The 440089-nt window shown below is 70.6% G+C and carries 372 protein-coding genes, 1 tRNA gene, 10 pseudogenes and 2 riboswitches; of the genes and pseudogenes, 167 read left to right on the top strand and 216 right to left on the bottom strand.

Annotated elements, in window-relative coordinates; translation table 11 throughout:
- Positions 1 to 96: 96 nt before the first annotated feature.
- The 3 genes and pseudogenes from AB0L71_RS01915 to AB0L71_RS01905 form a co-directional block, all read right to left on the bottom strand.
- Positions 97 to 882: pseudogene (locus AB0L71_RS01915) on the bottom strand (enoyl-CoA hydratase/isomerase family protein); the annotation flags it as partial.
- Positions 883 to 1032: 150 nt separating this feature from the next.
- Positions 1033 to 1254 (bottom strand): helix-turn-helix domain-containing protein, encoded by a 222-nt coding sequence (locus tag AB0L71_RS01910; RefSeq protein ID WP_352163566.1) that lies wholly within the window; start codon positions 1252 to 1254, stop codon positions 1033 to 1035.
- Between the two features lie 341 nt (positions 1255 to 1595).
- Positions 1596 to 3194, bottom strand: coding sequence for an ABC-F family ATP-binding cassette domain-containing protein (locus AB0L71_RS01905; RefSeq protein WP_365236745.1), 1599 nt, complete (start codon positions 3192 to 3194; stop codon positions 1596 to 1598).
- 272 nt (positions 3195 to 3466) lie between these two features.
- Between AB0L71_RS01905 and AB0L71_RS01900 the strand changes: the two genes are divergently transcribed.
- Both AB0L71_RS01900 and AB0L71_RS01895 read left to right on the top strand, forming a co-directional pair.
- Positions 3467 to 4357 (top strand): neutral zinc metallopeptidase, encoded by an 891-nt coding sequence (locus tag AB0L71_RS01900; protein ID WP_365236743.1) that lies wholly within the window; start codon positions 3467 to 3469, stop codon positions 4355 to 4357.
- A gap of 129 nt (positions 4358 to 4486) precedes the next feature.
- Positions 4487 to 4900, top strand: a complete 414-nt coding sequence (locus tag AB0L71_RS01895; RefSeq protein WP_365236741.1) for a VOC family protein — start codon at positions 4487 to 4489, stop codon at positions 4898 to 4900.
- A gap of 78 nt (positions 4901 to 4978) precedes the next feature.
- On the opposite strand, the gene AB0L71_RS01890 is transcribed toward AB0L71_RS01895, so the two are convergent.
- The 3 genes from AB0L71_RS01890 to AB0L71_RS01880 all read right to left on the bottom strand — a co-directional run bounded on the left by AB0L71_RS01890 (position 4979) and on the right by AB0L71_RS01880 (position 8323).
- Entirely contained in the window at positions 4979 to 6289 is a 1311-nt protein-coding gene (locus AB0L71_RS01890; protein ID WP_365236800.1) for a hypothetical protein, read from the bottom strand.
- Between the two features lie 184 nt (positions 6290 to 6473).
- On the bottom strand, positions 6474 to 7604 hold the full coding sequence (locus AB0L71_RS01885) for a hypothetical protein (protein ID WP_365236798.1): 1131 nt from the start codon (positions 7602 to 7604) through the stop codon (positions 6474 to 6476).
- A 56-nt stretch (positions 7605 to 7660) separates the two neighbouring features.
- On the bottom strand, positions 7661 to 8323 hold the full coding sequence (locus AB0L71_RS01880; protein ID WP_365236739.1) for a class II aldolase/adducin family protein: 663 nt from the start codon (positions 8321 to 8323) through the stop codon (positions 7661 to 7663).
- A 227-nt stretch (positions 8324 to 8550) separates the two neighbouring features.
- On the opposite strand from AB0L71_RS01880, the gene AB0L71_RS01875 reads away from it, so the two are divergent.
- The 15 genes and pseudogenes from AB0L71_RS01875 to cobC all read left to right on the top strand — a co-directional run.
- Positions 8551 to 9801, top strand: coding sequence for an inorganic phosphate transporter (locus tag AB0L71_RS01875; RefSeq protein WP_365236737.1), 1251 nt, complete (start codon positions 8551 to 8553; stop codon positions 9799 to 9801).
- A 51-nt stretch (positions 9802 to 9852) separates the two neighbouring features.
- On the top strand, positions 9853 to 10083 hold the full coding sequence (locus AB0L71_RS01870) for a hypothetical protein (RefSeq protein ID WP_365236736.1): 231 nt from the start codon (positions 9853 to 9855) through the stop codon (positions 10081 to 10083).
- 252 nt (positions 10084 to 10335) lie between these two features.
- Positions 10336 to 10467, top strand: a riboswitch (cobalamin riboswitch).
- A gap of 144 nt (positions 10468 to 10611) precedes the next feature.
- The gene (locus AB0L71_RS01865) at positions 10612 to 11595 is read left to right on the top strand and encodes a cobalamin biosynthesis protein (protein WP_365236734.1); all 984 of its coding nucleotides are present in this window, start codon (positions 10612 to 10614) and stop codon (positions 11593 to 11595) included.
- Complete coding sequence (locus AB0L71_RS01860; protein WP_365236732.1) at positions 11592 to 13145, top strand: cobyric acid synthase; 1554 nt, start codon at positions 11592 to 11594, stop codon at positions 13143 to 13145. Before AB0L71_RS01865 ends, AB0L71_RS01860 begins: the two co-directional genes overlap by 4 nt.
- Positions 13142 to 16819, top strand: a complete 3678-nt coding sequence (gene cobN / locus AB0L71_RS01855) for a cobaltochelatase subunit CobN (RefSeq protein ID WP_365236730.1) — start codon at positions 13142 to 13144, stop codon at positions 16817 to 16819. Before AB0L71_RS01860 ends, cobN begins: the two co-directional genes overlap by 4 nt.
- Positions 16820 to 16991: 172 nt before the next feature.
- Positions 16992 to 19010: a putative cobaltochelatase gene (locus AB0L71_RS01850; RefSeq protein ID WP_365236728.1), complete on the top strand. Its 2019-nt coding sequence runs from the start codon at positions 16992 to 16994 to the stop codon at positions 19008 to 19010.
- Positions 19010 to 19609, top strand: a complete 600-nt coding sequence (gene cobO / locus AB0L71_RS01845) for a cob(I)yrinic acid a,c-diamide adenosyltransferase (RefSeq protein ID WP_365236726.1) — start codon at positions 19010 to 19012, stop codon at positions 19607 to 19609. The genes AB0L71_RS01850 and cobO overlap by 1 nt, the downstream gene beginning before the upstream one ends.
- A 10-nt stretch (positions 19610 to 19619) precedes the next feature.
- Positions 19620 to 20981, top strand: a complete 1362-nt coding sequence (locus AB0L71_RS01840) for a cobyrinate a,c-diamide synthase (RefSeq protein ID WP_365236724.1) — start codon at positions 19620 to 19622, stop codon at positions 20979 to 20981.
- Positions 20978 to 21724: a precorrin-2 C(20)-methyltransferase gene (gene cobI / locus AB0L71_RS01835; protein ID WP_365236722.1), complete on the top strand. Its 747-nt coding sequence runs from the start codon at positions 20978 to 20980 to the stop codon at positions 21722 to 21724. Before AB0L71_RS01840 ends, cobI begins: the two co-directional genes overlap by 4 nt.
- Before the next feature lie 316 nt (positions 21725 to 22040).
- The gene (cobM, locus tag AB0L71_RS01830) at positions 22041 to 22889 is read left to right on the top strand and encodes a precorrin-4 C(11)-methyltransferase (RefSeq protein WP_365236720.1); all 849 of its coding nucleotides are present in this window, start codon (positions 22041 to 22043) and stop codon (positions 22887 to 22889) included.
- A pseudogene (cbiE, locus tag AB0L71_RS01825) lies at positions 22886 to 24193 on the top strand (precorrin-6y C5,15-methyltransferase (decarboxylating) subunit CbiE); the annotation flags it as partial. The gene cobM and the pseudogene cbiE, both read left to right, overlap by 4 nt.
- A 9-nt stretch (positions 24194 to 24202) precedes the next feature.
- Positions 24203 to 25921: a precorrin-3B C(17)-methyltransferase gene (gene cobJ, locus AB0L71_RS01820; RefSeq protein WP_365236796.1), complete on the top strand. Its 1719-nt coding sequence runs from the start codon at positions 24203 to 24205 to the stop codon at positions 25919 to 25921.
- Positions 25918 to 26526 (top strand): precorrin-8X methylmutase, encoded by a 609-nt coding sequence (locus AB0L71_RS01815; RefSeq protein ID WP_365236718.1) that lies wholly within the window; start codon positions 25918 to 25920, stop codon positions 26524 to 26526. Before cobJ ends, AB0L71_RS01815 begins: the two co-directional genes overlap by 4 nt.
- Positions 26523 to 27434: a sirohydrochlorin chelatase gene (locus AB0L71_RS01810; protein WP_365236716.1), complete on the top strand. Its 912-nt coding sequence runs from the start codon at positions 26523 to 26525 to the stop codon at positions 27432 to 27434. Before AB0L71_RS01815 ends, AB0L71_RS01810 begins: the two co-directional genes overlap by 4 nt.
- Before the next feature lie 31 nt (positions 27435 to 27465).
- Positions 27466 to 28506, top strand: a pseudogene (gene cobC, locus AB0L71_RS01805) (Rv2231c family pyridoxal phosphate-dependent protein CobC); the annotation flags it as partial.
- Positions 28507 to 28641: 135 nt separating this feature from the next.
- Here cobC and AB0L71_RS01800 read toward each other — a convergent pair.
- Both AB0L71_RS01800 and AB0L71_RS01795 read right to left on the bottom strand, forming a co-directional pair.
- Positions 28642 to 29790: an SCO1860 family LAETG-anchored protein gene (locus AB0L71_RS01800; RefSeq protein WP_365236714.1), complete on the bottom strand. Its 1149-nt coding sequence runs from the start codon at positions 29788 to 29790 to the stop codon at positions 28642 to 28644.
- Between the two features lie 335 nt (positions 29791 to 30125).
- Positions 30126 to 31202, bottom strand: coding sequence for an amidohydrolase family protein (locus AB0L71_RS01795; protein WP_365236794.1), 1077 nt, complete (start codon positions 31200 to 31202; stop codon positions 30126 to 30128).
- Between the two features lie 132 nt (positions 31203 to 31334).
- Between AB0L71_RS01795 and AB0L71_RS01790 the strand changes: the two genes are divergently transcribed.
- The 6 genes from AB0L71_RS01790 to AB0L71_RS01765 all read left to right on the top strand — a co-directional run bounded on the left by AB0L71_RS01790 (position 31335) and on the right by AB0L71_RS01765 (position 37152).
- Positions 31335 to 32441, top strand: coding sequence for an aminotransferase class V-fold PLP-dependent enzyme (locus AB0L71_RS01790; RefSeq protein WP_365236712.1), 1107 nt, complete (start codon positions 31335 to 31337; stop codon positions 32439 to 32441).
- A 327-nt stretch (positions 32442 to 32768) separates the two neighbouring features.
- Positions 32769 to 33299, top strand: coding sequence for a diaminobutyrate acetyltransferase (gene ectA / locus AB0L71_RS01785; RefSeq protein WP_365236711.1), 531 nt, complete (start codon positions 32769 to 32771; stop codon positions 33297 to 33299).
- A 94-nt stretch (positions 33300 to 33393) separates the two neighbouring features.
- Positions 33394 to 34662, top strand: coding sequence for a diaminobutyrate--2-oxoglutarate transaminase (gene ectB, locus AB0L71_RS01780; protein ID WP_365236709.1), 1269 nt, complete (start codon positions 33394 to 33396; stop codon positions 34660 to 34662).
- 78 nt (positions 34663 to 34740) lie between these two features.
- Positions 34741 to 35139: an ectoine synthase gene (locus tag AB0L71_RS01775; RefSeq protein ID WP_365236707.1), complete on the top strand. Its 399-nt coding sequence runs from the start codon at positions 34741 to 34743 to the stop codon at positions 35137 to 35139.
- A 3-nt stretch (positions 35140 to 35142) separates the two neighbouring features.
- Positions 35143 to 36036 carry an ectoine hydroxylase gene (gene thpD / locus AB0L71_RS01770; RefSeq protein ID WP_365236705.1) on the top strand — a complete coding sequence of 298 codons (894 nt, stop codon included), beginning with the start codon at positions 35143 to 35145 and terminating at the stop codon, positions 36034 to 36036.
- 90 nt (positions 36037 to 36126) lie between these two features.
- The gene (locus AB0L71_RS01765; protein ID WP_365236703.1) at positions 36127 to 37152 is read left to right on the top strand and encodes a VOC family protein; all 1026 of its coding nucleotides are present in this window, start codon (positions 36127 to 36129) and stop codon (positions 37150 to 37152) included.
- A gap of 47 nt (positions 37153 to 37199) precedes the next feature.
- On the opposite strand, the gene AB0L71_RS01760 is transcribed toward AB0L71_RS01765, so the two are convergent.
- Positions 37200 to 38039 (bottom strand): SDR family oxidoreductase, encoded by an 840-nt coding sequence (locus tag AB0L71_RS01760; RefSeq protein WP_365236701.1) that lies wholly within the window; start codon positions 38037 to 38039, stop codon positions 37200 to 37202.
- 147 nt (positions 38040 to 38186) lie between these two features.
- Between AB0L71_RS01760 and AB0L71_RS01755 the strand changes: the two genes are divergently transcribed.
- Positions 38187 to 38792 (top strand): TetR/AcrR family transcriptional regulator, encoded by a 606-nt coding sequence (locus AB0L71_RS01755; protein ID WP_365236699.1) that lies wholly within the window; start codon positions 38187 to 38189, stop codon positions 38790 to 38792.
- Positions 38793 to 38932: 140 nt separating this feature from the next.
- On the opposite strand, the gene AB0L71_RS01750 is transcribed toward AB0L71_RS01755, so the two are convergent.
- Positions 38933 to 39652: a DsbA family oxidoreductase gene (locus AB0L71_RS01750; protein ID WP_365236697.1), complete on the bottom strand. Its 720-nt coding sequence runs from the start codon at positions 39650 to 39652 to the stop codon at positions 38933 to 38935.
- A 451-nt stretch (positions 39653 to 40103) separates the two neighbouring features.
- Here AB0L71_RS01750 and AB0L71_RS01745 point away from each other — a divergent pair, with 451 nt between their 5' ends.
- Positions 40104 to 40481 carry a peptidase inhibitor family I36 protein gene (locus tag AB0L71_RS01745; RefSeq protein WP_365236696.1) on the top strand — a complete coding sequence of 126 codons (378 nt, stop codon included), beginning with the start codon at positions 40104 to 40106 and terminating at the stop codon, positions 40479 to 40481.
- 102 nt (positions 40482 to 40583) lie between these two features.
- Here AB0L71_RS01745 and AB0L71_RS01740 read toward each other — a convergent pair whose 3' ends face one another.
- The 3 genes from AB0L71_RS01740 to AB0L71_RS01730 form a co-directional block, all read right to left on the bottom strand.
- Positions 40584 to 41096 carry a GNAT family N-acetyltransferase gene (locus tag AB0L71_RS01740; RefSeq protein ID WP_365236694.1) on the bottom strand — a complete coding sequence of 171 codons (513 nt, stop codon included), beginning with the start codon at positions 41094 to 41096 and terminating at the stop codon, positions 40584 to 40586.
- 74 nt (positions 41097 to 41170) lie between these two features.
- Positions 41171 to 42760: an ABC transporter substrate-binding protein gene (locus AB0L71_RS01735; protein ID WP_365236692.1), complete on the bottom strand. Its 1590-nt coding sequence runs from the start codon at positions 42758 to 42760 to the stop codon at positions 41171 to 41173.
- A gap of 366 nt (positions 42761 to 43126) precedes the next feature.
- Positions 43127 to 43282, bottom strand: coding sequence for a hypothetical protein (locus AB0L71_RS01730; RefSeq protein WP_365236690.1), 156 nt, complete (start codon positions 43280 to 43282; stop codon positions 43127 to 43129).
- A 204-nt stretch (positions 43283 to 43486) separates the two neighbouring features.
- Here AB0L71_RS01730 and AB0L71_RS01725 point away from each other — a divergent pair, with 204 nt between their 5' ends.
- Positions 43487 to 44938, top strand: a complete 1452-nt coding sequence (locus tag AB0L71_RS01725; protein WP_365236688.1) for a penicillin-binding protein 2 — start codon at positions 43487 to 43489, stop codon at positions 44936 to 44938.
- A gap of 141 nt (positions 44939 to 45079) precedes the next feature.
- Here the strand turns inward: AB0L71_RS01725 and AB0L71_RS01720 are convergent, their stop codons facing one another.
- Positions 45080 to 46504, bottom strand: a complete 1425-nt coding sequence (locus tag AB0L71_RS01720; protein WP_365236686.1) for an NCS2 family permease — start codon at positions 46502 to 46504, stop codon at positions 45080 to 45082.
- Between the two features lie 219 nt (positions 46505 to 46723).
- Between AB0L71_RS01720 and AB0L71_RS01715 the strand changes: the two genes are divergently transcribed.
- Together AB0L71_RS01715 and AB0L71_RS01710 are read left to right on the top strand one after the other, a co-directional pair.
- Complete coding sequence (locus tag AB0L71_RS01715) at positions 46724 to 46876, top strand: hypothetical protein (protein ID WP_365236684.1); 153 nt, start codon at positions 46724 to 46726, stop codon at positions 46874 to 46876.
- A gap of 238 nt (positions 46877 to 47114) precedes the next feature.
- Positions 47115 to 48317, top strand: a complete 1203-nt coding sequence (locus tag AB0L71_RS01710) for a TerD family protein (RefSeq protein WP_365236682.1) — start codon at positions 47115 to 47117, stop codon at positions 48315 to 48317.
- Between the two features lie 123 nt (positions 48318 to 48440).
- On the opposite strand, the gene AB0L71_RS01705 is transcribed toward AB0L71_RS01710, so the two are convergent.
- The 3 genes from AB0L71_RS01705 to AB0L71_RS01695 all read right to left on the bottom strand — a co-directional run bounded on the left by AB0L71_RS01705 (position 48441) and on the right by AB0L71_RS01695 (position 51945).
- Positions 48441 to 48671, bottom strand: coding sequence for a hypothetical protein (locus AB0L71_RS01705; protein ID WP_365236681.1), 231 nt, complete (start codon positions 48669 to 48671; stop codon positions 48441 to 48443).
- A gap of 172 nt (positions 48672 to 48843) precedes the next feature.
- On the bottom strand, positions 48844 to 50298 hold the full coding sequence (locus AB0L71_RS01700; protein WP_365236792.1) for an alkaline phosphatase PhoX: 1455 nt from the start codon (positions 50296 to 50298) through the stop codon (positions 48844 to 48846).
- Positions 50299 to 50490: 192 nt separating this feature from the next.
- A complete protein-coding gene (locus tag AB0L71_RS01695; protein WP_365236679.1) occupies positions 50491 to 51945 on the bottom strand; it encodes a hypothetical protein in 1455 nt (484 codons plus the stop codon).
- A 577-nt stretch (positions 51946 to 52522) separates the two neighbouring features.
- On the opposite strand from AB0L71_RS01695, the gene AB0L71_RS01690 reads away from it, so the two are divergent.
- Positions 52523 to 53656, top strand: coding sequence for a peptidoglycan bridge formation glycyltransferase FemA/FemB family protein (locus AB0L71_RS01690; protein ID WP_365236677.1), 1134 nt, complete (start codon positions 52523 to 52525; stop codon positions 53654 to 53656).
- A gap of 33 nt (positions 53657 to 53689) precedes the next feature.
- Here the strand turns inward: AB0L71_RS01690 and AB0L71_RS01685 are convergent, their stop codons facing one another.
- Complete coding sequence (locus AB0L71_RS01685; protein ID WP_365236790.1) at positions 53690 to 54373, bottom strand: DUF4232 domain-containing protein; 684 nt, start codon at positions 54371 to 54373, stop codon at positions 53690 to 53692.
- Positions 54374 to 54520: 147 nt separating this feature from the next.
- Here AB0L71_RS01685 and dapA point away from each other — a divergent pair, with 147 nt between their 5' ends.
- Positions 54521 to 55405 carry a 4-hydroxy-tetrahydrodipicolinate synthase gene (gene dapA, locus AB0L71_RS01680; protein ID WP_365236675.1) on the top strand — a complete coding sequence of 295 codons (885 nt, stop codon included), beginning with the start codon at positions 54521 to 54523 and terminating at the stop codon, positions 55403 to 55405.
- Here dapA and dapD read toward each other — a convergent pair.
- Positions 55402 to 56391: a 2,3,4,5-tetrahydropyridine-2,6-dicarboxylate N-succinyltransferase gene (gene dapD, locus AB0L71_RS01675; RefSeq protein WP_365236673.1), complete on the bottom strand. Its 990-nt coding sequence runs from the start codon at positions 56389 to 56391 to the stop codon at positions 55402 to 55404. The genes dapA and dapD overlap by 4 nt on opposite strands.
- A gap of 88 nt (positions 56392 to 56479) precedes the next feature.
- Complete coding sequence (locus AB0L71_RS01670) at positions 56480 to 57721, bottom strand: MFS transporter (protein WP_365236671.1); 1242 nt, start codon at positions 57719 to 57721, stop codon at positions 56480 to 56482.
- Between the two features lie 105 nt (positions 57722 to 57826).
- Here AB0L71_RS01670 and AB0L71_RS01665 point away from each other — a divergent pair, with 105 nt between their 5' ends.
- The 3 genes from AB0L71_RS01665 to AB0L71_RS01655 all read left to right on the top strand — a co-directional run bounded on the left by AB0L71_RS01665 (position 57827) and on the right by AB0L71_RS01655 (position 60642).
- Positions 57827 to 58732, top strand: coding sequence for a winged helix-turn-helix transcriptional regulator (locus AB0L71_RS01665; protein WP_365236669.1), 906 nt, complete (start codon positions 57827 to 57829; stop codon positions 58730 to 58732).
- A 115-nt stretch (positions 58733 to 58847) separates the two neighbouring features.
- Positions 58848 to 59954, top strand: a complete 1107-nt coding sequence (locus tag AB0L71_RS01660) for a hypothetical protein (RefSeq protein ID WP_365236667.1) — start codon at positions 58848 to 58850, stop codon at positions 59952 to 59954.
- A 172-nt stretch (positions 59955 to 60126) separates the two neighbouring features.
- Positions 60127 to 60642: a DUF1203 domain-containing protein gene (locus tag AB0L71_RS01655; protein ID WP_365236665.1), complete on the top strand. Its 516-nt coding sequence runs from the start codon at positions 60127 to 60129 to the stop codon at positions 60640 to 60642.
- 89 nt (positions 60643 to 60731) lie between these two features.
- On the opposite strand, the gene AB0L71_RS01650 is transcribed toward AB0L71_RS01655, so the two are convergent.
- Genes AB0L71_RS01650 through AB0L71_RS01615 form a run of 8 tightly spaced genes read right to left on the bottom strand, consistent with a single transcriptional unit; the run spans position 60732 to position 67327 of the window.
- Complete coding sequence (locus AB0L71_RS01650; RefSeq protein WP_365236663.1) at positions 60732 to 61085, bottom strand: metal-sulfur cluster assembly factor; 354 nt, start codon at positions 61083 to 61085, stop codon at positions 60732 to 60734.
- A complete protein-coding gene (sufU, locus tag AB0L71_RS01645; RefSeq protein ID WP_365236661.1) occupies positions 61082 to 61537 on the bottom strand; it encodes a Fe-S cluster assembly sulfur transfer protein SufU in 456 nt (151 codons plus the stop codon). Before sufU ends, AB0L71_RS01650 begins: the two co-directional genes overlap by 4 nt.
- Positions 61538 to 61563: 26 nt before the next feature.
- Positions 61564 to 62820 carry a cysteine desulfurase gene (locus tag AB0L71_RS01640; protein ID WP_365236659.1) on the bottom strand — a complete coding sequence of 419 codons (1257 nt, stop codon included), beginning with the start codon at positions 62818 to 62820 and terminating at the stop codon, positions 61564 to 61566.
- Positions 62817 to 63581, bottom strand: coding sequence for a Fe-S cluster assembly ATPase SufC (gene sufC, locus AB0L71_RS01635; protein WP_365236657.1), 765 nt, complete (start codon positions 63579 to 63581; stop codon positions 62817 to 62819). The genes AB0L71_RS01640 and sufC overlap by 4 nt, the downstream gene beginning before the upstream one ends.
- A 7-nt stretch (positions 63582 to 63588) precedes the next feature.
- A complete protein-coding gene (locus tag AB0L71_RS01630) occupies positions 63589 to 63906 on the bottom strand; it encodes a bifunctional 3-phenylpropionate/cinnamic acid dioxygenase ferredoxin subunit (protein ID WP_093539686.1) in 318 nt (105 codons plus the stop codon).
- Positions 63906 to 65087, bottom strand: a complete 1182-nt coding sequence (gene sufD / locus AB0L71_RS01625) for a Fe-S cluster assembly protein SufD (protein ID WP_365236654.1) — start codon at positions 65085 to 65087, stop codon at positions 63906 to 63908. Before sufD ends, AB0L71_RS01630 begins: the two co-directional genes overlap by 1 nt.
- A gap of 60 nt (positions 65088 to 65147) precedes the next feature.
- The gene (gene sufB / locus AB0L71_RS01620) at positions 65148 to 66569 is read right to left on the bottom strand and encodes a Fe-S cluster assembly protein SufB (RefSeq protein WP_365236652.1); all 1422 of its coding nucleotides are present in this window, start codon (positions 66567 to 66569) and stop codon (positions 65148 to 65150) included.
- The gene (locus AB0L71_RS01615; protein ID WP_365236650.1) at positions 66566 to 67327 is read right to left on the bottom strand and encodes a metalloregulator ArsR/SmtB family transcription factor; all 762 of its coding nucleotides are present in this window, start codon (positions 67325 to 67327) and stop codon (positions 66566 to 66568) included. The genes sufB and AB0L71_RS01615 overlap by 4 nt, the downstream gene beginning before the upstream one ends.
- Positions 67328 to 67462: 135 nt before the next feature.
- Here AB0L71_RS01615 and AB0L71_RS01610 point away from each other — a divergent pair, with 135 nt between their 5' ends.
- The 3 genes from AB0L71_RS01610 (at position 67463) to AB0L71_RS01600 (ending at position 70242) form a co-directional block, all read left to right on the top strand.
- Positions 67463 to 68389: an ABC transporter ATP-binding protein gene (locus tag AB0L71_RS01610; protein ID WP_365236648.1), complete on the top strand. Its 927-nt coding sequence runs from the start codon at positions 67463 to 67465 to the stop codon at positions 68387 to 68389.
- Complete coding sequence (locus AB0L71_RS01605; RefSeq protein WP_365236646.1) at positions 68386 to 69153, top strand: ABC transporter permease; 768 nt, start codon at positions 68386 to 68388, stop codon at positions 69151 to 69153. The genes AB0L71_RS01610 and AB0L71_RS01605 overlap by 4 nt, the downstream gene beginning before the upstream one ends.
- 75 nt (positions 69154 to 69228) lie before the next feature.
- Positions 69229 to 70242: a COX15/CtaA family protein gene (locus AB0L71_RS01600; RefSeq protein WP_365236644.1), complete on the top strand. Its 1014-nt coding sequence runs from the start codon at positions 69229 to 69231 to the stop codon at positions 70240 to 70242.
- Between the two features lie 107 nt (positions 70243 to 70349).
- Here the strand turns inward: AB0L71_RS01600 and AB0L71_RS01595 are convergent, their stop codons facing one another.
- Both AB0L71_RS01595 and AB0L71_RS01590 read right to left on the bottom strand, forming a co-directional pair.
- The gene (locus tag AB0L71_RS01595; protein ID WP_365236642.1) at positions 70350 to 70706 is read right to left on the bottom strand and encodes a hypothetical protein; all 357 of its coding nucleotides are present in this window, start codon (positions 70704 to 70706) and stop codon (positions 70350 to 70352) included.
- A 98-nt stretch (positions 70707 to 70804) separates the two neighbouring features.
- Positions 70805 to 71752 (bottom strand): heme o synthase, encoded by a 948-nt coding sequence (locus AB0L71_RS01590; RefSeq protein ID WP_365236640.1) that lies wholly within the window; start codon positions 71750 to 71752, stop codon positions 70805 to 70807.
- A gap of 457 nt (positions 71753 to 72209) precedes the next feature.
- Between AB0L71_RS01590 and tkt the strand changes: the two genes are divergently transcribed.
- Genes tkt through pgl form a run of 5 tightly spaced genes read left to right on the top strand, consistent with a single transcriptional unit; the run spans position 72210 to position 78822 of the window.
- Positions 72210 to 74309, top strand: a complete 2100-nt coding sequence (gene tkt / locus AB0L71_RS01585) for a transketolase (RefSeq protein ID WP_365236638.1) — start codon at positions 72210 to 72212, stop codon at positions 74307 to 74309.
- Between the two features lie 34 nt (positions 74310 to 74343).
- Positions 74344 to 75486, top strand: a complete 1143-nt coding sequence (gene tal, locus AB0L71_RS01580; RefSeq protein WP_365236636.1) for a transaldolase — start codon at positions 74344 to 74346, stop codon at positions 75484 to 75486.
- A 5-nt stretch (positions 75487 to 75491) separates the two neighbouring features.
- Positions 75492 to 77024, top strand: coding sequence for a glucose-6-phosphate dehydrogenase (gene zwf, locus AB0L71_RS01575; protein ID WP_365236634.1), 1533 nt, complete (start codon positions 75492 to 75494; stop codon positions 77022 to 77024).
- On the top strand, positions 77021 to 78043 hold the full coding sequence (gene opcA / locus AB0L71_RS01570; protein ID WP_365236632.1) for a glucose-6-phosphate dehydrogenase assembly protein OpcA: 1023 nt from the start codon (positions 77021 to 77023) through the stop codon (positions 78041 to 78043). Before zwf ends, opcA begins: the two co-directional genes overlap by 4 nt.
- Positions 78040 to 78822: a 6-phosphogluconolactonase gene (gene pgl, locus AB0L71_RS01565; protein WP_365236631.1), complete on the top strand. Its 783-nt coding sequence runs from the start codon at positions 78040 to 78042 to the stop codon at positions 78820 to 78822. Before opcA ends, pgl begins: the two co-directional genes overlap by 4 nt.
- Before the next feature lie 87 nt (positions 78823 to 78909).
- Here the strand turns inward: pgl and AB0L71_RS01560 are convergent, their stop codons facing one another.
- From AB0L71_RS01560 to uvrC, 12 genes are all read right to left on the bottom strand, one after another.
- Complete coding sequence (locus AB0L71_RS01560; RefSeq protein ID WP_365236629.1) at positions 78910 to 80502, bottom strand: PH domain-containing protein; 1593 nt, start codon at positions 80500 to 80502, stop codon at positions 78910 to 78912.
- Complete coding sequence (locus AB0L71_RS01555; RefSeq protein WP_365236627.1) at positions 80499 to 81002, bottom strand: PH domain-containing protein; 504 nt, start codon at positions 81000 to 81002, stop codon at positions 80499 to 80501. Before AB0L71_RS01555 ends, AB0L71_RS01560 begins: the two co-directional genes overlap by 4 nt.
- 4 nt (positions 81003 to 81006) lie before the next feature.
- Positions 81007 to 82671, bottom strand: a complete 1665-nt coding sequence (gene pgi, locus AB0L71_RS01550; protein WP_365236625.1) for a glucose-6-phosphate isomerase — start codon at positions 82669 to 82671, stop codon at positions 81007 to 81009.
- A gap of 151 nt (positions 82672 to 82822) precedes the next feature.
- Positions 82823 to 83158, bottom strand: a complete 336-nt coding sequence (locus AB0L71_RS01545) for an RNA polymerase-binding protein RbpA (protein ID WP_073788610.1) — start codon at positions 83156 to 83158, stop codon at positions 82823 to 82825.
- Positions 83159 to 83267: 109 nt separating this feature from the next.
- Positions 83268 to 83504, bottom strand: a complete 237-nt coding sequence (gene secG / locus AB0L71_RS01540) for a preprotein translocase subunit SecG (protein WP_365236623.1) — start codon at positions 83502 to 83504, stop codon at positions 83268 to 83270.
- A 114-nt stretch (positions 83505 to 83618) separates the two neighbouring features.
- Positions 83619 to 84395, bottom strand: coding sequence for a triose-phosphate isomerase (tpiA, locus tag AB0L71_RS01535; RefSeq protein WP_365236621.1), 777 nt, complete (start codon positions 84393 to 84395; stop codon positions 83619 to 83621).
- Between the two features lie 6 nt (positions 84396 to 84401).
- A complete protein-coding gene (locus AB0L71_RS01530) occupies positions 84402 to 85613 on the bottom strand; it encodes a phosphoglycerate kinase (RefSeq protein ID WP_365236619.1) in 1212 nt (403 codons plus the stop codon).
- Positions 85614 to 85722: 109 nt separating this feature from the next.
- The gene (gene gap / locus AB0L71_RS01525) at positions 85723 to 86730 is read right to left on the bottom strand and encodes a type I glyceraldehyde-3-phosphate dehydrogenase (protein ID WP_365236617.1); all 1008 of its coding nucleotides are present in this window, start codon (positions 86728 to 86730) and stop codon (positions 85723 to 85725) included.
- A 261-nt stretch (positions 86731 to 86991) separates the two neighbouring features.
- A complete protein-coding gene (gene whiA / locus AB0L71_RS01520) occupies positions 86992 to 87981 on the bottom strand; it encodes a DNA-binding protein WhiA (protein ID WP_365236615.1) in 990 nt (329 codons plus the stop codon).
- Positions 87972 to 89006: a uridine diphosphate-N-acetylglucosamine-binding protein YvcK gene (gene yvcK, locus AB0L71_RS01515; protein ID WP_365236613.1), complete on the bottom strand. Its 1035-nt coding sequence runs from the start codon at positions 89004 to 89006 to the stop codon at positions 87972 to 87974. Before yvcK ends, whiA begins: the two co-directional genes overlap by 10 nt.
- The gene (rapZ, locus tag AB0L71_RS01510) at positions 89003 to 89974 is read right to left on the bottom strand and encodes an RNase adapter RapZ (RefSeq protein WP_365236611.1); all 972 of its coding nucleotides are present in this window, start codon (positions 89972 to 89974) and stop codon (positions 89003 to 89005) included. The genes yvcK and rapZ overlap by 4 nt, the downstream gene beginning before the upstream one ends.
- Positions 89971 to 92118, bottom strand: coding sequence for an excinuclease ABC subunit UvrC (gene uvrC, locus AB0L71_RS01505; protein WP_365236609.1), 2148 nt, complete (start codon positions 92116 to 92118; stop codon positions 89971 to 89973). Before uvrC ends, rapZ begins: the two co-directional genes overlap by 4 nt.
- Positions 92119 to 92397: 279 nt before the next feature.
- Here uvrC and AB0L71_RS01500 point away from each other — a divergent pair.
- Positions 92398 to 92763: pseudogene (locus tag AB0L71_RS01500) on the top strand (NAD-dependent epimerase/dehydratase family protein); the annotation flags it as partial.
- 30 nt (positions 92764 to 92793) lie between these two features.
- Here AB0L71_RS01500 and AB0L71_RS01495 read toward each other — a convergent pair.
- Positions 92794 to 93222, bottom strand: a complete 429-nt coding sequence (locus AB0L71_RS01495) for a Rieske (2Fe-2S) protein (RefSeq protein WP_365236607.1) — start codon at positions 93220 to 93222, stop codon at positions 92794 to 92796.
- 344 nt (positions 93223 to 93566) lie between these two features.
- On the bottom strand, positions 93567 to 96623 hold the full coding sequence (gene uvrA / locus AB0L71_RS01490; RefSeq protein WP_365236605.1) for an excinuclease ABC subunit UvrA: 3057 nt from the start codon (positions 96621 to 96623) through the stop codon (positions 93567 to 93569).
- A 175-nt stretch (positions 96624 to 96798) separates the two neighbouring features.
- Between uvrA and AB0L71_RS01485 the strand changes: the two genes are divergently transcribed.
- Positions 96799 to 97488 (top strand): maleylpyruvate isomerase family mycothiol-dependent enzyme, encoded by a 690-nt coding sequence (locus AB0L71_RS01485; protein WP_365236603.1) that lies wholly within the window; start codon positions 96799 to 96801, stop codon positions 97486 to 97488.
- 10 nt (positions 97489 to 97498) lie between these two features.
- On the top strand, positions 97499 to 98155 hold the full coding sequence (locus AB0L71_RS01480; protein ID WP_365236601.1) for an MBL fold metallo-hydrolase: 657 nt from the start codon (positions 97499 to 97501) through the stop codon (positions 98153 to 98155).
- 67 nt (positions 98156 to 98222) lie between these two features.
- Here the strand turns inward: AB0L71_RS01480 and AB0L71_RS01475 are convergent, their stop codons facing one another.
- Positions 98223 to 100121, bottom strand: coding sequence for a protein kinase (locus AB0L71_RS01475; RefSeq protein ID WP_365236599.1), 1899 nt, complete (start codon positions 100119 to 100121; stop codon positions 98223 to 98225).
- Positions 100122 to 100341: 220 nt separating this feature from the next.
- On the opposite strand from AB0L71_RS01475, the gene AB0L71_RS01470 reads away from it, so the two are divergent.
- Entirely contained in the window at positions 100342 to 100932 is a 591-nt protein-coding gene (locus tag AB0L71_RS01470) for a TetR/AcrR family transcriptional regulator (protein ID WP_365236597.1), read from the top strand.
- Positions 100933 to 101128: 196 nt separating this feature from the next.
- Here the strand turns inward: AB0L71_RS01470 and AB0L71_RS01465 are convergent, their stop codons facing one another.
- From AB0L71_RS01465 to AB0L71_RS01445, 5 genes are all read right to left on the bottom strand, one after another.
- On the bottom strand, positions 101129 to 102133 hold the full coding sequence (locus AB0L71_RS01465) for a TerC family protein (RefSeq protein WP_365236595.1): 1005 nt from the start codon (positions 102131 to 102133) through the stop codon (positions 101129 to 101131).
- A 252-nt stretch (positions 102134 to 102385) separates the two neighbouring features.
- Positions 102386 to 104344, bottom strand: a complete 1959-nt coding sequence (locus AB0L71_RS01460) for a TerD family protein (protein WP_365236593.1) — start codon at positions 104342 to 104344, stop codon at positions 102386 to 102388.
- A 178-nt stretch (positions 104345 to 104522) separates the two neighbouring features.
- Positions 104523 to 105101 (bottom strand): TerD family protein, encoded by a 579-nt coding sequence (locus AB0L71_RS01455; RefSeq protein ID WP_362443411.1) that lies wholly within the window; start codon positions 105099 to 105101, stop codon positions 104523 to 104525.
- A gap of 130 nt (positions 105102 to 105231) precedes the next feature.
- Positions 105232 to 107349, bottom strand: coding sequence for an excinuclease ABC subunit UvrB (gene uvrB / locus AB0L71_RS01450; protein WP_365236591.1), 2118 nt, complete (start codon positions 107347 to 107349; stop codon positions 105232 to 105234).
- A 62-nt stretch (positions 107350 to 107411) separates the two neighbouring features.
- Positions 107412 to 108299 (bottom strand): MHYT domain-containing protein, encoded by an 888-nt coding sequence (locus AB0L71_RS01445; protein ID WP_365236589.1) that lies wholly within the window; start codon positions 108297 to 108299, stop codon positions 107412 to 107414.
- Between the two features lie 182 nt (positions 108300 to 108481).
- On the opposite strand from AB0L71_RS01445, the gene AB0L71_RS01440 reads away from it, so the two are divergent.
- Both AB0L71_RS01440 and AB0L71_RS01435 read left to right on the top strand, forming a co-directional pair.
- Entirely contained in the window at positions 108482 to 109435 is a 954-nt protein-coding gene (locus tag AB0L71_RS01440) for a glycerophosphodiester phosphodiesterase family protein (protein WP_365236587.1), read from the top strand.
- A 51-nt stretch (positions 109436 to 109486) separates the two neighbouring features.
- A complete protein-coding gene (locus tag AB0L71_RS01435) occupies positions 109487 to 110860 on the top strand; it encodes an MFS transporter (RefSeq protein WP_365236585.1) in 1374 nt (457 codons plus the stop codon).
- Here AB0L71_RS01435 and AB0L71_RS01430 read toward each other — a convergent pair.
- On the bottom strand, positions 110850 to 111212 hold the full coding sequence (locus tag AB0L71_RS01430; protein ID WP_365236583.1) for a cupin domain-containing protein: 363 nt from the start codon (positions 111210 to 111212) through the stop codon (positions 110850 to 110852). The two genes, AB0L71_RS01435 and AB0L71_RS01430, sit on opposite strands and share 11 nt — an antisense overlap.
- A 129-nt stretch (positions 111213 to 111341) precedes the next feature.
- On the opposite strand from AB0L71_RS01430, the gene AB0L71_RS01425 reads away from it, so the two are divergent.
- Together AB0L71_RS01425 and AB0L71_RS01420 are read left to right on the top strand one after the other, a co-directional pair.
- Entirely contained in the window at positions 111342 to 112289 is a 948-nt protein-coding gene (locus AB0L71_RS01425) for a pseudouridine-5'-phosphate glycosidase (protein ID WP_365236581.1), read from the top strand.
- A pseudogene (locus tag AB0L71_RS01420) lies at positions 112286 to 112489 on the top strand (hypothetical protein); the annotation flags it as partial. The gene AB0L71_RS01425 and the pseudogene AB0L71_RS01420, both read left to right, overlap by 4 nt.
- 139 nt (positions 112490 to 112628) lie before the next feature.
- Here the strand turns inward: AB0L71_RS01420 and AB0L71_RS01415 are convergent.
- From AB0L71_RS01415 to AB0L71_RS01405, 3 genes are all read right to left on the bottom strand, one after another.
- Positions 112629 to 113276: a uridine kinase gene (locus AB0L71_RS01415; RefSeq protein WP_365236579.1), complete on the bottom strand. Its 648-nt coding sequence runs from the start codon at positions 113274 to 113276 to the stop codon at positions 112629 to 112631.
- Positions 113277 to 113340: 64 nt separating this feature from the next.
- The gene (locus AB0L71_RS01410; RefSeq protein WP_365236577.1) at positions 113341 to 113844 is read right to left on the bottom strand and encodes a cupin domain-containing protein; all 504 of its coding nucleotides are present in this window, start codon (positions 113842 to 113844) and stop codon (positions 113341 to 113343) included.
- A gap of 127 nt (positions 113845 to 113971) precedes the next feature.
- Positions 113972 to 114679, bottom strand: a complete 708-nt coding sequence (locus tag AB0L71_RS01405) for a helix-turn-helix domain-containing protein (protein WP_365236575.1) — start codon at positions 114677 to 114679, stop codon at positions 113972 to 113974.
- A gap of 85 nt (positions 114680 to 114764) precedes the next feature.
- On the opposite strand from AB0L71_RS01405, the gene AB0L71_RS01400 reads away from it, so the two are divergent.
- Both AB0L71_RS01400 and AB0L71_RS01395 read left to right on the top strand, forming a co-directional pair.
- Positions 114765 to 115976, top strand: coding sequence for a pyridoxal phosphate-dependent aminotransferase (locus AB0L71_RS01400; RefSeq protein ID WP_365236573.1), 1212 nt, complete (start codon positions 114765 to 114767; stop codon positions 115974 to 115976).
- Between the two features lie 13 nt (positions 115977 to 115989).
- Complete coding sequence (locus tag AB0L71_RS01395; protein WP_365236788.1) at positions 115990 to 116607, top strand: peptidase; 618 nt, start codon at positions 115990 to 115992, stop codon at positions 116605 to 116607.
- Between the two features lie 296 nt (positions 116608 to 116903).
- Here AB0L71_RS01395 and AB0L71_RS01390 read toward each other — a convergent pair.
- Positions 116904 to 116989: pseudogene (locus AB0L71_RS01390) on the bottom strand.
- Positions 116990 to 117020: 31 nt separating this feature from the next.
- Positions 117021 to 117752 (bottom strand): hypothetical protein, encoded by a 732-nt coding sequence (locus AB0L71_RS01385; RefSeq protein WP_365236571.1) that lies wholly within the window; start codon positions 117750 to 117752, stop codon positions 117021 to 117023.
- A 115-nt stretch (positions 117753 to 117867) separates the two neighbouring features.
- Between AB0L71_RS01385 and AB0L71_RS01380 the strand changes: the two genes are divergently transcribed.
- Together AB0L71_RS01380 and AB0L71_RS01375 are read left to right on the top strand one after the other, a co-directional pair.
- Positions 117868 to 118359, top strand: coding sequence for a TetR-like C-terminal domain-containing protein (locus AB0L71_RS01380; RefSeq protein WP_365236786.1), 492 nt, complete (start codon positions 117868 to 117870; stop codon positions 118357 to 118359).
- Positions 118266 to 118526 carry a hypothetical protein gene (locus tag AB0L71_RS01375; RefSeq protein ID WP_365236569.1) on the top strand — a complete coding sequence of 87 codons (261 nt, stop codon included), beginning with the start codon at positions 118266 to 118268 and terminating at the stop codon, positions 118524 to 118526. The genes AB0L71_RS01380 and AB0L71_RS01375 overlap by 94 nt, the downstream gene beginning before the upstream one ends.
- A 52-nt stretch (positions 118527 to 118578) precedes the next feature.
- Here AB0L71_RS01375 and AB0L71_RS01370 read toward each other — a convergent pair whose 3' ends face one another.
- The 3 genes from AB0L71_RS01370 to AB0L71_RS01360 all read right to left on the bottom strand — a co-directional run bounded on the left by AB0L71_RS01370 (position 118579) and on the right by AB0L71_RS01360 (position 124002).
- Positions 118579 to 119871 (bottom strand): SWIM zinc finger family protein, encoded by a 1293-nt coding sequence (locus AB0L71_RS01370; RefSeq protein ID WP_365236567.1) that lies wholly within the window; start codon positions 119869 to 119871, stop codon positions 118579 to 118581.
- The gene (locus AB0L71_RS01365) at positions 119868 to 122831 is read right to left on the bottom strand and encodes a DEAD/DEAH box helicase (protein WP_365236565.1); all 2964 of its coding nucleotides are present in this window, start codon (positions 122829 to 122831) and stop codon (positions 119868 to 119870) included. The genes AB0L71_RS01370 and AB0L71_RS01365 overlap by 4 nt, the downstream gene beginning before the upstream one ends.
- 220 nt (positions 122832 to 123051) lie before the next feature.
- Positions 123052 to 124002 carry a slipin family protein gene (locus AB0L71_RS01360; RefSeq protein ID WP_365236563.1) on the bottom strand — a complete coding sequence of 317 codons (951 nt, stop codon included), beginning with the start codon at positions 124000 to 124002 and terminating at the stop codon, positions 123052 to 123054.
- A gap of 287 nt (positions 124003 to 124289) precedes the next feature.
- Here AB0L71_RS01360 and AB0L71_RS01355 point away from each other — a divergent pair, with 287 nt between their 5' ends.
- Positions 124290 to 124640, top strand: coding sequence for a hypothetical protein (locus AB0L71_RS01355; RefSeq protein ID WP_365236784.1), 351 nt, complete (start codon positions 124290 to 124292; stop codon positions 124638 to 124640).
- Between the two features lie 39 nt (positions 124641 to 124679).
- On the opposite strand, the gene AB0L71_RS01350 is transcribed toward AB0L71_RS01355, so the two are convergent.
- Entirely contained in the window at positions 124680 to 125891 is a 1212-nt protein-coding gene (locus AB0L71_RS01350; RefSeq protein ID WP_365236782.1) for a helix-turn-helix domain-containing protein, read from the bottom strand.
- Positions 125892 to 126077: 186 nt separating this feature from the next.
- Between AB0L71_RS01350 and AB0L71_RS01345 the strand changes: the two genes are divergently transcribed.
- From AB0L71_RS01345 to AB0L71_RS01335, 3 genes are read left to right on the top strand one after another with little or no spacing between them, the layout of a single operon-like run.
- A complete protein-coding gene (locus AB0L71_RS01345; RefSeq protein WP_365236561.1) occupies positions 126078 to 126980 on the top strand; it encodes an SGNH/GDSL hydrolase family protein in 903 nt (300 codons plus the stop codon).
- Between the two features lie 4 nt (positions 126981 to 126984).
- Positions 126985 to 128976, top strand: coding sequence for a hypothetical protein (locus AB0L71_RS01340; protein ID WP_365236559.1), 1992 nt, complete (start codon positions 126985 to 126987; stop codon positions 128974 to 128976).
- Between the two features lie 35 nt (positions 128977 to 129011).
- Positions 129012 to 130100 carry a tyrosine-protein phosphatase gene (locus AB0L71_RS01335; RefSeq protein WP_365236557.1) on the top strand — a complete coding sequence of 363 codons (1089 nt, stop codon included), beginning with the start codon at positions 129012 to 129014 and terminating at the stop codon, positions 130098 to 130100.
- A 117-nt stretch (positions 130101 to 130217) separates the two neighbouring features.
- On the opposite strand, the gene AB0L71_RS01330 is transcribed toward AB0L71_RS01335, so the two are convergent.
- Positions 130218 to 131330: an ADP-ribosylglycohydrolase family protein gene (locus AB0L71_RS01330; protein WP_365236555.1), complete on the bottom strand. Its 1113-nt coding sequence runs from the start codon at positions 131328 to 131330 to the stop codon at positions 130218 to 130220.
- 72 nt (positions 131331 to 131402) lie between these two features.
- Here AB0L71_RS01330 and AB0L71_RS01325 point away from each other — a divergent pair, with 72 nt between their 5' ends.
- Positions 131403 to 131687 carry a DUF6343 family protein gene (locus tag AB0L71_RS01325; RefSeq protein ID WP_365236553.1) on the top strand — a complete coding sequence of 95 codons (285 nt, stop codon included), beginning with the start codon at positions 131403 to 131405 and terminating at the stop codon, positions 131685 to 131687.
- 52 nt (positions 131688 to 131739) lie between these two features.
- Here the strand turns inward: AB0L71_RS01325 and coaE are convergent, their stop codons facing one another.
- Together coaE and AB0L71_RS01315 are read right to left on the bottom strand one after the other, a co-directional pair.
- Positions 131740 to 132342, bottom strand: coding sequence for a dephospho-CoA kinase (gene coaE / locus AB0L71_RS01320; RefSeq protein WP_365236551.1), 603 nt, complete (start codon positions 132340 to 132342; stop codon positions 131740 to 131742).
- An 86-nt stretch (positions 132343 to 132428) separates the two neighbouring features.
- Positions 132429 to 133367: a PAC2 family protein gene (locus AB0L71_RS01315; protein WP_365236549.1), complete on the bottom strand. Its 939-nt coding sequence runs from the start codon at positions 133365 to 133367 to the stop codon at positions 132429 to 132431.
- A 340-nt stretch (positions 133368 to 133707) separates the two neighbouring features.
- Here AB0L71_RS01315 and AB0L71_RS01310 point away from each other — a divergent pair, with 340 nt between their 5' ends.
- Positions 133708 to 134670 (top strand): right-handed parallel beta-helix repeat-containing protein, encoded by a 963-nt coding sequence (locus tag AB0L71_RS01310; protein WP_365236547.1) that lies wholly within the window; start codon positions 133708 to 133710, stop codon positions 134668 to 134670.
- 63 nt (positions 134671 to 134733) lie between these two features.
- Here AB0L71_RS01310 and AB0L71_RS01305 read toward each other — a convergent pair whose 3' ends face one another.
- Entirely contained in the window at positions 134734 to 135669 is a 936-nt protein-coding gene (locus AB0L71_RS01305) for a hypothetical protein (protein ID WP_365236545.1), read from the bottom strand.
- A 244-nt stretch (positions 135670 to 135913) separates the two neighbouring features.
- The gene (rpsA, locus tag AB0L71_RS01300) at positions 135914 to 137425 is read right to left on the bottom strand and encodes a 30S ribosomal protein S1 (protein WP_365236543.1); all 1512 of its coding nucleotides are present in this window, start codon (positions 137423 to 137425) and stop codon (positions 135914 to 135916) included.
- A gap of 396 nt (positions 137426 to 137821) precedes the next feature.
- Here rpsA and AB0L71_RS01295 point away from each other — a divergent pair, with 396 nt between their 5' ends.
- Positions 137822 to 138634: a class I SAM-dependent methyltransferase gene (locus AB0L71_RS01295; protein WP_365236541.1), complete on the top strand. Its 813-nt coding sequence runs from the start codon at positions 137822 to 137824 to the stop codon at positions 138632 to 138634.
- Between the two features lie 94 nt (positions 138635 to 138728).
- A complete protein-coding gene (gene hrpB / locus AB0L71_RS01290; protein WP_365236539.1) occupies positions 138729 to 141251 on the top strand; it encodes an ATP-dependent helicase HrpB in 2523 nt (840 codons plus the stop codon).
- Here the strand turns inward: hrpB and AB0L71_RS01285 are convergent.
- The 3 genes from AB0L71_RS01285 to AB0L71_RS01275 all read right to left on the bottom strand — a co-directional run bounded on the left by AB0L71_RS01285 (position 141238) and on the right by AB0L71_RS01275 (position 144251).
- Positions 141238 to 142248, bottom strand: coding sequence for a DUF3068 domain-containing protein (locus AB0L71_RS01285; protein ID WP_365236537.1), 1011 nt, complete (start codon positions 142246 to 142248; stop codon positions 141238 to 141240). The two genes, hrpB and AB0L71_RS01285, sit on opposite strands and share 14 nt — an antisense overlap.
- Positions 142249 to 142288: 40 nt before the next feature.
- On the bottom strand, positions 142289 to 142426 hold the full coding sequence (locus tag AB0L71_RS01280; protein ID WP_365236535.1) for an SPW_0924 family protein: 138 nt from the start codon (positions 142424 to 142426) through the stop codon (positions 142289 to 142291).
- Positions 142427 to 142568: 142 nt separating this feature from the next.
- Entirely contained in the window at positions 142569 to 144251 is a 1683-nt protein-coding gene (locus AB0L71_RS01275; RefSeq protein WP_365236533.1) for a lytic transglycosylase domain-containing protein, read from the bottom strand.
- Positions 144252 to 144432: 181 nt separating this feature from the next.
- On the opposite strand from AB0L71_RS01275, the gene AB0L71_RS01270 reads away from it, so the two are divergent.
- Entirely contained in the window at positions 144433 to 145257 is an 825-nt protein-coding gene (locus AB0L71_RS01270; RefSeq protein WP_365236531.1) for a DUF4184 family protein, read from the top strand.
- 61 nt (positions 145258 to 145318) lie between these two features.
- Here the strand turns inward: AB0L71_RS01270 and polA are convergent, their stop codons facing one another.
- Positions 145319 to 148030, bottom strand: coding sequence for a DNA polymerase I (polA, locus tag AB0L71_RS01265; RefSeq protein WP_365236529.1), 2712 nt, complete (start codon positions 148028 to 148030; stop codon positions 145319 to 145321).
- Positions 148031 to 148186: 156 nt separating this feature from the next.
- On the opposite strand from polA, the gene AB0L71_RS01260 reads away from it, so the two are divergent.
- The 7 genes from AB0L71_RS01260 to AB0L71_RS01230 all read left to right on the top strand — a co-directional run bounded on the left by AB0L71_RS01260 (position 148187) and on the right by AB0L71_RS01230 (position 157532).
- The gene (locus AB0L71_RS01260; RefSeq protein WP_365236527.1) at positions 148187 to 150508 is read left to right on the top strand and encodes an FdhF/YdeP family oxidoreductase; all 2322 of its coding nucleotides are present in this window, start codon (positions 148187 to 148189) and stop codon (positions 150506 to 150508) included.
- Between the two features lie 81 nt (positions 150509 to 150589).
- Entirely contained in the window at positions 150590 to 151060 is a 471-nt protein-coding gene (locus AB0L71_RS01255) for a hotdog fold thioesterase (protein WP_365236525.1), read from the top strand.
- A gap of 669 nt (positions 151061 to 151729) precedes the next feature.
- Positions 151730 to 152938 carry a branched-chain amino acid ABC transporter substrate-binding protein gene (locus AB0L71_RS01250; protein ID WP_365236779.1) on the top strand — a complete coding sequence of 403 codons (1209 nt, stop codon included), beginning with the start codon at positions 151730 to 151732 and terminating at the stop codon, positions 152936 to 152938.
- A 103-nt stretch (positions 152939 to 153041) separates the two neighbouring features.
- The gene (locus AB0L71_RS01245; protein WP_365236523.1) at positions 153042 to 153971 is read left to right on the top strand and encodes a branched-chain amino acid ABC transporter permease; all 930 of its coding nucleotides are present in this window, start codon (positions 153042 to 153044) and stop codon (positions 153969 to 153971) included.
- A gap of 5 nt (positions 153972 to 153976) precedes the next feature.
- Positions 153977 to 155839, top strand: a complete 1863-nt coding sequence (locus AB0L71_RS01240; protein ID WP_365236521.1) for a branched-chain amino acid ABC transporter permease — start codon at positions 153977 to 153979, stop codon at positions 155837 to 155839.
- Between the two features lie 5 nt (positions 155840 to 155844).
- Positions 155845 to 156819, top strand: coding sequence for an ABC transporter ATP-binding protein (locus AB0L71_RS01235; RefSeq protein WP_365236777.1), 975 nt, complete (start codon positions 155845 to 155847; stop codon positions 156817 to 156819).
- Positions 156816 to 157532, top strand: coding sequence for an ABC transporter ATP-binding protein (locus AB0L71_RS01230; RefSeq protein ID WP_365236519.1), 717 nt, complete (start codon positions 156816 to 156818; stop codon positions 157530 to 157532). The genes AB0L71_RS01235 and AB0L71_RS01230 overlap by 4 nt, the downstream gene beginning before the upstream one ends.
- Before the next feature lie 85 nt (positions 157533 to 157617).
- Here the strand turns inward: AB0L71_RS01230 and AB0L71_RS01225 are convergent, their stop codons facing one another.
- The gene (locus AB0L71_RS01225; RefSeq protein WP_365236517.1) at positions 157618 to 158277 is read right to left on the bottom strand and encodes a response regulator; all 660 of its coding nucleotides are present in this window, start codon (positions 158275 to 158277) and stop codon (positions 157618 to 157620) included.
- Positions 158278 to 158376: 99 nt separating this feature from the next.
- Between AB0L71_RS01225 and AB0L71_RS01220 the strand changes: the two genes are divergently transcribed.
- Together AB0L71_RS01220 and AB0L71_RS01215 are read left to right on the top strand one after the other, a co-directional pair.
- A tRNA-Leu gene (locus AB0L71_RS01220) sits at positions 158377 to 158459 on the top strand.
- 82 nt (positions 158460 to 158541) lie between these two features.
- Positions 158542 to 159330, top strand: a complete 789-nt coding sequence (locus tag AB0L71_RS01215; protein WP_365236515.1) for a helix-turn-helix domain-containing protein — start codon at positions 158542 to 158544, stop codon at positions 159328 to 159330.
- An 8-nt stretch (positions 159331 to 159338) separates the two neighbouring features.
- Here the strand turns inward: AB0L71_RS01215 and pyk are convergent, their stop codons facing one another.
- Together pyk and AB0L71_RS01205 are read right to left on the bottom strand one after the other, a co-directional pair.
- Entirely contained in the window at positions 159339 to 160772 is a 1434-nt protein-coding gene (gene pyk, locus AB0L71_RS01210) for a pyruvate kinase (RefSeq protein WP_365236513.1), read from the bottom strand.
- A gap of 125 nt (positions 160773 to 160897) precedes the next feature.
- Positions 160898 to 161596, bottom strand: a complete 699-nt coding sequence (locus AB0L71_RS01205) for an SIMPL domain-containing protein (protein WP_365236511.1) — start codon at positions 161594 to 161596, stop codon at positions 160898 to 160900.
- A 197-nt stretch (positions 161597 to 161793) separates the two neighbouring features.
- Between AB0L71_RS01205 and AB0L71_RS01200 the strand changes: the two genes are divergently transcribed.
- On the top strand, positions 161794 to 163593 hold the full coding sequence (locus AB0L71_RS01200; protein ID WP_365236775.1) for a 5'-nucleotidase C-terminal domain-containing protein: 1800 nt from the start codon (positions 161794 to 161796) through the stop codon (positions 163591 to 163593).
- On the opposite strand, the gene AB0L71_RS01195 is transcribed toward AB0L71_RS01200, so the two are convergent.
- The gene (locus tag AB0L71_RS01195; RefSeq protein WP_365236509.1) at positions 163499 to 164200 is read right to left on the bottom strand and encodes a hypothetical protein; all 702 of its coding nucleotides are present in this window, start codon (positions 164198 to 164200) and stop codon (positions 163499 to 163501) included. The two genes, AB0L71_RS01200 and AB0L71_RS01195, sit on opposite strands and share 95 nt — an antisense overlap.
- Complete coding sequence (locus tag AB0L71_RS01190; protein WP_365236507.1) at positions 164197 to 164652, bottom strand: hypothetical protein; 456 nt, start codon at positions 164650 to 164652, stop codon at positions 164197 to 164199. Before AB0L71_RS01190 ends, AB0L71_RS01195 begins: the two co-directional genes overlap by 4 nt.
- 266 nt (positions 164653 to 164918) lie before the next feature.
- Between AB0L71_RS01190 and AB0L71_RS01185 the strand changes: the two genes are divergently transcribed.
- Positions 164919 to 165347 carry a hypothetical protein gene (locus AB0L71_RS01185; protein WP_365236505.1) on the top strand — a complete coding sequence of 143 codons (429 nt, stop codon included), beginning with the start codon at positions 164919 to 164921 and terminating at the stop codon, positions 165345 to 165347.
- A gap of 97 nt (positions 165348 to 165444) precedes the next feature.
- Positions 165445 to 165750: pseudogene (locus AB0L71_RS01180) on the top strand (GNAT family protein); the annotation flags it as partial.
- Positions 165751 to 166030: 280 nt separating this feature from the next.
- Here AB0L71_RS01180 and AB0L71_RS01175 read toward each other — a convergent pair.
- The 5 genes from AB0L71_RS01175 to AB0L71_RS01155 form a co-directional block, all read right to left on the bottom strand.
- Entirely contained in the window at positions 166031 to 167449 is a 1419-nt protein-coding gene (locus tag AB0L71_RS01175; RefSeq protein WP_365236503.1) for a SidA/IucD/PvdA family monooxygenase, read from the bottom strand.
- Complete coding sequence (locus AB0L71_RS01170) at positions 167446 to 168849, bottom strand: aminotransferase class V-fold PLP-dependent enzyme (RefSeq protein WP_365236502.1); 1404 nt, start codon at positions 168847 to 168849, stop codon at positions 167446 to 167448. Before AB0L71_RS01170 ends, AB0L71_RS01175 begins: the two co-directional genes overlap by 4 nt.
- A gap of 242 nt (positions 168850 to 169091) precedes the next feature.
- Positions 169092 to 171596, bottom strand: a complete 2505-nt coding sequence (gene pepN / locus AB0L71_RS01165; RefSeq protein ID WP_365236500.1) for an aminopeptidase N — start codon at positions 171594 to 171596, stop codon at positions 169092 to 169094.
- 121 nt (positions 171597 to 171717) lie between these two features.
- A complete protein-coding gene (locus AB0L71_RS01160; protein ID WP_365236498.1) occupies positions 171718 to 172044 on the bottom strand; it encodes a chorismate mutase in 327 nt (108 codons plus the stop codon).
- A gap of 44 nt (positions 172045 to 172088) precedes the next feature.
- On the bottom strand, positions 172089 to 172976 hold the full coding sequence (locus AB0L71_RS01155) for an AraC family transcriptional regulator (protein WP_365236496.1): 888 nt from the start codon (positions 172974 to 172976) through the stop codon (positions 172089 to 172091).
- A gap of 239 nt (positions 172977 to 173215) precedes the next feature.
- Here AB0L71_RS01155 and AB0L71_RS01150 point away from each other — a divergent pair, with 239 nt between their 5' ends.
- Positions 173216 to 175030, top strand: coding sequence for a beta-galactosidase (locus AB0L71_RS01150; RefSeq protein WP_365236494.1), 1815 nt, complete (start codon positions 173216 to 173218; stop codon positions 175028 to 175030).
- Between the two features lie 61 nt (positions 175031 to 175091).
- Here AB0L71_RS01150 and AB0L71_RS01145 read toward each other — a convergent pair whose 3' ends face one another.
- Complete coding sequence (locus tag AB0L71_RS01145; protein ID WP_365236492.1) at positions 175092 to 175874, bottom strand: serine protease; 783 nt, start codon at positions 175872 to 175874, stop codon at positions 175092 to 175094.
- A gap of 219 nt (positions 175875 to 176093) precedes the next feature.
- Here AB0L71_RS01145 and AB0L71_RS01140 point away from each other — a divergent pair, with 219 nt between their 5' ends.
- Positions 176094 to 177032: a hypothetical protein gene (locus tag AB0L71_RS01140; RefSeq protein ID WP_365236490.1), complete on the top strand. Its 939-nt coding sequence runs from the start codon at positions 176094 to 176096 to the stop codon at positions 177030 to 177032.
- A gap of 55 nt (positions 177033 to 177087) precedes the next feature.
- Here the strand turns inward: AB0L71_RS01140 and AB0L71_RS01135 are convergent, their stop codons facing one another.
- The 5 genes from AB0L71_RS01135 to AB0L71_RS01115 form a co-directional block, all read right to left on the bottom strand.
- Positions 177088 to 178302 carry an NADH:flavin oxidoreductase gene (locus AB0L71_RS01135; RefSeq protein WP_365236488.1) on the bottom strand — a complete coding sequence of 405 codons (1215 nt, stop codon included), beginning with the start codon at positions 178300 to 178302 and terminating at the stop codon, positions 177088 to 177090.
- A 416-nt stretch (positions 178303 to 178718) separates the two neighbouring features.
- Entirely contained in the window at positions 178719 to 180398 is a 1680-nt protein-coding gene (locus AB0L71_RS01130; RefSeq protein ID WP_365236486.1) for a DEAD/DEAH box helicase, read from the bottom strand.
- 175 nt (positions 180399 to 180573) lie between these two features.
- Complete coding sequence (locus AB0L71_RS01125; protein ID WP_365236484.1) at positions 180574 to 180777, bottom strand: cold-shock protein; 204 nt, start codon at positions 180775 to 180777, stop codon at positions 180574 to 180576.
- Between the two features lie 406 nt (positions 180778 to 181183).
- Positions 181184 to 181795 carry a TetR/AcrR family transcriptional regulator gene (locus AB0L71_RS01120; RefSeq protein WP_365236482.1) on the bottom strand — a complete coding sequence of 204 codons (612 nt, stop codon included), beginning with the start codon at positions 181793 to 181795 and terminating at the stop codon, positions 181184 to 181186.
- Between the two features lie 116 nt (positions 181796 to 181911).
- Positions 181912 to 182412 (bottom strand): pyridoxamine 5'-phosphate oxidase family protein, encoded by a 501-nt coding sequence (locus tag AB0L71_RS01115; protein ID WP_365236480.1) that lies wholly within the window; start codon positions 182410 to 182412, stop codon positions 181912 to 181914.
- Between the two features lie 304 nt (positions 182413 to 182716).
- Between AB0L71_RS01115 and AB0L71_RS01110 the strand changes: the two genes are divergently transcribed.
- On the top strand, positions 182717 to 183646 hold the full coding sequence (locus AB0L71_RS01110; protein WP_365236478.1) for a rhomboid family intramembrane serine protease: 930 nt from the start codon (positions 182717 to 182719) through the stop codon (positions 183644 to 183646).
- A gap of 21 nt (positions 183647 to 183667) precedes the next feature.
- Here the strand turns inward: AB0L71_RS01110 and AB0L71_RS01105 are convergent, their stop codons facing one another.
- Positions 183668 to 189523: a TIR domain-containing protein gene (locus AB0L71_RS01105; protein ID WP_365236476.1), complete on the bottom strand. Its 5856-nt coding sequence runs from the start codon at positions 189521 to 189523 to the stop codon at positions 183668 to 183670.
- A gap of 6 nt (positions 189524 to 189529) precedes the next feature.
- Here AB0L71_RS01105 and AB0L71_RS01100 point away from each other — a divergent pair, with 6 nt between their 5' ends.
- On the top strand, positions 189530 to 190762 hold the full coding sequence (locus AB0L71_RS01100; RefSeq protein ID WP_365236474.1) for an SLC13 family permease: 1233 nt from the start codon (positions 189530 to 189532) through the stop codon (positions 190760 to 190762).
- On the opposite strand, the gene AB0L71_RS01095 is transcribed toward AB0L71_RS01100, so the two are convergent.
- The 6 genes from AB0L71_RS01095 to AB0L71_RS01070 all read right to left on the bottom strand — a co-directional run bounded on the left by AB0L71_RS01095 (position 190755) and on the right by AB0L71_RS01070 (position 200628).
- The gene (locus AB0L71_RS01095) at positions 190755 to 191648 is read right to left on the bottom strand and encodes an inositol monophosphatase (protein ID WP_365236472.1); all 894 of its coding nucleotides are present in this window, start codon (positions 191646 to 191648) and stop codon (positions 190755 to 190757) included. The two genes, AB0L71_RS01100 and AB0L71_RS01095, sit on opposite strands and share 8 nt — an antisense overlap.
- Entirely contained in the window at positions 191629 to 192291 is a 663-nt protein-coding gene (locus tag AB0L71_RS01090) for a hypothetical protein (protein WP_365236470.1), read from the bottom strand. Before AB0L71_RS01090 ends, AB0L71_RS01095 begins: the two co-directional genes overlap by 20 nt.
- A 19-nt stretch (positions 192292 to 192310) precedes the next feature.
- The gene (locus AB0L71_RS01085) at positions 192311 to 193261 is read right to left on the bottom strand and encodes a hypothetical protein (protein WP_365236468.1); all 951 of its coding nucleotides are present in this window, start codon (positions 193259 to 193261) and stop codon (positions 192311 to 192313) included.
- Between the two features lie 213 nt (positions 193262 to 193474).
- Entirely contained in the window at positions 193475 to 194935 is a 1461-nt protein-coding gene (locus AB0L71_RS01080) for a glutamate synthase subunit beta (RefSeq protein WP_365236466.1), read from the bottom strand.
- Positions 194928 to 199487, bottom strand: a complete 4560-nt coding sequence (gltB, locus tag AB0L71_RS01075) for a glutamate synthase large subunit (protein ID WP_365236464.1) — start codon at positions 199485 to 199487, stop codon at positions 194928 to 194930. The genes AB0L71_RS01080 and gltB overlap by 8 nt, the downstream gene beginning before the upstream one ends.
- Before the next feature lie 406 nt (positions 199488 to 199893).
- Positions 199894 to 200628 (bottom strand): VIT1/CCC1 transporter family protein, encoded by a 735-nt coding sequence (locus tag AB0L71_RS01070; RefSeq protein ID WP_365236462.1) that lies wholly within the window; start codon positions 200626 to 200628, stop codon positions 199894 to 199896.
- Between the two features lie 263 nt (positions 200629 to 200891).
- Between AB0L71_RS01070 and AB0L71_RS01065 the strand changes: the two are divergent.
- From AB0L71_RS01065 to AB0L71_RS01035, 7 genes and pseudogenes are all read left to right on the top strand, one after another.
- Positions 200892 to 201977 (top strand): annotated as a pseudogene (locus AB0L71_RS01065) (ADP-ribosylglycohydrolase family protein); the annotation flags it as partial.
- 93 nt (positions 201978 to 202070) lie between these two features.
- Positions 202071 to 203447 carry an ADP-ribosylglycohydrolase family protein gene (locus AB0L71_RS01060; RefSeq protein ID WP_365236773.1) on the top strand — a complete coding sequence of 459 codons (1377 nt, stop codon included), beginning with the start codon at positions 202071 to 202073 and terminating at the stop codon, positions 203445 to 203447.
- Complete coding sequence (locus tag AB0L71_RS01055) at positions 203398 to 204576, top strand: ADP-ribosylglycohydrolase family protein (protein WP_365236772.1); 1179 nt, start codon at positions 203398 to 203400, stop codon at positions 204574 to 204576. Before AB0L71_RS01060 ends, AB0L71_RS01055 begins: the two co-directional genes overlap by 50 nt.
- Positions 204573 to 205946 (top strand): ADP-ribosylglycohydrolase family protein, encoded by a 1374-nt coding sequence (locus AB0L71_RS01050; protein ID WP_365236460.1) that lies wholly within the window; start codon positions 204573 to 204575, stop codon positions 205944 to 205946. The genes AB0L71_RS01055 and AB0L71_RS01050 overlap by 4 nt, the downstream gene beginning before the upstream one ends.
- Positions 205943 to 206827, top strand: coding sequence for a ribokinase (gene rbsK, locus AB0L71_RS01045; RefSeq protein ID WP_365236458.1), 885 nt, complete (start codon positions 205943 to 205945; stop codon positions 206825 to 206827). The genes AB0L71_RS01050 and rbsK overlap by 4 nt, the downstream gene beginning before the upstream one ends.
- Entirely contained in the window at positions 206824 to 208023 is a 1200-nt protein-coding gene (locus AB0L71_RS01040; protein WP_365236456.1) for a CoA transferase, read from the top strand. Before rbsK ends, AB0L71_RS01040 begins: the two co-directional genes overlap by 4 nt.
- Positions 208020 to 208832 carry a CoA ester lyase gene (locus AB0L71_RS01035; RefSeq protein ID WP_365236454.1) on the top strand — a complete coding sequence of 271 codons (813 nt, stop codon included), beginning with the start codon at positions 208020 to 208022 and terminating at the stop codon, positions 208830 to 208832. Before AB0L71_RS01040 ends, AB0L71_RS01035 begins: the two co-directional genes overlap by 4 nt.
- A 114-nt stretch (positions 208833 to 208946) precedes the next feature.
- Here the strand turns inward: AB0L71_RS01035 and lgt are convergent, their stop codons facing one another.
- The 11 genes from lgt to hisI all read right to left on the bottom strand — a co-directional run bounded on the left by lgt (position 208947) and on the right by hisI (position 217956).
- Positions 208947 to 209972, bottom strand: coding sequence for a prolipoprotein diacylglyceryl transferase (gene lgt, locus AB0L71_RS01030; RefSeq protein WP_365236452.1), 1026 nt, complete (start codon positions 209970 to 209972; stop codon positions 208947 to 208949).
- Positions 209973 to 210071: 99 nt separating this feature from the next.
- A complete protein-coding gene (locus AB0L71_RS01025; protein WP_365236450.1) occupies positions 210072 to 210899 on the bottom strand; it encodes a thioredoxin domain-containing protein in 828 nt (275 codons plus the stop codon).
- Positions 210900 to 210974: 75 nt separating this feature from the next.
- Positions 210975 to 211787 carry a tryptophan synthase subunit alpha gene (gene trpA / locus AB0L71_RS01020; protein WP_365236448.1) on the bottom strand — a complete coding sequence of 271 codons (813 nt, stop codon included), beginning with the start codon at positions 211785 to 211787 and terminating at the stop codon, positions 210975 to 210977.
- Complete coding sequence (gene trpB / locus AB0L71_RS01015; RefSeq protein ID WP_365236446.1) at positions 211784 to 213064, bottom strand: tryptophan synthase subunit beta; 1281 nt, start codon at positions 213062 to 213064, stop codon at positions 211784 to 211786. Before trpB ends, trpA begins: the two co-directional genes overlap by 4 nt.
- A 136-nt stretch (positions 213065 to 213200) precedes the next feature.
- Positions 213201 to 213476, bottom strand: a complete 276-nt coding sequence (locus tag AB0L71_RS01010) for a tryptophan synthase subunit(beta) (protein WP_365236444.1) — start codon at positions 213474 to 213476, stop codon at positions 213201 to 213203.
- 8 nt (positions 213477 to 213484) lie between these two features.
- Positions 213485 to 214294 (bottom strand): indole-3-glycerol phosphate synthase TrpC, encoded by an 810-nt coding sequence (trpC, locus tag AB0L71_RS01005; protein ID WP_365236443.1) that lies wholly within the window; start codon positions 214292 to 214294, stop codon positions 213485 to 213487.
- Between the two features lie 115 nt (positions 214295 to 214409).
- On the bottom strand, positions 214410 to 214859 hold the full coding sequence (locus AB0L71_RS01000) for a DUF2752 domain-containing protein (protein WP_365236770.1): 450 nt from the start codon (positions 214857 to 214859) through the stop codon (positions 214410 to 214412).
- Between the two features lie 168 nt (positions 214860 to 215027).
- Positions 215028 to 215276: an HGxxPAAW family protein gene (locus AB0L71_RS00995; protein WP_365236441.1), complete on the bottom strand. Its 249-nt coding sequence runs from the start codon at positions 215274 to 215276 to the stop codon at positions 215028 to 215030.
- A 117-nt stretch (positions 215277 to 215393) separates the two neighbouring features.
- A complete protein-coding gene (locus tag AB0L71_RS00990; RefSeq protein ID WP_365236439.1) occupies positions 215394 to 216053 on the bottom strand; it encodes a TIGR02234 family membrane protein in 660 nt (219 codons plus the stop codon).
- A gap of 14 nt (positions 216054 to 216067) precedes the next feature.
- A complete protein-coding gene (locus tag AB0L71_RS00985; RefSeq protein ID WP_365236437.1) occupies positions 216068 to 217561 on the bottom strand; it encodes an anthranilate synthase component I in 1494 nt (497 codons plus the stop codon).
- A gap of 11 nt (positions 217562 to 217572) precedes the next feature.
- Complete coding sequence (gene hisI, locus AB0L71_RS00980; RefSeq protein WP_365236435.1) at positions 217573 to 217956, bottom strand: phosphoribosyl-AMP cyclohydrolase; 384 nt, start codon at positions 217954 to 217956, stop codon at positions 217573 to 217575.
- Positions 217957 to 218040: 84 nt separating this feature from the next.
- Here hisI and AB0L71_RS00975 point away from each other — a divergent pair, with 84 nt between their 5' ends.
- Entirely contained in the window at positions 218041 to 218673 is a 633-nt protein-coding gene (locus tag AB0L71_RS00975) for a TIGR03085 family metal-binding protein (RefSeq protein ID WP_365236433.1), read from the top strand.
- A 15-nt stretch (positions 218674 to 218688) separates the two neighbouring features.
- Here the strand turns inward: AB0L71_RS00975 and AB0L71_RS00970 are convergent, their stop codons facing one another.
- The 10 genes from AB0L71_RS00970 to hisD all read right to left on the bottom strand — a co-directional run bounded on the left by AB0L71_RS00970 (position 218689) and on the right by hisD (position 226481).
- Positions 218689 to 219927 carry an MFS transporter gene (locus tag AB0L71_RS00970; RefSeq protein ID WP_365236431.1) on the bottom strand — a complete coding sequence of 413 codons (1239 nt, stop codon included), beginning with the start codon at positions 219925 to 219927 and terminating at the stop codon, positions 218689 to 218691.
- 24 nt (positions 219928 to 219951) lie between these two features.
- The gene (locus tag AB0L71_RS00965; RefSeq protein ID WP_365236429.1) at positions 219952 to 220539 is read right to left on the bottom strand and encodes a helix-turn-helix domain-containing protein; all 588 of its coding nucleotides are present in this window, start codon (positions 220537 to 220539) and stop codon (positions 219952 to 219954) included.
- A 169-nt stretch (positions 220540 to 220708) separates the two neighbouring features.
- Positions 220709 to 221464 (bottom strand): imidazole glycerol phosphate synthase subunit HisF, encoded by a 756-nt coding sequence (hisF, locus tag AB0L71_RS00960; RefSeq protein WP_365236427.1) that lies wholly within the window; start codon positions 221462 to 221464, stop codon positions 220709 to 220711.
- Complete coding sequence (locus AB0L71_RS00955; protein WP_365236425.1) at positions 221461 to 221859, bottom strand: RidA family protein; 399 nt, start codon at positions 221857 to 221859, stop codon at positions 221461 to 221463. Before AB0L71_RS00955 ends, hisF begins: the two co-directional genes overlap by 4 nt.
- Complete coding sequence (gene priA / locus AB0L71_RS00950) at positions 221856 to 222581, bottom strand: bifunctional 1-(5-phosphoribosyl)-5-((5-phosphoribosylamino)methylideneamino)imidazole-4-carboxamide isomerase/phosphoribosylanthranilate isomerase PriA (RefSeq protein WP_365236423.1); 726 nt, start codon at positions 222579 to 222581, stop codon at positions 221856 to 221858. Before priA ends, AB0L71_RS00955 begins: the two co-directional genes overlap by 4 nt.
- Positions 222581 to 223258: an imidazole glycerol phosphate synthase subunit HisH gene (hisH, locus tag AB0L71_RS00945; RefSeq protein WP_365236421.1), complete on the bottom strand. Its 678-nt coding sequence runs from the start codon at positions 223256 to 223258 to the stop codon at positions 222581 to 222583. Before hisH ends, priA begins: the two co-directional genes overlap by 1 nt.
- 10 nt (positions 223259 to 223268) lie before the next feature.
- Positions 223269 to 223436: a hypothetical protein gene (locus AB0L71_RS00940; protein WP_365236419.1), complete on the bottom strand. Its 168-nt coding sequence runs from the start codon at positions 223434 to 223436 to the stop codon at positions 223269 to 223271.
- Positions 223433 to 224035: an imidazoleglycerol-phosphate dehydratase HisB gene (gene hisB, locus AB0L71_RS00935; protein WP_365236417.1), complete on the bottom strand. Its 603-nt coding sequence runs from the start codon at positions 224033 to 224035 to the stop codon at positions 223433 to 223435. The genes AB0L71_RS00940 and hisB overlap by 4 nt, the downstream gene beginning before the upstream one ends.
- On the bottom strand, positions 224032 to 225162 hold the full coding sequence (locus tag AB0L71_RS00930; protein WP_365236415.1) for a histidinol-phosphate transaminase: 1131 nt from the start codon (positions 225160 to 225162) through the stop codon (positions 224032 to 224034). Before AB0L71_RS00930 ends, hisB begins: the two co-directional genes overlap by 4 nt.
- On the bottom strand, positions 225159 to 226481 hold the full coding sequence (hisD, locus tag AB0L71_RS00925) for a histidinol dehydrogenase (protein ID WP_365236413.1): 1323 nt from the start codon (positions 226479 to 226481) through the stop codon (positions 225159 to 225161). Before hisD ends, AB0L71_RS00930 begins: the two co-directional genes overlap by 4 nt.
- Positions 226482 to 226619: 138 nt before the next feature.
- On the opposite strand from hisD, the gene AB0L71_RS00920 reads away from it, so the two are divergent.
- The 4 genes from AB0L71_RS00920 to ybaK all read left to right on the top strand — a co-directional run bounded on the left by AB0L71_RS00920 (position 226620) and on the right by ybaK (position 230781).
- Positions 226620 to 228221, top strand: coding sequence for an oxidoreductase (locus tag AB0L71_RS00920; RefSeq protein WP_365236411.1), 1602 nt, complete (start codon positions 226620 to 226622; stop codon positions 228219 to 228221).
- Positions 228222 to 228467: 246 nt separating this feature from the next.
- A complete protein-coding gene (locus AB0L71_RS00915) occupies positions 228468 to 229463 on the top strand; it encodes a hypothetical protein (protein ID WP_365236409.1) in 996 nt (331 codons plus the stop codon).
- A gap of 47 nt (positions 229464 to 229510) precedes the next feature.
- Positions 229511 to 230254, top strand: a complete 744-nt coding sequence (locus AB0L71_RS00910; RefSeq protein ID WP_365236407.1) for an LON peptidase substrate-binding domain-containing protein — start codon at positions 229511 to 229513, stop codon at positions 230252 to 230254.
- Positions 230255 to 230277: 23 nt separating this feature from the next.
- Positions 230278 to 230781 (top strand): Cys-tRNA(Pro) deacylase, encoded by a 504-nt coding sequence (ybaK, locus tag AB0L71_RS00905; RefSeq protein ID WP_365236405.1) that lies wholly within the window; start codon positions 230278 to 230280, stop codon positions 230779 to 230781.
- Between the two features lie 13 nt (positions 230782 to 230794).
- Here ybaK and AB0L71_RS00900 read toward each other — a convergent pair whose 3' ends face one another.
- From AB0L71_RS00900 to AB0L71_RS00885, 4 genes are all read right to left on the bottom strand, one after another.
- A complete protein-coding gene (locus AB0L71_RS00900) occupies positions 230795 to 231535 on the bottom strand; it encodes an ABC transporter permease (protein WP_365236403.1) in 741 nt (246 codons plus the stop codon).
- A 34-nt stretch (positions 231536 to 231569) separates the two neighbouring features.
- The gene (locus AB0L71_RS00895) at positions 231570 to 232379 is read right to left on the bottom strand and encodes an ABC transporter permease (protein ID WP_365236768.1); all 810 of its coding nucleotides are present in this window, start codon (positions 232377 to 232379) and stop codon (positions 231570 to 231572) included.
- 85 nt (positions 232380 to 232464) lie between these two features.
- Positions 232465 to 233439: an ABC transporter ATP-binding protein gene (locus AB0L71_RS00890; protein WP_365236766.1), complete on the bottom strand. Its 975-nt coding sequence runs from the start codon at positions 233437 to 233439 to the stop codon at positions 232465 to 232467.
- 154 nt (positions 233440 to 233593) lie between these two features.
- Positions 233594 to 234862: an NYN domain-containing protein gene (locus AB0L71_RS00885; protein WP_365236401.1), complete on the bottom strand. Its 1269-nt coding sequence runs from the start codon at positions 234860 to 234862 to the stop codon at positions 233594 to 233596.
- A gap of 224 nt (positions 234863 to 235086) precedes the next feature.
- On the opposite strand from AB0L71_RS00885, the gene AB0L71_RS00880 reads away from it, so the two are divergent.
- On the top strand, positions 235087 to 235266 hold the full coding sequence (locus AB0L71_RS00880) for a hypothetical protein (protein WP_365236399.1): 180 nt from the start codon (positions 235087 to 235089) through the stop codon (positions 235264 to 235266).
- Positions 235267 to 235375: 109 nt separating this feature from the next.
- Here the strand turns inward: AB0L71_RS00880 and dnaE are convergent, their stop codons facing one another.
- A complete protein-coding gene (gene dnaE, locus AB0L71_RS00875; protein ID WP_365236397.1) occupies positions 235376 to 238915 on the bottom strand; it encodes a DNA polymerase III subunit alpha in 3540 nt (1179 codons plus the stop codon).
- A gap of 201 nt (positions 238916 to 239116) precedes the next feature.
- Between dnaE and AB0L71_RS00870 the strand changes: the two genes are divergently transcribed.
- The 5 genes from AB0L71_RS00870 to AB0L71_RS00850 all read left to right on the top strand — a co-directional run bounded on the left by AB0L71_RS00870 (position 239117) and on the right by AB0L71_RS00850 (position 245180).
- The gene (locus tag AB0L71_RS00870) at positions 239117 to 240442 is read left to right on the top strand and encodes a DUF2252 domain-containing protein (protein WP_365236395.1); all 1326 of its coding nucleotides are present in this window, start codon (positions 239117 to 239119) and stop codon (positions 240440 to 240442) included.
- Between the two features lie 61 nt (positions 240443 to 240503).
- Positions 240504 to 241226 (top strand): hypothetical protein, encoded by a 723-nt coding sequence (locus tag AB0L71_RS00865; protein ID WP_365236393.1) that lies wholly within the window; start codon positions 240504 to 240506, stop codon positions 241224 to 241226.
- A 49-nt stretch (positions 241227 to 241275) separates the two neighbouring features.
- Positions 241276 to 242091: a DsbA family protein gene (locus tag AB0L71_RS00860; RefSeq protein ID WP_365236391.1), complete on the top strand. Its 816-nt coding sequence runs from the start codon at positions 241276 to 241278 to the stop codon at positions 242089 to 242091.
- 149 nt (positions 242092 to 242240) lie between these two features.
- Entirely contained in the window at positions 242241 to 243902 is a 1662-nt protein-coding gene (locus tag AB0L71_RS00855) for an alkaline phosphatase D family protein (RefSeq protein ID WP_365236389.1), read from the top strand.
- A 276-nt stretch (positions 243903 to 244178) separates the two neighbouring features.
- Positions 244179 to 245180: a zinc metalloprotease gene (locus AB0L71_RS00850; RefSeq protein ID WP_365236387.1), complete on the top strand. Its 1002-nt coding sequence runs from the start codon at positions 244179 to 244181 to the stop codon at positions 245178 to 245180.
- Between the two features lie 50 nt (positions 245181 to 245230).
- On the opposite strand, the gene AB0L71_RS00845 is transcribed toward AB0L71_RS00850, so the two are convergent.
- The 7 genes from AB0L71_RS00845 to AB0L71_RS00815 all read right to left on the bottom strand — a co-directional run bounded on the left by AB0L71_RS00845 (position 245231) and on the right by AB0L71_RS00815 (position 250649).
- On the bottom strand, positions 245231 to 245800 hold the full coding sequence (locus AB0L71_RS00845; RefSeq protein ID WP_365236385.1) for a dienelactone hydrolase family protein: 570 nt from the start codon (positions 245798 to 245800) through the stop codon (positions 245231 to 245233).
- The gene (locus tag AB0L71_RS00840; protein ID WP_365236383.1) at positions 245797 to 245961 is read right to left on the bottom strand and encodes a hypothetical protein; all 165 of its coding nucleotides are present in this window, start codon (positions 245959 to 245961) and stop codon (positions 245797 to 245799) included. Before AB0L71_RS00840 ends, AB0L71_RS00845 begins: the two co-directional genes overlap by 4 nt.
- Positions 245958 to 247544, bottom strand: a complete 1587-nt coding sequence (locus AB0L71_RS00835; protein WP_365236381.1) for a Na+/H+ antiporter — start codon at positions 247542 to 247544, stop codon at positions 245958 to 245960. The genes AB0L71_RS00840 and AB0L71_RS00835 overlap by 4 nt, the downstream gene beginning before the upstream one ends.
- 236 nt (positions 247545 to 247780) lie before the next feature.
- Positions 247781 to 248257, bottom strand: a complete 477-nt coding sequence (locus tag AB0L71_RS00830) for a GNAT family N-acetyltransferase (RefSeq protein WP_365236379.1) — start codon at positions 248255 to 248257, stop codon at positions 247781 to 247783.
- Positions 248254 to 249195: an RluA family pseudouridine synthase gene (locus AB0L71_RS00825; protein WP_365236377.1), complete on the bottom strand. Its 942-nt coding sequence runs from the start codon at positions 249193 to 249195 to the stop codon at positions 248254 to 248256. Before AB0L71_RS00825 ends, AB0L71_RS00830 begins: the two co-directional genes overlap by 4 nt.
- A 24-nt stretch (positions 249196 to 249219) precedes the next feature.
- Complete coding sequence (gene lspA, locus AB0L71_RS00820; protein ID WP_365236375.1) at positions 249220 to 249810, bottom strand: signal peptidase II; 591 nt, start codon at positions 249808 to 249810, stop codon at positions 249220 to 249222.
- 59 nt (positions 249811 to 249869) lie between these two features.
- The gene (locus AB0L71_RS00815; protein WP_365236373.1) at positions 249870 to 250649 is read right to left on the bottom strand and encodes a TraR/DksA family transcriptional regulator; all 780 of its coding nucleotides are present in this window, start codon (positions 250647 to 250649) and stop codon (positions 249870 to 249872) included.
- Between the two features lie 536 nt (positions 250650 to 251185).
- Here AB0L71_RS00815 and ileS point away from each other — a divergent pair.
- Complete coding sequence (gene ileS / locus AB0L71_RS00810) at positions 251186 to 254362, top strand: isoleucine--tRNA ligase (protein ID WP_365236371.1); 3177 nt, start codon at positions 251186 to 251188, stop codon at positions 254360 to 254362.
- A 250-nt stretch (positions 254363 to 254612) separates the two neighbouring features.
- Here ileS and AB0L71_RS00805 read toward each other — a convergent pair whose 3' ends face one another.
- The 16 genes from AB0L71_RS00805 to rsmH form a co-directional block, all read right to left on the bottom strand.
- Positions 254613 to 255743 carry a DivIVA domain-containing protein gene (locus AB0L71_RS00805; protein WP_365236369.1) on the bottom strand — a complete coding sequence of 377 codons (1131 nt, stop codon included), beginning with the start codon at positions 255741 to 255743 and terminating at the stop codon, positions 254613 to 254615.
- Positions 255744 to 255792: 49 nt separating this feature from the next.
- The gene (locus AB0L71_RS00800) at positions 255793 to 256077 is read right to left on the bottom strand and encodes a YggT family protein (protein ID WP_365236367.1); all 285 of its coding nucleotides are present in this window, start codon (positions 256075 to 256077) and stop codon (positions 255793 to 255795) included.
- A gap of 71 nt (positions 256078 to 256148) precedes the next feature.
- Entirely contained in the window at positions 256149 to 256772 is a 624-nt protein-coding gene (gene sepF, locus AB0L71_RS00795; protein WP_365236365.1) for a cell division protein SepF, read from the bottom strand.
- Between the two features lie 125 nt (positions 256773 to 256897).
- The gene (locus tag AB0L71_RS00790; RefSeq protein ID WP_365236363.1) at positions 256898 to 257617 is read right to left on the bottom strand and encodes a YggS family pyridoxal phosphate-dependent enzyme; all 720 of its coding nucleotides are present in this window, start codon (positions 257615 to 257617) and stop codon (positions 256898 to 256900) included.
- A gap of 6 nt (positions 257618 to 257623) precedes the next feature.
- A complete protein-coding gene (pgeF, locus tag AB0L71_RS00785) occupies positions 257624 to 258361 on the bottom strand; it encodes a peptidoglycan editing factor PgeF (protein WP_365236361.1) in 738 nt (245 codons plus the stop codon).
- A 17-nt stretch (positions 258362 to 258378) separates the two neighbouring features.
- The gene (gene ftsZ, locus AB0L71_RS00780) at positions 258379 to 259593 is read right to left on the bottom strand and encodes a cell division protein FtsZ (protein WP_365236359.1); all 1215 of its coding nucleotides are present in this window, start codon (positions 259591 to 259593) and stop codon (positions 258379 to 258381) included.
- Between the two features lie 277 nt (positions 259594 to 259870).
- On the bottom strand, positions 259871 to 260665 hold the full coding sequence (locus tag AB0L71_RS00775; RefSeq protein ID WP_365236357.1) for an FtsQ-type POTRA domain-containing protein: 795 nt from the start codon (positions 260663 to 260665) through the stop codon (positions 259871 to 259873).
- Positions 260666 to 260716: 51 nt separating this feature from the next.
- Positions 260717 to 261811, bottom strand: a complete 1095-nt coding sequence (murG, locus tag AB0L71_RS00770) for an undecaprenyldiphospho-muramoylpentapeptide beta-N-acetylglucosaminyltransferase (protein WP_365236355.1) — start codon at positions 261809 to 261811, stop codon at positions 260717 to 260719.
- A gap of 6 nt (positions 261812 to 261817) precedes the next feature.
- A complete protein-coding gene (gene ftsW, locus AB0L71_RS00765) occupies positions 261818 to 263260 on the bottom strand; it encodes a putative lipid II flippase FtsW (RefSeq protein ID WP_365236353.1) in 1443 nt (480 codons plus the stop codon).
- A gap of 110 nt (positions 263261 to 263370) precedes the next feature.
- Complete coding sequence (murD, locus tag AB0L71_RS00760) at positions 263371 to 264798, bottom strand: UDP-N-acetylmuramoyl-L-alanine--D-glutamate ligase (protein ID WP_365236351.1); 1428 nt, start codon at positions 264796 to 264798, stop codon at positions 263371 to 263373.
- Positions 264795 to 265865: a phospho-N-acetylmuramoyl-pentapeptide-transferase gene (mraY, locus tag AB0L71_RS00755; protein ID WP_365236349.1), complete on the bottom strand. Its 1071-nt coding sequence runs from the start codon at positions 265863 to 265865 to the stop codon at positions 264795 to 264797. Before mraY ends, murD begins: the two co-directional genes overlap by 4 nt.
- On the bottom strand, positions 265862 to 267268 hold the full coding sequence (gene murF, locus AB0L71_RS00750) for a UDP-N-acetylmuramoyl-tripeptide--D-alanyl-D-alanine ligase (RefSeq protein WP_365236348.1): 1407 nt from the start codon (positions 267266 to 267268) through the stop codon (positions 265862 to 265864). Before murF ends, mraY begins: the two co-directional genes overlap by 4 nt.
- A gap of 4 nt (positions 267269 to 267272) precedes the next feature.
- Entirely contained in the window at positions 267273 to 269000 is a 1728-nt protein-coding gene (locus tag AB0L71_RS00745) for a UDP-N-acetylmuramoyl-L-alanyl-D-glutamate--2,6-diaminopimelate ligase (RefSeq protein ID WP_365236346.1), read from the bottom strand.
- Between the two features lie 18 nt (positions 269001 to 269018).
- Positions 269019 to 270998, bottom strand: coding sequence for a penicillin-binding protein 2 (locus tag AB0L71_RS00740; protein WP_365236344.1), 1980 nt, complete (start codon positions 270996 to 270998; stop codon positions 269019 to 269021).
- 4 nt (positions 270999 to 271002) lie between these two features.
- Positions 271003 to 271581, bottom strand: coding sequence for a septum formation initiator (locus AB0L71_RS00735; protein ID WP_365236342.1), 579 nt, complete (start codon positions 271579 to 271581; stop codon positions 271003 to 271005).
- A gap of 49 nt (positions 271582 to 271630) precedes the next feature.
- Entirely contained in the window at positions 271631 to 272596 is a 966-nt protein-coding gene (rsmH, locus tag AB0L71_RS00730) for a 16S rRNA (cytosine(1402)-N(4))-methyltransferase RsmH (protein WP_365236340.1), read from the bottom strand.
- A 380-nt stretch (positions 272597 to 272976) separates the two neighbouring features.
- Between rsmH and AB0L71_RS00725 the strand changes: the two genes are divergently transcribed.
- The 4 genes from AB0L71_RS00725 (at position 272977) to AB0L71_RS00710 (ending at position 278613) form a co-directional block, all read left to right on the top strand.
- Positions 272977 to 273540: a carbonic anhydrase gene (locus tag AB0L71_RS00725; protein WP_365236339.1), complete on the top strand. Its 564-nt coding sequence runs from the start codon at positions 272977 to 272979 to the stop codon at positions 273538 to 273540.
- Between the two features lie 239 nt (positions 273541 to 273779).
- Complete coding sequence (locus AB0L71_RS00720; protein WP_365236337.1) at positions 273780 to 274826, top strand: MoxR family ATPase; 1047 nt, start codon at positions 273780 to 273782, stop codon at positions 274824 to 274826.
- Positions 274826 to 276211, top strand: coding sequence for a DUF58 domain-containing protein (locus tag AB0L71_RS00715; RefSeq protein WP_365236335.1), 1386 nt, complete (start codon positions 274826 to 274828; stop codon positions 276209 to 276211). Before AB0L71_RS00720 ends, AB0L71_RS00715 begins: the two co-directional genes overlap by 1 nt.
- Positions 276208 to 278613, top strand: coding sequence for a DUF3488 and transglutaminase-like domain-containing protein (locus tag AB0L71_RS00710; protein WP_365236333.1), 2406 nt, complete (start codon positions 276208 to 276210; stop codon positions 278611 to 278613). Before AB0L71_RS00715 ends, AB0L71_RS00710 begins: the two co-directional genes overlap by 4 nt.
- 245 nt (positions 278614 to 278858) lie before the next feature.
- On the opposite strand, the gene AB0L71_RS00705 is transcribed toward AB0L71_RS00710, so the two are convergent.
- From AB0L71_RS00705 to AB0L71_RS00695, 3 genes are all read right to left on the bottom strand, one after another.
- On the bottom strand, positions 278859 to 279248 hold the full coding sequence (locus AB0L71_RS00705) for a DUF3040 domain-containing protein (protein ID WP_365236331.1): 390 nt from the start codon (positions 279246 to 279248) through the stop codon (positions 278859 to 278861).
- 295 nt (positions 279249 to 279543) lie between these two features.
- Positions 279544 to 280302: a methyltransferase gene (locus AB0L71_RS00700; RefSeq protein ID WP_365236329.1), complete on the bottom strand. Its 759-nt coding sequence runs from the start codon at positions 280300 to 280302 to the stop codon at positions 279544 to 279546.
- Positions 280303 to 280404: 102 nt separating this feature from the next.
- Entirely contained in the window at positions 280405 to 280932 is a 528-nt protein-coding gene (locus tag AB0L71_RS00695) for an SAV_6107 family HEPN domain-containing protein (protein ID WP_365236327.1), read from the bottom strand.
- Between the two features lie 166 nt (positions 280933 to 281098).
- Here AB0L71_RS00695 and AB0L71_RS00690 point away from each other — a divergent pair, with 166 nt between their 5' ends.
- From AB0L71_RS00690 to AB0L71_RS00670, 5 genes are all read left to right on the top strand, one after another.
- Positions 281099 to 281905: an ATP-binding cassette domain-containing protein gene (locus tag AB0L71_RS00690; protein WP_365236325.1), complete on the top strand. Its 807-nt coding sequence runs from the start codon at positions 281099 to 281101 to the stop codon at positions 281903 to 281905.
- The gene (locus AB0L71_RS00685) at positions 281877 to 283964 is read left to right on the top strand and encodes a YhgE/Pip domain-containing protein (RefSeq protein ID WP_365236324.1); all 2088 of its coding nucleotides are present in this window, start codon (positions 281877 to 281879) and stop codon (positions 283962 to 283964) included. The genes AB0L71_RS00690 and AB0L71_RS00685 overlap by 29 nt, the downstream gene beginning before the upstream one ends.
- A 29-nt stretch (positions 283965 to 283993) precedes the next feature.
- Positions 283994 to 284605, top strand: a complete 612-nt coding sequence (locus AB0L71_RS00680; RefSeq protein WP_365236322.1) for a TetR/AcrR family transcriptional regulator — start codon at positions 283994 to 283996, stop codon at positions 284603 to 284605.
- Between the two features lie 370 nt (positions 284606 to 284975).
- Positions 284976 to 285593, top strand: coding sequence for a DUF4126 domain-containing protein (locus tag AB0L71_RS00675; protein ID WP_365236320.1), 618 nt, complete (start codon positions 284976 to 284978; stop codon positions 285591 to 285593).
- 31 nt (positions 285594 to 285624) lie between these two features.
- The gene (locus AB0L71_RS00670) at positions 285625 to 287142 is read left to right on the top strand and encodes an NAD(P)/FAD-dependent oxidoreductase (protein ID WP_365236318.1); all 1518 of its coding nucleotides are present in this window, start codon (positions 285625 to 285627) and stop codon (positions 287140 to 287142) included.
- 49 nt (positions 287143 to 287191) lie between these two features.
- Here the strand turns inward: AB0L71_RS00670 and AB0L71_RS00665 are convergent, their stop codons facing one another.
- The 4 genes from AB0L71_RS00665 to AB0L71_RS00650 all read right to left on the bottom strand — a co-directional run bounded on the left by AB0L71_RS00665 (position 287192) and on the right by AB0L71_RS00650 (position 290902).
- A complete protein-coding gene (locus AB0L71_RS00665) occupies positions 287192 to 288085 on the bottom strand; it encodes a hypothetical protein (RefSeq protein ID WP_365236316.1) in 894 nt (297 codons plus the stop codon).
- Between the two features lie 50 nt (positions 288086 to 288135).
- Positions 288136 to 289053 carry a methylenetetrahydrofolate reductase [NAD(P)H] gene (metF, locus tag AB0L71_RS00660; RefSeq protein WP_365236314.1) on the bottom strand — a complete coding sequence of 306 codons (918 nt, stop codon included), beginning with the start codon at positions 289051 to 289053 and terminating at the stop codon, positions 288136 to 288138.
- Positions 289054 to 289217: 164 nt separating this feature from the next.
- Positions 289218 to 289583, bottom strand: coding sequence for an Rv2175c family DNA-binding protein (locus AB0L71_RS00655; RefSeq protein ID WP_365236312.1), 366 nt, complete (start codon positions 289581 to 289583; stop codon positions 289218 to 289220).
- Positions 289584 to 289648: 65 nt separating this feature from the next.
- Positions 289649 to 290902, bottom strand: coding sequence for an FAD-dependent oxidoreductase (locus tag AB0L71_RS00650; RefSeq protein ID WP_365236310.1), 1254 nt, complete (start codon positions 290900 to 290902; stop codon positions 289649 to 289651).
- A 310-nt stretch (positions 290903 to 291212) separates the two neighbouring features.
- Between AB0L71_RS00650 and pknB the strand changes: the two genes are divergently transcribed.
- Positions 291213 to 293117, top strand: coding sequence for a Stk1 family PASTA domain-containing Ser/Thr kinase (gene pknB / locus AB0L71_RS00645; RefSeq protein ID WP_365236308.1), 1905 nt, complete (start codon positions 291213 to 291215; stop codon positions 293115 to 293117).
- A gap of 6 nt (positions 293118 to 293123) precedes the next feature.
- Positions 293124 to 293981, top strand: a complete 858-nt coding sequence (locus AB0L71_RS00640; RefSeq protein WP_365236307.1) for a deoxyribonuclease IV — start codon at positions 293124 to 293126, stop codon at positions 293979 to 293981.
- Positions 293982 to 293998: 17 nt separating this feature from the next.
- Here AB0L71_RS00640 and AB0L71_RS00635 read toward each other — a convergent pair whose 3' ends face one another.
- Positions 293999 to 294631 (bottom strand): sulfite oxidase-like oxidoreductase, encoded by a 633-nt coding sequence (locus AB0L71_RS00635; protein WP_365236305.1) that lies wholly within the window; start codon positions 294629 to 294631, stop codon positions 293999 to 294001.
- A gap of 174 nt (positions 294632 to 294805) precedes the next feature.
- Here AB0L71_RS00635 and bfr point away from each other — a divergent pair, with 174 nt between their 5' ends.
- Entirely contained in the window at positions 294806 to 295285 is a 480-nt protein-coding gene (gene bfr / locus AB0L71_RS00630) for a bacterioferritin (RefSeq protein ID WP_365236303.1), read from the top strand.
- A gap of 58 nt (positions 295286 to 295343) precedes the next feature.
- Here bfr and AB0L71_RS00625 read toward each other — a convergent pair whose 3' ends face one another.
- Positions 295344 to 295643, bottom strand: a complete 300-nt coding sequence (locus AB0L71_RS00625; RefSeq protein WP_365236301.1) for a (2Fe-2S)-binding protein — start codon at positions 295641 to 295643, stop codon at positions 295344 to 295346.
- Between the two features lie 166 nt (positions 295644 to 295809).
- Positions 295810 to 297156: a class II 3-deoxy-7-phosphoheptulonate synthase gene (locus AB0L71_RS00620; protein ID WP_365236765.1), complete on the bottom strand. Its 1347-nt coding sequence runs from the start codon at positions 297154 to 297156 to the stop codon at positions 295810 to 295812.
- 73 nt (positions 297157 to 297229) lie between these two features.
- Between AB0L71_RS00620 and AB0L71_RS00615 the strand changes: the two genes are divergently transcribed.
- Together AB0L71_RS00615 and AB0L71_RS00610 are read left to right on the top strand one after the other, a co-directional pair.
- Positions 297230 to 297316 (top strand): trp operon leader peptide, encoded by an 87-nt coding sequence (locus tag AB0L71_RS00615; RefSeq protein ID WP_365236763.1) that lies wholly within the window; start codon positions 297230 to 297232, stop codon positions 297314 to 297316.
- Positions 297317 to 297406: 90 nt separating this feature from the next.
- Positions 297407 to 299326, top strand: coding sequence for an anthranilate synthase family protein (locus tag AB0L71_RS00610; RefSeq protein WP_365236299.1), 1920 nt, complete (start codon positions 297407 to 297409; stop codon positions 299324 to 299326).
- Between the two features lie 91 nt (positions 299327 to 299417).
- Here AB0L71_RS00610 and AB0L71_RS00605 read toward each other — a convergent pair whose 3' ends face one another.
- The 5 genes from AB0L71_RS00605 to AB0L71_RS00585 all read right to left on the bottom strand — a co-directional run bounded on the left by AB0L71_RS00605 (position 299418) and on the right by AB0L71_RS00585 (position 304474).
- On the bottom strand, positions 299418 to 300419 hold the full coding sequence (locus tag AB0L71_RS00605) for a 2-hydroxyacid dehydrogenase (RefSeq protein ID WP_365236297.1): 1002 nt from the start codon (positions 300417 to 300419) through the stop codon (positions 299418 to 299420).
- Between the two features lie 183 nt (positions 300420 to 300602).
- Positions 300603 to 301631 carry a 6-phosphofructokinase gene (locus AB0L71_RS00600; RefSeq protein ID WP_365236295.1) on the bottom strand — a complete coding sequence of 343 codons (1029 nt, stop codon included), beginning with the start codon at positions 301629 to 301631 and terminating at the stop codon, positions 300603 to 300605.
- 135 nt (positions 301632 to 301766) lie between these two features.
- Positions 301767 to 302459: a response regulator transcription factor gene (locus tag AB0L71_RS00595; protein ID WP_365236293.1), complete on the bottom strand. Its 693-nt coding sequence runs from the start codon at positions 302457 to 302459 to the stop codon at positions 301767 to 301769.
- Positions 302456 to 303679, bottom strand: coding sequence for a DUF5931 domain-containing protein (locus tag AB0L71_RS00590; protein WP_365236291.1), 1224 nt, complete (start codon positions 303677 to 303679; stop codon positions 302456 to 302458). Before AB0L71_RS00590 ends, AB0L71_RS00595 begins: the two co-directional genes overlap by 4 nt.
- 51 nt (positions 303680 to 303730) lie before the next feature.
- Positions 303731 to 304474, bottom strand: coding sequence for a lysophospholipid acyltransferase family protein (locus AB0L71_RS00585; RefSeq protein WP_365236289.1), 744 nt, complete (start codon positions 304472 to 304474; stop codon positions 303731 to 303733).
- Positions 304475 to 304669: 195 nt separating this feature from the next.
- Between AB0L71_RS00585 and AB0L71_RS00580 the strand changes: the two genes are divergently transcribed.
- Both AB0L71_RS00580 and AB0L71_RS00575 read left to right on the top strand, forming a co-directional pair.
- Positions 304670 to 305449, top strand: a complete 780-nt coding sequence (locus tag AB0L71_RS00580; protein WP_365236287.1) for an alpha/beta fold hydrolase — start codon at positions 304670 to 304672, stop codon at positions 305447 to 305449.
- Complete coding sequence (locus AB0L71_RS00575) at positions 305442 to 306158, top strand: hypothetical protein (protein WP_365236285.1); 717 nt, start codon at positions 305442 to 305444, stop codon at positions 306156 to 306158. Before AB0L71_RS00580 ends, AB0L71_RS00575 begins: the two co-directional genes overlap by 8 nt.
- Before the next feature lie 60 nt (positions 306159 to 306218).
- On the opposite strand, the gene AB0L71_RS00570 is transcribed toward AB0L71_RS00575, so the two are convergent.
- The 6 genes from AB0L71_RS00570 to AB0L71_RS00545 all read right to left on the bottom strand — a co-directional run bounded on the left by AB0L71_RS00570 (position 306219) and on the right by AB0L71_RS00545 (position 311242).
- Positions 306219 to 306977 (bottom strand): endonuclease/exonuclease/phosphatase family protein, encoded by a 759-nt coding sequence (locus tag AB0L71_RS00570; RefSeq protein ID WP_365236283.1) that lies wholly within the window; start codon positions 306975 to 306977, stop codon positions 306219 to 306221.
- Positions 306978 to 307055: 78 nt separating this feature from the next.
- Positions 307056 to 307997, bottom strand: coding sequence for an ROK family glucokinase (locus tag AB0L71_RS00565; RefSeq protein WP_365236281.1), 942 nt, complete (start codon positions 307995 to 307997; stop codon positions 307056 to 307058).
- A 75-nt stretch (positions 307998 to 308072) separates the two neighbouring features.
- On the bottom strand, positions 308073 to 308531 hold the full coding sequence (locus tag AB0L71_RS00560; protein ID WP_365236279.1) for a DUF5304 domain-containing protein: 459 nt from the start codon (positions 308529 to 308531) through the stop codon (positions 308073 to 308075).
- A gap of 83 nt (positions 308532 to 308614) precedes the next feature.
- Entirely contained in the window at positions 308615 to 309931 is a 1317-nt protein-coding gene (locus tag AB0L71_RS00555) for an ArsA-related P-loop ATPase (protein ID WP_365236278.1), read from the bottom strand.
- 4 nt (positions 309932 to 309935) lie between these two features.
- On the bottom strand, positions 309936 to 310385 hold the full coding sequence (locus AB0L71_RS00550; protein WP_365236276.1) for an SRPBCC family protein: 450 nt from the start codon (positions 310383 to 310385) through the stop codon (positions 309936 to 309938).
- A 107-nt stretch (positions 310386 to 310492) separates the two neighbouring features.
- The gene (locus tag AB0L71_RS00545; protein ID WP_365236761.1) at positions 310493 to 311242 is read right to left on the bottom strand and encodes a metallophosphoesterase; all 750 of its coding nucleotides are present in this window, start codon (positions 311240 to 311242) and stop codon (positions 310493 to 310495) included.
- Positions 311243 to 311586: 344 nt separating this feature from the next.
- Here AB0L71_RS00545 and AB0L71_RS00540 point away from each other — a divergent pair, with 344 nt between their 5' ends.
- Positions 311587 to 313383 (top strand): AMP-dependent synthetase/ligase, encoded by a 1797-nt coding sequence (locus tag AB0L71_RS00540; protein WP_365236274.1) that lies wholly within the window; start codon positions 311587 to 311589, stop codon positions 313381 to 313383.
- Between the two features lie 69 nt (positions 313384 to 313452).
- Here the strand turns inward: AB0L71_RS00540 and AB0L71_RS00535 are convergent, their stop codons facing one another.
- On the bottom strand, positions 313453 to 314595 hold the full coding sequence (locus tag AB0L71_RS00535; protein ID WP_365236272.1) for a glycosyltransferase family 4 protein: 1143 nt from the start codon (positions 314593 to 314595) through the stop codon (positions 313453 to 313455).
- 119 nt (positions 314596 to 314714) lie between these two features.
- Here AB0L71_RS00535 and AB0L71_RS00530 point away from each other — a divergent pair, with 119 nt between their 5' ends.
- The gene (locus tag AB0L71_RS00530) at positions 314715 to 315965 is read left to right on the top strand and encodes a glycosyltransferase family 87 protein (RefSeq protein ID WP_365236270.1); all 1251 of its coding nucleotides are present in this window, start codon (positions 314715 to 314717) and stop codon (positions 315963 to 315965) included.
- A 13-nt stretch (positions 315966 to 315978) separates the two neighbouring features.
- Here AB0L71_RS00530 and AB0L71_RS00525 read toward each other — a convergent pair whose 3' ends face one another.
- From AB0L71_RS00525 to AB0L71_RS00505, 5 genes are all read right to left on the bottom strand, one after another.
- Positions 315979 to 317190 (bottom strand): hypothetical protein, encoded by a 1212-nt coding sequence (locus AB0L71_RS00525; RefSeq protein WP_365236268.1) that lies wholly within the window; start codon positions 317188 to 317190, stop codon positions 315979 to 315981.
- Positions 317191 to 317282: 92 nt separating this feature from the next.
- Positions 317283 to 318314, bottom strand: coding sequence for an NlpC/P60 family protein (locus tag AB0L71_RS00520; protein ID WP_365236266.1), 1032 nt, complete (start codon positions 318312 to 318314; stop codon positions 317283 to 317285).
- 237 nt (positions 318315 to 318551) lie between these two features.
- A complete protein-coding gene (locus tag AB0L71_RS00515) occupies positions 318552 to 319577 on the bottom strand; it encodes an NlpC/P60 family protein (RefSeq protein ID WP_365236265.1) in 1026 nt (341 codons plus the stop codon).
- 278 nt (positions 319578 to 319855) lie between these two features.
- A complete protein-coding gene (locus AB0L71_RS00510; protein ID WP_365236759.1) occupies positions 319856 to 321220 on the bottom strand; it encodes an NYN domain-containing protein in 1365 nt (454 codons plus the stop codon).
- Positions 321221 to 321259: 39 nt separating this feature from the next.
- Entirely contained in the window at positions 321260 to 321502 is a 243-nt protein-coding gene (locus tag AB0L71_RS00505) for a hypothetical protein (protein ID WP_365236263.1), read from the bottom strand.
- Between the two features lie 160 nt (positions 321503 to 321662).
- Here AB0L71_RS00505 and AB0L71_RS00500 point away from each other — a divergent pair, with 160 nt between their 5' ends.
- A complete protein-coding gene (locus AB0L71_RS00500) occupies positions 321663 to 322415 on the top strand; it encodes a rhomboid family intramembrane serine protease (protein WP_365236261.1) in 753 nt (250 codons plus the stop codon).
- Positions 322412 to 322693: an Lrp/AsnC ligand binding domain-containing protein gene (locus AB0L71_RS00495; RefSeq protein ID WP_093543818.1), complete on the top strand. Its 282-nt coding sequence runs from the start codon at positions 322412 to 322414 to the stop codon at positions 322691 to 322693. The genes AB0L71_RS00500 and AB0L71_RS00495 overlap by 4 nt, the downstream gene beginning before the upstream one ends.
- Before the next feature lie 81 nt (positions 322694 to 322774).
- On the opposite strand, the gene AB0L71_RS00490 is transcribed toward AB0L71_RS00495, so the two are convergent.
- The 6 genes from AB0L71_RS00490 to AB0L71_RS00465 all read right to left on the bottom strand — a co-directional run bounded on the left by AB0L71_RS00490 (position 322775) and on the right by AB0L71_RS00465 (position 329919).
- On the bottom strand, positions 322775 to 324151 hold the full coding sequence (locus AB0L71_RS00490; protein WP_365236258.1) for an aminotransferase class V-fold PLP-dependent enzyme: 1377 nt from the start codon (positions 324149 to 324151) through the stop codon (positions 322775 to 322777).
- Positions 324152 to 324324: 173 nt separating this feature from the next.
- A riboswitch (SAM riboswitch) is annotated at positions 324325 to 324442 on the bottom strand.
- Positions 324443 to 324525: 83 nt separating this feature from the next.
- The gene (gene trpD, locus AB0L71_RS00485) at positions 324526 to 325608 is read right to left on the bottom strand and encodes an anthranilate phosphoribosyltransferase (protein ID WP_365236257.1); all 1083 of its coding nucleotides are present in this window, start codon (positions 325606 to 325608) and stop codon (positions 324526 to 324528) included.
- A 123-nt stretch (positions 325609 to 325731) separates the two neighbouring features.
- Positions 325732 to 327381 (bottom strand): ubiquinol-cytochrome c reductase cytochrome b subunit, encoded by a 1650-nt coding sequence (locus tag AB0L71_RS00480; RefSeq protein WP_365236255.1) that lies wholly within the window; start codon positions 327379 to 327381, stop codon positions 325732 to 325734.
- Entirely contained in the window at positions 327378 to 328430 is a 1053-nt protein-coding gene (locus AB0L71_RS00475; RefSeq protein ID WP_365236253.1) for a Rieske 2Fe-2S domain-containing protein, read from the bottom strand. The genes AB0L71_RS00480 and AB0L71_RS00475 overlap by 4 nt, the downstream gene beginning before the upstream one ends.
- Positions 328427 to 329236 (bottom strand): c-type cytochrome, encoded by an 810-nt coding sequence (locus AB0L71_RS00470; protein ID WP_365236251.1) that lies wholly within the window; start codon positions 329234 to 329236, stop codon positions 328427 to 328429. Before AB0L71_RS00470 ends, AB0L71_RS00475 begins: the two co-directional genes overlap by 4 nt.
- 62 nt (positions 329237 to 329298) lie before the next feature.
- Positions 329299 to 329919, bottom strand: a complete 621-nt coding sequence (locus tag AB0L71_RS00465; protein ID WP_365236249.1) for a heme-copper oxidase subunit III — start codon at positions 329917 to 329919, stop codon at positions 329299 to 329301.
- 187 nt (positions 329920 to 330106) lie between these two features.
- On the opposite strand from AB0L71_RS00465, the gene AB0L71_RS00460 reads away from it, so the two are divergent.
- The gene (locus AB0L71_RS00460) at positions 330107 to 330508 is read left to right on the top strand and encodes a hypothetical protein (protein ID WP_365236247.1); all 402 of its coding nucleotides are present in this window, start codon (positions 330107 to 330109) and stop codon (positions 330506 to 330508) included.
- Between the two features lie 52 nt (positions 330509 to 330560).
- On the opposite strand, the gene AB0L71_RS00455 is transcribed toward AB0L71_RS00460, so the two are convergent.
- From AB0L71_RS00455 to coxB, 4 genes are all read right to left on the bottom strand, one after another.
- On the bottom strand, positions 330561 to 331820 hold the full coding sequence (locus AB0L71_RS00455; RefSeq protein WP_365236245.1) for an Ig-like domain-containing protein: 1260 nt from the start codon (positions 331818 to 331820) through the stop codon (positions 330561 to 330563).
- A 118-nt stretch (positions 331821 to 331938) separates the two neighbouring features.
- A complete protein-coding gene (locus AB0L71_RS00450) occupies positions 331939 to 332337 on the bottom strand; it encodes a cytochrome c oxidase subunit 4 (RefSeq protein ID WP_365236243.1) in 399 nt (132 codons plus the stop codon).
- Positions 332334 to 334070: a cytochrome c oxidase subunit I gene (ctaD, locus tag AB0L71_RS00445; RefSeq protein ID WP_365236241.1), complete on the bottom strand. Its 1737-nt coding sequence runs from the start codon at positions 334068 to 334070 to the stop codon at positions 332334 to 332336. The genes AB0L71_RS00450 and ctaD overlap by 4 nt, the downstream gene beginning before the upstream one ends.
- Positions 334067 to 335026: a cytochrome c oxidase subunit II gene (gene coxB / locus AB0L71_RS00440; protein WP_365236239.1), complete on the bottom strand. Its 960-nt coding sequence runs from the start codon at positions 335024 to 335026 to the stop codon at positions 334067 to 334069. The genes ctaD and coxB overlap by 4 nt, the downstream gene beginning before the upstream one ends.
- A gap of 270 nt (positions 335027 to 335296) precedes the next feature.
- Between coxB and AB0L71_RS00435 the strand changes: the two genes are divergently transcribed.
- Positions 335297 to 336679 carry an aminotransferase class V-fold PLP-dependent enzyme gene (locus AB0L71_RS00435; protein ID WP_365236237.1) on the top strand — a complete coding sequence of 461 codons (1383 nt, stop codon included), beginning with the start codon at positions 335297 to 335299 and terminating at the stop codon, positions 336677 to 336679.
- Positions 336680 to 336693: 14 nt separating this feature from the next.
- Here the strand turns inward: AB0L71_RS00435 and AB0L71_RS00430 are convergent, their stop codons facing one another.
- On the bottom strand, positions 336694 to 337668 hold the full coding sequence (locus tag AB0L71_RS00430) for a carbohydrate kinase family protein (protein WP_365236235.1): 975 nt from the start codon (positions 337666 to 337668) through the stop codon (positions 336694 to 336696).
- Between the two features lie 164 nt (positions 337669 to 337832).
- Here AB0L71_RS00430 and AB0L71_RS00425 point away from each other — a divergent pair, with 164 nt between their 5' ends.
- The gene (locus AB0L71_RS00425) at positions 337833 to 338030 is read left to right on the top strand and encodes a hypothetical protein (protein WP_365236233.1); all 198 of its coding nucleotides are present in this window, start codon (positions 337833 to 337835) and stop codon (positions 338028 to 338030) included.
- Between the two features lie 139 nt (positions 338031 to 338169).
- Entirely contained in the window at positions 338170 to 339612 is a 1443-nt protein-coding gene (locus AB0L71_RS00420; RefSeq protein ID WP_365236231.1) for a hypothetical protein, read from the top strand.
- Positions 339613 to 339692: 80 nt separating this feature from the next.
- Here AB0L71_RS00420 and AB0L71_RS00415 read toward each other — a convergent pair whose 3' ends face one another.
- The gene (locus AB0L71_RS00415) at positions 339693 to 340049 is read right to left on the bottom strand and encodes an iron-sulfur cluster assembly accessory protein (RefSeq protein ID WP_030933606.1); all 357 of its coding nucleotides are present in this window, start codon (positions 340047 to 340049) and stop codon (positions 339693 to 339695) included.
- A gap of 216 nt (positions 340050 to 340265) precedes the next feature.
- Here AB0L71_RS00415 and nadA point away from each other — a divergent pair, with 216 nt between their 5' ends.
- On the top strand, positions 340266 to 341462 hold the full coding sequence (gene nadA, locus AB0L71_RS00410; RefSeq protein ID WP_365236229.1) for a quinolinate synthase NadA: 1197 nt from the start codon (positions 340266 to 340268) through the stop codon (positions 341460 to 341462).
- A gap of 125 nt (positions 341463 to 341587) precedes the next feature.
- Here the strand turns inward: nadA and AB0L71_RS00405 are convergent, their stop codons facing one another.
- The 5 genes from AB0L71_RS00405 to AB0L71_RS00385 all read right to left on the bottom strand — a co-directional run bounded on the left by AB0L71_RS00405 (position 341588) and on the right by AB0L71_RS00385 (position 348114).
- Positions 341588 to 344743, bottom strand: coding sequence for an efflux RND transporter permease subunit (locus AB0L71_RS00405; protein ID WP_365236227.1), 3156 nt, complete (start codon positions 344741 to 344743; stop codon positions 341588 to 341590).
- A gap of 163 nt (positions 344744 to 344906) precedes the next feature.
- Positions 344907 to 345602: a response regulator transcription factor gene (locus AB0L71_RS00400; protein ID WP_365236225.1), complete on the bottom strand. Its 696-nt coding sequence runs from the start codon at positions 345600 to 345602 to the stop codon at positions 344907 to 344909.
- Positions 345599 to 346858 (bottom strand): histidine kinase, encoded by a 1260-nt coding sequence (locus AB0L71_RS00395; RefSeq protein ID WP_365236223.1) that lies wholly within the window; start codon positions 346856 to 346858, stop codon positions 345599 to 345601. The genes AB0L71_RS00400 and AB0L71_RS00395 overlap by 4 nt, the downstream gene beginning before the upstream one ends.
- Positions 346859 to 347043: 185 nt before the next feature.
- Positions 347044 to 347322 (bottom strand): hypothetical protein, encoded by a 279-nt coding sequence (locus AB0L71_RS00390; RefSeq protein WP_365236221.1) that lies wholly within the window; start codon positions 347320 to 347322, stop codon positions 347044 to 347046.
- Positions 347323 to 347331: 9 nt separating this feature from the next.
- Positions 347332 to 348114: a PspA/IM30 family protein gene (locus tag AB0L71_RS00385; RefSeq protein ID WP_365236219.1), complete on the bottom strand. Its 783-nt coding sequence runs from the start codon at positions 348112 to 348114 to the stop codon at positions 347332 to 347334.
- A gap of 296 nt (positions 348115 to 348410) precedes the next feature.
- Between AB0L71_RS00385 and AB0L71_RS00380 the strand changes: the two genes are divergently transcribed.
- The 3 genes from AB0L71_RS00380 to AB0L71_RS00370 all read left to right on the top strand — a co-directional run bounded on the left by AB0L71_RS00380 (position 348411) and on the right by AB0L71_RS00370 (position 351026).
- Positions 348411 to 349007, top strand: coding sequence for a DUF3043 domain-containing protein (locus AB0L71_RS00380; RefSeq protein ID WP_365236217.1), 597 nt, complete (start codon positions 348411 to 348413; stop codon positions 349005 to 349007).
- A gap of 128 nt (positions 349008 to 349135) precedes the next feature.
- Positions 349136 to 349843, top strand: coding sequence for a methyltransferase domain-containing protein (locus AB0L71_RS00375; protein WP_365236757.1), 708 nt, complete (start codon positions 349136 to 349138; stop codon positions 349841 to 349843).
- Positions 349844 to 349949: 106 nt separating this feature from the next.
- The gene (locus AB0L71_RS00370) at positions 349950 to 351026 is read left to right on the top strand and encodes a trypsin-like peptidase domain-containing protein (RefSeq protein WP_365236215.1); all 1077 of its coding nucleotides are present in this window, start codon (positions 349950 to 349952) and stop codon (positions 351024 to 351026) included.
- A gap of 159 nt (positions 351027 to 351185) precedes the next feature.
- On the opposite strand, the gene AB0L71_RS00365 is transcribed toward AB0L71_RS00370, so the two are convergent.
- Positions 351186 to 351395, bottom strand: a complete 210-nt coding sequence (locus AB0L71_RS00365; RefSeq protein WP_365236213.1) for a hypothetical protein — start codon at positions 351393 to 351395, stop codon at positions 351186 to 351188.
- 152 nt (positions 351396 to 351547) lie between these two features.
- Between AB0L71_RS00365 and AB0L71_RS00360 the strand changes: the two genes are divergently transcribed.
- The 5 genes from AB0L71_RS00360 to AB0L71_RS00340 all read left to right on the top strand — a co-directional run bounded on the left by AB0L71_RS00360 (position 351548) and on the right by AB0L71_RS00340 (position 357486).
- Entirely contained in the window at positions 351548 to 352750 is a 1203-nt protein-coding gene (locus AB0L71_RS00360; protein ID WP_365236211.1) for a bifunctional adenosylcobinamide kinase/adenosylcobinamide-phosphate guanylyltransferase, read from the top strand.
- A gap of 72 nt (positions 352751 to 352822) precedes the next feature.
- Positions 352823 to 353683 carry a class I SAM-dependent methyltransferase gene (locus tag AB0L71_RS00355; RefSeq protein ID WP_365236209.1) on the top strand — a complete coding sequence of 287 codons (861 nt, stop codon included), beginning with the start codon at positions 352823 to 352825 and terminating at the stop codon, positions 353681 to 353683.
- A 94-nt stretch (positions 353684 to 353777) separates the two neighbouring features.
- Complete coding sequence (gene cobT / locus AB0L71_RS00350; RefSeq protein ID WP_365236207.1) at positions 353778 to 354869, top strand: nicotinate-nucleotide--dimethylbenzimidazole phosphoribosyltransferase; 1092 nt, start codon at positions 353778 to 353780, stop codon at positions 354867 to 354869.
- A gap of 83 nt (positions 354870 to 354952) precedes the next feature.
- Positions 354953 to 356758, top strand: a complete 1806-nt coding sequence (locus AB0L71_RS00345; protein ID WP_365236205.1) for a phosphatidylglycerol lysyltransferase domain-containing protein — start codon at positions 354953 to 354955, stop codon at positions 356756 to 356758.
- The gene (locus tag AB0L71_RS00340) at positions 356755 to 357486 is read left to right on the top strand and encodes a hypothetical protein (RefSeq protein WP_365236203.1); all 732 of its coding nucleotides are present in this window, start codon (positions 356755 to 356757) and stop codon (positions 357484 to 357486) included. Before AB0L71_RS00345 ends, AB0L71_RS00340 begins: the two co-directional genes overlap by 4 nt.
- On the opposite strand, the gene AB0L71_RS00335 is transcribed toward AB0L71_RS00340, so the two are convergent.
- Positions 357429 to 358190, bottom strand: a complete 762-nt coding sequence (locus tag AB0L71_RS00335) for a hypothetical protein (protein ID WP_365236201.1) — start codon at positions 358188 to 358190, stop codon at positions 357429 to 357431. The genes AB0L71_RS00340 and AB0L71_RS00335 overlap by 58 nt on opposite strands.
- A gap of 88 nt (positions 358191 to 358278) precedes the next feature.
- Between AB0L71_RS00335 and AB0L71_RS00330 the strand changes: the two genes are divergently transcribed.
- Complete coding sequence (locus AB0L71_RS00330; RefSeq protein WP_365236199.1) at positions 358279 to 359058, top strand: adenosylcobinamide-GDP ribazoletransferase; 780 nt, start codon at positions 358279 to 358281, stop codon at positions 359056 to 359058.
- A 50-nt stretch (positions 359059 to 359108) separates the two neighbouring features.
- Here AB0L71_RS00330 and AB0L71_RS00325 read toward each other — a convergent pair whose 3' ends face one another.
- Complete coding sequence (locus tag AB0L71_RS00325; protein ID WP_365236197.1) at positions 359109 to 359951, bottom strand: endo alpha-1,4 polygalactosaminidase; 843 nt, start codon at positions 359949 to 359951, stop codon at positions 359109 to 359111.
- A 270-nt stretch (positions 359952 to 360221) separates the two neighbouring features.
- Here AB0L71_RS00325 and AB0L71_RS00320 point away from each other — a divergent pair, with 270 nt between their 5' ends.
- The 6 genes from AB0L71_RS00320 (at position 360222) to AB0L71_RS00295 (ending at position 369714) form a co-directional block, all read left to right on the top strand.
- The gene (locus AB0L71_RS00320) at positions 360222 to 361778 is read left to right on the top strand and encodes a leucyl aminopeptidase (protein ID WP_365236195.1); all 1557 of its coding nucleotides are present in this window, start codon (positions 360222 to 360224) and stop codon (positions 361776 to 361778) included.
- Between the two features lie 324 nt (positions 361779 to 362102).
- Positions 362103 to 363491 carry a dihydrolipoyl dehydrogenase gene (gene lpdA, locus AB0L71_RS00315; protein ID WP_365236193.1) on the top strand — a complete coding sequence of 463 codons (1389 nt, stop codon included), beginning with the start codon at positions 362103 to 362105 and terminating at the stop codon, positions 363489 to 363491.
- A 59-nt stretch (positions 363492 to 363550) separates the two neighbouring features.
- Positions 363551 to 365329, top strand: a complete 1779-nt coding sequence (gene sucB / locus AB0L71_RS00310; protein ID WP_365236191.1) for a 2-oxoglutarate dehydrogenase, E2 component, dihydrolipoamide succinyltransferase — start codon at positions 363551 to 363553, stop codon at positions 365327 to 365329.
- Between the two features lie 147 nt (positions 365330 to 365476).
- On the top strand, positions 365477 to 366100 hold the full coding sequence (locus AB0L71_RS00305; protein WP_365236189.1) for a GntR family transcriptional regulator: 624 nt from the start codon (positions 365477 to 365479) through the stop codon (positions 366098 to 366100).
- A gap of 257 nt (positions 366101 to 366357) precedes the next feature.
- Positions 366358 to 369027 carry a pyruvate dehydrogenase (acetyl-transferring), homodimeric type gene (gene aceE, locus AB0L71_RS00300; RefSeq protein WP_365236187.1) on the top strand — a complete coding sequence of 890 codons (2670 nt, stop codon included), beginning with the start codon at positions 366358 to 366360 and terminating at the stop codon, positions 369025 to 369027.
- Positions 369028 to 369192: 165 nt separating this feature from the next.
- Positions 369193 to 369714 (top strand): DUF4240 domain-containing protein, encoded by a 522-nt coding sequence (locus AB0L71_RS00295; RefSeq protein WP_365236755.1) that lies wholly within the window; start codon positions 369193 to 369195, stop codon positions 369712 to 369714.
- Between the two features lie 30 nt (positions 369715 to 369744).
- On the opposite strand, the gene AB0L71_RS00290 is transcribed toward AB0L71_RS00295, so the two are convergent.
- Positions 369745 to 370272 (bottom strand): GNAT family protein, encoded by a 528-nt coding sequence (locus tag AB0L71_RS00290; protein ID WP_365236185.1) that lies wholly within the window; start codon positions 370270 to 370272, stop codon positions 369745 to 369747.
- Between the two features lie 132 nt (positions 370273 to 370404).
- On the opposite strand from AB0L71_RS00290, the gene AB0L71_RS00285 reads away from it, so the two are divergent.
- Positions 370405 to 371304 (top strand): TIGR01777 family oxidoreductase, encoded by a 900-nt coding sequence (locus AB0L71_RS00285; RefSeq protein ID WP_365236183.1) that lies wholly within the window; start codon positions 370405 to 370407, stop codon positions 371302 to 371304.
- 235 nt (positions 371305 to 371539) lie between these two features.
- A complete protein-coding gene (locus AB0L71_RS00280; protein WP_365236181.1) occupies positions 371540 to 372847 on the top strand; it encodes an NAD(P)/FAD-dependent oxidoreductase in 1308 nt (435 codons plus the stop codon).
- A gap of 82 nt (positions 372848 to 372929) precedes the next feature.
- Here the strand turns inward: AB0L71_RS00280 and AB0L71_RS00275 are convergent, their stop codons facing one another.
- On the bottom strand, positions 372930 to 374642 hold the full coding sequence (locus tag AB0L71_RS00275) for a regulator (RefSeq protein ID WP_365236179.1): 1713 nt from the start codon (positions 374640 to 374642) through the stop codon (positions 372930 to 372932).
- Positions 374643 to 374905: 263 nt separating this feature from the next.
- On the opposite strand from AB0L71_RS00275, the gene lipB reads away from it, so the two are divergent.
- From lipB to AB0L71_RS00255, 4 genes are all read left to right on the top strand, one after another.
- The gene (gene lipB / locus AB0L71_RS00270; protein WP_365236177.1) at positions 374906 to 375712 is read left to right on the top strand and encodes a lipoyl(octanoyl) transferase LipB; all 807 of its coding nucleotides are present in this window, start codon (positions 374906 to 374908) and stop codon (positions 375710 to 375712) included.
- Positions 375713 to 375937: 225 nt separating this feature from the next.
- A complete protein-coding gene (gene lipA, locus AB0L71_RS00265) occupies positions 375938 to 376903 on the top strand; it encodes a lipoyl synthase (protein ID WP_365236175.1) in 966 nt (321 codons plus the stop codon).
- A 323-nt stretch (positions 376904 to 377226) separates the two neighbouring features.
- Positions 377227 to 377427 (top strand): hypothetical protein, encoded by a 201-nt coding sequence (locus AB0L71_RS00260; protein WP_365236173.1) that lies wholly within the window; start codon positions 377227 to 377229, stop codon positions 377425 to 377427.
- 19 nt (positions 377428 to 377446) lie between these two features.
- A complete protein-coding gene (locus tag AB0L71_RS00255; protein ID WP_365236171.1) occupies positions 377447 to 378154 on the top strand; it encodes a DUF4191 domain-containing protein in 708 nt (235 codons plus the stop codon).
- Between the two features lie 110 nt (positions 378155 to 378264).
- Here the strand turns inward: AB0L71_RS00255 and AB0L71_RS00250 are convergent, their stop codons facing one another.
- On the bottom strand, positions 378265 to 378732 hold the full coding sequence (locus AB0L71_RS00250) for an RDD family protein (protein WP_365236170.1): 468 nt from the start codon (positions 378730 to 378732) through the stop codon (positions 378265 to 378267).
- Positions 378733 to 378987: 255 nt separating this feature from the next.
- On the opposite strand from AB0L71_RS00250, the gene glnA (AB0L71_RS00245) reads away from it, so the two are divergent.
- The 3 genes from glnA (AB0L71_RS00245) to AB0L71_RS00235 all read left to right on the top strand — a co-directional run bounded on the left by glnA (AB0L71_RS00245) (position 378988) and on the right by AB0L71_RS00235 (position 382943).
- Positions 378988 to 380397 (top strand): type I glutamate--ammonia ligase, encoded by a 1410-nt coding sequence (gene glnA / locus AB0L71_RS00245; protein ID WP_365236169.1) that lies wholly within the window; start codon positions 378988 to 378990, stop codon positions 380395 to 380397.
- A gap of 272 nt (positions 380398 to 380669) precedes the next feature.
- Positions 380670 to 381413, top strand: coding sequence for a hypothetical protein (locus tag AB0L71_RS00240; protein WP_365236167.1), 744 nt, complete (start codon positions 380670 to 380672; stop codon positions 381411 to 381413).
- A gap of 627 nt (positions 381414 to 382040) precedes the next feature.
- Positions 382041 to 382943 carry a helix-turn-helix transcriptional regulator gene (locus AB0L71_RS00235; RefSeq protein ID WP_365236165.1) on the top strand — a complete coding sequence of 301 codons (903 nt, stop codon included), beginning with the start codon at positions 382041 to 382043 and terminating at the stop codon, positions 382941 to 382943.
- A 64-nt stretch (positions 382944 to 383007) separates the two neighbouring features.
- Here AB0L71_RS00235 and AB0L71_RS00230 read toward each other — a convergent pair whose 3' ends face one another.
- Positions 383008 to 383490, bottom strand: coding sequence for a hypothetical protein (locus tag AB0L71_RS00230; protein ID WP_365236163.1), 483 nt, complete (start codon positions 383488 to 383490; stop codon positions 383008 to 383010).
- A 200-nt stretch (positions 383491 to 383690) separates the two neighbouring features.
- Complete coding sequence (locus tag AB0L71_RS00225; RefSeq protein WP_365236161.1) at positions 383691 to 383960, bottom strand: hypothetical protein; 270 nt, start codon at positions 383958 to 383960, stop codon at positions 383691 to 383693.
- A 120-nt stretch (positions 383961 to 384080) separates the two neighbouring features.
- On the opposite strand from AB0L71_RS00225, the gene AB0L71_RS00220 reads away from it, so the two are divergent.
- Positions 384081 to 384440: an ArsC/Spx/MgsR family protein gene (locus tag AB0L71_RS00220; RefSeq protein WP_365236159.1), complete on the top strand. Its 360-nt coding sequence runs from the start codon at positions 384081 to 384083 to the stop codon at positions 384438 to 384440.
- Positions 384441 to 384558: 118 nt separating this feature from the next.
- Here the strand turns inward: AB0L71_RS00220 and AB0L71_RS00215 are convergent, their stop codons facing one another.
- Positions 384559 to 385470, bottom strand: coding sequence for a Gfo/Idh/MocA family oxidoreductase (locus tag AB0L71_RS00215; RefSeq protein ID WP_365236158.1), 912 nt, complete (start codon positions 385468 to 385470; stop codon positions 384559 to 384561).
- A 485-nt stretch (positions 385471 to 385955) separates the two neighbouring features.
- Here AB0L71_RS00215 and glnII point away from each other — a divergent pair, with 485 nt between their 5' ends.
- The 4 genes from glnII to AB0L71_RS00195 all read left to right on the top strand — a co-directional run bounded on the left by glnII (position 385956) and on the right by AB0L71_RS00195 (position 390138).
- Positions 385956 to 386990, top strand: coding sequence for a glutamine synthetase (gene glnII / locus AB0L71_RS00210; RefSeq protein ID WP_365236156.1), 1035 nt, complete (start codon positions 385956 to 385958; stop codon positions 386988 to 386990).
- A gap of 367 nt (positions 386991 to 387357) precedes the next feature.
- The gene (locus AB0L71_RS00205; protein ID WP_365236154.1) at positions 387358 to 387969 is read left to right on the top strand and encodes a winged helix-turn-helix domain-containing protein; all 612 of its coding nucleotides are present in this window, start codon (positions 387358 to 387360) and stop codon (positions 387967 to 387969) included.
- A gap of 268 nt (positions 387970 to 388237) precedes the next feature.
- Positions 388238 to 389506, top strand: a complete 1269-nt coding sequence (locus tag AB0L71_RS00200; protein ID WP_365236152.1) for a sensor domain-containing protein — start codon at positions 388238 to 388240, stop codon at positions 389504 to 389506.
- Complete coding sequence (locus AB0L71_RS00195; protein WP_365236150.1) at positions 389491 to 390138, top strand: response regulator transcription factor; 648 nt, start codon at positions 389491 to 389493, stop codon at positions 390136 to 390138. Before AB0L71_RS00200 ends, AB0L71_RS00195 begins: the two co-directional genes overlap by 16 nt.
- Positions 390139 to 390225: 87 nt before the next feature.
- Here AB0L71_RS00195 and AB0L71_RS00190 read toward each other — a convergent pair whose 3' ends face one another.
- From AB0L71_RS00190 to AB0L71_RS00155, 8 genes are all read right to left on the bottom strand, one after another.
- Positions 390226 to 392262 (bottom strand): NB-ARC domain-containing protein, encoded by a 2037-nt coding sequence (locus AB0L71_RS00190; RefSeq protein WP_365236148.1) that lies wholly within the window; start codon positions 392260 to 392262, stop codon positions 390226 to 390228.
- A 187-nt stretch (positions 392263 to 392449) separates the two neighbouring features.
- Entirely contained in the window at positions 392450 to 397762 is a 5313-nt protein-coding gene (gene pulA, locus AB0L71_RS00185; RefSeq protein WP_365236146.1) for a pullulanase-type alpha-1,6-glucosidase, read from the bottom strand.
- A gap of 246 nt (positions 397763 to 398008) precedes the next feature.
- Positions 398009 to 399721 carry a carbohydrate-binding module family 20 domain-containing protein gene (locus AB0L71_RS00180; RefSeq protein ID WP_365236144.1) on the bottom strand — a complete coding sequence of 571 codons (1713 nt, stop codon included), beginning with the start codon at positions 399719 to 399721 and terminating at the stop codon, positions 398009 to 398011.
- A gap of 405 nt (positions 399722 to 400126) precedes the next feature.
- Positions 400127 to 401173 carry a LacI family DNA-binding transcriptional regulator gene (locus AB0L71_RS00175; RefSeq protein WP_365236753.1) on the bottom strand — a complete coding sequence of 349 codons (1047 nt, stop codon included), beginning with the start codon at positions 401171 to 401173 and terminating at the stop codon, positions 400127 to 400129.
- 44 nt (positions 401174 to 401217) lie between these two features.
- On the bottom strand, positions 401218 to 402930 hold the full coding sequence (locus AB0L71_RS00170; RefSeq protein ID WP_365236142.1) for a glycoside hydrolase family 13 protein: 1713 nt from the start codon (positions 402928 to 402930) through the stop codon (positions 401218 to 401220).
- 176 nt (positions 402931 to 403106) lie between these two features.
- Complete coding sequence (locus tag AB0L71_RS00165; RefSeq protein ID WP_365236751.1) at positions 403107 to 403967, bottom strand: carbohydrate ABC transporter permease; 861 nt, start codon at positions 403965 to 403967, stop codon at positions 403107 to 403109.
- 32 nt (positions 403968 to 403999) lie between these two features.
- Positions 404000 to 405016 carry a sugar ABC transporter permease gene (locus AB0L71_RS00160; RefSeq protein ID WP_365236140.1) on the bottom strand — a complete coding sequence of 339 codons (1017 nt, stop codon included), beginning with the start codon at positions 405014 to 405016 and terminating at the stop codon, positions 404000 to 404002.
- A gap of 19 nt (positions 405017 to 405035) precedes the next feature.
- Positions 405036 to 406310 carry an extracellular solute-binding protein gene (locus AB0L71_RS00155; RefSeq protein ID WP_365236138.1) on the bottom strand — a complete coding sequence of 425 codons (1275 nt, stop codon included), beginning with the start codon at positions 406308 to 406310 and terminating at the stop codon, positions 405036 to 405038.
- A 356-nt stretch (positions 406311 to 406666) separates the two neighbouring features.
- Between AB0L71_RS00155 and AB0L71_RS00150 the strand changes: the two genes are divergently transcribed.
- Together AB0L71_RS00150 and AB0L71_RS00145 are read left to right on the top strand one after the other, a co-directional pair.
- Positions 406667 to 407734 carry a LacI family DNA-binding transcriptional regulator gene (locus AB0L71_RS00150; RefSeq protein ID WP_365236136.1) on the top strand — a complete coding sequence of 356 codons (1068 nt, stop codon included), beginning with the start codon at positions 406667 to 406669 and terminating at the stop codon, positions 407732 to 407734.
- A gap of 166 nt (positions 407735 to 407900) precedes the next feature.
- The gene (locus tag AB0L71_RS00145) at positions 407901 to 408857 is read left to right on the top strand and encodes a phosphatase PAP2 family protein (RefSeq protein WP_365236135.1); all 957 of its coding nucleotides are present in this window, start codon (positions 407901 to 407903) and stop codon (positions 408855 to 408857) included.
- Between the two features lie 60 nt (positions 408858 to 408917).
- Here AB0L71_RS00145 and AB0L71_RS00140 read toward each other — a convergent pair whose 3' ends face one another.
- The 6 genes from AB0L71_RS00140 to AB0L71_RS00115 form a co-directional block, all read right to left on the bottom strand.
- Positions 408918 to 411908 (bottom strand): bifunctional [glutamine synthetase] adenylyltransferase/[glutamine synthetase]-adenylyl-L-tyrosine phosphorylase, encoded by a 2991-nt coding sequence (locus AB0L71_RS00140; protein ID WP_365236133.1) that lies wholly within the window; start codon positions 411906 to 411908, stop codon positions 408918 to 408920.
- Between the two features lie 179 nt (positions 411909 to 412087).
- Positions 412088 to 412924, bottom strand: coding sequence for a putative protein N(5)-glutamine methyltransferase (locus AB0L71_RS00135; protein WP_365236131.1), 837 nt, complete (start codon positions 412922 to 412924; stop codon positions 412088 to 412090).
- A 576-nt stretch (positions 412925 to 413500) separates the two neighbouring features.
- Positions 413501 to 414079, bottom strand: coding sequence for a signal peptidase I (locus AB0L71_RS00130; protein WP_365236129.1), 579 nt, complete (start codon positions 414077 to 414079; stop codon positions 413501 to 413503).
- 41 nt (positions 414080 to 414120) lie between these two features.
- Positions 414121 to 414708, bottom strand: coding sequence for a hypothetical protein (locus AB0L71_RS00125; RefSeq protein ID WP_365236127.1), 588 nt, complete (start codon positions 414706 to 414708; stop codon positions 414121 to 414123).
- A 467-nt stretch (positions 414709 to 415175) separates the two neighbouring features.
- Positions 415176 to 415391, bottom strand: a complete 216-nt coding sequence (locus AB0L71_RS00120; RefSeq protein WP_365236125.1) for a hypothetical protein — start codon at positions 415389 to 415391, stop codon at positions 415176 to 415178.
- A 216-nt stretch (positions 415392 to 415607) separates the two neighbouring features.
- The gene (locus AB0L71_RS00115) at positions 415608 to 417107 is read right to left on the bottom strand and encodes an MDR family MFS transporter (protein ID WP_365236749.1); all 1500 of its coding nucleotides are present in this window, start codon (positions 417105 to 417107) and stop codon (positions 415608 to 415610) included.
- 152 nt (positions 417108 to 417259) lie between these two features.
- Between AB0L71_RS00115 and AB0L71_RS00110 the strand changes: the two genes are divergently transcribed.
- From AB0L71_RS00110 to AB0L71_RS00100, 3 genes are all read left to right on the top strand, one after another.
- Positions 417260 to 417850, top strand: coding sequence for a TetR family transcriptional regulator (locus AB0L71_RS00110; protein ID WP_365236124.1), 591 nt, complete (start codon positions 417260 to 417262; stop codon positions 417848 to 417850).
- A gap of 272 nt (positions 417851 to 418122) precedes the next feature.
- Positions 418123 to 418734, top strand: coding sequence for a histidine phosphatase family protein (locus AB0L71_RS00105; protein WP_365236122.1), 612 nt, complete (start codon positions 418123 to 418125; stop codon positions 418732 to 418734).
- 10 nt (positions 418735 to 418744) lie between these two features.
- Positions 418745 to 419209 (top strand): hypothetical protein, encoded by a 465-nt coding sequence (locus tag AB0L71_RS00100; RefSeq protein WP_365236120.1) that lies wholly within the window; start codon positions 418745 to 418747, stop codon positions 419207 to 419209.
- Positions 419210 to 419273: 64 nt separating this feature from the next.
- On the opposite strand, the gene AB0L71_RS00095 is transcribed toward AB0L71_RS00100, so the two are convergent.
- On the bottom strand, positions 419274 to 419906 hold the full coding sequence (locus tag AB0L71_RS00095) for a GNAT family N-acetyltransferase (protein ID WP_365236118.1): 633 nt from the start codon (positions 419904 to 419906) through the stop codon (positions 419274 to 419276).
- Positions 419907 to 419929: 23 nt separating this feature from the next.
- Positions 419930 to 420055 carry a hypothetical protein gene (locus AB0L71_RS00090; protein ID WP_365236116.1) on the bottom strand — a complete coding sequence of 42 codons (126 nt, stop codon included), beginning with the start codon at positions 420053 to 420055 and terminating at the stop codon, positions 419930 to 419932.
- A gap of 365 nt (positions 420056 to 420420) precedes the next feature.
- Between AB0L71_RS00090 and AB0L71_RS00085 the strand changes: the two genes are divergently transcribed.
- Together AB0L71_RS00085 and AB0L71_RS00080 are read left to right on the top strand one after the other, a co-directional pair.
- Entirely contained in the window at positions 420421 to 421587 is a 1167-nt protein-coding gene (locus AB0L71_RS00085; protein WP_365236114.1) for an AAA family ATPase, read from the top strand.
- A 5-nt stretch (positions 421588 to 421592) separates the two neighbouring features.
- Positions 421593 to 422948, top strand: coding sequence for a hypothetical protein (locus tag AB0L71_RS00080; protein WP_365236112.1), 1356 nt, complete (start codon positions 421593 to 421595; stop codon positions 422946 to 422948).
- A gap of 53 nt (positions 422949 to 423001) precedes the next feature.
- On the opposite strand, the pseudogene AB0L71_RS00075 reads toward AB0L71_RS00080, so the two are convergent.
- Positions 423002 to 423304 (bottom strand): annotated as a pseudogene (locus AB0L71_RS00075) (YdcF family protein); the annotation flags it as partial.
- Between the two features lie 6 nt (positions 423305 to 423310).
- Between AB0L71_RS00075 and AB0L71_RS00070 the strand changes: the two are divergent.
- Positions 423311 to 423829: pseudogene (locus tag AB0L71_RS00070) on the top strand (tyrosine-type recombinase/integrase); the annotation flags it as partial.
- A 75-nt stretch (positions 423830 to 423904) separates the two neighbouring features.
- On the opposite strand, the gene glnA (AB0L71_RS00065) reads toward AB0L71_RS00070, so the two are convergent.
- On the bottom strand, positions 423905 to 425266 hold the full coding sequence (glnA, locus tag AB0L71_RS00065) for a type I glutamate--ammonia ligase (RefSeq protein WP_365236110.1): 1362 nt from the start codon (positions 425264 to 425266) through the stop codon (positions 423905 to 423907).
- Between the two features lie 245 nt (positions 425267 to 425511).
- Here glnA (AB0L71_RS00065) and AB0L71_RS00060 point away from each other — a divergent pair, with 245 nt between their 5' ends.
- The 5 genes from AB0L71_RS00060 to AB0L71_RS00040 all read left to right on the top strand — a co-directional run bounded on the left by AB0L71_RS00060 (position 425512) and on the right by AB0L71_RS00040 (position 431407).
- On the top strand, positions 425512 to 426189 hold the full coding sequence (locus AB0L71_RS00060; RefSeq protein ID WP_365236108.1) for a DUF3105 domain-containing protein: 678 nt from the start codon (positions 425512 to 425514) through the stop codon (positions 426187 to 426189).
- Positions 426186 to 426944, top strand: coding sequence for a DUF305 domain-containing protein (locus tag AB0L71_RS00055; RefSeq protein WP_365236106.1), 759 nt, complete (start codon positions 426186 to 426188; stop codon positions 426942 to 426944). The genes AB0L71_RS00060 and AB0L71_RS00055 overlap by 4 nt, the downstream gene beginning before the upstream one ends.
- A gap of 126 nt (positions 426945 to 427070) precedes the next feature.
- On the top strand, positions 427071 to 427496 hold the full coding sequence (locus AB0L71_RS00050) for a CBS domain-containing protein (protein WP_365236104.1): 426 nt from the start codon (positions 427071 to 427073) through the stop codon (positions 427494 to 427496).
- A 384-nt stretch (positions 427497 to 427880) separates the two neighbouring features.
- Positions 427881 to 429575, top strand: a complete 1695-nt coding sequence (locus AB0L71_RS00045; protein ID WP_365236102.1) for a multicopper oxidase family protein — start codon at positions 427881 to 427883, stop codon at positions 429573 to 429575.
- A gap of 77 nt (positions 429576 to 429652) precedes the next feature.
- Positions 429653 to 431407, top strand: coding sequence for an NAD+ synthase (locus tag AB0L71_RS00040; RefSeq protein WP_365236100.1), 1755 nt, complete (start codon positions 429653 to 429655; stop codon positions 431405 to 431407).
- Positions 431408 to 431508: 101 nt separating this feature from the next.
- Here AB0L71_RS00040 and AB0L71_RS00035 read toward each other — a convergent pair whose 3' ends face one another.
- Entirely contained in the window at positions 431509 to 432768 is a 1260-nt protein-coding gene (locus tag AB0L71_RS00035) for an MFS transporter (protein ID WP_365236098.1), read from the bottom strand.
- A gap of 170 nt (positions 432769 to 432938) precedes the next feature.
- On the opposite strand from AB0L71_RS00035, the gene AB0L71_RS00030 reads away from it, so the two are divergent.
- The gene (locus AB0L71_RS00030) at positions 432939 to 433430 is read left to right on the top strand and encodes a LysR substrate-binding domain-containing protein (protein ID WP_365236747.1); all 492 of its coding nucleotides are present in this window, start codon (positions 432939 to 432941) and stop codon (positions 433428 to 433430) included.
- Between the two features lie 1064 nt (positions 433431 to 434494).
- Here the strand turns inward: AB0L71_RS00030 and AB0L71_RS00025 are convergent.
- Positions 434495 to 435751, bottom strand: coding sequence for a helix-turn-helix transcriptional regulator (locus tag AB0L71_RS00025; protein ID WP_365236096.1), 1257 nt, complete (start codon positions 435749 to 435751; stop codon positions 434495 to 434497).
- A gap of 126 nt (positions 435752 to 435877) precedes the next feature.
- A complete protein-coding gene (locus tag AB0L71_RS00020; protein WP_365236095.1) occupies positions 435878 to 436840 on the bottom strand; it encodes a zinc-binding dehydrogenase in 963 nt (320 codons plus the stop codon).
- 188 nt (positions 436841 to 437028) lie between these two features.
- Here AB0L71_RS00020 and AB0L71_RS00015 point away from each other — a divergent pair, with 188 nt between their 5' ends.
- Entirely contained in the window at positions 437029 to 437667 is a 639-nt protein-coding gene (locus AB0L71_RS00015) for a helix-turn-helix domain-containing protein (protein WP_365236093.1), read from the top strand.
- Positions 437668 to 437705: 38 nt separating this feature from the next.
- On the opposite strand, the gene AB0L71_RS00010 is transcribed toward AB0L71_RS00015, so the two are convergent.
- Positions 437706 to 438743, bottom strand: coding sequence for an endonuclease/exonuclease/phosphatase family protein (locus AB0L71_RS00010; protein ID WP_365236091.1), 1038 nt, complete (start codon positions 438741 to 438743; stop codon positions 437706 to 437708).
- Positions 438744 to 439111: 368 nt separating this feature from the next.
- Here AB0L71_RS00010 and panB point away from each other — a divergent pair, with 368 nt between their 5' ends.
- Positions 439112 to 439999, top strand: a complete 888-nt coding sequence (panB, locus tag AB0L71_RS00005; RefSeq protein ID WP_365236089.1) for a 3-methyl-2-oxobutanoate hydroxymethyltransferase — start codon at positions 439112 to 439114, stop codon at positions 439997 to 439999.
- Positions 440000 to 440089: the final 90 nt, after the last annotated feature.

The raw sequence follows: 440089 nt of genomic DNA, 5'->3' as shown, positions 1-440089 counted from the left end.
ACTGGCGACGGACGCGGGCCACCGGGCCCTGGACGTGGCACGTGCGGTGCGCGGCGCGGTGGCGGAGGCGGTGGAGGGGCACCCTTCGGTCGCGGCGGTGATGCCCGCCAGGTCGCGCAGGCGGCGGCCCTGCGCGGCCCGTTCGGCGGCGCGCTGCTCCTCGTAGCCGCGCGAGGTGGCACCGCTCAGCAGCGCCTTGGTCTCCACGACCGCGTCACGCGGGGCAGCCAGCAGGGCACCGGCCAGGCCGCGGGCCGCGGCATCCAGCTCTTCGGCGGGCACCACGAGGTTGGCCAGGCCGATGCGCCCGGCCTCCTCGGCGTGCACGAAGCGGCCCGTGGCACAGATTTCGAGCGCGCGGGCGTAGCCGATCAGATGGACCAGCGGGTGTGTACCGGTGAGGTCGGGCACCAGACCGAGGCTGGTCTCACGCATGGCGAACTGCACGTCCTCGGCGACGACCCGCAGGTCGCAGGCGAGGGCGAGCTGGAAACCGGCACCGATGGCATGCCCCTGGACGGCCGCGATCGACACGATGTCGTTGCGACGCCACCAGGTGAACGCCTCCTGGTACTCGGCGATGGTCGCGTCGAGCTCGGCCTGCGTGCCGCGCGCCATGTCGAGGAAGGACGGCTCACCGTCGAACCCGTCGGGCGTGAACGCCTGCCGGTCGAGGCCAGCGGAGAAGGACTTTCCCTCGCCGCGCAGCACGACGACCCGCACATTGCCGGGCAGAGCCCGTCCGGCCTCCGTCAACGCCCGCCAGAGAGCGGGGGACTGAGCGTTGCGCTTGGCCGGGTTGGTGAGGGTCACCGTGGCAACCGCGTCATCGACGGTGAGCCGTACGCCGTCCTTGTCGAGAACAGAGTCGATCGAGGTCATGGGGCGCCTCCGGGTTGGTTCAGTCAGCACATCGAGCTAAGTGACTGAACAGTAACCACCCGGTCGACATCAGGATCGACTGGGTGGCCACCGCCGGAACCGGTGAGCCCCGGGCCGGGCCCAGAGGCCCACCCCGACCGCCGACGGCCGTCAGGCCGTGGCGGCCTTCTTGCCTCGTGTCGCTCCGCCGCGTCCTCGCAGCGCGACTCCGGACTCACTGAGCATCCGGTGGACGAATCCGTAGGAGCGGCCGGTCTCTTCGGCCAACGCCCGGATGCTCGCACCGGAGTCGTACTTCTTCTTCAGGTCTGCCGCGAGCTTGTCGCGCGCGGCGCCGGTCACCCGGCTGCCCTTCTTCAGAGTCTCGGCCACCCGTGCCTCCTCATGGGAAGTGCGCTCTGGACTCTCATGATCACCCCTCCAGGGCTTCCTGGCCACCCATTCGGCAAGGTCCGTGCGAGCGGATTGCCGCCCGGGGAAGGGACGGACACGACCGGAATTCCGCATTCCATGGGCGTGAGAGGGCAGACGGGACCGTGTCCTGGACGAACCGCCAGGTCAGGACCACACGGGGTCGGCGACCCGCCAAATGGGTGCACGAGGCAGGTATCTGCGGGTGCCGCGCCGCGGTACGAGACGCACTCACGCAGATGAGGGATCACGCATAGGCGCGGTGATCCACGCGGAGTGGACCGGCAGTGCCGGAGCCCGGATCAGGCGAGCGCGACGAGGTCCTGGTAGTCCGCACCCCACAGGTCCTCGACACCGTCCGGCAGCAGGATGATGCGCTCCGGCTGAAGGGCTTCGACGGCCCCCTCGTCGTGCGTGACCAGGACGACGGCGCCCTTGTAGGTGCGCAGCGCGCCGAGGATCTCCTCCCGGCTGGCCGGGTCGAGGTTGTTCGTCGGCTCGTCCAGGAGCAGCACATTGGCGGAGGAGACCACCAGGGTGGCCAGGGCGAGGCGGGTCTTCTCCCCGCCGGACAGGACGCCTGCGGGCTTGTCGACGTCGTCCCCGGAGAAGAGGAACGAGCCCAGGGTCTTGCGGACGTCGACGAGATCGAGATCGGGCGCGGCCGAGCGCATGTTCTCCAGGACGGTGCGCTCCGGGTCGAGGGTCTCGTGTTCCTGGGCGTAATAGCCGAGCTTCAGTCCGTGGCCCTGGATGACCTCGCCGGTGTCGGGCTTCTCAGCACCGCCGAGAAGCCGCAGGAGCGTGGTCTTGCCGGCGCCGTTGAGGCCGAGGATGACGACCCGGGACCCCTTGTCGATGGCGAGGTCCACACCGGTGAAGATCTCGAGGGAGCCGTACGACTTGGACAGGCCCTCCGCCATCAGCGGGGTCCTGCCGCACGGCGCGGGTTCGGGGAAGCGCAGCTTGGCGACCTTGTCGGCGACCCGGACGGCGTCGAGGCCGGAGAGCAGCCGCTCGGCGCGCTTGGCCATGTTCTGTGCGGCGACGGTCTTGGTGGCCTTGGCGCGCATCTTGTCGGCCTGCGAGTTGAGGGCCGCGGCCTTCTTCTCGGCGTTCTGCCGCTCGCGCCTGCGGCGCTTCTCGTCCGCTTCGCGCTGCTGCTGGTAGAGCTTCCAGCCCATGTTGTAGATGTCGATCTGCGAGCGGTTGGCGTCGAGGTAGAAGACCTTGTTGACAACCGTGTCGACGAGGTCGACATCGTGGGAGATCACGATGAAGCCGCCGCGGTAGGTCTTGAGGTAGTCGCGCAGCCAGGCGATCGAGTCGGCGTCGAGGTGGTTCGTCGGCTCGTCGAGCAGCATGATGTCGGCGTCCGAGAACAGGATGCGGGCCAGTTCGACACGGCGGCGCTGACCGCCGGAGAGCGTGTGGAGCGGCTGTCCGAGCACCCGGTCGGGCAGGCTGAGCGCGGCGGCGATGGTGGCGGCCTCGGCCTCGGCGGCGTAACCGCCCTTGGTGAGGAACTCCGTCTCCAGGCGCTCGTACTTCTTCATCGCCTTCTCGCGGGTGGCGCCCTTGCCGTTCGCCATCCGCTCCTCGTTCTCGTGCATCTTGCGCAGGATCTCGTCGAGACCGCGGGCGGAGAGGATGCGGTCGCGGGCGAGCACGTCGAGGTCGCCGGTGCGCGGGTCCTGCGGGAGGTAGCCGACCTCGCCGGAGCGGGTGATGGTGCCGCCGGCCGGGTTGCCCTCGCCCGCGAGGCACTTGGTGAGCGTGGTCTTGCCCGCTCCGTTGCGGCCGACGAGGCCGATGCGGTCGCCCTTGGCGATACGGAAGGAGGCGGACTCGATGAGGATGCGGGCGCCGGCGCGCAGCTCGATGCCGGAAGCGGTGATCACGGACAAACTCCAGGGCGGTGTGGACGACGGACGGGACGAATTCGGAGTCTCGACGCGACGCCGCTACTCATGCACGGGGAGATTGGCCATGGCAGCCATTCTACTGGCGGTGTGCAACTGCTTTTCCGCGTGCCCTGCGGCACGACCGTGCACGCACCCGGGCGACGCCGCCCCGCTCCGCGGTTCGGCGAAAATGGGCACAGCCGTGTGAATTACCCAATACTCGGTGCAAGCGGTGAGACCGTCACATCCGGAACAAAGGGTGGTACCCCATGCAGTTCGACGACGACGCCGGTCTGGACACGTCCGAGGTCCAGGACGTGCGCGGCAGCCGTATCCCAGGCGGCAAGGCCACCGTGGGCGGCGGTATCGCCGGCATCCTCGCGCTGGTCCTGGGGCTCTTCTTCGGCGTCGGCCCCGATCAGCTCGGGCTGTCGTCCGGCGACTCCGGCACGACGGCGACCGCATCCTCGGTGGCGCAGGTGGAGGAGTCCTGCCGGACCGGGCAGGACGCGAACACCAAGGACGACTGCCGGACCGTCGCGGTGGTCAACAGCGTGCAGGACTACTGGAAGCAGGAGTTCCAGCAGCGCGACGGGACGTACACGAACGCGCCGACGGTCCTGTTCACCGACCGGGTGGGCACCGCATGCGGCTCCGCGACCTCGGCGGTCGGGCCGTTCTACTGCCCGGGGGACCGCAAGGTCTACCTCGATCTGGGTTTCTTCGACGAGCTGCACACGAAGTTCGGTGCGAGCGGTGGCCCGTTCGCCCAGGCGTACGTCGTCGCCCATGAGTACGGGCACCACGTCCAGGACCTGATGGGGACCCTGAGCCGCGCACAGGACCAGCAGACCGGCGCGGACAGCAACTCGGTCAAGGTGGAGCTCCAGGCGGACTGCTACGCCGGGGTCTGGGCCCATCACGCAACGACCACGCCCGACGAATCGACCGGCCGGCCGCTGATCACCTCGCTGACCCAGGCGGACATCCGGGAGGGTCTCGACGCGGCGGCGTCGGTCGGCGACGACCGGATCCAGGAGCAGTACCAGGGGCGGGTCACCCCGGACTCCTGGACGCACGGCTCGGCCGCACAGCGCCAGCAGTGGTTCACCACCGGCTTCAAGAGCGGCGACATGACCGACTGCAACACCTTCGGCTGAGCCGGGGCACCGCGGCCCGACCGCACACGGGACCGTCCGGGCCGGGACGGGCCGCTGCCCACGGCCGGTGGAAGACTGAGACGCAGATCACATACATGCGGCACGGGGGCACGAGAAGAGGTGAGCGCCATGGCAGGCGTACCGGCCGGCGTACCGACGATCTATCCGACGATTCTGTACGACGACGCGAGGGCCGCGATCAAGACGCTGACGGAGGGCCTCGGCTTCACTCAGGAAGCGGTGTACGAGGGCGCGAACGGCGCGGTGCTCCATGCGGAACTCTCTTGCGGCAACGGCAGGGTGATGCTCGGTTCCAAGGGCCGCCCGGGCGTCTTCGCCGAGGCGATGCGGGACGCGGGCCCGGCCGGCGTCTACGTCGTGGTGGAAGAGGTCGACGCACACCATGCCCGGGCGGTGGAGCACGGCGTGGAGATCCTGATGCCGCCCACGGACCAGGACTACGGCGCACGCGACTACGTGGCACGGGACGGCGAGGGCAACGTGTGGAGCTTCGGGACGTACGCACCGGGGTCGGCCGACTGACCACGGCCGGGTCCCCGCGTCGGGCGGACGCGGGGACCCGGGCCGTCCCGGTGCCACAACAGGCAACGCCTGCCGCGGCTAGAGGCCGCCCGTGTGCACCTGGAACGCGGCCCTGCGCACCGCCTTGGCGAGCGCGGGGTCCGGATGCGCGGCGGCCAGGGCCACCAGCACCTGCACGGTGCGCGGGTGACCGACGGCGCGCACCTCGTCCAGCAGCGCCGGCACCGTGCCCTGGACGGCCGAGTCGAGGTGCCGGATCAGCAGCGTGGTCTCGCCGTGGTCGGCGACGGCCGCCGCGGTGTCGATCCAGAGCCAGGTGGCCTCCTCCCGGCTGAGGACGTCCTGGGCGTCCTCAGGATCCGCACCCTCGTACTCGGCCAGCCAGAGCAGCGCGTAGGGGCGCAGCGAGGGGTCGCCCGCCACGGAACGCACCTCGGGTTCGGCGGGCGCGCCGACCACCCGGAGTGCCTCGAAGGCGAGCCCGCGCAGCAACGCGTCCTCGCCGCGGGCGACGGCGAGGAGTTCGGCGACGGCGCTGCCGACGGGGCGGGCGGCGAGCCAGGCGCGGTATTCCGCGCGGGCCGGGCCGGGGGTGAGCCGAGCGCAGCCGAGCAGCATGTCGGCGGCGGCCTGCTCGATGTTCCCGGCCGGGCTCTGGGCCGCGACGCAGATCTGTTCCAGCTTGACCCAGACCGCCCAGTTGCCGAGCGGGGTGAGGGTGGCGTGTCCGGCGTCGAGAGTGAGTGCTCCGACGGCGGCCAGCCCCTCCAGGGCCCAGTCCAGCAGGAGGGTGATCAGGGCGGCAGGGTGTGCGCCGGGGCCTGCCGCGGCCGGTGCGAGCGGCGTCCGGGGCCCGTACGGCACCTCGCAGCGCTCCTCGCGGAGTTCGGCGACGCGCTGGCTCAGCAGGTCCAGGAGGACCGGCACGGAAACCGGTCCCGCCGAGAGCTGGAGCAGGGAGAGCACCTGCGGCACGGCCTCGACGGCCTCGGCGACCGCGCCGGAATCGATGTCCTCGGGCGCCGGGTGGACCAGGGGCCAGGCGTCGAAGAGTGCCACCCAGCCACGGAGCACGGCGGAGTCGTCGCGGTCCCAGGCGCGCAGCCGCCAGCCCGGTCGTGCGGTGTCGCCGTGCAGTTCGACGAGACCGGCGAGCCGGGCCCGGTCCCAGCCGGAACGCACCTGGGCCGGGGACGATTCCAGGGCCGTCGCGGCCCGTTCGAGAGCCTGGGCGGCCAGGGGTGGAGCGCCGGGGACCGCGCCGTCGGCCGCCCAGCGGGCGATCCGTACGGCGTCGGCGAGGACCGTTCTGGCCTGGCGGGCCAGTTCCCCCCTGGGCGGGGTGCCCTCCGGGGGGCGGGGAGCGGGCCTGGTGCGCCGGTTGGTCACGGCCTTGCGAGCGGTGGCCAGGGGGCGCGGGCGGACAAGTCGGAGCCTGGAGTCGCGCGGAGTACGGGACGTCACGGGAGCAGTCTTGCCCCTGACGGCCCGAAAGCCCAAACGGAACCCGAAGTCGTGGCGGAAGGGGAGGCGGACGGGCTCCGGAACCAACCGGCCGATCCCTCGCATCAGGTCACATCAGGGGCGTGAGGAAGCGTCGCAGTGCCTCTTCGTAGTGGACCGGATCGGCATTCCACATCGCCGCATGCGGAGCCTGCGGTACGGGGTGCAGGGCGACCAGGTCCGGCCGGCGGGCGGCGAGGTCACGGGACGGCTGCCACGGGGCCAGGGTGTCGTCCGGGCCGTGGAAGATCAGGGTCGGGACGTGCAGCGCGGGTGCGAGGGAACCGTCCAGGAGCCGTGCGCCGTGCAGGCCGGTCTGCCCCTGGGCTGCGCGGACGGCGAGCGGCAGGAGCGCGGTCGGCACACCGTGTGCCGTGGCCAGGGCGCGCATCGTGGTGACCCAGTCCAGGACCGGGGAGTCGAGGACGATTCCGCAGATCCGGCCCCGGAGCGCGGAGTTGACGGCGGCGTGCAGCGCCATCGAGGCGCCGGTGGACCAGCCGTGCAGGACGACCTTCTCGGCGCCGTACCGGACGGCGAAGCGGATCGCCGCGTCCAGGTCGCGCCACTCGGATTCGCCGAGGTGGGCCAGGCCGTCCGGGGAGCGCGGCGCTCCGGCGTCGCCGCGGTAGGCCAGGTCGAGCACGGGCAGACGCAGATCGCGCAGGAACGTCATGACGTTCATGGGGTGTTCCCGCGTGGTGCCGAGGCCGTGCACCGTGATGACCCAGGTGTCGCGGGGGCCGGGCACGAACCAGGCAGGCAGGGCACCGAGCTCCCCGGGGATCTCGACCTCCTGGTGGTCGAGGCCGAGGGCCGACGAGGGGTCGCCGCTGTGCAGCTGCGGGGTGACGCGGACCGTGAGGCCGGGCTCCAGGCTGCCCCTGTTGACGCGTTCCAGCCTCCGGACGACGGTGTCGGGGGCGTGCGGAGCGTGTTCGATCACCGGACCGATGACGGCGTGGACGCCGTCGGCCACCAGTCCGTATCTACCGGGCCGCAGGGTCGCGAAGGACCGGGTCAGGGTGACCTGCCCGGCCGCCGTGGCGTGCACGGTGATTCCGCTGTCGGCGGGGAGCGGCCTTCCGGACGGCTCCTTGAGGGCGACGTGACTGGCGTACCGGCCGGCCGCGACAGCTGCCGCCGCACCGACGCCGAGGACCGTGGTGACGGCTGCTGCCGTGAGGGTTGCCGGGCGCACCGCTTCAGTCTCACGGGGCATGGCGCACCCTGCCAGCGGGCGGGGTCCGTCCGGCGTCAGCCCCCCGGTTGCCCGTAGCCCTTCAGCGCCTCCTGCACCTCGTGCAGCTGGGCAGGGGACAGCAGCCTCGGCGAGCGTCCGGGTACGGAGCTCGCGGCGAGCCAGAGCCGGCAGAGCCATTCCAGCTGGGCGGTCCGCTCGTACGCCTGGTCCAGGGTCGCTCCGTAGGTCACGGTCCCGTGGTTCTGGAGGAGGCAGCCCGTACGGTCCCGCAGGGCGGCGAGCATGTTCTCGGCCAGTTCCTGCGTCCCGTAGCGGGCATAGGCCGCGACCCGGACGGGGCCGCCGAGCAGGGCGGCGGCGTAGTGGATCGAGGGGACCTCGGGGACCAGGGTGGAGACGGCCGTTGCGTGCACCGCATGGGTATGGACGACGGCGGCCGCGTCGCTGTTCCGGTAGACCGCGAGGTGGAGCGGGAGTTCGCTGGTGGGGACCCGTTCGCCGAGGACGCGTCTGCCCTCCAGGTCGACACCGACGGCGTCCTCGGGGCCGAGCCGGTCGTACGGCACGCCGCTCGGAGTGACCAGGATCGTCCCGCCGACCCGGGCCGACACGTTCCCCGAGGTCCCGACGACGAGGCCGTCCGCCGCCGTCCTGCGGGCGGTGGCGACGACGCCGCTCCAGGCCTGTTCGATCGCGCCCCGCTGCTCATCACTCATACGGGGATCCTGTCAGCCAGGGAGACGAACGGTCCTGCGGTCGGCCGGAGCCGCATCCGGCGAAGTACGCAGAAGGGGGCATGGGGGGGCGAAGCGTGGCCCGCCGGGGAGCAGATCAGGGTTCGACCGCGGAGGGAGACACCGCAACGCCCTGCCCAGTTCATCTTCCGTTCACCCGGATTACCTACGGTCCACGTGCCAATGACGTCGAACGATTGCCTGGGTCAATGGAACACATCACGCTGCTCCTCGCGATAGTGATCGTGACAGCTCTAGTGTTCGATTTCACAAACGGTTTCCACGACACCGCCAACGCGATGGCGACCACCATCTCGACCGGCGCACTCACCCCGAAGACAGCGGTGGCCATGTCCGCCGTTCTCAATCTCGTCGGCGCGTTCCTGTCGGTCGAGGTCGCCAAGACGATCTCCGGCGGGATCATCAACGAGGACGGGCTGCGGACAGAAGTCATCTTCGCGGCACTCGTCGGCGCCATCCTGTGGAATCTGCTGACCTGGCTGGTCGGCCTTCCGTCCAGCTCCTCGCACGCCCTGTTCGGCGGCCTGATCGGCGCCGCGGTGATGTCGGCGGGCTGGTCGTCCGTCAATGGCGGCACCGTCGTCACCAAGGTGCTGCTCCCGGCCGTCGCCGCGCCGATCGTGGCCGGTCTGGCCGCGCTGCTGGCCACCAGACTGACGTACCGGATCGGCCGCAGGATCCACAGCGACGCCCAGGAGAAGGCCACCGCCAAGGGGTACCGCGCCGGGCAGATCGCCTCGGCGGGACTGGTCTCCCTCGCCCACGGCACCAACGACGCACAGAAGACCATGGGGATCATCACCCTGGCCCTGGTCACCGGGGGGGTCCTGCACCCGGGCGCCAACCCTCCGCTCTGGGTCATCGTCTCCGCCGGTACGGCCATCGCGCTCGGCACCTACCTGGGCGGCTGGCGCATCATCCGCACCATGGGCAGCGGCCTGACCGACCTCAAGCCGCCGCAGGGCTTCGCCGCCCAGACCAGCGCGGCCACGGTCATCCTGGCCTCCTCGCACCTCGGCTTCTCCCTCTCCACCACCCAGTCCTGCTCGGGTGCCGTGATGGGTGCCGGCCTCGGCCGCCAGGGCGGCGTGGTCCGCTGGTCCACCGCCACCCGGATGTTCGTCGCCTGGGGCCTGACCCTGCCGGCCGCAGGCCTGGTCGGTGCCGGCGCGGAGTTCCTCACGAAGCAGGGCACCTGGGGTGTCGTCGTCGTCGCGGCGCTGCTGGTCCTCGGTTCCGGGGCGATCTGGTGGGCGTCGCGCCGCAAGCCGGTCGGCCACGGCGACGTCGCTCCGAGCGGCGCGGCCGAGGCCGCGGACACCGGCACCCCGGCCGTCGCCGCCGTCCTCCCGCCGCTCGCCACGGCCCAGGACCTCAAGGCCACCATCGCGGCTCCGCCCGCATCCACCCAGGACCCGGCGCACCCCGCCACCGTCTAGTGCCGCCCGGTGCCGGTCACGGCACCGTGCCGGTCCCCCAAAGGATTCCGCATGAAAATCGACTGGGCAGCTCTCGGCTCCGTCTTCGGCGTCTCCCTCGTCGTCACCGTCGCGCTGGTGGGTCTCTTCACCCTGGGCATCGTCGGCCTCGCCAAGCAGGCCGAACCGGCCGCACAGCGCGGCTCCGGCGGCTCGCTGCTGCTGGCCCGCGCCGGGGCGTACGCCTGCTTCGCGCTGTGCGCGGCGGCGGTCGCGTACGGGATCTATCTGATCGTCGCCTGAGCCGCTTCTCCCCTCTCTCCCCCCTCTCCCCCTCTCCCCCTCTCCCCCGCTGCCCGGCCGGCCCGTCCACCTCGTGGAACGGTCGCCGGGCCGGCCGTGGTCGCTTCGCCCCGTCGTCGTGCGACGGGGCGAAGCGCTGCGGGGCGTCGTGGGCGATGTGGGGCTCAGCACACTGCGCCGCCGCAGGTCAACGGCAGGTTGACGGGCGTTCGCGGAGCGTGGTGAACTGCCGGAGCCAATTACGGCGACAGCAGAGGAAGCCGGTGCGAATCCGGCGCGGTCCCGCCACTGTCACCGGGGAGCAGTCCCCCACATCGGAAGTCACGGCGCGCGCGAGCGGGTTGGAAGGCCGGGGAACTGTGGATCCGGGGAGCCAGGAGACTCTCGTCGCCCGTCACGTCGAACCAGGGCGCGGACCCTGAGTGAGGACATATCGCCATGCCTGGCTGCCGTACGTCTGTTGCTTCGGCTCTCCCGACGAGAGCCGCCTGTACGAGGATCCTCCGAGGCGTGACGGCCGGTTGAGCCATGCGTGCCGACCGCATTTTCGCGTACGGCGCCACGGCCGGTCTGATCGGCGACCTGCTGCTCGGTGACCCCCGCAAGGGACATCCGGTCGCCGCCTTCGGGCGGGCCGCAGCGGCCGTCGAGCGCCGTCTCTGGCGTGACCACCGCGGGTGGGGCGCTCTGCACACACTCGTCTGCGCCGGTGGCGCTGCGGGTGGTGCCGCGCTGATCAGCCGTGCCGTACGCCGTCATCCCGCCGCCTCGGTCGCCCTGACCGCGGCCGCCACCTGGTCCGTCGTCGGGGGTACGTCGCTGGGGCGTGAGGCCCGGTCGATCGGCGACGCCCTGGCCGCCGGGGACATCGAGGCGGCCCGCACGCGGCTGCCGCATCTGTGCGGACGCGACCCGCAGTCCCTCGACGGACCGCAGATCGCCCGCGCCGTGGTGGAGTCCGTGGCCGAGAACACCTCGGACGCCGTGGTCGGCGCGCTGGTGTGGGGGGCGCTGGCCGGCGTTCCCGGGCTCGTCGGCTTCCGGGCCACCAACACCCTCGACGCCATGGTCGGCCACAAGTCGCCCCGGTACCGGCGCTACGGCTGGGCCTCGGCCCGCCTCGACGACCTCGCGGGCCACCCGGGTGCCCGGCTCACCGCCCTGCTCGCCGTCGCCGCCGGGGGACGGCCACGCGGAGCGGTACGGGCCTGGCGGGCCGACGCGGCCAAGCACCCGAGCCCCAACGCGGGCCCGGTGGAGGCCTCGTTCGCGGGTGCGCTGGGCGTACGGCTCGGCGGGACCCTCGCCTACGGGGGCCGGGTCGAGCACCGCCCCGTCCTCAACGGGGAGACGGGCCGGGCGGTGGAGACCGCGGACATCGATCGCGCGGTACGGCTGTCGCGCCGGGTGACCGGGCTCGCCCTCGGGGTGTGTGTGGCCGGACGGCTGGGCGCGGGCCTCGTCGCACGACGGATCGCCGCCGGCCGGGCCGCGGGTCGGGGGCGGTCATGAGCGGCGGCCTGCTGGTTGCCGGAACCACCTCGGACGCGGGCAAGAGCGTCGTCACGGCAGGGATCTGCCGCTGGCTCGTGCGCCGGGGCGTGAAGGTGGCGCCCTTCAAGGCCCAGAACATGTCGCTGAACTCGTTCGTCACCCGCGAGGGCGCCGAGATCGGGCGCGCCCAGGCGATGCAGGCCATGGCCGCCCGGGTGGAGCCGACCGCGCTGATGAACCCGGTCCTGCTCAAGCCCGGTGGAGACCGTTCCAGCCAGGTCGTCCTGATGGGCCGACCGGTGGGTGAGATGAGCGCACGCGGCTACCACGGCGGCAGGCAGGAGGCCCTCCTCGGCACGGTCGTGGACTGCCTCGAACAGCTCCGGGACACGTATGACGTGGTGATCTGCGAGGGGGCGGGCAGCCCCGCCGAGATCAATCTGCGGCGCACCGACATCGTGAACATGGGCATCGCCCGGGCGGCACGCTTCCCGGTGGTGGTGGTCGGCGACATCGACCGCGGGGGCGTCTTCGCCTCGTTCTTCGGTACGACCGCGCTGCTCGGTGCCGAGGACCAGTCGCTGATCGCCGGCTACCTCGTCAACAAGTTCCGCGGTGACGTCTCGCTGCTGGAACCCGGCCTGGAGATGCTGCACGGGATCACCGGGCGCCGGACGTACGGAGTGCTGCCCTTCGTCCACGGCCTCGGCATCGACGAGGAGGACGGGATGGCGGTCTCCCTGCGCGGGGCGGTGCGCGAATCGGTCGTCGCGCCTCCGCACGGCGAGGACGTGCTGCGCGTCGCGGTGTGCGCCGTGCCCCTGATGTCGAACTTCACCGACGTGGACGCGCTGGCCGCCGAACCGGGCGTCGTCGTCCGGTTCGTGGACCGCGCGGAGGAACTGGCCGACGCCGATCTCGTCGTCGTCCCGGGCACCCGCGGCACCGTGCGGGCGCTGGCCTGGCTGCGCGAGCGCGGCCTCGCCGACGCCCTGCTGTGGCGCGCCGCCGAGGGCCGGCCGGTCCTCGGCATCTGCGGAGGTTTCCAGATCCTCGGTGAACACATCGAGGACGAGGTCGAGTCGAGGGCCGGGCACGTCGACGGCCTCGGTCTGCTGCCCGTACACATCCGCTTCGACCGCGAGAAGACCCTCGCCCGCCCCACGGGCGAGGCGCTCGGCGCCCCCGTCGAGGGGTACGAGATCCACCACGGCGTCGCCGACGTGCGCGGCGGGGAGCCCTTCCTCGACGGCTGCCGGGTCGGCGCCGTGTGGGGCACCCACTGGCACGGCTCGTTGGAGAGCGACGCGTTCCGCCGCCGCTTCCTGACCGAGGTGGCCCGGGCCGCCGGCCGTCGTTTCGTGCCCGCCCCCGACACCGTTTTCGCCGCGTTGCGCGAGGAACAGCTCGACCGCCTGGGCGACCTCGTCGAAGAACACGCGGACACCGACGCGCTGTGGAGGCTCATCGAGTCCGGCGCACCGTCAGGCCTTCCCTTCCTCGCCCCCGGGGCACCCGCCGCACCCGCGGCCCCGGGAGCCCCCGGAACACTTGGAGCACACGCATGAACGCCCCCGCGAGCACCGTGCTGTTGCTGTCGACCTCCGACACCGACCTCCTCGCCGCCCGCGCCTGTGGCGCGCTCTACCGGATCGGCAACCCCACCCGCATCGACGTACGCGAGGAACTCCCCGCACTGATCGAGGGCGCCTCCGTCGCCGTCGTCCGCCTGCTGGGCGGCAAGCGCGCCTGGGAGGACGGGCTGGCCGTCCTCCGGGCGTCCGGCATCCCCACCGTGCTGCTGGGCGGCGAGGCCGTGCCGGACGCGGAGCTGATGGCGGAGTCGTCCGTGCCCGCCGGTGTCGTCGCCGAGGCACTGCGCTACCTGGTGGAGGGAGGTCCCGGAAACCTCGTCGAGCTGGCCCGCTTCCTCTCCGACACCGTCCTGCTGACCGGCCACGGCTTCGCCGAACCGCAGAAGATGCCCGAGTGGGGCCTGCGCGGCCGCCGTGCGTACGTCGAGGGCCGCCCCACGGTCGGTGTGCTCTTCTACCGGGCGCACGAGCTGTCCGGGAACACCTCGTTCGTGGACGTCCTGTGCGACGCGATCGAGGCGCGTGGCGCCAACGCCCTGCCGGTGTACTGCGGTTCGCTGCGCGGTGCGGACGCCGGCCTGTACGAGCTGCTGGACCGGGCCGACGCCCTGGTCGCCACCGTGCTCGCGGCGGGCGGCACCCGCGCGTCGGACGCCTCCGCCGGGGGCGACGACGAGGCCTGGGACATCGGCGCTCTGGCCGAGCTGGACATCCCGGTCCTCCAGGGTCTGTGCCTGACCTCCTCGCGTGCCGTGTGGGAGGCGTCCGACGCCGCGCTCTCCCCCATGGACGCGGCGATGCAGGTCGCCATCCCCGAGTTCGACGGCCGGCTGATCACCGTCCCGTTCTCCTTCAAGGAGCAGGGCCCCGACGACGTGCCGGTGTACCGCGCCGACCCCGAACGCGCCGCGCGCGTCGCCGGGATCGCGGTGCGCCACGCCGTCCTGAGGCACAAGCCGAACGCCGAGAAGAGGCTCGCCCTCGTCTTCACCGCGTACCCGACCAAGCACGCACGGGTCGGCAACGCCGTCGGCCTGGACACCCCCGCGTCGGCGGTGCGGGTCCTGGACGCGCTGCGCGACGCCGGTTACGCGGTCGACGGACACCCCGACAACGGTGACGAGCTCATCCACCGTCTGATCGACGCCGGTGGCCACGACGTGGAGTGGCTGACCGAGGAGCAGCTCGCCGCCGCCCCCGCGCGTGTGGCGCTCGCCGACTACCGGGCCTGGTTCGACACGCTGGAGCCGGAGCTGCGCGACTCGATGCTGGAGCACTGGGGCGAGCCGCCGGGCTCGCTGTACGTGGACGGGGACGAGATCGTCCTCGCCTCGCTGCAGTTCGGGAACGTGGTGGTGCTGATCCAGCCGCCGCGCGGCTTCGGCGAGAACCCGATCGCGATCTACCACGACCCGGACATGCCGCCGTCGCACCACTACATGGCGACGTACCGCTGGCTGGAGGCCGCACCGTCGGAGGGGGGCTTCGGCGCCGACGCGGTCGTCCACATGGGCAAGCACGGCACGATGGAGTGGCTGCCGGGCAAGGGCCTCGGCCTGTCCGCCGGCTGCGGCCCGGATGCCGTACTCGGTGAACTGCCGCTGGTCTACCCGTTCATCGTCAACGACCCGGGCGAGGGCACCCAGGCCAAGCGACGCGGACACGCCACCGTGGTGGACCATCTGGTGCCGCCGATGGCACGGGCCGACACCTATGGCGACCTGGCCAAGCTGGAGCAGCTGCTCGACGAGTACGCGCTGGTCAGCGATCTCGACCCGGCGAAGGCACCGGCCGTGCGGGCGCAGATCTGGACGCTGGTGAAGGCCGCCGAGCTGCACCACGACCTCCATGTCGACGAACAGCCCGGCGACGACGACTTCGACTCGTTCGTCATGCACATCGACGGCTATCTGTGCGAGATCAAGGACGTCCAGATCCGGGACGGACTGCATGTCCTGGGCGGCGGCCCGGTCGGTGAGGCCCGGGTCAACCTGGTGCTGGCCGTGCTGCGTGCCTCGCAGGTGTGGGGCGGGACGGCGCACGCGCTGCCGGGACTGCGGGCGTCGGTCGCCGAGCACTTCGGGCTCGACGAGAAGGAGCTGCTGGCCGAGCCCGGGGCCGCGGTGAAGGTTCCGGCCGGGCTGACCGCGCTGGTCGAAGGCCCGGCCCGCACCGGTGCCGACGCCATCGACCTGCTGGAGCAGGTGTGCCGCCGGCTCGCCGAGGGCATGGAGGAACGCGGCTGGGACCTCACGGCCGTCCGGGCCCTGGTACGGGACGTGCTGGGCTGCGAACCCCCGGACGCCGTGGCGGTGCTGGGCTTCGCGTGCGAGGAGGTCGTGCCGCGGCTGGCCCGGACGACGGACGAGATCGACCACATCCTGCGGGCCCTGGACGGCGGTTTCGTACCGGCCGGGCCCTCCGGCTCGCCCACGCGCGGGCTCGTCAATGTGCTGCCGACCGGGCGCAACTTCTACTCGGTGGACCCGAAGGCCATTCCGTCCCGGCTGTCGTGGGAGGTCGGGCAGTCGCTCGCCGACTCCCTGGTCGCCCGGTATCTCGCCGACACGGGCGCCTACCCGAAGTCGGTCGGCCTGACCGTGTGGGGCACCTCCGCCATGCGCACCCAGGGCGACGACATCGCGGAGATCCTGGCACTCCTCGGCTGCCGGCCGGTGTGGGACGACGCGTCGCGCCGGGTGACCGGCTTCGAGGTCGTGCCCCTCGGCGAGCTGGGGCGCCCGCGCATCGATGTGACCGTGCGGATCTCCGGCTTCTTCCGCGACGCGTTCCCGCACGTGGTGGGGCTGATCGACGACGCGGTACGGGCCGTGGCCGAGCTGGACGAGCCGGCCGACGCCAACTACGTACGGGCGCACGCCGACGAGGACACGGCGGTCCACGGCGACCGCCGCCGGGCCACGGCACGCGTCTTCGGCTCCAAGCCGGGGGCGTACGGGGCGGGGCTGCTGCCGCTGATCGACGCCCGGAACTGGCGCAGCGACGCCGACCTGGCCGAGGTGTACGCGGTCTGGGGCGGTTACGCGTACGGGCGCGGCCTCGACGGGCGCGCGGCGCGCGGGGACATGGAGACGGCGTTCCGGCGGATCGCGGTGGCGGCGAAGAACGTGGATACCAGGGAACACGATATCCACGATGCTGATGACTATTTCCAGTACCACGGCGGCATGGTGGCCATGGTCCGGCATCTGACCGGCGAGTCGCCCGAGGCGTATGTCGGTGACAGCGCCACGCCCGACCAGGTCAAGACGAGGACACTCGGCGAGGAGACGCACCGGGTCTTCCGCGCGCGGGTGGTGAACCCGCGCTGGATGGCGGCCATGCGACGCCACGGCTACAAGGGCGCGTTCGAGATGGCCGCGACCGTGGACTACCTCTTCGGGTACGACGCCACGGCGGGGGTCGTCGACGACTGGATGTACGAGAAGCTCAGCGCGGAGTACGTCTTCGACCCGGAGAACCGGGACTTCATGCGGAAGTCCAACCCCTGGGCGCTGCGCGGGATTTCGGAGCGGCTGCTGGAGGCGGCCGAGCGGGGGCTGTGGGCGGAGCCGGACCAGGAGACCCTGGACCGGCTCCGGGCGACCTACCTCGAACTTGAGGGAGATCTGGAGGGAGACGCGTGACTGCCTCCTCTGCAATCCCCGCGTCGGCGGGGAGCACGCGACCAGGTCGTGTTCCCGTGTGTCGACATTCGGACCACCCCCGCATCGGCGGGGAACCCGTCTTGACCCTTGCAGTTCGACAGCCGGAGCCCAGAGTGACCTGGCATGTATCACCCGGAGGAGTGATCAGCGCGTGAGTACTCCCTACCCCTTCACCGCCATCGTCGGACAGGACGACCTCCGGCTCGGGCTGCTCCTCAACGCCGTCTCGCCGACCGTCGGCGGGGTGCTGGTGCGCGGCGAGAAGGGCACGGCCAAGTCCACCGCCGTGCGGGCGCTGGCCGCGCTCATGCCGGAGGTCTCCGTGGTCTCCGGGTGCCGGTTCTCGTGCGACCCCGCGTCGCCCGATCCGGCGTGTCCGGACGGCCCCCACGAGCCCGGGTCCGGCGTGTCGCGGGCGGCGCGGACGGTGGAGCTGCCCGTAGGCGCGTCCGAGGACCGGCTCGTCGGGGCGCTCGACATCGAGCGGGCGCTCGCCGAGGGCGTGAAGGCCTTCGAGCCGGGGCTGCTCGCCGACGCGCATCGCGGGATCCTGTACGTCGACGAGGTCAACCTCCTCCACGACCACCTGGTGGATCTGCTGCTGGACGCGGCCGCCATGGGCGCCTCGTACGTGGAGCGCGAAGGTGTCTCCGTACGGCACGCCGCGCGCTTCCTGCTCGTCGGGACCATGAACCCCGAGGAGGGGGAGCTCAGGCCCCAGCTCCTCGACCGGTTCGGGCTGACCGTCGAGGTCGCCGCGTCCCGCGAGACCGACCAGCGGGTCGAGGTCGTGCGGCGGCGCCTCGCGTACGAGGACGACCCGGCGGGGTTCGCCGCCGCGTGGGCCGACGAGGAGGGCGCGTTGCGCGCCCGGATCGTCGCCGCGCGGGCCCTGCTCCCCCGCGTGCGCCTCGGGGACGGGGCGTTGCGGCAGATCGCCGCCACCTGTGCGGCCTTCGAGGTCGACGGGATGCGCGCGGACATCGTGATGGCCCGGACCGCCACGGCGCTGGCCGCCTGGGCGGGCCGTACGGAGGTACTGGCCGAGGACGTACGACAGGCGGCGCTGCTCGCCCTCCCCCACCGTCGGCGCCGGTCCCCGTTCGACGCGCCGGGGCTCGACGAGGACAAGCTCGACGACACGCTGGAGCGCAACAGCGGCGAGGACGACGATCCGGACCCGGACGGTCCTGGTGGCGGCGGCCGGCCGCCGCAGGGCGACGGGCCCGACACTCCGCCGCGGCCCGAGGGCGGGGCCGACGACACGCCCGCGCAGTCCGTGCCCGAACAGGGCACGGAGCAGGGACAGGGGCAGTCCTCGGGGGGCGGCGAGCAGCAGCCGGTACAGGCCGGCGAGCCGTTCCGTACGAAGATGCTGAGCGTGCCCGGTCTGGGCGAGGGCGCGGCGGGGCGGCGGTCACGGGCGCGTACCGAGCACGGCAGGACGACGGGTGCGCTGCGCCCGCAGGGTGCCCTGACCAAGCTGCATCTGGCGGCGACCGTGCAGGCCGCCGCCCCGCATCAGCGGGCGCGGGGCCGGTCGGGCCCTGGGCTGGTGGTCCGGCGGGACGATCTGCGGCAGGCGACCCGGGAGGGGCGCGAGGGAAACCTGGTGCTCTTCGTGGTGGACGCCTCCGGGTCGATGGCCGCCCGGCAGCGGATGAGTGCCGTGAAGGGCGCGGTCCTCTCGCTGCTGCTGGACGCGTATCAGCGTCGGGACAAGGTCGGGCTGATCACCTTCCGGGGCAAGGACGCCGATGTGGTACTGGAGCCGACGTCGTCGGTGGACGCCGCGGCGGCCCGTCTGGAGTCGCTGCCGACCGGTGGCCGCACCCCGGTCGCCGCAGGGCTGTTGAAGGCCCATCAGGTGCTGCGGGTGGAGCGGCTGCGTGATCCGTCGCGGCGGCCGTTGCTGGTCGTGGTGACCGACGGGCGGGCGACCGGGGGGCCGGAGCCGGTGGCGCTGGCGTCACGGGCAGCCCGGCTGCACGAGGCGGAGGGCATCGCCTCGATCGTCGTGGACTGCGAGTCGGGGCCGGTACGGCTCGGGCTCGCGGGCACGCTCGCGCGCGATCTCGGCGCCGCCGCCGTCACGCTCGACGAACTGCGGGCGGACTCGATCGCCGGGCTCGTCAAGGACATCCGGGGAACCCACAGGAGGGCCGCGTAATGCCGCAGGGACAGCCGGTCACCGTGCCGGACGACGGACTGACCACCCGTCAGCGCCGCAACCGTCCGCTGCTGGTGGTGCACACCGGCATCGGCAAGGGGAAGTCGACGGCGGCCTTCGGGCTCGCCCTGCGCGCCTGGAACCAGGGCTGGCCCATCGGGGTGTTCCAGTTCGTCAAGTCGGCGAAGTGGAAGGTCGGCGAGGAGAACGCGCTGAAGGTCCTCGGAGCGAGCGACGAGGGCGGGTCCGTCGCCTGGCACAAGATGGGCGAGGGCTGGTCGTGGGTGCAGCGCGACCGGCAGCTGAACAACGAGGAGGCGGCGCGCGAGGGCTGGGAACAGGTCAAGCGCGACCTGGCGGCCGAGACGTACCGGCTGTACGTCCTCGACGAGTTCGCGTACCCGATGCACTGGGGCTGGGTCGACACCGACGAGGTGATCGAGGTGCTGCGGGGCCGTCCGGGTACGCAGCATGTGGTGATCACGGGGCGCAACGCGCCCGAGAAGCTGGTGGAGGCCGCCGATCTGGTGACCGACATGTCGAAGGTCAAGCACCCGATGGACGCCGGTCAGAAGGGTCAGCGGGGCATCGAATGGTGAGGGGCCCGCGGTGAACGTTCCGCGTCTGGTGATCGCCGCGCCCTCGTCCGGGAGCGGCAAGACGACCGTGGCCACGGGGCTGATGGCGGCCTTCGCGGAGCGGGGACTTGCGGTGTCCCCGCACAAGGTCGGGCCCGACTACATCGATCCCGGCTACCACACGCTCGCCACAGGGCGTCCGGGGCGCAATCTCGACGCGTACCTGTGCGGCCCCGGACTCGTCGCCCCGCTCTTCGCGCACGGCGCGCGGGGCTGCGATCTCGCGGTGGTCGAAGGGGTGATGGGGCTGTACGACGGAGCGGCCGGGCTCGGGGAACTCGGCTCGACCGCCCAGGTCGCGAAGGAGCTGCGGGCGCCCGTGGTGCTGGTCGTCGACGCGTCGTCGCAGTCGCGGTCCGTGGCCGCGCTGGTGCACGGCTTCGCCTCGTGGGATCCGCAGGTTCGGATCGGCGGGGTGATTCTGAACAAGGTGGGCTCAGAACGGCACGAGGCCCTGCTGCGGGAGGCGCTGGACGAGTCGGGCGTGCCGGTGCTGGGGGTGCTGCGGCGGGCCGCGCAGGTTGCCGTGCCCTCTCGGCATCTGGGGCTGGTGCCGGTGGCCGAGCGTCGGGACGACGCGGTGGACGCGGTCGCGGCGATGCGCGAGCAGGTGGCGGCGGGGTGCGACCTGGACGCCGTCATGGCGCTGGCCCGGTCCGCGCCTGCGGTGCCGGGTGCGGCGTGGGACGCCGCGGAGGCGGTGGGCGGCGCCGGTGACGGGCCCGCCGCCCGGCGCCCGAGGATCGCCGTCGCGGCCGGGGCCGCGTTCACGTTCTCCTACGCCGAGCACACCGAGCTGCTCGCCGCGACCGGGGCCGAGGTCGTGCCGTTCGATCCGTTGCGGGACGAGGCGTTGCCCGAGGGCACGCGGGGCCTGGTCATCGGTGGGGGTTTCCCAGAGGTGTACGCCTCGGAGCTGTCCGCCAACGCGGCGCTGCGCGGGGCCGTGGCCGCCCTGGTGGCGTCCGGGGCCCCGGTGGCCGCCGAGTGCGCGGGGCTGCTGTATCTGGCACGTTCGCTCGACGGGCTGCCGATGTGCGGGGTCCTGGATGCCGAGGGGCGGATGTCCGAGCGGCTGACGCTCGGTTACCGGGAGGCCGTCGCGGTCTCGGACAGCGTGCTGGCGGCGCCCGGGACACGGGTGCGCGGGCACGAGTTCCACCGGACCGTGCTGGAGCCGGGTGCCGGACCGCAGCCGGCGTGGGGTCTGCATCGGCCGGAACGGCGGGTGGAGGGGTTCGTGCACCAGGGCGTGCACGCGAGTTATCTGCATACGCATGGAGCCTCGGCGCCCGGCATGGTCCGCCGATTCGTCGAAAGGTGCAAGGGATGAACCACGGTCGTGGTACGAGCAGGCTCGTCGGCGTCGGCGTCGGGCCCGGTGACCCGGAGCTGGTCACCGTCAAGGGTGTGAACGCGCTGCGCGATGCCGCGGTCGTCGTCGTGCCGGTGATGGACACCGGTGAACGGGGGCGGGCCGAGGCGACCGTGCTGCACTACGTGGCGGCCGACAAGATCGTGCGGGTGGTGTTCGCGCTCAACGAGCGGTCCGACCGGGCGCGCCGGGAGGCGGCGTGGGACGCGGCGGGCGAGCGGGTCGCGGAACTGCTCCGTACGCACGGGTCGGTGGCGTTCGCGACGATCGGCGACCCCAACGTGTACTCGACGTTCACGTACCTCGCGCAGACGATCGGGGAGCTGTTGCCGGGCACGGCCGTGGAGACCGTGCCCGGGATCACGGCCATGCAGGACCTGGCCGCGCGCAGCGGTGCGGTGCTGACGGAGGGGACGGAGCCGCTCACGCTGGTGCCGGTGACCGCCGGGGCGGAGGTGCTCAAGGAGGCCCTGGAAGGTCCCGGGACGGTCGTCGCGTACAAGTTCGGGCGGCTGGCCGCGGACGTGGCCGAGGTGCTGCGCGGGACGGGGCGTGCCGAGGGGGCGGTATGGGGGTCGGCGCTCGGGCTGCCCGAGGAGTCGATCCGGTCGGCGGCGGAGCCGGTCGAGGGGCCGTTGCCCTATCTGTCGACGCTGATCGCGCCCGCGCCGCGCGACGGCGGGCGGGGCGGAAAACTGTGAGGCGCCCGGATGCGGTGCGGTGGCCGGTCCGCGATGCCCGCCGCCGGCCGGATGAAGCACGGGACAGCGGCGGTCCCTGATACGGGGGCGGCCCACCTGCCGCCCAGGGGCATCGGGAACGCGACCGCGCGCCCCGCACACCGCCGTGCGCTCCTGCCGTCCGATCGAGCCCGGTGCGCGCGTCCCGGCACCTCCGCGACACGCCGTGTTGTCCGCCACCTCCCGTCCCCCGCCCCGCCACCACCCCAACACGGTACGTCACATCCCGTCACGCTCCGTCCTCCATTCTGTCCGTTTTCCGAAAGGACCCCGTTCCATGTCCGAAGCAGTCGACGCAGCCGGCGCGGTCACCGCGCCCACCCTCGGCAAGGTGACGTTCGTCGGGGCCGGCCCCGGCGCCGCCGATCTGCTGACCTTCCGCGCGGCGCGGGCCATCGCGGAGGCCGACATCGTCATCTGGGCGGCAAGCCTGGTGCAGGCGGAGGTCCTGGAGCATGCCCGGGAGGGCGCGGAGATCCTCGACTCGGCGCAGATGTCGCTGGAGCAGGTCGTCGCCGTGTACGAACGTGCGGCGGCCGAGGGACTGAAGGTGGCGCGTATCCACTCCGGTGACCCGGCACTGTGGGGCGGTACGCAGGAGCAGGTCGACCGGTGTGCCGGGCTGGGTGTCGCGGTCGAGATCGTGCCGGGGGTGTCGTCGTTCTCGGCGGTCGCGGCGATCGCGCAGCGGGAGCTGACGATCCCCGAGGTCGCGCAGTCCGTGATCCTGACCCGACTCGGTGGCGGCAAGACGCCGATGCCGCCGGGCGAGGAGGTGCGGGAGTTCGCGCGGCACGGCACGACGATGGCGCTGTTCCTGTCGGCGGCGCGGTCCGGGCAGCTCACGAAGGAGCTTCTGGAGGGCGGCTATCCGACCTCGACGCCGGTCGTGATCGCGTACCAGGCGACCTGGCCGGAGGAGCTGATCGTGCACTGCACGATCGAAACCCTGGAGGAGACGGTCAAGGAGCACAAGCTCTGGAAGCACACGCTGTTCCTCGTGGGTCCGGCACTGTCCGCTTCGGGGACGCGCTCGCACCTCTACCATCCGGGGCACTTCCACGGCTTCCGCAGGGCCGACAAGGCGGCCCGGGCCCAGCTGCGCGCCCAGCGGTCCGGCTCATGACGCGGGCTGCCGCCGGTCCGGGGAGCCGGTCGCCCGGCGTCCTCGGTCCGCAGGGCGCGCCGATCCGGGTCTTCGGTACGGGGACGGGTGCGCCGCTCGGGTCCGGGGCCCGTCGGGCCCTGGCCGAGGCCACGCTGGTGGTCGGCGCCCGGCGTCATCTGGCGGCCGCGGAGCTGCCCGGACAGGCCGAGCGCATCGTGCTCGGTCCGCTGGCACCCGCCCTCGACCGGATCGCGGAGCACCGGGGTGACACCGGGGCCCGGGTGGTCGTGCTCGCCTCCGGAGACCCCGGGTTCTTCGGGATCGTACGGGCGCTGACGGAGCGTTTCGGACCGGGCGCGCTCGATGTGCGGCCGGGTGCCCCGTCCGTCGCGGCGGCGTTCGCCCGGCTCGGACTCGCGTGGGACGACGCGGTCGTGGTCAGCGCGCACGGCCGTGATCCGCGGACCGCGGTGCACGCCTGTCTGGCCCATCCGAAGGTGGCCGTGCTGACCGGGCCCGGCGCCGGGCCCGCAGAGCTGGCGGCCGGGCTGGTGCACGGCGCCGGGGAACGCACCCTGGTCGTCGCGACGGCGCTCGGCGACGACGAACGGGAACGTGTCGAGCGGCTGACGCCCGCCGAGGCGGTGGCACGGGACTGGCCGGACCCGGTGAGCGTGGTGCTGTGTCTGGACGAGTCCCGGGTGCTCTCCCCCGTGCGGACCGTCGCGGGAGCGGCCGTGGGGCCCGGCCGGTGGGCGCTGGACGAGGCGGAGTTCGAGCACCGCGACTCGATGATCACCAAGTTCGAGGTGCGGGCGCTGGCACTGGCCCGGCTGGGTCCGCGCACCGGTGACCTGGTGTGGGACATCGGTGCGGGGTCGGGTTCGGTCGCGGTGGAGTGCGCGCGGTTCGGCGCGGCCGCCGTCGCCGTAGAGAAGACCTCCGACGGCATCGGGCGGATCAGGGCCAACGCCGCGGCGCACGCGGTGTACGTCCACGCGGTGCACGGCTCCGCACCCGCCGTGCTCGACGGTCTGGACGACCCGGACGCGGTGTTCATCGGGGGCGGCGGCCGTGAGCTGCCCGCCATCGTGACGGCGTGCGCCCGGCGCACGCGGCGCACCGTGGTCGTGGCGCTGGCCGCGCTGGACCGGGTGCCCGAGGTGCGTGGAGCGCTGGCGGGGGCCGGGCTCGTCCCGGAGGGCGTACTGCTGCAGTCCTCCCGGCTGACGCCGCTGCCCGGTGAGGTGACGCGGCTCGCCGCGACCAATCCGGTCTTTCTGCTGTGGGGCACCCGTCCCGCGGCTCGTACAAGTGAAGGAGCAAACCCGGTGATCGGCCTGATCTCCGCCACAGCGGCGGGCACCGTCGCCCGCGACCGGCTGGCCGCGGCCTGGCCCGACCGCACCGTGATCTACGAGGGACCGGTGCGGGAGGCCGTACGACGGGCCTTCGCCGAGTGCGAGCAACTGGTGTGCTTCCTCGCCACGGGCGCCGTGGTGCGGCTGCTCGCACCGCTGCTGTCGGACAAGTCCTCGGACCCGGGTGTGGTCTGTGTCGACGAGGCGGGCCGCCATGCGGTGGCCCTCCTGGGCGGGCACGGGGGCGGGGCGAACGCGCTGGCCGGTGAGGTCGGTGAGGTGCTGGGCGCGGCGCCGGTCGTGACGACGGCGACGGACGCGACGGGAGTGCCGGGGCTGGACATGCTGGGGCTGCCGGTGGAGGGCGACGTGGCGGGCGTGTCGCGCGCGATGCTCGACGGCGCGCCGGTGGAGCTGCGGGCGGACGCGGTGTGGCCGTTGCCGGCATTGCCGCCGCAGGTGGGCGCCGGGAAGGGCGGGGACGCGGTACTGCACCTCACCGACCGGGTCGTCGAACTCGGTCCGCGCACCGCCGTGTTGAGGCCCGCTTCGCTGGCCGTCGGGGTCGGCGCGTCGAAGGGGGCGCCGGTCGAGGAGGTCCTCGGACTGGTCCTGGACGCGCTGGGTGAGGCCGGGCTCTCGCCGCTGAGCGTCGCGGAGTTGGTGACGGTCGACGCGAAGGCGGACGAGCCCGGGATCGTGGCCGCCGCGGCGGAGCTCGGCGTACCGCTGCGCACGTACCGCGCCGACGCGTTGGCCGGTGTCGAGGTGCCCCATCCGTCCGACGCGCCGCTCGCCGCCGTCGGTACGCCGTCCGTGGCGGAGGCCGCCGCGCTCGCGGCCGGGGGCGAACTCCTGGTACCGAAGCGGAAGTCGGCGCCTGAGGGCCGGGCGGCGATGGCGACCTGCGCGGTGGTGCGCCGCCGCACACGCGGCCGGCTGGCCGTCGTGGGGCTCGGACCGGGCGCGCGCGATCTGTTGACCCCGCGCGCCCGTGCGGAGCTGCGGCGGGCCTCGGTGCTCGTCGGGCTCGACCAGTACGTCGACCAGATCAGGGATCTGCTGCGGCCGGGCACCACCGTGCTGGAGTCTGGGCTCGGCGCCGAGGAGGAGCGGGCCCGGACCGCGGTCGCCGAGGCCCGCAAGGGACATGCGGTGGCGCTGATCGGCAGCGGTGACGCAGGCGTGTACGCGATGGCGTCACCCGCGCTCGCCGAGGCCGGCGCCGACATCGACGTGGTGGGTGTGCCGGGGGTGACCGCGGCGCTGGCGGCCGCCGCGATCCTGGGTGCTCCCCTCGGCCACGACCATGTGTCGATCAGCCTCTCCGACCTGCACACCCCGTGGGAGGTGATCGAGCGCCGGGTGAGGGCGGCGGCGGAGGCCGACATCATCGTGACGTTCTACAACCCGCGCAGCCGGGGCCGGGACTGGCAGCTCCCGAAGGCGCTGTCGATCCTCTCCGAGCACCGGGAACCTGCGACTCCGGTCGGGGTCGTACGCAATGCCTCGCGCCCGGACGAGAGCAGCCGGGTGACCTCGCTCGGCGCGCTGGACCCGGCGACGGTGGACATGATGACGGTCGTGACGGTCGGCAACACGGCCACCCGGGAGATCGCGGGCCGCATGGTGACACCGCGCGGCTACCGCTGGCAGTCGGCCACCACGGCACAGGAGGGAGCACGGTGAACCGGCCCTGGGAGAGAACCGTCCACCCGATCGAGCAGGAGTCGTTCCGGCGGCTCCGTGCCCGCCTGGACACCTCGCACTTCGCACCGCTGACCCGGGCCGTCGTGGAGCGGGTCATCCACTCCGCGGCGGATCCGGAATACGCGACGGACCTGGTCTGCGACGAGGAATCGCTGGTCGCCGCGCATGCGGCGCTGCACGCCGGTGCGCCGGTCGTCACCGATGTGGAGATGGTCGCGGCGGGCATCACCCGGCGCGAGACCGTGTGCCGACTGAAGGAGGCCAGGGCCCATGCGGGCCTGACCCGTTCGGCACATGCGATCCGGCTGGCGTACGAGCAGGTCGGTCCGGGAGCGATCTGGGTGATCGGTAATGCGCCGACCGCGCTGGAGGAACTGCTCGTCCTGGATGCCGCGCCCGCGCTCGTCATCGGCCTGCCGGTGGGTTTTGTCGGCGCGACCGAGTCGAAGGCGGCGTTGCGCGAGAGCGGACTGCCCGCCGTGAGTAACGTCTCCGAGAAGGGCGGATCGGCCGTCGCCGCCGCCGCTCTCAACGCCCTCCTGTATCACCCCCTGCCCCCCACGCACATCGAGGAGAACCTGTGACCGCCCGGTCCGACCAGCCCGCACTGCTCATCGCCGGTCACGGCACCCGGGACGAGGGCGGGGCCGCCGCGTTCCGTGACTTCGTGACCGAGCTGGGCAGGCGGCACCCCGAACTGCCCGTGGCGGGCGGGTTCATCGAGCTGTCCCCGCCACCGCTCGGCGAGGCCGTCACCGAGCTGGTCGAGCGCGGGGTGAAGCGCTTCGCCGCCGTGCCGTTGATGCTGGTCTCGGCCGGGCACGCCAAGGGGGACATTCCGGCGGCGCTGGCCCGCGAGAAGGAGCGCCACCCCGGCATCGCGTACACCTACGGCCGTCCGCTCGGCCCGCATCCGGCGCTGCTGAACGTGCTGGAGCGCCGGGTGGACGAGGTGCTGGTAGACACCGACCGGTCCGAGGTGACGGTGCTGCTGGTCGGGCGCGGTTCGACCGACCCGGACGCCAACGCCGAGGTGTACAAGGCGGCGCGGCTGTTCTGGGAGGGCCGCGGCTACGCGGGCGTGGAGGCGGCGTTCGTCTCGCTCGCGGCGCCGGACGTACCGGCGGGTCTCGACCGTTGCGAGAAGCTGGGTGCGAGGCGCATAGTCGTTCTGCCGTATTTCCTCTTCACCGGCATCCTGCCGGACCGGGTGCGCCGTCAGACCGAGGACTGGGCCACGGCCCACCCGGAGCTCGATGTCCGCACGGCCGAGGTCATCGGTGGAGCGGAAGAACTGTACGAGCTGGTCATGGAACGCTACCGGGAGGCCGTCGAGGGCGATCTGCGGATGAACTGCGACTCCTGCGTGTACCGGATCTCGCTGCCCGGCTTCGAGGACAAGGTGGGGCTGCCCCAGCAGCCGCACTTCCACCCCGACGACGACACCCCCCACCACCATCACCCCCACGGCGGCCATGCACACTCCCACTGAAAGCCCCGGCGCGATAGCCCCGGGCACGCACGATCTGCGTCACCACGGCGACGCGGAAGTACGGGGCCGGGATCTGACCGATCTCGCCGTCAACGTCCGGGCCGATACGCCACCGGCCTGGCTGCGGGAGCGGATAGCCGCGTCGCTGGGCATGCTCGCCGCCTACCCGGACGGTCGTCCGGCACGGGCCGCGGTCGCGGCCCGACACGGTCTGCCGGTGGAGCGTGTCCTGCTGACGGCGGGCGCGGCGGAGGCCTTCGTGCTGATCGCACGGGCGCTGCCGGCCCGCCGTCCGGTCGTGGTCCATCCGCAGTTCACCGAGCCCGAGGCGGCGCTGCGGGCGGCGGGGCACGAGGTGCGCCGGGTGCTGCTGCGGGCCGAGGACGGTTTCCGGCTGGATCCGGCGGCCGTGCCCGAGGACGCTGACCTGGTGGTGATCGGGAACCCGACCAACCCCACGTCGGTCCTGCATCCGGCGGCCGTGGTGGAGAAACTGGCACGTCCCGGGCGGACGCTGGTGGTCGACGAGGCGTTCATGGACGCGGTGCCGGGCGAGCGTGAGGCACTGTGCGGACGGACGGACGTCCCGGGGCTGGTCGTGCTGCGCAGCCTCACCAAGACCTGGGGTCTGGCGGGGCTGCGGATCGGTTATGTGCTCGCCGCTCCGGAGACGGTCCGGGTGCTGGAGGAGGCGCAGCCGCTGTGGCCGGTGTCGTCCCCGGCGCTGGCGGCGGCCGAGGCGTGCGTGGAGCCGCGGGCCCTGGCCGAGGCGGCTGCCGCGGCGCAGCGGATCGCGGTGGACCGGGCCCATCTGGTCGCGGGACTCAGGGAGTTCACCGAGGTGCGGGTGGTGGAGCCGGCCGAGGGGCCGTTCGTCCTGGTACGACTGGAAGGGGCCGCCCAGGTGCGGGAGCGTTTGCGTTCCCTGGGGTTCGCGGCGCGGCGTGGAGACACATTTCCGGGACTCGGCCCGCAGTGGCTGCGGCTGGCGGTACGCGACCGTGCGACCACCAACCGCTTTCTGCAGGCACTGGACCAGGCACTCCAGACGCTGACCCCGGTCCCCCGCTGACGGGACGGCCGCTTCCGCCTCATGCCGGCGGATCGGCGTGGTTCACACGCGCGGGGAGCGGCGTCCCGTCGTCCGGACACCGCTCCCCGCTCCCCTCCTGCCGTGGCCTCGGCTGCCCCCTCGGGCCGTGAGCGGTCAGTCCTGGGCGCGCCGCCGGGCCACGACCGTCACCCCGGCGCCGAGCGCCAGCAGCACGGCCGCGCCGCCCGCGAGATACGGCGTCATGGAGCTGCTGCCGGTCTCCGCGAGATCGGATTCGACGGCCGGGGCCTGGTCGGTGCCGGTCTGGGTCTTCACATCGCCGCCGTCGCCGCCGTCCGTGCTGCCCCCGTCGCCGCCACTCGTCCCGGCACTTCCGGAACCACCGCTGTCACCGGACCCGCCGGTGTGGGATCCGCCGTTGCCCGAACCGCCGTTGTCCGAACCGCTGTTGCCCGAACCGCCATCGCCGGACCCGCCACTGTCCGCACCACTGCTGCCCGAACCGCCGTCGGTCGAACCACCGTGGCCCGAACCACCGTGGCCCGAACCGCCGTGGCCCGAACCGCCGTTGCCGCCGCCTCCGGTCGACTTCGGCGTCTCGCAGACCGCTTCGGCGAGCGTGACCTCGCCCCGCACATCGGCGACGTTCAGCTTGAGCGGGTTCACGGAGACCTTCAGCCGCAGCGCGGCGGCGGCCGCGGTGCTCGAGGTGGTGTGCGTCTTCGACAGGTCGAGCGTCACCTCTCCGACGCCGGGCACCTTCACCTGCGTGGTGCCGCCCGCGGTGAGGCCGATCCGCTTGCCGAGGATCGTCACGTGTCCCAGCACGTTCGACTCGGCGACCGGCCTCCTGCCCACCTCGCAGACCGCCCTGGAGGTGACCTTCTCGACCTCGATCAGCGAGAGCAGCGGCAGTCCGGGCACATGGACACGGGCCTTCGCCACATTGCTGTACCCCTCGGCCCTGTGCTTGCCGACGGTGGCCCTCGCGGTGGCCACATCGGCACTCAGCACGCTGAACGGCCGTCCTCCGTCCACCCCGTCGAGCCGCACGCTCAGTGCCGTCCGGTCGGCGCTGTCGGGTGCCTGCACCTCGTTGAGCGTGGCCCTGAGCGGCACGTCGACCGTCTTGTTCAGGAGCGAGACGTCGAGTGCGGCACGCAGCACGGCCGCGCCGGCCTTCCCGCCGCCGGCGGTCCCGGTGGTGGTGGCGGTGGCTGCCTGCGCCGGGACAGCGGCCAGCAGGGCGACGGGAGCGGCGACTAACGCCAGCGCGGCCAGGCGGAAGGTATTGCTGTTCAAAATGGTGGAACCCCCACAAGAGACATGGAGCCACCGGCGCCGTCCAATGGGGGACATCGCGGCACCGGCGGCCTCGACTCCGAAAGCTTTACGCACGAAGGGTGAACTGGCAGACAACTGAAGCGAGTTCACCCCAAAGGGGGGTTTCCGCTTCTCTATTCGATTGTGTCGGTACGTTCGTTCTCCGGAGTCACCCGATCCGCCGAGCGCGTCACCACCCTGCCCGTGACTGCGCCGGAGTGCGCATGCGTGCTTCGACGACGGACCGGGGCATGCGCCAGCTGTCGGTCACTCCCGCATGCCCCGGCCGGACGGGCGGTCCGGTGAGCCGTCCCTCAGCCGATCAGACGCCCGTTCAGCACCACCCTGCGCGGCGCCGCGAGCACCCGCACGTCCGCCCGCGGGTCCTCGTCGTACACCACCAGATCCGCCGGTGCGCCCTCCTCCAGCACCGGCCGCCCCAGCCACTGCCGTGCCCCCCACGTCGTCGCCGACAGTGCGTCCAGGGCCGGGATGCCCGCCTTCACCAGCTCGGCGACCTCCTCGGCCACCAGGCCGTGGGCGAGCACGCCGCCGGCGTCGGTGCCGACGAAGACCGGGATCCCGGCGTCGTACGCCGCGCGCACGGTGTCGTAGCGCCGCTCGTGGAGCCGCCGCATATGGGCGGACCAACGGGGGAACTTGGCGTCGCCGCCCGCCGCGAGGGAGGGGAAGGTGGCGATGTTGACCAGCGTGGGGACGATCGCCACACCGCGCTCGGCGAAGAGCGGAATGGTGTCCTCGGTCAGCCCGGTGGCGTGTTCGATGCAGTCGATACCGGCCTCGACGAGATCGCGCAGCGAGTCCTCGGCGAAACAGTGCGCGGTGACCCGGGCACCGAGCCGGTGCGCCTCGGCGATGGCCGCCGCGGCCGCCTCGCGGGGCCAGCAGGCGGTCAGGTCGCCCGCCTCGCGGTCGATCCAGTCGCCGACCAGCTTCACCCAGCCGTCGCCGCGGCGGGCCTCCTGCGCGACGTACGCGACCAGTTCGTCCGGCTCGATCTCGTGGGCGTAGTTCCGGGTGTACCGACGGGGCCTGGCGAGGTGGCGGCCGGCCCTGATGATCTTCGGCAGGTCCTCGCGGTCGTCGATCCACCGGGTGTCGGACGGCGAACCGGCATCCCGCAGGAGCAGCGCACCCGCCTCCCGCTCGGTGACGGCCTGCTTCTCGCTGGTGGCCGCGTCGACGGCGCCGTGATGGTCGAGTCCGACATGGCAGTGGGCGTCGACCAGTCCCGGCAGTGCCCAGCCGTCGAGGGTCACCGCCTCGTCGGCACCGGGCGGCCTCGTGTAGGAGATCCGCCCGTCGACGGCCCAGAGCTCATCCCGGACCTCCTCGGGCCCGACGAGCACCCGCCCCTTCACGTGCAGCACCCGCGGTGCCCTGTGATCGCTCATGGGCAGCACTGTACGAGGCGCCGCCCGACGCCCTGAGTACGCTTCGGAGGAAGCATTGTCCGTACGCACCACCACAGCGCACCGACCCGATCCGAAGAGAGCAGCACCGTGACGCACCCGTTCCTCGACCTCGCCCCGCTCACCGCCGCGCGTTTCGCGGCCATCGAGAAGCGGGTGGCCGGCCTTCTCGCCACCGAGCAGGACGTCGTCATCATGCAGGGCGAGGCGCTGCTCCCCCTCGAAGGCTGCATCCGCGGCGGCGCCCGCCCCGGGTCGACCGCGCTGAACGTCGTCACGGGACCGTACGGGCAGACCTTCGGGAACTGGCTGCGGGACTGCGGCGCCAATGTCGTCGATCTCGCGGTTCCATTCCACACGGCGGTCACCGCGGACCAGGTCGCGCGGGCGCTGGCCGAGCACCCGGAGATCGACTTCGTGTCCCTGGTCCACGCCGAGGCGGCCACCGGCAACACCAATCCGGTCGCCGAGATCGGCGAGGTGGTCCGTTCGCACGGGGCGCTGTTCATGCTGGACGCCGTCGCCTCGGTGGGTGCCGAGCCGCTGCTGCCGGACGTCTGGGGTATCGACCTCTGCGTGATCGGCGCACAGAAGGCGATGGGCGGCCCGGCCGGTGTGTCCGCCGTGTCGGTGAGCGAGCGGGCCTGGGAGCGGATCGCCGCCAACCCGCAGGCTCCGCGCCGCTCGTACCTCTCCCTCCTGGACTGGAAGGAGCGCTGGATCGACAGCGGTCGCAGGATGCTGCCGCACGCCCCCGCCCAGCTGGAGATGCTGGCCCTGGAGGCGTGCGTGGAGCGGATCGAATCGGAGGGCATCGCCCCGCTGATGGCCCGGCACGCCGCGGCTGCCGCGGCGACGCGGGCCGGCGCGGTGGCGCTCGGCGGCGGCCTGTCGCCGTACGTGCACGAGGCGAAGGACGCGGCGCCGGTCGCGACGACGCTGCGCACCCCGGCGGGCGTCGACGCCTCCGAGCTGGTCGCGCGGGCGCTCGCGGCGGACCCGTCGCTGCCGCTGATCGCGGGGGGCGGTGCACTGTCCAAGGAGATGATCCGGGTCAATCACTACGGGGTGGACGCGACGCGGGGTGCGGTGCAGTCCTCGCTCGCGGCCCTGGGATCGGCGCTGGCCGACACGGGCCGGCAGGTCGACTTCGAAGCTGCCCGCAAGGCCGTTTCGGAAACCTGGCCGAGCGAATAATTCCGCACCGGTACCCCTATTTCAGCCCTGCGGGGAGCTGCTTTATTCGGAGCAGCTCCCCGCATTCTTGTTCCCGCTTTCCCCGACCCTAAACACCCCTGGCCGATCGAGGGGAAGTCCCCGCAATTCCCTTGCCGCACCCGAGAGTTACAGGCATGTGACCGACGCCATACCGAGATCGTTATGCCGGAAAAGTGACACCCAAAACGGCTGAAAACTCCGCCCGGTCGCACTCCCGCGTGCGCCCGCGCGATAGCACAACCGATCACACCGCCCAACATCTCGCGGCGATGCAATTTCAGAATTTGCTGGGTAAATTCAATTCGCATGACCGCCGCACCAGCAGAGTTTGTACGTGTCCGAAGCGAATTCATCACGATCGACACCCCGCGGGTGGATGACGGGGCCGCGATCTGGCGCATCGCCCGCGACTCCGAGTCCCTGGACCTCAACTCCTCGTACAGCTATCTGCTGTGGTGCCGTGACTTCGCGGCCACGTCCGTGGTCGCCCGCGACGAGAGCGGTGCACCCGTCGCCTTCGTGACGGGGTACCTCCGCCCGGACCGCCCCGGCACGCTCGTCGTCTGGCAGGTCGCCGTCGACCACGGACACCGCGGGAGCGGACTGGCGGGCAAGCTGCTGGACGCGCTGACCTCACGGGTCGCGGCCTCGCAGGGCCTGGCCTCGGTCGAGGCGACCGTCACCCCGGACAACACGGCCTCGGACCGGCTGTTCACCTCCTACGCACGGCGCCACGACATCGCCCTGGAGCGCGAAGTGCTCTTCGACGGCGGCCTGTTCCCCGAGGGCACACATCTGCCCGAAGTGCTGTACCGCATCGGCCCGTTCCACGCCTGAGTCCCTCGGGCGGCTCCCCGTCCGGGCTCCTCGGACCGTTTCGCTCCTGAACACACCATCGCCCGTCACACACCCCTCAAGCAGGAGACTCCCTGTGACCATCACCCCGCCCGCGCTGAGTGTCTTCGAGACCCTGGAGTCGGAGGTGCGGAGCTACTGCCGCGGTTGGCCCGCCGTGTTCGACCGTGCGCAGGGATCCCGGCTCACCGACGAGGACGGCCACAGCTACCTCGACTTCTTCGCCGGTGCGGGATCACTCAACTACGGCCACAACAACCGGGTACTGAAACGCGCGCTGATCGACTACATCGAGCGCGACGGCATCACCCACGGCCTCGACATGGCCACCACCGCGAAACGCGCCTTCCTGGAGTCCTTCCAGAACAACGTGCTGCGCCCGCGCGACCTCCCGTACAAAGTGATGTTCCCCGGCCCCACCGGCACCAACGCGGTCGAGGCGGCGCTGAAGCTGGCCCGCAAGGTGAAGGGGCGCGAGTCGGTCGTCTCGTTCACCAACGCCTTCCACGGCATGTCCCTGGGCTCGCTCGCCGTCACCGGCAACGCCTTCAAGCGGGCCGGCGCCGGCATCCCGCTGGTGCACGGCACCCCGATGCCGTTCGACAACTATCTCGACGGCCGGGTACCCGACTTCCTCTGGTTCGAGCGGCTGCTGGAGGACCAGGGCTCGGGCCTCGACAAGCCCGCCGCCGTGATCGTCGAGACGGTACAGGGCGAGGGCGGCATCAATGTGGCCCGCCCCGAGTGGCTGCGGGCGCTGTCCGACCTGTGCCACCGCCGCGACATGCTCCTGATCGTCGACGACATCCAGATGGGCTGCGGGCGCACGGGAGCGTTCTTCTCCTTCGAGGAGGCCGGTATCACGCCGGACATCGTGACCCTGTCCAAGTCCATCAGCGGCTACGGCCTGCCCATGTCGCTCTGCCTGTTCGAACCGGAGCTGGACGTCTGGGCGCCGGGCGAGCACAACGGCACCTTCCGCGGCAACAACCCGGCGTTCGTCACGGCCGCCGCGGCACTGGACGCCTACTGGGCGGACGGCCAGATGGAGAAGCAGACCCTGGCCCGGGGCGAGCAGGTCGAGCAGGCGCTTCTCGCGATCTGCGACGAACACACCCGGCTCGGTGCGCACTACCGGGGCCGCGGCCTGGTCTGGGGCCTGGCCTTCACCGATCCCGCACGCGCCGCGGCGGTCTGCTCCCGCGCCTTCGAGCTGGGCCTCCTGGTCGAGACCTCCGGTCCGCGGAGCGAGGTCGTCAAGCTGCTGCCGCCGCTGACCGTCACCCCCGAGGAGTTGGACGAGGGACTGCGGACGCTGGCCCGCGCCGTACGGGAGACCGCCTGACCAACCGTCCGGGGCCCATGCGCCCCGGACGGACACGAATCACCGGCACCACAGCAGAGAGAAAGGCACCGAACCACCGTGATCGTCCGATCGTTCAGCGACATCGAGAACACCGACCGGCATGTGAAGGCCGCCTCCGGAACCTGGGAGAGCAAGCGCATCGTGCTCGCACAGGAGAAGGTGGGCTTCTCCCTGCACGAGACCACGATGTACGCAGGTACCGAGACGTCGATGTGGTACGCGAACCACATCGAGGCCGTGCTGTGCGTCGAGGGCGAGGCCGAACTCACCAATGACGAGACCGGCGAGAAGCACTGGATCACCCCCGGCACCCTGTACCTGCTGGACGGCCATGAGCGCCACACCATGCGGCCGAAGACGGACTTCCGTTGCGTCTGCGTCTTCAATCCCCCCGTCACCGGACGGGAGGAGCACGACGAGAACGGTGTCTATCCCCTGCTGACCGAGGAGGGCTGAAGCATGACGACCGATGTACGCACCGATCTGTACCCCACCCGCAAAACGGCCGAGATGGTCACCCCCCGTCAGGACCCGGTCGTCTGGTGCCGGCCCGGGGCCCCGGGACCGATTGCCGTGAAGGACCTGCAGTCCTTCGACCACGACGGCTTCCTGACCGTGGACCAGCTGATCACACCGGACGAGGTCGCCGAGTACCACGCCGAGCTGGAACGGCTGATCGCCGATCCGGCGGTGCGGGCCGACGAACGCTCGATCGTGGAACCGAACGGGCAGAAGGTGCGGTCGGTCTTCGAGGTCCACCGGATCAGCGAGCTCTTCGCCCGCTTGGTCGGCGACGAGCGCGTGGTGGGCCGGGCCCGTCAGATCCTCGGTTCGGACGTGTACGTCCACCAGTCCCGGATCAACGTCAAGCCGGGCTTCGGCGCCTCGGGGTTCTACTGGCACTCGGACTTCGAGACCTGGCACGCCGAGGACGGCCTGCCGCACATGCGGGCCGTGTCGGTGTCGATCGCGCTGACCGAGAACCACGACACCAACGGCGGGCTGATGATCATGCCCGGATCACACAGGTCGTTCCTCGGCTGTGCCGGCGAGACGCCGCAGGACAACTACAAGAAGTCCCTGCGGATGCAGGATGCCGGCACCCCGTCCGACGACGCGCTGACGAGGCTGGCGGACCGGCACGGCATCAAGCTCTTCACCGGCAGGGCGGGTTCGGCGACCTGGTTCGACTGCAACTGCATGCACGGCTCCGGGGACAACATCACCCCGTACCCACGCAGCAATGTCTTCATCGTCTTCAACAGCGTGGAGAACGCCGCCGAGGAGCCGTTCGCGGCACCGGCCCGGCGTCCGGAGTTCATCGGGGCGCGGGACTTCACCCCGGTGAGGTGATCCGCTGCCGGGCGGGGCGGGGCGGCGTCCCCCGCCCCGCCCGCGCAAACCCGGTGGCCCCCGCCACCCGAAGAGGCGACAGTGGGGCCCATGACCTCACGCGTACGCCACATCACGATCGACTGCGCCGACGCCTACGAACTCGCCGGTTTCTGGTCCCGGGTGCTCGATGCCCCGCTCTCGGACGACGACGCCCCCGGCGATCCCGAGGCACTCGTCGAGGCCCCCGGTGCCGCGTTGCTGTTCATCTCCGTACCGGAGCCGAAGAGCACCAAGAACCGCCTCCACCTGGACCTTCAGCCGCAGGACCGCACCCGGGACGAGGAGGTGGAACGGCTGCTCGGCCTGGGCGCCGTCCTGGTGGCCGACCACCGAAGGCCGAACGGGCGGGGCTGGGCGACGCTCGCCGATCCGGAGGGCAACGAGTTCTGTGTCGAGTGCAGCGCCGGGGAACGGGCCGCGCTGACCGGCACCCGGCTGCCGGTCACGGCGGACGACGTGACCACCGCGGTCCGCCTCGCGGTCGACGCACTCCAGGGGGCCCCGGCGGACAACTGGCGCCTTCCAGCAGGTTCGTTGGAGTGGAACTGCTGGGAGACGGCGGAGCATCTGAGCGACGACCTCTTCTCCTACGCGGCGCAGCTCGGCCCCCGGCAGCCGTCGCCGGACGCGTACGTCCCCTACCGCTGGGGCGCCGAGCATCCGGGCGGCCCGGCGAACGCGGTCTTCGCCGACCGGACGGCAGGATCCGCCGGGCTGCTCCGGACGGTGGAGGCGAGCGGCGCACTGCTCGCGGCGATGGTGCGGACGGCCTCGCCCGAGGTCCGTTCGTACCACCCGTACGGGGTGTCCGACCCGGAGGGCTTCGCCGCCATGGGCGTCGTGGAGACCCTGGTGCACACACAGGACCTCGCCGTCGGCCTGGACCTCCCCTGGGCCCCGCCCGCGGACCTCTGCGACCGGGTGCTGGCCCGGCTGTTCCCGGACGCCCCGAAGGACGCCGACCGGTGGACCGTTCTGCTCTGGGCCACCGGCCGCGCCGAGCTGCCCGGCCGCCCCCGGCTCACCTCGTGGAGGTGGCACGGGGCGCCGCTGGACGGCTCCGGTCAGCAGTAGCGTCCCTCACCGAAGAAGGAGGTCGTGCCTTCGCGGCGGCCCGCCGTTCAGCCGGCCGTGGGCCGGGGCATGGCCGTGGGCTGGGCGTCCGTCCGCATCGCGGCGTCGGTACCGCCGTCGACGGTGAGCAGGGCACCCGTCGTGAAACGGGCCTCCGGGCGCAGGAACTGCTCGACCCAGAAGGCGATGTCCTCGGGGCGGCCGAAGACACCGAGCGGCATCGGGGTGGGGAAGGCGTCCACGTCGAGGTCCTCCTCCTTCATCGTGGACCCGGTCATCAGCGGGGTGATCACGGCGCCGGGGGCGATCGCGTTGAGGGTGATGCCGCGGCGCCCCCACTCCGGGGTGACGGCGGTGGCCCGGACCCAGCGGGAGAGGGCGAACTTCGAGGTGGCGTAGGCGCTGATGCTCGGGCTGGCCGTGGCCAGTTCGGCCGGCAGCCCGGCCTGCGCCGCCCCGGCGTGGGCGCGGGCCGCCTCCTCGTCACCGGAGAGCAGCAGGTCCACGAGCCGGTCGTCGATCATCGGCACGGTGGTCGAGGAGTTCGAGCTGATCACCACGGCGCGGCCCGCACCCGAGGCCTCCAGCGCCGGGCGCAGCCCGCTCAGGAGCGCCACCGGGCCGAAGTAGTTGATCGAGACGACGGCTGCGGCGTCACGCATCTGCGGTCCGACGCCCGCCACCGCCGCGACACCGTCGAGCTTGCCGTCGGCGAGCCGGATGATCTCCCGCACGGCGTGGGCCCTGCCTTCGGCCGAGCCCAGGTCGGCGACGACGTCGGCGTCCCGCAGGTCCACTCCGATGACGCGGTGTCCGGCGGCACGCAGCCGGGCGGCGCTGGCTGCGCCCATGCCCGAGGCCGAGCCGGTGACAGCGTATGTACCCATGGTGATTCTCCTTCGTGTGGTGCTCGGTCACCGTGGCGGCCGCGGTGGTGCTTGTGGGTCACGGAGTCCCGCCATCTCTTTCGAGCATAATTCAATCACTGATTGAACAGGGGTCCTGGCAGGTGACACCTGTGATGCAATGGCTCCGTGAGTCACGCGGACACCCCGACGCGGCAGCGCCTCCTCGCCGCCGCCAAGCAGTTGTTCCTGGAGAAGGGGGCCGATCAGGTCTCCCTGCGCGCGGTCAACGCGGCGGCCGGGCTGAACCCGGGAGCGGTGCACTACCACTTCGGTTCCCGTGAGGGCCTGATCTCGGCGCTGCTCGAACAGGAACTGAGCCCGGTGTGGCAGTCCTGGTGGGACCGCGTACCCAGCGAAGGTGCCGTGGCGGAGGAGCTGGTGACGGGGCTCGTCGAGCCGTTCGCCGAACTGGTCGGGACGCGGGACGGCCGTGTGCTCGTGCATCTGCTGGCGCGTACGGCACTGCCCTCGGGACAGCTTCCGCACGTCTCGACGCCGTTCACCCCCGCCCCCTTCGAGGTGCGGCTGGGCCGCGCGCTGCCGGAGCTGACGCCGCAGGAGGTCAGCGAGCGGTGTTCGCTGGCCTTCAGCCTGGTGATGGAGGTCTACGGGCGTCCGCTGGCACGGACCCCCGCCGAGAACCAGGTCTTCCCCGACAGCCGTACGGTCGTCGCCTTCGTCCTGGCGGGACTGACGGCGCCGCCGGTGGGCCCCCGGGAACCGGGCGAGTAACCGCTCCGCGGGGCGCCGGCCCGAAATCGTGTGGGCCGCGACGAAGGGGACGGTCGTCGTGCGGCCAGGCGCTGCTCAGGTGTGCGGTCGGGATGTGCGGGCCGCCCCGGCGACCCGCACCGTGCCACCGGTCCCCGCAATCAGCTCGTGGCGCCGGCCTGCGGGACCTCACAGGTGCCGTCGGCGTCGCACGCCCCGGCCTCCTCGCCGACCATCGTCAACGGCCGGTCCTTCCAAGCCTGTTCGAGCGCCTGGGTGAAGACCTCGGCAGGCTGCCCGCCGGAGATGCCGTACCGCCGGTCGAACACGAAGAACGGCACCGCGTTGGCCCCCAGTTCGGATGCCTCGCGCTCGTCGGCCCGCACCTCGTCGGCGTACGCCTGCGGGTCGGCGAGGACGGTGCGCGCCTCGTCGGCGTCGATTCCGGCCTCGACGGCCAGCTCGACCAGCACATCGTGGTCGAAGACGGACCGCTCCTCGGCGAAGTTCGCCCGGTAGGCGAGGTCCAGCAGCTCGTCCTGGCGGCCCCGGGCCTTGGCCAGATGGAGCAGGCGGTGGATGTCGAAGGTGTTCCCGTGGTCGCGGCCCTCGGCGAGGTAGCCCAGCCCCTCGGCCTGCGCGTTGGCCGCGACGCCCGCCTCCATGGCGTTCGCCTCGTCACGGGTGCGGCCGTACTTCTGCGCCAGCATGTCGATCACCTGCACGGTGTCGCCCTTGGCGCGCGTGGGGTCGAGCTCGAAGGACCGGTGCACGACCTCGACCTCTTCACGGTGGGCGAACCCCGCCAGGCCCTTCTCGAAGCGGGCCTTCCCGATGTAGCACCAGGGGCAGGCGATGTCGCTCCAGATCTCGACGCGCATGTCTCTTCTTCTCTCCGTGTTTCCGTACGTACGGCCCGGGCAGCGCGGAGCCGCCCTCCGCCCCGGTCACAACACGGGAGCGGACACCCTCATTCCCCGGCCCCGTACGGCCTCCCCGCACCCGCGCTGTCCCCCGGCCGACCCACCGCGAGGCGCGGTACGAGGCGGTTGTCACACACCGTAACGTCAGCCCGCACAGCCCGGCTCGGCCTTCAACTCCAGGTCGTCGAGGACGCGTTCGGTGTCGTTGCCATGCCTTCGGATGCACCCGTCGACGCGGCCCCACCTCCGCCGGTGGCACCCGAGAGCGCCATGTCGCGCCCGCTTCCAGGGACGCGTCAGATATGAAGAAAGGGCGGTTTTGAAGAGAAACGTTCACTTACATAACGAATCTCCTACCTTGTTTTCGAACCTGTGGAACCGAACGCAGGCATCCCCACAAGGAGGAACCATGTCCCGACCCCACCGCGTCACCCCGCGTCTGTGGGCCGTCACCGTCGTGACGGTCGCTGCCGCAGCCGCGGCCCTGACCGGACCTTCGGCAGCGGCCGACTCCGACCAGTGTCCGTCCGGTTCGTTCTGCGTCTGGGAACAGTCCAGTTATCGGGGCGACTTCCGGCACTACACCGCGTCCAACCCCAACGTCGGCGACTACATGAACGACCGCATGACCTCGTACTGGAACCGCACCGGCAAGACGATCGCCGTCTACGAACACTCCAACTACACCGGCTGCATGTCCTCCGTCGCGCCGGGCGGGTCCGAAGCAGCGGTCGCCTCGCACTTCAACGACAAGATGACCTCCCTGCGCGTCGGCAGTGGCTGCTGACGACCAGGCTCCCCAACGATCCGCCGTGACCGGGCTTCAGTTCGCACTGGCCCGGTCTTCGGCATGCGGGCAGCAGGTGGCCGGCGTCATGGACCCGTCGGTTCACGGGCAGGCGATGCCGGTCCGCCCCGACGTGCATGTCTCGTCCCCCGCCGTGAGGCGCAGCACCAGGTGGTCGTCGATGCGGGGGTGGTCGGGGTCGGGTGTCCAGCCCCGGTCGGCGTAGAAGGCCTGGGCGCGGGCGTTGTGCAGGAACACTTCCAGACGGGCGCCCCCGATTCCGTTCCGCCGCCAGGCGTCGACGCAGGCGGTGTGGAGCGCGGTGCCGATTCCGGTACGCCAGTGGGAGGGGGCGACGTGCAGTTGGGTGAGGTTCATGACTCCGTCGCGCACGGAGTAGGCCGCGATGCCGGCGAGCGCACCGTCGCGCTCGGCACAGAGCACGGTGGCGTCCTCGCGGCGGATCGCACGGGACCAGCCTTCCCTGCTGCGGCCGACCTCGGCGGCACCTGCGTACTCCTCCTCCGGGAGATGCCCCCGGTAGTAGGTGGCGCGGGCCTCCGTGTGCAGCTGGACGACGGCGTCGAGATCTTCGGGCGTGGCAGTTCTGATCACAGGGAGAGTGACGCCGTCGGGCCGCCCGCGGTTGCCGCGGGCGGCGCCCGAACCGGGTCGTGTTCCGACACGTCTCAGTACGCGGTGCTGAGTTCCCAGAACCGGAAGACGGTCGAGGTGTCCAGGCAGTTCTGCAGACCCCGGACGTTCTCGTGGGCGACTGCGTACTGCTTGCCCTGCCAGAGCGGCAGGAGCGGGACCTGCTGCGCCACGATGTCCTGAAGCTTCGTGAATTTCTGCCGGGTGCTCGCACGGTCGGTCATGGACGAGGTCTGCGGGATGATCTTTTCGGTGATCTCGCTGTTCTCGTAATGGTTCGACAGGACGTTGCCCTTGCCGAAGAACGGCTGGGTGAAGTTGTCGGGGTCCGGGTAGTCCGGCACCCAGCCCTTCACATAGACGCCGTACTTGCCCGTGGCGATGTCCTTCTCGTACTGGTCGAACGGGACGGACTTCATCGTGGCGTCGAAGAGTCCGCTCCTGTTCAGCTGATCGGCGATGGTGCGCAGCTCGTCGTCGGTGGCGGGTCCGTAACGGCTCGGTGTGGACCAGAGGGTGAGCTCCACCTTGCCGGTGATGCCGGCGTTCCGCAGGACCTCCTTCGCCTTCCGTGGCTGCGGGCTGTCGCCGTAGAGGTCGAAGAAGGAGGTGCCGTGACCGGTGATGCCCACGGGAACGATCGAGTAGAGCGGTGACGCGGTGGACTGGTAGACCTCGCTGATCAAGGCGTAGCGGTCGACGAGGTAGGCGATGGCCTTGCGTACGGCGAGCTTGCCGACCACCGGGTCGGTCACGTTGAAGACCAGGTGCTGGACTTCCGCGCTGCTGCCCTGGACCACGTCCAGACCGTCCTTCTGCGCGGCGGTCTCGGTGTCCAGTGCGGATATCGCCTTGGCGGTCAGGCCGCGGTAGGCGACGTCGACGTCCCCCTTCTTCAGGGATGCCTCAAGGTTCTGCTGGTTTCCCTGGAAGAGTCGCAGCGTCACGCCGGAGTTCTTCACCTCGGCAGTTCCGCGGTAGCTGGAGTAGGCCGAGAAAACAGCCTTCGAATCGTCGATGGAGTCCAGCTTGTACGGGCCGGAACCAACCGTTTTGTCGCCTTCGAGTAAACGGTCCTTGGGATAGACATGGCGGTCCACGATGGAACCTGCACCCGAGGCTATCTTGCTGGGGAACGTCGCATCGGGCACCGCGAGGTGGAAAACGACCGTCTTCTCGTCCGGGGTGCTGATCGAATCGATCGTGGAGAGCAGTGGCGCGGGGCCGGCGGGGTCGTTGATTTTGATCGACCGGTCGAAGGAGTACTTGACGTCCGCCGATGTGAGGCTGTTGTTGTTGCTGAATTTCAACCCGTCACGCAAGGTGCAGGTGTACGTCTTTCCGCCGTTCGAGAAACTGCACTCCTCCGCGGCCTCCGGCACCGGCGTGGATCCCCCCGGCGGGAAGCTCAGTAACGACTGGAAGACGTTGTTGAACAGCAGCCAGGATCCCGGGTCGTACCCTGCGGCCGGGTCCGTGGCCAGGATGCCGTCGGACATCCCGACGACCATGCCGTCCTTGGAGTCGAAGGGCCAGATCTCGTCCTCGGCACCGCAACCCGCGAGCAGCGCCGCTGCCAGACCTCCGGCGATGAATCCGCTCGACCGCCTCGTACGAACCTTCACAGAAAGCGCCTCATACTCTCGGCCGGCCGCCAGGGCGTACCCGCACAACCGGATCAGGTCAGGAAATACGGCAACGGCGCGCCCTTCCGGCTTCCTCGGCCCGGCCGGGCACGGTGGTGCGGATCGAACCATCCACCTGGACTCGACTTTCACCAGGAATTCCAGGCGTGGTGACCGACTTTCACATTTCCAGCCGGTGCACGGCATGGGTCAGGTCGCGGTCGGTCCTGTGGTGCCGTCAGCCAATCTAGTAGTTGACCGCATTGCGCGATGGAACATCGTGCGCCAATTCAGACCCTCGGACCGCCGGTGATGTTGGCCCGGTATGCCTGATATCACGTGATCATGGCATCGTTGCCGCACACTTCACCGCCCCACCCGGTCGATCGGCGAATCGGGACCAAAAGGCGGCAGGCGGACCACATGTCGTTCCCGCACCGCGCATTCCAGGACATCACGGCCACCCACCGGTGGCGGACCGCCCTCCACTTCCGCCATCGGATCGTCGAGGCCGAAAATCATCGGGCTGTCATGCCCAGGCCGTGAGCCCGCCGGCGGAGCATGAGACACCGTCCCGGCCGGTGGCCGTCTTGGCGCCACCTCGACGAGCTGCTGTTCACCCTGGCGGAGTGACCTCCGGGCGACAGACCGGCCGATCATGAGGAATCGGTGAGAACCCACTCAACCGGGAACGCCGCACGGTACCCCGCTCGTCCCTCCCATGGAATGAACAGGACGATCAGGCGCACCTCGGTCCTCTGCCTGCTGATGGTCCTCGCCCTGCTGGGGCGGGCGACCTGGGTGCAGGCGTACCAGGCAAAGGCGCTCGCAGACGACGACCACAACCGGCGGAACACCATCGCGCAGTACGCGCAACCGCTCGGCGACATCATCGTGGCCGGGAACCCGGTCACCGGATCGAAGAGGACGGTGGACAGCGACCTCGCGTACAAGCGCACCTACCCGCAGGGCGAGCTCTACGCGGCCGTCACCGGCTACAGCTCGCAGGCCTACGGCGCGACGCAGATCGAGGGGATCTACAGCCAGGTACTGGACGGCACGGACAACCGGCTGAAGAGCCCGACGGACGTGGTGACGGGCCGGCAGGCCGCCCCCGGCAGCGTGCTGACGACGATCGACCCCGATGTGCAGAAGGCGGCGTACGAGGCGCTCGGTGACGACAAGGGCGCCGCGGTCGCGATCGACCCGGAGACCGGGCAGATCCTCGGCATGGTCTCCACCCCGTCGTACGACCCCTCGACGATCAGCGGCACGGCGGACGGCGACGCCTGGCAGAAGCTCCTCGACGACGGGGACAAACCCTTGGTCAACCGTGCGCTGCGGCAGCCGCTGGCGCCCGGTTCGACGTTCAAGCTGGTGGTGGCGGCGGCCGCGCTGGAGAAGGGGCTGTACGGCTCCGTCGACGAGCCGACGGACAGCCCCAGTCCGTACACCCTGCCCGGCACCAGCACCGTCCTGAAGAACGAGAGCTCCTCGGCCCCCTGCGAGAACGCCACGCTGCGCACCGCGCTCCAGTACTCCTGCAACAACGTCTTCGCGAAGGCCGCGGTCGACCTCGGCCAGGACGAGGTCAGGGCGATGGCGGAGAAGTTCGGCTTCAACACCGAGAAGCTCGATGTGCCGGTACGGGCCGCGGCGAGCGTCTACCCGTCCGGCATGGACAAGCCGCAGACGGCCCTGACGGGCATCGGCCAGTTCGAGGTCACGGCGACGCCGCTGCAGATGGCCATGGTCTCGGCCGCCCTCGCCAACGGCGGTGAACTGGCCGCACCGCACATGGTGTCCGAGGTGACGGACTCCGGGGGCGACGTACTCCAGAAGTACGCGGACGGGGACACCCGGCGGGTCGTCTCGCAGTCCACCGCCGAGCAGCTGCGCAGTGCGATGGTGACCGTCGTCGAGAAGGGCACCGGAACCAACGCCCGGATCGACGGGGCGGAGGTGGGCGGCAAGACGGGGACCGCACAGAACGGTGTGGGCAACAGCAAGTCCCCGTACGCCTGGTTCACCTCGTACGCGAAGGACCGGGCCAGCGGCAAGGAGGTCGCGGTGGCGGTGGTCGTCGAGGACTCGGGCGCGGCCCGCTCGGAGATCAGCGGCAACGGCCTGGCGGCGCCGATCGCCCAGAAGATGATGGAGGCGGCACTCAAGTCGTGACGCTGCGGGCGCGGGGTCCGGCCCCGCGCCCGCAGGAGTACGGGCCGCTCCTTCCGCGCCCCGGTCCGGCACGACGGCCGACGCCACGACGGCGCAGCGGCGCAGCGGCCGGAACAGCCCGCACTCCGGTCATCTCGCGGGTTACTTCACACCCAGCATCTGCTCGATCGGGTCGATCGCGAAGTACACGGCGAACAGCACCGAGGATCCCCAGAGCAGCCAGTGCACCTCCCGTGCCTTGCCGAGGAAGGTCTTGATGACGACATAGGCGAGGAAGCCCGCCCCGATGCCGTTGGTGATCGAGTACGTGAACGGCATCACGACGATGGTGAGGAAGGCCGGGATGGCGTTCTCGTAGCGCTCCCAGTCGATGTGCCGGACCTGTGCCATCAGCATGAAGCCGACAGCGATCAGGGCGGGGGCGGCAGCCTGGGCGGGGACGACCGTGGCGAGCGGGGTGAGGAACAGCGCGCACGCGAACAGCGCGCCGGTGACCAGGGAGGCGAAGCCGGTGCGGGCACCCTCGCCGACACCGGCCGCGGACTCGATGTAGGTCGTGCTCGACGACGCCGAGGCCGCACCGCCCGCCACGGCGGCGGCGCCGTCGATCAGCAGGACGGCGCCGAGGCGCGGCACCCTGCCCTCTTCGTCGAGCAGTCCGGCCTCGCTGGAGACACCGACGACGGTGCCCATCGTGTCGAAGAAGTCACTGAGGATCAGGGTGAAGATCAGCAGGACGATGGTGACGACACCGACCTGCTGGAACGCGCCGAAGAGGCTGAAGGAACCGATGAGGCCGAAGTCCGGCTGGGCCACGATGTCGTCGGGGAAGCTCGGGACGGTGAGCCCCCAGGCGGCCGGATCGATGTCGGCGATCTCGTTGATGACCATCGCGATGACCGTCATCACCACGATGCTGATCAGGATGGCGCCCTTGACCTTGCGGGCCAGCAGCGCGATGGTCAGCAGGACGCCGAGGCAGAAGACCAGAACCGGCCAGCCGGAGAGGTGTCCCGACGCGCCGAGCTGGACGGGGACGGAGCTGCTGTCGCCGGGGATGCGGGTCACGAAGCCCGAGTCGATGAACCCGATGAACGCGATGAAGAGCCCGATGCCGACGCTGATCGCATGCTTGAGCGCCGCCGGGATGGCCCGCATGACGGCCTCACGCAGCCCGGTGACGACCAGGGCGCAGATCAGCAGACCTTCGAGGACGATCAGACCCATCGCGTCGGGCCAGCTCATCAGCGGGGCGAGCTGGAACGCGACGACGGCGTTGAGTCCGAGCCCGGCGGCGATCGCCAGAGGAAGATTGCCTCCCAGCCCCATGATCGCGGTCATCACGGCGGCCACCAGGGCGGTGGCGGTGACGAGTTGGGCCGGGGAGAGGTGGGCACCGAACTTGTCCTCGGCCGATCCGAGGATGATCGGGTTGAGGACCAGAATGTAGGCCATGGTGAAGAAGGTGGCGAAACCGCCGCGTATCTCGCGTCCGAAGGTCGAGCCGCGGTCGCTGATGGCGAAGTAGCGGTCGACGATACTGCGTTGCGCGGATCTGTCGGGCATGGATGCTCCTGGGTACGGAAGTTCTCTCGATGGAGTAGCTGGATTGTTCCTTCGGGCACGGGGTCTTCAGGTTTTCGCCGTGTTACGCCTTGCTCGGATCGCGAGCCCGCGCCAAAGCGCTTGCGGGGTAAGCCGATACGCCCCTGCACCGCCCGCGCTCCGCAGGCAGTGCCGGGGAACGTACACAACGCGACACCGTGCGTACAAGGAAAAAGAGCGGTGGCTGCGGGATCAGTCGTCGACGGTTTCGCCGACGCCGGGTTTCACGCGCTTTTCGAGACCCGTTACGTCGAACTCGCCCTGCTTTTCGGCATGTTCACCGTTGAGCCCGACTCCGATGACGATGTGGCGACATTCGGCGATCCCGATTGATTCGGCCGCCGCGGGGCACCCGGCGGGCGCCGCGGGGGCGCCGTTCCGCAGATGTGCGTGCGGGGCGCCGCGGCACACCTTCGGCCCGTCGGTGCATGGCACCTCGCCGGTGCCCGGCCGCCGCCCGTACCGCCCCGCCCAGGACCCCACGCGGGGCCCGGGTCCGCCGGTGTCAGGGGTGTGCCAAGGCGCGTAAAGGTAAGGGAACGGCAAAGCCGGGTCGTTCGTTATCCCGGGCATGACCGCTATGACCCCCGGCTCGAACATCCCTCTCTCCGCCGCCCGCGTGGTGGTGGACGTCTCCGCCCCCGTGCGGCTCGACGTCTCGGGCCTGCTGCTCACCGCCGCCGGCAAGGTGCGCTCCGACGACGACTTCATCTTCTACAACCAGCCCGCCGGCCCCGGAGTGACGTACCGCTCCGGCGGCGGCAGCGCACCGGACGCGATCCTGGTGGACACCACCGCGGTCCCCTCCGGCATCGAGAAGATCGTCGTCACGGCGAGCCCCGACGCGGCGGGCCAGACTTTCCAGGGCATCGAGCCGACCGCCACCGTGCGCAACGCCGACGACGGCAGCGTGCTCGCCACCTTCACCCCGCCCCGGCTCGGCACCGAGACGGCGCTCGTGGTCATCGAGGTCTATCTCCGCAACGGCGCCTGGAAGGCCCGGGCGGTCGGCCAGGGGTACGCGAACGGGCTGGCCGGCATCGCCACGGACTTCGGCGTCTCCGTCGACGAGGAGCCGGCCGCGCCCGCACCCACCGCTCCCCCGATGCCCACCATCCCCCCGGTGGACCCGCGGATCGTCGCACCCCCGGCCCCCACGGCCCCGCCCGCCGCCGCTCCCGCACCCGCCGCGTCCGGCAGGATCAACCTCGACAAGGGCCGGGTCAGCCTTCAGAAGAACCAGACGGTTTCCCTGGTCAAGGGCGGTCGTCCGCTGCTCTCCCAGGTCAAGATGGGCCTCGGCTGGGAGCCCGCGTTCCGCGGCAAGGACATCGACCTCGACGCCTCGGTGATCGCCTACGGTCCCCAGCGCAACCACCTGGACAGCTGCTACTTCGGCAAGCTCTCCATCCTGAACGGCGCGATCAAGCACTCCGGCGACAACCTCACGGGCGAGGGTGCGGGCGACGACGAGGTGATCGTCGTCGACCTGGGCCGGATCCCGGCGGAGGCCACCGGTCTGGTCTTCACGGTCAACTCCTTCACCGGCCAGAAGTTCACCGAGGTGGCGAAGGCCTACTGCCGGCTGGTCGACGCCGCCACCGGGGAGGAGCTGGTCCGCTTCGACCTGACGGGCGCCGAGCCGCAGACCGGCGTGATGATGGCCAAGCTGATCAGGCAGTTCTCCGGCGAGTGGGAGATGACCGCCATGGGCAGCTTCGTGAAGTCGCGCACCGTCCGGGGCATGGTGAAGCCCGCCGCCCAGGCGCTGTGACCGCGTAGGGCTCACCACCACGGCTTCAGGGGCCTCTGCGTCTTCCAGATGCCCCTGAAGCCGTGAGGTACGGCGGGGTGGGTGCGGCGGGATGGCGGGCGCTTCGCGTGCCCGTCGGTTCTCTCAGAGCTTGGTCAGCTTGGAGTAGGGGCTCAGGATCCTTCCCTGTCGCCCCGCGAAGTCGATGAGCACCGCGTCGTTGTCGCCCTCGACAGCGAGGACGCGACCGAGCCCGAACTGGTCGTGCGACACCCTGTCGCCCACGTCGAACAATTCGACCGGTGGGGCCGCCTGGGCCGGGCGGTTGAAGGGACTGGACGGCAGATGGCGCCGGGATCCGGCTGACTGTTTCATTACCTCGAAGTATGCGCCCCGGGAACGCCCGGACGCCATGCCCATCCGCTCCCGGGGCGCAGCTGTACCCGATTCGTCATCAGCGGCTACCACGTGCGCAAGATCCGACGCGCGCGGGAGCTCCCTCGCGCGTCGGATTCCACGGCGGACGGCCTGGGGCGGTCCCGCCGTATCAGGGCCGCTCGGGCTGCCGCTTCCACGGCCCGGTGATGGCGAGCATGATGCCGGGCGTCTGGATGTTGGCGTACAGGGTCCTGCCGTCGGGCGAGAACGTGACACCGGTGAACTCGCTGTACTCCGGCTCCTGCTCACTGCCGATGTTCAGCTCGTTGCGGGCGATGGGGTACGTGCGGCCGCTCTCGGTCGCGCCGAAGAGGTGCTGGATGCCGTTGCCGTCCTCGGCGATGACCAGGCCGCCGTACGGCGAGACGGTGATGTTGTCCGGGCCGTCGAAGGCGCCGTCCTTCGACGGGTCGGCGTTCACCCCGAGGAGCACCTTCAGCGTCAGGGTGCGGCGCTTGGGGTGGTAGAACCAGACCTGGCCGTCGTGCTGGACGGGGCTCTCCGCGCGGGCGAACGAGGAGACGATGTACGCACCGCCGTCACCCCACCACATGCCCTCGAGCTTGCGTGCGCGGGTGACCTGGCCGTCCGCGAACTGCTTGCGCACGGAAACGGCCTTCGCGTCGCGGTCGGGGACGTCCACCCAGTCCACGCCGTACACCGTGCCGATCTTCGTGGCGCGGGACAGGTCGTCGACGAACGCGCCGTTGCTGTCGAAGCACTTGGTGGCCTGCAGGACACCGGCGTCGTCGGCGAGCGTGCGCAACTGGCCGCGGCCGTGCCGGAACCCGTGCGGCGGGACCCAGCGGTAGAGCAGCCCGTTGGGACCCGCGGCGTCCTCGGTCAGGTAGGCGTGGCCCTGCTTGGGGTCGATGACGACGGCCTCGTGGGCGAACCGGCCGAACGCCTTGACCGGGCGCGGGTCGCGGTTGGCCCGCTTGTCGTACGGGTCGACCTCGAAGACGTAGCCGTGGTCCTTGAGCAGACCGTTCTTCCCGGCCCGGTCCTCGGTCTCCTCGCAGGTGAGCCAGGTGCCCCACGGGGATGCGCCACCGGCGCAGTTGGTGGAGGTACCGGCGATGCCGACCCACTCTGCGGTGCGGCCGTCGCGGCGGGTCTCCACGACGGTGCAGCCGCCGGCCGCGACCGGATCGTAGACGAGGCCCTCGGTCAGCGGGACCGGGTGCTCCCAGCCGGCGCGGGTGCCGCTCAGCTCGTGGTTGTTGACGAGCAGGGTGACGCCGCGCGGGCCCTCGAAGGTGGCCGTGCCGTCGTGGTTCGAGGGGGTGTACTCGCCGGACTCCAGCCTGGTGACGCCGCTGTGCGTGATGACCCGGTAGGAGAAGCCGGCGGGCAGGGCGAGGAGGCCGTCGGGGTCGGCGATCAGCGGACCGTAGCCGGGCTCGTGGCTGCTTCCGGGGCCGCGGTCGTCGTGGCCCCGCGCAAAGTCCCCTGCGGCCAGGGCTCCGGGCGCGGTGGCCAGCGCGGCGACGGTACCGGTCAGGGCGATGCCGGCACCGGTGAGGACTGACTGTGTGGTGAATTCCCTGCGCGTGAAGGGCATCACGGACTCCTGGAGCAACTGGGCGGTTGTTGGTGCGCCCACAGTCGCGTCCCTGCGCCAACACCAGTTGAACTGCGGGCGACGCCCAGGGACATCCTTCCTGTGCACTTGGCCGGATGCGATCGACGCCCCGTCAGGAGCCGGATGCCCCGGCCTCGCGCCGTCGTCCGTAGCGCGACCGCCGCCCGGGTCTCAGTCCCTCGCCCGCGAGCGCGCCCTGAACGCCGCCTTGCGAGCCTCCTTGGCCTTCTTCTTGTCGCTGTGCAGCCGTCCCATCGCCTCGAGGACGTCCGCCGTGGCCGGGTGCTCCACCCGCCACGCCTCGTCGAAGAAGCCGCTGTGCTGACCCGCCAGACCCTCGACGAGGCCCTGGAGCTCGTCCAGCTCGCCCTCGGCCTCCAACTGGGCGGCGATCGTGTCGATGGCGAGCCAGAAGATCATCGACTCCGTCGGGGCGGGCACGTCCGCCGCGCCCACCTCCGCGAGCCAGACCCGGGCCAGGCCGCCCAGCTCGGAGTCGTCGAGCACCGTGCGCACCGCGGGCTCGGCCTCCGCGCCGACCAGGGCGAGCGCCTGCTGGCAGTGGAGGCGGCGCAGCGGCCCCTGCTGGTCCATGCCCCGTGCGGCTGCGAGGAGTTCGGTCGCGGCACCGTCCGCGGCGCGCCGGGCGAGCCACAGCTCGACCTCGCCGCGGGCCGCCGCCTCGGGGTAGTACGCGATGCCGGCGAGGAGTGCGTCGGCCCCCTTGTCCATGAGGTCGCCGACCGCCGGGGCATCCACCCCGGCGTCCAGCATGCGGGTCCGGATGCCGTACATCCCGAGGGGGGTCAGCCTCACCATTCCGTAGCGGGTGATGTCCTCCTCGTCGGCCTGCGGTGCCGCTCCCTCGCCCTCGTCGACCAGCAACGCCTCGTCCACCGGGTGGTATTCGACGATGCCGATCGGTTCGAGGACCCGGAACTGGTCGTCGAGACGCATCATCGCCTCGGAGACCTGCTCCAGGATGTCGTCGGTGGGTTCGCCCATGTCGTCCGGCACGATCACCGATGCGGCGAGGGCGGGCAGCGGTACCGGGACCGCGTCCGTGGCGTCGTCACCGACGGTGAGCAGATACAGGTTGCCGAGCACCCCGTCGAGGAAGTCCGCCTCGGCCTCCGGGTCCCAGTCCAGGGACTGGAAATCGATCGAGCCGTCCTCGGCGACGAGATCGGCGAGGTCGTCGAAGACCGGTGCGCAGGCATCGACATGGACGGCCTCCAGGCCGTCGAGCCAGATCGACAGGACGTCCTGCGGTGAACCGCCGGTGATCAGCGCGAGGTTCTCACCGGCGACGACGGTGCCCTCCGCGTCCTCCTCCTCGGTGTCCTCCGGGTCCTCGACATCGACGAGGCCCGTGTCGACCGCGAGCCGCCAGGCCTCGCTCGCCTCCGCCGCTCCCTCCTCGTCCGCCGCCAGCCCGAGGTGCTCGGCCGCCGCGGGCAGCTGTTCCTCGACGAGCTCGCCACCGGCACCGACCCGGGTCCCGGGGCCCGCCCAGCGGGCGAGCCGGACGGCGCGGGCGAGCAACGGAGTGGCGAGCGCGTCCCGCGCCAGTTCGGCCTCGGTACGCAGCCGTACGGGCGGCAGGGTGGGGCGCTCTGCGGACATCAGGTGGTTCTCCTCGGGACGTACGGCGCGTACGGGGTCAGGCGGCCCAAGCGTAGACGCATTTCGCCCCATGCCGCCCGGTTCATGCGAGAGACCGCGGCAGCACACCCGGGAGTTCGCGGCAACTTCCCGTCCCGGACACGGGATTGACGTGCTCGGACGTCTCCCGGGGCCCCCGCCGCCGATGCATATATCGGTCCCCCCTCCCGCGGACGGCCGGGAAGTCCCCTGCCGCGAGCGTGGCGGCGCGCGTCCGGCACGGCCGCGCCGGTGTCCGCGCAGCGCTCGGCCCGGCCGCGCCGCAAGAAACCTGGTGCACCTGTTCGTCACTCCACCGGGCGTAACGGTGCACCGTCCCTCGGCTCTCACCCGCATGGACGGTGCACGGGCGCAGCCCCTGATGCGGCCGTTCCCGGCTGCCCACGCCCGGCGGACGGGCGAGGCCGTCCGCCGCCGCACACCCCTCGCCGCCCGCCCCGGTACGCCGGGTGCGCATATGGTCGACGCACACCCCCAGGATGCCGTCGGCCCATCGGGCAGGACGTGAAACCGGGCAGGACAACGAACGGAGTACCTCATGAAGCTGCGCCTCAAGGCCATTTCCCGCGAGGAACACCTCGCGTTCGTCGCGAGCCGGTCCGCCGTGAGCCATATGCAGGTTCCGTCGTGGGGTGATGTGAAGCCCGACTGGCGCGCACAGAGCGTCGGCTGGTTCGACCGCGACGGCAGAGGCCCGGAACGGATCGTCGGAGCCGGGCTCGTCCTCTACCGCCCGCTCCCCCGGCTGAGGCGCTATCTGGCCTACCTTCCGGAAGGCCCCGTCATCGACTGGCACGACGCCGATCTGGGCCGGTGGCTGGATCCTCTGCTGGCGCATCTGAAGGAGCAGCGCGCGTTCTCGGTGCGCATGGGCCCCCCGGTGGTCGTCCGCCGCTGGGACGCCGAGACCGTCAAGGACGCCATCGCCGACCCGGCCGCGACACGGCTGCGGGACGTACCGGCGGACGCGAACGACCCGCAGGCCGACGGGGTCGTGGAGCAGTTGCGCCGGCTGGGCTGGCAGCAGAGTGAGGAGGGCGGCGCGGACGGCTTCAGTGCCGGGCAGCCCCGCTATGTGTTCCAGGTGCCGTTCGACGGGCAGTCGCTGGAGGAGATCCGGGGCGGACTGAACCAGCAGTGGCGGCGCAACATCAAAAAGGCGGAGAAGGCGGGTGTCAAGGTCGTCGAGGGCGGCTACGAGGACCTTCCGGCCTTCTACGAGCTGTACCGCGAGACGGCCGAGCGCGATCGTTTCGTCCCCCGCCCGCTCGTCTACTTCCAGCGCATGTGGACCGCGCTGCGGAGCGAGGCCCCCGACCGGATGCGGCTCTATCTCGCCCATCACGACGGCGACACACTCGCCGCGGCGACGATGCTGACCGTCGGGAACCACGTCTGGTACTCCTACGGCGCCTCGACCGCCCGCAAGCGCGAGGTCCAGCCCAACAACGCCATCCAGTGGCGCATGATGAGCGACGCGCACGAGCGGGGCGCGGGCGTCTACGACCTGCGTGGCATCACCGACACCCTGGACGAGGGCAACCACCTCGTGGGCCTGCTGCGCTTCAAGGCCGGCACCGGCGGCCGGGCGGCCGAGTACATCGGCGAATGGGAGTACCCGATCAACAGGCCGCTCCACAGGGTCTTCGCCCTGTACATGGCCCGTCGATGACCCCGGTGGCTCCGGAGTGCCCGGGGGCCGCCGTCACTGCGGCTTCGTCCGCCAGGCGGTCATGTTCAGCTCGTCGAGCAGCCGCACGTCGCTCCCCTCCAGCGGGAAGGTGCGCGCCTCCAGGCCCGGGGCCGGTGCGATCGCCAGCGCGTCGCCCTCGATGAGGTCGCCGCCGGTCGGGGTGGAGACCCAGGCCAGGAGCGAGTACATGCTCCGCCCCGGCTTCAGCATGACCTCCTCGGGGCCCGGGTCGCTCCCCATGTAGGAGGAACCCGGATTCACCGGGACCGGCAGCGGGTCACCGGCGTCGTCCAGGGCGCGGACGGACGGATACCCGAAGACGCGGTACGGCTTGCTGCCGCAGTTGGTGAGGGTGAGGCCGACGGCCCGGTGCCCCAGCGCGGCCTGCACCTCACCCATGTCGACGACGACCCCGGAGGACGGGCAGCCGGCCGGAACGCTGGCGGCGGGGTCGGGCCCCTGCGCCGACGGCGTCGGTGGCCGGTCGGGGAGGGAGACGCTGGGAAACGGTGACGGCAGCGTGTCGGCGTGCACCCCGTAGGAGGTCGTCGGCTCCGGTTCACCCTCGCCGGCAGGTACCAGAAACCCTGCACATCCCGAGAGTGTCAGGGCCAGTGCCCCGGCGGTGAGCACGGCCGTCACCGGCCGCCGCCCCTCGGCTCCGGCCCCCGTCGCCGCCCCGGTCCGTGCCCGCATGCTCATCCCCGCCCCGCATCGGTCTGCCGCATAGGCGTTCGATCATGCCAGAGTGCGGACTCCCGCTCGACTGTTGAGCATCTCTGACCTTTCACCGCAAGAAGAACTAAGTAGACCTTCACGGTCTGGTCGGCCGACACTTCAGGAATGACCGCCACCGCAGGCCCCTTCGGCCGCACCCTCTGCGCGATGATCACGCCGTTCACCGCTTCCGGCACGCTGGACCCGGACGCCGCGGGGAGGCACGCCGCCTCCCTGGTGGCCGACGGCTGCGACGGCCTGGTGCTCAGCGGCACCACCGGCGAGTCCCCGACCACCACGGACGCCGAGAAGACCGCACTGCTGCGGGCCGTCAGAGAGGCGGTCGGCGGCGGTGTGCCGATCGTCGCCGGAGTGGGCGGCCCGGACACCCGGCACACCCTGACCCTCGCCCGGCAGGCCGAACAAGCGGGCGCGGACGGCCTGTTGGTGGTGACGCCCTACTACAGCAAGCCGCCGCAGGCCGCCGTCGAGGCGTACTTCCGACGGATCGCCGACGCGACCGGCCTGCCGCTGATGCTGTACGACATCCCCGGCCGCACCGGCACCCGCATCGAACCGGAGACCCTGCTGCGGCTCGCGGAGCATCCGCGCATCGTGGCCGTGAAGGACTGTGCGTACGACCTGCTCGGCTCGACGAAGGTGATCGGTGCGACCTCGTTGGCGTACTACTCGGGCTGCGAGGAACTGAACCTGCCGTTGTACGCGGTGGGTGCGGCGGGCTTTGTCAGCACGGTCGCCAATGTGGCGCCCCGACAGCTGAGGGCGGTCCTGGACGCGTTCGACGCCGGGGACACCGCGCGGGCCGCCCGGCTCAACGGGCTGATCCTCCCGCTCGCCGAGGCGATGATGTCGGCGGGGCTGCCCGGCACCGTCACGGCGAAGGCCCTGCTCGACGCCGGACCGGTCCGCGAACCGCTGCAGCCCGCCGGACGCGTGGCGACCGACGGGCTGCGGAAGGTGTACGAGGAACTCCTCGCCATTACTTGCTAGTTGTGGCTGTGCAGGATGTCGTTGAGGCCGCCCCAGACCGCGTTGTTCGGGCGGGCCTCGACGGCACCGGTGACCGAGTTGCGGCGGAAAAGGATGTTCGAGGCGCCGGAGATCTCGCGGGCCTTGACGATCTGCCCGTCCGGCATGGTGATGCGGGTACCGGCCGTGACGTAGAGGCCGGCCTCGACGACGCACTCGTCACCGAGCGCGATCCCGACCCCGGCCTCGGCCCCGATCAGACAGCGCTCGCCGATGACGATGCGCTCCTTGCCGCCGCCGGAGAGGGTACCCATGGTGGAGGCGCCGCCGCCGATGTCGGAGCCGTCACCGACCACGACACCCGCGGAGATGCGGCCCTCGACCATGGACGTGCCGAGGGTGCCCGCGTTGAAGTTGACGAAGCCCTCGTGCATCACCGTGGTGCCGGATGCGAGGTGCGCGCCGAGCCTGACCCGGTCGGCGTCGGCGATCCGGACGCCCTTGGGCGCCACGTAGTCCGTCATCCGGGGGAACTTGTCGACCGAGGTGACCTGGAGGTGCAGGCCGTCCGCGCGGGCGTTCAGCCGCACCTTCTCCAGGTCGTCGACGGCGACCGGGCCGAGCGAGGTCCAGGCGACGTTGGCGAGGAAGCCGAAGATGCCGTCCAGGTTCAGCCCGTGCGGCCGGACGAGGCGGTGCGAGAGGAGGTGGAGGCGCAGGTACGTGTCGTGGGCGTCGAGCGGCTTGTCGTCGAGCGAGGCGATGACCGTACGTACGGCGACGATCTCCACACCGCGGCGGGCGTCCACACCGATGGCCTTGGCGGCTCCCCCGCCGAGAAGGTCGACGGCCTGGTCGGGGGTGAGTCGTTCGCTCCCGGCCGGTCCGGGCTCCGAGGTGAGCTCCGGGGCGGGGAACCAGGTGTCGAGAACGGAACCGTCGCCGGCGATGGTGGCGAGGCCGGCGGCGACGGCGCCGGTGGTGCGAGGAGAGGTCGTGTCGGTCATGACACGAACCTAACCGGCGAGGCGCCGCCGGAGCCAACCGGTCTCGCCGGATGGTCGCGGCACGTCCCCAGGAGGCCAGACCGCATGGTCAGCCGGGCTGCGTCTGCTGCTCGCGCACGGGGGCGGATCCGGGAGCGGGAGCCTTCTCGCGCACCGGTTGCCCCAGCCGCCGCGCCGCCAGCACCGCCGCCCCCGCACCGCCCGCCAGCACCGCGCAGGCCGGCCAGAGCAGTCCGGGCGCGGTGGCGTAGAGGGCGCCGCCGAGCGGCGGTGCGAGCACCTGCCCGCTGATGGAGGCGCCCGCGTACAGGCTCTGGAAGCGGCCCTGCGCATGAGCGGGAGCCTGGTCGGCGACGTACGCCGTGGCGGTGGTCTTGTAGAGGATCTCCCCCGCGGTCAGCGCCGCCATCATGGTGACGGCGAACAGCGCCCCGGCCCCCGGGATCAGCAGCGCGTAGCCCAGCCCCACCAGCAGCAGTCCGGCGCCGACGATGCCGAGCGGTGCGCGTCGGCGCAGGGCATGGGCCGCGGGGAGCTCCAGCAGGAGGATGAGGCCGCCGTTGATGGCGAGCAGCCAGCCGTAGAACTGGGCGCTGTGGCCGTGCTCGGTCAGGAAGACGGGCAGGGTCGAGTACTGCTGCCGATAGACGAGGTCGACGCAGAGGATCGCGACGAGCAGGACCACGACCGCCGGCCTGGCCCCCAGCTCGCGCCACAGCCCGGGCGCGCCGGGCACGCGCACCGGCCGGTTGTGCGCGGTGCCGCGCGCCGGGAGCACCGCCGCCGCGTATCCGGCGAAGAGCAGGGTGCCGAGGCCGTCGGCGACGAACAGCCAGTCGTACGAGAACCGCGCGGCGATCAGCGCGCCGAGCGGCGGGCCGACGGTGAACGCGGCGTTGCTCCCGGCCCGCACGAGGGCGAAGCTCTGGCGTCGGCCTCCCTCGGGAACGGAGACGGCGACGAGAGCGGAGTTGGCGGCGCGTACGACACCCGCCGCGTACTGTGCGAGCGGCAGCACCCCGTACATCGCGACGACCGGCAGGACCGGCAGGGTGGCGAGTGCCGTCCCGCTGACCAGCGCACCGGTCAGAAGCATCCGGCGATGGCCGTAGTGGTCCCCGAACCAGCCACCGGTGAAGTTCCCCGCGACCAGGCCGATGCCGCCGACGCCCGCAATCACTCCCGCCTGCGGGACGGTCAGCCCGCGCGGGCCGGTCAGATAGACGAAGAGAAAGACGAACGTGAAGCTGACGACTCCGTTGAGGAACGAGCCGAAGGCCAGCAGCCGCACGGTGCGCGGTACGTCGCGCACGATCCCGAAGAACCTCATCAGCAGCGCTCTCCCCCAGTAAGTTCCCTTTGGGAACTGACTATGGCAGCATGCTTGACTGCAGGTCAATCAGGTAAGAGACGGCAGCGGACCGACGGAGGAGCCATGCCTCAGCGCACCAGCCTGGCCGACGCCGACTGCGCTATCGCCCAGGCGCTCGACGTCGTGGGCGACTGGTGGACCCTGCTGATCGTGCGGGACACGGCGCGCGGGGTGCGCCGCTTCGACGCGCTCCAGGAGGAACTGGGCGTGTCCCGCAAGGTACTGACGGAGCGGCTGCGACTCCTGGTCGAGGCGGGAGTGCTGTCCCGGGAGCCGTACCAGGACCGGCCGCCCCGGTACGAGTACCGGCTCACCCGGCGCGGACATGCCCTGTTGCCGGTGCTGATCGCTCTTCAGGACTGGGGTGACACCTGGGTGATGGGAGACGGCGAGATGACGGCAACGACCACGGAGGCGTCGAAGGAGGCGGCCCGGGTGCACGCTCTGGTGGGCACGCGCCTGCCCGAGCTGCACCTGCTCGACCACGACGGCGTGTTGCGCGACCCTGTCGCCGGCACCCCGTACACCGTCCTCTACTGCTTCCCCGGCGCCTACGCCCGCCAGGACGCCTATCCGCCGGGGTGGGCGCAGATCCCCGGCGCACGGGGCTGCACTCTCGAATCCTGTACGTACCGCGACCAGTGGGCCGACTTCACGGCAGCGGGCGCGACCGTGCACGGGGTGTCCACCCAACGCCCTGACGAGCAGCGGGCCTTCGCACAAGTGGAGCGGTTGCGCTTCCCGTTGCTGTCCGATGCGGAGCTGGAGCTGACGGCGGCTCTGCGGCTGCCGACGTTCCGCGCGGCGGGGACGAGCCGGCTGAAGCGGCTGACGCTGGTGGTGGACCGGAACCGGACGATCCGCGAGGCGCTGTACCCGGTCACGGACATCGAGGCGAGCGTGCGGGCGGCACTGGCGGCGGTCCGCGAGGCGGGCCCCTGCGACGGGCGAGGGGCGCCCGAGGCCTGAGCGGCCCGTGACCGAGCGGGCCGGGTTGGGCGGGTCCCCCGCACATCGGCACCGCGCCGGGCCGGGACGCTACCGTGTCCCGACCAAGCACACCGGACGACGACGGGGAGCGGCAGTGACGCAGGACGCAGGGTGGGGCGGCGGTCCGCCGTACGGCGGGGCACCGTACGGGGCGGCACCGGGGTGGGGCGGCTGGATGCCGCCGCCGAAACCCGGAGTCATACCGCTGGTGCCCCTGAAGCTCGGGGACATACTCGGCGGCGCCCTGGGCACCCTGGGGCGCTACTGGAAGCAGTTGCTCGGCATCGGCGCCGCCGCGTACGGCGCGGCCCTGATCGTCGTGGGGGCGGCGGCTCTGATCGGGTACTCGGCGGTCAGCGGCCATCTGGACCGGGTCCTCTCGCTCGGCGCGGAGGAGGACCCGTCGTCCGACGACATCGTGCCGCTCCTGATTGCCCTCGGCATCGTCTGGCTGGTCGCCGTGATCGCCCTCATGATCACTACGGCCCTGGTGTACGCGGCCGTTCCGGCGGTCCTCCAGGACGCGGTGCTGGGCAGGCCGACCACCTTCTCCGCCGTCTGGCGCCGGGCCTGGGCCCGGGTACCCGCGCTGATCGGAACGGTGCTCCTCACGGCACTGGCCACGATGGTTCCGGCGGTGCTGATGGTCATCGGCTTCATCGCCGTGGTGATCGGAGCGATCACGCTTTCGGACGGGTCGGGCATCGCTGTGTGGGTCGCGCTCGGGTTCCTGGGCGCCCTGGCGACCGCACCCCTGGCGATCTGGCTCTGGGTGAAGTTCAGCCTGGCTCCCTCGGCCGTGGTCTTCGAGGGACAGGGGCCGGTGGCGGCACTGCGCCGCTCGTCACAGCTGGTGCGCGGCGACTGGTGGCGTGTCTTCGGGATCAGCCTGCTGGGCATCGCCATCGCCGCCATGGCGAGCTACATCATCCAGATCCCGTTCTCGTTCCTCGGCATGTTCTCCGGCATGATCGGCGGCTCGACCCTGGACGACGACCCGAACCCCGCAGCGGTCGTCGTCGCCATGAGCGGCTACGTGGTGGTCCTCCTGCTGGGCCAGCTGATCGGCCAGTTGGTCTCCGCGACGTTCCCGCAGCTGGTCACCGGGCTCCTCTACGTCGACCGGCGCATGCGCACGGAGAACCTGGGCCCGGTCCTCGCCGAGGCGGCGGCCGTACCGCCGCAGCAGTACGGCCCGTAGGGCGCCGCCCCTCGCCCCGGAGGATCCGGGGCACCGGATCACGCCCGGCTTGCGCCCGGACCCGGCCGGGCGTCTCCGGGCGGTCTTCTGTGCGGGCAGGTGTGTGGGCACACGCCGACGTGATGTCGGTTTCCTGCCAGCACGCACAGGTGCGTCGATCCAGCATGGCCACATGACCAGGTACACCGTGCTCCCCATCGACGCAGCCGCCCTCGAGGAACTGCGGGTCGCCGATGACGCGGGCCGTCTCTGCGTCCCGTACCCCGCGACCCGCGACGACGCGGGCTCCCCGCTGCGCTGCTGTCTGCGTCCCATCGCGCCCGGTGAGCGGATCGCGCTTGTTTCGTATGCCCCGTTGCGGCGCTGGGCCACCACGAGCGGTGCGGATCCGGGCGCGTACGACGAGCAGGGGCCCGTCTTCATCCACGCCGATGGGTGCGATGGTTTCGCCCCAGGCGAGGCCTACCCCTTCGCCCGGCCGGATGCCCTGCGTACCGTGCGCCGCTATGACGCCCGGGGCCATATCGTGGGTGGCCGCCTTCTGGAGATTCCGGCCGACGCCACGGCCGGCTTCGATTCGGCCTTCGACGATGCGTTCAGCGACCCGGACGTGATGCTCGTGCACGTCCGGGCACTGGAATACGGATGCTTCCAGTTCGAGGTGCGAAGGCCCCGCGAACGGCAGTAGGCGTCACCGTCCACATCACGCACACGGCGGACGGACAACGCCGACGGGCCCCTGGTCAAGACCAGGGGCCCGTCGACGGTACGGTCGGCTCAGACGTTGAAGCCGAGCGCGCGCAGCTGCTCGCGCCCGTCGTCCGTGATCTTGTCCGGGCCCCACGGCGGCATCCAGACCCAGTTGATCCGCAGCTCGCTGACGATGCCGTCGGTCGCGGACTTCGCCTGGTCCTCGATGACATCGGTCAGCGGGCAGGCCGCGGACGTCAGGGTCATGTCGAGGGTGGCGATGTTGGCCTCGTCGATGTGGATGCCGTAGATCAGACCCAGATTCACGACATCGATACCCAGCTCGGGGTCGACGACGTCGTACAGGGCTTCGCGGACCTCCTCCACGGAGGCCGGCTTGGTCGTCAGGCCCTCGTCGGATGTCACCGTGTTCTCGCTCATGCCGTCTTCCCTTCGGACAGCGCTTTCGCCGTCGCGTCCTTCCACGCCATCCAGCTCAGTAGCGCGCACTTGACCCGGGCCGGGTACTTCGAGACACCGGCGAACGCAACGGCGTCCTCCAGCACCTCTTCCATCGCGTCGTCCGGCTCCAGCTGGCCCTTCGACTGCATCAGCTCCAGGAAGGTCTCCTGGATCTTCTGCGCCTCGCCCAGCCGCTTGCCGACCAGCAGCTCGTTCATCACGGATGCGCTGGCCTGACTGATGGAGCAGCCCTGACCCTCGTACGACACATCGACGATGGTCTCGCCGTCGTACTTCACCCGGAGAGTGATCTCGTCGCCGCACGTCGGGTTGACGTGGTGCACCTCGGCGTCGCCGTCCCGCAGGCCGCGCCCGTGGGGGTGCTTGTAGTGGTCCAGGATCACTTCCTGGTACATGGAATCAAGCTTCACCAGTCAACCCTCAGCCGATCTGCCTATTAACCGAAAAAGTTCCGTACGTGTTCCAGACCGTCCACCAGGGCGTCGACCTCGGCGGGCGTGGAGTACAGATAGAACGACGCTCGTGTCGTCGCGGGAATTCCGAACCGCAGGCAGACCGGCCGGGCGCAGTGGTGTCCGACCCTGACCGCGATGCCCTGCTCGTCGAGCACCTGGCCCACGTCGTGGGGGTGGATGTCGCCGAGCGTGAAGGAGATCGTGGCGCCACGGTCCTCGGCCGTCGCAGGACCGATGATCCTGAGGTCGGGGACGTCCAGGAGCCGCTTCACCGCGTACTCGGTGATGGCGTGCTCGTGCTGCTGGATCTTCTCCATGCCGATCGCCGAGAGGTAGTCCACGGCCGCGCCGAGGCCGACGGCCTGGGCGATCGGGGGCGTACCGGCCTCGAACTTGTGCGGCGCGGGCGCGTACGTCGACGAGTGCATCGACACGGTCTCGATCATCTCGCCACCGCCGAGGAACGGCGGCAGGTCCTCGAGGAGCTCCTGCCGGCCCCAGAGCACACCGATCCCGGTCGGGCCGACCATCTTGTGGCCGGTGAAGGCCACGAAGTCGGCCTGCAGCGCCTGCACGTCGAGCACCATGTGCGGGGCGGCCTGCGAGGCGTCGATGCAGACCAGCGCGCCGACCTGCTGGGCACGACGGACGATCTTCTCGACCGGGTTGATCGTGCCCATGATGTTGGAGACCAGGGTGAAGGAGACGATCTTCGTCTTCTCCGTGATGATCTCGTCGATGTTGGACAGGTCGAGGCGGCCGTCGTCGGTGATGCCGAACCACTTCAGCTTCGCGCCGGTGCGCTGCGAGAGCAGCTGCCACGGCACGATGTTGGAGTGGTGCTCCATCTCCGTGGTGACGATCTCGGTGTCGTGGTCGACCCGGTAGGGCTCGTCGGCCCAGCCGAGCATGTTGGCCACCAGGTTGAGCGACTCGGAGGCGTTCTTGGTGAAGATCACCTCGTTGCGGCTGGGCGCGTTGATGAACGCGGCGACCTTGTCACGGGCGCCCTCGTACAGCGCCGTGGCCTCCTCCGCGATCGTGTACACGCCACGATGCACGTTGGCGTTGTGCCGCTCGTAGTACTCGTTGAGCGCGTCGAGCACCTGGCGCGGCTTCTGCGAGGTCGCCGCGCTGTCCAGGTAAACGATCTTCTTCCCGTCGTGGACCGTACGATCCAGCAGGGGGAAGTCCTTGCGGATCGCCTCGGTGTCGAGGAGGCCCGGCAGCTGTGTCACGCGGAAGCGCCACCCTTCACATAAGCCTCGTAGCCCTCGTTCTCCAGCTTGTCGGCGAGCTCGGCACCACCGGACTCGGCGATACGGCCGTTGGCGAAGACATGCACGAAGTCGGGCTTGATGTAGCGAAGGATCCGCGTGTAGTGCGTGATCAGCAGGGTGCCGACCTCACCGGTCTCACGGACCCGGTTGACACCCTCGGAGACGATGCGCAGGGCGTCGACGTCCAGACCGGAGTCGGTCTCGTCGAGGATCGCGACCTTCGGCTTGAGAAGCTCCAGCTGAAGGATCTCGTGGCGCTTCTTCTCACCACCGGAGAAGCCCTCGTTGACGTTGCGCTCGGCGAACGCGGGGTCCATCTGGAGCCGGCCCATCGTCTCCTTGACCTCCTTCACCCAGGTACGCAGCTTGGGCGCCTCGCCGCGGACGGCGGTGGCGGAGGTGCGCAGGAAGTTGGAGACCGAGACTCCGGGGATCTCGACCGGGTACTGCATCGCGAGGAACAGACCGGCGCGGGCGCGCTCGTCGACGGTCATCTCCAGGACGTCCTCGCCGTCCAGCGTCACCGAACCGCTGGTGACGGTGTACTTGGGGTGTCCCGCGAGGGAGTAGGCGAGGGTGGACTTGCCGGACCCGTTCGGGCCCATGATGGCGTGGGTCTCGCCCTGCTTCACGGTCAGGTCGACGCCCTTGAGGATCTCCTTCGTGGCGTTGTCCGCCTCGACGGAGACATGCAGGTCGCGAATTTCAAGCGTAGCCATAGGTGACTCAGGACTCCTGGGTGACGGAGACGAGCACATCGTCCCCTTCGATCTTGACGGGGTATACGGGGACGGGGCGCGTCGCGGGCAGACCGGACGGCTTGCCGGTGCGCAGGTCGAAGCTGGAGCCGTGCAGCCAGCACTCGATCATGCAGTCCTCGACCTCTCCCTCGGACAGGGAGACGTTCGCGTGCGAGCAGATGTCGTTGATCGCGAACACCTCGCCCTCGGTACGGACGACGGACACCGGGACGCCGTCGAGTTCCACCCGCTTCGGGGTGTCGTCCTCCAGCTCGCTCAGCGCACAGGCTTTGACGAAGGCCATCAGACGGAAGCCTTCAGCTCGGCCTCGATCTTCTCCAGCAGCCGTGCCTCGACGTCCGGCAGACCGATCTGCTGGACGAGTTCGGCGAAGAAGCCGCGCACGACGAGCCGGCGGGCCTCCTCGGCGTGGATGCCGCGGGACATCAGGTAGAAGAGCTGCTCGTCGTCGAAGCGGCCGGTCGCGGAGGCGTGGCCGGCGCCGACGATCTCACCGGTCTCGATCTCCAGGTTCGGCACCGAGTCGACCCGCGCGCCGTCCGTGAGGACGAGGTTGCGGTTCATCTCGTAGGTGTCGGTGCCCTCGGCCCTGGCCTGGATGAGTACGTCGCCGATCCACACCGCGTGCGCGCCGTCGCCCTGGAGCGCGCCCTTGTAGGCCGCGTTGGACTTGCAGTGAGGGGTGTTGTGGTCGACCAGGAGGCGGTGCTCCTGGTGCTGGCCCTTGTCGGTGAAGTACAGGCCGAAGAGCTCGCACTCGCCGCCCGTTCCCGCGTAGCGGACGCGGGGGTGGAGACGGACCAGGTCACCGCCGAAGGTGACGACGATGGACTTGAACGAGGCGTCCCGGCCGACCAGCGCGTTGTGCTGGCCCACGTGGACCGCGGTCTCGTCCCAGTCCTGCACGGAGACGACGGTCAGCTTCGCGCCGTCACCGAGGACGTAGTCCACATTGGCGGCGAGCACCGCGTCACCGGTGTGGTCGATGACGACGACGGCCTCGGCGAAGGCACCCAGCTCGACGACCTGGTGGCCGTACGCCACACCGCCCTCGCCGTGCACCGTGATGCGGATCGGCTCGGTGAGCACGGCCTCCTTGGCGACCGTGACGACGGTGGCCTCCTCGAAGGACGTGTAGGCCTGGGCGGCGACGCGGTCCACCGGGATACCGGCCCTGCCGAGCCGGGCGTCGTCACGGCCGACGGTCTCGACCGTGACGCCCTCGGGTGCCTCGATCGCGACCTTCACCGCGCCGTCGGTGGCGACGGCGGTGCCGTCGTGCAGCCCGCGCAGCCGCTCCAGCGGCGTGAACCGCCACTCCTCCTCACGGCCGTGCGGGACCGGAAAGTCCGCGACGTCGAAGGACGGCGGTGCGCTCATGCGCGTGGCGACGGTCGACTCGGCGGCCACCGCGATGGACCCGGTGGTGGTGGACCCCGCCGGAATGTTCTGAGCCTCAGCCATGGCTGTCGTAGTGCTCGCTTTCTCTGTCAAAAGTCGGAGGAATTCGGTCGTCAGGCTGTGCTAGCCGACCGACCCCTCCATCTGCAGCTCGATCAGCCGGTTGAGCTCGAGGGCGTACTCCATCGGCAGCTCCTTCGCGATCGGCTCGACGAAGCCGCGCACGATCATCGCCATCGCCTCGAACTCCGTGAGGCCGCGGCTCATCAGGTAGAAGAGCTGGTCCTCGGAGACCTTGGAGACGGTCGCCTCGTGCCCCATCGACACGTCGTCCTCGCGGACGTCGACGTAAGGGTAGGTGTCGGAGCGCGAGATCGTGTCGACCAGCAGCGCGTCGCAGAGAACGTTGGACTTCGCGCCCGGCGCGCCCTCGCCGATCTCGATCAGGCCGCGGTAGGAGGTGCGGCCGCCGCCTCGCGCCACCGACTTGGAGACGATGTTCGACGAGGTGTTCGGGGCCATGTGGACCATCTTGGCGCCGGCGTCCTGGTGCTGGCCCTCGCCCGCGAAGGCGATGGACAGGGTCTCGCCCTTGGCGTGCTCGCCCATCAGGTAGACGGCCGGGTACTTCATGGTGACCTTGGAGCCGATGTTGCCGTCGACCCACTCCATGGTCGCGCCCTCGTAGGCCACGGCGCGCTTGGTGACCAGGTTGTAGACGTTGTTCGACCAGTTCTGGATCGTCGTGTAGCGGCAGCGGCCGCCCTTCTTCACGATGATCTCGACGACCGCCGAGTGCAGCGAGTCGGAGGAGTAGATCGGCGCGGTGCAGCCCTCGACGTAGTGGACGTAGGCGTCCTCGTCGACGATGATCAGCGTCCGCTCGAACTGGCCCATGTTCTCCGTGTTGATACGGAAGTAGGCCTGCAGCGGGATGTCGACGTGGACACCCTTCGGCACGTAGATGAACGAGCCACCGGACCACACGGCCGAGTTCAGCGAGGCGAACTTGTTGTCGCCGACCGGGATGACGGTGCCGAAGTACTCCTTGAAGAGCTCCGGGTGCTCCTTCAGCGCGGTGTCGGTGTCGAGGAAGATGACACCCTGCTCCTCCAGGTCCTCACGGATCTGGTGGTAGACGACCTCGGACTCGTACTGCGCGGCGACACCGGCGACCAGGCGCTGCTTCTCCGCCTCCGGGATGCCGAGCTTGTCGTAGGTGTTCTTGATGTCGGCGGGCAGGTCCTCCCAGGACTCCGCCTGCTTCTCCGTCGACCGCACGAAGTACTTGATGTTGTCGAAGTCGATGCCCGACAGGTCGGAGCCCCAGTTCGGCATGGGCTTCTTCTCGAAGAGCTTGAGGCCCTTGAGGCGCAGCTTCAGCATCCACTCGGGCTCGTTCTTCTTCGCCGAGATGTCGCGGACGACATCCTCGGAGAGCCCGCGCTTGGCTGCGGCTCCTGCCGCGTCGGAGTCGGCCCAGCCGAATTCGTACGTACCCAGACCCTCGAGCTCAGGGTGGGCAGTCTCCGTAGGGAGCGTCATGCGGGGTTCCTCCCGGCCGTGCTTGCAGATGCTGAATGGGTGGTCTGTGGCGCTTGCTGCGGTGCTGAGTGGCCGCTGCGCGGAATGTACGTCGTGCACACACCGTCGCCGTGGGCGATGGTGGCCAGACGCTGCACATGCGTCCCGAGGATGTCGGAGAAGAACTCCGTCTCCGCCTCGCACAGCTGCGGATACTGCTCGGCAACGTGGGCGACCGGGCAGTGGTGCTGGCACAGCTGCTCGCCCTGTTGTGGACCGGGCGCGCTACGCGCCGTAGCAGCGTACCCGTCGGCGGACAAGGCTTTGGCCAGCGCCTCGGTGCGTTCCGAGGGATCCGCCGCCTCGATCGCCGTGCGGTACGCCTCGGCCTGGCCGGCGATCCGGGCCCGGGCGAAGGCGACAACCGCTTCGTCGCCCGAGGTCTCCGCGATCCAGCGCAGCGCGTCGGCGGCGAGCTGGTCGTAGGACTGGTCGAAGGCGTCCCGTCCGCAGTCGGTGAGGGCGAACACCTTGGCCGGGCGGCCACGGGTCCGCGCCCCGTACACCCGCTGCTCACGGGCCTCGACGACACCGTCGGAGACCAGGGCGTCGAGATGGCGGCGTACAGCGGCCTGGGTGAGACCGAGACGCTCGGCCAGCTCGGCGACCGTGGACGGGCCGTGGTCCAGGATGGAGCGCGCGACCCGGTTGCGCGTCGAACGCTCACCGGTCGCGAGATCCTCCTGCGGTGACTCCCGCCTGCCCTCGCCGTATTTCACAACGCCATTGTTGCGTAATTCGTCCGGCTCTGACAACCACGTCAGGAACGATCTACGGTGCGGTTCGTCACTTAGGGTTACCTAATTCGGCCCCGGGAGACGGCCCCTTTCCGTCCCTGCCTAGACTTACCGGCCATGAAGAGCGAGCCCGTCGTACAGGTCCGGAACCTGGTGAAGCGGTACGGCCCCAAGACCGCTGTGGACGGCCTCGACCTGTGTGTACGCACCGGTACGGTCACCGCCGTCCTCGGCCCCAACGGCGCCGGCAAGACCACCACCGTGGAGACCTGCGAGGGCTACCGCCGGCCGGACGGGGGGACGGTGCGGGTCCTCGGGCTCGACCCGGTCGCCGACGCCGCGAGGCTCCGCCCCCGGATCGGCGTGATGCTCCAGTCGGGTGGCGTCTACTCCGGGGCACGCGCCGACGAGATGCTCCGCCACATGGCGAAGCTCCACGCCGATCCCCTCGATGTCGACGCCCTGATCGAGCGCCTCGGCCTCGGCAGCTGCGGGCGCACGGCCTACCGCCGGCTCTCCGGCGGCCAGCAGCAGCGCCTCGCCCTGGCGATGGCCGTCGTCGGCCGCCCCGAGCTGGTCTTCCTGGACGAGCCGACCGCCGGCCTCGACCCGCAGGCCCGGCGGTCCACCTGGGACCTCGTGCGGGAGCTGCGCTCCGACGGCGTGTCGGTGGTGCTCACCACGCACTTCATGGACGAGGCCGAGGAGCTCGCCGACGACGTCGCCGTCATCGACGCGGGCAAGGTCATCGCCCAGGGCAGCCCCGAGGATCTCTGCCGCGGCGGCGCCGAGAACACCCTGCGTTTCACCGGCCGCCCCGGCCTCGACCTCGGCTCCCTCCTGAAGGTGCTGCCCGACGGCACGGAAGCGGCCGAGGTCACCGCGGGCACGTACCGCATCAGCGGCGACGTCGGCCCGCAGCTGCTGGCCACCGTCACCTCCTGGTGTGCGCAGCACGGAGTGATGCCGTCCGGCATCTCCGTGGAGCGTCACACCCTGGAGGACGTCTTCCTGGAACTGACCGGCAAGGAGCTGCGCGCATGAGCGCCGGTACGTACGCCCCGCGGGCGGGCGCCGCCCCGCTGTCCCGCATGATCGCCGCGCAGACCGCGCTGGAGACGCGGATGCTGCTGCGCAACGGCGAGCAGCTGCTGCTGACCGTGGTCATCCCGACGCTGCTGCTGGTGCTCTTCAGCGCCGTCGACATCGTGGACACCGGCGCGGGTGAGTCCGTCGACTTCCTGACCCCCGGCATTCTCGCGCTCGCCGTGATGTCCACGGCCTTCACCGGCCAGGCCATCGCCACCGGCTTCGAGCGGCGCTACGGGGTGCTCAAGCGGCTCGGCGCCTCGCCGCTGCCGCGCTGGGCGCTGATGACCGCCAAGACGCTGTCCGTACTGGTCACCGAGGTGCTGCAGGTAGTACTGCTCACCGTGATCGCGTTCGCGCTCGGCTGGTCCCCGCACGGCAACCCGCTCGCCGTGCTGCTGCTGCTCGTGCTCGGTACCGCGGCCTTCTCCGGACTGGGGCTGCTGATGGCCGGGACGCTGAAGGCGGAGGCGACGCTCGCCGCGGCCAATCTGGTCTTTCTGCTGCTGCTGGTCGGCGGCGGGGTCATCGTGCCGCTGGAGAAGTTCCCGGACGCGGTCCAGTCGGTGCTGGGGCTGCTGCCGATCGCCGCGCTGTCCGACGGGCTGCGCGACGTGCTCCAGCACGGCGCGTCGATGCCGTGGGGCGACCTCGGCATCCTCACGGTGTGGGCCGTGCTCGGGCTGGGCGCCGCCGCGAGGTTCTTCCGCTGGGAGTGAGCGGACCCACGCGCTCCGTAGACGTTTCGGGTAACTCGTCCCCCTCGTGAAAGCTTGCACAAGCCGCCGCCTACGATGGTTCGCGTGCCCAAGCTGACCCGAGCCGAAGTCGCTCAAGCCGTGCGGAACCCGCTCCTCTTCATCGCCGACCGGTGGACCCCGTCCCCCCGTACGGTGCGTCGCGCGGCCCTGTCGGCCGTCGTCATGGCCGTGCTCATCGTCGTGACCGGCGGCGCCGTGCGGCTGACCGGCTCCGGCCTCGGCTGCCCGACCTGGCCCAAGTGCACCGACGAGAGCCTGACGGCGACCAGCGCGATGGGCTTCCACGGCGCCATCGAGTTCGGTAACCGCATGCTGACGTACGTCCTGTGTGCGGCGGTCGGGTGGGCGATCATCGCCGCCCGGTCCGCGAAGCCCTGGCGGCGCAGCCTCACCCGGCTCGGCTGGGCGCAGTTCTGGGTGGTCATGGGCAACGCGGTGCTCGGCGGCATCGTGGTGCTGGTCGGCCTGAACCCGTACACCGTCGCGGCGCACTTCCTGCTCTCCACGGCGCTGCTCACCGTCGCGATGGTGACCTGGCAGCGCGTCCGGGAGGGCGACCATGCGCCCCGTCCGCTGGTGGGCAAGGCGGTGTCCCAGCTGACCTGGCTGCTCGTGGTCGTGGCGGGGCTGCTGGTCGCGGTCGGCACGGTCGTCACGGGCGCCGGACGGCACGCGGGGGACTCCAGCGACGTCCACCGCATTCCGATCGACTGGAAGATGATCACCCAGCTGCACGCCGATCTGGCCTGGGCGGTGGTGGCGCTGACCGTCGCGCTCTGGTTCGTGCTGAAGGCCGTGGACGCGCCGGTCGGCCCGCTGCGCCGCACCCGTGATCTCTTCCTGGTGCTGCTGGCGCAGGGCGTGATCGGCTACGTCCAGTACTTCACGGACACCCCGGAGGTCCTCGTGGGCCTCCACATGCTCGGTTCGTGCCTCGTGTGGATCGCGGTCCTCCGGGTCCTGCTGTCCCTGCGGGAGCGCCCGACGGCCGCTCCGGCGGTGCCCGGACCCGCAGCCGAGCGGCCTCAGCCCGCCGCGGCCGGCTGAGCTCTCGAAGGATCCCCTCGGCCGTCCGCCGCGCTGCTGTGGACGCCTCATGCCTGTGCCGATCGCCCCGGTGGCGATCGGCACAGGCATGAGGCGTGCAGGTCCGGTCAGGCCTGGTTGGACGGACCGCCCACCTGAATGCCGGCCATCCGCGTCCACTCGTACCGGCCGGTGCGGACCTTCGCGGCGAACTCCCCGTCGAAGGACTCGTGCATGGTGATTCCGGCCTTCTGCGTGGCGCTCTCGGCTACCGCGTACGACGGGGCCACCAGATCGCCCCAGCCGCCGTCCCCGCCCACCAGGACGATGCGGGTGCCCATCTGCCCGATGTAGGCGAGCTGTCCCTCCGCGCCGCCGTGCGCCTTGGAGAAGGCACCGATCTGCTTGGCGAGCCTCGCCGCCCTGCGCTCCGCGCGGGCGGCCTGCTTGCCGCTCTCCACCTGGGTCTCTGCCGTCTCTGCCATGGTCAGGATGCTACCGAGGGGTAGATCGAACGGCGACGGGCGGGGCACGTGGCATGGACCACGTACCCCGCCCGTCGGCAGGATTCGAAGAAGCGCGACTACCTCAGGAAGGGGTCGATCGCCACGGCGACGAAGAGCAGCGAGACATAGGTGATCGACCAGTGGAACAGCCGCATCTCCTTGAGCTTCCCTCCGACCACCCCGGCCTTGGCCCGGTTGAGCAGGCCGTGGGCCTCCCAGAGCCAGAACCCGCCGGTCAGCAGCGCCACCACCGTGTAGAACCAGCCGGTGTAGCCGAGCGGGGTCAGCAGCAGCGAGATGGCGACCATCACCCAGCTGTAGAGGACGATCTGGCGGGCCACCACCCGGTTGGAGGCGATGACCGGGAGCATGGGGACGCCGACCCGGGCGTAGTCGTCCTTCACCTTCATGGACAGCGGCCAGTAGTGCGGCGGCGTCCAGAAGAACATCACGGCGAAGAGGATGACCGCGGCCCAGGACATCGAGTTGGTCACGGCGGACCAGCCGATGAGGACCGGCATGCAGCCGGCGATGCCGCCCCAGACGATGTTCTGCGAGGTGCGGCGCTTCAGCAGCATCGTGTAGCCGACCACGTAGAAGAGCAGCGCTCCGAGCGCCAGCGCGGCCGACAGCCAGTTGACGAGCAGTCCGAACCAGACCGTGGAGATCGCCGCGAGGGCGTACCCGAAGACCAGGCACTCACGCGGGGTCACCATGCCGGTGACCAGCGGACGCTGCGACGTACGGTCCATCAACGCGTCGATGTCGCGGTCGATGTACATGTTCAGCGCGTTGGCACCGCCCGCGGAGAGATATCCCCCGATGGTGGTGGTGAGCACGAGCCACAGGTCGGGTACGCCCTGAGCGGCGAGGAACATCACCGGAACCGTGGTGATCAGCAGCAGCTCGATGATCCGGGGCTTGGTCAGCGCCACGAATGCCTTGACACGGGCCCCGAACGGGCGATGGCCCCCTGGGCTGGGAGTCAAGGCGACCCCTGCGGGTCGGGACTCGACGGCCGTCACGCACACCCCTGACAGAGAAATCCCAGCAAGCTCCGGGCATGAGGGCCCGGTAAAGACTTGCGCGAACCAGACCACTGTAGACGTTGGGGACAGGCGCCCCTTCGCGGGGGTCGGTCGTGTTGGAGTCGCACAGAAGCGGCGCGGCACGCCCGTCCGGGGGCGCGGAAGCAGGAGGTCCCGTTCACCGGAGCCGCGCCGGGGCACGCGCCGGAACGGAGCCGGCTCACCAGCAGAGGAGAACACCCGTACCGAAGAGCTCTTCGGTACGGGTGGGGCGCACGCGTCGAAGGACGCCTATGGGCGGGTCCTCGCACCCATACGGGAGGCGAACTCGGCGGACCGCCTGCACCCTGGAAAGCAGCCGGAAAATGCTTGGTCCGACGAGGGTAGGCTCGGCTACGCCCGGTGCGGTCACCAGCCACCGGTTATCGACAGTGGAGAGGAGCCCTGACTCAGGGTGAGCACCAAGCCGACCACCACAGACCTCCAGTGGACCGAACTGGACCAGCGGGCCGTGGACACGGTCCGCGTCCTTGCCGCCGACGCCGTGCAGAAGGTCGGAAACGGCCACCCGGGTACGGCGATGAGCCTGGCTCCCGCCGCCTACACCCTTTTCCAGAAGGTGATGCGGCACGACCCCGCGGACCCGGAGTGGACCGGCCGGGACCGGTTCGTGCTCTCGGCGGGTCACAGCAGCCTGACCCTCTACATCCAGCTCTACCTGGCCGGGTACGGCCTGGAGCTCGATGACCTCAAGGCTTTCCGCACCTGGGGCTCGAAGACCCCGGGGCACCCGGAGTACGGTCACACCGCCGGTGTCGAGACGACCACGGGCCCGCTGGGCCAGGGCGTCGCCAACGCGGTGGGCATGGCGATGGCGGCCCGTTACGAGCGCGGCCTGTTCGACCCGGACGCCGCCCCCGGCACCTCTCCGTTCGACCACATGGTCTGGGTCGTCGCGGGCGACGGCTGCCTCCAGGAGGGCATCTCCGCGGAGGCGTCCTCGCTGGCCGGGCACCAGAAGCTCGGCAACCTGGTCCTGCTGTGGGACGACAACCACATCTCGATCGAGGGCGACACGGAGACCGCGGTCTCCGAGGACACCCTGAAGCGGTACGAGGCGTACGGCTGGCACGTCCAGCGCGTCGAGCAGCTGCCCAACGGCGACCTGGACCCGGCGGGTCTCTACAAGGCGCTGCAGGCGGCCAAGGCCGAGACCGGCCGTCCGTCGTTCATCGCGGCCCGCTCGATCATCGCCTGGCCCGCTCCGAACGCGCAGAACACCGAGGCCTCGCACGGCTCGGCGCTCGGCGCCGAGGAGGTCGCCGCGACGAAGAAGGTCCTCGGCTTCGACCCGGAGAAGTCCTTCGAGGTCTCGGACGCGGTCATCTCCCACACCCGTGAGGCGCTGGACCGCGGTCGCGAGGCCAGGGCCGAGTGGGAGAAGGCGCTCGCCGCCTGGCGCACCGCCAACCCGGCGCGCGCCGCCGAGTTCGACCGGATCTCCGCGGGCGAGCTGCCCGCGGGCTGGGAGGACAGCCTCCCGGTCTTCGAGCCGGGCAAGAGCGTCGCCACCCGCGCCGCCTCCGGCAAGGTGCTCCAGCAGCTCGGCGCGGTCGTCCCCGAGCTGTGGGGCGGCTCCGCCGACCTCGCCGGATCGAACAACACCACCATCGACAAGCGGTCGTCCTTCCTCCCGGCGGGCAACCCGCTGCCGGAGGCGGACCCGTACGGCCGCACGATCCACTTCGGTATCCGCGAGCACGCCATGGCCGCCGCCATGAACGGCATCGCGCTGCACGGCAACACCCGCATCTACGGCGGCACCTTCCTGGTGTTCTCCGACTACATGCGCAACGCCGTGCGCCTGTCCGCGCTGATGCACCTGCCGGTGACGTACGTGTGGACGCACGACTCGATCGGCCTCGGCGAGGACGGCCCGACCCACCAGCCGGTGGAGCACCTGGCCTCGCTGCGTGCCATCCCGGGCCTGAACATCGTCCGCCCGGCCGACGCCAACGAGACCGCCATCGCCTGGCGCGAGATCCTGCGCCGCTACACCAAGGTGTTCGGCGAGGGAGCCCCGCACGGCCTGGCGCTGACCCGCCAGGGCGTCCCGACCTACGAGGCGAACGAGGACGCGGCCAAGGGCGGCTACGTGCTCTTCGACGCCGAGGGGCCCGAGGGCCGCACGGCGCCCCAGGTCGTCCTGATCGGTACCGGCTCCGAGGTGCACCTCGCCGTCGAGGCGCGCGAGGAACTGCAGGCCGCCGGCATCCCGACCCGTGTGGTGTCGATGCCGTCGGTCGAGTGGTTCGAGGAGCAGGACCAGACATACAAGGACAGTGTCCTGCCGCCGTCCGTGAAGGCCCGGGTCGCGGTCGAGGCCGGCGTCGGCCTGACCTGGCACCGGTACGTCGGAGACGCGGGCCGGATCGTCTCGCTGGAGCACTTCGGTGCCTCGGCCGACGCCAAGGTCCTCTTCCGTGAGTTCGGCTTCACGAGCGAGCACGTCGCCGCCGCCGCGCGGGAATCTCTCGCCGCCGCCACGCGCTGACGCCCATATACGAAAAGTAGGAGATGTAATTCTCATGACAGACCCACTCAAGCGCCTCTCCGAGGAGGGCGTGGCGATCTGGCTCGATGACCTGTCGCGCAAGCGGATCACCTCGGGCAATCTCGCCGAGCTGATCGACGAGCAGCACGTCGTGGGTGTCACCACCAACCCGTCGATCTTCCAGAAGGCGATCTCGCACGGCGACGGCTACGAGCAGCAGCTCACCGACCTCGCCACCCGCAAGGTCACCGTCGACGAGGCCATCCGCATGATCACGACGGCCGACGTACGGGACGCCGCGGACATCCTGCGTCCGGTCTTCGACGCCACGGACGGTCAGGACGGCCGGGTCTCCATCGAGGTCGACCCCCGCCTGGCCCACCACACGGACGCCACCGTCGCCGAGGCCAAGCAGCTGGCCTGGCTGGTCGACCGGCCCAACACGCTCATCAAGATCCCGGCGACGAAGGCCGGTCTCCCGGCGATCACCGAGGTCATCGGCAGGGGCATCAGCGTCAATGTCACGCTGATCTTCTCGCTGGAGCGCTACCGCGAGGTCATGGACGCCTACCTGGCAGGCCTGGAGAAGGCGAAGGCCGCGGGCCTGGACCTGTCCAGGATCCACTCGGTGGCGTCGTTCTTCGTGTCCCGGGTGGACACCGAGATCGACAAGCGGCTCGACACGGTCGGCACCCCGGAGGCCCAGGCGCTCAAGGGCAAGGCCGCGCTCGCCAACGCCCGGCTCGCCTACCAGGCGTTCGAGGAGGTGTTCGGTTCTGCCGATGAATCGACGCCGGCCTCGGACCGCTGGGCCGCGCTGGACAAGGCGCAGGCCAACAAGCAGCGTCCGCTGTGGGCCTCGACCGGGGTCAAGAACCCCGCGTACAAGGACACCCTGTACGTCGACGACCTGGTCGCCCCCGGCACCGTCAACACCATGCCCGAGGCGACTCTGGACGCCACGGCGGACCACGGCGAGATCACGGGCAACACGATCGCCGGCACCTTCGAGCAGGCCCGCGCCGACCTCGATGCCGTCGCCAAGCTCGGGATCTCCTACGACGACGTCGTCCAGCTCCTGGAGGACGAGGGCGTCGAGAAGTTCGAGGCGTCCTGGATCGATCTGCTCAACTCGACCGAGGCAGAGCTCAAGCGCCTCGCCCCTTCGGAGGGCTGACCATCTTGTCTGGTGTTCCCGGAGCCAACCCGCTTCGTGACCCTCAGGACCGACGGCTCCCGCGCATCGCGGGACCGTCGGGTCTGGTGATCTTCGGCGTCACGGGCGATTTGTCACGCAAAAAGCTGATGCCCGCCGTCTACGACCTGGCCAACCGCGGCCTGCTGCCGCCGGGCTTCTCCCTCATCGGCTTCGCACGCCGCGAGTGGCAGGACGAGGACTTCGCGCAGGAGGTCCATGACGCCGTCAAGCAGCACGCCCGCACTCCGTTCCGTGAAGAGGTCTGGCAGCAGCTCATCCAGGGGATGCGCTTCGTCCAGGGCAACTTCGACGACGACGAGGCCTTCGAGACCCTGAAGGACACGATCCAGGAGCTCGACAAGGCACAGGGCACGGGCGGAAACTTCGCCTTCTACCTGTCCGTGCCGCCGAAGTTCTTCCCCAAGGTCGTCCAGCAGCTCAAGAAGCACGGGCTCGCCGACCAGAAGGAGGGCTCCTGGCGGCGTGCCGTCATCGAGAAGCCCTTCGGCCACGATCTCAAGAGCGCGCAGGAGCTCAACCAGATCGTGCACGACGTCTTCCCGCCCAACGAGGTCTTCCGGATCGACCACTACCTGGGCAAGGAGACGGTCCAGAACATCCTGGCGCTGCGGTTCGCCAACACGATGTTCGAGCCGATCTGGAACAGGTCGTACGTCGACCACGTGCAGATCACGATGGCCGAGGACATCGGCATCGGCGGCCGGGCCGGCTACTACGACGGCATCGGCGCCGCCCGTGACGTCATCCAGAACCACCTGCTCCAGCTCCTGGCGCTGACCGCGATGGAGGAGCCCGGCTCCTTCCACCCCAAGGCCCTGGTCGCCGAGAAGCTCAAGGTGCTCACGGCGGTGGAACTGCCGGAGGACCTGGGCAAGCACACGGTGCGTGGCCAGTACGCCCACGCCTGGCAGGGTGGCGAGGAGGTCCTCGGCTATCTGGAGGAGGACGGCATCGACCCCAGGTCGACGACCGACACCTTCGCCGCGATCAAGCTGACGATCAACAACCGCCGCTGGGCGGGCGTGCCGTTCTACCTCCGTACCGGGAAGCGGCTCGGCCGCCGGGTCACGGAGATCGCGGTCGTCTTCAAGCGTGCTCCGTATCTGCCCTTCGAGTCCGGTGCGACCAAGGAGCTGGGCGGCAACGCCCTGGTCATCCGGGTCCAGCCGGACGAGGGCGTCACCGTGCGGTTCGGCTCCAAGGTGCCCGGCACCTCGATGGAGGTCCGGGACGTCACGATGGACTTCGCGTACGGCGAGTCCTTCACGGAGTCCAGCCCGGAGGCGTACGAGCGGCTCATCCTCGATGTGCTGCTCGGTGACGCGAACCTCTTCCCGCGGCACCAGGAGGTCGAACTCTCCTGGAACATCCTCGACCCGATCGAGGCGTACTGGGACAAGCACGGCAAGCCCGCGCAGTACCCGGCGGGCACCTGGGGCCCGGCCGAGGCGGACGAGATGCTTGCACGAGACGGACGGAGCTGGCGTCGGCCATGAAGATCGATCTCACGGAGACCACCTCCAGCAAGATCAACCAGGCGCTGGTGTCGGCCCGCCGTGCCATCGGCACGCCGGCCATCGGCATGGTGCTGACCCTGGTCATCGTCACCGACGAGGAGAACGCGTACGACGCTCTCAAGTCGGCGAGCAACGCCTCGCGCGAGCACCCCTCGCGGATCATCGCGGTGATCAAGCGGGTCAGCCGTTCGCCGCGCAGCCGCCGGGACGCCCGGCTCGATGCCGAGGTGCGGGTCGGGACCGACGCCGGCACCGGCGAGACCGTCGTCCTGCGCCTCCACGGCGAACTGGCCCACCACGCCCAGTCGGTGGTACTGCCGCTGCTGCTGCCGGACGCCCCGGTCGTGGTCTGGTGGCCCGAGGACTCCCCCACCGATCCGGCGCAGGACCCGCTGGGCGCGCTCGCCCAGCGCCGGATCACGGACGCGTACGCGTCGGAGAACCCGATCGGCGACCTCGCGCTGCGCGCCCGGTCGTACACCCCCGGCGACACCGATCTCGCCTGGACCCGTATCACCCCGTGGCGCTCGATGCTGGCGGCGGCGCTCGACCAGCAGCATGTCGAGGTCGTCTCGGCGACGGTCGAGGGCGAGTCGGAGAACCCGAGCTGCGAGCTGCTCGCCATGTGGCTCGCGGACCGGCTGAAGGTGCCGGTGGAGCGCACCATGTCCAGCGGCCCCGGCCTGACGGCCGTGCGGATGGAGACCAAGAACGGCGTCGTCGTCCTGGACCGGCCCGACGGTTCGCTGGCCACGCTCTCGATGCTGGGCCAGCCGGACCGTGCGGTGGCGCTCAAGCGGCGGGACACGTCCGAGCTGCTCGCCGAGGAGCTGCGGCGCCTGGACCCGGACAACACCTACGAGGCGACGGTGAAGTTCGGCGTGGAGAAGCTCGGCGGACCGGCGAAGCCCGAGTCGGCCGCCCCCGCCGCCCCGGCCTCCCCCGCAGCGGCCCCGGCCGCGGCGAAGAAGACCGCGGCCAAGAAGGCGGCGAAGTGAGTGCCCCTCAGCTCGTCGTGCACCGTGACAAGGAGCTGATGGCGCAGGCGGCCGCGGCCCGGCTGATCACGAAGATCGTGGACGCCCAGGCCGCGCGCGGTCACGCCTCGGTGGTGCTCACCGGCGGGCGCAACGGCAACGGCCTGCTGGCCGCCCTCGCCGAGGCACCCGCCAGGGACGCGGTCGACTGGGCGCGGCTCGACCTGTGGTGGGGCGACGAGCGGTTCCTGCCGGAGGGCGATCCGGAACGCAATGTCACGCAGGCCCGCGAGGCGCTGCTGGACGCGGTGCCGCTGACCCCGTCCCGGGTGCACGCGATGCCCGCTTCGGACGGCCCCTGGGGCCACGACGCCGACGCGGCAGCGGCCTGGTACGCCGCTGAACTCGCCGCGGCGGCCGGTCCGGAGGACCACGGCCCGGTACCGACGTTCGACGTGCTGATGCTGGGCGTCGGCCCGGACACGCATGTCGCCTCGCTCTTCCCGGAACTGCCCGCGGTACGGGAGACCGAGCGCACCGTCGTCGGTGTCCACGGTGCTCCCAAGCCGCCGCCCACCCGCGTCTCGCTCACGCTGCCGGCGATCCGCGCGGCACGTGAGGTGTGGCTGCTCGCCGCGGGCGAGGACAAGGCGGAGGCCGCGGAGATCGCGCTCTCGGGTGCCGGGGAGATCCAGGCCCCGGCGGCCGGTGCGTACGGGCGCAGCCGCACCCTGTGGCTGATGGACGCGGCGGCGGCCTCGCGGCTGCCCCGCGCCCTGTACCCGCCGGCCTCTCCCTGAGAGGGCGTCAGCACCGTTGACCGCAGGCCCGGTCCGCTCCTCGCAGCGGCCGGGCCTGCGGCGTGAACGGCTCCGTCCACGGCGCGGTCACCGGGCCTGCGGGAGGCGCTCCAGGAAGGGCTCCAACAGGCCGGGGACGGCCTCGGAGGCGAAGTCGAGGCCCTCGGCCGCATCCACGTCGTGCGCCGTGTACGCGCCCGCTCCGGCGGCCGTCGTCGCGGTGAGGCTCAGCACGCCGGACCGCCGCTGGAAGTACGTCTGCCGGACCGTCCAGCCGATGACGCCGGCCCGTTCCAGCGCGGCGGTCGAGCGCCGGATCGTGCCGGAACGGACCACGAGGTGGTCGCCGCTGACGGCGTGTCCGAGGCCGTGGTACGCGTCCCGGGCCAGGAGCAGCCCGACGGGCAGCCCGAGGACGGCGCAGGCGAGCGCGGTCCAGAGCAGGACGGGCGTCAGCAGCGCGCCCAGCAGGGCCAGGACGGCCACCGGCACGGTGACGGCCCAGAGCGCCCGGCGCAGTCGTCGGCCGAGGGCTGCCCGGGGGTGCCGGGTCAGCGGGGTGCTGGTCGGGGACACGGCCTCGCGCAGGATGTCGGCCGCCACCGCGTCGGCGACGTGCCGGGGCGCGGCGGGCAGCAGGGTGCGGTGGTCGCCGTGCTGCTCCTCGTCGTCCTCGGCCAGTCCGGTGGTGATCGCGTCGACCCGGGCCGCGCCGCACAGCCGGATGCCGAGCGGTTCGACGAGGTCGACGCCGCGCAGTCGCCTCTCCTCGACGGAGACGGACCGGGAGGTCAGCAGGCCGCGCCGGACGCGCAGGGTGCCGCCTGGTTCGCGCTCCAGCCGGTAGCCCCACCACGTCTCGGTCCACAGCCCGAGCGCACCCAGGACACCGGCGGCCATCGCGGCGACGACGGGGATCACGATCGCGGTGGGCAGCGAGGTGTCCCGCAACCGCTCGCCCATCCAGTCGATCACCTGGGCCTGGGCCCCGAACCAGTCGCTGACCTGCATCACCGCACCGGCCGCCGCAGCACCGAGTGCGGGCACGACGAACGAGACCGGTGCGTAGCGGATCCACCGCGGGTCGAGCACGGCGAGCTCTCCCTCGCGGTGGGTGCCCGGAGTGCCGGTGGCGGTGCGTTCCAGCAGGTCGCGGCGGAGCCGTTCGCCCTCCGCCCTGCGGACCGGGTCGAGTTCCAGGGTGGCGTCGTTGCCGGAGTGCTCGCCGGTCCCGATACGGACGGTGACCAGGCCCAGGAGCCGTTGCAGCAGAGGGGCGGTGAGGTCGACGCTGCGGATCCGCTCACGGGTGAGGGAGCGCTTCCTGACCAGCAGCAGTCCGGTGTGCAGCTCGACCCGCTCGGCGCCGATGCGGTAGCGGGTGCGGCGCCACCGCACGTAGTCACCGGTCACCGCGCAGCCGATCGGTACCACCGCGGCGACCAGCACCCAGGCGACCGCGTGGCCGAGCCCGAACCGCCCGGCGAGGCCGAGTGCGGCGGGCACCGCCGCACCGGTCGCCACCGAGGTCGTCACGAGTGCCCTGACGAGCACCGTGCGCCGGTCCAGACGCCGCCAGTCGGTGGCCGTGGCCGCTGCGGGGCCGGTGACGCCGTTCCCGCCCCCGGCGTCCGAGGGCCCTCCCCCGGCGTCCGGGGAGAGCGCCGGCGCGGAGCTCATGTGGCGTCCCCGGGGGTGTCCTGGGTGATCCGGGTCAGCTGTTCGGCCAGTTCGGCCGCCTGGTGGTGGGCCAGTCCCTCGATCCGTACCGCCCCCTTGGCCGATGCGGTGGTCACGGTGACCGTGGCGAGCCGGTAGAGCTGTTCGAGCGGGCCGCGCACGGTGTCCACGGTCTGGATCCGGGACATCGGGGCGATCCGCCACTCCTGCCGGACGACGCCGGTTCTGACGTACACCGCTTCGTCGGTGACCTCCCAGCGGTGGGTGCGGAACCACCAGAGGGGAAAGAGGACGGCGCAGCCGGCACCGAGCACCGCGAGGATCGCGGCGGGCAGCAGCAGCCAGAACCGGGCGGGCTCGACGAGCGCGCCCAGTACGGCCAGCACCACCACCGGCCCCGCGGTCAGCAGCAGCCACCGGGCCCGCCACCAGCCGACGGCCCTCGGGTCCAGGGTGTTGCGCGGCGCCCTGAGCCGCACCGTCCTCTCCCCCCTGGTCATCGGCTCAGCGCCCCCTGCGAGCGCGGTACGCCCGCACCAGTGCCGCGGTCGAGCTGTCCAGTCGCTCGCCCTCCTCGGTCGCGGCCGATGCCCCGGTCAGTACCGGCTCGATCTTCTTGGCGAGGACCTTGCCGAGTTCGACACCCCACTGGTCGAAGGAGTCGATGTTCCAGACGGCGCCCTGGACGAAGACCTTGTGCTCGTACAGCGCGATCAGCTGCCCGAGGACGGACGGGGTCAGCCGGTCGGCCAGGATGGTCGTCGTGGGGTGGTTTCCGCGGAAGGTCTTGTGCGGCACCAGTTCCTCGGCGACGCCCTCGGCGCGGACCTCGTCGGGCGTCTTGCCGAAGGCCAGCGCCTGGGTCTGGGCGAAGAAGTTGGCCATCAGAAGATCGTGCTGGGCGACCAGTCCGGGCAGCAGTTCGGCCACCGGCTCGGCGAAACCGATGAAGTCGGCCGGGATGACCTTGGTGCCCTGGTGGATCAGCTGGTAGTAGGCGTGCTGACCGTTGGTGCCGGGGGTGCCCCAGACGACCGGCCCGGTCTGCCAGTCGACCGGATTTCCCTGCCGGTCCACGGACTTGCCGTTGGACTCCATGTCCAGCTGCTGCAGGTACGCCGTGAACTTGGACAGATAGTGGCTGTAGGGCAGCACGGCATGCGACTGCGCGTCGAAGAAGGCGCCGTACCAGACACCCAACAGGCCCATCAGCAGAGGGACGTTGTCCTCGGCCGGGGCGGTGCGGAAGTGTTCGTCGACGAGGTGGAAGCCGTCGAGCATCTCGCGGAAGCGGTCCGGGCCGATGGCGATCATCAGCGAGAGGCCGATGGCGGAGTCGTACGAGTAGCGGCCGCCGACCCAGTCCCAGAACTCGAACATGTTGGCGGTGTCGATGCCGAAGTCCGCGACCTTCTCGGCGTTCGTGGACAGCGCCACGAAGTGCTTGGCGACCGCGTCCTGACCGGCCCTCAGGCCGGTCAGCAGCCAGGTGCGGGCGGAGGTGGCGTTGGTGATGGTCTCGATCGTGGTGAAGGTCTTCGACGCGATGACGAAGAGCGTCTCGGCCGGGTCGAGATCCCGCACGGCCTCATGGAGGTCGGCGCCGTCGACGTTCGACACGAAGCGGACCGTGAGCGAGCGGTCCGTGAAGGAGCGCAGCACCTCGTACGCCATGGCGGGACCGAGGTCGGAGCCGCCGATGCCGACGTTGACGATGTTCTTGATGCGCTTGCCCGTGTGACCGGTCCACTCCCCCGACCGGATGCGCTCGGAGAAGGCCGCCATCCTGTCGAGCACGGCGTGTACGCCGGGTACCACGTTCTCGCCGTCGACCTCGATCACCGCGTCGCGCGGGGCACGGAGGGCGGTGTGCAGGACGGCGCGGTCCTCGGTGGTGTTGATCTTCTCGCCGCGGAACATCGCGTCGCGCAGTTCGGCCACGCCGGTGGCGACGGCGAGTTCGCGCAGCAGCCGGAGCGTCTCGTCGGTGACGAGGTGCTTGGAGTAGTCGACGTACAGATCACCGACCCGGAGGGTGTATCCGGTGCCTCGCTCCGGGTCGTCCGCGAAGAGCTGTCGCAGATGGGTGGTCCCGAACTGCTCGCGGTGCTTGCCCAGAGCGGTCCACTCGGGCGTCTGGTTGAGCCTGGTTCGGCTTGGTGTGTTCATCCCGGATGTCAGCCCACTTCTTCTCGTGCCTTCAGATGCCCCGCCACGCTCCCAACCTAGTTGATCAGGGGGGCCGCCGGGACAAGCGCGGGCTGCGCCACGACAGAAGCGGTCCGGCCGGACACCCTGGGGGTGTCCGGCCGGTGAACTCTCAGATCTCGCCCCGGAGTTTCGCCAGGGCCTCGGCGAGGATGGCCTCGCCGTCCGCGTCGCTGCGCCGTTCGCGTACGTACGCGAGGTGCGTCTTGTACGGTTCGGTGCGCGGCGGGTCCGGCGGGCAGTCCCGGTCCTGTCCGGCCGGGAAACCGCAGCGCGGGCAGTCCCACGTCTCCGGTACCTGCGCGTCGCTGGCGAAGCTCGGCTGCGTCTCGTGCCCGTTCGAGCACCAGAAGGAGATGCGGAGCCGCGGCGCGGACTCGCCCCGCTCGGCCTCCCCCATCGGCCCCGCTCCGACCCGGCTTCCCCGGATCGCGTTGCCACTTGCCACGGTCGTAACTCCCTGCGTGATGGTGCTCGAAGATGCCCCAGTCTACGTAAGGCCCAACGCGCGTCCAGTGAAAGGAGTTACACCCTCACCGGGATTCGCGTACGACGGGTCAGTTGTCCAGCTTGATCAGCAGACCAAGCACCACAATGCACGCGAACCAGATCAGGCCGACGAACACGGTGATCCGGTCGAGGTTCCGCTCGGCAACCGACGAGCCGCCCACGGACGACTGCATGCCGCCACCGAACATGTCGGAGAGACCGCCGCCCTTCCCCTTGTGCATCAGCACCAGCAGCATCAGCAGCAGGCTGAAGACGATCAGGGCGATCTCGAACGCCAAAATCACGGCTGGTCCCTACTTTCCGGAATTCTCTGGACTGCTATGTGCGAACAACGGGGGCCGGGAGGGTGCACCCCTCCGGCCCCCGCAAGGGTACGACGGATCCGCGCTACCGCATACTCACTGGTCGCGGAAGCGTACGATCTTGACGAACTCGTCGGCGTCCAGTGCGGCGCCACCGACGAGCGCGCCGTCCACATCCGGCTTCGACATGATCTCGGCAACGTTCCCGGACTTCACCGAGCCGCCGTACTGGATCCGGACCGCGTCGGCCACGTCCTGCGAGTAGAGCTCGGCGAGACGGGCACGGATCGCCCCGCAGACCTCCTGGGCATCGTCGGCGCCGCAGACCTTGCCGGTCCCGATCGCCCAGACCGGCTCGTACGCGATCACGATCGACTCGGCCTGCTCGGCGGGGATGTCCTTGAGACCGCCGTCGACCTGCGCGAGCGTGTGCGCGACGTGGTTGCCCGCCTCTCGGACGTCCAGTTCCTCGCCGACACAGAGGATGGGGGTCAGGCCGTGCTTGAACGCGGCCTTCACCTTGGCGTTGCAGATCTCGTCGGTCTCGCCGTGGTACTGGCGGCGCTCGCTGTGCCCGACGGCGACATAGGTGCACTTCAGCTTGGCGAGCATCGGGCCGGAGATCTCACCGGTGTACGCGCCGGAGTCGTGCGCCGAGATGTCCTGGGCGCCGTACTTGATCTTCAGTTTGTCGCCGTCGACCAGCGTCTGCACCGAGCGCAGGTCCGTGAAGGGCGGCAGGACGGCGACCTCGACGGCGTCGTAGTCCTTGTCGGCCAGGGCGAAAGCGAGCTTCTGGACGTGCGCGATGGCCTCGAGGTGGTTGAGGTTCATCTTCCAGTTGCCCGCCATCAGCGGGGTACGGGTGGTCATGAAAAGTCAGTCCTCCAGTGCGGCAAGGCCGGGAAGCGTCTTGCCCTCGAGATATTCGAGGCTGGCGCCGCCACCGGTCGAGATGTGTCCGAATGCGTTCTCGTCGAATCCCAGGATGCGGACGGCAGCGGCGGAATCGCCGCCGCCGACGACGCTGAAGCCCGAGGAGTCGACGAGGGCCTGCGCCACGGCACGGGTGCCCTCGGCGTAGTCGGGGTGCTCGAAGACGCCCATCGGACCGTTCCAGAAGACGGTGACGGCGTCGGCGAGCTTCGATGCGTACAGCCGGTTGGTCTCGGGGCCGTTGTCCAGGCCCATGAAACCGGCCGGAATGGCGTCCGCGGGCACGGTGCGGTGCTCGGTCGGAGCCTTGGCCTTGAGGTCGGGGAACTGCTCGGAGACCACGACGTCGACGGGGAGCACGAACTCCACGCCCTTCTCCTCGGCACGCTTGAGGTACTCGAGCACCGCCGGGATCTGGTCCTCCTGGAGGAGGGAGCTGCCGACCTCGTGCCCCTGGGCCTTGAGGAAGGTGTACGCCATGCCGCCGCCGATGAGGATGCGGTCGGCACGCTCCAGCAGGTGGTCGATGACGCCGAGCTTGTCGGAGACCTTGGAGCCGCCGAGCACGACGGCATAGGGGCGCTCGACGTTCTCGGTGAGCTTCTTCAGGACGCCGACCTCGGTGGCGATCAGGTCGCCGGCGGCGTGCGGCAGCCGGGCCGGGAGGTCGAAGACCGATGCGTGCTTGCGGTGGACGGCTCCGAAGCCGTCGCCCACGTACACGTCGGCGAGTTCGGCGAGCTGGTCGGCGAAGGCACCGCGCTCGGCGTCGTCCTTCGACGTCTCGCCGGGGTTGAAGCGGAGGTTCTCGATGACGGCGACCTGGCCGTCGGTGAGCGCGGCGACCGTGGCGCGGGCGGACTCGCCGACCGTGTCGGTCGCGAAGGCCACGTCGGCGCCGATGAGTTCACCGAGACGGGCCGCGGCGGGCGCCAGGGAGAAGGCGGGGTCCGGAGCGCCCTTGGGGCGGCCCAGGTGGGAAGCGACGATGACTCGCGCACCGGCCGCGGCAAGCTTCTCCACGGTCGGCTGGACTGCGCGGATGCGGCCGTCGTCGGTGATGGTGGTGCCGCTCAGCGGCACGTTGAGGTCGGCGCGGACGAATACCCGCTTGCCGGTGACCCCTTCGGCGAGGAGTTCGTCGATCGTCTTCATCTTGCTGGACTCCTTGGGAGGACTAGAGCGCATGCAACGAGGCCCGAACAGCGCGACGTTGCGCTGATCGAGCCCCGTACTCACATCGAGGTGCCTGCCGCTTCGACGGTCAGAGCTGGTTGCCGACGAAGACGGTCAGGTCGACGAGACGGTTGGAGTAGCCCCACTCGTTGTCGTACCAGCCGATGACCTTGACCTGCGAACCCTCGGCCATGGTGAGCAGCGAGTCGAAGGTGCAGGAGGCCGGGGTCGAGACAATGTCCGAGGACACGATCGGGTCCTCGGTGTAGAAGAGCTTGCCCTTCAGCGGCCCCTCGGAGGAGGCCTTCTGGAAGGCGGCGTTGACCTCGTCGCGGGTGACCTCGCGCTCCAGCGTGATGACCAGGTCGGTGACCGAACCGGTCGGGACCGGGACGCGCATGGCCAGGCCGTCGAGCTTGCCCTTGAGCTGAGGGAGCACCAGAGCGGTGGCCTTGGCGGCACCGGTGGTGGTCGGGATGATGTTCTCCGCGGCGGCGCGGGCGCGACGCAGGTCGGAGTGCGGGAAGTCCAGGATGCGCTGGTCGTTCGTGTACGCGTGGACCGTCGTCATGAGGCCCTTGACGATGCCGAAGTTCTCGTCCAGAACCTTGGCCATCGGCGCGACGCAGTTGGTGGTGCAGGAGGCATTGGAGATGACGTGGTGGTTGGCGGGGTCGTACTTGTCCTCGTTGACACCCATCACGATGGTGATGTCCTCGTTCTTGGCCGGAGCCGAGATGAGGACCTTCTTGGCGCCACCGGCGATGTGCTTCTCGGCGTCGGCCTTCTTGGTGAAGATGCCGGTCGACTCGATGACGATGTCGACGCCCAGCTCGCCCCAGGGGATGTCGGCCGGGTTGCGCTCGGAGAGCACCTTGATGGTGTGTCCGTCGACGGTGATGCTGTCGGCGGTGTGGCTCACCTCGGCCTTGAGGCGACCCAGAATGGTGTCGTACTTCAGGAGGTGTGCCGTGGTCGCAGTGTCACCCAGGTCGTTGACAGCCACGATCTCGATGTCCGCACCCTGCTCCAGCAGCGCGCGGAAGTAGTTGCGACCGATGCGGCCAAAGCCGTTGATGCCTACGCGGATCGTCACGAAACCGATCTCCTCGTTGGGTACGCCGGGTTTCGACGCCGGCGAGACTTTTATAGGGATGTCCCCGACCGCCTCTGACCCTACCTCTCCGAAGGCTTCTGGGTGACATCGAGCGGGTCCGTAAGAGCCGCGGAGGCCCGTACCCCTTGGTAGGAATACGGGCCTCCGGATGCTGGCCGTGCAGGCTCCGCCGACTACGGAACGTCAACGCCGCTGGGATGGGCGCGCGTTCTGTTCCCCGCCGGCGTCATGGTCGTCGCGTCAGCTCACGAGGCCGTCCGCGAGCTCTTCGCTGAGGGTCGATTCCGTTCCCGGAATGCCCAGGTCCTGGGCCCGCTTGTCGGCCATGGCGAGCAGCCGGCGGATGCGTCCGGCGACCGCGTCCTTGGTCAACGGCGGTTCGGCGAGCGCGCCCAGCTCTTCCAAGGATGCCTGCTTGTGCTCCATGCGCAACCGCCCGGCCGCTGCGAGATGCTCGGGCACCTCCTCGCCGAGGATCTCCAGCGCGCGCCCCACCCGGGCGCCCGCGGCGACCGCGGCCCGCGCGGAACGGCGCAGGTTGGCGTCGTCGAAGTTGGCGAGCCGGTTCGCGGTGGCGCGGACCTCGCGGCGCATCCGCCGCTCCTCCCAGGCCAGCACCGACTCGTGGGCACCGAGCCGGGTGAGCAGGGCCCCGATCGCGTCGCCGTCGCGGACGACGACCCGATCCACGCCGCGGACCTCGCGGGCCTTCGCGGCGATGGAGAGCCTGCGGGCCGCGCCGACCAGCGCCAGCGCCGCCTCCGGGCCCGGGCAGGTCACCTCCAGCGAGGAGGAGCGGCCGGGCTCGGTGAGCGAGCCGTGGGCCAGAAAGGCCCCGCGCCAGGCGGCCTCGGCATCGCAGGTGGCCCCCGAGACCACCTGCGGGGGCAGGCCGCGGATGGGCCGCCCGCGGCCGTCCACCAGGCCGGTCTGGCGGGCCAGCTGGTCGCCGCCCGCCACGACGCGCACGACGTAGCGGGAGCCGCGCCGCAGCCCGCCGGGGGCCATCACGATCAGCTCCGAGTTGTGCCCGAAGATCTCGAGGATGTCCCGCTTCAGCCGGCGCGCCGCCATCGCGGTGTCCAGCTCCGCCTCGATCACAATGCGGCCGCTCACCAGGTGCAGCCCGCCGGCGAACCGGAGGATCGCCGAGACTTCTGCCTTCCTGCAGCAGGTCCGGGTGACGGGAAGCCGAGAGATTTCGTCCTTCACCGCCGGCGTCATCGCCATGGGCCGATCCTTCCATGCATGCGAAAAATACGGTCGTACGCGGCGGCCAACAGCTCCGGATCATGAATCGGAACGCCGTCGGGTGAGGCCACCGGCGCCAGCTCGATCGCGGCACCGAGCCGCTTGGCGGCTTCGGCGAGGGACTCGCGATCGGGCACGGCAGCTTCGTCGGCCAGCACCACGTCCATGGCGAGTTTAGGGGCGTGTCGTCCCAAAACCTCCAAATGACGCTGCGGAGAGAAGCCATCAGTTTCGCCGGGTTGCGGTGCGAGGTTGAGTGAGAGGACCTTGCGGGCCCTGGTCTCGACCAGCGCATCGAGCAGTTCCGGGACGAGCAGGTGCGGAATCACGGAGGAGAACCAGGACCCCGGACCGAGCACCACCCAGTCGGCGTCCAGGACCGCGGCAACGGCCTCCGGAACGGCCGGCGGGTCGTGCGGGACGAGGTGGACGGACTGCACCTCACCCGGGGTGAGCGCCACGGTGGCCTGGCCGCGCACCGTGTCCACGTCGTCCGGGCGGGCCGGGTCGTGTCCCCGGACGAGCGCCTGGAGCTCCAGCGGCACCGCGGACATGGGCAGCACCCGGCCGTGCGCCCCGAGGAGCTTGCCGACCAGGTCCAGGGCCTGGACGTGGTCGCCGAGCTGTTCCCACAGGGCGACGATCAGCAGATTGCCGACCGCGTGTTCGTGCAGGTCGCCCTTGGACTGGAAACGGTGCTGAATGACCCGGGCCCAGGTCTGGCCCCAGTCGTCGTCACCGCACAGCGCGGCGAGCGCCTTGCGCAGGTCGCCGGGCGGCAGGACTCCGAGCTCCTCGCGCAGCCGGCCGCTGGAGCCGCCGTCGTCGGCGACGGTGACCACGGCGGTGAGATCGCCGGTGATCCGGCGGAGCGCAGCAAGCGACGCGGACAGGCCCATGCCGCCGCCGAGGGCGACGACCTTGGGCTGGGCGCCGCGCTTGCGGCCGGGGAGCGCGGCGGTGGCTCTGCGCAGCCGCCGCAGGCGCAGACTGCGGCCGGTCACTCGCGCCCCATGTCCCGGTGGACGATGACGGTCTCGATGCCCTCGGACCCGAGCCTGGCCGCGAGCTTCTCGGACATGGCCACCGAACGGTGCTTGCCGCCCGTGCAGCCGACGGCGATCGTCACATAGCGCTTGCCCTCGCGGCGGTACCCGGCGGCGATGAGCTGGAGCAGCTCGGTGTACTGGTTGAGGAATTCCTTGGCGCCCGGTTGGTCGAAGACGTAGGCGGAGACCTCTTCGCTCAGGCCGGTGAACGGGCGCAGCTCGGGAACCCAGTGCGGGTTGGGCAGGAAGCGGCAGTCGACCACGAGGTCGGCGTCGACCGGCAGGCCGTACTTGAAGCCGAACGACATCACCGTGGCGCGCAGCTCCGGCTCCTCGTCCCCGGCGAACTGGGCGTCCATCTTGGCGCGCAGTTCGTGCACATTGAGGCTGGAGGTGTCGATGACGAGGTCGGCGTCGCCGCGCAGCTCGCGCAGGAGGTCGCGTTCGGCGGCGATGCCGTCGACGATACGGCCGTCGCCCTGGAGCGGGTGCGGGCGGCGGACCGACTCGAAGCGGCGGACCAGCGCGTCGTCGGAGGACTCCAGGAAGACGACGCGACGAGTGACGTGCTTCACCTCCAGGTCGGCGAGGGACTCGCGGAGATTGTCGAAGAAGCGGCGGCCCCGTACGTCGACGACGACGGCGATCCGGGCCACGTTGCCCTGCGAGCGCGCGCCGAGCTCGACCATGGTGGGGATCAGGGCGGGCGGCAGGTTGTCGACGACGAACCAGCCGAGGTCCTCCAGACACTTGGCCGCGGTGCTGCGGCCGGCGCCCGACATCCCCGAGATGATCACCAGCTCGGGGATGGAGGCATTCCCGTCGCCCGTGTCGATCGTGGTGCCCGTACTCACGTGTCCTGCTCCGTCTGCTCGGTCGGTGCTGTGGTGCTCGGCTTGTCGTTCGTGTTCGCGCTCAGTCATGCGGTGCTGCCCCCGTCATCGTCTTCCATGATCTCTCCTGTCGCCGTGTTCACGGCGGGCGTGGCCGGGGCTGCCGAGGCCAGGGCGACGGCCACGGATTCCGCTGTTCTGCGGCCTATCCCCGGGACCTCGCAGATCTCGTCGATTGTGGCCCGCTTCAGCTTTTTCACGGAGCCGAAATGCTTGATCAACGCCTGTTTCCGGGTCTCTCCGAGGCCGGCGACGGCATCCAGGGGGCTGGAACGGATGCGCTTGGCCCGCTTGGCGCGCTGATACGTGATCGCGAAGCGGTGGGCCTCGTCACGGACGCGCTGGAGGAGGTAGAGGCCCTCACTGGAGCGGGGCAGGACGACGGGATCGTCGTCATCGGGCAGCCAGACCTCTTCGAGACGCTTGGCGAGGCCGCAGACGGCGATGTCGTCGATCCCGAGCTCGTCGAGGGCCCGTTTGGCGGCGGCGACCTGGGGCTGACCGCCGTCGACCACCACGAGCTGCGGCGGGTAGGCGAACCGCTTGGGACGGCCGTCGTCCTCACGGGGCTCGGTGTCCGGGTCAGGGACGGTGTCGGGGTCGACGGCCGGGGCGGTGTCCGTGCCGACGGCCAGGTCGGTCGCGGCCGCCGGGACGAGGTCCGTTCCCACGGCCGGGACGAGGCCCGTTCCCACGGCGGGGACGGGGCCCGTTCCCACGGCCGGGACGGGGCCCGTCGCCGTGACCGCGGGCTCCTCCCACTCCCCCGTCCGCTCCTTCTCCTGGAGGTACCTCCTGAAGCGGCGGCCGATCACCTCGTGCATGGACCGGACGTCGTCCTGGCCCTCGAAGCCCTTGATCTGGAAGCGGCGGTACTCGCTCTTGCGGGCCAGCCCGTCCTCGAAGACGACCATGGAAGCGACCACGTCGTCGCCCTGGAGATGGGAGATGTCGAAGCACTCGATGCGCAGCGGGGCCGTGTCGAGGCCGAGCGCTTCGGCGATCTCCTCCAGGGCCCGGGAGCGGGTGGTCAGGTCGGAGGCGCGCTTGGTCTTGTGCAGGGCCAGAGCCTGCTGGGCGTTGCGCTGGACCGTCGCCATCAGGTCCTTCTTGTCGCCGCGCTGCGGTATGCGCAGGCTGACGTGGGAGCCCCTGCGGCCGGCGAGCCACTGCGAGACCGCGTCGGGGTCCTCGGGGAGGGCCGGGACAAGGACCTCCTTGGGGACGGAGTCGCCCGTCTCCTCGCCGTAGAGCTGCTGCAGGGCGAGCTCGACCAGGCCCGAGGTGTCGACGTTCTCGACCTTGTCGGTGACCCAGCCGCGCTGGCCGCGCACCCGGCCGCCGCGGACGTGGAAGATCTGGACGGCGGCTTCCAGCTCGTCCTCGGCGACCGCGATCAGGTCGGCGTCGGTGGCGTCGGCGAGGACGACGGCGCTCTTCTCCATGGCCCGCTTGAGGGCTTCCACGTCGTCGCGGAGCCGGGCCGCCCGCTCGTACTCCATCTCCTCGGCCGCCGCCATCATGTCCTTCTCCAGGCGGCGGATGTACGTGCCGGTGCGGCCTGCCATGAAGTCGCAGAAGCCGAGCGCAAGTTCGCGGTGTTCCTCGGGGGTGACGCGGCCGACGCAGGGGGCCGAGCACTTGCCGATGTAGCCGAGGAGGCAGGGCCGGCCGGTTCTGGCCGCGTTCTTGAAGACTCCGGCGGAGCAGGTGCGTACCGGAAAGACCCGGAGCATCAGGTCGACCGTCTCGCGGATCGCCCAGGCGTGCCCGTACGGACCGAAGTAACGCACGCCCTTCTTCTTGGCGCCGCGCATGACCTGGACACGCGGGAATTCCTCGTTGAGCGTGACCGCGAGATAGGGGTAGCTCTTGTCGTCGCGGTACTTGACGTTGAACCGGGGGTCGAACTCCTTGATCCAGGAGTACTCCAGCTGAAGCGCCTCGACCTCGGTGGAGACGACGGTCCACTCGACGGAGGCGGCCGTGGTGACCATCGTGCGCGTCCGGGGGTGAAGGTTGGCCAGGTCCTGGAAGTAGTTGGCCAGGCGCTGGCGCAGGCTCTTCGCCTTCCCGACGTAGATCACCCGGCGGTGCTCGTCGCGGAATCTGTAGACCCCCGGGGAGTCGGGGATCTGTCCCGGCTTGGGGCGGTAGCTGGAGGGGTCTGCCATGCTCCCACCCTACTTGCGGGCAGTGACAGTGCGGCGACGTCCGGGTGAGGCCGTGCTCAGGGGCACGGGGCGAGGGAGTGCGCTCCGGGGCCATGGGGAAGCGGGCACCCGTGGGGCAATGGCCGGTTTTACCCCGCTTCATCAGGTCTGCGGCGAGCGACACGGGGCCGGTCGCCAGACCTGGACTGATGGTCCCTGGAGAGGCCGCCATCACGGGTCGACACTGTGAGCGCCGGGCCGTCCAAGACGGATTCCCTTTCCGACGGTCAAGGACACGACATGCGAATCCTTCTGACAGGTGCGAGCGGATACCTCGGTGGCGTGCTCGCCGAGCACTTCATCGGGGCGGGCCACCAGGTGGAGGCACTGGCCCGGTCCCGGTCGGCCCAGGAACGTGTGGCCGAGCTGGGCGCGCAGGCAGTGCCAGGAAGCCTGGCCGACACGGAGATCCTCCGCGAGGCCGCTTCCCGGGCGGACGCCGTCGTGCACGCAGCGGTGGACTTCACCGACCCCGCCATGCGCGAGGTGGAAGAGCCCGCGCTGGCCGCCATGCTCGCCGGGCTCAGGCCGGGGAAGCCGTTCCTCTACACCAGCTCCGGAATGGTCTACCCGGACCGCCAGGGGCGGATCACCGACGAGGACACACCGGTGGGCCCCGGCCCGAGGCGTCGGGCGTCAGGCCTCGGGGCCTGCGATGAGCTTTCCGCCCTCGACCCTGACCGGTACCGCGGGCAGGGCCGCGGTCGCGGGGCCCGCCGTCACCTTGCCGGTCGTGGTGTCGAAGCGGCTGCCGTGGCAGGGACAGTTGCCGACGTTGTCCTCGACCTTGTTCAGAAGGCAGCCGGCGTGGGTGCACTGGGCGCTGAACGCCTTGTACTCGCCCTTGGCCGGGCAGCTGACGACGACCCGCTGGTCGCGGTAGAGCTTGGATCCACCGACCGGAACGTCTTCCGGCGCGCCGAGCTCGACGGGGGCGGTGGGCGTCGGAGACTGGGCGTGGCCGAGCTTCGAATCGGTCGAGCAGGCGGACACTCCCAGCCCGGCGACGCCGGCGAGAGCGGCGCCCTTCAGCACGGTACGGCGGGCGGCGGGCTGGCCGGGCATGCGGGTCTCCACTGGTCGGAGGGGGCAAGGACAACAGGGGCGCACCGGGGCTGCGGGACGCCGGGAGCACCCGGGGATACCGCGGGCATCGAAGCCATCGGTGACAGAACCGACCATACCGGCGGAGACCGGGGGGCCCGCGTCCGGCCTCCCTGAGCCGGTGATCGCCCCTGGTCAGGGCGCTGGGGCCGGGGACAGCAGGGGCGAGGGAATAGACGCGAGGGGGCGGGACCGACCCGTCGTGTCCGGCCCGAGGAGGCCGCCGCGGTAAGGCCCGGGGCGGCGGCATCGTGACGGCTGAGGCGGTGGCACCACGTCCTGGCGCCACCGCCTCAGCAGGTTCGTCAGGCCTTGCGCGCGCGGGTCGCCTTCTTCGCCGCGGGCTTCTTCGCCGCCGTCTTGGCGGTCTTGGCCGTGGCGGACTTGGCGGCCTGGCCCGCCCCGGTCCTGGCGGTGGTGGTCTTCCTGACCGGGGCCGACTTCGCGGCGACGGTCTTCTTCGCGGCCGCCTTCCGCGTCGGCTTGCGCGCGGCGGGCACCGAGGCCTCGGTCACCCGGTCCGGGCCCAGGATGTCCTGGAGGAACTTGCCGGTGTGGCTCTCCGGTGTGGCGGCGACCTGCTCCGGGGTTCCCTCGGCGACGACCATGCCGCCGCCGTTGCCTCCCTCGGGGCCCATGTCGACGACCCAGTCCGCGGTCTTGATCACATCGAGGTTGTGCTCGATGACGATCACCGAATTTCCCTTGTCGACCAGTCCGGACAGCACCGTGATGAGCTTGCTGATGTCCTCGAAGTGCAGACCGGTGGTCGGCTCGTCCAGGACGTAGACGGTGCGGCCGGTGGAGCGCTTCTGCAGCTCGCTCGCGAGCTTCACCCGCTGGGCCTCGCCGCCGGAGAGCGTCGGCGCGGACTGGCCGAGCCTGACATAGCCGAGGCCCACCTCGTTGAGCGTGCGGAGGTGACGGGCGATCGTCGGGACGGCCTCGAAGAACTCCAGGGCCTCGTCGATCGGCATGTCCAGCACCTCGGCGATGGACTTGCCCTTGTAGTGGACCTCCAGGGTCTCCCGGTTGTAACGCGCCCCGTGGCAGACCTCGCACGGGACGTACACGTCCGGCAGGAAGTTCATCTCGATCTTGATGGTCCCGTCGCCGGAGCAGTTCTCGCAGCGACCGCCCTTGACGTTGAAGGAGAAGCGGCCCGGCAGATAGCCGCGCACCTTCGCCTCCATCGTCTCCGCGAACAGCTTGCGGACATGGTCGAAGACACCGGTGTACGTGGCCGGGTTGGACCGGGGCGTCCGCCCGATGGGCGACTGGTCGACGTGCACCACCTTGTCGACCTGGTCGTCCCCGTCGACCCGGGTGTGGCGGCCGGGAACCGACTTGGCGCCGTTCAGCTCGCGTGCCAGGTGGGTGTAGAGGATGTCGTTGACCAGCGTCGACTTCCCGGAGCCGGAGACACCGGTGACGGCCGTGAGCACCCCGAGAGGGAAGGAGACGTTGATGTCCTGGAGGTTGTTCTCCCGGGCGCCGTGCACCGTGAGCGCGCGCGACGGGTCGATGGGACGCCGGATCTCCGGGATCGCGATCGACTTCCTGCCGGTCAGGTACTGACCGGTGATCGACTCGTCGTTGCCGAGCAAATCAGCGAGCGATCCGGAGTGGACCACCTTGCCACCGTGCTCGCCGGCGCCGGGGCCGATGTCGACGACCCAGTCGGCGATCTTGATGGTGTCTTCGTCGTGCTCGACGACGATGAGGGTGTTGCCCATGTCGCGGAGCCGGACCAGGGTCTCGATCAGCCGGTGGTTGTCCCGCTGGTGCAGGCCGATGGACGGCTCGTCCAGCACGTACAGCACGCCGACCAGGCCGGAGCCGATCTGGGTCGCCAGCCGGATGCGCTGGGCCTCGCCACCGGACAGGGTGCCCGCCGCGCGGTTCAGCGAGAGGTAGTCGAGGCCCACGTCGACCAGGAACCTCAGCCGCTCGTTGACCTCCTTCAGCACCCGTTCGGCGATCTTCTTGTCGCGGGCGTTCAGCTTCAGCCGGCCGAGGAACTCGGCGCACTCGCTGATCGACATCGCGGAGACCTGGGCGATGGACTTCTCCATCACCGTGACCGCGAGGACGATCGGCTTGAGCCTGGTGCCCTCACAGGTCGGGCAGGGCACCTCACGCATATAGCCTTCGAAGCGCTCCCGGCTGGAGTCGCTCTCGGCGTCGGAGTGCCGCCGCTTGACGAACTGCACCGCGCCCTCGAAGGCGGGGGTGGTGTAGGCGCGCTCGCGCCCGTAACGGTTGCGGTAGCGCACCTCGGTCTGGATCTTGTGGCCGTACAGCAGGGCCTTCTTGGCCCGCTGCGGCAGCCCGGCCCACGGGATGTCCGTACGGAATCCGAGGGCTGCGGCGAGGGCGTTGATCTGTCGGCCGAAGTAGTCCTTGATGTGACCGTGCGACCAGGGGTGGATCGCACCCTCGTCGAGCGACTTCTCCTCGTCCGGGACGATCAGTTCCGGGTCGACCTCCATCCGCGTACCGATGCCCGTGCAGTCGGGGCAGGCGCCGAAGGGCGAGTTGAAGGAGAAGGAACGCGGCTCCAGCTCCTCGAAGGAGAGGTCGTCGTACGGGCAGTAGAGGTGCTCGGAGTACATCCGCTCGCGCTCGGGGTCGTCCTCGGGGAGGTCGACGAAGTCGAGCACGACCATGCCGCCGGAGAGCCCGAGCGCGGTCTCGACCGAGTCGGTCAGCCGACGCTTGGCGCTGTCCTTCACCGTGAGACGGTCGATGACCACCTCGATGGTGTGCTTCTCCTGCTTCTTCAGCTTGGGCGGTTCGGCGAGGTGGATGGTCCGGCCGTCGACCCGGGCCCGGCTGTAGCCCTTGGTCTGCAGGTCCGCGAAGAGGTCCACGAACTCGCCCTTGCGCTCCCGTACCAGCGGCGAGAGCACCTGGAACCGGCTGCCCTCGGGAAGGGCGAGCACCTGGTCGACGACGGCCTGCGGCGACTGGCGCGAGATGGGCCGGCCGCACTCGGGGCAGTGCGGCTTGCCGATCCGGGCGAAGAGCAGGCGGAGGTAGTCGTAGACCTCGGTGATGGTGCCGACCGTCGAGCGCGGGTTGCGCGAGGTCGACTTCTGGTCGATGGAGACGGCCGGTGAAAGCCCTTCGATGAAATCGACGTCCGGCTTGTCCATCTGGCCGAGGAACTGGCGGGCGTACGAGGACAGGGACTCCACGTAGCGCCGCTGGCCCTCGGCGAAGATCGTGTCGAACGCGAGAGACGACTTGCCCGACCCGGAAAGCCCGGTGAAGACGATGAGGGAGTCGCGGGGGAGGTCGAGCGAGACGTTCTTGAGGTTGTGCTCGCGAGCGCCACGGACGATGAGACGGTCGGCCACGCCGGTCCGCACCTTTCTTGAGAGAAGCGGGGGAACTGAGCCCCTGTCCCAGGGTATGGGGGGCGCCACAGCGGTGTACGAAGCTTTCGGATCCGAGCGTATAGCACGCACATTCGATTTATGGACGGTCATGACCTCCTTCACCCGAATGAGTGGCGAGGCTAGGCTCGGCCTCATGATTGATCATGCGCACGACCTGGACGCCGTACGTGAAGCGACCGATCGACTGCTCAGCGCCACCGGAAAATTGGACGGCGCCGCACTCGCCGAGCCGTCGCGCCTGCCGGGCTGGAGCCGCGGCCACGTCATTGCGCACCTCTCCCGTAACGCCGACGCGCTGGTAAATGTTCTCCAGGGCCGGCCCATGTACGCAGACAGCGAAACCCGCGACCGCGACATCGAGCGCGACGCGACCCGGCCGAAGGACGAGCAGGTCGCCGACCTCGTCGGGAGCGCGGCCCGTTTCGTGGCCGCCGCCTCGGCCCCCGCCGACTGGTCCCGCACGGTGACGCTGCGCAACGGCGTGACCGACTCGGCCTCCCGGATCCCCTTCCGGCGCCGCGTCGAGGTCGAGCTGCACCATGTGGACCTCGGCATCGGCTACGAGCTGGAGGATCTCCCGGACGAGTTCGTCACCCGGGAGATCGACTTCCTGACCGAGCGGTTCGACCGGCACCCCGATGTCGTGTCCACGCAGGTGACCGACCAGCAGGGCCGGACCTGGACGACGGGCGGCGGCGCTCAGGGCGCACCTGTCACGGTCGGCGGCACCACCCCCGAGCTGCTCGGCTGGCTCAGCGGACGCCGCGACGGCTCGGCGCTGACCGTCGAGAGCGGCCCCCTTCCCGCGCTGCCCCCGCTATAGGCTGAGACGTATGACGTACAGCGGAGCGGTCAAGGTCGGCGGACGTGCGGACGTACACGAGTTGACGGACCTGATGATCTCCAAGGTCGCCGTCGGCCCGATGAACAACAACGCGTATCTGCTGCGCTGCCGGACCACCGGCGAGCAGCTCCTGATCGACGCGGCCAACGACGCCGGAACCCTGCTGCGAATGATCGGTGACGACGGCCTCACCTCCGTCGTCACCACCCACCGGCACGGAGACCACTGGCAGGCGCTCGGCGAGGTGGTGGCGGCCACCGGCGCGCGGACGTACGCCGGGCGGTACGACGCCGAGGGCATCCCGGTCCCGACCGACGTGCTGGTCGAGGACAACGGCACGATCCGGGTCGGCCAGGTCGCCCTGACCGCGCGTCGCCTCGTCGGCCACACCCCGGGCTCCATCGTGCTGATCTACGACGACCCGCACGGCGCTCCGCATGTGTTCACGGGGGACTGCCTCTTCCCGGGCGGGGTCGGCAACACGCACAAGGACCCCAAGGCTTTCGCGAGCCTGCTCCACGATGTGGAGACCAAGCTCTTCGACCAACTGCCCGACGAGACCTGGATCTACCCGGGCCATGGGCACGACACCACGCTCGGCGACGAGCGCGGGCAGCTGCCGCAGTGGCGGGCTCGCGGCTGGTGACCGGCCGACCCGAGCGGGGTCGGACCGTTTCAGTGGAAACGGTCCGGCCCCGCACCGGTCGTCGCCCTCAACCCCGCTTGTAGTAATAGCCGTTGCCGCTGGCGCTGCCGACATTGTGCTGGATTCCGCTGCCGTTGAGGGTGAAGTGGGACGCGTCGAGCGTCGAGTAGCAGTAGCCGGGGTTGGCGCCGACTAGCGTGGCGACGCCGACGTTGATACGGCTGCCGCCACTCGCCTTGGATGTCACCTGGGCCACGTACGGGCATGCGCTGACCGGGAAGTCGGACAGGCGCACCACGCCCGAGCTGGAGATGGTGATGGTGCCCGGCTGGCCGACGTTGTACGCGTCGCCGTACTTCCAGGTGCCGACGAACGACGACGGGACCGTACTGCCGCTGCCCGAACCGCCGGTGGACCCGCCCGATGTGCTGCTCGAACCCCCGCTGCCCGAACCACTGGTGGAGCCGCCCGATGTGCTGCTCGAACTCCCACCACTACCGCTGCTGCTCGAACTGCCACCGCTGGTCGTGGTGGTGCCGCCCGACGACGAACCGCCGCCGGACGAGCTGCCGGAGCCGCCCCCCGAGGACGTCCCGCCGCTGCCCGAGGACCCCGAACCGCTGTCCGAGTCCTGGCCGTCCTCGCCGTTCTTCCCGTTCTCGCCGTCCTTTCCGTCGTCACTCTTCTCCCCCTCGCTTCGGGACGTCTGGGGACTCTTGTCGCCCGCGGGTGACGCACTGCCCGCCGACGGCGCCGCAGTGGCGGACGGGCTCGTCGCGCCACTGGACGGCGCGGACGCGTGGGCGCCGCTGTCACTGCTGAACGGCTGCAGCACGGCCAGCGTGCCGCCTCCCCCCGCGAGGACCACGACCAGGGGCACGGCCACGACCCACGGCCGGCGCCGCCGCTGCCGCTCGGGCTTCGACGCGGTCGGCTCGCCGGGAAGGACCGCCGCGGGGGTCTCCGGCGCCCGGAGGTCGACCGTCGCACGGTCGGCCTCCTGCCGTATCGGCGCCGCCTCCACGTCCAGAAGGCGCGCCGACTGCCGCGCGAGGTGGGTCACCACGCTCGCGGGCAGCCACGACGACGCGGCGGCCGCCGGCTCGCGCCCCGGCTCGGCCAACAGCTCGTCCACGGAAGGGCGGTCGGCGACCCGCTTCGCCAGGAGGCGGGTGATCAGGGTGCGCAGGCCCTCGTCACGGATCCGCCCGAGGTCGGGCTCGGCCTCGACGATGTGGTACATCACCGCGTGCTGGTTGCTCACTCCGTGGCCGAAGGGGAGCATGCCGGTCGCCGCGTACGTCAGCACGCAGCCGAGAGTGAACACATCGCTCCTGGGGCCCACGCTCTCCCCGCGGATCTGCTCCGGGGCCATGAAGCCGGGCGACCCGATGACCATGCCGGCGCCGGTGAGCCGGGACTCGACGGAGGTCCCGACGGCGCGGGCGATGCCGAAGTCGATGACCTGGGGGCCCTCGATCGTGACCATCACATTGGAGGGTTTGAGGTCACGGTGGACGATGCCGGCCGTGTGGATGTCCCTGAGGGCGTGCAGCAGCCCGTCGGCGAGCGTGAGCACGGACGCGGCGGGCAGCGCCCCATGGCCCCGGACGACCTGCTCCAGGGAAAGGCCCGGGACGTAACCCGTGGCCACCCACGGGTACTCGGCGTCGGGCTCCGCGTCCAGTACGGGCGCGGTGTAGCGCTCGCCCACCCGCCTCGCCGCATCGACCTCGCGGCGGAAACGGGCCCTGAACTGCGGGTCCGCGACGTGCTCCGCGTGCACCACCTTGACCGCGACCGTGCGGCCGCTCTCGGAACGGGCGAGGTAGACCCGGCCCATGCCGCCGGAGCCGAGCCTGCCGAGCAGGAGATAGGGGCCGATGCGGGCCGGGTCGGCCGCGGTCAGTGGCTTGATCCCGCCGTCGAGGTAGTCCTCGTCGTGCTCGTGCTCGTGCTCGGTCATGTTCGAGAACTCCCCCGTGTGTCCCACCGCGCAGCCCCGCGGGACCGCTTCCGCCACCTGAATCACCAATGAGCTACAGCGAGTTGGCGCAACCAGTGTTCAGTCTGAAGCACGGCGTCCAATTATTGGAACTACTTCCAGAAAAATTTCCGGAAGTAGTTCTACGCTGTCCCCGGCGACACCATGAGGGTCGCCGGATCCGGGAACGGGGGCGGCATCGATGAGTCCGAAGCAGCAACGCGGTGAGGCCACGGCCGCCCAGGTACTCGACTGCGCACTGGATCTGTACGCGTCCCGAGGCGAGGCGGGTCTCACTCTGGGCGCGATCACCTCGGCCAGCGGGGTCAGCGCGGGGAGCATCTACCATCACTTCGGCAGTCTCCAGGGAGTGGTGGCCGCGCTCGCTCACTCCTGGCTGGGCCGCCTCCTGGACGAGCTGGTCGGGGCGCTGAAGCAGGTGGAGGACGCCCGTGGCGGCGTCCATGCCGTGGCGCGGACCTATCTGCGCTTCGTCCAGGCACATCCGGACGCCGCACGGCTCATGCACTCGGTCACAGCGGACCGCGAGAACACCGCACACGCCCACCAGGTCCGCGGCGCCCAGGAAGCCCGGCTCGCTCCGCTCGCGGCCTGGCTCCACGCCCACCAGGAGTCGGGCGAACTCGCCGCACTCCCCCTGCCTGTGCTGGAATCCCTGATCCTGGGCCCGGTGACGGGCATCGCGCGCCGCTGGCTCTCCGTCGGGGACATCGACATCGAGGAGGCCGCCCGCACGGTCCCGCACCACATCTGGCGCTCCGTCCGCTCCTGAGCGAACCGGCGGGCGCACAGCGGCCTCGGGCAGCCGCCGGGTGGGCCACCGGCTTCGGACCGCGGCCCGCAGCGCGCACTCCCCGGCGCACGGACCGGCCGGGGCGGGCAACAGGTCGTTGCCCGCCCCGGCCGGGGCCGGTTCCCTCCCGGCCGGACGGCGGTTCACCTGTCCGGCCGGGGTTCCGGCGGCGCGGTCAGGCGCCGATGCCGGCCCCCTTGTCCGCGGACTCGTCCGCCTCCGCGCCGGCCTCGGCCTGCCGCTGCTTCTTGTCGGCGATCAGGCTGGTGATCGTGGTGACCACCAGCACGCCGCAGATGACGCCGAGCGAGACCGGGATGGAGATCTCCGGGACGTGGACTCCCGACTCGTGCAGCGCGTGCAGCACGAGTTTCACGCCAATGAAGCCGAGGATGACCGAGAGGCCGTAGCTGAGGTGGACGAGTCTCTTCAGCAGTCCACCGATCAGGAAGTACAGCTGCCGCAGCCCCATCAGGGCGAAGGCGTTGGCGGTGAAGACGATGTACGGGTCCTGGGTCAGGCCGAAGATCGCGGGGATGGAGTCGAGGGCGAACAGCACATCGGTGGTGCCGATGGCGAGCATGACGACCATCAGCGGTGTGAGGACGCGCTTGCCGTTGTTGCGGATGAAGAGCTTGGTGCCGTGGTACCGGTCGGCGACCCCGAAACGGCGCTCGACCGACTTGAGGAGCCGGTTCTCCTCGAACTCCTCCTCTTCCTCGTCGGCCCGCGCCTCCTGGATGAGCTTCCAGGCGGTGTAGATCAGGAACGCGCCGAAGATGTAGAAGACCCACGAGAAGTTCGCGATGACAGCGGCACCGGCGGCGATGAAGATCGCCCGCAGCACCAGCGCGATCAGCACGCCGACGAGCAGCACCCGTTGCTGGAGGTGGGAGGGGACCGAGAACTTCGCCATGATCAGGACGAAGACGAAGAGGTTGTCGACGCTCAGCGATTTCTCGGTGAGGAAGCCGGCGAAGAACTCCCCCGAGGCCCGGCTGTCCCCGAAGACCAGCAGGCCGAGTCCGAAGAGCACGGCCAGGGCGATCCAGACGACCGTCCAGATTCCGGCTTCCTTCGTCGTCACGTCATGGGGCTTGCGCCCGATGAAGAAGTCGACGGCAATGAGGGCCGACAGACCAAGAATGGTCAGCGCCCAGAGGGTCCACGAAACGTCCACTGCGCCTCCGGCAGTTCGCTACGGCTACTGATCAGCGTCGTCGCTGCCGGAGGTCTCTTCCACCCGGGCGCACGGACTGCGCACCACGGGCCGACGCCCCGGGACCGGTCACGGTCCGTACTGACGGGCACGCCGCGTACGGGAGTACTCCCCTCCGCTCAAAGAACAGTACAGGGAACACCAAGAAAAGGTAAAGAGCAGGATAAAGATCTTTCAAAGAGGCAGGTCAGGGGCACGAGGGCGGAACGTCGCTCACCGGTCCCAGGGGCGCCGGGCCGCGGTCACCCGGGCGAGCACCTGCTCAAGGACCCGACTGCCCGGCGGCATTCTCAGCGGCTCGTACGTCCAGGCATGGCCCACCCAGGGATCGGCCAGGTGGTCGTCGGGTACCGGGGTGATCCGGAGCAGCGAACGCCACAGCGGGTCGAGCAGTGGCCCGTACCCGCGTGCGTCCTCGCGGTCCGCGACCATCAGCAGGTGGACGCCGACCGAGCGGCCTTCGTCGGCCAGGTAGCGCAGCTGGGTGACGGCCCGGTCATCGAATCCGTGTGGGAAGTCGTTGACGATGAGCAGGTGCTCGCCCGTGTCCAGGTCCGGCGGAAGCGAATCGGCGGCGCCGGCCCTGACCGCCATCTGCACCAGATCGACGCGCCGGGTGAGGTGCGCGAGGACCGTGGCCACTCCCCCGGCTCCGGCGGCGGGCGGTCCGGCGAGGACCCCGGACTCGACCAGGGGCGCGAGCGCTCCGGCCGCCGCGCCCGCGGGGTCGATGACATGGACGGAGAACTCGTCGGCCGGGTGGACGGCCAGCAGCCGGGCCGCGAGCCCGACCGCGTTCTCCATGGCCAGTCGGCGCAGTTGAGCGCTGTCCGTCAGGGCCGCGGCATCGGAGGCCGTGCGGCCGCTGTCGATCCAGATGCCACGCTCCAGCGGGAGCCGGACCAGCAGCGGGATCCTCAGGTCGGGGCTCTCGGGCAGATGGAGGTCCCCGATACGCAGGGCCATGGGCATCTCCATCGGGACGCGGTGGGCGTGCCAGACGGGGTTGTCCCATCCCGCGTACGCGGCGGGGAGTGCGGGTTCCACGACCTCGGACTCGGCGGCGAGCTGGGCGAGGTCGCGGTCGAGGGCCTCACGGGCCCGGGCGGTCAGCTCGTCGCGTTTGGCGCGGGCCTGTTCGCGTGCCCGGTCACCGGCGCCACCGATCCGGTTGCGCGGGTCGGACAGGGTCCGGTCGAGCTCCTGGCCCATGCGGGACTCCGCGAAGTCGACGGCGCTGCGGTACGCGGCGGTGGCGCGGGCCAGGTCCTCGAACATGCCCCAGATCTGGTTGTAGAGCCGTTCGTCCATGGACCAGCCGGTCGCGTCCCCGGCGACCGGCCGGGCGGGCCGGCCGGGTTCGGCGGGCGGAGCGGTGGGAGGGGGCGGCGGGGGCGCGGACGTCCGGCGACGCGGGTGCGCATAGTCGATGCGGCCGCCCGTCGCGGCCGTCGGCGGCGCGGGGGTGGGCCCGGTGAGCGGGTCGGTGGGCGGCTCGGTGGACGGAGCGTCCGGTGGCGCGAGGGGAGGCGTGCGGCCTTCCGCGGGCGGTACCGGGCCAGGCCCGTGACCGACCCGGTCGGTGTCCGGGGTGCGTGGCGGCGGTGCGACCGAACGGTCCGTCGCGCGGGCGACGGCGTCCTGTATCGAACGGACCAGCTCGGCGGCCTGGGGCAGACCCTGGTCGGCGAGCAGGGCGGCGAGGCCGCCGGCGTAGCCCTGACCGACGGCCCGGACCTTCCAGGCGCCCTGGCGGCGGTAGAGCTCCAGTGCGGTGACCGCGGACTCGCTGTCCAGACCGGTGAGCGTGAAGGTGGCGATCTCGTCGCCGTCGAGCCCGGTGACGGCGACGAACGGCGAGGCGACCGCGCCGAACCGGACGGGGCCCCCGACGCCGGTGGGCAGAGCCAGCAGCACGGTGATCCGATGCGCCGAAGCGGGCACGGCATCGAGGTCCACGGCGAGCCGGTGGTCGGCGGCGGCCTGAGCGGACACCTCGACCCCGGGCAGCCGGGGTGAACCCGGGTGGGCGACCCACTCGGTGCCGGGCACGGTGCCGTTCTCGTCGCCGAGGGTCGCGCCGGCCACGACGGGTGTGCCGGCCGATATCCGGATCTCCAGACGGGTCCGGGGCAGGGTGTGGTTCTGTCCCCGGACCAGTTCGGCCGTCATTGCCGTGTCTCCTCGGTGAGTCGCTGCTACGCGGTGCGGTCTCGGACGATGTCGTGCAATGCGGTGCAATGCCGTGTGATGCCGTGCGATGCCGTGCTCCGCGGCACCATGCGGTGCAGCTCCCGGCGGCCGATGCCTCCGGGAGCTGCGCGTACCGATGCCGACCGGTCGGCCGTGCCTACAGGTGCGGCAGGATGGCCGGCATCAGGTCCTGGAAGGTGCGGCCGTTGGCCGGGTTGCCGAGCGCGGTCATCTGCCACGCGTTCCCCGAGCGGTGCACCTTCGCCATGATCTGTGCGGTGTACTGTCCGCCGCCGTCCAGCGTGTAGCGGGCGAGTTCCTGGCCGTTGGTCTCGTCGACGATGCGGCAGAAGGCGTTCTGCACCTCCTGGAACGTCTGGCCGGTGAAGGAGTTCACCGTGAAGACGATCTGGTCGATGTGGACCGGCACCCGCTGCAGATCGACGAGGATCGCCTCGTCGTCGCCCCCCGACCCGGCGCCGCCGACCAGGTTGTCCCCCGTGTGCTTGACCGAGCCGTCGTCACTCACGAGGTGGCGGAAGAAGACCACGTCGACCGGCTGCTTGTCGGCGAACAGCACCGCCGAGGCGTCGAGGTCGATCTCCCTCGTACGCGAACCGAACAGCCCGCGGCGCGGCGCCGCCTGCCAGCCGAGCCCCATCCGTACCGCGGTCAGGGTCCCCCCGTCGCTCTTCTGCAGGCTGATGGCCTGACCCTTGGTCATGTTGACCGTCACGCGCTGTCCCCTCTCCGCTTGCCCCGCACCCGTCCGTGTGCGGTTTCCAGCACCCTACGCAGTCACGCCACGCACGCGGCCGCTTGGGGTGAATTTGTGTCGGTCCTGCAACACACCGGGTACCACGAGGTCAGCTGAGACCCGCCTCCCTCATCTGGCGCAGCTCCTTCTTCAACTCGCCGACCTCGTCGCGCAGTCGGGCGGCCACCTCGAACTGCAGGTCGGCCGCGGCCGCCCGCATCCGGTCGGTCATCTCCTCGATGATCCCGGCGAGTTCGGCAGCGGGCCGTTCGGTGACCGCGCCGCCGCCCCCGGCCTTCCTGGAACCGGCAGCCTTGGCGCCCAGCGTGGGAACGGGGGCCTTGGCCTCCTTCGCCTGGCGGTAGCCGGTGCCGAGCAGTTGCTCGGTGTCGACCTCCTCGCGGGCGATCGTCGCGACGATGTCGTTGATCTTCTTGCGCAGCGGCTGAGGGTCGATGCCGCGCTCGGTGTTGTAGGCGATCTGCTTCTCGCGGCGGCGGTTGGTCTCGTCGATGGCGTGTGCCATCGCCGGGGTGATCTTGTCCGCGTACATATGGACCTGCCCCGAGACGTTACGGGCGGCGCGTCCGATGGTCTGGATCAGGGACGTCGCCGAGCGCAGGAATCCCTGCTTGTCCGCGTCGAGGATGGCGACGAGCGACACCTCGGGGAGGTCGAGGCCCTCGCGCAGGAGGTTGATGCCGACCAGGACGTCGTACTCGCCGGAGCGCAACTCGCGCAGCAGCTCGATGCGGCGCAGGGTGTCGACGTCGCTGTGCAGGTAGCGGACCTGGATGCCGAGCTCCAGGAAGTAGTCGGTGAGGTCCTCGGCCATCTTCTTGGTGAGGGTGGTGACCAGGACCCGCTCGTCCTTCTCGGCGCGGGTACGGATCTCGTGCACCAGGTCGTCGATCTGGCCCTCGGTCGGCTTGACGACGACTTCCGGGTCGACGAGGCCGGTGGGACGGATGATCTGCTCGACGAAGCCGTCGCCCCTGGAGAGCTCGTAGTTCCCGGGAGTGGCGGAGAGGTAGACGGTCTGGTTGATCCGGCTCAGGAACTCCTCCCACTTCAGCGGACGGTTGTCGAGCGCGGAGGGAAGCCGGAAGCCGTGGTCGACGAGGGTCCGCTTGCGGGAGGCGTCGCCCTCGTACATGGCGCCGATCTGCGGCACGGTGACATGCGACTCGTCGAGGACGAGAAGGAAGTCCTCGGGGAAGTAGTCGAGCAGGGTGTTGGGGGCGGTGCCGGGTGTGCGGCCGTCGAAGTGCATCGAGTAGTTCTCGACGCCGGAGCAGGTGCCGATCTGGCGGAGCATCTCGATGTCGTACGTGGTGCGCATGCGCAGCCGCTGGGCCTCCAGCAGCTTGCCCTGCTTCTCCAGCTCGGCGAGGCGCTGCTCCAGCTCCTGCTCGATGCCGTTGACCGCCTTCTCCATGCGTTCGGGGCCGGCGACGTAGTGGCTGGCGGGGAAGACATGGAGGAACTGGTCCTCGCTGATGACTTCGCCGGTGAGCGGGTGCAGCGTGGAGAGGGCCTCGATCTCGTCGCCGAACATCTCGATCCGAACGGCGAGCTCCTCGTAGACCGGGAAGATCTCGATGGTGTCGCCACGGACCCGGAACGTGCCGCGGGTGAACGCGAGGTCGTTGCGGCTGTACTGGATCTCGACGAAGCGGCGCAGCAGCTGGTCGCGGTCGATCTCGTCGCCGACCCTGAGCTGGACCATCCGGTCCACGTATTCCTGGGGCGTACCGAGGCCGTAGATGCAGGAGACGGAGGCGACCACGACGACATCGCGCCGGGTGAGCAGCGAGTTCGTCGCGGAGTGGCGCAGCCGCTCGACCTCCTCGTTGATCGAGGAGTCCTTCTCGATGTAGGTGTCCGACTGCGGGACGTACGCCTCGGGCTGGTAGTAGTCGTAGTACGAGACGAAGTACTCGACGGCGTTGTTCGGCAGCAGCTCACGGAACTCGTTCGCCAGCTGGGCCGCGAGTGTCTTGTTCGGCGCCATCACCAGGGTGGGGCGCTGCAGCTTCTCGATCATCCAGGCGGTGGTCGCCGACTTGCCGGTGCCGGTGGCGCCGAGCAGGACGACGTCCTTCTCACCTGCGCGGATGCGCCGCTCCAGCTCGGCAATGGCCGTGGGCTGGTCGCCGCTGGGCTGGTAGGGACTGACGACCTCGAAAGGCGCCACCGAACGTTCGATCTTCGAAACGGGCCGCATGAGACCACCGTACGACCCGCCACCGACAATCGGGCCGGGTCAGCCTTCGTTCCGGGCCGGGGTCACCATTCCCCGGGCGGCGCGGGGTCGCGCGGCCGGGAGTGGAACGACGCCGGGTCGGCATGCGTCCCGAACCGGGGCACCTGTCGCTGGGCCGGAATTCCGGGGGGCCGCCCGGTCCCGTTCATGGCCTTGGGGTCGTCCCAGTCCGGGGTGCCCATCACCATCAGGGGGTCGAACATCACGACCACCGCGGCAAGGAGCAGGAAACAGGCGGGGCCGATCAGCAGCGGTACGAGGGTCGCGGTCCGCCCGGTGCCGGAAGGGGCGACGAGGGAGCCGGAGTGCTCCAGATGGACGCTCAGCGCCGCCATGCCCGTGTAGTGCATGCCGCTCACCGCCACCCCCATCACGACGCTGGCGCCGAGACTCGCCAGGAAGCTGTGGATCGAGACGGCCGCCCAGAGCGCGCTCGTCGCGGCCACCACGGCGATGACGACGGAGAGGACCACGATGGCCGTCTCGTACTCGAACCGCCCGTCAAGACGCATTCCGGCCATACCCAAGTAGTGCATGACGGCCACGCCCAGCCCGGTAATGGTGCCGCCCGTCACCAGGGCCATGGGGGTGGTACCCCGGTATCCGACGATGAAGATGCCGATGGCGACCATGACGATCGCGACCCCGAGGCTGGCGAAGGTGAGGGGCTTGTCGTAGCCGATGCTCACCTCCTTGACGGAGAAGCCCATCATCGCGATGAAGTGCATCGTCCAGATGCCGGAGCCTATGGAGGTCGCTCCGAGTGCCAGCCAGCCGGCCTTGAAGGAGCGCTCGGTGCGGAGTGAACGGGTCGTGCAGCGCAGCCCGAGGGCCGCGCCGAGGCAAGCCATGAGAAAGGCCGCGACGGGCGTCACTGCTCCGTAGCTGAAACCGTCGATGGTGCCCTGCATGCTCGTATGCCCTTCGCGAAGGCCTGGGTCGGGGGGTGGTTGGGCTGCATCTTATAGACACGAAAATCCGCCCGTGACCCGGTCCCGGCAGCGACGTTCATGTTGTGGTCGCCCTTGGCCCGTCCTCTGTCGGGCCGACTGCCACTCTCGCCCCGTCCGCTCCTCCGACGCAAGGAGTATGCATGTACACACGTACCGCAATCGCTGTCGTCGCCGCCGGCCTCGTGGGGGTCGGCGCGTTACTGCTGCCGGCCGCCGACTCGCGGACCGCGGGCCGGGACACCGCCACGATCACGGCCGGTCGCACCAGCACGGCCACGGGCATCCGGACCGTGAGCGCGCGGGCCGGGTCCGCCAAGCCGGTGGCGCCCCTCGTCATCGCCCACCGGGGCGCTTCGGCCTATGCGCCGGAGAACACCCTGGCCGCGGTCGACCGGGCCGACGCTCTCGGCATCGACTGGGTGGAGAACGATGTCCAGCTCACCGAGGACGGCGTGCTGGTGGTGATGCACGACACGAACCTGAAGCGCACCACCGACGCCGAGAAGGTCTTCCCGGGCCGTGCGCCATGGGCGGTGAAGGACTTCACGGCCGCCGAGATCGCCCGGCTGGACGCGGGCAGCTGGTTCGGTGCGCGGTTCGCCGGAACCCGGGTTCCCACCCTGGCGCAGTATCTCGACCGGATCGAACGCAATCACCAGAACCTGCTGTTGGAGATCAAGAGTCCGAAGATCTACCCGGGCATCGAGAAGGAGACGCTGCGGGTACTTGACCGGAAGGGGTGGCTCGACCGCGACCACGTCAGGCACAGGCTCGTCATCCAGAGCTTCGGCGCCGGCAGTGTGCGGAAGGTGCACCAGCGGCGTCCGGACGTCACGACCGGCTTCCTCGGCACTCCCGCGGTGGCCGACCTGCCCTCGTACGCGGCGTTCACCGACCAGATCAACCCCCCGTACAGATCGCTGTCCGCCGGCTACGTGCGGGCGGTGCACGCACTGAAGGGGGCACACGGCAAGCCGCTCCGGGTCAACACCTCGACGGTCGACAGGGCGGCGACCGCGAAGAAGGCGGCGGCCCTCGGCGTCGACGGGATCATCACCAACGCCCCGGACGTGGTGTGGAGGGCCACCCGCTGACGGCCGCACCACCGGGTTCCGTGCCCGGGCACGGGCTGGCACACTGCGTCGGTGACCAACCGCCCCGACGCACCTGACACCCCGACCGCCCCGGTCACCGCGGCCGAGCTGCCCGGACTGCGACGCAGAACGGCCGCGGTACTGGTCGCCAGCCAGATACTCGGCGGCCTCGGCGTCCCCATCGGTATCGCCCTGGCCCCGGTCCTGGCCACGGAGGTGAGCGGCTCCGAGGCACTGTCCGGTCTGGCGCCGACCGCGTCGGTGACGGGTACCGCACTGCTCTCGCTGCCGCTGGCCGCGCTGATGACCTCGCGGGGCCGACGCCCCGGTCTCGTACTGGCCTATCTGATCGGTGCGCTCGGTGCGGGGCTCGTGGTGCTGGCCACCGTCGTGGAGAGCTTCCCGCTGCTGCTGCTCGGCATGGCCGCGTTCGGCGCCGGTTCCTCGGCCAATCTGCAGGCGCGATTCGCCGCCGCGGATCTGGTCGAGCCCGAGCGTCGGGGCCGGGCGATCTCCACCGTCGTCTGGGCCACGACGATCGGTTCGGTTCTCGGCCCCAACATCGCGGCACCGGTGGGGCATGTCTTCGCCGATACGGCGATTCCGGAGAATGCGGGCCCGTTCTTCTTCGCGGCCGCCATCTTCCTGCTGGCCGCCGTGGTGGTCGGGGCGCTGCTGCGGCCGGACCCGCTGCTCACCGCGCGGGCGATGACATCGCAGGCCGACGAGTCCCCCGCCGACCGCTCGCTGCGCGCCGGCCTCGCGGCGGTGCGGGCCTCGGCGATGGCGAGGCTGGCGCTGGTGACCGTCGCGTTCTCGCACACCGCAATGGTTTCGATCATGGTGATGACCCCGGTCGACCTGGGCCGTCACGGTGCCGGACTCCAGCTGATCGGCCTGGTCATCAGCGGCCACATCGCGGGTATGTACGCCTTCTCACCGGTGATGGGCTGGTTGTCGGACCGGTTCGGCCGGCTCGCCGTGATCGGTCTGGCGGTCGGCCTGTTCAGCGGTGCCGCACTCCTGGCCGGCACCGCGGGCCCGGACCACGGCCGGACGGCAGCGGGGCTGTTCCTGCTCGGACTCGGCTGGTCGGCCGGGCTGGTCGCTGGCTCCGCGCTGCTCACCGACTCCGTACCGCAGCCCGCACGTGCCGCCGTGCAGGGACTGTCGGACCTGGCCATGAACACCGCGGCGGGCATCGGCGGTGCGGCTGCGGGAGTGATCGTCGCGCGGGCGAGCTACGGCTGGCTGAACGCGGTCGCCGCATGTCTGCTGCTGCCGATGGCGGCCCTGGCGCTGCGCAGAGCGCTCGCCCGTACGACGACATCGAGTGCACCCGCCGTGTCCGATGCAACCGGTGCGAGCGCACCCCCCGCCGTGTCCGATGCGCCCACCACGGATGTCCGAGACCTCAGAGACTGATGTGGTACGCCTTGCGCAGCGTCTCGTGCACGGTCCAGGTCGTACGGTCGCCCTCACGCAGCACACAGGCGTCACCCGGTCCGATCTCCAGCGTCGCCCCGCCCTCGACCGCCACGGTGGCGCGCCCGCTGACGACCACGAACAGCTCGTCGGCCTCCGTGTCGATGACCACGCCCGGCGTGATCTGCCAGATGCCGCGGATCTGCTTGCCGTCGGGCGACTCCCAGAGCACCTTGCCGGTCACCACGGGCTCGCCCGAGACGATCTGTGCGGGGTCGAGCGGTTCCGGTTCGAGGTCGGCATCCGGGATGTGCACGGCGAACGAGGCCGGCGCTTGATCAAATGTGGTCATGGCCGGTCACCCTACTGCCGCGACAGGCAGTGTCCGTCCGGGAGGAGTGGTGTCCGGTGCGCGCGAGCGCAGGACGGCCGTTGCCCACCGCACGTTTCAGGCCGATGCACCCGCGACAGAGATGTGGACATGCCACTGAGGAATGCGTCGCACAGCGCACACCCCCACGCCCCGGTCCTCTCCGCCGAGGTGCGGACAGCCCTCGCCACGCACCATCCCGTCGTGGCTCTGGAGTCGACGATCATCGCCCACGGTCTGCCGCGCCCGCGCAATCTGCAGGTCGCCGAGGAACTCGAAGGACTCGTACGGTCCGCGGGCGCCGTCCCCGCCACCATCGCCGTCCTGGACGGACGGGCCCGCATCGGCCTGGACAAAGAACAGTTGGAACGGGTTGCCGCCGACCCGACGATGCGGAAGCTGGGGCACCGGGACCTCGCACCGGCCCTGGCCACGGGCGCGAGCGGGGCCACGACCGTGTCCGCGACGGCGTTCCTGGCCGCACGCGCGGGCCTGCGCGTCTTCGCGACCGGCGGCCTCGGCGGCGTGCACCGGGAGTGGACCCGGACCCAGGACGAGTCCGCGGACCTCCGGCTCCTCGCACGGACCGGGATCACGGTGGTGTGCGCGGGGGTGAAGTCCGTCCTCGACGTCCCCGCCACGCTGCAGCGCCTGGAGACGCTCGGCGTCGGCGTGCTCGGTTACGGCACCGACCGCTTCCCCGGCTTCTATCTGAGCAGTTCGGGTGAACCGGTCGACTGGACGGTGCACACGCCCGAGGAGGTCGCGGAGGTGATGCGGGCCCAGGACGCGCTCGGCGGCCCGGAGGCCGCATTGATCGTCGCCAACCCCGTGCCCGCTGCCGACCAGTTGGATCCCGCACTGCACGACCAGGTGCTGGCCGAGGCCCTCGACGCGTGCCGGGAGCGCGGCATCACGGGCCAGGCCGTCACACCGTTCCTGCTGGACCGGCTGATGCGAGGAACCGGGGGTGCCTCACTGGAGGCCAATCTGGCTGTCGTGCGCGGAAACGTGTCGCTGGCCGCACGGATCTCGGGCGCGTGGACGGGCGGCCGATGACGGGCGGCGGCCTTCTCGTCGTCGGTGACGTCGTCACGGATGTCGTGGTCCGGCACGGGACACCGCCGGCCCATGGCACGGACACCCCGGCTAGTGCCGCAACAGGCAACGCCTGCCGCGGCACTGGTATCCGCACCCTCCCCGACGGCGCGGGCGCCAACGTCGCCTGCTGGGCGGCTCGTTCGGGCTGCGGCAACGTACCTCGCCGTGCACCTGTCGGGGGCGGACGACGTCTCGGCCGTGACGGCCGGCTGCCGGTCGGGGGCGGAGGCGGTCACTATCGTGGGGGGGGGCCGCCCCGGCCCCTGACCGACCGGACGGCCGGACCCGGCCGTCCCGTCACCTGCCGGACGTCCACCCGCTCCAGGCGGGATGCAGGGGGTCGTCGGCCCGGACGACCGCATCGGCGCGGTCGCCGGGTGCCACCTCGTCCTCGTACCGCGCGAAGGCGGGCAGCGTCCAACGCCCGCTCTCCTCGGTGCGCCGCCGCAGTGCGCCCGGCGACAGCCGCAGATGAACGCTCAGGTCGAACGGAAACCAGTGACCCAGCAGCAGCGGGCCGTGCACCACCAGTACTCCGCCCGCCGGCAGCGGCCGGTACGCACTGCGCGTGGCCCGGTCCGTCACGGGGTCCCAGAGATCGGGCAGCACCCGCCCGGTCCCGTCCGCTTCCAGTGGTCCGAACACCTCGCGCCACAGTGCGCCCGTGTCGAACCAGCCGTCGTAGTACGAGTCGGGGTCCTCCTTGCCGTACTCGTACCGAAGACTCGCCGGCCGCAGGAATCCCTCCGTGGAGACGACGAGCACCGCACGCCCCCGGGCCCGCAGGGCCTGCGCGACCCGCCCGGCCAGCTCCCCGGTACGGGCCGCCGGTGCGCCGTCGACGGCGAGCTTCAGCCAGGGACCGGTGCCGACGGGCTTCAGCCCATCGGCCTGCGCGGCAAAGGCCTCTGCCAGCCGTTCCCAGGTGATCGCTTCCCATCGCACGCACCCATCATCACACCGGTCCGGTCCCGTGTGCCGGGCGCCGCCTCGTGGTGCCCGCAGAGCGCTATTTCTTCGCGCCGCAGTCCACCGCATCGGCGTCATCGGAGAGCTCACTGCCCTCGGGCAGCAGATAGGTCACCCAGAGCACGACGGGCTCGGTCCCCAGGTTGCGCCCGATGTGGCGGTGCTTGACCCCGGACGGCTCGATGAAGGAGGAACCCGCGGGTGTCACCTCGACCGAGCAGTCGTCCAGAGTGCGCGTCAGGGTCCCCGACTTGACGACGGCGATCAGCTGACCGCGGTGGGTGTGCCAGCCGGTGGAGCCGCCGGGCTCGACGGTGATGGTCCGGAAGGTCACATGCGTGCGACCGTTGGGGGTCTTCACCTTGAGCTTGCCCGCCGAGGTGCCCTCCGCGACCACCGTGCCGCTCACACCGCTGCCGGGCGTGGCGATGGCCGCCGCCGGGACGAAGCCGAGCGCGGCCACACAGCCCGCCACCACCAGGGCCTTGGCAAGCCCCCCTCGTACCCGATGCTCCCGGTCTCCCTGCTGCCTGCCGACCCTCACCTGCGACCCCTCACCCTCGGTTGCACGGACGCGTCCCGGACGTCCCGCGGGAGGTATCCCGAACCGGGCGCCCCGAACACCCCCACGCTACCCGTGAATTGAGCCGCGACACCCACCGGTCCGGGTGTCACCCGCCACGGATCTCGGCGGCGAGCGGACCCTCGCCGGACACCTCGACCCGGCCGTCCTCGACGGCCTGGGTGAGCGTCAGCTCACCCCGCCCGAGCGCCAGACAGGCTTCGATGTCCAGCGCGATCCGGGCGTCGGCACGGGGCGCGGGACCGTCCCCGTATGCCGTCGGAAGATCCTCGACTCCGCCGGCTCCGCCGGCGCCGCCCGCGACGGCCCCTCCGCCTCCGGCGCGCACATGGAACTCGCCCTCGTCCAGGTGGACTTCAACGACTCCCGCATGCGTCAGCCCGTCCAGGGCGCGCAGCAGCGGCAGCGCGAACCAGTGCGCGCGCACCGCATCGGTGGGCCGCCGCTCGGTGAGCGCGGGCGCGCCCCACTCGGCGAGGGCGGAGAGCACGGGCAGCAGTCCGCGGCCGCGGTCGGTCAGTTCGTACACCGAGGCCGCGGCGGGCGGCGGCAGGCGGCGGCGGGTGACCAGACCGCTGTGTTCCATGTCCTTGAGCCGGGAGGCGAGGACGTCCGTACTGACACCCGGCAGATCCGCGTGGAGATCGGTGTAACGGCGGGCACCCGCCAGCAGTTCACGGACGATCAGCAGGGTCCACCGGTCGCCCACCAGGTCGAGCGAACGCGCGGTGGCGCAGAACTGGTCGTAACTCCGGCGACGGGACGAACGTGCTGCGGGCTGTTGCTGACGTGGCATGCGACGCAGTCTAGACATGTTGTTGGACTTTCCAAGCCCGAGCTTGGTAAAACCAAGTATCGCAATCGGGTCGGGGAGGCCACGCATGGAGTTCCGGCAGTCCAGCAAGCTCAACGAGGTCTGTTACGAGATCCGGGGCCCGGTCATCGAGCACGCCAACGCCCTGGAGGAAGCGGGGCACAGCGTGCTCCGCCTGAACACGGGCAATCCCGCGCTCTTCGGCTTCGAGGCGCCGGAGGAGATCGTCCAGGACATGATCCGGATGCTCCCGCAGGCCCACGGGTACAGCGACTCACGTGGCATTCTCTCCGCCCGCCGCGCCGTGGCGCAGCGCTACCAGGCGATGGGCCTGACCGAGGTCGGGGTGGACGACATCTTCCTCGGCAACGGGGTCTCGGAGCTGATCTCCATGTCGGTGCAGGCCCTGCTGGAGGACGGCGACGAGGTGCTCGTCCCGGCCCCCGACTATCCGCTGTGGACCGCGGTGGTGACCCTCGCGGGCGGCAAGGCCGTGCACTACACGTGCGACGAGGCGTCCGACTGGAACCCGGACCTCGCGGACATGGCGTCGAAGATCACCGACCGCACCAAGGCCGTCGTCATCATCAACCCGAACAACCCGACCGGCGCCGTCTATCCGCGCGAGGTGCTCGAGGGCATTCTCGACCTGGCGCGCAGGCACGGGCTGATGGTCTTCGCGGACGAGATCTACGACCAGATCCTGTACGACGACGCCGAGCACCACAGCGTGGCGGTCCTCGCTCCCGACGTGGTCTGCCTCACCTTCAGCGGCCTGTCGAAGACCTACCGGGTGGCGGGGTTCCGGTCCGGCTGGCTGGTGGTGTCGGGTCCGCAGCAGCACGCCCGCAGCTACCTGGAGGGTCTGACCATGCTCGCCTCCATGCGGCTGTGCCCGAACGCCCCCGCGCAGTACGCGATTCAGGCCGCACTCGGCGGCCGGCAGTCCATCCGGGAACTGGTGGCCCCGGGCGGCAGGCTGTACGAGCAGCGCAACCGGGCCTGGGAGAAGCTGAACGAGATCCCTGGGGTCTCGTGCGTCAAGCCGAAGGGTGCGCTGTACGCGTTCCCGCGCATCGACCCGAAGGTGCATCGCATCGTCGACGACGAGAAGTTCGTCCTGGATCTGCTGCTGCGGGAGAAGATCCAGGTCGTGCAGGGCACGGGCTTCAACTGGCCGCGGCCCGACCACTTCCGGATCCTCACACTCCCGTACGCTGACGATCTCGACGCGGCGATCAGCCGCATCGGCCGTTTCCTGACCGGATACCGCCAGTGATCGGATGTCCTGGGTGACCTGTCCCGCCTGCCGTGTTCCCGTGCTGACCCAGTTCGCCTCGCCCGCGCTCGTCGGCCCGATCGTGGAGGGCGGGCTCGATTCGGCCTCCGACCCGGCGTGGGCGGAGTCGGGTGCCGTGTCACCGGCCGAGTACGCGCGCTGGGCAGGTCATCTGTGCGGTATGACCTGTCTGCGCATGGCGCTCGGCGCCGACGCCCCGCCCCTGTTCGCCCTGCGCGACGGGGCCCTGACGTACGGGGCGTACACCCAGGACGCGGAAGGGGTGATCCGGGGGCTGATCTACGCGCCCTTCGCCCAGTACGCGCGGGAGGTGCACGGTCTCGACGCCACGGTTCACCGCCATCTCTCCCTGCGGGAGATCCTCGGTCTGCTCGACAGCGGCCGGACGGTCATGGCCTCGGTGCACTACGGCATCCGGCATCCGCGGCGGCCCGCTCCGGGCCGTGGCGGACACCTGGTACTGCTGACGTCGCGTACGGCCGACGGCTCCGGCGTCCACTTCCACAACCCGTCCGGCACGACGCCCGGGACGCGAGCCGCGGATCTCGCACTGCCCGACTTCGAGCGCTTCTTCGCGGGGCGCGGGGTGTCACTGCCCGCGAGCGTGTGACGTGAGCTCCCGGGAAACGGGAGCGGGCCCGGGGGCGTAGCCGGCCCCCGAGCCCTGAAGATGCCACCCCTACGGCACGCCGACACGTTTAAGGTCCCGTGTCAGGTTGATGTCGTCGCGTCCTGCCTTTAGACAACCGCGGACCGAAGCTCCGCGGGCCGGAGTCGAACCGGCATCTCGACGCCCATGGGCACGGGCCCGATCGATTCGGCGATCGGTGGCGAATGCTGAGTCTGGAGCAAGAGTCTGAGATTGATCGCGGTCTGCCTCTGCCAGTTGGGCCACCCCGGCCGGTGTGCCGGGGGGAGGACTCGAACCTCCACCGGAACCGCGTCGTCACGACAAGCTTCAGTTTCAGCTTGCGCTCCTCGCGCACCCCGGCCGTAGTGGACGGCCGGGGAATCCGTGATCGGTCACCCGAAGAGGTAACCGAATACCGCATCACCCACCCGCTGGTCGGTGACCTCCGCGCCGTTGGCCTCCTCGCGGGCGAACTTCACGGCCTGCTGGAGTTTCTCCACCCGGTCCAGCAGTTCGTTGACCCGTCGCGCGGGGAGGGCTCCGGAGAACTTCACGGTCGTCCAGTACCCGATCGGAACGTCCTCGTAGTACACCTCGACCTGTGCCGGGTGTTTCTCGGTGGCCTCCGCCTTCACATGGTTGCGGGGCACCTTCTTCGTACGAAGCGTCCTCACCGGCTCGGTCTTCCAGGAGTCCGTCGACGGGTCCTGCGTCCACGACTCGGCGGCATCGAGCACCGGGAGTTTGCGAACAAAGGTAGCGATGTCCGTCAACTGCTTCTCCAGGAAGAGCAGATACGACACCGGCGCCTCGCTCACGAGCACACGCCCGTCGACCTTGACGTCCGCGCGGGCCGAACAGTTCGCCCAGTCCTTCGTGGCGGTCACATCGAAGAGCCGGGTCAGGGTCGTCGCGGTCTGCCGCAGCACGTCCTCGGCCTTGACCTGCACCAGCGTCGACTCGGGCGGCAACTGCTCGCCCTCCTCGTCCTTCGGCTGATACGTCCGGGAGATCCCGGCCAGCAGACCAGTCTTCTGAAGGCCGTGATGCGCCGCCGTCAGGTCCTGGTGAGCCTTGGACTTGACGCCCTTCTCCACTGCGATGATCTGATTGAGTTTCGCCACGCCGAGGAAGCTACCAACGTCAAGCCCGCTGGGGCCAAAGGTTTTTGCGGCTCACCTCGGACGGGCCGTGCTCGACCTGCTCACCGATGCGCGTACGGAACCGGTCGCCCGCGCCATGACCGCGGGCACCGGCCTGCCGGACGACGAACTCGCCACGCTCACCCGCGACTTCCTCGCCGACCGGTTCTCCCGGGAGCAGCCGGTCTTCGCCCGAGCCGCCGCCCGTGGCGATCTCCCGCCGGACGCCGACCCGATGCTGCTGCTGGACCTGATCGCGGGGGCGGTCTCGATGCGGGGGCGGTCTGGATGCGGGTGCTGCTGCGCCGCGGGCCGGTGCCGCCGGAATTCGCCCGCGAGGTCGTCGACGCGGTGCTGCCTCGCTGAGGGCGGCCGCGGGCGGTCCGATAGTGTGCCGCGGCCGGGTCACCGGGACCCGTCGCACGCGCGGAACGGAGAGCGATCCACATGGGTGCACCGATACGCCACTTCACGGCCGCGACGCCGGACGGTGAGGTGTTCACCGTCACCATCGAGCGGGACTTCCGGTACGAGCCGTACCGCGACTTCCTGGTCTGTGCGCAGTGCGGCTGGTCGCCGTCGCTCCTGACCACGGAGAAGCTCATCGACATGGCGGGGGAACATCTGGCGTCGGTGCACGGCGCCGACCGGGGGCTTTCCCAGCAGGAGGACGAGTCGTTCCGGAAGGCGCGCCTCATCGTGCTGCCGATCGTCGCCGTGCTGCTCATCGGTCTCTTCGTCCATCTGGCGAGTTGAGGGCCGAGGGCCGGTCGGGGTCGAGCAGGCGGACGGGGCCGGCCGGGGACGGTCAGGCTCCGACGAGTTCCCTCAGCGCGCCCACCGGGTCGGAGTCCGGGGCGGCGCGGGGCCACCAGTCGTCCTCGCCCGGATCGGATTCGTAGCCGTACCAACGGCCGTCGCGGCCGAAGCGGAGCTGGAACGTGCCGCCGGGGTGGGTGAGGTGGTTGCGCCAGGGGTGGAACCGGGGGAAGTCGGCGGCCGCCAGCATGGGGCGGGCCCGGTCGAAGGGGCCGGCCGGGGGGTCCCACGGTGTTTCGAGAACGGCCAGCCCTTCGGCACCGCCCTGGCGCCAGGCCGCGACGGCTCGTGCGAGGTCCGTGGGGGTACGGCCGGTGGCGTACGCGAGTTCGCGGTAGAGGGCACGCGTGGTCGCGGTGAGTCCGGCGGTGGGGCGGGACGCGGCCAGTCGTACCGCGTCCTGCCAGGGGGTGAGACCGGCGATCGGGTCGATTCCGGTGGTGAGGAGCATATGGGCCCGGATCGCGGCGTCCGTGGCGAGATGGTCGAGGGCGAGCGGATCACGGGCGCCCGGCAGGCCCGGGTACGCGGGTGGCTGCCCGGGATGCGGCAGGACCGGGCGCGGGGCGGGGAGCGGTGGCAGGTAACCGGCGGCGAGGGCTTCCCGGGCCGGCACGGAGGGGGTGGCGGGGGCCGTGGGACGTTCCCTGGCGGAGAGCGCGGCGTTGCGACGGCCCAGCTCCTCGAGGAGTCCGCGTTCGCCCCGGCCGCGCAGCAGCAGCAGGACGAACGGGTCGGCGTCCAGCAGCCGGGCGGTCTGGTAGCAGAGGGCGGCCACGTGCTTGCAGGGCCAGCCGCGGTCGGGGCAGGTGCAGGTGGGGTCGAGGTCGCCCGCGGCGGGCAGCAGTACCACACCGGCCTCGGCCGCCGTGTCGGCCAGCGCGTGCGGCATCTCCTTGGTGAGCAGCGCGGCGAGGTGACCGGGACGGGCGGCGACCGCGTCCAGGAAGGTGTCCCAGTCCGCGTCACCGAGCGTCCGCAGACGGAGCTCGGCCCGGTAGGGGCGGGGCCGGCTCCCGTGGACGTAGGCGACGACCCGTCCGGGGGTGACGGTGATCGCCGCGACCTTGCCGCTGTCGGCGTACGTGCGGCCGCGGGAGAGCCGGCCCTCGTCCATCGACAGGGATTCCAGCGCGGTCACCCAGGCGCGGCCCCACCAGCTGTCCGCGAAGGGCCCGTCGCCGTCGCTGGTGCGGGGCGGCACCGCATCGAAGCTGCGCCGCAGGTCGTCGGGGCCGGGACGGGGGCGGACGGCAGGACGGGGCTCGGGGCGGGGGCTCATGACGGTCTCCGGAGCGAGACGAGATCGGCCAGGTCGCGGTCGCTGAGCTCGGTCAGCGCGGCCTCGCCGGTGCCGAGCACCGTGTCGGCCAGCACCTGCTTGGCCTGCAGCAGGTCGGCGATCCGGTCCTCGACCGTGCCCTCCGCTATCAGCCGGTGGACCTGCACGGGTTGTGTCTGGCCGATGCGGTATGCCCGGTCCGTGGCCTGCTCCTCGACTGCCGGGTTCCACCAGCGGTCGTAGTGGATGACGTGGGCGGCCCTGGTGAGATTGAGTCCGGTGCCCGCCGCCTTGAGGGAGAGCAGGAAGACCGGGACCTCACCGGACTGGAAGCGGTCCACCATCCGTTCCCGCTCGGCCACCGGCGTTCCGCCGTGGAGGAGTTGGGAGGGAATGGCGCGCGAGGCGAGATGGGCGGAGAGCAGGCGGGCCATGGTGACGTACTGGGTGAAGATCAGGACGGAGCCGTCCTCGGTGAGGATCGTGTCGAGGAGTTCGTCCAGCAGGGCGAGCTTCCCGGAGCGTCCGACGAGCCGGGTCGGTTCCTCCTTCAGGTACTGCGCGGGGTGGTTGCAGATCTGCTTGAGCGAGGCCAGCAGCTTCATGATCAGGCCGCGGCGGGCGATGCCCTCCGATGCCTCGATGAAGGCCATCGTCTCGCGGACCGCCGCCTCGTAGAGCGTGGCCTGCTCACGGGTGAGGTAGACGGGGTGGTCGGTCTCCGTCTTGGGCGGCAGCTCGGGGGCGATGCCCGGGTCGGACTTCTTCCGGCGCAGCAGGAAGGGCCGGACCAGCCGGGAGAGCCGTTCGACCGCTTCGTCGTTGGCGAGTCCGGCAGCCGTCCCGGTGTTCTCGACGATCCGGGCGTGGCGGGCCCGGAACGTCTTGAGGGGGCCGAGGAGTCCGGGGGTCGTCCAGTCGAGCAGGGCCCACAGCTCGGAGAGGTTGTTCTCCACGGGGGTGCCGGTGAGCGCGACTCTGGCCGGGGCCGGGATGGTGCGCAGCGCCTTCGCCGTGGAGGAGTGCGGGTTCTTCACGTGCTGGGCCTCGTCGGCGACGATCAGCCCCCAGTCGTGGTCGGCCAGTTGCGCGGCGCTCGACCTCATCGTGCCGTAGGTGGTGAGGACGAACCCGCCGTCGGGTTCGGCGAGCGTGCGGCCGGTGCCGTGGAAGCGGCGCACGGGGACACCGGGGGCGAAGCGGTTGATCTCGCGGTGCCAGTTGCCCAGGAGGGAGGCGGGGCAGATCACCAGGGTGGGGGCGGGGTGGGCGCGGTGCAGGTGGAGGGCGATGAGCGTGATGGTCTTGCCCAGGCCCATGTCGTCGGCGAGGCAGCCGCCCAGACCGAGCGAGGTCATCCGGTCCAGCCAGGCGAGACCGCGGAGCTGGTAGTCGCGGAGCGTGGCGTGCAGGCCGGGCGGCGGGGCGACGACGGTGTCGTCGGCGGTGATGCGGTGGCGGAGTGCGGCCAGCGCGCCGACGGGCACCGCTTCGATCCGCTCGTCGTCCACCTCGACACTGCCGGTCAGGGCGACAGCGAGGGCGTCGACCGGGTCCAGCAGGCCCAGCTCCCGCTTGCGCGCCTTGCGTACGAGCGCGGGGTCGACGACGACCCATCGGTCCCGCAGGCGCACCACCGGCCGGTGGGCTTCGGCCAGGATGTCCATTTCCGCTTCGGTGAGCTGCTCGTCGCCCAGTGACAACTGCCAGTCGAAGGAGAAGAGCTGCTCGGTGTCGAAGAACGAGGTGCCGTCGGTGGCCGAGCCGGGGGCGGGCCGGACGACGACCGCGGCAGTGAGGGAACGGGCCAGCTCCCTGGGCCAGTGGACGTTGACCCCGGCCGCCGCCAGCCTGGCTCCGGCATCGCCCAGCAGTTCGTACAGCTCGTCCTCCCCGAGGGCGAGCACATCGGGCACCGGCTGGTCCAACAAGCGCCCCAGCGGGGCCCAGAGCCGGGCGGCACGGCGCAGTGCGAGCGCGGCATCGATCCTGGCCCGCGGGCCGAACGGCTCCCGGGCCGCGCCGTGCCACAGGGTGGCGGCGTCGACGACGTAGGTCGGGTCGGCCAGGCTGTGCACCTGGACGATGGCCGCGGCGGCGTGCCGCGCGGCGGCGGGACGGACCGCCGCCGGCGTCCTGGGGGTGTCGTTGTCGTCGAAGACACCACCGACAGCGTCGGCGTCGTCGGGGTCGGGGTCGGCGGGCGTATCGGTCGTGTCGAAGAGCTCGTACGCCGACAGGTCGAGGCGCAGCGAGACCTGTACCCCGGCGTCGAGACCGTCGGCGACCTCGACGGCCCAGTCACGGACGCCGGGCAGATGCCGGCCCTCACGGGCCGCGAAGGGCGCACCCATCGCGTAGGCCGCGGCGGGTGTACGGGGCAGAGTGTCGGCGACCGCGTCGAGGAATGCCCCGAGCAGCCACTCCGGGTCGGGGACCTGGAGCGGTGTGCGGTCCGGGACCGGGACCGCGTACCCCTCGGCCGGCATGGCGGCTGCGATCGCCCGGAGATGGGCGATGTCCTCGGCGTCGCGAGGACCGGCCCGCCAGGCGTCGTGGTCGTCGTCCGTGAGACCGGGGAGGAGTCTGCCCCGCGCCACCAGGTGGAGTGCCTGGAGCGCGGCGGCGCCCCAGCAGCGGGTGGCGGGGTGGGCGGACTGCCGGTGCCGGGCACCGGCCAGCAGTGGCAGTGCCTGGGCCACGGACAGCAGGACGGCGGGCACCGTACGCCGCCTGACTGCGTCCTGTCCGTGCCGCCGCACGACGGTGATCTCCGCGACGGTCGGGCCGGGCGCGTCGTCCCCGGGTGCCGTCAGGTCGTCCGGGTCCGGCAGGGGGCCGCCGTCGGGATCCCAGAAGGCGACTTGCCCCTCCCGCGGCAGCAACGCGGGCAGGAAGACGGCGGCGCAGCGCAGCAGGCGGGCAGCCGATCCGTCCAGCTGGTGTGGTGCCGTGGCCATCGGTCCCTCCCGTCCCGCACTCGATCTTCTTGATCGTCTTGATCCAGATGACTCCTGCGAGTCTAGGCGGGGGGTACGACAACTGGTCGCACACCTGCGTTCCAGCAGGTCAGGTGTGTGCGAGGGGCGGATCGGGCCCAGGCCCGGCGGGACCCAACGGACCGCGCACCGGCGGGTTCCGGGGGACGACCGGACCGGGGCTCAGTGCCTGGACCGGGGCTCAGTGCCTGGCGAGCGGCTTCGGCCGAGGGGGACGCGCGACCCCGGTGGCAGCGGCAGCCGCGGCTGCGGCCGCTGGGGCCACCGCCGGCGGCTGCTGCGGCCGCGGCTGCCGCTGCGCGGCACGCTGTGCCTGCGAGGGGCGCTGCGGCTGCGGGGGCCGCACGGCCTGCTGCGGTTCCACCTGCTCGGGCTGATGGGCCCGCTCCAGGAAGCGGAGCAGTTCCACCGGGAACGGGAGCACCAGCGTGGAGTTCTTCTCGGCTGCGACCGCAACCACCGTCTGCAGCAGGCGCAGTTGGAGGGCGGCCGGCTGGGAGGACATCGCCTTCGCCGCCTCGGCGAGCTTCTTCGACGCCTGGAGCTCGGCGTCCGCGTTGATGACGCGGGCTCGCCGCTCACGGTCGGCCTCGGCCTGACGGGCCATGGAGCGCTTCATGGTCTCCGGGAGGGAGACGTCCTTGATCTCCACCCGGTCGATCTGCACACCCCACCCGACGGCCGGGCTGTCGATCATCAGCTCCAGGCCCTGGTTCAGTTTCTCGCGGTTGGACAGCAGGTCGTCGAGATCGCTCTTGCCGATGATCGACCGCAGGGAGGTCTGCGCCATCTGCGAGACCGCGAACCGGTAGTCCTCCACCTGGACCACGGCGCTCGCCGGGTCGACCACCTTGAAGTAGATGACCGCGTCCACCCGTACCGTCACGTTGTCCCGGGTGATCCCGTCCTGTGCGGGCACCGGCATCGTCACGATCTGCATGTTCACCTTGCGCAGTCGTTCGACACCGGGGATCACCGTGGTGAATCCGGGGCCGCGCACCTCGTTGCGGAGCCTGCCGAGACGCAGCACGACGCCGCGCTCGTACTGCTTGACGATCTTGGCCGCTGCCGCCATGTACAGCGCGCCAGCCGAGCCGGCCGTCACCAGCGCGATCACGAGTTCCTGGACCATCACGGCCCCCTGAACGTGGGAAACATCTGAAGGAAGGAACCACTTTTGAACCTTTTGAACCACTCGCCGATACCACGATATGCCCAATATCTCCCGATATGGGTATGGGCGGTTCTCCCGTCGGGCACGGCAGTAGCCCATCCGGCCGCGCTCCGGATGCCCGGGCGTGGCGGATCAGGCAGGGTGACCAGCGTCAGCACGTGCTCCGTGACGCATGCGGTGTCGAGGTGCACACGCTGCCGACGGACGAGCCGGACGAGCCGGACCAGACAGACGAGGACCCGCCCATGCCCGTGACCGATCACCGGCGCCGCCGTCTCGGCATCGCAGCCGGGACCGCGCTCCTGACCCTCACCGTCGCAGGCTGTTCCGGCCTCGGCCGGACCGCGGTCGGGCCGATCATCTACACGACCGAGAAGGACGCCGTGGTCACGGTGAACAGCCCCTTGGTGAAGGGCTGCCACCAGCTCTCCCCCGAGGGCGCCAAGGAAGTCAGCAACAACACCCTGATCGACATCATCCTGTACCGCACACCCGACTGCACCGGGCCGGGTACGACGACGTACGTCGCGACCACGGTCACCGACCAGAACGCGCCCAGCGCCCTGCCGTGGCGCAGCTTCACCACGGTTCACTGAGCCGCCTGCGGCCGGCCAGGAGCCCCGGCCGGCTGCCGGTCACACCGAGCGGCGGGCGACCAGCGCGGCGCTGAGGTGCTGGAGGTCGGCGGGGCGGGCCGGGGACAGGCCGGTCAGGCTGTCGATGCGGCGGATGCGGTAGTCGACGGTGTTGGGGTGGATGTGCAGGGCGGTCGCGGTGGTCCGCCGGTCCAGACCGAGCGCGAGATACGTCTCCAGGGTGTGCAGCAGCTCCGGCTTCGCCTCCAACGGCCTCAGCAGTTGAGCCAGCCCGCGCAAGGCCTCGCTGGGCCGGCTCAGCTGGTACTCCAGCAGCACGTCGGACAGCCGGTACAAGCCGGGGGGCCGGCCCGTACGGGCGATCAGGTCGACGATTTCGGTGTTGCGGGCCACGGCGGCCGGAACCTCCTCCGGTTCGGCGGTCTCCGCGGCGGCGGTGATCGGAACCCCCGCCGCCCGGGCCGTCTCGTCGATGAGCGCGCACAGCCCGTTCGGACCGTGCCACGGCAGCGGTTCGGGCGCGGGCAGCAGCACCGTTCCGCCCGAGGTGTCGAGGGCGGTGAGTACCGGCGTACCGGCGAAGTGGTCCAGGGCGGTACGGACGCGGCGGATCTTGCGCCGGGCCGCGACACCGGAGCCCGGCCCCGGTGACTGGGTCAGCTCGTCGGGGTGCGGGGCCAGCGCCAGCGTCATCGTGAGGTAGCGGGCGGCCGGTCGCAGTCCGGTGCGGTGAGCGAAGCGGTCCAGGGGTTCACCGGTCAGCAGGGCGGCCATCAGGGCGTGCCGGCCACCGTGTTCCTGGCTGTCGAGGATCCGCCGCGCCTCCAGGTAGGCGCTGCTGACCGCCGAGGTGAGCTGCTGCTGGAGAACCATGATGCGGTCCATGATCTCCAGGATGACGGCGAGATCACCGGGGAGCGCCCCCACGACCGTCTCCTGCCAGCACATCGCCGTACCGACCTGGTACGCGGTGAGGATCGCGTCCAGCGGCACCCCTTCCTCGGCGCGCAGGGCGGCGGAGTCGCGCTGCTGGTCGAGTTCGGCGTCGGTGGCGGGCCGGCGGTACTCGACGACGTCCGCGAAGAGCCGCAGATTGTGCTGGACGATGTCGGCGATGTCGCCGGCGATCTCCTCGTGGGGCAGTTCCGCGTAGACCGGCAGATCGGCGAGGAGCCGGGCGACGACGCGGCCGGTCAACGCCGGGACACGGGCCCGCAGATACGGGGCCACCGGACGCCCGGCAATGGCCAGCGGTGCGCTCGGCGAACCCGCGCAACCGCCCTGTTCCGCTGCTGCGTCGGACAGTTCATTGTCACGCGTCACAAGTTCTCCCGCAAAAGTCTGCGTTACCCACCAGTTAAACGACGGCACGTGAGTCTGCATGATGACCGGCGTCACACGCCATGCCCCAGCGGGCCCCCACCGTCGGAGGATTACGTGAACCTGCCCAAGAACAAAGGTTTCTGCCGTTCCGTCAGAGCAGCGATGGGCGCACTCGCCCTGACCGGCCTGGCCCTGGGCACCGGCGCGTTGCCGGCCTCCGCGGCAGCCGAGGACGACACCCTGTCCTATGTCGCGCTCGGCGACTCCATGGCCTCCGGGCCACTCATCCCGGACATCACCGGGCCGGTGGCCTGCGGCCGGTCGACGCACAACTACGCGCACGAGCTCGCGGCGCGGCTCGGTGCGTCGCTGCGCGACGTCACCTGCAGCGGCGCCAAGTCGAAGCACATGACCGAGAAGCAGTCGCTCTCGCTGCTCGACATTCCGATGGGATCCGCCGCGCCCCAGTTCGACGCGCTGCGCGCGGACACCGACCTGGTGACGCTGACCATCGGCGGCAACGACGCCGGCCTGGTCGGCATCGCGGAGGGTTGCAGCACCCTCGACCCGAACGCCACCCCGTGCAAGGACCAGTACTACGAGGGCGGCGTGGACCAGATCGGCAACCGCCTCGCCGAGTTCGCACCGAAGCTGGGTGCCGTACTGGACGGCATCCACCAGCGCTCGCCGCAGGCCCGGGTGATCGTCACGGGGTACGGCCTCTACATCAAGCCCGGCGGCTGCTTCCCGTTGCAGCCGGTCCTCGCGGTGGACGCCGACTTCCTGCAGGGCAGCGTCAACCGGATGAACGCGGTGATCGCCGAGCAGAGCGCCCTGCACGGCGCCGAGTACATCGATCTCGTCACGCCGAGCAAGGGTCACGACGCCTGCCAGGCCCCGTCGGACAAGTGGGTCGAGGGGTACGTACCGACCGCTGCGGCCGCCCCGCTGCACCCCAACCAGAACGGCGAGGAGAACTACGCCGCCATCATCGACGCACACATCCAGGGGAGCTGACCCGTTGCGGCACCGACTGCTGCACGGGCTGCTGGCGGCGGCGCTCGGCGCCGCCGCCGCGCTCGTCCCGAACCCACCCACGGCACAGGCCTCGGCGCCGCACGCAACGGGCTGCGACCCGCTGGCCCCCGTCGAGTGCCTGCTGCCGTTCCCGAACGACTGGTACACCCGGTCCGACCCGGCCACCGACACGGGCCGCCGGGTGGCCTTCGACGCCGCCGACCTCCCCCGCACCGCGGCGGGCCTCCCCATCGACCCGACGGCCTGGAACCGGTCCGACGGCTTCTCCCCCGGTTCCACGCTGATCGCCCAGGTGCCCGGGATCGACCTGTCGAAGACCGGCGCCGCCCCGCTCACCGACATCGGCCGCTCCCTCGCCGCGGACGCCCCCGTCGTGCTGCTGGACACCGATACCGGCGAGCGGTGGCCGTACTGGGCCGAGCTGGACGCCAACGCCACCGACCCGGCACGTCAGGCACTGCTGATCCATCCCGCGCGCAACTTCCGCGACGGCCACCACTACGCCGTCGCCCTGCGAGGGCTCAAGGACGGTGCGGGGCACACCATCCCGGCCGCCGCACCGTTCGCCGCCGTCGCCGGGCGGACACTCGCCCACGACGACCCGCTGTACGCCCGCCAGCACCGGCTCGGCCCCGCCCTGAAGGCGCTGCGCAGGGCCAAGGTCCGCACCGAAGGGCTCTACCTGGCCTGGGACTTCACCGTCGCGAGCACCCGCAGCCTCACCGGCGACCTCTTCACCATCCGCGACGACGCGTTCCGCAGGCTCGGCGACCGCTCCCCCACCTTCGCCGTCACCGGTGTCACCGACTTCACCGCCGAACAGGATCCCCGGATCGCCCGGGAGGTGACCGGTGAGATCAGCGTGCCCGGCTATCTGAACCTGCCCGGCGGCCCACCCGGCTCCGTCCTGAACCGTGGCCGTGACGGCACCCCGCAGCGGCTGCCCCTGAGCACCGTGCGCGCCGCGTTCCGTTGCGAGATACCGCGCTCCGCGTTCCGCACCCCCTCCCACCCCTCCCTCTACGGGCACGGCCTCCTCGGCCGCCGCTCGGAGGTCGGCGCGTCCAACGTCAAGGCGATGGCGGCCGAACACAACTTCACCTTCTGCGCGACGGACTGGATCGGGATGGCCCAGGAGGACATCCCCGTGGTGCTCGGCGCACTCGCCGACCCGACCCTCTTCCCCGCCGTTCCCGAGCGCAGCGAACAGGGCATGCTCAACGCCCTCTTCCTCGCCCGCGCCCTGATCCACACCGACGGGCTGACCACCGACGCGGCCTTCCGGGACGACCGGGGGAACCCGCTCGTCGACGTCCGGCACGGCATCGCGTACGACGGGAACAGCCAGGGCGGCATCCTCGGCGGCGCCCTGGTCGCCGCCTCGCCCGACATCCGGCGCGGGGTCCTCGGTGTCACCGGCATGAACTACGGCCTGCTGCTCAACCGCAGCGCCGACTTCGCGCCGTTCCAGCAGGTCCTGGACCTCTCGTACCCGGACAAGCTGCATCAGCAGATCGTCCTCCAGCTGTTCCAGATGGTGTGGGACCGCGGTGAGACCGACGGTTACGCAAGCCATCTCACCGACCACCACCAGGTACTGATGCACATCGCGTACGGGGACCACCAGGTCGCCAACGCGGCCGCCGACGTGGAGGCACGCACCATCGGCGCCCGGCTGCTCACCCCCGCGCTCGCCGCGGGCCGCAGCCCGGACACGGTCCCCTACTGGGGCATCAGGCCCCTCACCCGTTCCCAACTCCCTTACCGTGGCTCCGCCATGACGGTGTGGGACAGCGGCACCCCCACCCCGCCGCTCACCAACACACCGCCCGAGGAGCCGCAGTACGGGCACGATCCGCACTCCGATCCCCGCAACTCTTCGGCCGCACGTCAGCAAAAGGCCACCTTCCTGACCACCGGCCGTGTCATCAATGTCTGCGGCAACTCTCCGTGCACCGCAACCCCCACCTCCTGACGCCTCTCCCCCACAGGGACCAGACAAGGAGCACCATGCGCAAGCACCTCCTCACCCAGGCCGCCGTCGCGGCCGCCCTGCTCGCCGGTACGATCCTGGCCCCGCCGGCCCTCGCCGCCACGGCGCCCACGGCCACGGCGAGCGCCACCGCCACCGCGCAGGCCGCCGTACCGTTCACGGCCGCCACCGCCCAGCGCGCCACCGACGGCAGCTACACGCTGTCCTGGTCCTCCGCCGCCGGATCGGTGACCGTCACCGCGGTCACCTCCCCCGACGCCACCTCCGGCACCCCGGTCGGCACCGCCCCCGGCACCGGTTCGCTGACCGTCCCCGCCGGGACACTCCCCGCGGCCGGACGCTGGTACTTCCGTCTGACGCCGGACAGCGGCTCCGCGCTCGTCGTCGCCGAGCGTTCGCTGGGCATCGAGTCCGCCCGCAACTTCCGGGACATCGGCGGCTACCGCACCACCGACGGTCGCTGGGTGCGCTCCGGCCTGGTCTACCGTTCCAACAAGCTGAAGAATCTCACCGACGCCGAGCATCAGGTCCTGCTCTCGCAGAACCTCACCCTCGACGTGGACCTGCGCAACGCGGTGGAGCGCTACGAGGATCCGGACCGGCTGCCCGCCGGGGTGAAGTACCAGGTCGCCGACGTGGTGTCGCTCAGCCATGGCGTCCGCTTCCACGACCCCGCGCTGATGACCCTGGCCGAGGCCATCGCGGCCGGGCTGTTCTCCGGCTCGTCCGACCTCGGCCAGTCCATCGGCTACCCGTTCATGGTCAACTTCGTGGGCGCCGACTACGCCTTCCACGATCTGGTCACCGCCGTCACCACGAACACGGGCGCGACCGTCTTCCACTGCAGCGCGGGCAAGGACCGCACCGGCTGGGGAACCGCCGTGCTGCTCACCATCCTCGGTGTCCCGCGCGAGACCGTCGAGGCGGACTTCCTCGCCAGCAACTCCTACACGGGCAACCCCGAAGCCGTCGAACTGAGCTGGCTGCGCGCGGCGTTCGACGAGGTGGACAAGATCTACGGCGACTTCGACACCTATGTGCACGAGGGCCTGATGCTCGACGACGCCGCCGTGGCCGCGCTGCGCGCCAAGATGCTGACCGCCTGAACGGCCCTCATCTTCCGGTGACATGATCGACCGTCACCGGGTCGGCTCGTGTGCCCGATGGTCCGTCAGTACAGGATGTGCCGACGGGCCATCGGCGCCCGAGCATGCACCGGAACGTCAGTGGTCCGGGTAGCGCCCGGCGGGCCACACGACCGCCTGCTCGAACTCCATGCACAGGTCGTCGGCCACCTCCGTGATCACCGCCCGTCCTTCGGTCGCCACCAGCCACGACGGCGGAAGGTGTACGTCCGTGTGCCGTGCGCCGAGCAGATTGCCGCAGATCGCGCCGGTGGAGTCGCTGTCGCCGGAATGGTTGACCGAGAGCAGCAGCGCCGGGGCCACCTCGTCGGCGCCCGGCAGCACCAGGGCGCAGTACACGGCGATGGCCAGGGCCTCCTCGGCGACCCAGCCGGCCCCCAGGGTCTCCACCTTCTCCGCGGTCGGCCCGCCCTCGGCGGCGAGGTCGACGGCGGCGCGCAGCGCCTTCGTCGTCTCCTCGTGCCCCGGGTGGCGACGCAGCAGCTCGATGGCCCGCAGCACCGCCCCCGCCATCGAGTCGCCCTCCAGGAGATGGGCCACGATCGCCGCGAACGCCCCCGCCGCATACGCGCCGGTCGGGTGGCCGTGGGTGATCTGCGCGCACCAGTAGGCGAGCCGGAAGCACGCCTCGGCGTCCTGCCCCGCCAGCCCGAACGGGGCGGACCGCATCACCGTGCCGCACCCCTTGGACCCGGTGTTGACGGGACCGGGCTCGCCGAGCCGTCCGGACTGTTCGGGGGCATGGCCGACCGCGAGTCCCGTCAGACAGGCGTTTCCGGGGGCGCGGCGCGCGTACAGCCAGGGCTGGTGCCTGAGCCAGCCGGTCCGTACCGGGCTGTCGCCGGCCGGTGGAGCCGGGTGGTTCTGGGTGTCCAGCCAGCGCAGATAGGCGTCCCGCACCAGGGCGGTCTCGGCGCCGCCGATCCCCCTGGAGGCCGCCCGGGAGTGGGCCCTGATCAGTCCTTCTGCCGTGAACAGGGTCATCTGGGTGTCGTCCGTGACCCGTCCGACGACCCCCGCGTCGTCCGCGACGAGGCCCGGTACGCCGTGGTCACCGTAGGCGCGGCGGATACCGGCGAGCGAGAGGAACTCCACCGGGTTCCCCAGGGCGTCCCCGATCGCCCCGCCCAGCAGACAGCCCCGGATCCTTGCCCTGCGGCCGATACGGTCCCCCCACGATGCGCTGTTCACGCACGTTCCCCTTCCGTCCGACGTCCCCAGGTCCGAAAACACCGCCGCGGGTCCATCCTGGTAAGTGAGGCGATGGCCATGCGAACCGGCAACGAACCGATGACTGCCCGCAGTCCTCTGCGGCTGCGGCTCGGACTGAGTCTATGGGGGCTGGCCTGGGCCGTCTTCGGCCTGACCGCCTTCACGCTGGCCGACCGCCCCGGCTGGGCCGCGGCCTGCGGTGTCCTGCTCGCGCTGGTCCTCGTGGACATCACGGTGATCGTGCACCACATCCACCAGGGCCCGCACTACCAGCCGGGCCGCAACGTCCCGCCGTACGAGCCCGACCACGGCGGACGTGGCCGTTACGGGCACTGACGCCGGCACGGCCGACGCGCGAGGCACCGCGGTACCGCGGCAGGCCAGGGGGTCAGGCGGCCGCCGCCCGCCGGGTCAGCTCCTCCCAGACCATGCGGACCTGCGGCTCCAGCTTCTCCAGGGGGCCGTCGTTGTCGACGATCAGATCGGCCACGGCCCGCCGCTGCTCCCGGGTGGCCTGCGCGGCCATCCGGGCACGGGCCTCGGACTCGGTCATGCCGCGTAGCCGGATGAGCCGGTCGAGCTGGGTCTCGGGACTGGCGTCCACGACGACGACCAGGTCGTAGAGCGGCGCGAGACCGTTCTCCGCGAGAAGGGGGACGTCGTGGATCACCACCGCGTCGGATCCCGCGGCCCGTTCCAGTTCGGCGGAGCGGGCGCCGACCAGCGGGTGGACGATCGCGTTGAGGGTGGCGAGGCGGTCGGGGTCCGAGAAGACGATCGAGCCGAGCTGCGGCCGGTCCAGGGTGCCGTCGGCGGTGAGGACATCGGTTCCGAACGCGTCGACGACGGCCGCGAGTCCGGGGGTACCGGGCTCGACGACCTCCCGGGCGATCCGGTCCGCGTCGATCAGCACGGCTCCGTATCCGACGAGCAGCCGTGACACTTCACTCTTGCCGGCGCCGATCCCGCCGGTCAGGCCCACCTTCAGCATGCCAGGCAGCCTAATGCCCCGGCAGGCGGCGTTCACAGGGTGAGGTCCGCCCGCGGGGGCACGGGCACAAGGGGCGACCGGGCCGCTCAGACGTCGCCCTCCCGTTCCGCGAGGAACCGCTCGAATTCCCGGCCGATCTCGTCGGCGGACGGCAGGTCGACCGGCTCGGCGACCAGATTGCCCCGGGACTCGGACCCGGCAACCGCGTCGTACTGGTGCTCCAGGCCTTCCACCAGGGTGACGAGCTCCTCGTCGCCCTGACCGATCTGCCGGTCGATCTCCGTCTGGGTGCGGTGGGCCTCCGTGCGCAGGGCATGAGCGACGGTCGGCAGGACCAGGCCGGTCGCGGCCGTGATCGATTCCAGGGCGGTGAGCGCCGCGTCCGGGTAGGCGGAGCGGGCGACGTAGTGCGGGACATGGGCAGCGACACCGAGCACGTCGTGCCCCGCCTCCATGAGCCGGTACTCCACCAGGGCCTCGGCGGAACCGGGCACCTGCGCCTCCTCGAACGGGCTGTGCCGGCCGGGCATGAGGTCGGTGCGGTTGCCGTGCGGGGTGATACCGACGGGGCGGGTGTGCGGGACGCCCATCGGAATGCCGTGGAAGTTCACCGCGAGGCGGACACCGAGCCGCTCGACGATCTGCTCGACGGCGGCGGCGAAGCGCTCCCACTCCACGTCCGGTTCGGGACCGGAGAGCAGCAGGAAGGGCGCGCCGGTGGTGTCCTGGACGATCCGTACGTCGATCGCCGGGGTCTCGTACGCGGTCCAGCGGTCGCGCCGGAAGGTCAGCAGCGGGCGCCGCGCCCGGTAGTCGATGAGCCGGTCGTGGTCGAACGTGGCGACGACCTGGTGGGGAAGGGTCTCGAGCAGGCCGTCGACGATCTGCTCACCGGTCTCACCCGCGTCGATGTATCCGTCGAAGTGGTAGAGCATGACCAGGCCGGCCGAATCCTGGGCGAGCGCCATGTCGACGACGGCCAGTCCCTTCGGCTCCCATTCATACAAACTCTGCGGATCAGGCACGGTTACCGCTCCTCCTCGTGTTCTTGGAGAGGAACGCCCGTCGGGGCACGGGCATTCCCGGACCGTGCCCCTTCACCGGGCGTTTCATGCCGGGTTCCACGAGAGAACGCGGGTGTGCAGTCCGGCGGTTGTCGTACGTGTCGACGGTGGAGTCCCCGGCACCCGGTTAAGGTGCGGCCGCCGGTGCGACTCGGGGCCTCCAGGACCGTCCAGTCGTGCACATTGGTCCAGACCTTGACATGTCCATTCCCTCCCTCCTACCGTCACTGGGCGGCACGTTCAGGGATTCGTCCCACACTCACCTACGGGAACTGTGAACTCCTTCGACGGGAAGGCCCCCATGCGTACCCGCACACTGCTCCCCGCCCTGCTGGCCACCGCGCTCGCCACCGGCGGCACCTGCCTTGCCTCCGCCACCACCGCGGGCGCAGCGACGCCCATAGAGGTCAGCACCTCCGCACAGCTCAAGTCCGCCCTCGCGGCCGCGGCCCCCGGCGACACGATCCACCTGGCCGACGGCACCTACACCGGCAACTTCAAGGCGACCGTCCCGGCCACCGCCTCCGCCCGGATCACCCTCACCGGCTCCGCCGACGCGGTCCTGACGGCCGGCGGCGGCTACGGGCTGCACCTCAACGGCGCCTCCTACTGGACCGTCCAGGGCATCACCGTCACCGGCGGCCAGAAGGGCATCGTGGCCGACGCCGCCATCGGCGTCGTCATCGACGCGGTGACCGTGCACGACCTGGACATGGAAGGCGTCCACTTCCGCACGTCCAGCAGCGACGGCGTCATCAGGAACTCCCGGATCTACGACACCGGGCACAACGGCCGCGGCATGGGCGAGGGCGTCTATGTCGGCACGGCGGGTGATCTCTCCGACCGGAGCGACCGGGTCCAGATCCTGGACAACACGATCGGCCCGGGGGTCGGCGGCGAGAACGTCGACATCAAGGAAGGCACCACCGGAGCACAGATCATCGGCAACACCTTCGACGGCAGCGGACTGACCGGCGCCAACTACGACGACTCCTGGGTCGACGTGAAGGGCAACGACGTCCTGGTGCAGGGCAACAGGGGCTCCCGTACGACCAACAACGGCTACGAGACCCACACCCAGCAGAGCGGCTGGGGCTGCGGCACCGTCTTCCGCGACAACACCTCGGACCTGACCGGGGCCACGGGCGACCGGCAGATCGCGTTCAACGTGACCAACTACAGCGCGAGCTGCCCCACCACCGTCCACAGCAGCAACACGGTGACCGGCGGCCAGGGCCTGACCAACATCGCCGTCACGCCGTGACCGCACCGCGTCGGCGCGGCGGCGGGCCGGCCTGCCGCCGCGCCCGGCTGAACGGCGTCGCCGCTACCGCGGGCCCGGTGGAGGTGGCGGCGGAGCCGCAGGGACGGCCGTCCCGCGGAAGGGCAGCGTGAACGCGTAGGAGCGCCGAGCGGCGCACCCCTGGCAGGTGCCGAGGAACCGGGAGAGGAGGTGGTCGCCGGCCTCGGTCAGGATGTTGCGCCAGAAGCAGCGGAACTCCCCGCAGCCGCAGGTCCGCCTGCCGACCTCGATGAACGCGCTGGGGTTGGAGTCGTGACCGCTCTCGGCGGGTGCGCCACCGGAGGTGTCATCGCTGTCGGCATCGGCCAGTCCGTACTGCCTCCGCTTCCACGACGCCTCCTTCGCGGTGAGGAGACCCGAGCCACCGCATTCCACACATCTGCCGGGCCCGGCGTTGTTCCCCACGCACCAGCACCGCCCGTAGCCGCCGCTGCCACCGCTGTAGGCCCTGCCCTCGCAGTCCAGGCACACCCCCCAGCCGTGACAGTCGTCGCACAAGACGCCCTCGGCCGTGCTCAGTGTGAAGGGCGGCTGACGCAGCTGCCGTTCGGTGTACACGACCGGCGTCCAGCCGGTGAACGTCACCAGTCCCCGTCCGCTGCCCTCGTAGACCCTGACGTCGCACTCCTGGTGCCGGGCCGTCGCCTCGCTCTCCCCGGGGTGGCCGGGAGACCGTCGGCGAACGGTCCAGCCGGCTGCGGCGAAAGCGTTCAGCAGGTCGTCGAAACCGGGGGACGAGGAGGAATCACCCCCGTCGGCGCCGAGGAGGAACAGGAAGCGGTGGCCGACCGGCGCGGGATCACGCAGCCGCACCGGGTCGGTCCACTCGCGGACCACCACCGGCCGTCGGTCCGGATACAGCGCGGCTGTGATCTCCAGCAGCTGCCCTTTCAGCCACACCGCACACTCGGGGACGACAGGGGTACCCCTGGGTGGCTGTTCGTCGGCCGTACCGGTCATGGAGGGAGCCCCTCTCGCGCACGGAGACGTCCGTGGTGGACGGTCGGAACTCAACGATGTCAGCCGACCTGCGAGGCCGAGGGCCACTTCCCGAATGTCGACGCGCCCCACGCCCGACGAGGCACGACACGGCCCGCCACGAACGCAGTGGCCGCGCCGCGGACACGAGTGAGGCCCGCTCCCCGAAGGGAGCGGGCCTCACTTTCAGCTGTCGCAGTCGATCAGCGACCGGAGGGGCAGAGCGTCAGCTCTGGCCGCCCGCCAGCTTCTCGCGCAGCGCGGCCAGGGCCTCGTCCGACGCCAGGGCGCCGGAGGTGTCCGCGGACTCCGAGGAGTACGAGCCGCCACCGGCACCGCCGGAGGCAGCCTGAGCGCCACCGGCCGGGGCGGCAGCGCCCTCGGCAGCAGCGGCCTCGTCGGCCTCGCGGGACTTGATGACCTGGGCCTGGTGCTGCTCGAAGCGCTGCTGCGCCTCGGCGTACTGCGTCTCCCAGGCCTCGCGCTGAGCCTCGTAGCCCTCGAGCCAGTCGTTGGTCTCGGGGTCGAAGCCCTCGGGGTAGATGTAGTTGCCCTGGTCGTCGTAGGACGCGGCCATGCCGTACAGGGTCGGGTCGAACTCGACCGAGGCCGGGTCGGCGCCGAAGGCCTCGTTGGCCTGCTTCAGCGAGAGGCTGATGCGGCGACGCTCCAGGTCGATGTCGATGACCTTGACGAAGATCTCGTCGTTGACCTGGACGACCTGCTCCGGGATCTCCACGTGGCGCTCGGCCAGCTCGGAGATGTGGACCAGACCCTCGATGCCCTCGTCGACGCGCACGAACGCACCGAACGGAACGAGCTTGGTGACCTTACCGGGGACGACCTGCCCGATCTGGTGCGTACGGGCGAACTGCTGCCACGGGTCTTCCTGCGTCGCCTTGAGCGACAGCGAGACGCGCTCGCGGTCCATGTCGACGTCGAGGACCTCGACGGTGACTTCCTGGCCGACCTCGACAACCTCGGAGGGGTGGTCGATGTGCTTCCAGGACAGCTCGGAGACGTGCACGAGACCGTCGACGCCGCCGAGGTCCACGAACGCACCGAAGTTGACGATCGAGGAAACGACGCCGGAGCGGACCTGGCCCTTCTGCAGGGTCGTGAGGAACGTCTGGCGGACCTCGCTCTGGGTCTGCTCCAGCCAGGCACGGCGGGACAGGACCACGTTGTTGCGGTTCTTGTCCAGCTCGATGATCTTGGCCTCGAGCTCCTTGCCCACGTAGGGCTGGAGGTCACGGACACGGCGCATCTCGACGAGGGAGGCCGGCAGGAAGCCACGGAGGCCGATGTCGAGGATGAGACCACCCTTGACGACCTCGATGACGGTACCGGTGACGATGCCGTCCTCTTCCTTGATCTTCTCGATCGTGCCCCAGGCACGCTCGTACTGAGCGCGCTTCTTGGACAGGATGAGGCGGCCTTCCTTGTCCTCCTTCTGGAGAACCAGGGCCTCGATCTCGTCGCCGACCTTGACGACCTCGTTGGGGTCGACGTCGTGCTTGATCGAAAGCTCGCGGGAGGGGATGACGCCTTCGGTCTTGTAACCGATGTCGAGCAGGACCTCGTCCCTGTCGACCTTCACGATGACGCCGTCGACGATGTCGCCGTCGTTGAAGTACTTGATCGTCTCGTCGATCGCGGCGAGGAAGGCTTCCTCGTTACCGATGTCGTTGACCGCTACCTGCGGGGTGGTGGCGGTGGTCTCGGTGCTGCTCGTCATGTGGGAAAGGGCTCCGGTACGGACAGAGAGTCGTAGGTACTGCTACGCCGGGAGCCCGTATCGCCTCTGCGGAAGCCGGACAGCTCGGGAAGCACCGAACCCGTCGGACGGGGGGCACCTCGCGGACCGGGAGGGCATGCAGCAGACGCGAGCGCGGCCTGCTAGGTCTGAGGCGCGCAGGCTCGCAGCGCAACTTGTAGCATACGGGGGCAGCCGGGCACGGTCAATGCGCGAACGCGCACACCGGGGGCGCAACGCCGCAAATCCGGCACAACTCGGGTTCTCCGAGGCCACATGGGCCCGGGAACAACCCGTGGACACGAGGTCGTACTCCCGGGTGTTCACGGGTCCCCGCCGCGTGCGACGGGGTGAAGGCAAACTACAACGACGGACACGATGAGCCAAGAGATCTACGCAGCCGAACCCGAAGCGACCCGCCGCAGCGTGTCGGGCACCGAGAGCAGCCGGGCCAGTCGCGGCTGGTGGGACCGGAACGCCGACGAGTACCAGAGCGACCACGGCGCCTTCCTCGGCGACGACCGTTTCGTCTGGGGCCCCGAAGGGCTCGACGAGGCCGAGGCCGGCCTGCTCGGCCCCGCGGAATCACTGAAGGGGGCGACCGTCCTGGAGATCGGGGCGGGCGCCGCACAGTGCTCGCGCTGGCTGGCCGCCCAGGGCGCCCGGCCGGTGGCCCTGGACCTCTCGCACCGGCAGTTGCAGCACGCGCTGCGGATCGGCGACGCGTTCCCGCTGGTGGAGGCCGACGCCGGGGTGCTGCCGTTCCGGGACGGCTCCTTCGACCTGGCGTGCTCGGCCTACGGCGCGGTGCCGTTCGTCGCCGATCCCGTGCGGGTGTTCCGCGAGGTGCACCGGGTGCTGCGCCCCGGCGGCCGCTGGGTCTTCTCGGTGACCCATCCGATCCGCTGGGCCTTCCCGGACGAGCCGGGCCCCGAGGGGCTCTCGGTAGCGGCCTCGTACTTCGACCGCACCCCCTACGTCGAGCAGGACGAGCAGGGCGAGGCCGTGTACGTCGAGCACCACCGCACCCTGGGTGACCGGGTGCGCGACGTGGTTGCCGCCGGATTCCGGCTGGTCGACCTGGTCGAACCGGAGTGGCCCGACTGGAACGACCAGGAGTGGGGCGGCTGGTCCCCGCTGCGCGGGAACCTCATCCCGGGCACGGCGATCTTCGTCTGCGTGCGGGACTGAGACCGGGAGGAGCGGCCCCCGGCCGCGTGCGGAGCCGCGGACCGGAACCCCGGCGGGGTACGGGAACCGCGCCGTCCCGTACGAGACTGGGGGCGTGATCCGTACCCAGGCCCTGGACCAGTTGCCCGTACGCACCGCCGTGCCCGCCCTGGAGCGGGCGCTCGACGAGCGCGGTGCCGCGGTGCTCTGCGCGCCGCCCGGCACCGGCAAGACGACCCTCGTGCCGCTGGTGCTGGCCGGCCTGGTCGGCGGCGGCCGGGCGCGCCGGGTGGTGGTCGCCGAGCCGCGGCGGATCGCGGCCCGGGCGGCGGCGCGGCGGATGGCGTGGCTCATCGGCGAGCAGACCGGCGGCCGGGTCGGCTTCACGGTCCGCGGGGAGCGCGCGGTGGGGCGCGGGACCGTCGTGGAGGTGGTGACCACCGGGGTGCTGCTCCAGCGGTTGCAGCGCGACCAGGAGCTGACCGGCGTCGACGCCGTGATCATCGACGAATGCCACGAACGTCATCTGGACGCGGACACGGTGGCCGCGTTCCTGCTCGACGTACGGGAGACGATCCGCCCCGATCTGCGGCTCGTCGCCGCGTCCGCCACGACGGACGCGGCGGGCTGGGCGCGGCTGCTGGGCGACGCCCCGGTGGTGGAGGCGCAGGGCGTCTCGCATCCGGTGGAGGTGGTCTGGGCGCCGCCCGCCGCACCGGTGCGCCCGCCGCACGGCATGCGGGTCGATCCGGCGCTGCTGGCACATGTGGCCGCGACGGTGCGCCGGGCGCTCGCCGAACGGGACGGCGATGTGCTGTGCTTCCTGCCCGGTGTCGGTGAGATCGGGCGCGTGGCGGGGCAGCTGGCGGGCGTGTCCGCCGAGGTGCTGCAGGTGCACGGCCGGGCTCCGGCCGCGGTGCAGGACGCGGTGCTGGCCGGGCCGTCCGGCAGCCGGCGGGTGGTGCTGGCGACCTCGGTGGCGGAGTCGTCCCTGACGGTGCCCGGTGTGCGGGTCGTCGTCGACTCGGGGCTGGCCAGGGAGCCGCGTACCGATCACGCCCGCGGGTTGAGCGCACTGACGACGGTGCGGGCGTCGCAAGCGGCGGGGCGGCAGCGGGCGGGCCGGGCCGGGCGCGAGGCACCGGGGACGGTGTACCGGTGCTGGGCGCAAGCGGAGGACGTACGGCTGGCGCGGTTTCCGTCCCCGGAGATCGAGGTCGCGGATCTGGCGGCGTTCGCGTTGCAGGCGGCGTGCTGGGGCGACCCGGACGCCTCGCATCTCGCCCTGCTCGACCCGCCGCCCGCCGGTGCGATGGCCGCGGCGCGCGAAGTGCTCACTTCGGTCGGCGCGGTGGACGCGCGGGGGCGGGTGACCGACCGGGGCGTGCGGATGTCCCGGCTGGGGCTGCACCCCCGGCTTGCCCGGGCCCTGCTGGACGGCGCCGCCGCCGTGGGCGGGCGGCGGGCGGCCGAGGTGGTGGCGCTGCTGAGCGAGGAACCTCCGCGGGAGTACGGCGACGATCTGACGGCCGCGCTGCGCACCGCCCGGCGGGGCGGGGACGGTTACGCGGCGCGCTGGCGGCAGGAGGTGCGGCGGCTGTCCTCGTCGGTCAAGGAATCGGTCGGGAAATCGGCCGAGGGCGCGGACCGGGGTACCGGACCGGACGACGCCGCGGTCGGCCTGGTGGCCGCGCTGGCGTTCCCGGAACGGGTGGCACGGGCCCGGGGCGAGGGTGCGTTCCTGATGGCGTCGGGGACGGGGGCCCGGCTGCGGGACGGGTCGGGGCTGCGCAGTGCGCCGTGGCTGGCGGTCGCGGTCGCCGACCGGCCCGCGCACGCGGCGTCCGCGCGGGTGCGGCTCGCCGCCGTCATCGACGAGGACACGGCGCGGGCTGCCGCCGGGCATCTGCGGTTCGCGGGCGAGGAGGTCCGCTGGGCCGACGGTGATGTGGTGGCCCGCCGGGTGGAGCGCCTGGGCGCCGTCGAGTTGTCGGTGCGCCCGCTGAAGGAGCCGGCGCCCGCTCTGGTGCGTGAGGCGCTGGTGGAGGGTCTGCGGCGGGAGGGGCTCGGGCTGTTGCGGTGGACGCGCGAGAGCGAGCAGTTGCGGGAGCGGCTCGCCTTTCTGCACCGGGTGTCCGGGGAGCCCTGGCCGGATGTGTCGGACGTGGCGCTGCTGGACCGTACCGGGCAGTGGCTGGACCCCGAGCTGTCACGGGCCCGGCGCCGTGCCGACCTGGCGCGGATCGACGCGGGGCAGGCGCTGCGGCGGCTGCTGCCGTGGGCGACCGGTGAGGCCGCCCGGCTGGACGAGCTGGCGCCGGAGCGGATCGAGGTGCCGAGCGGGTCCCGGATCAGGGTGGAGTACGGCGGGGCGCAGCCGGTACTCGCGGTGAAGCTCCAGGAGTTGTTCGGTCTGCAGGAGACCCCGCGGGTGGCCGGTGTGCCGGTTCTGGTCCATCTGCTCTCGCCCGCGGGCCGTCCGGCGGCGGTGACGGCGGATCTGGCGTCCTTCTGGCGGGACGGCTACCGGGCGGTGCGGGCGGAGCTGCGCGGCCGTTATCCGAAGCATCCGTGGCCGGAGGACCCCACGACGACGGAGGCGACCCGGTTCACGAAGGCGCGGCTCAGGCGGGAGTAGGTTCCGGTTCCGGGGCGGGTGCCGGTGTCCCGCCGGGCCGTTGGGCGTCCGGGCGCCGGGAGCGGGCCTCCAGCCACAGGGCGAGCGCGAGCAGCAGGGTGCCGAGGCCGGCGAAGCCCCAGGGCAGGTACGAGGTGAGCAGGAGCACCAGCACGCGTTGGGACTTGACCAGGGCGATGGTCGACTCGAGGTAGTCCTCGCGGATCTTCACGTGTCCGGCGAACACGGTGACGGTGTCCTGGGGCAGGCCCATCGCCTTGGCGTTGCGCAGCTCCTCCTTGTGGATCTCCTCGCCGTTGACGGGGGCTCCGGTGACCGGGTCGACCCAGAACATCCGCTTGGTGGTGTACCAGCGGGTGATGCCCGTCTTGGCGATCGCCTCCGGGGTGATGCCCTGGATGGGCATCTTCTTCGGCATCGGGACCTTGGTCCAGGGGATGGTCTGCTCGAAGTAGTAGACCTCCATGCCGTGGAAGGTCCGGGTGCCCTTGTAGTGGATGGGGTTGCTGGTACGGGACTGGGCGTCGAAGTACTCGTAGTCGCGCTTCTGGGTGAGGAAGGGCCACTTGAACTCGATGCCCTCCCGCCGGACCGCGTCGCCGTCGACCATTTCGCCGGTGGCGTGGACGGGTGCCTGGCTGTGGGCGTCGAAGATGTAGCGCTCGGGGATCTGGGAGACCATTTTGCCGTTCGGATCGGCGACGTAGCTGAGGGCGTCCCAGACGACGACGTCGCGCCCGGCGGTGCGTTCGATCTTCTCGGACTCCTCCACGTTGCCCTTGAGGGTCTGCACGATGGTGACCTTGGGGACCTGCTTCACCTTCATGTTGTCGTTGTAGTCGAGGAGTGTGGCGGGCTTCGCCTCCAGCACCATCTCCTGGTACTGGCTGGGCGGGATCTTCGCCAGCCTCGGGAAGGCGTACCAGCGCAGCAGCGGCGACATGGCGGCGAAGAAGACGGCGAAGGCCAGGAGTACGAGGCTGGCTCGGCGATGCATGACGGTGCCCTCCCTCAGCTTCTGTTGTTTCTTCCGGTGGCTACTTCTTGGGACCCGGGATCGTGGTCAGCAGGGGCTTGGGCGAAGTCTCTCCGGGCGGGGCGCCGATCGCGGTGATGGTGAAGACGAGCGCGAGGGCTGCGGCCAGCCCGATGGCGGCGGCGACGAGGGCACGCATGCCGGTCCTCCCGGAGAGCACGGATCTGATGGATCGTCAGGGTTGGGGCACCGTAGCAACGCGGGCGTGAGATGAGAACACGTGGAACAGCCCCTGTGCCGGGCGACGGCACAGGGGCTGCTTCGACGTGCGGGCGATACGGTCAGGCGGCGGGGGTCTCCTGGGCCTCCGATGCCTGGGAGTCCTCGACCTCCAGCTCGATGACGAGCGTGACGCCGCCCTCGGTGGTGAGGCGCAGCCGGTAGGTGCCCGCGGTGCCGTCGGCGTAGATCTTCGGGAGCGTCAGGGTGCCGTCGGCGCCGGTCCTGAGGTCCGTGAGGGTACGGACCGTCTCGCCCTCGGCGTCCTTGAAGTACGGGCCCCTGTCGTTCTCGACCGGATCCGTGTCGTCGTCGGTGATCAGGGTCGCGGTGACGGCGACACCGGCGGCGGCCTCGTCCCGGAAGGTGGCCCTGACCTCGACGGTGTCGGTGAACTCGGCGCCGGGCGCGGCGACCAGTGCCGTGTCGCCGGTCCTGACGATCGCGTCGGCCTGCCGGGCGGTGACGGTCGCGGTGTAGGTGACGGCGGGCAGCGAGCGGCCGGTGGCGACGGCCTTCACCGTGAACTCCCCCGTCGTCGCGCCCGCCTGGAGTGCCGGGGCGGTGACGGTGCCGTCGGCTCCGGTCAGCAGGGTGGCCGTCTTCTTCCCGCCGGCGAAGGCCGCGTCGGTGTCACCGGTGACGGTGAAGGTCACGGAGACCCTGGCGAGGGTGGTGCCGAGGGTGTTCCTGGCCCGCACCTTGATCCGCTCGGCGAAGGCGTCGCCCGCGGTGGCGGTGAGCGTGCCGGTGCCGGCGTCCTCCACACCCGCGAGGGTCTGGGACGGCACGGGGGTGGGCTCCGCCGGGGTCGTACTGCCGCTGCCCGGCTTGGTGGGGGTCGGGCTCGGCGTCGGCTTCGGCGTGGTGGATCCGGACGGCGAGGGGGAAGGACTCGGGCTGCCGGCGCCCGGCTTCGTGCCGCCACCGAGGTCGGGCGGGACCGTACCGGTGCCGTCGGGGATCTCGTGGGTGCCGCGCTTGTAGTACTCGAACCAGGAGCGGACGGTACGGAGGTAGGTGTCGGAGTGGTTGTAGCTCAGGACCGCCCGGTCGAGGTCCGCGTCGACGGACAGATCGCGGGACCCGGCGCAGAGGTAGCGTCCGGCGGCGAGCGCCGCGTCGTAGATGTTGTTCGGGTCCTTGCGGCCGTCGCCGTTGCCGTCCTGGCCCCAGGTGGCCCAGGTGGACGGGATGAACTGCATCGGGCCGACCGCACGGTCGTGCGTCGAGTCGCCGTCGTACGCCCCGTTGTCCGTGTCCTCGATCAGGGCGAAGCCCCGGCCGTCCAGGACCGGGCCGAGGATCGGGGAGAACGTGGTGCCGTCGGCGTCGACCCGGCCGCCGCGGGCCTGACCCGATTCGACCTTGCCGATCGCGGCGAGCAGTTGCCACGGCAGACGGCAGGCGGCATCGCTGTCCGCGATGGTCCGCTCGGCCTTCTTGTACGCGGCCAGGACCGAGGCCGGTATGCCGGACTCGGTGCTGCCGGTGACGGGCGATTCGGCGGACGTTCCCGGCCTCTCGGGCGTGTTCAGCGGGGGCAGGTCCGTGTAGTAGGGCGAGTTGCCGGTGGCCGCTGTGCCGTCGGAGGCGGGCGCCGTGCCGGCCGTGGGCTGGTCGCCGCCGTCATCGGTCAGCGGCGTACCGGGAGCGCCGGAGGCGGAGAGTGCCGCCACGGCGACGGCCGCCACGGCGGTCGTGGTCGCCCCCTTGCGAAGCCGGCGACCGAACTGCGCTGCCATACCTCAGACCCCTCCCCTTTGAACGACCGCCCCGCAGACCCCAGCGCCGGGACTCCCGCGACCCTACGACAACTTGTGCCACCAGCACACCGCACATTGACCGGTTCTTACCTGTTTTTCACGTTCTGGACGCCAAGTTGTACGTCGCGTGTCAGCCGGGGGTTCACACATACTTGCCGCCATGCCGTTCACACTCAGTCATGCCGCGGCCGTGCTCCCCGCGATGCGGCGGAACGGGACAGCGCGTGGCCCCCTGTTCGCCTCCGCTCTCGTCGCAAGTTCGTTCGCCCCCGACCTGACGTACTACGCGGACACCGCGATCCCGGGCGCCATGGAGTTCGGGCAGGTCACCCACTCGTTGTGGGGCGTGGTGACGGTCGATGTGCTGATCACGGCGGCGGCGGTGGGACTGTGGGTGCTGCTGCGCGAGCCGTTGGTGGCGCTGCTGCCGAAGACCTGGCAGGGGCGGGTGCACGCGTGCGTGCGGGGGCGGCGGAGCGTGCAAAGGGTCCGGGACGGTGGGTGGTTCGCCCTGTCGGCGGCCGTCGGAGCCGCCACCCATGTGGTGTGGGACGCCTTCACCCATCACGACCGGTGGGGCGTACGGCTGGTGCCGGTGCTCGGCGGGAGCGTCGCGCATGTTCCCGTGTTCCAGTGGGTGCAGTACGGCAGTTCGGCGGTGGCTCTGGCCGTGCTCGCCCGGTTCGCCGTATCGGGGCTGCGACGGGCCGGGGTGCGCCCCGTCCCGCCCTCCGTGCCGGTGCTGGGCCGTCGGGCCCGGTGGTCGGCGGTGGCGGTGCTGGGTCTCTGTGTCCTGCTGGGCGTGGCACACCGGTGCGCGCGCTGGTATGCGTACTTCGGGCACGTCGACACCCCGCTGGACATCATCCCGACCGCCTGTTTCGGCGCCGGGGCGGGACTCGCGGCGGGGCTGGTGCTCTACGGGGTGTGGATGCGGCTGCGGCGGCCGCCCGCGTCCGCACCGTCGGCCGCCGGGCGGGCCTGAAGTACTCAGGCCCGCCCGGCCGCCCTGCGGACACCCCGGGGGCACGCCCGAGGGTGCGGCGTCAGTGCGCGGCGGACTCCCAGTCCGTGCCGACACCCACCGAGACGTCCAGCGGGGCACGCAACTGCACGGCCGTGGTCATCTGGTGGCGGACGAGCTCCTCCACCTGCGCCCGCTCGCCCTCGGCGACCTCCAGGACGATTTCGTCATGGACCTGGAGCAGCATCCGGGACTTCAGCCCCGCCTCGGTCAGCGCCCGGTCGACCTGGAGCATGGCCACCTTGACGATGTCCGCGGCCGTGCCCTGGATCGGCGCGTTCAGCGCCATCCGTTCGGCCGTCTCACGGCGCTGGCGGTTGTCGCTGTTGAGGTCGGGGAGATAACGGCGGCGGCCGAAGACCGTCTCCGTGTAACCGGTGGCCCTGGCCTCCTCCACGACACGGCGCAGGTAGTCCCGCACGCCTCCGAAACGCTCGAAGTAGGTGTCCATCAGGCCCCGCGCCTCGCCCGCCTCGATGTTCAGCTGCTGGGAGAGACCGAACGCGGACAGCCCGTACGCCAGGCCGTAGCTCATGGCCTTGATCTTGCGCCGCATCTCCGGGTCGACGGCCGACTTCTCGACGCCGAAGACATGCGAGGCGACCGTCGTGTGCAGGTCCTCGCCGGAGGTGAACGCCTCGATCAGGCCCGCGTCCTCGGAGAGATGGGCCATCACCCGCAGTTCGATCTGGCTGTAGTCGGCCGTCATCAGCGTCTCGAAGCCCTCACCGACGACGAAGCCCCGGCGGATGGCCCGGCCCTCGTCCGTACGGACCGGGATGTTCTGCAGGTTGGGGTCGGTGGAGGAGAGCCGGCCGGTCGCCGCCACCGTCTGGTTGAACGTGGTGTGGATACGGTCGTCCGGCGCGATCGTCTTGATCAGGCCCTCGACCGTGCCCCGCAGCTTCGCCTGCTCGCGGTGGCGCAGCATGATGACCGGCAGCTCGTGCTCGGTCTGCGCGGCGAGCCACGCCAGGGCGTCGGCGTCCGTCGTGTAACCGGTCTTCGTCTTCTTCGTCTTGGGCAGGCCCAGCTCACCGAAGAGGACTTCCTGGAGCTGCTTGGGCGAACCGAGGTTGAACTCGCGGCCGACCGCGGCATGCGCCTCCTTCACCGCCTGCTGCACCGCACCGGCGAACTGCTGCTCCATGGCTTCCAGATGGGCCCGGTCGGCGGCGATGCCGTACCGCTCCAGACGCGCCAGCAGAGCGGACGTCGGCAGCTCCATGTCCTGCAGCAGCTCGGTCGCGCCGACCTCTGCCAGCCGCGTGGTGAACGCCTCGCCCAGGTCCAGGACCGCGCGGGCCTGCACCATCAGGGCCTCGGCCTCGGCCTGCTCGTCCGCGCCGAAGGCCAACTGGCCGTCGGACGCCGCCGCGGGGGCCAGCTCCCGGCCCAGGTACTCCAGGGCCAGCGCGTCCAGCGCGAAGGAACGACGGCCGGGCTTGACCAGATAGGCGGCCAGCGCGGTGTCCATCACCACGCCGTCGACCTGCCAGCCGTGCTCCGGGAAGACCCGCATGGCGCTCTTCGCGTTGTGCATCACCTTCGGCCGCCCGGCGTCGGCGATCCAGCCGGCGAACGCCCGCTCATCGCCCTCGTCGAGCTCCGCCGGGTCGAACCAGGCCGCCGCGCCGCCGGCCGCGGCGAGCGCGATCTCGGTGACCGCGCCACTGCCCAGCGCCCAGGTGTCGACACTGGCGACGCCGAGCCGCTCCCCGCCGTGCTCCGCGAGCCAGGGCGCCAGCTCGCCCGCGCCCAGCACCCGGCCGTCCAGCTCGATGCCCGCGGCGGGCACCGCAGGCTCCTCCTCGGCCGCGCCCGGGTCGACGGCCAGCAACCGCTCGCGCAGGTTCGGGTTCCGGATCTCCAGGACGTCCAGCACACCCTTCACCGCGGTGCGGTCGTACGGCGCACGCTCCAGGTCCCGCGGCGTCTTCGGGAGCTCCACATCACGGACCATCTCGGTCAGCCTGCGATTCAGCCGCACCGCGTCCAGGTGATCGCGGAAATTCTGCCCGGCCTTGCCCTTGACCTCCTCGGCGCGCTCCACCAGCTCGTCGAACGAACCGAACTGGTTGATCCACTTCGCGGCGGTCTTCTCCCCCACCCCGGGAATGCCCGGAAGGTTGTCCGACGGGTCACCGCGCAGCGCCGCGAAGTCCGGGTACTGCTGCGGCGTGAGCCCGTACTTCTCGACGACCTTCGCCGGCGTGAAACGCGTCAGCTCGGAGACGCCCTTCGTCGGATACAGCACCGTGACGTTGTCCGTGATCAGCTGGAACGAATCCCGGTCACCCGTGACGATCAGCACCTCGAAACCGGCCGCCTCCGCCTGCGTGGCCAGCGTCGCGATCACGTCGTCCGCCTCGAAGCCGTCCACCGCGAAGCGGTCGGCACGCATCGCGTCGAGCAGCTCCCCGATCAGCTCGACCTGCCCCCTGAACTCGTCCGGGGTCTTCGACCGGTTCGCCTTGTACTCCGGGAACTCCTCGGCACGCCAGGTCTTGCGCGAGACGTCGAACGCCACCGCGAAATGCGTCGGCGCCTCGTCACGCAACGTGTTCGCCAGCATCGACGCGAAGCCGTACACCGCGTTGGTCGGCTGCCCCGCCCCCGTCGTGAAATTCTCCGCAGGCAGCGCAAAGAACGCCCGGTACGCCAGGGAGTGCCCGTCCATCAGGAGCAGGCGCGGTCGGTTGTCTGCCGTCTTCTTCGATGCTGTCTCAGCCACGCCCCCGATCCTGCCACGGACCACTGACAAACCCGACCCGGCACCGCTCGCCGGACGTCCGGCGAGGCCGCGTGACAGGATCGGGAGGAACACGTACCGCCTCGATGCGTGCGGCGCACCGCACAGATCCGCAGCCGGCTCGAAGAGGAGCGCACCATGGCAACGAAGCCGCCCACCGGCGACCCGGTCCAGGACGCACCGCGCGTCGCACCGCCGCAGCACGCCGCCGCCGGGCTCCCGGCCGTCGCACACAGCCTGCACATCGCCCAGCAGCAGATGGGCGTGCGGCGCACCGCACAGACCCTCCTCAAGGTCAACCAGAAGGACGGCTTCGACTGCCCCGGCTGCGCCTGGCCCGAGGGCGACGAACGCCACACCGCGGAATTCTGCGAGAACGGCGCCAAGGCCGTCGCCGAGGAGGCGACGCTGCGCCGCGTCACCCCCGCGTTCTTCGCCGCGCACCCGCTCGCCGACCTCGCCTCGCGCAGCGGGTACTGGCTCGGGCAGCAGGGCCGCATCACCCAGCCCATGTACCTCCCCGAGGGCGCCGACCGCTACGAGGCGGTGACCTGGGAACGGGCCTTCGGCATCATCGCCGAGGAACTGCGCGCGCTCACCTCGCCCGACGAGGCGCTCTTCTACACCTCGGGACGCACCAGCAACGAGGCGGCGTTCCTGCTCCAGCTCTTCGCCCGCGAATTCGGCACGAACAACCTGCCCGACTGCTCCAACATGTGCCACGAGTCGTCCGGCTCGGCACTGACCGAGACCATCGGCATCGGAAAGGGCAGCGTCTCGCTGGAGGACCTCCACCAGGCGGACCTGATCATCGTCGCCGGACAGAACCCCGGCACGAACCATCCCCGGATGCTGTCCGCCCTGGAGAAGGCCAAGTCCGCCGGCGCAAAGATCATCTCGGTGAATCCGCTGCCCGAGGCCGGCCTGGAACGGTTCAAGAACCCGCAGACCCCGAAGGGCATGATCAGGGGCGCCGCGCTCAACGACCTCTTCCTGCAGATCCGCATCGGCGGCGACCAGGCACTCTTCCGCCTCCTCAACAAACTGATCATCCAGACCGAGGGCGCCGTCGACGAAGCCTTCGTCCACGACCACACCCATGGCTACGACGAGTTCGCCGCCGCGGCCCGCGAGGCGGACTGGGAACAGACCCTCGCCGCCACCGGCCTCGACCGCCACGCCATCGAGAAAGCCCTCGCGATGGTCCTCGCCTCGAAGCGCACCATCGTGTGCTGGGCGATGGGCCTCACCCAGCACAAGCACTCCGTGCCCACCATCCGCGAAGTCGTCAACTTCCTCCTCCTGCGCGGCAACATCGGCCGCCCCGGCGCCGGAGTCTGCCCCGTGCGCGGCCACTCCAACGTCCAGGGCGACCGCACCATGGGCATCTTCGAACGGCCCCCGGCCGCATTCCTCGACGCCCTCGACAAAGAATTCGAGATCACCTCACCGCGCCACCACGGCTACGACGTCGTCCGCTCCATCCGGGCCCTGCGCGACGGCGACGCCAAGGTCTTCTTCGCCATGGGCGGCAACTTCGTCGCCGCGACCCCCGACACGGACGTCACCGAAGCCGCCATACGCCGCGCCCGCCTCACCGTCCACGTCTCCACCAAGCTCAACCGCTCCCACACCGTGACCGGCACCCGGGCACTGATCCTCCCGACACTGGGCCGCACCGACAAGGACGTCCAGGCGAGCGGCAGGCAGTTCGTCACCGTCGAGGACTCCATGAGCATGGTCCACGCCTCACGCGGCAACCTCACCCCGGCAAGCCCCCGCCTGCTCTCCGAGCCCGCCATCGTCGCCCGCCTCGCCCGCGCCGTCCTCGGCCCCGACTCGCACACCCCCTGGGAGGAGTTCGAGAACGACTACGCGACGATCCGCGACCGCATCGCACGCGTCGTCCCCGGATTCGAGGACTTCAACGCCCGCATCGCACACCCCGGCGGCTTCACCCTCCCGCACGCCCCCCGCGACGAACGCCGCTTCCCCACCGCGACCGGCAGGGCCAACTTCACCGCCGCCCCTGTCGAACACCCCGAACTCCCCGAAGGCCGGCTGCTCCTGCAGACCCTGCGCTCCCACGACCAGTACAACACCACGATCTACGGACTCGACGACCGCTACCGCGGCATCAAGGGCGGCCGCCGCGTCGTCCTGGTCAACCCCGACGACGCCCACGCCCTCGACCTGCCCGACGGCGCCCACACCGACCTCGTCAGCGAATGGAAGGACGGCATCGAACGCCGCGCCCCCGGCTTCCGCGTCGTCCACTACCCGACCGCCCGCGGCTGCGCCGCCGCCTACTACCCCGAGACCAACGTGCTGGTCCCGCTCGACTCCACCGCCGACACCAGCAACACCCCCGCCAGCAAGTCCGTCGTCGTGCGCTTCGAGAACACCGTCCGGCAGAACGCCCCGGAACAGGCCGGTCGATCCACCCCCGCACCCCACTAAGCGTCCGCTCAGTCGTCTGATAAGAACGGTGTACACGACATAAACAACCACGAACACCGCAGACGATCGGAGCACGACCCCATGGGCGAGCACACCGCACCCACGTTCCCCCAGGAGATCATCGACGAGTACGCCGCACTCGGCGTCGACCTGCCCGCCCTCTTCTCCGCCGGCCACCTCGGCGAACGCATGGGCGTCACCATCGTCGAAGCCTCCGCGGACCGCGTCGTCGGCACCATGCCCGTCGAAGGCAACACCCAGCCCTACGGACTCCTCCACGGCGGAGCCTCGGCCGTCCTCGCCGAGACCCTCGGCTCGATCGGCTCCATGCTCCACGGCGGCGCCCACAAGCTCGCCGTCGGCGTCGACCTGAACTGCACCCACCACCGAGGAGTCCGCAGCGGACTCGTCACCGGCGTCGCCACCCCCGTACACCGCGGCCGCTCCACCGCCACCTACGAGATCGTCATCACCGACGAACACGACAAGCGGGTGTGCACCGCCCGCCTGACCTGCATGCTCCGCGACGCACCGCAGACAAACGCCGCCTGACCGGCCCGAACACACCACACACACCCTGCCCGGCCGGACCACGTTCCGGCCGGGCAGCGCCATTCCCACCCACAACCACCCTCACCACACCCACCGTTGAAGAAGATGTCCGGCCAACACCCTTGACCACAGGGTCCGTTGTATGGCCAACTCGGCACCGGACATGTGCGGCACACACCTCGCGAACACCACGCCGCGTCGATCACGTATCCCCGAACGCAACGCTGCGTAACGCACACGCCCTACACACACGGCTCCGCACGCCCCCTTCGATCCGGCCCCGCGGACACCAGGCACCCCGTCACATCCCAGGCGCCCCTCCCGCCTCCCCCCACACGCGACAGCAGCAAGATCGCCTCAAGCCCCTTAGCAGAGCTGCGCGTTCTCACCATGTGGTCACCGCAGGACCCGTTCACGGAGCGGCAAAAAAGCCGTACATGTCAGCACAGCCACCTCAAGCCTTGCTCAAAGGCATAACAAGAAAGTCACATCCTGCAAAGGACCATCCCCCACCCCCGCACCTGCGCCTAGAGTCACCGCCAGTCACCGCGCCGCCGGGCGCGTCTGCAAGCACGGCCCTGTACCAACCAGTACGGCCCGGCGAACGACACGGCACCTCGAGCGAGGAGGCCGCGCCAGGGAAAGGACCAATTCGTGCGACACCGTTCATTGCTCATCCTCACCACAGTGCTCACCACAGGAGCACTGACGCTCACCGCCTGCGGGTCGCGCGACGACGACAACACCAGCAGCGGCGGCGACACCCAGACCGTCGTCATCGGCCTCGACGCACCCATCACCGGCGACCTGTCCGCCCTCGGCCTCGGCATGAAGAACTCCGCCGAACTCGCCGTCAAGACGGCGAACAAGGAAAAGACCGTCCCCGGCATCAAGTTCGAATTCAAGGCCCTCGACGACCAGGCCCAGCCCTCCGTCGGACAGCAGAACGCCCAGAAGTTCATCGACGACAAAACCGTCCTCGGCGTCGTCGGCCCGCTGAACTCCGGCGTCTCCCAGTCGATGCAGAAGCCGCTCAACGACGCCAGCCTCACCCAGATCTCCCCCGCCAACACCGGCACCGAACTCACCCAGGGCGAGAACTGGAAGACCGGCGACAAGAAGCGCCCCTACAAGACCTACTTCCGCACCGCCACCACGGACCAGATCCAGGGCGCCTTCGCCGCGAAGTACCTCTTCAACAACGCGAAGATCAAGCAGGTCTACCTCATCGACGACCAGAAGCCCTACGGCGCCGGTCTCGCCGCCTCCTTCAAGGCGACCTTCACCACCCTCGGCGGCAAGATCGTCGGCACCGACCACGTCAACCCCGACGACCGCGACTTCAACGCCGTCGTCACCAAGGTCAAGAAGTCCGGCGCCAAAGCCGTCTACTACGGCGGCGAATACCCCGCCGGCGCACCCCTGAGCCAGCAGCTCAAGGACAGCGTCCAGATCCCCCTCATGGGCGGCGACGGCATGTACAGCGCCGACTTCATCAAGCTCAACAAGAAGGCCCAGGGCGACATCGCCACCTCCGTCGGCAAGCCCGTCGAGGAGCTCGACTCCGCCAAGAAGTTCATCGCGGACTACAAGACCGCCGGATACAAGGACGCCTACGAGGCCTACGGCGGCGGCACCTACGACGCCACCTGGGCCATCATCGAAGCCGTCAAGATCGCCGTCACCGAGAACGACGGCAAGCTCCCCGACGACGCCCGCGCCAAGGTCCTCGAAGCCATGAACAAGGTCAACTTCTCCGGCGTCACCGGCCCCGTCTCCTTCGACGAATTCGGCGACACCACCAACACCATGATGACCGCCTACCAGGTCGACGGCGGCAAGTGGACGTCCAAGCTCAGCGAGGCCTACAAGCCCTGACCCCGGCTGCCCACCCGGGCACCCACCGACACCAAACCGCGCGGGGGCGCCACCAGCGCTCCCGCGCGGTGCCATATCCGAACCACTCCACGGAGGCCCTGCGGTGAACGAACTGCCGCAACAGCTGGCCAATGGACTCATCCTCGGCGCGATGTACGGACTCATCGCGATCGGCTACACGATGGTCTACGGAATCATCCAGCTCATCAACTTCGCCCACGGCGAGATCTTCATGATCGGAGGCTTCGGAGCTCTCACCGTGTACCTCTGGATGCCGGCCGGCGTCTCCCTCCTCGCCATCATCCCCCTCATGATCATCGGCGGCGTCATCTGCTCCGTCTCCATCAGCGCAGCCGCCGAACGCTTCGCCTACCGCCCCCTGCGCAACGCCCCCCGCCTCGCCCCACTCATCACCGCGATCGGACTCTCCCTCGCCCTCCAGCAAGCCATCTGGAAGTGGTACCCCGACGCCAAGAAGGACCGCCCCTTCCCCCAGTTCAAGGGCGAAGCATTCGACATCCTCGGCGCCCACATCCAACGCGGTGACCTCTTCGTCCTCATCACCGCACCCGTCTGCATGCTCGCCCTCGGCCTCTTCGTCTCCAAGACCCGCTCCGGCCGCGGCATGCAAGCCACCAGCCAAGACCCCGACACCGCAAAGCTCATGGGCATCAACACCGACCGCATCATCGTCATGGCCTTCGCCATCGGCGCCGCGTTCGCCGCCGTCGCCGCCGTCGCCTACGGACTCAAAAACGGCCAGATCGGCTTCAAAATGGGCTTCATCATGGGCCTCAAAGCCTTCACCGCAGCCGTACTCGGCGGCATCGGCAACATCTACGGCGCCATGCTCGGCGGCGTCGTCCTCGGCATCGCCGAATCCCTCGCCACCGGCTACATGAGCAACGTCCCCGGCATGGAACTCTTCGGCGGCGGCGCCTGGAAGGACGTATGGGCCTTCGTCCTCCTCATCATCGTCCTCCTGCTGCGCCCCCAGGGCCTGCTCGGCGAACGCGTCGCGGATCGGGCGTGATACCCATGACCACCAACGACACCACCGAAATCACACCGGTCCTCCCCCTGCCCCAGGCCGCAGCGCGAACGACCACCGTCATCGGCGCCGCACTCACCATCGCCTCCACATTCCTCCCGTGGACCTGGACCTCCGAATTCCCCGGCGATCTCACCGTCGCCGGCTACCCGGGCGGACTCCAAGTCCTCACCCTCATCAGCGGAATCATCACCCTGATCTTCGCCACCGCCGGCTACGGCATCCGAGGCACCGGCTGGCTGAACCCCCTGGGCAGCAACAACGCCACCTTCTTCCTGGCCCTCGGCACACTGGCCACCACCTGGTACACCGCCATCGCCATCGCAGTGGACCTCGGCGGCCTCGCCAACCTGGAACCCGGCGGATACATCGCCGCAGCAGCCACCCTCATCACCGTACTCGGCGCACTCGGCCTGCCCCTGGACCGCAAGACCCGGGCATCCCTCCCCAAGATCCGGCTGAGGCTGCCGCTCCTGATCCTCCTCGCCGTGCTCCTCGGCGTAGGCTCGGCCGCGCTGCTCTTCTGGCTCTACCGCAGCATCAGAATCGGCAAGGTCGACCGCTCCCTGCCTCGCGCCAAAGCGCTCCCCGACTGGGCCGAAATCCTCATCATCGTCGCAGCGTTCGGCATCGGCCTCTATGTCTTCTCCTACGGCATCGACACCGACTACACCGAACTCTTCATCGGCTTCCTCATCACCGCCGGCTTCGCCTTCGCCGCACTGCACCGAGCCGGACTCATCTCCCGCCTCACCGCACTCACCACGAAGCACCGCAACATCACCCTCACCGCCGCCCTCGTCGCCGCCGTCTGCTTCCCCTTCACCCAGCAAAAAGAGGAATACGCCCTCATCGGCGCCAACATCCTCATCTTCGGCACCGTGGCACTCGGCCTCAACGTCGTCGTCGGCCTCGCCGGCCTCCTCGACCTCGGATACGTCGCCTTCCTCGGCGTCGGCGCCTACGCCGCCGCCCTCGTCTCCGGCTCCACCATGTCGGCCATCGGCGTCCAATTCCCCTTCTGGGCCGCCGTCCTCACCGGCGCCGCCGCATCCCTCGTCTTCGGCGTCCTCATCGGCGCCCCGACCCTACGACTGCGCGGCGACTACCTCGCCATCGTCACCCTCGGCTTCGGTGAAATCTTCCGCCTGACCGTCAACAACCTCAACGGCAACAGCGGACCCGACCTCACCAACGGCTCCCAAGGCATCCCCAGCATCCCCGACCTCAACTTCTTCGGATTCGACTTCGGACTCAAACACGACATCCTCGGCGTCACCCTCGGCAGGTCCGCCAACTACTACCTGCTGATGCTCGTCTTCACCGCCGTCGTCGTCCTCGTCTTCCGCCGCTCCGGAGAATCCCGCATCGGCCGCGCCTGGGTCGCCATCCGCGAAGACGAAACCGCCGCCACCGCCATGGGCATCAACGCCTTCCGGCTCAAGCTCATCGCCTTCGCCCTCGGCGCCACCCTCGCCGGCCTCGCCGGCACCGTCCAAGCACACGTCAACTACACCGTGACACCCGAGCAGTACCAGTTCGCCGGCTCCGTACCACCCAACTCCGCCTTCCTCCTCGCCGCCGTCATCCTCGGCGGCATGGGAACCCTCAGCGGACCCCTCGTCGGCGCCGCACTGCTCTACCTCATCCCGGCCAAACTCCAATTCATGCAGGACTACCAGCTCTTCCTCTTCGGCATCGCACTCATCCTCCTGATGCGCCTGCGCCCCGAAGGCCTGGTCGCCGACCGCAGGAAACAGCTCGAATTCCACGAGAGCGACGAGCTCGACGTACCAGAACCACGGCAGTCCGAAGAAACCGACGCCGGCATCGCCAAGGCGGGGGCGTGACGACCATGACCACCACCACACAAACCGCCACCACCGTCCTCGACGCAAGTGGCGTCACCATGCGCTTCGGCGGCCTCACCGCCGTACGCAACGTCGACCTCACCGTCAACACAGGCGAAATCGTCGGCCTCATCGGCCCCAACGGCGCCGGCAAGACCACCTTCTTCAACTGCCTCACCGGCCTCTACGTCCCCACCGAAGGCAAGGTCAGCTACAAAGGCACCGTCCTGCCCCCCAAGCCCCACCTCGTCACCCAGGCAGGCATCGCCCGCACCTTCCAGAACATCCGGCTCTTCGCCAACATGACCGTCCTGGAAAACGTCCTCGTCGGCCGCCACACCAGAACCAAAGAAGGCCTCTGGTCCGCCCTCCTGCGCCTCCCCGGCTTCACCAAAGCCGAAAACGCAAGCCGCGAACGCGCCATGGAACTCCTGGAGTTCATCGGCCTCCAGGACAAGGCCGACCACCTCGCGCGCAACCTCCCCTACGGAGACCAGCGCAAACTGGAGATCGCCCGCGCACTCGCCAGCGACCCCGGACTCCTGCTCCTCGACGAGCCCACCGCCGGCATGAACCCCCAGGAAACCCGCGTCACCGAAGAACTCATCTTCGCCATCCGCGACCAGGGCATCGCCGTCCTCGTCATCGAGCACGACATGCGGTTCATCTTCAACCTCTGCGACCGCGTCGCCGTCCTCGTCCAAGGCGAAAAACTCGTCGAAGGCACCTCCGACATCGTCCAGAGCGACGAACGCGTCATCGCCGCCTACCTCGGCACCCCCTTCGAAGGCGCCCCCGGCGCCGAAGAAGTCGCCGAAGTCGAAGCCGCCGAAGCCCATGCCGAGGCCGACGCCCAAGCCGAAGCCGAAGCCGAAGCCAGCGAGACGGCCGACGCCGCGGACACGGCCGACACGACGGACACAGCCAGCACCACCAGCACCACCAGCACCACCAGCACCAAGGAGGAGGACGCCCGATGACCGCACTACTCGAGGTCAAGGACCTCCGCGTCGCCTACGGCAAGATCGAAGCCGTCAAAGGCATCTCCTTCACCGTCGAAGCCGGCCAAGTCGTCACCCTCATCGGCACCAACGGCGCAGGCAAAACCACCACCCTGCGCACCCTCTCCGGGCTCCTCAAGCCCGCCGGCGGCAGCATCACCTTCGACGGCCAACCACTCGGCACCCTCCCCGCCCACAAGATCGTCTCCCTGGGCCTCGCCCACTCCCCCGAGGGACGCCACATCTTCCCCCGGCTGACGATCACCGAAAACCTCCAACTCGGCGCCTACCTCCGCAACGACAAAGCAGGCATCGAAAAGGACATCCAACGCGCCTACGACCTCTTCCCCATCCTCGGGGAACGCCGCAAACAGGCCGCAGGAACCCTCTCGGGCGGCGAACAACAAATGCTCGCCATGGGCCGCGCCCTCATGTGCCAGCCCAAGCTCCTCATGCTGGACGAACCCTCCATGGGCCTCTCCCCGATCATGATGCAGAAGATCATGGAGACCATCGTCGAACTCAGGGCCCAGGGCACCACCATCCTGCTCGTCGAACAGAACGCCCAGGCCGCGCTCTCCCTCGCGGACCACGGCCACGTCATGGAAGTCGGCAAGATCGTCCTCTCCGGCACCGGAGCAGACCTCCTCCACGACGAATCCGTCCGCAAGGCCTACCTCGGCGAAGACTGACCCGCACCACCACACGGATGAGGCCTGTCCCCCGGACAACCGGGGCACAGGCCTCATCCACACGACCAGGAACGACCAGGAACGACTACTCGCCCTCCTTCGCCGCCCTCTTCTTCTCCTCAGCGTCCTCGATCAACGCCTCAGCAAGCTGCTGCATCGACAACCGACGATCCATCGACGTCTTCTGAATCCACCGAAACGCAGCCGGCTCCGACAACCCGTAATCCGTCTGCAGAATGCTCTTCGCCCGATCCACCAGCTTCCGCGTCTCCAGCCGCTGCGCAAGGTCCGCAACCTCGGCCTCCAACGCCTTCAGCTCCGCGAACCGCGACACCGCCATCTCGATCGCCGGCACCACATCGCTCTTGCTGAACGGCTTCACCAGATACGCCATCGCCCCGGCATCCCGCGCCCGCTCGACAAGATCACGCTGCGAGAAAGCGGTCAGCATCAGAACAGGCGCAATGGACTCCTCAGCGATCTTCTCCGCGGCAGAGATCCCATCGAGAACCGGCATCTTCACATCGAGGATGACCAGATCCGGCCGGTGCTCCCGGGCCAGCTCGACAGCCCTCTGACCGTCCCCGGCCTCACCGACGACCGCGTAGCCCTCTTCCTCCAGCATCTCTTTGAGGTCGAGACGGATGAGCGCCTCGTCCTCGGCGATGACGACGCGGGTCGTCAGCGGCGGAACGTGCGACTTGTCGTCGTCGGCGGTGGGCTTGGGTGGCTCGGGGGTTGTCACGGGGCTCCTCGTTACGGGCCGGGCAGATGCTGCTGCTCATGCAGCCTACCTAGCTGCGGGAACCCGCGGGGACCCGGTAGACTCCGACCGGGTTGGCCAGCCGGGTTGGCGGAATGGCAGACGCTGATGTCTCAAACACATCTGTCCGAAAGGACGTGCGGGTTCGACTCCCGCACCCGGCACATCCTGAAGTGGATGTTCACCTTCTCGTGAACATCCACTTTTTGCTACTCATGGCCACCTGTCGTCGCTGAGAGTGGTGCCGTGAACTTTCACGGCATAGAGGTACGCCAGAAGGCGCTCACCCTCCTCAGGTCCGGCGCAAAAGGTGCAGATGTCGCCCGCCAGCTGAACGTGCCTCGCGGCACCGTCTCGTACTGGCTCCACGTAGACCGCTCCAGACGAGGTGATTGTCCGGGGTCACACACCCCGTCGTGCAATCGATGTGATGGCGCCGATCTGAACGAGTCCGCCTACGCCTACCTTCTGGGCCTCTACCTGGGCGACGGCCACATAAGCCGGCACACACAGCACCGAGTGCCGAATCTCGTGATCACTCTCGACGACTCCTGGCCCGGCATTCAGGACGAAGCCGAGGCGGCCATGCGCAAAGTGTTCCCGGACAATGCCACAAGTCGGGTTCGAAAGACCGGGTGCCACAACATCAAGGTCTACTCGAAGCATCTGCCCTGCCTCTTCCCTCAGCACGGCCCCGGGAAGAAGCACGAACGGCTGATCACGCTGGAGGCCTGGCAACAGGAAATCGTTGGTTCGAACCCCTGGGACTTCATCCGTGGGCTCATCCACTCCGATGGCTGCCGCATCACCAACTGGACCACGAAGCTCATCGGCGGCGAACGGAAGCGCTACGAGTATCCCCGTTACTTCTTCGCCAACAAGTCGGACGACATCCGCAAGCTGTTCAGCGACACACTCACCGCTGTCGGGGTCGAGTGGACAACTCTCGCGCGCGGCAGCGATCCGTTCAACATCTCCGTCGCCCGACGGGCGTCCGTCGCGCTGATGGACGCCCACGTCGGGCCGAAGTACTGACAGCCGGGCTACTTCAGGCCGTCACTCTCGCCGATGCGGTGCACCCGGACCAGGTTCGTCGAGCCCGGGACTCCCGGCGGGGAACCGGCCGTGATGACCACGACGTCGCCCTCCTTGCACCGGCCGATCTTCAGCAGTTCCTCGTCGACCTGGGCCACCATCGCGTCCGTCGAATCGACGTGCGGGCCGAGGAAGGTCTCCACGCCCCACGTCAGGCTCAGCTGGGAGCGGGTGGCCGGCTCCGGGGTGAAGGCCAGGAGCGGGATGGGTGAGCGGTAGCGGGAGAGGCGCCTGACCGTGTCGCCGCTCTGGGTGAAGGCGACCAGGAACCTGGCGCCCAGGAAGTCGCCCATCTCGGCTGCCGCACGGGCCACCGCGCCGCCCTGGGTGCGGGGTTTGTTGCGTTCGGTGAGGGGCGGGAGGCCCTTGGCGAGGATGTCCGTCTCGGCGGCTTCGACGATGCGGGACATGGTGCGGACCGTCTCGACGGGGTACTTGCCCACGCTGGTCTCGCCGGAGAGCATGACCGCGTCCGTGCCGTCGATGACCGCGTTGGCGACGTCGGAGGCCTCGGCGCGGGTGGGGCGGGAGTTGTCGATCATCGAGTCGAGCATCTGGGTGGCGACGATGACCGGTTTGGCGTTGCGTTTGGCGAGTTTGATCGCGCGCTTCTGCACCATCGGCACTTGTTCGAGGGGCATTTCGACGCCGAGGTCGCCGCGGGCGACCATGATGCCGTCGAAGGCGGCGACGATGCCGTCGATGTTGTCGACGGCCTGGGGTTTCTCGATCTTGGCGATGACGGGGAGGCGGCGGTCCTCCTCGTCCATGATGCGGTGGACGTCCTCGATGTCGCGTCCGCTGCGTACGAAGGAGAGGGCGATGACGTCGGCGCCGGTGCGCAGGGCCCAGCGGAGGTCTTCGATGTCCTTTTCGGAGAGTGCGGGGACGGAGACGGCGACGCCGGGGAGGTTGAGGCCTTTGTGGTCGGAGACCATGCCGCCTTCGATGACGGTGGTGTGGACGCGGGGGCCGTCGACTTCGGTGACTTCGAGGGTGACGCGGCCGTCGTCGACGAGGATGCGTTCGCCGGTGGTGACGTCGGTGGCGAGTCCGTTGTAGGTGGTGCCGCAGATGTGGCGGTCGCCTTCTTCGGGTTCGACGGTGATGGTGAAGTGGTCGCCGCGTTCGAGGAGTACGGGGCCTTCGCGGAATCGGCCGAGGCGGATCTTCGGGCCTTGTAGGTCGACGAGGATGCCGACGCTGTGTCCGGTTTCGTCGGAGGCTTTGCGGACGTGGCGGTAGCGTTCTTCGTGTTCGACGTAGGTGCCGTGGCTGAGGTTGAGGCGGGCGATGTCCATTCCGGCTTCGACGAGTGCCTTGATCTGGTCGTATGTGTCGGTTGCGGGGCCCAGGGTGCAGACGATTTTTGCTCGGCGCATGGATCGAGCCTAGACCTTACCTATGGGTAGTCGATTGGTCGTGCGTGACGACCCAACGGCCTTTGGGTGAAGCGTTGTTGATAAGCGTTGAATTGTGCATCGCGGTGCTCGGATGAGCATTCATCTCATAGTTGTGGCGGGGACATGGTGAAGCGGGCATTGACCTGGGCGTAGACGGTCTGGCGTTGCGGTTCGAGGTCGAGGGCCGGGGCGGGTTCGGTCGCGCTTCCGTAGGCTGCGCGGCCCCGGATGCCGCCGGGTGGGGCGGGCATGGCCAGGGGGGCGGTGTTCTCGGCGCCGAGGTCGGCGAGTTCGACGAGGGCGGTGAGGTGGGCGCCGAGGGCGTCGGCGTATTCGCGGGCGCGTTGGACGGCTTCGTGTACGGCTTGGCGGCGGGCGGTTGCGTGGGCGGGTGAGTCGGGGCGCAGGCTCCACCAGGGGCCGTCGACGCGGGTCATGTCGAGGTCGGCGATGCGGGTGGTGAGTTCGCCGAGTGCGGTGAAGTCGTTGAGGACGGCGGTGACGTGGACGCGGCCGTGGTAGGCGCGGATTTTTTCGTCGCGGCCGCGTGGGGTGAGTTCGGGGGTGAGGGAGAGTGCGCCGGTTTCGAGTTTTTCGACTGCTTGGCCGTAGGTGCGGGCGAGTTCGAGGACGTGGTTGTTGCGTCGGGTGAGGTCTTCGAGGGCGGTGCGGCGGTCTTTTCCGCGGGCGGTGACGGTGATGCCGATGCGGGCGGTTTCGGGGTCGACTTCGAGGCGGGCTTCGCCGCGGACGGCGACGCGGGGGTGGTCGGGGGTGCCGTAGGGGGGCGGGGTTTCGGTCATGTGTCCACTTTCGCATCCGGGTGGGAGAACGGGTGGTCATCAGATCGAAACCTGCTGGGGGTGTTGCGGGGGGTGGCTTCTGGGCGATTATCTACGCGCGTTGTGTGCGGTCTGGGCGGGTTGGGCGGTGTCCGATTCGTCCTGGGGCTGGACCGTTTGTGAGCCGAGAGGCATGGATCAGAGATGTGGGAGACGAAATGCCGCTGAACCGTAGGACGTTCCTGGGCACGTCGGCGGCTGCCGGTGCCGGTGCGGCGATCGTGGGCGGTTCTGCCGTTCCGGCTGCTGCCGAGGGGCGGGGCCATGGACGTCCGCCGAAGCGGTACTCGTTCACCGTGATGGGGACGACCGATCTGCATGGGAACGTCTTCAACTGGGACTATTTCACCGATGCGGAGTTCGACGACAAGGCTCACAATGATGTGGGTCTGGCGAAGATCTCCACGCTGGTGGACCAGGTGCGTGAGGAGAAGGGCCGTCAGAACACCCTGCTGATCGATGCGGGTGACACGATCCAGGGCACGCAGTTGTCGTACTACTACGCCAAGATCGATCCGATCACGGCGAAGCGTGGTCCGGTGCATCCGATGGCGCAGGCGATGAACGCGATCGGGTATGACGCCGCGGCACTGGGCAACCACGAGTTCAACTACGGCATTCCGGTGCTGCGGAAGTTCGAGGAGCAGTGCGACTTCCCGCTGCTGGGTGCGAACGCGCTGGATGCGAAGACCTTGCGGCCGGCGTTCGCTCCGTATGTCATCAAGAAGCTGCGCACTCCGCACGGTCCGGATGTGCGGGTCGCGATCCTGGGTCTGACCAATCCGGGTATCGCCATCTGGGACAAGGCGAACGTGAGCGGGAAGATGGTGTTCCCGGGTCTGGAGGAGCAGGCGGCGAAGTTCGTGCCGCGGTTGCGTTCCATGGGTGCGGATGTCGTGATCGTGTCGGCGCACTCGGGGAGCAGTGGTACGTCGTCGTACGGTGATCAGGTCCCGTATGTGGAGAATGCGGCGGGTCTGGTGGCGGAGCAGGTTCCGGGGATCGACGCGATTCTGGTGGGGCATGCGCATCTGGAGATTCCCGAGTATTTCGTGGAGAACAAGGAGACGGGCAAGAAGGTGGTGCTCTCCGAGCCGTTGAAGTGGGGGCAGCGGCTGACGTTGTTCGACTTCGATCTGGTGTGGGAGAAGGGTCGTTGGGTGGTGGAGAAGGCGGGTTCGCGGGTGCTGAACTCCAACACGGTGGGCGAGGATCCGGAGATCACGAAGCTGTTGGCGGATGAGCACGAGAAGGTGGTGGCGTACGTCAACCAGGTCATCGGTACGTCGGCGGCGGAGATGACGACGGCGGAGGCGGCCTGGAAGGACGAGCCGATCATTGATCTGATCAGTGTCGTTCAGGCGGAGACGGTGAAGGCGGCGCTGGCGGGGGGTGCGTACGAGGCGCTTCCGGTGCTGTCGCAGGCGTCGTGTTTCTCGCGTACGGCGCGGATTCCGGCCGGGGAGGTGACGATCAAGGATGCGGCGGGTCTGTATCCGTTCGAGAACACTCTTGAGGCGCGGTTGTTGACGGGTGCGCAGATCAGGGAGTACTTGGAGTTCTCGGCGCGGTATTACGTGCAGACTGCGGCGGGTGCTTCGGTGGATCCGGCGGCGTTGACGAACGCGGGTGGTATTCCGGACTACAACTATGACGCGGTGTGGGGTGTGACGTACGACATCGATATTGCGAAGCCGGTTGGTTCGCGGATCGTGAATCTGTCGTTCGAGGGTGAGCCGATCGATCCGGCGGCGCAGTTCGTGCTGGCGGTGAACAATTACCGGGCGAGTGGTGGGGGTAATTTCCCGCATGTGCCGGGTGCGCAGCAGGTGTGGGCGAATTCGGAGGAGATCCGTAACACGATCATTTCGTGGGTGCAGGCGAAGGGTTCGGTGGATGGTGCGGAGTTCGCTTCGGTGGGTTGGCGTCTGACGCGGGATGGTGTGCCGGTGTTCTAGATGCCACGCCGTTCAGTCGGCCGGGTGGCGTCAAGGGTGTGGTGAGTATGTTGATGCTGATGGTGGCCTTGTATGTGGCCCGGTCGATGGCGGGTCCGCGCGCGTTGTACTTGGGGATCGCGCGTTTGACGATGCGGTCTTTTGTGCGGACTCGCCGTTTCGGCAGGAGCTGGGCCAGTACGTGGCGGCCGATGACTCCGACCAGGTCAGCAACGGTGTCGGTGATGATGCCCGCGGCCAGGACGAGCTGGTCGCGGGCGGCAGGCAGCGCGACGGTGAACCCTGCCCGGTCCGGGTCGGTGCCCGGGAGGCTGTCGGTGGCATCCGTCATCGCGGTCCGCAGCGCCTGGTAGGCCACCAGCAGGGCCCGGACCTCCTGCTCCACCCCGGTGGGGGTGCGGGCGCGCAGGACCCGCCCACACAGGATCGTGGATTTCAACTCTGCGTAGGCTGTCTCGATCTCCTGGCGTTCGTGGTGGGGCCGGATGAGTTCGGCGGCCGGATACTCCGCCGGGTCGGTAAGGGTGGTCAACAGCCGGTAGTGACCGGTGCGTGACCCTTGGGAGGTGACGATGCTGATCTCGGCGTCGATCACCCGGACGGTCAACGTGCCGAGCCGGGCCAGGAACGAGCCGTCACCACAGTTGCCACCGGCGGCAGCCTCCGTGCGGACTTGCGCCGCACCAGCAGATGGGCGCCGGTGGCGGCGAACCGGTTCAGCAGGCCGGCAGCGGCGAAGTTCCGGTCACCCAGCAGCATCCCCGCGCGTAAGTCGTCCGCGAGCCGGCCGGCGTACTCCAGCTCACCGGTAGTGGACGGGCCGAACGCCGCCCCGATCACCGCGCGGGTCCCGCAGGCCACCAGCACTGCCAGCCGGACCTGCGGATATCCCCCAGATCCGTGGTTGCACAGCTGCTTGGCGAAGACCGTGAGGTTTTCCGGGGTGTCCGGCACCGGCAGCAGTGTGCCGTAGACCGCCACTACCAGGAGCCCGCGCCACCGCGTCTGGGCCGCGACCGTGGCCACCGGGTCCCGCACCATGTCGAACAGTGCCTTCAACGGTGCCGCCCCCAGTCGTTGGCGGGTCTGTCGCAACGCGCTGCCGCTCGGGCAACAGCGGAGCTCCCGTGGTGAGGAAGTCTTGGAGTGACAGACCTCTTCTACGGCAGCTCCGCTGTTCCGCCTATCGCCCTTGACGAACGAGCCCCACAGCTAACTGAATGGCGTTGCTTCTAGTCCGGTCCTCCGTTCCGGAACGGGGAGCCGCCGCCCGCCCCGGTGAGCGGCGGCTTCCCCCTTTCATGGCAACCTGTAGAGAGATTCCGATGCCAGATTTCGCGCAGTACGACGGTTACAAATGTGACTTCGACTTCTATGTCGGGCCCGCGCAGCCGGACGCCTTCCGGAGCAGAGAGTTCGGCGACCGCCTGTGGGCGGACGTCTCGCGCATCCTGGGGACATCCTTCGAGGGCGGGACGATCACACCCAACGACTGCGACGGATACAACTACTGGTTCGACAACGACGACCTGAGCGCTGGTCTCTACTCGGGTCCACTGGAATCACAATCCGGAGTGCTGGACCAGGTGCCCGCGATGCTCACCGTGATCTCACGGTCGGAGGACGTCGCGAGTTCGGAGCTGGCGGAACGGATCTACGCCGGGCTGACCGCGTCGGACTACTACCTCGTGGTGGTGTTCGCGCACAACGGCATGCCGATCGCCGCCAACTTCGACATCGGCGACGGCTGGTGAACCCGGCTGGCCGTGACGCCGCCCGTCACTTCGGCCGGACCTGGGTCAGCGCCGTGGCCGCCAACATGATCGCTGCGCCGGCCGGGGTCGACCCACCGAGGCCAAGTACTTGCTGTTCCGGCAGGCGTTCGAGAACTGGGGGGTGGCGCGCGTCGACCTGAAGACGGACGCGCGCAACGGCCGGTCAAGGGCCGCAATCGAAGGGGTGGGCGCGCGCTTCGAGGGCGTGTTGCGGAACTGGTCCCGTTCTTGGGCGCCGGGCGAAGAGGGCCGGCTCCGTGACTCTGCGATCTTCTCCATCACCGCAGCGGAGTGGCCGGATTGCCAGGCAATGCTTGAACAGCGGATCGCACGCGTTGTGGCGCGCAGGCAACCGGGGGCCGGTCTGCCTGCCTCCACCTGAGTCCGATCACCTCGACACGGCCGGTGGCGACGCCGACGTCGGCTTCTCGCTGATGAAAACGACGCCTTGCCGACGTCCATCATGCCGGAATCTCCTCCGGTGGGGCATCGTCGTCACCGTGCGTCGGCATCGTGAAGGCCGCCTTCGTGGGCATTCACGTTGCGGGGTAACCGGGGGCCTTGGTGGGTGGTTCTTCGGGGTGGTGGCCGTCCTCTCCTGGTGGAGGGGGCGGCCGTTTTCTGTGGTGTGGGGGGTGCCAGTTGTTCTGCGTGAGGGGGTGTCAGTTGGTCCGGGTGAGGGGGGTGAGGCCGGGGTTCTGGGTGGGGAGGGTGGAGGGGTGGGGGGTGAGTCCGAAGGTGGTGAAGGCGGTGCGTTCGGGGAGGGGGTAGGTGGTGGTGTGGGTGAGGTCGTTGAGGATGGTGGCGCTGCGCCAGGCGGCGAGGCCGAGGTCGGGGGTGCCGACGCCGTGGGTGTGGCGTTCGGCGTTCTGTACGTAGATGTGGCCGGTGATGGTGGGGTCGAGGGCGAGGCGGTATCGGTCGTCGATGTGGGGGCGTGCGGAGGTGTCGCGGTGGAGGTGGGGGTCGAGGGCGGTGAGGAGGTGGTCGAGGGGGCGTTCGTGGTAGCCGGTGGCGAGGATGACGGCGTCGGTGGTGAGGCTGGTGCGGGTGTTTTGTTGGGTGTGTTGGAGGTGGAGTTCGATGCGGTTGTTGGTGAGGCGTTCTGCGGTGCGTACGGAGATTCCGGGGGTGAGGGTGGTGTCGGGCCAGCCGCCGTGGAGGGTGCGTCGGTAGAGCTCGTCGTGGATGGTGTTGATGGTGTCGGTGTCGATGCCTTTGTGGAGTTGCCATTGGCGGGGGACGAGGTGGTCGCGGACGGTTTCGGGTAGGGCGTGGAAGTAGCGGGTGTAGTCGGGGGTGAAGTGTTCGAGGCCGAGTTTGGAGTACTCCATGGGTGCGAAGGCCTGGGTGCGGGTGAGCCAGTGGAGTTTTTCGTGGCCTGGGGGGCGGGCGCGTAGGAGGTCGAGGAAGATTTCGGCGCCTGATTGTCCGGATCCGATGATGGTGATGTGTTCGGCTTCGAGGAGTTGTTGTCGGTGGTGGAGGTAGTCGGCGGAGTGGATGACGGGGAGGGTTTCGGTTTCGACGAGGGGTTTGAGGGGTTCGGGGATGTGGGGTTCGGTGCCGATGCCGAGGGCGATGTGGCGGGTGTGGGTGCGGCCGAGGGCTTTGGCTTCGCCGTCGGTGTCGAGTTGGGTGTAGTCGACTTCGAAGAGGGCGCGGTCGTGGTTCCAGCGGATGGCGTCGATCTGGTGGTTGAAGTGGAGGTTGGGGAGTTGGTTGCTGACCCAGCGGCAGTAGGCGTCGTATTCGGCGCGTTGGATGTGGAAGCGTTCGGCGAAGTAGAAGGGGAAGAGTCGTTCGTGGTGGCGTAGGTAGTTGAGGAAGGTCCAGGGGCTTGCGGGGTTGGCGAGGGTGACGAGGTCGGCGAGGAAGGGGACTTGGAGGGTGGCTCCGTCGATGAGGAGGCCGGGGTGCCAGTGGAAGGCGGGTTTTTGGTCGTAGAAGGTGGTGGTGAGGGGGTGGGGGTTGGGGGGGATGCCGTGGGCGAGGGCGGCGAGGGAGAGGTTGAAGGGTCCGATGCCGATGCCGACGAGGTCGTGTGGCTGGTTGTGGTCGGGGGTGGGGTGGTCGGTCATCGGGGGGTGTTGCCTTCCGCGAGGTCGTGGGCGAGGTGGGTGACGAGGTCGAGGAGGGTGCGGAGGTCGTGGGGGGTGGTGTGGGGGTTGAGGAGGGTGGCTTTGAGCCAGAGGCGGTTGTCGGTGTGGGCGCGGCCGAGTACGGCGTGGCCGCGGGTGAGGAGGGTGCGGCGGATGGTGGCGACGGTGGTGTTGTCGGTGTTGGTGGGTCGGAAGAGGACGGTGCTGATGGTGGGGCGGTCGTAGAGGTCGAGGGTGGGGGTTTGGGCGATGAGGTCGGCGAGGTGGTGGGCGGCGGTGATGGTGCGGTCGATGAGGTCGGCGAGTCCGGTGCGGCCGAGGGCTTTGAGGGTGACGGCGATTTTGAGTGCGTCGGGGCGGCGGGTGGTGCGTAGGGAGCGGCCGAGGAGGTCGGGGAGGCCGGCTTCGGTGTCGTCGTGGGCGTTGAGGTAGGGGGCTTGGTGGTGGAGTGCGTGGAGGTGGGTGTGGTGGGGGACGGCGAGGATGCCTGCGGGTGCGGGTTGCCAGCCGAGTTTGTGGAGGTCGAGGGTGACGCTGTGGGCGCGGTCGAGGCCGTGGATCTTGCCTCGGTGGGTGGGGCTGAAGAGGAGTGGGCCGCCGTAGGCGGCGTCGATGTGGAGTTCGGCGCCGTGGGTGGTGCAGAGGTCGGCGATGTCGGCGAGGGGGTCGATCTGGCCGGTGTCGGTGGTGCCTGCGGTGGCGGTGACGAGGAGGGGTGGATGGAGGTGGGTGAGGGCGTCGTCGAGGGCGGCGAGGTCCATGACGCCGGTGGGGGCGGGGATGGTGGCGGGGGTGGGGAGTCCGAGGAGCCAGGCGGCGCGGGTGATGCTGTGGTGGGCGTTGGTGGCGCAGATGGTCTGGACGGGGCCGTTGCGTTCGCGGGCGAGGAGGAGGGCGAGTTGGTTGGCTTCGGTGCCTCCGGTGGTGAGGAGTGCGTCGGGTGTGGGTTGGTGGGGGTAGATCTCGGTGGCGAGTGCGGTGGTGAGGTCGGCTTCGAGGACGGAGGCGGCGGGGGCTTGGTCCCAGGAGTCCATGGAGGGGTTGAGGGCGGAGGCGGCGAGGTCTGCTGCGGTGGCGAGGGCGAGGGGTGGGGTGTGGAGGTGGGCGGTGCAGTGGGGGTGTGCGGGGTCTGCGGCGCCTTCGGTGAGGGCGGTGATGAGGGTGCGGAGGGCGTGGTGGGGGTCGGTGCCGTGTTCGGGGATGACGGGGTGGGTGGCGGTGCGGGTGCGGGTGGTGATGGTGTCGGGTCCGCCGGCGGGGAGGGGGCCGTCGCGTCGGTGGGCGCCGTCGTGGAGTGCGGTGAGGACGGTGTCGATGAGGGGGCGTAGGGCGGTGGGGCCGGTGGTGGAGCCGGCGAGGGGTGGGGTGGGGGTGGGCATGGTGGTGGGGCCCTTCGGGTGCGCGGGGTGGGCATGGGGGTGCATGCCAGCTTGTCGGGTGGTGTGGGTGCGCTGCCGTAGAGCTTGGTGATCTCAACTCGAAAGGGGGATGTGGGTGGGGTGGGGGGCTGTGGTTGGGGGTGTGGGTGGTATGGGTGCGGGGTTCTGGACACACGCGTGCCCGGCGCGTCCCTGTGGGGTGGGGGCGTGCCGGGCACGGGTGGGTGGTGTGTGGGGGTGGGTCAGTGGGTGTTGCGTACGGCGAGGGCGCGGCGCAGGTCGTCGATCTGGTCGGTGATCTTGCGGCGGAGGGCGGGGGTGAGGTCGTTGGTGTGGAGGGCTTGTTCGCCGAGGTGGAGGGTGTGGGGGTCGACGGCGTATGCGGGGAATGCGTGGGTGCCTGCGGCTTGGGCGATGGCGGGGCCGCGGCGGGTGGCGAGCTGGGTGGCGTCGGGGTAGTAGCGGGGGATGTAGTCCTGGAGGAGTTCGGCCTGTTCGGGTTGCCAGAAGCCTTGGGCGGTGGCGATGAAGAGGTAGTTGGAGACGCTGTCGTCGTGGAAGAGGGCCTGCCAGGCGGTGGCTTTGGCGTCGGGGGTGGGGAGGGCGGCCCGGCAGCGGGCGGCGCCTTCCTGGCCGGTGGCGCTGGGGTCGTTGCGGAGTTCGGTGGCGATGGTGGTGTCGTCGATGGCGCCGAGGACGGCGAGGCGGGTGAGGATGCGCCAGCGGAGTTCGGGGTCGAGTTCGGGTCCGCCGGGGACGGTGCCGTTGGTGAGCCAGTCCTGGAGGGTGTCGGGTTGGGTGGCGGCGTCGATGAGGTGGCGTACGGCAACGAGGCGGAGGCCGGGGTTGTGGCCGTCTTCGGTGCGGCGGGTGAGGTCGCGGCAGAGGGCGGTGAGGGTGGTGAGGGCGGCGGGGCGGTTTTCGGGGGCGAGGTAGCGGTCGGTGATCTGGGTGCGGGCGAAGGTGAGTACGCCTTGGGCGAGGGCGAGGTCGGTTTCGTGCGGGAGGTGGGCGCGGGCTGTGTGGAGGTAGGTGGTGGGGTCGAGTTCGCCGTCGCGGACCATGTCGCGGGCGGTGTTCCAGATGACGGCGCGGGTCAGTGCGTCGGGGATGCCGGAGAGGTCGCGCTGGACGGTGTTCCAGGAGGTGGTGTCGAGGCGGACCTTGGTGTAGCTGAGGTCGTTGTCGTTGAGGACGACGAGGGCGGGGCGTCGGCCGGGGAGGGTCTTGGCCGTGCCGTTCTGGGGGATGTCGATCTCGATGCGTTCGCGCAGGAGGAGGCGGTCGGGGCCGGAGTGGGCGTCGGGGGCGTGGTCGTATGCGCCGACGGCGACGCGGTGGGGGCGGGTGCCGTGGTGGTCGACGGTGAGGGACCAGGTGCCGTCGGTTTCGTCGATGTGGGGGGTGAGGGTGTCGACTCCGGTGGTGCGCAGCCAGGCGTCGGCCCAGGCGTGGACGTCGCGGTCGGTGGCAGATGCGAGGTTGTCGATGAAGTCGGCGAGGGTGGCGTTGGCGAACTTGTGGCGGGCGAAGTGGGTGTTGATGCCGGTCAGGAAGTCTTTTTCGCCGAGCCAGGTGACGAGTTGGCGGAGGGCTGATGCGCCCTTGGCGTAGGAGATGCCGTCGAAGTTGAGCAGGGCGGAGGCGGTGTCGGGGACGGCGGCGGGGTCGGGTGCGACGGGGTGGGTGGAGGGGCGTTGGTCGGCGTCGTATCCCCAGCCCTTGCGGACGACGCCGAAGTCGACCCAGGTGTCGGTGAATCGGGTGGCTTCGGCGAGGGTCTGGTAGCCCATGTACTCGGCGAAGGACTCGTTGAGCCAGATGTCGTCCCACCAGGCGAGGGTGACGAGGTCGCCGAACCACATGTGGGCCATTTCGTGGGCGATGACCATGCCGCGGGTCTGGCGTTCGGTGTCGGTGACGGCGGAGCGGTAGACGAATTCGTCGCGGAAGGTGACGAGTCCGGGGTTCTCCATGGCGCCGGCGTTGAATTCGGGGACGAAGGCCTGGTCGTAGGAGTCGAAGGGGTAGGGCTCGTCGAATTTTTCGTGGTAGCGGTCGAAGCAGGCGCGGGTGATGTCGAGGATCTCGTCGGCGTCGGCGTCGAGGTGGGGGGCGAGGGAGCGGCGGCAGTGGATACCGAAGGGCAGTCCGGCGTGTTCGGTGGTCACGGAGTGCCAGGGGCCGGCGGCGACGGCGACGAGGTAGGTGGAGATGCGGGGGGTGGGGGCGAGGGTCCATCGGCCGTCGCCGTGGTGTTCGGCGATGCCGTTGCCGAGGACGGTCCAGTCTTCGGGGGCGGTGACGGTGAGGTCGAAGACGGATTTGAGGTCGGGTTGGTCGAAGGCGGCGAAGACGCGCTGGACGTCCTCCATGAAGAGTTGGGTGTAGAGGTAGGTCTCGCCGTCGGTGGGGTCGGTGAAGCGGTGCATGCCTTCGCCGGTGCGGGAGTAGCGCATGGCGGTGTCGATGCGGAGTTCGTGGGGGCCGGGGGTGAGGGTGGTGAGCGGGAAGCGGTTCTCGGTGAGGTGGTCGGGGTCGAGGGGTTGTCCGTCGAGGCTGATGGAGCGGAGGGTGTCCGGCTTGAGTTCGACGAAGGTGTTCCCGGGCGCGGTGGCGGTGAACTGGATGACGGTACGGGAGTCGAAGGTCTCCTCCCCTTGGGTGAGGTCGAGTTCGATGGTGTACCGGTGTACGTCGAGGATCTGGGCTCGGGTCTGCGCTTCGTCGCGCGTCAGTACGGACATGTGTCCATGCTGCCGTACGGGGTGGGCGGGGCGCAGGCGGGTTCTGCGGGGCTGTGCGGGCGGGATCGTGTGGGGTTGGGGGTGGGCCGTGCCGGAGGGGTGGGGGCACGGCCCGTGGTGCTCAGGCCTGGTCGTGTGCGGTCGACTCGTCCGCGATGCGTTCGTGGTGCCGGATGACTTCCGCCACGATGAAGTTGAGGAGTTTCTCGGCGAAGGCCGGGTCCAGGTGGGCGCTCTCCGCGAGTTGTCTCAGGCGGGCGATCTGTCGGCTCTCACGGGCCGGGTCGGCGGGGGGAAGGTGGTGGGCGGCCTTGAGATGGCCGACCTGCTGGGTGCACTTGAAACGCTCGGCAATCATGTACACAACAGCGGCGTCGATGTTGTCGATGCTCTGGCGCAGCCGGTTGAGTTCCGCGCTCACGGACTCGTCGATGTCCCTCGTGGTCATGGTCAGGGAGCTTAATGCGGTGGCCGGCAACGTTTGCCCCGGCACTAAGGGCCGGGCGGGGGGATCGTCGGTGGGTCCTCGGGGTCGGGGATCCGGTCGCTCCAGCCGCCGGGGACACTGTGGCCCTGCTGGTCGCGGAACCGGACGGGGGCGGTGCCGACCCGGCGGGCGAAGAGTCGGGAGAAGTACGCCGGGTCGTCGTAGCCGACGCGGCGGGCGACGGCTGCGACCGGCAGGTCGGTGGCGGCGAGGAGTTCCTTGGCGTGGCCGAGCCGGATGCCGAGGAGGTAGTCCTTCGGGCTGCATCCGGCGCCCCGCCGTACCGCGGTGCGTAGTTCGGCGGGTGTCATGCCGTGTCTGGCGGCGTGCTCGGCGACGGTGAGGGGCTGGAAGGCGTCGCGTGCGAGGGCCTGGAGGACGGGGGCGCCGTCGGGGCCGACATCGGCGCGGGCCCGGCGCAGGGCGACGAGGAGTTCGTGGACGGCGGCGCCGGTCTCGACCTCCAGCAGCGGGTTGCCGCGTCGGGCGGCCCGTACCATCCGCCCCACCGCGGCGCGCGGTCCGGCGGTGTCGGCGAGCGGGACGAGGGGGCGGTCGGGCTCGATGTAGCCGAGTTCGGTGTACGTGGTGGTGGCGGGGCCGGTGAAGTCGACGAAGCTCTCGTCCCAGCCGGTGCCCGGGTCGGCGCCGTAGTGGTGCGGGGCGCCGGGGGTCAGCCAGATCAGGCTGGGGGCGACGACAGGGAGCCGGCGGCCGTCCGGGCTGTCGAACCATCCGCTGCCGGAGTGGATGACGACGGCCACGTGGTGGTCCAGGGTGCGCGGCCCGACCGTCGGCAGGGTGCCGTGTTGCAGCCCGACCCCCAGGCAGACCAGGCCCAGCCGGTGGTGGAGCGGGCTGGGGGTGAAGAAGCGCATCCAGGTGTGGTACATCGGCCTTCCTTCCTCGCCCTGTCTCCGGTGTCGCTGTCCCGGTGCGTGCCCTTGCGTGCCCCTGTGTGCCCGTGCGTCCAAACAGAAGTGATCTTTGTCCATGGACCGGCGGGGCGCCAGGGGGCGAAGGTGGGGTGCAACATTCCTCCCGGGTCCGCCCGCTGCGTGGTGGGTGCCGTCCGTGCGGCCCGGAGCGGCGCGGCCCCGGAGGACCGCACGCACAGGAGAGTACGAGCACGATGGCTGACTTCACCGTGGGGGACGACCACTTCCGGCTCGACGGGCAGCCGGTGCGGCTGCTGTCGGGGGCCCTGCACTACTTCCGGGTCCATGAGGCGCAGTGGGGCCACCGGCTCTCGATGCTGCGTGCCATGGGGCTCAACTGTGTCGAGACGTATGTGCCGTGGAATCTCCATGAGCCCGAGCCGGGCCGGTTTGGGGACGTGGCCGCGCTGGGCCGCTTCCTGGAGGCGGCCCGGCGCGCCGGGCTGTGGGCGATCGTCCGCCCGGGGCCGTACATCTGCGCCGAGTGGGAGAACGGTGGCCTGCCCGCCTGGGTGACGGGCCGGTTCGGGCGACGTGTGCGGACCCGTGACGAGGAGTATCTGGGCGCCGTGGAGCGGTGGTTCACGGTACTGCTCCCCCAGGTGGTGCGGCGGCAGATCAGCCACGGCGGTCCGGTGATCATGGTGCAGGCGGAGAACGAGTACGGGAGTTACGGCAGCGATCAGGTCTATCTCGGGCGGATGGCCGATCTGCTGCGGAGGAACGGGGTGACCGTACCGCTGTTCACGTCCGACGGTCCCGAGGACCACATGCTCACCGGTGGTGCGGTGCCGGGGCTGCTCGCCACGGTCAACTTCGGGTCGGGTGCGCGGGAGGCGTTCGAGGTGCTGCGCCGTCATCGGCCGAAGGGGCCGCTGATGTGTATGGAGTTCTGGTGCGGCTGGTTCGAGCACTGGGGTGCCGAGGAGCAGGTGCGGGATCCCGGGCAGGCCGCCGACGCGCTGCGGGAGATCCTGGAGTGCGGCGCCTCGGTGAACGTCTACATGGCGCACGGGGGGACGAACTTCGCCGGGTGGGCGGGGGCGAACCGGTCGGGTCCGCTGCAGGACCAGGAGTTCCTGCCGACGGTGACGTCGTACGACTACGACGCGCCGATCGACGAGTACGGCCGCCCCACGGAGAAGTTCTGGCAGTTCCGCACAGTGCTCGCCGAGTACGCGGACGGTCCGCTTCCCGAGGTGCCGTCCGCCCCTGCGGGGCTTTCCGCTCCGGTACGGGCGGAGTTGACGGACTGGGCACCGCTGGGCACCGTGCTGGAGGCGCTGGGCGATGAGGAGTCGGGGCCGTCGGGTGTTCCGCCGACGTTCGAGGAGCTGGGGGTCGAGCGGGGCCTGGTGCGCTACCGGGTCGGTGTTCCGGGCCCGCGCCGGCCGTACGCCCTGGGCGTCGCGGGGCTCCGGGACCGGGCCGTGGTGTACGTGGACGGTGTCCGGGCGGGGGTGCTGAGCGAGGAGAACGCCACCCTGGCCGAGCCGGTGGCGGGACCGGCACGGATCGAGCTGTGGGTGGAGTCGCTGGGACGTGTCAACTACGGGCCGCGGCTGGGTGAGTCCAAGGGCATCACGGGCGGGGTGCTGCACGAGCGTCAGTTCCTGCACGGGGTGCGGGCGCAGGCGCTTCGGCTGGAGGCGTTCGAGCGGCCGGACGCCCTGGCCGCGGTGGTCTTCACCGGTACCGAGGAGGCCCAAGGGGCCGGGGGCACCGGGCTGTTCCGGGGAACGTTCGAGATCGCAGACCTGGGGGGCGCGGGGCACGCGGGGCTCGAACTGCCGGGCTGGACACGGGGGTTCGTGTGGGTGAACGGTTTCTGTCTGGGGCGCTACTGGTCGGTGGGGCCGCAGCGGACGCTGTATGTGCCGGGGCCGGTGCTGCGGGAGGGCGTCAACGAGGTCTGGGTGCTGGAGCTGGAGGAGGCGGGCGCGCCGTATGCGGAGCTGGGCCCGGGGGCGCCCGTCCGGGCCGGCGCCCCCGGGGATGTCCGGCGGTGAACCGCCCGCCGGCCGACGGCCTGGGCCGTCGGCCGGCGTCCGTGCGCGGCGGGGCCCGGGGTCAGAGCCGGGTCGCCGCGCGGGCGATGTCGGCGGCAAACGTGGAGACCTCGGTGTACACGCCCGGGTAGCCCGGTTCGGCGCAGCCCTGGCCCCAGCTGACGATGCCGACCTGGATCCAGGCCCCGGCGTCGTCCCTGCGGAACAGGGGGCCGCCGGAGTCGCCGTCGCAGGCGTCGACGCCGCCTGTGTCGATGTTTCCGGCGCAGAGTTCCTCGTCGGGGATGAGGTCGCCGTTGTACGCGGCCTGGCATGCGTCGTCGGAGACGAACGGCACGGTGGCCTTCTGCAGATACCGCTGCTGTTCGCCGTCCTCGGTGGTGGCGCCCCAGCCGGCGATGGTGAAGATGCCCTCGTTGTACCTGGTGTCGGTGGCGATCTTGAGGGTCGGCAGTTTGACGGGCTTGTCGAGTTTGATCAGCGCCCAGTCCTTGCCGAGGCCGTCGTAGCCGGGGGCCGGGTAGATCACGGCGGAGGTGCGGGTGATCGCGTCGGGGGACTCCAGGTCGGTGACGCCCGCGGTGACGGTGATGGAGGTGTTGCGGCCCGGCGCGTAACCGTCCACGCAGTGTGCGGCGGTGAGGACGATGTTCTTGCGGTAGAGGGTGCCGTCGCAGCCCATCGAGAGCCGGACGATGAAGGGGAATTCGGCCTCGTCGGCGTCGGTGCCGCCGACGATCGGATTGGGGACCGCGGTCGCTCCGGCGGGTTGGAGGCTGACGGCCGCGAGGACCACGGCGGCGACGGTGGAGCATCTCTTCACGGCCTGCAGAAGCTGCTTCAACGGACTGCCTTCTTCGGGGGGAAGGGGGGTGGGGATGCGCCCTTCTCCGGGGCCCTGTCACGGACAGCGAGGCCCATCTAGTCATGCCCCCGACAAAGGCGTGGTTCGGATTATCGAGACACGTTCATGACCTTCACAAGGATGAGTTCCAGCCAAGATCGCCTATGTGGCCGCGGCTACAGTGGAAACCGGTCGAGCATCTCGGACGGGGGCGGGGTCGTGGCGGACAGCCGGCGGTACAGCAACCAGGAGCCGGGCCGGAGCGGCGGCGGTCCGGTCGTCCATGGCTTCCCCCATCTCGACACCGTCCGCTCCGCGATCACGGCGCTGTACCGGAGGCTTTCGTACGACGGAATCCGCGGTTACGCCACGAGCCTCGCCCCCGCCGACGCCGCCTTCGGCGACGAGGAGGATCTCCACCTCGGCGCCCAGCGGGTGGCCGCCGCCATGGTCCGGCACCTCCATCTGCCGGAGGCCCGCATGATCGTCGCCTTCCGGGCGATGGAACACGCCGCCGGAATCGAACTCGCCGCGGGGCCCGAGTACTTCATCGAACTCAACGACCGCTTCCGCACCCATCGCAGGGACATCGGCGCCGCACTCTCGCACGAGGTCATGCATGTGCTGCTGCACCGCCTCGGCCTGGAGTTCCCCGGCACGCGCGACAACGAGATCCTCACCGACACCGCCGCGGCGTACCTGGGCGCGGGATGGCTGTTGCTGGACGCCTTCCGTGAGGACGCCGTGTCCAGCCAGAAGCTCGGCTACCTCACCCCGGAGGAGTTCGGATACGTCCTCGCCAAGCGGGCGTTCGTCTTCGACGAGGACCCCTCCCCCTGGTTCACCAGCCCGCAGGCGTACACGGCGTACACGAGGGGCCGGGCCCGGGCCCTCGACGACACCCGCCGGCCGCCCCTCGCCGCCGCCGGCTGGGCGGGCCGCCGCCGCTACGCCAGGGAGCGGCGGTACGCGACGGACCACCCGGGCACACGGACGGCCCCCGGCCCCGACGCCCCGTACGCCTTCGAGAACGGGCCGCAGGGTCTCCGGGTCTCCTTCGCCTGCCCCACCTGCCACCAGCGCATCCGCGTCCCGGTGCGCGGCCGGATGCGGGCCCGGTGCGGGCTGTGCCGCACGGTCCTGGACTGCTCCACCTGAACGGGACACGGCGGCCGGGTACGTCGTCCCTGTCCCCCGGCGGTGGGGCGGGCGGTCAGGAAGGGGTGGCGATGAGCGGGCAGTGGGTGCCCCGGTAGATGGTCGGCATGCACTTGTTGCAGTGGATGCAGAGCGACTGCACGTCCGGCTCCCCCGCCATCCGGTGCACCAGGTCGGGTTCACGCAGGAGCGCGCGGGCCATCGCCACGTACCCGAATCCTTCCGCCATGGCCTGTTCGATGGTCGCCCGGCGGGTGATGCCGCCGAGCAGGATCAGCGGAAGGTCCAGCGCCTCCCTGAACCGACGGGCCGAGGGCAGCAGGAACGCCTCCTCGTAGGGATACGCACGCAGGAACCGGCCTCCGGCGAGGCGGATCCCCAAGCGCATCGGCTGGGGAAAGGCCGCGGCGAACTCGCGGAGCGGCGCCTCGCCACGGAACAGGTACATCGGGTTGAGCAGGGAGCTGCCGGCGGTCAGTTCGAGGGCGTCGACCGTGCCTTCGTCCTGGAGCATCCGGGCGACCTGGATGCTCTCGTCGATCCCGAAGCCGCCGGGCACGCCGTCGTCCATGTTGAGCTTGGCGGTCACGGCGATCGTGTCGCCGACCTCGTCACGGACGGCGCGGGCGATACCGAGGGCGACCTTCGCACGGTTGGCGAGGCTTCCCCCGTAGGCGTCGTCGCGGCGGTTGAGACGGCGGCTGAGGAACGAGCTGGCCAGGTAGTTGTGGCCGAAGTGCAGCTCGACCGCGTCGAATCCGGACTCGATGGCGATCCGAGCGGCCGAGGCATGGGCGCCGATCACCCGGGTGAGGTCCTCGGCGGTGGCCGCCCGGGTCATCCGCATCCCGAGCGGGCTGAAGAACCGGCCGGGAGAAAGGGCCGGAAGCCGGTTGGAACGGGCGTCGGCGACCGGGCCCGCGTGACCGAGCTGGGCGCTGATGGCGGCCCCCTCTCGGTGCACGGCATCGGTGAGCCGGCGCAGCCCCGGTACGGCTTCGGGACGCATCCAGATCTGCCGGCGCTCGGTGCGGCCCTCGGGGGCGACGGCGCAGTACGCCACGGTGGTCATCCCCACGCCGCCGGCCGCGGGCCTGCGGTGGTACTCGATCAGCTCGTCGGTCACCAGGCCCTGAGGGGTCACCCCTTCGAAGGTGGCGGCCTTGATCACACGGTTGCGGAGCGTGAGAGGGCCCAGCCGGGCGGGCGCGAAGGGGTCCGGTGGAGCAGAACCAGAGGAACCGGAGGAGAGGGGCGGTTGACGGGTCATTGCGGTCTCCGATCGGGTGAGTGACGGATACGCGTGGAACTGGTCCTTCTCGCCCGGCATCCGCCGCGATCACCGCACGGCCGGCGCGGAGCCCCGCCGTGTCCGTCACCGCTCGCGGCCATGACGCGCCCCCTGCCGGTGATGCGGAGGCGGGCTGCCGCCTTCCACACCTGCCACCTGTTCGGCGGCAAGGTAGCCGATTCGTCTGCAACTGTCTCCACCTCGCGCCCCGGCAAAGACAACTGGCCCCGCGACCCCGCGCCGGACCGCCATCCGCCAGGCCGACGGGATCCGTGGCCCGGGGTGGTCCCGGCGCGTCCCGCCGCTGAGTACCGGAGAAGTCCGTGGGTACGTCCGGTGCCGGAAAACGGAACGGTGACCGGAGGCATCCGGTCACCGTTCTTCCTCAGCTGCGGCTACGCGACCCTGCGGCCACGCCCCGCGGCACCCCCGCGCCCTGCCCCGGAACCGGAACCGGAGCGCCCGGCCCCGGAGCCTGCCCCGGAACCGGAGCGCCCGGTGCCGCGCGCGGCGCCGCGGGCACCGCCGGAACCGGAACTGCCGCCACGGGCGGAGGTGCCCGCCGTGCCGCGGCGCTCACCGCCACCGCCCTGCGCGGCGCCACCGCGCCTGCCCCGGCCACGGCTGCCCGACCCGGAGCCCGCACCGCCGGCCGCGGCCCCGGCCGACCGGGTGCGCTGCTTGGGCGGCGTCGGCTGCGGTACCTCGATGACGACGGCGACGCCGGACGGTTCACGGGCCCCGGTGATCCGGGTGAGCTCCTCGTCGCCGGACGTGATCCGGGTGGTCCGGGGGGCGATGCCCGCATCGGACATCAGCCGGGTCATCTCCCGCTTCTGCTCGGGCAGCACCAGGGTGACGACGCTGCCCGACTCTCCGGCCCGGGCCGTGCGCCCACCGCGGTGGAGGTAGTCCTTGTGGTCGGTCGGCGGGTCGACGTTCACCACCAGGTCGAGGTCGTCGACATGGATGCCGCGCGCCGCCACATTCGTCGCGACGAGGGCGGTGACCTGGCCGTTCTTGAACTGGTCCAGCGTCCGGTTGCGCTGCGGCTGCGAGCGTCCGCCGTGCAGGGCCGCAGCCCGTACACCGCTGGCGAGGAGCCGCTTGGCGAAGCGGTCGGCGGCCCGCTTGGTGTCCACGAACATGATCACCCGACCGTCACGGGCGGCGATCATGGTGGCGACGGCCTTCTTGTCGGTCTCGTCGGCGACGTGCAGCACATGGTGCTCCATCGTCGTGACCGCGCCCGCGGACGGGTCGACCGAGTGCACGACGGGGTCGGTCAGGAACATCCTGACCAGCCGGTCGATGTTCTTGTCGAGCGTCGCGGAGAAGAGCATCCGCTGACCGTCCGGCTCGACCTGCTTGAGCAGGGCGACGACCTGCGGCATGAAGCCCATGTCGGCCATCTGGTCGGCCTCGTCCAGGACGGTCACGGCAACCTGGTCGAGACGGCAGTCGCCGCGCTCGATGAGGTCCTTCAGCCGTCCCGGCGTGGCGACGAGGACCTCGGCGCCCCGCCGCAGCGCGCCGGCCTGCCTGCTGATCGACATGCCGCCGACGACGGTGGTCAGGCGCAGGTTCACCGAGGTCGCGTACGGCGTCAGTGCGTCGGTGACCTGCTGGGCGAGCTCACGGGTCGGTACCAGGACCAGGGCGAGCGGGGCGTGCGGCTCGGCGCGCCGGCCGCTGGTGCGGGCCAGCAGCGCGAGCCCGAAAGCGAGGGTCTTTCCGGAGCCGGTGCGGCCGCGGCCGAGGACGTCCCGGCCGGCGAGCGTGTTCGGCAGGGTGGCGCCCTGGATCGGGAAAGGTTCGGTGACGCCCTGCGCGGCAAGGGTCTTCAGCAGGGCTGCGGGCATGTCCAGCTCGGCGAACGCCTCGACGGCGGGCAGCGCGGGGGTGATGGTTTCGGGCAGGGCGAATTCGCCCTGCGGCGGCGTGGCCCTGCGACGGGGCGACGCCTTGCCGGATCCCTTGCCGGAACCCTTGGCGGTTGCCTTGGCCGGGGCCGTGCCGCGCCCTCTCGGCGGGCGGTTGCGGGCGGGCCGGTCCTGGCGTTCGGAGCGGGTCATACGGAATTGCCCTCCTGGGGGATTCCTGAGGAATCCGGGGATTCCTGGGAACTGCATGGGACTGCGGGGAAGCACTGCGGGACGGCGCGCTTCTCCGCCCTGTCCCGGGGACAGCACAAACCGGGGCCCGCACCTTCACGGTGCGGGCCCCGGCTGCGAGGTACGCGTCCGGAAATCAGGCCGGGACGATGTTCTCCGCCTGCGGGCCCTTCTGGCCCTGCGTGACGTCGAAGGAGACCTTCTGGCCCTCCTGGAGCTCACGGAAGCCCTGGGTGGCGATGTTGGAGTAGTGGGCGAAGACGTCGGCGCCGCCGCCGTCCTGCTCGATGAAGCCGTAGCCCTTTTCCGAGTTGAACCACTTCACGGTTCCGGTGGCCATGTCATTCTCCTAAAAGAGGTGCAGTGCCGGAGTTCCGCACTTCGCGGAATCCGAGTCGCCGCATTGAGCCCCATCCGGAGAAAGCCGGAAAACAATGATGCGCCTGACGAAGCATTCCCGTCAGGCGCACATAATGTTCATGGGTACCAAAACTGCAACCCAGCCACCGTAGCACGTCCTCCCGACTCGCGGCGGATCACGCCGCGCCGACGGCCGGGCAGATTTTCCGCCCGGTCCCTCGGCCGGACCGGGCGGGAGCGGGCCGGTGAGCGGATCCGATGTCCCGACCGCCGGCCGGACCGGCTCGTGCGGCAGCGGCCGTCAAAATATCCGCACCCGGTTGCGCCGGGCGGATGCGGTCGAGGTGGCCGCCCGCTCTCCCGGACGTGCGGAGCCGCCCGCTCTCTCAGGTGTTCAGAGCGATGCCGTCCAGGACCATCGAGAGGTACTGGCGGGCGATCTCCTCGGGGCTGTGCCGTCCGCCCGGCCGGTACCAGGACGCCGCGACCCAGACGGTGTCGCGGACGAAGCGGTAGGTGAGGCGGATGTCGAGGTCGGCGCGGAAGATCCGTTCGGCGACGCCGCGCTCCAGTGTGCCGAGCCAGGCCTTCTCGAACCTCTGCTGGGAGTCCACGAGGTAGTGGAAGCGCGGCTGGGCGGCCAGGTGCCTGGACTCCTTCTGGTAGATGGCGACGGCGTCACGGTGCCGGTCGATCTCCCGGAAGGACTCGGTGACGAGGGCCTCGATGGTCTCCCGTGGTCCGAGACCGGCGGCGAGCACCTCGTCGTAGCCCTCCCAGAGCTCGGTGAGGAAGGTCGAGAGGATCTCGTCGATCATCGACTCCTTGGAGTCGAAGTGGTAGTAGAGGCTGCCCGCGAGCATCCCGGCCGCGTCCGCGATGTTGCGGACGGTGGTGGCGTTGTATCCCTGTGCGGCGAACACGCCGGCGGCGGTGGCGAGCAGTTCACGACGGCGCTCGGGCGAGGGAGTCCCCTGGGGCTTCTTCTTGGTAGGCACCCGCTCATTCTCCGCCTGCCGGACAGTTCCCGGACGCCTTCCCGGACGCCGCGGGGCCGCCGTGCGCGCGGGCAACGGCACGGGCGGCCCGGCAGGCGTCCTCGGCGGCCGAACGGTCAGGGCTCGTACGGTGGACTGCCGTCCGCGGCCCGGTGGATCACGCGCAGCGGCTTTCCGGGCCGCCACAGCCGCAACACCATCTCCTCGGACTCGACGGACGTGCGGACCACCTCCTCGATCTCCGTCCGGAAGAGGTGGAACGGCTCAGGCGGCTTCGTCTCCTCGACGAAGCGGGCCAGGATCTCCGGGTCGGTCTCCTCCATCGCGCGGCCGGAGATCCGGACGTCGCCGTCGACCATCTCGGCGTCCGGTCCCGGATTGGCCTGCACCGCGAACCGCGGATCGCGCAGCAGGTCCAGTGCCTTGCGGGAGCCCGGCATCATGCCGAGCCACAGCTCACCAAGAGAGAAATTCACTTCCAGACCGCTCAGGCGGGGTGATCCGTCCTTGCGGAGGGTCGCCAGGACATGGTGCTTGTACAGCCCGAAGCGGGCCTTGACGATGCCCGCAAAGACCGGCTGTGCCGACTGGAACGCTTTCCAGGAACCCGATGTCATGAGGCCAATGAAACCCGAGATCCGCGACGGCGTGCGTCGTGGATCCCGGCCATGTCGTCACGGGTCCGCCCCAGGACGCGCCGCGGCGTCTGCCGAGTCCGCCCTGGCCGGGGTCGGGTAGGGGCGTGTCCGGTTCCGTGCGCCGTGGCACGGGGGCCTGGCGCGGCGTGATCGGACCGCCGGGGCGCGGGTCGGAACACCGGGCGCGGCGCACCTGGTTCCGTCCGGGACGGCGGCGTTCGCTATCTTGGGCGCCGCCGTCCCCACCGGCCGCTCGTGTCCGCCCACCGTGAAGGAGCCTGCCGTGGAGGCCGCGGTCACCACCTGTTTTCGCCACCCGTCGTACGAGACGTATGTGAGCTGCACGCGCTGCGAACGCTTCATCTGCCCCGACTGCATGCGTGAGGCCGCCGTCGGTCACCACTGCGTGGAGTGTGTGAAGGAGGGGCAGCGCTCGATCCGGCAGGCGCGCACGGTGTTCGGCGGTGCGGTGGCCAGGAGCGCGGTGCCGTTCGTCACGTATGTGCTGATGGGTCTCAACATCCTGGTGTATCTGGGTGAGTTGGTCAGCCCGGGGATCGTCGACCGGTTCGCGATGCTCGGCGCGGGCCTGAACGGCCCGGACGGTGCCACGTACGTCTACGAGGCCGGGGACTTCCCCGGCTACGACGTGATCGGTGTGGTGGGCGGCGAGTGGTACCGGCTGCTGACCGGGGCCTTTCTCCATCTCCCGCCGGGTGAATCGTCCTTCGGTGCGCTGCCGTTCGGGGTACTGCACATCCTGTTCAACATGTACGCGCTGTGGAATCTGGGCCGCGTCGTCGAGGAGCAGCTCGGCCGGGTCCGTTATCTCGCGCTGTATCTGCTGTCCGCGCTGGGCGGTTCGGTCCTGGTGTATCTGATCGAGCCGTCCGCCGCCACGGTGGGTGCCTCGGGTGCGATCTTCGGTCTCGGTGCGGCGTTCTATGTCATCAACCGGCGCCTGGGTCGTGACATGCAGGCGGTGAACCGGTTCATGGCCGGGTTCCTGATCTGGATGCTGATCTCGGCCGGATTCACCTCGTGGCAGGGCCACTTGGGCGGGCTGCTGACGGGCGCCGCCGTCACGGTTGCGTACGCGTACGCCCCGGCGAGGCGGCGTACGGCGTTTCAGGCGGCCGTGGGTGTGGTGCTGCTCGCCGTGCTGGTGCTGCTGGTGGTGCTCAAGACGTCCGCGCTGACGGGCGGTGCGTGAGCATCGCCGCGGCCGGGCCTCTCAGAGGGCTTCGCCCAGCGCCAGGCGGTTCACCCCCGGCAGATACGGATCCAGCTCCCCGGGGGCGAACCGGGACATGCCGACCACATGCCAGAACTCACCGGCCACGTCTCCGTCGTACTTGTAGCCGCCGGCCGGGGTGAGCGTCGCCCAGCCGCCCGGCAGCCCGATCAGGGTGGCCATGGGTTCGGGCACCGTGCGGTCGTCGGGAAGCGTCCACAGGCGTACGGTGCCGTCCTCGCCCGCGCTCGCGAGCGTGTGCCCGTCGGGGCTGATCGCGAGGGAGAGGATCCGTCCGGCGTGGCCGCCGAGCGCCGCCAACTGCTCACCGGTCTCCGCGTGCCACAGTCCGATCGTGCGGTCGTCGCCCGCCGTGGCGAGCAGGGGGCGTACCGGGTGTGCCGCGACGGCCCAGAGTTTGCCGCTGTGTCCGGTCAGCCGCAGTTCCGGGACGCCGTCGCGCCAGACGACCGCGCGGCCGTCCCAGCCGGCCGTGGCCAGCCACGATCCGCCGGGGCCGAACGCCACCCCGTACACCCGGTCCGTGTGCTCGCGCAGTTCGGCCAGGAGCTCGCCGGTGCCGGGCAGCCACAGGCGTACGACGCCGTCGTCGCAGCCGGTGGCGAGTTCGCCGCGGGCGCCGGTGCAGAAGGCGATGGAGCGGACCCGGCCCCGGTGTTCCGTCAGGGTGGCGACGGGTGCGCCGGTCGAGCGGTACCAGAGGCGCACGGTGTCGTCGTCGTTGGCGGTGGCCAGGAGGGTGCCGTCGGCGCTGAACGCCCCGGCCCAGATGTGTTCGGTCTCGGCGTCCAGTTCGCGCAGGTGGGCGCCGTCCGTCGCGCTGCGGAGGTAGATGTCGCCGTCGTTGCTCGCGGTGGCCAGGATGGCTTCGGCCGGGCTGAAGAACGCGGAGACCAGACGGTTGCCGCGGCCCGTGAGCTCGGCCGTGCGGCGGCCGGTCCGCGTCTCCCAGAGCCGTACCGTTCCGTCGTTCCCGGCGGCCGCGAACTGGGTGCCGTCGGCGCTGAAGGAGAGTCCGGTGACGCGGCGGCCGTGCCCGCGAAGGATCCGGCGGCCCTGTCCGGTGTCGGCGTCCCAGATCCGGGCACCGCCGTCGTTGCCGACCGTGAGGAGCTGCCGGTCCCCCGGGCGGAAGGCGCAGGCCCAGGCGGAGCCGCGGTGTGCGGTGGGCTGCCGGTCGTGCAGGGCGACGGTGCGGCCCGTACGGGGGCTGCCGGAGACCGTCCAGAGGCGGACCTGACCGCTGCTGTCGCAGGAGGTGAGGAGCTTCCCGGAGGCGTGGAAGAGCACCTGGTAGACCGCGCCCGCGCAGTGTTCCATGGTTCCGGCGGGGGTACCGACGACCGGGTCCCAGAGACGGACCTGGCCGTCGGTGTCGCCGCTGACCAGAAGGGTTCCGTCGGGGTGGAAGTCGAGTGCGTAGACGCGTCCGGTGTGCCCGGTGAACGTGTGCAGCAGCCGGCCGTCCTCGGCCCGCCAGATCCGTACCGTGCCGCCGCCCGCCGCGCCTTGGTCGGCGGTGGCCAGGAGGGTGCCGTCGGGGCTGAACCGGGCCCGGTAGACGGCGCCTCGGTGGCCGGGGAGTTCCCCGTCGACGGAGCCGTCGGACAGGTTCCAGCGGCGGACCCCGGCCCCGGCGTCCCCGGTGATCAGGGTGCGCCCGTCGGGTGAGTACACGGCCGTGTAGACGGGGGCGGTGTGACCGGGAAGCCGGTGCAGGGGCTGCCCGGTGGCCACGGACCAGACGGTGACCAGGCCTTCGCAGTCCCCGGTGGCGACCAGGGTGCCCTCCCGGTCGAGTGCGAGCGGCCACACTCCTTCGGGATGGATGTCGAGACGGTGGCGGCAGGCCCCGGAGACCGGGTCCCACAGGCGCACGGTGCCGTCGGATCCGCCCGTCGCGATGGTGTCACCGGCGAACTTCACGGCGTATACGCGCCCGGAGTGGCCCTGGAGCGTGCGCAGGGCCCGGCCGGTGTCCGCGCCGCAGATCAGTACGCCGCCGTCCTCGCTGCCGACGGCGAGGAGTTCCCCGTCGGGGCTGTAGGCGATGGGTTCGGGGAGCCGGCTGGTCCGCATGTCGAATCCGTAGGGGACGCCGACGGCCGATGGCCGGTATCCGGCCTCGACCGGCATGCCGGGGGCGATGGCCGCGGCCCGGAGCTCGGGGGCCCCGCGCACGGTTTCGTCCAGGACCGGGGCGATCAGCGCGGCCCGGTGCCACCGGCTTCCGGTGAGTTCGGCGCCGGTGAGGTCGGTTCGGGTGAGCCGGCTGCCGGTGAGGTCGGCGCCGGTGAGGTCCGCGCCGGAGAGGTCGGCGTGGTCGAGCCGGGCGCCGGCGAGCCTGCTGTCCCGGAGCGCCGCACCGGAGAGATCGGCTCCGGTGAGCCGGGCGTCGGTCAGGTCCGCGCCGGAGAGGTCCGCGCCGGAGAAGTCCCGGTACGAGAGGTCCTCGCCGGCCAGCCGGGCGCCGCGCAGGTCGGCGTTGGCGGGGATCCGGAGCCGGTCGCCGATCCGCAGGGCGTTGCGGCGGGCGGCTTCGCCGACGGCGGGGCCGTCCGGGGCGAGGGTCTCGCGGACCCAGCGGGCGCAGGTCTCGTGGTCGGCGAGGTCGCAGAGGAATTCGACGGCGAGCTGGCTGAGCGGACGGACGGACAGGAGCGCGTCCTGGCCCTCGTCGAGCTGGCTCGCGGCCTGCCGGGCGACCAGCCATTCGAGCACCGAGCCGTGGATGAACTGGAACACGCCGTCGTCGCTGCGGACCAACAGGCTGCCGGCGCCGACCGCCTGGGCCTGTTCGGCGGTGGAGAGCGTGGTGGCGGCCGGTACGGGGCCGGTGAGTCCGCCGAGGGTGGCCGCCACGGTCTCGGTCAGTTCGTCGAGGCGCAACGCGGTGCGGCCGGACTCCCACAGGCGCAGGGCCAGCGCGGTGACGGAGGACCACAGCGCGGCGGCGCCGAGCCCGGGTGCGGCGCCCGCGCCGCCCTGGCCGCGTCGTTCCTCGTAGTCGATCCAGGAGGTGAAGACGTCCTCGTAGAGCCGGGCGGGGCTGAGGGCTCGGCCCGCTCCGGCGACCGCGCGCAGGCGGTCCGGGCTGAGGGCCGCGGCGAAGGAGAGCAGCCGGGGGTTGCCGCACAGGGTGAGCAGGTCGGGGATGTTGCGCAGCAGCTGGAACCGCTGTTCGGCCAGGTATGCGTCGCCGTAGGTGCGTACGAGGTAGGAGCGGACCTGGTCGGGTGTGAACCCCTCGACGGCGAGGATGCGGCGTTGGGGCAGCAGTCCGACGCGCTCGCCGAGTGCGGTCAGGATCTGGTCGTGGGACTTGAAGTGCTGGGTGCGGCTGCTGACGACGATCTTCGCCCGGTCGACGGCGGCGTCGAGGAGGACCTGGAGGTGGTCGGCGGCACGCTCGTAGCTGACCCGGTTGACGAGTTCGTCGAAGCCGTCGAAGAGCAGGACGACGCGGCCCTGGGCGAGCATGTAGCGCAGCGCGCGCAGGTCGATGGTGTCGACGTCGTGGCCCGCGAGGTGGGCGGCGACGAGCCCTTCGAGGCTGTGGGCCCGGTCGAGGGTGTTGAGCGGGATGAGCAGCGGGGTGAGGTGGGGCAGCTGTTCGGGGATGCGCCGGGCCAGTTCGCGCAGGGCGAAGGTCTTGCCGTGGCCGAAGTCGCCGAGGAGCAGCAGGAATCGGCCGTGGTCGCTCTCGAGCAGGTCGATGAGGTCCTCGACGAGTCCGGTGTGTTCGGCGCCTTCGGGTCGGTCGGCGTCGCGGTAGCGCTGCGGGAGGTAGCGGGCGGGCGGGTACTGTTCGCTGCTGTTCAGCCGGGCGGTCTGGGCGGCCACGTAGCCGCGCAGATCCAGCAGTCCCTGGAATTCGACGAAGCTGCGCAGCCGGATGCGGACTCCGCGGGTGGCGGCGCGGTCGCGCAGGGCCCGGTCGGGGGCGTCCCCGGCGTGCACGAGTACGGCGTCGGCCGCCGCTCCGGTGGCGTGCACCTGGACGGTGAACCGGTCGAGTTCGGCCTCGGTGGGAACGCCCGGGTGAACGGCGATGCGCTGTTGGCGCACGACTCCGTCCTCCTGCCAGGTGGCCATGATCTGGGCCATGTCGGCGGGGTCGCGGCGGGGGATGTCGCGCAGCCGTACGCCGTCCCTGCGGGCCAGGCAGATCTCCTTGACGCGTTCGGTGAGGGAGTCGACGGTCTCGTCGGTGGCCGGCCGGTCGAAGTCGGGTGTGGCCGGGGTGGCGGCCGGGCCGGGGACCGGGAAGACCCGGCCGGTCCGGCGCCACTCGCCGGGCAGCTGGGTGGGGGCCGCCGCGGTGGTGCGGTCGTCCCAGCGGGTGATGCCGTCCGCGGCGATCCGCAGGAGCTGGAAGCGGGCCGGGGCTGCCGCGCCGAGGACCGGGAGCCGGCCGGGTCCGGCCGCGACCGTGGTGTGGCTGGGTTCGCCCCCGGTGGTGCGGGGGCCGCCGGTGGGTCCGTGCAGCAGCAGGTTGAGCCGGGGGCCGGCGAGCCGGGTGAGGGCGTCCGCGTCCCGCAGTGCGCCGGGACCGCCGGCGGCGTCGGCGCGTTGGTGCAGGTCGGTGAGCGGGTGGCATACGGCTCCGATCCGCAGCCAGCCCTCCTCCTCGTATCCGCGCAGGGCCTCGGCGAACCAGGCGGCCTGGTCGCGGCCGATGGAGCCGTACTGGTCGTCGGGGCGGTGGCTGAAGGCCATGGAGGAGTTGAATCCGGCGACCACGGTGCCGAGTTCGGGCACCGGGAACAGGGTCCAGGGCTGATCGCTGTCGAAGACGGTGTCCAGCCCGTGGTAGAAGCTGCGGAAGAGCCGGGTGTAGTGGCGCCACTTGGGCCAGTAGGGGGGCTGCGGGGCGACCTCGTCCGCCTCGCAGGTGTGGAAGTAGCCGCGGCAGGCGGCCTGGTTCACGTCCTGTGCGCCGGGCACCACCATGACCCGCTGCGGCGGCAGGTCGTGCTGCGAGCGGATCGCGGTCAGGAAGCTGAGGGCCTGGTCGCATTCGCGGGGGCTGCCGGACGCGGTGAGGTCACCGGTGACGATCAGCAGATCGGGTGCGGGCGCCCCGGCGTCCCGGAGTTCGACGATGTCGCCGCGCAGCTGCCTGCTGAGGGTGTCGGGTTCCCGGCCGCGCCCGAAGCCGGGGCCGGCGAGGTGGAGGACGGTGATGGTGTCACGGGTGGCCCCCGGGCCGGTGGCGGGCGGGTATCCGGGGGCGCGGGCGGGCCTGCGCCGGCCCGCCCAGCCGGGGCCGCCGGGTCTGCGGCCGGGTGCGCGGTCGGGGTCCTCGGGGTACGGGCCGCGGTCCGGGAGCGGTGCACCGCCGCCGGACGGTCCGGTGCCGGGGTAGCCGGGGCGGCGGGCCGGCCGGGCGTGCCCTTCCATCGCCTGTCCCACCCGGTTCAGCAGCAGGGAGCGCGCGGTGTCCGCGTCGGCGATGCCGACCAGGTCGACATAGGTGAGGGTGGCGAGGAGACCTTCGATGGGGATGTCGTCGACGCGTACGGTCAGCAGCCGCCGCTCGGGTTCCTCCGGGGCGGCGCGGAGTGCGGCCTGCCATTCCATGCGGCCGTAGGTGGATCGTTCGTAGTGGCGGGAGAGCACGGCGATGACGGCGGTGGACTCGCTCACTCCGCGGTCCATGTAGTCGATGAAATTGGTGCCGGGCACGAAGTCCCACGCCTGGAGGACGGTGCGGTATCCGGCGTCCTCCAGGGACCACGCTATCCATGAGGCCCACGGTTCATCGGCCGGGGAATAGCTGATGAAGAAATCGAACTCGCTTACTGATAAACCCAGTTCGCCGTCTGACACCATGGATCCATGGTAGAAGAACTTTCGCCTCGGCGTCTGCGTGCCAGGCTGCCCGCACGCCTCGGCCTGTTGCACCCCCTGGACTGGCTCGCGGGCGGGCTCCTCGTCCTCGGGCTGGGCGCGGTGGCGACGGGGCTGCTGCCCGCGGATCCCGCTGCGGCGCAGTTGCGGCGGATCGGTCCGCTGCTGGTGTTCCTGGCCACGGTGATCGTGCTGGCCGAACTGACCGGCCGGGCCCAGGTCTTCGACGTGGTGGCGACCTGGGTGGCACGGGCGGGCCGGGGCCGCTATCCGCTGCTGTTCGGGCTCTGTGTGCTGTTCGCCTCGCTCACCACGATCACGCTGAATCTGGACACCACGGCGGTACTGCTCACTCCGGTGATGCTGGCGCTGGCGACCCGGGTGGGGATCGCGGCGGTGCCGTTGGCGATGACGACGGTGTGGCTTGCCAATACCGCGAGCCTGTTGCTGCCGGTGTCGAATCTGACGAATCTGCTGGCGGCGGACCGGGTGGCGCTGTCGCCGTCGGGGCTGGCCGCCGTGATGTGGCTGCCCCAGCTGGCCACGATCGGGGTGACGGCCGCCTGTCTGTGGGTCTTCTACTGGCGCCGTGGCCGCCGCGGCCAGGACCGGTACACCCCGCCGTCCGCACCGGTCCCGTCCGATCCGGTGCTGCTGCGGATCTGTTCGGTGGCGTGCGCCGGCTTCCTGCTGGCGATCCTGCTCGCGGATGTGCCGCTCTGGGCCGCTTCGACGGTCGCGATGCTGATCGTCGTGGTGGCCTTCGCGCTGCGGCGCGGGGAGGAGCTGCGGCTCTCGCTGGTCCCGTGGCGGCTGCTGGTGCTGGTCCCGGGGATGTTCCTGGTGGTGGAGACGGTCAACGCGCACGGTCTGCATGCGCTGCTGGCGTCCGCGCTCGGCTCGGACGACGGATTCACCGGGATGCTGCGGTCGGCCGGGGTGGGCGCGGGGATGTCCAACGTGCTGAACAACCTGCCGGCGTACGTGGCGGGCGAGGCGGTCGTGCCCGCGGGCAATCATCACCAGTTGCTGGCCCTGCTGATCGGGGTCAACGCGGGGCCGGTCATCACGCCGTGGGCCTCGCTGGCGACTCTTCTGTGGTTCGAACGCTGCCGCTGGCACGGGACGCGGATCGACACGGGCCGGTTCGTCCGGACCGGTCTGGTGCTGTCGGTGACCGGCACGGCGGCCGCCACCTGCGCGCTGGCGCTGGTCAGCTGATGCCCGGCCGGGGGGCCTGCCGCCCGGCCACCGAAGCCACCTGCGCGAGAACGTAGTCGAGTGTGTCGGTACGGGCGGCGACGAAGCTGCGGTCCGCACCGGACCCCGTGAATCCGGGCCGGAACACCTCGCCGTGCAGCGTGCGCAGCTCCACCCCGGCCTCGGTCGCGAGCAGCGCCCCGGCGGGCAGGTCGAGGCCCTCGGCCCGATAGCCGACGAAACCGTCGATGGTCCCGCGGGCCAGCATGGACCAGCCGAGGAGCGGCGCCCACAGCTGGAGCACCCGTCGGCAGCGCAGCTCCAGATGCTGGCGGAGCACGGCGCACGCGGTGTCGGCGCGGCCGACCGCGTGGCCCTGGGTCCAGGCGATGACCGGGCCCGGGGCGGGCAGTCTCCCGTCGGGGCCGCTGAGCGGCCCGGACGCGCCGTGTGCGCCGTGGCCGGACACCGCGTGCCAGGTCCGGCCGGTGAGCGGTTCGTGGACCACGCCGAGGACCGGTGCTCCGGCGACACACAGCGCGATGCCCACCACATAGGCGGGCAGCCCGATGGCCACGTTGTTGGTGCCGTCGAGCGGGTCGACCAGCCAGGTGCGGGGCCCGGTCCCGTCGAGCAGTCCGGCTTCCTCCGACAGGATGCGGTCCTGCGGGAAGTGCTGCCGCAGCCTGCCGAGCACGATCTCCTCGGCGGCGAGGTCGAGGGCGGTGACCACATCGCCCGACGCGTCTTTCGTACGGACCGTCAGGGGGGCGCCGAAGCGTTCCCGGAGCATGGTTCCGGCTTCTTCGGCGGCGGCCACCGCCACCGCCCGCTCACGCGCGTACGGGCTCGTCCCTCCGGTCCCGGGCACGGAGGCCGGATCCGGATCAGACTTCGACGGGTCCATCGAACCTCCCGAGCGCCGTACGAATCATGCGTAACGTCTGTTCCTCGGCGCACAGTCGGCGCGTCATGGTGCGTGCCCGCCCGTCGAGCGGGCCGAGCGAGAGATCCGCCCCGCCGGGCACCGACCGGCCCAGCACGAGTGTGGCGGCCGGGTCCGCGCCTTCGGTGGACGTGGCGTGGAACTCCCCCGCGGTGAGCGTGTACGTCTCGCCCGGTCCGCTGATGTGTGCGTGGCCCGGCTCGCCGCGTACCAGTGCCGCGGTGGGAACGACCTCGTCCACTCCCCCGGGCCCGCTGTGCACTTCGAAGATCCGGTGGGTGGGTTCGTCCTCGGTGCGGCTGACCCGCACCGGGAGATTGGCGACCCGCCCGTACAGGACGTGGCTGCGCAGCTCCCAGCTGTGGGCGTGCCAGGGCGCGGTGTCCGGCTCAACGCCGTAGGCGGGGTCGAAGAGATGGATGCAGATCCCCCGCACTCCCTCGCGCAGCAGTGGCAGGCAGAGGAAGCCCAGCGGGTGGTGTACGGCACGCAGCTCCCCGCAGCCCGTGGCCAGTTCGGTGAGTGCGCGGACGGCGGAGCGACGTGCGTCCGGGGAGGTCGCATGGCCGTGCGCAAGGGCCAGTTCCAGCTCGTCGTAGTCCATGGGGTCGCGCCGGGGCGCCTCACCTCCGGTAGGGGTCCTCCGCGTGCAGTGCCTTGACGATGATTTCGCCGATGTCGCTGTCGGTGAACGCGCGGGGCAGCGGCAGTTGGAGGGCCTCGAAGAGACCGCGGGCCTCGTCGACGGTCGGCTCCTCGCCCAGGGGCGCCTCGACGCGCATCGGGACCACGAGGGCCTGTTCCCGGCTCTGGTGCAGTTCGGTGACGTAGTAGTCGTAGAGCGGCTGTTCGCGCCTGACGAGAAGGTTGACCCGCGAGGTGTCGTCCTGGGTGATGATCAGACAGGATTCGGAGAGGTCGAAGCGGAGCGTCGGTACGGCGGAGGAGAGGTGCACCGCGATGTCCAGGGTGGTGAGCCTGCGCTGGTACCAGCAGGCGGCCAGCACCGTCGCGTAGGACTCCTTGCGCACCCGGTCGGTGGTCCAGTGACCGGCATGGCCGGTGCTGCTGCGGTTGGCGAACATCTGGCGGAACCGGGCGTACGCCTGGCAGATGCGTTCGTCGTCCGGGTTGATGATGTCGATCTTCATGTTGAGCTGGGAGCGCTGTTCCCTGGCGGTGGCGACGCACTGCGGCAGGGTGACGGCCCGTAAGTAGGTGCCGGTTCCGCCCTTGAAGTACCAGAGGTTGGTGTGCTGCCGGGCGGCGCGCAGGGCTTCGCCGACCTCGTTGCCGGAGAGCGAGCGGACCATGGTGAGGTCCTCCAGCGCGCGGCGGGTGCCGGCCATCGCCTCCTGGATCGCGGCGGGCTGGCGCACCCGCTCCACGATCGAGCCGAGCGCCAGCGCACCGAGGACGACCAGGGTCGCTCCGGACGCCACGTCGCTGGTGACGACGTCGCCGAAGATGTCCAGAAAACCGATGGTCAGCGCTACGCCTGCGGCGATGACGACATCGATGTTCTTGAGGATCCAGGCGACGGTCCGCTCCAGGCGGCGTGCGGGCACCGTCATGGGCACACTCCTCCCCCCGTGGGATGCCTTCCCGATCGTAGGAGAACGGAGCGGGGCGCCGCCAGGGCGTACAGGGGGGCTCATCGCCGGCGTCCATGCGACCAGGGGGTGCGGACGCGCCGCGGCGCCTGCCGAGTTCGTCCTGGTCGGGGACGGGCAGGCGCCGCGTTCGGTTCCGCACGCCGTTGTACGGGACGTCCGGATGTGCCGTGATCAGACCGCCAGGGCGCGGTCCGTCGGGCGGATCGGGGCCGGCAGGGTGCTGGCTCCGGTCAGGAAGCGGTCCACCCCGCGGGCCGCGGAGCGGCCCTCGGCGATGGCCCACACGATGAGGGACTGGCCGCGGCCCGCGTCACCGGCGACGAACACGCCGTCGACGTTGGTGGCGAAGTCCGCGTCGCGCGCGACGTTGCCGCGCGCGTCGAGCTCCAGGCCGAACTGCTCGACCAGGCCGTTGGACTGGTCGGTGCCGGTGAAGCCCATGGCCAGGGTGACGAGCTGGGCGGGGATCCGGCGCTCGGTGCCGGGCTTCTGCTCCAGCTTGCCGTCCTTGAACTCCACCTCGACCAGGTGCAGCGCCTGGACGTTGCCGTCCTCGTCGCCCTCGAAGCGGGTGGTGGAGACGGAGTACACCCGCTCGCCGCCCTCCTCGTGTGCGGAGGTGACCTTGTAGAGCATCGGGAAGGTCGGCCAGGGCTGGTTGGCGTTACGCTCCTCGCCCGGCCGGGGCATGATCTCCAGCTGGGTGACGGAGAGCGCACCCTGGCGGTGGGCCGTGCCGACGCAGTCGGCGCCGGTGTCGCCGCCGCCGATGACGACGACGTGCTTGCCCTCGGCGCTGATCGGGGAGACCGTCAGGTCGCCCTCCTGCACCTTGTTGGCGAGCGGCAGGTACTCCATGGCGAAGTGCACGCCGTTCAGCTCACGGCCCGGGACGGGCAGATCGCGCGAGACGGTGGCTCCGGCGGCGATCACGACCGCGTCGTACCGGCGGCGGAGCTTGGCGGCGTCGATGTCCTTGCCGATCTCCACCTCCGTACGGAACTTGGTGCCTTCCGCGCGCATCTGCTCGATACGGCGGTTGATGTGCGACTTCTCCATCTTGAACTCGGGGATGCCGTACCGGAGGAGACCTCCGATGCGGTCCGCGCGCTCGAAGACGGCGACCGTGTGGCCGGCCCGGGTCAGCTGCTGGGCCGCGGCGAGACCCGAGGGTCCCGAACCGATGACCGCGACGGTCTTGCCGGAGAGCCGCTCGGGCGGCTGCGGGGTGACGTCGCCGCTGCCCCACGCCTTGTCGATGATGGAGACTTCGACGTTCTTGATGGTGACGGCCGGCTGGTTGATGCCGAGCACGCACGCCGACTCGCACGGGGCCGGGCAGAGCCGCCCGGTGAACTCCGGGAAGTTGTTCGTGGCGTGCAGTCGCTCGGACGCGGCCCGCCAGTCCTCGCGGTAGGCGTAGTCGTTCCACTCGGGGATGAGGTTTCCGAGCGGGCAGCCGTTGTGGCAGAACGGGATGCCGCAGTCCATGCAGCGGCCGGCCTGCTTGCTGATGATCGGGAGCAGCGAGCCGGGAACGTAGACCTCGTTCCAGTCCTTGACGCGCTCGCCCACGGGGCGGGTCCTGGCGACCTCGCGCTGTGTGGTCAGGAAGCCCTTGGGGTCAGCCATGGGTCGCCGCCTCCATCATCTTCTCGGTGGTCTCCTGTTCGGAGAGACCGGCGAGCTCAGCGGCGTCCTTGGCGGCGAGCACGGCCTTGTACGTGGACGGGATGATCTTGCTGAAGCGGGCCACCGCGGTGTCCCACTCGGCAAGCAGCTTCTCGGCGACCGTGGAACCGGTCTCCTCCTGATGGCGTCGCACCACGTCGTGCAGCCACTGCTTGTCGGTGTCGGAGAGTGCCTCGATCGCGCCGAGGTTGCCGGCGTTCACGTTGTCGCGGTCCAGGTCGACGACGTACGCGACACCGCCCGACATACCGGCGGCGAAGTTGCGTCCGGTCTCGCCGAGCACGACCGCGTGGCCGCCGGTCATGTACTCGCAGCCGTGGTCGCCCACGCCCTCCGAGACGACCGTCGCGCCGGAGTTGCGGACGCAGAACCGCTCACCGGTCCGGCCGCGCAGGAACAGCTCGCCGCCGGTGGCGCCGTAGGCGATGGTGTTGCCCGCGATGGTGGAGTACTCGGCGAGGTGGTCCGCGCCGCGGTCCGGGCGGACGACGATGCGTCCGCCGGAGAGGCCCTTGCCGACGTAGTCGTTGGCGTCGCCCTCCAGGCGCAGCGTCACACCGCTCGGCACGAACGCGCCGAAGGACTGTCCGGCGGAGCCGGTGAACGTGATGTCGATGGTGTTCTGCGGCAGGCCGGCGCCGCCGAACTTCTTCGTCACCTCGTGGCCCAGCATGGTGCCGACGGTGCGGTTGATGTTGCGGATCGCGACCTGGGCCCGGACCGGCTGGGCGGCCTCGGCGCTCTCCGCGTGGAGGGCATCGGCGGCGAGCCTGATCAGCTCGTTGTCGAGGGCCTTGGCGAGACCGTGGTCCTGCTCGACCCGCTGGTGCCGGACGGCGCCTTCGGGCAGCTCGGGGACGTGGAACAGCGGCTGCAGGTCGAGGCCCTGCGCCTTCCAGTGCGTGATCGCACGGTCCGTGTCGAGCAGCTCGGCGTGGCCGACGGCCTCCTCGATCGTGCGGAAGCCGAGCTCGGCGAGGAGCTCACGGACTTCCTGGGCGATGAACTCGAAGAAGTTGACGACGTACTCGGCCTTGCCGGAGAACCGGTCGCGCAGGACCGGGTTCTGGGTGGCGATGCCGACCGGGCAGGTGTCCAGGTGGCAGACGCGCATCATGACGCAGCCGGAGACGACGAGCGGCGCGGTCGCGAAACCGAACTCCTCGGCGCCCAGCAGCGCGGCGATGACGACGTCGCGGCCGGTCTTCAGCTGGCCGTCGGTCTGGACGACGATGCGGTCGCGCAGGCCGTTGAGCAGCAGGGTCTGCTGGGTCTCGGCGAGGCCCAGCTCCCAGGGGCCGCCCGCGTGCTTCAGCGAGGTGAGCGGGGAGGCGCCCGTTCCGCCGTCGTGTCCGGAGATCAGGACGACGTCCGCATGTGCCTTGGAGACACCCGCGGCGACCGTGCCGACACCGACCTCGGAGACCAGCTTCACGTGGATGCGGGCCGCCGGGTTGGCGTTCTTGAGGTCGTGGATCAGCTGGGCCAGGTCCTCGATGGAGTAGATGTCGTGGTGGGGCGGCGGCGAGATCAGGCCGACGCCCGGGGTGGAGTGCCGGGTCCTGGCGACCCACGGGTAGACCTTGTGGCCGGGGAGCTGGCCGCCCTCGCCGGGCTTGGCACCCTGCGCCATCTTGATCTGGATGTCGTCCGCGTTGACCAGGTACTCGCTGGTCACACCGAAGCGGCCGGAGGCGACCTGCTTGATGGCCGAGCGGCGGGCCGGGTCGTAGAGCCGGTCGGCGTCCTCGCCGCCCTCACCGGTGTTGGACTTGCCGCCCAGCTGGTTCATGGCGATGGCGAGGGTCTCGTGCGCCTCGCGGGAGATCGAGCCGTACGACATGGCGCCGGTGGAGAAGCGCTTGACGATCTCGGAGACGGACTCGACCTCGTCGATCGAGATCGGCTCGCGGTCGCTCTTGAAGCCGAACAGGCCACGGAGCGTCATCAGGCGCTCGGACTGCTCGTTCACCCGGTCGGTGTACTTCTTGAAGATGTCGTAGCGCTTGTTGCGCGTGGAGTGCTGGAGGCGGAAGACCGTCTCCGGGTCGAACAGGTGCGGCTCGCCCTCGCGGCGCCACTGGTACTCGCCGCCGATCTCCAGCGCGCGGTGCGAGGCGGAGATGCCGGAGGCCGGGTACGCCTTGGCGTGGCGGGCGGCGACTTCCCGGGCGACGACGTCGAGGTCCGCGCCGCCGATCTTGGTGGCGGTGCCGTTGAAGTACTTCGCGACGAAGTCCTCGTCCAGGCCTACGGCCTCGAAGACCTGGGCGCCCCGGTAGGAGGCGACCGTCGAGATGCCCATCTTCGACATGACCTTGAGGACGCCCTTGCCGAGGGCGTAGATCAGGTTGCGGATGGCCTTCTCGGGCTCGATGCCCTCGATGAACGTACCGGCGCGGACCAGGTCCTCGACGGACTCCATCGCCAGGTAGGGGTTGACCGCGGCGGCGCCGTAGCCGATCAGCAGGGCGACGTGGTGGACCTCGCGGACGTCTCCGGCCTCGACCAGCAGGCCCACCTGGGTGCGCTGCTTGGTGCGGATGAGGTGGTGGTGGACGGCCGAGGTGAGCAGCAGCGAGGGGATCGGTGCGTGCTCGGCGTCGGAGTGCCGGTCGGACAGGACGATCAGACGGGCGCCGTCCTCCATGGCGGCGTCGACCTCGGTGCAGATCTGCTCGATCCGTGCGGCGAGGGCTTCGCCGCCGCCGCCGACCCGGTAGAGGCCGGAGAGCGTGGCGGCCTTCATGCCCGGCATGTCGCCGTCGGCATTGATGTGTATCAGCTTGGCCAGCTCGTCGTTGTCGATCACCGGGAACGGCAGCGTGACGCTGCGGCACGAGGCGGCGGTCGGCTCCAGGAGGTTGCCCTGCGGGCCCAGCGAGGAGCGCAGCGAGGTGACGAGCTCCTCTCGGATGGCGTCCAGCGGCGGGTTGGTGACCTGGGCGAACAGCTGGGTGAAGTAGTCGAAGAGCAGCCGGGGACGCGCGGACAGGGCTGCGATCGGCGAGTCCGTGCCCATGGAGCCGAGCGGCTCGCCGGCCGTGCGGGCCATCGGGGCGAGGATGACGCGGAGCTCTTCCTCGGTGTAGCCGAAGGTCTGCTGGCGGCGGGTGACGGAGGCGTGCGTGTGCACGATGTGCTCCCGCTCGGGGAGGTCCTCCAGCTCGATCTCGCCGGTCTCCAGCCAGTCCTGGTAGGGCTGCTCGGCGGCGAGGGTCGCCTTGATCTCGTCGTCCTCGATGATGCGGCCCTCGGCCGTGTCGACGAGGAACATCCTGCCGGGCTGCAGGCGGCCCTTGCGGACGACCTTCGCCGGGTCGATGTCCAGGACCCCGACCTCGGAGGAGAGCACGACGAGGCCGTCGTCGGTGACCCAGTAGCGGCCGGGGCGCAGACCGTTGCGGTCCAGCACCGCACCGACCTGGGTGCCGTCGGTGAAGGTGACGCAGGCGGGGCCGTCCCAGGGCTCCATCATCGTGGAGTGGTACTGGTAGAAGGCGCGGCGGGCCGGGTCCATCGAGTCGTGGTTCTCCCACGCCTCGGGGACCATCATCAGCACCGAGTGGGGCAGCGAGCGGCCGCCGAGGTGGAGCAGCTCCAGGACCTCGTCGAAGGAGGCGGAGTCGGAGGCGTCCGGGGTGCAGACGGGGAAGATCCGGTCGAGCTGGGCCTCGCCGAAGAGGCTGGAGGCGAGCTGGGACTCGCGGGCCCTCATCCAGTTGCGGTTGCCCTTGACCGTGTTGATCTCGCCGTTGTGCGCGACGAAGCGGTACGGGTGGGCGAGCGGCCAGCTCGGGAAGGTGTTGGTGGAGAAGCGCGAGTGGACCAGGGCGACCGCGGTGGCGAAGCGGCGGTCGGAGAGGTCCGGGAAGAACGGCTCCAGCTGGCCCGTGGTGAGCATGCCCTTGTAGACGATCGTGCGGGCGGAGAGCGAGGGGAAGTACACCCCGGCCTCCCGCTCGGCGCGCTTGCGCAGCACGAAGGCCTTGCGGTCGAGCGCGATGCCGGTGCTCTCGCCGTCCGCGACGAAGAGCTGGCGGAACTCGGGCATGGTGGCGCGGGCGCCGTTGCCGAGGATGTCCGGGGTGACCGGGACATCGCGCCAGCCGAGGACGTCGAGGCCCTCCTCGGCAGCGATCTTCTCCAGCTTGCGGACGGACTCGGCGGGGGCGTTCGCGGGGAGGAAGGCGATTCCGACGGCGTAGGCACCGGCTGCGGGGAGGTCGAAGGCGACCTGGTCGCGGAGGAAGGCGTCCGGGACCTGGAGCAGGATTCCGGCGCCGTCGCCGGAGTCGGGCTCCGAGCCGGTGGCACCGCGGTGTTCGAGGTTGCGCAGCACGGTCAGCGCCTGTTCGACCAGTTCATGGCCGGCCACACCGGTCAGAGTGGCCACGAACCCGACGCCACAGGCGTCGTGCTCGTTACGAGGGTCGTACATCCCCTGCTGGGCGGGGCGACCGTCCATGGGCGACCAGGCGTCGGTACGCATCGGCTCTCCCGTCGTCGTCGTGGCATATGCAGTGCCGAGGGACGACGTTGGCCCTCTGCGAAATTTCATGCAGGTTACATAATGAGGCGCTTCTCAAAAAGCGGATAGTCCCTTCCAACATGCGGACATCACCTGAGGTGATGGGGGGATTGCTGTCGGAGGATCGGCGCCCGAGGGGCCACAGAGAGCAGGCGTCGTTGCCTGCGGTGTCTACGGCTCATGCCCGGCGGCAGAGGAAACAAAACCGCCCGTTGATGACTACTTATGTGTAGCCCTGCATAGGGACTCATTTTACGACGAGGTGACGTGCCCGCCCAGAGGCGGTAACCGGGATGTACGTCACACGGATGGCAGGCAGGTTACGGACGGCGCACGCCGCCGTCCGTTTCCCCCGATCGCCGAGGCGTCAGCCCCCGACTGCCACACCGAACAGCGTGCCCAGGCCGTAGGTGATGGCCGCCGCGGCCCCGCCCAGCGCCAGCTGACGCAGCCCGCTGTACAGCCAGCTGCGCGCCGTCACCCTGGCCACCACCGCACCGCAGGCGAACAGCCCGATCAGCGCGAGCAGTACGGCGGGCCACAGCGCACTGGCACCGAGCAGGTACGGCAGCACGGGGAGCAGGGCTCCCATCGCGAACGCGCCGAACGACGACACGGCGGCGACCAGCGGCGAGGGCAGATCGCCCGGGTCGATGCCGAGTTCCTCGCGGGCGTGGATCTCCAGGGCCTGCTCCGGGTCGCGCGACAGCTGCCGCGCGACCTCGCGGGCGAGCAGGGGCTCGACGCCGCGGGACTCGTAGAGGGCGGCGAGCTCCCGCTCCTCGTCCTTGGGGTGTTTGCGCAATTCGCGCCGCTCGACGTCGAGTTCCGCCTCGACGAGCTCGCGCTGCGAGGCGACGGAGGTGTACTCGCCGGCCGCCATGGAGAAGGCACCGGCGGCCAGACCCGCCAGACCGGTGATCACGATCGTCTGCTGGGAGACGGCACCGCCCGCGACGCCGGTCATCAGCGCGAGGTTGGAGACCAGCCCGTCCATGGCGCCGAAGACCGCGGGCCGCAACCAGCCACCGTTCACATCACGATGGGTGTGATTGTCCCGGTGCGCCTCGTGCAGTACGGCATCGGTCTCGATGATGGACACAGCTCTCCCCCTCTCCGACGGCGGAATCCACTCGTTCCGCCCCGTTCGGCACGATCGAACCTACGCACGAAAAGGGTCCCCCGCCAGCAAGGCAGGCCGTACTTACCTGGCCCGTGACCAGGTAAGTACGGCCTGACCCAGGGTCTCTGACCCGTCATCCGACTGGCCGTTCTTCCCCGTGATCGGCCTTTGGACGGGGGCTCGGCGTGGCACAGATCGAGCAGGCACGAGAACGGGCTCGGTGTGAGCGAAGGGTCGACACCATGGAGTTGGTCGCAGGAACTCCGGCGGAGCCGCACAACGGCGGTACGGAGACGGCGGTTGCGCACGGCGCACCGGGGGCGGCCGGCGGCGGCGCGGGCCGGGGTGCGGCGGCGCGCGGCGGCCTGGTGGACCGGGCCCGGGGCGCACTGCTCGGTCTCGCGGTCGGTGACGCGCTGGGCGCGCCGGCGGAGAATCTGCGGCCCTCCGAGATCCGCCGTCGCTGGGGCCGGATCGAGGGCTTCGTGAGCGACGACCCCGCGGGTACGGACGACACGGAGTACGCGATCTTCTCCGGGCTGCTGCTCGCCCGGCACGGTTCGGCGCTGACCGTCACCCAGGTGGAGCGGGCGTGGCACCTGTGGATCGCCGACCTGGACGAGGGGCCGTTCCGCGGTGCCGGGTTCAGCGAGCGGGGCACGCTGGAGAATCTGCGCCGGGGTCTCGCCGCCCCGATCTCCGCCCAGCACCGGCACGCCTGGAGCGACGGACTGGCGATGCGGGCGGCACCGTTCGGCGTGTTCGCGGCGGGCCGCCCCGACGAGGCGGCCCGCCTGGTCGCGGTGGACGGGCGGGTCAGTCACGAGGGAGAGGGCATCTACGGCGGCCAGGCGGTGGCGGCCGGGGTGGCCGCCGCGATGGCGGGTGCCGGGGTCGCGTCGGTGATCGCAGCCGCGCTGTCCGTCGTCCCCATGGACTCCTGGACGGCGCGCTCGCTGCGGCGCGCGGTGACGGCCGCGCAGCGCACGTACCCCGACCGGCTCAGCAGGGAACGCGCGGTGCGCTCCGCGGTGGTCGTCGGCGGCTATCCGTGGACGGACCTGGCGCCCGAGGCGGTCGGCCTGGCCTTCGGCGCGTTCGCGGCGGCCCGCGGCGAATTCCGTACGGCGGTGCTCACCGCGGTCAACATGGGCCGCGACGCGGACACGACGGCCGCGGTGGCGGGGGCCCTGGCCGGCGCCCTGCACGGGGAGTCGGCGATCCCCCGGCACTGGGGCGAGGCGATCGGCCCCGTCCGGGGCAGCTGCCTGCCGTCGATGCGCGGTCACCACGTCCTGGACATCGCGGAGTTGCTCACCCCGGACGAGGCCGACGAGCCGTGCGGGGGCGGGCCGGACGACGCCGGCATGCGACAGGGCCCCGCGCCGCGCACCGCCGCCACCAGCACCGGGACCGGCCGCATGCTGCCCGACGCCCTCGCGGGCGTCACCGGTGGGGGCCCGGCGCGGCCCGGAACCGCGAAGGCGCCGGTGACCGCCGCGCCCGGGACCGGGCACGACCACCGGAGGGGCGCCCCGGGCACCCGTCTCCGCTCCCCCGCGGCCCCGGTCGCCCCGCCGGGTCCCGGTGCCCGTCCCGTGCCCGGACACCGGGCCCGGATCGAGGGGCTGCTGCTCGGGCTCGCCGCCGGGGACGCCGTAGGGTGGCCGGCCGCGCGGCACCGGGCCGCCCGGATGCCCGAGTGGACCCGGCGCCTCACCCGCGAACTCGACACCTTCGCGGAGCAGAACGCCACGACCACGCTGCCCGTCCCCATCGCGCTCAACCAGCCGCCCGAGCCTCTGCGGCTCGGCCCCTCCGACGATGCCGAATGGGCGGCCTTCGCCGCCGGGACCCTGCTCACCTCGGCTGCCGGTCCGCTGCACGGACTGCCCCCCGGGCACCGGATCCGGGCCGCCGTCGACCTCGCCTGGAACGCACTGGCGGCCGAGGTCGCGGCGGCCGCCGCCCGTGCTCCCGAGGTGGAGTCCGCGGTGCTGCCGCTGCGCGCGCGGATCTCCGTACGGGCCGGACTGGGAAATCTCGCCGCCGGCCTGTGCCCGCCCGCCACCGGCCACGACAACCCGCACTACTTCGACGACGCGGCCTGTGTACGGGCCGCCGTGCTCGCGGTGGCCCATCCCGCGGACCCCGCCGCGGCAGCCGACCTCGCCGAGTTCGACGCCCGGTACACCCAGGACGGCGACGGGGTGCACGGGGCCCGCGCGATGGCGGCCGCGGTCGCACAGGCGCTGGGCGGTGCGGACGTGGACACCGCGGTGGACGCCGCACTGGCCCAGCTCCCGGACGGCACGGAGATCGCCCGCAACGCCGCCCACGCGGTCCGGATCGCCCGCGGCTTCGCCGACGAGGCGGCGGGGGCGTTCGCCGTCGTCCCGGTGCTGGAGCACCAGATCGTCGACCACGTCTACAGCTACGGCATCGCCGCAGCCGAGACCGTCCCGGTCGCCCTCGCGCTGGCCACCGCGGCCCGCGGCCGGATCGCGCACGCCGTTCCCGCGGCGGCGTGCCTGTCAAGGGTGGCGGACTCGGCACCCGCCCTGGCCGGTGCGCTGACCGGTGCGCTCGGCGGGATCGACGCCGTCCCGGACGGCTGGCGCGAGGCCTGCCGCACCCTGGCGGGGTGTGCGCTGCCCCGCCTCGCGGGTACCGATCTCATCGAACTCGCCGGGCTGCTGGCAGACACGGAACAGAAGGCCACGGGTGGACAATTCGGACATGACCTCCATGACGCCCCCTCGGTCCGAGGCGAGGACCACGGCACTCACACTCGATGAACGGATCGCCGGCGCGCTCGTCGGCGCCGCGGTCGGCGACGCGCTCGGCGGTCCGGTCGAGGGCCGGTCCCCGGAACAGATCGTGGCCCGCCACGGCGGGCGGATCAGCGGCGTCGTCGGCCCGTGGGACGGCGACGACTGGCGCACCGCCCGCCCCATCGCCCCGTACCACAAGGGCGACGGACACGTCACCGACGACACCTTGATGACCCATGCGCTGGTACGGGTGTACGACACCGTGCGCGACCATCTCGACGCGTACGCGGTCGCCGACCACCTCGTGCCGGAGCTGATCTCCGCCCCGCGCTGGATTCCCGAGCTGGAGGCCGACGCACTGCCGCTCCAGCGGATCTTCCTCGCCGAGAAGTGGATCGTCACACGACTGCACTACGGCCATGTGGACCCGCGCGAGGCGGGCTCCGGAAACATCGTCAACTGCGGAGCGGCGATGTACATGGCACCCGTCGGCCTGGTCAACGCCGCCCACCCGCAGGCCGCGTACGCCGAGGCCCTGGATGTCGCCGGCGCCCACCAGTCCTCCTACGGCAGAGAGGCCGCCGGAGTCCTCGCGGCGGCCGTCGCGGCCGCCTGTGCCCCGGGCGCGACGCCCGCCTCCGTCGTCGACGCCTGTCTGTCGCTCGCCAAGGACGGCACCCGGTCCGCCATCGAGGCGGTCTGCGAAGTGGCCTGCCGGTACACCGACTTCGAGTCCGCCCTGGCGCCGCTGCGGAGCGCCGTCGCGCCCTTCGACACCGTCGGCCCCGACTATCGCGCGCCGTCCCTCGGGGCCCGCCGGCCGTCCCGGCTGCACTCCATCGAGGAACTCCCCATCGCGCTCGGCATGCTGCTCGTCGCGGGCGGCGACTACCGGCACACCGTCCTCGGCTCGGTCAATTACGGCCGGGACTGCGACTCGATCGCCACGATGAGCGGCGCCGTCGCGGGCGCGCTCCGCGGCGCCGAGGCCATCCCCGCCACCTGGGTGAAAACGGTCGCCGAGGCCAGCCGGCTCGATCTGCACGCCCCCGCGCGGACCCTGGCCGAGGTCGCCCGCGAGGTGTTCGTACGGGACACGGCCCGGCGCCGCGCGCACGAGTCCGCGTTCGCCGCGCTGGCGGGCACACCATGAACGTACGGGTGACCTGGGTGCAGCCCGAGGACCTGGTCGGGCACGAACTGCGCCAGGCGGCCGAGGACGGACGCGACGCGCGGGCCGTGGCACACCGCTGGTACGAGGCGGGCGGCTCCCCCGCCCCGGAGCGCGCGGGTGCCTCGCCCTCCGCGGCACCCGGGCTGCGCACGCTCGCCGAGCGGCTGCTCGACGAACTCGCCCTGATGGAGTCACCGTTGGAGAGCGACGAGCCGACGGAGCTGACCGCGATCAGGGCCGCCTGCCCGCACTGGCCGGCCCCGCGCACCGCCCCGCCGCCGGTGAGCCGGGGGCGGCTGCACGCCGCCTGGCTGGGCCGGGCCGTCGGCTGTCTGCTCGGCAAACCCGTCGAGAAACTGCCGCTCACCGGCATCCGCGCACTGGCCCGCGCCACCGGCAACTGGCCGCTGACCACCTGGTTCACCGGCAGGGGGCTGCCCGCCGCACTGGCCGCCGAGCATCCCTGGAACCGCCGCTCCGCCGCCACCTCGCTGGCCGAGAACATCGACGGCATGCCGGAGGACGACGACCTCAATTACCCCTTGCTGACCATGCTGTTGCTCCAACGGCACGGCCCCTCCTTCACCACCTGCGACCTCGCCCGGCTCTGGCTCGACCAGCTCCCGGCCGGCCGGACGTTCACCGCCGAGCGGGTCGCGTACCGCAATCTGCTCGACGGGATCGAGCCGCCGCACACCGCCAGATACCGCAACCCCTTCCGGGAGTGGATCGGTGCGCAGATCCGGGCCGATGTGCACGGCTGGACGCATCCGGGCGACCCGTCGGCCGCCGCGGAGCAGGCCCATCGGGACGCGGTCCTCACCCATACCGCCAACGGTGTGTACGGGGCGATGTTCACCGCCGCGGCGCTCGCCGCGGCGGCCGGCGGCGAGAGCGATGTGCACGGCTGTCTGGCCGCCGGGCTGCGGGTCGTCCCGCCGCGTTCACGGTTCGCGCACGCGGTGCGTCTGGGCATCGAAGCGGCCCGCGGCGGGGGCGACTTCGACGCGGTGGTCGACCGGCTGCACGCCGAGTACGGCAGCTACCACTGGGTCCATGCCGTGCCCAACGCCGCGCTGCTCGCCGCGGCCCTCACCCACGCGGACGGCGACTTCTCCGCCTCTGTCTGCCGTGCGGTCTCCGGCGGCCTGGACACCGACTCCAACGGTGCGACCGCCGGTTCGCTCGCCGGCCTGCTCGCCGGGGCGCCGGAGCGGCTGCCCGACCGGTGGACCGCCCCGCTGAAGAACCGCCTCGCCACGTCCGTCCCCGGCTTCGACTCCATCGGCTTCGACGCGCTCGCCGAACAGACCCACCGGCTCACCCACGAGGAGGCACTCCGCCCATGACCGGCATCGCGGTGCTCGGCAGCACCAATATGGACCTGGTCGCGTACGTCGCGCGGGCCCCGGGCCCCGGAGAGACCGTCACCGGACGGGAGTTCCGCACCGTCCCCGGCGGCAAGGGCGCCAACCAGGCCGTCGCCGCCGCCCGCGCGGGCGGCGACGTGACGATGATCGGCGCGGTCGGTGACGACGCGTACGGTGCCGTGCTCCGCTCGAATCTGGAGCACTCCGGTGTCGACATCGATCTGCTCCACACCGTCGAGGGCCCCAGCGGCACCGCGCACATCGTCGTCGACGAGACGGGCTCCAACTCCATCGTGGTGGTGCCCGGCGCCAATGGCACCGTCACCGCTCTCGGCCCCGGTGAGATGGCCGCCATCGCCGGAGCCGATCTGCTGCTCCTCCAGTTGGAACTGCCGCTGTCCGCCGTGGCGGAGGGCGCACGGGTGGCCCACGCCCAGGGCGTACGGACCATCCTCACCCCGTCCCCCGTGCAGCAGCTGCCCGGTGAACTCCTCGACTGCGTCGATCTGCTGATCCCCAACGAACACGAGGCGGTCGCCCTCACCGGCGCCGCGGACCCCCACACAGCGGCCCGGCTCCTGCTCGGCCAGGTCCCGGCGGTCGTCGTCACCCTCGGCTCCAGGGGCTGCCTGTACGCGGCCCGGGGCGGCGATCCCGTTCTCTTCCCCGCCCCCGAGGTCGCCGCCGTGGACACCACCGGGGCCGGGGACACCTTCGTCGGGACGCTCGCCGTGGCCCTCGGCGAACGCCGGTCCGTGCCGGAGTCGCTGGCCTGGGCGTCGTCCGCCGCCGCGCTCTGCGTGCAGCGGCCGGGCGCCTCGACGTCCATGCCGTACCGCGCCGAGATCGACGCCGCATGAACACGACCACCCAGGGCCCGCTGGCCGGGCTGCGCGTCATCGACCTCGCCACGCTCTTCGCCGGTCCTCTCTGCGCCACCGTGCTCGGTGACTTCGGCGCCGAGGTGATCAAGGTCGAGCATCCCCTCCGGCCCGATCCGTCGCGCGGGCACGGCCCCACGAAGGACGGAATCGGGCTCTGGTGGAAACTGCTCGGTCGCAACAAACGCAATCTCACCCTTGATCTGTCCGCCCCCGGCGGCCGGGACATCCTGCTCCGGCTGGCCGCCGGGACCGATGTGATCGTCGAGAACTTCCGGCCCGGGACACTGGAGCGCTGGGGCCTCGGCTGGGAGCAGCTGCACGCCGTCAACCCCCGGCTGGTGCTGGCCAGGGTCACCGGCTTCGGCCAGCAAGGCCCGTACGCACACCGTCCCGGCTTCGGCACCCTGGCCGAGGCGATGAGCGGATTCGCCGCGATCACCGGGGAACCGGACGGGCCGCCCACGCTGCCGCCGTTCGGGCTCGCCGACTCGATCGCGGCACTCGCCACCGCGTACGCCGTGATGACCGCACTCGCCGGACGCGACCGGACCGGAGAGGGGCAGGTCGTCGACATGGCCATCATCGAGCCGATCCTGACCGTGCTCGGCCCGCAGCCGGTCTGGTACGACCAGCTCGGCTACGTACAGCCGCGCACCGGCAACCGCTCCCGGAACAACGCCCCGCGCAACACGTATCGCACCTCGGACGGGCACTGGGTGGCCGTCTCGACCTCCGCGCAGTCGGTCGCCGAGCGGGTCATGCGCCTGGTCGGCCGGGCCGAGCTGATCGACGAGCCCTGGTTCGGTTCCGGCGCCACCCGGGCCGATCACAGCGACGAGCTCGACGAGGCGGTGGGCCACTGGATCGCCCGGCACACCAGGGCGGAAGCACTCCGTGCCTTCGAGAAGGCCCAGGCGGCGATCGCCCCCATCCACGACATCCGGGACGTGATGGAGGACCCGCAGTACCGGGCCCTGGGCTCCATCACCGAGATCGACGACCCGGAGCTGGGACCTCTGCGGATGCAGAACGTCCTGTTCCGGCTCTCCGCGACCCCCGGCGCGATCCGCTGGGCGGGTCGGCCGCACGGTGCGGACACCGACGAGATCCTCACCGGACTCGGTCTGTCGGGCCCGGAGATCGCCGCGCTCCGGGCGGAGCACGTCCTGTGACGGCCCCGGTCCCGCTCACCCTGCTGTACGTCCCCGGGGACCGGCCCGAGGTCGTGCGCAAGGCGTGCGACTCGGGAGCGGATGCGGTGATCGTCGACCTGGAGGACGCGGTCGCGCCGGACCGCAAGGAGTACGCACGGTCCGCCACCGTCGAGCTGCTGTCCGAGCCCGCCGCCGGGGCGGCCGTACCGATCCATGTCCGGGTCCACACCGAGGCGGACGTCCTGGCCCTGGCCGGGCTGCCGGGGCTCGCCGAACTGCGACTGCCGAAGATCACGCACGCGGCGTCCGTCCATCACATCGCGGCCGTGGCCACGGGGGTCGCGCTCTGTCCGCTGCTGGAGTCGGCGCTCGGCATCGAGCACGCGTACTCGGTCGCGACCTCGCATTCCCAGGTGCGCTCCATCGCCCTGGGCGAGGTGGATCTCCGGACCGATCTGGGGGTGCGCGAGGATGCCGGGCTCGACTGGTCGCGCAGCCGGGTCGTGGTCGCCGCACGCGCGGCCGGGCTGGCTCCGCCCGCCCAGTCGGTGTTCCCGGACGTACGGGACCTGGACGGCCTGTCGGCGTCCTGCGCCCACGGCCGGGCACTGGGATTCCTGGGCCGGGCAGCGATCCATCCCCGCCAGCTCCCGGTCATCGAGCGGGCGTTCCGTCCGACGGCGCGGGAGGTCGAGGCGGCGGAGCAGATCCTGGAGGCGGCGGCGTCGGACGAGGGCGCGCTGGCCCTCCCGGACGGCCGGTTCGTGGACGCGGCGGTGGTGGCATCGGCTCGCCGCACCCTGGCGCTGGCGGCCAGGACGGGGTGACGGCGAGGCGCCGAGCGGGGTCCGGCGCCCCGGCCCCGGCCGCACCCGGGAGGCGGACAGCCTGGGAGCCCCGAACCGTCCGGCTCGGGGCTCCCAGGGACGACCGCGTACGGCTCAGCCGTTCTTCGCCGCCTCGGCGGTGCTGCTCTTCTCTGGCGCACCGGTCGCGGCGTCGTCCTCGGCACGCACGGTGTCACCGTCCACGTCCGTGCCGGGCGCGTCGGCCTCACCGGCCTCGACGCCCCGGGCACCCTCCGTGTCCTGGGCGCCCTCCGCGTCCTGCTCGCCCTTCGCGTCCTGGGCGTCCGGGCCGTCGGCCGCTTCCACCGCGCCCGGCTCCACGATCTCCTCGCGCCCCGGCCGCACCTTCGCGGAGATCACGATGTACGTCACCGCCAGCACGAACACGATCAGCGCGGTCCACACGTTCAGGCGCAGACCGAGGATGTGGTGGGCCTCGTCGACCCGCATGTACTCGATCCACCCGCGCCCCGTGCAGTACGCGGCGACGTACAGGGCGAACGCCCGGCCGTGTCCGAGCCGGAAGCGCCGGTCCGCCCAGATCACCAGCAGGGCCACCCCGATGCACCACAGCGACTCGTACAGGAACGTCGGGTGGTAGGTGCCGGCGACCCGGTTGGTGCCCTCGCTGATCTTCAGGGCCCACGGCAGATCGGTCTCCCTGCCGTACAGCTCCTGGTTGAACCAGTTGCCCCAACGGCCGATCGCCTGGGCGAAGGCGATGCCGGGGGCGAGCGCGTCGGCCCAGGCGGGCAGCGGGATCCCGCGGCGGCGGCAGCCGATCCAGGCACCGACCGCGCCGAGCGCGATCGCACCCCAGATACCGAGACCGCCCTGCCAGATCTTGAAGGCGTCGACCCAGTTCTCACCGTCGCTGAAGTACAGCTGGTAGTCGGTGATGACGTGGTAGAGCCGGCCGCCGACGAGCCCGAAGGGCACGGCCCAGACGGCGATGTCGGCAACGGTGCCGGCTCGGCCGCCCCGTGCGATCCAGCGCTTGTTGCCGAACCAGACGGCGACGAAGACACCGATGATGATGCAGAACGCGTAGCCGCGCAGCGGGATCGGGCCGAGATCGATCACGCCGGTCGACGGACTGGGAATGTAGGCAAGGTCCATGGCAAGGTCGACGCTACCCTGCCGGGTGGGGCGTTCGGCAACCCACCCGACAACGTCTGGGTAACGGGCGCGCCATCTCCTCCCTCTGGCGGAAGCCGGTCAGGAGCCCGACGGCACGGGGGTCGCCCCGCCCGGCTTCTTGCCCTTGTTGGCCTCGGCGACCCACTTCTTCAGGTTCGCCGCGGTGATCGGTTCGTTCCCCTTCTTCGGGAAGACCGACTCTCCGTTGAGCAGCACGGTGGGCGTGCCCTGGAATCCGCCCTCGCTGAACGCCTTGTTGGATTTCTGGACCCAGCTGTCGTGCTTGCCGTCCTCCACGCAGCTGCGGAAAGCGGGGGTGTCGAGCCCGGTGACCTTCTTGGAGAGTGCGATCAGCTTGTCGTTGTCACCGAAGGCGTCGTCGGACTCGGCCGGCTGGTTGCGGTAGAGGACGTCGTGGTACGCGGAGAACGTGCCGGCCCCCTGGGCGCAGGCCGCGGCGTTCGCCGCCCGCAGCGAGCCGCTGCCGCCGAGATTGCCGTCGATGATCGTGGCGAGGCGGTACTCGACCTTGGCCTGTCCGGTGCTCTCCAGCTCGTGGATGGTGTCCCGGAAGGCGTTCTCGAACTGGGCGCAGACCGGGCAGCGGAAGTCCTCCCAGATGGTGAGCGTGGACGGGGCGCTGTCCTTGCCGACCTGGATGGCCAGACTGTCCTTGCCCGTCGCACCGGACGGCGCGACGACGGGGCCCGCGGCCTTGCCCTTCCCACCGCTGCCGCCGTTGTTCGCCGCGATCAGGCCGACCACGGCGGCCAGCGCCAGCACGCCCACCAGCCCGCTGCCGACGATCAGCCTGCGTCTGCGGCGCTCGCGTGTCTTCTCGTGCTCCCGCTGCCGGACGAGCCGGTCTCGCGCGGCCCTTTTTCCCTGTTCGTTCTTCTCGCTCACATCCGCAGCAACGACCCGGGGAGGCACGCGCGTGCCTCCCCGGGTCCAGGTCCACTCGTTCGGATTACACCCGATTCAGCGCTTTCGAACGCCTTCGGCGAGTTCGCCCGCCAGGGAGCGGACCGCGCTCAGACCGGCCTCCTCCTCGGGGGCGTCGAGCATGGCCTTGACGAAGGCGGAGCCGACGATCACCCCGTCGGCGAAGCCCGCGACCTCGGCGGCCTGCCGGGCGTTGGAGACGCCGAGGCCGACGCAGACCGGGAGGGAGGTGGTGGCGCGGGTACGGGTCACCAGGTCGTGGGCCTGCTCGCCGACGGACTCGCGGGTGCCGGTGACACCCATCAGCGAGGCCGCGTAGACGAAACCGGAACCGGCCGCCGTGATGGTGGAGAGGCGCTCGTCCTTGCTGCTCGGCGCGACGACGAAGACGGTCGCGAGACCGTGCTTCTCCGCGTGCTCGCGCCAGAGCGCAGACTCCTGGACCGGCAGGTCGGGCAGGATGCACCCGGCGCCGCCCGCCTCGGCGAGTTCGGCCGTGAAGCGCTCGACGCCGTACCGGTCGATCGGGTTCCAGTACGTCATGACCAGGATCGGGACGCCGGTCGCCTGGTACGCCTCGCGGACCGTGCGCATCACGTCGGCGATCTTCACACCGCCGCGCAGGGCGATGTCGTCGGCGGTCTGGATGACCGGGCCGTCGAGCACCGGGTCGCTGTGCGGGAGTCCCACCTCGACGACGTCGGCGCCGCCCGCCACGACCGCCTTCACGGCGGCGATCGCGCCGTCGACGGTCGGGAAGCCGGCCGGGAGGTACGCGATGAGCGCGGCCCTGTTCTCCGCCTTAGCCCGGGCGAGGGAAGAACTCAACAGCTCCACATTGCCGCTCACTTGGTGACCTCCTCTTCCCCGTCGGCCACATCGGCCTCGACGACCCCGTCGGCCCCGTCGTAGAGCCCGAAGTACCGGGCTGCGGTGTCCATGTCCTTGTCGCCGCGGCCGGACAGGTTGACCACGAGCAGTCCGTCCTTGCCGAGCTCCTTGCCGACCTCCAGGGCTCCGGCCAGCGCGTGGGCGCTCTCGATGGCCGGAATGATCCCTTCGGTACGGGAGAGCAGGAGCAGCGAATCCATGGCGGCGGCGTCGGTGACCGCCCGGTACTCGCCGCGGCCGATGTCCTTGAGGTACGCGTGCTCCGGGCCGATGCCCGGGTAGTCGAGACCGGCCGAGATGGAGTACGGCTCGGTGATCTGGCCCTCGTCGTCCTGGAGGACGTAACTGCGCGAACCGTGCAGGATGCCGGGCTCGCCCGCGGTCAGGGTCGCCGCGTGCTCGCCGGTCTCCACCCCGTGTCCGGCGGGCTCGCAACCGATCAGCCGGACATGGGCGTCCGGGATGAAGGCGTGGAAGAGACCGATGGCGTTGGAGCCGCCGCCGACACAGGCGATGGCGGCGTCCGGCAGCCGGCCGGTCCGCTCCAGGATCTGGCGGCGGGCCTCGACGCCGATGACGCGGTGGAAGTCGCGGACCATGGCCGGGAAGGGGTGCGGTCCCGCGACGGTGCCGAAGAGGTAGTGCGTGGTGTCCACGTTGGCGACCCAGTCGCGGAACGCCTCGTTGATGGCGTCCTTCAGGGTCCTGGAGCCGGACTTCACGGCGACGACCTCGGCACCCAGCATCCGCATCCGCGCCACGTTCAGCGCCTGCCGCTGGGTGTCGATCTCGCCCATGTAGATGGTGCACTCGAGACCGAAGAGCGCGCAGGCGGTCGCGGTGGCGACACCGTGCTGACCGGCGCCGGTCTCGGCGATGACCCGGGTCTTGCCCATGCGCCGGGTGAGCAGCGCCTGGCCCAGCACGTTGTTGATCTTGTGGGAGCCGGTGTGGTTCAGGTCCTCGCGCTTGAGGAAGATCCTGGCCCCGCCCGCGTGCTCGGCGAAGCGCGGGACCTCGGTCAGCGCGCTGGGACGGCCGGTGTAGTTGATCATGAGCTCGTTGAGCTCGGCGGCGAAGGCCGGGTCGGCCTTCGCCTTGTCGTACTCGACGGCGACCTCGTCCACGGCGGCGACGAGCGCCTCCGGGATGAACTTGCCGCCGAACGCACCGAAGTACCCCTCGGCACTGGGGACCAGACCCTCCGGGTCCGGGATGAAGAAGTCAGATGACATCCGACATGCTCCTCGACATCGCAACGGGTGGTTTCACCGTCTGCGCCGTGAGCGGAGCGCCGCCGCGACCGGGAACGGATCGGGCGGTGCGGTCGTGCGTACGACAGAAGGGCCGCGGTACGCCGGCCGGGGCTCGCTACAGCGCGGGCCCCGTGCGCCATCGCATGCCGTTGACCTGACCGGGTTCGTCGCCGATCACATACCGCACCCTGCGTCCGTGCACCCGCCGGGCGGGGGCGCGGCAGCCGCGGTGCCAGAAGGGCGGCGCGCAGCGCCTCGGTTGAGGGTGGTCGTGGCGGCGGACCAGTGCGAGGCGACCGCGCGTCGACGGCACGTGCGGATTCCGGCCGACCGTCACCCCGGCGGGGTTCGGGCCCGGCCGCACACGGGACGCGGGGCGGTCGGCGGACACGGTTGCGGTCAGCCCCGTCCGTGCCGGAGCGCCGGGTGGGCCCCGGCGGCGACGAGGTCGGCGACGGCGGCCCGCGGGTCGCGGCCGGTGACCAGGGACTCCCCCACGAGCACCGCGTCGGCGCCCGCGTTGGCGTAGGCGATCAGGTCGTGCGGACCGCGGACGCCGGACTCGGCGACCTTGACGATGTGGTTCGGGATCTCGGGGGCGACCCGTTCGAAGGTGCCGCGGTCGACCTTGAGGTCCTTCAGGTTGCGTGCGTTCACGCCGATGATCCTGGCCCCGGCGGCCACGGCGCGTTCCACCTCCTCCTCGTCGTGCGTCTCCACCAGCGGCGTCAGGCCGATGGACTCGGCACGCTCGATCAGGGAGACCAGGGCCTCCTGGTCGAGGGCGGCGACGATCAGCAGGGCGAGGTCGGCGCCGTGGGCGCGGGCCTCCCAGAGCTGGTAGGAGGTGACGATGAAGTCCTTGCGCAGGACCGGGATGTCGACCTTGGCGCGCACGGCCTCCAGGTCGGCGAGGGAGCCGCCGAAACGGCGCTCCTCGGTGAGGACCGAGATGACGGACGCGCCGCCGGCCTCGTAGTCCGCGGCAAGTCCGGCCGGGTCGGCGATCGCCGCGAGCGCCCCCTTGGAGGGGCTGGAGCGCTTGACCTCGCAGATCACGGTCACGCCCTCGCGGCGCAGGGCGGCGACCCCGTCCTTGGCCGCCGGAGCGCGCGCGGCGCGTTCCTTCAGCTCGTCGAGGCTGACACGCGCCTGCCGCTCTGCGAGGTCGGCGCGTACGCCGTCGATGATCTCGTCGAGCACACTCACGCGAGCGGCCCCCTTCCGGGATGGTGATGAAGGAACAGGATCAACCGTGTCAATGCTATCCGCAGGAGGCGGCAGGACCCGAATCCGGTCGGGGAACGTCCCACCACCTGGTCGTTCAGGGCGCCAGAGCCGATCCGAACGGAAGGTTCCGCACGACCGAGAAGATCAGCAGTACGGCGCCGATCCCCCACCAGACGGCCGGTTTCACGGCCAGGCTCATGGGCCTCCCCCGGGCGGCGCGGAACATCCAGACCACCCACAGCACAGCGAGGACGCCGTAGCCGACGACGGCGAGCGCGTTGGAGCCGAGGGCCGCGGCGATGTCCCCGTGGGCGACGGCATGCGCGCTGCGCAGTCCGCCGCAGCCCGGACAGTACAGTCCCGTGATCCGGAGCAGCGGGCAGACCGGGTAGTGGCCCGGCTGGTTGGGGTCGACGGCACCGACGTAACCGAACGCCCCTACGACGAGGGCCATGACCCCCACCGGGGTGGCGAGCCGTCGGGCGCGCGGGACGGGGGCGGACACCGGGGAGACGGCCGAGGGATACGGCCGCCGGCCGGTCATGGGTACGGGTCCGGACACCGGCGGGTGGCCGGGGGCGGGCACGGGGCCGGGGGCCGACGGTGCGGCGGCTGGAGTTGGCGTTACGTCCACCCGCTGATTGTCCCCGCTGACGCGGAAAGGCGCAGCCCGGACGGGCTGCGCCTTTCCTGCGTACGTGCGGTGCGCGCGTCAGGAGATCTGGGCCTGCGCGGCACGGTCCCGGGCCTGGGCCATCGCCTCGGACTCCTTCGGCGTGCCGAGACCTGCGGTCTTCATCGCGAAGCCGACGAGTCCGCCCACGAGGATGACGGCGATACCGGCCCAGAAGCCGATCGGGTTGGCCGCGACCATGAAGACGCCTGCGACGCAGAAGCCGATGAAGGAGATGATGACACCGGTCCAGGCGGCCGGGGTGTGTCCGTGGCTGCTGCCCGCCATGAGTTGCTCCTTGTTGGTGATGCGCTGTTGGTATCGCTGTACGCAAAGCTGGTGCCGCTGTGCTGAAAGCTCTGCTCCATTGTCCCGTACGCGCGGGTAGGACGTGAGCTTGGGGGGTCAGGCCTCGCGCGTCGGGTCCTCGCCGCGGTCCAGGGCCTTCCACAGGTCCTCGGGCCGGTCCGGGTCCGGGGCGGCGCGGGCGGCCCTGCGGGGGCGGGGGGTGCCGTCCCGTTCGTACCGCCCCGACATCGTGGGCCAGAGCTTGCCGTACCGCAGGGCGAGCAGCCCGGCGAGGAGGATCAGCAGGCCGCCGACCGCGGTGACATAGGGCCACGCGGTGTGGGTGAGGGCGTCGATGGTCGCCGAGGCGTCGCCGGTGGTCTGCGCGGCCTTCTCGTCGAGCGCCGAGCTGTCGGAGGCGCCGAAACAGGCGCTCAGTCCGGCGCCGAGGCCGCTGAGGGCGAGGAGCCCGGCGACGAGGAGCCGCCCGCCGCCGCGGACGGCGAAGACGGCGACGAGGGCGGCCAGGCCGACGATGGCGAGGGCCGCCGGGAGACCGGTGACGTCCTGGCCGTCGGCGGTCAGGGGCAGCGAGCCGCCCCCGACGGCCGCCCGGCCCTCGGCCCAGGTCTGGCCGGAGGCGAGCAGGACGACGGTGGCGCCCACCGCCCCGAGGAGCAGGCCTGCGGCCAGGATGCGGCGGCTTCCCGTGGGGTCCGACGCGGTGGCGGCTCGGTCACGGGGCTGGGGTACGGGGACAGCACTCACATACACCACTATCCCTTACCGCTTCACGCCCCGTGGAGGCGGTTGGCCGTATGCACCGCGCGGAGCACCGCGGCGGCCTTGTTGCGGCATTCGGTGTCCTCGGCGACCGGGTCGGAGTCCGCGACGACGCCCGCGCCCGCCTGGACGTATGCCGTGCCGTCGCGGAGCAGGGCGGTACGGATCGCGATGGCGGTGTCGGAGTCCCCGGCGAAGTCGAGATAGCCGACGCACCCTCCGTACAGTCCGCGGCGGGTCGGTTCGAGTTCCTCGATGATCTGCATCGCACGGGGCTTGGGGGCGCCGGAGAGGGTGCCCGCCGGGAAGCACGCGGTGAGGACGTCGAAGGCGGTACGGCCCTCGGCGACGCGGCCGGTGACGGTGGAGACGATGTGCATCACGTGCGAGTACCGCTCGATCGACATGAAGTCGACGACCTCGACGCTGCCGGGTTCGCAGACCCGCCCCAGGTCGTTGCGGCCGAGGTCGACGAGCATCAGGTGCTCGGCGCGTTCCTTCGGGTCGGCCAGGAGTTCCTCGGCGAGCGCCTGGTCCTCCTGGGGGGTGGCGCCGCGATGCCGGGTCCCGGCGATCGGGTGGACCATGGCGCGTCCGCCCTCGACCTTGACCAGGGCCTCCGGGCTGGACCCTGCGATGTCGAAGCCGTCGAAGCGGAAGAGGTACATGTACGGCGAGGGGTTGGTGGCGCGCAGCACCCGGTAGACGTCCAGCGCGCTCGCCGTGCACGGGGTCTCGAAGCGCTGGGAGGGGACGACCTGGAAGGCCTCGCCGGCCCTGATGCGTTCCTTCACGTCCTCGACGGCGTCCTGGTACGCCGGGCCGCCCCACAGCGCGGTGTACGGCGGGAGTTCGGACGGCGGAAGGGTGGCGGGAGCGTTCTCGACGGGACGCGACAGGTCCTGTTCCATGGCGTCGAGACGGGCCACGGCGTCCGCGTACGCCTCGTCGACGCCGGTCGCGAGGTCGTTGTGGTTGATGGCGTTGGCGATGAGCAGGACGCTGCCGTCGCCGTGGTCGAGCACGGCCAGGTCCGAGGTGAGCAGCATCGTCAGCTCGGGCAGGCGCAGGTCGTCCTCGGTGCTGTCACCGATCTTCTCCAGGCGGCGGACGATGTCGTAGCCCAGGTAGCCGACCATGCCGCCGGTGAACGGGGGCAGTCCGTCCTCGACGGCCAGGTCGTGGGGGGTGTGCAGGGTCTCGACCGTGGCGCGCAGGGCCTGCAGCGGGTCCCCGTCGACGGGGACGCCGACCGGCGGGGTGCCCAGCCAGTGGGCCTGTCCGTCGCGTGCGGTGAGGGTGGCGGCGCTGCGCACCCCGATGAAGGAGTAGCGCGACCAGGTGCGGCCGTTCTCCGCGGATTCGAGGAGGAAGGTGCCGGTGCGTTCGCCCGCGAGCTTGCGGTAGAGGCCGACCGGGGTGTCGCCGTCCGCGAGGAGCCTGCGGCTGACGGGGATGACGCGTCGGTCGACCGCGAGCTTGCGGAAGGTTTCGAGATCCATGGCAGCCGCCCCTACTGCCCGAGCGGGAGGACGTCGGCGTCGAAGCAGGTGCGGTCGCCGGTGTGGCAGGCGGCACCCGTCTGGTCGACCCTGACCAGGACGGTGTCGGCGTCGCAGTCGAGGGCGACGGACTTGACCTGCTGGATGTGGCCGGAGGTGTCGCCCTTGACCCAGTACTCCTGGCGGCTGCGGGACCAGTAGGTGCAGCGGCCGGTGGTGAGGGTGCGGTGCAGGGCCTCGTCGTCCATCCAGCCGAGCATCAGCACCTCGCCGGTGTCGTACTGCTGGGCGATGGCCGGGACGAGGCCGTCGGCGCCGCGCTTGAGGCGGGCGGCGATGGCCGGGTCGAGGTTCCCGGACGGCGGTGGAGTGCTGGAGGAGGGCGCGCTGGTCATGCGCCCATTGTGCCGTGGCCGCGGGGGCGGTCTCGCGCGGCGTCCAGTGGGCGGACCGGGCGGAGCGGCCGTACGCTGGCGACCATGTCGACCCATGCGAAGCGTGAACGCCTTCTTCTCGCCGACCTGTTGGAGGCGGCGGGACCGGAAGCCCCGACCCTGTGCGAGGGCTGGACGACCCGGGACCTGGCCGCCCATGTGGTGGTCCGCGAGCGCCGGCCGGACGCGGCGGGCGGAATGGTCCTCGGGGCGCTGAAGAACCGCCTCCAGCGGGTGCAGGAGGAGTACACGGCCAAGCCGTACGAGGAGCTGATCCAGCTGATCCGTACCGGGCCGCCGCGGATGTCCCCGTTCGGTCTGAAGCAGATCGACGAAGCCGCCAACACCGTCGAGTTCTACATCCATACGGAGGATGTGCGCCGGGCCCAGCCGGACTGGTCGCGGCGGGAGCTGGACCCGGTCTTCGCCGATGTGCTGTGGTCGCGCGCGGAGCGGACGGCCCGGCTGCTGGGGCGCAAGTCCCCGGTGGGGCTGGTGCTGCGCCGCCCGGACGGTCAGACGGTGGTGGCGCACAAGGGCGCCCCGGTGGTCACGGTCACCGGCGAGCCGGGCGAGCTGCTGCTCTTCGTGTTCGGCCGGCAGGACGCGGCGACGGTGGATCTGGCGGGCGACAAGGAGGCGGTGGCCCGGCTGCACACGGCGGAGCTGGGGATGTAGGGCGTACGGGTCCGGTCAGCGCGGGAGTTCCGCGCGGCGCAGTCGGGTGAGGGCCAGACCGGTCACCGCCCCGGACGCGGCCACGGCCGCGCTGGTGACGAAGACCGGACCCGTCCCCCAGGTGGCTATGGCGGCTCCCGTGACCGGGTAGCTGAGCGGGGCGACCGCGTGGGTGAAGAGCGTCGAGACCGAGGTGACCCGGCCGAGATAGGCGGGGTCGGTGACGGTCTGCGTGAGCGCGCCGCACAGGGCGCCGCCGAGCCCGGCGAAGAGCCCGATGCAGACGGCGACGGCGGCCGCGAGGGCCACCGAGGGGGCAAAGGCCAGGACGGCCGTGGCGAGTGCGCCGACCAGTACCGTCAGGCACATCACGAGACCGGCCCGGGGCACCCGGCCGCGTACGGCGAGCAGCAGGGCCGACGCACCGGCGCCGATCCCGAACGCGGCGACGATCCAGCCCATGCCGGACGCGCCCCAGCCGCGCTGTCCGGCGAGCAGGACCAGGCCGAGGTTGAACGGCCCGGTGAAGCCCAGTTCGCTGAGGGCCACGGTGAGCATCAGCGGTCCGAGCACCGGGTGGCGGCGGATGTAACGCAGTCCGTCTCTCAGGTCGTGCCAGGCGGTGCCGGACGGTCCGTTGGCTTCCTCGGCGGGCAGCGGCCTGATCCGCAGGGCCAGCAGCAGCGGCAGCGAGACGGCGAAGAGCACCCCGGCCGCGGCGAACCCGAGCCGCGGACCGCCGAAGGCCACCGCGAGGCCACCGAGCGGGGCCCCGACGACGTTCGCGGCGCGCGAGGCGAGTCCGCGCAGTCCCTGAACGCGGGCCAGCTGTCCGGCGGCGGTGATCCGGGGCGGCAGGGCGCCGACGGCGGGCAGGAAGAGGGCGTCGACCACGCCGAAGACCAGCGCGACGGCGACCAGCATCCACACGGCGGGCGAGGTGAGCAGCAGTGCCCCGGCCAGTCCCAGTACGACCAGGCAGCGGACGGCGTCGCTGCCGATGACGACGCGGCGCGGGCCGAGCCGGTCGGCGAGCACTCCCCCGCCGAGCATGAGCAGGGCCCGGGGTATGGAGCCGGCGGCGAGGACGAGTCCGGCCTGGGCGGCACTGCCGCTGCGGGCGGCAACCCAGGAAAGTGCCAGGTAGTAGACGCTGTCGCCGATCATCGATGCGGTGTAGGCGCCGAGCCAGCGCAGGACGTTGCCGTCCCGGTGGGCGGGGCGTTCGGGCGCTTTCGTGACAGTGACGGTCATGCGGTCGTCCCCCGGGGTGGCTGGTCAGGTGCGGAACGGGAATCCGTACAGGTGCAGGGCGACGTTCTCGCGCCCTTCGGTGTCTCCGGCCTCGTCGCGGGCCCGGCCGGCGTCCTCGTACCGCTTGATCAGCTCGTCCATCTCGCGGCTGAGTGCGGCGAGTTCGTCGGCGGTGAGCCGGGCCAGGTACTCGGAACTGTTGGCGGCGTCGCGCCACTCCGACGGCCAGCTCTGGCGTGAGTCGAGATAGCGGCGGTACAGCTCGATGTGCTGGTCGAAGGAGAGCCGGGCGACGGCAGCGTGCGTGGCAGCCTTCTCCGGCGCGTCCCTGAAGTCCTCGTCGTGGAGGTTCAGCCCCTTCGAGGCGGGCTGCCACCAGCGCTCGCGGCCGTCCCTGCCCTGCTGCTCGGCCTCCTCGATCAGGCCGTGCTCGGCGAGCTTGCGCAGGTGGTAGCTGACCAGCGAGACCGCCTCGTCGACCTGCTCGGCGAGCTGGGAGGCGGTGGCCGTGCGGGAGATGTAGAGCGCGCGGTACAGCTTCATCCGCAGGGGGTGCCCGAACGCCTTCAGGGTCTCCAGGTCCGAGATGCGGCGCGATTCCTTGCTTGCCATGCCCTCACCATAGATAGAAAAGAAACCTTGCGCAATCTTTATTGCGCAATAAATTTTGTGGAATCTTGGATACCGCTCTGCCGCCGTGGCCGGTGCCGGAATGCCCGGCAGAACGCAGATCGCCGGACGAGCCACCATGGCTCGTCCGGCGATCGACGGGGTGCCGCGGTCAGCGAACCGGGTGTCCGGCCTCCCTGAGTGCGCCCTTGACCTCGGAGATCCGCAGGTCACCGAAGTGGAAGACGGACGCGGCGAGGACGGCGTCGGCGCCCGCCGCGATGGCCGGCGCGAAGTCCGCAAGCCGGCCCGCGCCGCCGGAGGCGATCACGGGGACGGTCACATGCTCCCGGACGGCCGCGATCATCTCGGTGTCGTAGCCGTCCTTGGTGCCGTCCGCGTCCATCGAGTTGAGCAGGATCTCGCCCGCGCCCAGTTCGGCGGCCCGGTGCGCCCACTCCACGGCGTCGATGCCGGTGCCCCGGCGACCGCCGTGCGTGGTGACCTCGAAGGTGCCCTCGGGGGTGCGACGGGCGTCCACCGAGAGCACCAGGACCTGGCGGCCGAAACGCTCGGCGATCTCCCGGATAAGGTCCGGGCGGGCGATGGCCGCGGTGTTGACGCCGACCTTGTCCGCGCCGGCCCGCAGCAGCTTGTCGACGTCCCCGGCGGTGCGGACGCCGCCGCCGACCGTGAGCGGGATGAAGACCTGCTCGGCGGTGCGGCGCACCACGTCGTAGGTGGTCTCCCGGTCGCCGCTGGACGCGGTGATGTCCAGGAAGGTCAGCTCGTCGGCGCCCTCGGCGTCGTACAGCTTCGCCATCTCGACGGGGTCGCCCGCGTCGCGCAGGTTCTGAAAGTTGACGCCCTTGACGACCCGGCCGTTGTCGACGTCCAGGCACGGGATGACGCGTACCGCGAGAGTCATCGCGCACCTGCCCGGTAGGCCTCGACCTCGACCTCGACGACCAGGCTCGGGTCCACGAGACCGGACACGATGACCATCGACGCGGCGGGGCGTACGTCGTCGAAGAGCTCCTTGTGGGCGCGGCCGACCTCCGCCACGTCCCGGGCGTGCGTGACGTACATCCGGGTGCGGACGACGTCCTCGCGGCCCAGGCCGAGCTGCTTCAGGGCGTCGAGGGCGACCTTGAAGGAGGTGACGGTCTGCTCGTACGGGCCACCCGCGGAGATCTGGCCGTTCTCCACCGACGTGCAGCCGGCGACCAGGACGAGGCCGTTCGGCAGCTCGACGGCGCGGGAGTAACCGAACTTCTCTTCCCAGGGGGCGCCGGAGGAGATGCGGTTGACGGAGTCGGTCATCCGGAGACCACCTGCAACGCCTCTTCGAGGGTGAACGCCTTGGCGTACAGCGCCTTGCCGACGATCGCGCCCTCGACGCCGTCCGGGACGAGCGAGGAGATGGCCCGCAGGTCGTCCAGCGAGGAGACGCCGCCGGAGGCGACGACGGGCTTGTCGGTGGCGGCGCAGACGTTCTTCAGGAGCTCCAGGTTGGGGCCCTGGAGCGTGCCGTCCTTGGCGATGTCGGTGACGACGTAACGGGTGCAGCCCTCGGAGTCGAGGCGGGCGAGCGTCTCGTAGAGGTCGCCGCCGTCGCGGGTCCAGCCGCGGCCGCGCAGCGTCGTGCCGCGGACGTCGAGGCCGACGGCGATCTTGTCACCGTGCTCGGCGATCACCTTGGCGACCCATTCCGGGGTCTCCAGCGCGGCGGTGCCGAGGTTGACCCGGGTGCAGCCGGTGGCGAGGGCGGCGGCGAGCGAGGCGTCGTCGCGGATGCCGCCGGAGAGCTCGACCTTGATGTCCATGGAGCGGGCGACCTCGGCGATCTGCGCCCGGTTGTCGCCGGTGCCGAAGGCGGCGTCCAGGTCGACGAGGTGCAGCCACTCGGCACCCGCCTGCTGCCAGGCGAGGGCGGCCTGCAGGGGGTCGCCGTAGGAGGTCTCGGAACCGGACTCGCCGTGGACGAGGCGGACGGCCTGGCCGTCACGGACGTCGACGGCGGGGAGGAGTTCAAGCTTCGGCATTACAGCGTCTCAATCCAGTTGGTCAGCAGCTGGGCGCCGGCATCGCCGGACTTCTCGGGGTGGAACTGGGTGGCCCACAGGGCGCCGTTCTCCACGGCGGCGACGAACGGCTCGCCGTGGGTGGCCCAGGTGACCCGGGGCGGGCGGATCCTGGCGTTGGTGACCTCCAGGCTCCAGTCGTGCGCGGCGTAGGAGTGCACGAAGTAGAACCGGGCCTCGGGGTCGACGCCCGCGAAGAGCCGGGAGTCCTCGGGGGACCGCACGGTGTTCCAGCCCATGTGCGGGACGACCGGGGCCTTCAGCGGGGTGACGTCCCCGGGCCATTCGTCCAGCCCCTCCGTCTCCACACCGTGCTCGATGCCGCGCGCGAAGAGGATCTGCATCCCGACGCAGATGCCCATGACGGGGCGGCCGCCGGCGAGCCTGCGGCCGATGATCCATTCGCCGCGGGCCTTCTTCAGCCCTTCCATGCAGGCGGAGAACGCGCCGACGCCGGGCACCAGCAGCCCGTCGGCGTTCATCGCCTTCTCGTAGTCGCGGGTGATCTCGACGTCCGCGCCGACCCGGGCGAGGGCCCGCTCGGCGGACCGGACGTTGCCGAAGCCGTAGTCGAAGACCACGACCTTCTTCCCGGCGCTCTTCGTTCCAGTGCTCTCGGTGCTCTGCGTATCGCTCACAAGTCGTACCTCAGTCCCAGAGTCCCTGGATCCGCATGACGCCTGCGACCAGGCACATCACGGATGCGAGCCCGAGCAGCACGATGAAGCTCCCGGACATCTTCTGCTTCCAGAAGGAGTACACGCCGCCGGCCAGGAAGAGACCGACGACTATCAGGATGGAGCTGAGACCGGTCACAGCGCGCCCTTCGTGGAAGGAAGAATTCCGGCAGCGCGCGGGTCGTGCTCGCTGGCGTAGCGCAGCGCGCGGGCGAGCGCCTTGAACTGGCACTCGACGATGTGGTGGGCGTTGCGCCCGTACGGCACGTGGACGTGCAGCGCGATCTGCGCCTGGGCGACGAAGGACTCCAGGATGTGCCGGGTCATCGTGGTGTCGTACTCGCCGATCATGGGCGCCATGTTCTCGGGCTCGGTGTGCACCAGGTACGGGCGGCCGGAGAGGTCGACGGTGACCTGGGCGAGCGACTCGTCCAGCGGGACGGTGCAGTTGCCGAAGCGGTAGATGCCGACCTTGTCGCCGAGGGCCTGCTTGAAGGCGGCGCCCAGGGCGAGGGCGGTGTCCTCGATGGTGTGGTGCGAGTCGATGTGCAGGTCGCCGTCGGTCTTGACGGTGAGGTCGAAGAGCCCGTGTCGGCCGAGCTGGTCGAGCATGTGGTCGTAGAAGCCGACCCCGGTCGACACATCGACCTTGCCGGAGCCGTCGAGGTTGATCTCGACGAGGACCGAGGTCTCCTTGGTGGTGCGTTCGACTCTTCCTACGCGGGCCGCGCGAGTCATGCGTCGTGCTCCTTCTTCAGTTCGCGTACCGCATCGAGGAACGCGTCGTTCTCTGCCGGGGTGCCCGCGGAGACCCGCAGCCATCCCGGTACCCCGTTGTCCCGGACCAGGACGCCCCGGTCGAGGATCCGCTGCCAGGCCGTGTGGCTGTCGGCGAAGCGGCCGAACTGGACGAAGTTGGCGTCCGATTCGGTGACGTCGTAGCCGAGGGCGCGCAGCTCCGTGACGATCCGGTCGCGCTCGCTCTTGAGCTGGGCGACGTATCCGAGCAGCGTATCGGTGTGCTCCAGAGCGGCGAGCGCGGTGGCCTGGGTGATGGAGGAGAGGTGGTACGGCAGGCGCACCAGCTGGACCGCGTCGACGACGGCCGGGTCGGCGGCGAGGTAGCCCAGGCGCAGTCCGGCCGCGCCGAACGCCTTCGACATGGTGCGCGAGAGCACCATGTTCGGCCGGCCCTCGATCAGCGGGAGCAGCGAGGGGTGGTGGCTGAACTCGCCGTACGCCTCGTCGACGACGACCATCGACGGCTTGGCCGCCTGGGCCGCGTCGTAGAGGGCGAGGACGGTCCCGGCGTCGACGGCGGTGCCGGTGGGGTTGTTGGGCGAGGTGATGAAGACGACATCGGGCCGCTGCTCGGCGATGGCCCTGCAGGCGGCCTCGACGTCGATGGTGAAGTCCTCGTTGCGCGGTCCGGAGATCCAGCCGGTGCCGGTGGAGCGGGCGATGAGGGAGTGCATGGAGTACGAGGGCTCGAAGCCGATCGCCGTGCGCCCCGGACCGCCGAAGGTCTGCATCAGCTGCTGGAGCACCTCGTTGGAGCCGTTGGCCGCCCAGACGTTGGCGAGGGTGACCTCGTGCCCGGCGGTGCGGCTGAGGTAGCGGGCCAGCTCCGTGCGGAGCTCGACGGCCTCCCGGTCGGGGTAGCGGTTGAGGTTGCGGGCGGCCTCGCGGACACGCTCGGCGATCCGGTCGACGAGCGCGTCGGGCAGCGGGTAGGGGTTCTCGTTGGTGTTCAGCCGCACGGGCACGTCGAGCTGCGGCGCCCCGTACGGGGTCTTGCCGCGCAGTTCGTCGCGGATCGGGAGATCGTCGATGCGTGTCGTCTGCGGGGTGGTGCTGTTCGTCACTGCTGCGGAACCTTCCAGCCGAACCTGGCCTTGAGCGCGGCGCCATGGGCGGGGAGGTCCTCCGCCTCGGCGAGGGTCACGACATGGTGGGTGACCTCGGCGAGCGCGTCGCGCGTGTAGTCGACGATGTGGATGCCGCGCAGGAAGGACTGCACGGACAGGCCCGAGGAGTGGCAGGCGCAGCCGCCGGTCGGCAGGACGTGGTTGGATCCCGCGCAGTAGTCGCCGAGGGAGACCGGGGACCACGGCCCCACGAAGACCGCCCCGGCGTTGCGGACCCGGTCGGCGACCGCGGCGGCGTCCGCGGTCTGGATCTCCAGGTGCTCGGCGGCGTACGCGTCGACGACCGCGAGGCCGTCCTCCAGGTCGTTGACCAGGACGATCGCGGACTGGCGGCCGGCCAGCGCGGGCCGGATCCGGTCGGTGACGTGCTTGGTGGCCGCGACCTGCGGCTTCAGCTCGGCCTCGGTGGCGGCGGCCAGTTCCTCGGAGTCGGTGACGAGGACCGCGGCGGCCATCGGGTCGTGCTCGGCCTGGCTGATCAGGTCGGCGGCGACGTGCACCGGGTCGGCGGTGGAGTCGGCGAGGATCGCGATCTCGGTGGGGCCCGCCTCGGCGTCGATGCCGATCCGGCCCTTGAGCAGGCGCTTGGCGGCGGCGACGTAGATGTTGCCGGGGCCGGTGACGAGGTTCACCGGACGGCATTCGTCCGTCCCGTAGGCGAACATCGCGATGGCCTGGGCGCCGCCCGCCGCGTACACCTCGTCGACGCCGAGCAGGGCGCAGGCGGCGAGGATGGTGGGGTGCGGCAGGCCGCCGAAGTCCTTCTGCGGCGGGGACGCGACGGCGACGCCCTCGACGCCCGCCTCCTGGGCCGGTACGACGTTCATGACGACCGACGACGGGTAGACGGAGCGCCCGCCCGGCACGTACAGCCCGACGCGCTCGACCGGCACCCACTTCTCGGTGACGGTTCCGCCGGGGACGACCTGGGTGGTGTGCGTGGTGCGGCGCTGCTCGCGGTGGACGAGGCGGGCGCGGCGGATCGACTCCTCCAGGGCGGCCCGTACGCCGGGGGCGAGCTGCTCCAGCGCCTCGGCGATCGCGGCGGCCGGGACACGGGTCGACTCGATCCGTACGCCGTCGAACTTCTCCCCCCATTCGATCACTGCCGCCGAGCCACGATGGCGTACGTCCTCGCAGATGGGCCGCACCGTCTCCAGGGCGGCTTCCACGTCGAACTCGGCACGGGGCAGCAGGTCGCGCAGGGCTCCGCCCTCGGGGAGGGTGTCGCCGCGCAGATCGATTCGAGAGATCACACCGCAATTCTCGCAGACCGTCCACCGCGGCCGTCGCCCGTATCACTGGCTGATACATCCCTCGGGGGTCTCTGCTGACCCATGGCGTTCGAGCCGTCACTCAGAGGGAAGAACAGCTCCGAGCGGAAAGGGGCAGCCGTGACCGAACCGCACGACAGCGATTTCCCGGACGGTCTCAGTGCGGCCGAGCTGGGCATGTGGCAGGCCTTCAGGAACGGCACCACCTATGACCTGCGGACCCGCGATCCGGAACGGGACGATCCGTTCGCGCCGCTCGTCTGGGGACCGGAACGCAGTGTGGACGGGCGCGCCGTGGCCCGGCTGCTGCTGTCCGGGCCGCAGCCGCGGCCCGGCCGGGTCGCCGCGCTGAAGCTCCGGGGCGTACGGATCACCGGGGTGCTCGATCTCGCGGGCGGGCGCGTCGCGCCGTACGTCGAGCTGACCGGCTGCCGGTTCGACGGCGAGGTGGTGCTGCCCGAGTGCCACTTCACCACGTTGCGGATGGTCGGCTGTGCGATGCCGCGGCTGGAGGCGGTCCGGCTGCACACGGAGGGCGACCTGCACCTGCCGCGCTGCCGTGTCGAGCACGGGATCCGGCTCAGCGACGCGCGGATCGGCACCGATCTGCTGATCAACCAGATCGAGATCGGCCCCGACCGGAACGGGCGCGCCCTGGCCGGCGACGGGCTCACGGTCGCCCAGGACCTCCAGGCCGAGATGGTCGAGGCGCGCGGCGAGCTGAGTCTGCGCGGGGCGAAGGTCGGCGGCTCGCTGAGTCTGCGCGGCAGCCGGCTGCGGGGCCGGGAGGGGCGGCGCGCGCTGAACGCCCCCCAGCTGACCGTGGAGCGGACGCTGTACATGAGCGAGGCCTGGGTGAGCATCGACACCGGGAACCAGGGCACCACTCCCCCGTACGGCATCGTCATGGCCGCGACCCCGGCGCGCGGCAACCGGTCGCAGGTCTTCGAGTGCCGCGGCGGGGTGCGGCTGGACGACGGGCGGTTCGGCGACGCGGTCGATCTGCACAGCGCGCGGTTCGTCATGGCCCGGCACGAGGAGCTGTCACTGCGCCGGATCGTCACCCCGGAACTGCGGTTCAACGCGGAGCGGCCGGAGGAGGGCCGGGTCGTGCTGAACGGCGCGCGGGTCGTCACGCTGATCGACGTGTCGAGCAGCTGGCCGGGGCCCGGCGGTCTGGCGATGGGCGGTTTCGTGTACGAGAACCTCGTCCCGTACGGCCACTTCCCGCTCTCCCGGCGTCTGGAGTGGGTGGCGGCGGCGACCCCGGAGTACGTACCGGAGCCGTACGAACGCCTCGCCACGGTGCTGCGCAACTGCGGGGAGGACGCGGACGCCCGCGAGGTACTGCTGGCCAAGCAGCGGCGGCGGCGCGAGACGCTGCCGCCGGCCGCGAAGCTCTGGGGTTTCCTCCAGGACTGGACGGTGGCGTACGGCTACCGGCCCGGGCGGGCCGCGGTGTGGATGGCGGTGCTGTGGGCGGCGGCCACGCTGGTCTTCGCCCGGCACGTCCCGGAGGCGATCAAAGGGGAAGAGCATCCGCAGTGGAATCCGGCGCTGTACGCCCTCGACCTGCTGGTACCGGTGATCAATCTCGGCCAGGACGGTTATTGGCGGATGGACGGCGGCCGGCAGTGGCTGGCGGCCGCCCTCATCCTGCTGGGTTGGATACTGGCCACGACGGTCGCGGCGGGCGCCTCGCGGCTGCTGCGCCGGGGCTGACCGCGGCCGGTCGGACGCCCGACCGGCCTGATCCCTTGCACGAGGCAGCCGGCACGGTTGCCGAAGCCGTCGTCGAACGGCCGGGCGAGCGACGGTCGCATGGTCGGGCTCCGAGGGCCGAAGCCATGAGAATCAGCCAGATTCCCCGCGTTCCTTTACCGTCTGTTGACTCTGGCCGGTACAACCCTTCCGCCCGCACCAAAGCTTCACAGTGTCCCCCTGGCACCGTCCCGACCAGCGCTTTTAATGGTCTGCACCATGTCATTCCTTCGTGCTCTGCTCCGTACCGCGCGCACGGTCCGGCGCTCCCCGCAGGGGGCCGCCGGACTGCCCGCGGACGACACGGTGCTGCTCGATGCCCCCGACGAGCGGCTCTCCCCGGCGCTCGTCGCCGCCGCCCTCGGGGAGTACGAACCGGCCGCGAAACTCCTCGCCACCACCCGGGACGGTGCCGAGTGGGAGAACCGGGACCGCTACCTCGGCCGGCTCGTCACGTTCGCCCGCAGCCGCGACGGCTGGCTGACCGACTGGCTCGCCGCCGCGCCGCACGACCCGGACGCGCTGCTCGTCAAGGCCGAGCTGGCCGTGCGCCGGGCCTGGGAGTCGCCCGCCCGCGCCGAGCAGCTGCGCGAGGTGGCGCCGCTGATCACCGCAGCCGCCGAGGGCGATCCCCTCGACCCGGTGCCCTGGCGGCTCGCCCTCGACCATGCGCGCGGCACCCATGCGACGCACACCCTGTTCGAGGAGCTGTGGGAGCAGGCGATCCGGCGCTCCTCGCACCACTACGGCTGCCATGTCGCGGCACTGCGGTACCTCTCCGCCGCCTGGTACGGCTCGCACCGCGAGTGCTTCGACTTCGCCGAGCGGGCCGCCGAGGACTCGCTGCCCGGCTCGCTGGTGCAGGCGTTGCCGCTGCGGGCCGCCTATGCGCTGCTGGCCGAGGGACCGGACGCCCGGACCACCTCGGTGCACGAGGAACGGATCGACGCCGCGGCGGACCTGGCGATCGTCCTGTCCGCGTCGTTCGGCCCCGGCGACCCCTGGCCCGCCGAGGTCCGCAACCTCCTTGCGTTCGTGCTGATGGCCCGGGGCCGCTGGGCCGAGGCACTGGAACAGTTCCGGCGGATCGGCCCCCGTGCGACGTCGTTCCCGTGGTCCTCGGTCTCCGGCGATCCGCTCGCCCGGTTCCTCGATGCGCGTGAGGCCGCCCGGCTCCGGACGGCCTGGGCGAGGACCTTGTAGGACGGGGCAGGCCGGGGCCGCGGCCGCGGCCATTACGCTTGAGCGTTGTGACCACCGCTCGCCTGCCCCTGTTCCCGCTGAACGCGGTGCTGTTCCCCGGCCTCGTGCTGCCGCTGAACGTCTTCGAGGAGCGTTATCGCGCCATGATGCGCGCGTTGCTGAAGACCGACGCCGACGAACCCCGTCGCTTCGCCGTGGTCGCGATCCGGGACGGCCGCGAGGTCGCCCCGACGGCCCCCGGCATGCCGGAGGCGACGCGTACGCCCGCCGACCGCGGGCCCGCGGACGGTTTCGGACCCGACCCGATCCAGTCCTTCCACCGGGTCGGCTGCGTCGCCGACGCGGCCAAGATCCGGGAACGGCCGGACGGCAGCTTCGAGGTCCTGGTGACCGGCACCACCCGGGTCAAGCTGCTCTCCGTCGATGCCGGCGGCCCCTTTCTGACGGCCGAACTCGAAGAGCTGGAGGAGGAACCGGGTGACGAGGCCGGCACACTCGCCCAGGGCGTCCTGCGCGCCTTCCGCGACTACCAGAAACAGCTCGCCGGAGCGAGCGAGCGCTCCCTGACGACGGGCGCGGAGCTGCCCGACGAGCCGTCCGTCGTCTCCTACCTGGTCGCGGCGGCGGCCGTGCTGGACATCCCGTGCAAGCAGAGGCTGCTCCAGGCCCCCGACACCGCGACCCGGCTGCGCGAGGAACTGACCCTGCTGCGCTCCGAGACCGCCGTCATCCGGAATCTGCCGTCCCTGCCCGCGGTGGACCTGACGCGCGCCCCGACCCACCCCAACTGACCGACGACCGACCCGAGGCCCCCGTGGCGAAGAAGCCCAAGAAACAGCAACAGTCCGGCGGTACCCCGGCCACGGTCGCGCTGACCGCGGCCGGGACGGCGTTCACCGTCCACGCGTACGACCACGACCCGGCGGCGGCCTCCTACGGCGAGGAGGCGGCCGAGGCGCTGGGCGTCTCCCCCGACCGGGTCTTCAAGACCCTGGTCGCGGACGTCGACGGCACCCTCACCGTCGCGGTCGTCCCGGTGGCCGGCTCCCTGGACCTCAAGGCCCTGGCCGCCGCGGTGGGCGGCAAACGAGCCGCGATGGCCGACCCGGCCGCCGCCGAACGCACCACCGGCTACGTACGGGGCGGCATCTCCCCGCTCGGGCAGCGAAAGCGACTGCGCACGGTGCTGGACGCGTCGGCGCGGTCCCACGGGACGATCTGCGTCTCGGCGGGCCGCCGCGGTCTGGAGGTCGAACTCTCCCCCGCGGATCTGGCGTCCCTGACAGGGGCGGTGTTCGCGGAGATCGGCCGGGGATGACGCGCGGCCCGGGCTAGTGACCGGCGTCAGGACCTGCAGGCGGGGCCGGCGGCACAGCCGGTCCCGCTCCCGCTCCCGGCACCGGTCCCTCCGCGCCCCATCCCGGAGGGGTTCCCCACTGCGGCTCCGGATCCCGGGGCCCGAACAGGGCCGTCAGGCCGAGATGGACCGCCATCGCCGCGAGCGGCCAGGCCAGCAGCGCCCCCTTCGCCCGCAGCTGGAGCGGCGCGTCGAAGACCACACCCTTGCCGACCGCTCGCGCGTGCGCGACCACGTCCTGGTCGGGCCCGAGCCACACCCCCAGCCGCCAGGCCAGTACGGAACCGAGCAGCCCGCCCAGCGCGAGCCCCACCACCAGGGCGATTCCGCCCCGCCGGTGGAGCAGGAAGACCAGCGCCGCGCTGACAGCACCGAAGGCCAGGCCCAGCAGCGCGAACGTACCGTCGGCGCCGATCGCCTCCTCGCCCTCGCTGTCGTGGAGGTAGACGGCCGTGCTGTCGGAGACCAGCGGAACCCGCGGAGCCAGCCACAGCCAGAGAAGTCCGAGTCCGATGCCCACCACGGTCACGGCAAGGGCGACGACAGCGGCCCGCCGCAGATCCGCCCGGCGGTCCGGCTCCTCCTGCGACACCGGCAGGCCGCCGTCGTGGGAGCCTCCGGAGCCCGCGGGTCCTCCCGGTCCACCCCATCGCGGCGGGGTCTGCCAGGGGCCGTGGGACGAGGGCTGGTGAGGCGGCGTCAGAGGTGCGGTCACCGTGCCATCGTGCCAGGCGTGCCCGGCGCGTGCCTCACCGGACCGCTGCCCTGCGGTACGCCCAGGCGGCAGCGGACAGCGAGAGGACTCCGACGACGGCACAGACCGCGAGATCCAGCACGACGATCTTCCAGTCGGGATGGGCGTCGAAGGACCGGGAGAGCGCCTCGACACCGTAGGTCGACGGCAGCAGATCGCGGGCCCAGTCGATCGGTGCGGGCAGCCGCTCGGACGGCAGGACGCCGAGCAGCAGCGCCGCCGACATGCCCAGCTGCCCGAGCAGCGCGGCCAGCTCCTGCCGGGGCGCGAGCAGCCCCAGCGCGGCGCCGAGCCCGGAGAGCGCCGCCCCGGAGAGCGGGATGACGGCGACGAGCACCCACAGATGGGCCAGCGGCAGCCCGAACAGCACGCTGCCCACCACGGCCGTGACGATCGTGCCGGGCACGGTGAAGGAGGCGTACGCCCCGGCCGTACCGAGCACCACCGCGGCGGGCGGCACCGGCAGGGTGGCGTAGTGGTCGAGTCCACCGCCCGCCCGCAGCTGTCCGAAGTACTGGGCGAGCAGGTTGAGCGCGACGAAGGCCACGACCAGGACGCTGGATCCGGAGACGACGGCACGCGCCTCCACACCGCCGTCGACGACCCCGCGCATCAGCACCATGATCCCGATGGACTGGAAGGTCGCGACGAAGAGCAACGGGATACGGGCGACCCTGGCCCGGGACAGCTGGGCCCGGTACACGGCCGCCAGCGAGGGGAACAGCCGGGCCCGTGGCGCGAGCGGCACGGCGGTCTCCTTCCGGTCGCCGCCCCTGCCGTCGACGGCCGGGGCGGGTACGGTCACCGCCTGCGCGGGAACGATGCTCGTCACCTGGCGCTGCTCCTGTTCACTCCGTGCCCGGCCACGCCCGCGCACCCGCTCGCCCCGGTCATGACCTCACCAGGCCCTTGGTCGCGCCGCCGCCGAGCGCGAGGTACACGTCCTCCAGGCTCGGCGTCGCCAGCGTGAAGTCGTCGAGTGCCGCGAAGGCCGCGCCGCCGGTCACGGCGGCGACCGCCGCCCGCGCCTCGTCGGGGCCGAGCCGCAGCACCCAGCGCCGCCCGGACTCCTGGGCCGATCCGCGCAGCGCGGCCACCTCGGGCACGTCCAGGGGCGCCCGTTCGCGCCACACCAGCTCGACCCGGACCTCGCCCGCGACCTGTTCCTTGAGCCCGGACGGGGAGTCGCAGGCGATGACCTTGCCGCGTTCGATCACGGCGACCCGGTCGAGGACCGTCTCGGCCTCGATGACGTTGTGGGTGACGAGCAGCACGGTCGTGCCGTTCTCGGCCCTGCGCCGGTCCACGGCGGCCCAGACGGCGCGTCGTGCGACCGGGTCCATGCCCGTCGTCGGCTCGTCCAGCAGCAGCACCGGCCGCTCGCCGACCAGCGCGGCCGCGAAGCAGGCGAGCCTCCGCTGTCCGCCGGAGAGCTTCTTCAGCGGGCGCCCGGCGATCTCCGTGAGGCCGAGTTCGTCGAGCACGGCGTCGCGCTCGGCACGGGCGGCCCGTACCGTGAGGCCGCGCAGCCGTCCGGTGGTCTCGGCGGCGAGCGAGACGGTCAGCTCGTCGAGGGCGGTGGACTCCTGGCCGAGGTACCCGATCAGCCGGGAGGCGTGCTCGGGATGGCGTACGAGATCGTGGCCGAGCACCGTGACACTGCCGGAGTCGGGCCGCAGCAGGCCGGTGAGCTGTCGCACCAGGGTGGACTTTCCGGCGCCGTTGGGGCCGAGGAGTCCGAAGATCTCGCCGCGCCGCACCTCCAGGCTGATCCCGTCGGTGGCGCGCACCTCGGGGGTGCCGGGTGCACCACGACGACCGCGGGAGGCGGGATAGGTCTTGACCAGATCACGCACCACGCACACGGTTCCGGTCGACGTCTGCGCCTGTGCTGTGCCCGTACTCACGAGGTACGAGAGTACGGGGTCGGATGCTCCCGATCGCGCCCGGGGCCATGACGGCCGGGCGGCGGCCCCGCCGTCGCCCGGCCGGGCGGGCGCGCCCGGAGCCGTCCTGCCGTCAGTCGCCGGACCCGCTCGTCCGCTCCGCCGGGGTGTGTTCCGCGGCGGCCCGGACATCGATCTCCCGCCAGAACCCCGCCCGGATCGCATAACGGTCGTGTTCGTCGATCTGGTCGTCCTTGTGGGCGAGCAGGCCGAACCGTGCCGCGTACCGCAGCAGCTCGCCGTCGATGCGGTGCGGGATGCGCGGGTACATGGTCGACAGCTTCTGCAGATGGGTGGTCTCCGGCAGCCGCTCCATCCAGCGTCGGGCGAAGACCTGGCCCACCTCGAACGGGTCGCCGCCGACGGTGGTGATGTCCTCCTCCCGGTCCGCCCAGCGCTGCTCCGCACTGGTGAGCTGGGCCAGCGTCGGCAGGGAGGCGGTTTCGGCCGGCTCGCCCAGCGGGCCGCTGCGGTCCATCCAGCCCTTGTCGGAGGACCAGCGCAGGGTGGCGCCGGCGGGCGGGGCCGGAGCGGGCTGGGGGCCGGGACCGCGCAGGGTGCCCGCCAGGTCCTTGGGGGTGGGGACACCCCTGGTGCCGCCGGACCGGTCGGCGGCGGGGCTCTCCTCGGGCGGCGGGACCGTTCCGTCGGTGGCGGCCGCCTCCTCCCGGGCCTCCGCCGCCCGCTCGGCGGAGGCGGCGAGGGCCGCCTCGGGGAGCGGCGCGGAGAGGATCGCGGCGATCTCCGGGCGGGGTGCGGGCGGCGGGGCGCAGACGCCACCCGTCTCCTTGGCCTGGACGGCCCGGGTGATCCAGGCCCGGTCGAGCACCCTGCGCTCGTCGGCCTCGGCGACCAGGTCCTCGGACTGGTTGTAGTCGCCGTCGGCGGCCTGGACGGCCCACAGGTGGACGGCGACGCCGTGCTCCTTGGCGGACATCAGTCCGGGCAGCAGATCGCCGTCACCGGTCACCAGCACCACGTCGGAACAGGCCCGGTTCCTGGCCAGCTCGGTGAGCTCGGCGTGCATGGCCGCGTCGACGCCCTTCTGCGCCCAGCGCCCGTCGCTGCGGGTGAGCGCACCGAGCCGCACGGTCACCCGGGGCATCACGCGCAGCCTGCGGTGCTCGGGCTGCGGTACGCGGTCGGGGGCGCCGTCGAACCAGTAGATGCGCAGCAGCGGCTGCTGCGTGTCGGCCTGCGCCAGTTCGCGCAGGCCCCGGATGAGGGCCGCGTGGTCGACGGTGATGCGGGAACGGGCGGGTTCCCCGGCCAGCAGGCTCGCCGCCGCACCCAGCAGGTAACCGGCGTCCACCAGGACGACGCAACGGTCCACGCGTTCCACCCTCTTCCAGAAGTTCGGGTGTGGTCTTCACCAAGGGTTGCACCGAGTCTGCCCGAAGCCGCCGAGGTTGACGGCCGGAACCCGATCACCGGCGTGGCGGATCAGGAAAACGGCGCATAGTACCAGCATCACTACGCACGGTTATGTTCCGACATGCGCAGTTTTTCCTATTATGTGAGTCTGAACGCGGTCCTGGCCCCGAGAGTCCCCACAGGAGGAACACCATGGCCAAGAACAAGAACCGCAAGCAGGGCAGCCAGCAGAACCGCTCCACCGGCCAGCAGCGCGGCACCGACGAGACCAAGTCGACCGGGTACGAGTCGCAGATACAGCCTCAGTCGCAGGCCCAGGGCAGCCCTGCCGATGTTGCCCGTAAGCATCAGCGGCGCTTCGGCCACAACTGACCGGCCGGATCTCCCGCCCGGCCGCAGGCCCGGTGACCGAGAGGGGCGCTCCCGCTTGGCGGGGGCGCCCCTCTCGTACGGCGGATCTCCGGATGCCACCGGCCTCGGCTCAGCCGGCCAGGCAGGACGGCCCGAGCAGCACCTTCAGGTCACCGAAGAGCGCCGGGTCGGGCTTCACCCGGTGCCGGTCGAGCCGGAGCACCGTGGTCTTGCGGGGGCCCTGGAGCCTGATCCGTACCTCGGTGTCGCCCCGGTGGTTGCTGAGGACCTCGCCGAGGCGGCTGACCATCGGCGGTGTGACCTTGACGGTGGGGATGGTCAGGACCACGGGGGCATGGGTGCCGGCCGACGAGACGTCGGGGACCTGCATCTCCATGGCGACGAGCCGGGGCACGTCCTCCCGCTTGTCGAGGCGCCCCTTGACGAAGACGACGGTGTCCTCGACGAGCTGGGTGGAGACCAACTGGTAGGTGGCGGGGAAGAACATGCACTCGATGGAACCGGCCAGGTCCTCGACGGTGGCGATGGCCCAGGCGTTGCCCTGCTTGGTCATCTTGCGCTGGAGGCCGGAGATGATGCCGCCGACGGTGACGATGGCGCCGTCGCCGTGTTCGCCGCCCGTGAGCTGGGAGATCGACGCGTCGGCCTTGTCGGACAGCACGTGCTCCAGGCCGAAGAGCGGGTGGTCGGAGACGTACAGGCCGAGCATCTCGCGCTCCTGCGCGAGCAGGTAGGACTTCTCCCACTCGATGTCGGAGAACTCCACGTCGAGCCCGAAGCTGGGCTCGTTGCTGTCCTCCTCGCCCATGCCGCCGAAGAGGTCGAACTGCCCCTCGGCCTCCTTGCGCTTGACCTGCACCACGTTGTCGATCATCGGCTCGTGGTGGGCGACCAGGCCCTTGCGGGTGTGGCCCATCTCGTCGAAGGCGCCGGCCTTGATCAGTGATTCGACGGTGCGCTTGTTGCAGACGACCGCCTCGACCTTGTCCAGGAAGTCGGGGAAGCTGCTGTACTTCCCCTTCGCCTTGCGGCACCGGATGATCGAGTCGACGACGTTCTGACCGACGTTGCGGACGGCCGTGAGACCGAAGAGGATCACGTCGTCGCCCTGTGCGGCGAAGTTCGACAGCGATTCGTTGACGTTGGGCGGCAGCACCTTGATGCCCATGCGCCGGCACTCGTTGAGATAGACCGCCGACTTGTCCTTGTCGTCCTTGACGGAGGTCAGCAGGGCGGCCATGTACTCGGCGGGGTAGTTGGCCTTGAGGTACGCGGTCCAGTAGGTGACCAGCCCGTACGCGGACGAGTGCGCCTTGTTGAACGCGTATCCGGCGAACGGGACCAGCACGTCCCACAGGGCCTGGATCGCGGCGTCGGAATAGCCGTTCTTCTTGGCGCCCGCCTGGAAGAGGACGAAGTTCTTGGCCAGCTCGTCGGCCTTCTTCTTACCCATCACACGGCGCAGGATGTCGGCCTCGCCGAGCGAGTACCCGGCGACGATCTGGGCGGCCTTCTGCACCTGCTCCTGGTAGACGATGAGGCCGTAGGTCAGGCCGAGCGTCTCCTTGAGCGGCTCCTCCAGCTCCGGGTGGATCGGGGTGATCTCCTGGCGGCCGTTCTTGCGCTCGGCGTAGTTCGTGTGCGAGTTCATGCCCATCGGGCCCGGCCGGTACAGGGCCGAGACGGCGGAGATGTCCTCGAAGTTGTCGGGCTGCATCTGGCGCAGCAGGGAGCGCATCGGGCCGCCGTCGAACTGGAACACGCCGAGCGTGTCACCGCGGCAGAGCATGTCGTACGTCTTGGGGTCGTCCAGTGGGAGACCGAGCAGGTCCAGCTCGACGCCCTTGTTGCTGCGCACCATCTTGACGGCGTCGTCCATGATGGTGAGGTTGCGCAGGCCGAGGAAGTCCATCTTCAGCAGGCCGAGCGACTCGCACTGCGGGTAGTCCCACTGCGTGATGGTGACGCCGTCGGTGTGCCGCACCCAGACCGGGGCGTGGTCGACGATCGGCTCGCTGGACATGATCACGCCTGCGGCGTGCACGCCCATCTGCCGGACCAGGCCCTCGACGCCCTTCGCGGTGTCGATGACCTTCTTCACGTCCGGCTCGTTCTCGTACATCCCCCGGATCTCGCCCGCCTCGCTGTAGCGCGGGTGCTTCGGGTCGGTGATGCCGTTGAGGTCGATGCCCTTGCCGAGGACGTCGGCGGGCATCGCCTTGGTGAGCCGGTCGCCCATCGCGTACGGGTAGCCGAGGACGCGGGCGGAGTCCTTGATGGCGTTCTTCGCCTTGATCTTGCCGTACGTGCCGATCATGGCGACCTTGTCGGCGCCGTACTTCTCCGTCACGTACCTGATCACTTCGACGCGCCTGCGCTCGTCGAAGTCGATGTCGACATCGGGCATGGAGATGCGCTCCGGGTTGAGGAAGCGCTCGAAGATCAGCCCGTGCTGGATCGGGTCGAGGTCGGTGATGCCCATCGCGTACGCCACGATCGAGCCGGCCGCGGAGCCTCGGCCGGGTCCGACCGCGATGCCGTTGTTCTTGGCCCACATGATGAAGTCGGCGACCACCAGGAAGTACCCCGGGAACCCCATCTGGATGATGATGTCCATCTCGTACTCGGCCTGCTTCTGCCGGTCCTCGGGGACACCGCCGGGGTAGCGGCGGTTCATCCCGGTCCGGACCTCCTCCTGGAACCAGGTGATCTCCGTGTAGCCGTCCGGGATCTCGAACTTCGGCATCAGGTCGCGCTTCTCGAACATCCCGGTGGTGTCGATCTGCTCGGCGACCAGCAGCGTGTTGGCGCACCCCTCCTGCCAGGCGTCGGAGGAGTCGACGGCGTACATCTCGTCGGTCGTCTTGAGGTAGTAGCCGGTGCCGTCGAAGCGGAAGCGGTCCGGGTCGGAGAGGTTCTTGCCGGTCTGGATGCACAGCAGCGCGTCGTGCGCCGTGGCCTCGTGCGCGTAGGTGTAGTGCGAGTCGTTGGTCACCAGCGGCGGGATGTTCAGCTTCTTGCCGATTTCGAGGAGCCCGTCACGGACCCGGCGCTCGATCTCGATACCGTGGTCCATCAGCTCCAGGAAGTACCTGCCCTGGCCGAAGATGTCCTTGTAGTCGGAGGCCGCCTGGACCGCCTCGTCGAACTGGCCGAGCCGCAGCCGGGTCTGCACCTCGCCCGAGGGGCAGCCGGTGGAGGCGATCAGCCCCTCGGACCACTGGGCGATGGTCTCCTTGTCCATGCGCGGCCACTTCTGCAGCCAGCCCTCGGCGTAGGCGTCGGAGGACAGCTTGAAGAGGTTGTGCAGCCCCGTCGAGTTCGCCGCCCAGATCGTCTTGTGGGTGTAACCGCCCGAACCCGAGACGTCGTCGCGCTTCTGGTGCGGCTGGCCCCACTGGATCTTCCGCTTGTGCTTGCGCGACTCCGGGGCGACGTACGCCTCGATGCCGATGATCGGCGTCACATTCGCCTTCTTCGCCTGGTGGAAGAAGTCGTAGGCCCCGTGCAGGTTGCCGTGGTCCGTCATCGCGATATGGGTCATGCCCATCTCGTTGCAGGCGTTGAACATGTCCTTGAGCCGCGCGGCACCGTCCAGCAGCGAGTACTGGGTGTGGACGTGGAGGTGCGTAAAGGGCGGCTTGGTCACGGCGTCGGGCCTCCGGGGAACAGGCAATGACGGGCTGGGGGGACAGCGTGGAAGTCTACGTCCTGGAGGTGACGACCGAGGGGCACTCCGGGGTGCGGTCGCGCGTTGAAGACCCTGAGAAGTCCGTCCCGTGTGTCCTGCGGGCCCAGGTGCCAGGAGGCAACTGGGCCGCGTGGGCCAGGTATCAGGAGGCACCCAGAGATGTCGGAAGACCGGACCGGCGCGGCGCAGCGCGGGGAGCAGATCCTGGAGGTCTTCGACACCGCGTTCGGGGAGTTGCTGGCCGCCGATCCGGCTGCCTTCCGGGTCAAGTTCCGCAAGATGGCGGGATCGGCGTTCGCCTTCTACCGGGGCACGGCGTGTCTGTTCTACAACGACCTGGGGCGTGAGCGGCTCGGCGGCCCGTACCTGGACGAGCGGACCGGCCGGGTGTGGATCCACGGCGATCTTCACGCCGAGAACTTCGGCACGTACATGGACGCCAACGGCCGGCTGGTCTTCAACGTGAACGACTTCGACGAGGCGTATGTCGGCCCGTTCACCTGGGACCTCAAGCGGTTCGCCGCCTCCGTCGCCCTGCTCGGGTACGCGAAGGCACTGGGTGACGACCAGATCACCGAGCTGGTCCGGATCTACGCGGCGGCCTACCGCGAGCGCATCCACGCCCTGGCGACGGGCGCCAAGAACGACGAGGTGCCCCCCTTCACGCTGGACACGGCGACGGGTCCGCTGCTGGACACCCTGCGTGACGCCCGGTCGCTGACCCGGTTCTCGTTGCTGGACTCGATGACGGAGATCCGGGACTTCGAACGCCGGTTCGCATCGGGTGGCGGCTCGATCGATCTCGACGCGGCAGCCCGCTACAAGGTGCTGGCCGCCTTCGACGGCTACCTGGAGACGCTGCCGGAGTCGAGCCTGACCCGCCCCGACTCGTACCGGGTGAAGGATGTCGTGGGGCGTCGGGGCATCGGGATCGGTTCGGCCGGGCTGCCCTCGTACAACATCCTCCTGGAGGGCAACAGCGACGCCCTGGAGAACGATGTCGTGATCTACCTCAAGCAGGCGCAGACCCCGGCGGTCTCCCGGCACATCACGGACACCGCCGTACGCGAGTACTTCCAGCACGAGGGTCACCGCACCGTCATCTCGCAGCGCGCCCTGCAGGCGCACGCCGACCCGTGGCTCGGCTGGACCGAACTCGACGGCGCGGGCCATCTGGTCGCCGAGGTGTCCCCGTACGCGGTCGACCTGGACTGGTCCGACATCGACGAGCCGGAGGAGATCGCCGCGGTCGTCGCCGACCTCGGCCGGGCGACGGCGACGATGCACTCCGCGGCGGACGACGAGAGCGGCCACTCGCTGGTGCCGTTCTCCACGGAGCGGGCGATCGACGCGGCGATCGCGGCGGACGAGGAGGGCTTCGCCGACCTGCTGGTGGACTTCGCCCACCACTACGGCGCCCGGGCCCGCGCCGACCACCAGATCTTCGTGGACCTGTTCCGCAACGGGCGCATCCCGGGGCTGTAGGGCTCCGCACGCCGGGCCCTTTAGCGGTCGCTTACAGGTACGCGTGCGACACTCCTCGACGATGGACATATCCGGGACGCGGCTCAGAATCGTTCGCGCGGCGCTTTTCACAGCGCTCGTCGTGACGCTCTCCGCTGCGTCCCATGTGCTGCTCTCCCGGGTCTCGCTGCCGCTGACCGTCGTCGCCCTGCTGGCGGGCGCGGTCTTCGCGGTGGCGTACGCGCTGGCCGGCCGGGAGCGCGGCTTCGGGGCGATCGCCGGGCTGCTGGTCCCGCTGGAGCTGGCCGCCGACACCGTCTTCACCACCGGTCAGCACCTCTGTTACGGCGCGGCCGGCGGCCCGATCGCGGGGCCGTTGCGCTCGGTCGGCGTCGATGTGCTCTGCGACGGGGGCGACATCGGCGCCGGTGCGTCCCAGGCCGGTGACGTCGGGACCCCGCTCACCTCGATGACCGGGGGCGGACACACGGCCGCCGCGCTGCTGGCCTCGCCGGGGCCGGCGGTGCCGTGGCTGCTGCTGGCCGCCCATGTGACGGTCGGCCTGCTCGCCGCGGCCTGGCTGCGGCGCGGTGAGGCCGCGCTCGCCGGCCTGCTGGGCGCGGTCGCCGTCCTGGCGTTCCGGCCGCTGCTGACCGCGGTCGCGGTGGCGGGTACGCACCGCCGCTCCGTACGCCGCCCGGCCCGCCCCGCCGGACGGGGTCCGCACCTGCCCGTACACACCCGTCTGCTCGTGCACTCCGTGGGACGGAGGGGACCACCGCGCTCGGCCTGCGCCCTCGCCTGAGCACGTACATCCCCGACGACCCACCACCCACTCCCACGGAGAGACGAACATGAGCAACCGCAACAGCCAGGCCAACAAGGCGGCAGCCCGCGAGCGTCTGCGCGCCGAGCGCGAGCGCCAGGCCAAGAAGGACAAGACCCGCCGGCAGATCATCGTCGGCGCCTCCGTGGTCGCCGTGCTGGCGGTCGTGGGCTTCGGCGCCTGGGGCATCTCGCAGCTGAACAAGCCGTCCCACTGGGAGGAGGCCAAGGACGCGAAGAACGTCACGGCGCCCAAGAACACCTCCGGCGAGAACGGCACGACCGTCGTCATCGGCAAGTCGACCGCGAAGAAGACCCTGGAGCTGTACGAGGACCCGCGCTGCCCGATCTGCGCCTCGTTCGAGCAGGCCGTCGGCGAGACGGTGCACAAGGACGTGGACGCCGGGAAGTACAAGCTCAAGTACATCGGTGCCACGTTCCTCGACAACAGCACCAACGGCGAGGGCTCGAAGAACGCACTGAGCGCGCTCGGCGCGGCGCTCAATGTCAGCCCGGAGGCGTTCCTCGACTACAAGTACGCGCTCTACTCCGCGAAGTACCACCCGGAGGAGAGCGACGACAAGTTCAAGGACGACGCCTACCTGATCAAGGTCGCCGACACGGTCGACGCGCTGAAGGACAACAAGGCGTTCCAGAAGGACGTCAAGGACGGGACGTTCGACAGCTGGGCGATGAAGATGTCCGCGACCTTCGACAAGAGCGGCGTCCAGGGCACCCCGACGCTGAAGATGGACGGCAAGGCGCTGACCGGATCGGACGGCCAGAACGCGCCGATGACGGCGGACGAGTTCAACACCGCGATCTCCTCCGCGCTGAAGGGCTAGGGCCTCTCGATCGGATCGGACTGCCCGGATTTCACCGGTACGGCCCCGAAGGCCGTCCGGTGAACTCCGGGCAGCGGCTCCTCGGCCGATGAGCCAACTTCCGTCATTCGCCCGGTTTTTCGTTCGATCGGTCCCTAGGGTGCTGCCCCGTGACCAGTCGACACGTTTTTTCGCAGAGTTCCGCACCCAGTCGGCGCGCGGTCGTCAAGGCCGTCGCCGCCACCGCCGCCGTCGCCCCCGCGCTGGGCGCCGCCACCACCGCACACGCCGCCGACGGGCCGGCCTTCCTGCACGGCGTCGCCTCCGGCGACCCCCTCCCCGACGGCATACTTCTGTGGACCCGCGTCACCCCCTCCCCCGACGCCGTGCCCGGCTCCGGCCGCGGCGCGGAGACACCGGTGCGCTGGGAGGTGGCCGAGGACAAGGAGTTCGCCCGGGTCGTGGCCCGGGGCACGACCGTCGCGAAGGCGGCGTCCGACCACACCGTCAGGGCCGACGTGCGCGGGCTCGCCCCGGCCACCGCCTACTGGTTCCGCTTCTCGGCGGGCGACGGTACGGGGACCGTCTCACCGGTGGGCCGCACCCGTACCGCCCCCGCGGCCGGAGCGGCCACGCCCGGGGTGCGCTTCGGGGTGGTGTCGTGCGCCAACTGGGAGGCCGGGTTCTTCTCCCCGTACCGGCACCTCGCCGCCCGCGCCGATCTCGACGCGGTGCTGCATCTCGGCGACTACATCTACGAGTACGCGTCGGGCAGTTACCCGGACGCGAAGTACGTCGTGCGGCCGCACGAGCCGCGGCACGAGATCCTCACCCTGGCCGATTACCGCACCCGGCACGCCACCTACAAGACGGACACCGACCTCCAGGACCTGCACGCCGCGCACCCGGTGATCGCGATCTGGGACGACCACGAGTTCGCCAACGACGCCTGGTCGGGCGGGGCCGAGAACCACACGCCGGACACCGAAGGGTCCTGGGCCGAGCGGGCCGCGGCCGCCAGGCAGGCGTACTTCGAGTGGATGCCGGTGCGCGCCTCCACCGAGGGCACGGTCTACCGGCGGCTGCGCTTCGGGAACCTGGCCGATCTGCACCTCCTCGATCTGCGCAGCTTCCGCTCCCAGCAGACGACGATCGGCAACGGTTCGGTCGACGACCCGGACCGCACGATCACCGGCCGGGCGCAGCTGGACTGGCTGAAGTCGGGGCTGGCCGGATCCGACGCCCGCTGGCAGCTGGTCGGTACGTCGGTGATGATCTCGCCGGTCGCCTTCGGTTCCGTACCCGCGCATCTGCTGGCACCGCTGGCCGAGTTGCTGGGACTGCCGAGCGAGGGTCTGGCCGTCAACGTCGACCAGTGGGACGGCTACACGGACGACCGCAAGGAGCTGATCGCGCATCTGCGGGACCGTTCGATCACCAACACGGTCTTCCTGACCGGCGACATCCATATGGCGTGGGCCAATGACGTACCGGTGACGGCGGCGACGTATCCGCTCTCGGAGTCGGCCGCCACCGAGTTCGTGGTGACGTCGGTGACCTCGGACAATCTCGACGACCTCCTGCACGTGGCGCCGCACACCCTCTCGGTGGTCGCCGCCGCCGCGGTCAGGGCCGCCAACCGCCACGTGAAGTGGGTCGACATGGACGCACACGGCTACGGCGTCCTCGATGTGACCGCCGAGCGCTCGCAGATGGACTACTACACGGTCTCCGACAAGACGGAACAGGAAGCGACCTCCGCCTGGGCGCGCTCGTACCGGACACTCAGCGGGACCCAGAAGGTCGAGCGGGTGGACAGCCCGGTGCGCTGAAGTCTGTTCTCGGCCACCGTCGTTCATGTTGACGGTGCATTACGTCGCTACGGCGGGTGGTGTCTTCCCGGTCCAGATGGGGACACATCACCCACCGGAGTGACTCGGGAGGTTAAGTCCGCGTATCAAACTCTGGGATGCGCAGAATTATTTGTCGCTGTTTCCCCGGTTTGCCCCACGCATCGATCGGCTTGATCACTTCTCCTCAAGCAATGACATGGACACGTAATCTCCCGGCGCAGGAGGAAATCCCCCACACATCCACGAGGAGTCCCCGTGCGCGCTCTTGCCCGCATATCCCCGCGTATACGCCACCGTGCGATCGGCACCGCCGTCCTGGCCGGAGCCCTGGCCCTGGCGCCTTTCTCCGCCTCCACCCACGCCGCCGCGGCGAAGACGTCGGTGGCGTCGGCGTCCGCCGCGTCCGCCGAGAAGTGCGCCGACGACACCAGCGCCACCGCACGGCAGGCCCGCCCCTCGGGCGCCACGCACGCCGCGGAGCCCAACGAGGTCACCGCGTCCCAGGCCAAGGCCATGGAGGCGCAGCTCCAGGAGAGACTGGCGGAACGCCGGGTCAGCGGCTCCACGCTCAGTGCCGCCGCCACCGTGACCATCCCGGTGTACTTCCACGTCATCCACTCCGGCAGCACCGGCAAGCTGACGGCGACCGACATCAGCAACCAGATGGACGTGCTGAACGCGGCCTACGGCGGCCAGGGCACCGACAACACCGACACCGGCTTCCAGTTCTCACTGGCCGGAACCGACTACACGGACAACTCCACCTGGTACAACCTCGCTGACGGTTCCTCGGCCGAGACGGCGATGAAGACGGCCCTGCGTCAGGGCGGCAAGAACGCGCTCAACATCTACACCGCCAACCTCTCCGACGACCTGCTCGGCTGGGCCACCTTCCCCAGCTCGTACTCCTCCAGCCCGAAGATGGACGGCGTCGTCATGCTCGATGCCTCGCTGCCCGGCGGCTCCGCCACCAACTACAACGAGGGCGACACCGCCACCCACGAGGTCGGCCACTGGATGGGGCTGTACCACACCTTCCAGGGCGGCTGTAACGGCAACGGCGACTACGTCTCCGACACGCCCGCCGAGAAGAGCGCCGCGTACGCGTGCCCGACCGGGCGCGACACCTGCACCTCCAAGACGGGTGTCGACCCGATCCACAACTTCATGGACTACACGTACGACTCCTGCATGTACCAGTTCACCGCCGGCCAGGTCCAGCGGATGACCGACAGCTGGACCGCGTACCGCGGCTGATCCACCCCCGTCCGAAGGGTCCCGCGCACGCCGCGGGGCCCTTCGCTCGTTCAGAGCGTGGCGAGGAAGCCGAGCGCGACCTTCCAGGCGAGTTCGGCCGAGGCGGCGTCGTGGTCCGGCAGTTCGGGGTCCGTGAAGAGATGGCCCGCACCCGGGTAGCGGTAGATCTCGACATCGGCGCCGGTCCGCTGCATCTGCAGGTACCAGGAGTTCAGCCAGTCGTGCGTCTCGAACGGGTCCGGGTCCGCGACGTGCAGCTGCACGGGCAGCTCGTCCACCGAGGCGTTCTCGGCGATCTCCGAGGTGCCGTGGAAGAGCAGCAGACCGCGCGCCTTCTCGTCGCCCAGCGCAAGGGTCTGCGCGGTGGACGCGCCGAAGGAGAAACCCGCGTACACCAGACCCCGGTCGGAGTAGGGAGCGGCGGCCAGCACGGCCCGCCTGAGCAGCTCGTCCTTGCCGATCTCTTCCTTGAAGGCCAGGCCTTCCTCGACGGTGTCGAAGGTGCGTCCCTCGAAGAGATCGGGCAGCTGCACCTCGTGGCCGGCGGCGCGCAGCCGTGCGGCGGCCGCGTGCACCGCGGGGCGCAGACCATACGTCGAGTGGAAAAGCATGATGTTCATGGGGCCATGGTGCCAGTTGTGGTGAAGTGCGCGGAGAAGCACGGGGTGGCCCGCATGATGCGCCCGCCGCCCGCCGCCGGTGGCGCGGTCACCCGCACCGCGCCGTCGGCGCGCAGGGGCCGCGCGAAGGCCCCCGCGCGGGACGGCGGGCGGCGGGTCACCGGAGGCTGCGTACGTCCAGCTGACGCAGCACCCGGTCGACGACCTCCGGGTCCGCGCCCGCCTCGTTGCGGGCCGCGAGCACCGCGTGGCGTGCGGCCGACATCATTTCGCGCTGGACCCGATGGATCGCTTTGAAGCGCGCGGCGCGCTGCGCGTACGCCTCGCGGCGCTCGTCGTCGACCATGTCGGGGCTGATCCGCGCCCCCATGTCGTAGGCCAGTCGCTGCAGCCGCTCCGCGACCTCCTCCGGGAACTCCTCGACCTCCTCGATCTCCTTGAGCCGCTGCTTCGCCGCCTTCGCGGCGCGGATCGCGAGGTCCTTCTCCAGGGCCTCCTCGGCCTCGGTGTCCGCCCGCACGCGGAGCTTGCGGACCAACCAGGGCAGGCTGAGCCCCTGGACGACCAGTGTGGCCATGATCACGGCGAAGGCGATGAAGATGATCTCGTCACGGCCCGGGAACGGCTTTCCGTCGTCCGTCGTGAGCGGGATCGCGAGCGCCAGCGCGACCGAGGCCACTCCGCGCATTCCGGACCACCACATGACGACGGTCTCCCGCCAGCTGGTCGGGATCTCCTCGCTGACGTCGCGTCGGGTGTGCAGCCGCTTGGTCAGCCAGGTCGCGGGCAGCAGATACAGCAGCCGTACGCCGACGACAACCGCCACGACGGCCAGGCCCCAGCCGAGCATCTGCAGCTCGCGCCCGTCGGCCGTGCCGAAGACGTTGTGCAGTTCGAGACCGATCAGCCCGAAGGCGACCCCGGTGACGAGGGTGTCGACGATCTCCCAGAAGGTGCGGCCGGTGAGCCGTCCGAGGACGTCATCGGCGTCGGCGGTGTGCTCGGCGAGGAAGAGCGCGGTGGTGAGGACGGCGAGCACGCCGGACCCCATCAGCTCCTCCGCGAGGACATAGCTCACGAACGGCACCAGCAGGGTGAGTCCGACCTGGAGCGTGGCGTCGCCGAGCAGGCCCATCAGCTTGATGGTGATCCAGCCGAGCACGAACCCCACCACCACGGCGACGACGGCGGAGAGGATCAGCAGACCGAACGCCTCCGGCAGCGAGAACGTGCCGCTCACCGCGGCGGCGACCGCCACGTGGTACAGCACGATCGCGGTCACGTCGTTGAACAGGCCCTCGCCCTCCAGGATGGAGACGAGCCTGCGCGGCAGCCCGACCGAGCCGGCGACGGCCGTCGCCGCGACCGGGTCGGGCGGGGCGACGAGGGCGCCGAGCGCCACGGCGGCGGCGAGGGGCAGTCCCGGGACGATGGCGTTGGCGACCACGGCGACAGCGGCCGTGGTGACGAACACCAGCGCCACGGCGAGCAGGAAGATCGGTCGTTTGTTCGCGGCGAACTGCCGCCAGGAGGTGCGCTGCACGGAGGCGTAGAGCAACGGCGGCAGCAGCGCGGGAAGGATGATCTCCGGCGGGATGTTCACATTCGGCACGAAGCTGAGGAACGCCATGCCGACTCCGGCGAGCGTCATCAGCACAGGGGCCGGCAGTCCCAGACGCTCCCCCAGTGGCACCGTGACCACGGCTCCGAGCAACAACAGGAGGAGCAGTGCCATTTGGTCCACGAGGTGCCTTCCGGAACGCGGCCCGCCGACCGCGGTGATCGGCGGATCTTGGCCTCAAGCCTGCCACGCGAGGCCCGCGACCCGGACAACCCCCCTCACTTCGCCCGCCTCCACCCGGAACGTCGCCCCGATACCCGGCGTATCGGGGCGAGCCCGACAACGCGGCGAGCGTGCGTGCCAGGCGTCGCCGAGCAGGCGGAACCTTCGAAGCACGCCCTACGGCCTCCGGCCGCTGCTCACAGGGTCCGGCGCATCGCCCGGTGAGCGATTCCGGCGTCCGCGAACTCCGGGCCGTACGCGACGTACCCGAGCCGCTCGTAGAAGCCGAGTGCATGGGTCTGGGCGTGCAGGTCGACGGCGGTCAGACCGAGCTCACCGGCCGCGTCCTCGATGGCGCGCACCAGAGCCGCTCCGACGCCGAGCCCACGCGCCGCCCTGGTCACCGCCAGCCGGCCCAGGGAGCCGACGTCCGGATCGCCGCCGGTCCTGTCGGTGACGGCCGGACCGTGCAGCAACCGTCCGGTGCCGAGTGCGGAGCCGTCCGCCGCGACGGCGATCACGTGCACCGCGTCGGCGTCGTGGGCGTCGTACTCGATCTCCTCGGGCACGTTCTGCTCGCCGACGAAGACGTCCTTGCGGACCTGGAGACAGGCGGCGAGGTCTCGCTCGTCGGTCACGGTCCGGGTGGTGTACGGGGCGGCTGTGCCGGTCATCGGCTTTCCGCCGCGATCATGTCCAGGGCCTTCTGGAGGTCGGCGGGGTAGGTGCTGGAGAACTCCACCCAGCCGCCGTCCGAGGGGTGCTCGAAGCCGAGCCGGACCGCGTGCAGCCACTGCCTCGTCAGGCCCAGGCGCCTGGCCATCGTCGGATCCGCGCCGTAGGTGAGGTCGCCGACGCAGGGGTGCCGGTGGGCCGACATGTGCACCCGGATCTGGTGCGTACGCCCCGTCTCCAGCTTGATGTCCAGGAGGCTGGCGGACCGGTAGGCCTCGATGAGGTCGTAGTGCGTCACGGAGGGCTTGCCGTCTGCCGTGACGGCCCACTTGTAGTCGTGGTTGGGGTGGCGCCCGATGGGGGCGTCGATGGTGCCGCTCATCGGGTCCGGATGGCCCTGCACCAGCGCGTTGTACCGCTTCTCGACGACCCGGTCGCGGAACTGCGACTTCAGCCGGGTGTAGGCCCGCTCGGACTTGGCGACGACCATCAGGCCGGACGTGCCGACGTCGAGGCGGTGGACGATGCCCTGGCGCTCCGCGGCGCCGGACGTCGAGATCCGGTACCCGGCCGCGGCCAGTCCGCCGATGACGGTCGTGCCGGTCCAGCCGGGGCTCGGGTGGGCGGCGACTCCGACCGGCTTCACGATCACCACGATGTCGTCGTCGTCGTGCACGATCTCCATGCCCTCGACGGGCTCGGCGACGATCTGCACCGGAGCGGGCGCCTGCGGCATCTCCACTTCCAGCCAGGCCCCGCCCCGCACCCGCTCGGACTTCCCGACCACCGCACCGTCCACCTGCACCTTCCCGGCCGCGGCCAGGTCGGCGGCCTTGGTGCGGGAGAAACCGAACATCCGGGAGATGGCGGCGTCGACACGCTCGCCCTCCAGACCGTCGGGTACGGGCAGGGTGCGGACCTCGGGATACGTACTCACCCGATCGAGTATGCCTTGCGCCCACTAGTCCTTGTGCACGGTGCCGTCCGGGTCCAGGCCCTTGAAGGAGAGGATCACGATCAGGATTCCGCCACAGACGATGGCGGAGTCGGCGAGGTTGAAGACGGCGAAGTGCGCGGGCGAGATGAAGTCCACCACCGCGCCCCGGAAGACGCCGGGGGCGCGGAAGATGCGGTCGGTGAGGTTGCCGAGCGCCCCGCCGAGCAGCAGGCCGAGCGCGATGGCCCAGGGCAGGCTGTAGAGCTTGCGGGCGAGGCGGGCGATGACGACGATGACGGTCGCCGCGATGGCGGTGAAGATGACCGTGAAGGCCTCACCGAAACTGAACGCGGCGCCCGCATTGCGGATCACGTCCAGTTTCAGCCAGTCACCGAAGACCTCGACCGGCCGGTGGTGCTCCAGCTTCGCGACCACGAGCAGCTTGCTGATCAGGTCCAGCAGATAGGCGAAGACGGCCACGGCGAAGAGCACCACGACCTTCCGCCTGCCCCTGCCCGGGGCCGTCTCCTCGGTCCGGTCCGCGGTCTCGTCCCCGTCGGCCCCCTCGGCATCGGGGATGTCCGGCGTACCGATGATGCGCTCCGCCTCTGCCACGTGAGTCCCTCAACCTAGGTTTCCGCCTGGAGGACGAGGGTACGACACACGACCGCGGATCAGCCGCGTCGCTCCTGCTTCTGCTTGTCCTCGACGCAGAGGGTCGCGCGGGGGAACGCCTGCATCCGTGCCTTGCCGATCGGATTGCCGCAGGCCTCGCACAGTCCGTAGGTTCCGGCGTCGAGCCGGGCCAGGGCGCGTTCGGTCTGGTCGAGCATCTCCTGGGCGTTGGCGGCGAGCGACATCTCGTGCTCGCGCGTGATGTTCTTGGTGCCGGTGTCCGCCTCGTCGTCGCCCGCCCCGTCGCCGGAGTCGCGCATCAGCCCGGCGAGTGCCGCCTCCGCGGCCTCCAGCTCGCTGCGCAGCCGCACGACCTCGCTGCTCAGCACGGCGTGTGCCTCGTCGACCTCCTGCGGCGTCCAGGGGTCCTCGCCCGGCCGGACCGCCAGCTCGCCGGGGGCTGCCGCGGTGACTCCACCGGCCGCCGACGCAGGTGCCGCGCCCTCGTCGGCCATGCGGGTCCGGGCCGTGCTCTTCTTGGCTACCACCCTGGTGACTCCCGTCTGCTCGGCGGCCTCGGCCGCCACCGTGGCCGCCTCGGCGGCCTTCTTCGAAGCCTTCTTGTCCGCGTTCTTCTTCGCAGGTGACTTCCTGGACCGCACCGCGTGCTCGGTGGGTGCCGCCCGTTCCCGGGCCGCGCTCCGCCTCGCAGCGGTCTTCTTCGTGGCCGCGGCCCCGGAGTCGGTCCCCGGACCGTCCCGGGTGCCCGCCTTCCCGGCCGCGGCACCCGTCGATCCCGCCGGTTCCGACTTCTTCGCGGCGGACTTCTTCGCCACCATGGCCGCGGCCCCTTCACATATTGTGATCTTGCACGCGAATCGTGCTGGGACGATAAATCGGCTCCAGCCCGGCGGCAACGGGGCACGCCGCCGTATCGCCCCTCCACGGTCCGGCCGCCCACGCGCCTGACTCCGTTGTGCCCAGCTCCCCGCCGCGTATTCCGCCGCCGGCCCCGGCCGCACCCCGTGCATCCGGCTCTGGCCATTCGGGTCACGCCCCGTCCCACGGCGTAAACCGGTCGGCCGTCGCCCGTACGGGCCCGTACACTGGCGTAAGCGAGAGGCGTGGATGGGACGAGTAGCGTCGTACGCAGCCAGCAGCGACCCGGGGACGGTGCGAGCCCGGGGGCGAGCGCGTCGTGAAGATCACCCGGAGCCGCCGGAGGAAAGCCGCAGGGCGAGTAGAACCGGCATCGCGCCCCAATGAGGGGGCCACGGGTGCACATCCGGGGCCAAGGAGGGTGGTACCGCGGGAGCCGACGACGCTCTCGTCCCTCCGACGGAAGTGGAAAACGTCCGCCGGAGGAAGCCCGTCCATGACATCGCCGCAGTACCGCCAGGTACCCGCCCAGGTCGACCTGCCCGCGCTGGAGCACGCCGTGCTCGATTTCTGGCGCGAGAGCAAGATCTTCGCCAAGAGCCTCGACCAGTCCGAGGGCCGCCCCGAGTGGGTGTTCTACGAGGGTCCGCCCACCGCCAACGGCATGCCCGGCGCCCACCACATCGAGGCCCGCGTCTTCAAGGACGTCTTCCCCCGCTTCCGCACCATGCAGGGCTACCACGTCGGTCGCAAGGCCGGCTGGGACTGCCACGGCCTGCCGGTCGAGCTCGCGGTCGAGAAGGAGCTGGGCTTCAACGGCAAGAAGGACATCGAGGCGTACGGCATCGCCGAGTTCAACGCCAAGTGCCGTGAGTCCGTGACCCGTCACACCGACGCGTTCAGCGAGCTCACGACCCGCATGGGCTACTGGGTCGACCTCGACGACGCCTACCGCACGATGGACCCCGAGTACGTCGAGTCGGTGTGGTGGTCGCTGAAGGAGATCTTCAACAAGGGCCTGCTGGTCCAGGACCACCGGGTCGCCCCCTGGTGCCCCCGCTGCGGCACCGGCCTCTCCGACCACGAGCTGGCACAGGGCTACGAGACGATCGTCGACCCGTCCGTCTTCGTGCGCTTCCCCCTCACCTCCGGCCCGCTGGCCGGCGACGCCTCGCTCCTCGTCTGGACGACCACCCCCTGGACCCTGGTCTCCAACACCGCGGTCGCCGCGCACCCCGACGTCACCTACGTCGTCGCCACCGACGGCACGGAGAAGCTCGTCGTCGCGCAGCCCCTCGTCGAGAAGGCGCTGGGCGAGGGCTGGGAGACCACCGGTCAGACCTTCACCGGCCGCGAGATGGAGCGCTGGACCTACGAGCGCCCGTTCACCCTGGTCGACTTCCCGAGCGCCGGTGAGGGAAGCGACGCCCCGGCCGAGGCGCACTACGTGGTCAACGCCGAGTACGTGACGACCGAGGACGGAACGGGTCTGGTCCACCAGGCCCCCGCCTTCGGCGCCGACGACCTCGCCGTCTGCCGCTCCTACGGCCTGCCGGTCGTCAACCCGGTCCGCCCCGACGGCACCTTCGAGGAGGACCTGCCGCTGGTCGGCGGCGTCTTCTTCAAGAAGGCCGACGAGGCGCTCACCCAGGACCTGGACGCCCGCGGCAAGCTCTTCCGCCATGTCCCGTACGAGCACAGCTACCCGCACTGCTGGCGCTGCCACACCGCGCTGCTCTACTACGCGCAGCCGTCCTGGTACATCCGTACGACCGCGGTCAAGGACCGGCTGCTCGCCGAGAACGAGAAGACCAACTGGTTCCCGGAGTCGGTCAAGCACGGCCGCTTCGGTGACTGGCTGAACAACAACATCGACTGGGCGCTGTCCCGCAACCGCTACTGGGGCACCCCGCTGCCGATCTGGCGCTGTGAGGACGGTCACCTCACGTGTGTCGGCTCACGTGCCGAGCTCAGCGAGCTCACCGGCACCGACCTCTCCGGTCTCGACCCGCACCGCCCGTACATCGACGAGATCACGTTCACCTGCTCGCACGAGAACTGCCAGCTGGAGGCGTACCGCGTCCCGGAGGTCATCGACGCCTGGTACGACTCGGGCTCGATGCCGTTCGCGCAGTGGGGCTACCCCTACCGGAACAAGGAGATCTTCGAGAGCCGCTACCCGGCACAGTTCATCTCGGAGGCCATCGACCAGACCCGCGGCTGGTTCTACACGCTGATGGCGGTCGGCACGCTGGTCTTCGACAAGTCGTCCTACGAGAACGTGGTCTGCCTGGGCCACATCCTCGCCGAGGACGGCCGGAAGATGTCCAAGCACCTCGGGAACATCCTTCAGCCGATCCCGCTCATGGACCAGCACGGCGCCGACGCGGTGCGCTGGTTCATGGCGGCGGGCGGATCCCCGTGGGCGGCACGCCGGGTCGGCCACGGCACCATCCAGGAGGTCGTCCGCAAGACCCTGCTGACGTACTGGAACACGGTCGCCTTCCAGGCCCTGTACGCCCGTACGTCCGACTGGGCACCCTCGGCGGCCGACCCGGCCCCGGCGGACCGCACGGTCCTGGACCGCTGGCTGCTGAGCGAGCTGAACGCGCTGGTGGACCAGGTCACGCAGGCCCTGGAGGGTTACGACACCCAGCGCGCCGGCAAGCTCCTGTCGTCGTTCGTCGACGACCTGTCCAACTGGTACGTACGCCGCTCGCGCCGCCGCTTCTGGCAGGGCGACAAGGCCGCGCTGCGCACCCTGCACGACGTGATCGAGACGGTCACCCGGCTGATGGCCCCGCTCACCCCGTTCATCACCGAGCGGGTCTGGCAGGACCTGGTGGCTCCGGTCACTCCGGACGCCCCCGAGTCGGTCCACCTCTCCGCCTGGCCGAAGGCGGACCTCGCGGCCGTCGACCCGACGCTCTCCGCCCAGATGGCACTGGTGCGCCGCCTGGTCGAGCTGGGCCGGGCCACCCGCGCCGAGTCGGGCGTCAAGACGCGTCAGCCGCTGTCCCGGGCGCTGGTCGCGGCGGCGGGCTTCGAGTCCCTCTCCCCCGAGCTGCACGCCCAGATCACGGAGGAGCTGAACGTCTCCTCGCTGGCCTCCCTCTCCGAGGTCGGCGGCTCGCTGGTCGACACGACGGCGAAGGCGAACTTCCGCGCGCTCGGCAAGCGGTTCGGCAAGGGCGTCCAGGCGGTGGCCAAGGCGGTCGCGAACGCCGATGCGGCAGCGCTCTCGCTGGCTCTGCGCGACGGCACGGCGTCGGTCGAGGTCGACGGCGAGACGGTCACCCTCTCCCCCGACGAGGTGATCATCACCGAGACGCCGCGCGAGGGCTGGTCGGTGGCGTCCGACTCGGGCGCGACGGTCGCCCTGGACCTGGAGATCACCCCCGAACTCCGGCGCGCGGGCCTCGCCCGTGACGCGATCCGGCTCATCCAGGAGGCCCGCAAGAACAGCGGCCTGGACGTGGCTGACCGCATCGCCGTCCGTTGGACCTCCGCCTCCCCCGCCACCGTGGAGGCTCTGACGGAGCACGCGGCGCTGATCGCGGACGAGGTCCTGGCACTGGACTACGCACAGGGCGAGGCCGACGCGGCCTACGGCGCCCCGTTCGAGGACGAGGGCCTGTCCCTGACCTTCCGCCTCCGCAAGACGGAGCAGTAGCCCTTCCCCCTGGCAGGCCCGTCCGGAACACATGTTCCGGACGGGCCTCCGTCGTTCCCGGCATCGCCCCCGCCGACGCCCGCGGATCCGAAGGCCGGAACGGAGCCCGTCGGGCACGGGAAGGGGGGCAGGGGAGCCGCCGGTGCTCCACCGCCCCGGCCACCCACGGCAAAAGGCCGGGCCCCCGGGAAAACCCGGGGGCCCGGCCCTCAGCCTGCCGACGGCTACGCGCTCATCGCGCGCACCCGGCTCAGTTGTCGTCCTCGTCGATCAGGAAGCCGCGCATCGGCGACGGAGCCTGCTGCATCGGCTGCGGAGCCTGCGGCCGCACCGGCGCCATCGGCTGGGTCATCGCAGGCGACATCTGCTGCTGACCACCGTAGGACGGTCCACCGCTCATGGACGGGTTGCCACCCATCGGCTGGTTGCCGTGGTTGCCGTGGTTGCCGTGGTTGCTGCCCATGGCGTGACCCATGGCACCCGCACCGGCCGGAGCCAGCGAGGGCGACGGCGGCAGCGAAGCGGTCGCCGGGGTCCGCGGCGGAGCCAGCGAGTCGTCCGCCTGGGTCTCCAGCTGACGCAGCTGGCTCTCCAGGTAGGACTTCAGCCGGGTGCGGTACTCGCGCTCGAAGCCACGCAGGTCCTCGACCTTGCGCTCCAGCGTCGCGCGGGCCGACTCCAGCGAGCCCATCGCCACGCGGTGCTTCTCCTGCGCGTCCCGCTCCAGCGCGTCCGCCTTGGCACGAGCGTCCCGCTCCAGACCCTCGGCACGGCTGCGTGCCTCGCCGACGATCTTGTTGGCCTCGGAACGAGCCTCCGCGATCGCCTGGTCGGCGGTCTGCTGGGCGAGGGAGAGAACACGGGCGGCGCTGTCGCCACCGGGGCCCTGCTGCTGCATCTGCGGCGGCTGCTGCATCTGCTGCATCTGCTGCTGCGGGGCGTGACCACCCATGGGGCCACCCATGGGACCGCCCATGGGGCCGCCCTGCATCGGGCCGGGGCCGTGCGGGCCCGGTCCGTGCGGACCCTGGGGGCCGTGACCGCTGGGACCGGCGGGCAGCTGCGGAGCACCACCGGGCAGCTGGGGGGGACCCATCTGCGGGGGCTGCTGCTGGACCGGCGGACCCGATATGGCGGCGGGCACAGGTGCCCCGGGCCGGTCCTGCGGCTCCGGCTTGCGCATTCCCTGCTGCTGGTTCTGCGCGGCGGCACGCGTCGCGGCGGCCAGCTTGGCGCGCAGGTCCTCGTTCTCGCGCAGCAGCCGGGTCAGCTCGGACTCGACCTCGTCGAGGAAGGCATCGACCTCGTCCTCGTCATAGCCTTCTCGGAGGCGGACGGTCGTGAACTGCTTGTTCCGCACGTCCTCGGGGGTCAGCGGCATCTCTTCTTCACCTCTACGTAGTCGTCGGCAGTCGGCAAGACCGTATCGCTCACAGCCTGACCACGATGCTGATCAGGATGTAAACGATGATCATCAGAACGAAGAAGGACAGGTCGAGTGCCACGCCCCCGAGACGCAGCGGCGGGATGAACCGCCGCAGAAGCTTGAGCGGTGGATCCGTGACCGTGTAGGTGGCCTCGAGTATGACCACCATCGGCTTGCCGGGCTGCCATGAACGTGCGAACTGGAAGACGTAGTCCATGACCAGCCGGAAAATCAGCACGATGAGGAAACACATCAACGCGATATAGACAACCTGCAGTGCGACGCCCATTTCGCGCTTCCCTCTCCCCTGGCTCTCGTAGCTCCGGCCTTGCGGGCCGGATCGTTCCCGGTGTCGTGTTCTCAGCTCTGGTTGAAGAATCCGCCCTCAGCGATACGGGCCTTGTCCTCCGCCGTGACATCGACGTTAGCAGGCGACAACAGGAACACCTTCTGCGTCACACGCTCAATGCTGCCATGGAGACCGAAGACGAGTCCTGCGGCAAAGTCGACAAGTCGCTTCGCGTCCGTATCGTCCATCTCCGTGAGATTCATGATCACCGGAGTGCCCTCACGGAAGTGTTCCCCGATGGTACGGGCCTCGTTGTAGGTCCTGGGGTGCAATGTGGTGATGCGGTAGGGCTCCCGCTCGGACACGACCTTGGGCATGATCACCGGTGCGTTCTTCTCCATGTTCGGGCGTTCAGGTGTGATGGACGCCACGGGTGCGATTCGGGCGGGTCGCTCTCTCTCCGCCGGGATCTGAGCCGGCTCCCGCTGCGCCGGAGGCTGCACCACCCGCACCGGCTCTTCCCGCTCCCGGTCTCGTTCCCGGTCGCGCTCCGCCTGATGCGCAGCCTGGTGCCGCCGCCGCTCGGGCTCGGGCTCGGGCTCGAATTCGTCGTCGGGGTCGAACCCCGGACCGTCGTACCCATCGTCCTCCACGAGGCCGAGGTAGACCGCCATCTTGCGCATCGCGCCGGCCATGCTCTGAGTCCTCCGCTCTGTGGTGGATCGGCATCTGAACCAAGTGCCCCGTGATCCACTGAGGCCTGCCCGCCAAAGGCGGGAATGACCATATTTTCTGCTGTGGTCCGACTTGCTTGGCGACGTTACCCGAGCCTCGGTCGGACTCCGAGTACCGCCGTACCGACGCGCACATGTGTCGCTCCGGCCGCGACCGCCTCCTCGAGGTCCGCGCTCATTCCCGCGGAGACCATGTTCGCAGCCGGATGGTTCTCGCGCAGGCGGGATGAGAATTCCATCAGCCGGTCGAAGGCGGCACGTTGCCGGCCGGCGAACGGTCCGGCGAGGGGTGCGACTGTCATCAGACCGTCGAGCCTGAGTCCGGGCGAGGTCTCGACCGCCGCGGCCAACTCCTCGATCCCGTCCGGCGCGACACCGCCACGGTCACCCCGCTCGCCGCTCTCCGCGTCGAGTGCGACCTGGATGAGACAGCCGAGTTCGCGCCCCTCGCGCACCGCCGCCGCCGAGAGCGCCGTGACCAATTTGGCCCGATCGACCGACTGCACGACATTGGCATAACTGGCTACAGAACGAACCTTATTCGTCTGCAATTGACCCACAAAATGCCATGTGAGCGACAGATCCGCACATGCGGCTGCCTTGGGTGCCGCGTCCTGGTCACGATTCTCCGCGACATGGCGAACACCGAGTTCATGCAGAATCCGCACATCGCTCGCGGGGTAGGTCTTGGTGACCACGATGAGGGTCACTTCATCCCGCCGACGACCGGCTGCGGCACAGGCGGAAGCGATACGCTCCTCCACCCGTGCCAGATTTGCGGCGAGTTGATCCTTACGGTCCGTCATGCCCTATCAATCCAACCAGACATATCCGGCGAGCCGCCCGGTGGTGCGGTCGCGGCGGTACGAGAAGTGGTCACCCGATTCAAGGGTGCAGACACGCGATGCGTGCCGGTCCTGGATGCCGAGGGCTTCGAGCTGGGCGTGGACCCCCGCGGTGACATCCACGGCCGGGGTTCCCCAGCTGGTCTCGGACCAGGAGGCCGGGACGATCTCGGCGACCTCGTCGCGCATCCGGGCCGGGACCTCGTAGCACCGCCCGCAGACCGCCGGCCCGGTGCGGGCGATGATCCGGGACGGTTCCGCGCCGAGCCCGGTCATGGCCTCGACCGTGGCGGGGACGACCCCGGCGACCAGACCGGGACGGCCCGCGTGCGCAGCCGCCGCAACCCCGGCGACCGGGTCGGCGAGCAGTACGGGGGTGCAGTCGGCGGTGAGTACGGCGAGCGGGAGTCCGCGCCGCACGGTCACCAGGGCGTCCACGGCGGGGATCTCCGAAGCGTCTCCCCACGGTCCGTCGACGACCGCGACGTCCCGTCCGTGCACCTGGTTCATCCAGACGACCTGCCCCGGGTCCAGGCCGAGGGCTCGCGCGGCACGGTCCCGGTTGGCCAGAACGGCGGCGGGATCGTCTCCGACCGCGCCGCCGAGATTGAGCTCCTCGTACGGAGCGGCGCTCACCCCGCCCCACCTGTCGGTGAAGGCGAAGTGCGCGCCGCCCCCCGAGCGTACTGAAGACACTTCGGGCACTGCGTGATGCGGATGTATCACTTCAAGAAGTCCGGGACATCCAGCTCTTCGGCCTGGGAGTCCTGGTAGGGACGGGCCGGCGGGATGTGCGGCGAGGCGACCGGCGGCAGGTGGCTCTCACCGACGGCCGATACGGGCTCGGCCTGGACCGGAGGCTCCTCGCGCAGGGGCACGGAGCCCAGTCCACCGGTCTGGCGGACCGGCTCGGCGCTCCGGACCGGCGGGGCCGGCTCCTCGCGCTTGACGGAGTTCGCCCCCAGGACGTTCTCGCGACGGGCCGGCGGCTGTCCGCCGTCGAAGCCCGCGGCGATCACGGTGACGCGCACCTCGTCGCCCAGCGCGTCGTCGATGACCGCGCCGAAGATGATGTTCGCCTCGGGGTGTGCCGCCTCGCTCACCAGCTGGGCCGCTTCGTTGATCTCGAAGAGACCGAGGTCGCTGCCGCCGGAGATCGAGAGCAGGACGCCCCTGGCACCGTCGATGGACGCCTCCAGGAGCGGCGAGGAGATCGCCATCTCCGCGGCGGCCACCGCACGGTCGTCGCCGCGGGCCGAGCCGATGCCCATGAGTGCCGATCCGGCCTCGGACATGACCGACTTGACGTCGGCGAAGTCGAGGTTGATCAGACCCGGGGTCGTGATGAGGTCGGTGATGCCCTGGACACCCGAGAGCAGCACCTGGTCGGCCGACTTGAACGCGTCGAGCACGCTGACCTGGCGGTCCGAGATGGACAGCAGGCGGTCGTTGGGGATGACGATGAGGGTGTCGACCTCTTCGCGGAGCTCGGCGATGCCGTCCTCCGCCTGGTTCGCACGCCGCCGGCCCTCGAAGGTGAACGGGCGGGTGACCACGCCGATCGTCAGGGCGCCGAGCGAACGTGCGATGTTGGCGACGACGGGTGCGCCGCCGGTGCCGGTGCCGCCGCCTTCTCCGGCGGTGACGAAGACCATGTCGGCCCCCTTGAGGACCTCCTCGATCTCCTCACGGTGGTCCTCTGCCGCCTTGCGACCGACGGCCGGGTTGGCCCCGGCGCCGAGGCCGCGGGTGAGTTCGCGGCCGACGTCGAGCTTGACGTCGGCGTCGCTCATCAACAGGGCTTGCGCATCAGTGTTGATCGCGATGAACTCGACGCCCTTGAGACCGACCTCGATCATTCGGTTGATGGCATTGACACCACCGCCGCCGACACCGATGACCTTGATGACTGCGAGGTAGTTCTGCGGTGCTGCCACGTCGAAGGCCTCTCGCCTCGAGTTACGTGTCGTCGCTCTGCGGTAGTACCGCTGCGACGACGGATGCCGATTGGGACGGTCCGAAACGCCGACCCAAACCCTAACGTTGAAGTTTAGGGTTACCAGTGTGTCTGCTTCATGGACTCTTCCGAACAGGACACTAAGTCGACAAGTGGCGCACGTTCAACGAACACGCCGAACCTCCCGTTTTTCTTTTCACCCTATGTGATCACCCGTAGCGCTGGCCAACCAGGGTGCTGGTCAGCTCAAATACCCGTCAACTACCTGATACCGCCGGGGCGGTGGGTGCACTCACGTCGAAGTGTCCCGCTTTGGGAGAGGCTTTCATGAGCGCGGTGAGGACTTTCGCCTTCACCGAACTCTCTTCACCACTGCCCCAGACCACCGTGCGCCCCCGGGTGAGCTCCAGGGAGATCGAGTCGTACGAGGTGACGCGTACGACCTCGGTGTCCTTGGCGACTCCCGCCGGGAGGAGGCCCGCGACCCGGACCGCCTCCCGGACCAGCCGTGCGCTGCCGAAGCGGCGCAGGCTCGCGGACCGGTCGGGCTTCAGCTCCAGCAGAGGCACATGTCCGGGTGATGTGGCCACGGTTGCGAAGCGCACGCCCTTCGCATCCACTTCGATGAACTGTGCGCCCTTTTTCATCAACAGAACCGGTTGCCGTTCGGTCACTTCAAGTCTGATTCCGTGCGGCCATGAGCGCACGACATCGACCGAATCGATCCGAGGCAGCTTCCGGCGCAGCCGGTCGGCGATGGCGTCGGTGTCCACCGAGATCAGCGGAGCCCCGATCGGCACCTGGGCCGCGGTCTCCACCTCTGCCGGTTTCAGTACGTCGACACCGGTGATCCGGACCTGCTCGGTCCGCAGCCAGGAGGAGCCGTAGAGCACCCAGACGAGACCGGCACCGAGCAGCAGCACGAGTGCGCCGATCACGATCAGCCTTCTGCGGCCGGACAGTCGGCGCCCCTCGGGGCTCGGGCGCGACGAGCGGGCCGAGGGGTCCTGCTGCTGTGCTGTCCCGCGCTGGGCGGTGGTCGGTCCGGCCACGCTCGCTCCTTCTGCCGGGTCCGGGAGCCACCGCCCCCGGACCCGCCCGCCTCACGCCCCTCGGCGTGCGGCAATCGCCTCGTACACCATGCCGACGAGCAGGTCGTCGGCGTCCCGGCGGCCGAACTCCGCGGCGGCACGGGACATCTCGTACAGCCGGTGCGGATCGGCCAGTACCGGAAGGACATTGCCCTGCACCCACTCGGGGGTGAGCGCCGCGTCGTCGACCAGCAGGCCGCCGCCGGCGTTGACCACCGGCTGGGCGTTGAGCCGCTGTTCGCCGTTGCCGATGGGCAGCGGTACGTAGGCGGCGGGGAGCCCGACGGCGGAGAGCTCGGCGACGGTCATCGCGCCCGCGCGGCAGAGCATCATGTCGGCCGCCGCGTACGCGAGATCCATCCGGTCCACGTACGGTACCGGGATGTAGGGCGGCATCCCGGGCATGTTGTCGACACGCGGCAGTTCGTTCTTCGGGCCGACCACGTGCAGGATCTGGATCCCGGAGCGCTGCAGCAGCGGGGCGACGCGCTGGACCACCTCGTTGAGGCGGCGGGCGCCCTGCGAGCCCCCGGAGACCAGCAGCGTCGGCAGGTTGGGGTCGAGCCCGAAGGTGGCACGCGCCTCGGGGCGGACCCGGGCCCGGTCCAGGGTCGCGATGGTCCGGCGCAGCGGGATGCCGATGTAGCGGGCACCGCGCAGCTTGCTGTCGGGGGTGGAGACGGCGACCCCGTGGGCGTACCGGGAACCGATCTTGTTGGCCAGACCGGGGCGGGCGTTGGCCTCATGGACGACGATCGGGACACCGGCGCGCTTGGCGGCGAGATAGCCCGGCAGGGCGACGTAGCCGCCGAAGCCGACCACGCAGTCCGCCCCGGTGCGTTCCAGGACCTGCTCGGCCGCCTTGATGGTGCCGCGCAGCCGCCCGGGGACGGTGATCAGCTCCGGGGTGGGCTTGCGCGGCAGCGGCACGGCCGGGATCAGGGCGAGCTCGTACCCCCGCTCGGGTACGAGCCTGGTCTCCAGTCCGCGCTCCGTGCCGAGGGCAGTGATTCCCACGGTCGGGTCCTGCCTGCGCAGGGCGTCCGCGAGGGCAAGCGCGGGCTCGATGTGGCCGGCGGTCCCCCCACCGGCGAGTACGACATGCACCGAAATTCACCGCTCTCCGGACGGACGCTTCTTGACGCGCCGTCTCATCGTCTTCCATCTCACCCCGGGCCTCCGCATGGCCAGGGCCGCCTTCGCGGCAGGGTCTGCTCGCGCGAACGCGATGAGCAGCCCGACAGCGAACATGGTCGGCAGCAGGGCCGACCCTCCGTAGGAGAACAGCGGGAGCGGGACACCGGCGATCGGCAGCAGGCCGAGCACCGCACCGATGTTGATCACAGCCTGCGCCGTGATCCAGGTGGTCACGCCTCCCGCGGCGTACCTCACGAAGGGGTCCTCCGTGCGTCCGGCCACGCGGATACCCGCATAGCCTAGAGCCGCGAAGAGGGCGAGCACCGACAGCGTCCCCGCCAACCCGAGCTCCTCCCCGGTGATGGCGAAGATGAAGTCGGTGTGCGGTTCGGGCAGTTGCCCCCATTTTTCCACGCTCGCACCGAGTCCGGATCCGAACCATCCGCCGGACGCAAGAGCATAGATGCCGTGCACGGCCTGCCAGCAGGAGTCCTGTGGGCCGGGTTCGCTGGCGCCGATGCAGGCGAGTCGGGACATCCGGTTCGGGCTGGTCTTGATCAGCACGAAGGCGATCACCCCGGCGAAGCCCAGGACCCCGGCGAAGAGCCGGGTGGGTGCGCCGGCCAGCCAGAGCAGCCCGAACAGGACCGCCGTGAGAATGATCGCAGTGCCCATGTCACCGCCGAGCATGATCAGCCCGAGGAGCATGAAGGCGACCGGCACGAGCGGTACGAGCATGTGTTTCCACTGCGTCAGCAGCCGCTTGTCCTGTTTGCGGGCGAGCAGGTCCGCGCCCCACAGGACCAGGGCGAGCTTCCCGAACTCGCTGGGCTGGAGCTGGAAGGGGCCGCCCAGATAGAGCCAGTTCTGGTTGCCGTTGACCGACATCCCTATCCCCGGCACCTGGACCAGCACCATCAGGAAGACGCTGCCCATGAGCAGCGGATAGGCGAGCGCGCGGTGCAGTTTGACCGGCATCCGGGCGGCCAGCACCATCAGTCCGCCGCCGAGGACGGCGGCGAGGAACTGTTTGCGGAAGAAGTAGGTGCCGGGTTTGTCCAGCTCCAGCGCCTTGATCATCGAGGCGGAGTAGACCATCACCAGGCCGAGCACGGTGATCAGCAGTCCGGCGCCCAGGATCAGGTAGTACGCGGTCAGCGGACGGTCCCAGGCCCGGCGCGCCTGCTCGTACATCCGCCGGACGCCGCCACCCCGGGGGGTGCGGGAACTGCCGGCGGGGCGCCCCTTGGACGGCGGCGCCGAGGGGCGCCGGGAGCCGGCGGCCGACCGGACCCGCAGGGCGGCCCCCACGGGCACCGGAGGGCCCACGAGCAGGGGCGGGGTGAGTGCCCGGCTGATCGCCGCGGCGGCCCGTGAACGGTCCCCACGGGGCCAGGCGGAGCCTTCTTCGGCCGGCATTGTCGCTGTCCCCTCCACTGCTCGTGCCCGAGGCCGCCGCCGGGGGCCGGGGGCCGCGGCACGGCCGCCCGCACCCGGTCGTCGGGACAGTACGGCGCGGGCCGGGCCCGTCAGGCGCTCTCGGCGGCGAGGGCGCGGACCGCGTCCGCGAATGCCTCGCCCCGCTTGTTGTAATTGACGAACATGTCCATCGAGGCGCAGGCCGGGGCCAACAGTACGGTGTCTCCCGGCCGGGCGAGCCGTGCCGCCTCGCGGACCGCCTCGGACATCGCCCCAGTGTCGGTCCGGTCGAGGTCGACCACCGGGACCTCGGGGGCGTGTCGCGCCAGGGCTTCGCGGATCAGGGCCCGGTCGCGGCCCATCAGCACGACGCCACGCAGCCGCCCGGCGGCCCCGGTCACCAGCTCGTCGAAGGTGGCTCCCTTGGCCAGGCCGCCGGCGATCCAGACGATCGGGTCGTAGGCCGCGAGGGAGGCCTCGGCGGCGTGGGTGTTGGTGGCCTTGGAGTCGTCGACGTACACGACCCCGGCGACCTCGGCGACATCCTCGATGCGGTGCGGGTCGGGGCGGAAGGCCCGCAGCCCGTCCCGCACGGCCGCGGGCTCGACGCCGAAGGCGCGGGCCAGGGCCGCGGCCGCCAGGGCGTTGGCGATGTTGTGCGGGGCCGGCGGGTTCACGTCGGAGACCTCGGCGAGCTCCTGGGCCTGCTTCTGCCGGTTCGCCACGAAGGCGCGGTCGACGAGGATGCCGTCGACGACGCCCAGCTGGGACGGGCCGGGTGTGTTCAGGGTGAAGCCGATGGCGCGGCAGCCCTCCTCGACATCGGCCTCGCGCACCAGGTCCTCGGTCGCCTTCTGCTGCGCGTTGTAGACGCAGGCGACGCGGTTGCCCTCGTAGATCCGGCCCTTGTCCGCGGCGTACGCCTCCATGGAGCCGTGCCAGTCGAGGTGGTCGGGGGCCAGGTTGAGCACGACCGCGGAGTGGGCGCGCAGCGAGGGCGCCCAGTGCAGCTGGTAGCTGGACAGCTCGACGGCGAGTACGTCGTACGTCTCGTCGCCGAGGACGGCGTCGAGGAGGGAGACGCCGATGTTGCCGACCGCGGCGGTGCGCAGCCCGGCCGCCTCCAGGATCGAGGCGAGCATCCGCACGGTCGTGGTCTTGCCGTTGGTGCCGGTGACCGCGAGCCAGGGCGCGGGCTTCCTGCCGCCCAGGTCGCGCAGCCGCCAGGCGAGTTCGACGTCGCCCCAGACCGGGACGCCCGCCGCGGCGGCCGCGGCGAAGAGCGGCTTGTCGGGCCTCCAGCCGGGGGTGGTGACGATGAGCTCGGTGGACTCGGGCAGGGTCGCCCCGTCGCCCAGGCGCACGGTGATGCCCTGCGCCTCCAGCTTCGCGGCCTGCGCACGGGAACGCTCGTCGTCCCCGTCGTTGACCACCGTGACGACGGCTCCGAGGCCGTGCAGCACCTCGGCCGCCGGGATGCCGGAGACACCGAGCCCCGCGACGGTGACGCGCTTGCCCTGCCAGTCCTGGTTGCTCACTTCTCGGCTGCCCATCCTGCGTAGAAGAGACCGAGTCCGACGATCACGCACATGCCCTGGATGATCCAGAACCGGACCACGACAAGGACTTCGGACCACCCCTTGAGTTCGAAGTGGTGCTGCAACGGCGCCATCCGGAAGACCCGCTTGCCGGTCATCTTGAAGGAGCCGACCTGGATGACCACGGACATGGTGATCATCACGAAGAGGCCGCCGAGGATGGCCAGCAGGAACTCCGTGCGGGAGCAGATCGCCAGACCGGCGAGCGCGCCGCCGAGGGCGAGCGAGCCGGTGTCACCCATGAAGATCTTGGCGGGCGAGGTGTTCCACCACAGGAAGCCGAAGCAGGCGCCCATCAGGGCGGAGGCGACGACGGCCAGGTCGAGTGGATCGCGTACCTGGAAACAGGCGTTGGGGTTGGTCAGGGTCATCGCGTTGGCGCAGGACTCCTGGAACTGCCACAGACCGATGAAGGTGTACGCGCCGAAGACCATCACCGACGCGCCGGTGGCCAGGCCGTCCAGACCGTCCGTCAGGTTCACGCCGTTGGACATGGCGAGAATCATGAAGAGGGCCCAGACGACGAACAGAACCGGGCCGATCGACCAGCCGAAGTCCGCGACGAACGACAGCTTGGTGGAGGCCGGGGTGTTGCCGCGGGAGTCGGCGAACTGGAGCGAGAGCACCGCGAAGGCGATACCGACGATCAGCTGGCCGGCCATCTTCGCCTTGGCCCGCAGGCCGAGCGAGCGCTGCTTGACGATCTTGATGTAGTCGTCGAGGAAGCCGACGAGCCCCATACCGGTCATCAGGAAGAGCACCAGCACGCCGGAGAAGCGCATCTCTTCGCCGGTGATCAGCTTCGCCGCGAGGTACGCGACGATCGTCGCCAGGATGAAGGCAATACCGCCCATGGTGGGCGTGCCCTTCTTGGACCCGTGGGTGCGCGGGCCGTCGTCCCGGATGAACTGCCCGTACCCCTTGCGGGCCAGCAGCTTGATCAGCAGCGGAGTTCCGACCAGCGTCAGGAAGAGCCCGATGGCCCCCGCGAAGAGGATCTGCCTCATCGGCCGGTGACCTCGCCCTCGGACGCGTTCTCCAGCAGTGCCGTAACGACCTGCTCCAGGCCGACCGACCGGGACGCCTTCACCAGCACGACGTCTCCCGGGCGCAGTTCACTGCGCAGCAGGTCGACGGCAGCCTGTGCGTCGGACACGTGCACCGACTCCTCACCCCACGAACCCTCGTTGTATGCGCCCAGTCGCAGCCAGGAGGCTTCTCTGCCCCCGACCGCGACGAGCTTGCTGACGTTGAGCCGGACGGCGAGCCGCCCGACCGCGTCGTGCTCGGCGAGCGAGGCGTCGCCGAGCTCGGCCATGCAGCCGAGCACCGCCCACGTACGCCGGCCCTTCCCCATGGCGGCCAGTGCGCGCAGCGCTGCTCTCATGGATTCGGGGTTCGCGTTGTAGGCGTCATTGACGAACGTCACGCCGTCCGGACGCTCGGTGACCTCCATGCGCCAGCGGGAGAGGGTGCCCGCCTCGGAGAGCCCTTCGGCGATCTCGTCTGCGGACAGGCCCAACTCATGGGCGACGGCGGCCGCGGCGAGCGCGTTCGACACGTGGTGCTCACCGTACAGGCGCATCGTCACGTCGCTGCACCCGGTGGGTGTGTGGAGCCGGAAAGCAGGGCGCCCGTCGTCGGTGAGACGGACGTTCTCGCCCCGTACGTCCGCTTCCGCGGCTTCCCCGAAGAACAGCAGACGGGCCTTCGTCCGCGAGGACATGGCGCGCACGAGCGGGTCGTCGGCATTGAGCACGGCCACGCCGTCCTCGGGCAGCGACTCGACCATCTCGCCCTTGGCCTGGGCGATCTGCTCGCGGCCGCCGAACTCGCCGATGTGGGCGGTGCCGACGTTGAGGACGAGACCGATCCGGGGCGGGACGAGGCCGGTGAGGTAACGGATGTCGCCGATGTAGCGCGCGCCCATTTCGAGGACGAGGTGCTGGGTGTCCTCGGAGGCGCGCAGCGCGGTGAGCGGCAGGCCGATCTCGTTGTTGAGGTTGCCCGCCGGGTAGACGGTGGGCCCCTTGCGGGCGAGGAGTTGGGCGATGAGGTCCTTGGTGGAGGTCTTGCCCGCGGAGCCGGTGAGGGCTACGACGGTGGTGCCGAGGCGTTCGACGACGGCTCGGGCGAGCGCGCCGAGTGCGGCCACGACGTCGTCGACGACGATGGCGGGGACGCCGACGGGGCGGGTGGCCAGCACGGCTGCCGCACCCGCCTCGACGGCGCGCTGCGCATAGTCGTGGCCGTCGACCCGCTCACCGACGAAGGCGGCGAACAGACTGCCTTGCTTCACCTCTCGGGAGTCGATGACAACGGGCCCGCTGACGGTTGCTGCCGGATCGGGTATGTCGTACGACTGCCCGCCGACGATTTCGGTGATCTCGGCGAGGGAAAGGGCGATCACTTGGTCATCCCTGACTGTTGTTCTCGTGGGTGTGGGCGCGGTGGTCGGCACTCTCGGTGCCGCTGTGCCCCAGGGACCGCTCGATGGCCGCGCGCAGGACCACGCGGTCGTCGAAGGGGCGTACCACGCCATGGATGTCCTGGCCCAGCTCGTGGCCCTTGCCGGCGATCAGCACCGTGTCACCGGGCTCGGCTCGGGCGACCACGGCGGCGATGGCGGCGGCCCGGTCGGCGTCGACCAGGACGTCGCCCCGCTCGTGGACGGGCACTTCGGCGGCGCCCGCGAGCATGGCGGCGAGGATGGCGAGGGGATCCTCCGAACGGGGGTTGTCGGAGGTCAGTACGGCGGTGTCGGCGAGGCGGGCCGCGGCGGCGCCCATCGGGCCGCGTTTGGTGGTGTCGCGGTCGCCGCCGCAGCCGAGGACGATGTGCAGCCTGCCCTCCGTGACCTTCCGCAGGGAGCGCAGCACGGATTCGACCGCGTCGGTCTTGTGCGCGTAGTCGACGACCGCGAGGTACGGCTGTCCGGCGTCGACGCGTTCCAGCCGGCCGGGGACGCCGGGCACGGCGGCGACACCGTCGGCCGCGGTCTGCGGGTCCAGGCCCGCGACGGCGAGCGTGACGATCGCGGCGAGGGTGTTGGCGACGTTGAACGGGCCGGGCAGCGGGGCCCTGGCGGCAATCCGTTCGTCCTTGGGGCCCACGACGGTGAAGGTGGAGCCCAGCGGTCCGACCTCGACGTCCTCGGCGCGCCAGTCGGCGTCCGGGTGCCCCTCGGCGGAGAAGGTGACGACCGGGACGGATGCCTCGGTGACCAGTCTGCGGCCGTACTCGTCGTCGAAGTTGACGACGCCCTGCCGGCTGCGCCGCGGGGTGAAGAGCTGCGCCTTGGCCTGGAAGTAGTCCTCCATGCCGGAGTGGAACTCCATGTGCTCCGGGCTGAGGTTGTTGAAGACCGCGACATCGAAGACGCAGCCGTCCACCCGGCCGAGCACCAGGGCGTGGCTGGAGACCTCCATGGTGACCGCGTCGACGCCGCGCTCACGCATGACGGCGAGCAGGGCCTGCAGGTCGGTGGCCTCGGGGGTGGTGCGCTCGGACTTGATGCGCTCGGCGCCGATCCGCGTCTCCACGGTGCCGATGAGCCCGGTGGCACGCCCGGCGCCCTTCAGACCGCCTTCGACGAGGTACGCGGTGGTGGTCTTGCCGGAGGTTCCGGTGATGCCGATCCGCAGGAGGCCGGCGCCGGGCCGTCCGTAGATCTCGGCGGCGAGCTCGCCCATCCGGCCGCGCGGGTCCTCGGTGACCAGCACGGGCAGTCCGGTGGCGGCGGCGCGCTCGGCACCGGCCGGGTCGGTGAGCACCGCCGCCGCGCCGAGGCCGGCCGCCTGGGCGACGAAGTCGGCGCCGTGGAAGCGGGCACCCGGCAGGGCCGCGTACACATCACCGGGCCGGATCGCGCGCGAGTCGTGGGTGATGCCGGTGACCTCGCCGGTTCCCGGCGGTTCGACTCCCAACCGGGCTGCCAGCTCACCGAGCGGCGTCGGCCTGAGCCGATCCGGGCGGGGCGCTCCCGGGTAGTTCACAGGGGCGTCCTTCTGGGTGGTTTGGAACTGATCAGCGTGGGGCACGGCGGTGAGCGTACCGGGCTCACCCTGCCTCTCGCGAAGTGAGGGGCAGGAGTTCTGGTGGTTCCCGTTCCGGTTCCCGGGATCGGGGGTGATGGTTGTCACTGGCTGGTTTCCCCGTGTTCACTCGCCGGGATCGAAGGACACCGGCAGCCGTGCTGGCTTGCTGCCGGACGGTGGGGTCTGGAGCGTCTTGAGGGCGAACTCCATGACCTGCTTGTAGATCGGTCCGCAGGTCTGACCGCCGAAGTGGCTGCCCTTGGTCGGGTTCTGAATCGCACAGTAGACGGTGATCTGCGGATCGTCGGCGGGTGCGAAACCCGCGAAGGAGGCGGTGTAGCCGCGGTAGCCGCCGCGTACCGGATCGACCCGGTTGGCCGTACCGGTCTTGCCCGCCACGCGGTAGCCCGGGATCTGGGCCTTCGTTCCGGTGCCCTCCTCGTCGCTGACCACCGACTCCAGCATGGTGGCGAGCGTCTTGGCCGTCTTCTCGCTGACCACCCGGGTGCGTTCGGGTGCGGGGGCGGCCTCGAAGCGGCCGTCCGGGCCCGTGGTGCCGCGTACCAGCGTGGGCGCCACCCGGACCCCGCCGTTGGCGATGGTCGAGTAGATGGAGGCTGCCTGCATGGCGTTGAGCGAGAGGCCCTGGCCGAACGGGATCGTGTACTGCTGCGAGGTCGACCAGTCCCCCGGCTTGGCGAGGATGCCGGGGGTCTCGCCCGGGTAGTCGAGGCCGGTCGGCGATCCGATCCCGAACTTGCGCAGGTAGGAGTAGAGGACCTTGTTGGCCTCGGCCTGGGTGCTGCCGAGCTCTCCGGTGGCCAGGATGGTGCCGATGTTGGACGACTTGGCGAGTACGCCGTTGAGCGTGAGGGACCAGGTCTCGTGGTCGATGTCGTCCTTGAAGAGCCGGTCGCCGCGGTGCAGCCGGTTGGGGACGGTGACATGGGTGCCGGGGGTGGCGACTCCCTCCTCCAGCACGGCGGCCATGGACATGACCTTGCTGGTGGAGCCGGGCTCGTACACGTCCTGGAGCGCCGCGTTGCCCAGCGACGCCGCGTCGGCCTTCGAGAGGTCGTTGGGGTCGAAGCCGGGCGCGTTGGCCATGGCGAGGACCTCGCCGGTCCTGGTGTTCTGCACGATCACGTAGCCGCGGTCCGCCTTGGACTTCTTCACCTGGTCGGTGATGGCCTGCTGGGCTGCCCACTGGATGTCGCGGTCGATGGTCAGCTCGATGTCGGACCCGGCGACGGCGGGGACCTCCTCGGTCCCCGCGGTGGGCACCCGGCGCCCGCCGGACTGGGCGTACTTGATCTTGCCGTCCTCGCCCGCGAGCTCCTTGTCCAGCTTTGATTCGAGGCCGCCGGCGCCGTCGCCCTCCGCGTTGACGTAACCGAGTATCCCGGCGGCGAGTCCCCCGTTGGGGTAGACCCGCTTGGTCGTCGCCTCCTGGAAGACCCCGGCCAGCACGTTGGCTCCGGCGCCGCCGGCCGCCTTGTCCTTGTCGGCCTTCTCGGCGAAGACGGATTTGAGGTCCTTGATCTGCTTCCAGACCTGTGGGGTCTGGCGGCGGGCCAGGACGGTGTAGCGGCCCTTCCCGGACAGCTTCTCGGTCAGCTCGGTGGCGTCGACGCCGAGGATCGGGGCGAGGAGCGCAGCCGCCTGCTGGGGCGCGTCCGGGGCCTTGCTGATCTCCGGTGTGAACATCGACGGGTCGGCGGTGATGTCATAGGCGTCGACGCTGGTGGCCAGCGCGATACCGCTGCGATCGGTGATCTCGCCGCGTTCGGCGGAGATCGTGTAGCTGAGGTAGCGGTTCTCCTTGGCCTTGGCCGCGTACGCGGAGGCGTCGACGGCCTGCACCTGGAGGAGCCGGACGACGAACGTCAGCATGACCAGGGTCAGGGCGAGGCTGACGAGACGGAGCCGGGGGCGCGGGCTGCCGAGCCGGAGGGGGCGCGCGGACCGGTTGCGCGGTGCGCGGGCGCGGGGCGCCGGGGACGACGGGCGTCGGGCGGCGGGGCGGGGGCGCCCCTGGCCGGCCACGCTGCGGGGACGTGCGGGGCCCGGGACCCGGCGCCGCGGTGGTTCCTTGGAAGGCACTGCATCACCTGCCGGGGCTCGTCGAGGGCTGGTTTGCCGGGGTGCTCGGCCCGGACGGGGTCGCGGAGCTGCCAGGTTTCACGACGGCGCCCGACGGAACGGCCGATCCGGGCTTCGCGTCGCCCGAAGGAGTGGCGGAGGCCGAGGCGGCGGGCGAGGCGGTGGCGGACACGTCAGGGGTGGGCTTCGGTGCCCGCGTCGTGGGGATCGGCTGGGCGCTGGCCTCGACGGGTACGCCGCGGACCTTGCCGTCGAGGCCGAGGAAGGCGGGGTTGCCGCCGGGCACCATGCCCAGCTCGCGGGCGCGCCGCTCCAGCGCGTCCGGCTCGGAGAAGCTGTCGACGTCGCGCTGGAGGGCCTGCTGCTCGTCCGTGAGCTCGGTGGTCCGCTTCCTCAGCTCGCTCAGCCTGAACGATCCTTCGTTGAGGGCCGAGTTGAGCACCAGCAGCGTGATGAGACCGCCGCCGAGGAGCAGCACGACCAGCAGGACGAAGGGGGTGCGGGCCGCGTTGACGGGCCCGGTCGGCATCAGCCGGACGAGCCGCTCGGCCCGCCCTCTCAACTGCCCGGCCGGTCTGCTCACCGGGCGGCCCCCGGCGTCGCCGGTGTCCGGGTTCCCGGGCGCCGCTCGCTCATCGCTCCTCCTCGCGGATCCGCTGGGCGCCGCGCAGCCGGGCGGGGGCGGCGCGCCGGTTCTCGGCGACCTCCTCCTCGGTGGGCAGCTCGGCGCCGCGGGTCAGCAGCTTCAGCCGGGGCTGGTAACGCTCGGGCACGACAGGCAGTCCGGGCGGTGCCGTGGTGGCGGCACCCGCCGCGAAGACCTGCTTGACCAGCCGGTCCTCCAGCGAGTGGTACGAGAGGACGGCGATGCGACCGCCCACCGCGAGGCTCTGCACCGCGGCCGGAATGGCCCGCTCCAGGACGGAGAGCTCCCCGTTGACCTCGATGCGCAACGCCTGGAAGGTTCGCTTGGCGGGGTTGCCGCCGGTGCGCTTGGCGGCCTGCGGCAGGGAGTCACGGATCAGCTCGACGAGCCGGGCGCTGTTGCTGAACGGCTTCTTCTCGCGCTCGCGCACGATCGCGGAGACGATCCGCTTGGCCTGCTTCTCCTCGCCGTACGCCCGCAGGATCCGTACCAGTTCGCCCGGCGGATACGTGTTGAGCACCTCGGCGGCACTGATGCCGGTCGTCTGGTCCATACGCATGTCGAGCGGAGCGTCCTGGGCGTACGCGAATCCGCGCTCGGCCTCGTCCAGCTGCATGGAGGAGACGCCGAGGTCGAACAGGACGCCCTGGACCTTGGGGATGCCGAGCCGGGCCAGCACCTCGGGAAGTTCGTCGTAGACCGCGTGCACCAGGGTCGCCCGGTCTCCGTAGGGGGCGAGCCGTTCGCCGGAGAGGCGCAGCGCCTCCTTGTCCCGGTCCAGGGCGATCAGCCGTACGGACGGGAAGGTGGAGAGCAGCGCCTCGCTGTGTCCGCCGAGGCCGAGGGTGCAGTCGACGACCACGGGCTGCGGCGGGCCGGACGGCTCCAGAGCCGGGGCCAACAGGTCCAGGCACCGCTGGAGCATCACCGGGACGTGTCGGGTCTGGCTCATGCGCCCTCTCAGGCTCAGGTCCCGCGTGGCGGCACGTACGGCCTGGTCCCCGCCCGCTCCGAAGGGGAGGCCGGCCGGCGCCGGGGAAGAGGCGTCGGTCGACCGGCGAGCGGGAGAGGGCCGGGCCGTACGTGCGCCGCACACACGGGGAAAATCTACGGAATGTGCAGGGTGTCGGTACTTCCCGTCACTTTAGTCCACCCTGCCATTCGAGCTGTTCCTGATCAATCAGCCGGGCAGCGCGTCGTCCCGCCCGCTGTATCACCCGGCCGAACCAACCGCCGCGGAGCTTGTGGGGTAGCTCACAACAAGCCTTGTCGACGTTCTTTGTCCGTTCCCTCCGCACGTCGGGACCAAGGGGGAGGACTACGGTCATAGGCATGTCGACTTCCGCTCAGCCCCCTGCCCACCCCTCCGCGTCCGCCTCCGACCAGGCCCGCACCGGCGGCACCGTCACCGACCGCCTCGTCGAGGCGAACGCCCGGTACGCCACCGCCTTCGAAGACCCGGGCATGGACGCCAAGCCGGTACTCCGTGTCGCCGTCGTCGCCTGCATGGACGCCCGGCTCGACCTGCACGACGCGCTCGGCCTGTCGCTCGGCGACTGCCACACCATCCGCAACGCGGGCGGCGTGGTCACCGATGACGTGATCCGTTCGCTGACCATCAGCCAGCGGGCCCTCGGCACCAGCAGCATCATCCTCATCCACCACACGAACTGTGGCCTGGAATCGCTCACCGAGGAGTTCCGCCAGGAGCTGGAGGCGGAGGTCGGCCAGCGTCCGGTCTGGGCGGTCGAGGCGTACAGCGACGCCGACCAGGACGTCCGCCAGTCGATGCAGCGCGTGCGCACGTCGCCCTTCCTGCTGCACACCGACGACGTCCGCGGCTTCGTCTTCGATGTGACCACCGGCCTGCTGCGCGAGATCCAGCCCGCCTCCTGACCGCCGAGGCGGCGCCCGGCAGCCACCGATAACCTCATCGACCCCGACATATCTCCCCCACTTGTCCACAGGCGAGTGACACGGAGCGGCAACGCCAACAAGAATGCACATGTGGCGTCTCGCCGGACATTCCCGAGGAGGCGGCCGCGTGTCGGGGTGGGCCGCGCTGTGTGCGCGTCGGTCCGTGGACTGGGGTCCCGTGCTCCTGGTGAGCGCGGGACAGGGCCGAGGAGGGCCGGGTGACGACCTATGACGATCGAGCGAGCCTCACAGATCTGACCACGACCGCGGACCGGGTGCGCAGGTCGGTGGAGAGCGTGATCGAGGGCAAGCCCGAGGTCGTACGGCTCGCGCTGACCGTGCTGCTGGCCGAGGGCCACCTTCTCATCGAGGACGTCCCGGGCGTCGGCAAGACGATGCTGGCCAAGGCGCTGGCGCGGTCCATCGACTGCTCGGTGCGGCGCATCCAGTTCACGCCGGACCTGCTGCCCTCGGACATCACCGGCGTGTCGGTCTTCGACCAGCAACGGCGCGACTTCGAGTTCAAGCCGGGTGCGATCTTCGCCCAGATCGTGATCGGTGACGAGATCAACCGGGCCTCGCCCAAGACCCAGTCCGCGCTGCTGGAGTCGATGGAGGAGCGCCAGGTCACCAGCGACGGGCACACGTACGAACTGCCCGACCCGTTCATGGTGGTGGCCACCCAGAACCCGGTGGAGATGGAGGGCACCTATCCGCTTCCCGAGGCCCAGCGCGACCGCTTCATGGCCCGGGTGTCGATCGGCTACCCGAGTGCGGACGCCGAGCTGCGGATGCTCGATGTGCACGGCGGGGTCTCGCCGCTCGACAATCTGCAGCCGGTGGCCCACGCACACGACATCGTGAAGCTGATCGACGCCGTGCGGACGGTCCATGTGGCCGAGGCCGTGCGGCGGTACGCGGTGGAGCTCGTCGCGGCCACCCGCAGCCACTCCGATCTCCGGCTCGGTGCGTCGCCACGGGCCACCCTGCATCTACTGCGCGCCGCGAAGGCCGCCGCGGCGCTGAGCGGCCGGGACTACTGCCTGCCGGACGATGTGCAGGCGCTGGCGGTCGCGGTGCTCGCACACCGGTTGCTGCCGACGGCACAGGCCCAGCTGAACCGCCGTACGGCGGAGCAGGTCGTGCTGGAGATCGTGCAGCAGACGCCGGTGCCCACCGCCGGTGGCGTCGCCCAGGTGCAGTCCCAGCATCGGCCGGGCCGTCCGGCCTACGACCGGCAGCCTCCCGGCGTACGGCGGGTGTGATGACCTCCGGGGGGCCGGCGACGATGGACGACGCGGACGACAAGGGCCGTCTGCGGGCCGCGCTGAGCGGTCTGACCACGCGCGGGCGGTCCTTCCTCGCGGCCGGTGCCGCCGCGGCGGTCTGCGCCTATGCGCTGGGGCAGCCGGATCTGCTGCGGGTCGGGCTGCTGCTCGCCGTCCTGCCGCTCGTCTGTGTCGTGGCGCTCGTGCGCACCCGTTACCGCGTCACGGGCACCCGGCGGCTCTCGCCGTCCCGGGTGCCCGCGGGCACGGAGGCGCGGGTCCATCTGCGGGTGGAGAACGTCGCGCGGCTGCCGACCGGCCTGCTGATGCTGCAGGACCGGGTGCCCTATGTGCTCGGACCACGGCCCCGGTTCGTGCTGGACCGGGTGGAGGCGGGCGGTCTTCGCGAGGTCTCCTACCGGGTGCGGTCGGATCTGCGCGGACGCTATCCGCTGGGGCCGTTGCAGCTGCGGCTGACCGATCCGTTCGGCATGTGCGAGCTGACCCGTTCGTTCAGCACGTACGACACCCTGGTCGTCCTTCCGCGGACCGAGCCACTGCCTCCGGTGCGGCTGGCGGGCGAGGCGTCCGGGTACGGCGAGGGACGCCGGCGCTCGCTCGCACTCGCCGGTGACGACGACGTGATTCCGCGCGGCTACCGGCACGGCGACGATCTGCGCCGGGTCCACTGGCGCTCCACCGCACGCTACGGCGAACTGATGGTGCGGCGTGAGGAGCAGCCGCAGCGGGCCAGGTGCACCGTGCTGCTGGACACCCGGCGGATCGCCTATCGGGGGACGGGGCCCGACTCCGCCTTCGAGTGGGCGGTGTCCGCGGCGGCGTCCGCGGCGGCGCACATGCTGGAGCGCGGCTTCGCGGTCCGGCTGCTGACCGACGACGGCACCGCCGTGCCGGGCGAGGGCGAGGAGGGCTTCGCCGGATCGACGCAGGAGGCCGCCGACTTCGCGGGGCTGATGATGGAGACCCTGGCGGTGGTCGGCCACTCGGACGGAGGCAGTCTGTCCCGCGCCCACGACGTGCTGCGCGGCGGCAACGAAGGACTGCTGATCGCCTTTCTCGGTGATCTGGACGAGGAGCAGGCGGCAGTGGTGGCCCGGATGCGGCAGCGCAGTGGCGGCGCCGTCGCGTTCGTGCTGAGCAGCATGGGCCGGGAGCGGGGCGGAGCCGCGCCGGTGGGGGCGGACACGGTGTCCGAGCGGCGGCTGCGGCTGTTGCGCGAGTCGGGCTGGACCGTGGTGGAGGTGACACCGGGGACAGGGCTCGCCGGGTACTGGCAGCAGGCGGGGCAGCAGGGCCTGGCCCCGCAGTCCGCTGCCGGCACCGCGGACGGCACGACGGGCTTCTTCGGGGGGTGGTCATGAGCGGGCGTGGCCGGCTGACGTGGTGCGCCGGCGCGGCGACGCTGATGGCCGCGGGCTCGATGCTGCCGCTGGTCGAGCCGGCCAGATGGATTCTGCAGGCCGCGCTGTTGCTGGCGGTCCAGAGCGGGACGGGCGCGCTCGCCCGCCGGGCGCCGATGCCTCGGGTGCTGATCGTCTCGGTGCAGTTGCTGGTCAGCCTGGTTCTGCTGACGGCGGTGTTCGCCAGGGCCCAGGCGCCGGCCGGCTTCCTGCCGGGACCCGAGGCCGTTCAGCGGCTCGCGGATCTGCTCACGGCGGGTGCCGAGGACGTCGGCAGGTACGCCGCTCCGGCGCCTGCGACGGACGGTATCCGGCTGATGCTGATCGGCGGTGTGTTGCTGGTCGGCCTGGTCGTGGACACCCTCGCTGTGACCTTCCGCAACGCGGCACCGGCCGGTCTGCCGCTCCTCGCGCTGTACTCGGTCGCCGCGGGCCTGTCCGGGGGCGGGACGCACTGGCTCTGGTTCCTGCTCGCGGCCGGCGGCTATCTGCTGCTTCTGCTGGCCGAGGGACGGGAACGGCTCTCCCAGTGGGGGCGGGTCTTCAGCGGTGCGTCCGGGCGCCCGGGCGGTGCGGACCGGGACCGCCCGACGGCCCCGGTCCGCACCGGCCGCCGCATCGGCGCGCTGGCGCTGGGCATCTCACTGGCCGTGCCGACGGCGCTGCCCGCGCTCGACAGCGGTCTGCTGGCCGGTACGGGCGGCACGAACGGCAAGGGGGGCGGCGGCGGGACCATCTCCGCGGTCAACCCCCTGGTCTCGCTGCAGGACAACCTGAACCAGCCGGAGAACCGGGAGGTGCTGTCCTACCGCACCGACTCCGGTGATCCGCAGGGCTTCTATCTGCGGATCCTGGCCCTGGACGAGTTCGACGGGAACGAGTGGCGGCCCTCCACGCGCCGGCTGAAGAGCGTACCGAAGCAGCTCCCGGCCCCGGAGGGCCTCGGTCCGGACGTCACGGTCACGGAGGTCAGATCGAAGATCTCCGCGTCCGGCTCCTACCAGCAGACGTACCTGCCACTCCCCTATCCGGCGACCGAGGTCAGCATCGACGGACGCTGGCGGTACGAGCCGGCGGGACGGACGCTCGTCGGGGACCGCGGGGAGACGACTCGCGGTGCGCAGTACGAAGTCTCCAGTCTGCTGGTCCGGCCGACCGCCGATCAGCTCGCCGGGGCAGCACCGCCGCCGGCCGATCTGCAGCGTGAGTACACCCGCGTCCCCGACTCCCTGCCGAAGGTGGTCGGCCGGACCGCGGACGAGGTGACGAAGGGCTCTGCCAACAACTTCGAGCGGGCGGTGAGGCTGCAGGACTTCTTCGCCTCGGACGGCGGATTCACCTACGACACCTCGGTGCGCTCGGGCACCGGGAGCGCGGCGATCGGCCGGTTCCTGGAGGACAAGCGGGGCTTCTGCGTCCACTTCTCGTTCACGATGGCCGCGATGGCCCGGACGCTGGGCATTCCGGCGCGGGTCGCGGTGGGCTTCACTCCCGGTACCACGCAGGCGGACGGCTCGGTGTCGGTGGGGCTGCGCGATGCGCATGCCTGGCCGGAGCTGTATTTCGAGGGCGTCGGGTGGACTCGTTTCGAGCCGACTCCGACGCGGGGCAGCGCTCCGTCCTACTCCCGGTCGGACACCCCGGCCGGCGGCGCGTCCGACCCGGTCCTGCCGGATGTGGACACATCGGCCGTTCCGACGGTCGCACCGTCCGCCTCCGAGACCTGCCCGGCCCAGATGCGCAAGCAGGGCGAGTGCGACAGTTCGGCGGCGCCCGGGGTGGTGGCCCCGACGGATTCCGGGACGCCGACCGGCGCGGTACTGGCCCTGGTCCTGGCCGCTCTGGTGGTCCTGACACTGCCGATGCTGCCGATGCTCCGGCGACTACGGGTACGCAGGCTCAGGTTGAGTCACTCCGCGGGTCGTGCGCCCGCGGACGCGTCGGCCAGAACGCTGGCGGCCTGGCAGGAGATCATCGACACCGCGTGGGACCACGGAATCGAGCCGGACGAGTCCCGGACCCCGCGGACGACGGCGGCGCGGGTGGTGCGGCTGGGGCAGCTCGACCCCGACGGGGCCGCCGCGGTGCACCGGGTGGCGGGGGCGGTGGAGCAGGTGCTCTACGCCCCGGAACCACGGCCGGGTACCGGCCTGGCCCGGGACGTGGAAGCGGTACGGACGGGCCTGCGGGCGTCGGCCAGCCGGTTCGCCCGGATCCGCGCAGTCGCGGCCCCGCGCTCGACCGTTCGGGTGATCTGGGCGGCGTCGGATCGGTGGGCGGCGTTCACCGGCAGATGGGCGGCCGGGTGGCAGCGGGTGCGGTGGACGGACCGGCTGCGGCGGCCGTCCCGCCAGCAGGGGTGACCAGGGGCGCAGCAGCCCGCCCACGGTCCTTGGCCACGGGGCCCGGCGGACGCACCGGCTGCGGGGCCGCTCGGACCGCCGCCCGCTCTCCGGGCGCGCCCGAGAGGCCGGACACGGGACGTCGCGGACACGGGAACTCGTCGGCCCTGGGAACTCATTGACCCCGGGAACTCATCGGCCTCGGGGCATACGTGAGGGGCGGTCGCATCTCTGCGTCCGCCCCTCGACGAAGACATTCCGGGGGTCTAGTGCCCCTGCTCGTCACGTCTGCGCTGCCACCGTTCCTCGATGCGGTTCATCACGGTCCGGCGCTGCCTGGGCCGACGGCCCTGGCCGCCGTCTCCGGCCGCCTGCCGCTCACCCGGCTTGGGCGCCTTGCGCCAACCGGTGACCGCGAGGACCGCACAGCCGAGCATGACGAGGAACCCCACCACGCTGATCCAGATCTGCAGGGCCATTCCGGCCATGAGGAGCGCGATACCCACCAGAAAGCCTGCAACCGCCTGGTAGACCCGTCGCCGGGTGTACGTACGCAGCCCGCTTCCCTCGAGCGCTGTCGCGAACTTGGGATCTTCGGCGTACAGCGCTCGCTCCATTTGCTCGAGCATCCTCTGCTCGTGCTCCGAGAGCGGCACGGAGTCCTCCTCGTCGTCGGCCGCGGGGGCGACCGGTATGCGGCCCTTCCAGAATAGGCAGGGATTCGCCCCCGTGAAACCCGCCCTCTTTGTCGATCAGCCAGTCCGGGCCGCCATGACAGCTCAGCTGCTGAGGCGTTGATTCCCCGACGTCCGATCCGTCATGCCGGATGGTGTCCCTCGATCATACGGGGCGAAGCCCCCGATCGGGGGTCCTGGGGCGTACTCCGTCTGCGGCTGCGTCCCTGATCAACCGCGCTACGACCGAGCTACCACTCGCCCCGGGGCCCCGGGCTCAGCCGCGCTTGATGCCCAGAACGTGCAACTGCGTCGCGACCGAGTGGAATGCGGGCAGTTCGGCGACGGCCGCCTCCAGCTTGAGCAGGGCTTCCATGGCGCCGGGCTCGGTGTCCACCAGGACGCCCGGCACGAGGTCGGCGAAGACCCGTACGCCGTGGACCGCGCCGACCTCCACGTCCACCGCGGAGACCAGATCGGTGAGCTGCTCCGAGGTGTAACGCCGGGGCACCGGGTCGCCGGCGCCCCAGCGGCCCGCGGGGTCGCTGAGCACCTGCCGGGCCTCGGTGAAGTGACCGGCGAGCGCCCGCGCCAGGACCGCGCCGCCGAGCCCGGCGGCGAGCAGGCTGAGCGCTCCGGCCGGCCGGAGCGCCTCGACCGCGTTGCGCACGCCCTCGGCCGGGTCGTCGACGTACTCCAGGACCCCATGACACAGCACCGCGTCGTAACCACCGCGCTCGACGACGTCGAACAGGCCGTGGATGTCCCCCTGGACCCCGTGGACGCGGTCGGCGACCCCGGCCTCGGCGGCACGGCGCTCCAGAGCGAAGAGCGCGTTCGGACTCGGGTCGACGACGGTGACCCGGTGGCCGAGACGGGCTACCGGAACAGCGAAGTTCCCGGTGCCGCCACCGCTGTCCAGGACATCGAGGGTGTCCCTACCGGTCGTCTTCACCTGGCGGTCGAGGGCGTCCTTCAGGACTTCCCAGACCACGGCGGTACGGAGGGAGGCGCGGGGGCGCGGCTGGTCCGACACGGCAGATGACTCCTCGGCACGGTGCCGCTGCTGGCGGCAGAGCGTGAACGGTGCAGGTGGTACTGGTGCTGTCCACCCTATTGCCTCCCGCTCCGGACGCCGTCATTGCGCGTCGGGCCGCTCCCTCCGGGCCTGGGGAAGCACCGGCTGAAGCATCAGCAGCCGCTCGACCAGGCGGAGGAACATCGCGGCGTCACGCAGCAGGTCGTCCGCGTCCCGCCGACTGGCCGCGCCCGGCAGACCGGCCTCCGCCCGGGCCCTGCGTCCCGCGCCGGAGGCGAACAACGCGCTCCACTCGGTCAGTTCGGGCGCTGTTTCCGGGAGGACCTCCCAGGCGCTGCGGATCCTCTCCCGGCCCCGCCGGGAGGTCTCGGGGCGGCCGCGGACGGCGAGCACGGCGGCGGCGGTGCGCAGCGCGGCGAGGTGGGCGGTGGCGTACCGCTCGTTCGGCACATCGAGAACGGCTGCTTCGTCGAGGCCCGCGCGGGCCTGGGCGAGCAGTTCGAGGGCGGCGGGCGACGCCGCGGTACGGCGCGGAACCGGATGGACGCCGTGTGCCGGGCCGGTCGGTGAGGGGGCAGGGCCGTCTGCGCGGCGCCGGGGTGCGGCTGCGGCGGACGAGTGGGCCATGACGAAACCTCCTGTCTCGTGCAACGACTCCGTGGCCGTCTGTACCCATCGTGACGGGCACCACTGACAGTTGACCTCGAACCCCCGTGACCTGGCCTTTTGCATCGACCGCAGGTTCGGGTTACTTTTTGCACTGACCAGTCAGTTCAAAAACAGGGGGACGTCTGTGGACAGCCCGCACGGGGCAGCTGTCACCGCCGAGGACTTCGGGCTCAAGGGGCCGCGCGGCTGGGTCTTCCGGGGCGTGGACATCGAGGCCGGGCCCGGTTCGCTCGTGGCCGTCGAAGGCCCCTCCGGCTCCGGCCGGACCTGCCTGCTGCTCGCCCTCACCGGCCGGATGCGCCCCACCGAGGGCCGGGCGGAGATCGGCGGGCTCCGCCTGCCCCGGCAGATGGCCGCCGTACGCCGTATCAGCGCCCTGGGCCCGGTACCCGGGGTCAACGAACTCGACCCGGCCTTCACCGTCGCCGAGCACCTGCGCGAACGGGCCCTGCTGCAGCGCCGCTTCGACGGTTCGCTGCGCGCCCTCCTCCGCCCGCGCGCCGAGCGCACCGCCGCCGCGCGCGGACGGATCGACGCCGCGCTGGACGCCGCCGGACTCGACCTCGTCACCCTGCCCAAGGCCGAGCGGACCTCGGTACGGGATCTGGAGCGGCTGGAGGCGCTGCGCCTGTCCGTCGCCCTCGGACTGATCGGCCGGCCACGGCTGCTCGCGGTGGACGACACCGACCTCAAGCTCTCCGACGCCGAACGGGCCCAGGCCTGGGAGCTCCTGCGTTCCGTCACGGACAACGGGACGACCGTGCTCGCCGCGTGCAGCCAGGCACCCCGGGACGCCGTCATCGTCCCCACCGGCGCGACGACCGCGCCGGCGCCGGCGGACGCCCCGACGGACGCAGCGGACACCGCAGCCGGGAAGAACACGACCGAGGAGGGAGCGGACGATGCGTTCGCCGAGACTCGCCGCGCTTGAGCTGAAGCGTTTCGGCAGGGGAAGGCTGCCGGTCGCGGCGCTCATCGCGCTCCTGCTGCTGCCCCTGCTCTACGGCGCCCTGTACCTGTACTCCTTCTGGGACCCGTACAGCCGCCTCGACCGGATCCCGGTCGCGCTGGTCAACGACGACAAGGGCGCCACAGCCGCGGGACGGCACCTCGCGGTCGGGGACGAGATCACCGGCAAGCTCCTCGACTCCAAGACCTTCGAGTGGCACGAGGTGAGCGCCTCCGAGGCCCGCAGGGGCGTCGAGGACGGCACGTACTACCTCTCGCTCACCATGCCGTCGGACTTCAGCAGGCGGATCGCGTCCAGTTCGGGCGACTCCCCCGCGACCAGTGCGCTCCGGGTCCGGACCAACGACGCCAACAACTACATCGTCGGGCAGATCTCCCGGACGGTGTTCTCGGAGGTGCGCACGGCGGCGTCGACGAACGTCTCGCGCGGCTTCCTGGACCGGATCTACCTCAGCTTCTCCGACCTCCACGACGCGACGGCGAAGGCCGCCGCGGGGGCCGACGACCTCAAGGGCGGCATCGGCCGGGCGAAGAAGGGCTCCGAGGACCTGGTGACCGGCCTCAAGGACGCCAAGGCCGGCAGCAGCAGCCTGGCCGACGGGATCGTCAAGCTGAACAAGGGGGCCGACGACCTCAGGACCGGCTCCCGTCAGGTGGCCGCCGGTACCCAGCAGCTCGCCGACAGGGTCGACGGGGTGGCGGCCGCCGTCCGCCCGTTCCTGAAGGACAACGGCACGTCCATCGGCGACACCGCCCGGCTTGTCTCCGGCACCGCGCAGACCGTGCGGAACAACCTGGACCTGCTGGTGGAGTCGGCGCCCGCCGCGGCCACGGCCGCCCACAAGGCCTCCGACGACCTGGCCGAGGTCCACCGCACCCGTTGCACGGAGCAGCCGGCCGCCGACCCCACCGTCTGCCCGCCGCTGGAACGGGCGAAGACCGCGGCGGCCGATGTCGCGAAGGTCGCCGACGACGTGAACGCGCTGGTCACCAACGAGAACGGCGATCTGAAGAAGCTGCGCAGCCGGCTGACCGCTCTTCAGCAGAAGGCCGACGACCTGGCCGAGAACGCCCCGCACCTGGACGAGGACCTGGAGTCCGCGGTGAAGAAGGTCGACGCGCTCAACACCGGCGCCCACAAGGTCGCCGCAGGGGCGGAGGCACTGCACACGGGCCTGGTCTCGGCCAGGACCGGCTCCGCCGACCTCGACACCGGGGTGAGCAATCTGAGGAAGGGCGCGGACGACCTGGACGGCGGGCTGGTCCGGCTCGGCGACGGTTCGGCCTCGCTCGCCCAGGGGCTCGACGACGGTGTCGGCAAGATCCCCGACTACGACAAGAAGGACCGTGACGCGCGGACGGACGTCATGGCCGACCCGGTGCGGCTGGCCGCCACGTCCCTGCACAAGGCCCCCAACTACGGCACCGGCTTCGCCCCGTACTTCATCCCGCTCTCCCTCTGGGTCGGTGCGATGGTCGCGTACATGCTGATCCAGCCGCTCAACCGGCGTGCGCTCGCGGCCGGGGCCTCCGCCTGGCGGATCGCCTTCGCCGGCTGGCTGCCGGTGGCCGCGCTCGGACTGCTGCAGGTGGCGGCGCTGATGTCCGTACTGCACTGGGGACTCGGTCTGCAGATGGCCCGTGCCGCCGGGACGATCGGCTTCCTGGCCCTGGTGACCTGCTGCTTCGCGGCGGTCATCCAGTGGCTCAACGCCCGGTTCGGGGCTGCGGGACGGATTCTCGTGCTGGCCGTCCTGATGCTCCAGCTGACCTCGGCCGGGGGGACGTACCCCGTCCAGACCAGCCCCGGGTTCTTCAACGCCATCCACCCCTACCTGCCGATGAGCTACGTCGTCGAGGGGCTGCGCCGGCTGATCACGGGCGGCGGGCTCGGGCCCGTCTGGCAGGGCTGCGCGATCCTGCCGGCCTTCACGGCCGGGGCGCTCGCCCTGACTGCGGTCTCCGCACGCCGCAAGCAGGTATGGACCCTGGACCGGCTCCACCCCGAACTGAGTCTGTGAGCACAGGCCGACCTGTGAGAATCAGGACCATGGAAAGCAGCAGCACCACGCGGCGCCAGGCAACCCGGCAGAAGCTCTACGAGGCGGCCGTGACCCTCATCGCGGAGAAGGGCTTCTCGGCCACCACGGTGGACGAGATCGCCGAGCATGCCGGAGTCGCCAAGGGCACGGTCTACTACAACTTCAAGAGCAAGACCGAACTCTTCGAGGAGCTGCTGCGCCACGGCGTCGGCCTGCTCACCGCGTCACTGCGCGCGGCCGCGGAGGAGACCGAGGACCGCGGCGGCACCCGGGTCGAGGCCCTGGACGCGATGATCAGAGCCGGTCTGGCGTTCATCGACCGCTATCCCTCGTTCACCCAGCTGTACGTGGCGGAGCTGTGGCGCACCAACCGGGCGTGGCAGTCGACCCTCCTGGTACTGCGCCAGCAGGCCGTCGCCGTGGTCGAGGAGGTGCTGCGCGAGGGCGTGACGAGCGGTGAGCTGAGCGAGGAGATCGACATCACGCTGACCGCCGCCGCTCTCGTCGGCATGGTGCTGGTGGCGGCCCTGGACTGGCAGGCGTTCCAGCCGGAGCGGTCGATCGACGATGTGCACTCGGCGCTCTCGCTGCTGCTGCGCGGGCGGGTCAGCGGCCACTGACCCTCGAGGGTCCGGCCGGCTCACCGCAGCCCGGCCGCCCGGCACCCGACGCAACAGCGGACGCCGGTCCGGCGAGGCCCGGTCCCTCCGGGTCTGCGCCGCACCGGCGTCCGCTGCGGTGCCGGAGAGCCCTCCCCCGTTGTCCTCGGCTCTCCGTCCTGCTCCCCCGTGCCGGTGAGGAATGCCGCGTCCGTTCCGCCGCCCCGTGTCGGCGGTGCGGCGCCGCTTCCCTCTCCGCGCCGTCCACTCTGCCGTCCGCACCGGGGGGAGCCCATCCGCGCACCTACTCATGTCGTCGCATGGGTACGGATACTCAGCACCGCGCGCCGCCCCCTCCGATTCGTCCCCCGTCTGGCTTACGATCGCGTCCGTGTCCGTACTCCCTCTGGTTTTCACAAGCGGCTGGGCGAGCGGGATCAACGCCTACGCGGTGGTCCTGCTGCTCGGTCTCTTCGGCGCCACCGGATTCAGCGACGAGGTGCCCGCAGCGCTGCAACGCACCGATGTCCTCGTCGTGGCCGGTGTGCTCTTCCTGTGCGAGGTGGTGGCGGACAAGATCCCGTACGTGGACACGGTCTGGGACGCGGTGCACACCGTCGTCAGGCCGGTCGCCGGCGCCGTGGTGGCCGCCCTGCTGGCCGGCGAGAGCGGTTCGCTGCCGGAACTCGCGGCCGGGGCCGTCGGGGGCTCCACCGCGCTGATGAGCCATCTGGTGAAGGCCGGTACCAGGATGGCGGTCAACACCTCCCCCGAGCCGTTCAGCAACGTCGCGCTGAGCACCGTCGAGGACCTGGGTGTCGCCGGGATCATCACCTTCGCGCTCTTCCATCCGCTGGCGTCCGCGGTCATCGCCGCCGCACTGCTCCTGCTCGGCCTGGTGACCCTGGTCTTCCTGGCTTCCCGCATCCGCCGGTACCTGCGCCGCAGGACCCTGCGGCGCGAGGAGAGACGCCTGGCCGAGGCGGGTCCGCCCTGGCCACTGGACTGAGTGCCGCGGGCCGCCCGTTAAGGTCACTGACATGGCACGTATTGCGGTGATCGGCGCCGGGATGGGCGCGATGGCGGCGGCCGCCCGGCTCGCCGTGGCAGGCCACGAGGTGGTGGTGTACGAACGGTCGGGGACCTTCGGCGGCTCGGTCGGCCGGTACACCCACGAGGGCTTCGCCTTCGACACCGGCCCCACGCTGCTGCATCTGCCCGCGGTCTACCGCGACCTTTTCGTGAAGACGGGCAAGGAGCCGCTGGAGCGGTGCGTCACCCTGACCCAGGTCGATCCGGCGAGCCGCCACGTCTTCGCGGACGGCACGGCGGTCTCGCTGCCGAACGCCACCCGGGCCGGGGTGGTCGCCGCCCTGGACACCGCCCTCGGGGGCGGCGCGGGCGCGGCCTGGGGCGCGTTCCTCGACCGGGCACGCGATGCCTGGGACCGGTCCCGGCGTCCCCTGCTGGAGGAGCCGTTGCGCGCCGACTGGCAGGTACTCGGCCGTGATCCGTATCCGGCGCTCCGGCAGCGGCGGCTGCTGCGGTCCGCCCGTCGGGCGGACACGGTGGCGGAGGTCGGCGCATGGGAGCTGCCGGACCCCCGGCTGGCCGCCCTCCTCGACGGGTACGCCCTGTCCTACGGGCTGGACCCGCTGCGCGCCCCGGCGGCGGCGGCCCTGCTGCCGTACATGGAGGAGACCTTCGGCAGCTGGTACGTCCAGGGCGGGATCCGGGCCCTGGCGCAGGCGGTCCACGAACGGTGCCTGGCCCGGAAGGTGGAGTTCGTCCTCGGCGCCGAGGTGGTCCGGGTCGTCGAGAAGGACGGCCGGGCGGCAGGCGTCGAGCTCCGGGACGGGACGGTGGCCGAGGCCGACCACGTGGTGCTCGGGGCCCGTCCGCACCCGGGCCTGGTCCCCGGTCAGACGCTGTGGCGGGACGGTGATGTCACGGTGCGTCCGCGGCCCGGTCAGGAGGTGGTGCCGGGCCGCTTCCAGGTCCTGCTGTCGCTGCGCGGCGGCCGCCCGGCGGATGCGGTGCACCGGACCCTGGTGCACCCGGCGGACGGTGCGGCGGAACGCGAGGCGGTGTTCGGTGGGCGGCTCGCGAGTCGTCCCACGGTGACGGTGCTGCGCCCGGACGACCGGTCGACCCGTCCGGACGACGCGCACGAGGCGGTGACGCTGATGGCGACGGTCGCCCCGCACGGGGCGGTGGACTGGACGGACCCGGCGCTGCGCGAGCGGTGTGCCGACACGCTGATCGAGACGGCCGCAGCGGTCGTACCCGGCTTGCGGGAGCGGCTGCTCCACGCCGAGGTGCGGACCCCGGCCGAGACGGCGGCCGACACGGGGGCCGAGGGCGGCTCGGTGCCCCCGCCCGCGCTGGCCGGGGCGGGCGGCACCCATCTGCATCCGGGCAATCGGACGCGGCTTCCGGGGCTCCACCTCGCGGGCGGCTGGTCGCACCCGGGGGGCGGGCTCGCCCACGCGGGGATGTCGGGGGCGCTGGTCGCCGGGCTGATCGTGGAGGGGGACGGTTTCCGGGGCTCCCAGTGAGGAGGAGGGAACCACCGGCCCCCGGTGGCCGAGCCCTGCGGGGCCGCGGTCAGTAGCGGTGGTACTGCTCGTTGTGGCCGGTTTCGTAGCCGCTCGGGTACGGGGCGGCCTGCTCCGGGGGCGCGGGCGGGTACTGCTCCCCGTCACGCTGCTGCGGCACCCAGACGCCGCCGGGCGGGGTCTCGACGGCGTACTGCTGGGCGTACGGATCGGTGGCGTACTGCTGCTGACCGTAGGTGTCGTACCCGCTGCCGTAGCCGTAGCCGTCGTACGGGGCGTACTGCGGGGAGTCGCCGGCGCTGCCGGTCCCGATGTACGGGTCGGAGTACGCGGCGTACTGCTGCTGCCCGGTGCCGTAGTCGTACGGTCCGGCAAAGGTGCCCTGGTCGGCGAAGGCGTCCTGACCTGCGTACGAGTCCTGGCCCGGAGCCGGATATGCGGTCGGGTCGGTGTAGGGGTCGTACGACGCGTACGCGGGCTGCTGCTCGGGCGTCGGGCTCTGGTTCTGTTCCTGCCGCAACTGCGGGTGGTCGCCGTAGACGCCGTACTGCCCGGTGTCGTCCGGCAGCGGCTGCGGCTCGTAGACCGAGGGGCGGGGGTCCTGCCCGTCGAACTCCGTCTCCAGCTCCGACACCTCCAGCGTGGGCTCGCGGTCGCCCGAGCCCCGGCGGCGACGGCTCTCGCCGGGGCTGCCCCCTATCGCCCAGCCGGTCGAGAAGCCGCGCCGGAAGGAGAGCGTGACGTACGTCTGACCGACCGCGAACGCGATCGCACCGATGGCGATCACGGCCACGGACGGCATCAGGACGCCGAGGACCACACAGCCGAAGCCCGCGAAGGCCAGCAGACGCCAGCGAAGACGCGCCTTGTACTGCAGGAGCACCTCGCCGAGCAGCCACAGCGCGACGATTCCGAACGCGATGTAGAGGACCGTCCAGCCCATGCCCGCCCCCTTCTACGGCCACCGCCCCGGATCGTGGCGGGTACGGCCGGTCACGACTGCCTGTGCAGTCCGAGATTCTCGTAGATCTCGAGCGTCGCCGTCGAGTTGTTGAGCGTGATGAAGTGCAGTCCGGGCACACCCTCGGATCGCAGTCTCGCGCAGAACCGCGTGGCGAAGTCGATGCCAATGGAGCGTACAGCGGCGGGATCGTCCTTGGCGGCGAGGATGCGTTCTTTCAGCTCGGAAGGGAAGGACGCGTTGCTGAGCTGCGCGAATCGATCCAGTTGTTTGACACTGGTGAGGGGCATGACCTCGGGAATGACCGGCGTTTCACAACCCGCAGCGACCACGCGATCACGCATCCGCAGATAGTCCTCCGGATCGAAGAACATCTGGGTGATCGCGAAGTCGGCACCGGCGCGGCACTTGTCCACGAAATGCCGGATGTCGGTGTCCCAGTCGGTCGAGCGCGGATGCATCTCGGGGAATGCCGCGACACCGACGCAGAAATCGCCGGATTCCTTGATGAGGCGGACGAGATCGGCCGCGTACCGCACACCCTGCGGGTGCTCGACCCACTCGCCCATCGGGTCGCCGGGCGGGTCTCCCCGGACGGCGAGGATGTTCCGGATTCCGGCGTCGGCGTACTGCCCGATCATGTTGCGCAGTTCGGCGACGGAATGGTTGACCGCCGTGAGGTGGGCGACCGGGGTGAGGGTGGAGTCGGCCGCGATCTGCTGGGTGGCCCTGACCGTCCCCGCCCGGGTCGAGCCACCGGCTCCGTAGGTCACGGAGACGAAGCTCGGCTGCACCGCCTCGACACGGCGCAGCGCGTTCCAGAGATTCCGCTCGCCCTTTTCGGTCTTGGGCGCCCAGAACTCGAACGAATAGGAAGTCTTGCCGGTCGCAAGGAGTTCACGCACCGTACGCGCGTGATCCGTCCTGGTAGAGGGAGTGCCAAGGGCCATACGGGCAGGTTAACCAGAGCACGACCGACACAGGACCGGACCGGATACATTTGCCCGATTTAGCCGGTTCTTTGTCCACCCTTCGGACACCTCACCGGATACGGGCGGGCCCGGCGTGCGGGCCGCGCGGTGTGCGCGGCCCGCACCTCGTCCATGGCCCGCGGTCAGACGGCGAGCGCCTGGGCGCGACGCTTCACCTCCGTACCGCGGTTCTCGCTCAGCGCCTGGGCAGGGGTGCCCGGCAGGGTCGGGTCGGGGGTGAAGAGCCATTCCAGCATCTCTTCATCGGAGAAGCCGTCGTCCCTCAGGAGCGTCAGGGTGCCGGAGAGGCCCTTGACCACCTTGTCGCCGGCGATGAAGGCGGCCGGCACCTGGAGCGCCCGGTTCTCACCACGGCGTACGGCGATCAGCTGGCCCTCCTTGACCAGCTGCCGTACACGTGTCACCTCGACATCGAGCATGTTCGCGATATCGGGAAGGTGGAGCCAGGCAGGGACGAGAGCATCGATTTTTGCGTCAATCTCGGTCACAGGGACAAGCGTGCCATCCGGGACCGACAGCCGGTAGCCGGGCCGACCGTACGGGGTGTACTCCGTCAGAGGGTTGCCGTCTTGAGTGGGACGGAGGGATCGGCGGCCCGCCCCTCGTCGAGCCGCGCCCCCGCCTCGATGAGCTTGCGTCCCTGCGCCAGATCGCGCGGCCGCCCGACGGCGAGGACCGCGACCAGGACGCCCTCCCGGAGCCAGCACACCGACCAGGAGGGGTCGGCCGGAGCGCCGCGCCACAGCAGGGTGTCGGCGCTCCCGTGATGGCCCGCGTACTGCACGAACCGGCCGAACTGCTCGGACCAGAAGTACGGCACGGGGTCGTACGTGACGGGTGCGCGATCGCCCCCGAGGCCCGCGCCGACGATGTTGGCGGCGGCGGTCCGCGGGCCCTGGAGGGCGTTGTCCCAGTGGTGGACCAGGAGGCGTTCGCCGTACCGGGCGGAAGGGAAGGAGGCGCAGTCGCCGACCGCGTAGACATCGGGGGCCGAGGTGCGCAGGCCTCCGTCGGCGGTCACCGATCCGTCGGGGCCGAGCGCGATGCCGGAGCCGGCCAGCCAGTCGGTGGCGGGCCGCGCCCCGATGCCCACGACGACCGCCCCGGCCGGGATCGTCCGGCCGTCCGCGAGGACCACCCGGCCCGGTTCGATGCGGGCGACCCGGGATCCGGTGAGGAGTTCGGCGCCGCTCTCGGCGTACCAGGCGGCCATCGGGGCGGCGACCTCGGCGGGCAGGACACCGGCGAGCGGCCGGTCGGCGGCCTCGACGACGGTCACCGCGCAGCCTGCGGCACGTGCCGCGGTGGCGAACTCGGCGCCGATCCAGCCCGCGCCGACGACCACGACGTCGTGCTGCTCGCCGAGGACCGGACGCAGCCGCGCCGCGTCGTCGAGGGTGCGCAGCAGATGGACACCGGGAACGCCTTCGGCGCCGGGCAGGACGACCGGTTCGGCGCCGGTCGCGATCACCAGGACGTCGTAGGGCACCGCCCCCGACGGAGTGTCCAGCTCATGGTCGCCCGGCCGCACACCGGTGACCTCGCGGCCCAGTTGCAGATCGATGTCCAGCGCCTGGAAGTCGACGTCGAAGGCGGAACCCTCGGCCGTGCCGAGCAGTATCGCCTTGGACAACGGGGGCCGGTCGTAGGGCTGGTGCGGTTCGGCGCCGATCAGGGTGACGGTCCCCGTGAAACCCTGTTCCCGCAGGGCCACCGCCGTCTGCACTCCGGCCATGCCCGCGCCGACGACGACGGCACGGCGCCCCGTCCGCCGGTCCGGCCGCTCCGACTGCTGCTGCTCGCTCACCCGTACACCTTAAGCATCTGACGAACCGTCAGGAAAGCGGGATCTCCTCGACCGTGTCCGTCGAGCGAACGGGCCACGGTGACTGCTCCCTTGTTGCGTCCGGTGATCGGGGTCCGGGGTGGCCACGGTAGTGCCACGCACGCATGCCGTCGTCCGGGCCCGGCGTTCCGGACACCGCCCGCACCCGGGCCCTCCGGGCCCCGTCGAACCCCATGGCCCCGCATGTCCCTGTCACGGATCGGCTGCAGTACTGCCCCGCCCCCGCCCCGGTCCGTGGGATGTGTCCCTCTCGGCTCGTAGACTCGCTTGCGTGGATACGACCCTCCAGGACCCTCTTGTCGGGCAGCTGCTCGACGGCCGCTATCGCGTCGATGCCCGCATCGCCGTGGGCGGCATGGCCACGGTCTACCGGGCCGTGGACACCCGGCTCGACCGGGTGCTGGCCCTCAAGGTGATGCACCCCGCGCTCGCCACGGACGCCGCGTTCGTCGAGCGTTTCATCCGCGAGGCCAAATCCGTGGCCCGGCTCGCGCACCCCAACGTGGTCGCGGTCTTCGACCAGGGCGCCCAGGGGCAGTACGTGTACCTCGCGATGGAGTACGTCGCGGGCTGCACCCTGCGCGACGTCCTGCGCGACCGCGGGGCCCTGCAGCCGAGGGCCGCGCTCGACATCCTGGAGCCGGTCCTGGCCGCCCTAGGCGCCGCGCACCGGGCGGGCTTCGTGCACCGCGACATGAAGCCGGAGAACGTCCTGATAGGGGACGACGGCCGGGTCAAGGTCGCCGACTTCGGTCTCGTGCGGGCGGTGGGCGCCGCCACCGACACCACCGGGACCGTCCTGGGCACCGTCTCCTACCTCGCCCCCGAACAGATAGAGCACGGCACGGCGGACACCCGCACCGATGTGTACGCCTGCGGGGTCGTCCTGTACGAGATGCTGACCGGCTCCAAGCCGCACACCGGTGAGACACCGGCCCAGGTCATCTACCAGCACCTCCACGAGGACGTCCCGGCTCCGTCGGCCGTCGTCCCGGGACTCCCGGTCGCCCTCGACGACCTGGTGGCGAGCTCCACCGCGCGCAACCCCGAGATCCGCCCGTTCGACGCGGTCGCCCTGCTCGCCGAGACCCGTGAGGCCCGCTCGGGCCTCACCGACGCCCAGCTGGATGCCGTACCGCCGCAGGCCCTGGCCGAGGCGCACGACGGCGCCGAGGACCGCACGAGCGTGATCCCGCGGCTGCTCCCGGCCGGCCAGGGTGTCGCCCACCACACCAGCCGGCTGGACATGCCCCTTCCGGCGGCCCCGCAGGCCCCGCGCCGTCGTGGTCCGCGGCGTTCCGTCATCGCCGCGGTCGTCGCCGTGCTGCTGGTGCTGGGGATCGGTACGGGTGTCTGGTACATCAACTCCGGACAGTTCACCCGGGTCCCCTCGCTGCTCGGCCAGACCGAGCAGACCGCTCGGGACCGGCTCTCGGACGCGGGCCTGGAACTCAAGGGCGTCAAGCGGTCCTACAGCGACACCGTCGACCGCGGCAAGGTCATCAGCAGCGACCCCGAGTCGGGTGCCCGTATCCGGGGGAACGACGCGGTGACGCTCACCGTCTCGCGCGGCCCCGAGATCGTGACCGTGCCGGACGTCCAGGATCTCCCGCTCGGGGACGCCAGACGCGCGCTGAAGAAGGCGGGCCTGGAGCCCGGCATGACCACCGAGGAGTTCAGCCAGGAGACGGCCCGGGGCGAGGTGATCCGCACGGACCCCGAGGCGGGCACCGAGCGCCACCCGGACTCCGCGGTCGCGCTCGTCGTCAGCAAGGGCGCCCCGGTCGACGTCCCCGATGTCACCGGGCTGTCCGTCGAGGACGCCACCGCCGCGCTGGACGAGGCGGGGCTGAAGGCGAAGGTGCTGCCCGACCGGATCAGCTCCCCCGAGGCCGCGGGCGACATCGCGCGCCAGTCCCCGGGCGAGGGCGCCGAGGCCGCCGAGGGCGACACCGTCACGCTCACGGTCTCCAAGGGCCCGCGGATGATCAACGTCCCGGACGTCACCGGGAAGGACGTCGACGACGCCAGGACGGAGCTGGAGGCCGCCGGCTTCGACGTCAAGGTCGACCGCCCGTTCCTCTCCTTCAGCGACACCGTCGGGAGCCAGTCCGTCCCCGGCGGCGAGCAGGCCCCCGAGGGCAGCACCATCACCGTCAAGACCAAGGGACTCTAGATCCAGATGCGCAACCCCGTCGGCGGCCATGTTCCCGTGGCCGGTGGCCTCGCCAAGGTCGGGCTCCCCTACGCCCGCGAGATGGGGGCGGAGGCCGTCCAGGTCTTCGTCGCCAATCCGCGGGGCTGGGCGACGCCCGTCGGCAACCCGGCCCAGGACGAGCAGTTCCGCGCCGAGTGCGTGGCCGAGTCCATACCCGCGTACGTCCACGCCCCCTATCTGATCAACTTCGGCTCGCACACCGAGGCGACCGTCGAGAGGTCCGTGGAATCGCTGCGCCACTCACTGCGACGGGCCCGCGAGATCGGCGCCCTGGGCGTCGTGGTGCACACCGGCTCCGCGACCGGCGGCCGGCCACGCGCGGAGGCCCTCGCGCAGGTGCGCACGCATCTGCGGCCGCTCCTGGACGAACTGACGCACGACGACGACCCCTGGCTGCTGCTGGAGTCGACCGCCGGCCAGGGGGCCTCGCTCTGCTCGCGCACCTGGGACTTCGGCCCGTACTTCGAGGCGCTCGACGCCCACCCCAAGCTCGGCGTCTGCCTCGACACCTGCCACGTCTACGCGGCCGGCCACGATCTGACGGGCCCGACGGGCATGCGGCAGACCCTGGATCTCCTGGTGGACACGGTCGGCGAGGGCCGGCTGAAACTGATCCACGCCAACGACTCCAAGGACGTCGTGGGAGCCCACAAGGACCGGCACGAGAACATCGGCGCCGGTCACATCGGGGAGGAGCCGTTCCGTGAGCTCTTCCGCCATCCGGCGACCGCCGGTGTACCCCTGATCATCGAGACGCCGGGCGGCAAGGACGGCCATGCGGCGGACGTGGCACGGCTGAAGGGGCTGCGCGACCGCGGCTGACGGCCTCGCTGCCGGGGTCAGAGCTCGGGGCCCTCCCCGGGCTCCTCCTGGTAGGAGTAGCGCTGCTCGCGCCACGGATCACCGACGTTGTGGTAGCCGCGCTCCTCCCAGAAGCCACGGCGGTCGGTCGTCATGTACTCGATGCCCCGGACCCACTTGGGCCCCTTCCAGGCGTAGAGGTGCGGCACGACGAGCCGGAGCGGGAAGCCGTGCTCGGCGGTGAGCAGCTCACCGTCCTTGTGGGTGGCGAAAAGGGTTCGGTCCGAGGCGAAGTCGGAGAGCCGCAGGTTCGAGCTGAACCCGTACTCGGCCCAGACCATCACATGCGTCACGTCCGGCGCAGGAGGTGCGAGCTCCAGGACGGTACGGGCGAGCACTCCGCCCCACTCGGCACCGAGCATGCTGAATTTGGTGACGCAGTGCAGGTCGGCCACGAGCGAGGTGAACGGCAGGGCCGAGAACTCCTGGTGGTTCCAGCAGTGCTTCTCGCCGTCCGCCGTGGCCCCGAAGACCCGGAATTCCCAGCGGTCGGGCTTGAACTTGGGTACGGGCCCGTAGTGGGTCACCGGCCAGCCGCGCTGAAGTCGCTGTCCCGGCGGAAGCTCGGACTGCTGCGGCGCGCTGTGTTCCCGGCTTTCCGGCTGACCCATGACTCCATGGTGACAGACGCCCAGGGATGGTCCCGACCTGGACCGGTGCCAGGCCCGGTACCAGCACCGATTGCGACAAAACCCACTAAGCATGCACTTACTGGACGATCATCGGACACGATGCGAGGATGCGGCCAACTTAACCAATTCATCCGGTTGGAAGGAGCCTCTGCGATGCAGGGCGACCCCGAGGTCCTCGAGTTCCTGAACGAGCAGCTGACCGCCGAGCTGACTGCCATCAACCAGTACTTCCTGCACGCAAAGATGCAGGAGAACTTCGGCTGGACGAAGCTCGCGAAGTACACCCGCTCCGAGTCGTTCGACGAGATGAAGCACGCGGAGATCCTCACGGACCGCATCCTCTTCCTCGACGGACTCCCCAACTACCAGCGGCTCTTCCACGTCCGGGTGGGGCAGACCCTCACCGAGATGTTCCAGGCCGACCGGCAGGTCGAGGTGGAGGCGATCGACCGCCTCAAGCGCGGGATCGAGCTGATGCGCGGCAAGGGCGACATCACGTCCGCAAACATCTTCGAGTCGATCCTGGAAGACGAGGAGCACCACATCGACTACCTCGACACACAGCTGGAACTGATCGAGAAGCTCGGCGAGCCGCTCTACATCGCCCAGCAGATCGAGCAGCCTGACAGCTGATGCCGTGACCGGCAGCCCTGCCGGTCACGGCATCACAGGGCCGGAGTCTGTGCTGCGGTCAGGCCGCTCCCGAGAGCCGGATGCCCGGGGCGACACGGGCGGAGTCGAGGGCGGGAGACATCTCGGGGGCGGCATCCGCGGGGGCGCCGGCCGCCGCGACGGACGTCCGCTTCCGTTCGAGGAGTTCGCGGCGCGGGCAGGTGCCGCGGCCGAGGACCGCCTGGATCGCCCGGACACAGCCGCCGCAGTCGGTGCCCGCCTTGCAGACGGAGGCAATCTGGCGGGGCGTGCACGCCCCGGCTGCCGCATGGTCCTTGACCTGCTTCTCCGTAATGCCGAAGCACGAGCAGACGTACATGCGGTTCACCTCCCGACGGGATCGGTCTCTGCGCCACCTCTCCCTGATCGGTGAGGTTAACCTAACCTTAGTCACATCGGGAAGCCGCTGAAAGCCTTCGAACGACGGTGGGGCACGGATCACATGGATCCGTGCCCCACCGTCGTACACGCACTGCCTGCGGTGACTACTGGTCCCGGTACATCTCGGCGACCAGGAACGCCAGGTCGAGAGACTGGCTGCGGTTGAGCCGCGGGTCGCAGGCCGTCTCGTAGCGCTGGTGCAGATCGTCCACGAAGATCTCGTGTCCGCCGCCGACACACTCGGTGACATCGTCGCCGGTGAGCTCGACGTGGATGCCGCCCGGGTGGGTCCCGAGGCTCTTGTGCACCTCGAAGAAGCCCTTGACCTCGTCCAGGACATCGTCGAAGCGGCGGGTCTTGTGGCCGGAGGCGGCCTCGAAGGTGTTGCCGTGCATCGGGTCGGTCACCCAGGCCACGGTGGCGCCGGAGGCGGTGACCTTCTCGACCAGGTCGGGGAGCTTGTCGCGGACCTTGTCGGCACCCATGCGGACGATGAAGGTCAGCCGGCCGGGCTCGCGCTCGGGGTCGAGGCGTTCGATGTAGCCGAGCGCCTCGTCGACGGTGGTCGTCGGACCGAGCTTGATGCCGATGGGGTTGCGGACCCTCGAGGCGAACTCGATGTGCGCGCCGTCCATCTGGCGGGTGCGCTCACCGATCCAGACCATGTGGGCGGAGGTGTCGTACAGCTGGCCGGTGCGCGAGTCGGTGCGGGTCAGCGCCGACTCGTAGTCCAGCAGCAGGGCCTCGTGCGAGGCGTAGAACTCGACGGCCTTGAACTCGGCCGGGTCCGTACCGCACGCCTTCATGAAGTTGAGCGCGTTGTCGATCTCGCGGGCGAGCGCCTCGTAGCGCTGGCCGGACGGCGACGACTTCACGAAGTCCTGGTTCCAGGCGTGCACCTGGCGCAGGTCGGCGTAACCGCCGGTGGTGAAGGCGCGGACCAGGTTCAGCGTGGAAGCGGACGCGTGGTACATCTGCTTCAGCCGCTGCGGGTCCGGGACGCGGGCTTCCTCGGTGAAGGCGAAGCCGTTGACGGAGTCGCCGCGGTAGGTCGGCAGGGTGACGCCGTCGCGGGTCTCGGTCGGCTTGGAGCGCGGCTTGGAGTACTGTCCGGCGATCCGGCCCACCTTGACGACGGGCACGGAGGCCGCGTAGGTCAGCACGGCGCTCATCTGGAGCAGCGTCTTCAGCTTGGCCCGGATGTGGTCGGCCGACACGGCGTCGAAGGCCTCGGCGCAGTCACCGCCCTGCAGCAGGAACGCCTCGCCCTTGGCGACGGCTCCCATACGGGCGCGCAGCTGGTCGCACTCGCCCGCGAAGACGAGCGGCGGATACGACGCGAGGTCCGCGAGTGCATCGCGCAGAGCCTCGGCATCGGGGTACTCGGGCTGCTGCGCCGCGGGAAGGTCTCGCCAGGTGTTGCCACCGGCGACGGAGGTATTGGCGTTCACGGTCACGCCAACCACATTACGGCGTCCGGCGGGACGTCCCGGCCCAAGCTCAAAAGGTGAGACGCGCGCTCGGATGCCATGGTGTTCCGCTAGGGTTCGGACCATGTTCGCGCAAGAGACCCAGAACTGGTGGTGGACCGCTCATCCGGCGGCCCACTGATCGATCGCGCGACAGACCACGCGAAGGCCGCCCGAGGGGCGGCCTTCTTCGCGTTTCGGGAGCCGTTCCTCCGCAGGGAAGGAACCACCCATGTCTCACCGCACCGCCCTCGTCGTCGAGCGGCTCCTCGCTGACGACTGCCCGCCGTTCGCGCTGCTGCGCCGCCGCGCCCCCGGCCGTTCCCAGGACATCGTCGAGGTGCTCATCGGCCGGGTGCGGGAAGCGGACCGGCTCGCCGATCTCCCGGTCGGTGCGCTGCCCTCGCTCGCCCTGGTGCCGTTCCGGCAGATCGCCGAGCGCGGTTTCGATGTGCGCGACGACGGGACTCCGCTCTCCGTACTGGTCGCGGACGAGAGCTACGAGCTGCCGCTGGCCGAAGTCCTGGAGCGGCTGCCGGACCATGCCGTCTCGGTCGAGGGCGGGGCCTTCGACGTCCCCGACGAGGAGTACGCCGGGATCGTCCGGCGTGTCGTCGAGGACGAGATCGGGCAGGGCGAGGGGGCGAACTTCGTGATCAGCCGGACCTTCCGGGGCGAGATCCCGGGTTTCGGCCGGGCCGACGCGCTGGCCCTCTTCCGGCGGCTGCTGACCGGTGAGCGGGGTGCGTACTGGACGTTCGTCGTGCACACGCAGGACAAGGCGTCCGAAGGGGCCTCGGCTCCGGGGCGGACGCTCGTGGGTGCCAGCCCCGAGGTGCATGTCCGGATGTCGGGCGGGACGGTCGTGATGAACCCGATCAGCGGAACGTACCGCTACCCCGCCGCGGGCCCGACGGCCGAGGGTCTGCTGGGCTTCCTCTCCGACCACAAGGAGAGGGACGAGCTCTCCATGGTGGTCGACGAGGAACTGAAGATGATGTGCACCGTCGGCGACATGGGCGGGGTGGTGGTCGGGCCGCGGCTCAAGGAGATGGCCCATCTCGCGCACACGGAGTTCGAACTGCGCGGGCGTTCGTCGCTGGATGTGCGGGAGGTGCTGAAGGAGACCATGTTCGCGGCGACGGTCACCGGTTCTCCCGTCCAGAACGCCTGCCGGGTCATCGAGCGGTACGAGCCGGACGGTCGCGGTTACTACGCGGGGGCGCTGGCACTGCTGCGGCAGGAGCCGGACGGGACGCAGACCCTGGACTCACCGATCCTGATCCGCACCGCCGACATCTCGGCCGACGGACGTCTGCGGGTACCGGTCGGGGCGACCCTCGTACGCCACTCCGACCCGGACAGCGAGGTCGCCGAGACCCACGCGAAGGCGGCCGGGGTACTGGCCGCGCTGGGCGTACGCCCGGCGCACCGGCCGCCGAACGGGGCGGTGCGCGCGCACCTGGCGGGCGATCCGCGGGTCCAGGCGGCCCTGGATGCCCGGCGCGACGGCCTGGCTCCGTTCTGGCTGCGGATGCAGGAGCGTACGCAGAAGCTGTCCGGCCATGCCCTGGTGATCGACGGGGAGGACACCTTCACCGCGATGCTGGCGCATCTGTTGCGCTCCTCGGGGCTGGAGGTGTCGGTGCACCGCTACGACGCGCCGGGGCTGCGCGCACGGGTGCGGGCGCACGAGGGCCCCGTCGTGCTGGGTCCCGGGCCGGGGAATCCGGGCGAGAAGGCCGATCCGAAGATGCGGCTGCTGCGCGAACTGGCCGCGGAGCTGGTCCGCGACCACCGGCACGGGCTGCTGGGGGTCTGTCTCGGCCATGAGCTCATCGCGGCGGAGCTGGGGCTGGAGATCGTCCGCAAGACGGTGCCGTACCAGGGGGCGCAGACCCGGATCGATCTGTTCGGGCGCCCGGAGACCGTCGGCTTCTACAACAGCTTCACCGCGCGTTGTGACGCCGAGGCGGTCGCCGAGCTGGCGGCGCACGGTGTCGAGGCGAGCATCGACCCGGTGAACGGGGAGCTTCACGCGCTGCGCGGGCCGGGCTTCGCCTCGGTGCAGTTCCATCCCGAGTCGGTGCTCACCCTGCGCGGTACGACGATCGTGGCCGAGCTGCTGGCCGGGCTGCCGGTGGCCGGCTGACCGGGGCGGACCGCGGCGGACAGGGGCCCGGAGGAGTTCCGGGGCCCCGGTCCGCCGGGGGGTGCGCGGGTTCAATGGGCCGGCAGCGGATTCACCGGGACGGCTTCGGGACGAGGACGTTCTCGCTGCGGCGGCCGGCCAGGTAGTCGGCGACGTTCTGGACGGTGGCGTCGATGATCTGGGACACCGCGTCCTGGGTGTAGTACGCCTGGTGCGAGGTCACCACGACGTTCGGGAAGGTGACGAGCCGGGCGAGCGTGTCGTCGTCGATGCCCTCCAGGGACTTGTCGACGAAGAAGAGCCCGGCCTCCGCCTCGTACACATCGAGCCCGACGCCCAGGAACCGGCCCGCGCGCAACTCGGCGACCAGGGCGTTGGTGTCGATGAGTCCGCCGCGGCTGGAGTTGATCAGGATCGCGTCGCCCTTCATGTGCGCAAGGGCGGCCTTGTCGATGATGTGCTGGGTCGAGGGCAGCAGCGGAACGTGCAGGCTGACCAGGTCCGCCTCGGCGAGCAGCTGTTCGCGGTCGACGTACTCCATGCCGAGTGCGACGCAGGCCGGGTTCTCGGCGATGTCCCAGCCGAGCAGCCTCATTCCGAAGCCGTGGGCGATACGGGTGAACGCCTCGCCGATCTTGCCCGTACCGATCACTCCGGCCGTCCGGCCGTGCATGTCCCGGCCGAGGAGGCCGTCGAGCCGGAAGTCGAAGTCGCGGGTCCGGCTCGCGGCCCGGATGACGCGGCGGTTGACCGCCATCGCGAGGGTCCAGGCGAATTCCGCGACCGAGTACGGCGAGTAGGAGGAGACCCGGGCGACCCGCAGGGCGAGCCGTTCGGCGACGTCGAGGTCGATGTTGTTGAAGCCGGTGGAACGCTGGGCGATCATCTGCGTGCCGCCCGCCGCGAGGGTCTGCAGGACGCCGCTGCCCAGGTCGGCGTTGACGCTGGTGGAGATGATCTCGTAGCCGGCCGCGATGGGGGCGGTGTCCTTGGTCAGGAAGACGTCCAGGCAACGGACCTCGTGCTGCCCGGCGAAGGCCTTCTCGATCAGCGGCTTCTCATCGGACTGCACACCGAATGCCAGGATTTCCACATCTTCTCCCGTTTGCTTCGCAGATCAGGGGACATGCTCCGGTCACCGCGAATATACGGCCCCCGCCCCCGCCGCGCCGCCCGGTCTCTCCCGCCGCCTTGCCCGATCCGGGTGCCCCGCCCCGGTCTCTCCCGCCGCCTTGCCTGGCCTCTCCCACCGCCCCGCCCGATCCGCATGCGCCGGTCAGCCGAAGAAGACCTCCGCCTCCGCGTAGCGGGCCGGGTCGACGGTCTTGAGGCGGGCGGTCGCCTCCGCGAGCGGCACCCGGACGATGTCGGTCCCCCTCAGGGCGACCATCGTGCCGTAGTCGCCGTCCCGTACGGCATCGATCGCGTGCAGGCCGAAGCGGGTGGCCAGCCAGCGGTCGAAGGCGCTGGGGGTGCCGCCGCGCTGGACAGGGCCGAGGACGGCCGTCCGGGTCTCCCGGCCGGTGCGGATCCGGATCTGTCCGGCCAGCCATTCGCCCACGCCGGAGAACCGGACGGGGCCCGGGGAGCCGTACGGTCCGTCCCCGGGGATCATCTCCCCCCGCGCCGGCATGGCGCCTTCGGCGACCACCACGATCGGCGCGCAGCGCGCGCCGAAACGGGAGGTCACCCAGGAGCACACCTGGCCGACGTCGAAACGCCGCTCCGGGATGAGGATGACATCCGCGCCGCCGGCCAGTCCCGAGTGCAGCGCGATCCAGCCCGCGTGACGGCCCATCACCTCGACCACGAGGACCCGCATATGGGAATCGGCGGTGGTGTGCAGCCGGTCGATGGCTTCGGTCGCGATGGAGACGGCCGTGTCGAAACCGAAGGTGTAGTCGGTGGCGGAGAGGTCGTTGTCGATGGTCTTGGGGACGCCGACGCACTTGATGCCGTGCTCGCCGGAGAGGGCCGCCGCCACGCCGAGGGTGTCGTCACCCCCGATCGCGATGAGCGAATCGACCTCGCGCCGGGCGAGGTTGCCCCTGATCCGGCGTACCCCGTGCTCCGTTCCGAACGGATCGGTGCGCGAGGAACCGAGGACGGTGCCGCCCCGCGACAGGATGCCTTGCACCGCCGGGACGGAGAGCGGCACCACCTCGTCCTCCAGGAGACCGCGCCAGCCGTCCCGGAATCCGATGACGTCGTAGCCGTACTCCTGCACGCCCTTGCGGACGACGGCGCGAATGGCCGCGTTGAGTCCCGGGCAGTCGCCGCCCCCGGTCAGTACTCCGACCCGCATGGAAGCATCCCTTCGCCGAAGTGAGCCCCCTGCGGACCATGCTCATGGTGATCCAGCCCACCCGGGAATGGGTCGAATGGTCAATTCCGTTGCGATGTGGATCAGTTGGCCTGCGCGGTGCACGCCCCGGCGCGTTCAGACATCGTCGAGACCGCGTTCGATCGCGTACCGCACGAGCTCCACCCTGTTGTGCAACTGAAGCTTCCCCAGGGTGTTCTGGACGTGGTTCTGGACCGTGCGGTGCGAGATGACCAGGCGTTCGGCGATCTGTTTGTACGAGAGTCCCTTGGCGACCAGGCGCAGCACCTCGGTCTCGCGCTCGGTGAGTTCCGGGGCCTTGGGTCCGTCGGACGCGACGGGTGCGGGGCCGGAGGCGAGCCTGCGGTACTCGCCGAGGACCAGACCGGCCAGGCCGGGCGTGAAGACGGGGTTTCCGACGGCGGTGGCCCGCACGGCCTCGGTCAGCTCCTGGGCACTGGCCGACTTGAGCAGATAGCCGGTGGCACCGGACTTGACCGCTTCCAGTACGTCGGCGTGCTCACCGCTCGCGGAGAGCACCAGGACCCGCAGTCCGGGGTGGGAGCCGACGAGTTCCTTGCAGACCTGGACGCCCGTCATGCCGGGCAGGTTGAGGTCGAGGACGAGGACGTCGGGGGCGGCGGCCTTCGCCCTGCGGACGGCCTGCGGTCCGTCGCCCGCGGTCGCCACGACGTCGAAACCGGACTCGGAAAGGTCGCGGGCGACGGCGTCGCGCCACATCGGATGGTCGTCGACGACCATCACCCTGACGGCCCGCTCCTCGGCGCCCTGGGTGTTCTCCATGCTCATCCGGCTGGTCCTGCCTTCCCCCGTGAATCCTTCGGAACCTTCAACTCGACCTCGGTGCCCTGGCCGGGCACCGAGAGCAACTCCGCCGTGCCGCCCAGGTCACGCAGTCTGCCCCGGATCGACAGGGCGACCCCCATCCGCCCTTCCCCCTCGGCCTGCGCGAGCCGCCCGTCCGGGATGCCGGGGCCGTCGTCCCGGACCGTCACGATCACCTCGTCCGGCCAGTCCTCGACGAGGATCCAGGCCTGGGCATTTTCCCCCGCGTGAACCCTGACATTGTCCAGGGCGGCACCGACAGCGGCCGCCAGTTCCTTCGCGACCCCGGGAGCGAGCAGCACCGGGGCTCCGGGCTCCGCGAAGCTGATCCCGGCACCGACGTGCGGGGCGAGCAGGGACCGCAGATCGCAGTCGGCCTGCCCGGCGGGTTCGTCGTCGACCTCGACGCTGCGGACCACGGCGCCCTCGGCGGCGTCCTCGGAGACCCGGCTGGTGGGCACCAGACCGCTGGAGACCAGGGTGCGCAGGGCGACTTCCTGCTCCCCGGCCATCCGGCCCAGTTCGGCGGCCTCGCCGCCCAGCGCCGTGCCGCGGCGCTGCACCATCGCGAGGACCTGGAGCACGCTGTCGTGGATGTCGCGGGCCAGCCGTTCCCGCTCACGGGTGGCGGCCTCGATCTCCAGGGCACGGGCCAGGGTGCGCTCACTGGCCCGTGCCACCTCGACGACGTAGCCGATGGCGATGGAGGCGACCCAGACCAGCACGACGTTGTGGAAGGTGTCCCGACCGGGCTCGCCGCGCTCGATGATGTTGGCGAGCCCGACGAAGGTGGAGGCGAAGGCCGCCCAGCGCCAGCCGCCCTTGAGGGCGAAGGCCAGCACGGAGCCCGCGGTCCAGATGGACGGCAGCGTCGATTCGTCGACCTGCCGGACGTCGAAGTCGGCGAGCGGGGTGATGAGGATCCCGACGAGGGCGAGAGCCAGATCGGCGCCGAGGAAACGTTTGGTGCAGGCGGCGGCGCCCGCGACCTTCGGCAGCGTGGCGAGCGTCCAGACCGCCATCACCGCCAGGAAGACGACGGCCACCCAGGGCCGCTCGTACGTGGCCCCGCCGAAAGCGGCCAGCAGGGCCGCGTAGAGCACCGTCAGAACGCGGTACGCCGTCAGCGCACGCCACAGCGGCTGCTCGACCGACATGCGGACGACCCGCTCACGCCTGGCCACTTCCCCCACCCCCAGGACGGACACGACGCGATGACGCGACGAACCGTTCCATCAGTCTTGCGTACCGGACTCCTCGCGCGCCTGCTTCTCCCCTTCGGCCCGGCGCTTCGCCTGCTCCGCGATCTGCCGCTTGGCGGCGGTCGCGTAGATGTCGACGTACTCCTGGCCGGAGAGCTTCATGATCTCGTACATCACCTCGTCGGTGACCGCGCGCAGGATGAAGCGGTCCCCCTCCATGCCCTGGTAACGGCTGAAGTCGAGCGGCTTGCCGATCCTGATCCCCGGGCGCATGAGCCTGGGGACCACCTGGCCCGGCGGCTGGATCTTCTCCGTGTCGATCATCGCGACCGGGATGACGGGCGCTCCGGTGGCGAGGGCCACCCGGGCGAGTCCGCCGGGCTTGCCGCGGTAGAGGCGGCCGTCGGGCGATCGCGTGCCCTCCGGGTAGATGCCGAAGAGGCCGCCGCTCTCGATGACCTCGATGCCCGACCTGATGGCCGCCTCGCCGGCGCCGCGGGCCCCCGAGCGGTCCACCGGGAGCTGGCCGACACCCTTGAAGAAGGCGGCGGTCAGCCTGCCCTTCACGCCGGGCGAGGTGAAGTACTCGGACTTGGCGATGAACGTGACCTTGCGGTCCAGGACGGCGGGCAGGAAGAAGGAGTCGGAGAACGACAGGTGGTTGCTCGCGAGGATTGCCGGCCCCTGCGCGGGAATGTTCTCCAGGCCCTCCACCCACGGCCTGAAGGCGAGCTTCAGCGACCCGCCGACGGAGAACTTCATTGCGCCGTAGATCAACTCGGGTGCCTCCTGTGTGCTGTCCGACAGACCTTAACCCGTGCTGCCGCCCCAGCTCCCGCCCGGCGCGGAGCCGTCGCTGCGGCCGGGGGCGCGACGGCCCTGGTCGGTGTCAGTCCCGTCGCGTACCGTGAAGCCATCCTTCTGCACTCCCCCTTTTCGCTCCCCTTCGAGCCTCACGAACAGGAGACCCCGGTGCCGGTCCTGCCTGGAGCCGAGCCGTACCGCCACGAGGGCGGAGAGGTCGGCGTCCTCCTCTGTCACGGATTCACCGGCTCCCCGCAGTCGTTGCGCCCCTGGGCCGACCATCTGGCGGAGCGCGGGCTCACCCTCTCGCTGCCGCTGCTGCCCGGACACGGCACCCGCTGGCAGGACATGCAGCTCACGGGCTGGCAGGACTGGTACGCGGAGGTGGACCGGGAGCTGCGCGCCCTGCTGGAGCGGTGCGGTCAGGTCTTCGTCCTCGGGCTCTCCATGGGCGGGGCCCTCGCGTTGCGGCTGGCCGCGAAGCACGGGGACGCGATCAGCGGTCTGGTGCTGGTCAATCCGGCGAACAGGGTGCACGGCCTGTCCGCGCACGCCCTGCCGGTCATCCGCCATGTCGTGCCGACGACGAAGGGCCTGACGGGCGACATCGCCCGGGAGGGCGCCGTCGAGGTGGGGTACGACCGGGTGCCGCTCCACGCGGCCTATTCGCTGCGGAACTTCTTCCGCCTGGTCGACGGCGAGCTGCCCCAGGTCACGCAGCCGCTCCTGCTCCTGCACAGTCCGCAGGACCATGTGGTGCCGCCCGCCGACTCGGCCCGGATCCTCAGCCGGGTGTCCTCGACGGATGTCGAGGAGATCCTGCTGGAACAGAGCTACCACGTCGCGACGTTGGACCACGATGCGGAGCGGATCTTCGACGAGAGCCACCGGTTCATCGGGCGCCTCGCACCGAGCGCCGCACAGAAGGGGAGCACCTCAGGTGGCTGAGCAGGACGCGGAGCGCGCGGGCGGCGAGGAGGGGCGCGAGCCCCGTCCCGCGGAAGGAGCTGCCCTCCCCGCGGAGGGAGCGGCCGTGCCCGACGACGGCGCGGCTCCGCAGGACGCCGCGGCCCGGGCGGTGCCCTCGGGTGCCGAGGACGACCGGCCGGACATGACGGACAGGGCGGACCGGACGATCGACGAGGACGCCGCATGGCAGGCGATCGTCGCAGGGTACGGCGAGGAGCCGCCGGACCCGCCGGGCGCCAGGCCGTTCCGGTCGATCGAGGATCTCGCGCTGCTGGAGGACGACCAGCCGGGCGTCCTGGATGCGGACAAGGGGATCGGGAAGAAGTCCCCGAAACCTCCCGAGAAGCCGCTCGGCAGCTCGATCGTGTTCGCTCCCGGCGTCGGCGGCCCGCGCGACTACGAGGTCACGGAGCCGCAGGACGGCGACCTCGACGACAGCGACGAGGGGCATTTCGTCCCGCCGGAGCCCCCGCCGCTGCCGGAGGCCGACACCACGACGAAGTTCGCCTGGCTCGCGGTCGTCGGCGGTCCGGTGCTGATGCTGATCGCGGTGCTGCTGCGCTGGGACATGACCTGGTGGCTCACGACGGTCTGCGTCGGCGGGTTCCTGGGTGGTTTCGTCACGCTGGTGGCGCGGATGAACGACGCCGAGGACGACGACGACCCCGGGCGCGGGGCGGTGGTCTGAGAGCGGCGGTGGTCCGGGACCGGGCCGGCCGGGGCAGCTTCGATCTGCCGCCCCGGCGGCTCACGACCCGATGGCGGGCACCCGTAGGGCCGCCAGGACCGGCAGATGGTCCGTGGCCGCCCGCAGGTCCGCGTCGGTGACACCGGGCAGGCCCGCCGGGACACCGCAGCCGAGCACCTCGATGCCGCCCGTCGCGAACACCGCGTCGATCCGGCGTCGCGGACGGTCCGACGGGAAGGTGTTCTCCCCGCCCCACGGCCGTACGGCCGCACAGTCCTGGAACACCCCGGCCAGTCGTCGGAACGCGGTCCCGGTCGGTCCGTCGTTGACGTCGCCGGCCGCGATGGCGTGCTCGACCCTCATCGCGTCCAGCCGTTCCAGCAACATCTCCGTCTGGGCCAGGCGTTCGTCGTGCTGCAGGCTCAGATGGAAGCTCACCAGACCGATCCGGGTCCCCGCGATCCGCACCACCGACGTGGCGAAACCCCTGCGGGGCAGTCCGGGGGTGCGCGGCAGCAGCACGTCCTCGGTGCGCTCCACGGTGGCCCGCAGCGAGCAGAGCAGCAGGGGCCCGGCCGCCGTGGCACCACCGCCGAGCACAACCATGTCGGTACGGGCCGCCAGCCAGGCGGCGCGCTTGCGCCAGCGGAAGAACCGCGGGGCCTCCTGGACGAGGACCAGGTCGGGTGCGCAGGCACCGATGACGCGGGCCAGCGCCTCGCGGTCGTCCCGCATCGACCGGATGTTGTAGCCGAGGACTCTGATGACGGCCGAACCATCCGGCTCGGTACGGGAGTCAGGCAGCGGCGTCAGGACCATGCGGTCACGATACGACGGACGCCCGTCGCTCCCCAGAGGGCGCGGCGGGCGTCCGGCTGCGTGCCGCCCGGTGGCGGATCAGCCCTGGCGGGCCAGGTCCGCCGCGCCCACCAGGCCTGCCTTGCCGCCGAGTTGGGCAGCGAGCACCTGGGCGTGCGGGCGCCAGTCGCCGCCGATCAGCCAGCGCCGGAAGGACTTGCGGATCGGGCCCAGGACGAGCTCGCCCTCGTCCGAGACGCCGCCGCCGACGATGAACGCGGACGGGTCGAAGAGCGAGGCGAGGTCGGCGAGTCCGGCCCCGGCCCAGCGGGCCAGCTCACGGAACGAGTCGATCGCCACCGGGTCGCCCTGCCGGGCGGCCTGGCTGATGTGCTTGCCCTCGATGCCGTCCACCGTGCCGTCGCCGAGCGACAGCAGGATCGCGGCGCTCTCCGGGGTGGCGTGGGCGCGCTGCTTGGCGTACCGGACGAGTGCGCGCCCGGACGCGTACTGCTCCCAGCAGCCCTGGCTGCCGCAGCCGCAGAGCAGGCCGTCCGGTACGACCCGGATGTGGCCGAACTCGGCGGCCACGCCGAAGCGTCCGCGGCGCAGCTTGTTGCCGATGATGATGCCGCCGCCGAGACCGGTGCCGAGCGTGATGCAGATGACGTCGTCGTGCCCCTGTCCGGCGCCGAAGCGGTACTCGCCCCAGGCGGCGGCGTTGGCGTCGTTCTCGACGACGACCGGAAGGCCGACACGCTGTTCGACCTTGTCCTTCAAAGGCTCGTGACGCCAGTTGATGTTCGGCGCGAACAGCACGGTGGCGCGCTTGTCGTCGACGTATCCCGCCGCACCGATGCCGACGGCATCGATCCGGTGTCCCTCGCTGGCGCCGGAGACGGCCGCCGCGATCGCGTCCACGATGCCTTCGGCCGTCGGCGGGGTCGGCACAGTGAACGTCGAGAGGATCTGTCCCTCTTCGTCGACCACTCCAGCTGCGATCTTCGTGCCGCCGATATCGACGCCGATGGTGAGTCCCATGAATCCCTCAGTTTCGGTCGAGCCCCGCTGTGGCCAACGGTACCCGAGCCGGGGACCCGCCCCTGTCGGCGCCGGTCAGTCCAGGTCGATGTGTTCGCCGGTGGCGGGGCCCTCGTCGCGCGGGTCGCTGGGGTCGTCGGCCTTCTTCTCGTTGCCGACGGGCTCCTGGGTACCCCGGGTCCAGCGGCGCTCCTGGCCTTCCACGGCGGAACGGTAGGCGGCGAGGAGTTCGCTGCCTGCCGCGGCGATGTGTTCGAAGACGTCCGGATTGCGTTCGATGACGGGTTCGACGGCGGACTTGGCCTGCCGGATGATCTGCTGCACGGTGCCCTGCGCGGCCGCGCCGAACAGCGGCGTCTGGAGGGACGCGACCTTGTCGGCCACGGCGTCGACCAGCTTGCGCAGTTCCTCGGCGGCCGAGCCGGGGGTCGGGCCGTGCTGCGCGCGACGGCGGGCCTTCTCCGCTTCCAGGTCCTCGGCGCAGGCCTTCGCCCACGCGTCGTCGTCGACGGGACGATCGGTGGCTTCGCTCATGGCGGACTCCTGCGACGTGGTGGTCCGGCGGCCCGGTGTACGGGGCGCCCGCTATCGACGTTACCCGACCCGTGAGGCGGTGTTCAGCCGCTCCTGGGCCACAGATCGGGGTCCGGCGTGAACCTGACCCGGAGCACCCCGTCGGTGAGGGCGGCCCCGGACACGGTGCAGCGGCGCAGCCCGGACTCCAGGGGGACGATCCGGCGGAACGGGCCGACGGTGAGGAGCAGCTCGTTGCCGCGGCGCACCAGCTGGAGGTCCTGCTTCACGGCGCCGGGCAGGGGCAGACACCAGGTCAGGACGGTGTCGGCGGACGGCGGGGCGGGCACGATCCGGCCGCCGGAGCGCGGCGGCCGGATCTCGCCGACGCCGTCCGGGACGTACGGGTCCTCGATCCACCAGGGGTCGTCGGCCCGGCCGGGTGCCGGGCCGTCCAGTCCCGCGGCGAGTCCGGCGCCTCCGACGGGGGCCTCGGTGCCCACCCTCCCGAGGACGGTGCGCTCGGCTCCGGCGCCGAGGAGGCCGAGGTCCTCCGGCCCTCGCGGGTCTCGGCCGAGGTGGGGCACTTCGCACAGGGCAGCGGTGGGGGCCCATCCCTCGGACCAGCGGTCGGTGGCCTTCTCCTGCTGCGCGGCGAGCGCCGCGAACCAGGGGTCGCCGGAGTGCCGGGGCAGTACCCGGTTGGCCACCAGCATGTCGACCCGCAGTCCGTACAGGGCGAGCCCGGTGCGGGCGCTGCGCAGGGCGTCCTCGGCGGCGGGGCCGGGTTCGGCGACCAGCCGAAGGGTGGTGGTGCGGTCCTCGATCAGGGCCTGGACGGTGGCCAGTTCGTCGTCCTTGCGGGCGGCGGCCTCGTACAGCCACTGGGCGGGTGCGGGGACCCCGGCGAGCTGGGCGAGCATCGGGCGCAGGGCGCGTGCGGCCTGCCGTTCCTGGGGCAGCAGCCTGCGCAGACAGCGGCGCAGCTGTTCCGGCAGGGTGAGCAGGGCGAGCGCGTCGCGCAGCGGCGGCAGGTCGACGACGAGTACGTCGTGGCCGCCCGGTTGCCAGTCGCCCGTGGCGGCCCGGCGCAGGGCGTGCAGCAGGGCGAGCTGGGAGGCGCCGGGGAGTTCGGTGAGTTCCTCGCCGTCCAGCCGGTTCCCGCCGAGCAGGTCGAGCAGGCCGGAGGCCCGGTCCTGGAGAGCGAGCAGTTCGCTGCGGAAGTGTGCGCCGGAGTCGATGCGGGCGGACCACAGGCCGTCCGCGACCTGGGTGGGTTCGGTGTCCCCGGGGAAGCCCGGTACGGCGTCGGCGGAGAGCAGCAGGGTGCGGTGTCCTCGCCGGGCCGCGGCCAGCGCGGTCGCCGCCGCGACGGTGGTACGGCCGGCGCCGCCCGGGCCGGTGACGAGGACCGTCCGCACCGGGTCAGGCCTTCGGGACGGACTCGACGCGCTTCTTCAGGCCGGCCAGGGCCCGGTCGATGATGACCTTCTCCGCCTTGCGCTTGATCATGCCGAGCATCGGGATCTTCACGTCGACGGTCAGCCGGTAGGTGACCTCGGTGCGGTCGCCGTCGCCGAGCGGTGCCAGTGCGTAGGAGCCGTCGAGGGCACGCAGCATCTGGGACTTGACGAGGGTCCAGCTGACCTCGTAGTCGCCGATCCAGGTGTACGCGAGGGTGTGGTCGTCCTTGATCGCCCCGGCGTCGAGGACGAGGCGGACCTTCTCGGCGCGGCCCTCGGCGTCGGTGGAGAGGACCTCGGCCTCCTTGACCTCGCCGGTCCATTCCGGATACCGGGCGAAGTCGGCGATCACTCCCATGACGTCGGCCGGCGCCGCCTCGATCGTGATGCTCGAGCTGGTGTGTTCAGCCATCGCCGTGGCTCCTCCAGTGCGGTGTACCGGTGCGTCGGCAGCTGCCTGCCGTCAGAAGGCTATCGCGTGTGCACGGCGCCTCGTCCCAGGGCCCGGCGCCGGTGCGGTCACCATTCCAGGGCCCAGGGCCTGCCGGTGGCCGCGAAGTGGCCGACGTTCACGCATTCGGTGGCACCGATCCGCATCCGGCGGACCAGCGGCTGGTGGACGTGGCCGAAGAGCGCGTAACGCGGACGGGTCCTGCGGATGGCGTCGAGCAGGGCCCGGCTGCCGCGTTCGAAGCGGCGCGCCACCGTGTCGTACGTCAGCTCGGGCACGTCGGGCGGGATATGGGTGCAGAGCACGTCGACCGGGCCGACGGCCTCGATCTTGGCCGCGTACTCCTCGTCGCTGATCTCGTACGGGGTGTTCATCGGGGTCTTCAGGCCGCCGCCGACGAAGCCGACCACCCGACCGCCGATCTCGACCCGGTCGCCGTCGAGGACGGTGGTGCCCGGGTGCGCGTACTCGGGCCAGAGGCCGGGGATGTCGACGTTGCCGTAGGTGGCGTACGTGGGGGTGGGGAAGGCGGCGAACAGCTCGGCGTACTGCTTGCGGACCGCCGACACGATCGCCGCGTTGCGGTCCATGCCCGCCCACAGGCCGCGGCCGAACTCGCGGGCCTCCTCGTAGCGGCGGGCGGTGCGCAGCTCGACGATCCGGTCGGCGTTCTCCACCCCGAAAAGATCGGGGAAGATCCCGCGCGAATGGTCGGCGTAGTCGAGGAAGAGCACCAGGTCACCGAGACAGATCAGGGCGTCGGCGCCGTCCTTGGCGCGGGCCAGGGCCTCGGCGTTGCCGTGCACATCGCTGACCACGTGCACGCGCGTGCGGGTCGCGCGCGGGGCGCGCGGGGCTGCTGGGGTCTTCGGTCCGGCGGGCATGACGGCCACCCTAGAACCCCGCTGTCCGCATGGGTAGGGGCCGCCGGACCTGCGAGAACCGTCGGCCTGTCGCCGCGGTGGACTACTGTGCGTACGAGCACCACCGTGGTGTGTGACGCACAAGACATCTGGCCGGATCCCTCTATCGGAACCCACTACCGGTGGGTAACGTCCAGCCAGTCCAGTCGTGCTCACCCCACTGAGCACCGCCCGTCTTGGACCGCAGCCGGTGCGTCACACAGCGTCGTGGCACCGGAGCCCGATGAGGAGCAGCAGTCTTGCGCGAGTTCAGCCTTCCGGCCCTGTACGAGGTCCCCTCGGACGGCAACCTGACGGATCTCATCCGCCGCAATGCCACTCAGCATCCCGATGTCGCGGTGATGAGCCGCAAGGTGGCGGGCGCGTGGGTCGATGTCGATGCGCGACAGTTCCTGGCCGAGGTCAGGGCCGTCGCGAAGGGTCTGATCGCCGCGGGCGTCGGCGTGGGCGACCGGGTGGCCCTGCTGTCCCGCACCCGCTACGAGTGGGTCCTGCTCGACTTCGCCATCTGGAGCGCGGGCGCGGTCACCGTTCCGGTGTACGAGACGAGCTCGCCCGAGCAGATCCAGTGGATCCTCGGTGACTCCGGTGCCGCGCTGTGCATCGTGGAGTCCGAGGCGCACCAGGCCTCCGTGGCCTCGGTCCAGGCCGATCTGCCGGCCCTGAAGGGCATCTGGCGGATCGACGACGACGCGATCCGCCGGCTGTCCGAGACGGGCCAGGACGTCTCGGACGAGACCCTGGATCTGCGGATGGCGAGCGCCAAGGCCGACGACCCCGCCACGATCGTCTACACCTCGGGCACCACCGGCCGCCCCAAGGGCTGTGTGCTCACGCATCGCAGCTTCTTCGCGGAGTGCGGCAACGTGGTGGAGCGGCTGAAGCCCCTCTTCCGTACCGGTGAGTGTTCGGTCCTGCTCTTCCTGCCCACCGCGCATGTCTTCGGACGGCTGGTCGAGGTGGCCTCGGTGATGGCCCCGATCAAGCTCGGCTGCGTCCCGGACATCAAGAACCTCACCGAGGAACTCGCCTCCTTCCGGCCGACGCTGATCCTCGGTGTGCCGCGGGTCTTCGAGAAGGTCTACAACTCGGCGCGCGCCAAGGCTCAGGCCGACGGCAAGGGAAAGATCTTCGACAGGGCCGCGAGCACCGCCATCGCGTACAGCCGCGCACTGGCCACCCCGCAGGGCCCCTCCCTGGGCCTGAGGGTGAAGCACCGGATCTTCGACCGGCTGGTCTACAGCAAGCTGCGGGCCGTTCTCGGTGGACGCGGCGAGTACGCGATCTCCGGCGGCGCGCCGCTGGGCGAACGGCTCGGCCACTTCTTCCGCGGCATCGGCTTCACCGTCCTGGAGGGGTACGGCCTCACCGAGACCTGTGCGGCCACCGCCTTCAACCCGTGGGACCGCCAGAAGATCGGTACGGTCGGCCAGCCGCTGCCCGGCTCGGTCGTCCGGATCGCCGACGACGGCGAGGTGCTGCTGCACGGTGAGCACCTCTTCACCGGCTACTGGAACAACGAGCCGGCGACGGCCGAGGCGCTGGCCGACGGCTGGTTCCACACGGGCGACATCGGCACGCTCGACGAGGACGGCTATCTCGCGATCACCGGCCGCAAGAAGGAGATCATCGTCACGGCGGGCGGCAAGAACGTCGCGCCCGCGGTGATCGAGGACCGCATCCGCGGACACGCCCTGGTCGCCGAGTGCATGGTGGTCGGCGACGGGCGGCCGTTCGTGGGCGCGTTGATCACCCTGGACGAGGAGTTCCTGAGCCGCTGGGCCCAGGACCACGGCAGGCCGGCCGATTCGACGCCCGCCTCGCTGCGCGAGGACCCGGAGCTGCTGGCCGAGGTGCAGCGTGCGGTGGACGACGGCAACGCCGCGGTGTCGAAGGCGGAGTCGGTACGCAAGTTCCGCATCCTGAGTTCCCAGTTCACCGAGGAGGCGGGGCACATCACCCCGTCACTGAAGCTGAAGCGGAGCGTGGTGGCGAAGGACTTCGCGGACGACATCGAGGCGATCTACCTGCGCTGACCGGAAGCGGGCGGGAGGGGCCGCCGGGTGCGGCCCCTCCCGCCCGCTGCGGGGTCCGGCGCCCCGGGGTCAGAGCAGCGCCCGGAGCCTCTCGGCCAGCAGGTCCCAGCGCCACTGCTCCTCGACCCAGGCCCGTCCCCGCTCCCCCATCCGCTGCCGCAGCTCCGGGTCGCGGAGCAGGGTGACGATCCGGTCGGCCGACTCCTCCGCAAAGCCGCCGCGCACCACCCACCCGGTCTCGCCGTCGAGCACGGCGTCCGGCGCGCCGCCCGAGTCGCCGGCCACCACCGGCAGTCCGGTCGCGGAAGCCTCCAGGAAGACGATGCCGAGGCCCTCCACGTCGAGGCCGCCGCGGCGGGTCCGGCACGGCATGGCGAAGACGTCGCCCGCGCCGTAGTGGGCGGGCAGCTCGTCCCAGGGCACCGCACCGGTGAAGCGCACCGCGTCGGCGACCCCGGTCTCGGCGGCCAGCCGCTTCAGCTCCTTCTCGTACGGGCCGCCCCCGACGACGAGCAGCACCGCGTCGGGCAACCGCGCCAGGATCGCGGGCATCGCACGGATCAGGGTGTCCTGGCCCTTGCGCGGCACGAGGCGGGACACACAGACGACGACGGGCCGGTCCGAGAGCCCGAGCCGGGCCCTGACGAGGTCGCCGCCGGAGTCCGGGTGGAAGGTCTTCTCGTCGACGCCGGGGGGCAGCTGGATCATGCGGCCCGCCGCCCCGGGGCTCAGCGCGTCGGCGATCCGGGAGCGGGTGTACTCCCCCAGGTAGGTGATCGTGTCCGTGCCCTCGCCGATCCTGCGCAGCAGCCGGCGGGCCCCGGGCAGCTGGGCCCAGCCCGCCTCGTGTCCGTGCGTGGTGGCGACCAGGCGGCGGGCACCGGCCCTGCGCAGCGCCGGTGCCATCAGCCCGAGCGGCGCCGCGGCCCCGAACCAGACCGATGTGCAGCCGTGTGTGCGCAGCAGCTGGACCGCGCGCCGGGTGACCCGGGGGGTCGGCAGCAGCATCGTCGTACGGTCGCGGACGACGGTGAAGGGCTGATCGGCGTCGAACGCGGCCGTGGCCGCGATGCCTTCCGGACTGTGCTTCCAGGTGGAGGCGTACACGACGACCCGTCCGGGGTCCAGGCGGAGCGCCATGTTGTGCAGGAACGCCTGGATGCCACCGGGGCGGGGCGGGAAGTCGTTGGTCACGATCAGGGTCTTTTCCATCCCGGCCGACAGTACCGGGCCGCCTTGATGGCTCGCGCACAGGCGGGGCGGGCATCATGGCTCGTCGTACCCACCGGGTACGCACCGACCACCCGCCGAGGAAGTGGATGAGGCGTTTCATGACGGGACCGACGGGCACACGGTTCGCTCTCGCGGTGTGGGCCCTCACCCGGGTCGCGCTGCTGCTCTGCGTCACGAAGGTGTTCACGCTGCCCGGACCGGACGTGACCAGTGACGTCTCGGTGATCTACCACGGCTGGTCCGAGGTCCTGAAGTCCGGTACGTACCCGCAGCACGACATCACCTGGCAGTACCCGCCGCTCGCCGCACTCGCCGTCCTCTCCCCCGGACTGCTGCCGTTCCTGGACTACGCCCCGGCCTTCTTCGTCCTCGCTTTCCTGTGCGACGGGCTGGTGCTGGGGCTGCTGCTGTACGCGGGCCGCCGGACCGGAGGGTGGACCGCGGGCGCCTGGGTGTGGGTGGCGGGGGTGCCGCTGCTCGGCACGACGGCCTATGCCCGGTACGACGTGATGGTGACGGCGGTGGCGGTCGCGGCACTGCTCGCGGGGGCGCGGCATCCGCGGGTGATGGGGGTGCTGGCCGCCGTCGGTGCGCTGCTGAAGGTGTGGCCGGCGCTGATCCTGGCGGGCACCGCCCGTGGGCCGCACACCCGCCGGGCCTGGACGGCCGCGGCGGTGTCGGCGGCCGTGCTGCTGCTGGTGTGCACCGTGGCGATGCCCGGGGCCCTGGCCTTTCTCGGCTTCCAGCGCGACCGGGGCACCGAGGTCGAGTCGCTGGGGGCGCTGGTCTTCCATGTGTGGCGCCAGTTCGGCTGGCAGGGCCGGGTGGAGCTGCACTACGGCTCGCTGGAGTTCCTGGGGCCGCAGGTGCCGCTGGTGAGCGCACTCGCTCTCGGGCTGTCCGTGGCGGCCTTCGGCTGGCTGCTGGTGTGGCGGCTGCGGGCCCGCGACTTCGGGGTGAGCACCCCGGCCGACGCGGCGTTCACGGCGGTGCTGCTGTTCACGACGACGAGCCGGGTGATCAGCCCCCAGTACATGCTGTGGCTGGTCGGTCTGGCGGCGGTCTGTCTGGTCTTCCGCGACAGCCGGATGGGGCTGCCGGCCGGTCTGGTGCTGCTGGCGACGGGCGTCACCCAGCTGGAGTTCCCGCTCGGGTTCGTCCATGTGGTGACCAGTGACGCGACGGGCGTGATGTTGATGTTCCTGCGCAACGGCCTGCTGGTGGCGGCGACGCTGGTCGCCGGCCGGCGGCTGTGGCGGCGGACGGTGCCCCGGGGGCCGCGGGAGGGTGGCCGCCCGCCGGCCGCCCGGTCCGGTGCCGACCGGGCCGCGGAGGCGGTCGGCTCCTGAGCCGCGCCCCGGCTCAGCCGAGCCGGGCGCTCAGATGCTCCCGCCAGCGGGCGGTGAAGTCCTGCGGCGAAGTGGCCAGCACGTCCTGCAGGGCCCGCCGCACCGCCCCGTCCTGCCCGGAGTCCCCCTGGACGGCCCGGTAGAAGGCGAACAGTTTCTTCTCGCCCCAGTGGTCGGCGATCAGCTCGCAGGCCAGCCAGGCGCCCTCGTACGCCTTCGCCAGGCGCGCCGGGTCGCCCGCGAATCCGAAGTCCTCGTCCGTGGGGAGTCCCGAGGGCAGGTCGCCGCCCCGGACCTCGTCGGCGAGTTCGGGTGCGACCTGTGCGGCGGTGCGGTCCTCGCCGCGGTACGCCACCCAGTCGGCGAAGCCCTCGGAGAGCCAGGTCGGCGTGGCGGCGGAGGTGCGGGCCCGGGTGGCGACATGGGTGATCTCGTGGGTGAGCACGATCCGCTGCCCGAACGTGCTGAGCAGCCCGTACGCCTGCGGGTTGACGACCACCCGGTCCGCGGGCGCCCGGCCGGAGCCGTCGGTCCGCCCGGTCGTGACAGCCGCGATGTCCCGGTAGTCCGACTCCGGCGCCCCCAGCAACCGGGCCATGTCCGCCACGGTGTGCGGTACGAGCACCACCACGCGGCCGGCCCAGCGTTCCGGCCAGGCGTCGGAGACGGCGGGCACCGCGCGGTCCGCCTCCCGGGCGATCCGGCGCAGCTCCTGCTCCGTGCGGCCGACCCCCAGGACGAGGCTGCGCCCGGTACGCACCACCTGGACATCGCCCTGCTGCCAGAGCTGCGGGCCGCCGTCCTCGCCCGCCCGGTCGCCGACCAGGTACCAGCGGCCGTCCGAGCCGTCCCGGGCCAGGTCGAGCACCCGGTCCGTGGAGACCGGGGCGGCGTCGTAGCCCTTGATCCGGTAGCGCAGCCGGACGTCCGCGGTGACCCGGTCCCGGCCCTGTTCGGTCAGGTCCGTCAGCCGGTACGTCCAGGAGGCCAGCGGTACGTCCGCGAGGTGGGCCAGCTCCCGGCGCTGGGCCGTGCGCAACCCGGTGGCCTTCCGGTCCACGACGGCCGCGTAGGCGTCCGCGTCGTGGTCCAGCACGGCGGCGGCGCGCCGGTCCAGGGTGGCGCGGACCGCATGGACGGTGGAGGCCCTGTCGGCGCCGTCGTCGGCGTCGGGGGCGGCGCAGCCGGAGGCGAGCAGCAGCCCGGCCAGTACCGCAACAGGCACTGGTGCCGCTCCCGCCGTACGCCGCCGGCCGTCACGGGCCACCGGTGGGGTACACCGTCCGTCGATCCGATTCACCCGGTCGAGGGTACGGGTCAGACCCGGGTCACCGAGGAGACGGGCATCATGCCGACGGGGTCGTAGCGCACCTGGGCGCCGGGGTACGGGGCGTGGATCACCTGGCCGTTCCCCACGTACATCGCGATGTGGCCGGCGTCCGCCCGATAGGCCACCAGATCGCCGGGGCGGGCCTCGGAGAGCGGCACCCGGTGTCCCGCGTACCGCTGGTCCTGCGAGGTGCGCGGCAGGCTGACACCGGCCCGGGCGTAGGCCCACTGCATCAGTCCGGAGCAGTCGAATCCGCCCGGTCCGTTGGCTCCCCAGACGTAGGGGCGGCCCAGCGCCTGACGGACTGCCATGACGGCCGCGGCCGCGCGGGCCGAACCGGCCGGCAGATCGGCCAGGGCCGGGAACCCGTCGTCGTGGCCGGAGCGCGAGGCCCGCTCGAAGGCCGCCCGCTCGGCGCCGGGGAGCGCGTCCAGCAACCGCTCGGCCTGGGCGAGCTTGCGCTGGACGGTCCGTTTGTGGCGGGCGGCGGCGGCCCTGCTGCGCTTCAGCTCGGCCAGGGCCCGGTGCGCCTCCGCGCGGGTCTGGGTGAGGGAGCGCCGGGTCTGCCGGAGCTTCTGCAGCTCGCCGGACTGACGCTCGGTCAGGCGTTCCAGGACGGCGGCCCGGTCGAGGTAGGTGTCCGGGTCCGAGGAGAGCAGCAGGACGAGCGCGGGGTCGAGACCGCCGGAGCGGTACTGCGCGCTCGCCGCCGAACCGAGTGCCGTCCGCATCCGGTTGAGGCGTTCCTGACCGCGCGCGGCCCGGTCCTGGATCCGCCTCAGCTCGCCGCGCAGCCGGCCGGCGTCCTCACCGGCCCTGTCGTACCGCTCGGTGGCCCGCTCGGCCTCGACGTACAGCCGGCCGAGCCGGGCCGCGGTGGTCCGGGAGGTGTCCTGCGGATCGGCGTTCGCGGTGACCGACCCGAGTGCGGCGACCGCAGTCGCCGCCGCTGCCGACAGGACGGTGACCCGGGTGCCCCGGCTGAGGCCGGGCGGTGTGGAACGGCGGTGGGACACCACAGGACGCCGCACTCCCTTCCGCTGTACGCAGACGCGCGCAGCCCCTGCCGCCCGGGGCGGGCGGATCGACGACCGGAAGCTGCGCGGCAGGCAGACAGTAGTCGGACGGTTACGGAGCGACCAACGGCGGCGTCGCGCGGACGCGGGGCGGAAACGGCGACGCCCCGCCGGTGACCTGTGGTCTCCGGCGGGGCGGACGGTCTGCGCGGGCGCGGGAATTCGCCCGTTCGGGCGTCGTCAGATACGTACGCCGACCTGGAAGGTGCCGATGGTGTTCATCGACTCGTAGCGGACCACCGCGCCGGGCTTCGGGGCGTGCAGGACGGTGTTGTTGCCCGCGTAGAGGGCCACGTGCGAGGTGTTGTTGAAGAAGACCAGGTCACCCGGCTTCAGGGCGCTGCGCCCGATCTGGGTGCCTTCGTTGATCTGGGTGTAGGTGGTGCGGCTGATCTGCACGCCCGCCTGGGCGTAGGCCCACTGGGTCAGGCCCGAGCAGTCGTAGGAGTTGGGGCCGGTGCCGCCGGAGACGTACGGCTTGCCCTGCTGGGTGGCGGCGGCGTTGAGGGCGGCGGCACCGCGGGCGGAGGCGGGGACCTCGTTGCCGAGCTCGACCCGGTCGACCGCGGCGCGGCTGGCGCGCAGGTCGTCCTGGCGCATCTTCTCGCGCTCGGCGGCGGTCAGCGTGTTGAGCAGGCGCTGTGCGTCGGCGAGCTTGCCCTGGAACTTCTGCTTCTTCTCGCCGAGCGTCTTGCGGACGTCCGCGAGGTCACCGAGCTTGTCCTGGGCCTCCTTGCGCTCCTGCGCGAGGACCCGCTGCTTCTCCTGGATCTTCTCCAGCGACTCGGTCTGCTTGGCCGTCAGCTGATCGAGGGCCGAGGCCTCGTCGAGGAAGCTGTCCGGGTCCGAGGCGAGGAAGAGCTGGACCGAGGGGTCTATGCCACCGGAGCGGTACTGCGCCGCGGCGAGCGAACCGAGGCCGCTGCGGAGGGTGTTGATCTCCTCCTGGCCGCGGGCCACCTTGTCCTGCAGCGCGCTGATCTCCTTCTCCAGCTTCTGCTGCTGCTCCTTGGCCCCGTTGTACTGCTCGGTGGCCTTCTCCGCCTCGTGGTAGAGCTTGTCGACCTTCGCCTTGACCTCGCTCTTGGAGGGCTGGGGGTCGGCGTTGGCCGCCTGGGAGGTCAGGGCCACGGCCGCGGCGGCGGTAGCGGTGAGCACGGTCACACGGGCGCGGCTCGGATGCTTGGGACGACGGTGGGACGCCACGAAGGCGAGCTCCTTCTTCCTCGAGCCGCCTACCGGGCTATGGGGATGACTCCCCGGCTCCGTGCACGTCACGGACTCGGCGGTTCCTTCGCTGTCACCCCGGATGGGTGATCAACCGTGCGAAGGTTCGAGGCCTGACCATAGTGACCAACTTGTGATCAGTTCAAATCCTCACAAGAAAATTCTCGTCACACGCGGTCATTCTTTACCCTCATCACACAGGGTGTAGCGGCGCTCTGACGGTCCGTTCCCTGATTTCCGCCGAGATCCGACAAGCGTCACTGGACGCGCGAAAGGCGCTTCAGGAGCAATACGGACGCAACGGGCCTGGCGCCCGCCTTCGCCACTCCGTCGGCGACTTCACGGTCGGTGGAGACCACCACGACGGGCCGGCCCGGCGGTTCGGCGCGCGCCAGCTGGCGGATGAGTTCGTCGGCGGTCACCCCGGGCTTGCTGAACAGCACCCGGACCCCGCGCGGCGGTGCGAGCAGCACCGGGGCGGCCAGTTCGGCCCCGTCGAAGACACAGGTCATCTCGGCGCCGGTCTGCGCCGCGAGAACCGCGAGACCGCCCAGCAGCCTCAACCGCTGCTTCTCCAGCGGCAGCTGCGGATAGCCGGTCTTGGTGACGTTGTAGCCGTCCACGATCAGATGCGCCTGCGGCAGCGCGAGCAGCTGGTCGAGCAGCGCCGGATCGGTCTCCGAAAGGGCCCTGGCGGCAATGTCCTTGGGCGACATCCGGCCCGGCTCCACCGCGTCGGCACTGTCCGCGGGGCGCATCGAGGAGGGCGGCAGGGCCAGTTCGCGGCGGAGCCCGCGGGCTGCGTCGAGCACCGTGTCCAACAGCAGCCGCAGCCGCATGTCCTCGACCGAGCGCCCTTCCCTGGCCGCCCGGCGGGCCGCCTCGACGGACGCCTCGGCCTCACCGAGCCGGGCCCTGAGCCGACGGCTCTCGCTCTCGGCCGCGGAGACCTGGGCGGCCGCCTCGGACCGTACGGCATCGGCCTCGGCCCGACTGCGGCGCAGCGCGGCCTCGCCGCGCCTGACCTCGTTGACGGCACTGCGCAGTTTGCGCTGAAGGGACTCGGCCTCCTTGCGGGCCGCGTCCAGCTCGCCGCGGAGCCGTTCGGACTCGCTCCTCGCCTGGGAACGGGCCTGGTCCAGCTCCTCACGCAGGCGCTGCACCTCGCGACGGCTCTCCTCGTCGGCACGCTCGGCACTGACCCGCTGGGCCTCCTCGCCCGCGGCGCCCACCAGCTTCACCCAGCCCGCCGGGCGCAGCACATAGGCCGCGGCCGCCACATCGACGGGGTCGGCCGCGGCGGGCGGCGAACCGGCCTCCAGCGCGGCCGTCAGCTCCGGCTGCGCCTCCCTGAGACGTTCGCCGATGCGCTGCCGGAAGAGCGCGTCGCTCTCCAGCGCGGCCGCCATGGCATTCCCCGCGAACTTGGCACGCCGGGTCGGGGTGAAGCGGGCATACTGCCTCAGCTGCGTGGGGAGTTCGGTGACCGTCAGCCCCCCGAAGGCGTCCGACACCAGCGCGACGACCCGCCGCCGAACGCCTTCGGGCAGTGGGCGGTCGAGCGCCTCGACGGCTTCGCCGGCAGCCTCGGCCGACTCTGCGCCGCTTCCGGCCTGCTCCACCATCCGTCACCCCACAGTTTGTCTGTCCGGACGGCTCCGTCAGGAGTCGGCGCCCGGCCTGGCCACCAGTTCGATCTGATCCACCGCGTTGCACCATCGGCAGCGCACCGACTCGATGGTCTCACTGACCACCTCACGCTCCTCGACCGTGGACTCCCCCGCGAGGTCGAGGTGGACGTACTCGATGACCTTGGAGGAGCGCGTCACGTCGAACCGGGTGAGATTCCCGCAGAGTGTGCAGCGCCAGCGGGTCTCGTCGGTCGGCAGGGGAACCGTCGTCATCGTGCGTCCTCTTTCATCGAGCCTCGTGCTGCCTGCTTCAAGGATCTCGCGGTGCGCCGTCGAACTGCGGATGTCCTGCCGTAACCCTACGGCCTCGGCGCACCCCCCGACACGGCGAGGCGGTCTGTCCCGTTCCCTCCGCTTGCGTCATGCTCTGTTCATGATCGATCGGCGGGCTTCGGCCGGCAGACGCACCAGTGGACTCCTACGGACGGTCACCTCGGACGGACCGCTGGTGACCCATACCCTGATCGCCGTGTGCGGTCTGGTCTTCCTGTTCAGCCCGCTCTCCGGCTTCAACCAGCCGCACGGCACCCCCGATGCCCTGCTCGCCGCCCAGGCCGGGTACTTCGAACGCTGGGGCGTGATCCCCAGCGAGCTGTGGGCCGGCTCCGCACGCGCCCTGCTCACCCCGCTCACCGCGCTCTTCGTGCACGGCAGCTGGCTGCATCTGCTCGGCAACATGCTCTTCCTGTACGTGTTCGGGGCGATGGTCGAGGAACGCATGGGGCATGCCGAGTTCACCTTCTTCTACCTCGGCTGTGGTTATCTCGCCCTGGTCTCCTACGCGGCCGCGCACGCCACGTCCGGCCAGACGCTCGTCGGCGCCTCCGGAGCGATCTCCGCGGTGCTCGGCGCGTTCCTGTACCTCTTCCCCAGGGCGCGGGTCACCAGCCTGTTCCCGTTCCTCTTCTTCCTGCCGCTGCGCTTCCCCGCCTGGATCGTGCTGATCTTCTGGTTCGTCCTGCAGTGGCTGGCGGTCCAGGGCGCCGGCAGCGGGGGCCCCGGCGTGGCCTATCTGGCGCATGTGGTCGGCTTCGCCCTCGGCTTCCTCTACGCCTGGGGGCGTCACGGGCGTACGGATAGAGTGAAGGAACCAGCCAGGGCCACCGAGGGAGAAAGTCAGCCGTGATCACCGCGATCGTGCTCATCAAAACCAGCGTGGACCGGATTCCCGAGATCGCCGAGGCCATCGCCGCGCTGGACAGTGTCAGCGAGGTCTTCTCGGTCACCGGTACGTACGACCTGATCGCCATGGTCCGGGTGGCCAAGCACGACGATCTCGCGGACGTCATCCCCGGCCGGATCAGCAAGATCCCCGGCGTCGAGGCCACCGACACGCACGTGGCCTTCCGTACGTACTCCCAGCACGACCTGGAAGCCGCCTTCGCCATCGGCCTCGACGCGTAGGCACACCTCCCTCGTCACACTTCACACGTCGGCGGGGTACGGGCTCCCCGGCCCGTACCCCGCCGACGTGTTGTCTGCCCGTCAGAGCTGCGCCGCGCCCCGGTCCGGGACACAACGGCCGCCCTCGGTGCGGTACTTCCATCGGGCGCCCTTGGTCACCAGTTCCTTGACCGCGCCCACGAACCGCTCGATGTGCTCGTCCGGCGTGCCGGCCCCGAAGCTCACCCGGATCGCGTTGAGCGAGAGCTCGCCGGGCCCGGCCTCCGGTGCACCGCACTCACCGGTCTGCTGCGGGTCGCTGCCCAGCAGGGTGCGGACCAGCGGATGGGCGCAGAACAGTCCGTCGCGGACGCCGATGCCGTACTCGGCGGAGAGCGCGGCGGCGAAGTGCGAACTGTTCCAGCCCTCCACCACGAAGGAGATGACGCCGACCCGCGGGGCGTCGTCGCCGAACAGCGAAAGCACCTTGACCTCGGGGACCTCGGCGAGACCGGCACGGACCGCGGCGACGAGGGACTGCTCCCGGGCGACCAGGTTCTCGAAGCCCGCCTCGGTCAGCGCCCTGCAGGCGGAGGCGATGGAGTACACGCCGATGACATTGGGCGAACCGGCCTCGTGGCGGGCGGCGGTGGAGTGCCACTCGACGTCCACACCGCCGTCGGCCCGGCGGGCCACCCGGCGCGAGGCGCCACCGCCCGCCAGGTACGGCTCGGCGTCCCGCAGCCAGTCCGCGCGGCCCGCGAGGACCCCCGAGCCGAACGGCGCGTACAGCTTGTGTCCGGAGAAGGCGACCCAGTCGACGTCCAGCTCGGCGATGTCCACGGGGTGGTGCGGGGCGAGCTGGGCGGCGTCCAGCACGATCCGGGCGCCGTGCGCATGCGCGGCCGCCGCCAGTTCCTGAACCGGCCACAGCTCACCGGTCACGTTGGAGGCGCCGGTGACGCAGACCAGTGCGGGGCCGTAGGGATCGCGGTCGGCCAGTGCGCGCTCCAGCGTCTCGACGGCCTGTGCCGGGGTGCGCGGGGCGTTCAGGTAGGTCACCCGGGCGTCGCGCCACGGCAGCAGGGAGGCGTGGTGCTCGGTCTCGAAGACGAAGACCTGACAGTCGGCGGGGAGGGCGGCGGCCAGCAGGTTGAGGGAGTCGGTGGTCGACCGGGTGAAGACCACCTGGTCGTCGGCGCGGCAGCCGAGGAACTCGGCGACGGTCGCACGGCTGTTCTCGAAGAGGTCCGTGGAGAGCTGCGAGAGGTACCCGGCGCCGCGGTGCACGCTGCCGTAGTACGGGGCGTATGCGGCGACGTCGTCCCAGACCCGCTGGAGGGCCGGGGCGCTGGCGGCGTAGTCCAGAGCGGCGTAGGTGACCTCACCACCCGTCACGAGCGGAACGGTGACATTCTCGCCCAGGACCGACAGAGGGGTACAAAGCGACTGGTCGGCGGCAGCAGTGAAGACAGACATGGCGAACTCCCGTAAGAGGCAAGCGAGACGCATGCGCCGGCGGATACGCGGCAGCGCAGCGGAAAGTGACAGGGGGTGCGGAGAGGGGCCGGTCAGCCCTATCGCATTCGCATGCTCACAAGAGACTCCCTAGGGACCAGGACCCCGAGGGTGGGCATTCACTGATGCCGAGGGGCCCGCGCTTGCCGCGGGCCTCGCTGCCCACGGCCTGGTCTTCACCCGGGGCACCCCGCCACGGACGGAGGGTTGCCGGACAGCGGGCCGGGGCCGTAGTCGCTGTCACTCATGACCTGCGCAGCATCCTGCCACACGTGCGGGAACGCGCAAGGCGCGGTCCAGGATCCGGACCGCGCCCCGCGTCACCTGCCGTCGGCTCAGGCGCTGCCGCCCGCTCCGGCGTTGCTGACCGTCACCCAGCGCTCCAGCGCCTGCCGGGCCGCTCCCGAGTCGATGGACTCGGCGGCCTTCGCGATCCCGGCCGCGAGCTGCTCGTTCAACGTGCCGTCCGTCGGGTCCAGGGCGACCAGCGCCGCCGCGGAGTTCAGCAGCACGGCCTCCCGTACCGGTCCGCTCTCGCCGGCCAGCACCCGGCGGGCCACATCCGCGTTGTACGAGGCGTCGGCGCCGCGCAGCGCCTGGGTCGGTACCAGCTCCAGGCCGATGTCGCGCGGGTCGAACGCCTCCTCGCGCACCGCCCCGTCCCGGACCACCCAGACGCGTGAGGTCGCGGTCGTGGTCAGTTCGTCCAGGCCGTCGTCACCGCGGAAGACCAGGGCCGAGTTGCCGCGCTCGGCGAGGACGCCCGCGACGATGGGCGCCATCCGCAGGTCGGCCACGCCGATGGCCTGGGAACGCACCTTGGCCGGGTTGGTGAGCGGTCCGAGGATGTTGAACGTGGTCTGGGCGCCGAGTTCCTTGCGGGCCTTGGCCGCGTACCGCAGAGCGGGGTGGAACTTCACCGCGAAGCAGAAGGTGATGCCCGCCTCCTCGGCGACCTCGACGACCCGCTGCGCGGTGAGCTCCAGATTGACGCCGAGCTTCTCCAGCACGTCGGAGGAACCGCTCGCCGAGGAGGAGGCGCGGTTGCCGTGCTTGACGACCTTGGCGCCGGTGCCCGCGACGACGATCGCCGACATCGTGGAGATGTTGACCGTCTTGGCGAGGTCACCGCCGGTGCCGACGATGTCGACCGTGCGACCGGGTACCTGGATGGTGTGGGCGTGCTCGTACATCGCGCGCACCAGGCCGGACACCTCGTCGACGGTCTCGCCCTTGGCGCGCAGGGCCACCGCGAAACCGGCGATCTGCACATCGGTCGCCTCACCGCTCATGATGCGGTCCATGGCCCACGCGGTGTCGTCCGCGCTCAGGTCCTCGCCGCGCAGCAACGGGTTCAGCACGCCGGGCCAGGAACGGTCCGCCACGCTGTCGCCGCCGATCGGGGTCACAACGTTCATGGTCCGCTCCTGGGTCCACAGCCGGAAAAAGGGGTCTCTCCCACCCTATCGAGCGCCGCGGACAGCGAAGAGCCCCGTCCATCGGATGGACGGGGCTCCTGCTGTGGCGATCAGTTCAGGCGATCAGTGGTGACCGTGGCCGCTGGTGATCTCCTTGTACTCCTCGACGGTGGGCTTGGCGATCTGGTTGTCCTCGCCGAAGTAGCCCTTGCTGAGCCGGGCGCGCAGCTTCTGCAGTGCGGACACCTTGCGCTCGACACCGTTCTCGTCGACCGTCGGGCCGATCTCGACCGGCTTGTACTGCTCGTGCGCGGTGAGCGTGTGCATCTGCTCGGGGCTGAGCGGCTCGTGGATCTCGACGAACTCACCGTGCGGCAGGCGCTTGATGAGGCCGGACTCGCGCCCGTGCAGCACCTTCTCCTTGTCGCGGCGCTGGAGGCCGAGGCAGATCCGCCTGGTGGCGATGAACGCGAGGACCGGTCCGACGAAGATGAAGATCCGGACGAACCACGAGATGGCGTTCAGCGACAGGTGGAAGTGCGTGGCCCACAGGTCGTTGCCACCGCCGATGAAGACGATGACGTACTCGGTGATCCAGGCGACGCCGAAGGCCGTCCGGGTCGGAGCGTTGCGCGGGCGGTCCAGGATGTGGTGCTCGCGCTTGTCCCCGGTGATCCAGGACTCGACGAACGGGTAGACCGCGATGATCGCGAGTACCAGTCCGAAGGCCATCAGCGGGATGAACACACCCAGGACGAGCGTGTGACCCCAGAGGTTGATCTCCCAGCCCGGCATCACTCGGATCAGACCCTCGGCGAAGCCCATGTACCAGTCGGGCTGGGCGCCGGTGGACACCTGGTCCGGGCGGTACGGGCCGATGGCCCAGATCGGGTTGATCGAGGCGATCGCCGCGATGACGGCGATGATGCCGAAGACCAGGAAGAAGAAGCCACCGGCCTTCGCCATGTACACCGGCAGCAGCGGCATGCCGACCACGTTCTTGTTGGTGCGGCCGGGACCCGCGAACTGCGTGTGCTTGTGGTAGAAGACCAGGATCAGGTGCGCCACCAGCAGGCCGAGCATGATGCCCGGCAGCAGCAGGATGTGGATCGAGTAGAACCGGGCGACGAAGTCGTGACCGGGGAACTCCCCGCCGAACAGGAACATCGAGATGTAGGTGCCGACGATCGGCATCGACAGGATCGCGCCCTGGGTGAAGCGGACACCCGTGCCGGACAGCAGGTCGTCCGGGAGCGAGTAGCCGGTGAAGCCGGTGAACATACCCAGCACGAACAGCAGGAAGCCGAACAGCCAGTTGACCTCACGCGGCTTGCGGAACGCACCCGTGAAGAAGACGCGCATCATGTGCACGAACATGCCGGCCAGGAAGATCAGCGCGGCCCAGTGGTGGATCTGCCGGACCAGCAGACCACCACGGACGTCGAAGCTGATGTCCAGCGTCGAGGCGTAGGCCTCGGACATCCGGATGCCCTGCATCGGCTCGTACGAGCCGTGGTACACGACCTCGTTCATGCTCGGGTGGAAGAACAGCGTCAGATACACACCCGTGAGGATGATGATGATGAAGCTGTAGAGGGCGACCTCGCCCAGCATGAAGGACCAGTGGTCCGGGAAGATCTTGCGCATGTTGGCCTTGGCCAGGGAGTAGATCCCCAGCCGGCCGTCTGCCCAGTCGGCAACCCGCTCGCCCGCGGGTGCCTTGCGATTGCCCGGTGCGGCGGCACCGGACGGGTTCGTGGTCGCAGTACTCATCCGCGCTCCCAGAATGCAGGACCGACGGGCTCTTCGAAGTCACCGAGCGCCTCGAGGTTGCCCTCGCTGTTCACACCGATCCGCAGCTGCGGAAGAGCGTGACCGGCCGGCCCGAAGATGACGCGGGCGCCGTCGGAGAGGTCGAAGGTGGACTGGTGGCACGGGCACAGCACATGGTGCGTCTGCTGCTCGTACAGGCTGATCGGGCAGCCGACGTGGGTGCAGATCTTGGAGAAGGCCACGATTCCCTCGTGGGCCCACTCGCGCTCGCGCTTGTCCTTGATGTCCTTCGGCTCAATGCGGACGATCATCAGCGCGGCCTTGGCGATCTGGTTCTGGAAGTCCTCGGCGTGCTCCGACAGACCCTCGGGCATGGCGAAGGTCAGCGAACCGACGGCGACGTCCTCGGGACGCAGCGGCTGCATCGTGTTCATGTTGATGAGCTGCTTGCCCTTGGCCCACAGGGTGTTGCGGAGCTTCTTCTCCGGCAGCGGTCCGAGATCGCGCAGCAGCATGACGCCGGAGAGCGGCACCAGGGCCAGCGCACCGAACATGGTGTTGCGGATCAGCTTGCGCCGCCCGATCGCGGACTCCCGGGCACCGTCCGCGAAGTCGGCGAGAACCTTCGCCTTGACCTCGGACGTGGCCTCGATGGCGTGCCGGTCGTCGGCGACCTCCACGTCGGACATCAGGGTGCGCGCCCAGTGGACGGCCCCGGCGCCGATCGCGAAGAGAGCCACGCCCAGGGTCAGACCCAGGGAGAAGTTGAGCGCGCTCACATGGCCGAAGGGCCAGATGTACACGATCTTGTCGACCGGGAAGATGACGTACGAGGCGATGAAGCCGATCGTCGCCAGCATGGACAGCGTGAACATGAACGCGACGGCGCGCTCGGAGCGCTTCGCGGCCCGCTCGTCGATGTCCTGGATGCGCGGCTGGTGGGCCGGCAGCCCCGGGTCGGCGAACGGGTCCTCAGCGACCTCTACCGCGCCGTGCGCGGGTTCCTGCTCAGCGGGCAGGTTCTCGTCTGGAATCTCTTGGCTACTCATGACTTCTTGGCCTTAGCGGTGTGGGCCGCGACCCAAATGGCAACTGCGATCAGTGCGCCGAGCCCGAAGATCCAGGCGAACAAGCCCTCGCTGACCGGGCCCAGGCCGCCCAGGCTGAGACCGCCCGGGTTCGCCGTCTCGGAGCTGTTCACGGTCTTGATGTACGCGATGATGTCCCGCTTCTGCTGCTCGGGCATCGTCGTGTCCGGGAAGGACGGCATGCTCTGCGGGCCGGTCTGCATGGCCTCGTAGATGTGCTTCGCGCTCACGCCTTCGAGGCTGGGCGCGTACTTGCCGTCCGACAGTGCACCACCCTGACCGGTGAAGTTGTGGCACTGTGCGCAGTTGGTACGGAACAGTTCGCCGCCCTTGGCGACGTCCGCGCCTTCAGGGCTGACCTGCTTCTCGGTCGGGACGGCCGGACCGGCACCGAGCGACGCGACATACGCCGCGAGCTGGTCGATCTCGGCCTGGCTGTAGATGACCTTCTTCTTCGGTACCTGGGCACCCGGCTGCTGCGCCGGCATGCGGCCGGTACCGACCTGGAAGTCCACGGCGGCGGCGCCCACGCCGACCAGGCTCGGCCCGTCGGTGGTGCCCTGACCGCCGGTTCCGTGGCAGCTGGCGCAACCGACGGAGTACAGCTTCTTACCCTCTTCGATGGCGAGGGACTGGGCGGTGTCGTCGGCCTGCGCCTTGCTCGCAGGCGCAAACGCGGCGTACAGCCCCCCAGTGGCCGCCAACGCGAGGAGTAGTACGACGACCGCCGCCAACGGATGGCGTCGTCGTGCGGAGAGCTTTTTCACGGATTACCCCGGTGTCAGGATCTTCTGCGTCGATGCTGGATGTGGTTCGGGTTCGAACCCGATTACTTGATCATGTAGATCGTGGCGAAGAGGCCGATCCACACGACATCGACGAAGTGCCAGTAATAGGACACGACGATGGCGGCGGTGGCCTGTTCGTGGGTGAACCTCTTGGCTGCGTACGTCCTGCCCAGTACGAACAGGAAGGCGATGAGACCGCCTGTCACGTGCAGCCCGTGGAAGCCGGTCGTCAGGTAGAACACCGAGCCGTACGGATCGGAGGACAGCGAGAGGCCGTCCTTCTTCACCAGCTCGGTGTACTCGAAGACCTGGCCTCCGATGAAGATCGCACCCATCACGAAAGTGATCACGAACCAGGTACGGAGCTTCTTCACGTCGCCCCGCTCCGCGGCGAAGACGCCGAGCTGGCAGGTGAGTGAGGAGAGCACCAGGATCGTGGTGTTCGTCGCCGAGAACGGGAAGTTCAGGGCCGAAGCCATTTCCTTCCAGTGGTCCGGTCCCGTCACCGATCGCAGGGTGAAGTACATCGCGAAGAGGGCCGCGAAGAACATCAGCTCGGAACTCAACCAGATGATGGTTCCGACGCTGGTGAGGTTCGGTCGATTGACCGACGGGTGCGCGTGCCCGGTTTCTACTGTCGTTGCTGTCGCCACGACCGACATTATGTCGGTCCCTTATCCCGCCCTCACTCCGGGGGGTGCCGTTCGGTGTGTCAACCCCGTGTGCCCTACCCGAACGACCCGTGAATCCGCTGTCCGGAGCAGTGCTGACACGCCATCGGGCGGAGTACGATCCGCGCATCGGTTCATGCCCACAAAGCCCCGAAGACACGGATGTCACGGAGGAACAATGCAGCCGACCGCCACGGTCCTGGTCTACAGCGACGACGCCAACACTCGTGAGCAGGTGAGGCTGGCAGCCGGGCGCAGGCCCGCGGCCGATGTGCCACCGGTGGAGTTCCTGGAGTGCGCCACCCTGCCCGCCGTCCTGGAGGCCCTGGACAACGGCGGCATCGATGTCTGCGTGCTGGACGGCGAGACGGCGCCCGCGGGCGGCATGGGCGTCTGCCGCCAGATCAAGGACGAGATCTTCGGCTGCCCTCCCGTACTGCTGCTGATCGGCCGCCCGCAGGACGCCTGGCTGGCCACCTGGAGCCGCGCGGACGCCGCGGTGACCCTGCCGGTCGAACCGGTCGGATTCGCGGACGCCCTGGCCGCCCTGCTGCGCAGCAGGGACTGCGTGTCCGCCTGAGGCCCGTCGCCGCGTTCGCGGTCCCGCCGAGGGGCAGCGCACCCCGGGCCGGTCACACCTCGGGGCGCAGTCGCGCCGCCTGAAGCGTGTCGTTGCGGTCCGGGGTGGCGTTCTTCTGCAGAGCGCTGCCCTGCTGCCACTTGCCCCAGGACAGGTTCCAGTCACCGTAGCCGTTGTCGAACGGCGTCATCGTCGCGCCCTGGCTGCCGACGACCTGGACGATGTCGCCGGTGCGCACGGTGTTGTAGAACCATTCGGCGTAGCTGGTGCTCATGCCCGTGCAGCCGTGGCTGACGTTCTCGTACCCCTGCGAACCGACGGACCAGGGGGCCGCGTGCACGTACTCGCCGCTCCAGGTGACGCGGGTGGCGTAGTGGACCATCAGGTCGTAACCGTCCTCGGAGTCCGCCGAGATGCCGATGGTCTCACCGCGCATGCGTACGGAGTATTCCTTGCTCAGCACGACCTTGACCCCGTTTCGGGTGTCGAAGCCCGGCCTTCCGGTGGTCACCGGAATGGTGTTGATCACTTTGCCGTTGCGCTTGACGGTCATCGTGTGGGTGGACGCGTCGGTGACGGCCTCGACGCGGTCGCCCGTGGTGATCCTCAGGGCCTTCGTGGAGTCTCCGTAGAGGTTCTCCGCCACCTTGATGCCCTCCAGGCCGCTGGTGACGGTGATCGTGGCCTTGGCGGGCCAGTACTCCTTGGGCCGGTAGTGCAGGGTCTTGTCGTCGACCCAGTACCAGGAACCGGTCACGGCGGGCACGGAGCGGACCTTCAGGGCACTCTCCACGACGGCCCTGGACGCCTTGTCCTTGACCGGGGCGCTGAGTTGCGCCGTGATGGGCTGTCCGACGCCGTAGGTGCCCGCCTCGGGGCCGAAGGCGACCTTCAGGCGCTTCTTGGCCTTGGCCGCGTCGGTCTCGAAGGAGAGCGTACGGCTGCCCGGGTCTCCGTTCTCGTCCTCCATGCTGACCCGGACCGTGTAGCGCGTTCCGGCGGCGAGCGCGGTGGTGGAGCGCCAGCGCTTCCCGTCGGCGTCGAGCTCGCCCGCCAGATGGCGCCCGAGCGCGTCCACGGCCGACACGTCCGTGATCCGGCCCTCGTCGTCGACGGTGACCTCGAGCGGCTTGTCGGAATCGGCCTTCTCGTCCCCGTCGGGGAGGTTGGAGGAGATCTCGTCCGCGGCATCGTAGGGCTGCGCCGCGAGCGGATGGCCGTCGGACCCTCCACAGGCGGTCACACCTGCGACCAGAGTCACGACCAGCAGAGTGCAGCTCACTACGGGGCGGAAACGCGGCGTGTGGTCCATGAACACAAGCTACGGAAATTCATCCCTTTTGGCCCGTAATGCGACTGCAAACGGGGGGCCCGTACTTCCTTTGGTGGAGAAGTACGGGCCCCCCGTCAGGTGGAGCGGTGACACTCGGTCACTGAGTGCGGTTCTCGCCGTGGTAGTACTCGAAGACCCAGCCGAACAGGCCGATCAGGACCATCGGGGCCGAGAAGTAGAGCAGCCACCAGCCGAAGATCACGCCCAGGAAGGCCAGGGCGCCACCGACGGCCAGCGAGAGCGGCTGCCAGCTGTGCGGGGAGAAGAACCCGACCTCGCCGGCCTCGTCCGCGACATCGGCTTCCTTGTTGTCCTGGGCCATGGCATCGACCCGCTGCGCGGTGAAGGCCAGGTAGAAGCCGATCATGACGCTCAGACCGAACGCCAGGAAGAGCGCGGTGGTACCGGCCGGCTCCCTCGACCACACGCCGTACGTGATGGCCATGGCGAGCATGAAGAGGCTCAGCCAGAGGAACAGCTTGCCCTGGATCCTCACTTGTCCGCCTCCTTGCCACCCGCGAGGGCCTTGTCATGCGCGGAGTGGCTCTCCAGCTGCTCGAGCGCCGCGATCTCCGGGTGGTGCAGGTCGAACGCCGGGGATTCGGAGCGGATCCGCGGCAGGGTGAGGAAGTTGTGCCGCGGCGGCGGGCAGGAGGTCGCCCACTCCAGCGAACGGCCGTAGCCCCACGGGTCGTCGACCTCGACCTTCTTGCCGTACTTGGCGGTCTTCCACACGTTGTAGAAGAACGGCAGGACCGACAGGCCGAGCAGGAACGAGGAGATCGTCGAGACCATGTTCAGCGTGGTGAAGCCGTCCGCGGCGAGGTAGTCCGCGTAACGACGCGGCATGCCCTCGGCACCCAGCCAGTGCTGCACCAGGAACGTGCCGTGGAAGCCCACGAACAGCGTCCAGAACGTGATCTTGCCGAGGCGCTCGTCCAGCATCTTGCCGGTGAACTTCGGCCACCAGAAGTGGAAGCCGGAGAACATCGCGAAGACCACGGTGCCGAAGATGACGTAGTGGAAGTGCGCGACGACGAAGTACGAGTCCGAGACGTGGAAGTCCATCGGGGGCGACGCCAGGATCACACCGGTCAGACCACCGAAGGTGAAGGTGACCAGGAAGCCGATGGCCCAGAGCATCGGTGTCTCGAAGGACAACGACCCCTTCCACATCGTGCCGATCCAGTTGAAGAACTTCACACCGGTCGGTACCGCGATGAGGAAGGTCATGAACGAGAAGAACGGAAGCAGCACACCGCCGGTGACGTACATGTGGTGCGCCCACACGGTCACCGAGAGGCCGGCGATGGCGATCGTCGCGCTGACCAGACCGATGTAGCCGAACATCGGCTTCCGGCTGAAGACCGGAATGACTTCGGAGATGATCCCGAAGAATGGTAGGGCGATGATGTACACCTCTGGATGGCCGAAGAACCAGAAGAGGTGCTGCCAGAGCAGTGCGCCACCGTTGGACGCGTCGAAGATGTGCGCACCGAACTTGCGGTCCGCCTCCAGCGCGAAGAGCGCGGCGGCCAGGACCGGGAAGGCCAGCAGGACCAGCACACCGGTCAGCAGGACGTTCCAGACGAAGATCGGCATGCGGAACATCGTCATGCCGGGAGCGCGCATGCAGATGATCGTGGTGATGAAGTTGACCGAGCCGAGGATCGTGCCGAAGCCGGAGAAGGCCAGACCCATGATCCACATGTCGGCGCCGACACCCGGCGAACGGACGGCGTCCGAGAGCGGGGAGTAGGCGAACCAGCCGAAGTCGGCCGCACCCTGCGGGGTGAGGAAGCCGGCCACCGCGATGAGCGAACCGAAGAGGTACAGCCAGTACGCGAACATGTTCAGCCGCGGGAACGCCACATCCGGCGCACCGATCTGCAGCGGCATGATCCAGTTCGCGAACCCGGCGAACAGCGGCGTCGCGAACATCAGCAGCATGATCGTGCCGTGCATCGTGAACGCCTGGTTGAACTGCTCGTTCGACATGATCTGCGTGCCCGGACGGGCCAGCTCGGCGCGCATGAAGAGCGCCATCAGACCGCCGATGCAGAAGAACGCGAACGAGGTGACCAGGTACATCGTGCCGATCGTCTTGTGGTCAGTGGTGGTCAACCACTTCACTACGACGTTTCCCGGCTGCTTGCGCCGGACCGGCAGCTCGTCCTCGTACGAGTCGTCTGCTGCCGCGGCACCCTGAGATTCGTTGAGGATGCTCACAGTTTGTTGGTCTCCGCGTTCCTGGCCGGTTCAGTCTGCTCGATACCGGCCGGCAGGTAGCCCGTCTGGCCCTTCTTCGCCAGCTCCTTGAGGTGCGCCTGGTAACGCTCCGGGGAGACAACCTTGACGTTGAAGAGCATCCGGGAGTGGTCGACGCCGCAGAGCTCGGCGCACTTGCCCATGAAGGTGCCCTCCTGGTTGGGAGTCACCTCGAAGGCGTTGGTGTGGCCCGGAATGACGTCCTGCTTCATGAGGAACGGCACCACCCAGAAGGAGTGGATGACGTCACGCGAAGTCAGAATGAAACGGACCTTCTCGCCCTTCGGCAGCCACAGGGTCGGACCCGGGTTGCCGTTCTGCGGGTTCCGGGTTCCCGGGATGCCGTAGTCGTAGACGCCTCCCGCATTCTTCGGGAAGTCCGCCCGGTACCTGTCCGGAATGGCGTCGAGCTCCTTGGGGACGGTGCCCGTGGCGGTGGAGCCTTCCACGTTCTCGATGTAGTTGAAGGCCCAGCTCCACTGGTAGCCGACCACGTTGATGGTGTGGGTGGGCTTCGGCGAGAGCGAGAGGAGCTTCGATTCATCGCGCGCGGTGAAGTAGAACAACACCGAGACGATGATCAGAGGGACCACGGTGTACAGCGCCTCGATGGGCATGTTGTACCTGGTCTGCGGAGGAACCTCGACCTTGGTGCGGCTGCGTCGGTGGAAGACGACGCTCCACAGGATCAGGCCCCACACCAGCACGCCCGTGGCGAGCGCTGCCGCCCACGAGCCCTGCCAGAGGGAGAGGATCCGTGGTGCCTCTTCCGTTACCGGCGTAGGCATTCCAAGACGGGGAAAGTCCTTGTATGTGCAACCGGTAGCGGTCGCCAGGATCAGGCCCGCAGTCAGCACCTGCGGCAGCTTCCGCCGCATCGGGCGCCGCGACGAGCGGTCGGAGCCGTTGGGACTCACGTAGCGCCTTCCCGAGAGTCTCGCCCGCGCGGTCGGCGCGGCCGTCGTTCTGGTCGGTCGCCGCCCTGACGCGGGCAGGGGTTTGGATGTTTATGCGGACCAAACCCTACTGGACGCTATTTGGGGTCGCGCGGGGAGGGTGCCCAACGCGCCGCCCGAGCCCTCGAAGGGGTGGAATACGGGCCTGCGTCCGTCATCTGACGCCCCTTCTCCTGTTCGGGCGGGCGGTCCGACCGCGGGCCCGGACCCGACGCGGGCTAGCGTGGCCGTGTGCCCTACTTCGACGCCGCGTCCTCCGCCCCCCTGCACCCCGTCGCCCGCCAGGCGCTGCTTGCCGCGCTGGACGAGGGGTGGGCCGATCCGTCCCGGCTCTACCGCGAGGGACGGCGGGCCCGGCTGCTGCTGGACGCCGCCCGGGAGACCGCCGCGGAGGCTGTCGGATGCCGTCCGGACGAGCTCACATTCACTCCTTCGGGGACTCACTCGGTGCACTCCGGAATGTTCGGAGCTCTTGCGGGGCGTCGGCGTGTCGGACGCCGTCTGGTCGTCTCCGCGGTGGAGCACTCGTCGGTCCTCCATGCGGCCGCCGCCCATGAGGCGCAGGGCGGGTCGGTACTCCGGGTCCCGGTGGACCGGTCGGGTGCGGTGACCGCGGCGGCGTACGCACAGGAGCTGGGCGGGGACACCGCACTGGCCTGTCTGCAGTCCGCCAACCACGAGGTCGGCACGGTGCAGCCGGTGGCCGAGGTCGCGGAGGCCTGCCGGGCGGCAGGGGTGCCGCTGCTGGTGGACGCCGCCCAGTCGCTGGGCTGGGGGCCCGTGCCGGAGGGCTGGTCGCTGCTGGCGGCCAGCGCGCACAAGTGGGGCGGCCCCTCGGGGGTCGGGCTGCTGGCGGTGCGCAAGGGCGTGCGGTTCGCGGCGGCGGGGCCGGCCGACGAACGCGAGTCCGGGCGGGCCGCGGGGTTCGAGAACCTTCCGGCGATCGTGGCCGCGGCGGCCTCGCTGCGGGCGGTGCGGGCCCAGGCCGCGGCGGAGTCCGTACGGCTGAGGGCCCTGGTCGACCGCATCAGGGCCCGGGTGCCGCAGCTGGTGCCCGATACGGAGGTGGTCGGTGATCCCGTGCGGCGGCTGCCGCACCTGGTGACCTTCTCCTGTCTCTATGTCGACGGAGAGACACTGCTCCACGAACTGGACCGGGCTGAATTCTCCGTTTCGTCCGGATCGTCCTGCACCAGCAGCATGTTGACGCCGAGCCATGTGCTCAAGGCCATGGGAGTGCTCTCGGAGGGGAACGTCCGGGTGTCACTGCCGACCGGCACCACGGAGGAGGACGTCGAACGCTTCCTGGAGGTGCTGCCCCGGGTGGTGACGGAGGTACGGGAGAGGCTGGGCGCGCCCGCCTCGGCACCCTCCGCCCCCGCCGCGACGGCGTCCCTGATGGTCGACGCCCTCGGGAAGCGCTGCCCGATCCCGGTGATCGAGCTCGCGAAGGTGATCGGGGAGGTACCGCCCGGCGGGACGGTGACCGTGCTCAGCGACGACGAGGCGGCGCGCCTGGACATCCCGGCCTGGTGCGCGATGCGGCAGCAGGAGTACGTGGGCGAGGAGCCGGCGGACCGCGGTTCGGCCTATGTGGTCCGCCGGCTGACCTGAGCCTCCTGCCGGGTTCAGCCCAGGTGGGCGCGGACCTCGGCGGCGGCGTCATGGCCGTACGCCTTGGTGAAGCGGTCCATGAAGTGGGTGCGGTGCAGGGTGTACTCCTGGGTGCCGACCGTCTCGATGACCAGGGTGGCGAGCATGCAGCCGACCTGGGCCGCGCGCTCCAGGCCGACACCCCAGGCGAGACCGGAGAGGAAACCGGCCCGGAAGGCGTCGCCGACACCGGTCGGGTCGGCCTTGATCTCCTCCTCCGGGCAGCCGACCTCGATCGCCTCGTGGCCGACCCGCTCGATCCGGACACCGCGGGCGCCGAGCGTGGTGACCCGGTGCCCCACCTTGGCCAGGATCTCCTCGTCGCTCCAGCCGGTCTTGGACTCGATGAGCCCCTTCTCGTACTCGTTGGAGAAGAGGTACGTGGCCCCGTCGAGAAGAATCCGGATCTCCTCGCCGTCCATCCGGGCGATCTGCTGCGAGAAGTCCGCGGCGAACGGGATTCCGCGGGTGCGGCACTCCTCGGTGTGGCGGAGCATCCCCTCGGGGTCGTCGGCACCGATAGAGACGAGGTCGAGGCCGCCGACCCGGTCGGCGACGGCCTTCAGCTCGATGAGCCGGGCCTCGCTCATCGCACCCGTGTAGAAGGAGCCGATCTGGTTGTGGTCGGCGTCCGTGGTGCAGACGAAGCGGGCGGTGTGCAGGACCTCGGAGATCCGGACCGAACCGGTGTCGACGCCGTGCCGGTCGAGCCAGGCGCGGTAGTCGTCGAAGTCGGAGCCCGCGGCACCGACCAGGATCGGCTTCGTCCCCAGCAGACCCATGCCGAAGCAGATGTTGGCGGCGACACCGCCCCGGCGCACATCGAGGTTGTCGACCAGGAAGGAGAGCGAGACCGTGTGCAGCTGATCCGCGACCAGTTGGTCGGCGAAACGGCCGGGGAAGGTCATGAGGTGATCGGTGGCAATGGAGCCGGTGACTGCGATTCGCACGGGGAGACTGCTCCTGCGGAGATCGGGGGGAACGGGGGGTGGCCTGTGTTCCCGGGGCGGCGTGACAGTTCACGCTACCCGCTTCCCGCACCCGCCCTGAAGCGGTCGAAACTACCCGATAGTAGGTCTTTCTTCCCGAGGTGTGTGATGTCTACGGTGCGGATATGTCGAATCACACCGCCGCACCTGAGTCCGAGATGAGCCTGGCCGAGCTGCGCGGAGACTGCGCGCGGATGGCTCCGCACTGGGTGGCCCCGGCGAAGTCTGCCCCCGATCGGGTGGCGCCGTCCCTGATTCACGGGATCACCGTGCCCGAATCCTCCGCCCGGCTGATCGACGCCATGTCCGAGTACGGCGACTGAGCCCGGCGCCGATCGCCTCCCGGCACTCTGAGGGAACCGTCCGCTCCCGAGCCCCGTCCCAACGGTGTCCGCACGCGCGGGACGGAAGGGGCAGGCCGGTGACGGCCTGCGACGGCGATGCAGGCGGAGGAGCGATCCGGTGAGCACTGAGGGACCCGAAAACGACGTGACCGGCCCCCGGCGGCGTTCGCCGCTCGCGGTGGCCTCGATGGCCGCGGCCGTTCTGCTGATCGGGGGTGGCGGAGCGTACTGGGCCGCCACCGCGGCGGACGGCGAGAGCGCGAGCAGCGGGGGCCGCACCCCTCCCCCGCTGGCCCTGGACGAGGGCGCGGGCGAGACGGCACCGTCCGGCGGGCCCTCGCAGGGCATCGCGCCGGGCGAACCGGACCCGTACGGCGACCGGGTGGTCTACCGCGCGTCCGGCATCCTGCCGGACGGTCCGGACCGGGCCGCCGTCCAGCGGGCGGCCGGGACCGTCACGGCGGCCGAGGTGGCACGGCTGGCGAAGGCACTGGGCGTGCAGGGCGTTCCCCGGACCGCGGGCACGTCCTGGCAGGTCGGCTCCGACGGGGACGGCTCGGGGCCGGTGCTCCGGGTGGCCAGGCAGGCCCCCGGGACCTGGACGTTCGCCCGGTACGGCTCCGGTGGCACGGACAACTGCGAGAGCGTGACGGCCTGTTCGGGCAAGCACGTGGCGCCGGGCGGTTCGGGGACACCGGTGAGCGAGAAGGCCGCGAAGGCGGCCGCGGCGCCCGTGCTGAAGGCCGTCGGCCAGGACGACGCCGCCCTCGACGCCCGCCAGCTGATGGGCTCGGTACGGGTGGTGAACGCCGATCCGGTGGTGGACGGGCTGCCGACGTACGGCTGGGCCACCGGGGTCCAGATCGGCCCCGACGGCGACGTGGTCGGCGGCAGCGGGCAGCTGAAGGGCCTGGCGAAGGGGGACGTGTACCCGGTGATCGGCGCGGCCGAGGCGCTGAAGCAGCTGAACGCCGCGCAGCCGCCGGGCGGCGGGAACATCGGCGGCTGCGCCGACCCCGTACCGGCCGGGGACGGCAGCGTGTCGCCCCTCTACCGCTGCGCCGAGCAGACCGGGGTGGAGCCTCGTACGACGACGGTGACGGTCGACAGGGCGGTCTTCGGCCTGGGGGCCCGGTACGTGGACGGGAAGCAGATGCTGGTGCCGTCCTGGATCTTCACGGTCCGGCCGGGCGCGGACGGCAGCGGCGACACCCTCACCCAGGTCGCGGTGGATCCGGCGTATCTGACGAAGGACGCCCCCGCGACGAAGTCCCCCGACAGTGGGGGGACGACGAGGACCGGTCGCACGATCCTGTCGTACAGCACCGAGGGGCGGACCCTGTCGGTGACGTTCTGGGGCGGCGTGTGCCCCGCCTACGCGGCGAGCGCGGCCGAGGACGGGCAGACGGTCCGGGTGACGCTGACCGAGTCGGCGCCGAGCGCGAAGAAGACCTGCATCACGATCGCCAAGCAACTGACCCGGACGGTGACGCTCGAGGCCCCGCTCGGTGAGCGGAAGGTGGTCGACGCGGCATCGGGCAACGCGGTGCCGCGCGCCTGACTCCCCACCCCGAGCACGACTGACGGCGGCCCCGGATTCCGGAACCGCCGTCAGTCGTACCGCTCTGCTGCCTTCAGGGCTCAGCTGAAGGAGTCGCCGCAGGCGCAGGAGCCCGTGGCGTTCGGGTTGTCGATCGTGAAGCCCTGCTTCTCGATCGTGTCGACGAAGTCGATGGAGGCGCCGCCCAGGTACGGGGCGCTCATCCGGTCGGTGACGACCTTGACGCCGTCGAAGTCCTTCACGACATCGCCGTCGAGCGAACGCTCGTCGAAGAAGAGCTGGTAGCGCAGGCCCGAGCAACCGCCGGGCTGGACGGCGACGCGCAGCGCCAGGTCGTCACGGCCCTCCTGCTCCAGCAGGCCCTTGACCTTGGCTGCGGCGGCGTCGGACAGGAGGATGCCGTCGCTCACGGTGGTGGTCTCGTCCGATACGGACATCTGCTTCTCTCCCGGGTTGTACGGAGACTGCTTGTCGACGTAGCAACCGTCGGAGCCGCGGATTCATTCCGGACCGAGCGCTTGCCTGTGTTCCCTTCATGCTCGCACACGGGCCGTCCCGGCGGATGCGTCACATCGACGCTATCGCCGTCGTCAAAGTGACATGAAGCAGATATGATAGATAGCGTCATTTAGACGAAAAGGCTCAAAGAAAGGGTGCGTGACGTGACCACGGCCCACCCCGTCCAGGATCTCGACGTCCAGCCCACACCGCTCGCGCTGCTCCTGCTCGGCCGTGAGGCCGACCCCAGGAGCGAACGCGGCGTCGAGTGCCCCGGCGACCTGCCCTCCCCGTCCGACCCGGACCTGGTGGAGCGTGCCCGCGCGGCCAAGGAGAAGCTCGGGGACAAGGTGTTCGTCCTCGGCCACCACTACCAGCGCGACGAGGTCATCCAGTTCGCGGACGTCACCGGGGACTCGTTCAAGCTCGCCCGGGACGCCGCCGCCCGCCCGCAGGCCGAGTACATCGTCTTCTGCGGCGTGCACTTCATGGCCGAGTCGGCGGACATCCTGACCTCCGACGACCAGAAGGTCGTGCTGCCGGACCTGGCGGCGGGCTGCTCCATGGCCGACATGGCCACCGCCGAGCAGGTCGCCGAGTGCTGGGACGTGCTGACCGAGGCCGGGGTCGCCGATCAGGTCGTGCCCGTCTCGTACATGAACTCCTCCGCCGACATCAAGGCCTTCACCGGTCGGCACGGCGGCACGATCTGCACCTCGTCCAATGCGAAGCGGGCCTTGGAGTGGGCCTTCGAGCAGGGCTCCAAGGTGCTCTTCCTGCCCGACCAGCACCTGGGACGGAACACCGCGGTCCGGGACATGGGGATGACGCTGGAGGACTGCGTCGTCTACAACCCGCACAAGCCGAACGGCGGCCTCACCGCCGAGGAGCTGCGCGACGCGAAGATGATCCTGTGGCGCGGCCACTGCTCGGTGCACGGGCGCTTCTCGGTGGAGTCCGTCGAGGAGGTGCGCGAGCGCATCCCGGGCGTCAACGTGCTGGTGCACCCCGAGTGCAAGCACGAGGTCGTGGCGGCGGCGGACTACGTCGGCTCGACGGAGTACATCATCAAGGCCCTGGAGGCGGCTCCGGCCGGTTCGAAGTGGGCGATCGGCACCGAGCTGAACCTGGTGCGCCGACTCGCGAACCGGTTCGCGGCCGAGGACAAGGAGATCGTCTTCCTCGACCGGACGGTCTGCTTCTGCTCGACGATGAACCGGATCGACCTGCCGCACCTGGTCTGGGCGCTGGAGTCGCTGGCCGAGGGCAACCTGGTCAACCGGATCGAGGTCGACCCGGAGACGGAGAAGTACGCGAAGCTGGCGCTGGAGCGGATGCTGGCGCTGCCGTAGCCGCGGCCCGGGGCGCGTTCGTCTCCTCGCTCACGTAGCAGCAGCGCTCAAGCAGCAAGCGGAAACCCGAAGGGGCCTGTCCCACACGCTCGTGCGGGACAGGCCCCTTCGTCATGCCGGGCGGGTCAGGCCTTCGCGGGCTCCGGCTCCTCGGAGGAGGTCTCCGCGGACCCGTCCTGCGTCGGGAGGCCCGCCTTCTCCGCCCGCTTGGCCGCCTTCTTCTGCGCGCGGCGCTCCTTGCGGAGCTCGACCAGCGCGTAGAGCGTCGGCACCAGGAGCAGGGTCAGCAGGGTCGAGGTGATCAGACCGCCGATCACCACGACGGCGAGCGGCTGCGAGATGAAGCCGCCCTCGCCGGTGACGCCGAGTGCCATCGGGAGCAGGGCGAAGATCGTCGCCAGGGCGGTCATCAGGATCGGGCGGAGCCGGTGACGGCCGCCCTCGATGACCGCTTCGACGACGCCCATGCCCTGTGCCCGGTACTGGTTGATCAGGTCGATCAGCACGATCGCGTTGGTGACCACGATGCCGATCAGCATCAGCATGCCGATCATCGCCGCGACACCCATCGGGGTGCCGGTGATCACGAGCAGGCCGATCGCGCCGGTGGCCGCGAACGGGATGGAGACCAGCAGGATCAGCGGCTGGATCAGCGACCGGAAGGTCGCCACCAGCAGCATGAAGACGATCGCGATCGCGGCCAGCATGGCCAGGCCGAGCTTCAGGAACGCGTCGTTCTGGTCCTCGGAGACACCGCCGATGGTGGCGGTGGCGCCGTCCGGCAGGTCGAGGCCGTTGATCTTCGACTGGAGCGCGGTGCTCACCGCGCCGGTGTTGTCACCGGTGGGCCTGGCGGTGACGGTCGCGGCCCGCTGGCCGTCGATCCGGGTCATCGAGACCGGTCCGGGGACCAGTTCGACGTCGGCGATCTGTCCGAGCTCGACCGGGCCGAGGGAGAGGTGCTTCAACTCCGCCATGGTGGTGGCCGGGTGGGCGGACTTGATGACGATGTCACGCTCGGTGTCGTCCATGATCGCCTTGCCGGACGGGGTGCCCTGCACCGCTCCGGAGACGGCGGCGCCCAGCGTGGCCTGGTTGAAGCCGGCGTCGGCGGCCTTGGAGTTGGCCGTGACCGAGATCCGCGGGACGCTCTGGGCCAGGTCGCTCTGGACGTCGGTGACGTCCTTGAGCTTGGCCATCTCCGCCCGTACCTGTTCGGAGGCCTTCCTCAGGACGTCGGTGTCGGCGGCCTTGACCACGACGCTGAGGTCCTGGCTGCCGAAGCTGCTTCCCGCGGAGACGGTGGTGTCACCGATGCCGTCGAGCTTTCCGAGCTCCGTGTCGAGACGCTTCTGCACGGCCTCGGCGTCGCCCGCGTCCTTCAGGGTGATCTGGTACGAGGCCTGGTTGGAGCCCGTGCCGCCGCCGAAGGCCGCCATGAAGCCGGAGGAGCCGACGGTGACCTGGTAGTCCTTGATGTCCTGGTCCGCGGCGAGGACCTTCTCGACCTTGCGGGCCGCCGCGTCGGCGGCTTCGAGGCTGGTGCCGGGGGTCAGCTTCTGCTGGACGGAGAGGACGTCCTGCTCGCCCTGGTCGAAGAAGTTGGTCTTCAGCAGCGGGGCCATGCCGAAGGTGCCGAACAGCACCACGAGGGCGATGACGATGCTGGTGACGCGGCGCCGGGTCGCGAAGCGCAGCACCGGGACGTAGAGCCGCTGGAGCCGGCTGCGGGCCTCCTTCTCCTCGGCCTTGCGGCGGGCCTCGTCCGGGTTCTCCGTGCTGCCCTCGGGGGCGCGCAGGAACCAGTACGACAGGACCGGCACGACGGTCAGCGAGACCAGCAGGGAGGCCAGCAGGGCCGCGGTGACGGTGAGCGAGAACGCGCCGAAGAGCTGGCCGACCATGCCGCCGACGAGACCGATCGGCAGGAAGACGGCGACCGTGGTGAGGGTCGAGGAGGTGACCGCGCCGGCCACTTCCCTGACCGCGGTGATGATCGCCGACTGGCGCTCCTCGCCGTAGCCGAGGTGACGCTTGATGTTCTCCAGGACCACGATCGAGTCGTCGACGACCCGGCCGATGGCGATGGTCAGCGCGCCGAGCGTGAGCATGTTGAGCGACAGGCCGCGGGTCCAGAGCACGAGCAGTGCGAGGACCACGGAGAGCGGGATGGAGACCGCCGTGACCAGGGTCGAGCGCAGCGAGGCGAGGAAGACCAGGATCACGATGACCGCGAAGACCAGGCCGAGCGCGCCCTCGGTGGTCAGACCGGAGATCGCCTTGGAGACGGCGGGGCCCTGGTCGGAGACGACGGTGAGTTCGGCGCCGGAGCCGAGGTCCCTGCGGAGGTCGGGGAGCTTGTCCTTGACCGCGTCCGAGATGGCGACGGCACTGCCGTCCTTGTCCATCGTGGCCATGACCGCGAGGCTCGGCTTGCCGTTGGTCCGGGTGAGGGAGACCGCGGTGGACGGCTCCTGCTCCACCGTGGCGACGTCACCGACGCGGACCGCCTTGCCGGGCTTGCCGGTTGCCGGGTCCTGGCCGGTGACCCGCAGGTCCTCGATCTGCTTCAGGGAGGTGAAGGCGCCGCCGACCTGGACGGTGCGGCTCTTGCCGGACTCGGAGAACGAACCGGCGGGGACGGTCGCACCGCCCGCCTGGAGCGCCTGGGAGAGCGTCGCGGTGGTGAGTCCGGCGGCGGCGAGCTTCCTGTCGTCGGGGGTGAGGGAGACCTGGAGGTCCTGCACGCCGTCGATGGACACCTGGCCGACGCCGTCGATGCCCTCGAGTGCGGGGACGACCGTGCGGTCGAGCTGGTCCGCGAGCGCCTGCTGGTCCTTGTCGGAGGTGACGGCGAGGACGACGGTCGGCATGTCGTCCGTCGAGCCGGCGATGACCTGCGGGTCCACACCGTCGGGCAGCTGGGCGCGGGAGCGGTTCACCGCCTGCTGGATGTCCGCGACGAGCTGCTTGGTGCCCTCGTTGCCGTAGTCGAAGGTCGCCATGAGGACGGCGTTGCCCTCGCTGGCGGTGGAGGTGATGCCGGTGACCCCGTCGACGGCCTTGATGGAGTTCTCGAGCGGTTCGACGACCTGCTTCTCGACCACATCGGGAGAAGCGCCCTGGTAGGGGGCGAGCACCGAGACCATCGGGAGCTCGATGGTGGGCAGCAACTGCTGCTTGAGCTGCGGGATCGCGATCGCTCCGAAGACGAGCGCGACGATCGAGATCAGCCCGATCAGGGCCCGCTGTGCGAGGCTGAATCTGGACAGCCAGGACATGGGTGGGTCTCTCTTCTGTGGCTTGCGCGGCAGAGGGGCGGGCGCCTCGGGGACAGCCCAGGCCCAGCTACACGATCGCGCATCCCGGGGGGCGGGGGCGTCGGCCCCAGGTCGCGCTTCCGTGCCGCGCATACCGCAGGTGGAGTAGGCCGATGGTCCCCCGTCATTCTCCCCGGGGGCGAACCAGACCCGATTCGTACGCTATCACTACCAATTGGGCCCGGTCCCGGGCGCCCACTTTCGCCATCGCCCGGTTCACATGGGTCTTGACGGTGAGCGGGCTGACGGCGAGCCGCTCGGCGATCTCGTCGTTGGAGTGCCCGCCGGCGACCAGCACCAGCACCTCGCGTTCGCGGCCGGTGAGCGCGTCCAGCCGCTCGGAGTACTCCGCGGGGCTCGGCCCGTCGCCGCTCGAACTGCCGCCCTGCGCAAGGAAGGTGGCGATCAGGCCCTTGGTCGCGGCCGGTGAGAGCAGGGCCTCGCCGGCCGCGGCGACACGGATGGCGTTGAGGAGTTCCTCCGGTTCCGCCCCCTTGCCGAGGAAGCCGGACGCCCCGGCCCGCAGCGACTGCACGACGTACTCGTCGACCTCGAAGGTGGTGAGCATGACGACCCGTACGTCGGCCAGTTGGGGATCGGCGCTGATCATGCGGGTCGCGGCGAGGCCGTCCGTCCCGGGCATCCGGATGTCCATCAGCACCACGTCGGCGCCGGTCGAGCGGGCGAGCTCCACGGCCTGTGCGCCGTCCGCCGCCTCGCCGACCACCTGCATGTCGGCCTCCGAGTCGACCAGCACCCGGAACGCGCTGCGCAGCAGGGCCTGGTCGTCCGCGAGCAGCACCTTGATGGGCGGTGTCATGCCGTCTCCCCCGTCCGGCCCGCCGGGCCCGGTTCCTGGGACGTTGCCGTGCGGGGCTCGACGGGCAGGATCGCATGGACCCGGAATCCGCCGCCGTAGCGGGGCCCCGCGGTGAGGGAGCCGCCGAGCGCCGTGACGCGTTCCCGCATGCCGAGCAGCCCGTGGCCACCGCCGTCCCCGTTGGGGGTGCCTCCGCCCGAGCCGTTGTCGATCACGGTGACCTCGGCCGTGGCGCCGACCCGCACCACGCTCACCTCGGCCTTCGCCCCGGGGCCCGCGTGCTTGCGCACATTGGTCAGCGCCTCCTGGATCACCCGGTACGCGGCCAGGTCGGCGGCCGCGGGCAGCGGGGGCCGCAGGTCGGTGCAGGCCACCTCGACCGGGAGCCCGGCCCGCCGGACGGTGTCCACCAGCTCGTCGAGGACCGCGAGGCCCGGGGCCGGTTCGGTCGGCGCCGCCGGGTCGCCGGACTGCCGCAGCAGCCCGACGGTGGCCCGCAGTTCGTCGAGCGCGGAGCGGCTGGCCTCCCGGACGTGGGCCAGGGCCTCCCTGGCCTGGTCGGGGCGCTTGTCCATGACGTGGGCGGCGACCCCGGCCTGGACGTTGACCAGGGCGATGTGGTGGGCGACGACGTCGTGCAGGTCGCGGGCGATCCGCAGCCGTTCCTCGGCGACCCGGCGCCGGGCCTCCTCGTCACGGGTGCGTTCGGCCCGTTCGGCGCGTTCCCGTATCGCGTCGACGACGGCGCGCCTGGAGCGCACGGCGTCCCCCACGGCGCAGGCCATGCCGGTCCAGGCGAAGATCGCGAGGTGCTCCTGGGAGTACCAGGGCGCCGGGCCGAGCCACATCGCGACGGCGGTCAGCGCGGCCGTCGTCAGCACTCCGACCCGCCAGGTGGTGGGCCGGTCGGTGCGGGCGGCGACGGTGTAGAGGGCTATGACGGTGGTCATCATCACGGGCGCGAGCGGATCGGCCGTCACCAGTTCGACAGCGGTCAGCACGGCGGTGGCGGCGAGCACGGCCATGGGTTCGCGGCGCCGCCGGACCAGCGCCACGGCTCCGAGCACCATCAGGAGCACGCTGCCCGCCTCGGGGGTCCGGGTGCCGAAGCCGGAGCCGTCGGGTGTGTCCTGGTGGGCGAACGACCCGGCGATCATGGCCACGAGCACGAACAGGGCGAGCGCGGCGTCCGATGCCAGGGGGTGGCCGCGCAGCCAGTGCCGGACACGCAGGACCCCGGTTCCGAGGGTGGTCACAGCAAGCTACGTTACGGCGTGTCGCGCGGGGATCCGGACGGGTCGTACGGAGGGACCGGCACGGAGCGTCCCGCGACCGCCCCCGCCCCGTGCCCCCGGACCCGCCCAGGACGCGTCCGTGCCCCGTGTCCGGCGGAGCGGGCACGGGGCACGGACGAGGTGCGGGTGCTGGAGAGCCACCGGCGTCAGCCGGGGATGAGCCCGTCGTCCCGGAGCAGGGCGCGCACCTCTTCGAGGGTCGCGTCGGACGACGGCAGGATCAGCTCGGACGGCTCCAGGGAGTCGTCCGGCAAGGGCGTGCCGAACTCGCGCACCTTGGCGAGGAGCGCGTGGAGGGTGGAGCGGAAGCCGGGGCCGTCACCGCTCTCCATCTCGGCGAGCAGTTCGTCGTCGAGCCGGTCGAGCTCGACGAGATGACTGTCGGCCAGTGCGACCTGGCCCTCCCCCATGATCCGTACGATCATGACGCTGCCTCAGCTCTTGTCGAACCTGTGCGGGGACTGTGACGACTGCTGCTGCGCCGCGTCCTGCGGGCCGCCCTCGATCGCCTGCTGCTGGGTGGGGCCACCGGCCAGCTCGGCCTTCATGCGCTGCAGCTCCAGCTCCACGTCGGAGCCCCCGGAGATCCGTTCCAGCTCGGCGGCGATGTCGTCCTTCGCCGTCCCGGTCGGGTCGTCCAGGGCACCGGAGGCCAGCAACTCGTCGATCGCGCCGGCCCGGGCCTGCAACTGCTGGGTCTTGTCCTCGGCCCGCTGGATGGCCAGGCCGACATCGCCCATCTCCTCGGAGATCCCGGAGAAGGCCTCGCCGATCCGGGTCTGCGCCTGGGCCGCGGTGTAGGTGGCCTTGATGGTCTCCTTCTTGGTACGGAAGGCGTCGACCTTGGCCTGGAGCCGCTGGGCCGCGAGGGTGAGCTTCTCCTCCTCGCCCTGCAGCGTGCTGTGCTGCGTCTCCAGGTCGGTGACCTGCTGCTGGAGGGCGGCACGCCGGGACAGCGCCTCGCGGGCCAGGTCCTCGCGGCCGAGCGCGAGCGCCTTGCGGCCCTGGTCCTCCAGCTTGGACGACTGTCCCTGCAACTGGTTCAGCTGCAGCTCCAGCCGTTTGCGCGAGGTCGCCACATCGGCGACACCGCGGCGCACCTTCTGCAGCAGTTCCAGCTGCTTCTGGTACGAGTAATCGAGGGTCTCGCGCGGATCCTCGGCCCGGTCCAGGGCCTTGTTTGCCTTCGCGCGGAAGATCATCCCCATACGCTTCATGACACCGCTCATGGGCTTCGCGCGCCCCCTTCTGACGGACTGAGCTCCAGCACTCCAACAGAACCCACAGTACGGGCCCTGCCTCTATTACCGCACTGTTCGAGCACAGATGTGCTCCTCCCCAAGGACGACTGCGCCCGGTCGCCGCTCCGGCGCAGGGAGTAGGCGGCACCCGGGGAGACCGGAGCCCACATCCGCGCAGGACCACGGGGACATCGGCGAGGACGCGGGCCGTTGCCGGATCGTTCCCGACCGGCCTGGGGGTCACGCCGGTCGAACCCGTACCCTTGGGCCTTGTGTTCCGTAGCCGTTCGAAGGAAGAGGCGCCCACCACCAAGGTGACGGCGGACCTCTCCAAGCAGCCCCGCGACCCGCAGGCCCCCAAGGGTCGCCCCACCCCCAAGCGCAGCGATGCCCAGTCGCAGCGCCGCCGTGCCTCCAGTGGCGCGCCGCTCGACCGCAAGGAGGCCAACAAGCGCCAGCGCGAAGCGCGCCGTGTGGAGCTGACCAAGCAGCGTGAGGCGCTCGCCAGCGGCGACGAGCGGTATCTGCCGGCCCGCGACAAGGGTCCGGTGCGCCGCTTCGTCCGCGACTACGTGGACTCGCGTTTCTGCATCGCGGAGTACTTCCTGCCGCTCGCCGTGATCATCCTGATTCTCAGCGTGATCCAGATCCAGAACATCCAGAACATCTCGCTGCTGCTCTGGCTCATCGTGATCGTGCTGATCGTCATCGACTCGATCGGTCTCGGCTTCCGCCTGCGGAAGCAGCTGAACCAGCGCTTCCCCGACGCCCCGAAGCGCGGCGCGGTCTCCTACGGTCTGATGCGCACGCTCCAGATGCGTCGGCTGCGTCTGCCGAAGCCGCAGGTCAAGCGCGGGGAGCGGCCCTGAGTACGGCTGTGACCGGCTCGGCCGGCGGTCCGCCGGGCGGCGTCGTCGCCGTCAGCGGGTTCTCCGGGGCCTCGTCGGCGTGGCTCAAGGGGCTCGGCGGGCTGCGCAACACCGTCCGCCAGGAGCTCGTGGCCCGGCAGCTCGACGAGCAGATAGCGGCCCGCTTCCCGGTCGGGCAGCGCCTGCGCGTCCTCGATGTCGGCATGGGCCAGGGCACCCAGGCACTGCGGCTGGCCCGGGCCGGTCACAGCGTGACGGGTCTGGAGTCCGACTCCGAGATGCTGCGGGTGGCCAGTGAGGCCCTCGCCGGCGAGCCCGCGGGCATTCGCGAACGGGTCCGGCTGATCGAGGGCGACGGCCTGGACACCGGGGTGCACTTCCTGCCCGGCAGTTTCGACGTGGTGCTCTGCCACGGCGTACTGATGTACGTCCGGGAGCCGGACGCGATGCTGGCCGGTCTGGCCCGGATGCTGGCCCCCGGCGGCCTGCTCTCGCTGCTCGTACGGAACGCCGACGCGCTGGCGATGCGCCCCGGGGCGGCCGGGGACTGGGAGACGGCGCTGGCCGCCTTCGACTCGGACACGTACACCAACCGGCTGGGGCTCCCGGTGCGGGCCGACCGGCTCGACGCGCTGACGGCCACCCTCGCCGGGATCGCGGCACCCCTGCACACCTGGTACGGGGTGCGCGTCTTCACCGACGGCGTGGGCAACGAGGTGGAGCTGCCGGCCGCCGACGAACTGGAGCGAGTGCTGGCCGCGGAGGACCGGGCCGGGCGGACGGACCCGTACCGCCGGGTGGCGGCGCTGCTGCATCTGTGCGGGGTGCGGGGGTAGGCCCCCTCGGCCGGAGAGGGCCTGATCAGGCCGGCTGAGGGTCGACCGCACCCCGGACGATCGAGCCCGACAGGCCTTCCGCGGGAATAGAAGCGACAATTCGGACATGTATGCTTCCCATTCCCGCGGCCGCATATACCGGCTGTCGCTGCCTCTGACCGCAGGTGCCTGTGCCCTCGTTCTGGTGAGCGGCTGCTCGGCGACGGAGTCCGGTACCGCGGCCCCGAAGGCCACCACGACGGCCTCCGCCCCCGCCACCGCCGGGGATCTGCAGAGCGCGTACCAGACCGTCATCAAGAACGTGCTGCCCTCGGTCGTCCAGATCGAGGCCCCCAACAGCCTGGGCTCCGGCATCGTCTACGACGCCAAGGGCCATATCGTCACCAACGCCCATGTGGTCGGCGACGCGAAGACCTTCAGGGTCACCGCCGCCACCGGCGAGAAGGTGCTGAAGGCCTCACTGGTCTTCTCCTATCCGGAACAGGATCTGGCCGTCATCAAGCTGGACAGCGTTCCCAGCGGGCTGAAGCCCGCGACGTTCGGCGACTCGCAGAAGGTCGAGGTGGGGCAGATCGTGCTGGCGATGGGTTCGCCGCTCGGCCTGTCCTCCAGCGTCACCCAGGGCATCGTCTCGGCCGTCGGCCGCACCGTCAGCGAGAACAGCTCGGGCGGTGGCACGGGCGCGACGATCGCGAACATGGTGCAGACCTCGGCGGCCATCAACCCCGGCAACAGCGGCGGCGCGCTGGTCGACCTGAACAGCAAGGTCATCGGCATTCCGACGCTGGGGGCGGTAGACCCGCAGATGCAGGACAGCGCGGCGCCCGGGATCGGGTTCGCGATCCCCTCGTCGATGGTGCGGACGGTCGCCGATCAGATCATCAAGAGCGGCAAGGTCACCGACTCGGGCCGGGCGGCACTGGACATCACCGGGCGCACGGTCGTCGACGAGAACTACCAGCCCGCCGGGGTCGCGCTGGTCAGCGTGGCGAAGGGGGGCGCCGCGGACAAGGCGGGGCTGAAGGTCGGCGACATCATCACCCGGCTCGACGACGTGCCGATCACGACGATCACGTCCCTCGCGGAGGCACTGGCCTCGGACAAGCCCGGCGACAAGGTCCCGGTGACGTATCTGCGCGGCACCACGGAGAAGACGGTGAAGGTCACCCTGGGCGAGATCTGAGGCCCACGTCCGGATTCCGCGGGCCCGGCGGGATCCGGCCCGGCCGCGCCTCCCGGCCCCGGCCGGGCCGCGCGGGATCACCGCCGGCCGTACGGGTCCGGGACCGGCCGGGCACGGAGCGGCCGCGGCCCGTGCGACCGCTCCCCCGCCGGGACGGGGTCAGCCCTGGTCGGCCTGGAGGCTCATGGGGCCGTAGACCTTGGTCGTGTCGTCGAAGAGCGTCACCTGGTCCGCCCCGCCGTCGAGGAGCTCCTTCCAGTACTCACCGATCCAGGACTCCGCATCGCCCTGTGTCGTGAACTCCTCCGGCTGCAGGGCCGGTTCCGTCTCCGTACCGTCGGACTTCTCGAACCGCCACGTCCACGCCATGTCCGCCTCCTGGGTCGCTCTGCTGCCCGCAGCCTAGTGCCCCGGCAGGACGGCGGCACTCGTCCCTGCGGCCAGGGCCGGCACGGGGCATGCACCCGCCCGGACACCCCCACGTCGCGCAACCGCTGCGCGGACGCGGGAAGATCGGAAGCGTGGAACTGACTCTCCTCGGCACCGGAGCCCCCGACGGGCTTCCTCGGCCCGAATGCCCCTGCGCCGCCTGCGCCACCGCACGCGGTGCGCGCTCGCGGGCCGCGACCGCGCTGCTGGTCGACGACGCACTGCTGCTCGATCTCACCCCGGGGGCCGTGTTCGCCGCGGCCCGTGCGGGGCATTCGCTCAGCGGCGTACGGCAGGTGCTGCTCACTCATCCCCACGACGGGCCCGCCGTGGAACTGCCCGCCGGGCTGCCTCCCGCGGGAAGGGTGCCGGACGGCCGGGACCTGACCCTGATCAGCGGTCACCGGGTGCGGGCGGTACCGATGGACGCGCCGGGCACCGGCTACGAGGTGACGTCCCCCGAGGGCACACGGCTGCTCTACCTGCCGCCGGGCGCCGCGCCCTCCGGGCTCACCGACCGGGCGGAGCAGCCGTACGACCTGGTGGTCGGCGATGTGATCGGCCGGCCGGACGCGCTGGCGCGGCTGCGGGCGGTGGAGGCGATCGGGCCGGCCACCGAGATCATCGCCGTCCACCTGGACCATGACGCACCGCCCGGCGCCGAACTGGACCGGCGGCTCGCGGCGGCCGGGGCGCGGGCCGTGCCGGACGGGACGACGCTGGTGACCGGCGACTACCGCGCGGAGCCGGGCCCACCGCGGCGGACGCTGGTGACGGGCGGCGCCAGGTCGGGGAAGTCGGTGGAGGCCGAGCGGCGTCTGGAGACGTTCCCCGAGGTGGTGTACGTGGCGACCGGGGGCGGCAGGGAGGGCGACGCGGAGTGGGCGGCCCGGGTCGGGCTGCACCGGGAGCGCAGGCCGGCCGCCTGGCGTACCGAGGAGACCTGCGAGCTGGTGGAGTTGCTGGAGTCGGACGGCCCCCCGCTGCTGATCGACTGTCTGTCGCTGTGGCTGACGGATGCGATGGACCGCGTGAACGCCTGGGACGACGCGGCGTGGGCGGGCGGCGGCGAGAGCGCGTTGCGGGAGCGGACCGCCGCGCTGGTCTCGGCGGTCCGCGGGACGCGGCGCACGGTCGTCGCCGTCACGAACGAGACCGGCTCGGGCGTGGTGCCCGCCACGGCCGCCGGGCGGCGGTTCCGCGACGAGCTGGGCCGGCTGAACGCCGCGTTCGCCGACGAGTGCGAGCAGGTGCTGCTGGTGGTGGCCGGACAGGCGCTGCAACTGCGCGGCTGACCGGAGACACGGAGGGAACAGCACGGAGGAGCGGTACGGAGGGACGGTGCGGAGGAACGGGAGGAAGCGGACATGACCGGTGTGCGACCGATGCTGCACGGGGTTCCGGAGACCCTCCTGTGGACGCTCTACAACAGGGCGTACGAGGCGGGCCGCCGCTATCCGGTACTGGACGATCCGATGGCGCTCCGGCTGCTGGCGGACCTGGACTACCCCTTCGAGGAACGGTTCGGGCGGCCGAACGCGTTCCTCTCCCAGGCCCAGGGGCTGCGCTCGCGCTGTTTCGACCTGGCCGTGCAGGAGTATCTCGCCGAACGGCCGCAGGCCACCGTCGTGGCACTCGGCGACGGTCTGGAGACCGGCTTCTGGCGGGTCGACAACGGGCGGCTGAGCTGGCTGAGCGTCGAGCTTCCCGTAGTGGCCGAGTTGCGCAAGGCGCTGCTGCCCGCCTCGGACCGGCTGCGCACCCTGTCCCGTTCGGCGACCGATCTGTCCTGGCTGGACGAGATCGAGGACCCGGAGGGCCGCGGTGCGGTCGTCACGACGCAGGGGCTGCTGATGTATCTGCGCCCCGGGGAGGTGCGGACGATCCTGGCGGGCTGTGCCGCACGACTGCCCGGCGGCATCCTCGTCATGGACACGATGGCGCGCCGGCCGGCCAGGGGCACGGTGGCCGGCCGGTCGAGGGTCGGCGCGATGACCGTGCCGCCGATGCACTGGGCGATGAACCCCGGTGAGCGGCACAAGCTGAGGAGCGCGCATCCGGGGATCACCGAGGTGCGGGCGCTCCGGCCGCCGCGGGGGCGGGGCGCGATGGGCGAGCTGATCCGGATCCAGTCGCTGCTCCCGGGGCTGCGGACCCTGACACCCGCGATGACGCTGCTGCGGTTCGGTACGGCAACCGGAACCGACCGGGGACGGAACCGGAACTGACGGGGTACGGAAACGCGCCGGGTACTGTTCCGCAGTGAGCCCGCCGCCGGGCTCACCGGCCCACTCCACGTATCGACCCGCGAGGCAGACTTCCGTGAATCTGGACGACTTCTCCGACCTGATCGAACGCCCGGACGGCGGTGTACGGCGCGACGCCGAGGAACGCCGACAGCGTCTGGTCGTTCCCCCCGGTGCCCTCGGCCGCCTGGACGAGCTGGGCGAATGGCTCTCGGCCGCCCAGCAGTCCGTACCGGTCAAGGCGATCGAGCAGCCGCGCGTGGTGCTCTTCGCCGGTGACCACGGGGTCGCCGGGCTGGATGTGTCCGGGCGCGCGGCCGGGAGCGCGCACGAGTTGGTGCGGGCCACGCTGGAGGGTGCGACCCCGCTCGCCGTGCTGGCCCGCCAGTTCTCCGTTCCGGTCCGCATCGTCGACGCCGGTCTGGACTGCGACCCGGAACTGCTCCCCGAGTCGGTGGTGCGCCACCGGGTGCGGCGCGGCAGCGGCCGGATCGACATCGAGGACGCGCTGACGGCCGAGGAGGCCGAGCGGGCGGTCCGGCTCGGCGTGGCGATCGCCGACGAGGAGGCCGATTCGGGCACCGATCTGGTGGTGCTCGGCGATCTGAGCGTCGGCGGTACGACGGCGGCGGCCACGCTGATCGCCGCGCTGTGCGGTACGGATGCCTCGGTGGTCACCGGGCGCGGCGGTGCGGGCATCGACGATCTGGCATGGATGCGCAAGTGTGCGGCGATCCGGGACGCGTTGCGGCGGGCCAGGCCGGTCCTGGGTGATCAGCTGGAGCTGCTGGCCACGGTGGGCGGTGCCGACCTGGCGGCGATGACCGGGTTCCTGCTGCAGTGCGCGGTGCGCAGGCTGCCGGTGATCCTGGACGGCGTGGTCTCGGCGGCCTGTGCGCTGGTGGGTCAGCGGGCGGCTTTCCGGGCGCCGGACTGGTGGCTGGCGGGCCAGGCGAGCGGGGAGCCGGCCCAGGCCAAGGCGCTGGACCGGATGGCGCTCAACCCGTTGCTGGACCACGGCGTCATCGTGGGTGAAGGGAGTGGGGCACTGCTCGCTCTTCCGCTCGTCCGGGCCGCGGCCGCGCTGGCGGCCGAGCTGCCCGAGCGGGCACCCGTCGCCGAGGACAGGGAAGGCGCCGACGAGGAGGCCGGCACGGACGGCGACTGACCGGACCGGCGGCGCTGCGGCCGTCGAGCACCGGCCGCAGCGCAAGCCTCTCCCACAGCGCGACGCCCGATATGATCGCTTTCGTGGGAGAGGTCCGATTGGCCACCGAGGAATCCAGGCGGGTCGTCACCCGGCCGACGAGCACTGCCCGGTCACGCCATGGTGCCGCGTTCGCCATCTGGTACCTGCGCGTCGTGTCGTTCATCAATTTCCTGAGCGCCGTCTGGGTCACCCTCGGCAACGACCTGCGCCGCCACAACACCGCCAACTACTTCACCCCGTACCTGCTCACTGCGGGCTTCTCCTCCGGAGTGGTCGCACTCTTCCTCGCGATCACCATGCGCCGCCGCAAACGGGCCGCGTGGATCGTGAACATGGTGGTGAGCGGTCTTCTGCTGCTGCTCTTCCTCCTGGTGATGCCGTTCCCGGAGGTGCGGCAGTACCCGCAGAACTGGATCTCGCTGGCGCTGACCGCCGTCTTCGTCCTGGCGCTCGTGGTCGGCCGGCGCGAGTTCTACGCGAAGGGCGACCGGTCCAACCCGAAGCTGGCCGCGGCCGTCGCGGTCGGCGGGCTGCTGGTCACCTCGCTGATCGCCGCCGGACTGGTGACGCTCACCAACACCGCGCACGACGACTACCGTTCGTCCTTCCTGGACCGCTGGCACTACGGCGCCCTGCGCCTGGTCTCGGTCGCCGGCGACGGTGCCACCCTCCCCGGAATCACCACGCCGGGCTGGGTCGACGTCGTCATCAACATCCTCTCCACCCTGCTGCTGATCACCGTCGTGTACGCGGCGTTCCGGTCCCGCCGGGCCGTCGACCCGATCACCCCCGAGGACGAGCGCCGGTTGCGGGCACTGCTCGACGGACACGGCGACCGCGACTCGCTCGGCTACTTCGCACTGCGCCGGGACAAGAGCGTCGTCTGGTCGCCGACCGGGAAGGCCGCCGTCGCCTACCGGGTGGTCAGCGGGGTCTCGCTCGCCTCCGGTGATCCCCTCGGCGACCCGGAGGCCTGGCCCGGAGCGATCGAGCCGTGGCTGACCGAGGCCCGCGAGCACGGCTGGATCCCGGCGGTCATGGGCGTGAGCGAGGAGGGCGGAACCGTCTACGCACGCCACGGCCTCGACGCCCTGGAGCTGGGTGACGAAGCGATCGTGGAGACCGCCGAGTTCACCCTCGAAGGGCGCGCGATGCGCACCGTCCGCCAGGCGTACAACCGGGTCAGGCGCGCCGGGTACGGCGTGACCGTGCGCCGGCACGCCGACATCCCCGCCGACGAGATGGCCGAACTGGTACGGCGCGCCGACGACTGGCGCGACGGCGCGACCGAACGGGGTTTCTCGATGGCGCTGGGCCGGCTCGGTGATCCCGCCGACGGCCGGTGCGTGATGCTCGAATGCCGTGACGCGCCCGCCGAAGCGGACGGCGGGCCCGGCGAGTTGCGCGCCCTGCTGAGTTTCGTACCGTGGGGGCCGCACGGCCTCTCGCTGGACCTGATGCGCCGTGACCGGGACGCCGAGAACGGCCTGATGGAGTTCATGGTCATCGAACTCCTGCGGCGTGCGGAAGACATCGGCATCACCCAGGTCTCGCTGAATTTCGCCATGTTCCGCTCCGTCTTCGAACGGGGTTCGCGGCTCGGCGCCGGGCCGGTGCTGAGGCTGTGGCGCTCCCTGCTCAGCTTCTTCTCCCGCTGGTGGCAGATCGAGTCGCTCTACCGCGCCAACGCCAAGTACCGGCCGATCTGGGAACCGCGTTTCCTGCTCTTCGAGAGGAGCTCCGACCTGCTGCGCATCGGCCTCGCCGCGGGCCGTGCCGAGGGGTTCCTGGAGGCACCCGGGCTGCCCAAGTGGATGCACCGCTCGCAGCTCGGGGCCGGCGGATGAAACCCTTACCCGCACTGGGCGAAGCGGCTCGCCGCGAGTGGGGTCCCCTGCTGGGGACCGTACGCGCGGGGCTCGCGGACCACCGCCTGCGGGCGGTCCCCATGACGCTCGCCGCGGTCTGTCTGACGGCGCTGCTCCAGGTGGCGCAGAACCGGCCCTGGGGCTCCGGGGCGGTGCAGCAGCTCGGAGTGGTGCGGGCCGGGGACCCGTGGTGGGCGGCGCTGCTGCGCACTCCGTTGTCGCTGTTCGTCGCGGCGCCGGATCTGCCGGTATGGGGGGCGCTGGCGCAGATCCTGGTGGCGTTCGGGGCCGCCGAGATCTGCCTGGGCCGGTGGCGGACGCTCGTGATCGCGTACGGGGCGACGCTGGCCGGGACGCTGTACGCACGGATCGGCGTGGCCCTCGGTCCGGACGGTCCGATCGGGCTGCCCGCCTCCGATGCCCGGACCGTCGACACCGGGCCCTCGGCGGCGGTGGTCGGCCTCGCGGTCTACCTGTGCTGTGTCCACCGGGCCCGGTTCACCGCGGCGCTGGTGGTCGTGGCGATGAGCGTCGAACTGGCCGTCAGGAACAACCTGGCCGGCCAGGAGCACCTCGCGGCGATCACCGCGGTGCTCGTCCTGTACGCCTGCGCGGCCGGCCGGAACCGGTACCGGCAGCCGCGCCGCGATCAGGGCTTGCGGACGGGGGCCGGGACCCGGTCGGGTGCGCCGCCGATCAGATCGTGAAACTTCCGGCGCGGTCCCGCCCAGCGCAGATCGTGGTGGTAGGCGCGCAGCACCGCGTGGGCGCGGGCGCGGGGGCGGTGACGGTAGAAGTGCTTCGCCCACATCGAGGCCGGCCGGGCCAGCCGGATCGCCCCGATCAGAGCGGCGAACGGGACGAGGGTGCCGACGACCGCAAGCCGGAACTTGCCCTTGAACAGGGCGATCAGCACGACCAGGAAGTTGACGATCAGCGTGATGATGACGCCGATCCTGCCCTCCTGCTCGGTACGGCTCAGCTCGTGCACGCCGAGCGGGGAGAATCCGGCCAGGACCAGCAGCACCAGCGCCGCGGTGAGGATCACGACCTCCACGCTCTGGCGGCCCTGCTCCGACCAGTACACGTCGTCGAGGTGGAGGATCAGGGCGAACTCGTCCAGGACCAGGCCCGCCCCCACGCCGAAGATCACCGCACAGATCGCCGCGGCAACCCCCTCGCGGCCGGCGGCGACCGCCCCGAAGCCGCCGATGATGCTCAACACCACGCCGGGCACCACGTGGTGGATATGGAGTCCGCCGGGTGTGATGTTGCGGAACGGCCCCTTGCCCGCCCGGATCATCCGCGTGATGAACCGGGTGATGGCGAAGGCCAGCACGAACGCGGCCAGCGCGAGCAACAGGGGCAGCTTCCCCGGCTCGACGATGTTCTGCTCGAACCAGTGACCCATGCCACCCACTCCCCTTGAGCATCTTCTGTCCATATATATTGCGTTATGAACAATCTATCGGGGCGTCATACCGATTAGCCTGCGCGCCGTGACCTCCCTGAACAGCCATGGCCTTCGTTTCGCCTTCGGCACCCTGACCGTGCTCCCCGTCCGTGTCACCCGCTGGGACCGCCCGGCCGCCCGGAGCGGGATGCTGTGCGCCCCGGTCGCCGGTCTCGTCGTGGGGCTGCTCGCGGCGGCGGCCGGTTGTCTGGCGCTGCTGCTCGGCTCCGGTCCGCTGCTGGCCGCGGTCGCCTCCGCCGCCGTGCCCGCGGCGCTGACCCGCGGGCTGCATCTGGACGGGCTCGCGGACACCGCCGACGGCCTGGGCAGCGGCAGGCCCGCCGACGACGCCCTGCGGATCATGAAGCAGTCGGACATCGGGCCGTTCGGTGTGATCACCCTGCTCTTCGTGCTGCTGGCCCAGGTCGCGGTCCTCCAGCAGCTGTACGGGCAGGGCTGGGCGCACGGGGCGCTCGCGGCGGCCGTCTGCGCCGTCACGGCCCGGCTGGCGCTCACCCTGGCCTGCCGTCGGGGCGTACCGGCGGCCCGTCCGGAAGGGCTGGGCGCGGCGGTGGCCGGGACGGTCACGGTGCGGGCTGCCGCGGTGGCCGGCACCGTCGTGGTCGCGGCCTGTGCGGGTGCCGGCGCGCTCCTGGGCGGGTACGGGGCGCTGCACCACGCCGTCGCCGTGCTGGCCGGTCTCGGTGTCGCCCAGCTCCTGCTGCGCCGCTGTGTGCGCCGCTTCGGCGGGGTGACCGGCGATGTCTTCGGCGCGCTGGCGGAGACGGCCGCCACGGCGGCCGGGGTGGTGCTGGCGCTCGGCTGAGCACCTCCGCCCGGACCGGGCCGGACCCGGGTGCCGCCGGACTCCGGGCCTCAGCCGGCCCGGCCGGACCCCTTCGTCGGGCACTCCTGACGCCACACGCCCAGCTCGTACTTCTTGAGCAGCGAGCTGAGCCCCAGCCGCTTCGAGGTGGCGCAGAACCGGGCGACCGGCAGCTCGTACTCCACGTGGAAGACGGCCTTGCCCGCCTTCACGAACGGGCTGAGGGTCTCGCACTCCTTGTACTGTGCGCACTGCTCGTTGACCGCGAAGTCGAAGTCCGGTTCCAGTTCCGGGATCTGGCCGAGGTCGTTCTTCAGGCCGACGGCGAGCCCGTGGCGGTGGGCGATGCGGGCGATGAGCCGGTTGTAGCGCAGCTGGTCGGCAGCGGTCAGCGGGAAGCCGGTGCGGTTGCGGTATCCGTCCATGTTGTCGGGCTCCACCGCGTCGAAGCCCTTCTTCGCGCACATCGCGATCCGCGCCTCCATCAGCGGCTCCAGGATGTCCGTGCGGCGGATGTCGAGCCACCGCTCGCCCTCCCAGCCGTTGCCCTTGCCCCGTACCGAGGCGGGGAACTTCCCGGCGTCCGGACGGAAATCCTCCCAGGCGCCGGTGGACAGGTAGCAGATCACCTTGCGCCCCCGGCGGTGCAGATCGGCGACGGCCGAGGCGTCGTGGTCGAAGCCGTCGATGTCGTACACCGGGACGTCCACGGTGGGGTCCAGCCGGCCGGAGAGCTGCCACTGCCAGCCGAGGCCCGGCTCCGGCCGCCAGTGGGCCGTGCCATCCGGTTCCGGGGCCGAGGTGCAGGCGGCCAGCAGGGCCAGCAGAATCAGAACGGTGACCGCTGGAACCGGTCCCGGCCTCCGCACGTGTGCAGCCCCACGGGCACGCATGGTTCTCCCCCTGTAAGCCAGCTGTCGGTCAGCTGTCGGTCCGATGCCGCCAACGACCCTACTTGTACGTTCCGTTACGGCCGCACGGCCCCGCCCCTCACCGCCCCCGCGCCCGCGCACCGGACCGGGACTGGCCGCCGCGGTGATCCCGTCGCAAAGGCGCGCGTAGGCTCATTCCCGGCGCATTGCGGCGGCGTCTACGATGCGCCGGGCACGGTCGGCCCACCCCTCGGCCGAACACGAACTCAACGGAAGCGAGATTTCACCACCGTGACTGCTCTCACTCTCAGCACTGCCGGTGCGGCGACGCTGCGCGCCGACGCACTGGTCGTCGGCGTCGCCAAGGGCGCCGGCTCCAAGTCCGGGGACCTGGTCCTCGCACCGGGCGCCGAGGCCGCGGACAAGGCGTTCGACGGAAAGCTCGCCACCGTCCTGGAGGCCCTGGGCGCCGCGGGTGCCGAGGGCGAGGTGACCAAGCTCCCCGCACCCTCCGGTCTCAAGGTCCCGGTCGTCATCGCGGTCGGACTCGGCTCCGCCCCGGCCAAGGGTGAGCCGTACGACGCCGAGGCGCTGCGCCGCGCCGCGGGTTCGGCCGCCCGCGCCCTGAGCGGTGCGAAGAAGGCCGGTTTCGCGCTGCCCGTGGAGTCCGCCGAGGACGCCGGGGCGATCGCCGAGGGCGCGCTCCTCGGTGCGTACGCCTTCACCGCCTACCAGGGCGGCGAGAACAAGCTGGCGCCCAAGGGCAAGAAGAACGGCAACGGCGCGAAGCAGCCGCTCGCCGAGGTCGCCCTGCTCGGCGCCAAGCCGCGCGACAAGGCCTTCAAGGCGGCCGCCGAGCGTGCCGTCGCGGTCGTCGAGGAGATCAACCGCGCCCGCGACCTGATCAACACCCCGCCGAACGACCTGTACCCCGAGTCCTTCGCGGCCGTGGCCACCGCCGCGGGCAAGGAGCACGGCATCAAGGTGCAGGTTCTCGACGAGAAGGCCCTCGTCAAGGGCGGCTTCGGCGGCATCCTCGGCGTCGGCCAGGGCTCGTCCCACGGCCCGCGTCTGGTGAAGCTCGCCTACACGCACCCGAAGGCGGAGAAGACCCTGGCCCTGGTCGGCAAGGGCATCACCTACGACTCGGGCGGCATCTCGCTGAAGCCGGCCGGTCACAACGAGACGATGAAGTGCGACATGAGCGGCGCCGCCGCCGTGTTCGCGACGGTCGTCGCGGCCGCCCGTCTGGGTCTCCAGGTCAATGTCACCGGCTGGCTGGCGCTCGCCGAGAACATGCCGTCGGGCAGCGCGACCCGCCCGGGTGACGTGCTGCGCATGTACAGCGGCAAGACCGTCGAGGTCCTCAACACGGACGCCGAGGGCCGTCTGGTCCTCGCCGACGCGCTGACCCGCGCCTCCGAGGAGAACCCGGACGCGATCGTCGACGTGGCGACCCTGACCGGCGCGATGGTGCTGGCGCTGGGCAACCGCACCTTCGGCATCATGGCGAACGACGACGCCTTCCGCACCTCCATCCACGAGATCGCCGAGGAGGTCGGCGAGGCCTCCTGGCCGATGCCGCTCCCCGCCGACCTGCGCAAGGGAATGGACTCCCCGACCGCCGACATCGCCAACATGGGCGAGCGGATGGGCGGTGGCCTGGTGGCCGGTCTGTTCCTGAAGGAGTTCGTGGGCGAGGGCATCGCCTGGGCGCACCTGGACATCGCCGGCCCGGCGTTCCACGAGGGCGCACCGTACGGCTACACGCCGAAGGGGGGCACCGGTTCCGCGGTCCGCACCCTGGTGAAGCTGGCCGAGCGCACCGCTGCCGGCGACCTCGGCTGAGGACGTCCCGCACCGACCGGCCCCGGGCACACTGCCCGGGGCCGCAGGTGTTTTCCGTCTCGTCGCACCACGACGACGCCCGGTTTCGCTCTCGATGAAATCGGCGTGTCGCCGTACGGCGGCAGCCCCCCGGGACGGTTGATCATCCGTCTCAGACCCGGGCCCCGCGTCCCGCCCACCGTCAACAAGTGCGAAGATGGGTTCTCGGCAGGACAGGGCCCCACCAGAGGGCCGAATATCAAAGCGGCCGAACACCAGCCGACCGGCCGGTAATCCCCCAGCGACGGGGCCCGGCGTACGGCGCACATGCATGGAGGACGTGACGTGGCGAACGACGCCAGCACCGTTTTCGACCTAGTGATCCTCGGCGGTGGTAGCGGCGGTTACGCCGCGGCCCTGCGTGGGGCGCAGCTGGGCCTGGACGTCGCTCTGATCGAGAAGGGGAAGGTCGGCGGTACCTGCCTGCACAACGGCTGCATCCCCACGAAGGCCCTGCTGCACGCCGGTGAGATCGCCGACCAGGCACGCGAGGCCGACCAGTTCGGCGTCAAGGCCACCTTCGAGGGCATCGACATCGACGCCGTCCACAAGTACAAGGACGACGTGATCTCGGGCCTGTACAAGGGTCTGCAAGGTCTCATCGCCTCGCGCAAGGTCACCTACATCGAGGGCGAGGGCCGACTGTCCTCCCCCACCTCGGTGGACGTGAACGGCCGGCGCGTCGAGGGCCGCCACGTGCTGCTCGCGACCGGCTCCGTGCCGAAGTCGCTGCCGGGCCTGGAGATCGACGGCAACCGCATCATCTCCTCGGACCACGCGCTGAAGCTGGACCGGGTCCCGAAGTCCGCGATCGTGCTGGGCGGCGGCGTCATCGGCGTCGAGTTCGCCTCGGCGTGGACGTCCTTCGGCACCGACGTCACGATCGTCGAGGGCCTGAAGCACCTGGTCCCGGTCGAGGACGAGAACAGCTCGAAGCTGCTCGAGCGTGCCTTCCGCAAGCGCGGCATCAAGTTCAACCTCGGTACGTTCTTCCAGAGCGCCGAGTACACCCAGGACGGCGTCCGGGTGACCCTGGCCGACGGCAAGACCTTCGAGGCCGAGGTGCTGCTGGTCGCCATCGGCCGCGGCCCGGTCTCGCAGGGCCTGGGCTACGAGGAGGCCGGTGTCGCGATGGACCGCGGCTACGTCCTCGTCGACGAGTACATGCAGACCAACGTGCCCACCATCTCGGCCGTGGGCGACCTGGCCCCGACGCTCCAGCTCGCGCACGTCGGCTTCGCCGAGGGCATCCTGGTGGCGGAGCGGCTGGCCGGTCTGAAGACCGTCCCGATCGACTACGACGGTGTCCCGCGGGTGACGTACTGCCACCCCGAGGTCGCCTCCGTGGGCATCACCGAGGCCAAGGCCAAGGAGCTCTACGGCGCGGACAAGGTCGTCGCCCTGAAGTACAACCTCGCGGGCAACGGGAAGAGCAAGATCCTCAAGACCGCGGGCGAGATCAAGCTCGTCCAGGTCAAGGACGGTGCCGTGGTCGGCGTCCACATGGTCGGTGACCGTATGGGCGAGCAGGTCGGCGAAGCCCAGCTGATCTACAACTGGGAAGCGCTGCCCGCCGAGGTCGCGCAGCTCATCCACGCCCACCCGACCCAGAGCGAGGCGCTCGGCGAGGCCCACCTGGCCCTGGCCGGCAAGCCCCTGCACTCCCACGACTGATCAGTCGACCGAGCGCGACGACGACCACTACCGCACTTTCGTAAGGAGCAACCGAAACCATGTCGGTTTCCGTAACCCTTCCGGCGCTCGGCGAGAGCGTCACCGAGGGCACTGTCACCCGCTGGCTGAAGGCTGAGGGCGAGCGCGTCGAGGCCGACGAGCCGCTGCTCGAGGTCTCGACCGACAAGGTCGACACCGAGATCCCGGCCCCCGCCGCCGGCATTCTCTCCGCCATCAAGGTCGCCGAGGACGAGACCGTCGAGGTCGGCGCCGAGCTGGCCGTCATCGACGACGGCACGGGTGCGCCCGCTGCCGCTGCCGCCCCGGCCGCCGAGCCCGCCGCCGCCCCGGCTCCCGTGGCCGAGGCCCCGGTCCCCGCCGCCGCTCCGGCCCCCGTGGCCGAGGCCCCGGCCGCCGCCGCTCCGGCCGGTGGCGCCGCCGGTACCGACGTCACCCTTCCGGCGCTCGGCGAGAGCGTCACCGAGGGCACCGTCACCCGCTGGCTGAAGGAGGTCGGCGAGGAGGTCACGGAGGACGAGCCCCTCCTGGAGGTCTCCACGGACAAGGTCGACACCGAGATCCCGGCCCCGGTTTCCGGTGTGCTGCTGGAGATCGTCGTCGCCGAGGACGAGACCGCCGAGGTCGGCGCCAAGCTCGCCGTCATCGGTGCCGCCGGTGCCGCTCCGGTCGCCGCCCCGGCCCCGGCCGCTCCGGCCCCCGCCGCCGCTCCGGCTCCGGCCCCCGCCGCTGCCCCGGCGCCCGTCGCGGCCCCTGCCGCCCCCGCGCCGGCTCCGGCCCCGGTGGCGCCCGCCGCCCCGGCCGCCCCGGCCGCCCCGGCTCCGGCGCCCGCCGCCCCCGCCGCCCCCGCCGCCCCGGCGCCCGTCGCGGCCCCGGCCGCGGTCTCCGGTGACGAGGGCGCGTACGTCACGCCGCTGGTCCGCAAGCTCGCCGCCGAGAGCGGCGTCGAGCTGGGCTCGGTCAAGGGCACCGGTGTCGGTGGCCGTATCCGCAAGCAGGACGTCGTCGCCGCAGCGGAGGCCGCCAAGGCCGCCGCTGCCGTTCCGGCCCCCGCACCCGCGGCCGCGGCTGCGAAGGCGCCGAAGCTGGAGGTCTCCCCGCTGCGCGGTCAGACCGTCAAGATGACGCGCATGCGCAAGGTCATCGGCGACAACATGATGAAGGCCCTGCACTCGCAGGCCCAGCTGACCTCGGTCGTCGAGGTCGACGTCACCAAGCTGATGAAGCTGCGCGCCCGCGCCAAGGACGCGTTCGCCGCCCGCGAGGGCGTCAAGCTGTCCCCGATGCCGTTCTACGTCAAGGCGGCGGCCCAGGCGCTGAAGGCCCACCCGGTCATCAACGCCCGGATCAACGAGGACGAGGGCACCATCACGTACTTCGACTCGGAGAACATCGGCATCGCCGTGGACGCCGAGAAGGGTCTGATGACCCCGGTCATCAAGGGTGCGGGCGACCTGAACATCGCCGGTATCTCGAAGAAGACCGCCGAGCTGGCCGGCAAGGCCCGCGGTGGCGGCCTGACCCCGGACGACATGTCCGGTGCCACCTTCACCATCAGCAACACCGGCTCGCGCGGTGCGCTCTTCGACACCGTCATCGTGCCCCCGAACCAGGCAGCCATCCTGGGCATCGGTGCCACGGTCAAGCGTCCGGCGGTCATCGAGACCGAGGAGGGCACCGTCATCGGTGTCCGCGACATGACGTACCTGTCGCTCTCCTACGACCACCGTCTGGTGGACGGCGCGGACGCCGCCCGTTACCTGACCGCGGTCAAGGCGATCCTGGAGGCCGGCGAGTTCGAGGTCGAGCTCGGCCTCTGAGCACCCCTGCTGTAACCAGCCTCACCAGCGGCGCCCCCGTTCGGACCACTTCCGGGCGGGGGCGCCGCCGTATTGTCTAGGGACCACCGGTCGCGCCGGCAGCCGTGAGGGCGCAGCCGGCACCGGTTTGCCCGGAAGGAGCTCCTCATGACCCCGCCCGTCGTCCACTCGCTGCGCGAACAGATCCGCGAGCACATCGTGGACGGGATCGTCAGCGGGCGCTGGAAACCGGGTGAGCGCATCGTGGAGCGCCGGATCGCCACCGAACTGGAGGTCAGCCAGACCCCGGTGCGCGAGGCACTGCGGGAGCTGGAGACGCTCCGGCTGATCGAGTCGGCGCCCAACAAGGGCGTACGCGTCCGCAATCTCACGGCGGCCGACCTGGAGGAGAGCTATCCGGTCCGGGCTGGTCTGGAGCAGATCGCCGCGGAGCTGGCGGCCCCGGTCCTCGGTGAGGACTGCTCGCTCCTGACGCCGCACGTGGCGGCGCTCCACGAGGCGGACCGGCTGGCCGACGGCGAGGCGCAGGTGCGGCACACCGTGGCGTTCCACCGCGAGATGGTGCGGGCCGCCGGGAACGCCGTGCTCCTGCACACCTGGGAGGGCCTGGGCATCGAGGTGTTCACCGCCCTGTCGATCCGGTGGCTGGGCACGGTCCAGAAGTCGTACGCGGAGGAGCACCAGGCCCTCATCGACGCGTTCCTGCGGAAGGACCCGGACATCGGCATGCTGGTCAAGGCGCACGTGCTGGGCTGCGCACCGCGCGCCTGAGGCCTGCGCATCTGTCACCAGGGGCGCTCAGCCGTTCAGGCGAGTGCCCTTTTTCATGCGGTATGTCCCGTCACTCCGTGCCCTGTTTCGCGGCACTGGATGCCAATTTCTTCATATCAAGAAGTTTTGCCCTTCACGCTTTGATCGATCATCGATCGGAGACTTACAGTTCACTCCGCGGGCCCACCGGCCCCATCGCCCTGTCCTGCCCGTCAGGGCCCTTTCTCCACCCCCCTCCACTCCGGAAGGCGGCGATCATGACCGACCCCGTAGGAAAGCTTCCGAGCGAGCTCGACCAGCTCCCGGACCGCGACCCCGAGGAGACCGCTGAATGGGCGGCCTCCCTGGATGCCGTCACCAAGGCCGCCGGGCCGCATCGTGCCGCATACCTGATGCGTCGCTCGCTCCAGCACGCCGAGGGTGCCGGTCTCGCACTGCCGAAGCTGCTGGAGACCGATTACGTCAACTCCATCCCGACCGCCGCCGAGCCCGCGTTCGACGGCGATCTGGAGATGGAGTCCCGGATCACCGCCTGGAACCGCTGGAACGCGGCCGCGATGGTCACCCGCGGCGCCCGGTACGGCGTCGGCGGACACATCGCGACCTTCGCCTCCGCGGCCTGGCTCTACGAGACCGGCTTCAACCACTTCTTCCGCGGCAAGGAGGGGGACGGCTCCGGCGACCAGCTCTACGTGCAGGGCCACGCCTCCCCCGGCATCTACGCCCGCGCCTTCCTCGACGGCCGGCTCAGCGAGCAGCAGCTCGACAACTTCCGCCAGGAGGCAGGCGGTGACGGCCTGCCGTCCTACCCGCACCCCCGGCGGCTGCCCTGGCTGTGGGAGTTCCCCACCGTGTCGATGGGCCTCGGTCCGCTCTCGGCGATCTACCAGGCGCGCTTCAACCGCTATCTGGCCAACCGCAACATCAAGGACACCTCGAACTCGCACGTCTGGGCCTTCCTCGGTGACGGCGAGATGGACGAGCCCGAGTCGACCGCCGCCCTCGCCCTCGCGGCGCGGGAACAGCTCGACAACCTGACCTTCGTCATCAACTGCAACCTGCAGCGCCTCGACGGCCCGGTCCGCGCCAACTTCCGTGTGGTCCAGGAGCTCGAGGGTGCCTTCCGCGGCGCCGGCTGGAACGTCATCAAGACGCTCTGGGGCAACGCCTGGGACGAGCTCTTCCAGCTGGACACCACCGGTGCGCTGGTCCGCCGCCTCCGCGAGGTCCCGGACGCGCAGTTCCAGACGTACGCCACCCGCGACGTCGCGTACATCCGCGAGCACTTCTTCGGCGCCGAGCCCGCCCTCACCGAGATGGCGAAACTGCTCACCGACGCGAAGATCGCCGAGTGCTTCTACACCTCCCGCGGCGGCCACGAGGCCCGCAAGGTCTACGCGGCGTACAAGGCGGCCGTCGAGCACAAGGGCGCGCCGACCGTGATCCTCGCGCAGACGGTGAAGGGCTACACCCTGGGCAAGGGCTTCGAGTCCAAGAACGCCAACCACCAGATGAAGAAGCTGTCGATCGACGAGTTCAAGGGCATGCGCGAGCTGCTCGGACTCCCGATCCCGGACAGCGCCTTCGCGGACGGCCTGGTGCCCTACGGCCACCCGGGCGCGGACTCCCCCGAGGTCCGCTACCTCCAGGAGCGCCGCGCCGCCCTCGGCGGCCCCGCACCGGCCCGCCGGGTGCACGCGGTGGCCCTGCCCGAGCCTCAGGAGCGGGCGTTCGCCGCGCTGAAGAAGGGGTCCGGCAAGCAGGAGATGGCCACCACCATGGCCCTCGTGCGCCTGGTCAAGGACCTGATGCGGGACAAGGAGACCGGCAAGCGCTGGGTGCCGATCGTCCCGGACGAGGCCCGCACCTTCGGCATGGAGTCGCTGTTCCCGTCGGCCGGCATCTACTCGCCGCTGGGCCAGACGTACGAGCCGGTCGACCGCGACCAGCTGATGTACTACAAGGAGGCCAAGGACGGCCAGATCCTCAACGAGGGGATCACCGAGGCCGGCGCCATGGCCGACTTCATCGCCGCCGCCACGTCGTACGCGACGCACGGCGAGACGATGATCCCCTTCTACATCTTCTACTCGATGTTCGGCTGGCAGCGGACCGGCGACCAGATGTGGCAGCTCGCCGACCAGCTCGGCAAGGGCTTCATCGTCGGCGCGACGGCCGGCCGGACGACGCTGACCGGGGAGGGCCTCCAGCACGCGGACGGCCACTCGCACCTGATCGCGGCCACGAACCCCGCGTCGCTCAACTACGACCCGGCGTTCGCGTACGAGATCGCGGTGATCGTCAAGGACGGTCTGCGCAGGATGTACGGCCCCGATGCCGAGAACGTCTTCTACTACCTGACGGTCTACAACGAGCCGAAGCCCCAGCCCGCGATGCCGGAAGGCGTCGAGGAGGGCATCCTCAAGGGCCTCTACCGCTTCAAGGAGGGCACGCCCGCCACGGCGGACGCGCCGCGCCTCCAGCTGCTGGCCTCCGGTACGGCGATCCACTGGGCCCTGGAGGCACAGGAGCTGCTGGCCGCGGACTGGGGTGTGTCGGCCGATGTCTGGTCCGCCACCTCGTGGGGCGAGCTGCGCCGTGAGGCCCTGGAGTGCGACGAGGCGCTGCTCCACGGTGAGCAGCGGGTGCCGTACGTGACCCAGGCGCTGGAGGGCGCCCCGGGTCCGGTCCTCGCGGTCAGCGACTGGATGCGGCAGGTGCCGGACCAGATCAGCCCGTGGGTGGAGCAGGACTGGAGCTCGCTCGGCACGGACGGCTTCGGCCTCTCCGACACCCGCCCCGCGGCCCGCCGCCACTTCGGCGTCGACGCGCAGTCGATCACCGTAGCCGCCCTGGCCCAGCTGGCCCGCCGCGGCGAGGTGGCCGTGTCCGCGGTCAAGGAGGCCCGGGAGCGGTACGGGCTCTGACACGAGCAGGGCGGCAGCCGGGCACCCCGGCTGCCGCCGCAGCCCCGGACCCGGCGCAGCGCCCCCGGGCACACCGACCGGTGTGCCTGAGGGACCGTCCGCCGGCCCGGGGCTGCGTCGTGTCCGCGTGCAGGGCCCGCCGCCAGGGCCGATGCTTGTCCCGTGATGGACGAGACGCAGTTCTGGGAGATCATCGACAGCACCCGCGAGGCCGCCGGGGGCGATCCCGAGGAGCAGGCCGATCTGCTCGTCGAACGGCTGGTGCTGCTCGATCCCGACGCGGTGCTGGATTTCGCCAGGCACTTCGAGGCCCGGTATCACCGCGCCTACCTCTGGGAGTTGTGGGGGGCTGCCGCCGTACTGCTCGACGGAGCGAGCGAGGACGCCTTCGACTGCTTCCGTTACTGGCTGATCGGGCAGGGCCGGGAGGTCTTCGAGGGCGCTCTGCGGGATCCGGACAGCCTTGCCGAACTGCTCGACGGCTTCGACGAGGAGTTCGACGGGGACGCCGAGGATCTCGGCTACGCGGCCGACGAGGCGTACGAACGGCTCACCGGTGTCATCGCCCCGGACCTCGGCCTGCCACCCCAGGCCGCCGAGCCGGCCGGAACCCCCTTCGGCTTCGAGGACGAAACGGTCCTCGCGAAGCGCTTCCCCGCGCTCTGGGCCCGGTTCAAAGCCGGCTGAGGCCCCGCCCCGGCCGGCGGGACAGCGGGGTCACGGGGCGAGCGAACGGCCCATCATCACGTCGTCGACGTACCGCCCGTCCAGGAAGAACTCGCCGGGCAGCACCCCCTCCACGACGAATCCCTCCGATGCGTAGAGGGCCCGGGCGGGGGCGTTGTGCCCGAGCACCCGCAGCGTCATCCGGTTGGCCCCTTCGCTCCGCGCCGCCGCGAGAGCGGCCCGCAGCAGCGCCCTGGCGACACCGCGACCGCGCGCCCAGTGGGCGACGGCGAGGCCCCGTATCTGCCGGACATGGGTATGGCAGGCCAGGGGGGTCGGCACGACCAGCCCGGTGTACCCGGCCGGACGCATCTCTCCCGACGCGTCCTGCACCTCGGCCACCAGGACGTCCTGCGGGCGGTAATGGTCGCTGAAGAACGGCCGGTACGGGGGCTGCGGCCTGGGCTGCACGGCGTGCAGCGTCGACCAGGTGGCGCGGTCGAGTTCGCCGAGGGCGTCCGCGTCGGCCGGAACGGCGGGGCGGACGAGGTGGGCCGGGCGGGTGAGGGAATCAGGCATGCGCGCCACTGTGCCACGGGGGGCGCGACCGGTCAGCCCCTTTCCGCAGCCCCCGGGCACGGCCCGGCGACCCGGACGGGGCGTTGCCCGGTTCGTGCGGCGCGCCCGGATCCGCTGCGGGAGGATGGGCCCATGCCGCACTTCCGTATCGCTGTCACCGGAGCATCCGGACTCATCGGCGGGGCGCTGGTGCGCTCGCTGCGGGCCGACGGGCACGAGGTCGTACGCCTGGTACGACGCCCGGCCCGGGCCGGTGACGAGGTGGAGTGGGATCCCGTACGCCGGTATGTCGACGTGTCGGGCCTGGTGGGCTGCGACGCCGTCGTCCATCTGGCCGGGGCCGGGGTCGGCGACCACCGCTGGACACCGGAGTACAAGAAGGAGATCCGGGACAGCCGGGTGCTCGGGACGACGGCCGTCGCCGAGGCCGTCGCCTCGCTGGACACTCCGCCGAGGGTGCTGCTGTCCGGGTCCGCCATCGGCTACTACGGCGACACCGGGGACCGTGCGGTCGACGAGAGCGCCCCGGCCGGCGAGGGCTTCCTGCCGTCCGTGTGCGTGGAGTGGGAGGCCGCCACGGCCGCCGCCGAGGAGGCGGGCGTGCGGACGGTGCATGCCCGCACCGGACTGGTCGTCGGCCGTGAGGGCGGGGCCTGGGGCCGGCTCTTCCCGCTGTTCCGGGCGGGGCTCGGCGGGCGGATGGGCCATGGGCGCCAGTACTGGAGCTTCATCGCGCTGCAGGACGAGGTCGCGGCGCTGCGGCACATCCTGGAGACGGAGTCGCTGTCGGGCCCGGTGAATCTGACCGCCCCCGATCCCGTCACCAATGCCGAGGTGACGGCCGCGATGGGGCGTGTGCTGCACCGCCCCACGCTGCTGACCGCTCCGGCGCCGGCCCTGCGGATGGTCCTGGGGGACTTCGCGGAAGATGTCCTGGCCAGCCAGCGGGTGCTGCCGGTCCGGCTGCTGGACTCGGGCTTCGCGTTCGCCTTCCCGGGCATCGACGGGGCGATCCGCGCGGCGCTGCGCTGAACCCGCCGTATCCGCGGGCGGACCGGCACCCACCGGACCGGGCCGCGCGGCCCACCCGCAGCCACACAGCCCGGACACCTACGGACGGATGTGCGACCCCATGCAACGGTGCCCCCGCCGCGCGCGACTGCGCCCTCGCCCGCACCGCTCCTAGCCTCCTTGCGAACTCGGGCATTCCGGGGGCCTGTCGGGGGCAAGAGCCTTCCAGCAGCTGCGCCGACTCGGGGAGGGGCACGTGGTCAGCACGGCACACGACGCGGACGTCGTCATCATCGGGGCCGGGATCGCCGGCCTGTCAGCCGCCCACCTACTGACCAGCGCAGGACTGAGTGTCAGCGTCCTGGAGGCCGGCCCACACGTCGGCGGCCGGATGGCCACCGACGAGATGGACGGCTTCCGGCTCGACCGCCTCGGCCCCCTGCTCAGCACCTCGTACCCGGAACTCCGCCGGGTCCCGGCCCTCGAACCCCTGGTGCTGCGCACGTTCGCGCCGGGGGTACTCGTGCACAGCGAGGGCCGCCAGTACCGGACCGGCGTTGCATGGGGCGCGCGGGGCGCATTGAAGGTGGCGCGCGCCCTGGCAAGCGCCCCCCGTCCGCCGATCGGCGGACCGATCGACCAGGCCCGGCTCGGTGCCGCGCTGTCCCGGCTCGCGGCCACCCCGTCCGACCGCGTCCTGGCCCGGCCCGAACAGACCGCTCTCGCCGCACTGTCCCACCGCGGCCTGACCTCCCGCACGGTCAACGGCTTCCTCCGCCCGCTGCTCTCCGCGCTGCTGAGCGACCCGGACCTCACCACGTCCAGCCGGTGTGCCGATCTCGCCCTGCGCGACTACGCCCGCGGCAAGCTGTGTGTGCCGGCGGGCGGCTCGGGAACGCTGCCCGAGTTGCTCGCGGCCGCGCTGCCGCCCGGCACCGTACGGACGGGCGTGCATGTCACGGCGGCCGACATCACCTCGGTCCGCACCAAGGAGCACGGCGAACTGGGCTGCCGTTCCCTGCTGTTGGCGACCGGTGCGGGCGCCGCCGCGGAACTGCTGCCCGGTCTGCGGGTGCCGCCCTTCCATCCCGTGACGATCCTTCACCACACCGCTCCCGGTCCCTTGCCGACCGGCGCCTCGCTGCTGCTGGACGCCGACCGCTCGGGCCCGGTCGCGCACACCGCGGTGATGAGCGCGGTCGATGCCTCGCGCGCCCCGCGAGGCCGGAACCTGATCAGTTCCACGGTGCTCGGCACCCCGCCGCCGGACCTGGACCGCACGGTCCGCACCCAGCTCGCCGCCCTGTACGGCACCCCGACCGACGACTGGGAGCTGCTGGCGGCCCACCACGACCCCGAGGCCGTTCCCGCGATGCCGGCCCCGCACGATCCCCGCCGCCCGGTCCGGCTGCTCGCCGGGCTGTACGTGTGCGGCGACCACCGCGACACCAGTTCGGTCCAGGGCGCCCTGTTCTCGGGCCGTCGCGCGGCCGAGGCGATCCTCACCGACCTGGGGGTGCGGCCGGGGTACGGAAGCGGGGAGGCACTGCCCGAAGCGGCGTAGACCGTGCCCGGCACGTCCCGCCGCCCATCCGCGGCGCGGGACGTGCCGGGCACGCCGGGCACCCGGCGTGCCCGGCACGGTCTCAGCCCAGCGCCGCGACCCGTTCGCGGTATCCGCGTACCGCTGCCGCGTCCCGGTACGGATCGAGACGGCGCTCGAAGTCCTGTACGTACTCCGTCGCTCGCACCGATCGCATCTCCGCCGCCAGCTGGGCGGCCTCGGCGCCGAGCGCGCACGCCTGGTCGAGCTCACCGAGCCCGAGCCGGGCGGAGGCCAGCACCACCCGGCAGAACAGCCGGCTGCGGGCGTACGCCGGGGAGCGCAGCTCGAGGGACCGCTCGGCGTGCTGCGCCGCGGCCCGGTACTGCTGCAGGTCCCGGTGGCAGTGACCGAAATCGTCGGCGAGCTGGGCCTCGTCGAAGTACCGCGCCCAGTACGGCACCTCGTCCCCGGGGCGGGCGGACTCCAGCGCGCGTTCCGCCCGTGCCAGCGAGACGGTGCAGGGCCGGGCCTCACCGAGCGCCCCGTGACCGCGTGCCTCGGCGGCGTGCAGGAGGGCCTGGACGACGGGCGGCGCCGCCGAACCGACGCCCTGCTGGGCCACCCGTGCCAGTTGCACGGCCTCCCTGCCGTGCCCGAGGTAGACCGCCTGCCGGCTCATGCTGACCAGGACGTAGCTGCCGTACGCGCGGTCCCCCGCGGCCTGGGCGAGCCGGAGCGCCTGGACGAAGTACCGCTGGGCCAGGCCGTGGGCCGCGATGTCGTAGGAGGTCCAGCCCGCCAGCCGGGTCAGGTCGGCGGCGGCGGAGAAGAGCCGGCGCCCGGTGGCCTCCCCGTACGTGCCGCGCAGCATGGGTTCCGTCTCGTGCTCCAGGTACCGGACGAGGGCCTGCCTGGCGTGGCCGCCGCCGTAGGCGTGGTCGAGGGTGCGGAAGAGCTCCCCGACCGACCGCAGCGCGGCGACGTCGCCGCTGCCGACCCGCTGGCCGGGACCGTGGTCGCTCTGCCGCTGCCGGGGGACGCCGGGGGCATCCGGCAGCCCTGTACCCAGGGATGCGGGACCGGTCGGGGAGCCGTGCGGGCCGGACGGTCCGGAGGGCCGGGACGGCACGGGTCCGCGGGCGGCCCCGCGGCCGCCCGCACCGGCCGTCCCCGTCCCGTGATGCCCTGCGCCGCCGATCCGGTGCGCGCCGTGCAGGGCCTGGGCCCCGATCCCGCGCACCCCGACGGGGGCACCGGGCCGCGCCGAACCGCCGGCCCCGAAGCCCCCCGCGCTCTCCGCGGACCCGGGCGCCCCGGACCTGCCGGCGCCGCCCGGTACCGCGGGCGGGGGCTCGCTCCCCCGTCCCACCCATTCGTCGGCCCGGCCGATCAGCCAGTCCCTGCTGGGGACGACCAGCCCGGCCGGAGTGAAGGCGATCTTGCGGAGCTCCGCGGGGCTGCCCGAGTCCTTCCGCCACAGCCCGCTGACGATGTCGACCGCCTCGGCGGGGGTGGCCGCGAACTCCAGCCCCGCGTAGACGGGCGCGCAGGCGTCGAGCCCCACGTCCTGCGCGGAGAGACGGCGCCCGAGCCGCCGGGTGAAGACCTCGGCGATCAGCGCGGGAGTGGTGCCGCGTGGCTGCTGGCCGCGCAGCCAGCGGGTCACGGAGGTCTTGTCGTACCGCAGGTCGAGGCCGTGCTCCAGACCGAGTTGGTCCACCCTGCGGGCGAGACCGGCGTGGGAGAAGCCCGCCTCCCGGATGAGCGAGGCGAGTCGGCGGTTGGGGGTGCGCTGCGGAGGTCGTTCCGACATCAGCTGTACGGTCTCCTGCCTTCGGGGCCGGGCGGGCAGCCCGCATGGACCGGCGTGAATTTAGTTGCCTCTGCGACGGCCACGGCTTACTTCGCTCCACTTTCATCCGATCGTGTGAGGATTGCGGACGGCGCTGACGGGACGACCTGCTGAGCCGCCCTCCGGAGCCCGGCCGTACAGTGGCTCGGGGCTGATTCAGTGCAAGGTGGCGCGGCTCCGGGGCACCCCCGGCTCGCTCCACCGCGAGAAGGAAGGCATCTGCCGTGAGCGAGCTACGGTTCGTCCGACTGGGATTCGGCGAGGACGCCGTCGATTACCGGGAGGCCTGGCAGAAGCAGCGCGAGGTGCACGCGGCGAGGTTCGAGGACACCGTCCCGGACACCTGTCTGCTGCTGGAACACCCTCCCGTCTACACGGCGGGGCGGCGTACGACCGACAGCGAGCGCCCGCTGGACGGCACCCCCGTCATCGACGTGGACCGCGGCGGCAAGATCACCTGGCACGGGCCCGGTCAGCTCATCGGCTACCCGATCCAGAAGCTGCCCCGCCCGGTCGATGTCGTCGCGCACGTCCGCCGGCTGGAGGAGGCGCTGATCCGTACCGCCGCCGACTTCGGGCTGGAGACCACCCGGGTCGAGGGCCGCAGCGGGGTGTGGGTGCTCGGCGACCCGGTCGAGGAGCGCCCGGCGATCGGCGGCCTCTCCCTCGACTTCGACCCGCGGCTGCACGACGAGGAGTTCGACGCGCGGCTGCACGGCCCCGAGTACGCCCCCTCCAACGCCGGGCAGCGCCGGGAGGACCGGAAGCTGGCCGCGATCGGCATCCGGGTCGCCAAGGGCGTGACCATGCACGGCTTCTCGCTGAACGTGAACCCGGACACCACCTGGTTCGACCGCATCGTGCCGTGCGGCATCCGGGACGCGGGCGTCACGTCGCTCGCGTACGAGCTGGGCCGCGACATTGGCATCGCGGACGTGCTCCCGGTCGTCGAGAAGCACCTCAAGGACGTCCTGGAGAACGCGGAGCTCGCGCCGCGCACGGTGGAGAGCCCGTCCCGGGCCACGGCCTGAGGGCCCCGGAGCCACGGCCCGGGGCGTGTTTCGAAAGTGGCGTCGTCTGCCCGAAGGGCAGGCCGAGCAGGCGGGGCTTTCGAAACACGCCCCAGGGGGAATAGACCCTGCCGGGCACAGGTTGGCCAGTCGTCGGGCCGTTTGAACCACGGGCGTACCCTGTTGTCCGCCGAAGAATGCAATGCCGCAGAGTCCAGTGCAGTGAAAGCAAAGGGGAGTGCCGGAGTGTCCGCTGTCGCACCGGAGGGGCGCAAGATGCTGCGTCTCGAGGTCCGGAACAGCCAGACCCCCATCGAGCGCAAGCCCGAGTGGATCAAGACCCGGGCGAAGATGGGCCCCGAGTACAACCAGCTGCAGAAGCTCGTCAAGAGCGAGGGTCTGCACACGGTGTGCCAGGAGGCAGGCTGCCCCAACATCTTCGAGTGCTGGGAGGACCGCGAGGCCACGTTCCTCATCGGCGGCGACCAGTGCACCCGGCGCTGCGACTTCTGTCAGATCGACACCGGCAAGCCGCAGGCGCTGGACCGGGACGAGCCGCGCAGGGTCGGCGAGTCCGTCGTCACGATGGACCTGAACTACGCCACCATCACCGGCGTCGCCCGCGACGACCTGGCGGACGGCGGCGCCTGGCTGTACGCCGAGACCGTGCGCCAGATCCACGCGCTGACCGCGGAGCGGGAGGCCGGCCGTACCAAGGTCGAGCTGCTGATCCCGGACTTCAACGCGGTGCCCGAGCAGCTCGCCGAGGTCTTCTCCTCGCGCCCCGAGGTGCTCGCGCACAACGTCGAGACGGTGCCGCGGATCTTCAAGCGGATCCGCCCCGGTTTCCGTTACGAGCGCTCCCTGGAAGTCATCACGCGGGCCCGCGCGGCCGGTCTGGTGACGAAGTCCAACCTGATCCTCGGCATGGGCGAGACCCGCGAGGAGGTCAGTGAGGCGCTCCAGGACCTGTACGACGCCGGCTGCGAGCTCATCACGATCACGCAGTACCTGCGCCCGTCCGTGCGCCACCACCCGGTGGAGCGCTGGGTGAAGCCGCAGGAGTTCGTGGAGCTGAAGGAGGAGGCCGACGAGATCGGCTACTCCGGCGTGATGTCCGGACCGCTGGTCCGCTCCTCGTACCGCGCCGGACGGCTCTTCCAGCAGGCGATCGAGCGTCGCGGCGCGGCCGCCGCGACGCCCACCGTGTGAGTCCGGACACCACAGGAAACAGAGCGGTAACAGCAACACGGCGCGGCCCGTTCGCGTTCCCCGCAGGCCGGGGGGCGCGAACGGGCCGCGTCGGCGTGCGCTCCGCCGCCATCAGGGTTTCATTGGTGTTTGACCGACCGGTCACGCGCTGGTAACACCGAGCCATGACGCTGGATGCATGTCGCAGTGGCTCTCCGGGCCGCTCCCGCTTCCCGCACTCAGCGCATGCCCCACTTCGCGCAACGCAGTCCCGGGCAGCTCGACCCGGGCAGCTGAGTCCACGCAGCTCAGTCCGCACTTCCGCTTCCGAGGAGATTTCCACGATGCAGGCCGTGCCGGTACGCCCCAACGCCATCCCTTCCGTCACCCATGCTCTCCGCGCCGTCGAGTCGCTGCTGCTGAGCAGCGGCCAGCGCACCGCCCGCCGCAACGCCTGGAATTCCGTCCTGGAGGACCGGCGCCGGGCCAAGGACCGGGTCGAGGCCGAGTACGTACTGGAGGCCGCGGCCGACCGCCGTTCCTGAGCCACGTAAACTTCGGTACATGGCGAGGAAGGCAAACACTGAAGGCGCGAGCAGCGCCGAGAACGCGGGGCGGCTCAAGCAGATCGCCCTGACCTACAAGATGACCCGGCGGACCGACCCCAAGATCGGTCTTGTCGTCGCGGGTGTGGGAATCGTCACCTTCGGTGTCCTCCTCGCGGTCGGTTTCCTGATCGGCCACCCGATCTACCTCGGCATCCTGGGCTTCGTACTGGCCCTCCTCGCGATGGCCATCGTCTTCGGACGGCGTGCCGAGCGTGCGGCCTTCGGGCAGATGGAGGGGCAGCCGGGCGCTGCGGCGGCCGTGCTGGACCGGGTGGGACGCGGCTGGACCACGACCCCCGCGGTGGCGATGAACCGCAGCCAGGACGTCGTCCACCGTGCCGTGGGCAAGCCGGGCATCGTGCTGGTCGGCGAGGGCAACCCGAACCGGGTCAAGCTGCTGCTCGCGAACGAGAAGAAGAAGATGGCGCGCATCCTGCTCGACGTACCGGTGCACGACATCGTCGTCGGCAACGACGAGGGCCAGGTGCCGCTCAAGAAGGTGCGCACCACGATGCTCAAGCTGCCGCGCGTGCTGACCGGCCCGCAGGTGACGGCCGCCAACGACCGGCTGCGCGCGATGGGCGATCTGATGAGTAACATGCCGCTGCCCAAGGGGCCGATGCCCAAGGGCATGCGGATGCCGCGCGGCGGAAAGATGCGCTGACGCGTCCGCTCCCCCCGGAACAGAACGAGGGCGGGTGGCGAACCGGTTCGGTTCGCCACCCGCCCTCTTGCTGTTCCGTCCTCCCGGCTCACCTGCGGGAGCTCAGGAGCTCACATACGGACCTGGACGGCGCGCGCCAGCCGGTCGTGCAGGCCGCGGCTGTCGCGGTCCCAGACCAGGGCCGGAATCGCCACACACAGCAGCACGCTCCGGACGACCGCCCGGCCGAAGGTGAGCCGCCCGCCGTTCTCGGAGACGACCCTGATGCCCAGGAGCCGCTTGCCGGGGGTGTAGCCGATGGTGCCGACGGTGAGCACGCTCAGCACGAGGAAGACGCCCAGCGCCCAGTTCCCTGCCGCCTGCTGGTCACCGCCGGCGAACAGCCCGTATGCGATCACCATGCACAGGAACCAGTCGATGAAGAGGGCGCCGAAGCGCCGGCCGAGCGGAGCCACGGATCCCGGGCCGTGCTCGGGCAGACCGAGCCGCTTGCCCCGGTGGCCGAAGTCGACCCCCATCTCCTCGGCGGTCGCCTGCGGTCCGGAAAGCCACGATCCGATTGCTTGCCTCTTGTCCACCCGACCACGGTACTGCGCCCGCCCGTACACCCTCCCGGGCGGGGGTGCGCCGCCGGTTCCCGCCCGGTGGAAAACGCGGGAACGGAACCGGCCACGAGGTGCTGCTCACACCCGGCTCGGTTAACTTCGGCGAAACAAATGGGTCATGCTTGAGAAATCCGGTCTGCCTATGGTCGGGTCCAGCGTGCGCCACCGCACTGGCCGCACCACGAGCTACAACCCCGTCCCTCCCGGGCCGGGAGTAGGAGGAGTTGGATGTTCCAGAACGCCGACGACGCGAAGAAGTTCATCGCCGACGAAGACGTCAAGTTCATCGACGTCCGGTTCTGCGACCTGCCCGGTGTGATGCAGCACTTCACCATTCCGGCGGCGGCCTTCGACCCGACCGAGGAGCTCGCCTTCGACGGCTCGTCGATCCGCGGCTTCCAGGCCATCCACGAGTCCGACATGGCGCTGCGCGCGGACCTGTCGACCGCCCGCGTCGACCCGTTCCGCCGCGACAAGACCGTCAACATCAACTTCTTCATCCACGACCCGATCACCGGCGAGCAGTACAGCCGTGACCCGCGGAACGTGGCCAAGAAGGCCGAGGCGTACCTCGCCTCCACCGGTATCGCCGACACCGCGTACTTCGGCCCCGAGGCCGAGTTCTACGTGTTCGACAACGTTCGCTTCCAGACCTCGGCGAACGAGTCCTTCTACCACATCGACTCCGAGGCCGGCGCCTGGAACACCGGCTCGGAGGAGAACAACCGCGGTTACAAGGTCCGCTACAAGGGCGGCTACTTCCCGGTCCCGCCGGTCGACCACTTCGCCGACCTGCGTGCCGAGATCTCCCTGGAGCTGGACAAGAACGGTCTCCAGGTCGAGCGCCAGCACCACGAGGTCGGCACCGGGGGCCAGGCCGAGATCAACTACAAGTTCAACACGCTGCTCGCCGCGGCCGACGACCTGATGCTCTTCAAGTACATCGTGAAGAACGTCGCCTGGCGCAACGGCAAGACCGCCACCTTCATGCCGAAGCCGATCTTCGGTGACAACGGCTCGGGCATGCACGTCCACCAGTCGCTGTGGTCCGGCGGCGACCCGCTGTTCTACGACGAGCAGGGCTACGCGGGTCTCTCGGACACCGCCCGCTACTACATCGGCGGCATCCTCAAGCACGCCCCGTCGCTGCTGGCCTTCACCAACCCGACGGTGAACTCCTACCACCGCCTGGTCCCCGGCTTCGAGGCCCCGGTCAACCTCGTGTACTCGCAGCGCAACCGCTCCGCCGCGATGCGCATCCCGATCACGGGCTCGAACCCGAAGGCCAAGCGCGTCGAGTTCCGCGCCCCGGACCCGTCGTCGAACCCGTACCTCGCGTTCTCCGCCCTGCTGATGGCCGGCCTCGACGGTGTGAAGAACAAGATCGAGCCCGCCGAGCCGATCGACAAGGACCTGTACGAGCTGGCTCCCGAGGAGCACGCCAACGTCCAGCAGGTCCCGACCTCCCTCCCGGCCGTCCTGGAAGCGCTGGAGGCGGACAACGAGTACCTCCAGGCCGGCGGTGTCTTCACCTCCGACCTGATCGAGACGTGGATCGACTTCAAGCGCACCCACGAGATCGCCCCGATCCAGCTGCGCCCGCACCCGCACGAGTTCGAGCTGTACTTCGACCTCTAAAGAGCGGGGTCGGCCGGGTGGGCCGACCGCGACCGTGGCATAGACAGAGAAGAGGACAGGCCGGGATCGCTCCCGGCCTGTCCTCTTTATCTTTCACCGGAGCCGATGCGAGGGCCTTCTTTTTCCGGCCACGAAATACATCGAACCGGAATTCGCAACTCCGCAGAATAAACCTGGGACTCCCACTCCTAGGATGATCTGTCTCTTGTTGCCCATCGGCCCGCATGCGACGCTTTTCCATGCACGAATCTCCCACGCAAAGGGGAAATATCATGCTCGGAAAGAAGCGAATTCTGGCCCTGGTCGGTGTCCCGCTGGGTGCGTCGCTCGCACTGGCTCCGGCAATCTCCACCGCGGCACACGCCGAGACTTCCGACAAGAGTGCAGCATCGGGGTCCGCTTCACTCCCCTCGATCACCCCGGCAGCCTCCTGTTCGATCACAGGAGTCGAAGACCCGAATGAGAGCGCAACCATAGCGGGTGCCGGTTTCACCGCCGGGAAACTGGTCACCTTCTTCAGCGGGAAGCGGGCGATCACCACGGCAATGGCTGACGCCGCCGGAGCGGTGAACGCCGTGGCAGTGGTGAAGGCCGATGAGAACATCACGGCCCAGGAGGGGGCGAACCAGCAAGGTTGCCTGAACCTTGTCAAGCCGCCCACGGGAACGAGCACCACGGTTCCGGGCAACCCTGTTCCGGGCGACATCAGGGAACAGGCGCTGGCTGCCGGGGAGAACGACGCCGACGCGACGTGCCGGATGAAGGTCGACGAGTTCAAGCTGAACGCCGACAAGAGCGCGATCTTCCGGGCGGAATACGCCACCGGATTCAACAACAAGGTGGCATCCATCGACGGCTGCGGGGCCATGCTGGCGAAGCTTCGGTCCGGACTCCCGGTGACGCAGAACCAGAACCAGAACGAGAACACGAACGAGAACGCGAGGCAGAACCAGAACGAGAACCAGAACGCGAACCTCAACCGGGGTGAGCGCGACGGTGGACGAGGGCGCGGCTGACCCTCACACCCCACCATGAACCATGGAGGGCCTGGCAGCGAGCCAGGCCCTTCGTGGTGGGCGCGGCCGGCGAAATGTCCGGGGCTCGGACGTGCGGCTTCGGACGTGCGGCTTCGGACGTGCGGCTTCGGACGTGCGGCTTCGGACGTGCGGCTTCGGACGTGCGGCTTCGGACGTGCGGCTTCGGACGCGGGGCGCATGCGCGTCTCGGCCAAGGAGCTACGGCGGCACGGACCGACGCAGAGCGGGCATATGACAGGAGGCGACCCACCGCAACCAGATACCCCACGACCGGTCACGGTCGGTCACGTCGCGCCACGGCGACGTATGGCCGGCTCCCGGCTCGATCCCGCAGCAGCCCGGCTCGCCGCGTGCTCCCGCAGAACAGCGAAGAAGCCGCTCGCCCCGTCCTCCCAGGGGCAGCGGCCTTTCTGCTGCCGTCGACCGCGGGTGGCGCGATGCGCGTGGAGCACCCTTTTCCCGAACCGCATCCCGGGCACCGTTTCCAGAAAAACATACGCCAGGGTGCGACAATTCAGAAACCAGCTATCCTGAGGGGTGTTCCGCAGGAGCAGAGGTCCAAGGTAATAACCATCCGCAGCAGTCGCCCAGCAAAGGGAACAACGGATGAATTACGACCGACAGCGAGCAGAGCTCGCGGACTTCCTCAAAACACGACGGCTGGCTCTTCAACCGGAAGAGGTCGGCCTTCCGCCACGGACATCACGGCGAACTCCCGGATTGCGACGGGAAGACGTCGCCGATCTGGCCGGGATCAGCGTCTGCTGGTATTCCCGGCTCGAACAGGGCCGAAATATCCGGGTCTCCGACCAGGTCATCAATGCGCTGGCCGAAGCCCTCCGCCTCAGCGGTGAGGAGCGCGCATACTTCCTGGCCCTGGCGAACAAGGACGCACGTTCCAGTGCGCAGGCCTCCGAGGACGGGATCTCTCCGGCTCTCCAACGCGCCCTGGACAGTCAGCATCCGCATCCGGCACTCGTTCTGGGTCCCCGTTTCGACATTCTGGCCTGGAACCAGGCCAGAACCGATGTCTACGGCGACCTCGGCGCGATCCCCCCTGAACATCGCCACATGCTGTGGCTGTTCTTCGGAGGCTATCTGCGCGAGCTGATACACAACTGGGAGCCGAGTGCCCGGACCGTCCTGGCCAAGTTCCGCGCAGTCACCGGGTCCTATGTCCACGAACCGTGGTTCACCACGCTGGTCCACGAACTGAGCGAGAAGAGCCCGGAGTTCCGCGGCTGGTGGCAGCAGCACGAGATCGAGAGGCCCCACGTCACCACGCGGGAAGTGCGGCATCCGTCCGTCGGCCTCATGGTGCTGGAGGAGAACGCGCTCCTGGTCGACGACTCCTCCGACCGACGCATCATTCTGGAGATTCCGCAGCCCGGTACCGGCACCGAGCACAAGCTGACGGCGCTGTCCGTCCGGCCGGACCGGGGACGGGCGCCCTCGGAGTACGTGCTGGAGAGCCCGGTCCCGCAGGGACAGTGGGAGAACCACTGCTGAAGCGACACCGCGGCAACCGCCGTGCGGGCCCGTGCGGTCGGGCGCACACCGGGCGCACCCCGGCTCAGTGCCGGACCGCGGTCGCGACGTCGGCCTTGAGCGGGCCGGACAGCTTGCGGTTGCTGCTGGCCGTGGCGTCCTTGGTCGCCTTCGGGCCGACGTCGTCGACCGTGACCACCACCGTGTCGAGGAGATTGCCGTGCGCGTCGGTGAAGTTGATCTGCACGGCGTACGACTTCGTCGAGTCGGCGCTGTTCGTCACGGCGACCTTCGCGGTGGCGCGGCCGTCGGAGGCGACGGCCGGTGTGGCCACCTTGACGTCGCTCTTGGCGTTCACGCCGTTCTTGATGCCTTTCAGCTTCTCGCCGGCGGCTGCTGTCGCGGAGGCCAGCACGTCGGCACCCTTGGACGCCGCCGACGCCGCGGCGGACGCGGCCCCGGACGCCGTGGAGGAGACCTCGCCGCCGCCGGAGCAGGCGGCGGCCGTCGACATCACGGTCGCCGTCAGCAGTGCGGCCCACAGTCCTCGCACAGCCTTCCTCGTCATGGTGTCTCCCAGTCGTCGGCCGTCATCCCTCACCCGTCGCCCCAGTCAAGACGCGGGCGGCCGGGAGCGCACTCCGTGCATGCCGGACGGGTGAGGGCCCGGAGCGCGGCGGCGCACGCGCGCAGCGGGGCCGTACGCACCCGTGCCCCCGGGGTTCCGGGGGCACGGGCTTCGGTGGCGGGAGCTGTCGGTCGCGGGCCTCAGCGGCCGTAGCGGATCAGGGCGCGGACCATGCGGCAGGTCGTGTCGGACGGCGGGTGGATGCCGATGCGCTCGGCCGTCGTGCGTATCGTGTCGTTGGATGCGGTCGACGGGTAGTAGACGCCCGTGTCGAGCAGGGCGATCGCCAGGCGCATGGCCTTCAGACGGCGGTTGTGGGTGATGTACCACTCGCGAGGCCGGCCCGCGGGGAGCGGCTTCTTCTGCAGGGGCTTGTGGAGTGGCGTGGTCGTGACTGCGGCAACGGCCATGGGCAACCTCCTGGCACGGTCGTGGAACCCTCACGAACTCCCTTTATTTTACGGCCCCTCACTGACAATCACCGCTGGCCAGACGGGCTTTCACGGCCTCACTCCCGTACCGTTGGCCCCATGGAGATCTGGATCAATCCCGCCTGTTCCAAGTGCCGCAGTGCGGTGCAGCTTCTCGACGCGGAGGGCGCCGAATACACCGTCCGCCGCTATCTGGAGGATGTGCCGTCACCCGAGGAGATCCAGGGCGTGCTCGACCGGCTCGGGCTGGAGCCGTGGGACATCACGCGTATGCAGGAAGCGGACGCGAAGGAGCTCGGCCTCAAGGAGTGGCCGCGCGAGGCCGGTTCGCGGGAGCGGTGGATCTCGACGCTCGCCGGGCATCCGAAGCTGATCCAGCGGCCGATCATCACCGCGGACGACGGGAGCGCGGTCGTGGCGCGTTCCGAGGAGGCGGTACGGGACGCTCTGGGGCGTTGAACCTCGCATACCGCTTGCACTGACCGAGCGTCCGCCCGTGCGGGATACGGGCAGGACGGCCGAGACGGGAGGGGACGGCCCCCGCGGGCGGGACCCGCGAGGGCCGTCCCCTCCCCCGCTACGCCCCCACCTGCTGCTCCGCCTCGGCCAGCAGCTCCGTCAGACGCAGCCCGAACCGGACGTCACAGGGGTGCGGCTCCCCCGTGCGGACCGATTCGATCAGTGCGTCGATCGCGGCCCGGAAGGAACCGACCGCGTCGCCCCACCGCGGCAGTACGGCGGTTCCCTGCTCACCCCTGAGCTCGATGTCCGTGCCCGCCGCGCCGACCGGGGCGTTCAGTGCGAGCGTCACCGTGCTGGAGGCGCCGGAGGTGTGGCGGAGGATCAGGTGGACGGCGTCGGAGGGGCCGCGGGCCGCGGTCAGGTGGGTGACGTCGCCCAGTACCGGAATGAGGACCGACAGGACGTGCGGGCCGACGTCCCACAGGCCACCCTTCTCGCTGCGCCAGGGCGAGGCGGCGTACTCGCTGGTCGCACCGGGCGCGTACAGCGCGCCGATCCAGTCGGCGCGGGCGGTGAACCAGCCGTCCAGGGCCGCCTGTTCGGTGATCCAGGAGGCTGTCTCGGCAGCGAACCGCAGGGTGCAGAAGACGACGGACGCCACCCTGGCCGCCTCGGCGGCCCGGGCGACCTCGCGCGCTCCCGCGACGGTGGTCGCCACCGGTTTGTCCAGCAGCAGATGGCGGCCGGTGGCCGCGGCGCGGGCGGCGAGCGGGGCCTGGACGTCCGGCGGCACGGCGAACGCGAGGGCGTCGCTGGCCGCGAAGAGCTCGTCGATGCCCTCCTCGCCGGTGTATGCCGTGGTGCCGTGCGCGGTGGCCAGCGCGTTCGCGGCCTCGGGCCGCCGGCCCCACACACCGCTCAGCACGACACCGGGGTGGGCGGCGAGGGCGGGGGCCTGGGTGTTCCGGGCCCACGGGCCCGTACCGACGAGTCCGATACGCAAGGGGGTCGCGGGAAGTGTCGTCATGGGGCAAGTCTGCCGGGTCCGCCGGGCCGCTCACGTATTTGAACCACGCACATCGGAACCGGCGCCGACCTCGCCGCGGCCGAGGACGTGATCCTCTTCCTCGACGCGGCGATCACCGCGACCGGGCGGCGCGAGCTCCGTTCGACGGCATATCGGCCCCGTATACGACGTGGACGGTTCCGGCGTGCGGCGCCTCGCACCAGCTGCGTCCACGGCCGGGGGCCGGGACGCGGAGGCCCTTCCGGCGCTCGTGGAGGTGGCGCCGAGGAGGAACTGGTGTGCCAGATCCAGCCGCCGGTTCGGATCGCTGCTCAGGGACCGCGCCCGAGCGGTCGCCGCTCAGCGGTGCTCGGAGGCGCTCACGTGCGGCAAACCTCGGTAACACGGGGTTCACGTTCGAGCAATCGATGGGAAATCGCGTCTTGCGAAGCTGCGCTGCAGAGACCGGACCCGTAGGACCGCAGCACCCGCAAAGGATGGCTTCCGTGACGTTCAAGGCTGAGTACATCTGGATCGACGGCACCGAGCCGACCGCCAAGCTCCGTTCCAAGACGAAGATCATGGCCGGGAGCCCGACCCGCGAGGTGGCGGACCTGCCGATCTGGGGCTTCGACGGTTCGAGCACCAACCAGGCCGAGGGCCACGCGTCCGACCGGGTACTGAAGCCGGTCTTCACCTGTCCGGACCCGATCCGCGGCGGCGACGACATCCTCGTCCTGTGCGAGGTCTTCGACATCGACATGACGCCCCACGAGTCCAACACCCGTGCCGCGCTGCGCCCGGTGGCCGAGCAGTTCGCCGGCCAGGAGCCGATCTTCGGCATCGAGCAGGAGTACACCTTCTTCGACGGCACCCGCCCGCTCGGCTTCCCCGTCGGCGGCTTCCCGGCCGCGCAGGGCGGCTACTACTGCGGCGTCGGCTCCGACGAGATCTTCGGCCGTGACATCGTCGAGAAGCACCTCGACAACTGCCTGAAGGCGGGCCTCGGCATCTCCGGCATCAACGCCGAGGTCATGCCCGGCCAGTGGGAGTTCCAGGTCGGCCCGCTCGCCCCGCTGGAGGTCGCCGACCAGCTCTGGATCGCCCGCTGGCTGCTGTACCGCACCGCCGAGGACTTCAACGTCTCGGCGACCCTCGACCCGAAGCCGGTCAAGGGCGACTGGAACGGCGCGGGTGCGCACACCAACTTCTCCACCAAGGCGATGCGCGAGGGCTACGACGCGATCATCACCGCGTGCGAGTCGCTGGGCGAGGGCTCGAAGCCGATGGACCACGTCAAGAACTACGGCGCGGGCATCGACGACCGTCTGACCGGTCTGCACGAGACCGCCCCGTGGAACGAGTACAGCTACGGCGTCTCCAACCGCGGCGCCTCGGTCCGTATCCCGTGGCAGGTCGAGCAGGACCAGAAGGGATACATCGAGGACCGCCGTCCGAACGCCAACGTCGACCCGTACGTCGTCACGCGGCTGATCGTCGACACCTGCTGCACCGCGCTGGAGAAGGCCGACCAGGTCTGATCCGGTCCGCTGTCCCACGATGAGGGGGCGCCCACCCGGCCGACCGGGTGGGCGCCCCCTCGTCGGTTGCGGCGGCAAGAGCGTGAGCAAGGTAACGCCACGTACCCGTGCCACCACAGGCAAGAGGCCTGCTGCGCCGTCAAGTTCTCTGGTTCAATGGATACATGGCCGGCATCCCGAACACCTCGACAGGTCGCAGCGACCTCGAACCGTTCTGGCCTTCCCGTCAGCATCACGACTTCGACCGGGTGTGTTGTCGCGCGTCGAACGCGCAGGCCCTCTAAAGCCGCTCACCCCGGCCTTCGGTCCGCGCGCACGCAAGCAAGTCCGTCCCTCGACGACTCCTTCGCGCGAAAGAGCTGACCTCATGGCGAACATTCGTACCCTCTCCGCTGCTGCCGCTGCCCCGACGGCGCCTCCCGCGGACGCTGCGACCACCACGTCCCCCCGCCCCCTCTCCCCCGGCCGCCATCGGCTGCGCGCCGTCGACCCCGGTGAGGTCGTCGCGCCGGCCGGCGTGGCCGAACTCCTGCCGCCCGGCGCCACCTGGCTGCCCGCGCCCCAGCACAGCGTTCCCGCGCTGCCCGGCCACCCGCCGATGATCGGCTACCTGGTGCTCGTACCGGCCGATCAGCAGCCGGCCGGCTCCGCGGGCACCCCGTACGTGGTGCAGGCACCGGAACAGGACCCGACCGCCGCCGGTCCGGTCCGCATCGATCCCGTACAGCGCACCGCCGCGGTGGACGGGAGGGCCCTCGACCTCACCTACCTGGAGTTCGAGCTGCTCGCCCATCTGGTCGCGCACCCGCACCGGGTGCACACCCGCGACCAGTTGGTGACCACGGTCTGGGGGTACGGACACGTGGGCGACGGACGCACCGTGGACGTCCATGTCGCCCGGCTGCGCCGCAAGTTGGGCGCCGAGCACCGCCGGTCGATCCAGACGGTGCGGCGGGTCGGGTACAAGTACGCCCCCTGACGACGCCGAAGACACAGGGGCGCCGCCCCGGTCCGGTACCCGCCGGGCCGGGGCCGCGCCGTGTCCCGGTCGGACATCCGGACCCGACCGCGCCGGTCCCCGGCCACCGAAGTCCCCCTCCCCCGAGCCGTGGGGCGAGGTCGCCGGGGTGGTGCTGGGTACACCCCTCCCGGGTGGCGGAACGGCTGACGCGGAGGGATCCCACCGCGCCAGACTGTTCCCGGACGGGGCCACCACCAAGGGGCCCGGAGAGGGGAGCCGGACCGACATGAACGCGATGAGAAACCGGATACGGGGTGCGCTGCTGGCCGCGGGGCGCGGAATCTGGCTGTCGATCGTCGCCCTTGCCGGGTCGGCCACCCTCTTCGTGTGTGCGCTGTGCTCCCTCGCCCTCATCCCGCTGGGCATCGGTCTGGTCACCACCCCGTACGTGCTGGACCTGGTCCGCACCTACGCCAACCGGCGCCGGCTGCTCGCCGTGACCTGGTGCGACGTCCGTATACCGGTCCCGTACCGCGCCTTCCCGAAGGATCTGCGCCCCGGATTCACCGGACAGGTGGAGCGGACCACGCTGATGCTCAAGGATCCGGCGACCTGGCGGGACATCCAGTGGCTGTTCGTCGATATGACGGCCGGCCAGGTGCTTCTGCTTCTGGCCGGCACGCTGATGATTCTCCCGGTGGAGGGTTTCCTCCTGGCGGCGGGCCTGTGGCGGGTCTACACCGACAACCGCTACTGGTACACGTTCGTGCCGGTCGACAGCCAGGCGACGGGACTTGCCGCCGCCGCACTGGGGGTGGTGTTCTTCCTGGTGGGCATGGCGGTCGGTGACCGGCTGTTGCGGCTGCACTTCGTGCTCGCCCGCGTGCTGCTGGCCCCCACCCAGGAGGAGGAGCTGGCCCGGCGCATCGACCGGCTCACCGAGACCCGGCACGAGGCGGTGGACACCGCCGCGTCCGAACTCCGGCGCATCGAACGCGATCTGCACGACGGTGCGCAGGCCCGGCTGGTCGCCATGGGCATGAACCTGGGCACCGTGGAGGCTCTCATCGAGAAGGACCCGGCCCAGGCGAAGAAGCTCCTGGCGGCGGCCCGCGCGTCCTCGGCCGAGGCCCTCACGGAACTGCGCGACCTGGTCCGCGGCATCCACCCCCCGGTCCTCGCCGAGCGCGGACTCGGTGACGCGGTAAGGGCGTTGGCGCTGCGCCTGCCCGTCGAGTCGGAGGTCCGGGTGGAGCTGGACGGGCGCGCGGACGCCGCGGTGGAGTCGGCCGCGTACTTCGCGGTGAGCGAGGCGCTGACGAACGCGGCCAAGCACTCGGGCGCCGACCGGGTCTGGGTGGACATCCACCACGCGGACGCCATGCTGCGGGTCTCCGTGACGGACAACGGCAGGGGCGGTGCGGCGGTCGGAGCCGGCTCCGGTCTGAGCGGGATCGAACGCCGACTCGGTACATTCGACGGCGTCATGGCCGTCAGCAGCCCGGCGGGCGGTCCCACCATGGTGACCATGGAGATTCCGTGCGTGTTGTCCTAGCCGAAGATCTCTTCCTGCTGCGTGACGGTCTGGTCCGCCTGCTGGAGGCCTACGACTTCGAGATCGCGGCAGCTGTCGAGTCCGGACCAGAACTCACCAAGGCCCTCGCGGAGTGGGAGCCGGACGTCGCCGTTGTCGACGTCCGGCTCCCACCGTCCCACACGGACGAGGGCCTGCAGTGCGCACTCGCGGCCCGGCAGGCCCGGCCCGGGCTGCCGGTCCTGGTGCTCTCGCAGCATGTGGAGCAGTTGTACGCGCGCGAGCTGCTGGCGGACGGCAACGGGGGCATCGGCTATCTGCTCAAGGACCGGGTCTTCGACGCGGACCAGTTCGTCGACGCGGTGCGCAGGGTCGCCGCGGGCGGCACCGCGATGGACCCGCAGGTGATCTCACAGCTGCTGTCGCGGCGCTCGCAGGACGAGCCGATGGGTGGACTGACCCCGCGCGAGCTGGAGGTCATGGAGCTGATGGCACAGGGCCGTTCGAACGCGGCGATCGCCTCACAGATGGTGATCACGGAGCGCGCGGTGGCCAAGCACACGTCGAACATCTTCGGAAAGCTCGGGCTGCCGCCGTCCGAGGACGACAACCGCCGCGTTCTCGCGGTGCTGGCCTACCTGGACCGGGGCTGAGCGGGCACTGAGCGGGGGCCGAACCGCCGGCTCGCGGCAGGACGGGCCCCGTCTCTTTGGTGGCGGGGCTGCACGACCGGCAGGCGGCTAAAGGAGCAGCTCGCCCTGGAGTGCCGCCGCCAGGCCCACCTCCGCGTCGTCCGACCGGCCCTGCTCGAAGGCGCGCTGGTAGGCGGCGTCACCGACGGCCGCGCGGGCCTGGCGTTCGCAGGCCTCGCGCAGCGGGCGGAGTTCCGGGGTGCCGCGCTGGGGGTAGCCGACCATGCGCCAGTAGACCTGTCCGGTGCCGTACACCCGGGCGGCTCGGGCGCCCGCGCCCTGGGCGGCGATCGCCGCGGCCAGGATGTCCAGGCCGAGCGCGATGCCGAAGCTGTCCCGGAGGCGGTGCTTGCCGGCGATCATGGACCGGGCGTGGGCGGCGGAGGCGTCGGCGTCGTCCTGCAGCAGGGCGATCAGGGCGAGTTGGTAGTCGGCATAGCTGCGGGTCCAGCATTCGTCCTGGGCCTCGCAGCGTGCACGCAGGACCGTGGCCGCCTGCTCCGCCTCGTCCAGGCGGCCCAGGGCGGTCAGGGCGAAGACGGTGATGAGACGGCAGCGCAGGCGGTAGGCCGCTTCGAGCGGGGTGGCGGCGCCGGTGGTGCGCAGCACCCGGTCGACCTGGCGCAGGCCCGCCTCGGGGTGGCCGGTCATCAGATGGGTGAGGCCGCGCAGGTAGGCGGCGGCGAGGATGCCCTCGTCGGTCCCGTCGCGCGTCGCCGACCTGGAGCACTCCCGGCCCAGGCGCCGGGCGGCCGGGTAGTCGCCCTGGAGCATGGCGGTGATGCCCAGCACCCACAGGGTGCGGGTGCGGTGCGGGCCCTCGGCCGGTCCGGCGTCCAGGGCGCGCTGGGCGTACGCGCGAGTCTGCGGGAGGTGGCCGCAGCAGCACCAGAAGAAGCCGATCCGGCCGGCCATCTCCTGGGCGGCCACGGTGTCGTGGGCCAGCAGGTGGTCGAGGGCGGCGCACAGGTCGGCATGCGCATCGGCGATGCGGTGGTACCAGGCGATCTGGTCGTCCCCGGTCCAGCCCGCATGGGCGTGGCGGGCCAGGCCGAGGAAGCAGGCGGCGTGCCGGTCGGCGGCGGCCCGCTCCTCACCGAGTTCGGCGAGCCACATCCGTCCGTACGCGCGGATGGTGTCGAGCATGCGGTGGCGTGTGCCGTCCCGTCCGACGACGGACTTGGCGACCAGTCCGTCCAGTGCCTCGGTCACGCCGTCCGCGGTGAGCGGGCCCTCGGCGCAGACGGCGCGGGCCGCGGCCACGTCGAAGTCGCCGCGCAGCACCGTCAGCCGCGCCCACAGGAGCCGTTCGAGCGGGGTGCACAGCTCGTGGCTCCAGCCGATGGCGGTGCGCAGGGTGCGGTGGCGCGGTGGCCAGAGCGAGGCGTCGGCCGGTACGTCGAACCGGGAGCCGAGCCGTGCGGCGACCTGCTCGACGGTGTCCCGGCCGAGGGCTCCTGCCGCGAGTTCGATGGCGAGCGGAATGCCGTCCAGGCGGCGGCAGATCTCGGTGGCGGCCTCGGCGCTGCCCGGCGTGTCGAGGGCGTGCCCCGGGGCCGTCGCGGCCGCCCGGTCGCGGAACAGGGTCAGTGCGTCCCCGGTGCCCTCGACGGGCAGCGGAGCCACCTCGATGCGCTGCTCGCCCCTGGTGCCGAGGGGTTGCCGGCTGGTGGCGAGCACGATGAGGCCGGGTGAGGTGGTGAGGATCTCGCCGAGCAGATGGGCGCACGCGGAGCGCACGTGTTCGCAGGAGTCGAGGACGAGGAGCAGCTCCTTGTCGGCGAGCCAGGCGCACAGCGCTTCGACCGGCATGCGCAGGGTGTGGTCGGAGAGTCCGACCGCGTCGGAGACGGTCGCGACGAGCAGTCCGTCGTCGTGGAGCGGTGACAGGTCCGCCCACCATGCGCCGTCGCGGTACCGGGGGGCGGCCTGCCGGGCGGCGCGGACCGCGAGCCTGGTCTTGCCGACGCCGCCGCTGCCGGTGAGGGTGGTCAACCGATGTGCGGCAAGGGCGTGTTCGATCCTGGCAAGCTCCGCCTTCCGTCCGACAAAGCTGGTGGTCTCCTCGGGGATGTTGCTCGCCATGGTCACCGTCGCTGAAACAGGTGGACCGGCCTCGCCCGGCCCCTGGTGCCGTGCCGGGCGAGGAAGGAAGCGCCTGGCGTACGGAAGAAGGGGCCGACCGGGACCGGCCGGTTGATGGGGCGGCGTGCCGGGGGTGCGGTGTTGCGCCCCCGGCGACTGCCGGTCCTCACCGTAGTCCTGCTGCGGGTCAGTTCAGGGAGTACACCGCCACGGTGCGCCCCGGAACGGTGAAGCTTCCCGAACTCCCGTCATAGGTCGCCTTCTTGACGATAGAATCCGCGCCCGCGGCCTGGACGGGATGCAGGGCGTACTCCTTCCCCGCCAGGTCGGCGATCGTCTGGGTCTCGGTGCCGGGGGCCGCGTTGAGGACGACCACCAGCTTTCCGAGCCGCATGGTGATCACGCCCGGTGTCTCGTCCTTGCCGGAGAGCGGGAAGGACAGCGTGGACTGCACCTGCTCGGTGGTGGAGAGGTCGAAGTCCTTCTCCGTGGAGCGGATGGTGAGCAGGTCCTGGTAGGCGGCGGAGGTCCCGTTGATCTGGGCGCAGCCGGGGCTGAGCGCGGCCGCGCTCAGCAGCGGCTTGGCGTAGGACCACTTGGACCGGTTGTCGGCGGCCAGGGGCAGCCCGCGGCCGAAGCCGTTGCCGTCGCGGCAGTCCCAGTGCAGGGCGTTGAACCAGTCGCCGCTGTCGTAGGAGTTGCGGTCCAGCGACTTGGAGCGCAGCAGGTCGGTGCCTGCCTGGGAGAGCGCGGGTCCCTGTGAGAGGGCGGCCGTCGCCATCGCGAGGACCTGCATGCGGGCCCGGTCCGCGGCGGACGTGTCCGCCGGGAGCTTGAAGGCGAGTGCGTCGTACAGCGACTCGTTGTCGTGCGCGTCCACGTAGGCGAGGGCGTCGCCCGGGTTCGCGGCGTATCCGGCCGGGGCGCCGTTGTAGTCGACGCCGGAGCCCTTGACCGTGGTGCCGGAGGAGTCGGTGAAGGTGTAGTCGGCGAGGTTGCCGGTCAGACCGACCTTGATCAGGTCCTGGTAGTGGAGCAGCCGGGCCTTCTGTTCGGCCTTGGTGCCGTTGGCGGTCGAGGTGTTGGGGTCGGTGTAGAGGCCGCTGGCGAAGCCCTGCACGCCCGGGTCCTCGTCGAAGGGGCTGCCGCCGCGGACGGCGTCGCGGGCCCGGTCGGAGAAGGTGGCGATGCCGGTGCCGGCCATGTTCTTCTGGGTGGCCTGGACGAAGCGGGCGTCGTCGGCGACCTCACCGAAGTTCCAGCCCTCCCCGTACAGGACGATCTTCTTTCCGTCGACGCCGTCCTTGGCGACGGTCAGGGCGTCGAGTGCCTTGCGGACGGCGAGGATGTTGGCTTTGGGGTGGTGTCCCATCAGGTCGAAGCGGAAGCCGTCGACCTTGTACTCCTTGGCCCAGGTGACGACCGAGTCCACGACGAGCTTGCCCATCATGGTGTTCTCGGGGGCGGTGTTGGCGCAGCAGGTGGAGGTGGCGACGGTGCCGTCCTCCAGCAGCCGCTGGTAGTAGCCGGGGACGATCCGGTCGAGCACGGACTTGTCGTCCTGGCCGGAGGCGACGGTGTGGTTGTAGACGACGTCCATGACGGTCCGCAGACCGGCGCCGTTCAGCCCCTGCACCATCTGCCGGAACTCGACGGTGCGCCGGGTGCCGTCGGGGTCGGAGGCGTAGCTGCCCTCCGGGACGGTGTAGTGCAGCGGGTCGTAGCCCCAGTTGAACCCGTCCTGCGCGGCGGCCTTCGCCACGCAGGCCTGCTGCTCCTCGGAGTCGGGGGCGTACACGGACAGGTCACAGGCGGGCTTCTGCTGGGCGGACTTCTGCTCGGGGATGGTGCCGATGTCGAAGGCGGGCAGCAGATGGACGTAGGTGGTGCCGGAGTCGGCCAGTGCCTTGAGGTGCTTCATGCCGTCGGAGCCGGTGTCGGTGAAGGCGAGGTACTCACCGGGGTGCTTCGAGGTGCGGTCAGCGATCGAGAAGTCGCGGATGTGCAGCTCCTGGATCTGGGCGTCACGCAGCGGGACCGCGGCGGGCTTGCTCAGCCGGGACCAGCCCTTCGGGGCGAGGTCCGGGTCGTCGAGGTCGACCACGAGGCTGCGTGCGGAGTCCGTGGTCAGGGCGGTGGAGTAGGGGTCGGTGACCTTGTTGGTGACCATCTTCTGGGCGGTGGGCGCCCAGACGTCCACCACATAGCGGTAGGGCTTGCCCGTCCACTTCTTCGTGCCCGTGACGGACCAGACGCCGGTGCGGTCGTCACGGCGCATCGGGATGCTGCGGCCGTCGAGTTCGAGGGCGACGGTACGGGCGGTGGGCGCCCAGACGGACAGCGTGGGACGGCCGTGGTCGAAGACCGGGCCGAGCGAGGCGCCGGCCGCGTTCTTCCCGTAGAGGTCGTCGAGCACACCCGCGGTCTGTACGCCGGTGGCGGCGAGCAGGGCCCCGTTGGCGGCGCGCTGGGTGGCGATCAGCTGGCCGCGCAGGGCCTCGCGGATCCGGTCCCGGTCCCGGACGTCGACGGTGAACGCCGTGTAGTCCTTGAGGTGCGGGTACTTCTCCTTCTGCGCGTCGCTCAGCTTGGCCGGGGAGAGCCGCAGCCACTGTCCCTCGTCGGAGAGCGCCCCGTCGACGACGGTGATCCCGCCGCCCGGTGCGTAGACGAGCTGCTGGCTGGTGGCGTCGGTGGCCTTCACCTTCCACACGACGGTGTCGGAGTCGATCCACTGCGCCTCGGCCTTGGTGAGGTCGGGCGTGGGTACGCCGCCGGTCTGCGGCAGCAGGTAGCCGGGGGTGCCGTCGAGCATCCACACTTCGTGCCCGTAGGTGGCGAGGTCGAGGGACTGGTCGCTCGGCAGGTCCTTCTGGTCGCCCTTGTGCAGGATGTAGCTGAGCGAGGTGGCCCCGTCGGTGAGCGGTACCTCGAAGGTGAGGCCGGAGGCGTCCTTCTTCACCGGCTGGAGCGGCTTCGCCCAGTCGGTGGGCTCCTTGGCGCCGGTCCAGGTGTGCAGCCCCCAGCCGTCGTAGTCGCCGTCGGCGCGGTAGTAGTGCAGGACGGCCTTGGTGGTGTCCTGCGGCGGGTAGGCGCCGTCGGGGGCCTCGTCGGCCTGGCCGTCCTGGCCCTGCTCGATCCAGACCTGTCCGGTCTTCGCGAGGTCGACGGTGCGCTGCGGTCCGTCGGCGGTGCCGTCCTTCTCGACGGTGTACGGGAGCGAGGAGACGCCCTCACCGAGCTTGATCCAGGCGAAGGCCCCGTAGGCGTCCCGTCCGGTGAACGCGGCCGAGGTGTCGCCCGCCTCGACCCGCCAGCCGTCGTAGTCGCCGTCGGCACGCTGGTAGTGGACGACGGCGTAGTCGCGTTCGACGGCGACGGGCTTCTCGGCGGCGGGTGCCTGTCCGGCGGTGGTCGAGGCCAGGGCGCTCGCGGTGCGGCCGGCCCGGTCGACGACAACCGCCTTGTACCGCAGGGTGGTTCCGGCAGCGACGGTGTCGGCCACGGTCTGGGTGACCTTGTACGGGGCGTGGTCGGCGGAACCCAGCGTGACCCACGTGCCGTTGCCGGTCTGGGCGGCGAAGACGACCCGGTTCAGCTGTCCGCCGTCGACGTCCGCGGAGATCTCGACGGTGCCGGTGGCGCCGGCGGCGGGTGCCTTCAGGGTGATCGAGGGCTTGGTGGCCGGGGCGGCCATGGGCTTCTCGGCGCGCAGCACGATGCTGGACAGGGCCGGCACGGTGACGGTGATCTTCCGGTCGGAGCCGCTGCGGGTGGTGCCCGAACCGCCGTACAGCGTGCGGAAGTCCATGCCGGCCGATGCGGTGGTCAGCTCGACGGTCTTCGGCCCGGTGCCGTTGTTGGTGGCGACGACGTACTCGCGGCCCTCCTCGGCATCCGTGCGGGAGAACGCGTAGACGGAGCCCTGGGCGTACCGCTCGGTCTGGACGCCGTCGCGCAGGGCGGGGTTCTTCCTGGTCAGCTCGGAGAGCGCGGCGATGTTCCGGTAGAGGGGGTGGTCCGTGTCGTACGCGTCGGACGCATGGGTACGGTCGGTGCCGAGCTCGTCGTCGTCGAGGTAGTCGGCGGTCTTCGAGGCGAACATGGTCTGGCGGGCGTCCTTGTCACCGCCCGCGCCGGTGAAGCCCTGTTCGTCGCCGTAGTAGACGACGGGGTTGCCGCGGCTGAGGAACATCACCTCGTTGGCGAGCTTGGCCCGCTGGACGAGTTCCGCGTCGTCGGCCTTCGGGTTGTCCTGCTTGAGGAACGTCCCGATGCGGCCCATGTCGTGGTTGCCGAGGAAGGTCACCTGCTCGTAGGCGTTGGCCTTGTCGGTGGTGTACCGGTAGTCGTCACCGAGGACGGCGGCGAGCTTCGAGGCCGGGGCGCCCTGCGAGGCGTACTGCCTGGCCGCTTCCTGGAACGGGAAGTCGAGCGTGGCGTCGAGCCGGCCCTGCGTGACATAGGGCGAGGTGATCGCGGTGTCGGCGGAGTAGACCTCGCCGAACATGAAGAAGTCCTCGCGCCCGTGCTTCGCCGCGTAGGTGTCCAGGGCGGTCGCCCACTGGGTCCAGAAGTCCAGGTCGACGTGTTTGACGGTGTCGATCCGGAAGCCGTCGATGTCGAAGTCCCGGACCCACTTCTGGTAGATCTTCTCCATGCCGCTCACGACCTCGGGCCGTTCGGTCCACAGATCGTCGAGCCCGGAGAAGTCGCCGTAGGTGGTGGACTCGCCGGCATAGGTCGAGTCGCCGCGGTTGTGGTACATCGTCGGGTCGTTGAGCCAGGCCGGGACCTTGTTCCCGGTGTTCTTCGGGGTGTACGGGAACGAGTCCGCGTCCACCTTCGCCAGGCCCTTGCTGTCGTCGAACGGGCGGCCGTTCGCGTCCAGGTAGGGGTAGGCGCCCTTCGGCCGGTAGCCGTAGGTCTTCTCGGCGTAGTCGACGGTGTCCGCGGTGTGGTTGGTGATGACGTCGAAGAAGACCTTCATGCCCTTGCGGTGGGCCTTCTCGATGAGTTCCGACAGGTCGGCGTTGGTGCCGAAGTGCGGGTCGACCTGCGTGAAGTCGGTGATCCAGTAGCCGTGGTAGCCGGCCGACGCGTCCTTGCCGGTGCCCTGGACGGGCTGGTTCTTGAAGATCGGGGCGAGCCAGATGGCGGTGGTGCCGAGCCCCTTGATGTAGTCGAGCCGCTTGGTCAGGCCCTTGAGGTCGCCGCCCTGGTAGAAGCCCTTGTCCGTGGGGTCGTAACCGGTCTCCAGACGCGATCCGGTGAGCCCGCCGCGGTTGTTGGAGGTGTCGCCGTCGGCGAACCGGTCCGGCATGACGAAGTAGAACTGCTCACGCGTCAGGTCGTGGCGGGCGGGCTCGGCCGCCAGCCGGGCGTCCGAGGGCGGGTCCGGCGGTCTCGGCGCGGCGGACGCGGATGCCGCCGGGACGACGGGGAGGAGCGCCGCGCAGAGTGCGGCGACGGTTCCCCGTACGAGGGTGGAACGGGACACGGGCCAGGTCTCCTTGTGTGCGGGTGGGGATCTCTCGGGGTGGCGGGACCGGTGGGGCGGCCGGGCGGCCGCGCGGGGGCTGGGGTTGCCCTCCGGGCGCCGCGGACCCGCCCGCCGCCGCGGGCGGGTCCGTCTCCTGCGGGAAGCGCCCCGATACGCCCCGGGCCGGGACCCGGCGCACCCGGTGGACCGCGGGTGCGCCGGTATGTCCCGGGCCGGGGGTGTCCGGGGCGGACCGGGGTGGGGTCAGCTGCGCCAGACGTCGCTGGTCAGTGTGACCTTGCCGGAGGACGGCACCGTCGCGGTGCGGTTCGCGCCGCTCTCCCAGGTGACGTTGCCGCTCTCGTCCTTGCGGATGTACTTGTACTCGAACGCGGTGCCCGCGGGCATGGCCACGTCGAGCTTCCAGACCGGGTAGGCCGCCGGGTCGAGCTTCAGCGCGCTGTCGGTGTTCCAGTTGCCGAGGGCGGACTGGTTGCCGACGACGTAGATGTTCTCGCCCCAGGTCGTGGTGGCGTTGACGCCGAACGACGCGCCGGAGGTGCCGGTGTCCGTGCCCGGGTCGGTGGTGCCGCCGCCCGTGCAGGTACGGGCGTTCACCTGGAGCGCGAGGGCCGTGTTGGCGCCGAGCGTCGCGGTGAACTGGCCGGAGCTGTTGACCGTGACGCCGTTGCCGGACTGGATGTCGCAGTAGTCACCGGCGGGCAGCGACGTCTGGAACGTGCGGGTGAGCGAGGAGCCCTCGTGGTTGATCGCCACGTACGCCTTGGCGCCGCGGCCGAAGGCGATCTGGTCGCCGCCGTTGTCCCACCAGTTCGTGACGGCCTCGCCGCGGGCGGTGTTGCGGAAGCCGACCATGGAGGAGATCTCGCGCCAGGCGTGCTGGCACTTCCAGCCGTCGCTGTAACAGGCGTTCACCGTGCCGCTGTTGGGCGGGCCGGCGTCCCGGTCGGTCCACTCGTAGCCGGAGTGGACGTCGGGCGATCCGTAGGGCCAGGCCAGCATGAAGACGTTGGCGAGGGTGTAGTTGGCGCCGTCCTTGTAGCTCAGGGTGTCGCCGCCGCGCTCGGTGTCGTGGTTGTCGACGAAGACCGCGGCCTTCGACGACGACATGAAGCCCCAGCCCTCGCCGAAGTTCTTCAGATAGGCGAGGTTCTCGTTGTTGAAGACCTGCTTGAGGCTGCGGGCGTAGCGGAACTCCTGCACGTCCCCGGTGCCGGCGTACTCGTCGGGCGAGACGGCCTCACCGGCCCCGTAGATCGCCTCCTGCTTCCAGTAGGCGCTGGGGTTGGTCAGCCGCGACTTGATGTTGGCGAGGTCGGCGGCGGGCATGTGCTTGGCGGCGTCGATGCGGAAGCCGTCGACGCCGAGGGAGAGCAGGTCGTTGAGGTATCCGGCGATCTTGCCCCGGACGTAGTCCTCACCGGTGTCCAGGTCGGCGAGGCCGACGAGTTCGCAGTTCTGGACGTTGGCCCGGTCCTGGTAGTTGTTGATCGTCGAGGTGCAGTCGTCCATGTCGTACGAGGAGTACAGGCCGGGGTAGTTGTACTTGGTGTACGAGGTGCCCCCGGTGCCGGTGCCCGATCCCGACGTCATGTGGTTGATGACGGAGTCGGCGACGACCTTGACCCCTGCGCTGTGGCAGGTGCTGACCATGTTGGCGAAGGAGGTGCGGTCGCCGAGCCGTCCGGCGATCTTGTAGCTGACCGGCTGGTACGAGGTCCACCACTGGCTGCCCTGGATGTGCTCCTGGGGCGGCGATACCTGGACGTAGCCGTAACCGGCCGGGCCGAGGGTGTCCGTGCACGCCTTGGCCACGGAGTCGAACTTCCACTCGAAGAGAACGGCGGTGACGTCCTTCTCGCCCGGCGTGGACGCCTGAGCGGTGGTGGCGGGGGTCACGAGGGCGGCGGCGCCTGCTATCAGAGCGAGCACGGCAGACAAGGGTCTGCGGGCCATGTTTCCTCCTGCTGTGGGGGAAATGCGGGTGACGGTTCAGCCTCACGTGGCAACGCGCCCTGCCCTCAAGGCTCCTGAAGCTTCTTGCAGCAAGAATGCAAACCTTGCCGCGCCGAGACCGTACGGCGCTGACCGTTCGCGGTCAACCCTTTGGACATCACCCGCTCACATCCGCGAAACCCAGCAGTTTTCTTCCTGCAAGGACTTACGCAAGACATTGCAGCCCTGTTACGTTTCTCTGGACTCCGGTCCGGCCGGCCGGGGGTTCCGGTACTCCCGGACCCCACGCGCCCGGCCGGTCGGACCGGTCACAAACAAGAGGCACCGGGGGTCACCCACTCCCCGCCGGCCCGTCAGGGCCGACTCCCGGTGCCTCTCTGCACGCCCGGACGCCCGCGCGTCCGGTCAGAGCCTTCCGACCGAAGCGGTGGACCCCCGTACCACCAACTCCGGCTGGAAGACGTACTCGGTGCGCTGCACCGGGCTGCCGGCGATCTCCTCCAGCAGGGCGCTCACCGCGGCCGCCGCCATCGCCTGCACGGGCTGACGCACCGTCGTCAGCGGCGGATCGGTGAAGGCGATCAGCTGGGAGTCGTCGAAGCCCACCACCGACACCTCGCGCGGCACGTCGAGCCCGCGCTCCCGGGCCGCACGCACCACACCCAACGCCATCAGGTCGCTGCCGCAGACGATGCCCGTGCACCCCTGATCCAGCAGTGCGCCGGCCGCCACCTGGCCGCCCTCGACGCTGAACAGGGTGGAACAGACCAGCTGTCCGGCCTCCTCGCGGCTCAGGCCCAGCAGGGTCACGGCGGCTTCCACGAATCCCTCCCGCTTGCGACGGGAGGGCACATAGCGCTGCGGTCCGATCGCCAGGCCGACCCGGCGGTGGCCGAGGTCGGCGAGGTGCCCGACGGCCATCCGTACGGCGGCGGCGTCGTCGGGCGAGACGAACGGGGCACTGATCCGGTCGTTGTAGCCGTTGATCAGGACGAACGGCACGCCGCGCTCGGTGAGCGCGGCGTAGCGGGCCGGGTCGGCCGACATGTCGGCGTGCAGCCCGGACAGGAAGACGATCCCGCCGACACCCCGTTCGACGAGCTGCTCGACGAGTTCGTCCTCGGTGGCTCCGCCCGGCAGCTGGGTGCAGAGCACCGGGGTGTAGCCGTGCCCGGCCAGGACCTGTTCGACGGACTGCGCGAACGCCGGGAAGATCGGGTTGGTGAGCTCGGGCGTCACCAGTCCGATCAGCCCGGCGCTGCGCCGGTGCAGCCGTACGGGGCGTTCGTAGCCGAGGATGTCCAGCGCGGCGAGCACCCGCTGACGCGTGGTCTCCGCGACGCCCGGCTTCCCGTTGAGCACCCGGCTGACGGTCGCCTCGCTGACCGCCGCCTGGCCGGCGATGTCCGAGAGCCTCGGCGCACCACCGGCCCCGGGGCCTCCCTTTCGGATCTTTCCGGGCTCGTCCGGAAGAGAGACCCTGGGCCAAGGGACGGTCACACCGTCCACCACACCGTGGTGTCCGCGGGCAGCTCGATCTCGGCGCCGTCGGTGGCGACCGGGGTGCTGGACAGCAGGACGGTGCCGCGGACGGGGATGCGGACCGGCCCGGACGTCGTGTTGACGGTGCAGACGAAGCCGGGGCGGGCGAAGACCAGCAGCCCCTCGGAGGCCTGGAGCCACTCCACCGTGGTGCCGGCACCGAGCCCCGGGTGCGCCCGGCGGGCGGCGATCGCGGCCCGGTACAGCTCCAGGGTCGAGTCGGCGTCACCGGTCTGCGCCTCGACGCTCAGCGCGCCCCAGCTGTCGGGCTGGGGCAGCCAGCTGCCGCCGCTGCCGAAGCCGTAGCTGCTGCCGTCGCGGGTCCACGGGATCGGCACCCGGCAGCCGTCACGGAAGCCGTCCTGGCCTTCCGCGCGGAAGAACGACGGGTCCTGGCGGGCCTCGTCCGGCAGGTCGGTGACATCGGGCAGGCCGAGTTCCTCGCCCTGGTAGACGTACGCGGAGCCGGGCAGCGCCAGCATCAGCAGGGTGGCGGCGCGGGCCCGGCGCAGGCCGAGCTCGCGGTCGCCGGGGGTGCGGATCTGGGTGCCGAGGCCGGGCGGGTTGGCGAACCGGGTGGCGTGCCGGGTCACGTCGTGGTTGGAGAGCACCCAGGTGGTGGGGGCGCCGACCGGGCGCATCGCGTCGAGCGAGGTGTCGATGACCTTGCGGAGCTCCGCGGCGTCCCAGTCGGTGGACAGGTACTGGAAGTTGAACGCCTGGTGCATCTCGTCGGGGCGCACGTAGTTGGCGGTGCGCTCGACGGTCGGGGTCCAGGCCTCGGCGACCAGGATCCGCCCGCCCGTCGCCCACCCGCGCCCTTCGGGCCCGGTCTTCTCGGGGTACTCCTCGAGGATGGTGCGCCAGGAGCGGTAGATCTCGTGGACCCCGTCCTGGTCGAAGAACGGCATGACATCGTTGCCGAGCAGCTTGAGCTGGTCGTGACTGCCGAGGTCGGGCAGACCCGCGGCCTTGACGAGGCCGTGGGCGACGTCGACCCGGAAGCCGTCGACCCCCATGTCGAGCCAGAAGCGCAGGATCGAGCGGAACTCGTCGGCGACGGCGGGGTGTTCCCAGTTGAAGTCGGGCTGCTCGGGTGCGAAGAGGTGGAGGTACCAGTCGCCCGGGGTGCCGTCCGGGTCGGTGGTCCGGGTCCAGGCGGGGCCGCCGAAGATGGACTCCCAGTCGTTGGGCGGGAGTTCGCCGTGCTCCCCCTTGCCGGGGCGGAAGTGGTAGCGGTCGCGCAGCACGGAGCCGGGGCCCTCGGCGAGGGCACCCTTGAACCACTTGTGCTGGTCGGACGAGTGGTTGGGCACGAGGTCCACGATGATCCGCAGGCCCAGGTCGTGCGCGTCCCGGATCAGCGCGTCGGCGTCCAGCAGGGTGCCGAACATCGGGTCGATGGCCCGGTAGTCGGAGACGTCGTACCCCGCGTCGGCCTGCGGGGAGGCGTAGAACGGGCTGAGCCAGACCGCGTCCACACCGAGTTCCTTGAGATACGGGAGTCTGCCGCGTACGCCTGCGAGGTCGCCCATGCCGTCACCGTTGCCGTCGGCGAAGCTCCGCGGATAGACCTGGTAGATCACCGCGTCCTGCCACCAGCCGGTCTGGTGGGCCGGAGCGTCGGCGGACGTGCCGGTGGAGGGGGCAGCGAGGTGCTGGGTCATGTCATCCCTGGGGTGTCTGGGTGGGGGGCGTCGCCGGGACCGGGTGAGGCTTCCGGCGGTTGCCCCGGCACGGGGTCGGCCCGTGCCGGGGGGCGTGGTCGGTGGGGGAAGGTGCTTCCCCGAGGTGCCGGCGACGCCGTGACGTGGTGCGTGCGGGGCGTGCGGGGCGGGGTGCGTCAGCCCTTGACGGCTCCGGCGGACATGCCGGTGACCAGGTGGCGCTGGGCGAAGAGGAAGACCAGGGCCGCGGGTATCGCGATCAGCACGGACGCGGCGGTCATCGGCCCCCACTGGGCTCCGTACTGGTTGACGAAGAGCTGGAGGCCGCCCGCGAGGGTGAGGTTCTCCTCGCCGACCATGAAGGCGGAGGCGTAGGCCACTTCGCCCCACGCGGTGATGAAGGAGTAGAACGCGGTCACCGCCAGGCCGGGCTTGGCGAGCGGCAGGACGAGGCGCCAGAAGGTGCCGAACGGGGTGAGGCCGTCGACCTGCCCGGACTCGTCGATCTCGCGCGGGATGGTGTCGAAGAAGCCCTTCATCATCCAGGCGCAGAACGGCACCGAGATGGTGAGGTAGGTGATGACGAGGCCGGCCGGCTGATTCAGCAGCCCCATGCCGGCCATGATGTTGTAGATCGGCACGATGAGGACGGCGACCGGGAACATCTGGGTGATCAGCAGCGTCCACATCAGTCCGCGCTTGCCGGGGAAGCGGAAGCGGCTGACGGCGTATCCGGTGGAGGCGGAGATGATGACGCCGAGGAGCGTGGTGAGCCCCGCGACGATCAGGGAGTTGCCGAACCAGGTCAGGAACTTCGTGTCCTGGATCAGGTTCGTGTAGTTCTCGAACGTGGTCTCTTTGAAGAAGTCCGTGGTGGTCGCGTACGCGGCGGGCTTCAGCGAGGTGAGCAGGACCCACAGCACGGGGAAGACGGCGATCACGGACGCGACGATGAGCGTGAGGTGCAGTCCGACGGACGCGATCGGCGAACGCGTGCCGCGCGGCCTGGACTTGCGCGCGGAGTGCCGTCCGGACATCGCCGGGGCGGAGGTGGCGGGGGCGGTGGTGGTCACCAGTCGTCTCCCTGGGTGCGCAGGACCCGCCGGTAGACGGCGGCGAAGATCATCAGGAGTACGAGGATCAGTACGCCCCAGGTGGAGGACTGGGCGAAGTCGCGCGGGCTGATCTCGAAGGAGAACTTGTACGCCTGGGTGACCAGGATCTGGGTGGATTCACCGGGTCCGCCGCGGGTCAGCAGGAAGATCACCGGGAACATGTTGAAGGTCCAGATGGTGGAGAGCAGGATCACGGTGGTGGAGACCGGCCGCAGTCCGGGCAGCGTGATGTGACGGAACCGCTGCCAGGCGGTGGCCCCGTCCATCTCCGCGGCCTCGTAGTGCTCGGTGGGGATCGACTGCAGTCCGCCGAGCAGGGCGACCATCATGAACGGCACGCCGAGCCAGACGTTGACGGCGATGACGGAGAACTTCGCCCAGGTGGGGTCGTTCAGCCACGGTATGGCGTCGAATCCGGCACCGGAGAGGACCTTGTTGAGCAGCCCGCGGTCCTCGTTGTAGAGGAAACGCCAGGCGAAGACGGAGACGAAGCCGGGAATGGCCCAGGGCAGGATGAGCGCCATCCGGTAGGCCGAGCGTCCGACGATCCTGCGGTTGAGGATGTTGGCGAGCGCCAGGCCGAGGCAGAAGGTGATGGCCACGCAGGAGACCGTCCACACCAGGGTCCACCCGAGTGTGCCGAGGAACTGGTTGCCGGTGAGAGCGTCGGCGTAGTTGTCCAGGCCCACGAATTTGTACGTGGCGGGCATGTGGTTGACACCGATGGACCGGGCGACATTGCGCTCGTTGGCGTCGGTCATCGACAGGTAGATGCCGCGCACCAGCGGATAGCCGATGATCACGCCGATCACGATGACGACCGGGGCGACCATGGTCCAGGCGTACCAGTGGGTCGACAGAGCCCGTCGCAGTCTGCCCGGCGACGGGGAGGTGCCAGTACCGCGGCTCCGGCCGCGGGCGACGTCGTCGCCCGCGGCCTTCGCCACCGACTGGCTGGTGTGGACAGCCATCAGTCGGCCTGCCTTCCTGTTACTTCCAGCCCTTGAGGAGCTTGCGGTAGGAGTCGCCGGCCGTCTTGACGCCCTTCTCCGGCGTGGTCTGGCCGGTCAGGACCTTGGTGTACTCGGTGACCAGCGGCGCGAAGAGGCTGCCGGTCTCCGGGATCCAGGGACGCTCGACGGCGGTCTCGACGACCGGCTTGAAGAAGCCGACGATCTCGTTGTCGACGACGTCCTGCTTGGCGTAGGCGGACGTACGGGTCGGCAGGAGGCTCAGCTCCTTGGTGACCTGGGCCTGCGTGGTGGCGGACGTCATGTAGTCGACGAACGCGTAGGAGGCGTCGAGGTTCTTCGAGCCCGCGTAGACGGCCAGGTTGTGGCCGCCCTGCGGGGCGCCCTGACCGGCGGAGCCGGCCGGGACCGGGGCGACACCCAGGTTGGCCTTGTCCTTGAACTCCGCGCCGGCGTAGGTGTCGGCGACGGCCCACGGGCCGTTGATGATCATGGCGACCTTGCCGTCCTTGAAGGACGACTGCATGTTGTCCCAGCCGTCCGTGGCGTCGGTCTTCGCGGCACCGGAGTCGACGAGGTCCTTGACGACCTTCATCGCCTTGACGCCGGCTTCGTTGTCGATCGTGACGGACTTGGAGGAGGCGTCGACCATGTCGCCGCCCTCACCGTAGAGGAAGGACAGGAACCAGTACGCGTCGTCACCGCGCAGGTACATCCCGGTCTTGCCGGTCTTGTCCTTGATCTTCTTGGAGACGGTCTTGAGCTCGTCGATCGTCGTGGGGACCTCGACGCCGGCCTCCTTGAAGATCTTCTTGTTGTAGAAGATGCCCATGGAGTCGATGACCTGCGGCACCGCGTAGGTCTTGCCGTTGTACTTCGTGGAGGCCGCGGCCTGCTTCAGGAAGTCCTCGGGCTTCTGCAGCGCGGCGGTTCCGTCGAGCGGGGCCAGGTAGCCGAGGTCCGCGAACTCGGGGGTCCAGGCGACCTCGGAGCGGATGACGTCCGGGGCGCCGGAACCGGCCTGGGCCGCGTTCTTGAACTTGTTCTGGGCGTCACCGAAGGGCACGTTGACGTACTTGACGTGGACCTTCGGGTGCTCCTTGGTGAAGCCTTCGGCGATCTTCTTGAAGACCTTGTCCTCACTGCCCGCCGTGGAGGTGTCCCACCACGTCACGGTGCCGGAGAGCTCGCCCGAGCTCTTGCTCGTGCCTTCGGAATCGCTGTCGCCGCCACAGGCGGTCGCCGCGAACGCCAAGGCCGCAACCAGGGCGGTGGCCGTTATGCCACGTCGCATCTGAACTCCTTCAACTGCCGTACCGCTCCGTCGCGGCGCCGGGTCGACGTGACCGTAACAAGGATGAAAGACCGCCGAAAGACCTTGCGGAAGATTTCTGCAAGCGCCGACGATCGTTACATTCGCGTGTCCTCACGGTTGCCGTCAAGCCTCTTGACGCAAGCCGTCCACCTCTGACAGAGGCCGGGAGGAGCCCGCGATACCGCAGTGCGACGATATGACCGCAGTCCGCAGTCCCGGCCCGCAAGACCTTGCAAGACGTTGCCGCGACACCCTCCCGGCCCCTCCTCGGTGACTGCCGTCCGGAGCCTGTGGATGGTGGGCAATCCGACACACGCCCGGTACAGTCCATTTCCATGACCGCACGGCTTGCCGATATCGCAACTCAGGCGGGGGTCAGCGAAGCGACGGTCAGCCGCGTACTGAACGGCAAGCCCGGTGTTGCAGCTGCCACCCGCGAATCCGTTCTCGCCGCACTCGACGTCCTCGGCTACGAACGGCCCGTACGACTGCGCCGGCGCAGCGCGGGTCTGGTCGGGCTGATCACTCCCGAGCTGGAGAACCCCATCTTTCCGGCGCTCGCCCAGGTCATCGGCCAGGCGCTGACCCGGCAGGGCTACACCCCCGTGCTGGCAACCCAGACCCCCGGCGGCTCCACCGAGGACGAGCTGACCGAGATGCTGGTCGACCGCGGCGTCTCGGGCATCATCTTCGTCTCCGGACTGCACGCGGACACCTCGGCCGACATGCAGCGCTATGAGCAACTGCGCGCCCAGGGAGTTCCCTTCGTCCTGGTGAACGGCTTCTCGCCCAAGGTCCAGGCGCCGTTCATCTCGCCGGACGACCGGGCCGCGATGCGGCTCGCCGTGACCCACCTCGTGTCGCTGGGCCATCAGCGGATCGGCCTGGCCGTGGGACCCAAGCGGTTCGTGCCGGTCCTGCGCAAGATCGAGGGCTTCCGTTCCACCGTGCAGGAGCAGCTGGGCCTCGCCGCGGACGAGGTGGAGGAGCTGATCCAGCACTCGCTGTTCACCTTGGAGGGCGGGCAGGCCGCGGCGTCGGCGCTGATGGAGCGGGGCTGCACAGCGGTGGTGTGCGCGAGCGACATGATGGCGCTCGGCGCGATCAGGGCGGCCCGTCGGCTGTCGCTGGAGGTGCCGCGCGACCTGTCGGTGGTCGGTTACGACGACTCACCGCTCATAGCGTTCACCGATCCGCCGCTCACCACGATCCGTCAGCCGGTCACGGCCATGGGCCAGGCGGCCGTCCGCACCCTCCTGGAGGAGATCGGCGGCACACCCGCCCCGCACAGCGAGTTCGTCTTCATGCCCGAACTCGTCGTCCGCGGATCCACGGCAGCGGGCCCGGGGCCGGATCCGGCCTCCGCCCCAGGAGCTTCTCCAGCGTCCCACGCCCGCCCCTAGCACCGCGACCGGAGAAGTCCACCACTCCCTCGCGCGCCCGGCAGCTCTTCCCGGACACGGCACGGTGACCACGGCGCGGTGACGCAGTCCCGGCGATCGGATGTGCGGTCCCAACCCGATCGGAGGATGATCGGCGGGAGGAACATTTCTGGCAGACTCTGTGCCTATGGGTGAATTGAGCGTGAAGTCACAGGAAGGCCGACTGGAGGCCACCGCGTCACCCATCGTGGACGAGGCGGCCCCCGAGGCGGACGCGCGGCAGAGCGCCGGGCGGCAGAGCGACGGCCCGGCAGGACCGCGTTCCCTGCGATCCCCCCGCCGTCCCCGTATCTGGTTCGAAGTCCTGCTGATCGCGGCCAGTTACTGGGTGTACTCGCTGGTGCGCAACGCCGTACCCGAGCAGAAGGCCGAGGCACTGCGGAACGCCGACCGGATCTGGTCGGTCGAGAAGTCCCTGGGCATCGCCGTGGAACAGACGGTCAACCATGCCGTGAACTCCGTGACATGGCTGATCGTCTCGATGAACTACTACTACGCGACCCTGCACTTCGTCGTCACCGTCTGTGTGCTGGTATGGCTGTTCCACCGTCACCCCGGCCGCTACGCGGCGGCCCGGCTCACCCTGTTCGCGACCACGGCCGTGGCACTGCTCGGTTACTACCTGTTTCCGCTGGCACCACCACGCCTGATGAACGGTGGTCACTTCATCGACACCGTGCTGGTCCATCAGACCTGGGGTTCGATGGCCTCCGGCAACTTCAAGAACATGTCGAACCAGTACGCGGCGATGCCCTCGATGCACATCGGCTGGTCGCTCTGGTGCGGTCTGACCATCTTCGCGTTGGTGTCCGCCCCCTGGGCACGCATCCTGGGCCTGCTCTACCCGGCGGTCACCCTGCTCGTGATCGTGTCGACCGCCAACCACTTCTGGCTGGACGCACTGGGCGGCATGGTCTGTCTGGCCTTCGGTTACGTGGTGTCCTACGCCTGGTACGGAGCGCTGACGCACCAGCTCCCGAGGCGGGTGCAGCCACCAGGGGAACGGTCACGGCAGGCCGACCAGCCCCTCGGTGCGCCGCTCCGGGCGCGGCGCCCGGCGGCGGACACGGCGGGCCGGCGCTGAGACCGGGCGGCCCCCGCCGCCCGGTCCACCACGCCCCCGCACACTCCGGGCAGCGTCCGCTCACGCCCCGTAGAACCGCTCCTCCATCACCGCCCGTGCCCGACGCGTGATCCGTCGGTAGTCGTCCAGCATGTCCCCGACGTGACCCGGCTCGTACCCCAAGTACCGACCCACCGCGGTGAGTTCCCGCGGCCCCGACGGGAACGTGTCGCCCGGCCGCCCCCGGACCAGCATCACCGCGTTGCGGACCCGGGTGGCCAGCACCCACGCCTCGTCGAGCGTCTGCGCGTCCTCCGCCGGGATCAGCTCCGCCGCACAGGCCGCGGCCAACGCCTCACGGGTGCGGGTCGTCCGCAGCCCCGGCTCCACCCAGCCGTGCTGCATCTGCATCAGCTGGACCGTCCACTCGACATCGCTCAGCCCACCGCGCCCCAGCTTGGTGTGGAGCGCCGGGTCCGCGCCGCGCGGGAGCCGCTCGGCCTCCATCCGGGCCTTCAGACGGCGGATCTCGCGGACCGCCTCCTCGCCCAGTCCCTCCATCGGGTAGCGCAGCGGATCGATCAGCTCGATGAACGCACGGCCGAGCTCCCCGTCCCCGGCCATCGGCTCGGCGCGCAGCAGCGCCTGGCTCTCCCAGACCAGCGACCAGCGCCGGTAGTAGGCCTCGTACGACCGCAGGGTGCGCACCAGGGGCCCGCTCTTGCCCTCCGGCCGCAGATCGGCGTCGATGATCAACGGCGGGTCGGCGCTGGGAAGTTGCAGCAGTCTCCGCATCTCGGAGACCACCTGGTTCGCGGCCCGGGCCGCCTCCCCGTCGTCGACGCCCTCGCGTGGCGCGTGGACGAACAGCACATCGGCGTCGGAGCCGTATCCCAGCTCGTGCCCGCCGAAACGGCCCATGCCGATGACCGCGAACCTGGTGGGCAGGGTGTCCCCCCACTGCTCGCGCACGACGGCGCGCAGGGCGCCCGCGATCGTGACGGCGTTCAGGTCGGTGACCGCGTTGCCGACCCGGTCGACCAGGGCCCCGGGGTCCCCCTCGGCGGGGCGCTCCTCCGTGCCGTACGAGTGGATGAGGTCCGCGGCCGTGGTCCGGAACAGCTCGCGCCGCCGCACCCCGCGGACCACGGCGACGGCGGACTCGGCCCCTTCCGCACGCCCCACCGCGGCAAGCACCTCCTGTTCCAGGTGCTCCCGGGTGCGCGGCCGCAGCCCCTGCGGATCGCCGAGGATCGCCACCGCCTCGGGCGCCCGCAGCAGCAGGTCGGGGGCGAGCCGGCCGGCCGAGAGCACCCGGGCGAGGTTCTCCGCCGCCGCGCCCTCGTCCCGCAGCAGCCGCAGGTACCAGGGGGTCTTGCCGAGTGCGTCGGACACCTTGCGGAAGCCGAGCAGCCCGGCGTCCGGATCGGCCGAGTCCGCGAACCAGCCGAGCAGCACGGGGAGCAGGGTGCGCTGGATGGCGGCCTTGCGGGACACCCCGGACGACAGTGCTTCCAGGTGCCGCAGCGCGGCTGCCGGGTCGGCGTAGCCGAGGGCTTCGAGCCGGTGCGCGGCCGCTTTCGGGCTGAGCCTGGACTCGGCGGGGGCGAGCTGGGCGACGGCGTCGAGCAGCGGCCGGTAGAAGAGCTTCTCGTGCAGCCGCCGCACCACGGAGGAATGCCGCTTCCACGCCTGGTTCAGCTCGGTGATCGGATCCGTACGCATCCCGAGGGACCGCCCGAGCCGCCGCAGATCCGCCTCGTCCTCCGGAACCAGATGGGTGCGGCGCAGCCGGTAGAGCTGGATGCGGTGCTCCAGGGCGCGCAGGAAGCGGTACGCCTCGTCCAGCTGCGTGGCGTCCACCCGCCCCACGTAGCCGCCCGCGGCGAGCGCCCGCAGGGCCTCCAGCGTGGTGCCGCTGCGCAGGGTGGCGTCACTGCGGCCGTGCACCAGCTGGAGCAGCTGGACGGCGAACTCGACGTCCCGCAGTCCTCCCGGTCCGAGCTTGATCTCGCGGTCGACCCGGTCGGCGGGGATGTTGTCGACGACCCGGCGGCGCATCTTCTGTACGTCGGGGACGAAGTTCTCGCGCTCCGCGGCCTGCCACACGAGCGGTGAGACGGCCTCGACGTACTCCGCACCCAGCTCGGGATCACCGGCCACCGGCCGGGCCTTGAGGAGCGCCTGGAACTCCCAGGTCTTGGCCCAGCGCTGGTAGTACGCGAGGTGTGAGGACAGGGTCCGTACGAGGGGGCCGTTGCGGCCCTCGGGGCGGAGGTTGGCGTCGACCGGCCAGATGGTGCCCTCCACCGTGTTGGCGGAGCAGATGCGCATCATGTGCGCGGCCAGCCGGGTGGCGGCCTGCAGGGCGGGGCCCTCCTCGTGGCCGTCGACGGGCTCCGCGACGAAGATGACGTCGACGTCGGAGACGTAGTTCAGCTCGTGCCCACCGCACTTGCCCATCGCGATGACCGCGAGTCGGCACTGGGCGGCGTCCTCGGGCGCGGCCGTACGCGCGATGGCGAGCGCCGCGCGCAGGGTCGCCGTGGCCAGATCGGCCAGTTCGGCGGCGGCCTCGGCGACGTCCGTCGTACCGCAGACGTCGCGGGCCGCTATCGCCAGCAGGCAGCGCCGGTAGGCGACGCGGAGCGAGTCGGGGTCGTCGGCCCCGGCGAGGTCCTGCTCGAACTCGGCCACGCCGGGGTGCAGGTCGGCAGCCTCGTAGGTGACGAGCGCATGCCAGTCGCGGGGGTGGCGGGCAAGGTGGTCGCCGAGCGCCTCGGACGCCCCGAGCACCCCGAGCAGCCGGTCCCGCAGCGGTTTGGCGGTGACGAGGGTGTCCAGGAAGGTGCGCCGCTCGTCCGGCTCCTCCGCCTCCACCAGCCGCACGACGCTGCGGAGTGCCAGATCGGGGTCGGCGCAGGCCCCGAGGGCGTCGAGGAGTACCGGGTCGGAGCGTACGGAGGACAGCTCGGGCAGATCGAGGAGCCGCTCGGCGGCGGAGGGGTCGGTGAAACCGTGCCGCAGCAGTCGGGTGAACGTACTGCTCCTGCGTCCCGGCGCCGTCGTCATTCCGCGTTCTCCCGTTCACCGACCCCACACGCTTCCAGCGTTCTGAGCCTAGCCCCGCACCGGTGAAAAGGACGCCCGCACGTCGCTCATCGGGGTGGGGCGGACCGTGCGCGGTGCCTGGTCACGGGCCCCGCGGTCCGGCTTCGGCACGGGCACTCCCACCGCCGGCACGATGGCGGTCAACCGATCGGATCCGCCGGACCGGTTCTCCGGGCCACCGACCCGGCCGGGCCCGGCCGGGTCGCCACGACGACGGTCGCGCACAGTTCGTCGGAGGTGACGACGCGGGGGATCAGGCCGCTGCGGGCGACGGTCTCCTCGGCCCGTGCCGCCTGCCGTTCGCTCGTCTCGACCAGCAGATGCCCCCCGGGTGCCAGCCATCGCGGGGCCCGGGCACAGACCCGTCGCAGGACGTCGAGGCCGTCCCTGCCCCCGTCGAGCGCGACGCGCGGCTCGTGGATGCGGGCCTCCGCGGGGAGCAGTTCCACCTCCTGGGTCGGTACGTACGGCACATTGGCGAGCAGGATCTCCACCCGGCCGCAAAGGTCCACGGGGAGCGGTTCGAAGAGGTCCCCCTGGTGGACCAGGCCCGTCTCCCCGACGTTGCGGCGGGCGCACCGTACGGCCGCCGGGTCGACGTCGGCGGCGTGCAGTTCGATCCGGTCCAGCCCGGCGGCGAGCGCGGCGCCGAGCGCGCCCGAGCCGCAGCAGAGGTCGACGACGACCGCACCGTGCCCGGCGAGGGCGGCGGCCTGGCGGACCAGGAACTCGGTGCGGCGGCGGGGTACGAAGACACCGGGGTCCACGGCGATCCGCAGACCGCCGAACTCGGCCCAGCCCAGGACGTGTTCGAGGGGGAGCCCACTCGCCCGCCGTTCGACCATGCGCGCGAGGTCGGTGTGGTCGGCGGCGGCCGAGAGGATCAACTCCGCCTCGTCCTCAGCGAATACGCAGCCGGCGGCACGGAGTGTGGTGACAATGGAGGAAACGACGAACGGTGAAGCGGATACCGGCATGGAGCGGAGCCTTTCGGGGATGCCGATGGGTGCTCCGCGGCCGACTATGTCGGGCCGACCACGCGGTGGTTCGGGATGAGCACCCAGCCTGATACAGCGGTAATGGGTCTCACCTCCTTGGTCGGTCCCCTCGCTGGGGACGGTCACACTACCCGACGCGCACCTCGGTGTCCCCGCCTTTCCGACGGGGCGTCACACGCGGGCTGTCGGCGGCAGACCTTCCGCGAGCGGATTCCCGGACTGCTGGAGCGCCATCAGCGCCGCACAGTGCAGCTGACCAACCGACTACGACAGCGACAACCCCCGCTGGATCACCGAGGCCGACATCCCGGAGCACTCGCCCGGAACCTCGAAAGCCTCGCCGCCACCACTGGCAAGACCGACGACACCGTCCTCCAACCGATCACCTTCCACGGCGACTTCACCGTGCCCCTGCCCCTGGACAGCACTCAGCTCGACTCTGTCGGGGATCTCGGCCCCTGCCGTGCCGGCTGACGGCTCGACAGGAACGAAGGATGGAGGAACGAGAGGCGGCTGCCCGGGTGTGGGTGGCTCCTGCTGGTGCCGTCGGGGCCTTCAGTCGTGCTTGGTAGCCCGTTGCCGGGCCATGCGCCGGCTCATCCGTGCGACCATCGAATGGTGTCGGTTGCGCCTGTGCAGTGGCACAGCGGCAAGCGCAAGCAAAGCGGAAAGTCCAAGCAGCAGAATCGCCTCGGGCACGGGCTGCTTGGCGCGCCAGAGCTGAACCGGCAACCCGATCCAGGGCACACGCAACCGTGCTACGCCTTGGAGCGCCGTGGACCGAATCGGGGTGGAGTCCGGTGTGGAGTTGTCGTCGCCTTTGGTGATCAGGTCGTTGTTGGGGAGTACCTGGTAGACCCGATGGGTGAGCAGATGGCCCGGTCGGGTGGGGTCCTGGGCCAGCACGATTTGCCCTACCGCCGGTGTGCGGTTGCGCGGCGATGGCTGGTAGAGGACGACGTCACCCGGCATGAGGGCGGGACGCATGGAGCCGGACTGCACCACGCCCGCTGTCCAGCCCAGTGCCACCACTGGCAAATGCGCCCACAACAGCAGCCCGACCATTGAGCCGAGCACGGTGCGTGCGGTGACCGAGGTGATGACGCGGATCGGGTGCGGGGCACCCTTGGCCATGGGTTGGCAGAGCTCGCTGGCGGCTGGGTCACTGGGGAGAGTCACTTGTTTTCCCGCGCTTCCCAGGTGAAGGTCAGCTCATCAGTGTCCACGCTTTGTGAGCTGTTGGGTGCGCTCTGGCTGAACCTCCACGCGAAGCGGAAGCTCAGCGCGTTGGGTGGCTTCCCTGGCAGGGGCCAGGGACCCAAGCCGGTGCGGAAGTCGGTGTACAGGGCGACGAACTGGTCCAGGGTGCCGTCGAACGCAGTCTTGTGCCGCGTGAAGCCTTTGCAGTCGCCGAAGGTGCCGCCACTGCCTACCTCGATTTTGAGGTCGATGAAGGATTGGAAGTTGCTTGGCCAGTTCGGTGAGTTGCTGTACAGCTTGAGCGCGGTGGGGAAGTCAGCGTTCGACTCGATCCTGATGCAGTTGGAGCCTGTGTCGCCGGGCCTCATGTCGTCGATGCGGAACATGGGAACCTTGCTGTCGTTGGCCAGCCCCAGCGAGCCGGACTCCCACGTGTTGCCGCTGTTGCTGCTGGTCCCGCTCCAGTCAGCGTTGGTGGCACTCCAGACCAGGGCACCACTGAGCAGCAACCCGAGCGGAACGGGGACCACCTGTGCCACCACGTGCAGCCAGGGACGTCCCATCGGCCACTCCGTTCAATTCCGACATCCCTGAATATATTGGTGCATTCTTTCTCATCTGTGTCGGTGCCGCTCCGTGTATCCATTCGGGTCTGATGGAGATCTGCGCCCCTGGACCCGAGGTCGGCGGAGTCTCAATGACCGACCCAAGGGCGCATGCGGCACTCGATCGGTCCTACTGGATCTGTGCCTGAGCTTGGCGTTCAACCTCGCTGGGCCTGGTGTTCCTTGATCTGATCGAGGGGGAGGCATGCGTATGCCCGTTCAAGAACGTGGCCGGATCTCCCCGCCGGGGTCTTCTTGGCCAGGGGCGTGCCGGACGCGGAGCGGACTCACGAACGTCATGCCGGTGCTGAGCCGTGCATCCTCGCAAGCCAGGCAGAAGCAACCAGAGGGCCATCCCGGTCAGCTCGGTGGGCAGCAGGCTTCCCGGACGGAATCGCCGGCGTCCCCGCCTTGTCGTCGGGGCGTCACCTACGGCGCCCGTTACCGCCGTCGAGGAACCGGCTGTGGACCGCCGCCGAGGTGTTGTGCGCGCGGGTGTGCCGGATCGCTTCACGGGCCTGCCGCTCGATCTCCTGGCCGTCGAAGTTCTCGGTGCCGCGTCGCCACCTCAGTTGGAGCCTCACGATGAGCGTGACGACCAACGCCAGCAACACACCGAACAGCACCCATACCCCTGCCATGACGCTCCCCCTCCGCACCGGCCCTGGGCTGTCCGCCGATTGTGCCCGAGAGTTCCTGGGGACGCGAGGCTTTTCGAGCGCCATACGCGTCCACCACCGGCCCTGCCCTCCGGAAGTCCGCTGCCACGGGTGACCGCCTCCGCCGGGCCGGTGGGCCCGTACATGACCGTGCCCCGCGCCGTCGGGCGCGGGGCACGGTCACGAGCATGGTGCCTGCTAAAGGTCCACGCTGTCGCGCAGCTTCGTCGGCGTCAGGAACAGGGCGGCGACCACTCCGATCACCGCGATGGCGGCCGAGATCAGGAAGATGGTGCCGGTCGCGTCGCCGTACGCGGCGCGCACCACTTCCTGGATCTGCGGCGGCATCGCGTCGATGTTCAGGGTGGAGCCGCCCGAGGAGGAGGCCGCCGGGTCGATGCCGAGCTTCGTCAGCCCCTGGGTGATCTTCGTCGCTACCTGGTTGGCGAGCACCGCCCCCAGCACCGAGACACCGATCGTGCCGCCGAGCGAGCGGAAGAAGGTGATCGCACCGCTGGCCGCGCCGAGTTCGCCGAGCGGGACGGTGTTCTGGAGGACCAGGACCAGGTTCTGCATCGACATGCCGACACCCACGCCGACGGCGAGCATGCCGATCGAGACGAGGACCAGCGAGGTCTCGTGGTCGATGGTGGACAGTCCCAGGAAGCCCAGGGTGAGGATGACCACGCCGGTGACGATGTACGGCTTCACCTTGCCGGTCTTGGAGACCAGGCGTCCGGCGACGGTGGAGGAGACCAGCACGCCGAACATCAGCGGGATGGTGAGGAGTCCGGCCTCGGTCGGTGAGTAGCCGCGGCCGATCTGGAAGTACTGGCCGAGGAAGACCGCGCCGCCGAACATCGCCATGCCGACCGCGAGGCTCGCGACGATGGCGAGTGCGGGGTCGCGGCGGCGGACGACGTGGAGCGGGACGACCGGTTCCTGGACCCGGTTCTCGACCATGACGGCCGCGATCAGGATCAGGGCGCTGGCGCCGACCATGACGAGGGTCTGCCAGGACAGCCAGGCGAAGTTGTTGTCGACGAACGTGACCCAGAGCAGCAGCAGGCTGACGCCGGCGGCGATCAGGGTGGCGCCCAGGTAGTCGACCTTCGTCTCGGGCCGGCGGACCTCGTCGAGGTGCAGGGTGCGGGTGAGCAGCACGAAGGCGATCAGCGTGAACGGTACGGCGATGAAGAAGCACCAGCGCCAGCCGAGCCACGAGGTGTCGGTGATGAAGCCGCCCAGCAGCGGTCCGCCGACGGTGGCGACGGCCATGACCCCACCCAGGTAACCGTTGTACCGGCCGCGCTCCTTGGGGCTGATCATCGCGGCAATGATGACCTGGACGAGCACCTGGAGAGCACCCATGCCGAGGCCCTGAACGGCGCGGAAGGCGATCAACTGCCCGGTGGACTGGGCGAATCCGCAGGCGATCGACGCGATCACGAAGATGCCGATGGATATCTGCAGCAGCAGCTTCTTGCTGAACAGGTCGGCAAGCTTGCCCCAGATCGGGGTGGAGGCCGTGGAGGCCAGCAGGGTCGCGGTGACGACCCAGGTGTACTGCGACTGTGTGCCGTCGAGCGAGCCGATGATCTTCGGCAGCGCCACGGACACCACCGTGCTGCTGATCATGGCCACGAACAGCACGATCAGCAGCCCGCTCAGTGCCCGCAGCACATGGCGGTGGTCCATCGGCGCGACGTCGGTCGGCGCGGCCGTTTGTGCGCTCACGCGCAACCTCCGGAGGGTTCGGTCAGGGGTAGGGAATGATGACTTCACCATACATGCTCATTGGGCAATTTTGCCCACTGCGCAATTATCCTTGACGCGGAGATAATGACTGCATGGAGAGTTCTGTGGGACTGCGGGAACGCAAGAAGGAAGCCACCAGGCGAGCGGTGCACGAGGCGACCTTGCGACTCACCATCGAGCACGGCTTCGAACACGTCACGGTGGAGGCCGTCGCGGACGCGGCCGGGATCTCCCGCAGAACGTTCTCCAACTACTTCGCGAGCAAGGAGGACGCCCTCCTGTACGGGGAGGAGCAGCACATCAGGGCCCTCGTCCAGGCCGTGCGCGACCGGCCCGCCGAGGAGAGCGCGTGGGAAGCCCTGCGGGCGGTCATGATGCAGTTCGCCGAACGGGTCCCCCGGGCGGAGCGCGCCTGGGCCCTGCGGACCCGGCTCGCGATGCGCCACCCCTCCCTGCTCGCCCGCCAGCTCGCCAACCACGCGGCCCTGGAACGGGACCTGGCCGACGCCGTGGCCACCCGCCGTGGCCCGACCCAGGAACCGGTCCGCCCCCTGGTCCTGGCCGCGGCGTTCCTCTCCTCGCTCCGGATCGCCATGCGCATGTGGATCGAGGAGGACCTGGCCCGGGAGGCCGCCGAGGTGTGCGCCGAGATCCTGGACGAGATGGGCCGCCGGTTCGACTGAGAGCGGGGAGAAGGCCACGATCCGGCCATCCGGGCAGAGGCGGTCCTGGACCGCCAACGAGGCGCGCCCACCCCGAAGCACTCACCCGAAGCGTCGGGCCTCCCGTGCACTCCACCGTCAGCTGCGGTGCTGCAAGGTCGCCGCCCCGCCACCCGAGGTCCTGGCCGCCCGACGCCGCGAACGACCGCGCGCACAGGCCGCCCACTCGCCCGTACGGCTCGACCTGAGACACCATGCGGTGTCCGTTCTGTCGAGGACGTCCGGGAGCCCTGATGACGGTAGAGATCGTCTACGAGACACACGCCACCACCACCGACAACGAGGCAGGCATCGCTACCGGCTGGCTCCAGGGCCGACTCTCGGCCCTGGGCTGCCGCCAGGCCGTGGAACTGGGTGAGCGCCGAACCGGCGACGGCTTCACGGCCGTGTTCACCTCCGACCTGCACCGCGCCGTGCGGACAGCCCAGATCGCGTTCCCTGACGGCCGGCCCCCGATCCACCAGGACATCCGACTGCGTGAGTGCAACTACGGCGACCTCAACGGACAACCGCGTCCTCTCATCGCCGCCCGACGAGCACAGCACATCGACGAACCGTTTCCCGGCGGCCAGAGCTACCGCCAGGTCGTCACGGCCACCCGCGCCTTCCTCCACGACCTGGCCACCGAATGGGACGGCAGCAGAATCCTGGTGATAGCCCACTCGGCCAACCTGTGGGCGCTGGAGCATCTGCTCGCCGGGATGCCGCTGGAAGAGCTCCTCCAAGCACCGCCCGCATGGCGCCCGGGCCGGCACTACACGCTGTCTGCCGACTGGCCCGCCCCACCGCCGGTGCGAGGCAGAGGAGTCAGCGGCCTCTGGTCGGCGGATCCGGCTGACTCGTAGTCTCCCGGTCATGGACTGGACAGCGTTAATCGCCACCCTGGTGGGTGCGGTCATCGGTGTGGGCAGCACGCTCACCACGGACCGAGTTCGTTGGCGGCGGGACACGGGCGAGCGCGACAGGGAGACCTTGCGCACGGTGTACGCGCAGTTTCTGGAGGCCTTGACCGGGGCGCGCGACGCCATCAGTGATGCCAGCCGATCGGGGCACCTCCCAGCGGACGAACGGGTCGAGCTCGCTCGCGCCGGCATCCTGGCCAACGGTGTGCACGCGAAGCAGTACCAACTGGAGCTGCTGGCCACGCCGGAGGTGGCCCGGTTCGCCACGGATGCCGCTTACCAACTGCTCCTGTACCGAGACGCAGTGGTCGCCGGACATCTTCGTGACGATCCTGAGTGCACCGAGGCACGCCGCGCCTTCAGGGAGGCCCGCCAAAAGCTCATGGCCGCCATGCGGTCCGCCCTGACTCGCCCCTGAGAGCCCTCGACGGCGTGTGCCGACGATCTGCGGCACATGTGCGAGGTCGTCCCGTGACGCCTGGTCAGCGAGGTGCGGCGCGCAGGTCTCGGAGGTACCGGTCGAACGTCCTGCCGTCCTCGCCGCGGGTCTGCCCGCCGGGCGTGAACCCGGCCCGCCGTGCGACCGCGGCGGATGCGGGATTCTCCGGATCCACCTGGATCACCGCCTCTTCCCCGCCTTCACCGGCCGCGTACGAGGAGGCCAGGCGGACCGCGCGGGTGGCCAGGCCGTACCCCCGCCAGGACGGGTAGAGCCCGTAGGCGACGTTCACCTGGCCGGGCGCCAGGCCCCCTTCCGCGAACCGCAGGTCGACCGTCCCCGCGAGGGCCTGGTCGGCGCCCGCCCGGATACCGAAAGCGCGGAGCGGACCGGCGATGTCCCACTGTTCCCGGCAGTGCCGGACGTACGCCTCGACGCCCTCGCGGGTGCCGGGACCTCCGTTGAGCCAGCGGACGAGCAGTTCGTCCTCCCCGGCGAGGTGCGCGTCCACATCGTCCAGGCGCAGCGGGGACAGAGTGACGGTCCCGTCGAACAGCTCCACTTCACGCATCCGGTGATTCTCGGCGCCGGGGGCGCGTCGCACCACCGGTTTCCGCGGGGCAGGGGCGAAGACGAACCGGGGCCGGCGGTCGTCGACCGTCGGCCCCGGCTGCATGGCGGCCCAGAGTGCGCTGCCCCCTACAGCACCGGCAGCAGGTTCTTCAGCTCGAAGGCCGTGACCTCGCTGCGGTACTCCTCCCACTCCTGCTTCTTGTTGCGCAGGAAGTGGAAGGACAACCAGAACAACTCGGCGGACGCAAGCACAGGTCTGTGTGACCTGCGTGGGAGCGGCGACTGCTGGTCGTTACTGGTCACTGTGGGCCGCCCCCTGACGGCCCACAGACGGCCCGGGGACCAGTGTGGGGGTCACCCGTGTGCCGCACGGCCGTGGGAGATGGCTGCGTGCCGGCATCAGCATGCCTCAGGAGTTGGTTCGCCCCTCCGTCCGTAGGGCTTGACGAGAGCTTGCTGGCAACCAGCAGACAGCCCAGGCCCGGTCGCCGACTTGTGCATGATGTAACCTCTCCCCCCACCTTGGACCGGTTCCGTTGCACAGGGCGCCGACGCTGACTCCGGGATCTGGGAGGAAGATTTTGAATCAAGAAGTAATCGCAGGAAAACCCCAGACAGTGGCTCGAATCAGTCATGTCAGTGCGGACGGGCGAACGACTTTTCTGGAACTTAGGGACGGCAGGACTGCTACTGCCGATCATCCCGAGCCTTTCGCCCAGGTCGGCGATATCGTCTTTATTGATCCGGAGGACGGATCAGTAACAGCTGCGCCGCATGAACTTTGGAGGGAAGAAACCTGGGTCGGCGTGACCAAGCTGGTAGCCGGGGAAAGGGTTGTCGTTGAAGTAGGAGGCCGACTTCGCATTTTTCCGATTCCGCCGAATGAAGATATCCGATCTGGAATTACCGTAGAGGGGACGGACGCATCCGGAATCCTGGGTATTCTTTCAACCAGAGCAATCAAATTTTTGGATGATTCGACTGATGATTCCCTTCCGCAACGTTTCATCGTGCCCCGCGACGACAGTCTTTCGTTCGATGACTTTGGCGGATACGGAGAGATCATCACCCGGGCGCGCGAATTGATCGAAACCCCGTTGCAGCATCACGAAGCTTTGAAGAATATCGGCGCTAGGCCCGTAAAAGGGGTCCTCTTTTCCGGCCCATCGGGAACCGGTAAAACGCTACTAGCGCGAATCATTGCCAACCAGGCCGACGCGACCTTCTATGCCATCAACGGACCCGAAGTACTCAGCAAATGGTACGGCCAGAGCGAAGAAATCATTCGGCAGATTTTCGAGGACGCCAAGGAGCGCGATCGAGCAATCATCTTTTTTGACGAAATTGACAGTCTAGCCTCGCAGCGAAGCGACGAGTCACACGAGGCATCTCGCCGCGTCGTGGGACAACTGCTGGCACTGATGGATGGATTTTCCCCCGAAACAAATGTCATGGTGATCGGCACAACTAACCGCCCGCAGGATATCGATTCCGCACTCCGTCGCCCCGGCCGGTTCGATTGGCATGTGGACTTCCCAATCCCCAATGAAAATGATCGAGAAAAAATCCTCGAAATTTCCGGAAGGAAGCTACGAATCCAGGGCGAGATTCCGCATCATTGGGTCGCCGAAAGAACTGACTCATGGACTCCTGCAGAACTTTCGGCGATTTGGACAGAGGCCTCACTGCTCGCCGTATCCGACGGCCGTAACTCGCTGATCGCCGAAGACTACATCGGCGGATTTGAGCGAGTAGCAAGGCAGCGCAGCGATTCGAAAGGATGATTCACATGCTTCGACGATTTGGCGCATGGATCTGGAGCAAGATTTCCCGACGTGGAGCTCACGAGTTGAAGCGCCTCCGCGAATTCATCTACCTGGATGAAGTCAGCGTTACCAGTTTGCTGTCATCAATCCGCGGAGCCATTCCGAGCGAGATCACGCAGAAGCTCACTCGATCCGCCAGAACAGAGAATAGTGGAGGCGGAGAGTATAAGACTTCACTCTTCAAGGTAACCGCAGGAACTAAGCGTGAGATCACCAACACCACTGATTATCAGGTGCTACGCAAAGCATCAATTCAGGCGACTTTCAAAGATCTCTACGCAAACGTCGAGTCGTCGCTCGTGCTCCGATCTACCCCTATGACGGAAATGACTACAGCCGAAAAGAAGAGGATTCGCGAGGGCACAGAAACCACACCATGGTTGATCAAAGGGTCAAGTCTGAAGCGCGGTCAACTCCTGGAAGTCGAGGTCGAACTTCGCGCAGACCCTATTTTTCGCACAAGCACTATCATCGCTAGCATGGCCAATATCATCGGCCAGTCTCCCTCCCTTTCATCCGAAGTCAACACGCAAGAGATGCGCACAGCAATCGAAGTAAATAGCTTTATTCAAGAATTGATGGCTGGACTTATTCCTATCAAATGCCGGATGCTGGACTATGGAGTCCACGACATCGAGGGCCAGGAGTTCCTGGTTCACAGTGATGCGCTTTCCACCCTTCCAGGGATCTACCGCCGAAGCCGCAAACCTATCTACCTAGTCGGCGTCGTAGAGGAGGGGCACTTCTGGAAGGACATCAGGCGAGTCCTCTTCTCGAGCTCTGCGATGAAAGTACTTTGCAGAGTAGGGCGGGACCATTTACAAGAGTCCTGGAGTCCAGTCAAGCTGGTCGATGTACTAAAGGAGGTAATTCCAGACATGGAGAGCGCGATGGACGAATTCGGCCCCTCAGCGCTTAGATCAATGACTGGCGAAGCGAGCGGGGGAAACGACGTCACACAGTTGCGCGAGTCAGCCCTGATTCGATACGCAGAACTTCTTGTCGATTTGCAAGGATCAACAATGGCGGATATCTTGCGATCCCGCATCACACAAATCGCATCCGCTAGGTCTTCTGGGCTAGGTAACGTCATTGCCAACCGTGCCGCCTTCACTGAAGTAGCGGAATGTGTGGCTGCAGAGCTTTCATATCGCTTCGCCGCAGAAGATCTAGCTCGTCTGCGCGCCCAGTCGTTTGGCGAACTTGGCTTGCTGGTAGACGGCAGCATTGCAGTTCGACCGGAGAACCCCAGCGGACGTCTCGATGGAGACTTGGAAGGGAAATTTATTGATGCAGAAATCGTTGCTATCTACTGGTAACGCTTTCGCAGAAACAGCCAACGGCTCGGCTTTGGGTGATCCGTTTCAGGCAGTCAGACTTCACCTTTGAGGAGTCGACTCGTAAATCCTGCCGCACACAGACGACCGTAGGCTTCAGCAATCTGAATCGGAACAGGCTGCCGAATCATGAAGCCCTGGCCGGGGTACACCAGGATCCGTTGCAACGCGCCGACTAGCATGTCGACCACCAGTTGGGTGCTACCGATTGACTCGACGTAGACCTCAAGCGTCATCGGTGCAGAGGCACTTACAAACTGGACGCCTGGCCACAGCTTGCAAGCTGTCGCGTAAGCCCGACGCTCCTCGTACGGCTTGCTTACCAGCAGCACGGAGGAAGGCCCCTGGTCTTCAGCCCGCCGAAGCGCAACAAGGAACGCGACGTGCCTCTGCCCGATCGAGTAGGGGAGGTACTCAAGCAGCACCGGGAGAAGTTCCCTCCTGTGGCCGTGACATTGCCGTGGCTGCGGCCGGACGGCCCGCTCGTCACCAAGCAGCTGCTGTTCACTCGTGCTGACGGCAGCGGTGCGGTCCGGCGCACGGACTTCAACACCCGCGTGTGGAAGCCCGCACTCGTGAAAGCCGGCGTCCTGCCGCAGCCGCGGCCCGGCGAGCGTCACCAAGCCGCCCGCGAGCACGGCATGCACGCGTTGCGGCACTTCTACGCCTCGGTACTCCTGGACGCCGGCGAGAACATCAAGGCGCTGAGCACCTACCTCGGCCACAGCGACCCAGGGTTCACACTGCGGGTCTACACGCACCTCATGCCGAGCAGCGAAGGACGCACGCGGAAGGCCGTGGACAGCATGTACGAAGCCGTCGCTGCGACAGCGGACGGCCCACAGACGGCCCAGGGCGTCTAGAACGGCTTTGGGCCGGCGGTGTCGCACCGTCGGCCCAAAGCCACGTACACACGCCTCAAAGGCGCTGACCTGCCGTTACAGCACCGGCAGCAGGTTCTTCAGCTCGAAGGCCGTGACCTCGCTGCGGTACTCCTCCCACTCCTGCTTCTTGTTGCGCAGGAAGAAGTCGAAGACGTGCTCGCCGAGTGTCTCGGCGACCAGCTCGCTCCGCTCCATCAGCGAGATCGCCTCGCCCAGGTTCTGCGGCAGCGGCTCGATGCCCATCGCGCGGCGTTCCGCGTCGGACAGCGCCCAGACGTCGTCGTCGGCACCGGCCGGGAGTTCGTAGCCCTCCTCTATGCCCTTGAGGCCCGCGGCGAGCAGTACCGCGTACGCCAGGTACGGGTTGGCTCCGGAGTCGATGGAGCGGACCTCGACACGGGAGGAGCCGGTCTTGCCGGGCTTGTACATCGGGACGCGGATGAGCGCGGAGCGGTTGTTGTGGCCCCAGCAGATGTACGAGGGGGCCTCGCCGCCGGCGCCCGCGGCGCGGGAGGAGCCGCCCCAGATGCGCTTGTAGGAGTTGACCCACTGGTTCGTCACGGCGGAGATCTCCGCGGCGTGGGTGAGCAGACCGGCGATGAAGGAGCGGCCGACCTTGGACAGCTGGTACTCGGCGCCCGACTCGTAGAAGGCGTTGCGGTCGCCCTCGAAGAGGGAGAGGTGGGTGTGCATGCCCGAGCCGGGGTACTCGGAGAACGGCTTCGGCATGAACGTCGCCTGCACACCCTGCTCCAGCGCGACCTGCTTCATCACCAGGCGGAAGGTCATGATGTTGTCGGCGGTGGAGAGAGCGTCCGCGTACCGCAGGTCGATCTCCTGCTGGCCGGGGGCGCCCTCGTGGTGGCTGAACTCCACGGAGATGCCCATGGATTCGAGCATGGTGATCGCCTGGCGGCGGAAGTCCATGCCGACGTTCTGCGGGGTGTGGTCGAAGTAGCCGGAGTTGTCGGCGGGGGTGGGGCGGCTGCCGTCGACCGGCTTGTCCTTCAGGAGGAAGAACTCGATCTCCGGGTGGGTGTAGAAGGTGAAGCCCAGGTCGGAGGTCTTGGCGAGGATGCGCTTGAGGACGAAGCGGGGATCGGCGAAGGACGGCGAGCCGTCCGGCATCAGGATGTCGCAGAACATCCGGGCCGTGCCGGGGGCCTCCGCGCGCCACGGCAGGATCTGGAACGTGCCCGGATCCGGCTTGGCGATCATGTCGGACTCGTACACCCGGGCGAAGCCCTCGATGGCGGAGCCGTCGAAGCCGATGCCCTCGTCGAAGGCCTGCTCCAGCTCGGCGGGGGCCACCGCAACGGACTTGAGGTAGCCGAGGACGTCGGTGAACCACAGCCGTACGAACCGGATGTCGCGTTCCTCAAGTGTCCTGAGGACGAATTCCTGCTGCTTGTCCATAGCCACATCCTTGCAGTTCAGACGGCCCGTGCACCACCGCCCGCGGGGAGGGGGGCAGCTCCAGTATCACGCCCCGGGATTTCACCCAGATTACGCACATGACAGGAGAGGGAGCACCCGGCCACCCACTACGATCGGCGCCCGTGGTGTGCACGGGGCGGAGCGACCTCACAACTGTCCGGTATGCACCATTTTTCGCCACGTGCTTGTTGTCCCCCGCTCCCTTCGCAGAAGGATCTGACGACATGAGCTTCGACCGCAGGACCCGCATAGAGCAGATGCGCAACGCCGACCGGGCGCGGGACCGCCGCAACCGCGTCCTGGCCATAAGTCTGAGCGTCCTCGTCGTCGCCGGCCTGGTCGGTTTCGGCTCGTACCTGGTGCTGGACAAGTCCGAGGCGTCGGAGACGAAGCACACCGCCGAGGCCGAGGACGCGAAGGCGTCCGCGGCCGAGCAGAAGAAGCTCGCGGCCGAGCCGATCGAGGGGCTGAAGACGTGGGACACGGAGAAGCTGGGCCGCGACCACGTCACCACGACCGTCACCTATCCGATGAAGCCGCCGGTCGGCGGTGACCACAACCCCGTGTGGATGAACTGCGACGGGGAGGTGTACAAGAAGGCGATCCCCGACATGAACGCCGTGCACTCGCTGGAGCACGGATCGGTGTGGGTGACGTACACGGACAAGGCCTCGGACGCGGATGTGGCGAAGCTCGCCGAGCGGGTCGGCAGGACCCCGTACTCGCTGATGAGCCCCTACCAGGACCAGGCCGGGACGATCACGCTGAGCGCCTGGGGCAACCAGGTGTCGGTGGACAGCGCGGACGACCGGCGGGTCGACCGCTTCTTCGCCAAGTTCGTGCAGGGGTCGCAGACACCGGAGCCCGGTGCGGCGTGCACGGGCGGGCTGGACGGCCAGTGACCGCGGCGGGACGTGACCGGCGCCTGCGGTGGGTGACCGGCTCCGCCGTCGGGCTCGCGCTGCTGTTCGCGGGGGTGGCGACGGTCGCCTCCGCGCGGGGCGGCGGTGCGGACCACACGGCCGCACCCGCCCCGCGCACCCCCGCGATGGACTCGGCGGACGCCGGTTTCGCCCGCGACATGGCGATCCACCATCAGCAGGCCGTGGAGATGTCCTTCATCGTGCGTGACCGTACGCAGAACGAGGAGGTGCGCCGCCTCGCGTACGACATCGCCAACACGCAGGCCAACCAGCGGGGCATGATGCTCGGCTGGCTGGACCTGTGGGAGCTGCCGAAGACGGCCGCCGGACAGGAGCCGATGGCCTGGATGACGGCCGGGCACGAGGGGCACACGAGCGAGGACATGGACGGCATGGACGGCATGGACGGCATGGACGGGATGGACGGCATGGACGGGATGGCGGGCATGGGGTCCGGCTACCAGGCGCACGACGGCTCGCTCATGCCCGGCATGGCCACGAAGACGGAGCTGCGCCGGCTCAACGGCCTGAGCGGCAGGAAGGCCGAGATCCTCTATCTCCAGCTGATGACCGACCACCACAAGGGCGGCGTCGACATGGCCCGCGGATGCGCCCGGCTGTGTACGGTGAAAGTGGAGAAGCTCCTGGCTCGGGGAATGGTCGAGGCCCAGCAGTCCGAGCTGGACATGATGGCCCGGATGCTGGCAGCACGAGGTGCGAAGCCCCGGACCTGAGAAGTTCCCCCGAGCCGAAGGTGCACCCGAACGGGCGATTGCGGTCGCGTCCCCCGAACGGGCCCATGACGATGGGTTCTCTCGGGGCCGCACGGCATGCCCACCGGCACGCAGGAGGAATCCCTCATGACCACCGCCAAGGACATCATGCACACCGGGGCCACATGGATCCCCGCGCACGAGACACTCGACCGCGCCGCACAGTTGATGCGTGAACACAAAGTGGGCGCGCTGCCCATCTCGGCCCACGGCGAAGAGGACCGGATGATCGGCATCCTCACGGACCGGGACATCGTGCTCGGCTGTGTGGCGGCGGGACATGACCCGTCGAAGATGACCGCGGGCGACCTCGCCCACGGCACCCCGCGCTGGATCGACTCGGACGCGGGCGTGGAGACGGTTCTGGAGGAGATGCAGACCCATAAGATCCGCCGCCTCCCGGTGGTCGAGAACAAGAAGCTGGTCGGCATGATCAGTGAGGCCGACCTGGCCCAGCACCTCTCCGACGACCAGCTCGCCGCCTGGGTGGAGAAGGTCTACTCCCCCAGCTGACCGGCTCACGCAGTCAGCTCTGAAAGGGCTCGGTGTCCCTCGCACGCGAGGGACACCGAGCCCTTCCGCACGAGCGGCGTCGGCCCCTCCTCCTCGGCCCTCCCCCACAGAGGCGATACGTTTCCGCGCGCGGTGCATACGGGGCGGGGGTAGGGTGCTGAACATGACCCTGAGTAGATGCATGGCATACGGACAGTCGTCTCCGTACTCCGTGCTGCCCACCGGGGTCGGTCACCTCCTCGGGGACGTCGGGTCGCCGGCCGCGCGACCGGTCCGGGCCCGCACCGCCCCGTTGTCGGAGTTCTGCCCGCTGGAGATAGCGGAGGGGTGGCACCCCTCCCCCGGCAGCCCCCGACACCGACAACACCCCGAGGTACTTCCGCCATGCGTACTCCACCCACCCGACGCGCCGTACTCGGCGCCGCTGTCGCCACGGCCGGTGCGGCAGCCCTGGCCGCCTGCTCCGGCGAATCCGGCGCGGGCCGCAGCGGTACGAAGGCCGGCGGTGCGAACGCCGACGGCACGACCCGAGGCGGCACGCACCACGGCGCCTCCCCCCGAGGGGGGAAGGGCGAGTACGTGTCCCCGGACGGGGAGGAGGTCATCGCGGCCGAGGCCCGCCGGGCCGCCTCGGGCCCCGTACACAAGATCGACCTCACCGCGACCCCGTCCCGCCTCGACCTGGGCGGCGGCCTCGTCGTCAGCTCCTGGGCGTACGACGCCCGGCTGCCCGGCCGGGAGCTCCGGGTCAAGGTGGGCGACACCCTGGCGCTCACCCTCGCCAATCACCTTCCGACGACGACCAGCCTGCACTGGCACGGGCTCAACGTGCGCAACGACATGGACGGCGTACCCGATCTGACCCAGCCGCCCATCAAGGAGGGCGCCGCGTACGCGTACCGCTTCAAGGTGCCGCACCCGGGGACGTACTGGTTCCATCCGCACACCGGCGTCCAGCAGGACCGCGGCCTGTACGCCCCGCTGATCGTCGACGACCCCAAGGAACCCCTCCGTTACGACAAGGAGTGGGTCGTCGTCCTCGACGACTGGGTCGACGGGGTGGACGGGTCCACGCCGGACTCGGTGCTCTACGAGCTCAGCGGCGGCAAGGGAGGCATGAACCACGGCGGATCGGGACAGGGCAGCGGGAGTGGTACGGGCCACACCGGGCACGGAGGTTCCCCCAAGTCCACCAAGGGCCGGACCGGGCCCTCGCGGATGGCGAAGGACTCCTACAGCGAACTGCTCGACAGCCACGGGGGTGACGTCGCCTACCCGCACTACCTGATCAACGGCCGCATCCCGGAGGCCCCCACCTCCTTCACCGCCAAGCCCGGCGACCGGATCCGGCTGCGCATCATCAACGCGGGCGGCGACACCGCCTTCCGTGTCGCGCTCGGCGGCCACCGGCTGACCATCACCCACACCGACGGCTACCCGGTCCGGCACACCTCGACGGACGCCCTGCTGCTGGGCATGGGCGAGCGGTACGACGTGCTGGTCACCGCCAAGGACGGGGTGTTCCCGCTGACCGCGCTCGCCGAAGGCAAGAAGGCATCGGCACTGGCCCTGCTGCGCACCGGGAAGGGTGCGGCGCCCAGCGCCTCGGTACGGCCGAAGGAGCTGGACGGGGAGCTGGTCGAGGCGCACGACCTGTCGCCGGACGAATCCGTGACCCTGTCCGTCCGCGAATCCGACCGGACCCTGCGGTTCAAGATGACCGGCGACATGGGCGCCTTCAACTGGGCCTTCGACCACAAGCCGTACGACCCCAGCGTCCGCCATCCGGTCAGGTTGGGTGAACGGGTCCGGCTGGAGTTCTACAACATCACGGAGATGTGGCACCCGATCCATCTGCACGGGCACTCGTTCGGGCTGGTCGGCGCGGCCGGCCCCAGCCGCAAGGCCTCCCACCGGGGCCAGGGCGCCTGGGCGCGCAAGGACACCGCGATCATCCGGCCGAACAGCTCGCTGGCCGTGGAGTTCGACGCGGACAACCCGGGCCTGTGGATGCTCCACTGCCACAACATCTACCACTCGGACGTGGGCATGATGACGGTCCTCGGCTACCGGCGCTGAGCCGTCCCCGGCGGGCCGCACGGCGGCCGCCCGGCCCGCCGGGACATTGCGTCAGTCAGACGATTACACTGGTGCGCGTGCCTCAACTACGCCTCGCACTGAATCAGATCGACTCGACCGTCGGTGACCTCTCCGGCAACGCCGAGGCGATCGTCCACTGGACCCGGCACTCCGCCGAACAGGGCGCCCATCTGGTGGCGTTCCCCGAGATGATGCTGACCGGCTACCCCGTCGAGGACCTGGCCCTGCGCTCGTCCTTCGTCGAGGCGTCGCGTCAGGCGCTGCGCGCGCTCGCGGCCCGCCTCGACGCGGAGGGCTTCGGGGAGCTGCCGGTCGTCGTCGGTTACCTCGACCGCTCCGGGACGGCCCAGCCCCGCTACGGGCAGCCCGCCGGCGCCCCGCAGAACGCCGCCGCGGTGCTGCACCGCGGACAGGTCGCGCTGGCCTTCGCCAAGCACCACCTTCCCAACTACGGCGTCTTCGACGAGTTCCGCTACTTCGTGCCGGGCGACTCGATGCCGGTCGTGCGGGTCCATGGCGTCGACGTGGCACTCGCCATCTGCGAGGACCTCTGGCAGGACGGCGGCCGGGTGCCGGCCGCACGAGCCGCCGGTGCCGGACTGCTGCTGTCGATCAACGCCTCGCCGTACGAGCGGGACAAGGACGACACCCGGCTGGAACTCGTCCGCAAGCGGGCCCAGGAGGCCGGCTGCACCACCGCGTACCTGGCGATGATCGGCGGCCAGGACGAGCTGGTCTTCGACGGCGACTCGATCGTCGTCGACCGCGACGGCGAGGTGATCGCCCGGGCCCCGCAGTTCGCCGAGGGCTGCGTCGTGCTCGACCTGGACCTGCCGGCCGCCGCGGCCGACGCACCGACCGGTGTCGTGAACGACGGTCTGCGGATCGACCGCGTGGTGCTCTCCGATGAGCCCCTGGCGGCCTACGAGCCGGAGCTGACCGGCGGTTACGCGGAACGCCTCGACGACGACGAGGAGCTGTACTCGGCGCTGGTCGTGGGCCTGCGCGCGTACGCCGCCAAGAACGGCTTCGGCAGTGTGCTGATCGGGCTCTCCGGCGGGATCGACTCGGCGCTGGTCGCGGCCATCGCCTGCGACGCCGTGGGCGCACAGAACGTGTACGGCATCTCGATGCCCTCGAAGTACTCCTCGGACCACTCCAAGGGCGACGCGGCCGAGCTGGCCCGCCGTACCGGGCTGAACTTCCGCACCGTACCGATCGAGCCGATGTTCGACGCGTACATGGGCTCGCTGGGGCTCACCGGCCTCGCCGAGGAGAACCTCCAGTCCCGGCTGCGCGGCACCATGCTGATGGCCGTCTCCAACCAGGAGGGCCAGATCGTCCTCGCGCCGGGCAACAAGTCCGAGCTGGCGGTCGGCTACTCGACGCTGTACGGCGACTCGGTCGGGGCGTACGGCCCGATCAAGGACGTCTACAAGACGTCCATCTTCCGCCTCGCGAAGTGGCGCAACCGCGTCGCCGAGCAGCGCGGGCAGACCCCGCCGATTCCGGAGGCGTCCATCACCAAGCCGCCCAGCGCCGAGCTGCGGCCGGGCCAGGTCGACACGGACTCGCTGCCCGACTACGACGTGCTGGACCGGATCCTGGAGCTGTACGTCGACCGGGACCGGGGCCTGGACGAGATCGTCGCGGCCGGGTTCGACACGGCGCTGGTGGCGAAGACGCTGCGGATGGTGGACACGGCGGAGTACAAGCGGCGGCAGTACCCGCCGGGCACGAAGATCTCCGCGAAGGGCTTCGGCAAGGACCGGCGGCTGCCGATCACCAACCGGTGGCGCGAGTCGCAGTGAGCGGTGGATCACCGGACCTGCCGGTGATCGTTCCGTCCGCAGTCGTCGGCCGGGCCCGGGACCGGGCCCGGCCGACGCGCGATGGCCCGTGCGGCTGCGCTTCAGCGCGCGTCCGCCCCGGCCTCGCTCAGCTCAGGCCGCGGGTCGGTGCCCGCACTCGTGCCCGCTCCCGCTCCCGCTCCCGCTCCCGCTCCCGCGACGATGCGTGACACGCCCCGGCCGTCCCGGTCCAGCAGACCTGCCGTGACCGCCACCGCCAGCCCTGCGACCGCGAGGGCGGCGCCGACCAGGGCCGGGGACGTCCAGCCCCAGCCCGCCGTGATCGCCACACCGCCGAGCCACGCGCCACCCGCGTTGGCCAGGTTGAACGCGGAGTGGTTGGAGGCGGACGCCAGGGTCGGGGCGTCCTTGGCCTTGTTCATGACCAGCATCTGGAGCGGGGTGGTCGTCATGAAGCCGACCCCGCCGAGCAGCACCACCATCACCAGCGCCGCCCACCGCACGTGGACGGCGTACGGGAAGACGACCAGGACGACGGCGAGCGCGCCGAGCGATCCGTACAGCGTGGGACGCAGCGCCCGGTCGGTGAGCGGGCCCGCGGCGAGTGCGCCGAGGGTCATGCCGATACCGAAGAGCGCGAGCACCAGCGTCACCGTGGACTCCCCGAAGCCCATGACCTCGGTCGTCATGGACGAGAGGTAGGAGTACACGGCGAACACCCCGGCGAAGCCGAACACAGCGGTGAGCAGGCCGAGCAGCACCTGCCGGTTGCCGAGGGCGCGCACCTCGCGGCCCAGGCGCTGATGAGCGTCGACGGGTACTTGCGGCACGAGCCGGGCCAGCGCCGCCATCGCGCAGAGTCCGATCGCCGCGACGACCAGGAAGGTGGCCCGCCAGCCGAGGTGCTGGCCGAGCAGGGTGGCCGCCGGGACACCGACGATGTTGGCGACGGTGAGGCCGAGGAACATGGTCGCCACGGCCCGCGCCCGGCGCCCTTCGGAGACCAGCCGGGCGGCGACGACCGCGCCGACGCCGAAGAACGCCCCGTGCGGCAGCCCGGCGAGGAACCGGCCGCCGAGCAGCCAGCCGAAGCCGGGAGCGAGCGCGGAGGCGAGGTTGCCGACCGTGAAGAGGGCCATCAGCAGCAGGAGCATCCGCTTGCGCGGGATCCGGGAGCCGACGGCGGTGAGCAGCGGGGCGCCGACGACGACGCCGATCGCGTACGCCGAGACGAGATGGCCCGCGGTGGGTACGGAGGTGCCCAGGTCGTCCGCGACGTTGGGCAGCAGGCCCATCATCACGAACTCCGTGGTACCGATGCCGAAGGCGCTCACAGCGAGTGCGAGCAGGGCCAGGGGCATGAAGAAGGACCTCTTTCGAAGGGAGGCCGCCCGGCCGGTGCAGGCAGGGCGGCAGCAGGGGGTGCGGCGGCTTCGTTGCCGGCCGGGGTAAGTACTCGCGCGGAACAAAGTGTGACAGACGAGGTCTACGCGGAGGTGAACAGGCTGTTGCAACGGAGCGCGTCGCGGGCATCCCTCTTCGGTCGGCGCACGCCCGGAAAGAGCCGGCCTGCGTGCGCCTGTCGGCCACTCACCCACTGGCGGGGCAGGAGCAGATCGAGCTCACCGACCTGGCAGGCGAGACCTGGACGACACTGACCGACGACGGCGACGGCGCCCCGAAGGCCATGGCCGACGCGTGTCTCCGGGCCGGCTTCACACCGACGCTGCGCTACCGGATCGCCGACCGCAAGGTGCGTTGGGAACTGATCGCCGCCGGACGGGCCATCTCCCTGTGCCAGCCCACCTCGCCGCCCGCCGAGGGCACGGTCCTGCGCCCGCTGGTCGGCGACCCGCTCACCGGCCGCATCCGAATCGCCTGGAACCGGGCCGCGGTCTCCGAGCGGCGCGCCGGCCTGCTCTACCGGGCTGCGGCACGCGCGTACCTCGACAGCATCCCCAACAACACCTTCTACCGCACATGGTGGGAATCCCGCCCGGAACTGCACCCGGTCCTCGACTGAGCGCAACCGCGGGCTGGGGCGGGGATGCGGTTGTATCGCACCGACTGGGTCACTGATGGGGACAAAGCGACCGTAAAACATGACTTGGCATCACTTCAGGCGTGCGTGAGAACAGTTCGTGACACTGAGGCAGAAGTGCCGCGCTGGGTTCTAGTGGCTTGTCACACAGCCTTGGCCGGATAATCAACAGCGTCAGTGATCGCCGCTATCGTTCCCGGTCATGGGGTTCTCGGGGTCTTTCATCGTGGCGCGAGCCAGCCGGCCGCTGACGGAGTTGGCGGCGATACAGGCGTCGGGCTGTGTGCCGTTGTGGTTGGCGCGCGATGGCGAGTGGCAGATCCTGCAAGCGTGTCCCACCGCGGATCCGGAGCCTTCGATCATTGGCGAGACGCACGCTCCTGTCTTGGTCTGTCATGTTATTGACAGCGATTTCGCGACCGTTCAGGCAGCGAGTCCCGATGACCTGTCATGGCAATGCGCTCTGTCGCCGAAGATGGCGGGGGATTACGGCCTCCCTGGTGAGTGGATCAGCGATTCGGCCGAAGTATGTGAGCGAGCTGCAACCTGGGCTCAAGGGGCTGGCCTTCAACCGGACCCGGTGGCGCTTGGGGCTGCCCTGGTGGCTGAGTCTGATCCGCTTGCGGAGGACTTGGTCTTCGCGCTCGTTCACGCCTTGGGGTTCCGGTTCCGTGACGGAGTTGCCTTGGAACCGTCGGCAGTGTGACTGGGGGCCTGTTCGCAAACTGCGCCCTGCCGACTCGCCGGCCGAGGCGCTCAGGCCAGTCGCGCGACCCGCTCTCGTCGGTCAGCAGACTGTCTCCGAGACCTGATCTTGGAGGTGGTCGTGGGACGACGACCGAGTGTGTTCGTCCGTCCAGTCACGATGGACGAGGGCCAGAGGCTGCAGCGGATCAGCCGGACCGTGAAGGACCGGTGAAACTTCGCCGGGCAGCATACATCCGCTGGCACAACGCTCACGCCGAACCGAAGACCAGCTTCGCTCCCGACTCACCCATCCGCGCCGGGACGCATTACCCGGCCAAAGCTGCCTGCCGAGCCACTAGCTATCCGACGACACCCAGGTAGGAGGCCATGTCTCGCATCTCGGCAGTGAGCGTGCGCTTGCGCTTCTTCAGGATCTCCTGCATGGTCTCGGCGGCCACGTGCTGGTGCCTGAGCCACTGAGGGGACGCTCGGCGTACTCCGGTCAGCTCGTCCATCGCCGCGGTCAGGTCACCGGTGCGGGTGTGGGCGCGTGCCACGTCCATGCGGTGGCGGTTCCAGTTGTCGTCACTCGGACGCCCGGTGCTCTTCCACGCCTTGGGAGACAGGGCGTCTTCGCCGGCCTTGCGGACGACGGTGCGTGCGTCACCCACGACCATGGCGTCCTCGATGCCCTTCATTCCGACGGTCAGTGGGCCGAAGGTCGTCCAGTGCCGGAAGTACGAGCCGGTGTGCTCCCGTCCCACCGCTGATGCCGCCGTGTTGGCCACGCGGTGGTAGTGGCGGGCCTCCTGGGGGCGGTTGTTGCGACCTGCGGCAGCAGCGGCCCGTAGTGCCAGCCAGCCCCATGCCGCGCATGCGTCGGGGGTCGCCCTGGACAGCCTCGGCTCGATCATGTCGGCGGTCCGGGCGGCCAGGTGCTCGGCCTCGTCCAGTCGGCCCTGGCGCAGCAGCAGCCAGCACATGCCGATCACGCCGGATGCTGCGGTGAGGGTGTCCGCGGCGCGGCGGGCGTCGGCGATCGCCGCGGACAGCGCGGTGTAGGCGAGGTCGTACTGGCGGACCTGCGTGAGGTAGCGGCCGGCCAGTTGCAGGGCTTCGGCTCGGGCCAGGAGCGCTCGGCGGTGTTCTTCGCCATTGTCGTAGTAGGCGACCGCACTGTCGGCATCCCGCAGGAGCCCAGGGAGTTGGGAGGCGACGCTCTTGTAACTGTCGGAGTGGTACAGCACCGCGCCGTCATGCACCGCCCGGCGGAAGCGGCGTACGTTGGGCTCCTCCTCGCCGGTCTCGCCGCCCGCGTCGGCCAACCCGACCGGCGGGGTCAGGGCGGCCCGTAACTCGATGAGGTTGACGCGGTTCGTGTCCTCGGCGCGGCCCACCGGCTGCGGGGCGTCCGGGGCCAGCAACGTTGCCGTGGTCACCCCCAGGGCGCGGGCGAGGGTGTGCAGCGTCTCCATGCGGACCGTTCCGCCCTGCTCCACCTTGCGCACCGTGCCCGGCGACACGCCTGCGGCGTGGGCCAGTTCCTCCTGGCTCATCCCGGCCCGACGCCGGTACTTGCGGACGTTGTCGGCCAGCTCCGTGAGTTCCGTGCCCATCCCCTCACCACCTCCAGCGCCACGGTACGCCGGACTGGCGCGTCATCCGGTGACTATCCGCCAGATACCCACCAGGGAGCCATTGCCCACCCCGCGCGGCATGTCGGGCGAGGGAGTCGCGCGGGGCTACGGCGCCAGTACGATCCTGCCGAAGACCTCACCGGCGTCCATCTTCCGGTGCGCAAGCGCAGCTCCGTCCAGCGGCAGCACCTCGTGCACCACTGCTTCGATCTCGCCGCGGTCGGCCGTAGTGAACAGTTTGCTTCGCGCGGCGCGCAGGTCGGCCTGGGGGACGGTGGCCGCGCTGAAGGCAGCGAAGGACATCGACTTCTGGAACGCTGTCATGATCTTCGCGCCGAAATCGGCGGGCGGCTGTCCTGCGACTGCGCCCACGGCCACCATGCGGCCGTTGGGGTTGAGCCTGTCGAAGAACGAGGGCATGTCCGTGCCCGCCACCACATCGATGATGACGTCGTAACCCTCAGGAGCCTCTGTCCCGCCGTCGCCGTAGCGGTCCAGCACGAGGGTCGCGCCGAGACGCCGCAGGCGCTCGCCGCGTTCGGTCGACGATGTCGTGACCGCCACCGCGGCGGCACCACCGCGGGCCGCGAGCTGCACTGCCATGATCCCGATGCTGCCGGCCGCTCCGCGCACAAGGACCGCCTCGCCGGGTGCGAAGCGAGCGTGCCGCAGCCCGAAGCGGGCCACCGCTCCGGCACTGCCGAGTGTCACCGCTGCGGCGGCGGACAGGCCGGTGGGCAGGGGGAGAATCTGCTCGACCGGTGCGAGGGCCTGTTCGACGTAGCCTCCGCCAGTGCCGGTGAAGCCCCACACCCGCCGGCCGATCCATGACGCGTCGACGCCGTCACCGACCGCAGTGACGGTACCTGCCACCTCACCGCCGGGGATGTGGCCCTCCTGGAAGCCGTAGGAGGCCAGCGCCCCGCTTCGGATCAGGGTGTCGACACCGCCCACGCCCACCGCCTCGGTGGCGATCAACACCTGCCCGGCAGCAGGTGTGGGATCCGGCAGGTCGACCACCGCCAGCCCCTCAGGGCCTCCGAACGTCTGGATCACGATTGCCTTCAAGGTCGACTCCATGTTCCCGAACCGCCCGAGCGCGGTCCTGCTCCAGCGCCCGCCGGCAGGCGTCGCCCCGGTGGCGGCGAGGGAAGCTGTCCGCCGCCGTATCGCGGCAGCAGAGCCGCACGAGCTGGGTCCCACTGACATCTCGGACCGTAACGGACGCCTCCGTCCACTTGGCTAAAGTGAGAGCGGTGACCGGTCATGTGCCTCGTTCGCTGCGTTCCGACGCTCAGGACAATCGCGCGCGCATCCTCGAAGCGGCCCGCGCACTGTTCTCCGCCGATGGCCTGGACGTGCCGATGCGGGAGATCGCGCGGCGGGCAGGAGTGGGGCCCGCCACCTTGTACCGCCGCTTCCCGACCAAGCAGGCGCTGGTCGCCGAGGCATTTGCCGACCAGCTGAACGCATGCCGCGCCATTGTCGACGAGGGGTGCGCGGAGCCGGATCCGTGGCGTGGCCTGTGCCAGGTGATCGAGCGGATCTGCGAGTTGCACGCGCGCGATCGCGGCTTCACGGAAGCGTTCCTGTCGAGTTTCCCGGATACCGCGGATGTTGCCGCAGGCCGGGAGTACACGGTGGTCGCGGTCGCCGCGCTGGCCCAGCGAGCCAAGGAGACGGGACGTCTGAGGTCCGACTTCGTCCTGGACGACCTGATCCTCATCCTCATGGCCAACAAAGGGATCCGTGCCGCATCGACCGCCGCTCAGGTCATGGCCTCACGACGCTTTGCCGCGTTGGCGATCCAGGCGTTCGAGGCCTGCCCCGAGCACGTGCCACTCCCGCCGGCGGTACGACTTGCCTCGGCGGAGCCATCAGGACCGCCGCGCTGAGTGCGGATCCGCCGCAGTACGACCGGGCCGGCCGCCGCTCACAGCTCCACGCGCGCCGCGATCGGGAGGTGGTCGCTGTCCGTCGCCGGGAGGGTCCACGACGACATCGGCTCGACGCCCCTCACCATGATCTGGTCGATCCGCGCCATCGGGAACGAGGCCGGCCAGCTGAAGCCGAAGCCGTCGCCGGCGGCGCCCTGGGTGGACCTCATCTGGGAGGTGACCGCCTTGAGTGCGCGGTCGTTCATCGTGCCGTTGAGGTCACCGAGCAGGACGACCCTGTCCAGCTGCTCGTCGGCGATGGCCTCGCCCAGGGCGTCCACGCTGTCGTCGCGCTGGTTGGCGGTGAATCCGGCGTGCAGCTTGATGCGTACGGAGGGCAGATGGGCCACGTAGACGGCGACCTCGCCCTGGGGCGTCTTCACGGTGGAACGCATCGCCCGGGTCCAGCCCATCTTGATGTCGACCGGCCGGGTCCCGCTCAGCGGGTACTTGCTCCACAGCCCGACGGTCCCCTGCACCGAGTGGTACGGGTAGCGGGCGGCGAGTGCCGCCTCGTACGTCGACACCTTGCCGCTCGGCAGCTCCTCCAGGGCGATGACGTCGGCCCCCGAGCCGGCGACCTGCCGGGCGGTGCCCGTGGGGTCGGGGTTCCCGGCGTTGACGTTGTGGGTGGCCACGGTGAGGTCGCCGCCGCTGCCCGATTTGTCGGTGAGCAGTCCGCCGAACCCGTTGAGCCAGACCGCGACCGGCAGCACCAGGGCGATCAGCGCGGTCGCCGAGCGCCGTACCAGGCCAAGGATCAGCAGTAGCGGGATGAACAGACCGATCCATGGCAGGAACGTCTCGATGAGGCTGCCCAGGTTGCCGATGGTGTTCGGGATGTCGGAGTGCCAGAGCATCACGAGGGTGATGAGGACCGCGCAGAGGGCGAGGACGATGCCGCGCCGCCAGCTGCCCGGGTCGCGGGTCCAGCGGGTCCATCGGTCGCGCAGGCCCTGGAGACGGGATCCGGGCCCCGTGCGCTGCGGCTCCGCACGGCCGTTCCCGGTGTCCGCTCCGTACGCCTGCACCATGGTGCTGTCCTCACTGCCTTGCCGTACCTGTCGCCGCGCCCTCGACCCTAGGTGATGGCCGGCACGATTCCCGCCGTCCACGACGGCCGTACTGCCAGGAGGACGAAGGGCGGGGTGCGGAGAGTTCCGGCTCGGAGGGGTCCGAGGAGGCTTGTGACAGAACGATCACACTCGGACGGCTCATCGGCCCCGGCGCGTCGGCCGTCGGCGGTTTCGGGCAGGTGGACCGCCCGTCTGCGGAGCGTGTGTGCGGGACCACGCCCGGTGGGGCACCGGCCCACTTCCCGTGGGTGGCCGACGGATGCCACCATGGAACCGGTCCGGGGACGCCGTCAGGGCGCCTCGAGATGATGAAGGAGCCGTTGGCAATGTCGCTACAGGCTGCGCAGAACAAGGCCGCCGTATCCCCCGCGGGTACCTCCACCGACAGCAGCAAGGCGCTGTACGGAGGCAAGAGCACCCGCCGTATCACCATCCATGACATCGCCGCCGCCACGGAGCGCGGCGAGAAGTGGCCCATGCTCACCGCCTACGACGCGATGACCGCGTCCGTCTTCGACGAGGCCGGTATCCCGGTCATGCTCGTCGGCGACTCCATGGGCAACTGTCACCTCGGCTACGAGACCACCGTGCCCGTCACGATGGACGAGATGGCCGTCCTGTCCGCCGCTGTCGTCCGGGGTACCCGGCGTGCGCTGATCGTCGCCGACCTGCCCTTCGGGGCGTACCAGGAAGGGCCCGTCCAGGCCCTGCGCAACGCGACCCGGCTGATCAAGGAGTCGGGCGTCGGTGCGGTCAAGCTGGAGGGCGGTGAACGCAGCCACGACCAGATCCGGCTGCTGGTCGAGGCCGGTATCCCGGTCATGGCCCACATCGGTCTGACCCCGCAGTCCGTCAACGCGATGGGCTACCGGGTGCAGGGCCGCGGTGAGGAGGCCGCCCAGCAGTTGCTGCGCGATGCCAAGGCCGTGCAGGACGCGGGGGCCTTCGCCGTCGTCCTGGAGCTCGTACCGGCCGAGCTGGCCGCCGAGGTCACCCGCACCCTGCACATCCCGACCGTCGGTATCGGCGCCGGTCCCGACACGGACGCCCAGGTGCTGGTCTACACCGACATGGTCGGGCTGACCGGCGGCAAGGTCCCGCGCTTCACCAAGCAGTACGCGAATCTGCGCCAGACGCTCGGTGACGCGGCGAAGGAGTTCGCCGAGGAGGTCGTGGGAGGCAGCTTCCCGGCCGCGGAGCACACCTTCCACTGACCGCAGGCCTGGCCGGTCCGGGGGGCCGGCCCGCGGGCAGCCCGCCTCCACCCGGAGCTGTCCCTGGTCTCGTACACACTGCTGTCGCAC

Origin of the sequence: Streptomyces sp. NPDC052052, assembly GCF_040680455.1 — a bacterium.
Classification (GTDB): domain Bacteria; phylum Actinomycetota; class Actinomycetes; order Streptomycetales; family Streptomycetaceae; genus Streptomyces.
The sequence above is the reverse complement of the archived record's forward strand: the minus strand, read 5'-3'. Positions and strand labels throughout refer to the sequence as shown.

Coding starts and splice junctions, on each gene's coding strand:
- AB0L71_RS01900 (WP_365236743.1), top strand. CDS start 3,467: ATGCAGTTCGACGACGACGCCGGTCTGGACACGTCCGAGGTCCAGGAC.
- AB0L71_RS01895 (WP_365236741.1), top strand. CDS start 4,487: ATGGCAGGCGTACCGGCCGGCGTACCGACGATCTATCCGACGATTCTG.
- AB0L71_RS01880 (WP_365236739.1), bottom strand. CDS start 8,323: ATGAGTGATGAGCAGCGGGGCGCGATCGAACAGGCCTGGAGCGGCGTC.
- AB0L71_RS01875 (WP_365236737.1), top strand. CDS start 8,551: ATGGAACACATCACGCTGCTCCTCGCGATAGTGATCGTGACAGCTCTA.
- AB0L71_RS01870 (WP_365236736.1), top strand. CDS start 9,853: ATGAAAATCGACTGGGCAGCTCTCGGCTCCGTCTTCGGCGTCTCCCTC.
- AB0L71_RS01865 (WP_365236734.1), top strand. CDS start 10,612: ATGCGTGCCGACCGCATTTTCGCGTACGGCGCCACGGCCGGTCTGATC.
- AB0L71_RS01860 (WP_365236732.1), top strand. CDS start 11,592: ATGAGCGGCGGCCTGCTGGTTGCCGGAACCACCTCGGACGCGGGCAAG.
- cobN (WP_365236730.1), top strand. CDS start 13,142: ATGAACGCCCCCGCGAGCACCGTGCTGTTGCTGTCGACCTCCGACACC.
- cobO (WP_365236726.1), top strand. CDS start 19,010: ATGCCGCAGGGACAGCCGGTCACCGTGCCGGACGACGGACTGACCACC.
- cobI (WP_365236722.1), top strand. CDS start 20,978: ATGAACCACGGTCGTGGTACGAGCAGGCTCGTCGGCGTCGGCGTCGGG.
- cobM (WP_365236720.1), top strand. CDS start 22,041: ATGTCCGAAGCAGTCGACGCAGCCGGCGCGGTCACCGCGCCCACCCTC.
- ectA (WP_365236711.1), top strand. CDS start 32,769: ATGACCGCCGCACCAGCAGAGTTTGTACGTGTCCGAAGCGAATTCATC.
- thpD (WP_365236705.1), top strand. CDS start 35,143: ATGACGACCGATGTACGCACCGATCTGTACCCCACCCGCAAAACGGCC.
- AB0L71_RS01765 (WP_365236703.1), top strand. CDS start 36,127: ATGACCTCACGCGTACGCCACATCACGATCGACTGCGCCGACGCCTAC.
- AB0L71_RS01760 (WP_365236701.1), bottom strand. CDS start 38,039: ATGGGTACATACGCTGTCACCGGCTCGGCCTCGGGCATGGGCGCAGCC.
- AB0L71_RS01750 (WP_365236697.1), bottom strand. CDS start 39,652: ATGCGCGTCGAGATCTGGAGCGACATCGCCTGCCCCTGGTGCTACATC.
- AB0L71_RS01745 (WP_365236696.1), top strand. CDS start 40,104: ATGTCCCGACCCCACCGCGTCACCCCGCGTCTGTGGGCCGTCACCGTC.
- AB0L71_RS01730 (WP_365236690.1), bottom strand. CDS start 43,282: ATGATTTTCGGCCTCGACGATCCGATGGCGGAAGTGGAGGGCGGTCCG.
- AB0L71_RS01725 (WP_365236688.1), top strand. CDS start 43,487: ATGAACAGGACGATCAGGCGCACCTCGGTCCTCTGCCTGCTGATGGTC.
- AB0L71_RS01720 (WP_365236686.1), bottom strand. CDS start 46,504: ATGCCCGACAGATCCGCGCAACGCAGTATCGTCGACCGCTACTTCGCC.
- AB0L71_RS01710 (WP_365236682.1), top strand. CDS start 47,115: ATGACCGCTATGACCCCCGGCTCGAACATCCCTCTCTCCGCCGCCCGC.
- AB0L71_RS01705 (WP_365236681.1), bottom strand. CDS start 48,671: ATGAAACAGTCAGCCGGATCCCGGCGCCATCTGCCGTCCAGTCCCTTC.
- AB0L71_RS01700 (WP_365236792.1), bottom strand. CDS start 50,298: ATGCCCTTCACGCGCAGGGAATTCACCACACAGTCAGTCCTCACCGGT.
- AB0L71_RS01695 (WP_365236679.1), bottom strand. CDS start 51,945: ATGTCCGCAGAGCGCCCCACCCTGCCGCCCGTACGGCTGCGTACCGAG.
- AB0L71_RS01690 (WP_365236677.1), top strand. CDS start 52,523: ATGAAGCTGCGCCTCAAGGCCATTTCCCGCGAGGAACACCTCGCGTTC.
- AB0L71_RS01685 (WP_365236790.1), bottom strand. CDS start 54,373: ATGCGGGCACGGACCGGGGCGGCGACGGGGGCCGGAGCCGAGGGGCGG.
- dapA (WP_365236675.1), top strand. CDS start 54,521: ATGACCGCCACCGCAGGCCCCTTCGGCCGCACCCTCTGCGCGATGATC.
- dapD (WP_365236673.1), bottom strand. CDS start 56,391: ATGACCGACACGACCTCTCCTCGCACCACCGGCGCCGTCGCCGCCGGC.
- AB0L71_RS01670 (WP_365236671.1), bottom strand. CDS start 57,721: ATGAGGTTCTTCGGGATCGTGCGCGACGTACCGCGCACCGTGCGGCTG.
- AB0L71_RS01665 (WP_365236669.1), top strand. CDS start 57,827: ATGCCTCAGCGCACCAGCCTGGCCGACGCCGACTGCGCTATCGCCCAG.
- AB0L71_RS01655 (WP_365236665.1), top strand. CDS start 60,127: ATGACCAGGTACACCGTGCTCCCCATCGACGCAGCCGCCCTCGAGGAA.
- AB0L71_RS01650 (WP_365236663.1), bottom strand. CDS start 61,085: ATGAGCGAGAACACGGTGACATCCGACGAGGGCCTGACGACCAAGCCG.
- sufC (WP_365236657.1), bottom strand. CDS start 63,581: ATGGCTACGCTTGAAATTCGCGACCTGCATGTCTCCGTCGAGGCGGAC.
- AB0L71_RS01630 (WP_093539686.1), bottom strand. CDS start 63,906: ATGGCCTTCGTCAAAGCCTGTGCGCTGAGCGAGCTGGAGGACGACACC.
- sufD (WP_365236654.1), bottom strand. CDS start 65,087: ATGGCTGAGGCTCAGAACATTCCGGCGGGGTCCACCACCACCGGGTCC.
- sufB (WP_365236652.1), bottom strand. CDS start 66,569: ATGACGCTCCCTACGGAGACTGCCCACCCTGAGCTCGAGGGTCTGGGT.
- AB0L71_RS01610 (WP_365236648.1), top strand. CDS start 67,463: ATGAAGAGCGAGCCCGTCGTACAGGTCCGGAACCTGGTGAAGCGGTAC.
- AB0L71_RS01605 (WP_365236646.1), top strand. CDS start 68,386: ATGAGCGCCGGTACGTACGCCCCGCGGGCGGGCGCCGCCCCGCTGTCC.
- AB0L71_RS01600 (WP_365236644.1), top strand. CDS start 69,229: ATGGTTCGCGTGCCCAAGCTGACCCGAGCCGAAGTCGCTCAAGCCGTG.
- AB0L71_RS01595 (WP_365236642.1), bottom strand. CDS start 70,706: ATGGCAGAGACGGCAGAGACCCAGGTGGAGAGCGGCAAGCAGGCCGCC.
- tal (WP_365236636.1), top strand. CDS start 74,344: ATGACAGACCCACTCAAGCGCCTCTCCGAGGAGGGCGTGGCGATCTGG.
- opcA (WP_365236632.1), top strand. CDS start 77,021: ATGAAGATCGATCTCACGGAGACCACCTCCAGCAAGATCAACCAGGCG.
- AB0L71_RS01560 (WP_365236629.1), bottom strand. CDS start 80,502: ATGAGCTCCGCGCCGGCGCTCTCCCCGGACGCCGGGGGAGGGCCCTCG.
- AB0L71_RS01555 (WP_365236627.1), bottom strand. CDS start 81,002: ATGACCAGGGGGGAGAGGACGGTGCGGCTCAGGGCGCCGCGCAACACC.
- pgi (WP_365236625.1), bottom strand. CDS start 82,671: ATGAACACACCAAGCCGAACCAGGCTCAACCAGACGCCCGAGTGGACC.
- tpiA (WP_365236621.1), bottom strand. CDS start 84,395: ATGACCACCCGTACCCCGCTGATGGCGGGCAACTGGAAGATGAACCTC.
- AB0L71_RS01530 (WP_365236619.1), bottom strand. CDS start 85,613: ATGAAGACGATCGACGAACTCCTCGCCGAAGGGGTCACCGGCAAGCGG.
- whiA (WP_365236615.1), bottom strand. CDS start 87,981: ATGGCGATGACGCCGGCGGTGAAGGACGAAATCTCTCGGCTTCCCGTC.
- rapZ (WP_365236611.1), bottom strand. CDS start 89,974: ATGACTGAGCGCGAACACGAACGACAAGCCGAGCACCACAGCACCGAC.
- uvrC (WP_365236609.1), bottom strand. CDS start 92,118: ATGGCAGACCCCTCCAGCTACCGCCCCAAGCCGGGACAGATCCCCGAC.
- AB0L71_RS01495 (WP_365236607.1), bottom strand. CDS start 93,222: ATGCCCGGCCAGCCCGCCGCCCGCCGTACCGTGCTGAAGGGCGCCGCT.
- AB0L71_RS01485 (WP_365236603.1), top strand. CDS start 96,799: ATGATTGATCATGCGCACGACCTGGACGCCGTACGTGAAGCGACCGAT.
- AB0L71_RS01480 (WP_365236601.1), top strand. CDS start 97,499: ATGACGTACAGCGGAGCGGTCAAGGTCGGCGGACGTGCGGACGTACAC.
- AB0L71_RS01475 (WP_365236599.1), bottom strand. CDS start 100,121: ATGACCGAGCACGAGCACGAGCACGACGAGGACTACCTCGACGGCGGG.
- AB0L71_RS01470 (WP_365236597.1), top strand. CDS start 100,342: ATGAGTCCGAAGCAGCAACGCGGTGAGGCCACGGCCGCCCAGGTACTC.
- AB0L71_RS01460 (WP_365236593.1), bottom strand. CDS start 104,344: ATGACGGCCGAACTGGTCCGGGGACAGAACCACACCCTGCCCCGGACC.
- uvrB (WP_365236591.1), bottom strand. CDS start 107,349: ATGCGGCCCGTTTCGAAGATCGAACGTTCGGTGGCGCCTTTCGAGGTC.
- AB0L71_RS01445 (WP_365236589.1), bottom strand. CDS start 108,299: ATGCAGGGCACCATCGACGGTTTCAGCTACGGAGCAGTGACGCCCGTC.
- AB0L71_RS01440 (WP_365236587.1), top strand. CDS start 108,482: ATGTACACACGTACCGCAATCGCTGTCGTCGCCGCCGGCCTCGTGGGG.
- AB0L71_RS01430 (WP_365236583.1), bottom strand. CDS start 111,212: ATGACCACATTTGATCAAGCGCCGGCCTCGTTCGCCGTGCACATCCCG.
- AB0L71_RS01425 (WP_365236581.1), top strand. CDS start 111,342: ATGCCACTGAGGAATGCGTCGCACAGCGCACACCCCCACGCCCCGGTC.
- AB0L71_RS01405 (WP_365236575.1), bottom strand. CDS start 114,679: ATGCCACGTCAGCAACAGCCCGCAGCACGTTCGTCCCGTCGCCGGAGT.
- AB0L71_RS01400 (WP_365236573.1), top strand. CDS start 114,765: ATGGAGTTCCGGCAGTCCAGCAAGCTCAACGAGGTCTGTTACGAGATC.
- AB0L71_RS01380 (WP_365236786.1), top strand. CDS start 117,868: ATGACCGCGGGCACCGGCCTGCCGGACGACGAACTCGCCACGCTCACC.
- AB0L71_RS01370 (WP_365236567.1), bottom strand. CDS start 119,871: ATGAGCCCCCGCCCCGAGCCCCGTCCTGCCGTCCGCCCCCGTCCCGGC.
- AB0L71_RS01365 (WP_365236565.1), bottom strand. CDS start 122,831: ATGGCCACGGCACCACACCAGCTGGACGGATCGGCTGCCCGCCTGCTG.
- AB0L71_RS01360 (WP_365236563.1), bottom strand. CDS start 124,002: ATGGTCCAGGAACTCGTGATCGCGCTGGTGACGGCCGGCTCGGCTGGC.
- AB0L71_RS01355 (WP_365236784.1), top strand. CDS start 124,290: ATGCCCGTGACCGATCACCGGCGCCGCCGTCTCGGCATCGCAGCCGGG.
- AB0L71_RS01335 (WP_365236557.1), top strand. CDS start 129,012: ATGCGCAAGCACCTCCTCACCCAGGCCGCCGTCGCGGCCGCCCTGCTC.
- AB0L71_RS01325 (WP_365236553.1), top strand. CDS start 131,403: ATGGCCATGCGAACCGGCAACGAACCGATGACTGCCCGCAGTCCTCTG.
- coaE (WP_365236551.1), bottom strand. CDS start 132,342: ATGCTGAAGGTGGGCCTGACCGGCGGGATCGGCGCCGGCAAGAGTGAA.
- AB0L71_RS01310 (WP_365236547.1), top strand. CDS start 133,708: ATGCGTACCCGCACACTGCTCCCCGCCCTGCTGGCCACCGCGCTCGCC.
- AB0L71_RS01305 (WP_365236545.1), bottom strand. CDS start 135,669: ATGACCGGTACGGCCGACGAACAGCCACCCAGGGGTACCCCTGTCGTC.
- rpsA (WP_365236543.1), bottom strand. CDS start 137,425: ATGACGAGCAGCACCGAGACCACCGCCACCACCCCGCAGGTAGCGGTC.
- AB0L71_RS01295 (WP_365236541.1), top strand. CDS start 137,822: ATGAGCCAAGAGATCTACGCAGCCGAACCCGAAGCGACCCGCCGCAGC.
- AB0L71_RS01285 (WP_365236537.1), bottom strand. CDS start 142,248: ATGCATCGCCGAGCCAGCCTCGTACTCCTGGCCTTCGCCGTCTTCTTC.
- AB0L71_RS01280 (WP_365236535.1), bottom strand. CDS start 142,426: ATGCGTGCCCTCGTCGCCGCCGCCATCGGGCTGGCCGCAGCCCTCGCG.
- AB0L71_RS01275 (WP_365236533.1), bottom strand. CDS start 144,251: ATGGCAGCGCAGTTCGGTCGCCGGCTTCGCAAGGGGGCGACCACGACC.
- AB0L71_RS01270 (WP_365236531.1), top strand. CDS start 144,433: ATGCCGTTCACACTCAGTCATGCCGCGGCCGTGCTCCCCGCGATGCGG.
- AB0L71_RS01260 (WP_365236527.1), top strand. CDS start 148,187: ATGGCAACGAAGCCGCCCACCGGCGACCCGGTCCAGGACGCACCGCGC.
- AB0L71_RS01255 (WP_365236525.1), top strand. CDS start 150,590: ATGGGCGAGCACACCGCACCCACGTTCCCCCAGGAGATCATCGACGAG.
- AB0L71_RS01240 (WP_365236521.1), top strand. CDS start 153,977: ATGACCACCAACGACACCACCGAAATCACACCGGTCCTCCCCCTGCCC.
- AB0L71_RS01235 (WP_365236777.1), top strand. CDS start 155,845: ATGACCACCACCACACAAACCGCCACCACCGTCCTCGACGCAAGTGGC.
- AB0L71_RS01230 (WP_365236519.1), top strand. CDS start 156,816: ATGACCGCACTACTCGAGGTCAAGGACCTCCGCGTCGCCTACGGCAAG.
- pyk (WP_365236513.1), bottom strand. CDS start 160,772: ATGCGCCGAGCAAAAATCGTCTGCACCCTGGGCCCCGCAACCGACACA.
- AB0L71_RS01205 (WP_365236511.1), bottom strand. CDS start 161,596: ATGACCGAAACCCCGCCCCCCTACGGCACCCCCGACCACCCCCGCGTC.
- AB0L71_RS01200 (WP_365236775.1), top strand. CDS start 161,794: ATGCCGCTGAACCGTAGGACGTTCCTGGGCACGTCGGCGGCTGCCGGT.
- AB0L71_RS01185 (WP_365236505.1), top strand. CDS start 164,919: ATGCCAGATTTCGCGCAGTACGACGGTTACAAATGTGACTTCGACTTC.
- AB0L71_RS01175 (WP_365236503.1), bottom strand. CDS start 167,449: ATGACCGACCACCCCACCCCCGACCACAACCAGCCACACGACCTCGTC.
- AB0L71_RS01170 (WP_365236502.1), bottom strand. CDS start 168,849: ATGCCCACCCCCACCCCACCCCTCGCCGGCTCCACCACCGGCCCCACC.
- pepN (WP_365236500.1), bottom strand. CDS start 171,596: ATGTCCGTACTGACGCGCGACGAAGCGCAGACCCGAGCCCAGATCCTC.
- AB0L71_RS01160 (WP_365236498.1), bottom strand. CDS start 172,044: ATGACCACGAGGGACATCGACGAGTCCGTGAGCGCGGAACTCAACCGG.
- AB0L71_RS01155 (WP_365236496.1), bottom strand. CDS start 172,976: ATGTACCACACCTGGATGCGCTTCTTCACCCCCAGCCCGCTCCACCAC.
- AB0L71_RS01150 (WP_365236494.1), top strand. CDS start 173,216: ATGGCTGACTTCACCGTGGGGGACGACCACTTCCGGCTCGACGGGCAG.
- AB0L71_RS01135 (WP_365236488.1), bottom strand. CDS start 178,302: ATGACCCGTCAACCGCCCCTCTCCTCCGGTTCCTCTGGTTCTGCTCCA.
- AB0L71_RS01130 (WP_365236486.1), bottom strand. CDS start 180,398: ATGACCCGCTCCGAACGCCAGGACCGGCCCGCCCGCAACCGCCCGCCG.
- AB0L71_RS01125 (WP_365236484.1), bottom strand. CDS start 180,777: ATGGCCACCGGAACCGTGAAGTGGTTCAACTCGGAAAAGGGCTACGGC.
- AB0L71_RS01115 (WP_365236480.1), bottom strand. CDS start 182,412: ATGACATCGGGTTCCTGGAAAGCGTTCCAGTCGGCACAGCCGGTCTTT.
- AB0L71_RS01105 (WP_365236476.1), bottom strand. CDS start 189,523: ATGGTGTCAGACGGCGAACTGGGTTTATCAGTAAGCGAGTTCGATTTC.
- AB0L71_RS01100 (WP_365236474.1), top strand. CDS start 189,530: ATGGTAGAAGAACTTTCGCCTCGGCGTCTGCGTGCCAGGCTGCCCGCA.
- AB0L71_RS01095 (WP_365236472.1), bottom strand. CDS start 191,648: ATGGACCCGTCGAAGTCTGATCCGGATCCGGCCTCCGTGCCCGGGACC.
- AB0L71_RS01090 (WP_365236470.1), bottom strand. CDS start 192,291: ATGGACTACGACGAGCTGGAACTGGCCCTTGCGCACGGCCATGCGACC.
- AB0L71_RS01085 (WP_365236468.1), bottom strand. CDS start 193,261: ATGACGGTGCCCGCACGCCGCCTGGAGCGGACCGTCGCCTGGATCCTC.
- AB0L71_RS01080 (WP_365236466.1), bottom strand. CDS start 194,935: ATGGCTGACCCCAAGGGCTTCCTGACCACACAGCGCGAGGTCGCCAGG.
- gltB (WP_365236464.1), bottom strand. CDS start 199,487: ATGCGTACCGACGCCTGGTCGCCCATGGACGGTCGCCCCGCCCAGCAG.
- AB0L71_RS01060 (WP_365236773.1), top strand. CDS start 202,071: ATGCTGCCCGACGCCCTCGCGGGCGTCACCGGTGGGGGCCCGGCGCGG.
- AB0L71_RS01055 (WP_365236772.1), top strand. CDS start 203,398: ATGACGCCCCCTCGGTCCGAGGCGAGGACCACGGCACTCACACTCGAT.
- AB0L71_RS01050 (WP_365236460.1), top strand. CDS start 204,573: ATGAACGTACGGGTGACCTGGGTGCAGCCCGAGGACCTGGTCGGGCAC.
- rbsK (WP_365236458.1), top strand. CDS start 205,943: ATGACCGGCATCGCGGTGCTCGGCAGCACCAATATGGACCTGGTCGCG.
- AB0L71_RS01040 (WP_365236456.1), top strand. CDS start 206,824: ATGAACACGACCACCCAGGGCCCGCTGGCCGGGCTGCGCGTCATCGAC.
- lgt (WP_365236452.1), bottom strand. CDS start 209,972: ATGGACCTTGCCTACATTCCCAGTCCGTCGACCGGCGTGATCGATCTC.
- trpB (WP_365236446.1), bottom strand. CDS start 213,064: ATGTCATCTGACTTCTTCATCCCGGACCCGGAGGGTCTGGTCCCCAGT.
- AB0L71_RS01000 (WP_365236770.1), bottom strand. CDS start 214,859: ATGACCGGCCGGCGGCCGTATCCCTCGGCCGTCTCCCCGGTGTCCGCC.
- AB0L71_RS00995 (WP_365236441.1), bottom strand. CDS start 215,276: ATGGCGGGCAGCAGCCACGGACACACCCCGGCCGCCTGGACCGGTGTC.
- AB0L71_RS00985 (WP_365236437.1), bottom strand. CDS start 217,561: ATGGATCTCGAAACCTTCCGCAAGCTCGCGGTCGACCGACGCGTCATC.
- hisI (WP_365236435.1), bottom strand. CDS start 217,956: ATGACCAGCGCGCCCTCCTCCAGCACTCCACCGCCGTCCGGGAACCTC.
- AB0L71_RS00975 (WP_365236433.1), top strand. CDS start 218,041: ATGTCGACCCATGCGAAGCGTGAACGCCTTCTTCTCGCCGACCTGTTG.
- AB0L71_RS00970 (WP_365236431.1), bottom strand. CDS start 219,927: ATGACCGTCACTGTCACGAAAGCGCCCGAACGCCCCGCCCACCGGGAC.
- AB0L71_RS00965 (WP_365236429.1), bottom strand. CDS start 220,539: ATGGCAAGCAAGGAATCGCGCCGCATCTCGGACCTGGAGACCCTGAAG.
- hisF (WP_365236427.1), bottom strand. CDS start 221,464: ATGACTCTCGCGGTACGCGTCATCCCGTGCCTGGACGTCGACAACGGC.
- AB0L71_RS00955 (WP_365236425.1), bottom strand. CDS start 221,859: ATGACCGACTCCGTCAACCGCATCTCCTCCGGCGCCCCCTGGGAAGAG.
- priA (WP_365236423.1), bottom strand. CDS start 222,581: ATGCCGAAGCTTGAACTCCTCCCCGCCGTCGACGTCCGTGACGGCCAG.
- hisB (WP_365236417.1), bottom strand. CDS start 224,035: ATGACTCGCGCGGCCCGCGTAGGAAGAGTCGAACGCACCACCAAGGAG.
- AB0L71_RS00915 (WP_365236409.1), top strand. CDS start 228,468: ATGGTCTGCACCATGTCATTCCTTCGTGCTCTGCTCCGTACCGCGCGC.
- AB0L71_RS00880 (WP_365236399.1), top strand. CDS start 235,087: ATGGCCAAGAACAAGAACCGCAAGCAGGGCAGCCAGCAGAACCGCTCC.
- AB0L71_RS00870 (WP_365236395.1), top strand. CDS start 239,117: ATGTCGGAAGACCGGACCGGCGCGGCGCAGCGCGGGGAGCAGATCCTG.
- AB0L71_RS00865 (WP_365236393.1), top strand. CDS start 240,504: ATGGACATATCCGGGACGCGGCTCAGAATCGTTCGCGCGGCGCTTTTC.
- AB0L71_RS00860 (WP_365236391.1), top strand. CDS start 241,276: ATGAGCAACCGCAACAGCCAGGCCAACAAGGCGGCAGCCCGCGAGCGT.
- AB0L71_RS00845 (WP_365236385.1), bottom strand. CDS start 245,800: ATGAACATCATGCTTTTCCACTCGACGTATGGTCTGCGCCCCGCGGTG.
- AB0L71_RS00830 (WP_365236379.1), bottom strand. CDS start 248,257: ATGACCGGCACAGCCGCCCCGTACACCACCCGGACCGTGACCGACGAG.
- AB0L71_RS00815 (WP_365236373.1), bottom strand. CDS start 250,649: ATGGTGGCGAAGAAGTCCGCCGCGAAGAAGTCGGAACCGGCGGGATCG.
- ileS (WP_365236371.1), top strand. CDS start 251,186: ATGACATCGCCGCAGTACCGCCAGGTACCCGCCCAGGTCGACCTGCCC.
- AB0L71_RS00805 (WP_365236369.1), bottom strand. CDS start 255,743: ATGCCGCTGACCCCCGAGGACGTGCGGAACAAGCAGTTCACGACCGTC.
- AB0L71_RS00800 (WP_365236367.1), bottom strand. CDS start 256,077: ATGGGCGTCGCACTGCAGGTTGTCTATATCGCGTTGATGTGTTTCCTC.
- sepF (WP_365236365.1), bottom strand. CDS start 256,772: ATGGCCGGCGCGATGCGCAAGATGGCGGTCTACCTCGGCCTCGTGGAG.
- AB0L71_RS00790 (WP_365236363.1), bottom strand. CDS start 257,617: ATGACGGACCGTAAGGATCAACTCGCCGCAAATCTGGCACGGGTGGAG.
- ftsW (WP_365236353.1), bottom strand. CDS start 263,260: ATGCCGGCCGAAGAAGGCTCCGCCTGGCCCCGTGGGGACCGTTCACGG.
- mraY (WP_365236349.1), bottom strand. CDS start 265,865: ATGAGGCAGATCCTCTTCGCGGGGGCCATCGGGCTCTTCCTGACGCTG.
- rsmH (WP_365236340.1), bottom strand. CDS start 272,596: ATGAGCCAGACCCGACACGTCCCGGTGATGCTCCAGCGGTGCCTGGAC.
- AB0L71_RS00725 (WP_365236339.1), top strand. CDS start 272,977: ATGTCGACTTCCGCTCAGCCCCCTGCCCACCCCTCCGCGTCCGCCTCC.
- AB0L71_RS00715 (WP_365236335.1), top strand. CDS start 274,826: ATGACCTCCGGGGGGCCGGCGACGATGGACGACGCGGACGACAAGGGC.
- AB0L71_RS00710 (WP_365236333.1), top strand. CDS start 276,208: ATGAGCGGGCGTGGCCGGCTGACGTGGTGCGCCGGCGCGGCGACGCTG.
- AB0L71_RS00695 (WP_365236327.1), bottom strand. CDS start 280,932: ATGGCCCACTCGTCCGCCGCAGCCGCACCCCGGCGCCGCGCAGACGGC.
- AB0L71_RS00685 (WP_365236324.1), top strand. CDS start 281,877: ATGCGTTCGCCGAGACTCGCCGCGCTTGAGCTGAAGCGTTTCGGCAGG.
- AB0L71_RS00680 (WP_365236322.1), top strand. CDS start 283,994: ATGGAAAGCAGCAGCACCACGCGGCGCCAGGCAACCCGGCAGAAGCTC.
- AB0L71_RS00670 (WP_365236318.1), top strand. CDS start 285,625: ATGGCACGTATTGCGGTGATCGGCGCCGGGATGGGCGCGATGGCGGCG.
- AB0L71_RS00665 (WP_365236316.1), bottom strand. CDS start 288,085: ATGGGCTGGACGGTCCTCTACATCGCGTTCGGAATCGTCGCGCTGTGG.
- metF (WP_365236314.1), bottom strand. CDS start 289,053: ATGGCCCTTGGCACTCCCTCTACCAGGACGGATCACGCGCGTACGGTG.
- AB0L71_RS00640 (WP_365236307.1), top strand. CDS start 293,124: ATGCGCAACCCCGTCGGCGGCCATGTTCCCGTGGCCGGTGGCCTCGCC.
- AB0L71_RS00635 (WP_365236305.1), bottom strand. CDS start 294,631: ATGGGTCAGCCGGAAAGCCGGGAACACAGCGCGCCGCAGCAGTCCGAG.
- bfr (WP_365236303.1), top strand. CDS start 294,806: ATGCAGGGCGACCCCGAGGTCCTCGAGTTCCTGAACGAGCAGCTGACC.
- AB0L71_RS00625 (WP_365236301.1), bottom strand. CDS start 295,643: ATGTACGTCTGCTCGTGCTTCGGCATTACGGAGAAGCAGGTCAAGGAC.
- AB0L71_RS00615 (WP_365236763.1), top strand. CDS start 297,230: ATGCCATGGTGTTCCGCTAGGGTTCGGACCATGTTCGCGCAAGAGACC.
- AB0L71_RS00610 (WP_365236299.1), top strand. CDS start 297,407: ATGTCTCACCGCACCGCCCTCGTCGTCGAGCGGCTCCTCGCTGACGAC.
- AB0L71_RS00600 (WP_365236295.1), bottom strand. CDS start 301,631: ATGCGGGTCGGAGTACTGACCGGGGGCGGCGACTGCCCGGGACTCAAC.
- AB0L71_RS00595 (WP_365236293.1), bottom strand. CDS start 302,459: ATGAGCATGGAGAACACCCAGGGCGCCGAGGAGCGGGCCGTCAGGGTG.
- AB0L71_RS00570 (WP_365236283.1), bottom strand. CDS start 306,977: ATGGTCCTGACGCCGCTGCCTGACTCCCGTACCGAGCCGGATGGTTCG.
- AB0L71_RS00565 (WP_365236281.1), bottom strand. CDS start 307,997: ATGGGACTCACCATCGGCGTCGATATCGGCGGCACGAAGATCGCAGCT.
- AB0L71_RS00560 (WP_365236279.1), bottom strand. CDS start 308,531: ATGAGCGAAGCCACCGATCGTCCCGTCGACGACGACGCGTGGGCGAAG.
- AB0L71_RS00550 (WP_365236276.1), bottom strand. CDS start 310,385: ATGGCTGAACACACCAGCTCGAGCATCACGATCGAGGCGGCGCCGGCC.
- AB0L71_RS00535 (WP_365236272.1), bottom strand. CDS start 314,595: ATGGAAAAGACCCTGATCGTGACCAACGACTTCCCGCCCCGCCCCGGT.
- AB0L71_RS00530 (WP_365236270.1), top strand. CDS start 314,715: ATGACGGGACCGACGGGCACACGGTTCGCTCTCGCGGTGTGGGCCCTC.
- AB0L71_RS00505 (WP_365236263.1), bottom strand. CDS start 321,502: ATGACGACGGTTCCCCTGCCGACCGACGAGACCCGCTGGCGCTGCACA.
- AB0L71_RS00500 (WP_365236261.1), top strand. CDS start 321,663: ATGATCGATCGGCGGGCTTCGGCCGGCAGACGCACCAGTGGACTCCTA.
- AB0L71_RS00490 (WP_365236258.1), bottom strand. CDS start 324,151: ATGTCTGTCTTCACTGCTGCCGCCGACCAGTCGCTTTGTACCCCTCTG.
- trpD (WP_365236257.1), bottom strand. CDS start 325,608: ATGAACGTTGTGACCCCGATCGGCGGCGACAGCGTGGCGGACCGTTCC.
- AB0L71_RS00480 (WP_365236255.1), bottom strand. CDS start 327,381: ATGAGTACTGCGACCACGAACCCGTCCGGTGCCGCCGCACCGGGCAAT.
- AB0L71_RS00475 (WP_365236253.1), bottom strand. CDS start 328,430: ATGAGTAGCCAAGAGATTCCAGACGAGAACCTGCCCGCTGAGCAGGAA.
- AB0L71_RS00465 (WP_365236249.1), bottom strand. CDS start 329,919: ATGTCGGTCGTGGCGACAGCAACGACAGTAGAAACCGGGCACGCGCAC.
- AB0L71_RS00460 (WP_365236247.1), top strand. CDS start 330,107: ATGCAGCCGACCGCCACGGTCCTGGTCTACAGCGACGACGCCAACACT.
- AB0L71_RS00455 (WP_365236245.1), bottom strand. CDS start 331,820: ATGGACCACACGCCGCGTTTCCGCCCCGTAGTGAGCTGCACTCTGCTG.
- AB0L71_RS00425 (WP_365236233.1), top strand. CDS start 337,833: ATGTCGAATCACACCGCCGCACCTGAGTCCGAGATGAGCCTGGCCGAG.
- AB0L71_RS00415 (WP_030933606.1), bottom strand. CDS start 340,049: ATGTCCGTATCGGACGAGACCACCACCGTGAGCGACGGCATCCTCCTG.
- AB0L71_RS00405 (WP_365236227.1), bottom strand. CDS start 344,743: ATGTCCTGGCTGTCCAGATTCAGCCTCGCACAGCGGGCCCTGATCGGG.
- AB0L71_RS00400 (WP_365236225.1), bottom strand. CDS start 345,602: ATGACACCGCCCATCAAGGTGCTGCTCGCGGACGACCAGGCCCTGCTG.
- AB0L71_RS00390 (WP_365236221.1), bottom strand. CDS start 347,322: ATGATCGTACGGATCATGGGGGAGGGCCAGGTCGCACTGGCCGACAGT.
- AB0L71_RS00385 (WP_365236219.1), bottom strand. CDS start 348,114: ATGAAGCGTATGGGGATGATCTTCCGCGCGAAGGCAAACAAGGCCCTG.
- AB0L71_RS00370 (WP_365236215.1), top strand. CDS start 349,950: ATGTATGCTTCCCATTCCCGCGGCCGCATATACCGGCTGTCGCTGCCT.
- AB0L71_RS00365 (WP_365236213.1), bottom strand. CDS start 351,395: ATGGCGTGGACGTGGCGGTTCGAGAAGTCCGACGGTACGGAGACGGAA.
- AB0L71_RS00355 (WP_365236209.1), top strand. CDS start 352,823: ATGACCGGTGTGCGACCGATGCTGCACGGGGTTCCGGAGACCCTCCTG.
- AB0L71_RS00340 (WP_365236203.1), top strand. CDS start 356,755: ATGAAACCCTTACCCGCACTGGGCGAAGCGGCTCGCCGCGAGTGGGGT.
- AB0L71_RS00335 (WP_365236201.1), bottom strand. CDS start 358,190: ATGGGTCACTGGTTCGAGCAGAACATCGTCGAGCCGGGGAAGCTGCCC.
- AB0L71_RS00325 (WP_365236197.1), bottom strand. CDS start 359,951: ATGCGTGCCCGTGGGGCTGCACACGTGCGGAGGCCGGGACCGGTTCCA.
- sucB (WP_365236191.1), top strand. CDS start 363,551: ATGTCGGTTTCCGTAACCCTTCCGGCGCTCGGCGAGAGCGTCACCGAG.
- AB0L71_RS00305 (WP_365236189.1), top strand. CDS start 365,477: ATGACCCCGCCCGTCGTCCACTCGCTGCGCGAACAGATCCGCGAGCAC.
- aceE (WP_365236187.1), top strand. CDS start 366,358: ATGACCGACCCCGTAGGAAAGCTTCCGAGCGAGCTCGACCAGCTCCCG.
- AB0L71_RS00295 (WP_365236755.1), top strand. CDS start 369,193: ATGGACGAGACGCAGTTCTGGGAGATCATCGACAGCACCCGCGAGGCC.
- AB0L71_RS00290 (WP_365236185.1), bottom strand. CDS start 370,272: ATGCCTGATTCCCTCACCCGCCCGGCCCACCTCGTCCGCCCCGCCGTT.
- AB0L71_RS00285 (WP_365236183.1), top strand. CDS start 370,405: ATGCCGCACTTCCGTATCGCTGTCACCGGAGCATCCGGACTCATCGGC.
- AB0L71_RS00275 (WP_365236179.1), bottom strand. CDS start 374,642: ATGTCGGAACGACCTCCGCAGCGCACCCCCAACCGCCGACTCGCCTCG.
- AB0L71_RS00260 (WP_365236173.1), top strand. CDS start 377,227: ATGCAGGCCGTGCCGGTACGCCCCAACGCCATCCCTTCCGTCACCCAT.
- AB0L71_RS00255 (WP_365236171.1), top strand. CDS start 377,447: ATGGCGAGGAAGGCAAACACTGAAGGCGCGAGCAGCGCCGAGAACGCG.
- glnA (WP_365236169.1), top strand. CDS start 378,988: ATGTTCCAGAACGCCGACGACGCGAAGAAGTTCATCGCCGACGAAGAC.
- AB0L71_RS00240 (WP_365236167.1), top strand. CDS start 380,670: ATGCTCGGAAAGAAGCGAATTCTGGCCCTGGTCGGTGTCCCGCTGGGT.
- AB0L71_RS00235 (WP_365236165.1), top strand. CDS start 382,041: ATGAATTACGACCGACAGCGAGCAGAGCTCGCGGACTTCCTCAAAACA.
- AB0L71_RS00230 (WP_365236163.1), bottom strand. CDS start 383,490: ATGACGAGGAAGGCTGTGCGAGGACTGTGGGCCGCACTGCTGACGGCG.
- AB0L71_RS00225 (WP_365236161.1), bottom strand. CDS start 383,960: ATGGCCGTTGCCGCAGTCACGACCACGCCACTCCACAAGCCCCTGCAG.
- AB0L71_RS00220 (WP_365236159.1), top strand. CDS start 384,081: ATGGAGATCTGGATCAATCCCGCCTGTTCCAAGTGCCGCAGTGCGGTG.
- AB0L71_RS00215 (WP_365236158.1), bottom strand. CDS start 385,470: ATGACGACACTTCCCGCGACCCCCTTGCGTATCGGACTCGTCGGTACG.
- AB0L71_RS00205 (WP_365236154.1), top strand. CDS start 387,358: ATGGCGAACATTCGTACCCTCTCCGCTGCTGCCGCTGCCCCGACGGCG.
- AB0L71_RS00200 (WP_365236152.1), top strand. CDS start 388,238: ATGAACGCGATGAGAAACCGGATACGGGGTGCGCTGCTGGCCGCGGGG.
- AB0L71_RS00190 (WP_365236148.1), bottom strand. CDS start 392,262: ATGGCGAGCAACATCCCCGAGGAGACCACCAGCTTTGTCGGACGGAAG.
- AB0L71_RS00180 (WP_365236144.1), bottom strand. CDS start 399,721: ATGGCCCGCAGACCCTTGTCTGCCGTGCTCGCTCTGATAGCAGGCGCC.
- AB0L71_RS00170 (WP_365236142.1), bottom strand. CDS start 402,930: ATGACCCAGCACCTCGCTGCCCCCTCCACCGGCACGTCCGCCGACGCT.
- AB0L71_RS00165 (WP_365236751.1), bottom strand. CDS start 403,967: ATGTCCGGACGGCACTCCGCGCGCAAGTCCAGGCCGCGCGGCACGCGT.
- AB0L71_RS00160 (WP_365236140.1), bottom strand. CDS start 405,016: ATGGCTGTCCACACCAGCCAGTCGGTGGCGAAGGCCGCGGGCGACGAC.
- AB0L71_RS00155 (WP_365236138.1), bottom strand. CDS start 406,310: ATGCGACGTGGCATAACGGCCACCGCCCTGGTTGCGGCCTTGGCGTTC.
- AB0L71_RS00150 (WP_365236136.1), top strand. CDS start 406,667: ATGACCGCACGGCTTGCCGATATCGCAACTCAGGCGGGGGTCAGCGAA.
- AB0L71_RS00145 (WP_365236135.1), top strand. CDS start 407,901: ATGGGTGAATTGAGCGTGAAGTCACAGGAAGGCCGACTGGAGGCCACC.
- AB0L71_RS00140 (WP_365236133.1), bottom strand. CDS start 411,908: ATGACGACGGCGCCGGGACGCAGGAGCAGTACGTTCACCCGACTGCTG.
- AB0L71_RS00135 (WP_365236131.1), bottom strand. CDS start 412,924: ATGCCGGTATCCGCTTCACCGTTCGTCGTTTCCTCCATTGTCACCACA.
- AB0L71_RS00130 (WP_365236129.1), bottom strand. CDS start 414,079: ATGGCCAAGGGTGCCCCGCACCCGATCCGCGTCATCACCTCGGTCACC.
- AB0L71_RS00125 (WP_365236127.1), bottom strand. CDS start 414,708: ATGGGACGTCCCTGGCTGCACGTGGTGGCACAGGTGGTCCCCGTTCCG.
- AB0L71_RS00120 (WP_365236125.1), bottom strand. CDS start 415,391: ATGGCAGGGGTATGGGTGCTGTTCGGTGTGTTGCTGGCGTTGGTCGTC.
- AB0L71_RS00115 (WP_365236749.1), bottom strand. CDS start 417,107: ATGGACCACCGCCATGTGCTGCGGGCACTGAGCGGGCTGCTGATCGTG.
- AB0L71_RS00110 (WP_365236124.1), top strand. CDS start 417,260: ATGGAGAGTTCTGTGGGACTGCGGGAACGCAAGAAGGAAGCCACCAGG.
- AB0L71_RS00105 (WP_365236122.1), top strand. CDS start 418,123: ATGACGGTAGAGATCGTCTACGAGACACACGCCACCACCACCGACAAC.
- AB0L71_RS00100 (WP_365236120.1), top strand. CDS start 418,745: ATGGACTGGACAGCGTTAATCGCCACCCTGGTGGGTGCGGTCATCGGT.
- AB0L71_RS00095 (WP_365236118.1), bottom strand. CDS start 419,906: ATGCAGCCGGGGCCGACGGTCGACGACCGCCGGCCCCGGTTCGTCTTC.
- AB0L71_RS00080 (WP_365236112.1), top strand. CDS start 421,593: ATGCTTCGACGATTTGGCGCATGGATCTGGAGCAAGATTTCCCGACGT.
- glnA (WP_365236110.1), bottom strand. CDS start 425,266: ATGGACAAGCAGCAGGAATTCGTCCTCAGGACACTTGAGGAACGCGAC.
- AB0L71_RS00060 (WP_365236108.1), top strand. CDS start 425,512: ATGAGCTTCGACCGCAGGACCCGCATAGAGCAGATGCGCAACGCCGAC.
- AB0L71_RS00050 (WP_365236104.1), top strand. CDS start 427,071: ATGACCACCGCCAAGGACATCATGCACACCGGGGCCACATGGATCCCC.
- AB0L71_RS00045 (WP_365236102.1), top strand. CDS start 427,881: ATGCGTACTCCACCCACCCGACGCGCCGTACTCGGCGCCGCTGTCGCC.
- AB0L71_RS00035 (WP_365236098.1), bottom strand. CDS start 432,768: ATGCCCCTGGCCCTGCTCGCACTCGCTGTGAGCGCCTTCGGCATCGGT.
- AB0L71_RS00025 (WP_365236096.1), bottom strand. CDS start 435,751: ATGGGCACGGAACTCACGGAGCTGGCCGACAACGTCCGCAAGTACCGG.
- AB0L71_RS00010 (WP_365236091.1), bottom strand. CDS start 438,743: ATGGTGCAGGCGTACGGAGCGGACACCGGGAACGGCCGTGCGGAGCCG.
- panB (WP_365236089.1), top strand. CDS start 439,112: ATGTCGCTACAGGCTGCGCAGAACAAGGCCGCCGTATCCCCCGCGGGT.